The 369,011-nt window shown below is 40.0% G+C and carries 322 protein-coding genes, 4 tRNA genes, 1 rRNA gene, 1 other RNA gene, 4 pseudogenes and 1 CRISPR repeat array; of the genes and pseudogenes, 143 read left to right on the plus strand and 189 right to left on the minus strand.

Translation table 11 applies throughout. The features are described from left to right. Window positions 1–100: 100 nt before the first annotated feature. Complete coding sequence (gene queE, locus AAEU28_RS11495; protein ID WP_349286021.1) at window positions 101–766, minus strand: 7-carboxy-7-deazaguanine synthase QueE; 666 nt, start codon at window positions 764–766, stop codon at window positions 101–103. A gap of 122 nt (window positions 767–888) precedes the next feature. Here queE and queC point away from each other — a divergent pair, with 122 nt between their 5' ends. Both queC and AAEU28_RS11505 read left to right on the plus strand, forming a co-directional pair. Then, window positions 889–1,548 (plus strand): 7-cyano-7-deazaguanine synthase QueC, encoded by a 660-nt coding sequence (queC, locus tag AAEU28_RS11500; protein WP_138631017.1) that lies wholly within the window; start codon window positions 889–891, stop codon window positions 1,546–1,548. 149 nt (window positions 1,549–1,697) lie between these two features. Continuing rightward, window positions 1,698–1,928, plus strand: a complete 231-nt coding sequence (locus AAEU28_RS11505; protein WP_421964246.1) for a hypothetical protein — start codon at window positions 1,698–1,700, stop codon at window positions 1,926–1,928. A gap of 172 nt (window positions 1,929–2,100) precedes the next feature. On the opposite strand, the gene AAEU28_RS11510 is transcribed toward AAEU28_RS11505, so the two are convergent. The 8 genes from AAEU28_RS11510 to rlmE all read right to left on the minus strand — a co-directional run bounded on the left by AAEU28_RS11510 (window position 2,101) and on the right by rlmE (window position 10,462). Then, complete coding sequence (locus AAEU28_RS11510) at window positions 2,101–4,071, minus strand: UvrD-helicase domain-containing protein (RefSeq protein WP_421964247.1); 1,971 nt, start codon at window positions 4,069–4,071, stop codon at window positions 2,101–2,103. A 130-nt stretch (window positions 4,072–4,201) separates the two neighbouring features. Next, window positions 4,202–4,286, minus strand: a tRNA-Leu gene (locus AAEU28_RS11515). A gap of 7 nt (window positions 4,287–4,293) precedes the next feature. Then, window positions 4,294–4,638, minus strand: a complete 345-nt coding sequence (gene secG, locus AAEU28_RS11520) for a preprotein translocase subunit SecG (RefSeq protein WP_421964248.1) — start codon at window positions 4,636–4,638, stop codon at window positions 4,294–4,296. Between the two features lies 1 nt (window position 4,639). Then, window positions 4,640–5,389: a triose-phosphate isomerase gene (tpiA, locus tag AAEU28_RS11525; RefSeq protein WP_421964249.1), complete on the minus strand. Its 750-nt coding sequence runs from the start codon at window positions 5,387–5,389 to the stop codon at window positions 4,640–4,642. Between the two features lie 78 nt (window positions 5,390–5,467). Continuing rightward, window positions 5,468–6,808 carry a phosphoglucosamine mutase gene (gene glmM, locus AAEU28_RS11530; protein WP_421964250.1) on the minus strand — a complete coding sequence of 447 codons (1,341 nt, stop codon included), beginning with the start codon at window positions 6,806–6,808 and terminating at the stop codon, window positions 5,468–5,470. Further along, on the minus strand, window positions 6,805–7,653 hold the full coding sequence (gene folP / locus AAEU28_RS11535; RefSeq protein ID WP_421964251.1) for a dihydropteroate synthase: 849 nt from the start codon (window positions 7,651–7,653) through the stop codon (window positions 6,805–6,807). The genes glmM and folP overlap by 4 nt, the downstream gene beginning before the upstream one ends. Window positions 7,654–7,807: 154 nt before the next feature. Further along, the gene (gene ftsH, locus AAEU28_RS11540) at window positions 7,808–9,763 is read right to left on the minus strand and encodes an ATP-dependent zinc metalloprotease FtsH (RefSeq protein WP_421964252.1); all 1,956 of its coding nucleotides are present in this window, start codon (window positions 9,761–9,763) and stop codon (window positions 7,808–7,810) included. Window positions 9,764–9,832: 69 nt separating this feature from the next. After that, window positions 9,833–10,462 carry a 23S rRNA (uridine(2552)-2'-O)-methyltransferase RlmE gene (gene rlmE / locus AAEU28_RS11545; protein ID WP_421964253.1) on the minus strand — a complete coding sequence of 210 codons (630 nt, stop codon included), beginning with the start codon at window positions 10,460–10,462 and terminating at the stop codon, window positions 9,833–9,835. A gap of 84 nt (window positions 10,463–10,546) precedes the next feature. Here rlmE and yhbY point away from each other — a divergent pair, with 84 nt between their 5' ends. Continuing rightward, on the plus strand, window positions 10,547–10,840 hold the full coding sequence (gene yhbY, locus AAEU28_RS11550) for a ribosome assembly RNA-binding protein YhbY (RefSeq protein ID WP_138482925.1): 294 nt from the start codon (window positions 10,547–10,549) through the stop codon (window positions 10,838–10,840). A 2-nt stretch (window positions 10,841–10,842) separates the two neighbouring features. Here the strand turns inward: yhbY and AAEU28_RS11555 are convergent, their stop codons facing one another. Then, window positions 10,843–12,006, minus strand: coding sequence for a serine hydrolase domain-containing protein (locus AAEU28_RS11555; RefSeq protein ID WP_421964254.1), 1,164 nt, complete (start codon window positions 12,004–12,006; stop codon window positions 10,843–10,845). Between the two features lie 91 nt (window positions 12,007–12,097). Between AAEU28_RS11555 and AAEU28_RS11560 the strand changes: the two genes are divergently transcribed. The 4 genes from AAEU28_RS11560 to AAEU28_RS11575 all read left to right on the plus strand — a co-directional run bounded on the left by AAEU28_RS11560 (window position 12,098) and on the right by AAEU28_RS11575 (window position 16,552). Continuing rightward, a complete protein-coding gene (locus tag AAEU28_RS11560) occupies window positions 12,098–12,904 on the plus strand; it encodes a hypothetical protein (protein ID WP_421964255.1) in 807 nt (268 codons plus the stop codon). Between the two features lie 131 nt (window positions 12,905–13,035). Then, window positions 13,036–13,743: a response regulator gene (locus tag AAEU28_RS11565; RefSeq protein WP_421964256.1), complete on the plus strand. Its 708-nt coding sequence runs from the start codon at window positions 13,036–13,038 to the stop codon at window positions 13,741–13,743. Between the two features lie 71 nt (window positions 13,744–13,814). Continuing rightward, window positions 13,815–15,104, plus strand: a complete 1,290-nt coding sequence (locus AAEU28_RS11570) for a sensor histidine kinase (protein WP_421964257.1) — start codon at window positions 13,815–13,817, stop codon at window positions 15,102–15,104. A 101-nt stretch (window positions 15,105–15,205) separates the two neighbouring features. Next, window positions 15,206–16,552, plus strand: coding sequence for a sodium-dependent transporter (locus AAEU28_RS11575; RefSeq protein WP_421964258.1), 1,347 nt, complete (start codon window positions 15,206–15,208; stop codon window positions 16,550–16,552). A 46-nt stretch (window positions 16,553–16,598) separates the two neighbouring features. Here the strand turns inward: AAEU28_RS11575 and AAEU28_RS11580 are convergent, their stop codons facing one another. Both AAEU28_RS11580 and AAEU28_RS11585 read right to left on the minus strand, forming a co-directional pair. Next, complete coding sequence (locus AAEU28_RS11580; RefSeq protein ID WP_421964259.1) at window positions 16,599–17,045, minus strand: GNAT family N-acetyltransferase; 447 nt, start codon at window positions 17,043–17,045, stop codon at window positions 16,599–16,601. A 65-nt stretch (window positions 17,046–17,110) separates the two neighbouring features. Next, window positions 17,111–17,854 carry a sporulation protein gene (locus AAEU28_RS11585; protein WP_138482911.1) on the minus strand — a complete coding sequence of 248 codons (744 nt, stop codon included), beginning with the start codon at window positions 17,852–17,854 and terminating at the stop codon, window positions 17,111–17,113. A gap of 206 nt (window positions 17,855–18,060) precedes the next feature. On the opposite strand from AAEU28_RS11585, the gene AAEU28_RS11590 reads away from it, so the two are divergent. Beyond that, entirely contained in the window at window positions 18,061–19,632 is a 1,572-nt protein-coding gene (locus AAEU28_RS11590; protein ID WP_421964260.1) for a cation:proton antiporter, read from the plus strand. A gap of 272 nt (window positions 19,633–19,904) precedes the next feature. Next, complete coding sequence (locus AAEU28_RS11595; protein ID WP_421964261.1) at window positions 19,905–20,186, plus strand: hypothetical protein; 282 nt, start codon at window positions 19,905–19,907, stop codon at window positions 20,184–20,186. A gap of 79 nt (window positions 20,187–20,265) precedes the next feature. Here AAEU28_RS11595 and AAEU28_RS11600 read toward each other — a convergent pair whose 3' ends face one another. From AAEU28_RS11600 to ilvY, 5 genes are all read right to left on the minus strand, one after another. After that, the gene (locus tag AAEU28_RS11600) at window positions 20,266–21,258 is read right to left on the minus strand and encodes a sterol desaturase family protein (RefSeq protein ID WP_421964262.1); all 993 of its coding nucleotides are present in this window, start codon (window positions 21,256–21,258) and stop codon (window positions 20,266–20,268) included. A 184-nt stretch (window positions 21,259–21,442) separates the two neighbouring features. After that, window positions 21,443–23,656, minus strand: coding sequence for a TonB-dependent receptor family protein (locus AAEU28_RS11605; RefSeq protein ID WP_421964263.1), 2,214 nt, complete (start codon window positions 23,654–23,656; stop codon window positions 21,443–21,445). A gap of 12 nt (window positions 23,657–23,668) precedes the next feature. Next, on the minus strand, window positions 23,669–24,955 hold the full coding sequence (locus AAEU28_RS11610) for an imelysin family protein (protein WP_421964264.1): 1,287 nt from the start codon (window positions 24,953–24,955) through the stop codon (window positions 23,669–23,671). Window positions 24,956–25,045: 90 nt separating this feature from the next. Beyond that, on the minus strand, window positions 25,046–26,845 hold the full coding sequence (locus tag AAEU28_RS11615) for a DUF4856 domain-containing protein (RefSeq protein ID WP_421964265.1): 1,800 nt from the start codon (window positions 26,843–26,845) through the stop codon (window positions 25,046–25,048). A gap of 262 nt (window positions 26,846–27,107) precedes the next feature. Further along, window positions 27,108–28,022: an HTH-type transcriptional activator IlvY gene (gene ilvY, locus AAEU28_RS11620; RefSeq protein WP_421964266.1), complete on the minus strand. Its 915-nt coding sequence runs from the start codon at window positions 28,020–28,022 to the stop codon at window positions 27,108–27,110. A gap of 116 nt (window positions 28,023–28,138) precedes the next feature. On the opposite strand from ilvY, the gene ilvC reads away from it, so the two are divergent. The 4 genes from ilvC to AAEU28_RS11640 all read left to right on the plus strand — a co-directional run bounded on the left by ilvC (window position 28,139) and on the right by AAEU28_RS11640 (window position 33,857). Further along, window positions 28,139–29,608, plus strand: coding sequence for a ketol-acid reductoisomerase (gene ilvC / locus AAEU28_RS11625; RefSeq protein ID WP_421964267.1), 1,470 nt, complete (start codon window positions 28,139–28,141; stop codon window positions 29,606–29,608). 147 nt (window positions 29,609–29,755) lie between these two features. Further along, window positions 29,756–31,669: a methyl-accepting chemotaxis protein gene (locus AAEU28_RS11630; protein WP_421964268.1), complete on the plus strand. Its 1,914-nt coding sequence runs from the start codon at window positions 29,756–29,758 to the stop codon at window positions 31,667–31,669. Between the two features lie 156 nt (window positions 31,670–31,825). After that, window positions 31,826–33,001, plus strand: coding sequence for a tetratricopeptide repeat protein (locus AAEU28_RS11635; protein WP_421964269.1), 1,176 nt, complete (start codon window positions 31,826–31,828; stop codon window positions 32,999–33,001). Beyond that, window positions 32,958–33,857 carry a M28 family peptidase gene (locus AAEU28_RS11640; RefSeq protein ID WP_421964270.1) on the plus strand — a complete coding sequence of 300 codons (900 nt, stop codon included), beginning with the start codon at window positions 32,958–32,960 and terminating at the stop codon, window positions 33,855–33,857. The genes AAEU28_RS11635 and AAEU28_RS11640 overlap by 44 nt, the downstream gene beginning before the upstream one ends. Here the strand turns inward: AAEU28_RS11640 and AAEU28_RS11645 are convergent. Then, on the minus strand, window positions 33,785–34,096 hold the full coding sequence (locus AAEU28_RS11645) for a GIY-YIG nuclease family protein (protein WP_421964271.1): 312 nt from the start codon (window positions 34,094–34,096) through the stop codon (window positions 33,785–33,787). The genes AAEU28_RS11640 and AAEU28_RS11645 overlap by 73 nt on opposite strands. Window positions 34,097–34,215: 119 nt before the next feature. On the opposite strand from AAEU28_RS11645, the gene AAEU28_RS11650 reads away from it, so the two are divergent. Then, the gene (locus tag AAEU28_RS11650; RefSeq protein ID WP_421964272.1) at window positions 34,216–34,575 is read left to right on the plus strand and encodes an outer membrane protein assembly factor BamE; all 360 of its coding nucleotides are present in this window, start codon (window positions 34,216–34,218) and stop codon (window positions 34,573–34,575) included. A 70-nt stretch (window positions 34,576–34,645) separates the two neighbouring features. On the opposite strand, the gene AAEU28_RS11655 is transcribed toward AAEU28_RS11650, so the two are convergent. Together AAEU28_RS11655 and AAEU28_RS11660 are read right to left on the minus strand one after the other, a co-directional pair. Beyond that, a complete protein-coding gene (locus tag AAEU28_RS11655) occupies window positions 34,646–34,960 on the minus strand; it encodes an RnfH family protein (protein WP_138482885.1) in 315 nt (104 codons plus the stop codon). After that, a complete protein-coding gene (locus AAEU28_RS11660; RefSeq protein ID WP_138482883.1) occupies window positions 34,960–35,394 on the minus strand; it encodes a type II toxin-antitoxin system RatA family toxin in 435 nt (144 codons plus the stop codon). Before AAEU28_RS11660 ends, AAEU28_RS11655 begins: the two co-directional genes overlap by 1 nt. A 140-nt stretch (window positions 35,395–35,534) precedes the next feature. On the opposite strand from AAEU28_RS11660, the gene smpB reads away from it, so the two are divergent. After that, window positions 35,535–36,017 carry an SsrA-binding protein SmpB gene (smpB, locus tag AAEU28_RS11665; RefSeq protein WP_421964273.1) on the plus strand — a complete coding sequence of 161 codons (483 nt, stop codon included), beginning with the start codon at window positions 35,535–35,537 and terminating at the stop codon, window positions 36,015–36,017. A gap of 64 nt (window positions 36,018–36,081) precedes the next feature. Next, window positions 36,082–40,269, plus strand: coding sequence for a DEAD/DEAH box helicase (locus AAEU28_RS11670; protein WP_421964274.1), 4,188 nt, complete (start codon window positions 36,082–36,084; stop codon window positions 40,267–40,269). Window positions 40,270–40,334: 65 nt separating this feature from the next. Here the strand turns inward: AAEU28_RS11670 and AAEU28_RS11675 are convergent, their stop codons facing one another. The 12 genes from AAEU28_RS11675 to pgi all read right to left on the minus strand — a co-directional run bounded on the left by AAEU28_RS11675 (window position 40,335) and on the right by pgi (window position 58,437). Then, on the minus strand, window positions 40,335–40,625 hold the full coding sequence (locus AAEU28_RS11675; RefSeq protein WP_421964275.1) for a PilZ domain-containing protein: 291 nt from the start codon (window positions 40,623–40,625) through the stop codon (window positions 40,335–40,337). 9 nt (window positions 40,626–40,634) lie between these two features. Next, entirely contained in the window at window positions 40,635–41,018 is a 384-nt protein-coding gene (locus tag AAEU28_RS11680; RefSeq protein ID WP_138483044.1) for a response regulator, read from the minus strand. 87 nt (window positions 41,019–41,105) lie between these two features. Beyond that, complete coding sequence (gene hrpA / locus AAEU28_RS11685) at window positions 41,106–44,990, minus strand: ATP-dependent RNA helicase HrpA (protein WP_421964534.1); 3,885 nt, start codon at window positions 44,988–44,990, stop codon at window positions 41,106–41,108. Window positions 44,991–45,111: 121 nt separating this feature from the next. Then, entirely contained in the window at window positions 45,112–45,540 is a 429-nt protein-coding gene (locus AAEU28_RS11690) for a CBS domain-containing protein (RefSeq protein WP_138482875.1), read from the minus strand. 91 nt (window positions 45,541–45,631) lie between these two features. Beyond that, the gene (locus tag AAEU28_RS11695; RefSeq protein ID WP_421964276.1) at window positions 45,632–46,660 is read right to left on the minus strand and encodes an isoaspartyl peptidase/L-asparaginase family protein; all 1,029 of its coding nucleotides are present in this window, start codon (window positions 46,658–46,660) and stop codon (window positions 45,632–45,634) included. A 189-nt stretch (window positions 46,661–46,849) separates the two neighbouring features. Next, the gene (locus AAEU28_RS11700) at window positions 46,850–47,560 is read right to left on the minus strand and encodes a SapC family protein (protein WP_421964277.1); all 711 of its coding nucleotides are present in this window, start codon (window positions 47,558–47,560) and stop codon (window positions 46,850–46,852) included. 139 nt (window positions 47,561–47,699) lie between these two features. Then, the gene (locus tag AAEU28_RS11705) at window positions 47,700–49,256 is read right to left on the minus strand and encodes a tryptophan halogenase family protein (protein WP_421964278.1); all 1,557 of its coding nucleotides are present in this window, start codon (window positions 49,254–49,256) and stop codon (window positions 47,700–47,702) included. Window positions 49,257–49,258: 2 nt separating this feature from the next. Continuing rightward, a complete protein-coding gene (locus AAEU28_RS11710) occupies window positions 49,259–50,812 on the minus strand; it encodes a tryptophan halogenase family protein (protein WP_421964279.1) in 1,554 nt (517 codons plus the stop codon). A 97-nt stretch (window positions 50,813–50,909) separates the two neighbouring features. Next, entirely contained in the window at window positions 50,910–53,489 is a 2,580-nt protein-coding gene (locus AAEU28_RS11715) for a TonB-dependent receptor (protein WP_421964280.1), read from the minus strand. Window positions 53,490–54,345: 856 nt separating this feature from the next. Next, entirely contained in the window at window positions 54,346–55,053 is a 708-nt protein-coding gene (gene pgl / locus AAEU28_RS11720; protein ID WP_421964281.1) for a 6-phosphogluconolactonase, read from the minus strand. Next, the gene (gene zwf / locus AAEU28_RS11725) at window positions 55,053–56,525 is read right to left on the minus strand and encodes a glucose-6-phosphate dehydrogenase (RefSeq protein ID WP_421964282.1); all 1,473 of its coding nucleotides are present in this window, start codon (window positions 56,523–56,525) and stop codon (window positions 55,053–55,055) included. The genes pgl and zwf overlap by 1 nt, the downstream gene beginning before the upstream one ends. Window positions 56,526–56,796: 271 nt before the next feature. Continuing rightward, on the minus strand, window positions 56,797–58,437 hold the full coding sequence (pgi, locus tag AAEU28_RS11730; protein ID WP_421964283.1) for a glucose-6-phosphate isomerase: 1,641 nt from the start codon (window positions 58,435–58,437) through the stop codon (window positions 56,797–56,799). A gap of 293 nt (window positions 58,438–58,730) precedes the next feature. On the opposite strand from pgi, the gene AAEU28_RS11735 reads away from it, so the two are divergent. Beyond that, entirely contained in the window at window positions 58,731–59,765 is a 1,035-nt protein-coding gene (locus AAEU28_RS11735) for a LacI family DNA-binding transcriptional regulator (RefSeq protein WP_421964284.1), read from the plus strand. A 56-nt stretch (window positions 59,766–59,821) separates the two neighbouring features. On the opposite strand, the gene AAEU28_RS11740 is transcribed toward AAEU28_RS11735, so the two are convergent. Continuing rightward, the gene (locus tag AAEU28_RS11740) at window positions 59,822–61,036 is read right to left on the minus strand and encodes a pyridoxal phosphate-dependent aminotransferase (RefSeq protein WP_421964285.1); all 1,215 of its coding nucleotides are present in this window, start codon (window positions 61,034–61,036) and stop codon (window positions 59,822–59,824) included. 82 nt (window positions 61,037–61,118) lie between these two features. After that, window positions 61,119–61,466, minus strand: coding sequence for an Hpt domain-containing protein (locus AAEU28_RS11745; protein ID WP_421964286.1), 348 nt, complete (start codon window positions 61,464–61,466; stop codon window positions 61,119–61,121). Window positions 61,467–61,566: 100 nt separating this feature from the next. Between AAEU28_RS11745 and AAEU28_RS11750 the strand changes: the two genes are divergently transcribed. Both AAEU28_RS11750 and AAEU28_RS11755 read left to right on the plus strand, forming a co-directional pair. Continuing rightward, complete coding sequence (locus AAEU28_RS11750; RefSeq protein ID WP_421964287.1) at window positions 61,567–62,178, plus strand: tRNA-uridine aminocarboxypropyltransferase; 612 nt, start codon at window positions 61,567–61,569, stop codon at window positions 62,176–62,178. Between the two features lie 2 nt (window positions 62,179–62,180). Beyond that, window positions 62,181–62,957, plus strand: coding sequence for a CLCA_X family protein (locus tag AAEU28_RS11755; RefSeq protein WP_421964288.1), 777 nt, complete (start codon window positions 62,181–62,183; stop codon window positions 62,955–62,957). Here the strand turns inward: AAEU28_RS11755 and AAEU28_RS11760 are convergent. The 3 genes from AAEU28_RS11760 to apbC all read right to left on the minus strand — a co-directional run bounded on the left by AAEU28_RS11760 (window position 62,926) and on the right by apbC (window position 67,169). Further along, on the minus strand, window positions 62,926–65,394 hold the full coding sequence (locus tag AAEU28_RS11760; RefSeq protein ID WP_421964289.1) for an EAL domain-containing protein: 2,469 nt from the start codon (window positions 65,392–65,394) through the stop codon (window positions 62,926–62,928). The two genes, AAEU28_RS11755 and AAEU28_RS11760, sit on opposite strands and share 32 nt — an antisense overlap. 104 nt (window positions 65,395–65,498) lie before the next feature. Continuing rightward, window positions 65,499–66,092 (minus strand): dCTP deaminase, encoded by a 594-nt coding sequence (gene dcd, locus AAEU28_RS11765; protein ID WP_058029501.1) that lies wholly within the window; start codon window positions 66,090–66,092, stop codon window positions 65,499–65,501. 3 nt (window positions 66,093–66,095) lie between these two features. After that, window positions 66,096–67,169, minus strand: a complete 1,074-nt coding sequence (gene apbC / locus AAEU28_RS11770; RefSeq protein ID WP_421964535.1) for an iron-sulfur cluster carrier protein ApbC — start codon at window positions 67,167–67,169, stop codon at window positions 66,096–66,098. 170 nt (window positions 67,170–67,339) lie between these two features. Between apbC and metG the strand changes: the two genes are divergently transcribed. Beyond that, entirely contained in the window at window positions 67,340–69,367 is a 2,028-nt protein-coding gene (metG, locus tag AAEU28_RS11775; RefSeq protein WP_421964290.1) for a methionine--tRNA ligase, read from the plus strand. A 130-nt stretch (window positions 69,368–69,497) separates the two neighbouring features. Here the strand turns inward: metG and fabB are convergent, their stop codons facing one another. After that, window positions 69,498–70,712 carry a beta-ketoacyl-ACP synthase I gene (gene fabB / locus AAEU28_RS11780; RefSeq protein WP_421964291.1) on the minus strand — a complete coding sequence of 405 codons (1,215 nt, stop codon included), beginning with the start codon at window positions 70,710–70,712 and terminating at the stop codon, window positions 69,498–69,500. A gap of 178 nt (window positions 70,713–70,890) precedes the next feature. Between fabB and mnmC the strand changes: the two genes are divergently transcribed. Further along, entirely contained in the window at window positions 70,891–72,870 is a 1,980-nt protein-coding gene (gene mnmC, locus AAEU28_RS11785; RefSeq protein ID WP_421964292.1) for a bifunctional tRNA (5-methylaminomethyl-2-thiouridine)(34)-methyltransferase MnmD/FAD-dependent 5-carboxymethylaminomethyl-2-thiouridine(34) oxidoreductase MnmC, read from the plus strand. Window positions 72,871–72,924: 54 nt separating this feature from the next. Here the strand turns inward: mnmC and AAEU28_RS11790 are convergent, their stop codons facing one another. Next, window positions 72,925–73,767 carry a flagellar protein MotY gene (locus tag AAEU28_RS11790; RefSeq protein ID WP_421964536.1) on the minus strand — a complete coding sequence of 281 codons (843 nt, stop codon included), beginning with the start codon at window positions 73,765–73,767 and terminating at the stop codon, window positions 72,925–72,927. A gap of 209 nt (window positions 73,768–73,976) precedes the next feature. Here AAEU28_RS11790 and rnt point away from each other — a divergent pair, with 209 nt between their 5' ends. Next, window positions 73,977–74,639 carry a ribonuclease T gene (rnt, locus tag AAEU28_RS11795; protein WP_421964293.1) on the plus strand — a complete coding sequence of 221 codons (663 nt, stop codon included), beginning with the start codon at window positions 73,977–73,979 and terminating at the stop codon, window positions 74,637–74,639. Window positions 74,640–74,811: 172 nt separating this feature from the next. Here the strand turns inward: rnt and gap are convergent, their stop codons facing one another. From gap to AAEU28_RS11820, 5 genes are all read right to left on the minus strand, one after another. After that, window positions 74,812–75,819 (minus strand): type I glyceraldehyde-3-phosphate dehydrogenase, encoded by a 1,008-nt coding sequence (gap, locus tag AAEU28_RS11800; protein WP_421964294.1) that lies wholly within the window; start codon window positions 75,817–75,819, stop codon window positions 74,812–74,814. A gap of 14 nt (window positions 75,820–75,833) precedes the next feature. Further along, entirely contained in the window at window positions 75,834–76,454 is a 621-nt protein-coding gene (locus tag AAEU28_RS11805) for a bifunctional 4-hydroxy-2-oxoglutarate aldolase/2-dehydro-3-deoxy-phosphogluconate aldolase (protein ID WP_138559641.1), read from the minus strand. A 23-nt stretch (window positions 76,455–76,477) separates the two neighbouring features. After that, complete coding sequence (gene edd, locus AAEU28_RS11810; RefSeq protein WP_138482827.1) at window positions 76,478–78,331, minus strand: phosphogluconate dehydratase; 1,854 nt, start codon at window positions 78,329–78,331, stop codon at window positions 76,478–76,480. A 394-nt stretch (window positions 78,332–78,725) separates the two neighbouring features. Continuing rightward, on the minus strand, window positions 78,726–80,357 hold the full coding sequence (locus AAEU28_RS11815; RefSeq protein WP_421964295.1) for a DUF342 domain-containing protein: 1,632 nt from the start codon (window positions 80,355–80,357) through the stop codon (window positions 78,726–78,728). A 407-nt stretch (window positions 80,358–80,764) separates the two neighbouring features. Next, a complete protein-coding gene (locus AAEU28_RS11820) occupies window positions 80,765–82,255 on the minus strand; it encodes a DUF3360 family protein (RefSeq protein ID WP_421964296.1) in 1,491 nt (496 codons plus the stop codon). A 360-nt stretch (window positions 82,256–82,615) separates the two neighbouring features. Between AAEU28_RS11820 and AAEU28_RS11825 the strand changes: the two genes are divergently transcribed. The 3 genes from AAEU28_RS11825 to AAEU28_RS11835 all read left to right on the plus strand — a co-directional run bounded on the left by AAEU28_RS11825 (window position 82,616) and on the right by AAEU28_RS11835 (window position 86,483). Further along, window positions 82,616–84,352, plus strand: coding sequence for a hypothetical protein (locus AAEU28_RS11825; protein ID WP_421964297.1), 1,737 nt, complete (start codon window positions 82,616–82,618; stop codon window positions 84,350–84,352). Between the two features lie 63 nt (window positions 84,353–84,415). Then, complete coding sequence (locus AAEU28_RS11830) at window positions 84,416–84,715, plus strand: hypothetical protein (protein WP_421964298.1); 300 nt, start codon at window positions 84,416–84,418, stop codon at window positions 84,713–84,715. A 136-nt stretch (window positions 84,716–84,851) separates the two neighbouring features. Further along, window positions 84,852–86,483: an ankyrin repeat domain-containing protein gene (locus AAEU28_RS11835; RefSeq protein ID WP_421964299.1), complete on the plus strand. Its 1,632-nt coding sequence runs from the start codon at window positions 84,852–84,854 to the stop codon at window positions 86,481–86,483. Window positions 86,484–86,546: 63 nt separating this feature from the next. Here the strand turns inward: AAEU28_RS11835 and AAEU28_RS11840 are convergent. The 3 genes and pseudogenes from AAEU28_RS11840 to AAEU28_RS11850 all read right to left on the minus strand — a co-directional run bounded on the left by AAEU28_RS11840 (window position 86,547) and on the right by AAEU28_RS11850 (window position 90,056). Next, window positions 86,547–87,519, minus strand: a pseudogene (locus tag AAEU28_RS11840) (IS481 family transposase). Window positions 87,520–87,622: 103 nt separating this feature from the next. Next, window positions 87,623–88,663, minus strand: a complete 1,041-nt coding sequence (locus AAEU28_RS11845) for a hypothetical protein (protein WP_421964300.1) — start codon at window positions 88,661–88,663, stop codon at window positions 87,623–87,625. Between the two features lie 454 nt (window positions 88,664–89,117). Beyond that, complete coding sequence (locus AAEU28_RS11850; protein WP_421964301.1) at window positions 89,118–90,056, minus strand: hypothetical protein; 939 nt, start codon at window positions 90,054–90,056, stop codon at window positions 89,118–89,120. Window positions 90,057–91,860: 1,804 nt separating this feature from the next. Here AAEU28_RS11850 and AAEU28_RS11855 point away from each other — a divergent pair. Both AAEU28_RS11855 and AAEU28_RS11860 read left to right on the plus strand, forming a co-directional pair. Further along, window positions 91,861–92,217, plus strand: a complete 357-nt coding sequence (locus AAEU28_RS11855) for a hypothetical protein (RefSeq protein ID WP_421964302.1) — start codon at window positions 91,861–91,863, stop codon at window positions 92,215–92,217. Then, window positions 92,198–93,265, plus strand: a complete 1,068-nt coding sequence (locus AAEU28_RS11860) for an ImmA/IrrE family metallo-endopeptidase (RefSeq protein WP_421964303.1) — start codon at window positions 92,198–92,200, stop codon at window positions 93,263–93,265. The genes AAEU28_RS11855 and AAEU28_RS11860 overlap by 20 nt, the downstream gene beginning before the upstream one ends. 1 nt (window position 93,266) lies before the next feature. On the opposite strand, the gene AAEU28_RS11865 is transcribed toward AAEU28_RS11860, so the two are convergent. Beyond that, entirely contained in the window at window positions 93,267–94,217 is a 951-nt protein-coding gene (locus AAEU28_RS11865) for a hypothetical protein (protein WP_421964304.1), read from the minus strand. A 4-nt stretch (window positions 94,218–94,221) separates the two neighbouring features. After that, window positions 94,222–95,244 carry a thymidylate synthase gene (locus AAEU28_RS11870; protein ID WP_421964305.1) on the minus strand — a complete coding sequence of 341 codons (1,023 nt, stop codon included), beginning with the start codon at window positions 95,242–95,244 and terminating at the stop codon, window positions 94,222–94,224. 606 nt (window positions 95,245–95,850) lie between these two features. Between AAEU28_RS11870 and AAEU28_RS11875 the strand changes: the two are divergent. Then, window positions 95,851–96,927: pseudogene (locus AAEU28_RS11875) on the plus strand (IS3 family transposase). Window positions 96,928–97,047: 120 nt separating this feature from the next. Then, entirely contained in the window at window positions 97,048–97,539 is a 492-nt protein-coding gene (locus AAEU28_RS11880) for a hypothetical protein (RefSeq protein WP_421964306.1), read from the plus strand. A 243-nt stretch (window positions 97,540–97,782) separates the two neighbouring features. On the opposite strand, the gene AAEU28_RS11885 is transcribed toward AAEU28_RS11880, so the two are convergent. From AAEU28_RS11885 to AAEU28_RS11915, 7 genes are all read right to left on the minus strand, one after another. Then, window positions 97,783–98,439, minus strand: a complete 657-nt coding sequence (locus AAEU28_RS11885) for a hypothetical protein (RefSeq protein ID WP_421964307.1) — start codon at window positions 98,437–98,439, stop codon at window positions 97,783–97,785. Window positions 98,440–98,492: 53 nt separating this feature from the next. Next, complete coding sequence (locus AAEU28_RS11890) at window positions 98,493–98,969, minus strand: hypothetical protein (protein WP_421964308.1); 477 nt, start codon at window positions 98,967–98,969, stop codon at window positions 98,493–98,495. Between the two features lie 135 nt (window positions 98,970–99,104). Next, window positions 99,105–99,449 (minus strand): hypothetical protein, encoded by a 345-nt coding sequence (locus tag AAEU28_RS11895; RefSeq protein WP_421964309.1) that lies wholly within the window; start codon window positions 99,447–99,449, stop codon window positions 99,105–99,107. A gap of 104 nt (window positions 99,450–99,553) precedes the next feature. Continuing rightward, the gene (locus tag AAEU28_RS11900; RefSeq protein WP_421964310.1) at window positions 99,554–99,802 is read right to left on the minus strand and encodes a hypothetical protein; all 249 of its coding nucleotides are present in this window, start codon (window positions 99,800–99,802) and stop codon (window positions 99,554–99,556) included. A 95-nt stretch (window positions 99,803–99,897) separates the two neighbouring features. After that, window positions 99,898–101,256 (minus strand): ATP-binding protein, encoded by a 1,359-nt coding sequence (locus AAEU28_RS11905; RefSeq protein WP_421964311.1) that lies wholly within the window; start codon window positions 101,254–101,256, stop codon window positions 99,898–99,900. After that, a complete protein-coding gene (locus AAEU28_RS11910; protein ID WP_421964312.1) occupies window positions 101,249–101,947 on the minus strand; it encodes a response regulator transcription factor in 699 nt (232 codons plus the stop codon). The genes AAEU28_RS11905 and AAEU28_RS11910 overlap by 8 nt, the downstream gene beginning before the upstream one ends. Window positions 101,948–102,118: 171 nt before the next feature. Continuing rightward, window positions 102,119–103,879, minus strand: a complete 1,761-nt coding sequence (locus tag AAEU28_RS11915; protein ID WP_421964313.1) for a hypothetical protein — start codon at window positions 103,877–103,879, stop codon at window positions 102,119–102,121. A gap of 15 nt (window positions 103,880–103,894) precedes the next feature. On the opposite strand from AAEU28_RS11915, the gene AAEU28_RS11920 reads away from it, so the two are divergent. The 9 genes from AAEU28_RS11920 (at window position 103,895) to AAEU28_RS11960 (ending at window position 112,566) form a co-directional block, all read left to right on the plus strand. Then, window positions 103,895–104,512: a hypothetical protein gene (locus AAEU28_RS11920; protein ID WP_421964314.1), complete on the plus strand. Its 618-nt coding sequence runs from the start codon at window positions 103,895–103,897 to the stop codon at window positions 104,510–104,512. 353 nt (window positions 104,513–104,865) lie between these two features. Beyond that, a complete protein-coding gene (locus AAEU28_RS11925) occupies window positions 104,866–105,003 on the plus strand; it encodes a hypothetical protein (RefSeq protein WP_421964315.1) in 138 nt (45 codons plus the stop codon). 272 nt (window positions 105,004–105,275) lie between these two features. Beyond that, entirely contained in the window at window positions 105,276–106,472 is a 1,197-nt protein-coding gene (locus AAEU28_RS11930; protein WP_421964316.1) for a DUF1611 domain-containing protein, read from the plus strand. Then, a complete protein-coding gene (locus AAEU28_RS11935; RefSeq protein ID WP_421964317.1) occupies window positions 106,469–107,527 on the plus strand; it encodes an alanine/ornithine racemase family PLP-dependent enzyme in 1,059 nt (352 codons plus the stop codon). Before AAEU28_RS11930 ends, AAEU28_RS11935 begins: the two co-directional genes overlap by 4 nt. A gap of 36 nt (window positions 107,528–107,563) precedes the next feature. After that, window positions 107,564–108,619: an FtsH protease activity modulator HflK gene (hflK, locus tag AAEU28_RS11940; protein WP_421964318.1), complete on the plus strand. Its 1,056-nt coding sequence runs from the start codon at window positions 107,564–107,566 to the stop codon at window positions 108,617–108,619. Continuing rightward, window positions 108,616–109,614 carry a protease modulator HflC gene (gene hflC, locus AAEU28_RS11945; protein WP_421964319.1) on the plus strand — a complete coding sequence of 333 codons (999 nt, stop codon included), beginning with the start codon at window positions 108,616–108,618 and terminating at the stop codon, window positions 109,612–109,614. The genes hflK and hflC overlap by 4 nt, the downstream gene beginning before the upstream one ends. Beyond that, window positions 109,601–110,323: a Na+/H+ antiporter NhaA gene (locus AAEU28_RS11950; protein WP_421964320.1), complete on the plus strand. Its 723-nt coding sequence runs from the start codon at window positions 109,601–109,603 to the stop codon at window positions 110,321–110,323. Before hflC ends, AAEU28_RS11950 begins: the two co-directional genes overlap by 14 nt. A 479-nt stretch (window positions 110,324–110,802) precedes the next feature. Further along, window positions 110,803–111,159, plus strand: a transfer-messenger RNA (tmRNA) gene (gene ssrA / locus AAEU28_RS11955). 207 nt (window positions 111,160–111,366) lie between these two features. Next, window positions 111,367–112,566 carry an integrase domain-containing protein gene (locus AAEU28_RS11960; RefSeq protein ID WP_421964321.1) on the plus strand — a complete coding sequence of 400 codons (1,200 nt, stop codon included), beginning with the start codon at window positions 111,367–111,369 and terminating at the stop codon, window positions 112,564–112,566. 172 nt (window positions 112,567–112,738) lie between these two features. Here the strand turns inward: AAEU28_RS11960 and AAEU28_RS11965 are convergent, their stop codons facing one another. From AAEU28_RS11965 to AAEU28_RS12015, 11 genes are all read right to left on the minus strand, one after another. Next, a complete protein-coding gene (locus AAEU28_RS11965; RefSeq protein WP_421964322.1) occupies window positions 112,739–113,446 on the minus strand; it encodes a hypothetical protein in 708 nt (235 codons plus the stop codon). A gap of 40 nt (window positions 113,447–113,486) precedes the next feature. Further along, window positions 113,487–115,517, minus strand: coding sequence for a DUF262 domain-containing protein (locus tag AAEU28_RS11970; RefSeq protein WP_421964323.1), 2,031 nt, complete (start codon window positions 115,515–115,517; stop codon window positions 113,487–113,489). Continuing rightward, window positions 115,510–116,832, minus strand: a complete 1,323-nt coding sequence (locus AAEU28_RS11975; RefSeq protein ID WP_421964324.1) for a DUF262 domain-containing protein — start codon at window positions 116,830–116,832, stop codon at window positions 115,510–115,512. Before AAEU28_RS11975 ends, AAEU28_RS11970 begins: the two co-directional genes overlap by 8 nt. A gap of 6 nt (window positions 116,833–116,838) precedes the next feature. Next, a complete protein-coding gene (locus AAEU28_RS11980) occupies window positions 116,839–117,234 on the minus strand; it encodes a hypothetical protein (protein ID WP_421964325.1) in 396 nt (131 codons plus the stop codon). 104 nt (window positions 117,235–117,338) lie between these two features. Continuing rightward, the gene (locus AAEU28_RS11985; RefSeq protein ID WP_421964326.1) at window positions 117,339–118,004 is read right to left on the minus strand and encodes a hypothetical protein; all 666 of its coding nucleotides are present in this window, start codon (window positions 118,002–118,004) and stop codon (window positions 117,339–117,341) included. 225 nt (window positions 118,005–118,229) lie between these two features. After that, window positions 118,230–119,528: a PD-(D/E)XK nuclease family protein gene (locus tag AAEU28_RS11990; RefSeq protein ID WP_421964327.1), complete on the minus strand. Its 1,299-nt coding sequence runs from the start codon at window positions 119,526–119,528 to the stop codon at window positions 118,230–118,232. Between the two features lie 245 nt (window positions 119,529–119,773). After that, on the minus strand, window positions 119,774–120,838 hold the full coding sequence (locus AAEU28_RS11995; protein ID WP_421964328.1) for a cell division protein FtsZ: 1,065 nt from the start codon (window positions 120,836–120,838) through the stop codon (window positions 119,774–119,776). Between the two features lie 65 nt (window positions 120,839–120,903). Further along, window positions 120,904–121,878 (minus strand): transcriptional factor, encoded by a 975-nt coding sequence (locus AAEU28_RS12000; RefSeq protein WP_421964329.1) that lies wholly within the window; start codon window positions 121,876–121,878, stop codon window positions 120,904–120,906. A 369-nt stretch (window positions 121,879–122,247) separates the two neighbouring features. Next, window positions 122,248–122,406, minus strand: a complete 159-nt coding sequence (locus AAEU28_RS12005) for an acetyltransferase (RefSeq protein ID WP_421964330.1) — start codon at window positions 122,404–122,406, stop codon at window positions 122,248–122,250. 1 nt (window position 122,407) lies between these two features. Beyond that, entirely contained in the window at window positions 122,408–122,803 is a 396-nt protein-coding gene (locus tag AAEU28_RS12010; RefSeq protein WP_421964331.1) for a type II toxin-antitoxin system death-on-curing family toxin, read from the minus strand. 215 nt (window positions 122,804–123,018) lie between these two features. Next, the gene (locus tag AAEU28_RS12015; RefSeq protein WP_421964332.1) at window positions 123,019–123,876 is read right to left on the minus strand and encodes a Fic family protein; all 858 of its coding nucleotides are present in this window, start codon (window positions 123,874–123,876) and stop codon (window positions 123,019–123,021) included. A gap of 65 nt (window positions 123,877–123,941) precedes the next feature. Between AAEU28_RS12015 and AAEU28_RS12020 the strand changes: the two are divergent. Beyond that, window positions 123,942–124,508, plus strand: a pseudogene (locus AAEU28_RS12020) (tyrosine-type recombinase/integrase); the annotation flags it as partial. 18 nt (window positions 124,509–124,526) lie between these two features. After that, the gene (locus AAEU28_RS12025) at window positions 124,527–125,099 is read left to right on the plus strand and encodes a hypothetical protein (protein WP_421964333.1); all 573 of its coding nucleotides are present in this window, start codon (window positions 124,527–124,529) and stop codon (window positions 125,097–125,099) included. A gap of 66 nt (window positions 125,100–125,165) precedes the next feature. Here AAEU28_RS12025 and AAEU28_RS12030 read toward each other — a convergent pair whose 3' ends face one another. The 13 genes from AAEU28_RS12030 to AAEU28_RS12090 form a co-directional block, all read right to left on the minus strand. After that, window positions 125,166–126,497, minus strand: coding sequence for an anti-phage deoxyguanosine triphosphatase (locus AAEU28_RS12030; RefSeq protein WP_421964334.1), 1,332 nt, complete (start codon window positions 126,495–126,497; stop codon window positions 125,166–125,168). A gap of 57 nt (window positions 126,498–126,554) precedes the next feature. Continuing rightward, complete coding sequence (rdrB, locus tag AAEU28_RS12035) at window positions 126,555–129,110, minus strand: antiviral RADAR system adenosine deaminase RdrB (protein WP_421964335.1); 2,556 nt, start codon at window positions 129,108–129,110, stop codon at window positions 126,555–126,557. Continuing rightward, a complete protein-coding gene (gene rdrA / locus AAEU28_RS12040) occupies window positions 129,110–131,878 on the minus strand; it encodes an antiviral RADAR system adenosine triphosphatase RdrA (protein WP_421964336.1) in 2,769 nt (922 codons plus the stop codon). The genes rdrB and rdrA overlap by 1 nt, the downstream gene beginning before the upstream one ends. 1 nt (window position 131,879) lies before the next feature. After that, window positions 131,880–132,635, minus strand: a complete 756-nt coding sequence (locus AAEU28_RS12045) for a hypothetical protein (RefSeq protein ID WP_421964337.1) — start codon at window positions 132,633–132,635, stop codon at window positions 131,880–131,882. Window positions 132,636–132,800: 165 nt separating this feature from the next. Beyond that, window positions 132,801–133,127, minus strand: coding sequence for a restriction endonuclease (locus AAEU28_RS12050; protein ID WP_421964338.1), 327 nt, complete (start codon window positions 133,125–133,127; stop codon window positions 132,801–132,803). A gap of 45 nt (window positions 133,128–133,172) precedes the next feature. Continuing rightward, entirely contained in the window at window positions 133,173–133,559 is a 387-nt protein-coding gene (locus AAEU28_RS12055) for a winged helix-turn-helix domain-containing protein (protein WP_421964339.1), read from the minus strand. Window positions 133,560–133,786: 227 nt separating this feature from the next. Next, window positions 133,787–134,581, minus strand: a complete 795-nt coding sequence (locus AAEU28_RS12060; protein WP_421964340.1) for a GIY-YIG nuclease family protein — start codon at window positions 134,579–134,581, stop codon at window positions 133,787–133,789. After that, on the minus strand, window positions 134,578–135,264 hold the full coding sequence (locus AAEU28_RS12065; RefSeq protein ID WP_421964341.1) for a hypothetical protein: 687 nt from the start codon (window positions 135,262–135,264) through the stop codon (window positions 134,578–134,580). The genes AAEU28_RS12060 and AAEU28_RS12065 overlap by 4 nt, the downstream gene beginning before the upstream one ends. Beyond that, a complete protein-coding gene (locus AAEU28_RS12070) occupies window positions 135,227–135,586 on the minus strand; it encodes a hypothetical protein (RefSeq protein WP_421964342.1) in 360 nt (119 codons plus the stop codon). The genes AAEU28_RS12065 and AAEU28_RS12070 overlap by 38 nt, the downstream gene beginning before the upstream one ends. 612 nt (window positions 135,587–136,198) lie before the next feature. After that, window positions 136,199–137,230 carry a replication initiation factor domain-containing protein gene (locus AAEU28_RS12075; protein WP_421964343.1) on the minus strand — a complete coding sequence of 344 codons (1,032 nt, stop codon included), beginning with the start codon at window positions 137,228–137,230 and terminating at the stop codon, window positions 136,199–136,201. Next, on the minus strand, window positions 137,220–137,435 hold the full coding sequence (locus AAEU28_RS12080) for a helix-turn-helix transcriptional regulator (RefSeq protein ID WP_421964344.1): 216 nt from the start codon (window positions 137,433–137,435) through the stop codon (window positions 137,220–137,222). Before AAEU28_RS12080 ends, AAEU28_RS12075 begins: the two co-directional genes overlap by 11 nt. Before the next feature lie 119 nt (window positions 137,436–137,554). Continuing rightward, the gene (locus AAEU28_RS12085; RefSeq protein WP_421964345.1) at window positions 137,555–138,457 is read right to left on the minus strand and encodes a hypothetical protein; all 903 of its coding nucleotides are present in this window, start codon (window positions 138,455–138,457) and stop codon (window positions 137,555–137,557) included. A gap of 200 nt (window positions 138,458–138,657) precedes the next feature. Continuing rightward, window positions 138,658–138,996 (minus strand): hypothetical protein, encoded by a 339-nt coding sequence (locus AAEU28_RS12090; RefSeq protein WP_421964346.1) that lies wholly within the window; start codon window positions 138,994–138,996, stop codon window positions 138,658–138,660. A gap of 77 nt (window positions 138,997–139,073) precedes the next feature. On the opposite strand from AAEU28_RS12090, the gene AAEU28_RS12095 reads away from it, so the two are divergent. Together AAEU28_RS12095 and AAEU28_RS12100 are read left to right on the plus strand one after the other, a co-directional pair. After that, the gene (locus AAEU28_RS12095; RefSeq protein ID WP_421964347.1) at window positions 139,074–139,313 is read left to right on the plus strand and encodes a hypothetical protein; all 240 of its coding nucleotides are present in this window, start codon (window positions 139,074–139,076) and stop codon (window positions 139,311–139,313) included. Window positions 139,314–139,322: 9 nt separating this feature from the next. Further along, on the plus strand, window positions 139,323–139,457 hold the full coding sequence (locus tag AAEU28_RS12100) for a hypothetical protein (RefSeq protein WP_421964348.1): 135 nt from the start codon (window positions 139,323–139,325) through the stop codon (window positions 139,455–139,457). A 24-nt stretch (window positions 139,458–139,481) separates the two neighbouring features. On the opposite strand, the gene AAEU28_RS12105 is transcribed toward AAEU28_RS12100, so the two are convergent. Next, the gene (locus AAEU28_RS12105; protein WP_421964349.1) at window positions 139,482–139,874 is read right to left on the minus strand and encodes a hypothetical protein; all 393 of its coding nucleotides are present in this window, start codon (window positions 139,872–139,874) and stop codon (window positions 139,482–139,484) included. A 330-nt stretch (window positions 139,875–140,204) separates the two neighbouring features. Between AAEU28_RS12105 and AAEU28_RS12110 the strand changes: the two genes are divergently transcribed. The 9 genes from AAEU28_RS12110 to csm6 all read left to right on the plus strand — a co-directional run bounded on the left by AAEU28_RS12110 (window position 140,205) and on the right by csm6 (window position 151,185). Beyond that, entirely contained in the window at window positions 140,205–140,576 is a 372-nt protein-coding gene (locus tag AAEU28_RS12110; RefSeq protein ID WP_421964350.1) for a hypothetical protein, read from the plus strand. 253 nt (window positions 140,577–140,829) lie between these two features. After that, the gene (locus AAEU28_RS12115) at window positions 140,830–142,542 is read left to right on the plus strand and encodes a Cas10/Cmr2 second palm domain-containing protein (RefSeq protein ID WP_421964351.1); all 1,713 of its coding nucleotides are present in this window, start codon (window positions 140,830–140,832) and stop codon (window positions 142,540–142,542) included. Then, window positions 142,535–143,134, plus strand: coding sequence for an RAMP superfamily CRISPR-associated protein (locus tag AAEU28_RS12120; protein ID WP_421964352.1), 600 nt, complete (start codon window positions 142,535–142,537; stop codon window positions 143,132–143,134). The genes AAEU28_RS12115 and AAEU28_RS12120 overlap by 8 nt, the downstream gene beginning before the upstream one ends. A 4-nt stretch (window positions 143,135–143,138) precedes the next feature. Then, the gene (locus AAEU28_RS12125; RefSeq protein ID WP_421964353.1) at window positions 143,139–144,710 is read left to right on the plus strand and encodes an RAMP superfamily CRISPR-associated protein; all 1,572 of its coding nucleotides are present in this window, start codon (window positions 143,139–143,141) and stop codon (window positions 144,708–144,710) included. Then, entirely contained in the window at window positions 144,707–146,116 is a 1,410-nt protein-coding gene (locus AAEU28_RS12130; RefSeq protein WP_421964354.1) for an RAMP superfamily CRISPR-associated protein, read from the plus strand. Before AAEU28_RS12125 ends, AAEU28_RS12130 begins: the two co-directional genes overlap by 4 nt. Then, window positions 146,116–146,607, plus strand: coding sequence for a hypothetical protein (locus tag AAEU28_RS12135; RefSeq protein ID WP_421964355.1), 492 nt, complete (start codon window positions 146,116–146,118; stop codon window positions 146,605–146,607). The genes AAEU28_RS12130 and AAEU28_RS12135 overlap by 1 nt, the downstream gene beginning before the upstream one ends. Before the next feature lie 2 nt (window positions 146,608–146,609). Next, a complete protein-coding gene (locus AAEU28_RS12140; RefSeq protein WP_421964356.1) occupies window positions 146,610–148,760 on the plus strand; it encodes a TIGR03986 family type III CRISPR-associated RAMP protein in 2,151 nt (716 codons plus the stop codon). Window positions 148,761–148,795: 35 nt separating this feature from the next. Further along, window positions 148,796–149,638, plus strand: coding sequence for a CRISPR system precrRNA processing endoribonuclease RAMP protein Cas6 (gene cas6, locus AAEU28_RS12145; RefSeq protein WP_421964357.1), 843 nt, complete (start codon window positions 148,796–148,798; stop codon window positions 149,636–149,638). Between the two features lie 134 nt (window positions 149,639–149,772). Then, the gene (csm6, locus tag AAEU28_RS12150) at window positions 149,773–151,185 is read left to right on the plus strand and encodes a CRISPR-associated ring nuclease Csm6 (protein ID WP_421964358.1); all 1,413 of its coding nucleotides are present in this window, start codon (window positions 149,773–149,775) and stop codon (window positions 151,183–151,185) included. A 139-nt stretch (window positions 151,186–151,324) separates the two neighbouring features. Then, window positions 151,325–153,302: a CRISPR direct-repeat array (repeat unit 38 nt; unit sequence GTCTTAATCCCTTTTCTCAGGGCTTTGTCCTAACGGAC). A 180-nt stretch (window positions 153,303–153,482) separates the two neighbouring features. Here the strand turns inward: csm6 and cas2 are convergent. From cas2 to AAEU28_RS12185, 7 genes are all read right to left on the minus strand, one after another. Continuing rightward, on the minus strand, window positions 153,483–153,782 hold the full coding sequence (cas2, locus tag AAEU28_RS12155) for a CRISPR-associated endonuclease Cas2 (protein WP_421964359.1): 300 nt from the start codon (window positions 153,780–153,782) through the stop codon (window positions 153,483–153,485). Next, complete coding sequence (cas1, locus tag AAEU28_RS12160) at window positions 153,772–154,650, minus strand: CRISPR-associated endonuclease Cas1 (protein ID WP_421964360.1); 879 nt, start codon at window positions 154,648–154,650, stop codon at window positions 153,772–153,774. Before cas1 ends, cas2 begins: the two co-directional genes overlap by 11 nt. Before the next feature lie 78 nt (window positions 154,651–154,728). After that, window positions 154,729–155,031: a CRISPR-associated protein Csx16 gene (gene csx16, locus AAEU28_RS12165; RefSeq protein ID WP_421964361.1), complete on the minus strand. Its 303-nt coding sequence runs from the start codon at window positions 155,029–155,031 to the stop codon at window positions 154,729–154,731. Beyond that, window positions 155,031–156,251, minus strand: a complete 1,221-nt coding sequence (locus tag AAEU28_RS12170; protein ID WP_421964362.1) for a Card1-like endonuclease domain-containing protein — start codon at window positions 156,249–156,251, stop codon at window positions 155,031–155,033. Before AAEU28_RS12170 ends, csx16 begins: the two co-directional genes overlap by 1 nt. Before the next feature lie 109 nt (window positions 156,252–156,360). Beyond that, window positions 156,361–157,059: a GTPase family protein gene (locus tag AAEU28_RS12175; RefSeq protein WP_421964363.1), complete on the minus strand. Its 699-nt coding sequence runs from the start codon at window positions 157,057–157,059 to the stop codon at window positions 156,361–156,363. Between the two features lie 30 nt (window positions 157,060–157,089). After that, window positions 157,090–158,070 (minus strand): GTPase, encoded by a 981-nt coding sequence (locus tag AAEU28_RS12180; RefSeq protein ID WP_421964364.1) that lies wholly within the window; start codon window positions 158,068–158,070, stop codon window positions 157,090–157,092. Between the two features lie 41 nt (window positions 158,071–158,111). Further along, on the minus strand, window positions 158,112–158,609 hold the full coding sequence (locus AAEU28_RS12185; RefSeq protein WP_421964365.1) for a hypothetical protein: 498 nt from the start codon (window positions 158,607–158,609) through the stop codon (window positions 158,112–158,114). 806 nt (window positions 158,610–159,415) lie between these two features. Here AAEU28_RS12185 and AAEU28_RS12190 point away from each other — a divergent pair. Continuing rightward, window positions 159,416–159,571 (plus strand): hypothetical protein, encoded by a 156-nt coding sequence (locus AAEU28_RS12190; RefSeq protein ID WP_169792717.1) that lies wholly within the window; start codon window positions 159,416–159,418, stop codon window positions 159,569–159,571. Between the two features lie 220 nt (window positions 159,572–159,791). Beyond that, window positions 159,792–160,316, plus strand: a complete 525-nt coding sequence (gene ftnA, locus AAEU28_RS12195; RefSeq protein ID WP_421964366.1) for a non-heme ferritin — start codon at window positions 159,792–159,794, stop codon at window positions 160,314–160,316. A 64-nt stretch (window positions 160,317–160,380) separates the two neighbouring features. Here ftnA and AAEU28_RS12200 read toward each other — a convergent pair whose 3' ends face one another. From AAEU28_RS12200 to AAEU28_RS12220, 5 genes are all read right to left on the minus strand, one after another. Continuing rightward, complete coding sequence (locus tag AAEU28_RS12200; protein ID WP_421964367.1) at window positions 160,381–162,186, minus strand: alpha-keto acid decarboxylase family protein; 1,806 nt, start codon at window positions 162,184–162,186, stop codon at window positions 160,381–160,383. Between the two features lie 65 nt (window positions 162,187–162,251). Continuing rightward, a complete protein-coding gene (locus AAEU28_RS12205) occupies window positions 162,252–164,219 on the minus strand; it encodes an FAD-dependent L-amino acid oxidase (RefSeq protein ID WP_421964368.1) in 1,968 nt (655 codons plus the stop codon). A gap of 293 nt (window positions 164,220–164,512) precedes the next feature. After that, window positions 164,513–165,889 (minus strand): class II fumarate hydratase, encoded by a 1,377-nt coding sequence (locus AAEU28_RS12210; protein ID WP_421964369.1) that lies wholly within the window; start codon window positions 165,887–165,889, stop codon window positions 164,513–164,515. A 9-nt stretch (window positions 165,890–165,898) separates the two neighbouring features. Next, a complete protein-coding gene (locus AAEU28_RS12215; protein ID WP_349285932.1) occupies window positions 165,899–166,270 on the minus strand; it encodes a hypothetical protein in 372 nt (123 codons plus the stop codon). 300 nt (window positions 166,271–166,570) lie between these two features. Then, the gene (locus AAEU28_RS12220; protein ID WP_130255919.1) at window positions 166,571–168,097 is read right to left on the minus strand and encodes a fumarate hydratase; all 1,527 of its coding nucleotides are present in this window, start codon (window positions 168,095–168,097) and stop codon (window positions 166,571–166,573) included. 145 nt (window positions 168,098–168,242) lie between these two features. Between AAEU28_RS12220 and pabB the strand changes: the two genes are divergently transcribed. The 3 genes from pabB (at window position 168,243) to AAEU28_RS12235 (ending at window position 171,643) form a co-directional block, all read left to right on the plus strand. Next, on the plus strand, window positions 168,243–169,595 hold the full coding sequence (gene pabB, locus AAEU28_RS12225; RefSeq protein ID WP_421964370.1) for an aminodeoxychorismate synthase component I: 1,353 nt from the start codon (window positions 168,243–168,245) through the stop codon (window positions 169,593–169,595). A 21-nt stretch (window positions 169,596–169,616) separates the two neighbouring features. Further along, window positions 169,617–170,177, plus strand: coding sequence for a CoA pyrophosphatase (locus tag AAEU28_RS12230; RefSeq protein ID WP_421964371.1), 561 nt, complete (start codon window positions 169,617–169,619; stop codon window positions 170,175–170,177). Between the two features lie 89 nt (window positions 170,178–170,266). Further along, complete coding sequence (locus AAEU28_RS12235) at window positions 170,267–171,643, plus strand: L-serine ammonia-lyase (protein ID WP_421964372.1); 1,377 nt, start codon at window positions 170,267–170,269, stop codon at window positions 171,641–171,643. 62 nt (window positions 171,644–171,705) lie between these two features. Here AAEU28_RS12235 and cysB read toward each other — a convergent pair whose 3' ends face one another. Beyond that, on the minus strand, window positions 171,706–172,683 hold the full coding sequence (gene cysB / locus AAEU28_RS12240; protein WP_058029479.1) for an HTH-type transcriptional regulator CysB: 978 nt from the start codon (window positions 172,681–172,683) through the stop codon (window positions 171,706–171,708). A gap of 275 nt (window positions 172,684–172,958) precedes the next feature. On the opposite strand from cysB, the gene AAEU28_RS12245 reads away from it, so the two are divergent. After that, on the plus strand, window positions 172,959–173,720 hold the full coding sequence (locus AAEU28_RS12245) for a hypothetical protein (RefSeq protein ID WP_421964373.1): 762 nt from the start codon (window positions 172,959–172,961) through the stop codon (window positions 173,718–173,720). 29 nt (window positions 173,721–173,749) lie between these two features. Here AAEU28_RS12245 and AAEU28_RS12250 read toward each other — a convergent pair whose 3' ends face one another. Next, the gene (locus AAEU28_RS12250) at window positions 173,750–175,039 is read right to left on the minus strand and encodes an NCS2 family permease (RefSeq protein WP_138480442.1); all 1,290 of its coding nucleotides are present in this window, start codon (window positions 175,037–175,039) and stop codon (window positions 173,750–173,752) included. A gap of 471 nt (window positions 175,040–175,510) precedes the next feature. Between AAEU28_RS12250 and AAEU28_RS12255 the strand changes: the two genes are divergently transcribed. From AAEU28_RS12255 to AAEU28_RS12265, 3 genes are all read left to right on the plus strand, one after another. Beyond that, window positions 175,511–175,960 carry a tetratricopeptide repeat protein gene (locus AAEU28_RS12255; protein ID WP_138480444.1) on the plus strand — a complete coding sequence of 150 codons (450 nt, stop codon included), beginning with the start codon at window positions 175,511–175,513 and terminating at the stop codon, window positions 175,958–175,960. Window positions 175,961–176,199: 239 nt separating this feature from the next. Continuing rightward, entirely contained in the window at window positions 176,200–176,631 is a 432-nt protein-coding gene (locus tag AAEU28_RS12260) for a SulA-like leucine-rich domain-containing protein (RefSeq protein ID WP_349285926.1), read from the plus strand. A gap of 14 nt (window positions 176,632–176,645) precedes the next feature. Continuing rightward, window positions 176,646–177,104, plus strand: coding sequence for a YchJ family protein (locus AAEU28_RS12265; RefSeq protein WP_421964374.1), 459 nt, complete (start codon window positions 176,646–176,648; stop codon window positions 177,102–177,104). A gap of 38 nt (window positions 177,105–177,142) precedes the next feature. On the opposite strand, the gene AAEU28_RS12270 is transcribed toward AAEU28_RS12265, so the two are convergent. Beyond that, window positions 177,143–177,664 (minus strand): VC2046/SO_2500 family protein, encoded by a 522-nt coding sequence (locus AAEU28_RS12270; protein ID WP_421964375.1) that lies wholly within the window; start codon window positions 177,662–177,664, stop codon window positions 177,143–177,145. 112 nt (window positions 177,665–177,776) lie between these two features. On the opposite strand from AAEU28_RS12270, the gene AAEU28_RS12275 reads away from it, so the two are divergent. The 3 genes from AAEU28_RS12275 to AAEU28_RS12285 all read left to right on the plus strand — a co-directional run bounded on the left by AAEU28_RS12275 (window position 177,777) and on the right by AAEU28_RS12285 (window position 178,078). After that, a tRNA-Tyr gene (locus AAEU28_RS12275) sits at window positions 177,777–177,861 on the plus strand. Between the two features lie 19 nt (window positions 177,862–177,880). Further along, window positions 177,881–177,965 (plus strand) — tRNA-Tyr (locus tag AAEU28_RS12280). 28 nt (window positions 177,966–177,993) lie between these two features. Next, window positions 177,994–178,078, plus strand: a tRNA-Tyr gene (locus AAEU28_RS12285). A gap of 26 nt (window positions 178,079–178,104) precedes the next feature. Here AAEU28_RS12285 and AAEU28_RS12290 read toward each other — a convergent pair. Beyond that, window positions 178,105–178,776 carry a M48 family metallopeptidase gene (locus tag AAEU28_RS12290; protein ID WP_421964376.1) on the minus strand — a complete coding sequence of 224 codons (672 nt, stop codon included), beginning with the start codon at window positions 178,774–178,776 and terminating at the stop codon, window positions 178,105–178,107. A gap of 84 nt (window positions 178,777–178,860) precedes the next feature. Between AAEU28_RS12290 and AAEU28_RS12295 the strand changes: the two genes are divergently transcribed. After that, window positions 178,861–179,841 (plus strand): ion channel, encoded by a 981-nt coding sequence (locus AAEU28_RS12295; protein ID WP_421964377.1) that lies wholly within the window; start codon window positions 178,861–178,863, stop codon window positions 179,839–179,841. A 27-nt stretch (window positions 179,842–179,868) separates the two neighbouring features. Here AAEU28_RS12295 and AAEU28_RS12300 read toward each other — a convergent pair whose 3' ends face one another. The 4 genes from AAEU28_RS12300 to AAEU28_RS12315 form a co-directional block, all read right to left on the minus strand. Continuing rightward, entirely contained in the window at window positions 179,869–181,476 is a 1,608-nt protein-coding gene (locus tag AAEU28_RS12300) for a hypothetical protein (protein WP_421964378.1), read from the minus strand. 235 nt (window positions 181,477–181,711) lie between these two features. After that, window positions 181,712–184,132: an ATP-dependent helicase HrpB gene (gene hrpB, locus AAEU28_RS12305; RefSeq protein WP_421964537.1), complete on the minus strand. Its 2,421-nt coding sequence runs from the start codon at window positions 184,130–184,132 to the stop codon at window positions 181,712–181,714. Window positions 184,133–184,161: 29 nt separating this feature from the next. Next, the gene (locus AAEU28_RS12310; RefSeq protein ID WP_421964379.1) at window positions 184,162–186,024 is read right to left on the minus strand and encodes a GGDEF domain-containing protein; all 1,863 of its coding nucleotides are present in this window, start codon (window positions 186,022–186,024) and stop codon (window positions 184,162–184,164) included. Then, window positions 186,021–186,830 carry a hypothetical protein gene (locus AAEU28_RS12315; RefSeq protein WP_421964380.1) on the minus strand — a complete coding sequence of 270 codons (810 nt, stop codon included), beginning with the start codon at window positions 186,828–186,830 and terminating at the stop codon, window positions 186,021–186,023. The genes AAEU28_RS12310 and AAEU28_RS12315 overlap by 4 nt, the downstream gene beginning before the upstream one ends. A 393-nt stretch (window positions 186,831–187,223) precedes the next feature. Between AAEU28_RS12315 and AAEU28_RS12320 the strand changes: the two genes are divergently transcribed. After that, entirely contained in the window at window positions 187,224–187,721 is a 498-nt protein-coding gene (locus AAEU28_RS12320) for a MarR family winged helix-turn-helix transcriptional regulator (RefSeq protein ID WP_421964381.1), read from the plus strand. A gap of 55 nt (window positions 187,722–187,776) precedes the next feature. Here the strand turns inward: AAEU28_RS12320 and ablB are convergent, their stop codons facing one another. Then, a complete protein-coding gene (ablB, locus tag AAEU28_RS12325) occupies window positions 187,777–188,631 on the minus strand; it encodes a putative beta-lysine N-acetyltransferase (protein ID WP_421964382.1) in 855 nt (284 codons plus the stop codon). Between the two features lie 585 nt (window positions 188,632–189,216). Between ablB and betI the strand changes: the two genes are divergently transcribed. The 5 genes from betI to AAEU28_RS12350 all read left to right on the plus strand — a co-directional run bounded on the left by betI (window position 189,217) and on the right by AAEU28_RS12350 (window position 195,197). Beyond that, window positions 189,217–189,807 carry a transcriptional regulator BetI gene (betI, locus tag AAEU28_RS12330; RefSeq protein WP_421964383.1) on the plus strand — a complete coding sequence of 197 codons (591 nt, stop codon included), beginning with the start codon at window positions 189,217–189,219 and terminating at the stop codon, window positions 189,805–189,807. Between the two features lie 2 nt (window positions 189,808–189,809). Next, a complete protein-coding gene (gene betB, locus AAEU28_RS12335; RefSeq protein WP_421964384.1) occupies window positions 189,810–191,273 on the plus strand; it encodes a betaine-aldehyde dehydrogenase in 1,464 nt (487 codons plus the stop codon). Window positions 191,274–191,282: 9 nt separating this feature from the next. Further along, window positions 191,283–192,932, plus strand: coding sequence for a choline dehydrogenase (gene betA, locus AAEU28_RS12340; protein ID WP_421964385.1), 1,650 nt, complete (start codon window positions 191,283–191,285; stop codon window positions 192,930–192,932). Between the two features lie 346 nt (window positions 192,933–193,278). Then, a complete protein-coding gene (locus AAEU28_RS12345; RefSeq protein ID WP_421964386.1) occupies window positions 193,279–194,496 on the plus strand; it encodes a BCCT family transporter in 1,218 nt (405 codons plus the stop codon). 2 nt (window positions 194,497–194,498) lie between these two features. After that, window positions 194,499–195,197: a TorF family putative porin gene (locus tag AAEU28_RS12350; protein ID WP_421964387.1), complete on the plus strand. Its 699-nt coding sequence runs from the start codon at window positions 194,499–194,501 to the stop codon at window positions 195,195–195,197. A gap of 80 nt (window positions 195,198–195,277) precedes the next feature. On the opposite strand, the gene AAEU28_RS12355 is transcribed toward AAEU28_RS12350, so the two are convergent. Beyond that, a complete protein-coding gene (locus tag AAEU28_RS12355; protein WP_421964388.1) occupies window positions 195,278–196,255 on the minus strand; it encodes an aldo/keto reductase in 978 nt (325 codons plus the stop codon). A 100-nt stretch (window positions 196,256–196,355) separates the two neighbouring features. Between AAEU28_RS12355 and AAEU28_RS12360 the strand changes: the two genes are divergently transcribed. Further along, complete coding sequence (locus tag AAEU28_RS12360; RefSeq protein WP_421964389.1) at window positions 196,356–197,228, plus strand: LysR family transcriptional regulator; 873 nt, start codon at window positions 196,356–196,358, stop codon at window positions 197,226–197,228. Between the two features lie 13 nt (window positions 197,229–197,241). Here the strand turns inward: AAEU28_RS12360 and AAEU28_RS12365 are convergent, their stop codons facing one another. From AAEU28_RS12365 to AAEU28_RS12385, 5 genes are all read right to left on the minus strand, one after another. After that, window positions 197,242–198,249, minus strand: coding sequence for a zinc-binding dehydrogenase (locus AAEU28_RS12365; RefSeq protein ID WP_421964390.1), 1,008 nt, complete (start codon window positions 198,247–198,249; stop codon window positions 197,242–197,244). Between the two features lie 13 nt (window positions 198,250–198,262). After that, complete coding sequence (locus tag AAEU28_RS12370) at window positions 198,263–199,681, minus strand: efflux transporter outer membrane subunit (RefSeq protein ID WP_421964391.1); 1,419 nt, start codon at window positions 199,679–199,681, stop codon at window positions 198,263–198,265. 1 nt (window position 199,682) lies between these two features. Further along, complete coding sequence (locus AAEU28_RS12375; protein ID WP_421964392.1) at window positions 199,683–202,811, minus strand: efflux RND transporter permease subunit; 3,129 nt, start codon at window positions 202,809–202,811, stop codon at window positions 199,683–199,685. Window positions 202,812–202,819: 8 nt separating this feature from the next. Next, complete coding sequence (locus AAEU28_RS12380; protein WP_421964393.1) at window positions 202,820–203,995, minus strand: efflux RND transporter periplasmic adaptor subunit; 1,176 nt, start codon at window positions 203,993–203,995, stop codon at window positions 202,820–202,822. A gap of 137 nt (window positions 203,996–204,132) precedes the next feature. Beyond that, window positions 204,133–204,705, minus strand: coding sequence for a hypothetical protein (locus AAEU28_RS12385; protein WP_421964394.1), 573 nt, complete (start codon window positions 204,703–204,705; stop codon window positions 204,133–204,135). Between the two features lie 296 nt (window positions 204,706–205,001). Between AAEU28_RS12385 and AAEU28_RS12390 the strand changes: the two genes are divergently transcribed. Beyond that, a complete protein-coding gene (locus tag AAEU28_RS12390) occupies window positions 205,002–205,349 on the plus strand; it encodes a metalloregulator ArsR/SmtB family transcription factor (protein WP_421964395.1) in 348 nt (115 codons plus the stop codon). 18 nt (window positions 205,350–205,367) lie between these two features. Continuing rightward, a complete protein-coding gene (locus tag AAEU28_RS12395) occupies window positions 205,368–205,865 on the plus strand; it encodes a tyrosine-protein phosphatase (RefSeq protein ID WP_421964396.1) in 498 nt (165 codons plus the stop codon). 17 nt (window positions 205,866–205,882) lie between these two features. On the opposite strand, the gene AAEU28_RS12400 is transcribed toward AAEU28_RS12395, so the two are convergent. The 5 genes from AAEU28_RS12400 to AAEU28_RS12420 form a co-directional block, all read right to left on the minus strand. After that, window positions 205,883–209,257, minus strand: coding sequence for a PAS domain S-box protein (locus AAEU28_RS12400; RefSeq protein WP_421964397.1), 3,375 nt, complete (start codon window positions 209,255–209,257; stop codon window positions 205,883–205,885). 90 nt (window positions 209,258–209,347) lie between these two features. Next, a complete protein-coding gene (locus AAEU28_RS12405; RefSeq protein ID WP_421964398.1) occupies window positions 209,348–210,553 on the minus strand; it encodes an EAL domain-containing response regulator in 1,206 nt (401 codons plus the stop codon). An 8-nt stretch (window positions 210,554–210,561) separates the two neighbouring features. Beyond that, window positions 210,562–210,912 (minus strand): response regulator, encoded by a 351-nt coding sequence (locus tag AAEU28_RS12410; protein WP_421964399.1) that lies wholly within the window; start codon window positions 210,910–210,912, stop codon window positions 210,562–210,564. Beyond that, the gene (locus AAEU28_RS12415; protein ID WP_421964400.1) at window positions 210,887–212,710 is read right to left on the minus strand and encodes a PAS domain S-box protein; all 1,824 of its coding nucleotides are present in this window, start codon (window positions 212,708–212,710) and stop codon (window positions 210,887–210,889) included. The genes AAEU28_RS12410 and AAEU28_RS12415 overlap by 26 nt, the downstream gene beginning before the upstream one ends. A gap of 35 nt (window positions 212,711–212,745) precedes the next feature. Then, a complete protein-coding gene (locus AAEU28_RS12420; RefSeq protein WP_421964401.1) occupies window positions 212,746–213,771 on the minus strand; it encodes a response regulator in 1,026 nt (341 codons plus the stop codon). 118 nt (window positions 213,772–213,889) lie between these two features. Between AAEU28_RS12420 and AAEU28_RS12425 the strand changes: the two genes are divergently transcribed. Next, window positions 213,890–214,576: a response regulator transcription factor gene (locus AAEU28_RS12425; protein WP_421964402.1), complete on the plus strand. Its 687-nt coding sequence runs from the start codon at window positions 213,890–213,892 to the stop codon at window positions 214,574–214,576. 17 nt (window positions 214,577–214,593) lie between these two features. Here AAEU28_RS12425 and AAEU28_RS12430 read toward each other — a convergent pair whose 3' ends face one another. Beyond that, window positions 214,594–216,750 carry an exonuclease domain-containing protein gene (locus tag AAEU28_RS12430; RefSeq protein WP_421964403.1) on the minus strand — a complete coding sequence of 719 codons (2,157 nt, stop codon included), beginning with the start codon at window positions 216,748–216,750 and terminating at the stop codon, window positions 214,594–214,596. 287 nt (window positions 216,751–217,037) lie between these two features. Between AAEU28_RS12430 and cspE the strand changes: the two genes are divergently transcribed. Both cspE and AAEU28_RS12440 read left to right on the plus strand, forming a co-directional pair. Continuing rightward, window positions 217,038–217,244 carry a transcription antiterminator/RNA stability regulator CspE gene (gene cspE, locus AAEU28_RS12435; protein ID WP_058029451.1) on the plus strand — a complete coding sequence of 69 codons (207 nt, stop codon included), beginning with the start codon at window positions 217,038–217,040 and terminating at the stop codon, window positions 217,242–217,244. A gap of 523 nt (window positions 217,245–217,767) precedes the next feature. Beyond that, window positions 217,768–218,070 carry a hypothetical protein gene (locus AAEU28_RS12440; protein ID WP_421964404.1) on the plus strand — a complete coding sequence of 101 codons (303 nt, stop codon included), beginning with the start codon at window positions 217,768–217,770 and terminating at the stop codon, window positions 218,068–218,070. Between the two features lie 5 nt (window positions 218,071–218,075). On the opposite strand, the gene AAEU28_RS12445 is transcribed toward AAEU28_RS12440, so the two are convergent. Continuing rightward, window positions 218,076–218,519, minus strand: a complete 444-nt coding sequence (locus AAEU28_RS12445; RefSeq protein WP_421964405.1) for a hypothetical protein — start codon at window positions 218,517–218,519, stop codon at window positions 218,076–218,078. A 109-nt stretch (window positions 218,520–218,628) separates the two neighbouring features. Between AAEU28_RS12445 and AAEU28_RS12450 the strand changes: the two genes are divergently transcribed. The 6 genes from AAEU28_RS12450 to AAEU28_RS12475 all read left to right on the plus strand — a co-directional run bounded on the left by AAEU28_RS12450 (window position 218,629) and on the right by AAEU28_RS12475 (window position 222,711). Continuing rightward, window positions 218,629–219,636 carry a S41 family peptidase gene (locus tag AAEU28_RS12450; RefSeq protein WP_421964406.1) on the plus strand — a complete coding sequence of 336 codons (1,008 nt, stop codon included), beginning with the start codon at window positions 218,629–218,631 and terminating at the stop codon, window positions 219,634–219,636. 56 nt (window positions 219,637–219,692) lie between these two features. Next, entirely contained in the window at window positions 219,693–220,526 is an 834-nt protein-coding gene (locus tag AAEU28_RS12455) for a DUF6279 family lipoprotein (protein ID WP_421964407.1), read from the plus strand. Window positions 220,527–220,668: 142 nt separating this feature from the next. Further along, window positions 220,669–221,052 (plus strand): thioredoxin family protein, encoded by a 384-nt coding sequence (locus tag AAEU28_RS12460; RefSeq protein WP_421964408.1) that lies wholly within the window; start codon window positions 220,669–220,671, stop codon window positions 221,050–221,052. Window positions 221,053–221,054: 2 nt separating this feature from the next. Beyond that, entirely contained in the window at window positions 221,055–221,765 is a 711-nt protein-coding gene (locus AAEU28_RS12465) for a cytochrome c biogenesis CcdA family protein (RefSeq protein WP_421964409.1), read from the plus strand. Window positions 221,766–222,013: 248 nt separating this feature from the next. Further along, window positions 222,014–222,283 carry a DUF2798 domain-containing protein gene (locus AAEU28_RS12470; protein ID WP_421964410.1) on the plus strand — a complete coding sequence of 90 codons (270 nt, stop codon included), beginning with the start codon at window positions 222,014–222,016 and terminating at the stop codon, window positions 222,281–222,283. Next, the gene (locus tag AAEU28_RS12475; RefSeq protein WP_421964411.1) at window positions 222,280–222,711 is read left to right on the plus strand and encodes a YtoQ family protein; all 432 of its coding nucleotides are present in this window, start codon (window positions 222,280–222,282) and stop codon (window positions 222,709–222,711) included. The genes AAEU28_RS12470 and AAEU28_RS12475 overlap by 4 nt, the downstream gene beginning before the upstream one ends. An 88-nt stretch (window positions 222,712–222,799) precedes the next feature. Here AAEU28_RS12475 and AAEU28_RS12480 read toward each other — a convergent pair whose 3' ends face one another. The 3 genes from AAEU28_RS12480 to AAEU28_RS12490 all read right to left on the minus strand — a co-directional run bounded on the left by AAEU28_RS12480 (window position 222,800) and on the right by AAEU28_RS12490 (window position 227,303). Continuing rightward, entirely contained in the window at window positions 222,800–224,155 is a 1,356-nt protein-coding gene (locus AAEU28_RS12480; RefSeq protein ID WP_421964412.1) for a sensor histidine kinase, read from the minus strand. Window positions 224,156–224,250: 95 nt separating this feature from the next. Next, complete coding sequence (locus tag AAEU28_RS12485) at window positions 224,251–226,206, minus strand: HAMP domain-containing methyl-accepting chemotaxis protein (RefSeq protein WP_421964413.1); 1,956 nt, start codon at window positions 226,204–226,206, stop codon at window positions 224,251–224,253. Between the two features lie 152 nt (window positions 226,207–226,358). Then, window positions 226,359–227,303, minus strand: a complete 945-nt coding sequence (locus tag AAEU28_RS12490; protein ID WP_421964414.1) for a sodium-dependent bicarbonate transport family permease — start codon at window positions 227,301–227,303, stop codon at window positions 226,359–226,361. A gap of 94 nt (window positions 227,304–227,397) precedes the next feature. On the opposite strand from AAEU28_RS12490, the gene AAEU28_RS12495 reads away from it, so the two are divergent. The 4 genes from AAEU28_RS12495 (at window position 227,398) to AAEU28_RS12510 (ending at window position 232,783) form a co-directional block, all read left to right on the plus strand. After that, window positions 227,398–228,351: a LysR family transcriptional regulator gene (locus AAEU28_RS12495; RefSeq protein ID WP_421964415.1), complete on the plus strand. Its 954-nt coding sequence runs from the start codon at window positions 227,398–227,400 to the stop codon at window positions 228,349–228,351. Window positions 228,352–228,519: 168 nt separating this feature from the next. Beyond that, the gene (locus AAEU28_RS12500) at window positions 228,520–230,799 is read left to right on the plus strand and encodes an LruC domain-containing protein (protein ID WP_421964416.1); all 2,280 of its coding nucleotides are present in this window, start codon (window positions 228,520–228,522) and stop codon (window positions 230,797–230,799) included. After that, window positions 230,796–231,347: a hypothetical protein gene (locus AAEU28_RS12505; RefSeq protein WP_421964417.1), complete on the plus strand. Its 552-nt coding sequence runs from the start codon at window positions 230,796–230,798 to the stop codon at window positions 231,345–231,347. The genes AAEU28_RS12500 and AAEU28_RS12505 overlap by 4 nt, the downstream gene beginning before the upstream one ends. A gap of 188 nt (window positions 231,348–231,535) precedes the next feature. Beyond that, window positions 231,536–232,783: a hypothetical protein gene (locus AAEU28_RS12510; protein WP_421964418.1), complete on the plus strand. Its 1,248-nt coding sequence runs from the start codon at window positions 231,536–231,538 to the stop codon at window positions 232,781–232,783. A gap of 54 nt (window positions 232,784–232,837) precedes the next feature. Here AAEU28_RS12510 and AAEU28_RS12515 read toward each other — a convergent pair whose 3' ends face one another. Then, window positions 232,838–233,629 carry a putative porin gene (locus tag AAEU28_RS12515; protein ID WP_421964419.1) on the minus strand — a complete coding sequence of 264 codons (792 nt, stop codon included), beginning with the start codon at window positions 233,627–233,629 and terminating at the stop codon, window positions 232,838–232,840. 196 nt (window positions 233,630–233,825) lie between these two features. On the opposite strand from AAEU28_RS12515, the gene AAEU28_RS12520 reads away from it, so the two are divergent. The 5 genes from AAEU28_RS12520 (at window position 233,826) to AAEU28_RS12540 (ending at window position 240,890) form a co-directional block, all read left to right on the plus strand. After that, the gene (locus AAEU28_RS12520; RefSeq protein ID WP_421964420.1) at window positions 233,826–235,604 is read left to right on the plus strand and encodes an ABC transporter transmembrane domain-containing protein; all 1,779 of its coding nucleotides are present in this window, start codon (window positions 233,826–233,828) and stop codon (window positions 235,602–235,604) included. 187 nt (window positions 235,605–235,791) lie between these two features. Next, a complete protein-coding gene (locus tag AAEU28_RS12525) occupies window positions 235,792–236,631 on the plus strand; it encodes a pirin family protein (protein WP_421964421.1) in 840 nt (279 codons plus the stop codon). 150 nt (window positions 236,632–236,781) lie between these two features. After that, the gene (locus tag AAEU28_RS12530) at window positions 236,782–237,438 is read left to right on the plus strand and encodes an ABC transporter ATP-binding protein (RefSeq protein WP_421964422.1); all 657 of its coding nucleotides are present in this window, start codon (window positions 236,782–236,784) and stop codon (window positions 237,436–237,438) included. 3 nt (window positions 237,439–237,441) lie between these two features. Further along, window positions 237,442–239,832: an FtsX-like permease family protein gene (locus AAEU28_RS12535; RefSeq protein WP_421964423.1), complete on the plus strand. Its 2,391-nt coding sequence runs from the start codon at window positions 237,442–237,444 to the stop codon at window positions 239,830–239,832. 2 nt (window positions 239,833–239,834) lie between these two features. Next, window positions 239,835–240,890 carry a lipocalin-like domain-containing protein gene (locus AAEU28_RS12540; protein ID WP_421964424.1) on the plus strand — a complete coding sequence of 352 codons (1,056 nt, stop codon included), beginning with the start codon at window positions 239,835–239,837 and terminating at the stop codon, window positions 240,888–240,890. 111 nt (window positions 240,891–241,001) lie between these two features. Here the strand turns inward: AAEU28_RS12540 and AAEU28_RS12545 are convergent, their stop codons facing one another. From AAEU28_RS12545 to AAEU28_RS12590, 10 genes are all read right to left on the minus strand, one after another. After that, a complete protein-coding gene (locus AAEU28_RS12545; protein WP_421964425.1) occupies window positions 241,002–241,400 on the minus strand; it encodes a hypothetical protein in 399 nt (132 codons plus the stop codon). A gap of 347 nt (window positions 241,401–241,747) precedes the next feature. Further along, complete coding sequence (locus AAEU28_RS12550; protein ID WP_421964426.1) at window positions 241,748–243,934, minus strand: OsmC domain/YcaO domain-containing protein; 2,187 nt, start codon at window positions 243,932–243,934, stop codon at window positions 241,748–241,750. A 123-nt stretch (window positions 243,935–244,057) separates the two neighbouring features. Further along, on the minus strand, window positions 244,058–244,699 hold the full coding sequence (locus AAEU28_RS12555) for a hypothetical protein (RefSeq protein ID WP_421964427.1): 642 nt from the start codon (window positions 244,697–244,699) through the stop codon (window positions 244,058–244,060). A gap of 184 nt (window positions 244,700–244,883) precedes the next feature. Next, window positions 244,884–246,641 carry an endonuclease gene (locus AAEU28_RS12560; RefSeq protein ID WP_421964428.1) on the minus strand — a complete coding sequence of 586 codons (1,758 nt, stop codon included), beginning with the start codon at window positions 246,639–246,641 and terminating at the stop codon, window positions 244,884–244,886. An 849-nt stretch (window positions 246,642–247,490) separates the two neighbouring features. Beyond that, window positions 247,491–247,856: a GNAT family N-acetyltransferase gene (locus AAEU28_RS12565; protein ID WP_421964429.1), complete on the minus strand. Its 366-nt coding sequence runs from the start codon at window positions 247,854–247,856 to the stop codon at window positions 247,491–247,493. A gap of 86 nt (window positions 247,857–247,942) precedes the next feature. Next, complete coding sequence (locus AAEU28_RS12570) at window positions 247,943–249,781, minus strand: S8 family peptidase (RefSeq protein ID WP_421964430.1); 1,839 nt, start codon at window positions 249,779–249,781, stop codon at window positions 247,943–247,945. 442 nt (window positions 249,782–250,223) lie between these two features. Beyond that, window positions 250,224–250,415, minus strand: coding sequence for a hypothetical protein (locus AAEU28_RS12575; protein ID WP_421964431.1), 192 nt, complete (start codon window positions 250,413–250,415; stop codon window positions 250,224–250,226). 113 nt (window positions 250,416–250,528) lie between these two features. Continuing rightward, a complete protein-coding gene (gene fos / locus AAEU28_RS12580; protein WP_421964432.1) occupies window positions 250,529–250,927 on the minus strand; it encodes a fosfomycin resistance glutathione transferase in 399 nt (132 codons plus the stop codon). Between the two features lie 51 nt (window positions 250,928–250,978). Then, window positions 250,979–251,245, minus strand: a complete 267-nt coding sequence (locus AAEU28_RS12585) for a hypothetical protein (protein ID WP_421964433.1) — start codon at window positions 251,243–251,245, stop codon at window positions 250,979–250,981. A 104-nt stretch (window positions 251,246–251,349) separates the two neighbouring features. Continuing rightward, window positions 251,350–251,712 (minus strand): hypothetical protein, encoded by a 363-nt coding sequence (locus AAEU28_RS12590; RefSeq protein ID WP_421964434.1) that lies wholly within the window; start codon window positions 251,710–251,712, stop codon window positions 251,350–251,352. Window positions 251,713–251,919: 207 nt separating this feature from the next. On the opposite strand from AAEU28_RS12590, the gene AAEU28_RS12595 reads away from it, so the two are divergent. The 4 genes from AAEU28_RS12595 to AAEU28_RS12610 all read left to right on the plus strand — a co-directional run bounded on the left by AAEU28_RS12595 (window position 251,920) and on the right by AAEU28_RS12610 (window position 256,965). Continuing rightward, window positions 251,920–252,366, plus strand: coding sequence for a hypothetical protein (locus AAEU28_RS12595; protein ID WP_421964435.1), 447 nt, complete (start codon window positions 251,920–251,922; stop codon window positions 252,364–252,366). Window positions 252,367–252,438: 72 nt separating this feature from the next. Next, window positions 252,439–254,325 carry a protein translocase subunit SecD gene (gene secD, locus AAEU28_RS12600; RefSeq protein WP_421964436.1) on the plus strand — a complete coding sequence of 629 codons (1,887 nt, stop codon included), beginning with the start codon at window positions 252,439–252,441 and terminating at the stop codon, window positions 254,323–254,325. Beyond that, window positions 254,318–255,220, plus strand: coding sequence for a protein translocase subunit SecF (gene secF, locus AAEU28_RS12605; RefSeq protein WP_421964437.1), 903 nt, complete (start codon window positions 254,318–254,320; stop codon window positions 255,218–255,220). The genes secD and secF overlap by 8 nt, the downstream gene beginning before the upstream one ends. Window positions 255,221–255,438: 218 nt before the next feature. Further along, complete coding sequence (locus tag AAEU28_RS12610; protein ID WP_421964438.1) at window positions 255,439–256,965, plus strand: alkaline phosphatase D family protein; 1,527 nt, start codon at window positions 255,439–255,441, stop codon at window positions 256,963–256,965. 81 nt (window positions 256,966–257,046) lie between these two features. Here the strand turns inward: AAEU28_RS12610 and AAEU28_RS12615 are convergent, their stop codons facing one another. The 6 genes from AAEU28_RS12615 to AAEU28_RS12640 all read right to left on the minus strand — a co-directional run bounded on the left by AAEU28_RS12615 (window position 257,047) and on the right by AAEU28_RS12640 (window position 263,507). Beyond that, window positions 257,047–258,300 carry an adenylate/guanylate cyclase domain-containing protein gene (locus tag AAEU28_RS12615; protein WP_421964439.1) on the minus strand — a complete coding sequence of 418 codons (1,254 nt, stop codon included), beginning with the start codon at window positions 258,298–258,300 and terminating at the stop codon, window positions 257,047–257,049. Between the two features lie 151 nt (window positions 258,301–258,451). Then, a complete protein-coding gene (locus AAEU28_RS12620) occupies window positions 258,452–260,113 on the minus strand; it encodes a S8 family serine peptidase (protein WP_421964440.1) in 1,662 nt (553 codons plus the stop codon). Between the two features lie 394 nt (window positions 260,114–260,507). Next, window positions 260,508–260,927, minus strand: a complete 420-nt coding sequence (locus AAEU28_RS12625; RefSeq protein ID WP_421964441.1) for a hypothetical protein — start codon at window positions 260,925–260,927, stop codon at window positions 260,508–260,510. 23 nt (window positions 260,928–260,950) lie between these two features. Then, window positions 260,951–261,478: a GNAT family N-acetyltransferase gene (locus AAEU28_RS12630; RefSeq protein WP_421964442.1), complete on the minus strand. Its 528-nt coding sequence runs from the start codon at window positions 261,476–261,478 to the stop codon at window positions 260,951–260,953. Window positions 261,479–261,486: 8 nt separating this feature from the next. After that, entirely contained in the window at window positions 261,487–261,930 is a 444-nt protein-coding gene (locus AAEU28_RS12635; protein WP_421964443.1) for a GNAT family N-acetyltransferase, read from the minus strand. Window positions 261,931–261,998: 68 nt separating this feature from the next. Beyond that, a complete protein-coding gene (locus AAEU28_RS12640; protein ID WP_421964444.1) occupies window positions 261,999–263,507 on the minus strand; it encodes an amidohydrolase family protein in 1,509 nt (502 codons plus the stop codon). A 120-nt stretch (window positions 263,508–263,627) separates the two neighbouring features. On the opposite strand from AAEU28_RS12640, the gene AAEU28_RS12645 reads away from it, so the two are divergent. From AAEU28_RS12645 to AAEU28_RS12695, 11 genes are all read left to right on the plus strand, one after another. Then, on the plus strand, window positions 263,628–265,481 hold the full coding sequence (locus AAEU28_RS12645; RefSeq protein WP_421964445.1) for a tetratricopeptide repeat protein: 1,854 nt from the start codon (window positions 263,628–263,630) through the stop codon (window positions 265,479–265,481). Between the two features lie 87 nt (window positions 265,482–265,568). Beyond that, window positions 265,569–266,951, plus strand: coding sequence for a M20/M25/M40 family metallo-hydrolase (locus AAEU28_RS12650; protein ID WP_421964446.1), 1,383 nt, complete (start codon window positions 265,569–265,571; stop codon window positions 266,949–266,951). A 246-nt stretch (window positions 266,952–267,197) separates the two neighbouring features. After that, window positions 267,198–267,995, plus strand: a complete 798-nt coding sequence (locus tag AAEU28_RS12655; RefSeq protein ID WP_421964447.1) for a DUF6671 family protein — start codon at window positions 267,198–267,200, stop codon at window positions 267,993–267,995. 9 nt (window positions 267,996–268,004) lie between these two features. Beyond that, window positions 268,005–269,018, plus strand: coding sequence for an L-threonylcarbamoyladenylate synthase (locus tag AAEU28_RS12660; RefSeq protein WP_421964448.1), 1,014 nt, complete (start codon window positions 268,005–268,007; stop codon window positions 269,016–269,018). A gap of 267 nt (window positions 269,019–269,285) precedes the next feature. Next, on the plus strand, window positions 269,286–269,717 hold the full coding sequence (locus AAEU28_RS12665; RefSeq protein ID WP_421964449.1) for a hypothetical protein: 432 nt from the start codon (window positions 269,286–269,288) through the stop codon (window positions 269,715–269,717). Continuing rightward, entirely contained in the window at window positions 269,717–271,492 is a 1,776-nt protein-coding gene (locus AAEU28_RS12670; RefSeq protein ID WP_421964450.1) for a hypothetical protein, read from the plus strand. The genes AAEU28_RS12665 and AAEU28_RS12670 overlap by 1 nt, the downstream gene beginning before the upstream one ends. Before the next feature lie 157 nt (window positions 271,493–271,649). Then, window positions 271,650–272,546 (plus strand): LysR family transcriptional regulator, encoded by an 897-nt coding sequence (locus AAEU28_RS12675; RefSeq protein WP_421964451.1) that lies wholly within the window; start codon window positions 271,650–271,652, stop codon window positions 272,544–272,546. 89 nt (window positions 272,547–272,635) lie between these two features. After that, a complete protein-coding gene (locus AAEU28_RS12680; protein WP_421964452.1) occupies window positions 272,636–275,800 on the plus strand; it encodes an HD domain-containing phosphohydrolase in 3,165 nt (1,054 codons plus the stop codon). A gap of 135 nt (window positions 275,801–275,935) precedes the next feature. Beyond that, the gene (locus AAEU28_RS12685; protein WP_421964453.1) at window positions 275,936–276,916 is read left to right on the plus strand and encodes an alpha/beta fold hydrolase; all 981 of its coding nucleotides are present in this window, start codon (window positions 275,936–275,938) and stop codon (window positions 276,914–276,916) included. Window positions 276,917–277,015: 99 nt separating this feature from the next. Then, a complete protein-coding gene (locus tag AAEU28_RS12690) occupies window positions 277,016–277,435 on the plus strand; it encodes a hypothetical protein (protein WP_421964454.1) in 420 nt (139 codons plus the stop codon). Window positions 277,436–277,594: 159 nt separating this feature from the next. Continuing rightward, a complete protein-coding gene (locus AAEU28_RS12695) occupies window positions 277,595–277,975 on the plus strand; it encodes a DCC1-like thiol-disulfide oxidoreductase family protein (protein ID WP_421964455.1) in 381 nt (126 codons plus the stop codon). A 217-nt stretch (window positions 277,976–278,192) separates the two neighbouring features. On the opposite strand, the gene AAEU28_RS12700 is transcribed toward AAEU28_RS12695, so the two are convergent. The 3 genes from AAEU28_RS12700 to AAEU28_RS12710 all read right to left on the minus strand — a co-directional run bounded on the left by AAEU28_RS12700 (window position 278,193) and on the right by AAEU28_RS12710 (window position 282,890). Then, on the minus strand, window positions 278,193–278,732 hold the full coding sequence (locus AAEU28_RS12700; protein ID WP_421964456.1) for a hydrolase: 540 nt from the start codon (window positions 278,730–278,732) through the stop codon (window positions 278,193–278,195). 415 nt (window positions 278,733–279,147) lie between these two features. Continuing rightward, complete coding sequence (locus AAEU28_RS12705) at window positions 279,148–281,307, minus strand: S46 family peptidase (protein ID WP_421964457.1); 2,160 nt, start codon at window positions 281,305–281,307, stop codon at window positions 279,148–279,150. Window positions 281,308–281,558: 251 nt separating this feature from the next. After that, window positions 281,559–282,890 carry a dihydroorotase gene (locus AAEU28_RS12710; protein WP_421964458.1) on the minus strand — a complete coding sequence of 444 codons (1,332 nt, stop codon included), beginning with the start codon at window positions 282,888–282,890 and terminating at the stop codon, window positions 281,559–281,561. A gap of 234 nt (window positions 282,891–283,124) precedes the next feature. Here AAEU28_RS12710 and AAEU28_RS12715 point away from each other — a divergent pair, with 234 nt between their 5' ends. The 3 genes from AAEU28_RS12715 (at window position 283,125) to AAEU28_RS12725 (ending at window position 287,278) form a co-directional block, all read left to right on the plus strand. Then, complete coding sequence (locus AAEU28_RS12715) at window positions 283,125–283,985, plus strand: endonuclease/exonuclease/phosphatase family protein (RefSeq protein ID WP_421964459.1); 861 nt, start codon at window positions 283,125–283,127, stop codon at window positions 283,983–283,985. 36 nt (window positions 283,986–284,021) lie between these two features. Beyond that, window positions 284,022–286,184 carry a M3 family metallopeptidase gene (locus tag AAEU28_RS12720; RefSeq protein ID WP_421964460.1) on the plus strand — a complete coding sequence of 721 codons (2,163 nt, stop codon included), beginning with the start codon at window positions 284,022–284,024 and terminating at the stop codon, window positions 286,182–286,184. 185 nt (window positions 286,185–286,369) lie between these two features. Next, a complete protein-coding gene (locus tag AAEU28_RS12725; RefSeq protein ID WP_421964461.1) occupies window positions 286,370–287,278 on the plus strand; it encodes a bile acid:sodium symporter family protein in 909 nt (302 codons plus the stop codon). 24 nt (window positions 287,279–287,302) lie between these two features. On the opposite strand, the gene AAEU28_RS12730 is transcribed toward AAEU28_RS12725, so the two are convergent. Both AAEU28_RS12730 and AAEU28_RS12735 read right to left on the minus strand, forming a co-directional pair. Continuing rightward, window positions 287,303–287,974: a hypothetical protein gene (locus AAEU28_RS12730; RefSeq protein WP_421964462.1), complete on the minus strand. Its 672-nt coding sequence runs from the start codon at window positions 287,972–287,974 to the stop codon at window positions 287,303–287,305. 94 nt (window positions 287,975–288,068) lie between these two features. Continuing rightward, on the minus strand, window positions 288,069–288,752 hold the full coding sequence (locus AAEU28_RS12735) for a CTP synthase C-terminal region-related (seleno)protein (protein ID WP_421964463.1): 684 nt from the start codon (window positions 288,750–288,752) through the stop codon (window positions 288,069–288,071). Window positions 288,753–288,931: 179 nt separating this feature from the next. On the opposite strand from AAEU28_RS12735, the gene AAEU28_RS12740 reads away from it, so the two are divergent. Continuing rightward, window positions 288,932–290,185: an aromatic amino acid transport family protein gene (locus AAEU28_RS12740; RefSeq protein WP_421964464.1), complete on the plus strand. Its 1,254-nt coding sequence runs from the start codon at window positions 288,932–288,934 to the stop codon at window positions 290,183–290,185. Between the two features lie 116 nt (window positions 290,186–290,301). Here the strand turns inward: AAEU28_RS12740 and AAEU28_RS12745 are convergent, their stop codons facing one another. The 6 genes from AAEU28_RS12745 to AAEU28_RS12770 form a co-directional block, all read right to left on the minus strand. Beyond that, window positions 290,302–291,003, minus strand: a complete 702-nt coding sequence (locus tag AAEU28_RS12745; RefSeq protein WP_421964538.1) for a peptidylprolyl isomerase — start codon at window positions 291,001–291,003, stop codon at window positions 290,302–290,304. 203 nt (window positions 291,004–291,206) lie between these two features. After that, complete coding sequence (lspA, locus tag AAEU28_RS12750; RefSeq protein WP_421964465.1) at window positions 291,207–291,719, minus strand: signal peptidase II; 513 nt, start codon at window positions 291,717–291,719, stop codon at window positions 291,207–291,209. A gap of 67 nt (window positions 291,720–291,786) precedes the next feature. Next, the gene (locus tag AAEU28_RS12755) at window positions 291,787–293,022 is read right to left on the minus strand and encodes a sensor histidine kinase (protein WP_421964466.1); all 1,236 of its coding nucleotides are present in this window, start codon (window positions 293,020–293,022) and stop codon (window positions 291,787–291,789) included. Between the two features lie 49 nt (window positions 293,023–293,071). Next, window positions 293,072–293,797 carry a response regulator gene (locus AAEU28_RS12760; protein ID WP_421964467.1) on the minus strand — a complete coding sequence of 242 codons (726 nt, stop codon included), beginning with the start codon at window positions 293,795–293,797 and terminating at the stop codon, window positions 293,072–293,074. Between the two features lie 7 nt (window positions 293,798–293,804). Beyond that, on the minus strand, window positions 293,805–294,188 hold the full coding sequence (locus tag AAEU28_RS12765) for a hypothetical protein (protein ID WP_421964468.1): 384 nt from the start codon (window positions 294,186–294,188) through the stop codon (window positions 293,805–293,807). Between the two features lie 2 nt (window positions 294,189–294,190). Then, complete coding sequence (locus tag AAEU28_RS12770; protein ID WP_421964469.1) at window positions 294,191–296,764, minus strand: reprolysin-like metallopeptidase; 2,574 nt, start codon at window positions 296,762–296,764, stop codon at window positions 294,191–294,193. A gap of 413 nt (window positions 296,765–297,177) precedes the next feature. On the opposite strand from AAEU28_RS12770, the gene AAEU28_RS12775 reads away from it, so the two are divergent. From AAEU28_RS12775 to AAEU28_RS12825, 11 genes are all read left to right on the plus strand, one after another. Next, window positions 297,178–298,656, plus strand: coding sequence for a helix-turn-helix domain-containing protein (locus AAEU28_RS12775; protein WP_421964470.1), 1,479 nt, complete (start codon window positions 297,178–297,180; stop codon window positions 298,654–298,656). A 66-nt stretch (window positions 298,657–298,722) separates the two neighbouring features. Beyond that, on the plus strand, window positions 298,723–298,971 hold the full coding sequence (locus AAEU28_RS12780; RefSeq protein WP_421964471.1) for a RebB family R body protein: 249 nt from the start codon (window positions 298,723–298,725) through the stop codon (window positions 298,969–298,971). Window positions 298,972–299,025: 54 nt separating this feature from the next. Continuing rightward, the gene (locus tag AAEU28_RS12785; RefSeq protein ID WP_058029389.1) at window positions 299,026–299,313 is read left to right on the plus strand and encodes a RebB family R body protein; all 288 of its coding nucleotides are present in this window, start codon (window positions 299,026–299,028) and stop codon (window positions 299,311–299,313) included. 75 nt (window positions 299,314–299,388) lie between these two features. Continuing rightward, window positions 299,389–299,661: a RebB family R body protein gene (locus AAEU28_RS12790; protein WP_390446018.1), complete on the plus strand. Its 273-nt coding sequence runs from the start codon at window positions 299,389–299,391 to the stop codon at window positions 299,659–299,661. A gap of 92 nt (window positions 299,662–299,753) precedes the next feature. Next, window positions 299,754–300,029: a RebB family R body protein gene (locus AAEU28_RS12795; RefSeq protein ID WP_058029387.1), complete on the plus strand. Its 276-nt coding sequence runs from the start codon at window positions 299,754–299,756 to the stop codon at window positions 300,027–300,029. Window positions 300,030–300,097: 68 nt separating this feature from the next. Beyond that, entirely contained in the window at window positions 300,098–300,391 is a 294-nt protein-coding gene (locus tag AAEU28_RS12800; protein WP_058029386.1) for a hypothetical protein, read from the plus strand. Window positions 300,392–300,700: 309 nt separating this feature from the next. Further along, window positions 300,701–301,099 carry a RebB family R body protein gene (locus AAEU28_RS12805; RefSeq protein ID WP_421964472.1) on the plus strand — a complete coding sequence of 133 codons (399 nt, stop codon included), beginning with the start codon at window positions 300,701–300,703 and terminating at the stop codon, window positions 301,097–301,099. Then, window positions 301,092–301,364: a hypothetical protein gene (locus AAEU28_RS12810; protein ID WP_421964473.1), complete on the plus strand. Its 273-nt coding sequence runs from the start codon at window positions 301,092–301,094 to the stop codon at window positions 301,362–301,364. Before AAEU28_RS12805 ends, AAEU28_RS12810 begins: the two co-directional genes overlap by 8 nt. Window positions 301,365–301,373: 9 nt before the next feature. Further along, on the plus strand, window positions 301,374–301,652 hold the full coding sequence (locus AAEU28_RS12815) for a RebB family R body protein (RefSeq protein WP_058029384.1): 279 nt from the start codon (window positions 301,374–301,376) through the stop codon (window positions 301,650–301,652). Between the two features lie 222 nt (window positions 301,653–301,874). Continuing rightward, window positions 301,875–302,051 (plus strand): RebB family R body protein, encoded by a 177-nt coding sequence (locus tag AAEU28_RS12820; protein ID WP_083496525.1) that lies wholly within the window; start codon window positions 301,875–301,877, stop codon window positions 302,049–302,051. Window positions 302,052–302,063: 12 nt separating this feature from the next. Next, the gene (locus AAEU28_RS12825) at window positions 302,064–302,333 is read left to right on the plus strand and encodes a hypothetical protein (protein ID WP_058029383.1); all 270 of its coding nucleotides are present in this window, start codon (window positions 302,064–302,066) and stop codon (window positions 302,331–302,333) included. A 177-nt stretch (window positions 302,334–302,510) separates the two neighbouring features. Here the strand turns inward: AAEU28_RS12825 and AAEU28_RS12830 are convergent, their stop codons facing one another. Beyond that, the gene (locus AAEU28_RS12830) at window positions 302,511–303,527 is read right to left on the minus strand and encodes an AraC family transcriptional regulator ligand-binding domain-containing protein (RefSeq protein WP_421964474.1); all 1,017 of its coding nucleotides are present in this window, start codon (window positions 303,525–303,527) and stop codon (window positions 302,511–302,513) included. Between the two features lie 99 nt (window positions 303,528–303,626). Between AAEU28_RS12830 and AAEU28_RS12835 the strand changes: the two genes are divergently transcribed. Together AAEU28_RS12835 and AAEU28_RS12840 are read left to right on the plus strand one after the other, a co-directional pair. After that, entirely contained in the window at window positions 303,627–304,055 is a 429-nt protein-coding gene (locus AAEU28_RS12835; protein WP_421964475.1) for an SRPBCC family protein, read from the plus strand. Next, the gene (locus AAEU28_RS12840) at window positions 304,042–304,854 is read left to right on the plus strand and encodes a sterol desaturase family protein (protein WP_421964476.1); all 813 of its coding nucleotides are present in this window, start codon (window positions 304,042–304,044) and stop codon (window positions 304,852–304,854) included. The genes AAEU28_RS12835 and AAEU28_RS12840 overlap by 14 nt, the downstream gene beginning before the upstream one ends. A 26-nt stretch (window positions 304,855–304,880) precedes the next feature. Here the strand turns inward: AAEU28_RS12840 and AAEU28_RS12845 are convergent, their stop codons facing one another. The 11 genes from AAEU28_RS12845 to AAEU28_RS12895 all read right to left on the minus strand — a co-directional run bounded on the left by AAEU28_RS12845 (window position 304,881) and on the right by AAEU28_RS12895 (window position 315,516). Further along, window positions 304,881–305,465, minus strand: a complete 585-nt coding sequence (locus AAEU28_RS12845) for a helix-turn-helix domain-containing protein (protein ID WP_421964477.1) — start codon at window positions 305,463–305,465, stop codon at window positions 304,881–304,883. A 135-nt stretch (window positions 305,466–305,600) separates the two neighbouring features. Further along, entirely contained in the window at window positions 305,601–306,080 is a 480-nt protein-coding gene (locus AAEU28_RS12850; RefSeq protein ID WP_421964478.1) for a GNAT family N-acetyltransferase, read from the minus strand. A gap of 90 nt (window positions 306,081–306,170) precedes the next feature. Continuing rightward, window positions 306,171–306,575: a hypothetical protein gene (locus AAEU28_RS12855; RefSeq protein ID WP_421964479.1), complete on the minus strand. Its 405-nt coding sequence runs from the start codon at window positions 306,573–306,575 to the stop codon at window positions 306,171–306,173. An 11-nt stretch (window positions 306,576–306,586) separates the two neighbouring features. Beyond that, entirely contained in the window at window positions 306,587–307,774 is a 1,188-nt protein-coding gene (locus tag AAEU28_RS12860) for a hypothetical protein (RefSeq protein ID WP_421964480.1), read from the minus strand. A gap of 75 nt (window positions 307,775–307,849) precedes the next feature. Next, window positions 307,850–308,953: a hypothetical protein gene (locus tag AAEU28_RS12865; protein WP_421964481.1), complete on the minus strand. Its 1,104-nt coding sequence runs from the start codon at window positions 308,951–308,953 to the stop codon at window positions 307,850–307,852. A gap of 19 nt (window positions 308,954–308,972) precedes the next feature. Beyond that, window positions 308,973–310,169, minus strand: a complete 1,197-nt coding sequence (locus AAEU28_RS12870; RefSeq protein WP_421964482.1) for an ABC transporter substrate-binding protein — start codon at window positions 310,167–310,169, stop codon at window positions 308,973–308,975. Then, a complete protein-coding gene (locus AAEU28_RS12875) occupies window positions 310,151–312,541 on the minus strand; it encodes an MFS transporter (protein ID WP_421964483.1) in 2,391 nt (796 codons plus the stop codon). Before AAEU28_RS12875 ends, AAEU28_RS12870 begins: the two co-directional genes overlap by 19 nt. Continuing rightward, window positions 312,532–313,656, minus strand: coding sequence for an ATP-grasp domain-containing protein (locus tag AAEU28_RS12880; RefSeq protein WP_421964484.1), 1,125 nt, complete (start codon window positions 313,654–313,656; stop codon window positions 312,532–312,534). Before AAEU28_RS12880 ends, AAEU28_RS12875 begins: the two co-directional genes overlap by 10 nt. Window positions 313,657–313,668: 12 nt before the next feature. Next, entirely contained in the window at window positions 313,669–314,301 is a 633-nt protein-coding gene (locus tag AAEU28_RS12885; RefSeq protein WP_421964485.1) for a DUF2490 domain-containing protein, read from the minus strand. 268 nt (window positions 314,302–314,569) lie between these two features. Next, window positions 314,570–314,806, minus strand: a complete 237-nt coding sequence (locus AAEU28_RS12890) for a hypothetical protein (protein WP_349285802.1) — start codon at window positions 314,804–314,806, stop codon at window positions 314,570–314,572. Further along, window positions 314,806–315,516, minus strand: coding sequence for a DUF2589 domain-containing protein (locus tag AAEU28_RS12895; protein WP_421964486.1), 711 nt, complete (start codon window positions 315,514–315,516; stop codon window positions 314,806–314,808). Before AAEU28_RS12895 ends, AAEU28_RS12890 begins: the two co-directional genes overlap by 1 nt. A 172-nt stretch (window positions 315,517–315,688) precedes the next feature. On the opposite strand from AAEU28_RS12895, the gene AAEU28_RS12900 reads away from it, so the two are divergent. The 3 genes from AAEU28_RS12900 to AAEU28_RS12910 all read left to right on the plus strand — a co-directional run bounded on the left by AAEU28_RS12900 (window position 315,689) and on the right by AAEU28_RS12910 (window position 317,553). Then, a complete protein-coding gene (locus AAEU28_RS12900; RefSeq protein ID WP_421964487.1) occupies window positions 315,689–316,249 on the plus strand; it encodes a DUF2589 domain-containing protein in 561 nt (186 codons plus the stop codon). 5 nt (window positions 316,250–316,254) lie between these two features. Beyond that, window positions 316,255–316,701, plus strand: coding sequence for a DUF2589 domain-containing protein (locus tag AAEU28_RS12905; RefSeq protein ID WP_421964488.1), 447 nt, complete (start codon window positions 316,255–316,257; stop codon window positions 316,699–316,701). Window positions 316,702–316,770: 69 nt separating this feature from the next. Continuing rightward, window positions 316,771–317,553 carry a hypothetical protein gene (locus tag AAEU28_RS12910; RefSeq protein ID WP_421964489.1) on the plus strand — a complete coding sequence of 261 codons (783 nt, stop codon included), beginning with the start codon at window positions 316,771–316,773 and terminating at the stop codon, window positions 317,551–317,553. Between the two features lie 12 nt (window positions 317,554–317,565). Here the strand turns inward: AAEU28_RS12910 and AAEU28_RS12915 are convergent, their stop codons facing one another. From AAEU28_RS12915 to AAEU28_RS12925, 3 genes are read right to left on the minus strand one after another with little or no spacing between them, the layout of a single operon-like run. Continuing rightward, window positions 317,566–317,850, minus strand: coding sequence for a hypothetical protein (locus AAEU28_RS12915; RefSeq protein ID WP_421964490.1), 285 nt, complete (start codon window positions 317,848–317,850; stop codon window positions 317,566–317,568). Window positions 317,851–317,900: 50 nt separating this feature from the next. Further along, complete coding sequence (locus AAEU28_RS12920) at window positions 317,901–318,419, minus strand: GNAT family N-acetyltransferase (protein ID WP_421964491.1); 519 nt, start codon at window positions 318,417–318,419, stop codon at window positions 317,901–317,903. Window positions 318,420–318,442: 23 nt separating this feature from the next. Further along, the gene (locus AAEU28_RS12925; RefSeq protein WP_421964492.1) at window positions 318,443–319,093 is read right to left on the minus strand and encodes an NAD-dependent epimerase/dehydratase family protein; all 651 of its coding nucleotides are present in this window, start codon (window positions 319,091–319,093) and stop codon (window positions 318,443–318,445) included. A gap of 299 nt (window positions 319,094–319,392) precedes the next feature. On the opposite strand from AAEU28_RS12925, the gene AAEU28_RS12930 reads away from it, so the two are divergent. After that, complete coding sequence (locus tag AAEU28_RS12930) at window positions 319,393–319,713, plus strand: hypothetical protein (RefSeq protein WP_421964493.1); 321 nt, start codon at window positions 319,393–319,395, stop codon at window positions 319,711–319,713. A 410-nt stretch (window positions 319,714–320,123) separates the two neighbouring features. On the opposite strand, the gene AAEU28_RS12935 is transcribed toward AAEU28_RS12930, so the two are convergent. The 4 genes from AAEU28_RS12935 to AAEU28_RS12950 form a co-directional block, all read right to left on the minus strand. Beyond that, a complete protein-coding gene (locus tag AAEU28_RS12935) occupies window positions 320,124–320,354 on the minus strand; it encodes a hypothetical protein (RefSeq protein ID WP_421964494.1) in 231 nt (76 codons plus the stop codon). A 118-nt stretch (window positions 320,355–320,472) separates the two neighbouring features. Further along, complete coding sequence (locus tag AAEU28_RS12940) at window positions 320,473–321,321, minus strand: acyl-CoA thioester hydrolase/BAAT C-terminal domain-containing protein (protein WP_421964495.1); 849 nt, start codon at window positions 321,319–321,321, stop codon at window positions 320,473–320,475. A gap of 34 nt (window positions 321,322–321,355) precedes the next feature. After that, entirely contained in the window at window positions 321,356–322,075 is a 720-nt protein-coding gene (locus tag AAEU28_RS12945; RefSeq protein ID WP_421964496.1) for a LytR/AlgR family response regulator transcription factor, read from the minus strand. Next, window positions 322,069–323,148, minus strand: a complete 1,080-nt coding sequence (locus AAEU28_RS12950; RefSeq protein WP_421964497.1) for a sensor histidine kinase — start codon at window positions 323,146–323,148, stop codon at window positions 322,069–322,071. Before AAEU28_RS12950 ends, AAEU28_RS12945 begins: the two co-directional genes overlap by 7 nt. A gap of 236 nt (window positions 323,149–323,384) precedes the next feature. On the opposite strand from AAEU28_RS12950, the gene AAEU28_RS12955 reads away from it, so the two are divergent. The 3 genes and pseudogenes from AAEU28_RS12955 (at window position 323,385) to AAEU28_RS12965 (ending at window position 325,105) form a co-directional block, all read left to right on the plus strand. Next, the gene (locus tag AAEU28_RS12955; RefSeq protein ID WP_404390485.1) at window positions 323,385–323,831 is read left to right on the plus strand and encodes an ATP-dependent zinc protease; all 447 of its coding nucleotides are present in this window, start codon (window positions 323,385–323,387) and stop codon (window positions 323,829–323,831) included. Between the two features lie 62 nt (window positions 323,832–323,893). Beyond that, window positions 323,894–324,817, plus strand: a pseudogene (gene rimK / locus AAEU28_RS12960) (30S ribosomal protein S6--L-glutamate ligase); the annotation flags it as partial. A gap of 15 nt (window positions 324,818–324,832) precedes the next feature. Further along, on the plus strand, window positions 324,833–325,105 hold the full coding sequence (locus tag AAEU28_RS12965; protein WP_421964539.1) for a cation:proton antiporter regulatory subunit: 273 nt from the start codon (window positions 324,833–324,835) through the stop codon (window positions 325,103–325,105). Window positions 325,106–325,138: 33 nt separating this feature from the next. Here the strand turns inward: AAEU28_RS12965 and AAEU28_RS12970 are convergent, their stop codons facing one another. The 4 genes from AAEU28_RS12970 to AAEU28_RS12985 form a co-directional block, all read right to left on the minus strand. Continuing rightward, entirely contained in the window at window positions 325,139–327,922 is a 2,784-nt protein-coding gene (locus tag AAEU28_RS12970) for a methyl-accepting chemotaxis protein (protein ID WP_421964498.1), read from the minus strand. 239 nt (window positions 327,923–328,161) lie between these two features. Then, window positions 328,162–329,355, minus strand: a complete 1,194-nt coding sequence (locus AAEU28_RS12975) for an ABC transporter permease (protein ID WP_421964499.1) — start codon at window positions 329,353–329,355, stop codon at window positions 328,162–328,164. Continuing rightward, entirely contained in the window at window positions 329,352–330,290 is a 939-nt protein-coding gene (locus AAEU28_RS12980; RefSeq protein ID WP_349285785.1) for an ABC transporter ATP-binding protein, read from the minus strand. The genes AAEU28_RS12975 and AAEU28_RS12980 overlap by 4 nt, the downstream gene beginning before the upstream one ends. A gap of 155 nt (window positions 330,291–330,445) precedes the next feature. Then, complete coding sequence (locus tag AAEU28_RS12985; RefSeq protein ID WP_421964500.1) at window positions 330,446–331,621, minus strand: MFS transporter; 1,176 nt, start codon at window positions 331,619–331,621, stop codon at window positions 330,446–330,448. A gap of 77 nt (window positions 331,622–331,698) precedes the next feature. On the opposite strand from AAEU28_RS12985, the gene AAEU28_RS12990 reads away from it, so the two are divergent. Further along, window positions 331,699–332,505, plus strand: coding sequence for an AraC family transcriptional regulator (locus AAEU28_RS12990; protein ID WP_421964501.1), 807 nt, complete (start codon window positions 331,699–331,701; stop codon window positions 332,503–332,505). A gap of 170 nt (window positions 332,506–332,675) precedes the next feature. On the opposite strand, the gene AAEU28_RS12995 is transcribed toward AAEU28_RS12990, so the two are convergent. The 3 genes from AAEU28_RS12995 to AAEU28_RS13005 are packed head-to-tail and all read right to left on the minus strand — an operon-like array spanning window position 332,676 to window position 340,146. Then, entirely contained in the window at window positions 332,676–335,744 is a 3,069-nt protein-coding gene (locus tag AAEU28_RS12995) for an efflux RND transporter permease subunit (protein ID WP_421964502.1), read from the minus strand. Further along, the gene (locus AAEU28_RS13000) at window positions 335,731–338,991 is read right to left on the minus strand and encodes an efflux RND transporter permease subunit (RefSeq protein WP_421964503.1); all 3,261 of its coding nucleotides are present in this window, start codon (window positions 338,989–338,991) and stop codon (window positions 335,731–335,733) included. The genes AAEU28_RS12995 and AAEU28_RS13000 overlap by 14 nt, the downstream gene beginning before the upstream one ends. A 24-nt stretch (window positions 338,992–339,015) precedes the next feature. After that, window positions 339,016–340,146: an efflux RND transporter periplasmic adaptor subunit gene (locus AAEU28_RS13005; protein WP_421964504.1), complete on the minus strand. Its 1,131-nt coding sequence runs from the start codon at window positions 340,144–340,146 to the stop codon at window positions 339,016–339,018. A 267-nt stretch (window positions 340,147–340,413) separates the two neighbouring features. On the opposite strand from AAEU28_RS13005, the gene gdhA reads away from it, so the two are divergent. After that, window positions 340,414–341,757 (plus strand): NADP-specific glutamate dehydrogenase, encoded by a 1,344-nt coding sequence (gene gdhA / locus AAEU28_RS13010; RefSeq protein ID WP_421964505.1) that lies wholly within the window; start codon window positions 340,414–340,416, stop codon window positions 341,755–341,757. Between the two features lie 59 nt (window positions 341,758–341,816). Here gdhA and AAEU28_RS13015 read toward each other — a convergent pair whose 3' ends face one another. Beyond that, window positions 341,817–343,985: a M3 family metallopeptidase gene (locus AAEU28_RS13015; RefSeq protein WP_421964506.1), complete on the minus strand. Its 2,169-nt coding sequence runs from the start codon at window positions 343,983–343,985 to the stop codon at window positions 341,817–341,819. A 240-nt stretch (window positions 343,986–344,225) separates the two neighbouring features. On the opposite strand from AAEU28_RS13015, the gene AAEU28_RS13020 reads away from it, so the two are divergent. The 3 genes from AAEU28_RS13020 to AAEU28_RS13030 all read left to right on the plus strand — a co-directional run bounded on the left by AAEU28_RS13020 (window position 344,226) and on the right by AAEU28_RS13030 (window position 346,781). Further along, a complete protein-coding gene (locus tag AAEU28_RS13020; protein WP_421964507.1) occupies window positions 344,226–344,696 on the plus strand; it encodes a hypothetical protein in 471 nt (156 codons plus the stop codon). Between the two features lie 490 nt (window positions 344,697–345,186). Next, window positions 345,187–345,606 (plus strand): hypothetical protein, encoded by a 420-nt coding sequence (locus tag AAEU28_RS13025; RefSeq protein ID WP_421964508.1) that lies wholly within the window; start codon window positions 345,187–345,189, stop codon window positions 345,604–345,606. Between the two features lie 188 nt (window positions 345,607–345,794). Then, window positions 345,795–346,781 carry a hypothetical protein gene (locus tag AAEU28_RS13030; RefSeq protein ID WP_421964509.1) on the plus strand — a complete coding sequence of 329 codons (987 nt, stop codon included), beginning with the start codon at window positions 345,795–345,797 and terminating at the stop codon, window positions 346,779–346,781. 99 nt (window positions 346,782–346,880) lie between these two features. On the opposite strand, the gene AAEU28_RS13035 is transcribed toward AAEU28_RS13030, so the two are convergent. From AAEU28_RS13035 to AAEU28_RS13045, 3 genes are read right to left on the minus strand one after another with little or no spacing between them, the layout of a single operon-like run. Beyond that, entirely contained in the window at window positions 346,881–347,546 is a 666-nt protein-coding gene (locus AAEU28_RS13035; protein WP_421964510.1) for a hypothetical protein, read from the minus strand. Then, the gene (locus tag AAEU28_RS13040; protein WP_421964511.1) at window positions 347,546–348,289 is read right to left on the minus strand and encodes a hypothetical protein; all 744 of its coding nucleotides are present in this window, start codon (window positions 348,287–348,289) and stop codon (window positions 347,546–347,548) included. Before AAEU28_RS13040 ends, AAEU28_RS13035 begins: the two co-directional genes overlap by 1 nt. 39 nt (window positions 348,290–348,328) lie before the next feature. Continuing rightward, complete coding sequence (locus AAEU28_RS13045; protein WP_421964512.1) at window positions 348,329–348,748, minus strand: hypothetical protein; 420 nt, start codon at window positions 348,746–348,748, stop codon at window positions 348,329–348,331. A gap of 537 nt (window positions 348,749–349,285) precedes the next feature. Between AAEU28_RS13045 and AAEU28_RS13050 the strand changes: the two genes are divergently transcribed. Next, entirely contained in the window at window positions 349,286–349,765 is a 480-nt protein-coding gene (locus AAEU28_RS13050) for a hypothetical protein (protein WP_421964513.1), read from the plus strand. A 76-nt stretch (window positions 349,766–349,841) separates the two neighbouring features. Here AAEU28_RS13050 and AAEU28_RS13055 read toward each other — a convergent pair whose 3' ends face one another. Then, window positions 349,842–350,933 (minus strand): aminotransferase class V-fold PLP-dependent enzyme, encoded by a 1,092-nt coding sequence (locus tag AAEU28_RS13055; RefSeq protein WP_421964514.1) that lies wholly within the window; start codon window positions 350,931–350,933, stop codon window positions 349,842–349,844. Between the two features lie 4 nt (window positions 350,934–350,937). After that, window positions 350,938–352,110 (minus strand): PrnB family protein, encoded by a 1,173-nt coding sequence (locus AAEU28_RS13060; protein WP_421964515.1) that lies wholly within the window; start codon window positions 352,108–352,110, stop codon window positions 350,938–350,940. A 139-nt stretch (window positions 352,111–352,249) separates the two neighbouring features. On the opposite strand from AAEU28_RS13060, the gene AAEU28_RS13065 reads away from it, so the two are divergent. After that, the gene (locus AAEU28_RS13065; protein ID WP_421964516.1) at window positions 352,250–352,717 is read left to right on the plus strand and encodes an Lrp/AsnC family transcriptional regulator; all 468 of its coding nucleotides are present in this window, start codon (window positions 352,250–352,252) and stop codon (window positions 352,715–352,717) included. Window positions 352,718–352,739: 22 nt separating this feature from the next. Here the strand turns inward: AAEU28_RS13065 and AAEU28_RS13070 are convergent, their stop codons facing one another. After that, window positions 352,740–353,888 (minus strand): hypothetical protein, encoded by a 1,149-nt coding sequence (locus AAEU28_RS13070; protein WP_421964517.1) that lies wholly within the window; start codon window positions 353,886–353,888, stop codon window positions 352,740–352,742. 888 nt (window positions 353,889–354,776) lie between these two features. Here AAEU28_RS13070 and AAEU28_RS13075 point away from each other — a divergent pair. The 5 genes from AAEU28_RS13075 to AAEU28_RS13095 all read left to right on the plus strand — a co-directional run bounded on the left by AAEU28_RS13075 (window position 354,777) and on the right by AAEU28_RS13095 (window position 360,099). Then, complete coding sequence (locus AAEU28_RS13075; RefSeq protein WP_421964518.1) at window positions 354,777–355,247, plus strand: RNA polymerase sigma factor; 471 nt, start codon at window positions 354,777–354,779, stop codon at window positions 355,245–355,247. Window positions 355,248–355,257: 10 nt separating this feature from the next. Then, window positions 355,258–356,226 carry a FecR family protein gene (locus tag AAEU28_RS13080; protein WP_421964519.1) on the plus strand — a complete coding sequence of 323 codons (969 nt, stop codon included), beginning with the start codon at window positions 355,258–355,260 and terminating at the stop codon, window positions 356,224–356,226. Window positions 356,227–356,308: 82 nt separating this feature from the next. After that, window positions 356,309–359,029 (plus strand): TonB-dependent receptor domain-containing protein, encoded by a 2,721-nt coding sequence (locus AAEU28_RS13085; protein ID WP_421964520.1) that lies wholly within the window; start codon window positions 356,309–356,311, stop codon window positions 359,027–359,029. A 93-nt stretch (window positions 359,030–359,122) separates the two neighbouring features. After that, window positions 359,123–359,713 (plus strand): biliverdin-producing heme oxygenase, encoded by a 591-nt coding sequence (locus AAEU28_RS13090; protein ID WP_421964521.1) that lies wholly within the window; start codon window positions 359,123–359,125, stop codon window positions 359,711–359,713. Further along, window positions 359,710–360,099 carry a YbaN family protein gene (locus AAEU28_RS13095; protein ID WP_421964522.1) on the plus strand — a complete coding sequence of 130 codons (390 nt, stop codon included), beginning with the start codon at window positions 359,710–359,712 and terminating at the stop codon, window positions 360,097–360,099. The genes AAEU28_RS13090 and AAEU28_RS13095 overlap by 4 nt, the downstream gene beginning before the upstream one ends. Before the next feature lie 134 nt (window positions 360,100–360,233). Here the strand turns inward: AAEU28_RS13095 and AAEU28_RS13100 are convergent, their stop codons facing one another. The 6 genes from AAEU28_RS13100 to AAEU28_RS13125 form a co-directional block, all read right to left on the minus strand. Continuing rightward, window positions 360,234–361,451, minus strand: coding sequence for a hypothetical protein (locus AAEU28_RS13100; protein ID WP_421964523.1), 1,218 nt, complete (start codon window positions 361,449–361,451; stop codon window positions 360,234–360,236). A gap of 65 nt (window positions 361,452–361,516) precedes the next feature. Continuing rightward, window positions 361,517–362,221: a hypothetical protein gene (locus tag AAEU28_RS13105; RefSeq protein WP_421964524.1), complete on the minus strand. Its 705-nt coding sequence runs from the start codon at window positions 362,219–362,221 to the stop codon at window positions 361,517–361,519. Window positions 362,222–362,315: 94 nt separating this feature from the next. Then, a complete protein-coding gene (locus AAEU28_RS13110) occupies window positions 362,316–363,494 on the minus strand; it encodes a hypothetical protein (protein ID WP_421964525.1) in 1,179 nt (392 codons plus the stop codon). 55 nt (window positions 363,495–363,549) lie between these two features. Then, window positions 363,550–363,852 carry a hypothetical protein gene (locus AAEU28_RS13115; RefSeq protein ID WP_421964526.1) on the minus strand — a complete coding sequence of 101 codons (303 nt, stop codon included), beginning with the start codon at window positions 363,850–363,852 and terminating at the stop codon, window positions 363,550–363,552. Window positions 363,853–363,867: 15 nt separating this feature from the next. After that, complete coding sequence (locus tag AAEU28_RS13120; protein WP_421964527.1) at window positions 363,868–364,305, minus strand: hypothetical protein; 438 nt, start codon at window positions 364,303–364,305, stop codon at window positions 363,868–363,870. Between the two features lies 1 nt (window position 364,306). Further along, window positions 364,307–365,302: a hypothetical protein gene (locus AAEU28_RS13125; protein WP_421964528.1), complete on the minus strand. Its 996-nt coding sequence runs from the start codon at window positions 365,300–365,302 to the stop codon at window positions 364,307–364,309. Between the two features lie 158 nt (window positions 365,303–365,460). On the opposite strand from AAEU28_RS13125, the gene AAEU28_RS13130 reads away from it, so the two are divergent. Then, on the plus strand, window positions 365,461–365,676 hold the full coding sequence (locus AAEU28_RS13130) for a hypothetical protein (protein ID WP_421964529.1): 216 nt from the start codon (window positions 365,461–365,463) through the stop codon (window positions 365,674–365,676). 49 nt (window positions 365,677–365,725) lie between these two features. Here AAEU28_RS13130 and AAEU28_RS13135 read toward each other — a convergent pair whose 3' ends face one another. From AAEU28_RS13135 to rrf, 4 genes are all read right to left on the minus strand, one after another. Next, window positions 365,726–366,829, minus strand: a complete 1,104-nt coding sequence (locus AAEU28_RS13135) for a hypothetical protein (protein WP_421964530.1) — start codon at window positions 366,827–366,829, stop codon at window positions 365,726–365,728. A 31-nt stretch (window positions 366,830–366,860) separates the two neighbouring features. Further along, window positions 366,861–367,682 (minus strand): lamin tail domain-containing protein, encoded by an 822-nt coding sequence (locus tag AAEU28_RS13140; protein ID WP_421964531.1) that lies wholly within the window; start codon window positions 367,680–367,682, stop codon window positions 366,861–366,863. Next, the gene (locus AAEU28_RS13145; protein WP_421964532.1) at window positions 367,679–368,317 is read right to left on the minus strand and encodes a glycoside hydrolase family 19 protein; all 639 of its coding nucleotides are present in this window, start codon (window positions 368,315–368,317) and stop codon (window positions 367,679–367,681) included. Before AAEU28_RS13145 ends, AAEU28_RS13140 begins: the two co-directional genes overlap by 4 nt. 585 nt (window positions 368,318–368,902) lie before the next feature. After that, window positions 368,903–369,011: ribosomal RNA gene (rrf, locus tag AAEU28_RS13150) — 5S ribosomal RNA — on the minus strand; the annotation flags it as partial.

The following is a 369,011-nucleotide window of genomic DNA, read 5'->3' on the forward strand; positions in this document are numbered from 1 at the left end:
AAGCAGTTTTTCTAAGTGCTTAAATTCTTTATTTTAAATATTTCACAAAAAAGCCCGTTTAAACGGGCTTTCTTTTTTTGAGCACTAACCAAATGAATAATTAGTTTATGCCAATGTATTTGTGCACTTGCACTGATAAACGCCAGTTTTTCTTTAAGCATGTTTCGATAGCCAGTTTAGTTGCTTTGGCTTTTTGGCTGATTGGCTGTAAGTAAATCAGTTCTGGTCTCACACCTGTTTGCTCGAATAACGCTTCGAGTTCATCAACGTGCTTTTGCATCGCGATTGGGTGTTTGATTTCATTTGCTCTTTGCATAGCTGACGTCAGCACGTCATAGCCGCCACGCATATTGATTTTTGGCGATACGGTTACCCAGGTTGACTCAGGTGCTAGAATTTCAAAGGTGCCACTGGTTTCAATTTGTGTGGTGTAACCCGCCTCATGAAGTTGCTCGCAAAGAGGCACTAAATCGTACATACAGGGTTCGCCACCTGTAATAACCACATGCTTTGCTAAATACCCGCGCTCTTTGAACAAATTGATGATGTCGTCAATACTGGCATTTGCCCACTTTTCAGAATCTGCTTTCTTTTCGACTGTTTCGCCTAAAGTAACAAGATAGGTGTCGTTGGTTTCCCACGTTTGTTTGGTATCACACCAAGCACAACCCACTGGGCAGCCTTGTAAACGCAAAAATATCGATGGCACACCAGTAAAACTCGCTTCACCCTGGATGGTTTCAAAAATCTCATTAACTTTGTACAAAGCAGCTCCAATACAACATAGCAAACTCAAAAAATCGGCCGTGAAAATTGTTATTTTTTCAGCGGCCGTGTAGTATATCGCGCCCTGAAGCAAACCTCTATCAAATTCGAGGCAATAATCTTATGAGTGAAAAAGTCGTCGTAATCTATTCTGGTGGAATGGACTCTTACACAGTGTTAAACAAAGCAATTAAGTCAGGCTTTGACGTGTATGCGTTATCGTTCAACTATGGTCAACGCCATGTTAAAGAGCTAGAAGTCGCTGCGAGTGTCTGTGCAGATTTAAACGTGCACCATAAGGTTGTTGATATCTCTGCTATCAATCAGCTTATTGGTGGTTCATCGCTGACCGATGATATTGAAGTACCTGAAGGCCATTACGAAGAAGAAAGCATGAAAAGCACGGTTGTACCTAACCGTAATATGATCTTACTTTCTTTGGCGGTAGGCTATGCAGTTTCGCTTAAAGCTAACAAGGTATTCTATGGCGCACACTCAGGTGATCATGCCATCTATCCAGACTGTCGCCCTGAATTCGTTGAAAAGATGAGTGATGTTTGCCGCATCGCTAACTACGAAGAAGTTGAAATTGTTTGTCCATATTTAAATAATTCAAAGATTGAAATTTTAACCGATGGTCTAAAAATGGGCTTAGATTATAGCAACACATGGACTTGCTATAACGGTCGTGAAAAAGCCTGTGGTAAATGTGGTGCATGCCAAGAGCGTCTAGAGGCGTTTTCATTAAATAACGCAAGCGACCCACTTCCTTACGAAGCTTAATTTGTTCATGTGCAATTGCAATCACCTATTGTAGTTGCACTATCCGTTAGCCTCATTCTAGCTCTGTTCTTCCCTTCTCTGACTTTTGTCACTAACTTAAATCAATAAGACTGCTAATCTAAAATTAGAATTGTTAGTAGGAGTCAGTTATGTCAGGAACAACCATGATCGTGATGATCGTTTTCATTTGTGTTGGCTTAGGTGTTGTTGGTGATTGGGTGAAACGCTACCTTGCGTTAAAAGAAAAAACACTTAAACATACCGCGGGCACAGATGAAATGAAAAATGAAATCGCATCTTTGAAAAGCCGCATTGAAACACTAGAAAAAATTGTGACTGATGAAGGCTATCAACTCGACAAGAAAATCAGTAATTTGTGATTTTGTAAGTTGTCCCAGTCGGCTTAACTAAGTGCTCTATTTTGAGGCAAGAAAAACTTGTCGATAGCGAGGCGAAAGTTTTGCTATTTAGTTGTTCTAAATAAGAAACTTTTAACGAAGTTAACGTCAGTTTCACCCCCTCAAAATGATAATGTGTTATTGCGGATTGGTATTAGTAGTTTAACTCCATCACAAACTCACTCGGAGACTGCTCAGGAATAAGTAGCACCAACTGCTTTTTGGCGCGTGTTAATGCGACATAGAACAGTCTTCTCTCTTCTGCATCTTTGAATCGCTCTACTTGAGGCAGTAAAGCCTCAACTAAAGGTGCTGATTTCACTCTTGAAGGCAATGACTTATTATCTAACCCAATTAAAAGCGCGTAATCGGCCTCTTTTCCTTTTGCAGCATGGAATGTCATCTGTGTTATAGAAAGTTGCTGATAGTGGCTCTCAATTGCTTGTAGAGTTGATTTATCTAGTAGCGCAGCATGACTTCTAGCTAAGATTAATACACTGGCATTGGTCGGTGCTTGATTTGCAATGTACCCAAATGCTTCTGACACCCCTTGCATTGGATCTGTGTGAAAAACTTCTTTTACAGCAGGTAATGAGCTTGATGAGAAAGCTTGTATTGACTTGGTAATTTGTTGTGGATTAGCACAAACAAACTCTGCAGATAAATCAAGTAAAGCCTGAGAATAACGAAATGTTTTATCGAGTTGGGTGGTCGTTGCATGGCCAAAGTGTTTTGCAAACTCTGTTGTAAAACGAATATCGCCGCCATTAAAGCGGTAAATTGATTGCCAATCATCTCCCACTGCAAATAATTGGCTACCTGATTTATTATCCAATAAGTCTTTCACCAATTCAGCACGAATTGGTGAAATATCTTGAAACTCATCAACTAAAATAAACTTCCATTGCGGAGTATATTGACCACCTAGCGTATATTGTCTGGCACGAATGATCATGTCATCAAAATCGATGCTATTTTCATTCGATAAATAGAGATTATATTCAGCTAGAAAATGTCTCAGTAGGGTTAAATCGTCTGAAAACCTTGTCTCTAGCTCAGAAATTTTGTCAAGTGCATGTGCTTGTTTGTAGAGACTGATCAGCGTGAAAATTGTTTGTACAAACTTGTTTTTTAATGGCGAGTTTAAAAATGTACTTAGCTCACCTTCAAATTTGTAGGCAAAGTTATTTCGCAAAAATGCAATTAACAGCTGCTTAAATGAATCGTCAGAGTATAGCGCTTGTAGAGTATCGATTATAAACGCCGTTTTAGCCTGAAGATTGGTAGATAATTCAGACACCTTAGGCACACTACCTTCGACATCGGCTATGATTTGCTTGCCCAAACTATGAAAAGTCATGACTTGATCTTTTTCTTCAAGCCTCGCTTGCAACTCTTCACTGGCATCACTGCCATAGGCTAATACTAATAGGTCTGCCGCTTTGGCTTGCTTGGTGTGAAGTAAGTATTTAAATTTCGCTGTAATGACACTGGTTTTTCCCGTACCAGCGCCTGCCAGCAATAATTGTCTGTCATCTTGAATGATACAGGCTCGCTGCTGTGCTTCAGTGAGCGGGTGTTGCTCAAGCCTATCAAAGAATGATTTATACTCTCGCATTTTGTAATTGATAAAGCTGTTTTTAAACTCTGCAATATCTGTTTCTGTCCAGCTAACTAATTCTTTTAAAGATGCCAGTGCTTTTTGTATATCGTCCGTTAATTGGCACTTTAGATCTCGAGCAAGCCAGTTTACAGCCAAGGCATTCACTTTATCTTTGATCGCTAACCATTTTCGGTGTGACAAAAATGACTGCTTTAATAGTGCTTCAATTTTAAAAATTGTATTAACTAATTCTGTTTTATTGGCATTACTCCAAAAGGTGTCTAGCTGGCTTTGGCAATCATCCTGCGCTGCAAAACGATGCTTGTAAGAAGTATCATCAGCATTGAGCTGTATCTCAATCACATGGCTAAAAGGAGTTTTATGTAATTGAGGCGCACACTGTAACGCCTGCCATGAGTAAGCAAGTGTATCGTTGTGTAATTGTAAAATGATTTGGCTTTCATTTAACTCAATCGCCTTGAGCTTATTTCTAAGTGATACAGCAGTATTTTGGAAGATCAAGATAACAGTTCAATGAGCAAATAATGACTTATGTTAATCAAGGCTATTGAATAATCAAAGTATTTTTATTGATTTCAGCATTAGTAAATTTCAGGCATAAAAAAACCAGCTAAAAGCTGGTTTTAATAATTGGTGCGGATGGGGGGACTTGAACCCCCACGGCCGAAGCCACCACCCCCTCAAGATGGCGTGTCTACCAATTCCACCACATCCGCAAATTCTTTAGTTAGGTACGTCCGAGTTATTATTGTTCGAAACTGGTACGTCTGAATCAGTAGGTGCAGTTTCTGTCGCTACAGGTGCTGAAAGGTTTTCCCACTCATCAGTCTTTTTAATTTGACCAGCTGTTAAGTTACCTAAAATGATGCTCAGAACAAAGAAAACAGTCGCTAGAATTGTTGTTGTCTTCGTCATGAAGTTTCCTGCGCCTGAAGAGCCGAAAACAGTTGCAGAAGCACCTGCTCCGAATGAAGAGCCCATGTCTGCGCCTTTACCTTGTTGGATTAAGATCATACCAACTAAAGCTAAAGAAATAATTAGGTAAACAACCAATAATATCTCGTACATTTTATACGTTCCCTAATGCACTTTTGTAAATACTTAAAAAAGCATCTGCCTTAAGACTTGCGCCACCAATTAGGCCACCATCTATATCCGGCTGTGCAAATAACAAATCACTGTTAGAATCATTAACGCTTCCACCATAAAGGATGCGAAGCTCATTTGCGATATGACCATCATACTCGGCAATCATATCTCGAATAAATTTGTGCACTGCTTGTGCTTGTTCAGGTGATGCTGTTTTACCAGTACCAATTGCCCAAACGGGCTCGTATGCTATCACAGAGTTCGACAGTGATGCTATACCTGAATGCTCAATTACAGCTTTAATTTGCTCAGCAACAACTTGTTCTGTTTCACCAGATTCTCTTTGAGATTCTGTTTCGCCTACACATAAAATTGGTGTTAAGGCATTTTCTTGTGCTTTGCTAAATTTTTTTGCTACAACTTCGTTTGACTCACCAAAAAGGCTACGTCTTTCTGAGTGACCTACAAGAGAAAACTCTGCACCAAGTTGCTTTGCTAGTTCTGCGCTAGTTTCGCCTGTAAATGCACCTGAGTTGTTTTCAGATACAGTTTGCGTGCCAGTTACAAAACCTTTTTCAATTGCCGAGCTTAAAAGCATTGCTGGAGGAAAAACAATGAGAGATGCTTTCTCTTCTATTTGGCTTAGTACCTTTGAAGAAATTTCTTCAACAAGTTCTAATGAACCATTCATTTTCCAATTACCAGCGACAATTGGCTTACGTTGCGACATACGATACTCCGCATCAAAAGCGGGTGAGATACTAACTCGCCTCACCCAAAGTTACAAGAAATAAAATTGAAAATTTGTTTAATTGCTCACAGTTTCAACAACTTCGGCAATTTTTTGAGCGAAGTCTAGTACTTGCTTCTCTTGCTCCGCCTCTACCATGACGCGTACAACAGGCTCTGTACCAGATTTACGAAGAAGGACTCGACCTTTGCCAGCAAGATCAGCTTCTACTTCTTTCACTGCAGCTTTTACTTCGTCGGCTTGTGTTGGATCAGTGCCAGCTTGATACTTTACATTGATCATTTTCATTGGATACTTTTGGAAACCCGCACCCAAGTCTTTCAATGTCTTGTTTTGCGAGACCATGGCCGTCAATACCTGCAAACTTGAGACAATACCGTCACCAGTAGAAATAAGGTCGAGATTCAAAACGTGACCTGAACTCTCGCCACCAATTTTCCAGCCTTTTTCTTTTAGAAGCTCGATAACGTAGCGGTCACCCACTTTACTACGCGCAAAATCAATACCTTTGGCCTTCAGCGCATTTTCAAGGCCCATATTTGACATCACAGTACCAACAACACCTCCGCCTAAATTATTTTCTTGGTGTGCCTGACAAGCGATGATATACACGATGTCATCGCCATCGAATACTCGGCCATTATGGTCAACCATCATGACACGGTCACCATCACCATCGTATGCAATACCAACATCCGCTTTATGCTCTAAAACTTTTTGCTTTAAACTATCAACATGCGTTGCACCGCACTCTAGATTGATGTTTGTGCCGTTTGGCTCACAGGCATGACAAATGACTTCTGCGCCTAATTCACGCATTACATCAGGGGCGATGTGGTAAGTTGCACCGTTTGCGCAATCAAGAACAACCTTTAAACCTTCTAAAGACAGGTCATTTGGGAATAAACCCTTACAAAATTCGATATAACGACCATCTGCGTTGTCCAGACGACGGGCTTTACCTAGCTTTTCAGAAGGTACACACGTCATTTCTTCATCCAGCATAGCCTCGATTTCAAGCTCAACCTCATCGCCAAGCTTTAAGCCTTTACCATTGAAAAACTTAATACCATTGTCATGGTATGGGTTGTGAGATGCACTGATCACAATCCCCGCTTCGGCACGAAATGTTTGCGTTAAATACGCAACAGCAGGCGTTGGCATAGGGCCAAGTAAAACAACATCAATGCCTGCAGCAATTAATCCAGCTTCTAGCGATGTTTCGAGTAAATAACCTGAAATACGGGTGTCTTTACCAATAATAACTTTTTTAGTACCAGACTTAGATAAAACTTTACCTGCTGCCCAGCCTAATTTAAGTGCGAACTCGGGCGTAATTGGAAATTCGCCGACTAGACCTCGAACACCATCAGTGCCGAAATACTTTCTTGTTGTCATAAGGGTGTTACTCCATTTCTCGCTGCCTGCCATACACCAATGACATCAGCCGTTTCTTTCACATCATGAACGCGGATTATATGTGCGCCTTTTTGAGCACATAACAATGCACCAGCTAAACTGGCTGCAACACGTTCACTTGTTTCTCTATTCAAAAGTTGTCCAAACATAGATTTTCGAGATAAGCCTGCTAACAGTGGCAGGCCTAGTGTCGAGAATGCATTGAATTTTTCTAAGATTTCAAAGTTATGAGTCAGTGTTTTACCGAAACCAAAACCGGGATCTAGTATGATCCTATTTTGATTAATGCCAGCTTTACTGCACGTTAAAACTCGCTCTTCAAAAAACTGATTTATATCTGAAATAAGGTTTTCATACGTTGGGTTTGTTTGCATCGTGCGAGGTTGACCTTGCATATGCATCAAACAAACGGGTACATCAGAGTATTTTGCTGCAACTTCTAATGCACCCGGCTCTTGAAGTGCTCTTACATCATTAATAATGTCTGCACCGGCTTCAATGGCCGCTTCCATGACAGCAGCTTTACTGGTATCAATTGAAATCACACAATCAGAGGCTTCTCGAATGCGCTTGATTACAGGTATAACACGTTGAAGCTCTTCTTGAAGGGCTACGTCTGGTGCGCCTGGTCGAGTCGATTCACCACCAATATCTAAAATTCCTGCACCTTCCTCAATTAAACGCATAGCTTGTTTAAACGCGTCTTCAACAGAATTGTAATTGCCACCATCTGAAAATGAATCAGGAGTAACATTAACAATACCCATGATAATCGGTTTGTTTAAATCAAGTATTCTGTTTTTTGGAAGAGATAATTGGGTCATGTGGTTTAGAAGCGTCCTTTAACGTATTTGTTTCACCTAATTCGCAAAATAAGTTTCGAAATAAAAGGTAAAAATTACTAAACGCAATTCTATATGCTAAGCGAAGAAATTAAAATAAAAAGCCCCGATAAATCGGGGCTGTTATTGAGATTAATTACTCTTTGCTATCATCAAGCTCATTTGTTGGTCTCGATGCCTGTTCTGAGTCATTTGATTCAGGCTCAGGTTTAGCTTCAGGTTTAGCTTCAGGTTTAGAATCAGTCTTCGCTTTTGGCTCTGGTTTCTGATCATGCGCATCACGAGGAGGACGAACCTCTTTACGCTCCATCAGGTCGTCAATTTGACCCGCATCGATGGTTTCATACTTCATTAACGCATCTTTCATGCTGTGCAGGATATCCATGTTGTCTTTAAGAATTTGTTCTGCACGATCGTAGTTACGAGTAACAAAGTCTTTGATTTCAGAATCAATCAGCTTAGCTGTTTCATCAGACATACCTGACATGCGATGAGACCCCCCCCCCATATACATTTCGCCTTGTTCTTCCATGTACATTTGCGGGCCAAGTTTAGAACTTAAACCCCATTGGGTAACCATTTTCTTAGCGATGTCTGTAGCACGTTCTATGTCGTTACTCGCACCAGTTGTGACTTTGTCATCACCATAGATCAGTGCTTCTGCAATTCGACCACCATAAAGGCTCGAAAGCATTGACTCTAAGTGCTCTTTAGAGTGACTAACACGGTCTTGTTCTGGTAGATACATAGTCACACCAAGCGCACGACCACGAGGAATAATTGATACTTTATAAACAGGGTCGTGTTCTGGTACTAAACGACCTACTATAGCGTGACCTGCTTCGTGATAAGCAGTCATTTCTTTCTCGTGCTCACTCATCACCATAGACTTGCGTTCAGCACCCATCATGATCTTATCTTTTGCAGCATCAAACTCCGCCATGCTCACTTTACGCTTGTTACCACGAGCAGCAAATAATGCAGCTTCATTCACAAGGTTTGCAAGGTCTGCACCTGAGAAACCTGGTGTGCCACGTGCGATCACTGACGCTTGTACATTTTCATCAAGCGGTACTTTGCGCATGTGAACATTAAGGATTTGCTCACGGCCTCTGATGTCTGGTAGACCAACCACAACTTGACGGTCGAAACGACCAGGACGAAGCAATGCAGGGTCAAGAACGTCTGGGCGGTTAGTTGCCGCGATAACAATGATACCCTCGTTACCTTCAAAACCATCCATCTCTACTAGCATTTGGTTAAGTGTTTGTTCACGCTCATCATGACCACCACCCATGCCAGCACCACGCTTACGACCAACAGCATCGATCTCATCGATGAAGATGATACAAGGTGCCGCTTTTTTTGCTTGTTCGAACATATCACGAACACGTGATGCACCCACACCTACGAACATTTCTACAAAATCAGAACCTGAAATTGTGAAAAAAGGTACTTTTGCTTCACCAGCAACAGCTTTTGCAAGTAGTGTTTTACCAGTACCTGGAGGACCTACCATCAATACGCCCTTAGGAATGCTGCCACCTAATTTTTGGAACTTAGAAGGGTCACGTAAGAAGTCTACAAGCTCAGTAACATCTTCTTTTGCTTCATCACAACCAGCAACATCAGCAAATGTAGTCTTAACTTGGTCTTCGCCCATTAGACGAGCCTTACTCTTACCAAATGACATAGCGCCTTTGCCGCCACCGCCTTGCATTTGACGCATGAAGAAAATCCATACACCAATAAGCAGTAACATTGGGAACCATGAGATAAAGATGTTTGCTAAGAATGACTGCTCTTCAGGTGCAACGCCTTTGACGTTTACATCGTTTTTAAGCAAGTCGTTAATTAAATCCTCATCATACATAGGCATGATCGTCTGGAAGCGTTCACCGTTTCCTTTTACACCTGAGATAGTGCCTGTACTTCTGTCGATATTAACATCACGTACTGCACCGCTACGCACTTCTTTTACAAACTGCGTGTAACTCGTTTGACGATCGATTTGATCGTTTCCATTGAAGCTCTGGAACACGGTCATCAGCACTACTGCGATAACCAACCAGAGTATTAAGTTCTTTGCCATGTCGCTCAAGGAGTTAACCTCTTGTATCTAAAAATTATTTAAATTCAACTATAATGCACTTCAACTGTACTACAGTTTGTAGCCTGTCGCCACTATATATACTTCCCTAGATCGTGGACGCGATGCTTTAGGTTTACGAATTTTGACTACTTTAAAACAATTACGTACTTCTTGTACAAATTGATCAAAACCTTCACCTTGGAAAACTTTTACTGCAAAAGCGCCATTTGGTTTTAATACCTGATGGCACATATCTAACGCTAGCTCAACTAGATACATACTGCCAGCTTGGTCAGTACTCATGTTGCCACTCATATTTGGTGCCATATCAGAAAATACAACGTCAACATTTTTACCGTCTATACGATCTAACAAAGCATCTAGAACAGCCTCTTCTCTAAAGTCACCTTGTAAGAAATCAACACCAGCCAGTGAATCCATTGGTAAGATATCACATGCAATAACCTGCCCTTTATCACTTACTTCTTCAGCTAGATATTGCGACCAACTTCCCGGCGCGGCTCCCAAGTCAACTACTGTCATACCTGGCTTAAGCAGTTTATCTTTAAGTTGAATTTCTTCTAATTTGAAAATCGCACGTGAACGGAAACCACGTTTTTGTGCTTCATGAACATAAGGATCATCAACATGTTCTTTTAACCAGCGTTTTGAGCTCGCTGAGTGCTTTTTATTTGCCATATTAACTGCAACTCATTAGTAATATTCTGTAGATGGCGGTAGAATAGCGATAATTCAAGCCTAAGATTAGTAAATATTACCAATATGACATTATCAAATAAACAGAAACAGTACCTAAAAGGTCTAGCTCACCCACTAAAACCAGTTGTTTTGCTTGGTGCAAATGGGCTAACTGAAGGCGTAATGTTAGAAATTGATCATTCTTTAGACATTCACGAATTAATCAAAGTGAAAGTGCCTACGAATGATAGAGAAACGAAACAACTCATTTTTGACGCAATTGTTAGAGAAACAAAAGCGCATAAAGTACAAGTGATTGGTCACGTTATCGTGCTATATCGCCAAAGCGAAGAGAAGAAAATTCAACTTCCTCGCTAAGCTTACTCGTCAACAGCATTTGCTGTTGACGTCTCCTTCCACTCAATCGCCTGCTTAATAAACTCAACTGTTAATTCATTTATCGAACCACTCTCAGCGTTAAGCAACATACTATAACCTATGTTCATTGATGGGATGACCACAATGTCAGTACGATAACCCTGTACCCAGCCACTATGATAAAACAACAATGTGCCTTCAAAGTCATATATGCGCCAACCTAAGCCATAATGTGCTTCTTTAACATGCTTACGCCAAATTCTTCTTTTAAGTTCTCTTTTTGTTTGTACATAAGGTCTAGATTGCATAGTCAATGCATCCAATGACAGTACTTCTGGAAAGTGTCCAAGTTGCGCTTTTAGCCAAAAGACCATATCTGCCGCGCTCGCATTTATTCCTGCAGCAGGCAGTACTTTGTAATAGTTGCTCTTTAATCTAGCTGTATGCCAACGTTTTCTGCCTAAAACGTGAGGCGCTGCGAAATTTTTGTCTTTGGTTAAATTTTTTAAACCAACACCACCGTCGCGCATACCTAAGGGCGCAAATAAAAATTCTTCAACCCAGGTTTTGTAATCTAACCCTGTTTTTGCTTGTATTACCCTATCAATAAGACTAAACATCACATTCTGATAGCCGTAACACATGCTGGGTTTACATATCGGTTGAATATCAAAAAGCTTATCTGTGATATCTGTGTAACTCATTCTAGATTCAACCAGATTATCGTAAGCATTAGGCACTATGCCGCTAGAATGGCTTAATAAATTATAGACTTTTAAGTTTTCAAACTTTGACTCACGCGCTTGTGGGAGGTAATGACTGATTTCACGGTCTAGGTCGATTTTGCCTTCAGTTGCTAATTTAGCGGTCAGCGAGCCTGCAAACGTTTTTGATACTGACGCCAAACGAAATCGAGTATGTGCATCAACTTTTCTGCCTTGTTTGACTTTTGTTCGACCAAACCCTTTTTGAAAGTAACTATCATCACCTTGTACGATACTTAATGCCGCACCAGGAATGGATTTTTCTTTGAGTTTTGTTTCGACTTGCTTAGAATAGCGATTTACAAATTGCTGCCACTGTTGCTGCTCGGCTTTGTCGTTTTTATTTAATGCCAAACATTCAACGGTGAAGAGCCCCATAACTGCGTAAATCAGGGTCTTCATAAAAATTGCTCCTGTTTTCATAACGGCATTCTAACATTTTGTCGTTTGTTGTCTTGTGTTTGGGCATAAATTATTAATCTGAGGAATTTTAATGCGTAAGTTATCGATACTTGGAGTTGGTTTATTACTTAGTTCTGCATGTAGTTTTACCCCTCAGTTGGCGCCAGAACTTACTTTACCTAAAAAGCCTTTATTAAAAAAAGAAGTTGTTTTCCTAACCTACAACGCGAAGCAGAACCCTGTAAAAATAAAATCGGTGCAGCTTCCTGCACACCCTATTTATAAAAACAACCGTGTTTGGGTTGACCCTAAGTCTCTTCAATTAACAGCACCACAATATCAACTCCTAGCAGAACAACTTTCTAAGCTTGGTTTAGCTGTAGCCAATAGTAACGATGCCGATTACATTTTAAACGTGCAGCAACTTTCAGTAGAAAGAACCAATGACATAGACTTACAGCTCGAAGCGAATAAAAAGATTAAGTCTCACAATGCGCCTGTTTTAAAAAGCAATCAATCAAAACAATGCAGTAACTATGAAGTAAAAATCAGTTTTCGCTTAAATCACAAACAAAGTGCTGATGTCGTTTGGATTGCTCAAGCGAGTATATCTAGTCATACTTTTATTGATAAGCCTGTAATATATAAGTTTACTCAGCAACAGGTAGTCACTAATGAACAGGCCGTTGTCGATTTTATCAACTTGCACAATACGGAGGCCGCACGTAAACAGCGGTTTGAGCAAAAAGTGTCAGTGCCTAAATATCAAGTCAAATATCAAACCTCTCCTTTAACTAAAGTGTCTGGTTTGTGCACTAATCAAGAGGTTTCAGCTGTGACAAATGACATCGAAGCCCACCTCATTGCCGAGCTAATGGGCAAGTTAAAGGTGCGCTAAACATTTTTTTACAGTATTCAAGCGGTTTTATTGCTTATAATTCTTATAATTAAGCCACAATAAAATTGCCTGAATACCTTCGCTGTAGATGTATACTACATTTTTAAGTGATTGGTTTTAGTGAGGGAAACATGGAAAACTACGCCACTATTTTACTTGTTGAAGATGATGAATCTTTGGCCCAATGGGTTGCTGAATACCTAGATAACCAAGGTTATACAACACATATTTGCCACAGGGGCGACCAAGCTGTTGCTATGGTAAAAGACGTCTCTCCAGATATTGTACTGCTTGATATTATGTTGCCTGGGCAAGATGGCATAAGCGTTTGTCGAGATCTGCGTCAATTCTACAACAAACCTATCGTAATGATGACAGCCAAAGATGAAGAGATGGATGAAGTCATCGGCTTAGAAGTAGGTGCGAGTGATTATGTTATCAAACCTGTTAGACCTCGTGCACTGCTTGCAAGGATCAAATCTCTACTCAGAGCTGCGGAACAATCACCTTCAACAACCGAGGTCGATGATGACAACATTCAAGTGGGTGCATTACATATAGATACACTCGCGCGTAAAGTAACGATTGACGGAACTGAAGTTGCAATTTCTAGCGCTGAGTATTTATTACTCCACTTTTTAGCAAGTAATGCGGGGGAAGTCGTGTCTAGAGATGCGGTATTTAAAGCCACTAAAGGCCGAGAATATGATGGCCTAGACAGAAGTGTCGATGTGCTGATATCTGCACTTAGGAAGAAGTTTAATGACGATCCTCAGCATCCAGAAAAATTCAAAACTGTCTGGGGCAAAGGCTACCTGATGGTACCTACAGCTTGGTAAACCTGCCGCATTCATCATAACCAACATGCTAATCATGTTGGTTTTTCTCTCTATAATTTGGTGTTGCCAATTTGAAAAAACTTTACCTTTATTTACTCGCTAGTGCGCTATTGTCTATTGTGGTTCTTGGATGGTTAATCGATACGTTTAATCAACAAGCTTTCTCACCAGATGATAACTTCATGTGGCAACGTAATATCACGGGTGGGTTTATCAAACAGTTGGAAAGACAACCTGCGAAGCAACGTGCTTCATTTGCCAACACCATCAGTCAAGAATTTTCACTAGATGTAAGTTATAAAGATGGGCAAAGTCTTGCTCTGCCCTCTGAGTTAAAAAATGAAATGTTCACCCCACAAGGTTTATTGCTTGAAGACGAGATAGGCTTTTACCTACTTAAGTCATCTAAAAATCTTATGCCAGATTATGTCGAGTTGCGTCTAACCAAACCAGAGCAAGAGCAAAACAGTGATGTATTACTGACATTGTTATTTTATTCTGGCGTTTGTACTTTTATGTGGTTCATATTGTCACCGCTTGCAAAAAGGTTAAACGTATTAACGAGTAAAGCGAAACAGTTTGCTGCCGGTGATTTTTCGGCTCGTATTGAGCCAAACCATTTTACTTACATTAAAGACGTCGAGCTCACATTTAATGGCATGGCGAGCAAAATTGAAAAGCTAATGGCTGAAAACAAACTCATGGCGTCGAGCCTATCTCATGACATTAGAACGCCTGTGGCCTGTATGCGTTTTGCTTTGGATGCTGCTATTGACGAACCTGACAATAAAAAGGTCAATGAAATTCTGCTAAGAATGGAAAAAGATTTAGACCAAATGGAAGATATGCTGAAGTCATATTTATCTTTTGCTACGCTCGAGCAAAAGTCTCATTTATTAAATTTCGAAACGACACAAGCCTCTCATTATTTACATGATGTAAGCTTGCAAATACAGCCTAAATTACAAAAAGCTGAATTGTCGTTACTTACAGAACTAAATGCCAAATTCGAAATAACCGCAGACTTGCATTGGTTAGCCCGTGCCATTACTAACTTACTCAGTAATGCTTGTGATTTTGCAGCCAAGCACATTCAAATTTCTAGTTACTATGACTCACAATACATATATATAGAAATAGAAGATGATGGCCCAGGTATAGCACCAGAGAACTGGCACAAAGTATTTAGTCCTTTCTTTCAAGAAGAAAATCACCGAAATCGTGCAGGGAAAAGCTATGGACTTGGACTTGCGATTGTCAGTAAAGTGGTAGATTGGCACCATGGGAAAGTCTCTGTTTCTCAGTCTGAGAGCTTAGGCGGTGCTAAATTTACGATACAACTGCCAAAAAGACCTAACTGATCATCATTTATGGTGTATTGATTTCAGACAAGGTCTTTTTATTTTTCATCATTTGCAGTAGATTGTCAGCCATCCCTTAGAATATAAAAGAATAACAACATATGAGTAGTATTAGAGGCGAGTTCAGTTCTCGCTTTGGCTTTATTATGGCTGCCGCAGGATCGGCTGTTGGACTTGGTAACATTTGGGGCTTCCCAACTCAAACTGCCTCTAACGGTGGCGCTGCATTCGTTTTAGTGTATCTTATTTTGGCCTTTTGTTTAGCTTACCCGGCTTTAATGGCCGAATTAGTCATTGGTCGTCATGGCCAAGCGAACGCTGTGTCTTCATTACAAAAATTAGCTAACTCACCATTACAAAAAAAATTCGCATTTATCGTCGGTTTTGGCGGTATTATTTGCGCGGGTTTGATCCTCAGCTTTTATGCCATTGTTGCAGGCTGGATGTTCAGTGCTACCGCAGAGCCGATTGCTGCTGTGACAGGCCTAGAAAGTACATCTACTTGGCTTAACACTCAGTCATTTCCACGCGACCTTATATTTACTAGTTTATTCATTATCCTGACCATTGCTATCATCAGTAAAGGCGTTGAAAACGGCATTGAAAAGTGGTCAAAGCGTCTAATGCCAGCCCTGCTGAGTATTTTAGGACTTCTTATTATCTATGTAATGACTCAAGAAGGTGCAATGGAAGGCTTAAAAGCTTATTTAGTGCCTGATTTTAACTCTTTGTTAGATCCGCAACTTTTGGTTAGCGCACTTGGACAAGCGTTTTTCTCACTATCTTTGGGTACAAGTGTGATGATTATTTATGGCTCTTACATCAGTAAAAAGGAAAACTTAGTTTCATTGGGGGCGTATGTCACGCTTATCGATGTACTTATTGCATTTGTGGCTGGTCTTTTAATTATTCCTGCTATGTATGTCGCACAAGCGCAAGGTGTGGCTATTTTCTCAGAATCTGGCGCCCTGTTATCTGAAGATACTCTAGTATTCCAAGTACTACCCGCTCTGTTCTTAAGCATGGGCGATATTGGCTACTTCGTCGGCTTTGCTTTCTTTGCACTGATGAGTATTGCAGCTCTTACGTCGTCTATTTCAATGCTTGAAGCACCCGTATCTTATGCTGTAGAAAAATTTGCTTTAGGCCGTGTCCAAGCAACTTGGATAATTGGCGGGATCATTTCTCTTGTCAGTTTCACTATTATTTTTAATTTCTCTGCATTGTTTGGTTTTGTAGTAAGTTTAACAACTCAATTCTCTCAGCCCTTAATCGGGATGCTTTGTTGTATCTTTGTTGGCTGGATCTGGCATAGAAATAATTTGCTCGCCGAAATTAAAAATGGCCATGAAGAAGCTGAGAATACATTATTTTGGAAAGTGTGGCCTTGGTACATCAAGTTTGTATGCCCACTTGCAATCGCTATGGTGTTTATTCATTCGTTTTAAACAGAGCTAGCGACCTATTAAAAAAGCGAGTATCGAACTCGCTTTTTTATTGTGTTAATTCCATATCTGTATGTGGAATGCCATCTTCTAGATAAGTGTCAGATATCGCTTTGAATCCTAAACTTTCATAAAAAGGGGTTAGATGAGTTTGCGCACTCAATTGTACTTTATAATCAGGCCAAAGGTTCTTGCATACACTCAATGACTCCTTCATTAATTTTGATGCTAGCCCCTTTCCTCTATTTGGCTCAGTGATAATTACTCTACCAATCGCAGTTACCTGCGAAGTTTTTTGATAGCAACGTGAATAAGCGACAACCTCTCCATCACTATCTAAATAATAAATGTGTCGAGTCTCTTCCAGAATATCAACATCATCTAATTCAGGGTACGCACATTCTTGCTCAACAACAAAAATATCTACCCTTGCTTTAGCTAATTTGAAGAATGTTAACGTATCTAAGTCAGAGAATTTTTTTACATAACATTTCATGCTTTTCACCGATAAAAAAGCCTAGCTATGCTAGCTAGGCTTTTAGTAAATTAAGACGTACTAACTTAGTTAAATAGTCTTTCTAATTGATCACATAGTTGAGACACATTCACATGATCATGCTCGATGGTTAAATCAACATACCCATCACCTCTAAAGGCTCGATCAAGTTCGATTAACACGTGAGTTTTGTGCGCTTCAGGCACAAATGACAACTCTATCTCTTGAATGCCAAATAACGAACGCGTGTTAGGTCTATATTCTAACTCTTGATAGCAACCAGACGTTGATTGAAAACTAGAAGCTCTTAGATAGCCTTTTTCAACATCCGCTTTTACTAAGCTAAATCCGAGCTTATCCATCGCCTGCATACAGGCTTTGACAGCTTCATTCGGGTAAATATGTAGCGTATCTTTGTCATTAGGATCAATGGCCAAATCAATATCCAGACCGGTTTCAACCCAAACGAACGAATGATTGTAACCCGCGTTCAACTCAGTAATTGGGGTTTCTGAATGCAGTCTTGCTTCAAATGGAATGACTTTCTTTTCACCCGGTGCGATTACAAATTGTTCTGAAATACGCCATTTATCTAGAACGTGATTAGTAAAATATTCGCCATCATCTGACTCAACTTTGACTCGTGTCATCAATGCTAATTCTAGGCCAGAGACCTGTTGCTCAACATCTCCGCCTTCAACAATAATTTGTGCTTGAAACTTTTGACCTGGATATAAATGTTCAGTTTCTAAAATAGTATCGACCTTCGCAGCCCCGATACCCACAGATGCAAGGATTTTTTTAAACATCGCCTCTCCTGTAGAGATTATTCCTTCTAACTGCATCTTAACCACATTTAATAAATCTTGTCAGCGAAAATTTGTGTTTTTAATGCAAATATCTTTCACTGATAACAAGTTAGTCAAATTTTACGCACTATTAGCCTAAAGTTTTGATTTATAAATCAGTCAGTTTTGCTAATATGCTACATCAATTTCGCTTAATTATATTGAATATGGAACTGTTGTTTTTTGCTGTCGCATTCGCATGCGGATTTTCTATTTACCAACTCAAGCTACCGCCACTCATTGGTTTTTTAATGGCTGGCTTTATTTTAAACCTAATGGGTCATCAGACAACTGATTTACTCACCCAGTTAGCTGATTTAGGTGTAACCATACTATTATTCAGTATTGGTCTAAAACTCAAAGTCGGTAATTTAGTTAAACCTCAAGTATGGGGTCCAGCAACACTACATATTGTTTTAAGCACAGCTTTTTTTGCCAGTCTGTTATTATTATTAGGCGCGGCATCACTGCCCCTATTCAGCTCACTAGATACCTCCAGTGCTTTGCTTGTTGGTTTTGCGTTTAGCTTCTCAAGTACCGTATTTGCTGTAAAGGTACTAGAAGAGCGCGGTGAAATGTCTGCCCTACACGGCAAAATAGCCATTGGCATCTTGGTTATGCAGGATATCTTCGCGGTTATCTTTTTGGCTGTCAGCACAGGTAAAATGCCAAATATCTGGGCGCTTGGACTTTTAGTCGCACTGCCTTTATTTAGGCCTATCATGTTCTGGGTACTTAATCGTTCTAAACATGGTGAGCTGTTACCTCTATTTGGCTTTTTCTTCGCCTTGGTAATTGGCTACCATGCTTTCGAGTTTGCAGGGTTAAAAGGCGATTTAGGTGCTCTTATCATAGGTATGATGTTTGCCCCTCATAAAAAAGCCAGTGAGCTTTCAAAATCATTACTCAATGTGAAAGACATTTTACTTGTCGGGTTTTTCTTAAATATTGGCTTAAACGCAAATATTACACCGAATGCGCTAGTAGTTGCGGTCATGCTTATCTTAGTGTTGCCTATTAAAGTTATGTTGTACTACATATTAACTAATTTCTTTAGACTCAGAGCACGTACGTCTCTACTGAGTGCATTTACACTGTCTAATTACAGTGAGTTCGGATTAATCGTATGTGCTGTAGCTGCCTCAACAGGCCTCATTACCAGCGATTGGTTAGCTGTTGTTGCTATTGCAGTATCGATCACTTTTGTCATAGCTTCTCCACTAAATAAACGTGCCAATGAGTTGTACGTTAAGTTAGAGCCTTGGCTATTAAAATTTGAGAGTGACAAACGCTTAGAAGAAGAATTACCGGTTAATTTAACAGATACAAAAATAGTTATTTTCGGTATGGGCCGAATTGGTACGGGTGCTTATGAAACCATAGAAGCGTCGCATCCTGGCAAAGTAGCTGGTATTGATATCAAACCGGAAGTCGTTGATAAGCATGTGAAGCGCAACCGTCGTGTTTTGCTCGCAGACGCGACCGATCCAGATTTCTGGCAGCGCATGAATCACTCTGACGTTGACATGGTTATGTTAGCCATGCCTAAACATATGCAAAACATTTTTGCATTAGAGCAGCTTAGAGCATCGGGTTTCAGCGGTCGTGTGAGTGCCATCGCATATTATCCAGATCAACAACGTGAATTAGAAGAAATGGGCGTAGAATTTACCTATAACTTCTATCTAGAAGCCGGTAGTGGTTTCGCTGAGCATGTTAGTCAAAAAATATTTAATTAATAACTTAAAAAGTTATCAGTACCATAGTAGGTACTGATAACTATTTCTATTTACCTCTCAACAACTTACATCTAGACGTCTAATACCCCTTGTTCCTAATAATGCAAGTCGATTTACAAAGCTTTACATGCGCCGTAGAAATCATGCTCAAAAAAAGAGTAAACTGGAACGGTCTTATGAGCTAAGTCTCTATTTTAAACACAATTTTTGTTTTAAATGTGATTGACCTTGAGCTCTTATTTTTTGGAATTTTTGGCAAGCGAGAGGCATTGATGCGTAAAGGTAAGGCAGAATTAAATTTTTCAGCCGTGGTGGATGACGTTAAAGCAAGTCCTTTTGTGGATTTGCAAAGCCGACTTGACGAGCTGCAAGACAATGGAATGACAGCGCTGACAATTCGCACTGTTTTATTTAACAAGATGCTAGATATGCACAGTGTTCCGGCCGATCATTTTTTGAGAAAAGAATCAGCCCCATCTAGATTAGATGATCCGAAAATAATTGAAACACTTAATGACCTTGGCTTTTATAAACAAAGAAAAGTCGTTCATTAATTAATTGGGGAGCCTACTCTCCGACTTATAGGCTGGCAATGCCCGTCGCCAGCCTATCTTCTTACCTACAAAGCACCACTTATTCACTTATTTCTTTGTCTTTTAATGCGTCTTTCTTGATATTTTTCTTCGGTATAAGACTGAGAACCGCTAGCTTTATTGGCAACCAATAAATTGCATAAACAGAATCATGTTTAGCGTCATATTTACCAACGCCAATACTTACTTTGCCAGCCTCAGATGCTTTTATTAAAGTCCCGCCTATCCTATCCCAAATGGCCAATGCAGAGCCTAAGTTGGTATCAAAGTGTTTAGGGTTATCGCTATGGTGAACCTGATGTTGAGCTGGGCTAATAAACCACCCTTCTAACTTGTCTCCCCAACTAAACCAAATGTGGGAGTGTCTTAAATTAGCGCCAAAAATATTAAATAAGAAAACAAAGGCATTTGCACCTAGAATGTCAAACATGCTTAATGAAGTGCCAAATAAATGATAACCCACACCAACAGCGATACCTTGCGTCACCGCCATTCTGCAAGCATATAAGTAGCTCTCAACAGGATGAGTTCGATAAATAGTAAATGGCGTCAGTACCTTTGCTGAGTGATGAACTTTATGAAACTCCCATAAGAATGGGACTTTATGAAGCAGTAAATGCAGCAAGTATCTAGTGAAATCATCGAGCAAAAATAGTATGAGTGTAAAAAATGCAATCACACTGGCTTCTGGCCATTGCAACATAAGTGGTTTGCCGAGCACCCACTCTAGAAAATCTGTAACAGCTATCGCGACAGGCACCATGGTAAGTACAATGGGTGCAAACGTTGCAGTTTTAATGATTTTATTTGTAACAAGCAAGGTGTAATCTAATTTTGCGCTTTTACACAACCACACATCTTTAGGAAATAAAAAACGCAAAAAACCTTTGCCACTTTTCGACTTTTCAATTTGTGCATAGACAAAAAACGCCATAACTATCGCGCTAAGTAAATATGGAATGTATATGCGCTTATTTGCGTCAATTAAATAGGTAGGCAATGCTGATAAGTCTTGCCAAATCTGTTCTAACACACTTTCTCCTTTAACACAGAAATGTAGAGAAGTACTTCTATCTTAATAGATTTACTAGGATAAAACACATCAAAAAGCATATGAAATAGAGACGCTACTCACTTACATTTTACAAGTTAACGCGCAAAGACAGTATACGAAAAAGGGCCACAAGTGGCCCTAATTTATAATTATAAAATACCGATTAAAATTGATATTTATAACCAAATATAACTTGTCTTGGTTTGCCCGGGCGCGCACCATAAGGTCGACGGCTCACTACTTTCTCTTCATCAAGTAGGTTATCAATCTTAAGATAGATACGTCCATACTGATCAAAATCGTAACCCGCAGATATATCAACCGTAATCGCACTATCAGTTTTTACACCATTTAAACCATCAGCAATAATCTCGCCATTATCATCAACAAGGTCACCAGCTCTTTCTTGCATTGAAGAAACATTCTTAATGCTTAAATTGGTGTACCACTCGCTTGCCTCAAGACCAATATTAAATGCAAACTGATGTTCAGGAACATATGGCAGGCTGTCACCAGACGTCACTCTACCCCATTGATCAAAGTCTGACGTGAAATCTGTTTTAAACTCACCTTTGGTGTATGTATAAACAAAACCATAAGGGATATCTATTTGTAAGTTCAGAGGGTAGCGCTGAGAAAATTGTGTTTCTAGACCGTATACATCAACTTCACCACCGTTGAATTCCTGGTCTATTGCCTCATCGATACCACAATTTGAAAATCCGCAGCTTTCCTTTAAGTTGCTGTAGTCATTGAAGAATGCAACAGCTTCGAATTGCGTTATTCCGTCATTAAATCGACCACCAAACTCATAGTTAACGCTCTTTTCAACTTCGATATCTGCGGCTTGTTTCGGACTGCTTGGAACAAAGCCTTGATGCACACCAAATAATAGACCAGAGTCATCATTTAATTGATAAAAACCACTTACACCTGGTAACCAGATGGTGGTCTTTTTCTTTTGCCAATCGTCAGTATCTTTTTTATCTGTATAGTACATGTCCATGCTTTCGCCACGTACACCTGCAGATACCGTTAAATTTCCCAGCGTCACTGTATCTTCAATGTAAACTGAAAGCGCTTTCGTGTTTTCGATATTTGTCGTGGTGAATACAGCTTCTTCAGCTGTTTTTAGCGCAAAACCGTCTTCCATTTCATATGTTTCAGTGAAGTGCTTACGTTCTATTTCATCTTCATGTAATCGAACACCGAAAGCAAGCTTGTGCTCAACACCCTGAATTGAGAAGTCATAATTACCATCAACTTGAATACCCTGAGAGAAGTATTCGCGATCATTGGTACCCATTAGTAAATAATGCGTAGTGCTGCCTGATTCTACTGAGTTTTGTGTACCAGAGATAACTGCGTATTCTCTTTCATATTTTTCAGGGTTAGCCAAAATAGCTGACAAACTAGCTTGCGAGCCTACTAACTTACTAAGTTTCAACCAAGCTCGTTCATAATCATGTCGATAAACACGGGTTGTCATTGATAAATTATCGTCTGACATATTATGCGAAAGCATAACCTGCTGGTGTTTAGTGTCCATTAATGCCGGCTGAGTCGCTGCATAACGTCTGTATGGGTTTTCAGCAAAATCTGCATCAGTTAGACCTAAATATGTTTCGTCTGACTTTTCATCAGCATATGACAGTTTAAGCCCAAACGTATGGTCTACCCCATCATTAGTCAATTGATAGTTAAATTTAGCTAAAAGATCATTTTTATCGAAGCCAGTGTTACCACCACCATCTAACTCTTTAAAGCCATCAGCTTTTAGATTGACGCCTTCGACTAAAAAACCTACGTTATTAACAACGGAGCCAAAGTGTCCATGTACTTTTTGATATCCGTCAGTTCCTCTTGCGATATCGATACCACCTTCGGTGAACTCAGGTACTTGTCTAGTAACAAAGTTGAGTGCACCAGCTACTGTTTGCGGACCATGTTTAATCGCTGCCGGGCCTTTAAATACCTCAACAGCGGTCATACGTGTAGGCACTGGGAAGTAATAAGCAGCTGACGCTGAATAAGGAGAAGGACCAATTAACACGCCATCTTCCATTATTGTGATCTTTTTGCTTCGCTCAGGTGTTACTCCTCTGAAACCAATGTTAGGGCGGAGACCATAACCATCTTCTTCCCTAATATTCACGCCAGGTACTTTACTTAAAATACGGTGAATATCATCATACTCAAACTTCTCAAGCTCAACCTCTGTTAGCAAAGTCGTTGAACCCGCCTCAGTGCGAAGTTTATCTGTATGGCTTAGTATTGTAATGTGTTCAATATTATCACCGCTCGTTTCCTGTTTATTATCAGCAAACGCAGACGTCGCAATACCTGCCACAGCTAATGCTAAAAGTGTTTTTTTCATAGAACTCGCTCTTTAATCGTTGTCGCCTGCTGAAGTTTTAGGTAGTTCAAGTGCTAACTTATTAATGAAGTCATGCTTGAATTGATCTGTTATATCCTTAACTTTAGCGTGAGTGTGCTCAACTTTTTCTTTATCATTTACAAGTGCTTGCTGCAAATTGCCGTCAATTGCGTCAATTGCTGCATTTGAATCCTGAATCCCTTTCAACATGGCTTCTTTTATATCAGAGCCACTTTCAAAATCTAAGAAATCATCAAAACCAGTTGTATTTTCTGCAGCTGTGCCATTGCCAGTAAATAACTTTTCAAATGCAGCTAGATTCGCTTTCATATTTGCTAAAGAGTTAGCAGCCAATGGCGATTCTACATCTTCTGCACAAGGATCTAAGCCGCAAGAGTTACTGAAGTAACCAAGAGGAAGCGCCAACTTTTGGTCTTTTAATTGCTTATCGGCATAAAACATTGCATTAGTAATTACATTTACCGCTGCATGCGCACTGTCAAAACTGTTACCTGGCTCACCTGCTTTTTTAAGTTCAAGGGCATAGCCAGTTTCGCCAAGCCATTTTTCTAATAAAACTTTTGAATTATCAACTAAGTCATTTGCTACTTCGAGTGCAAACTCACAACGAGCAACACGACGCTCACCATCAGTTCGACTGTTCCAATCAGCAAGGGCATCATTAGCAATTGAGCAGCTGTGATTTAGTTCAGTACTAAATAATAAGTGTTCTAAACTGACTAAACCGCGGCGAGTTGCTGTACGGTTTTTTATATCATACGGGCGACTTTCATCTAAATTGATCACACCATCTTCGAAATATGCTGTATCTTGGTCAACGCCACACGTACTCTTTGCTGGCCATGAATAAATTAAGTTTCTTAACTCACCTTCATTCGTCGCCAGTGGACCAACCTGCATAAGTTCTGCTTGTTGCCAAATTGCAGTTGTAATTCTCCAGCTAGATTGGGCCGCTGCAAGTGCATTTAACCTTGCTTGCTCCTCGCTTTCTCCAGCAGCAACTGATTTTTCAACATCGCAGTAAGCTGCTAATGTTAAGCTATTTTTCTCTGCTTGTTCCTTAAATGAAACGAAAGTAGGCGTAATGACGTTATCAACTAAGTTTGATAATAAGGCTGTTTCATCGAAGCTTGTTGTATTACCACCTTTATCAACAACTGGTGTGCCACCGTCAAAGTTTTCACCTTGGCTGCTCGAAGTGCTTTCTGAGCACGCTGCCAGACCAAGTATTAAAGAAGTAGCTAAAGCCAAAGGCTTCAGTTTTGCGGATCTCAACATAAAATTAATCCTAAAATCTCGAATCATAGATACAGAAAAAGGTTAGCAACCTAAATCACTAACCTTTCAATATATTGTTAGCTAAAACTATTACCAGTTTTTAGCGTTTTCTTCTGAAAAGTCATATGCTTCAGCTAGAATGTCACGTGCTTGGCGTAATTTTTCTGCGTAGGCTTCAAACTCTTCAGTTGTGCCCGTTACTAATGGCTTATCACCCAGTAGTGTGTGAACTTCGACGAATTTAGCCTCACCAAAATCAGCTTTTTTCGGGTTTAGAACATCATCAGCAAATGGAGAGAATGGGCTAAACTGGAAGTTTAACGCAAAACCTTTCATTTCACCCCAATGTTTGGCGTAAGTAGCAAACTCATCAGAAGTGTATTCACCATCTTTTAAGTTTTCGATATCGCTAATAGAGTCATTGATGTAGTGAACAACAGTAGCTGCAATCGCTTTTTCCCAACCAAGGGCTGCACCAAATACATGCTTTTCAAATTGTGCTTTTACATCTTCAGGGAATTCTTCAACTTTAAAGCCATGGTTGTCAGTGATGATCTTACGACCTGCAATAAAGTTAAGCATAGCTTCAGCTGTAAAGTCAGTTGTTACTTCAGCACCAAGGTCACGTTTAGCAGCATTTGATGAGTTACCCCATACGAACTCAGATGCTAAATTGATCCCTGCTGTGCCGTCATAATCGTTTTTACCTAGGAATGCATCACGACCGCCTTTCTTAGCAATCTCTTCATCAGAGTATTCTAGGTAGTTGCGTGATGCACCAAAGTAACCAAAGCCTTCGTCGTATTGGTGCTCAAGTTTTGTATAAAGCTTGCCTTCTTTTTGCGCTGTCGTGTTATCTGATTCTAGGCCTTCACCAAGGTAGTCATCAGTACCTTGTGAGAACATTAAAGCGCCTAGTGTGTGTTTTTGTACAAGTTGTACAAGGTCTAAACCTTCTGGTGTGATGAATGCTTTGGTAATCGCAACACCATTAGCGTCTACTAAGCTATCACCGCTATTTACTTTCTCTATCTGAGCAATGAATAAATCAAAGTAGTGTTTTACTAAGCCTTCTGGTGTCTTAGCTTGAGTACCAAACTCAGTTACGCCTTTGAAGTTGCCTTCAACTTCCCATTCTTTATACATTTTAGAAGCGTCAGCACCTGCAATTTTACCGCTAAGTTCTTTGCCTGAACTTGAAATTGCAGCAAATGTTTTTTGCTCATAGCCAGATAAGTCATCACCTAAGTGAGTAATTGGGTTCTCAGATACAGAGTCATAATCGCCCCAAAGTGCGTCAAGCTTTGCTCTTACATCAGCAGCTACAACGTTATTTGTTTCAATGTACTCAACAGTCATTAAACCCATGTAATGTTTAATTTCGGCTGATAATGCATGGCGTGCAGTCTGCCCTGTGTATGCTACAGATGAACCTGTACCAAGTTTAGAGGCAAATTCATAAACATTTACACCATCTACTGCTTCAACGTCAGTAACCGTTAGCGTCAATTCTTTGTCAAAAGTCAAACCACCAGCATCAGTTACTGTTACTGTTACTGTTACTTCAGTTTCTTGCTCAAAGTTGATAGCAATTGAATCTTTTAATTTTAAACTGCCTTCAACAATTTCGAAGCGGTCATCAGCTACTGTAAAAGTTGCACCTTCTGCATTGTCATCTGTTGCGCTTAGTGTGCCAACAACAACTCCTAATGCGTCTTCAGTAATTGCTGATGATGAAAGAGTGATATCAGTTGGTGCTTGATTTGTAGGTGTTGTAGGTGTAGTTGTATCTGGCGTAGTTGTTTCGTTGTTGCTTGAACCGCCACACGCAGTTAAACCTAATGTTGCAGCTAGAATAGATGTAGCTAACAGAGACTTACGAAGGGTCATTCTTATTGTCCTTTGAAAATACTAAATATTATTAAATTTTAATTGCGGCAAAGTATACACGCATCTAAATAACAATCAATATTATTTACACTGTCATAAATAGTACTTTTGTCAAAAAACAGTGTGAAAAATATTCTCAACCTTATGGAGAAACCAAACAAAATTACTTAAAATCAATAATATAGATAAAAACCTTCAAAAGGGAAATTCAATAACCTTTATGATAATCAATATCAATTACTTTGTATTTATTGTGCTATTATCAATTATTCTCGATGTTATCATTAAATATTTGTTGTGCTGTCTGCCAAATTGCCAAATTCACAGGGTCTTTTAACCTTGTAGATTTAGCTATCAAGCCAATTTCTATATCAGTGTTACCGCTTTTGATAGGTAATACTCTCACTTGCTGCTTAAAAGGACTTTGAGATAAAACAACATCTGGTACTAAAGCAATGCCAAACCCTAAACTGACAAGGGCTACAATTGCTTCGTGTCCAGAAACATGTGCATAAACTTTTGGTTTAAAGCTTTGCTCGACACAGAACTCATCTAGTCTTTCTTTTAATACGCCCTGCTCTGGTACAATATATTCGAGCTTTGACCAATCAAATGTCTGTGTAGGCATTGCATTTATAGTTTCACAGAGTGGACTCTCCATAGTCGGCGCTATCATGAGCAACTTAGCTTCACCTAGTTTTGTATAAACAAGGCCTGCTGGTAGTTCTCTTGGCTTAACCGCTACAGCTAAATCCGCTTTTTCAGCTTGGACGTTCGATATTGACAGCGCTGGGTCGCCTGTATTTAGATTCAACTCTACATCTGGGTATTTTTTACGAAATGCCGCAAACAATTTATATATGTAGCTATAACTCGCCGTCACAGAACAATATAAGTCAGCCTCACCCGATAAAACCTGTTGCTCAGTTTGACATTGCCCTTTAAAAAGCCGCCATTGATTTAGCGTTGCATTGGCATAGTCAACAAAGGCTTTTCCTTGAGAAGTTAATGACACACTGCGGTTATCTCTTATAAATAAAGGCACGCCGACTTCTTCTTCTAATTGTTTAATTTGCCGGCTCAGTGTTGGCGCACTAATAAAGCAAAGATTACTTGCTCGGCCAAAATGTAGGGTATCTGCCAGCGCTAAGAAATACTTAAGTTGTTTATGATCCATTTAACATTTCAAAAATTGAAACACAGTAATGCAAATATATCATTTTACGAAACCAAAACTACCCCCTATTCTCAAACTCGTATCTAGACAAACACTTATTTTTTAAAGGCTCTAACATGGCGAATTATTTTAATACTCTTCCTTTACGCGAACAGTTAGCACAACTTGCTCAATGCGAGTTTATGGACCCAAAAGAATTTGAAAACGGCGTAGCAGCCCTAGAAGGTAAAAAACTGGTTATCGTTGGTTGCGGTGCACAAGGTCTAAACCAAGGTTTAAACTTACGTGATTCTGGGTTAGACGTAAGTTATGCCCTACGCGACTCTGCGATTGCTGAAAAACGAGCTTCATTTATTAATGCATCAGAAAACGGATTTACCGTTGGCACTTATGAAGAACTTATCCCGACTGCGGACTTAGTACTTAACCTTACCCCTGACAAACAACACACTAGTGTCGTTGAAGCTGTTATGCCACTTATGAAACAAGGCTCAACACTGGCATATTCTCATGGCTTTAATATTGTTGAAGAAGGTATGCAAGTACGTGAAGACATCACAGTGATCATGGTTGCCCCTAAGTGCCCTGGTACTGAAGTACGTGAAGAGTATAAACGTGGGTTTGGTGTACCTACTCTTATTGCAGTTCACCCTGAAAATGACCCTGAAGGTAAAGGTCTTGAGCAAGCAAAAGCTTATGCTGCAGGTACCGGTGGCCACAGAGCTGGTGTACTTAAGTCTTCTTTTATCGCCGAAGTAAAGTCAGATTTAATGGGTGAGCAAACCATTCTTTGCGGTATGTTACAAACTGGTTCTCTTCTTTGTTTCGATAAAATGGTTGAAAAAGGCGTTGATGCTGCCTATGCGTCAAAACTTATTCAATACGGTTGGGAAATCATTACAGAAGCACTTAAGCATGGTGGTATCACCAATATGATGGACCGCTTAAGCAACCCAGCTAAAGTGAAAGCATTTGAGCTAAGTGAAGAGCTAAAGCAAATCATGCGCCCACTGTACAACAAGCATATGGACGATATCATCAGCGGCGAATTCTCAAGCGGCATGATGGCCGATTGGGCAGAAGACGACGCCAAGCTTCTTTCGTGGCGCGCAGAAACCGCTGAAACTGCATTCGAAAAGCAAGAAAATACGGCTGAAGAAATTTCAGAACAAGCTTTCTTCGACAAAGGTATTTTAATGGTTGCTATGGTAAAAGCAGGTGTTGAACTTGCGTTTGAGACCATGACAGCCGCAGGCATCATTGAAGAGTCAGCATATTATGAGTCGCTTCACGAAACACCGTTAATCGCAAATACGATTGCACGCAAAAAACTATTCGAAATGAACCGTACTATCTCTGATACGGCAGAATATGGCTGTTATTTATATAATCATGCTTGCTTACCGTTGCTTCAGGACTTCATGAAAGACATCGAAACTGATGTTATTGGAAAAGGTTTGAACTCAGATAACTTTGTTGATAATCAATCACTAATTGCTGTTAACAGTGCTATCAGAAATCACCCTGTCGAGAAGGTCGGTGAAACATTACGCGGCTATATGTCAGCGATGAAAAAGATTGTTTAGAAACGTTTCGCTTGTTAGAAACCAAGCCCAATAACTGTAAAGTTTTGGGCTTTTTTACTATTTATTTACATTTTTGGAAAAAGTTGAACAATAGATAATAAATCCTATGCTAGAATAATTACTTAACTCGTTATCAAAATAAGTAATATGAAAGCGAATAGTTTATCCATAACAGTAAAAATCTCACTCCTAGGTAGCTTAATTGCAGTTATTGTTGCAACGCTTATAGGGGTTATTTCAACCTATCAGGCAAAAGGCATGGTCGAAAGACGCATGTTACACTCTGAATTGCCTAGTAAAGTTGAGAACATCAGCAAATCAATCGAAAAGCAAATTGCACAGATGAAAGATGCTGCACAGCTTCTTTCAAGCAACCAATTTATTTTGGCAGCAGCGAATAGGCATCAACAAGATGACTCTCTACTCGTCTCTGAATTACAACGTATTGCAAAACAATTTGACTTAGCAACAGCATCCTGGGCAAACCGTGAAACTGCTGAGTATTGGAATCAACATGGATTCTTACGTGTTTTGAACCATCAAGAAGACGGCTGGTTTTATGGTTTCACGCAATCGGGTGAAGCTTATTCCATCAGTATTTTCAGAGAAACCACTGGTGCTGTGAATATGTTCGTGAACCACCAGCAGTTGAATGGTATTGGTTTAGCTGGCCTTGCCAAGAGTGTGACTGATATGCAGAGCATGCTCAGTCAATTCATACTTGAGCAAACTGGGTTTGTTTTCGTAGTTGATAATACTGGCGCAATTAAGTTGTTCCCTGATAGTCGCTCGACTCAAGCACAGTCCTTGAAAGACTTGTATGGCAGTACAAATTCCAACGCTCTGTTACAAAATAACGCGTCTAATCTGATTAATGTTACTTTAAATAACGAAGCGCAAGTGATTGCAAGTCAGCCAATCAAAGGCACTAACTTATATGTCGTAGCACAAGTACCTGAGCATGAGGTTTATACCGAAATACGAAGTCTGCAATGGCAGATTGTCGGGTATGCCAGCATCATTGCGATTTTTGCTTGCTTAGTCAGCTTTTTCTTAGCTCGTACATTAGCAGCCCCACTTTCTAAAATTGCGCAACTGTTTGCCAACTTAGGCAGTGGCGATGCAAGACTAAATTATCGACTACCAGAGTCAACACAACCTGAGCTGCAAGAGCTCAGTGATGGATTTAATCAGTTTATTGCCAAGATTGAGCATGCTATCAAACAAGTGGCAAATGAAAGCCATGAAATTCGTGCCACCAGCCTTAAACTGACAGATCAAAGTAATCGAACTTGCCATGCCCTTAATGAACAAAAGTCTCAAACATTATCTGTAGCGGCAGCGATTAATGAAATGGGCGCAACGGTGCAAGAGATTGCAGGCAATGCAAATAACTCTGCACAATTGACTGAATCGAGTAAAAATACGGTTAAGCACAGTGAACAAGAAATTGCCCAATCTCAGATCACATTAGGACAACTTGCGGATGACATAAATAGTATGGCTGAACAAGTTAACTCACTCGTTGAGCGAACCCGCTCAATTGCAAGTATTGTAGAGGTGATCAGAGGGATCTCAGAACAAACAAACCTGCTTGCGCTTAATGCTGCAATTGAATCAGCTCGAGCTGGTGAGCATGGTCGTGGTTTTGCGGTTGTAGCGGATGAAGTGCGTGCATTGGCAAGCAGAACGTCTCAATCTACTGATGAGATCCATAACACCATTAATGAACTCACTCTTGCTGCAGAAAATATTGTGTCGCAAATCACGCAATCTAGAAGTCAAGCTGAGCAGAGTGTCATGAGTATGCAAAACTCAGTGGATCTTCTAAAAGACGTCAGTGAAACATCAAATCAGATAAATGATATGACTACCCTAATCGCTGCAGCGACCGAAGAGCAAAGCAATGTTGTTGCTGAAGTAGGACTAAACATTGAGCAGATCAGCGCTGCTAGCGATAACGTTGTCGACGAAACACAAGCTATTTCACAAGCTATTGAAGCCCTTGCCGAGTCAGCGAAAACACTCGATGGTTTAGTTGTGAGTTTCGATAGTAAGTAATTAAAACGTATTTACTTTTTCTAAAAAGAGCAGCATTAAGGCTGCTCTTTTTTTATAAGCTAGCGCATTAAGCGTAATAATTTGTAACGATTAAAAATACAACAACCCCATTTCTTCATCTAGGCTTAAATAATGACTAGCTGTAAGGGGCTATGTATGAAGCACATTTCATCAACACTAATTGCATTGCTGCTATTACTCAATTTAGCAGGATGTCAGAGCACCCAATCCAATACACCTGACATTAATTACGCACTAATAAACACATCGGTATTTGAACAAAAAGAGATTGTCTCTCAAGATGACGTTTTTGCTCTCAATGAAGACATAAAAACGCAGCTTGACCACTATATTAAAGACAAAGCATCTCCAATACGACAAGCCAAGCAACTACTTAATTTTTTAATGGATAATGGAGACAGTACACTAGCTTATCAAAGCGGCGCTAATCTAGTCGCTTCTGATGCTTTTTATAATCTCAATGCAAATTGTCTTTCTCTCTCAATCTTAGCGCATAGCCTCGCAGAGCATTTAGGTCTCTCAACACAATTTCAACGTGTTCATATTCCAGAGTATTGGGATCAAAGCCAAGGTTATAGCCTCCTTACTGGTCATGTTAACCTCGTTATTAAGAAAGCCCCGCAAAGAGATGAAGCAAATAAAATATTCTTTTTAGAACCTACCTCGATTACCGTAGATTTTGATCCCAATAGTAGAGAGCAAAAATTTAAAACGAGCAAAATCAGTAAAGACAGGATCACCGCTATGTTTTACAACAACCGCGGTGCAATGCATATGATCAGGGCCGAATATGACTTAGCTTATAGCTATTTTAAAGGTGCAATTGAACTGGACCCTGCTTACTCAGGTGCTTGGGGAAATCTTGGGATCCTTTATCGTATAAATAACATGCACGATCTTGCAGAAAGAACCTACAAACACGCTTTGATTGTTGACCCAAATAACAACACAGCTTGGGGAAATACCGCACTGTTATACCGTTTAACTAACCGAGAAAGCTTGGCATTCGAAATCGAAGCTAAATTAGAAAACAAGCGAAAAAACAATCCTTTCTATATGATAGTTAAAGGTAATGAAGCCATCGCCAAAAATGAGCTCAACAAAGCACTACATTTTTTTAATGAAGCGAGGAAGCTTGATAATGACCTTCATGACAGTTATTTTGGCTTAGCTAAAGTCTATTATTACAAAGGAAACCTTAGTCGTGCAGAACGTTATCTCAAACTGGCGCTTAAAAATGCAGAGTTTACTCACGATAAACGACGCTATGAGGGTAAGCTGGCTGCTTTTAAGTATTTGGCTAGTCGCTAACGCCAATGCTGCCAGCGCGTCGACGCGTTTGTATGAAGATATGAGCGTTTTAACCAGCCCAAAGCATCAAGGAAGAGAAGCTGGCAGCCCTAATCCCAATATCACAGCTCAATTTTTATATGAGCGTTTTCAAAATTTAGGTATTAAAGTTAATTATCAAAGCTTTGAATTTAAAAGTGGGTTCTTTAGCAAAAAGCTAGGTCACAACGTCATCGCAACACTACCCTGCACTGTCGAGCAATGTGGCAAGAAGTTAGTCATCACCGCCCACTATGACCATCTAGGTGGGCGAGAGAATAGCTTCTATGCAGGCGCCAATGATAATGCGACAGGTACTGCCGCATTATTAGCAATAGCAGAAGTATTAAAAGAGCAGACTCGGTTTAGTGACATAATATTTTTAGCTAGCGACGCAGAAGAAAAAGGGCTCTATGGTGCTAAGCATTATGTGAGTGAAACTGATACAAGCCTTTATGCCTTGAATATTAATTTGGACATGTTAGCCATCAATAACAGAAACACCCTGTACGCACTTCATGATAAAAAAGCCAAAAAATACATTGAGCAATTTAAACAACAAGAAAATCCATTTAAGGTATTTTCTACTTCGTCTCAGTTTAGACTGCACAAAAAGCTCAATGACAATCGTATCAACTGGCATAAGGCCAGTGATCATTACGCGTTTAGTTTAAAGAAAATACCGTATATCTACTTTGGTATGGGGATCGATGATAAACATCACACTAAAAAAGACACATTAGACAATATGAACTTTGAAAGATATCAAACTGTGGTTGAATCTATCAGTGACTTTATCGTCTCATTAGCGAAAGTACCATTAGACTCCACAAATTGAACCTTTTGAACTTTGTTTAGCTTTTTAATATGCCACTCTAATTTAGCAGCAGTACTTTTATCACCAACAGCTTTACTATAAATCAATTTGATGGGCGCTTTGCCTTTTAGGTTTTTTGCGCCTTTACCAGCATTATGTGCATCAACTCGTGCGTCAACGTTGTTGGTGATCCCAGTATACCAATGCCCCAACCTACTCTCCACTATGTAGACAGACCAAACCTTTATCTCTTGGGCCACTTTTTTTACCTATTAAGAAACTTTTTTAACTTCATACTGTCAAAGTGTATCAAGAAACTTTACCTTCTGTACGCAATCGGTATGATGCAAACAATAAAAGAATAAGGATCAAAAAATAAATGCTAGTAAAAAAATCCCTCGCTGTTTGGCTAAGTGCAGTAGTTATGGCTGTTATGTTGTCTGGCTGTTCAAGTTGGGTATATCGAATTAGTATTCCACAAGGCAACTTTTTAGAACAAAGCGACGTAGATAAGCTACGCGTTCAAATGACCCAAGAGCAAGTGCTTTATGTTTTAGGGAGCCCAGTTGCAAAAGATGCTTTTTCAAATGACAGCTGGCACTATAGCTACACGCTAAATATTGGTCGTGATTCTGAGCATAGAAAATCTTTAGTCGTTTATTTTGAGAATGGCCTTCTTGCGCGAATTAGTGGTGATTTTGAAGAGCCAGAAGAGTTTAACATTCCGCTAGAACAATAATCGATTTTTAAAAGTGATTTTATAAATGAAAAAAGGGCTCAAGCCCTTTTTTTGATACTGTTATAAATAATTATGCTCTGCCACCGGTTATTTTATTGGCGCGACCTTCTTCTTTCGCTTTTTCAGCTCTTTGCCTTCTTGCAGCTTTAGGGTCGGCAATCAAAGGGCGGTAAATTTCTATTCTATCTCCCTCTTTCACCACTTGATGGTTTTTAACAGTGCGATTCCATATACCAAGTGCTAAATTCGATAAATCAATTTCAGGACACTTATCAGCAATACCTGATTGTAAAACCACTTGCTCAGCCGTCGACCCTTCAGCAACATCGACAGAGAGCGAGGTTGCAGTGTCTGGTAATGCAAAAACCACTTCAACCTTGATCATTATCTCACCCCATATACGGTTTTAGCGCGTTGTGTAAACGCAACAACCATGTTCTTGGCAACTTCGTTAAATACTTTACCGAATGCCATCTCAATTAATTTACTGGCAAATTCGAACTCAAGTTTTAGAGACACTTTACATGCTTGCTCATCAAGCGCTGTAAACTCCCAATAACCATTTAGTGATTTGAAAGGGCCGTCGACCAATTTCATCTCAACTTTGTTGCCTGCTAAACGATTATTTGTTGTGAACCACTTTTTAAGGCCCGCTTTCGATATTTCTAAACTGGCGGTCATTGAAGACTCATCCTCAGAAATAATTTTTGCGTTGGAACAATTTGGTAAAAATGCAGGGTACGCATTTACATCATTGACTAAGTCAAACATTTCTTGGCTGCTGTACATCACCAGCGCACTTTTTTCAATCTGCGGCATAGCTACTCCACTTGCTTTGACGCGATTTTAGCAAGCTTTTTAATAATTATCTTGTTTACAAAGCATGAGTGGGTAAAAATAAGTAACAAAGCTAAAAAAGCCCTGTTTAATCAGATCATTTGTAGGTAGACTACGCCATTATGGCAAAGAAAAAATCACCAAAAGCAAACAGCAATACCATCGCGCTAAACAAAAAAGCGCGACACGAGTATTTTTTACACGATAAGTTCGAAGCAGGTATTGAACTACAAGGCTGGGAAGTTAAAAGTATCCGAGCAGGTAAAGTAAATATTTCTGATACTTATATTCATCTTAAAGACGGCGAAGCATTTTTACTTGCCTCGCAGATCCAACCATTAAACAGTGCATCAACTCACGTGATTTGTGACCCAATGCGATATCGTAAGCTGCTTCTCAAGAAGCGTGAATTAGATAGATTGATTGGTGCAACTGAGCGCGATGGCTTTTCATTGGTTGCAACTGCAATGTATTGGAAGAAGTGCTGGGTTAAATTGGAATTCCATTTAGCCAAAGGTAAAAAGATGCACGATAAGCGCGCCGATATCAAAGATAAAGACTGGTCGCGCGACAAAGAGCGCTTAATGAAGCATAAAGCCAGATAAACAATAAAATTACTCTAAACCCCAGCATGCTGGGGTTTATTTTTTCAAACGACACCAAAACCACATGCTTATTTCAGAACAAACCGCACAGCAACAAAACCTATTGTTTCAACTATACGAAACACTCAGTATTGAACAACAAAAGCTGTTGCTGGTATTAGCCGTCGTTTATAAGCCTTTGAGTCGCGGACATATCAATCAGCTTTGCCGAAAGCTAAGTAACCAAAATCAGCTTGATTGGCCTGCAAATTTATTGCGGTTGAGCAACTCTGATATTGAAGTGTTAGCGCAAAGTGGACTATTCAGTGCAAAAGATGATGTTCACAAGGTCAACCCGCTTCTAGCAAATAAATTAACAGAGCTCAGTATTCAACAAGGGAGCTTTTTACCCATTCTAAAGCTCGCTGAAGACGTTGTGCCCGTTTTACAGCTATACGATTGGGAGAAAACCTTCCAAGATGAGCAAAGGCTCGCCCGCGACTATTTCTATCTCAAAGAATACAAGAGCCTAGAAAAACATCTTCGCCTGGATAAAAACCCGCAAGTAATCGACCATAAACAAAACCAAATTCTGCTTGAATGTTGCTTTATGCCGTTCAATGAATCGTCTTTTACAGTACTTCCTGAAAACATTCAATATCAAGCATTTGCGACTTGGTTAGAGTTTAGAAAACAAAAAGGCGCATCGCTCAGCTACCCGCTTAATTTACTCAAAAGTGTGATCCAACATTGTCAATTTTTACCGCTCAAATTGCTCTATGTCGAGTATTTAGTACTCCAAGGTGAATTTGAACAAGCAGCAGCCTTATTAGCAGGCGAAGCTAAGTCGGTGTATCACAGGCAAATACTGGCCACGATTTGTTTGTTCAACGGAAAAATCAAAGAATCAGTTGATGAATTCGAGCAAGCGATTAAGCTAAAAAATAAGCTCTACGGGAAAAAGTCAGACTATTTACTTGGTGTGTTTGGGTTATTCCAAAAGTTTGCGCTGCTATTAAATGGTGCCGACAATCAGCCAAGCAAGCTGATAAAACTCGTTGAGTTGTGTAAACAACAAAAAAATAATAAGCACTCAGACTCATTCGACAAACTCATCGCGTCTATATTCATTGAGCTGACTCAAGCTATTCAGAAGGCTGAACCTGCTTATTTACATGACGTGATAAACAACGTTAAACACTCGGCATTTTCAGAAAATATCGCGGCTTTGCTCACCCTCTACGCTCAGTGTTGGACTGCTAAAACTGCAAATTTAAATAAAGAACAAGTGAATACGCTCGTGAGCAATTTTGAGCAAAGCGAGCTGACTCTATTTGCTAATCTTGCTCGTCAGCTACGTCATGAAGCGACACCACTTGCGATTGATTTTACGCAAAGTGTTAAAGCCAAGCCAAGGTGGGATAGAGCTTTATCGCAACTGAAAGCACTTACTAACCTCTCTCAACCAGATAGTGAACAATCAAATAACGATGAGCGATTAATTTGGGAGCTACACTTTTCAGGTGAACATTCCTACTTCACCGCCCGAATACAAACTAGGTCGGCTCAGGGTTGGAGTAAAGGAAAACCAATTTCAGCCAAACGGCTAGTAGAATCATCAAGTTTATTAAACTGCTTAACTGTAAAAGACAAAACCATCATTCAAGCGATTGAAAAGCTTTCTTTTGAAGATTACCGAGGTACAGACACTCAGTATCAATTAACGGGTCTTAAAGCCCTAAAGGCAATCAAAGGCGCACCGAACATTTATCTCAACGATGATTTTACGATACCAATCAGTGTTTCTGAGCACTCCCCTGCTGTGCTCATCGACAAGCATCAACAAGAGATCCATGTTTCAATCAGTCATTTACCCAAATCATTAGAACGCGAAGCCCCTGTTTTCTCTTTTTATCAAATGCAGTCTGATGAATATGGTTTTAGCATCTTTGAAACCGAGCATTTAAAAGTGGCTCGTATCATCCGAGAAGAAGGGCTTGTTCTGCCTATTACAGCCGAAGCAGAGCTGTTGCAAAGTGTGCAAGCCATAGCGCCTTTGATTGATATTCAAAGTAGTTTAGACAATAAATCAGTAGCAGATAGCCAAACATCAACCACCAAACCAACCATTTCGAATAATAAACTTGTCATCAATATCCAACCCTATCAAGAGGGTTTAGTGTTTACATGCATTGTGATGCCTTTAGGTGAAGAAGGCCCGGCTTTTAAACCGGCTATCGGCGCAAAGCATATCTCTGCATTAATAAATCATGAGCGGCTAACCACATCTCGAGACTTAGCGTTTGAACAGGAGTTACTGGAGCGCTTAGACGTACTCTGCCCCGCCTTTCAGGCGATGGCTGATAACCAGCTTAAAGTTTCAGTGCCTGAAGATGCGTATGAAGTGTTATTGAAACTTGAAGACATCAGTAAACAAGAGCAGGCTTCCTTACCTTTATTACTAAGATGGCCGAAAGGTAAAACCCTTTCTTTATCACCAGAGCTACAAACGCAGCATTTACAGCTTGCAATGTACCGTCAAAATGAATGGTTTAATTTACAAGGCGAGCTTCAGCTAGATGATGACAAAGTCATAGCCGTTAAGCATTTACTGCAATTAGCCGAACAAAGTAGCAGTCGCTTTATCAAGCTAGAGTCTGAGCAAGTGTTGTGCTTGTCAGAGCAATTAAAAGCCAGGCTCGATACCATCAATATGGCTAGCGAGCACGGACAGTTTCATCCCCTTGCAGGCAAAGTGATCAATGAAGCCATGTCTGGTATGCGCATGAAAACCTTGCATAGCTGGGAGCAGCAAACCCAGCGTATGTTTGAAGCTGAAAAATTGCAACCCAAGCTTTCGCCTTATTTAAATGCTGATTTACGACACTATCAAATTGAGGGCTTTGAGTGGGCGATGAAATTAGCCCACTGGGGCGCTGGCGCATGTTTGGCGGATGACATGGGCTTAGGAAAAACATTGCAAGCGTTAGCTGTGATCCAAGCTCGTGCATCTCAGGGGCCAACGCTGATCATTGCACCCACTTCGGTCTGTTTTAATTGGCAACAAGAAGCAAAAAAATTTACACCCACTTTGAGTGTTTTCAACTTTGCGGACAACCCCACGGCTGAATTTGTTGAAGCGCTCACTGGCAATGAATGTTTGATTATCAGTTATGCCATGTTACAACGCCATATTGATATACTTAAACCCGTTACCTGGCAAACTGTTGTAGCTGATGAAGCACAAGCACTTAAAAACCCGTTATCGCAAAGATCACAAGCTGCTTGCGCTTTAAAAGCTGAGTTTAAAATGGTCACGACAGGTACGCCACTTGAAAACAACTTAAGTGAACTGTGGAGCTTATTTAGATTTGTAAACCCTGGGTTATTAAGCAACTTAAAAACCTTTAACCGCCGTTTCGCTCAACCTATTGAGCAAAGTGACGAAGATCCTATTAAAGCCAAAAAAGCCGCCTTTGGTTTAAAAACTCTGCTTAAGCCTTTTATTCTTAGACGACTAAAATCTGAGGTGTTAACTGAGCTGCCACCACGCACACATATAGACATTCATGTGCCACTCAATGAGCAAGAAAGACATTTATATGAAGCAATAAGAGTCAATGCCGTCGAGAAACTGGCTGCAATTCAAAAAGAGCAAAGTATCGCAACACAGCGTATGCAGATTTTTGCTGAACTAACCAAGCTAAGGCAGGCGTGTAGTAACCCCTCTTTGGTATCACCAGATACAGACATCGAAAGTTCAAAGTTGAAGCAACTAACTCTGTTGCTGAGTGAACTTAGGGAAAATAAACACAAAGCACTGATATTCAGCCAGTTCATTGGTAGCTTGCAAGCGGTTAAAGCACTATTAGAGGCACAGCAAATCCCTTTTCACTATATTGATGGTGCAACACCTGCAGAGCAACGCAAGCAAAGTGTTAATGCGTTCCAACGCGGTGAAGGTGAAATATTCTTAATAAGCTTAAAAGCCGCTGGCTCTGGATTAAACCTCACCGCAGCTGATTATGTTATCCATCTTGATCCGTGGTGGAACCCCGCGGTTGAGGCTCAAGCTTCTGATCGCGCGCACCGTATTGGTCAAACAAACCCTGTTACGGTTTATCGATTAGTTGCAGAGCAAACTATTGAAGAGAAAATCCTTGCCCTGCATGAACATAAAAAAGAACTCGCGGATAAGTTACTTGATGAGGGGAATGCAATAGATGCACTAAGTGTGCAAGAATTACTCGGTTTGTTAAAAGAAACGTTTTAAGTAAGATTTGGTGATTGAGAGTTTAAGAAGCATATTCAATCACCTGAATCAAAGAAATAATATTCTTAATTGAATTGAACGATTTCAACACCCAGTACATATTGACCTTGTTCATCTTGCGCACAACGCACAACCTTAGTATGGGCATTCAAAGGTGGAATACTGGCACTGCTTGAATCAATATGAATATCGAGTATGGTATCGACTTCTAGGGGTTGTTCAACCGCAATAGAAAGACCTGTCGCACTCAAATCCAAGCACTTACCAACCAGAGTGAGTTGTTGTTCTAAAACTGAAATTTTTGCCTCGGCATTGACCATCATACGCATAAAGCGGCGTTTATCTTCGTGCAACATAGAGTACTCCTAAACCATTGATTTTAGTTTTTCTAATAATTGTTGCATTGAAAAAGGTTTTACTACGTAAGCATCGCACCCAGCTTCGAATCCGGCCTGTTGCTCTTGCTCAGACTCAAGCCCTGAAAGCATGACTATTGGAATGTCTTTTGTTTCTGGCGTATTTTTCAACAGCCGACAAGTATCATAGCCATCAAGACCAGGCATACAGACATCTAGTAAAATAGCATCAGGTGGGTTCGCAATAGCCGATGACAAACATGACTTGCCTGAGTCAGCATAACTGAGCTCAAAGTTACTCGATAGCGCTGTGGTGAGCATTTCAAAATTAAAATATTCATCATCAACCACCAACACATGCGGCGTTGGTTTTGCTTTTACTTGAGTTGTCATTGGCAATGCTACTTCCTTTTCAATACTCAATTTAGTTCCTCTTATTAAGGTAATTCGCCTAGCTCAAATTGCAAGGCGAATTGACAATTAATCACACTCTTTAAGTGCATTAAGTACACGCTTAGCTGAAATTGCATAAGGTGTTCCTAATGTTTGAGCAAACAAAGACACTCTTAGTTCCTGCTGCATCCAAAAAATATTTTCAAGCTCTTTTGGAACCGGTAAACCTTTTGGAATCTTGGCCAGTTTTTTCTGATACTCCTGAGCTACTTTATCTAACTCTAATGTACACAATCTGTCTCTATTTGGATCAACGGGCAGCTTTTCTAAACGACGCTCAATGGCTTTCATATAACGCAGTAAATCATTGAGTTTCTCAGCGCCATGTTTACTCACAAACCCTCTAAAAACTAGAGATTCAAGCTGTGACTTAATGTCACCATGTGCGGTGATCATAGTTAAGTCAACCTTGCCTTTCATACGCTTATTAATAGCATGTGCAACGCTCAAAACTTGTTCTACCTGAGTGGCAATTTCAACCACGGCATCACCTAGCTCACCACGGATAAATTCTTTTACCTGCTCAAACGCTTGCTCATCTCGTATATCACCATGTTTTTGTAACAAGGCATCCACACCAGAGGCAATACAGTCATCTATCAAGTCTTGTATTTTACCAAACGGATTAAAGTACAAGCCTAGTTTGGCCTTGTTTGGTAAATGCTGCTGCAAATATTTAATTGGTGACGGTACATTTAATAACACCAGTCTCCTTAACCCTTGCTGATGCGCAGCTTGTGCTTTTAATTCATTGTCGAATAATTCAATGGCAGCACTAGACTTTTTATCAACCAGCGCAGGGAATGCTTTGATTTCGTAGTTCCCCTGCTTCTTAGTGTACTCTTTTGGTAACTCACCAAACTCCCATTGTGTGAGATCGCTTTGTTCAATGCCCTGCTCTGCCACTTTAGACAGCGTACTTGTTACTTGACCTTGTAATTGCGCTTTTAATTTCAGCAAATCTTTACCGTGAGCTAAAACTTTATTTTTCTCGTCAACGACTTCAAATTGCATCACTAAATGGGTATCTAACGTGCTGGTATCCCATTGCTCTTCAGCAACACGAACCCCTGTCATTTTCAGTAGACGATTGCTAAGTGCATCAATTAAGCGCCCTTGCATCGGCTCAACACTCGCTAAAACTGCATCAGCATAATTTGGTGCAGGAACAAAATTTCGTCTTAACGTTTTCGGCAAGCTTTTGATGAGACCACAAATAAGTTCGTGTCTGAGTGCTGGTATATGCCAGTCAAACCCTTCATCTTGAACTTGGTTAAGCAGTGCCAAAGGAATATTAACCGTAACACCGTCAACAGGCTGTCCCGGCTCAAAATGATAACTCAAAGGCAGAATTAAATTACCTTGTTGCCACGTATCAGGATAATCAAACTCAGTGATCTGCTCCGCCCCATGTTGCATTAAATAGTCACGAGACATATGCAAGTAGCGCTTATCTTTTTGCTTTTGTTTTTTCCACCAATGGTTGAACGCAGCACGGTTATTTACGTCTTGTGGGATTTTTTCATCGTAGAACTCAAACAAAGTAATTTCGTCTACTAAGATATCTCTTCGACGTGCTTTTTTCTCAAGCGTGTGGATTTCATCAATTAGATCTTGGTTATATTTCAAAAAGCCTTCTTGTTGGCCAAGTTGATCTGCAATCAGCGCTTCTTTAATGAATAACTCGCGGCTAACAACGGGGTCAATTTGGCTATATACGGTCCGCTTCTTAGAGACGATGATCATGCCATACAAACTTTGCTGCTCGTAGGCAATCACACAGCCTGGCTTTTTCTCCCAGTGAGGCTCGCTAAAGCTACGCTTCACTAAATGCTGCGCAATCGGTGGCACCCAAGCCACATCAATTTTCGCATTCATACGGGCATACAACTTACTGGTTTCAACCAACTCTGCTGACATCAACCACTTTGGCGACTTTTTGAAAAGGCTAGAACCTGGAAAAATATGGAATTGGCTATTACGCGCCCCTTTATAGACCTGCTTTTCATCTTTAAAACCAATATGGCTTAACATACCGCTGAGCAAAGCTTGATGAATATTATCTACTTCGGCTTGATTATCAGTAAGCTTCATCCCCATTTCTTGGCAGACTGTGGTCAACTGATAAACAATATCTTGCCATTCACGAATACGCATATAGGCTAAGAACTCTTTCTGACAAAGCTTCCTGAATTGGCTACGACTTAACTCTTCTTGTTGTTGTTCCAAGTAATACCATAAATTCAAGAATGCTAAGAAATCAGAATCAGGATGCGCAAAGCGCTCATGCTTTTCATCTGATGCACCTTTTTTATCTTGCGGGCGCTCTCTTGGATCTTGAATCGATAAGGCTGCAACTATGACGATGACTTCACGCAATGCGCCCAGTTTTTCAGCAGACAACACCATTTTCGCCAAGCGAGGATCAATCGGTAATCGGCTTAAAGCACGACCAGATTGAGTAAGCTTGGTCTGCTGTCTTCTTTTTGAAGGGTGAACGGCTTCGAGCTCTTCGAGTAGGGCAACACCGTCATTAATATTACGGCTATCAGGTGCCTGTACAAACGGAAACTCACTGATATCACCGAGCCCTAAGCCAAGCATTTGCAAGATAACCGATGCTAAGTTTGTACGCAGGATCTCAGGATCTGTAAACTCTGGACGACCTAAAAAGTCTTCTTCTGAATACAAACGTATACAAATACCTGACGCCACACGACCACATCGACCTTTACGCTGATTAGCACTGGCTTGAGAAATAGCCTCGATAGGTAAACGTTGTACTTTTGTTCGATAGCTGTAACGGCTAATGCGCGCAGTTCCTGGGTCAATTACATAACGAATGCCTGGTACAGTCAGTGATGTTTCAGCTACGTTGGTAGATAAAACAATGCGTCGATGGCTGTGAGGGGCAAAAATACGATTTTGCTCCGCATTTGAGAGTCGGGCATATAACGGTAGGACTTCTACACCCTTTAGATTCCGCTTACCTAGCGCATCGGCGGTATCTCTGATCTCTCTTTCACCATTCATGAAAATAAGAATATCACCCGGACCTTCAGAACATAACTCATCAACCGCGTCAAAAATACCTTGCAGTTGATCGTTTTCTGCTTCGCTTTCATTGCCTGCTAAATCAAGTGTTGGTCTATATCTGACTTCAACTGGGTAAGTTCTACCCGATACTTCAATGATTGGCGCGTTATTGAAGTGTTTTGAAAAACGCTCAGGGTCAATGGTTGCTGAAGTGATAATGACTTTTAGATCAGGACGCTTAGGTAACAGGTTTTTTAAATAACCTAAGATGAAATCAATGTTAAGGCTTCTTTCGTGGGCTTCATCAATAATAATCGTATCGTACTGATTCAAATAACGATCGTTTTGAATTTCCGCTAACAAAATACCATCGGTCATCAATTTAACGTACGAGTTGTCACCAACCTGATCGCTAAATCGAATTTTAAAACCAACCTCTTCACCTAAATCACAATTCAGTTCTTCGGCAATACGATTTGCAACGCTTCTGGCTGCTAATCGACGAGGCTGAGTATGACCAATATATCCGTCAACACCACGGCCTAACTCTAAACAAATTTTAGGTAACTGTGTGGTTTTACCCGAGCCCGTTTCACCAGCCACAATCACAACTTGATTTTCAGCAATGGCTTTTTTTATTTCGTCTTTTTTCTGGCTTACAGGAAGTTGCTCTGGGTAATCTACTTTTGGCAGGTTTTCTAAGCGAGTAACACGCAACGACTGACTGGCCTCAATATCTTTCTTAATTGAAGCAATAACTTTGTTTTGTTTATTCTCGTCATTTATTTTTTTAACACCATGCAGGCGTTTTTTAAAAATAAACTGATCTTTCTTAAGGCAAGTTTTTAGCTCAGTAAATAGCGGTCCTACACTCACTTCCACGACACTCTTTTAAAAATAAAACAGCGGCAAGTATATCAAAAACCGTTTACTGAGCCTATTACTGAAGTCGTTGTTCTATTAAACGATTATTTAAATCAATCGCTATCCGTGCAAATCACACATATCGATGACCGGACTCATAATTATCGTGCAGATGTTTATCAAGTGCTAACAAAACATGTGCTCGAGTAATTACCCCAACTAAAATGCCATCACTATCACAAACCGGATACAGTTTAGGGGTATTAACGGTCATTCTGTCGGCCATTTGCACAATGCTGTCATCAGCCGAAACGCAAAATGGCTCTGCATTCATGACATCAGAGACCACACTGTGAGACTCGTTTTGATAAGTTGCTTCTAACATCTTTTTTAAGCAATCTTGCTCTGACAAAAACCCTATTACTTTCTTATTCTCATCAATAACGGGGCCACCCGACTGACCACTTTGCAATAGTTTTTCTACTGCAGCTTCTATGCGCATATCTTGAGAGAAGGTAACTGGACGATGATTTAGATAGTCTTTTACTTTGATTGAATGCATTATTTCGCTCCATTAAAAAAGCCAGCTAAGTTAAATATAGCTGGCTATCATGGAGTTGCCTGTATTTTCAGAAAATTAACCTAACAAAATATTAATCATTTTTGAAAATACCGACCTGGGTTTCTTGTGATGACGACTTACTGGCTCGATACATCCCTTTGGTATTAAACGGCATACTGATATTGCCTTTGGTATCGACAATGATCACGCCACCTGTACCACCAATAGGCATAAGAACATCGTGGATAACTTCTTTACCCGCTTGTTCTATTGACTTACCTTGATACTCAACTCTTGCACAAATATCACTGGCAACACTGTAACGAATAAAATACTCGCCATGACCAGTTGCCGAAACAGCACATGAGCGGTTATCAGCAAATGTACCCGCCCCTATTACTGGCGAATCACCCACACGACCAAAGCGCTTGGCTGTCATCCCGCCCGTTGATGTACCAGCAGCTAAGTTGCCATTTTTATCTAAAGCAACGGCACCGACTGTGCCCATCTTATATTCACTTTCAAGTGCTTGATGTGCAGCCTGGTAATCTTTGCTAGTTTTATTAGCCGCATCTAGTTTCATTTTGGCTTTGATAAGGGCTTCATAACGGTGTTTAGTATCGAAGTAACTATTGTCTACAAAGTCGAAGCCCTGCTGTTTTGCAAATTGCTCGGCGCCTGCTCCGCTCAACATGACATGGACAGAGTTCTCCATCACTGAGCGAGCCAAATCAATTGGATTTTTAACCGTTTTTACCCCTGCAACAGCCCCTGCTTGACGATTTCGGCCATCCATAATGGATGCATCTAATTCATGAGAACCATCATAAGTATAAACAGCGCCTTTACCAGCATTAAAAAAAGGCGAATCTTCTAGGATATTGATAGCCGCTATTACTGCATCTAGACTCTCACCGCCCGACTCAAGTACTTTATAACCGACTTCCACTGCTTCTTTTAATTTAGCTCTGTAGGCTTTTTCTTGTTCAGGTGTAAAACGGCTCTTTTCGATAGTACCAGCACCACCATGAATGGCGATTGCAATAGGTTGCGTTTGAGCCATCGCACTTAAACTCGATATGGCAAAACCAATAGCCGCTAATAGGGTTTTCTTATTCATATTTTATCCTTGGATTTGTTTTATACCAGTGCTCTTAATTAAGCGAACTATTTTGAGTATTAATGAGGACTGGTATTGAACATCTTGGAAAGTTTGCAACCAGATTGCAACAAAACGAGTCGAACTTAATTGACCAAATTACAGACATAAAAAAAGCACCCTCAGGTGCTTTTTTTAAACGCTTAATAATTAGCTAGCTTGGCGCTTTGCTTTTAGACGCGCTAAACGAGCTACCTGGTGAGTAGACGTTAAGAAAGAGAAGATAGGCGCTAGGTAGCCACGCTTACGTAGCTCTAGGTATGCTTCATCGCTTAATTCATTAAGCTTGCGCTCGTCAACAAGGTAGATACCGTTGATGTCTTTTTTCTCACCAGCGATTTCAACTGTTAAAGTTTGTTGAACTAAAAGCTCTTTTTCAGCTAGGTAAGCAGTAAACGCTTCAGTTACACGTGCAAACTCAACATAATTTACAAGTGCTTCTTTACGACGCTCTAGGTATTCAGTTTCTTTGCCATCAGCAAATAACGCATTACCTTCTTCTTCGCCAACTAGTGGGCTAGCTTCATCAATAACAATACCGAATTGATCTTCTTCAGGGTGCTTAACAAGACCAAAAGGGTAACGTGCCGCCGCTAGTGGTGCAAAACCTGCAGTCCATTTGCCATCTTGTACAAATAGGTTCTCGCCTGGCTCTAAACCAAACATAGCAACTGGCTGAAATTGACCTGTCTCTGTGTTTTTAACAAATGCCATTGGGAATTCAGTTGCTACACGCGCAAACTCATGCGCTACTACTGGCATTAAGTGCTGTGATTTTAAAAATTCAACGTTGATGCCGTTTTTTACTTTTGTGTTGGCATGCTTCTCGTTATGTAAAGGCTGCACTTGTTGCTCCGCCATAATACTACTCCGTTCATTTACGTAATTATTACTTTTGCCATAAGGCTAAAGGTTTTGTATCTAAATTGAAAGTATAATCTGGTTTAATTAATCTTTTCTTACATACAATATTTTTTATCAATGAGTGATATGGGGTGTTTTATATTTTAGACAACCCATTTTTTAAAATTTTATTAATTAAATCTCTATTAGTTGGTAACCCAGCAGCCAATTGCTGATTAAACTTCTGTACCTCAAGCATTTTTTTTGCTGCTTCTTGTTTATGTAAATAGCAACTTTGTTTAAGAGATAAATCAGTTTCAAACTTTAAGCCATACAACACGAACAAGTAACTGTCTAATACAAAGGGTTCAAACGCATAATCAAAATCAAATTTCGAAGGTACGTTATGACGCCAAAACGCTAATTTTTCTTGCAAGCTTTTAGGAATACTCGCTTCACTTGTGTTATCAATCCAATATTGTGTATCTCTACGCTTTGAAATGCAGTAGTGAAGCTTTATAAAGTCGACACTTTTTTCCCATCTAAGTGTAAATGTTTCGTTGAACTGCTTTTCGACAAAGCTCAAATTATCCCTATGATGTGGAAATTGTTCAGCAATCATATTAACAGCAGCTTCAATAAGAAAAATTGCTGATGCTTCAAGAGGTTCAATAAAGGCAGCTGACATCCCTACAGCCACACAGTTTTTATGCCAAAACTTCTCTCTATAACCCAGATTCAGCGGTATTTTTCTGATACTTAGGTCTGTGTCTTTAACCCCTATGTAATCTAATAATGTATCGTAAGCATTTTCATCACTAGTGTGATTACTACTATATACATAGCCGACACCACGGCGATTCTGTAAACCAATATCCCATGTCCAACCATGTTGGTGCGCTGTAGCAATCGTGTTTGATGCAATGGCCGTAGATTCATCTTCATAAGGCACTTGAATGGCTAAGGCTGTGTCATTGAAAATGTAATCAGAAATACTTTTCCACTGTACATCTAAAGCACCATTTAAAAGCAATGCTTTACTGCCAGAGCAATCAATGAATAAATCGCCAATTATACTGCCTGCAGAGTCAGTATCCACTTGCTTAATAAAACCTGCAGTATCTAATGCGACATTTTGTACATTCGCTTTAATATGCTTTACACCTAGTCTAACTGCATGTTTTGTAAGTAGATCAGCAAATTTTGCAGCATTTAAGTGATATGAATAATTTAAAATCGCATCATATTGAGGTGTAGTGATAAGTTTTGGTGCTAAACCCTGTTGCGAAATATAACTTTGCGATGCCGTTGCCATATCATATGGCAATTTATGCTCTGAGTTATCTAATAACCAATAGGGTGCAAGATTAAAATCATAGGCCGCATGAAAAGTCGCATTCAATGGATGAAAATAGCTATGCTTACCGACATCTGAAGGGTTTTGATACCAATTTACAAATTCGGCACCTTGTTTGAAACTGGCGTCACACTCACGAATAAACTCGTCTTCGGCAATACCAATTTCAGCTAACGTTTTTCTGATTGTTGGCCAAGTTCCCTCACCAACTCCCATAATGGGAATATCTGGTGATTCAACCAAAGTAATTTGAACAGATTCTGGATTAATAGTGTTAAGCTTTTTAGCGAGCAATGCAGCACTGATCCAGCCTGCTGTACCACCACCAACGATAACGACTTGTTTTATTGCACTCATAATTACACCTTAGTAAAACTATAAGACGAAAGCTTGTTTAACAGCTCTCGATTAGTCGGTAATTCTTTAATCAAAATATCTTTAACTTTATCGATTTGGGCGAATGCTTTTTGTGCATGTTCAGTCTGAGAGTATTTAGCAGCACTTAAGCTTAAGTCTTGCTCAAACTCCATACCATTCAGAACATATTGATAACTTTCCATTGGGAATGGTTCATAAACATGTGAGAAATCATAGGCACTAACTGGTTCACTTCGCCACTGAAGTAAAGCGTTTTTCAAAGATTGCGGAATAGATTCTGGATCTTTATTTTTTTGCCAGAAAGGCTCATCTCTCTTCGATAAGATATAATGCAGCTTTATGAAGTCGATTGTTTTATTCCACCTAAATTGAAATGAATCATTAAACTTATTTGCAGCAAGAGGTAACAATGATTTATCTTTAGGCAATTGATCTGCAAGCATATTAGAGGCTGCTTCAATCAAGAAAATTGCAGATGCCTCTAATGGTTCAACAAACGCAGCTGATAATCCAACTGCCACACAATTGTTATGCCAAAACTTCTCACGATAGCCTACATTCATAGGTACCAATTTAGCAGGTAAGTCTTTGGCTTTTTCACCGATATAGTCTCTTAGGGTTTGCTCTGCCTCTTCATGAGACATGAACTCAGAGCAATAGACATGCCCTACACCTCTTCGATTTTGTAGCCCAATATCCCAAATCCAACCTGCTTCTTGTGCTGTTGATATGGTGCAGCTGTTGATGTCGCAGTTATCATCATCATAAGGCACTTGAATTGCGACAGCATGATCTGTGAACAAAATATCTGAAACGGGTTTAAAAGGTACACCTAAAGTTTTACCTAACAACAGACAAGCGAAGCCGGTACAGTCGACAAAGAAATCGCCTTTTATTTCACCATGAGTGTCTGTGTGGACACTAATAATTTCTTCATTATGTGAATTTACATCAGTGACATTGCAAGATAAGAACTTTACACCTAACTTTTCAGTCGCATGTTTTTTTAATAATTCTGAAAACTTACCCGCATCAAGATGGTAGGCATAACTCTGAACACCATCATAAGCCTTTGAAGAGATGGTTTTTGGTGCTTTAAATAGGTCAGACAAATACCCTTGAGTACTCACTGATTCAGCATATGTTTTTTCTCCGGCTTGGCCAAGGTTCCAATATGGAGAAAGATTAAATTCAGAGGGGTCTAAAATTGAAGAAAATAAATGATAGTAATGATTATCTGAAGAAGCAGGCGCTGATTTCCAATTTACAAATTTACTGCCTTGCTTAAATGACGCATTACAAAACCGAATAAACTCTGTTTCATCAATACCGATTTCAGCCAAAGTTTTTCTCATTGTAGGCCAAGTTCCCTCGCCTACACCTACTGTGGGAATATCTGGAGATTCAATTAATGTAACAGAGACAGCGCCATCCTTATTAGAATTTAATTTTTTTGCAAGCTTTGAAGCTGTTAGCCAACCTGCAGTGCCGCCACCAACAATTACAACTGAATCAATCGTGTTCGAAATCTCCATATGTTTTCCTCTCTACAACTCATTACAATATGTATATTTCTATTTAGTAGAAATTAAAAAGGGAAGGCAAGCCTTCCCTTTTTCTTAACGCTATGAATTAGAAGCGGTAAGAAGCTTTTAGTGAGTAACGAGAACCATTGTCTGTTACTACACGAAGAGACTGTAAACCACCACCAAAACGCTGGTAAGTAATTTCATTAGTTAGGTTAACACCTTCTAATGTTACGTCTAGGTTTTCAGTTGCATGCCAAGTGAATGACGCATCTAAGAATGACTGTGAATCAAAAGAATCATTACCATTACCTAGCGCTGTACCTTCTGCAAAGAACTGATCACGAGCAGTGTAAGCGATACGCGTTGTAAATACTTCGCTTTCGTAGTAACCCGTTAGGTTTAGAGAGTTACGTGAAGAACCTGGAAGCTGGATTTGACCGCCTGCATCTGTCTCGCCTTTCGCGTCTACGTATGTGTAGTTAAACAATGCACCGAAACCATTGCCAAAGTTAGTCTGCCACTGTAATTCAGCACCTTCGATCTTACCACCACGACCTTGATCAGGGATACTTACTTCATATGTACCAGGTACTGGAACCGTTGTAAGTGTCTCATCAACTTTAATTGTCGTAATGAAAGATGCAATATCTTTGTTGAATATTGCAACAGAGAATAGTGAAGAATCATCGTAGTACCACTCTAAACCGATATCCATTTGCGTAGCGCGGAATGGGTCGATTGCAGGGTTACCACGAGAAGCTTGAAGACGACCACTTTCAGGTGTTGTAGTTGGTAGACCGCTATAACCACCTGCTAATTGAGAGTAACCTGGACGAGTCATTACTTTTGCTGCTGACATACGTAAGATTACGTCTTGGCTTAGGTCTAAAGCTAAGTTAAAGCTTGGTAACCAGTCAGAGTAATCACCTTTAAATGTGTCTTTACCAACTAGTAAACCGTCATACGCTTGTGATTCAGTCTCTGTTTCGACATAACGTACACCGATGTTACCGCGGAAACCGTCACCACTGAAGTTACCTTGAGTGTAAAGTGCTAATACATCTTCTTGTACTCGGTTCCAATCACCTTTATTGAATGTCCAATCAGCAACATTCGCATTTAGGTAACCCCAGTACTTTTGACCATCAATCTTAGTGTAAGATGTCGGCGTACCACCAGTAACAACTTCACCGAAATCAGTCATGTTGCCATCAGCAAAATCGGCAATACCTTTACCATCTAGTGCACCATCTTTAAGCGTCGCACCATATGCTGAAGAAGTAAATTCGTGAGAGCGGATCTTAATACCAGCTTCAATTTCAGTAATTACACCGAAATCAACTTCAAGGTCTAAATCAACTTGTGCATAAGTTTCTTCATCTTCAAGTTCTACTTTCGCAAGTGAACCACCTTGGTTAACCTGCCAAGAAGTGTCAGTTAAAGAAACACCATTTGGAACCATAACCATTGAGTTAGCAAGTGCCATATCGATATCAACAGTAATACCTGTTTCAGCATTTACAGGTTGGCCCCAAAGACCGTTGGCATTACCACCATTACCACCATCTGCCCAAGTTTTACCAATTACACCTGATACTTTATAAGTCTCACCTTGGTAAGTTGCAGAGAAGTCCATCACGTTACTAGTCATCACTGCGTTACGTGTGTTTGTATCCTGTGCTAACCAACCAGCTTCTGTAACTGTGCCTTTTAAGTAACGGCGGTTATCGGCTGTATTTGGCTTATCAGCATCTAACAATACATATGGACCATTACCATTTTCGTACTTAGTACCATTAATTGTTAGGAAGTTTTGGTTTGTATTGAACGCATCAAGTTCAGTGCGTAAAAAGTGAGCGCCAAAATCAAGATTATCTGATGGTGCATACTGAAGCGTTACGTCAAAAGCGGTACGCTCACGGTCTTGGTCAAAACCTGCGATACCTGAAGCTGACCAGCCCTCTTCCCAGTAGTTTTCTGATTTACGAGCACGACCAATCTGCTCAAGCTGTGATGCCATTACTAGCACACCAAATGTCTCATCATCATTTTTCCAGCTAGCAAGACCTGTAGCGCCAAAACCAGTGTCATCAGCTAAAGTATTTTGGTTTGCTTCAACTGAACCGAAGAAAGTATTTGCATCTAGTTCTAATGGCTTACGAGTACGCATTACAACAGTACCACCTACGCCACCTTCATCAATAGAAGCTACAGGTGATTTGTAAACTTCAAGACCAGAAATCATTTCTGATGGCATAAGATCCATGTTGAAGCTACGACGGTTAGCAGCTTGTGAGAACCAACCTGTTGAAGCAACAAATTGACCATTTAATTGAACTTGAGTAAGTGTTGGATCTACACCACGGATTGAAACTTCGGCACCTTCACCCACGAAACCACGGTTAATTGAGACACCAGCAACACGCTGAAGTGACTCAGCAATGTTCTTATCTGGGAATTTACCGATATCTTCTGAAGTAATTGAGTCAACTACAGCGTTTGCAAAACGCTTGTTATTGATATCTTCACGCTTAGAAGCACGAATACCACGTACTTCAATTACTTCAACATCTTCTTGAGCTTTGCTGCCTTCATTTGCATATGCAACGCCCGATACGCCAGCAGTCAGTACTAGACCGATGTTGGCAGCGATTAAGCTTTTCTTAAAATTATTAGCTAACACAGGATTCCCCTTGAATCATTTTGTTGGTTTTTTATTCACTTCTGCCCAGTGAAGATGACAGCGTTGTCATCTAATAACAAACCATACACCGTAAATTACAATTTCGCTACATTTTTTTTGTTGTACTACTCAAAAAATATTCAACAACAAATGTAACACTCTGAAAATATAGTGATTTTACGTATATGAAAGACAATTTGTTACATAAAACAAGCTGAATATAGCACAAAATATTTGTTTGTGGATAGATAAAAGGGATAAGTCGGACCATTAAACTGAGCCACATAATGTCCTTGTGGATCTCAATTTTAGGTCTACATAAAGAGTTATTTGCTTTGGCAGAAGCATTCAAGGGTGATAACCACTCTCAATGACAGCGCTGTCATTATACATATTTAATTACAATTATGTCTATGTCTATTTCGATTTAATTCAATGTAATCAATTAAAATTTGAGTTAATTATTGCTCTGAAGTGAAATGATAACAGTTTTAAAGGCTTTGCCTTTTTTACTGAGATTTCCTTGTAACTAAACTCCCCCAAATAAAGGATTTATGAATCAGTAATACCAACCCGTAATAACACTTAATCATTTTTAGGGATTAAACCTGATGGTTGCTGTGTTAAAGATTTCTCGTTTCGAATAATTAAATAACGAAATCATTGCCTTGCCTAAATAGATTTAGGTACCTCAGCGATAGCAGGATGCATGAGCGCTGCTACAACAAGGTTTTCTTGCCTCAACATAGACTGCTTTGTTAAGCGGATTGGTATAAAGTTAAAAAAAAATCGTGAACTATAAAAAACAAAAAACGCGCCAAATGGCGCGTTCTAATCTAAAAATAGGTATCAACTTTTAAGGCGTCCAAAATACCGTCAAATCAATATCTGGTTGATTCAATACTGCTCGTAAAGGCACATCATATTCTGAGCCTTCAGCTTTAGCATTTTCGTACACCGCTTTTTTCTCATCACCAGAAATAAGCAATACCACTTTACGAGCATCTGCAATACCGCTCAGCGTTAAGCTCATACGCTCAGTGATACTACCTGTTACTTCACTCTCGATAGCATTAATAGCACATACCTTATCAGTACTTTCTAGACCATTCTTTAAACCTTCAGCATGAGGGAATAATGAGGCTGTATGACCATCAGGTCCCATACCTAAAATAGTCACATCTGCTGTTTTTAATTGAGCATAGGCTTTTTCACATTCAACTTGCCCTGCAACTGCAGTTTCTGCCGAGTTTTTCATTGTGACAAAGTTTGCTTTTGCCGCATGGTTTTGTAGAAGCGTTGATTTAATAAATGCTTCATTGGACTTTTCATGGGTCGCATCAACCCAGCGCTCATCAACCATAGCAACTGATACTTTTTCCCATGGGAATTCTAAGTTTGCCAGATATTTATAAGCTGGTGCAGGCGATGAACCGCCTGAAACCATAAGCACGGCTTTACCATCTTGCTCAATACCTGACGATAATTGCTCTTTTAATAAAGTAGACAAGGCTTCTGTCATCTGCTCTTTTGAATCAAAAAAACGCTCTGTTAACTTAGCCATTATGCGCCCTCTCCTACGTTAAACCATTTATGGTTACACTCTTCTAAAAGCTCATCGGCCGCTTCTGGCCCCCATGAGCCCGCACGGTAAAGTGAAGGTGTACCCTTTTCTTGCCAACGCGCAATAATTGGGTCAATCCATTTCCATGCACGACGTACTTCTTGTCTGTGAATAAATAGTGATGGATTATTTGCCGCAGCATCTAGCATCAGACGTTTGTAAGCATCTGAGTGGAAACCATTTTCGTACTGGTCGCTTAACTCAATATTTAATGTTACTGGCTGAAGTTGCATTTCGTGCTTGTCTAATTTTTTAGACATCAACGTCAGTTGAATACTTTCTTCTGGTTGCAAACGAATAACAAGGCGGTTTGGCTGTACTGGGCCTACATTGTTGCCATATACATTGTGAGAAACAGGCTTATATTCAACCACGATTTCGGCACAACGCTGCTTCATGCGCTTACCTGTTCTTAGGTAGAAAGGTACGCCTGACCAACGCCAGTTATCGATATGCGCACGGATAGCCACAAATGTTTCAGTTGTACTCGCGCCTTCTGCAAGCTCTTCTAGGTAACCAGGGACAATTTTGCCGCCTAACTCACCCGGAACATATTGGCCGCGTACCACGTTATTATCTACGTCTTCGCCAAGTAGTGGACGAAGTGCCTCCAGTACCTTTAATTTCTCTGTACGAATACTCTTTGCATTCAACTTATGCGGAGATTCCATTGCTACCAAGCAAAGTAGCTGTAACAGGTGGTTTTGAACCATATCACGCAAAGCACCTGCTTTGTCGTAGAAACCAGCACGAGATTCCAAGCCAACCGTTTCAGAAATACTGATCTGAATATTATCAATGGTTTTGGCATCCCATAAGTTTTCGAATAATGCATTCGAGAAACGAAGTGCCATTAAGTTTTGTACTGTTTCTTTACCTAAGTAATGGTCAATACGGAAGATCTGCTCTTCTTTGAAAAACTCAGCGATACGCGCGTTAATTTCTTCTGCAGACTTACCGCAGTAGCCAATAGGTTTTTCTACCACGACACGTGATGTTTCTGTGATAAGACCTTTAGTCGATAAAATCTCACAACATTGACCGTATACGGCTGGAGGAAGTGATAGGTAGAAAACACGAGACTTGTCTTCTGCATCTGAATTAAGAATCTTGTGTAATTCATCCCAGTTATCATCCGCTTCAGTCACGTTGATCACAACAGGGATTAAATAAGTTGAAAACGCTTGCCAATCTTTATCATTAAACTCGCCGTCAGATAAGAATGACTTAAGTGCCTGATGTGCCGTTTCAATGTATTCTTGTTGTTGTTCTTGACCACGAACGGTTGGCAAAATACGAGAGCCTTCAGGTAAGTTGCCTTCTTGATAAGCTCTATACATCGCTGGCAATAATTTACGAAGTGCTAAATCACCACCACCGCCAAAAATTACAATATCAAAAGGGTTAAGCATAATTTACTCTCTACATGGTTAGGCGCGACGTTTGGCTCTGGCGCGCTACATACTTGCTTGCTGGGTAGTTTACCAAGCAAGCTTGGTTTGCGGTATTGAATTCGTTTGCATTTTACGGGGGCTGGAATGATGAAAAAGATTAAAATGAGTCTTAGGGGCTCTGTAATTCCTCTCACAAAAATACAGGCCCTAAGAACTCCAGCGCTACCCGTTCAAAGGTATTGTTTTCACTTTGCGTGAAACCGGTGTGCCTCGGATGAGGCGAAATCCATTAACGATTTTGCTTGTAATAAGCAATTAATCCAGCTGTTGAGCTATCGTGTTGGTGCTCAACGTTTTCTAGTGTTAATTCTGCTTCAATCGCTGATGCTAAACCTTTACCAAGTTCAACACCCCATTGGTCAAAAGAACAAATCTCTAAAATAATGCCTTGGCAGAAAATTTTATGTTCATATAAAGCGATTAATCGACCTACCGCTTTGGCATCAACCACATCTAATATCATAGACGTTGTTGGGCGATTACCCTGATGAATTTTGTGTGCAATCAATTGCTCAATTTCTGCTTCAGATTTACCTTTTGCAGTTAAATCTGCACGAACCTGCTCCGCATCAACACCCGCCATCATGGCTTCAGTTTGTGCGAAGAAGTTAGATAATAAAATATCGTGATGCTGGCCAACATTATGCTGAGGCTTCAATGACGCAATGAAATCAGCAGGTACAATCGTATTACCTTGGTGTAAGTACTGATAGAATGCGTGCTGACCATTAATCCCTGTCATACCCCAAATAAGCGGGACAGTTGTATATGGCACTTGGCGACCATCAAATGACACGTGCTTACCATTACTCTCCATCTCACCCTGTTGTAAGTAAGCTGGAAGCATATGTAGCGCTTGATCATAAGGTAAAATTGCTTGCGCTGTATGACCTAAAAAGCTGGTATTCCAAACACTTAAAAGCGCCATGATCAGCGGAATATTGTCTTCAAATTTAGCCGTTTTGAAGTGCTCGTCGATTTCGAAAGCGCCTTCCAAAACAGCTTCAAACTGCTCGTAACCTAAGTAAAGTGCGATAGGTAAACCGATAGCACTCCAAAGAGAGAAGCGACCACCAACCCAATCCCACATGGTAAATACATTTTCGTCAGCAATACCAAACGCGCGTGTTTTCTCAAGGTTGGTACTTACAGCAACAAAGTGCTTTGCAATGTCAGCTTCTTTTGCATCAGTCTCTAAGAACCACGCAACAGATGAACGTGCATTGGTCATGGTTTCAGACGTTGTAAACGTTTTTGAAGAAATCACAAATAACGTCGTTTCAGGGTTTAAGCCTGCAAGTGCTTGGTGTAACTGAACACCATCAACGTTCGAAACATAATGTACATTTAACGTGTCATCTGCGTAAGCTTTTAACGCTTCAGTTGCCATTTGAGGGCCTAGGTTAGAACCACCGACACCAATTGCAACCACATCTTTTACTGACTTGCCTGTAAAGCCTAACCACTCACCTGAACGCACTTTTTCAGTGAATGCTTTAATTTTTTCTAGTTCAGCGTTTACTAATGGCATGACATCTTCGCCATCTACTTCAACCACTGAATTTGAACGATTTCTTAGTGCAGTATGTAACACAGCTCTGTCTTCAGTGATGTTAATTTTTTCACCCGAAAACATTTTTTCGCGCCAAGCAGCAATATCGCATTGCTCGGCAAGCTTAATAAGTTGAGCAAATGTTGAATCGTCAATTAACTGTTTAGAGTAATCGAAAAGAATACCTGGGATCTGAGTAGAAAACTTATCAAAGCGTTTTTCATCGTTTGCAAATAACGACTTTAAATGTTGTTGCTTCAAGCTTTCTGCTGATTTCTCAAGTGCTTGCCAGCTACTTAGTTCACTTCGGCAGTTCATAATTCATTCCTCTAAAACACGATTGTGCACATACTTAAAAATTGAAAACGGCACTAATTTTACTCGACAGAGTTAACCATAAGTTAAAATGACAACGCTGTCAATTGGCTAATTTCCAATTTTAGAATGTGGATAATACCTGATTATTTTTAAAATGACACCGGTATCAGTCAAATTTTTATTTCCAGATAGGATGCTATTTATTTCCTTTCCTGGTTAAAATAGTTAATCATCATTACCATTTAATGAAATAAGAGCCCGTTTCGCTCTCTCACGCTGAAGAATAATAAATTATGAAAGTGACTATTAATGACGTTGCCAAACTAGCTGGCGTGTCTATGAAGACCGTATCTCGCGTTATCAACAAAGAACCTTCTGTACGTAAAAAGACTTATGATCTCGTTATGGACGCCGTCAAGGAATTGAACTATCAACCTAATATCGCAGCGCGAAATCTGGCTGGTACTTCTTCATTCGCGGTTGCGCTTGTTTATGACAACCCGAATGCTTATTACGTGATTGATATGCAAAATGGTGTACTTTCGCGTTGTAGAGATGAAGGTTTTGAGTTGGTTATTCACCCTTGTAGTAGTACTGACGACCAAATGCAAGATGAGTTCAAAACTATGATCCAACGCTCTCGCCTTGCAGGTCTTGTGCTAACCCCCCCACTTTCAGAACAACAAAATATCATCGAAATGCTTGATGAAATGAATATGCCGTATGTTCGCTTACTATCTGGTCGTGAAGAACAGAATGAAGGAAAAAACAACTGCATCTTAGTGAATGACTTCGCGGCAGCATACGAAATTACGGAGCACCTTATTAAACACGGCCACAAAAATATTGCATTCGTGTTAGGTGACAAAGAGCACAAATCAACAACAGAACGATTAGCGGGTTACCAACAAGCACTGGCCGATAACAATATCAGTTTTAATCAATCACTGATTTTTGAAGGTCACTACTCTTTCGAGTCGGGCGTCAACGGTGCAAAACACCTTTTGGCTGATAACAACAAGCTTGGTGTAACCGCTATTTTAGGTGGTAACGATGAAGTTGCCGCGGGGGCATTATTTGCAGCTCGCTTGATGAACATTGAAATTCCAGCGCAACTATCTATTTCTGGGTTCGAAGATTCACCCTTCTCTCGTCAAACTTGGCCAAAACTTACCACCGCTCACCAGGCCAATAACGTGATCTCTGAACATGCGGCTCGTCTACTGTTTAGTAAAGCCCGCAGCAGCCGTAAGCAAGAAAAAGACATTATTACAAACTTTACACCGTCTATCGTGGTACGGGAAAGCACAGGTCCTGCGCCTTTATAAATGAAATAAACATAAAAAAAGCGCCCATTGGCGCTTTTTTTATGTTTTAAAATATATTACTGCTTATAACTTGCAAAGAAACGCTGCATTTTGTCCATCGCAGGTATCAATTCATCTTTATGAGGCAGGAAAACCAACCTAAAGTGATCAGGTTTATACCAATTAAAAGCTCGGCCATGCACAAGTAATATTTTTTCTTGCTTTAGAAGGTCCAGCATCATTTTTTCATCGTTAGTGACATTAAATTTTTCTACATCAATTTTCGCAAAGGCGTAGAGCGCCCCTTTAGGTTTCACGCAGCTAATGCCATCAATGGCGTTAAGCCCTTCGTAGGCTATGTTTCTTTGCTCGTATAGACGGCCGCCGGGCTCGATTAAATTATCGATAGATTGTACACCACCAAGGGCTTGCTGAATGGCAAACTGCGCTGGTACGTTAGCACATAAACGCATCGAAGCCAGTATATCTAAACCGGTAATAAGGTCGCTCATCGCCTCTATATTACCGCTTAAGATCATCCAGCCCATTCTTAAGCCTGCAGCGCGATAAGTTTTCGCTAACCCATTGAAAGTAATAACAGGCAGGTCGTCACATAATGCAGCAATAGAAAAGTGTTCTACCCCATCGTAAAGTATCTTTTCGTAAATCTCATCGCTCAAAATAAGCAGGTTATGCTCTCGCGCGACTTTAACCAACTCTTCTAATAATGCTTTGTCGTAAACTGCCCCTGTCGGGTTATTTGGGTTAATTAACACCAGCGCTTTAGTTTTATCTGTGATTTTAGCGCGAATATCAGCAATGTCTGGGAACCAGTCTTGCTCTTCATCACACATGTAATGCACTGGCTTACCACCCGATAGCTTCACAGATGCAGTCCAAAGCGGATAATCAGGAGCTGGAATAAGTACTTCGTCTCCCGAATTTAACAGCGCTTGTGTGGTCATCTGTATAAGCTCGCTCACCCCATTACCAATGTAAATGTTATCTACACTAATATGTGGTAATTCCTTTTGCTGATAATGTTGATAAACAGCGACTCGAGCAGAGTAAAGCCCTTTTGAATCACAGTAACCTTGTGCGGCATAAAGATTTCGAATGATGTCTCTGTGCATATCTTCTGGCATATCAAAACCAAATGAGGCCGGATTACCTACATTTAGCTTTAAAACCTTTAAACCATCATCTTCCATCTGCTTTGCTTGTTGCAAAACAGGGCCGCGAATGTCATAGCAAACGCCATGTAATTTATTGCTTTTAGTAATTTTTGACATATTTCCCCCCAATAGAGCCAGCATAGCCTAAAGCACACGGCAAAAACCAGAGGGAAATAAGATAAATGAAATGAATTTTATTCTAGCTGCAATTTACTTCTAGCCATTGTAATAATTGCGATTTTGAACCAGAGACTTGAGCCGACAATCGCGCCATATTATCGTCCATATTAGCTAAGTCATCTTGAATAAGACCCTGTTCAATCGCACGCGCAAGATTACTAAGGCTAGTCGCACCAAATTGGGCCGCATTTGACTTTAAGCTATGAGCATGGCGAATGGCTTCTTGTTTATCATTGTTCAATGCCAGTCTCAGTTCATTTTCGAGTCTCTCAAACTCGCTACAGCAAAACGCCACCGTATCAGCAAATTGCTCTCCTAGCAGAGCCTGCATCCCGGCCAGCGCATCTTCATTGATTGTTACATTCATAACTGCTCTCTTTCGTTATATCTTTCAATAATGTAGTAAAATACCAGCATGTTGGCAAAAGATAATCTTCAATATGATAAAATCAGCTTAGGTTACGAGCTTGAAAACGAAAATGAAACGATCAAACTGTACAAAATGTCATTATCCTGTAACAACATGTGTCTGCGATTATGTCACTAAAAAAGTAAATAATCGCACCAAGATTGTCGTTTTGCAGCACCCTGATGAAGTAAACTTGGCTAAAAATACCGTTCGTCTTTTGCAGCTACAATTAAGCGATATACAAGTTGTTATTGGTGAATCAGAAAATGACTTCGCATCAGTACTCAATGATCTTCCTAAAGAAAGCACTGCACTTTTATATCCAGGCAAAGATACTATTGATGTATATAATTGCTCAGCACTTGCGCCAAAGCTCACTCACTTGGTGGTTATTGATGGGACTTGGAAGAAAACCAATAAAATTTATGCTTTAAATCCTTGCCTGCACACATTACAGAAAATCAGCTTTTCAACTATACCAGAGAACCAATACCGTATCCGTAAGGCAGAGCAAAGCTACAGTCTCTCAACTTTAGAGGCCGTTGGACACTTTATTAATATTGTTGACGGTTGCGACAATCAACCTTTATTACACCTACTTAATGGAATGATTGAACAACAAACCAAATTTATGCCCGGACATGTTAAAGCAAGGTACTTTGAAGAATAACTATGGCAAGGCTAACGAGTGACTTTTATAGACAGGGCCCAGATTATAGATTTGGTGATCAAATTTTATTTGAGGATATTAAGCGTACTTTTGGCTTTAAAACCATCACGGTCGGCGCTTGGGTGACTAAAGAGGAGCGTTTTATTGCTGCTAATTTAATTTACGACAGTCTTGCTGATTTAACACAAATATTGAATATTCCCCCCGAGGTCATAGGTTTAAGAAAAACACTCAGTTTAAGTTTTGGTTCAGGCGGACAAAAAGGTGTTCAAGCTCATTATGACAGCAATGGGAAAATACTCGCTTTGGCTAAAAACGCTGGCGCAGGGGCACTGGCTCATGAATGGTGGCATGCCTTTGATCATTACATCTGTAAATTCTTATACCCAAGCAGTCAATATTTTGATTTTGCCTCTGTGAAATGGCTTACTGAAGCGTCTTACCACCCCCACCCACTGAATGATGAACTTTCAAACTTTTACAAACACTGCTTTTTAGATGAAACGGGTCAGCAAGAAAGCACCTTCTTCAAAAAATCGATTATGCTCGACAAAACCTATCAACAAAATTATTTCAGCCGGCCGCAAGAAATGACAGCCCGTGCGTTTGAATCCTGTATCGGCCACCATTCTGAAATTAAAAACCACTACTTAGTGTCTGGCGTCAAAAAAAGTAGGCTCGCCCAACAAGGGGGGTTCCCTGATAAAACACTTCGAGAGCAGCTAGAAACTAGTATTTATCGTTATTTCAACGCACTAGGAGCTGCTTTACATCAATAGCCAAATTAGCTTGGCTCAACCACTGCATATAATCTTCAAACTTAATGGGTTTCGAAATAAAGTAACCTTGTGCTATGTCACAGCCATAATGCATAAGCTTATTGTAACTTGCTAAGTTCTCAACCCCTTCTGCAACAACCATAGATCCGAGACTTCTCGCCATATCACACGTCGTCTTACAGATTGTTTGATTTTTACTCGAGGTTTCAATATCCATGACAAATTGTTTATCTACTTTTAGTTCATCAAAACCAAGCTCACTTAAATATGCAAGTGAAGAGTAACCCGTACCATAATCATCAATCGCAATTTTCACTCCTAAATGACGATAATCTTCGATGGTTTCTTTTAGTTTACCCTTACCAGCAATCGCAACAGATTCTGTGATTTCCAAAATGATTTGCGAGGGGTCTAGTGAAAGCTCGTTTAACTGTGTAATTAGCTGCACTATCAACTCTTTTCTTGATAAGTCTTTACCAGAAATATTCAAAGAAAGCATGTGGTTTGGATATAGCTCAACAATTTCTTTCTGATAACTTAACCCCTGTGTAATAACCCACTCAGTTAAGACATTAATTTGCCCTGAAGCTTCAGCTATGGGTATGAACTCATCGGGCGCAACAAACCCTAAGTCTGGATGATGCCAGCGTAACAAGCCTTCAGCACCATATACTTGCCCGGTGCAAAGCAATACTTGTGGCTGTAAGAACAGTGACAACTCATTGTTTTGTATCGCATGCTGAAGCGATGCAGATAGCTTTAATCGCCTTTCAGCCATAGCCGCTATACTTGGATCATAAATATGCCAGTTGACCCCAAATGAATGGTTATCAGCCAAAGCCAATAAACTTCTTTGCACTAATAGTTCAGCATTAATTGCATGGGTGGGGTAATGTGCAACCCCGACTTTGATTTGATCTGAAAGTTGAAAGCCTTTGTGCTCAACCCCTTCTTCAAACACACCAGCTATAACGCAAACATATTGCTCGATTTGATTCAGTGAGAGATCACCAATCAACACGAGTGCAAAAGTGCCATCAGAGAGCTTATAAATTTGATGTGATTGCTGGTCGCTTTCACTTTCAAGGTAAGGGTTAATTTGTGACTTAAGCTCCTTAAACAAAACCCTTAAGCGCCTACTTGCATACTCCACACCGAAGCTTAACTTAATTTGATCCGACATCATGGGTCTAAATGCTAAAACTGTATGGTTCTTCTTATTTGCGACTAAAGTATCCAGGAATTGCTGAAGCGCTTGACGATTTGCCAAGCCTGTATCTTTATCATGTAAGCTATAAAATAAAAATGAATCCTGTTTTTTCTTATCTAGTAAATAAATGGCGACGCAAATAAGAATGACATGAACAAAAACCAAGACTCTGACGGGCCAAACCAAATCACTTTGAGCAATAGTGCCAGATTCAAGACCTAATCGACCTATTTCAATGAGTAATGCAGGTAACCAAGCGATAAACATTAGCTTTATCAGAGGTCGCTGACTTAAAAATGCAAAGTAATAAATCGTCAGCATACAGGTTATCAAAGCTGTAAAGCTCACAACTTGTGCAGCTGTTGATATAGATGATTGAAAAATTAAAACAAAACAGGCTGCAGCTAATAGAAAGCGCGCGGTTGTCTGAACCACTCTGTAGGCTTTTTTATAATGCAGCTTCAATGCAAAAAACTTAGCATTGAACATGATGCATGCAGCAGCACTAAAAAATAACCAAGAAGCAGTTAAAGATGACACATAATCGGCTGCTAAGTCAGGGAGATAAAAATAAATAACCCCAGTGATCACACTATATTGCAATGCAATAAAGGTGAAATAGCCACCTAAATATGCGAGATACTTATATTTGCTTGTTGCAGCCATTAAGAACATGAATAAGCCGACAAAATAAAGTAAACCAAGCTCAGTGCCGTACCAAAACTGACGTGTTTGTTTTAAATTATCAAACTCTTCTGCAGTAGATAGCTTTACACTAAGTTGTTTGTTATCTGGATTATCCGCTTCGATGTAAATAGCTACATCGCTATTTTGCGAAGTTAGCCTTATGTGCGGAAAAATCTTATATTCGGGTGCGCTATTGTTAAGACGAGAGAAAACCGATTTACTGATTAACTTGCCAGATTGAACCCAATAGAAAGACAACTGACCTTTCGGTAATTGGTCTGTGTGAAGCACCCAATGAAAACTGTCGGGAAACGAAATTAAACTAGGCTCTATCTTGAACCAATGTTTTTGTCCTGAAGTGATAGATAAAGTGTTCGTACTTTGAACAACAAAGCGAGCGTCGTTTTGAAGAACGTCTAAAATAGAAACTTGTGTGTTGGGCACATCTTCAAGATAGAAGACATCAAATTCCTTTGCACTTACTTGTGAAGAAACAAGTAGCAAAATGATTGCTGAAAACCTCAAAGCCCAAATCGACATACCATCTCCTTGAATTTAAGCTTGCCGCTTAAACAGTAAGTATGTCGATTTTTTAGGGAACTTCCAGGTTAAAAATGTAAATAAATTTAATCTTTAATACTGATTTAATTATTACAATTATCGTCACTGATGCGACTAGCCACCGCACTATTCTGGCCCTTATATTTCGCATCTTTACGAGCGTTATAAGGCTGCTCAGCTGGACTTGTCATAGTTTCAAAACTTAACGCCCCAATTTTCATTTTTGGACGCAACGCTAATGGTAACTTTCCTGAGTTATAAAACTCTAACACAATGTTGCCAGACCAGCCTGGATCGATTCGATGTGCAGTCACATGCACCATGAGCCCTAAACGTGCCAGAGAAGAACGGCCATCTAACCACCCCACTAAATCCGCTGGTAAAGTGACAGACTCATAAGTCATCGCTAGAGCAAGTTGACCCGGGTGTAAAAAAAACTGCTCATTTTCGCCCAGCTCAATTTCATCACTCATGATTGATTCCATGGCATCGTTTAGTTTGTCTTTTGGACCACTTAAATCGATATATGGCGCGCCATGATCTTGGAATACACGAAACTTATTACCTAAACGTAAATCAAGGGTGATCCCTGAGATCATGTCATCACTCGGTGAAGGCTCAATAATAATTTTTTGATCTGCAATGGCTTGTTTAATATGGGTATCAGATAATCTCATTTCTTAGTCGTCCGTCATCACAATCTCAACTTGTGAGTCTGTGCTTGATTGGTAGTGCAGCATACTCGCAATAAGTTGACTGCATGCTGTGTAATGTTCTGTTGCCTTAATAGGCTGTTTTGCAATATTAAGACCTTGCTCTGAGTGCGTTCTGATCTCAATATCTAAAGGGATTTCAGCCAATAATGGTACGCCATGGCGACTAGCCAAACGTTCTCCCCCTTGCTGACCAAATACGTGGTTTTTGCCACCACAATGGCGACAAATGTAGTGGCTCATATTTTCAATCAGACCCAGTATGGGCAAGTTCACTTGATTGAACATCGCGATGCCTTTTTGTGCATCAGCAAGGGCCAGATCTTGTGGCGTAGTAATAATCACCGCACCACTGGCTGGCACTTTTTGCGTCATAGTGAGCTGAATATCGCCTGTGCCCGGTGGCATATCAACAAATAAATAATCCAGCTCGCCCCAGTCTGTTTCATTCAGTAATTGGTTAAGTGCTTGAGAAGCCATAGGGCCTCGCCACACTGTGGCATCTTCTGCTGGTACTAGAAAACCAATAGACTGCATTTTTATGCCATCTTTAATGATGGGTTGCAGCGTTTTATTGTCTTTTGTTGTTGGCTTTTCGTTTTCTAAAGCAAATAAAGATGGAATCGACGGACCATAGATATCAGCATCCAAGATGCCTACTTTGGCTCCTTGTGCAGCCATTGCATAAGCCAGGTTCACCGCAGAAGTCGACTTACCTACCCCACCTTTACCTGATGCCACTAAGACAATGTGTCTTATTTGTTTGAATTTATCTTTCGCAGTTAATGCAATTTCAGCACTTAAACTAATTTTTGTCTGTGTTTTCTCAAGCAGTTCAGCTTCAATATCTAATAGCGCATTTTTTGCTGCAAAGGGTAAATTCAGGTTCACCTCAAAACCATCATTCGTTTTATCTACTTTCTCTACCCAGTCATTGGCAATACCAAAAGGAAAAACCGCACTTTTATACTGAGATAATGCGGTCAAAATCGCCGTTTTTTCGGGGTTAAGTTTGCCAAACAGTTTATTGAGTCCAAACATAAAAATAAAACGTGCTCGAATGATGAAAAAGACCTCGGAATTATGTAACATTCAACCCATTAAAACCAGTCAATTCAGCTAAGCTAAGGCTTTAATGTTCCTTATTTTGGCTCAAATTAGTGGTTTGTTTAATAGTTAAGCAACATCACTTAAATTTCATGGAACCGTTTATGAGCAAGAGAAAAATTCTCATCACTAGTGCTTTACCTTATGCCAATGGTCCAACTCACCTTGGTCATATGCTTGAGTACATTCAAACTGATATTTGGTCACGTTTTCAAAAATTACGTGGTCATGAAACTTATTACGTCTGTGCTGATGACGCGCACGGCACGCCAATTATGCTGAATGCACAAAAGCAAGGCATTACACCTGAAGAAATGGTGAAAAACGTGAGTGTTGAGCGTCAACGTGATTTCGCAGATTTCAGTGTTGAGTTTGACAACTACCACAGCACACACAGTGAAGAGAACAAAGAACTAAGCGCATTGATCTACAATCGTTTGAACGACAAAGGTCATATCAAGAAGCGTACTATTTCTCAGCTATTTGACCCAGAAAAAGAAATTTTCTTACCTGATCGCTTTGTAACGGGTACTTGCCCTACGTGTGGCGCAGAAGATCAAAACGGTGACAGCTGTGATGCTTGTGGCGCAACATATAGCCCAACCGAGCTAAAAGATCCTCGTTCTGCGATGTCTGGTGCAATTCCAGTATTAAAAGATTCTGAACACTACTTCTTCGACCTACCAGCCTTTGAAGACATGCTAAAAGAGTGGCTACACTCAGGTAGTCTGCAAGCTGAAATGGCAAACAAACTAGAAGAGTGGTTTGCTGAGGGTTTGCAGCAATGGGATATCAGCCGTGATGCCCCTTACTTTGGCTTTGAAATTCCAGGTGCACCAGGTAAATACTTCTATGTATGGCTAGATGCACCAATTGGTTACATGGCAAGCTTCAAAAACCTATGTGACAAATCAGGCTTAGATTTTGATGCATTCTGGGGCGAAGGTTCTGATGCAGAGCTTTATCATTTCATCGGTAAAGACATCATTTACTTCCACAGTCTGTTCTGGCCTGCAATGCTAGATGGTGCGAACTTCCGAAAGCCAACTAATGTATTTGCACATGGCTTTGTAACCGTAAACGGTGCAAAAATGTCTAAATCTAAGGGCACCTTCATTAAGGCGCGTACTTATTTAGACCACCTAAACCCTGAATACTTGCGTTACTACTTCGCAGCTAAGCTAAACAGTGGCATCACTGACTTAGATTTAAATCTAGAAGACTTCGCACAACGTGTGAACTCAGACTTGGTTGGTAAAGTGGTAAACATCGCGTCTCGTTGTGCTGGTTTCATCACTAAAAAGTTTGACGGCAAGTTAAGTGACGTGATCATGGAGCCTGAGCTATTAGCTGAGTTCCAAAATGCCTCAGACACCGTTGCTGAGCATTATGAGAACCGTGAATATAGCCGAGCGATCCGTGAGATCATGACTCTTGCTGACAAAGCAAACCAGTTCATCGACGCACAAGCACCTTGGGTGTTAATCAAAAACGAAGACACACAAGAACAAGCACACCAAGTATGCTCTCTTGGTTTGAACTTATTCAAAGTGCTACTGACTTACTTGAAACCAGTTCTTCCTGTCATGGCTGCGAACGTTGAGTCTTTCCTAAATACAGAATTAACTTGGGAAAGCGCACAAACACCATTAGTTGGTCATGAGATTAGTAAATTCAAAGCGCTAATGCAACGTGTTGAAATGGATAAAGTAAACAAAATGGTTGAAGAGTCAAAAGAAAGCTTAGAAGCGGCGAATAAACCAAAGATTGACCCTAATAGCCCGCTTGCGAAAGAGCCTATTGCAGATGAAATCGAGTTTAACGATTTCGCTAAAGTTGACTTGCGTGTTGCAAAAATCGCTAAAGCTGAGCACGTTGAAGGCGCTGAAAAGCTGCTTAAACTGACGTTAGATTTAGGCGGTGAAACACGCCAAGTATTTGCCGGTATTAAGTCAGCTTACGCACCGGAAGACATCGAAGGCAAGCTAACGGTTATGGTCGCTAACCTTAAGCCACGTAAAATGCGTTTCGGTATGTCAGAAGGTATGGTACTAGCAGCGGGCCCGGGTGGTAAAGAAATTTACATTCTGAATCCAGATGAAGGCTCAGAGCCAGGCATGCGTGTCATGTAATTAACAATTACACGTCAAAAGCCCGCTATCTTGCGGGCTTTTTTGTGTTTAATACCAAAAACATCACCCATAAAAAAGCCCAGTCAATTGACTGGGCTGTATCCTTGGTAACACTTAAAACTAATAAGTATTAGCCTTTGTACTTTTGCATCACAAGCGTTGCGTTAGTACCGCCGAAGCCGAAGCTGTTAGACATAACCGTATTTAGCTCAACGTCACGACGCTCAGTTACAATGTCTAGACCTTGCGCTTGCTCATCTAGCTCTTCAACGTTGATCGAAGGCGCTACGAAGTTATTTTCAAGCATAAGTAGTGAGAAGATAGCTTCGTGAACACCTGCAGCACCAAGGGCATGGCCAGTCATTGCTTTTGTTGCACTAATCGCTGGAGACTTTTCGCCGAATAACTCTTGAATTGCACCAAGCTCTTTCACGTCACCTACTGGTGTAGAAGTACCGTGTGTGTTTAGGTAATCGATGTCACCTTCAACGCCTGCCATTGCTTGCTTCATACAACGAACCGCGCCTTCACCAGATGGTGCAACCATGTCGTAACCATCAGAAGTTGCGCCGTAACCTACGATTTCAGCGTAGATGTGTGCACCACGAGCAAGTGCGTGCTCTAATTCTTCTACAACAACGATACCGCCACCACCAGAGATCACGAAACCGTCACGGTTTGCATCGTACGTACGAGATGCTTTTTCAGGCGTTTCATTGTACTTTGTTGAAAGCGCTCCCATTGCGTCGAACTCCATTGCCAGTGTCCAGTGAAGTTCTTCACCACCACCTGCAAAGATAACGTCTTGCTTACCAAGTTGGATTTGCTCTACCGCATTACCAATACAGTGCGCTGATGTTGCACAAGCAGAGCTGATTGAGTAGTTAACACCTTTAATTTTGAAAGGCGTTGCAAGACATGCTGACGCTGTAGATGCCATAGTACGAGGAACCATGTAAGGACCAACACGCTTAACACCTTTTTCACGAAGAATATCAGCCGCTTCTACTTGGTATTTAGAAGAACCACCACCTGAACCAACGATTAAGCCAGTGCGCTCGTTAGACACCTGCTCTTCAGATAGACCTGAATCTTCAATCGCTTGTGCCATTGAGATATAAGAGAATGCAGCAGCATCGCCCATGAAGCGGTGTGCTTTACGGTCTACGTGTGCTTTAACGTCGATGTCGATGTTACCTGAAACATTACTACGAAGATTGTAGTCAGCGAATTCTTGATTGAAAACGATGCCACTTTTACCCGCTTTTAAAGACTCTAATACTTCGTTCTTGTCGTTGCCGATGCTCGATACAATACCGATACCTGTAATAACGGCTCTTCTCATGGGTGATTCCCTTAATTTTATTTCTAAATTCTGTGTATTCTACTTTGAATTGTGACCTCAAGTGGTCAGCTTTCCAGCTTACACACGTACTCTGAATTGTTTTTTACTAAATTTCAACGGACGAAAACAATTAAAACACGTAGAATACTGCATTAATTCGATCCTAATTGCATTAATCATGATCAAAAACGCACAAATTCACTTTAATGAATCAGGCACTCCGGTTGCCGACGACTTCGATGATGTTTATTTCTCGAACGATGATGGTCTTGCTGAATCTCACTATGTTTTCTACGAAAATAACAACATTTCAGCGCGATTAACTTCACACGACCAGAAGCACTTTGTAATCGCAGAAACTGGATTTGGTACAGGTCTTAATTTTTTAAATACTTGGCAGCAATGGCGTCAAATAGAAGGTAACAAAGCAAAGTTACATTTTATTTCTTTTGAAAAATTTCCAATAAAACAGTCGGAGCTTGCAAAAGCGTTAGCAGCTTGGCCAAGCCTCACGTCTTTATCAGAACAGCTTTGTAAGCACTATCCGATTGCACTTGAAGGTTGTCACCGCATTGAGTTTGACAATGGCCGTGTTGTCCTTGATTTATGGTTTGGTGATGTACACGACACTTTACCCAAAATGAATTTCACCCAACAAGGTATTGTGGACGCTTGGTACCTAGATGGCTTTGCACCAAGCAAAAACCCAGATATGTGGACACAACCGCTGTTCAATGCCATGGCGAATCTAAGCCGAGACAATGCAACATTCGCGACATTTACTGCTGCAGGTTTTGTGCGTCGCGGCTTACAAGAAGCAGGGTTCGAATGTAAAAAAGTAAAAGGCTTTGGTCGCAAACGTGAGATGGTTGTTGGTCAGTTAAATACCGCTAACAGCGCACACAACACACCTGAGTTTTATAACTTAAAGAAAAGACCACTCAGTAATGTTGCCATCATTGGTGGGGGCATTGGCTCTAGCTGTTTGCTGTATCATTTAGCTAAGCGTGGGATTAGCGCTACATTATTTTGTCAAGATGATGCACTTGCAAAAGGCGCCTCACATAATCGACAAGGCGCGGTTTACCCGAATCTACAATCTGAAAATAGCCCATCAAGCGAGTTCTATGCCCACAGCTATTTATATGCATTAAGGCTATACAAACATATTGCCGCGCAAGGCTTTGAATATGACCATGATTGGTGTGGCGTTTTACTGCAAGCGGTAAATGACAGCAAAACACTGCAACACAAAAAGTTAGTAGAAAAAGCGGTATGGCCTGAGGCACTGATTTATTCAGTGAATGAGTCACAAGCCAGTGAACTTGCTGGTACCGAATTACCCTACTCCGGTTTGTTCTTTCCAGAAGCTGGTTGGGTAAACCCTGCACAGTTAACCCATGCTGTATTTAACGCAGCTAATACATTGCAAAACGTGCAAACGCATTTCAATACAGACATTCAAACTTTAGAGCAAAGCGAAGATGGGTGGTACTTAGTAACTGAAGACAATAGATTTGGACCATTCTCGGATGTATTTGTTTGCGCCGGTGAACACAGCGACAGGTTCGAGCAAACAAAAGACATCGGCTTACACGGTGTCAGAGGCCAAGTTTCGCATATTAGATCTGGTGAAGTATCCAATAAATTGAAAACTGTACTGTGTCATAAGGGTTATTTTACGCCAAGCAACGATGGGCATCACTGTATGGGGGCCACCTTTGATAAACACACCAAAAGCCGTGAATTGAAAGACGAAGATAATGTCACCAACAAAGCACAGTTAATGAAGTTTTATGATCAGAGTGACTTTGCGCAAAGCCTGGGTGAAATAACCTCTGCGAAAGCTGCTGTGAGATGCTGTTTCAATGACCACTTACCTATGCTCGGCCAAGTACCTGAGAAAGCAGATTTATGTCATGCCTATGCAAACTTAAGCAAAGGTAAGCAGTACGGTTTCTCTGAAGAACAAGTACCTTATGCGGGGTTGCATATCGTTACAGGTTTTGGAGCAAGAGGCTTATGCAGCGCGCCACTGGCAACCGAGCATTTGATTGCCAAACTATGTAATGAACCAAGCCCTTATAGTTTAAGAGTCAATGAGGCTATTCACCCTAACCGCTTTATTGTCAGAGATCTTATTCGTAATAAGATTTAAGCACTAAAACAGAAAAGGCGACTTAGGTCGCCTTTTATATATTTTTATCGATAATTAAGGTTTTGCTATCTGAATAACTACTCGACGGTTTTTACCCCGACCGATGGCATTGTCATTGGGTTGTACGTGTCGCTTCTCACCAAACCCTTCTGTTTGAATTTTATCGGCTGGCACTCCCATACTCGCCATATAGTCTTTTATCGCTTTAGCGCGTTTTTTCGAAAGCTCCATATTAACCCATCTACCACCATAACTGTCGGTATAAGCCGATATAAAGATAGATTCAATATTATCATCGTTTTTAAGATACTCGCCTATCATCTCGAGACGTTTACGAGACGATTTAGTTAAATCACTAGAGTTCTTTTTATAATTCATTACCGTAAAGGCAATGTCTTCAAAGCTGTATGGCAGCAAGTTATCTCGGCACTGTAAGAACGCCCAATAAGCTTGACGAAAGTTTACAGAAGAGAGCGCCACTGAGATGCGGTCTGCACTATTTTGCCAATCTTTGTAATAGAAAGTTGGGTGAAAGCCTTTTTCAAGCTCAGTCAACATTTCCCAAGAGACATCATTATTTAATTCGCCATCAAACTTTTTTAACAGCTGCATTTTACTGATATCACGTACAGGTACCCCTGCTCGCCACTGCGGCGGTACAGATTGCAAACCTGCAAAGTCATAGCTTTCTGGGCGAACGACCATGTCGAGGTTAAAAGTCAGATCTTTATTTTTGCTCGCAACGACATTAAAAATAGCTTCACCATAATATGGGATTTCATGATGCAAAGCACAAGAAAGGCGTTTGGTCTTATTTACATCCCAATTTGAACTGTCTGCATTGGCGCTATACTGACGCATAGCCGCATCTGCAAATCCAATGTCTGCAAATAACAGTCCTAAACCGAATAAATATGCTTTGTACTTCACAACGTTCTCCGTACTGACAAAATAATGCCGCTTTGATGATCTCAACAACTCAAAAGCAAGAAATATGCCGCAAGCATTATCATTCAGTAAGTCTAAATAACTGAGACATATTTCGGGTCGCAAAAATCTATCTAAACAGTATAATACGCCCCTTAAATTCATAACATAAGTGCATTATGGCAGATCAAGAGCAAACTTTATTTTCCCAACGCTTTCGTGGTTTCTTTCCTGTAGTTATCGACGTAGAAACAGCTGGCTTTAACAAAGACACAGATGCGCTATTAGAAATCGCTGCCACAACTTTAAAAATGGATGATGAGGGTGTTCTAAGTTTAGATCAAACTCTACACTTTCATGTAAAGCCTTTCGAAGGTGCAAACATCGAACAAGCAGCCATTGAATTTAACGGTATAGACCCATTTTCAGAATTACGTGGTGCTGAAGATGAAGATGTTGTGATCAAAGAAATCTGTAAAATGGTGAGAAAAGCTCAAAAAGCTGCGGGTTGCTCTCGATCAGTTGTTGTTGCACATAATGCCGCGTTTGATCATGGATTTTTAAATGCCGCGATAGAGCGCAATAAAATAAAGCGCACGCCTTTTCATCCGTTTGTTAGCTTTGATACCACCTCTTTGGCAGGTCTTGCACTAGGCCAAACTGTGCTTGCAAAAGCGTGCCGCACAGCCGGTATTGAGTTTGATAATAGCCAAGCTCACTCAGCCCTTTACGACACCGAACGTACAGCCGAGTTATTTTGCTTTATCGTAAATAAATGGCAAGCATTAGGGGGTTGGCCACTACCTGAATTAGAAGCAGAAGAAGACGAAACAGAAGCGTAGCCTTTTATTAATAAAGAATAGAAATATCTAAACTTCTCTCATTAGATAAACATATTTCACCAGACATAAAAAAACCGCTTATCGAAGCGGTTTTTTATTGCTAACTTTAACTTTAATACCAAGCTCAATAATAAAGTGGTCTATTTGAAGTATTATTAAAGCTTGGAATACTTTATAGGTATTGGCCTAATGCTTTAACCTGGTCGATCATACGGTTAGAGAAACCCCATTCGTTGTCGTACCAAGCCATAACTTTAACAAGCTTACCATCAACCTTAGTTTGCGTTGAATCAAATACTGATGACGCTGGGTTGTGGTTGAAGTCAATTGAAACTAGCGGAAGTTCGTTGTACTCAAGTACTTCGGCCATTGCACCTTCAGTTGCAGCCGCTTTAACCGCAGCATTAACTTCTTCAGAAGTTGTTTCGCGAGAAGCAATGAATGTTAAGTCGACTAAAGATACGTTAACTGTAGGAACACGAACCGCCATGCCGTCTAACTTGCCAGCAAGCTCAGGTAGCACTAAACCAACTGCTTTTGCAGCACCTGTTTTAGTTGGGATCATAGACTGAGTTGCACTACGCGCACGGTAAAGATCTGGGTGATAAACATCAGTAAGAACTTGGTCGTTTGTGTAAGCGTGAATAGTTGTCATGCTACCCTGTTCGATACCAATTGCATCATTTAATGCCTTAGCAACTGGGGCAAGACAGTTGGTTGTACAAGATGCATTTGAAATGATACTGCTAGAAGCGTTAATCACTTCAGAGTTCACACCGTGAACAACCGTTGCATCAAGATCAGTACCTGGCGCTGAAACGATTACTTTTTTCGCACCCGCTTCAATGTGCTTAGCTGCAGCATCACGAGACGTGAAGATACCTGTACATTCTAATACGATATCAACATTAAGCGCTTTCCAAGGAAGGTTCGCAGGATCACGTTCTTGCGTAAGCGTGATTTCGTCATTACCAATCACTAACGTATTTTCAGCTAGCACAACTTCTTGGTTGAAACGACCATGTACTGAATCAAACTGAGTTAGGTGCGCATTCACATTAGCTGGTGCTAGATCGTTGATAGCGACTATTTTAATTTCTTCGTTTTGACCAGACTCGTAAAGCGCTCGTAAAACATTGCGACCGATACGGCCATAACCATTAATTGCGATATTAATCATTTTCAGTTCCTCGACTATTTTACTTCACTTGCTTGTTTCGCAAGCGCTTCGATCGCCTGCCAATCTTTGTTTGCGATAAGTTCTTTATCTAGCATCCAAGTACCGCCAACACACACGACGTTATTTAGGGCAAGGTACTTAGGCGCTGTTGCTAAGCTAATGCCACCCGTTGGGCAGAATTTAACTTGTGGTAATGGACCACCAATTGACTTAAGCATTGGTGCGCCACCTGCAGCTTCTGCAGGGAAGAATTTTAAAAACTTGAAACCATGTGACGCTAAATTCATCACTTCACTTGGTGTGGCTGCACCAGGTAAAAATGGAATGTCAGTTTCTTTAGCAAGTGCTAAAAGCTCATCATTTACACCTGGGCTCACCATGAAGTCAGCACCGGCTGCAACTGATGCTTCGAATGTTGCTTTATCAATCACAGTACCTGTGCCGACGTAAGCTTCTGGTACTGCTTCTTTCATTAGTTTTACCGCTTCTGCCGCAACAGGTGTGCGAAGAGTAATTTCTAGTGCTTTTAGACCACCGTTATATAACGCTTTTGCTAACGGTACTGCGTCTTCTAAGTTTTCTATCACCACCACTGGTACAACTGGTGCTGATGTTAAAATGTTTTCAATACTCATCTTGTTCCTCATTCCCAATGCTTTTATTCTTCTAGTCCAAAGGCACTCGCGCCTAGGTCTGCACTGCTTACGATATTTCTAAATCCTGCGAATAGCTCACGGCCTGTGCCATAAGTTGGTTCTGTATGGCTGATAACATGCTCACGCTTTGCTAACTCTTCATCTGATACATGGAGAATTAAGTCGCCATTTGGTGCGTCTAGTGTGATCAAGTCACCATCATGAATTTTAGCGATGATCCCGCCTTCAACGGCTTCTGGTGCTAAGTGGATTGCTGCAGGTACTTTACCTGACGCGCCAGACATACGGCCGTCAGTCACAATCGCCACTTTGTAACCTTGATCCTGAAGGGTTGCCATTACAGGCGTTAATTTATGAAGTTCTGGCATGCCCTTCGCTTTAGGGCCCTGCTCTTTAATCACCGCAATGAAGTCTGTATTTAACTCACCTGCAGCGAACGCATCTTGTAGTGCAGCTTGAGAACTAAAGACTTTAGCTGGCGCACTCACAAATTGGTGTTGCTCTTGAACAGCCGAAACCTTGATAACCGCTTTACCGATGTTACCTGTTAGTAGCTGAAGGCCACCTTGCTTATTGAATGGGTTGCTCACAGGGCGAAGTACTTCTTCATCTAGTGAGTTTTCAGGACAAGGCACCCACTTCACTTTGCTCGGACCTGTGTTGCTAGACATGATTAGGTTGTCATCAACATCTAACACTGGCTCTTGGGTATAAGCATCTAGGCCTTCACCAACAATAGTCTTCACATCATTATGTAAGAAGCCACCGTCACGTAATTCACGCATTAAGAAGCCCATACCACCCGCTGCTTGGAAGTGGTTAACATCCGCAGAACCATTTGGATAAATACGTGTTAATAGAGGCACAACTTCAGAAAGCTCAGCCATGTCTTTCCAGGTGATTTGAACACCAGCCGCTTTCGCCATGGCAACTAAGTGAATTGCGTGGTTTGTTGAACCACCAGTAGCTAGCAAACCAACTAAACCATTGATCACTGTTTTCTCGCTAACCACTTCGCCGATTGGATTTGCATCTTTACTTTCAATAAGTTGCTTGAGCATTAACTCAACCGCACTGCCCGTAAGGCCATCACGTAATTCAGTGTATGGGTTAATGAAAGAGCTACCAGGAAGGTGAAGACCCATGATCTCCATTAGCATCTGGTTTGAGTTTGCAGTACCGTAGAAAGTACAAGTACCTGCACTGTGGTATGACGCACTTTCTGCTTCAAGTAACTCTTCACGAGATACTAAGCCCTGTGCGAACTTTTGACGTACACGTGCTTTTTCTTTATTTGGAATACCAGACTGCATTGGGCCTGCTGGTAAGAAGAAAATAGGTAAATGACCGAATGAAAGCGAACCAATTAATAGTCCCGGTACGATTTTGTCACACACACCTAAACAGAAAACACCATCGAATACATCGTGTGAAAGTGCCACGGCTGTAGACATCGCAATCACGTCACGAGAAAACAGTGATAATTCCATACCGTCACGGCCTTGAGTCACACCGTCACACATAGCAGGTACGCCACCAGCAACTTGTGCAGTTGCATCATATTTTTCTGCAATCTTTTTAATTAGCGGTGGAAAATCAAGGTAAGGCACATGCGCCGAAAGCATGTCATTGTATGAATTGATAATTGCTAAGTTAGGTTGTTCATCAGCTTTAAGGCGATCTTTATCTGAGCTTGAACATGCAGCCATAACGTGAGCTAGGTTGCCACATCCTAAACCAGCGCGCACACGTGTTTGTTTTTTTGCTTCTTCGATGCGTGCTAAGTAGGCTTGGCGTGTTGCTTTGCTGCGTTCGATAACACGCTCTGTGACGGCTTGGATACGAGGATGTAACATAAAATTCTACTCTACTCAAAATTTAAGAGGATAAAAGGCTCAGTACAATTAAAGACTCCACTCTAAATGTACCGAGCATCTTTAGATTTACCCGTTCAAAGGTACGCTATCAGGTTGTCTCTCACCTCAACCTGACACCGGTGTCATATTATTGAGCCACAAAGCTGACACCGGTGTCAACACCTAACCTTCAATTTAGTCAAAGATTCATAAATGAACAAATTTCAGTTGTGTGAGAAAAAGCTGCACACTTTTTTAAGGAAAAGATTACAACCAACTACAGAAGCTTGATTTATATAAAGTTTTAAAGATGAAATAATTTCTAGGGAAAAAAAATGTAAAGGCTCCGAAACACAGGAGCCTTTAATTGATAAGTGAAATTTAATTTAAAATTTTAAGACAAAAACTGCTGGGTGATCTTGCCTTCATCTAATTTGACTAAATGAGGTGGGTAAATTCGCGTAAATTGCTTAGAGTCTCTGGCTATTGTTACCTCAATGCCAGGGTGCATTAAATCATTAACCTTGACTCGACTACTCATCAATAAGCGCTTCAACTTTTGCTGAACGAGCTTTAAGTTGCGTTGATTTCGTTGGTAGTGGGCATTCAACTGCTTCTCGTTAGCCAAAAGTTTATTTAAATAAGCTGTTTTTTGAGGGGTTTCAGGAGCTTTTGCCGCTTTTGCTTTGGCTTTATTCAACGCAATTGCTTTTTCAGACAAACGTTTTTCAAATAACTTAAATTCGGTTTGTTTATCTTTTAGTTCATGAAAAGACTGTGCAATGGCAATATGTGTTTTGGTACCAGAAGGGGCGCCTAATTCACCAGTCTCAATACGTAATGCATTTAAAACCTTTCCACCAATTAACTTACCTCGAGGTGTGTCTCCTTTTCCTACCCGAATAAGTCTTCTAGAAGATAAATTACAATGCAATGCTTGCTTTTCAATTAACAAATCTTGCTGTGTTTCAATATGAACATATTGCGCATAACCAATTGAAATACTTCTTTTTGCACGTATAAAGCATGAAAAGTCGAGTTCTTCTGTAACTTTGCGACCTATTGCACCTTGCACAATAGTGATGGCATTTTCGCTTTGTAAGTCAGCAGACTCAACAAAACCAAGCACGGTAATATCGCCAGTCGCTTTCACTTTCATACCATCTTTAACGTCGCCACTGATGATCACAGAACCATCAAACTCTATATGCCCTGTGCTGACATCAACATCGTTGTAGCATAATACGTCATCAACACGCATACCTCTTGGTAGCGCTACTGGTACGCCTTTCGCGTCTGCAATTAATAAATTTGGATCTTTGTCGGAGATTTTGGTGCCTTCAAGTACTTCAATCGCAAAGTTTTTACCTGGTTTAGCCTCTATCACATCACCAAAAACAGAGTAACCCTGTGAACCTTCGGTTGCTGGAATACGCTTCATCAGTGGACTACCCGGCTTGACAGTGATTATTGCGCCTAAATCGCGCATATCTACTTTGCCACCGTCTTTTTCTTGAGGGCTTAAAATTCTATCTTGCGCTGTCATACATAAACGCACAAACCGTGCATCAGTTCCGTCTTTAGCACGCTGGCCATGAGCTACAATGGCACTATATTGTGAACCAGGAGGTTGTTCGAATTGCTGTCCTAAACATTGTTCAAGTGCATCTCGATTTACGCCTTTAACAACGCCGGCTTTTTGAAGTGCCGCTTTCGCATCATCTAGAGATACGATTTTTCCACCGCAAGCAGTAGTCACTTGCGCATTAGCCATCATGTTGGATTCATCAACTTTGATCATGATTGACGCATCAATCGCTTTAGCAACGACTAATGAATCTTTCCCGTAATCATCGCTCGAAGAAAATAACTTACCTATATTGGCATGTATAACTTCAAAGTCAGCATAACTAGATTGTTCTAACAACTCTAGGAGCTGTGAAGCACTAGCAGGGAACCCTGACTCGACAGGGTGTGACAATAAGTACACATATCCATCACCCTCATCAAAACGAAACAATGACATAAGTCTTTCCACACTATGATTTATTATTGTTATTGACTAAAACACGACCAGGCCATTTCACCACAACCTTCAGGTATTGTTAAGTTGATTTTGATCAATCAAGTTACAAAGCTTAAAGAATTGTAAATGGCGAGATTTCGAGCATTTGAAATATTAAACACTCTATTAAAATATTTCTATTAGTTACATTAACTTATCGACAAGAAAAACAAGTGCTTTAAGTAAAAACATAAAAATAAGAATAAAGCATTATTTTACACATGTAGCTAAATCAGAAACTTAAACTGTACATTACAGGCAAAATATCGCGTAGTAAATACTAAAAAAGATAAGGTAACAGTTGAGTATGACACTTAATACAGGAAAGGAATAAAAAGGCAGAGCTCACTTTACTCTGCCCATTTGATTTATCTAAAACTTGGCATAATTGCAGGTAAACCTGGTAACAAGCCAACAAGTGCCATGACACCTGTTAACACTACAAACATAATTAAAGGTATGATCCAACGGTTCATAGAACTCAGCTCTTTACTTCGCTCCTTACAGCCAATTAAACCTAAATTATCTAAAAGCATAGTTAACGACCAGCCAAACGCTGGATTAACTAACGCAGATGAGAAAACAACAATGGCTGCTGACTGAGTTGTTTTACCTTCTCGCGTCATTTCCATACCCGCCTCAAGCAAAGGAATAAACACTCCAACGATTAAGGCTACACACAATACTGGCTGCCAAATGGCTAAATCCATTGGGTAACCCCAGATACTAGCAATGACACAAAACAATGCCGTTAAAATCGCTCCAGCAGGAATTGGACGTTTCGCAATGGCTGCTGGCACAATGTAAGTCCCCCAAGATGAGGTGAAGTTAGCACCACCTAAAATAGAGCCGAACGTCTGACGAATAGACGCACTCGTCATCGTATCGTCAATGTTCATTTGTACTTTTTCGGTACGCGCTGGATAACTGATTTTTTGAAAAACTTGATGACCTAAGAAGTCAGGCGACCACATAGCGACAGCTAAAATGGCAAAAGGCAGTACTACAATAAAGCTTTCAAGCGTAGGTAAACCTAGCATCCAACCCGAATTTTCACCCCACCAATACATAGGATTCATGTTTGGTAAGCCTGGGCCTGTTTTAAACTCAAATGGCGCGCCAAGCGCAAAAGCAACACCACCGCCAAGTAAGCAACTTAATGGCACTGCCAGCCAACGCTTTTTAAAGTGCTCTAATAACGCATATAAAACGATGGTACTGAGAATAATTATGAAAGCGATATGAGACATATCAATTCCTTCAGCCCATGCAAACAGCTTTTTTACTTGCGAAGTTGTGCCAATAAACCCAAGGTACAAAAGCAAACCACCACAGACTCCTCGACTGGTAAGCCCAGCCAAAACACTCCCGCCTTTGCTTATTGCGAGCATTAAACCAAACGCCCCTATAAGCAAACCAAATGCCATAGGGTGGCCACCCGCCGCAACCACAATAGGAATAAGTGGAATTAAAGGCCCATGGGTACCAGCTAAGTTTGCGGTTGGTAATAGAAAACCAGAGAACAGCAAAATAAATAGAGCAACTATTAACAATTCATAGCGCACATTTTCAAGAATGAACCCTTCCCCTAGCCCCAAAGGTGCTGCAAATGTTGCTGCGATAGCCCCTACCATCACAATTTTACCTATGGTCCCCGCCATGGCAGGAATGGTGTCTTCTAGTTCAAATCGGTAATCTTTAAAAGGCAGGTTTGGACGCCATCGTTTCGGCTGCATGATTTGCAATTCATGCTCTAGATATTCGTCGCGTGTTTTAAATTCTGAACTTGCACGGTGTAAATTTTGATAACTGTCTTGTTGGGCTGAGTCGCCTCGGTTATCTAAATTCGATGTTGTCATCACATCTCCTACTTCGGATGTTGGTATTATTTGATGCTACAAGCATAAAGCAACCAAATCTGAAAAGAGCTTAGCAATAAGTCGAGTATTTCATCCTATAAATTAATGAGTTCGATTACTCACGTCTATAATATGCTCAACTAATGTTCAACCCGAATAAATAACAGCCAACCTATTAATTAATGATAACTTTTAAAGAGATTAATGATTGCGAAGCGCATATATAGACGTTAGAGTGCAATCACTAAGTCACATTGTGACTCTGAATACAAATTCAGGGGCTGATTAGGATTCTTCCTAAACCTTAAAAATCAAGCCCTCCAGAGCATTTCTATCTTAGTGGTACACAGAGTGAGCCACATGCCAGCCTCAAATCGAGGCACATATGAACCCAAAAAAAAAATTGAGACTAGTTGTTTTGTAGACTCTGACATTGCCCAAAAATCTATTTTTTCATTTTGTGTGCCTTCTCCGAGTTCTCCTTCTCCGAGTTCTCCTTATGAGGAAAATTTGACTCCGAATTGTTCTCTTTTTAGCAAAAAACCACTTTTGAAATTAGATTCGTTCAAAAAACCATCATCACGAATAATCGATGTCAAAAGGAACAATTACCTTTTTTCTAGAAATGGCACTTATTATCTCCGCAAGCGATTCAGTCGTGAAAATTGTCAAAACAACACCAACGCAAAAAAATTGCCGAGCGAGATAAAATTTAGTTTAAGAACCAAAGACTCTGCTCAAGCAATTATTGCTGCAAATGTGTTTTCAGAGCTGCTTCTGCGTTTTGATAAGCAACTTAAAAGTCAGGATCTAAAGGAGATTCAAAAAGTGATTTTAGTAACTAAAAAAGTTATTCGTACAGTGTTAAACGGCACAAACGTAAATCAGATTCTGGCGAATATGCCAGTTGAAGATTTTGATGTTGAAGCACTGTCTATATGTGAAGAGAACTCAGAAATGGCTACGTTAGAGACCGCTGCTACACCAACGCTAAGATTAGATGCTGAACAACAGTTTGCTGAGTTTTTACAAGGTTCAGAAATCATATTTGATTTAAATGGCAAACCTTTTCAAGCTGCTGTGTCAAAAATTGTAAGGCGTAAACAATTTATAGGTAGCCTTGCTCAGGCAAGACATAAAAGTGATTACAAGGAAGAAAAAGATTTAATAATGCACGCCAGTAAATTTGCAGATTTCGGCGTTGCTGACAACAGCATCATCCAACCAAAAGAGACGCTAGTTATTCCGACATTAGAGCAAGCATTAAAACTTTACCTTGAAGATTATTTTGGGATAGATCTGGAGCTATGGGACAAAGAACCCGATTATCGTAATTCTAAAGAAAACGATAGAGCTAAAAAGTTGAATGAAGCTATTCATGAGCTCTTATTTTACTGTGGGAATAAACCAATAAATGAGTATAAAAGCCGTGATTTTGACCGAATGTTTAAAGCAATGCAGAATTGCCCTAAAGCAAGAGCAAAGCATTACAAAACCCTCTCTTTAGAGGAGATTGAAGCTATTGACTGGTCCAAAGTACTCAGAACTAAAAAAGACGGTACAAGCGAGTACGTTGATATCACGCTAGCTGCATCAACTTTAGATAAATATCGCCAAAAACTCAGGCAATTTTTTAAATGGCTGATTAAGAACCTAAATGATCACGACGATACCTATGATCTGATTAAGGTGAACCCTGTGCAATCAAAACCAATAAAGAAAGCACAGAGAAAAAAGTCTTGGGCTGCATTTTCTGAAAGTGATCTTTCAAACATTTTCAAGAATGAGTTAGTTATAAATGCAAAATACGACTGGCAATTTTGGCTTCCAATTTTGTCAAGAGCTACAGGGGCAAGACCAAACGAGTTGGCACAGTTGACTGCAAGTGATGTTCATCAAGATACAATCATACTTGAAGGCGATTCGCACCCTACTACGATTCATTATCTAACTATTGATGATGCACTTGCAGGTCAATCGACAAAAAATGAAGCTAGTCGCCGTCATGTTCCACTGCACCCAAAAATCATAGAGCTTGGCTTTATGGAATATGTAAATAAAATACGTCGTACTTCTAAAAAGGATGCTTCACTTTAGCCTTCTTTAACACCTAAAAATGGCTAATACACGCCTGCGTATAGCAAGTGGTTCACCAACAAAGTGCTAGATGACGGCAATGTAATCAAAGATAGGTTTGATGAAGATAACTGCAAAAAAGTGACTTACAGCTTCCGAGCAACATTCATAACAAGCTTTATCGAGCAGAAGTTAAACAAGTCTCTACTACAGCAAATTGTAGGACACCTAGATCAAGACAAAGAGAGAATGACAAATCGTTACACCAAGAAGTTTGCTAGGGCTGTAATCTTCAAGGAGTTAAGAGACTATAAAATGCCTGATTTAGAGGTTTTACTTGAAAAGAAAAAAGAAGAGTTAAATCTGCATAATCTGTTTAATTAGTTAAATAAGAAGATCTAAAAAGCATGGATGCTAACTATACGCCATCATATTGTTTTATATAGATATATAGTTAGCTTAGTTTTATTTTAGATGATAGAATTTGACCCTATTTTAAGAACAAATTAAGGCCTCTAATATGTATCGAATTCTTATGGTGCTGATGTTACTAGTTTTTTGTAATGTTGTCTCAGCATCAATAGATAATGCTTGGAAAAACGTACATCGCTCGATTGATGATGGTAATCTTCAACTTCTAAAACAAACTCTTACTAAACATCCAGACATACTCAATTACTCTAGTAAATCAGGAAAATCATTGATGAGCTTTGTAATTGAAGAAGAAAGTCTAACACTCGACGAAAAAAGAGTATTTTTAGAATATATGCACCAAAGTGGTGCTCGTTTTGACCATGGCTTTGGCGAAAAGAAATTAACCCCATTAAGCAATCTATTCCAATATATAAACCATGAAAATCAGACACCTATAACTGAAATTTTGCTAAGTATCTCACCTCAAGCAACTAACGTAACTGATGTAAATGGAAAAAAAGTTTTAAACCATTTCATACCTAACCCCGACACTTTAGAAGCTTTAATTAAAGCCGGTGCAGATATGTATCATTTAGATAAAAATGACCGCACACCTTTGATGACTCAAGTTAAAAATGGCTTTGATGAATCGGTAAAAAGATTTATAGAATTAAAAGTTAATATTAATACAGCAAATAGCAAAGGTTATGTTGCCTTACATATGGCAACGCATGTAGGTGCATACGATAATGAAGTTAAACCTTATGACAGAAAAACAAGAATTACTCAAACCTTGATTGATGCGGGTGCAAATATAAATGCCCGCTCTAAAAACGGTAGAACACCACTAATGGAGCACTTAAGTGGAAGACCTGATTTCACAGTTTTTGACGAAGAACATTCCTTTAGCTACCAAGATAGTGCAATTGCTTTAATAAATGCAGGAGCGAATATCAATATTGTTAACGAAGATGGATTAACAGCCCTTCACTTTGCTGCCGCAAATGGTCATTTTAAAGTAGTTAAACAGCTACATAAATTAAAAGCAGATATCAATCTCAAATCCAAAGATGGCGTTTCCCCCTTAGAGTATGCTGCAAGGAATGGGTATGCAGATATTGCTATCTTTCTGAAAGAAATGGGAGCAAGTACTGACATCTCAAAAAATACAAAGCCATTCATTCAAGGGCTTGTAGATTCTGATGTCAATGCTTTTATTAAAGCTCTGAAGCTAGAAGATGAGGAAAGTGTCGAACAAATTTATGCTGACTTATCTAAAAGTTATAAAGCTTATTGGAATAAAAATCAATTAAAGGAAATTACAGCCTACTTTAGTAAGGAGTGGCCTTTGATGGTAGCATCAAGGCTTATTTTTACTATTTTAAAAAATGATGATATGGCTTTAAGTGTCATTCTAGATAACATCGAACCTGAGTTCATCATTGAAGAGGCTGAAGAGTTTCCCTTACACTACGTAGTCGGGCGTGGAAGGATGGATGCTATTGAAATTGTATTATCACATCAGTTTAATATTAACGAGCGTGATGATGAACTTGATACACCTTTAATGGTTGCGGCAATGAACGGGGAATTAGCAGTAGTAAAAAAACTCCTGAATAGAGGAGCCAAACCTAATTTAAAAAATCCTAGTAATGATAAAACGGCCTTTGATTATGCTCTAGAAGAAGGTCATAACAAAGTGGCTCGATACTTATTGAGCCAAATAGAGAAGAACTAAATTGTACAAACTAAACTTGAACCGCCAGATTTGATTAAATTAAATGAAAATAATTTGTGTTATTCATAGAGATCGTTTCAATTTTGCGATCTCTAAATCCCTTCGGTAATTGGACAATTGAACACGTTCATTATGCGCTTGATAACCCCCCCTCAATTTCATCTGAAAATAGAGTTTGTTCACTAGCTTCAAAATACCTTTCTATCGGTGTTTTTCCATTGTGAACACTGTGTGGTCACTCCCAATTGTAATAGTGCTACCACTAAGCAAGTTGCTCGTGAATATCTTCAGATTTCAAATTAACAGTTGCATAAAATTCAGCTTTATCTGTTTTTTGAGAGCGTTCAACTTTGCCATTTAAGTGCGGTGAAGCGGGCTTATTTGGTCGGAATCTTATCTTGTATATCATGAATAACTTTTGCACTTTTTCAGCAAAAAATTCTGTTCCTCGGTCTGTCTGAAATCGCTATATAGGGAATGGCATTTCTTCAATTACAGACTCTACAAAGTCAATGGTATTAGTGGCACTACGTCGTTTATAAAGCCTTAACACTCGATAGCGTGTACAGTCATCAATAGTTGTGTACTGATATAAATTAGGGGCTATTTTACAGGTGTCCATTTGAACTCTTTCGCCAGGAATAGGCTTAGAGTATCTTTTGAAGTCAGGCTTTCTACGATAAATAACAATAGGGTCAACTTGATGCTTTTTAAGCACTTTATGAATAGTAGCTAACCCTAACTTAATTTGCTCATTTCTAAGCAACTCACTTTGAATTCTTCGAGCACCTAAGTTTCTAGATTTTCTTAAGACTAAAATCTTAGCTTCTAATTCTGGAGATATTTTTTGATTTGGTGAACTGTGAGGTCTTTTACTTAAACTTTTAAGGCCATCAAGACCTTGCTCTTGATACCTAGATCACCACTTTCGTAATTTTGGTCTAGATATTCCACAACGCGGGCAAACCAAACCTGCGTTGTTTGTTTCTTGATAAAGCTTTATCCAATTAAGTCTTTGTTGAATTTCATCGTTCATAACATCCAAGTATAGAAAGGGTGTCTATGAATCACACACCTAAACCCAGAACAGTCCGATTTACATTAGTCAATCGGACTGTTTTACAAAATATCTACAGATTTTATAAAGGCGTTCGTTCGCTACATAGCTCCCAAGAAGAAGCATTAGGAATGTAAAGATGTACCCCAGGCGTAGTTGGCATCCCTTCAAAAGTTGGTTCACTATTATAGTAAATTTTGTTGACTGCTGACCAACCATTAACGATTACTTTCATTGTGTCATTTTTAGAGTTATAACGCTCCAAATATACTGACATATAACCATTTACTTCTCTTGGTATATGTGAAGGACACGCAATGCCACCACAGCTCCTAATAATTGGAGGAGAAGTGTATTTTAAGACACCATTTTTACAAAATGCAGTCCCTTGGCTATCAAGAGATAAAAGCACTTCCATCTTCCTCTTTTCTCTTTGCTGTTGAGCAATCCTTTCTTTTCTAAGCTTTTCTTGCTCAATTCGCGCACGCTCTTGCTGCTCTGCTAACAGTTTCTCTTGCTCAATTCGCGCACGCTCTTGCTGCTCTGCTAACAGTTTCTCTTCAAGTAATTTTCGCTCTTTAAATCTAGTTTCTATCTCAGTTAGTAAATGCGTCCGAGCTTCATTTAGGGCTTTAGGCTCTAATTGCTCATCAGTCACTTTAATATGTGTCCAACCCTGTCCGGAATCAGAATAACTAGGACTGTATAAAGATGTCTTATAGGTATCTACATTTTCATTATTTTCTATATATCTAGAAACAACATGTAAGCTATTAAACTTATGTGTAGGTATATTTAGCTTCTCCCCATTCCTAAGTATTACTTCTGAATAATAGGACGACGTACCTTTAATTTCTGAAATATCGCGATAGAGGTTTAATTTGCAAGTCCCAAAAGAAATGTAGTATGGTTCAATAGTATCCGATGAGTCATTTGCTGGAGTAAGGGCGAATAAATCTAAAACTTTTCCGCCAACAGTTAACTCAACCAGTTTCCCTAAAGAGCCTGTTTCATCAGTTGATTGGTAGTATTCGCAGGGTTGATTTTGTATAGAAACCAAACTGGTTAAACTACAACCAGAAATCAGCGTGGATGATAAAAAAATAAAAGTAAGTAGACGCATGGATTATTATATCCTTTATTGATTATCCCCATTTCAGGGCCAAAGGGTGAATAGTATAATAATCTGCTTTGTTTGCGCAACTCATCACCTGCCAACTATTCAAAAATAAAACACCTTAACAGTAAAAACCTTTAAACTTATAACCTTAGCGACCTTTTCACTATATGTCTTTGCCAGTGCCCCCACTTATCAATACACTCACAGAATGATTTAATTGCTAGATAATAGCGATAGGCCGTATTCTCAGAGATGATCCAAAACAGCTCTTCGTCAAGATACCAAATGATGTGCTTAAGACGCACCTTATATGGTTTCACACCGAATCTTTGATATATCAACTTACAAACAGCTACCATTTGCCAGCATTTCAGTTCAACATCACAATTTCTCCCTTTTAGCTTGTGCCGCATAATCCTGAAAACTTCTCCCTCAATCTGCTTTTCTTGAACCTCAGTCATCTCATCGAGCCAATATATTGTGAAACAACATCAATGCGACCATGACCAAGCATAAGTGATATTTTTAAGCGGGCATCCTTATCGCGCTCTCTAGAGATTAATCGCTTACCTGCTACGACAGGCGCAGGAGAACCTGTTATTTTCTTATACATTTCACAGGCAAACGCAGCTCTGTTGTCATGGTATTTACCAATGACCCCATGCGCACCTGAATTTTCATATTCTCTGTAAAACCGGTTTTTCCATTCTGCATAATTCCCTACTCTATCAACTAGCGCCCTATGCCCTAAAACTTGCTGAGAATGTGATAACAACTGGAGCTGACGACTATTTGGCGTTATGAACCTTTTAGCTTGTCGGCCACCTTTTACGCCTCTATGGATATTGAATCCGCCTTTTTTAAAACATTCTGTAACAGCATCCATTGGCCTAAATAAAGCCGCCTCACGTAACCTCATACCAAATTCTCGAGCAAATGCTAAAGTGAGTTTTGAATCAACTGTAAGCAACTTCTGGTGCGCTAACTCATAGCGTTCTCTGCTCAATGAGAGGGGGACGCTCTGCCTAATGTGTGAGCGCTCCCCTACAAGAGATGACGGAGAAACAACTAATGATTTATCTCCACGCATGGTAGAGAGTACGACATTGACAGTAGACAATTGATTTTGAGCGTAACTAACTGAAAGACTGTTATTATTAACTCGCTCAGAAAGCGAGTTTGCAAACGCAGAAATTATGTCTGAGTCAATTTTTCTTGCATCTCTAATCCCGTTATTTTTGCACCAATCAGCAAATTGCTTAAAGCGCGCATAATGGCTAGCTTGTGTTGCAAATCTCCCTTCTCCATAACGGTCAAGAAGTGCCTGCTTACCTGCAAAGGCTAACTGTTTTCCATAACCAAAATTTCTCGATTCGTGATTATTTAATTTTTTCATGAATTCCCCTAAAAATGGTTAGTATTAAACCGTGTTAATGGGACGGTCGGCCCTACATGAAAAGCATTAATGTCAATGCGATGGCCTATCTGATAAAGGGGATAGGCTGTATAAAGTAACTTTCCTAGTCACTAATATTCCGCATTTCATCAAGCAAAATGTGCGTTTTGCATATCGCAGAAAGTGCGACAAATAAAACACCCGAGATCTTGCTTGGCGTGTGTTTAAAGCCAATGCTCAAAGCTGTAAACCCCGTCTGTCTCTATTTATGCCGCTCCGCGACAATAGAGACAGACTCAGACACATTTTTCATAAAATCACTCACCAAGATCCCTTTTGAAAATAAAATGCAAAAAAGGCGCAAAAGTGAAATGGGAGATAATTGAATGAGATAATGTGAGGCTGTAACGCAACCTAAACGACCATATTTTTGTGCTATATGCTCAAACATTCACGATAGACAGTAACTACCGCAGAAATAAGGTTTTAGCTCAATTTACTGAGTATGAGAGCAACAGTTCTCTGTTAACGAATTTGTAATTATCATAAAGGTCAAAGGTTGAATCTTTTGGTAAAAAGAGAAGGTTTAATGAAGGGTTTTCAAGAATAATTTTGCAATTAATGTAAGTACAAACGCTACAACACTCGAATCAAAAATTATTTGCTGCATACTGACCATGTCGACAACGTACTCGAGTACATTGTGAATAATGGCGTGTTAGGATTTGCCTAGGAAGAATCACCTAATTCTAGATACGGTGATAGGACGAGCAAGCGCGCCATTATTTATTTTTTTAAGACATCCTTATAATCTATTTAATACATGAGGAAAGTAATTAACTGAATTACAAAAACACAAAAGACGACCCTATGGTCGCCTTCTATGCCAAATTTAATCAGCTTTTGGTTGCTGTTACTCTTGTTCCAAACGCTTTTAGCGGTGTTTGGCTACCGCCTCGTGTTATCAAATTAAACGAGAATCCAACAATCGTCGAAGCAGAAGCGACAACAAACTGTATGCGTTCATAATACTGCTATTTCTAACTTTTCTTCTTTGAAAGACAAGCTTTCTAAGCCTAGTTTCAAATAAATCTTAAAAGCTTACATTTAGCTTGTTGGGAAAACTCGATCGTAATCGATGAAGAGATACAGGTTGATCAAAACCAATTAACCACAAAACGTATGAAGTATTTAAAAGCGCACTCCTAATAAACAAAAAAGGCGACCCAAAGGTCGCCTTCAATGCCAAATTTTATCAGCTTTTGGTTGCTGTTTCTCTTGTTCCAAACGCTTTTAGCGGTGTCTGGCCGCCGCCTCGTGTTATCAAATTAAACGAGAGTCCAACAATCGTCGAAGCTAATGCGACAACTAACTGTATGTGCAGATAATAACTATTTTTAGGAGTTTTCCTCTTTAAAAGGAAAGCTTTAAATGAGTTGTTTCAACTAATAGAATATTTATTAGCATTGTAGCGCCGAGTCCATTCGGCGATCACCATTCATCCCTGAATTTTCGTTTTGATTTGCTTGTTGCTTTGGGGTGTGAGTCGTTCCAACGACTCAAGCTAGTTTTGCGGATAAACAGATTTAATCAAAGAGGATTCTAAGTGAGATTTTAAACTCCAGAGTGACGCAGCATCCATGCTGCTAAACGAGCTTAATTTAATTTTTAACTATTCACATTGTTTTCTTAAATATGAAAAACCCTCGCTCATTTTGAACCTTATATAACTAGACCTAGACAAAAACCACTAAAAACAAGTAATATAACAACTTATTTACGACTGAAAGATAACAAGGTAAAAGTGGAAATAGCCTTTAGCTCTAGGGAACTTAGAGATACCTGCAGCCAGTACTTAAAGCTAAAACAAATATTTGGTTTTTGTGCAGATACTTTTATGTCAATTCTTGAAGACATAAGAGCATCTAGCTCATTTGTCGAGTTAAAAGTCTTGTTGTCAGTTCCATATTTTTTTCAAAGTTCTATGTCTCCAGAAAGACTTATTATCAAGATCACTGATTCTATCCAATTAGCTTTCGTAGCAAATAACAGCTATGGTTTAAATAACAAAGGAAGTTCTACTAACTGGGATTACGTTACTCATTTAAAATTAGTAGAGGTTTTGGACGATGGAGTGCAATATGCAAAATTTTCAGCCTAATTGGTGTTCTCCTCCTGGAGCTACAATTCAGAACCTAGCAAATAAAAATTCCTTATCTAGCGATGAGCTTATGGCTATCCTAGAATTAGAGCCTGAAAATTTTAAGAGCCTTTTGAATGGTTTTTCTAAACTTACCTCTAACATTGCTGAACGCTTAGAGCAAACCTTTGGTGTATCAAAATCTTTTTGGCTAAATAGAGAAGAAAACTATTTTCAATCATTAGAACATCAAGCTAATGAATGTGAAAGTTGGTTTGAAGAACTTCCAATCTCTGATTTAGTTAATAGGGGTTACCTAACAAAAAGAGCCACTAAACCTCATAGAATTGCGGAATGCTTAGCATTCTTTGACTCTAAAGCAATAGATGAATGGGAAAGCATTTATAAATCTAGAGTTGAGAATGTTGCGTTCAGAACTTCGAGCTCATTTGATTCTAGCCCCTTAGCTGTAACTACATGGCTAAGGCTTGCAGAGTTGAGTTGCTCACATCAACATGTACAAGAGTTTAATAAAGAACTTCTCATAGAAAAGATTGATAAAATTAAAAGCTTATCTCGAATTAAAGAACCATCAGCTTTCTTGGGAGAACTAGAGTTAATTCTTAATTCATGCGGCGTTAAAATTGCTGTAGTAAAAGCAGTTAAGGGCTGCAAAGCTAGTGGTGCTACCTTTTATCAAGATGGTACGCCGATAGTAGCTTTAAGTTTCAGGCACCTAAGTGACGATCATTTTTGGTTTACATTATTACATGAATTAGGCCATGTAATATTACATAGTCACACTCAAGTTTTCATTGAGGGCACAGGTAGTAACCCATATACCCAAGAATTAGAGAAAGAGGCTAATGAGTTTGCAATGTCTGCTTTAGTGCCCGCTTGTAAACAGAACTATCTTTTCAGTCTCAGAGCTAAAGATTATGCAAAAATAATGCGCCTTGCTAAACAGTTAGACATCTCACCGGGTATAATAGTAGGACAACTTCAACACAAAGGGTATATCCCCCACTCCCATTTGAACAAGCTTAAAGTTAAGTATAAATGGGGTTAATCTAACCCCTGAAATACTTGTATCTTGCTGGACTTTTTTGCCAATTACATAGTGCATCCTCAAGTATTTGCATTTTGAACCTTCCTAATTCCAGCACATCACCAAATAATGAAAGCTTCTCTTCGAAAGTTTGACTATTCCAGTTCACAGTGAAATTTTCACCATACAATAGTTTAGCGCCTTGAATTGGTCCAGTTGAGCCTTGTAAATATAGCTTGTCAGGTGAAGCGTTAATAATTCCTACTTTTGCAAGCATCGTCAAATAATCAAACGCTCCAGTTCTCCCAATAGATAGAACAGATTGAACAGAACGGTATAAGTACTCAAACAAGGTAATCTCTGATTCTTTTGCTATAAATTCAGCCTCGCTGAATTTAGCCATATGACTTTTACCAACCCAAGAAATATAAGAACTAAACACCTTTGCTAAAGACCTCCTAGCATTAGGCTTTAAAGACTCATATTTTCTATGGTTTCCGAACTTTCTGACTTCACCATCATTAATCATCTTTGGATAACAAGCCCTATACCAGTCTTCAAATTCTGATGTACCTTTAATAATCGTATCCCATGACCAAATTTCTCTCTCTCCATAAGCACCATAAATATCTGCGCAAAGTTTATACCCTGTATCAGGGTTTTTACCAAAGTGAGTGAATAAAAAGATAAGCCAACTGGCCTCATCAATATTGTCGTTATTAAAGTGGTAAATCGCAGCTCTTAATGGGTCAAACATTGGGCTTATAGGATCCAATCGCTCTTGAGAAACCGGCCTATTTTTCAACATTTCTATATAATCAACTCTTCTGACACTATCTATTAGTTGTGTAACAAGAGTATTTCTGACATCTTCAGCTTCTATAATTCTGATATTCTCTTCATCATTGTTATAACTGAGCAATCTTTCATGAAACTTTTTTCTTATCTCTGATTGAGTACTTCTAAGTAACACTTTATTAGACTCCTTGTGAATATTTACATCTTTCAGCCTGAATCTTTGTTTCTAAAATAGATTCATAGTTTGGACATTCAAACTGAGCTTTTATCTTATTTAATGATTCTACATAGCCTCCAATTTCCAACCTATCTTTAGCAAACTCTCTTTTTTGACTGAAAGAAAAAAGTAGTAATAGAATATCTATCCAGTACTTAGGTAAGCTTGCTTCAGTAATTTGACTTAAAGTTACTTGATTAGACCTAATTAATTCCTCATATTTAAGTACTTCCATCTTAATTGATGCAAAGTCTGAAATTTTAGGCATTTCGGCCATTACTGGAGCTTGATCAGTAAAGCCTTTAGACACAAAACGCTCTACATCATCTAAGTTTTCTTCATATAAATGCAAACTACCTACATAATGATGATAGTGCCCCACTTGAACCTCCATCTCCAGTGCGATAATTTCTTGTATCATTGTAAAAACAAAAATATCATGAGGAAGGCCTTTATAAGCATCATTGGATCTCATGTTGACGTACATATTGAGCTTCCCATGCCTTATCATAAACTGCCAACTTAATGTGCAAGGAATATCTTTGTAATTTCGTGCTGTATCTTGTGCTCCAAATAATTGAATAACAGCTTGCCTTGTGGTTGGTTTCTCTTTCAATCGATTAAGCACTTGCTCGAATTGATTAAATTTACCGTCATAGTCAAAAATCCTTTTCCCGTAAGCCCCGTGAACGTTACCATCAGATTCAGCATAATTTTTATAATCTTTTAAATAATAAGATATGAATTCAGAAGCCTGAGAACCAGATAGATACCAAAAAAATTCCCCTAAACAACTATAAATAGTTTGCTTTATGTCCGTTCTACTTAATCTTGCAACTGGATTAGTTAATGTTATTAAACAACTATCGTATTCAATAAAAACCCCCTTTGTTGCCTCATGCTTACTGCCTTTGTTTCTAAGCAAATCAAATGTGTCGTGAAGGATATCGTCAACTGATGCCCCCTCAATATGTCTATCACTCATTTAAATATCCTTTTGTAGCAGTAAGTTAAATTACACTAGAGAAAATATTTTTCAAAGAATTATTCAGTTCCTTATAAAATATCTGATAATACATTGGCTTCAATCAATCAGCACTCTAATTCATTTTGGCTATCCAGCAACTAATTCAGAATTGAAATTAGCATCAACACTCACTGGTACACTCACTGGTACACAAGATAAAAACGGAAAAAGGTTGTCAAACCAATACAATACCGCTACAATCCGCACCATCACTAGCTTTGCTGGCGATAGAAAAGTATTCTAAGATTTATGTCTTATGACTGAATCGGGGCTGATTAGCCCCCAGAATAAGCCCGTATTTACTGGGCTGCAGCGCATTCACTTCCCTTACTTCTCGTTTTTACCACATTTTTTACCACAGATTTCGTCTTGACCATCGGCAGCGATATGACGAGTATTTTTGACATCAGTGGATCAGATAATAAAAATTCAAATTCTCCAAGTTATAAATCTGAAAGTTCTCCTTCAAAAAATGTTCTAAAGGATAACGGGTCTGTAACTCCCCCAAAAAATGAAACAGTTCATAAGTAGAATTTTCCATTAACTAAAATAGGAAAATTTACGATGAGAAAAAGCAAGTTCACCGAACTCAAATTGTCAGCATGATCAAAGAAGCTGAATCAGGTATTCCTGTGCCGGAAATTTGCCGAAAGTACGGCATCGGCCAAAGTACATTTTATAAGTGGCGCTCCAAGTATGGCGGTATGGAAGCTTCAGATGTAAAGCGCCTTAAAGAACTTGAAGAAGAAAACCGTAAGCTTAAAGATATGTTTGCAACGCTGACCCTAAAGCACTCTATGCTTGAGGATATCATCGCAAAAAAGCTGTAAAAACAAGTAGGCGCAGAGCTTGGGTAGAGCATTTAAGGGCTCAATTTAACGTCAGCGTCGCATTTGCTTGTGAAGTGGCAGGACTGAGCCGCTCAGTTTTTTATTACAAACATAAACGACCGTCAGATGATGAAGTGATCGACGCACTACTTACATTGGTAGAGCGCCATCAAAGATGGGGACTGCCAAAACTATTTAAAAGGCTTCTTAAAAAGGGTAAGCCATGAAATAAAAGCGTGTCGAACGCGTTTATAACATGCTAAAACTAAACTTAAGACGTAAGGGAAAGCGCCGTGTACCAACAAGAACACCTGAACCATTAAGTGTACCAACACAACATAATGAATCTTGGTCAATGGACTTTATGAGTGATGCATTGAGCTATGGGCATCGTTTTAGAACATTGAATGTACTCGATGACTTCAATCGACAAGAATTAGCCATTGAAGTTGATACCAGCCTAACAGCAGAAAGAGTGATTAGGACACTAAAGCATATTATTGCTTGACGAGGTAAACCAAAGCAAATTAGAGTCGATAATGGTCCTGAATTTACCTCAACAACGCTTGAAACGTGGGCTATGGAAAACAACATCAAGCTGGAGTTTATAAAACCAGGTAGTCCTTATCAAAATGGCTTTGTGGAAAGATTTAACCGAAGTTACCGCGAAGAAGTGCTAGATTTATACTTGTTTGAGTCACTACAAGAAGTACGTGAAATCACAGATGAATGGTTAGATATCTATAATTACGAACGGCCTCATGATTCACTTGGTGATATGACGCCAATTGGTTACCTTGAGGCTGCATAAAACTCTACGAAAGAGCTATACTAAATTGGGTGGAGTTACACTAATTAACCACTCAGATTTTTGACAGAGTCTCGATTAATGCGATTTTAGTTATTCAAATTACAAGCCAAATAGGAAAAAATGAATAACTCAAAACCATCAATCAAAAGTCATCACCCGTTGAGCCCGAACCCAATTGCCAAACCAGCAAACCTATTAAAAATTGGCACTGCAGCTAATGAGCATCTGTTTTATAAATTAAAACCGCTCAATGTTGTCGCTTATACCAGTCAGTTTCAAGTTATAAAGAAAAATGGGTTACCTAAACCATTCTACCGCTTACCATTTAAGCTCACCGGTAACGATGAAGCCATGTTACAACTATTTATGATCAAGCTCAGTAAAGCACTTGGCGTACAAATGCAGAGCTTATGGACTGAAATGGTAAACAACATTGAAGATTATTATTGTGCTTTTGAATTTAAAGAGCTGAAATTAAAGCTGCATCTTATTTATGACCTTATTAACCTCGGCAATGGCGAAGTTACCCTTGAAGCAATAGATAAGCTGATTGAAACAAAAAGAAAATTACTTGTACCTGAATACTTTTATTCGCTAATAGCTCGTGAGTAAGTTTAAGCTTTACGTAGTTTTTACTGTCAGGTCATTTAGTTTCACCTGACCTGACAGCCTCATTTTTAATACTTTAAGCCGTTTGCTAAAGCAACAAGCTATGAATAAGTCCATTTAACTCATATTTTTACAGAATAAGTTGTAGCAGGACGGTTCAGCACCATATTCGACTTTCTAAAATAGCGCGTACTTAATTAAATAGCTGTATAATTATAACGATACTCCATGATTACCTGTAATTTATCAATTCGCATAGCCAGCCACAGCACTGTCATTTCTGGGGTACATCGCTTGTACTTTTAATAACCCTTGATGTTCAACTTTATCGCCATTATAAATAAGGAAGTTGCCATTATTTAATATGTCTGAAATCTTACTAAGAGTATCGTCAGCGAGAGCTGTTTGACCTTGTTCATAAAGTTTCTGATATTGTTTATGTGCAATTCCTGCTCCAATGGAGTTTGATATGGTTTCTAGGGCATATAGCCCATTTTGCAATAGAGAGTTGTTTTCAAAGGCCTCTCTTACTTTGGAGTCTGTAACTGTATCATCGAGCTCGAATCGTTTGTTGTATCGGTTTTGCTCAAACTTCGCGCCCTTTAACGATACACCAAACCTAGACTCAAAATCTTTAATCGCTAATCCGAGCTCTGCTTGTAGCTTTTCTTTTCTGGCATATACAGATGGGTGATCAGAAATGATATACTTCCCTTGTACAGCTTCTTCCCCATAAATACTTTTTAGTACTTTATCGAAGTGCTTGTCTGCAGACATACCTAGTTTGGCCGTATCTATGGCTTGAACCGAATCTTTTGATCCCTTAATGACTGCATTTTCAGGCGTTAAGGTTTTACTTATAGAGCTTAAAAGAGGGGTAGCATTGTTAACAACTTTATTCACTTGTACTCCAAATTTTTATAAGTATTAAAATATTCATTCATCAAGAGTGGCTTTTAGAAAGAGTAACCAATACCGACAATGAATGAATCACCATCAAAGTCTGAAACCTTGAACCTCTCTAAGCCTAAGTAAACATTCCAGTTGTTAATTTGGTAGTTACCTTTAAAACCATATGTAATTCCCCACTTATTATCTTCAAGTAATTTGCTGTTTGAGAGCAAATGCGATACGCCAATATAAGGGCGTAACGAAAACTGTTCAGTGATAGATAAATTATACTGCCCTGCGATGTCAGCTTTTTTGAAATCTAATGACTCATCAAAGAAACTCATACTGAAAGAGTCTTGTACTGAAATGACGACATTGAAGTTTGTTGCAACGGGTGTTTGATAATTAACCTTTACAGCGCCAGCAACATCGCTGCTACTTTTGCCGTTTAAGTCTGTATTTAAGAAATGGTATTCGACTGTTAACTCATTAGCAAAGCTGCTACCAGCAATAAACAACAAAGGAATAAAACAAGATTTCATGAATAGGCTCCAAATTAAATATTACCCTAAGATAATAAGCATAAGGGGCTTAAGTTTAAGTAAGCTTAAGTAAGCTTAAGTAAGCAAATGTAAGCCATTGCAATGACTACTTAATTTAAAGTTTATAAATAAGAGTCATTCATGGACTGGCAGGTCGGACACTTTATTTAATTTTAATATTTTTTTATGTGCCCTTTTAGATAAGGCGAGATAAGTAGACTCTTCTGATAGGATTTCATCACTTTTATAAAGTTTTAGATCGCTATATTTAAGAGATAAATCCACCTCGTTTTCAGTATGTATTATCGCTTGAAGTCTATTATTGGTTAAAAGTTCAAGTGCTTCCTCCATGTTATTAAAGCGATAAAGCTCTATCTTTGATTTTTTTAAAGTGTTATCTAATTTCGAACCCAAGTTAAAACCTATTTTCGCACCAATTATGGGTTTAGATAGGAAAAAGCCTTCGACATTGCTGATCATATATTTTGTATATAAAGAAACATTTAGCTTGGTAAGTGGCTGTTCTGTAATGTAATTTAAATATCGATTCCTATCTTCTGTATAAACTACACCAGCTACACCATCTAGCTTACCAGCCTTAACTTTTTTAATATTTGCTGTAGTGGTAAAAAAACAAATTTAGGCTGAAAGCGAAGATGATGACCAATGCGTATTATTTTCTCAACATATATACCTTTCGATTGACCGTTTTCTTCATAGCTGAATGGCTGGTAATTGTCGATCAGGCCAATTTTAAGTTCTATGTATTCATCATCAGCATGGGCAAAGTTTGTAAACAGCATTAAGGCTAGAGCAAGAAAAATTATCATCATTGACCTCTGGGAAAAATTTAAAGAAGCCTTTATCTAGCTTAGCTGTTATTTCTCTGTTCACCACAAGAGTGCAGAAAAATTGACTACTTTCTATATTAAAGCTTTTGTTGATTTGGGAGCTTTACTTCAAAACATGTTCCCTCTAAATTACTTTCACTCAAAACTAAACTTGCATTCATTTGTTCTGCTGCGGCTTTAGCTATGGCTAAACCTAACCCAACACCACCTGTTTTGGAATTTCGACTGTCATCTAGCCTGGCGAAAGGTAGAAATACAAATTGAGACTGTTCCTTAGAAATGCATTCACCATCGTTGTCGAAAAATATTGAAGTAATGCCTTGAGCAATGACCACTTTGATAACGACTTTGCTTTTAGAATATTTCAGGGTATTTGTTATTAGGTTATCGAGCACAAGTCTTAAATGAAGACTATTACACTTAATAAAGTGATCTTCGCTACACTTGAGGCTTACACGTTTACTACCGTCCTCTGATAAAACAGCTAAACGAGATGTTATGAATGCTAAAAGGTTGATTTCTTCAATTAATTCTTGCTTACTTGAATTACTATTGTTGCTTAATCTGGAAAGCATTACGACCTTATTTGTCAGGTCTTTGAGATCATCGATATAAGTATCAATATTATCTAAAAGTGCTAGCTCTACTTCTTGTTGATAATTTTTTCTTAGAAGACCTGTAGCAAATTGAATTCTACTCAGTGGTGTTAGCATTTCATGGGGTACAGCTTGCGCAAAAACTTGGCTTTTCTTTACTGTGTTTTCAATCAATTCTGCCATTGCATTAAAGTTAACAGCTAGCTCTTTAACGGGTTGCTGCAACTTCTCGTTTGCTCTAACACTGAGATCGCCAGAACCAAAACTTTTGTTAATTTTTGCTAAGTATTCAATTTGTTTTTTAAGCTTAAAGATGGGGAGATATAAAAAAATAGCAAGGACCGTAAGTATTACAAGCAACAAGACCAGTGGTAGTATATCTTCTGGATCTTTATACCAGGGTGTAGTTAAGTGATTTTCGTCTAATATAAGGGGGGGCCTATCAGAAATGATTAGAGCGCCTATGTTTTCGACCATAAATATAGCCGCGAGGTTATCGTGCCCTTTTTCATATATATCCACGCCATTAATTGAATTTAGATATATGCAATCTTTGCATAAATTATTTGTATCATCATGCCTTTGCCACGAAATATCAAAGTGATTGTATGGCAGTGGAAAACTTAATGTATCTAAATAATCTTGTGGCTTTTGCCCTCTCTTTTTCCATTCAGCCTGAATGGTTGAATAGACAAAACTCGTATCTTTGTAAAAATCATCTAGTTCGTCTTTTTCTAAGAAGTCATTCGCAATATAAACAACGGTGAAAATACTAACGAATAGTGCGATAACAATCCTTATATAGATACGTGCAAATAAAGGGGGAAGTATTTTATTCATTTCGTATCATATAGCCTTTGTTGCGGATTGTATGTATGAGCTTATAAGGAGGGTGATTATCTCTCAGCTTTTTTCTTAGTCCTGAAATCCTCATATCAATAGAACGATCGTTATAACCTAGTTCAATCCCTCTAAGTAATTTACAACACTCCTTTCTCGAAACAACACTCCCTGCATTTTTTGCAAGCAGTATTAGCATTTCAAACTCAGTCTGCGATAGTTGAAGCTCTTCATTATTGAGGGTTGCACGATGTATTTTGAGGTTTATGCTTAAACTTCCAATTTTTAGCTCGTCGTTAGAGTTATTAGTGCTATGAGACGACTGCGTGAAGCGGCGAAAGACTGCTTCGATTCTTGCCATTAAGATATGCGGCCTAACAGGTTTGGTTATGTAGTCATCAGCACCTAGCTTAAGTAGACTAACTTCGCTCATATCGTCATCGCAGGCTGTTAATACAATAATGGGCCCATTATAGAAAGTTCTCAATTCGCTACATACATCACTGCCGCTCATTCCTGGCAGCATTAAGTCTAATAATACTAAGTCAGGTGTTTTTTCTTTAATTATTGATAGTGCCTTAGCACCATTATCAACAGCAATTGACTCAAAGCCTTCAGTGAGAAAGTACATTTGCATCAGACGAGAAATTTCAGGGTCGTCTTCAACTAAAATTACATAGGGTTTAGACATTCAGGATAAATAAGCGAGCCATAGATAGTAATATTTTAGATGATGAAAGAGTACTTCGAAAGAGAGATTACAAATGCTTACATAGGCTTACAAATGCGAGTTTGACAAGTTTAGATGGGAGTTGAAAAAGGGCTTTGAGCTTACTCTCAAAGCCCTTCAGAATTGAAGCTACTACTTTAAGTTTACTTCAGTAGAGAGGAACTTTAGCTTTTCAATGTTTTTAACTTTAACAATACCATCACCATTATCTCGACTATCTGTGATTGTGTGCCAACCATCTTGACCTTGTTCGACGACATAGTTTGCTTCTTCGCCTGAAAAGATAACGGCATTGTCACCACTATTACCAACAATAGTGTTATTGAGCTCATTTACAACTACATTGGCATTATTTGAACCTGTAAGAGTAATATCTTTTAAATATCTAGAGTGATTTGTATATGCCTTTTTAGCGTCGAATCTTAAGCTAAAGTCACCTTTGAAACTATCGTGTATTTGAGCGTTATAGGTTAAATATGGGTGAAAGAATTGACCCATCAAATTCCAACCGTTTGTGTCTTTTGTTTTTATATCATCACGTGTCTTTGCTGCGTAAATACCCCACATGCCACCTTCATCCTCTTTTTTAGGAGCTTGCCATGATCCCCATAGTCCATAATAAGAATCTATGACGGCTGCTAGGTATTCTTGAGAAAGACTGTTCTCGCCTCTTAGCTCCTCTAGCCATGCTTGGTTTTCATCTCCTCTGCCCCATAATTTGTCGGCAATGGCGTTTTCTTGGGCGAGCCTTATTTCAGTTTGGAAGTCTTTAGCTGCACCGATAAAAGTTGGGTTCTTATCCACGCCAATCCCATAATCATGAACTAAATGTAATATTTCTTCATAGGCAGCATCTCTGTGAGTGTAATCTTGCTTTAGATACCACTCATGACCTTCTACTTGAATCTCATTTTGGTAAAGAGGCTGTCCATCAAGTTCTTTCGCAGGGTTTTTACCATCATCTTGACCATTTAACAGCATCAATATTGCATTATTTTCAGCCATCTTGTTTGCGATCATTGATTTGTCTGCCCCATATTTAGAGCCTTCAAAATTTCTCAAGAAATGCTCAAGGATTGCTTTAGAGCGCATTAGTTGGCTTTCGTTAATTTTGTCTTGTGCAATGATGTGTATCTTTCCTCCATTTGGTGTTGAGACATAAGCGTACTTATCAAAACCGAGAGCTGGGGTATATGTTTTGGCGAGTTCTTTAGGAATCGCATTAATAGAGCTGCTCTCATTATTTGCTGATTGTAATAAATACTTAGCGACCTCATCATCGGTCATATAGTGCATACCGTTAGAAGGAGCTGCATTTAAAGTAAACCAATAAAAGTCAGTAGAAATCCCCATTTTTTTATAAAACTCGATATACATGGTATGAGATGCATCATCTTTAGGGTAGCTACTGCCATCTTTAGTACCATCACTCCAAGAATGAACGCCTATTTTTGCACCTGAAGACCAGTTACGTTTTAAACCAGAAGCAAATAGATCAACTCCGCCAGATGTAATATGGCTTTTTGCATCGACTGTTGTATCCAGGCCTTTATCTCTAATTAAGTTACCTAATTCTAGGTTGGCTGTGTCATCCACTGAGCCTTCAATATCACCCAAATATAAACTTTTAACTTGTGGATTTGATTTGTACATTAGGCTAAATGCTTCCGGTGAGCCATCACAGCTTACACCATTGACTTCAACCTTCTCTTTTTTCACCTGAAACGTTAAAGGGGTTAAACCACTTGGAAGAACAGTACATTCTGATTTGAATGTGTTGTTCTGATTAGATATGGACTCATTTGTAGTGTTTTTATCTGAGCTGCTGGAGCCACAGCCATTGAGTAAGAAAGCTGATAAAGCAGTGATCTTAATTAGATTATTACGGTTCATAAGGCACCTTATATATTGGAATATATTACCAATACATCAGTAATGACCTGCTATATCAATAAGTGCTTACAAACCTTACAAATCTTACATTACTTACAAAAATTACCTTCTAATAATAGCTATAGCTTGATTAAGCTATGGCAAACTATTAACTGTCACGGTCAGCATGAAGAAGTTTTTCATTTTTTTCTAATCCTAATTTGGGGCATCATTATTTTTTCTATTGATGAGCAAACTTTAGATGGGTGTTATGCATCAAGTGCACAAATCACAGACCTTACTTCAGGACTTAAAACTTCAAAAACCTCTTATATAAATATTTCTAAATCTGAAAATGGATACCTAGTAAACGGACTTATTTGGGGGGCAAACTTTCATGTTTGCGAAGTTTTTGATGAAAACGGTCCTTTATTAATGCTGCGAGAAGGTAATCTTTTAAAGTTTAGTTATGATGAACCAGATTACGGTATTAACTGTAGTCTTAAAATTACGATAAAAGATGAGCAAATTGAGTTCAATGATCCGGAACATGCTTGCTCTAAAAATGTCTTTTTTTGCGGTAGTAGAATTTCACTCGATGAAATCACATTATCTAAAATAAAAAGCTCTTGCCCAACAGGGATTGTTGAGTAAATTTAGCTGTAATTAGTAATGGGCAGAAACCAGTTACGCAGATAGTCTGCTATTTTCAAACAAGTCCTTTAGCCCTAAATGTTTTGTTCAAAAAAGATTTTTTAAGCGACCTTCCGTTATTCGCTAATCTCAGGCGATGACGCGATTAACTTCTTAACTAATAGCAAGTGATAAAAAATATTCTTAGAATTTAAAGCCGCTTTTAGCAGCGCCTTAATCTGACTAATAACTCAGCTATCTTTTTAATCAAGCTGAAAGCGTTCAACTTTTAGCTAATAAATCAAACCACATTTTTGACAGATTTTTTAGCTGTTATTCAATAATTGCTCCTATATACAAAGAGAGTAAAAACATTGAGTAATAATTTAAATAAGCACCTTACAACAATCGCATCTTTAATTGACTGCAAGATAGGTAACTCTATTACCGGGGGTAATGAATCTGAGCTTGAGCAGCAAGCGGTGATAACACCTTGTTCAGTAGGCATCTAATGTACTCGCAGGCGCGTAAAGTTTCCTTTTTCACAAACCTCCTTAAGCCTACACACTTTCATAGGAATATAATTAACTGTATTTCATAGGGTTAGAATTAAAGTAAAAATAATCTTAATTTAATTTGACTTATCACTATCTTATGCTCAAAAAATAGACTAATGTAAACATCCCCCAACTAACTTAGTGGGGACTACTTGTACCTCTTCCGATTTGGCGCTTCGGCATGCACAAATTGCCCTCTAAGTAATTTCCACATTAGAGGTGTTATCATGAATAAAAAGTCACTCAAGGCAGAAGTACCTTTCTCTCAGAAGGCCCCCGTATACAATAACGAGCAAAATCAAGTTAAAGAGCCTCAACTTAACTCTTTCATAGAGCTAGATGTTGTTCCAACTGCGATTATTTATTGTGAAGCTAATTTCACGAAAAGTGATGGTAAAACAGCGAATGGGCTTATAAGACAATCATCTAACTTTAGAATACTCTCCGTCATTGATAGCGAAATGGCTGGTTTAGACTCTGGGTATGTTTTAGATAATAAAAGAAATGGCATTCCGATTTATTCAAACTTAAATGAAGCATTTGAAATGGCAAATGAACCTGTCAACTTTTTCATTTACGGTTTAGCGCATTCAAATGGTTTGCTATCCACTATAGACCGTCAAGTTATGTTAGAAGCCATTACATGTGGTATGAATATAGTCAATGGATTGCATCAATACTTAAACGACGATCCTGAATTCATAGCTGCTAGCAAAAAGTATGGTGTTTCACTTTATGACATCAGAAGACCCGTAAATAAATGCAAACTACAAGTTTTTAGAAATATTCTTAAGGAAGTTCCCTGCCCAAGAGTTGCCATCATGGGAACGGATTGTGCAATAGGAAAACGCACCACAGCAGTTACATTAAGTAATGCGCTGACAAGATATGGCTTAAAAGTCGTCTTCATTGCAACAGGTCAAACCGGTATTATTCAAGGTAGCCCCTATGGTTTAGTTATGGATTCTATACCTGCTCAATTTTGTCCAGGAGAACTTGAAGCTGTCATCCATCGTGCTTATAAAATTGAACAGCCCGATATCATCATAATTGAAGGTCAAGGCGCTTTAAGTCATCCTGCATTTTCGACCAGTGCAATGATCTTAAGAGGAAGTGCGCCTCATGCTGTCATATTGCAACACGCCCCGCATAGGAAAGAGCGGGTCGATTTTAAGGATATGCCAATGCCTAAGCTTTCATCTGAAATAGAGTTGATTGAAAGCTTTGCAAAAACAAAGGTTATCGGCATATGTATTAACCATGAAGCAATGGATGAAATGGATCTCGAAGAATATACATACCGTTACTCTAAAGATTTCTCGGTCCCCGTAACCGATGCATTAAGCCGCTCTAGTATGTTTTTAATTCAAATGATATTGATAGAATTTCCTCATCTCAGAATAAAAATACCTACTCTACAATGAGTAATCCTCGGCTGCATATTGACGGTAACAAAATAGCAGAGAATGCAGCGCTGTTAATAAAAATGCTGAAACCTTTAGCAATCGATGTTGTAGCTGTAACTAAAGTATTTATGGGTCACCCAGTTATTGCTCGGCTCTTAATAGATGCAGGTGCAACTATTCTAGCAGATTCAAGAATTGAAAATATTGAAAGAATGCGACGAGCCGGTATTTCAGTGCCCATAATGTTGATAAGACCTCCGATGTTGAGTCAATTAGAACGGGTTTTGCTGAACTGTAATATAAGCCTGAATACAGAGATTTCTACTATACAAGCGCTTTCTGCATCCGCAAAAAAGCTCGGAGTATTCCACCAAGTCATAATCATGGTAGAACTTGGCGATCTAAGAGAAGGTGTTATGCCACATCATCTTATTGAGATAATCAAAGAAACACGCTCATTGTCAAACATCAGTTTACAAGGCATTGGTGCTAATTTGGCATGTAGATATGGTATCGCACCAGACAACCATAATATGACATATTTGGCCAAATTAGCGTCTGATATAGAAACGCACTTTAAAATTAAGCTAGACATTATTTCAGGTGGAAATTCAGCAAATTTATTGTGGGCGTTTAGTTCAGACAATGTCGAACGTGTAAACCAATTGCGTTTGGGTGAGTCTATTTATTTTGGAGTAGAAGCGCTCAATAAACGCCGTATTAGCGGCGCACATACTGATACAGTAAAACTCATTGCTGAAGTGATTGAATCTAATCAAAAACCATCCATTCCTTGGGGCAAGCGTCATAAAAATGCTTTTGGAGAACAAGATGACATTATTGATAGAGGTGATATTGCCCAAGCAATAATTGCCTTAGGTAGGCAGGATGTTGACCCTCATGGGTTAATCTCTCCAGAGGGGCTAACAATCATATCGGCTAGCAGTGATCATATTGTAATTGAAAGCGATGACACGCCTTTGGAAATAGGACAGGAAATTGAATTTAAAATTGACTATGTAGGGCTATTGTCCGCAATGACCTCACCGTTCGTGAAAAAGTATTTTACCTAGCAAAACTAAAGCCATTCAACTTGGAGCACTTTTACAATGAAGCAATTATCAACTAATCACAACCCTTGGGGTGGAGGAAATAAATCACCACCAAATCTAAATAAACTCTTTAAGGCGTTTTTCAATTCTAAAAACAACACTCCAGATAATAAACCAGTTACTTTTGTGCTTATTTTATCTCTATTTATCGTTTTATTAAGTATATGGAGTTCAGTTTACACCGTGCCTAGTGATTCAGTCGCTGTTATCCAACGATTCGGAAGATTCTCACACATTGAACAGCCAGGTCTGCACTTTAAACTACCATTAAATATTGATATATCAACCATCGTCGCAGTTAAACGGCAACTCAAACAAGAGTTCGGGTTTTCAACCAGTAATAATGATCAGCGCAATCAACCTTCACGACACTCTCTAGGTTTAAAAGAAACACAGATGGTAACTGGTGATTTAAACGCAGCACTTGTTGAATGGGTGGTTCAATATCGTATTGATGCACCGACTAAATTTCTGTTCGAAGTTAGAGAGCCCTCTGAGACATTAAGATATGTTTCCGAATCGGTTATGCGAGAAGTCGTCGGTGATAGAACCGTTGATGAAGTCATCACGATAGGCAGGCAGGAAATAGAGTCTGAGGCATTAAGCAAAATGCAGGCTCTTTCTACAAAATATGCAATGGGTATTAGAATTGACCAAGTCCAACTGAAAAATATAAATCCACCACAACCTGTCCAAGCCTCTTTTAACGAAGTAAATCAAGCTCAGCAAGAAAAAGAAAAGTTTATCAATGAAGCGCGTCGTGATTATAACAAAGTGATCCCACTAGCTTTGGGTGAAAAAGATCAAAGAATAAGAGAAGCTGATGGTTATAGGTTAAGGCGCATAAATGAGGCCAAGGGAGATGCTGCACGCTTTCAGGCGCTCTACATTGAATATCTAAAGGCGCCAGAAGTCACGGTGAAAAGGATATATCTAGAGACAATGGAACAAGTACTCCCAAATATTCACTCAAAAATTATTCTTAATCAAACTGAACATAATGTATTGCCACTACTGCACTTTGGTAATTCAAAACTAGGAGAGCTAAAGTGAATAACCTACTCAGATTTTCAACAATTTTTATAGCCTTGGTTGTGTTTATCTTTGCAAGAAATAGCCTATACACTGTCAGTGAGGTCGAACAAGTAATTATCACTCAGTTTGGTAAGCCTATTGGTGAACCAATAACCAATGCTGGCCTAAAAATAAAAATTCCATTTGTTCAACAGATAAATGTTATGGATAAACGTGTTTTAGAATGGGATGGCAGGCCATCAGATATGCCTACAAAAGATAAACTTTATATTTCAGTAGATTTGTTTGCAAGATGGCGAATTGTTGATCCCTTACAGTATTTTCTTAGACTGAAAGATGAGCACAGTGCCCAGTCTAGGTTAGATGATATTTTAGGAAGTGAAACTCGAAATGCCGTTGCAAAACATGAACTCATTGAAATTATTAGAACCAATAAAGAGCGAATCGCATTAAGGGAAGGATTATTAAGTACCTTTGAAGAAGAGCTAAAAATTGGCACTTTGGTACCAATAAAGAAAGGTCGAAAATTTGTAGAGCAAGAGATATTTGATTCTGCTTCACAGAAAGTGTCAGTATTTGGGATCGAACTGTTAGATATCCGATTCAAAAGAATTAACTACAATGCTAGCGTTCGTCCAAAAATCTATGAGCGCATGATAAGTGAAAGAAGGCAAATAGCAGAGCGATTCTTATCAGAGGGTAATGGCGAAGCTGCCAGAATTCGGGGAGATAGGGTCAGAGACCTAAATAAAATTCAGTCAGAAGCTTATCAGCAAGTAGAAGAGATCAGAGGAAAAGCTGATGCCTTAGCTGCACAAATTTATGCACAAGCCTACAATCAAGCACCTGAAGCTATCGCCTTTTATGCATTTACCCGCACAATGGCGTCTTACCCATCCATTATTTCTGAAGATACAACACTTGTTCTTTCATCAAATAATGAGCTTTTTAAATTTCTAGATAAAACGAACTTAAGTAACTCTGTTAGTACGCCTCAAAATGCAAACCACTAGAGGGAAGCAAACTCAAGGTGAAGAACTACCAAAAGTACACATTGATTGGTTCGTAAAACCTGTTACTCGATTTATAAAAATTGAGACTGCATCAGGTGGCGCCCTTTTGATTGCAACACTCATAGCAGTAATTTTTGCGAATTCTAGTTTTAGCGAGCCTTTTTTTCAATTTTGGGCAACTCCTGTTGGTTTCAGCTTTGGTGAAATTGAGCTTAAGCGTTCTATACATAAATGGATAAACGATGGTGCCATGACCATTTTTTTCTTTTTAGTCGCACTAGAACTAAAAAGAGAACTTATTTTAGGTGAGTTGAGAAGTCCCAAATTGGCTATGCTCTCTATTTCTGCTGCCATTGGTGGCATGATTGTTCCTGTATTGATTTTTGTGGTACTACAATTTGATACCCCTCCCTTAAATGGTTGGGGGGTGGTTATGTCGACCGATACAGCTTTTGTTTTAGGGTATTTGGCATTACTTGGTAAAAGCATTCCAAAGGTATTAAGGGTATTTATGCTGTCCCTTGCAGTGGTCGATGATATTGGTGCGATTTTAGCCGTCGCAATTGGTTATAGCAGCACAATTGACTGGATATACATTGGTTTTGCTGTTGTTGGTTTAATAACTGTGAAAGCAATGGCTCATGTGGGCAGTTCTAACCCGTTTTTTTCCAAAAATGAGTTTACTCGTCCTTCAGCTCCTCGCTCATAGCAGCCTGTCTGTTAAATTTAGAGTCTATTCATGTGAACAAAAACATCTAATATTGAGTAACAAAGCCAAGTAGTATCTTTTAAAAAATGCACTTAAATTCAGTTTCCATTTATTTGTCTTTTTTCACAACTTAAAAGTCCCCCTCCCCTATTTGTGATCAACCTTCTACGTTTTGAAAAGCATATGCAGCAGTAGGTCTCAGGTTTAACCATATAAAAACAAATACCTTACTTTTAAAGCATAGGATGTCAGCTCAAACATTAAGCATTTCAATCTTAGCCCCCAGAAAAATGACTAAAACGCAATCAACACTGCTCACTTTTAATCCAATGTTTTTTACCACAATTTTTACCACGCGGATAATTAAGGAAAAAATGCGATTCTCGTTTGTAATGCAATGAATCCTATGTATAATGCGGGACACACGCTAATTATCGGAATCTGTCCGAGAAATTATAGTGAACTGAATACCAAATTCAGGGGCTGATTAGGATTCGACAGGATTCATGAAGCCTGAGGTGCATGTCGAGGGGCGGTTGGCCTCGTAAAAAAGCCGCATTTAAAGTAATCGCAAACGACGATAACTACGCTCTAGCGGCATAATAGCCCGCTAGCACTCCTCCAAGAAATGCTTGTGGTTCTGGTTCTGGAGTGTCACCCTACACAAGATCGCTACGGAAACCCTGGCCGGGGTTGAAGGGCTAAAACTAAGCGGCCTCGCCTTTATTTATCGTGTTCGTCCGAGACTTAAAGGTTAACCAATAGACGATACTAAACATGTAGGACCGAAGGTCGACGCTTTCTGGACGGGGGTTCAAATCCCCCCAGCTCCACCAAATTAGCTTTCGGTTAACGCCGAAAACGTCTAAAAGCCCTTAACTTTTAATGAGTTAGGGGCTTTTTTGTATCTATAAGGTACGAGTAGGTTTTTACTATTCGGAACTTTAAGTACCATTGCAAGTACCACGAACAGCAGTTATTCTGGCTGTGGTACAAAAAAGCCATTTTACTTATTAATTCAGTAAGCTATAGGTTTTAAAACAATGGGAAAAATCATTAAGCCCCTCACCGATGCACAAGTTAAAAAATCCAAGGCCAAAGAGAAGGACTACGAACTCGCCGATGGGAATGGGCTATATTTAAGAGTCAGGAAAACTGGCAACAAATCTTGGATATTTAGATATACCCGACCGTTCACCAAAAAGCGCAATAACATGGTGCTTGGCCCCTACCCTGAAATCACGCTTGCTAATGCGCGAGCTCTTAGAGAAGAACACAAACAGTCTCTTTCTCAAAACATCGATCCACAAGAAAAACGTGACGATGACAACTTACGAGCGCTCCACGATAACAATACCACGTTTAGATTTGTGGCTGAAAAGTGGTTCGAAGTAAAACGCCATACTGTCAGTAAAGGGTATGCCGTTGACATTTGGCGTTCACTTGAAAACCATGTATTCCCAGATATTGGCCACCGACCTATTAGCAGCTTAAATGCACCTCTAGTCATAAGAGTGTTAGAGCCATTAGCAGCACGAGGTGTACTTGAGCAAATAAGAAGGCTAATACAGCGCATAAATGAGATTATGATTTATGCGCTCAATACAGGTATGGTTCAAAGCAATCCACTAGCAGGAATCAGAAGTGCATTTAAATCACCCAAGCGAAAAAACTTCAGTACGATAGAGCCTGAGCGCTTGCCAGAACTAATGGAAAAACTCAGTCGAGCAAGTATCAAATACACAACTCGTATACTTATTGAGTGGCAACTTCATACTATGTGCCGCCCTTCTGAGGCAGCAGCTGCAAAATGGGAAGAAATCGATTTCAATAACAAGCTTTGGATTATCCCAGCTGAAAGAATGAAGATGAATCGAGAGCACAAAATTCCTCTCACAGATCAAACTTTAAAACTACTTGAGTTAATGAAACCTGTTAGTGGTCATCGAGAATATATTTTCCCAGCGGATAGGAACCCGAGAACCCATATTAACGCCCAAACGGCTAATATGGCTATCAAGCGCATGGGATTAAAAGGAGAGCTTGTTGCCCATGGAATGAGAGCACTAGCCAGTACTATTTTGAACGACAAAGGCTTTGACCCAGACCTCATTGAAACAGCACTTGCTCACGTTGAGAAAAATGAAGTAAGACGCGCTTATAACCGCGCTGAGTACATTGAACGCCGAAGAGAGATGATGGAATGGTGGAGTCAATGCATCATAGGCTCTGCGCTAAGATGATGGCCCTGTAAGTAATTCTGTGTAACTGACAGAGATACATGTATTTGGGGCATCTTCTTTTTATCAAAACTGAAAAAGCAACATTCTTTTGCTTTTTAGATGAATCCTAGCTACGAACAAGGCGGACTATATTAACGATAGATATCTATGTTAATTCCGCCTTGCTTCGAGGTTACCATGATTGAGTAATTATTTTTTCGTAATTTTTAAATAGTAATTGATCTAATTCAGAGCCTAACAAGTCAAGAGGCTTACACACTTCTTCAATTAGTTGCCTTTCAGCTGCTTCATATTTTTTTGTTGACTTTAAAACTTCAGAAGGTAATTCAATGCCTACATGATTTAATGAGTTCATCACTCGACTATCAATAGCAATACTATTTTTTAATACACCAAATCCAGAAGTTAAAAAGTCTCTTGCTCCTTTATTTTTGAAGTAACTTAACTTACTAATATACTTTATTTTTTCCTTATCACCGGGTTGTTTTGAAGCATTGAGCAAAAATGACTTAGGTCCATACTCACTTTTAATTATCTCGAAATTTTTAAAAATTGCATCTGTTTTCTTACAAGACTCTATTGATTTACCTGCATATCTAGCCTTTATCTGTTTAAGAACTTCCCAGATTACCCTTTTTCTATTTCCTTCAGTTAAACTTTTCAAATTTTCCCAAGATATTTTAGCTTTTACTTCTTTATCTTTTAGAAGTTCTGCAGGTTTTGCACCTCCGACGACAACCACTTGGCTAACAATCCTTATCCAAACATCATCATCTTTAAGAGTATTAAGCTTTTTCTCCTCAGGCATCTTTGTTTGATCTAAAAATTCATTTTTTATAGATCTAAGTGCTGCGAGTGAACTTGGTTTAATCTTAAACACTTCCCTATCTCCTTTATTTTCTGTTATAAACTTTTTAAAACTAAATCTTATACGAAGGGATTATAATGTCCGAATCAGAGAGTAATAAATCAATCATGGATTGTTCATGTAAATAAATGCCACATGCTTCTTTAGGTAGATTTGGTTGATACCAGTTTATATAACAAAACATCAAACGTTGCTTTAAGCTTTCAGCTTTATTACCAAACTTAGAAATTGTATTGCGCTTTTTTTCTTCTGGAGAAGCATTACCTAAACTAGCGTTACTGGAGTTGCTTAGTAAACAAAGGTTAGCAAATGAGTTGTTTAAGTCTTCATCCATTTCAATAGTTTTAGAGTGCTGAGGATAATGATGTTCAACTGAACTTCGACTAGTGAATTTAAATATATTTGCTATTGCATTCAACTGATTGAAGGTAGTCATATCAATATATTCCGCCTGGACATTACCCAGTAACAGGTTTTTATAATGTTCTTTATCGGTTACTTTGAGTATTTTCCAAATCTTGTAGTCCAAATAATTAAAAAAGTAGTTATGAGTTTGAGTTCCTCTATTAATATGTTCTTTAAATACACTTTGGTTTCTTGCACTGTCAGTGGATGAATTTATTTTTGCGATTTTATCAAACTGTTCTCTAGCCTGGCTTTCAAGTTGTGACAGAATTTGGGACTCACTTAACTCACCATGGGTATATAAATATTTAAGTAACTTAGCTAACCAGCTTTTGTAGTTATGACTGGGAAAAGACGCATGAAACATTGTTTGAATCATTACGGCTTGTTCGTTATGTTCCTTAAACGTATTCGTAGCCTGAATAAGGCCATCCTTTTGTTTTAGTTTTTTAACCGACCAAGGGTTTTGGTCACACCCCAAATCTCTCTTAATTACATTGCGATCAAATAAATAACGCAGCTTAAATAACGTACTTGCAAACTTTTTGATATCTTGACTCGTGACTGGTTGATTTTCATTTTTAAATAAATGCTTATCAAATTCATTAATTAACTTACGATCATCCAAAGTAACGGCCTCAGAACTGCTTTTATCAAATTCTTGATGAACTTTGAGGACTTGAAGAAGAAAGTTTGGAAAGTTAATAACTGAACTAAATCGAGTACTTTGATCATTCACAATCTGGTTTTGAGACTCACGAGGCAATAGTTCAGAAGAATTAAAAAGCGCTTCAATTGAATCGTCATTGCAACTATTAATATAAGGAGTTGTTGTTTCTTGTTGAATATTAAGCCCAGAAAGCGACTCTTCTACATGTTTAAACCAGCATTGATTAATAAGAGCTCGACATGATAATTTTTCTAAATCATAGCCAAAAAGCTCATCACGAAAGGCTTTATTAAAGTTATATTGGATATAATGCCCCATCTGAGAACACGCATCCCAAATTTGTGCAAACACATCAGCGCCTGATTTATCTAGCTTATCCATCATTCTTGCTTTAATAACTTCATGGCTTTCTAACTGCTCCCCCCTATTGTTCATTATCTCAAAATAATGATTAACATCTGTTTTTTCAGGTAGCCCAGCTCGCACCAAATATACGTTATTTAGTAGATATGCTGCGAATTTTCTATACTCGCAAGTAGATAGTCTTTCTGCTAGCTCTTTCTTGGCAATTTGAAAGGCATTCCACATACTGGCTTCAAAATGGGTAAAATTTTTTTTAAGGTTATCACCTGTACTAAACAAACCAATTAAAGTCTCTTGAGATAGTTGTCTACACTCAAAACTTAAATTCGGGTTTTCTAAAGGAAGTTCTATTTTATAACTTTTTAAAACCGCTAATAAAATACTCAAGGTAGTATGGCGTTGCTGCCCATCAATAATTGCCCAAGCTTGGTTACTGTCACCAACTTTGTTCAAGTCAACAATCATAGTGCCTAAATAATAATTAGTACTTTCAGGTTCTTTATAACTTCCAATTAGGTCTGAGATTAACTGACTGATTTGTACTTCACCCCAAGCATAATTTCGTTGGTAAATTGGAATTAAGTATTGAGTGGTAGGTTCAAAAAGCTGTTTAACACTCAAAGAGATTACATGTTCGTTATTCATCTACTTTCCCTAGATACCGCTTTTTTAAAGCACTGAGGCCTCTTGTTCCGTTTTGTTCAACTTTTTGTTTATTTTTATTCACCACAACCGCCAGAACTTCTTTTTCATAGGTAGCATTTTCAATCACTTTGAGTAAACTCGAATCACTGAGAGCATAATTATCGACACTTGCAATCCCGACTCTACTTTGCTCTAAACGCAGTTTGTACGCCCATTCAAAACATACCTTCTCTGCTTCCTTTAGTTTCTTATCACCAAAGCGATCATGGAAAAGTAATAGTGCAGCTAAGAAAAGGTTCCTCGTGTAAATATCGCCACTGCGGTCACAACCTTTATAGTTTTCAAGATCATTTAAGAAAAGTGATTTTCCTCGTATTTCACTCAGCTGTTCACAGTAAAATTGCACATAGTCAAAAAACAAAGCGCCATTCAAAATAACTTGATTAATTTGATGGGGAAAATCTAGCTTATTATTATCAATTAACCTATCACTAGACTGGTTATAACTTTTGTTGAACAGATATGCTCTTAAAGACAACTGTAAATATTTAGGCAATTCGTCACTGTCTAAATTCACCCCTTTGAAAACATCTACTTCACTTTTTATAAAGTATCGCCCTGAACAGTTTTTGTTCCACTGCCTCAACCGATATAAAAACTCATTAAATAAAGTTTTTAATTGACCGTTACCAACAGCTTCTTTTTCCCATTGAGTAATAGCATTTAACTTACTTTCTTCTGTGTGGTTTCTCATTTCACGTAAGTGATAAGCCTTCAATAGATCGTGCGGCTCTAAGGCTTTACCTCTAGCATTCTGACTATCAAAAAACTGAAAGGCTTCAGAAAGGACTGTTAATTTGATAATTACAACCGAGCAATGATTTAAAATAAATTCTCGCAACTCTTGTAATTCGTAATCAGAATACTTTCTGATAAATTGCATGATAAAAACGCTATTGTGCTTCAATACTTTTTTTGACTCGGGGTGTAAAACTTGTAAATTTTTAAATAACTTAGCTTCCATATTATTATCAATCAATTTATTGATTGATAATAATAAGAGACATAACGTAATAGTCCTTTGTTGGCCATCAACTATATCACATTGACAATTTTCGCTTTCTTGATGCAAAACAATCGTTCCGATGCGGTACCTGTCTGTTTCGGGGTGTTTGAAGCAATTATAAATATCGCTTATGAGATCAGTTATATGACGTTCACTCCAGCGATATGGGCGCTGATAACTGGGGATCGATAAGTTTTGTTCTAGTAACTCTCTAATAATAAAAATTTTAGGTTCGATAACCTTAGACATAACTACTTACCAACTCGCCACATTAAAGCCGATACGCATGTTGAAGTGCTCGTCAATCTTGCTATTGGTAATGTTATTTTTGCGTACGAATGTCTGATACGACATATCTACTCGCTCAACCGGTTTACCAAAAACAATGATGAAGTCTTCGTCTAGCTTAACTTCTGTTATCTCGAAAATTAGGGGGATATTCATCGTAGGTTTTATAACCGCCATACGATCACCCGCTTTCGCTGTAACTAGCTCATCCCAACCGTGTTGACCTTTTCCTAAGTCATAAATCGCACCTTTACCATAACGCTCGAAATGATTAATTTCTGTGCTTATCGCATTCGCTAGAAAACGTTTTACTTTATTTTCAGACTGATTGTTGCTGGTGGAGTTTGGTTGTGTGTCTAACATGAGTATTCCTTCAATATCTTTCTCATATCTGAGTTAATTCTTTGTTTTTGACGATATGAAAATCTTAACCGAGTAACGGCGACAACTTTTGTCGTCGCTCTATGCTACTTATTCTGCTGTTTACCAAGGTATGGATAATGTGCATCACCCCAAAGCGTATTGGGGTTATCCATCATTACGTTGATAATGACGGGCACTAATTGTTTCATGATGTTTACTGCATCTTTAAGCTGTGCCCTGTTAGCGCTACTGTTATAGGTAGCACCGCCATGCATTAATTGATTACGGAGGGTATATAAACGACTTAATACATTGGAGGCTAAAGCAACTGTATCTTGATTACCAAGCGCTGCGTTGGCCGCTTTTTTTGCTCTGCTGAATTTGTTTTGCCATTCAATCTCTTCGATTTTACCATTGTGAAAATCCCAAAAAGGCTGAAAAACATATTGGTTATTCATTAAGAGTCGAATACTAGAAGGGAATGTTTGCCATAAAATCTTATAGACTGACTGGCTTTGGTCTAAGTCCACCAGCTTTGCAATGAACTGGGTATAGGATTCCGCTTCAGTGCGTTTATGTGTTTCACCATTGCACGCATAAGCTGAATTAAACGCTATCCATAAGAATATGAACTGAGAATCTACGTCTTCGGTGCTGCATTGCTCTGAGCGTTCTAGCCAGCTCAAAGCTCTATGTACGCGAAGCGACAAATTGGTTGAAAAGGTCTCTTTGAGTTCTTGTTTCTTATGCTTAAGTAATGAAACTTCCATTTATATCCCTGCCACTTATCAGATAGGCGATTACTAACTTAGTCTGTTTTACTCGGTTTTTCCATCTTTTTTCATGAGGTTAATCAATTAACTAAGCTTTAAATCTGAAATTAATTTAAAGGCTTTCAATTTTTAAGTTAATTTCGTCGTTATAGTGTCCAGCCAAAACAGTTACGTACTTTGATTATTGAAGAAGCTATATATAATAGCTTCTTCGCTCTTTGTTTAGGCTAAATTGAACTCGCTCACTTTTTCCAAATTCTTTTTAATACAAACCGAAAGTTCTGAGTTAACAGACAAATCTAAATCTGAAAACTCACCTAAATTTGTAAGTTTCACTTCCTTTTGGTTTTTTCTAAACGGTTTATTGAAAGCTTCAGCAATATGATCGGCCAATGCATGATGAGCTTCATCGGAATACTTGCTAATGCACAGATTTAAAACATATTTAGCTTCATCAAGCTCTGTTCTATTTCGTTTAATTTCAAAACTAATGGGCCAATATTTGCCTTTTAAAAAATGCTTACCTAGCGTGAAATAGATGTTGTCCGCATGTAACTCAGTTAAAATTTCATTGCCAAACAGCTTCGAAAGCTTATCTTCTAATTCATCAAATTCATTTAAGCCATGTAATTGTTCAAAAACAGAATAATGTTGCTGAGTGACAGCAAGTAATTGTTGCGCTTCGTTATCAATTAAAGCTATTTGAGGCAATATCTTTGTAAAGTACAGATTAGGCGTTATATCAAGTAAGTGATAATTAGATGAATTGATTGTTATTTTATATTCTTCAAGCAGCCTCAATGTCTCACAATGCACCTTTGCGACTCTCTTGGTAATTTCATCAAATCTAGAATAATACTTATCTCGGGTTTCTTCCCACTCACCAAAAATAAAATCGTGAATATCTCTAAATTGAGTTTCAAGATACTTGCTGACCCTTCCCCGATCGATTAGATCTAACAAAGCGTCGCAAAGCCATGAATCATCTAACTGAATATATCTTGGGTCAAATTCATCGTTATGATCTTTTGACTCACTGTCTGACAAAATAAAAAGGTGAGACCACCCCTTGTAATTACTTTCTACCCAATCAGCATAAAAGCGCAGTTGGTTGCTATGTGCATACGAGCCATCTTTTCGCTCTATTGTAATAACAACCTTCTGGAATGGGTCTATCAAAAACAAATCTATAAATTTTTTTGTTCCCGTTTCATCGATCGCAAGTTCTCTAACAACTTGTATGTTAGATAAGCTCTTTAGTGCTATATCAGCTGAATTTGGTATCGTTCCTTCTTGAGTATTCTCAATAGATGAAAAAGCTGCATTGATTAAAGCTTTTAAAAAATACTCATTCTGCAAATGGCCTTCTTTGGGATTAAATAACCAAGCCAAAAGATCTGATTTTCGATTTTCATCAAACTTAATTAATTCCAGTGTTGATGAAACAACGCAACGATTCTCTAATGCTTGAAAGTCTTTATCGGTTATTAGACTTAGTAGATTTGTTATTAGTTTGCTCATTCTTTTAACCTTTGTATTAAGACTGCTCTCATGGATATGATTTTCTCAATGCTATAGGTAATATTCGTAATAACTGATTGTTATTCAACCTATATTTAAAAGCAGTCCATTCTAAATTTTTCAAAACTAACACTGTAAAGTAAATTGATAAATTACATCCTATTACATAGCCTTAGAATCGGTATAAATTGGCAACAAGCGCTACGCTATTCAACTCTATGGTTTTTAAGTGTCCCTAGCCCAATTCATTTTCTCACAGGTGCTGGGGCCTGTTTTCGAATAAGTGCCGGTATATCAAAAAGCTCATCAGTTTTCTTTGATTCTAACGGGGTAGATGGTGGCTCATCTGAGGTCGTAGACTCAGCCCCTGTGGCTATGATTAAGATTTCGTAGTTCATTTCGAGCTGTTCTATTTTAGAAGCGCCGCAGATCACAAGAGCTGAAGGACTGATTCTTTGACGAACAGTATCAGTGATAAAATTGTAATTACCGAGCGAGATTTCATCTTTGCAGTTTATTTGAATAATAACACCCGAACTTGATGCCATATCGACACTACTGACTAGCGGGTTCGAAAGCGCTTGCTCTAATGCAATTTGTAACTCATTCTCATCGTCGCATTTGCCCACGCCTAATACAGCATCACCCTGCGTATCCATGACCCGCACAAAGTCTCTCAAATCAACATTAATCAAACCTTGATAACAGAGCATGTCGACCATGGACTTAATAAGTGAATGCAAAATCTGGTTACTGTGTTTGAACGCATCAAACAAACCAACATCATTGCCTAATACTGCAATCAGTTGATCGTTGGGTAAGGTCACGACTGCGTTAGCGTACTGTCTTAATTCTTCTAAGCCTGTTTGAGCAATTTTATTTCTAAGCATTCCTTCACTACTAAAAGGTAAGGTCGCAATGCATATCACTGGCTTATTTTGCTCTTTGCCCAATTTAGCAATGTAAGGCGTCGCACCCGTTCCTGTTCCTCCACCTAACCCTGTTGCACACAGCAAAATATCGCACTCTGCGATTAACTCTAAAAGCTGCGCTTCGCTCTCTTGCGCTGCGAGCAAGCCAATTGCAGGATCTGCCCCAGCACCATATCCATGAGTTAACTCTGCGCCAATTAAAACAAATTGATCACTTTGCGTATGCTCAAGCACAACTTTATCTGTATTTACACTATAGAATTTGGCGAATTGATTGTGTTGCTCACCATATAGATGGTTGAGCGTATTACAACCGCACCCGCCTACGCCAAACACACCTATTGATAAACCGCCTGAATTTTCGATTAAATCAAACATAAACTACTCCTTACTATATGCAAGCAGCATAACAATCAGCTACGTCAAAATTTGACGCAGCAGATTTACAGTGAGTAATTAAGGTGTGATTGTTTCAGCTTATTGATTATTTGCTTACGAAGTGCAAATGGCTCTATGACTTCTAACCAGTCTGATGCTTTAAATAATCGCTCGAACAGTTGTCTCGTTTCTATTACCTTGAACGTTAAGATTGACTGCTTATTATCTAAAGCCTGTTTATTTATCAGTGTTCCGAATTCAATAAACCCTAAATTTACAACCGATTGTTCAGGTACTTTAATGACTAAATTTATTTCAGTCTCTCGTTTTCCTTTGTTGGTTGCTAAACGCAATGAGCTGATTTGCTCGGGGGTGGGTTCACGCCGTTGCTTTTGAAGTATTTTGATATTGCGAATACGATAAAGTGGGATTTGATAGCATTTATCATGCAGTGCGCCAACCATAAAGCTCGCCATTAAAACACCGCTTTCTTCTTTCAAATCGAAGAAGCTCAAATCATTGAACGTCAACCAATACGCATCATCATAAATCGTTCGACACACTTCGGCACTTACAGCACGTTTATATTTTATTGCATGCTCTATTTGTTCAATGACTTTGCTATCTGTTTTGACTGTCACAGAATCATTGTGCGCATATGTAAGCCAGTCGGGTTTATTACCATTCAGTCTATTCAACGCATGTTCAGCTTTATTGCGAATGTCGTTTTTCACATCAACGGGGAGCGACTGAGGTAACAACTGCTCTAATAACAGATAATGCTGAGCCAGCTCACTGCTCATAATAGTTGCACTACTGCGCCAAATCGGGTTAATAAACCATGTAAATGGTTTAATGCGCGAATCTTTTTCTAGTCCAAAACAATTTTGCTCATAGAGGGCTTGTAAGTCTCGCTGCAACATACGTTCATTCAGCTCTAAGCCACTTGAACGCAACTTTTGCTGCAGCTGCTTTACTGTAATCGAGCTCGGCCCTGTTGGTATAAGCTCTAAAATAGCGAGATGACGGTGCGAATTCATGCTTTTTATATTAAATGTTTTTGGTCCATTTAAGAAATCACTCCCAGCTTTGAATAATGTCTTTTTGAGGTCGTAGGGCAAACACCCATTCTTTCCCCTCTTTTGCTTTATCAAATAAGTTTAATTCGACCAAACCATTCAGTGCATCGCGAGCTGTGTTATCAGAGCAACCAAGACTCTCTCAAAACTTCCAAAATCATTTGCCATTACTCGATTCACTTTTCCGATTTCAAATTAACATTAATGAGTAATAAAGCTGTCAAGCCGATGGGTGTCTAAGATCAAGAAGGAAAAGTCTGTAAGGCTAGTTATATAAAGAACTGCTTTATTATAGAAAAAAACGGCCACAATTATGCAGCCGAGAAAGGATTACATTGAAGCCAACTTTGTTAATGTTTTTGCTTGGCGAAGCTTAACCAGATTGGTCTCTGATCTAACAATCTGTCTGCCTTCATTCGTTTTCAAATCAATATCTGACTTCACTTTAATTGAAGGTCTTTGCACTAGTTTTACGCCATAGTCTTTCATTTTATACCTCTTGAGAAGCTACGTAAGAAGAATACAATAAATCTGCAAATTGACCAATACTTAACTCACCCAGCACTAAGTCAACCATCGCATCTGCCAACATGTCATTATCTATTTTAATTTCAAAATCATTAATCGAAAGATATTCGAGGCAAGTTATAAACCCTGTTCTTTTATTTGCGTCAGAAAATGCATGTGCTACAGCAATTGAATGTGCATATTTTGCTGCTATTTCAAAAACATCATCAAGCCCATCATAACAAATAGCATTATCGATTCTTGCTAAGGCACCTTCCAATTTCCCTAGATCATTCCGACCTACAAACCCAGGCTCAGTAGCTTGAATATAAGCGTTAATCTCTACAACTCGCTCTGTAGGGAATATGAGTGTATCCATATTTAGCTCTTTTTTAATAAGGTCATCGCATCATATATCAAATGCGTTCAAATTATTAAGATACACAGATAATTTTTTGCGAAATTTTAACGTAACTTTTGCTGCAGCTGCTTTACAGTAATCGAGCTCGGTCCTGTTGGTATGAGCTCTAAAATGGTGAGATGACGGTGCGAATTCATGCTTTTTATATTAAATGTTTTGGCCCATTAAAGAAATCACTCCCAGCTTTGAATAATGTCTTTTTGAGGTCGTAAGGCAAATACCCATTCTTTCCCCTCTTTTACTTTATCGAATAAGTTTAATTCGACCAAACCATTCAGTGCATTGCGAGCTGCGTTGTACGAGCAGCCTAAGTTTTCTTTCACATTCACAGCAGTAAATTTTTGTGACTTACCATTCTTAGCAACCATCACAATGGTTTTTTGCTTATCGTTAAGCTTACTTAATAACCCAGAGTCCCATAACCAACGAGAGAAAGCTTCTGACTCTTTTAAATTGGTTTCGTAGGCAAGCTTGAACTCGCTGATTGCTCGAGTGATTATCTTGCATTGATAGTCAATAAAGTAAGTTAAATCGAGTTCATCACTTTCGGTATATAAGTAACTTTTTCCATATTGGATTGGTGCAGCTTTAAGCAGCACACTAATAGCAATATACCTAAATGCCGCATAATCATTCTTAAACATGAACCAATAGAACAATGACCTAGCAACTCGACCATTTCCGTCTCTAAACAGGTGTTCAAAGCCAATCACAAAATGCATCACGATTGCTTTAATCAAGGGATGCATAAATTGATTACTTTCTTCATCTTGGTTGTCTTGATTCACCCACTCGAAAAATTGCTCTAGTCGCTCATCTATTCTCTCAGCAGGTGGCGGCGTATGAACCGTGTTACCTTCTGAGTCTGCAACTTCTACATCGTCAGTTTGGCGAAATACACCTGGGTGATACTTTTCATCATCGATGTTTTCAACACCTACTTGATGCATTTCTTGGATCAATTCAATCGATAGACGTTTATGACTATTTTTCCAAGCAAATTGCATCATCTTAAAGTTACCGATGTTCATCTTTTCATCTATTGTTCTAGGCTTTCTGGCTCGCTTAAGCAAATCTTTTGCAACTTTGGTGGTGGTTACCCGAGCTTATGGAAAAACTCAGTCGTGCGAGTATCAAATACACAACTCGTATACTGATTGAGTGGCAACGTCATACTATGTGCCGCCCTTCTGAAGCAGCAGCTGAAAAATGGGAAGAAATCGATTTCAATAACAATATTTGGATTACCCCAGCAGAAAGAATTAAGATGAACCATGAACATAAAATTCCTCTGACTGATAAAACTTTAAAATTACTTGAGTTAATGAAACCTGTTAGTGGTCATCGAGAATATATCTTCCCAGCAGATAGAAACCCTAGAACTCATATTAATGCTCAAACCGCTAATATGGCAATCAAACGCATGGGGTTAAAAGGCGAGCTCGTTGCCCACGGCATGAGAGCCCTTGCCAGCACAATATTAAATGACAAAGGCTTTGACCCAGATCTTATTGAGACTGCTCTAGCCCATGTTGAGAAAAATGAGGTTAGACGCGCTTATAACCGCGCTGAATATATAGAACGCCGTAGAGAAATGATGCAATGGTGGAGTGAGTGTATACGTACTCCAGAAAACCATTTTGATCTCACTTCAAAACTATAAAAATGGATAACGTACCAAATGAATGGAAAGTTTAATCACTGGAATTATTTCATTGCACTAGAGCAAGATCTTGAGAAGCTGGCAAGATATATTGAGTTCTCAGAAGCAAACTTTGCGACTTTTTCTATTGAGTTGGCTCATTTGCTCTTAGCGACATCGTCAGAAATAGATGTTGTAATGAAAGCACTATGTAATCTAAAACAACCCCAACAAAAGCACGCTAATATTAATGATTATAAAAAAACTATGGCGTATTTCTTTCCTGATTTTAATGAGCAGGAATGTTACATGCATAGATATAATTTAAAATTTCAACCTTGGTTAAGTTGGAAAGATGGAACTACCCCATCATGGTGGCGGAGTTATAATAATGTGAAGCACCAAAGAGATACTTACTTTCAAGAAGCTAATTTAAAGAACACCTTGAACTCAATAGCTGCATTGCGAATGTTATTATTGTATTACTACAGAGAAGTTCTATCGCAGGACCATATTCACGGCTTTAATGATGTAACTCGAAAGCTGATGCCAAAGTCTTCGCTAATAGAAACAACAAATAGCTATGATTATGAAAGTGTCTTTGTGGGTTAATTATTCCTTAAAAATTAACCACTGATTACGATAAAACAGTGGTTAATAAAAATGTTTAGCAAATCTTTAAATGAGAGGAGAAAAAATAGAGCCTTTCTCAGGAGTGAATAACCTTTGATATAACCGGCATGCTTCAGTATCTGTCATAGAAGATAGATAGTCTGCTATAACACGCTCTACAGGTGTGCTTTCATTTATTTTTTGATAAACGATTTTTGGCAATAAAGCCTTTGGCTTGGAATGTAAAGCACTAAACAAGTCAGTTATAATTTTTTGACCTTTATACTCCAATGTTTGTACGCTTGGTTGAGCTATGACATTTTCATACACATAACCTTTGAGAGCATTCAGTATCTCAGCTCTATCACTACTCATTTGACACTGAAAATCTAATAACGGGCTTTCAAATTTATCTTGTTTGCCTATATTCGTACCATGCACTAGTGTTGAGATAATGCCACTAATTGCCGCTTTTGTTTCTTCCAATTTGCCAGTTGATAGGTTCTTTATTAAATAATATTTATCAGGAGAATCCCACTTCTGAGTATATAAAGAAGACAACTCCTCTAGCTGTAGTGAAAGCTCATCACAAACCTGCTCATTGTGTAAAAGCCCCATAACTAGAGCATCTTCTAAGTCGTGTACACCATAAGCAATATCATCGGCACACTCCATAATACTTGCGTCAAATGAGTGGTATTTCGTTTTCGGCTTCTTGTCACTCAGATCGACTGAAGAAAATAATTCTTTATCTCTGTCACATAGAGGCGATAAAACCCAATCTAACTCCTCTCTTTCAGAATCGTGGATACATTTTGGAGGTGACCATTTAGTTATATCAACAGAAGTATTTTCCTCACTAATTGGATAAACCTTGTTATAGTCACAATGCAAAGCCGGATACTTTATAACCCCCAGTAATGTTCGACGAGTGAGGTTGTAACCATTTTGACTAGAATACTCGCCTAATCTAGTTAATATCCTGAATGTTTGACCATTGCCTTCAAACCCACCAGCACCATGTAAAAAGTAATTTAAAGTTCTCTCACCATTATGGCCAAATGCGGGGTGACCTAAATCATGGGCTAAACAAATAGTTTCTATCAATGGTATTGGTGGGATCCACTCCTTTACTTCAGGATGCTTATTCCAACTTTGAGAAGCTAAAAAGCCTAACCTGTGAGTAATTGAATTCCCTATTTGCGCAACTTCCATGGAGTGAGTAAGTCGAGTTCTGAAGAAGTCACTTTCACCCACACCATGAACTTGAGTCTTTGCTTGCAGCCTGCGAAATGCAACAGAATTTATAACCCGGCTTTGATCAATCCTAAAGAGATAATCTGGCGATAAATTCGATTTTTTTTGTCTTTCTTGACGTCGTTCTACCCATTGTTTCATATATGCTCCTTATTTAAACAATTGGTTAAAAACTCTTTTTTAGAGTTACAAATATATTTAATTATTAAGCCAAGAGAGATGGTTCCTTTTAAAGATATCAACACCTCTTTGCCTGACTTTGTCTATCCAGTCTTCAGCCTTGTTGGCTCCCACTTCATAGTGGCTTATTGCCATATTTTTTAAAACTCTGTGTTCATTTTCAATGGTCGTAGGCATAAGCGCTGCATCATCTGTATTAACACAAACAGTAACTGAGCCTCTACGAAGACCATAGTTATTAAATTTTTCGCCTTTGTCTAGCCAATTTTGATCCGGCGGATCCCACCTAAAAATTGGGTGTTCATAATAATGTTCGAATCGACCTATATAGATATTTGAAGTTGGGCAAGCCTCGATGATGATCTCTTGGGCTGCATACTTCTCCATTTGAAAATCTTGAATAGCCTCGTAAAGCTCCAGCTCCGCAGCAGATACCGAGTCATAATAGCGACCCTCTTCAATACCGAATGGCACTTCACTATATTGTGGCAGGCAATTTACAATCACAGGGGTTTTTCTTCGCTCAAAATGAGCGTTTTCAAGTGTGCCGGCTAAAATATACTTACGCCAAAGCTCAAAGACATCACTCGCTAAATGGGTTTTATTTACTTCAGTAAAATCCACTACCCACTCTTGATAACCACTTTCGAATGGATGTACCGCGGGGGTACCTGTATCGTTAGCATTTAAGTTCAGCGTTTCAGGGCAGTTTCTTCTTAGCTTCCAAGCTTCAAATAGCTCTCGTGGACTATATTTACTATTCACATAAAGTTTAAGCGACCAGAAATCTATTTTTTCTTGAAGTAAATGTAAGACTCCAGTGAACTCTGGCGCTTTTTGTATTACTTCGAGCGCCTTTTGATAACACCAAACCAAATTATCTAAGTGATCACCCAATGTAACATATGCGGTCCCCTGCCTTTGCGCCCATTGCTCAGGCATCACACCTAGAGCAAGTGCATGCCCTAGCCTATCGCCACTTTTAAAATCACAAAATAGTACAGCTTCATCAATAGCTCTTAGACCTGAAAGTAAATGGCTGTAATCTTCACCTGAGTGGATCGTTAAAAATGGCCTTTGATGGCGTTTAGTAAAATGATTAGAGGGGTGCTTTGCTGCTCTTAAAGCTCTAAGAGCAGGCGCAAATACTTCTATGGAAAGTTCATTTTCATTACCCGCAACATCGTAACCTCTAATTGCTTTACGCAAGTCTATGGTTTGTGATTCTGATAATTTCTTACCTAACTTATAGTCACTGAGTTCTTGCTGTGAAAATGATACAGAGCCATGAAATTGCTGTAAGGCTCTAACTTGCTTTTTTAAATTAGCTCTAAATACTTTTTGATACTTATCTTCCCGCTTGGCTAAATCACCTTTTAGACTTCGAGAAAAATGAGCAACAAAATGAATATTTTCAGTAAGTGAATGCTTAAACGCAGATTCAAGCGCTTTATGTAATTTATTAGGGTTTGCATAACCCTTATCATGTACAATTAAACCAGGTGAAATGCGAAATTCTCGATAAGTTTTGCTATCAATATCGGCGACTAAGCCGTCATCCATGGGGTTATCTTGCTTATTTAAATCTCGCTTTTTTCGGGCGCGAAAGCCAAATGACTCTACAAACTGGCCAAGCCCCGTTCCCCAAACAATCATATAATTGCGTAAAATATTACTGCTTCTTACAAATTGAGAAGTCATTTTCGATGTACTTTTAAAGTTTGCTAATACACCCAAACAAAATAATACCCAACGAATGTCTGAGCGCACAGGCTTACAATGAGAGGCTAAATACGCTTTTTGAGACAAGCTATGCGCACTATTGGTCTTCAAGTAAAAAAATGCTTGGCACTCTTTTGCCGTAACGTTGATATTTGTAAAGCTTAGAGGTTTATCACAAGGTTTAGAAAAAGCAGACTCAACAAGTCTATTTGCTAATAGGCTTACCGATGCTGGCAAATCTTGTTTTTTATACACTCCACTTTCAAACAATGTATTTTCAGCGCGGTTTGGCCAACCGTCAGCAGTTAAACTTTGGCAATAAAGAGCAAAACTTAACATCGATGGCCCTGTGTGACCGTGACCACCTAGGTGCACATGATTATCAGCGAATGGCTGAGTTAATCTATCTTTAGCCAGTGCATGCGGGCATTGATTATTTACAATACAGTCAATCACTTCTTTACTAGAGAAGCCATGGCCATTTTCTAAATCACAATAGGCTTGAGCAATGATCCAACTGCCATCAATTAAACTTAATAATTGCAACCATTGCTCTAGCTTATTTGGCTTTACTTCAAAGTGACAGCCCTGCCACTCTAAAAAAGTGTTAGCCAAACGTGACAATACATCTTGAACGCTAGGCTGTTTATCATAACCAAATGCCAGTAATTGATTAACAACGTCTTCATTTCGCAGCTTTCGATTACAAAATATTTCGTAGTCGAAAGGATAAGTTTGAAAGCGTTTAAAAAACGCTTTGCCAAGCACATCGTCTTTTGCAAGTTGCTCTAGTGCTTTATCTGAGGTTAAAAACGTAATGTCACTAATATGTGTATCACTGACAACAAACATTAATCAGTATATCCCGCTTGATAAAGTGCTATTAGGAAGTTTAATTCTTTATCACCGTTAACCTCTTGAAGATTAAATCTACTCATTTTCCCTTTTAGATGTTCGGTATAAAATTGATCTATTTTTTCTCTCAGGCTTACATCTGACTCTTCGATTCTATTGAAAAATGAGCTTTTTCTTTTTACTCCGTTTGCTCCTAGCTTAGTTTTGCTCAACAACGTTTCCACAGCTTCTCTTAACTCTTGTGATAGCACTTCTTTAGATAAAGCCTTCTCTTCTTTTGGCTTTTTATTTTCACCTAATTTAATAAAGGCCTTACATTCATTTTTCTTAACAAAATCATTGATTAAATTGAAAACAGGATGACTTTCCAATGCTTTTATAAATAACCTTTGTGGAGCATTAGTGTCTGGTATTTCGTCTTCTAAAATAGTTCTATTTGCAGTCAGAGTTCTATCAGAATTTCTAAACCTCTCTGGATTCCGGATTGTTTCTTGAGTTTTTGTAATAGCAACATTTGCAGTGACAGCTGTACCTTCAATCATTGCTGTATGTGCAGCATTAACGAGCATTAGTTCAAAACGTTTGATATGGTCGGTCAAATGCTCATCGTGATAATCCGTCTCTTTCTTAAAAAAACTGTCCATTTTAAATGAGTTAAAAGCAGTAAAAGTTTTATTAAACATATATACAAAAATAGGTAGCAGCTTATCAGGTGCAACTTGTTTCAAAAGCTTAGCGTTATCTTCTTGCCATTGAGTAATTTTGGCTGAGAGTACAGCAGAGACTCGCTCTCTTCTACCTAGCTCTTTAAAATGCTCTTTATCTATTTCTAGCTCATCTGATTCGGTTAGCGTGTCGTCTTCTATTGCTTTTGTAGGGGACATATTGAAAATGCAATAAAACGGTCTTCTACTTAATATTCCATTTAAGCTATTGGCTATACTATTATCACTTTTTACAGTTAAGAAAGAATAAGTAATTATTTCGAAAGCTCGACTCATAAACACAAATCGGTAGTCATTTTTGAGTTTTGAGTAAACATCAGTATGAATAAATACACTGATAAGTAGCTCACTTAAGCTACAACTCACTTGGCTTGCATCTGTATCCTTCGAATCCGTCTTCTCTTTTTGAGGTATAGCAATTTCTGTATTATCACCCTTTATAGCAGATTTAACGGTTCCCAGAGTTATAGCGCTTTTTTTATTAAAAAACTCAATAGGAGGCATACTACTTAGTGACCTGTCATGTTCGGTAAATCTATCCTCTAACAAAGCTACATTTTCTATTAACCACTTGTCGTTAGATGTTTTAGATCTATCAGTAGGTCTTAGCATGTGGGGGAAGTTAAGTGATTTTAATTGTGATGCATAGAATTTTTTAGACGCCCATTTAGTATAATCCTTAGCCATTTGCACTTGCTGGATAGGGTTAAAACTAGGTAAGTCTAATATATTGAATGGTTGGTTTTCATCTCGGTTTTTTAACGTTAAATAAGAGTTAACATTACTATAAGCTAACCCCTCTTGCTTTTGCTCAGCCCAGTTTATGTAGCTTTTCCATAGTTTGTAGCTTATACCTTTATCAGATTTAGCTTTTATCAAATCATCAGGGGAGATAGTACGAGCAAGCTGAGTAAACTCCCTTGCAAATTCAGGAGCAGGCCAATCTTTTAAAACTTCTTCGTTCTTACAAAGAGGATAAAATTCATTTTTAAGTAACATTTCATATTCGCTATATTTTAACCAAAATTTCTCCTCTTGGCTTTTATCACTACTAGGCGGAATAGGTCTATCTGTAGTTTTAAAACTAAGGGTTGGGTAAATATAATGAACAGGTAGCAATGTTATACGCATTTGGTTAGGAAACACTTTGGTTAAATACGCATTTGTTAGGTTTTTAGCTATCTCTTTACCTTTATCTACGAGCCTATCGTCTTTTGTTTTATCCCTATATGCCTTTTCATCAAAATGAACATTGACCATTTGCTCATATAAACTGTAATCACCACTGACGATAGGGATAATATACGGGCATCCCAATAATCTGCGTACCTCGTCTACTACTTCGTATGCGCGATCTAATGCCATATCAACATCGTCAATGGGTAAGGCAATTGCGCTACTTCCTAACAAATTAAGTGCAGCCTCAACATAATCGTGAAAACGACTCTCAATGTTGATACCCGACTTATATTGCAAAATTTTGTCAATACCATTACAGCCTTCAAACTCTTCTTTTTTTCCTAAAGAATCAGCTAGTTTTTGAAGCTTTTTATAAAATTGTTGCTTGCTGTCTTCGCCTATATTGCCACTAGATACACAACAGTCTGTATTATTTAATACCTTATCTACCTCTGTATAGATTTGGGCAATAATCACATTGGCAAAGTTATCATGGTCAACCAGCATGGTGGGGTCTATGGCTTGCAAAAAATGAATGCTCCCCGCAACATCTTCACTACTTTTTTTACAGTGCGCTTGCCACATGGCTTCGCAATTGCGTAAAAATACGGTTTTACCCGTACCTCTTGCACCATTTATCAAAATTGAGTTATGAGAGAGCCATGTTTTATGTTTATTTTCTGTTCGCGCATTTCTATACGCAATTGCATCTTTTACAAACGATTTAAGCTTATCTACTAACTTATCTCGTGCTTCGTATTGCCAGAATTCTTTGTGGTTTTGATCTGTTGGTTCATTCAACGATACAAAATCGTCACGATACTCTTCTTTTGTTAAATCTAATAAATATGTTGTTGCCATTTTACTTCTTTAGTCCTTTTACCCATTTGAACGCACTATCATGAACTTTAAAATGATCGCCCATTATTTCTCTATCTCGGCGATCAGTTACGTTTTCGACAAGGCTATATATTGCTGCTAATGTTTCTTGTTTGATTAATTTTGATTCTTCTTCACACGCATCACTTAATGCAATCTCATATTCTCGTTTTAGGCGTTGCAGATGAAACATCATTGTTTGGTTTCTAATTGAGCTTGATGTATAACCAAATAATCTATTCACCATATAACAAGCAACGAAGCTCATTAAAGATACAATTCCAAGCCCTAAAACTGTTTCTTTAAAGAAATAAATTGAAAGTAATCCTGGAAAAAATAAGCATCCTAACGCTAATAAAAAGCTTTGTTTTTTCCGCCAACGACCCTCTATAACCTCTGTTGTATTTTTAGTAGGCCAATTTCTAAAACTAACGCAAATAGAAAACAAAGAAGTGGGCATTAACGCTAACCATATATAGTTAACATCAAATCCATCCCAAACCGCTGACTGTTCAAATAAGTTTAAGTCTTTGATGAACTCAGACGCTACAAACAGACTAATTAGTGTTGTAGCCCAAACAGAAAAAATCACAGATAGACTTCGAGTCAACTTACTGAGCTTATCTGCATTCTCATGTGCAGGCTTATATATTTTCTCAATTAACCAATTTATTTCACTGATCACAGAGTCATCTTCTGAGATATGTTCGATTCGTCCTGGAAAGTTACTACAACTCATCCTTACCTCTTTTCATAAAAAACTACAGGTATAACTTTCTTGCGCTTCAACACGCTTGGTGGCTTTTACATTTAAGCTTTAATTTACTGGGTATTTAAACTTCCAAAAAGTAATCACTATCTATTGCATTTACTTCAAAAATTTGTTTTTTTAGTGACGCCTAAATCATGAGAAAGCATCAGCTCTGTTCATGTCTAAGGCACCTTCAAAAGCTTGTATTTCTGGCCTATCTACTGTTTTATTCGAGTAGCGTTTAGCCTGTAGGTGAATCATTTCAAGACCTAGCTTGTCTTCTTTGATTATGCCGTCAATTCCAAAGTCTTGGGTGTATTGTGTTGCACTCCCTGCATCTCTACGAGAACCGCCATAACCCATTGCTAGCATTAAATCGACAACTAGGTTTTCAAAAAACTCTGGCGAGGCTTTTAATATTGCGTAAAGCAACTCTTCCTTGACCGAGGCATTGATAGCCTCAATTTCGGATTCTATCACTTCAAATGGGGTTTGTTGATTACTTGAGATTACAGCCTGTTTATTTTACGAAATATCAAACATTTCAGAAGGTTGTCCTACTTCTGCCTTGCGCCCTGTTTTAAATTGGACAAACTCAGGAAATTGACTCAAATATTCATTAGTGACTGACTCCGAAGATCCTAAAGCTGCAATACCTCGCTCGGTAATTTGACAAACACCTCTCTCAGGTGAATCTATTAGCCCAGCTTTTGAAAGGTACGTTTGAGCCCAGCCCAAACGATGATTTGCATATGTTTGCTTTCCACTAGGTATACGCTCTTTTAAATCTTCAGGTGTTAATCTAAGCGAATTAAATACCTGCGGGCGCAAGTTTTGAATTGAGTGCAATTGCCCATCTGCAAGCGCAACTAAAAGAGGCTGAAAGAACGCCTTATAATCTGGTACTGCCATATTTCCTTTAACCGTGCTGACGCTCGGCTTTCCTTAAGCTTGAACTTTGTTCATGTTATTGAAATATGACAATAAGGGCTATGAGATTTACTAATTTCTATTCATAAATATTGAAAGGTTTTCAAAACATTAACCCTATCAGCCTGAAGTTAGTTAAAAATGTATTGCTACTAGGGTTAAACTGTTATCTAGTTAGTGAAACTATATTTAAAAACATTAAACCTGTTCTAATCCTTGAGTGTTTTTTCTATAAAATCACTTTTATGAACATGGTTATTCAACTCTAAAATAAAGTCGTGCAATTCCTTTTTGAAATAAAACCACTCGTTACCAATACCTTTGGTATCAGCTTTTAATGCTTTAAAGTGTTTGTGTAATCGAGATTCTAAGCTAACACCGCCATATTTAATAACAGATAAGACTTCTAAATCCTTAGTGAACTTACTTTTCAAAGTCCTCAATCTCAAAAACACATCTTTTGAAACACCAATTTTCAATAAAGATTTGTTCTTATCTAGCACAAAATAAACGTCCTGAGGCTCTGTGTACTTCTTTTCATAATCTAGCCTCGCAGCAATAACTTCATCATTCCCCACTGAAACATTTGCTAGGGAACTTTTTATACTTTCCCATTTAATAAGCATACATCTTTCTTTTATTTTATAAATAACACCACTAATGAGTTCAGTAACTAAATGTTCATTCCCCAAAGGCACAAATGAAGTGGCATCCTCTGGAATAAACCGACCATTAGGAACCCAAACTTTCACTAGCCTTAATTTATCTTTAGTCGAAGGGATATCACTAAGTTTCTTTAACCCGTTCACGGTATTAAATTGACAATACTTTTTTAAATGCGTTATTAAAAAGTTATAAGGAAGTACTTCAGGGTTAACGTTCTTCAATCGTTTACAAAAAGCTTCATACTCTTCAAACTTGATGGCTTTAGACAGAACATATGCTTTATTACTTTCACTCATTTCAGCATATAATCTAACTACTATCTTACCTATTTTATTCACAGTAATACCTCACCAGACGCGCTTTTGCTTGCAGCTCCGTCAAATGGTAATTCTATTGCAAGTCTATTGCCTATGAGCCCACCTCTACTTTTAGAATTACTCATTTCTCCTAATTCAATTAGTTGCTTAAAAGCAGACTCAATACCATGAGTTCTGTTAGGGTCTTTTTGGCAACTAAAATAATTTTTAACAGAAGCGCTATTAACAGAGTGAATAAAAAGGCTTCCAGCATATCCTGCACTTTTAACCTGTTGAATAAAGAGGTTTAAATAACCAATAATGAAACCTGCAAACCATTTCCTGTTGCAAACATTGCCACTAAAAAGCAAGTCATTATTACTAGTAACTTTATTCGGCATATTTATATCAAGAGAAATATCTATATCAATATTACAAACATTACTGTCTTGGAATGAATAGTTGCTGCAAAGAAAAATTCTATAGGGCATAACCCTCAAGTTCTGAAACATTACATTTTTTCTTAACTCGCCATTAAGCAATATCAATGGTTTTAAAAAAGTATCTTCCTGATGAATCAGTTCTGATTTTAGAAATTCAAAAGAGCGAGGCTTTTCTTTACACACCTTGATTATATTTCTAATAACATGACCAGAAACTTTGCTGTAATCTTTGTTGATAATCTTCTCAAATAAACTCCCCTGATTTGTTGATAATCTTCTCAAATAAACTCCCCTGAACAGTAGGTAATGTTTTTTGGAACAAAGTAAGCTCTTCAAAATATTGATTAATAAGCCAGTCAAACTGTTTTACTTTTTTTGGGGAGTTATAGAAATGAAATGAGTCTTTAAATGCACAATAATGAAGCTCCCCTACGCAACTAAGTTGATATGGCAATTCAGCCTTATTAATCAGCTCACGCCAATTATTACAACCATACATAAATGCTACAGCTTCCATAGCGTGATTTAGCTTTAAACCAAGGCTTTTGGAAATAAATTTTGAGTGTGCTTTTAACTTATTCTCAGGGGGGTAGAAGAGTTTCATATACTAAATACCTTTGCTCATGGCCCCACAAAACATGAACTGTATTTAATAACATTTAGTAAATATGGCTAATGTTAACTCGCTACATTACGCTTTATCTGTGGGGAGAAAGGCTGCGAAGACCTTTGACAATTGAACCCTAACATCGAAATCAAGTCAACATTTAACAAAATGTTATTTTATAATTAAGGTGTTCATACCAATTAAACCAATTGCAAAAATTAGAAATTTCAATCCGCGACAAAAAAATACAATTGACACAGCAAAGCGACAAAAGCCTTAACAGCTCATTCATATTATGAATACCGTAAAACATATAAATTTCAATGCATTAAACAAAAAACCACTAATAAATTCAGCTGACAATTCTATTAACTGCACTGCAAATACATTGAAAAATAACGCGACATAACTCAATTAATTGGTGTCTTTCAATGCTTTTCAGCGCCTCAAAAACCATTTTAAAACCTTAATAATGGCAATCTATTACTATGAGATTATCTAAAATTAATCTCAAGCCTTTAATTTACGTGGCTTTGCTGAGGTATGAAAAGCTCAATAATCTAAACAAAACCACGAAAAAATCTTAGAAAAATTATCATAGGACTCTGCTCATTTGGTGAGCAGAGTTAGTGGTAAGGATGGTTGAAATTTTTTATTTACACGCTCGATCTCTTTGATGATTTCAGCATCAGTCATCGATTGTTTAGCTAATGTTATGGTACTGCCATATTGTCGCTTCAAATTACTAAGCTTTTTGCTCAGAAAAGACCCACAACGTGCGATTGTCTCTCTAGTGACATTTCTCGGCTCAGCAACCTTAAGCATACGTTGATAAACTCTCGGATAACTGCCAACAAAATAGTCATCGGGTTTTAGTAGAATATCTAAGGGAATAGGCGCATCACTGCGGGCCTTTAACCTCAGCTCATGCCTAGTCCAATTATTAAAGTCTTTATGATTTTTTGGCAGCTCAAGTTGTTTACCTTTTTCATAAACAACCATCTGTTTATTAGACCTTTTCGAGCCTATATACATGCTTCTACCACTATTTGATTTAATATTTTCTTTAAGTGGCTTCGCGCCTGTTCTGGCATTAAAAGCACCTGAACTAAAACGCTTCTGTGCAAAGCGCATATTGTACTTTCCAGACTTATCATCCAGAGCAATATCAATTCTCTTAATATCAACCGGAATACTTTTGCTGATTTCAATTAACGGAAAGAAGTAGTCAGAGTGCATATTAATTAGCTCACAAGCAAAGCCCGTTAATTCTAGCTGCAATAAACGACTATTAGACTTCCACTTTAATGAGCCACATCTTTGGATATCTACATCATAAGAATTAAGTAAAGCGCCAAAATCAAAATATTTCAGTGAAGGTTTTGACGAAGTAACTTTTATTCTGAGCTCTTTCAGCCAGTCTTTGATTTTGCTTTTAGCGATTGCAAATTCGATAGTGTTAGCGCATTTAAATTGAACCGTCAGATAATCAATTCTGCTCTTAATCTTATTCTCGAGTAGATACGGACAGTCTGTCTTGCCTGTTTGCAGTGTAAAGCCGAATTCCAACCCTCTGTTTTCTTGAATATTTTTCTGACTCATTGTCACTTCGAATGGCTCTATTATGATCTTATTGCTCATTTTCAAGATCCTTCATCCACTGGCGAATGTCAGAAAGCTTCCATGCGACTGTACGTTTATTAAGTTTTAAACGCTTAGGAAAACGCCCTTCCTGTTCCATCTCATATCGTGAAGTGCGTGATAAACCGGTAATCTCTCTACACTCTTGTTCACGAATAAAACGCTCTTCGAACATTGAAGCTGATTGATTATTTTGTAACTGCATGGATAACTCCTCAAACTGTTTGATGTAAGCTTGATCGATATTGATCAAGCTGGTTCGAGGAGTATTTAAAATGAATTAGAAAGGTCTGAGAATGGATCCTAGCAGCTAGGATCCAACTTTTAATTCATTGATTGTACAAGCGCTAAATCTTTTGGGTATTGCTTTGCACAGTATTCTATCACCGCGTCAGAAACCCCCTTACGATGTTTCCCATGTTGCAAATAATAATTAAAGTTTGAGATCCATTTTCTAACTGCTTCAGAGCCCTCACCATATTTGGGAAATTTGCTTCTCCAAGATGGAAGGTTATCTATCTGTTCATTTAATTTTTTCTTAATGAGATTCCCAGCTCTCGCGTTGCTATGGGTTTTAGCATAACTGCCTGTCACATACTCACCTAAGGCATAGAAAACTAGCGGCTTTTCTCGTTGAGCTTTTACTGTCCCACCAGCTTTGCCTGAATTCTTTGCGTTATCTTTGGTAGTCAAATAGCGCTCAATTTCTGCTTCTTTAATACGAACTAAGCGTTTCAACATAGGCTCGAATGACTTTTGGAACATGACCTCTGCAACTCCATCTATACCTAAACCTGCCAGAATAGTTGCTGTTGCGTCTAACATTTCTTCGCTATTGGCGTCAGCATAACGAGCAGAAAACTCCTTATCCTTTTTAGTATAATGCTCCAAAGCATCAGACTTATTCTTAAATTTAATCCTGTTATTGGCTGAATCTTGATAATTCTTTTGTGCCGTTTTGAATTCTTTTTCTGTTAACCCAGGTTGATATTTATTAATTTGCTCTTTACCACACTCATCAATTAAAAGCGCCAGCTTCATCTCAGCATATTTTGAGGTCAATTCAGTTATAAAATTCCCGATAACAGTTTGAAATTGCTTTAAGCCTTCTCGAGGCTTTTCTGATTTATAAACATACTCTGTAGCCGCATTATTTAGTACTTCGGCAAACTCGGCGCATAATAGCTTTTGATTATCATCATAGCTTTGGGCTAAAAAATTCTGCATCAATTTCTCTCCAAAATCTGGCTTTGATTTTTAAGTTATTAAAGAACATGTACATACTTGAATGTACAAATACGAACATACTACAAAGTGATTAACTGTCGAAGAAATATATAAAAGTTTTTTAACCAACTGTTTCAATTAGAAAATTATGAAAATTGCTTTGAAATGTGTCTAGTGATAGCAGCTCTGTTTAGGTTGGCTTATTCAGAAATTAGTTTTCCTATTAGTTTTGAAATATCTTTCATTCCATCTTCCATACGTGCACTTAATACGCTAGTACGTATGTACCTAGGAAAAATAATATCAAGTTTCTTAGACTCTTCATGCTGTGCAATCAAATCAATATAATTGTGTAGCACTTCAATTTTAGTGCTCTCTCTTGATAAGTGTTTTTTTACATTCTCTTCATAGCGCTGTATTTCTTTCTCATCATCATCTTCATATTTAAAGTAATAAAGCTCACGACCAAGCCTTTTTTGCGACCATTTTAATTTACCTAACAATCTTTTAATTTCTTTTTGAAGTTCCGCTGTCCCCATTTGTCCCTAGCCCCTCTGTTACCTTTAACTTACTGTCCCAGCGGGGATAGTATTCTTTAACTTAATAGGAGAAAATTATGTCTAAAAAATCAATGACCAAAGCCGCTGCTGCTCGAATTCAATCAGCAACAGCAAAAACAAATGGCGGCGAAGTTCCTAAAGGCTCTTTTGCTGCAAGAGCTCAATCTGCTGCAAGCCAACCAGGCAAAACTACGCCACCAAAAGTCACAAAAAAAACTCCTCTATCTAATGGCCCAAGCAAGACAGGTAAACCTTCGGGTAAAGGTCGTGACAACCATCCACCTAAAAATAAGTAGGAGCGCTTTATGCCTGATACATCTAACATGACTGACGAAGAGTTAGACCTTTGGTCAGATATAAATAATCCAAATAATGATGCTGATATGGATGACTGGGCTGATGCCCACAATCCAAACAACGACGATTATTTGGAAGATTAAACATATAGCTTGGGCTTGCCCAAGCTAATTACATTGCCCAGCATTCCTTTCAAATGCTTTCAAAAAAACTTTTTCATCAAATTGATATCGAATATATGAAATTTCGTTCATCGTATCTTCTAAAGCACAAAGACATAACTCCTTCTTAGCGCCATAACTACTGTATGATAGAGGTTCCTGATATGAGTTCGCACACGCTTCTAAAACAGAGTATTCAACTTTCAAAGGGTAACGATTATCGGTTATCGCGTAATCAATGAATTGAAATCCACCATAGGCAAGCACGGCTGCAAGGCTAGCAGCCTTTAAAGGTTTTTTTAATGTGAACTTTTCTATTTCACTATCACAGATATTGCAGTGAAATTTAACAGTCGCGCCTACTTCAGCCTGTTCTTCACAATTACATTCTTCAATCATTAGCACTCCATGCTAAGTTTAAAATTTAAGATTATATTCATGAATATATTAGAATAAGGGATTCAGAATATATTATTAAGGCCAAAAATAATCACATAAGAAAAGTTCAATGTAAACAGATCTATCACATAGGAAGTTTATTAAAAATAATAGGCATACAAAGGTTGCTTTAATACTCTTAAGAAGTAATTTCAAGCTATTCAATCTAACTCTTATTATAACTCCCTCAACTTGACCAATTGGTCAAATCCATTAACCAACTCAAGCTAGTTTATAGTTTCTCCCATTACTGAATACCCTTTCAAAATAATTAGACATGTGGAGTTAGTTATGAATAAAGAGCAAAATCAACAATGCAAATACATTATTCACAGTTATGCCACTGCAGCTGCTGCTGGTAACTGCGTGCCTGTTCCAGGTCTGGGTATCGCGACTGATGTTGCCACTATGACCTTGATGTGCATGCAATTGTCTGCTGTGTTTGGCAGCAACATAAATGATGATGTTGCTAAAGGCTTAGCCATCGTTGCTTTAAAACAAACCACCCTAAAACAACCGATAAAAGTGATCACCAAAGAGTTATCAAAATTAGCTCCTTTCCTTGGTCAGTTGGTCGCTCCTGCTATTTCAGTTTCTATGCTAGAGACCGCAGGATGGAATTTGGCCAATGAGCTCCACAGGAAAAGTTTAAAGAGAAAATAAATGAATACTGAGCTAAGTCAAATTAGCTCGCATTGTTAACTTTACTCGTTAATGAGTGGTGGTTTTTTATAGTTTACGTGCTAAATTAAAGACTTAAGGATGATGAATACAATTTTTGAGTTGCTTTATATACTCAAATCTTCTTACATCTCACAAGTCTTATGCCTGTGAACATGGAAGTTTACGACCTACCTAAAGCTCGCAAACTCAAAATTCACACAATAAATAATAACCAAACAATAGAGACAATCGTATGTTTGTATACTTATTTGAAGCCAGATCAATACAATCTTATTTATTCAGATCAGGTAAACTCAAGGACGTCATTTCAGCAAGTGAAAGACTAGATCAGCTTGTCGATGACTCACCAAATAGTATTTTGTCAAAGGTAATAAAAGCAGCAAACTTAGACACCGATTTAATTCAAGATTCAAACTCAAGTGATGCCATTCACTTTCTTCGCTGCAAAGGCGGTGCATTTTATTGTTATGCTGAAAAACGTCAGCCTCTTGTTGAATTACGTGCATTGTGGACGCTGACATTAGAGCAGCTATTTCCTTCTTTAGAATACATTGATGCAATAAACGAAGGCAGTACATTGATCACGGCACTTGATAGTGCTCACACGTCGTTAGCCTCAGCTCGAAATACACCCAATATAAAATTGCCACAAGCGACTGCGCCAACAAAACGTTATATGAATACGGGTGCTGTTAGTGTTTGTTCGGCAAAAGACCTTAAACATGTTAATGAAGGCGAACTAGATGCTGACACAGCTTGTCACCGAGAAGCATTGCAAAATCTCAATTCACAAAAGCAGTACAATCTTGCAAGCAAGTTTATTCCTGACAATATCGCGCAATTAGATTTTCCAATTAACATCGAAGAAGACTTTAAATTTTCAGAAGTATCAGACGAAGCAATTAAAGATATCGCATTAGTGCACATAGATGGAAATGGCCTAGGCATTTTACTTATGGCTCTAAAATCAGCACTAAAAGATCAAAGTGAGCATAAAATTAAAGCTTGCTTTAGGGCGTTTTCAACGGCACTTAACGAAGCAACCATATCTGCTGCAAAAAAAGCAACGCAATACATTTATGACAATGCAAAATATACACTAGGTAGTAAAACTGAGCACCGAATGATGGTGCCAATGAGACCCATAGTACTCGGCGGTGACGATATCACCCTGCTTTGCAGAGCAGATCTGGCCCTAACGTATAGCAAAATCTTCTGTAAAGAGTTTAAAGCTGCATCAGAAACACAGCTTGCTCCCCTATTTACAGAATATTTATCAAACAGTGAATTAAAGCCTTTCCTTACCGCAAGCGGAGGAATTCTCTATCATAAAGCTGGGCACCCTTTCACTAACTCACATCACCTTGTAGAAGATCTTTGTGAAGTAGCCAAAAAGCGTACAAAAAGCTTCAACACATCAAATGCTGAAGTTGGCCCTTCGGCACTGGCAATTCACCGCCTCTCAAACAGTGTGTCAGATAGCTACGAAGAAATCGCACAACGTGAGCTTACTTTTACTAAATCAGACGAAGTATTTGTTACTGCTCAAGCTGCATACCTTGTTGATCAGAGTGCAGCGCACAGCCCATTCTCACTAGAAAACCTAGAGGCACTCGAGAAATTCTCTGCGCAAGCAAACTCAGCTATGCCTATGAGTAGATGGAGAACCATGGCAGGTCATATCTCACAAGGTGACTTTTGCGAAGCAAATAGAGTATTTCAGCGCGGTTGTGCCTTAGCAAACGAAGAAAAAGTCAAAGAGCTTAATGACTTACTGGATGCAATTGCCCCATCTGAATTTGAACGAAAGGCATGGTATTGGACCGACCCTAAAACAAACCAAAATATCACCTTTATTAATGATCTACTGATACTGCATCATTTTAAACACGTCCAAGAAAGTAATGATCACGCGTCAACCGACAAGGAGGGCCAACATGCTTAATTACACATTATTATTTCAAATCAAAAGCGATTGGTTTATAGGTTCAGGTAAAGAAGCAGGCGCTTATGCTGATGCCTTATGTTTAAAAAACAATTCAGGCCTCCCCTACATTCCAGGCAAGTCTTGCAAAGGTTTATTGAAAGACGCATTTAAGCTTGCCGCACACAATAACTGGTTCGAACCAAAGTTCGTCGAGCTACTCTTTGGTGAAGAAGGAGAACACGGCAATCACTCTCAAGGGTTATTGCAGATTTCAAGCGCAGGTTTGTCTGATGCTGAACATCAATTCATTATCGATAAGCAGGCGAGTAAGCATTTATTCAGAGTGTTGCAGTCGACAGCAATCGATAGCAAAACTGGCAGTGCCAAAGCCCTATCACTCAGAAGCGTAGAGGTTGCCGTACCAATGGATTTAAGAGCAAGCCTATCTCTCAACATTAATCACCCAAATTATTCGCAAGTAAATAGTCAGTTTAATTTAGACACACACTTTCAAACTTATTTACAACAAGTACTTACGCTTATTCAAGAATTCGGTGGCAAGCGACATCGTGGTTTTGGGCAAGTTACCGTGTCTTTAGAAGGAGCATAGCGCGATGAAAATTTATTTTGTTCTCACAACCAAAGACCCGATTATTGTCAGCCAAAACAACGCAACAACTAGCCATGAATGTCTTGATTACATTCCTGGAAGTGCACTTTTAGGAGCTATCGCAGCTCGACTTTACAAGGATTTATCAGAGCAACAAAGCTGGGAAATCTTTCATTCAGGTGCGGTCAAGTTTGGTCCAAGTTATCCAATTGTTGATAACAACCAAGCATTACCAACACCCGCAAGTTGGCATTTCGTAAAAGGTCAAAACCCGATCGAAGCCAACAAGCTAAATAAAACCGTGATTTCAAATCATGCACACAGTGACTTTCTTCGCGAAGAAGGTCAGCAATATAAACAATGTAGAGCCGGGTATATTACTGGCTTAGGTAACTCAGCTAGTGTACAAAAAACGGTTCATACCAAAACAGCAATCGATGAGCAAAGTGGTATAGCAAAAGAATCAAGTTTATTTTCATATTCGGCTATCGCAGAAGAGCAACTCTTTTTAGGCTGGATTGAATCAGAAAGCGACGAATATCTAGACTTAATAAAAACAGCTTTATCAGGCCCTATCACTATCGGACGTTCTAGAAACACCGAATTTGGTCGCGTAACTATCACACCAATTGACCTAGTAGAGCCAAAAGAAACAAATCAATGCTCAGATAAATTAGTGATTTGGTGTTTAAGTGATTGTCAGGTTTTAAACCAAAATGGCTTAGCAAGCTTCACACCTGAATTAACTCAGCTGGTTCCAGGTGCACAAGGCACACTCGATAACACCCGAAGCTTTATTCGTACCCTAAATATCAGCCGCTTTAACCAAAAGCGACAAGGCTTAGATTCAGAGCAAATGTTGATCAGCAAAGGCTCTGTATTAGTCTATAACTTGTCTACTCCACTTACTGATGAACAACTTAGCAACTTACAACATCAAGGTTTGGGTATCAACCAACAACAAGGTTTAGGCTGGATAAAAGTAAACCCGCAATGGGCTATGCAAAACAGTTTTGATGACCGTCCATTGTTTAATTCGGCCTCTTTGCCAAACGCTTATACGAGTAAACAAACACAAGTCGAAAACCCAAAGACCTCTTTAACAAACTGGCTGAATAACAAAATACAGGCAGAGCAAAGCGCAGAAGACATTAAAAAGAAAAGTAAGCAACTACTCACTTGCATTGCTGAAGCTTATCAGCATGCACGTAAATACAACCATATCGGTAAACACTTACAAGTCGGTCCATCAAAAACACAATGGCGAAGAATCGACGAACTCCTTAAAGATAACCGCGCTGATTGGCAAGCTTTGCTGTTTAATCCACCTCATCACATTTGCAATCCTAATACAGATGAGCTCGGTTGGGGAATTGAATGGCAAAGCGGCAACTCACTCATCACATTTAGCCGCTTTCTAAAAGAAACGACCGCCAATGAGCGCGCCGAGACACTTTTATCTGCCATACATTTAATGTCTCGTTATGACTTTTCAAACGCGCATGAATTAACAAAAGCAATCAAAGAATTAAGTTTAAGCACTACGCAAGTTCGCGCACAGGAGGTAGCAGAATGAGTCAGGTTTTTGTCAGTAAATTAGTCATTGAAACACAAAGCCCTATGGCGATAAATTCAGGCGCACAAGTACTTGGTTTTGACTCTGAGTTAGTTCGTGATGCAAGTGGTTTACCTTATATTCCGGCAACAGCAATTGCAGGTGTATGGGGCCATTTAATTGCCCAAAATATGGGGGATGACATCAGAGATAAATGGTTTGGCAGCACAAAGCAGTCGTCAAGTTTAGTTATTTCAAATGGTGTATTACACGATGCAGAAAACCGCCCTGTCGCGCCATTAACTAACCCTGAGCAAATTGCCAAAGATAAATTACTCAGCTTTTTAAGTGACCAACGCCCCCACCACAGAGAGCGGGTCGCCATCAACGATCGTGGTGTTGCATGCAGTGAAAGCAACGCAAAGTTCGACCAAATTCTGTTACCAAAAGGTCTGAGGTTTAGTATTACCTTAAAATGGCAAACGCGCCCAAGAGCAGATCAAGCAACCCTTAATGAAACACAATGGCAAGACATGCTCGCTTTATGGCAAGACCGAAGAATGGCATTCGGCAGCAATACCCGCAATGGTTTAGGACGCATTGCTGTGATCGCTTGTGAACAACATTGCTTTGACTTATCTGAAGGTCCACAGGTAGGCTTAGCTTTACAAACCTGTTTAGCCAATCATTCCGTGAATGGCAATGCATTGCCTGAACTCAAACAAACCAACACGGTCTTACTGGCTCAACTACCACTTCAAGCACTCGATAATTGGCGTTGTGGCAGCGGCGCCCAGCTACTCACTGAGCAAGGTGTAGAACACAATGTAGCAGCCATCAGTTACAGTGAGCCGGCTGTAGAGTGGCACAATCATAAAGCCTCAGTGAACCCTAAGCGTGCAGTACTCTGTGGTAGTAGTATAAAAGGTATTGTAAAACATCGCATAGCCTATCATTTACACCGTCATCTAAAAAAATGGGCACATACACTCAGTGATGCTGAACACAAAGAGTGGCAACAACAACCTAAAATGCTTGAACAGCTTTTTGGGTTTGCATCAGATGATGGCAGCGGTGTTGCTGGCCAACTTTATGTTGATGATGCAGCAATTACAAATTATACCGCCCATATACGCACCCATAATAAAATTGACCGTTTCACCGGTGGCGTACAAAAAGGCGCACTGTTTTCAGAAGAACTATTACACCAACCGCAATTCACACTCACCTTGTGGGCAGATAAAAATCTAAAACTTGAGCAAGAATTAGTATTGGCAATACAAGATACTCTCCATGATCTTAAAAATGGCCTACTGCCGCTTGGAAGTGGTCGCAATAGTAGCCTTGTTCATCCGCAAACAGAAAAGCCTTGGATTGACCATACAAACAACCTCATTGCCAACCAAGAAACCTCGGAGGCACAATAATGACAACGCAAAACTATCAAAATTTACAAGCAGCCTCTAAAGCAGATAACACTCTTTTAGGCGTCACACTACCAACGCTTAACCCTGCTCATTTAGCCGTTGAGTCTTATCAAGTTGATTTTCAACAGGCCAAAACAGCCATTGCTGATTTTAAAGCAACTCAAGGATGGGTTATGTATCGCGACACATTAACACGCGAGATTCAAGCCCCCTCTCGCAGCGATTTAATCGAAGCTGAGTACAGCAATGGAACCGATACCTTAACCATCAAACTCATTGCGCACGATAATTATCAGGTGAATAAAATGACCATGCAAAATGCGCAAGATACCATGCTCTACAAAACACAAACCATGCCATTGCAGGCAAGATTAGGCAGTGAGTTATTCATTACCTATCGACTTTGGTATGTACAAGGGGCTGAAGGCGAAACCCTAGGTAAATGGCAACCATACGCACAACAGTTTATCGGTTTTACAGAGGAGCAATGATCATGACAAACGTACATACCCCATACCACTTTGTACCTCTATCTAAATGGGTATACATGCCTGACTGGGCACATTTAGTAAGCCATGATTTGCCATTACAAGATGGGTTGTCTGGCAGTCTAGAATATACGCTAAAAAATCATACCCCACTCTGTGTAGGTAGCGAAAAAGATCATCAAGATATTTTACGAGTTGCAAAAAATCCTGATGGCACACCGATTATTCCAGCCACCAGTCTCAAAGGAATGATCCGCAATGTATTAGAAATTGCCAGTTTTGGTAAATTCAATTCGATTGATAAACAAAGGTTTTCATACAGAGATGTATCAAGCAAAAGTGAATACTTGAGCCAAGTTATACAACAAAGCAAAGTCGTGTCTGGTTGGATAAAGTACAACCAACAAGACCAAGTTTGGCAATTCAAAAAATGTCAGTTTGCCAAAGTTGCTCATAGTGATATCAACAACGCACTGACGCTAAACAAAGCAATCGAAAATGTGCAGACTGCCGTTGCAAAATACCAGACTTTGCCTTTACACCAAAGCTGCAACGCAGACATCTCTGAACCTAAAGGAAAGCAAAAAAACCAATGGGCCGAAAACCTCACTCTTGGTCAAACCCCAGGGCACTTTGTATTTACAAACAACCGGATAAAAGGCAAAGGTAAGCCACAAGACTATGAGTTCAGCTACTTCTTTTATAATACAGAAAGTGTTGTTTACGCTGACAATATCAAGAACCAAGTCGATGACTTTTTTACCAGTCATAACGAAGAGCAAATTACATACCTAAAATATAATCAGCACCCGGAGTTTGGGATCCCTGTGTTTGCATTACTCGACAAACAAGATAAAAAGCAAATACACTCTTTTGGCTTAGCCAAAATGCCAAGAGTCAGATACCAGTTCGACACCCATGACCTAATTAATCATATTCAACCTGCCCACTTTGATGATGCCTACTTCGATATGGCCGAATTAATGTTTGGCACGCTTAGAGACAATGAATTGGGTCTAAAAAGTCGAGTAATATTCTCAGATGCCATTGCACAACAACACAGTGACTGGCATACACAGCTTTATCAAGCAAAACCGACCGTATTATCATCGCCTAAAGCTTCGTTTTTAGGCGCTTATATTGAACAAAGCTCAGACGACAATGGCTATAAGGCTTATAACCATAGCGATGCAAAGCCATCAGGTTGGAAGCGCTACCCTGCCCGCAGAGACTATACACATCATGCGCCAAGTAACGATAATGACACTGTCACCTCTAAATTTGAGTTATTAAAAGAAAACAATACATTCAAAGGTAAAGTGGTCTTTCACAACCTCAAGCACGAAGAGCTTGCCGCACTAATATGGTGTTTAACACTTGGTAATCGCAGCGAAAATTTTCACACATTAGGCCATGCTAAACCGCTCGGTGCGGGTAGTGTTCAATTGACACTTAACCAAGAAACATCAAGCGTGTTATCGAACGAAACTCGTGAGCAGCTTGATAAAAGTACACAAGCTTGGTGTGAACTATTTGAGCAACACATGAACATGCGCTTCGAGCCACAAGATCAATGGAAAACCTCTTCTCAAATTCAACATCTCCTAGCTCTAAGTGACGAATATATTGAAAACTACAATACATTTAAATATTTAGAGCTAGCAGACTATAAAGCAATTAAAAATGAAAAAGCCGCTATCGCGCAACTCGAAGACTCAGGCAAAAAGCTCTCCAGAGAAGAGAGATACAACGCAAATACTGCATCAAGTGCCTTTGCCAAAGGTCGTCTAGCCAAGTTGTTTAACCCTGACTCTGAATTTCATTCTATGCAGCAAAACGCACAAGAAGACTATCAGGTAAGGAAGCAAAAGCAGCACCTTAAAGCCCAAGCAAAAAAAGAAAAGCAAGTATTAGAGCAAGCCCCACCTTTTGAGTCATGTGTTGGTCGATTAGAGATAATTGTAAAAATGCAAGATAACCTCAGCAAAACAGAGAAGGTTAAAAATGCTAAAGATTTAAGAGAAATACTTAAGACCATAAAGGCAAATGACTTAACAGCCGAACAATGCAAGCACCTTATTGGCTTATACCTGCAGATTACTATTGCCTCAAAAGAAACAAAAAGTGCCCTGAATTACCTGGAGAAACAACTGTGAATGAGGCGTTAAATCATCTGACTCAATGCTTTAAAATGGTGAAACTTCTCGTCACCATTCAGTTTGAAGAAGACGCTCAATTGCCTGCTTTCAAAGGGTCCATGCTACATGGTTGGTTTGGTCAGTCGCTCAAGGCGGCTGACGAACAAGCTTATTTTATTTGTTTTGCTGAGCACGATAACCAGCAGCCAAAGCCCTATATTATAAGCCCCAGCCAAGACCATAAAACACACTGGCAAAAAGGCGAACTTTACCACTTTGAAATCTGCTTGTTTGGTCAAGCAACCGAGCTAGTTGACGCCCTCTATGTTGCACTCAAACTTGGAGAGCGTTTAGGTCTGGGTAGTCAACGCACACCATTCAAAGTATTAAGTATTGCCTCAAATTCACCGCAATTTATGCAATCAGGTGTTCACCCTTTTACTTTGGCTGAAGCACTTGAGCCCTATCACGGCTTAAATGACTTCAACACACAACGAGAAGTCGCCCTTAACTTACTTACCCCAGTAAGACTTAAGCAAGCAGGTAAAATATGTCATACCGGCATTGCTCACCTTGATTTTTTAAGCAATCAGATCTTGAGACGACTGGTGCTATTGAGTCGATTTTGGGTGTTAGACGACCAATCTTTGCTCGACCAAATAGCGACGCAACGGCCTTATATTGCCGCTCATAAGACGCATAACCACTGCTATTTTGAAGATTGGCAACGTTATTCAAAAAAGAGTAAAGAACATCTACCGTTTGGTGGCTTAAAAGGGCAAGTGAGCTTCAACGGTGAGATAAGTGCCATGTTACCTATATTAAAAATCGGAGAGCTTTTACATATTGGTGGCAAGACCACGTTTGGACTAGGCAAATACCAACTCATTGCATAGCACAAACATAACTCAAATAAAGAGCAATCAAGACGCAAAAAATACAATGCGTTCACCAATTGGTGAACGCATGCAGATAGCCAGTTTTGCTTTAGACTAAAGCTCACTCGTTACCTGACTTTCAAGGAACACATATGGACAACAATAATATATTACTCGCTGTGTCAGGTATGACACCGCAAATTATTACTGAAACACTCTATGGTATTTATCAGCAAGACAAAGATGCCGTACCAACTCGCATCGAAGTGATCACCACTCAAAGTGGTAAACAACGATTAATTGACACGTTATTAGGCCCAGATAGCCCACTAGAGAACTTGGTTAAAGATTACAATTTACCCAAAATCCACTTTAATGAAGACGACATTAAAGTACCTTGTAACCCAGAAGGTCAACCACTCGAAGACGTTCAAACAGAGCAAGAGCAAGTTATCGTAGCCGACTTCATTACCAACCATGTGCGCCAGTTATGTAATGCCAAAGTTAAAATTAAAAATGAAGGGGTGGCGGAAGAGAAATACCAATACGATCAAATTCATGCTTCATTGGCAGGCGGTCGCAAAACTATGAGCTTTGCTCTGGGTTACGCCATGAGCTTATTCGGTCGCCCTCAAGACAAGTTAAGCCATGTGTTGGTGAATGAACCTTATGATCGCGTGCCAGACTTTTACTACCCAACCCCCACCCAAGTTATGCGTACGAACAGTGGTAAAAGTGCCAAATATGACCTAAACAAAGCGGTTGTGACCTTAGCCAACATTCCACTGGTGCTAATGCGTGAAGAGATGCCCACACAATTGATGAGTGATAGCGCATCTAGTTATAGCAACACAGTTGAACGGATAAACAAAGCCAATCAGCTCACACAAGAAACTGCTGTGGTAGAGCTCGATTTTGATAACTTGTCGGTACACTGTAGTGGCCATGAGGTAAAACTTTCGCCTGATTGCTTTGCTTTTTATTCATGGCTTGCTCAAGAAAGTAAAGAGTTTCATAGTGAAGGTGTTGAAGCCCCCACTGTGAAGATGACAAAAAGTGAACTGACATACACACGTTTGAAGTTCATGATCAAAGCGGTACTTCACCCAACACTCCAAGTTAACATTGAAGACATGTCTGAGCTTTATGAAAATACAAAAGAAAGACTTGAAATGATAAACCGTTTTTGTCCTGAAGATGAAAATACAAGCTGTGAATCTTTGCTGTTTTTAAGTAAGTCTAACAACATAGCGTTTTTACGAGGCGACCTTGATGAAGTTGAATTATTTAAAAAGCACAAAAACTTATGGACTCGGTTATTAAATGAAACCAACACTGCGTTTGAAAAAGCCTTAGGCAAGCGCCTTTCAAGTTATTTTATAATAGACACCGTAAGTAAAATTAAAGTGGAAAATACCAAAAACTATACCGCCTACAAAGGCCTCAACATCTTGAGCAAGAATATTCACATTAAAGCACCTGCAAAAGTCAAACATCAGACTCTTGAGTTCAGCAAAGTATCACCTTTAATGGGTCCGAAAGCTGTTTTACTCAGTGAAAGCTGATCAAACCAGTCCATAAAATAATTTACAACCACAAAACAGGAAGCTAATGACTTCCTGTTTTTATATTTACCACTCCCTTTTTATCAGGACTTCGTCCTAACGGACCTACGCAATTCAAGACAATGACGGAAATTACTGTGTCTTAATCCCTTTTGTCAGGGCTTCGTCCTAACGGACTAAACTGGATTGACAATATGAACATGGCCCTCAACGTCTTAATCCCTTATCTCAGGGCTTCGTCCTAACGGACTATTCGACTCGCTATATATTCACACTGACCCAGGTCTTAATCCCTTTTCTCAGGGCTTCGTCCTAACGGACCAATGAATAACATACTAACAACCATCATAGAATCGTCTTAATCCCTTTTCTTAGGGCTTCGTCCTAACGGACTTGATTTTGATGACGACATTCCGTTCGCACCTATGTCTTAATCCCTTTTGCCAGGGCTTCATTCTAACGGACATATGAATGCACACTCTACAGCGCCTATCTATACGTCTTAATCCCTTTTCTCAGAGCTTCGTCCTAACGGACAACCTATCTAGAAAACTTCAGGTAACTGATCTAATGTCTTAATCCCTTTTCTCAGGGCTTTGTCCTAACGGACGTAAGTAAACAACTACTAAATTCATTAACATACGTCTTAATCCCTTTTCTCAGGGCTTTGTCTTAACGGACTACAATCTCAAGAACATAAAGCATTCACCCAGAGGTCTTAATCCCTTTTCTCAGGGCTTTGTCCTAACGGACTTATCGACTCTGTACCCAGCATAATGGCATTTTTGTCTTAATTCCTTTTGTTAGGGCTTCGTCCTAACAGACAATGCAGAACAAGAAACCAGCACGCAAGCGGAATGTCTTAATCCCTTTTGTCAGGGCTTCGTCCTAACGGACTATTAGAGATAAACAAATCACGCGGCTATCGTGTGTCTTAATCCCTTTTCTCAGGGCTTCGTCCTAACGGACACAATACAGCTTGCTCAAGCGTATTCAATCAGTTGTCTTAATCCCTTTTGTCAGGGCTTTGTCCTAACGGACAGAAGATCGTTTGGTAAATACTAAGATCGGTCGTGTCTTAATCCCTTTTCTCAGGGCTTTGTCCTAACGGACGTACGCAGCTCTGAATGATTATGAGGTCCTTCTAGTCTTAATCCCTTTTCTCAGGGCTTTGTCCTAACGGACTCTATTGGAAGGTAGAAAAAGACTACCGCCATGCGTCTTAATCCCTTTTCTCAGGGCTTTGTCCTAACGGACCCTTGCCTCCAGCTATATTAGATTTAACGGACACGTCTTAATCCCTTTTCTCAGGGCTTTGTCCTAACGGACCTAAGCAAATAGAACGATATGAAGACGTCCAACAGTCTTAATCCCTTTTCTCAGGGCTTTGTCCTAACGGACTGGTACCATCTATGTTTAAAATGTCCAGTAGTGGGTCTTAATCCCTTTTCTCAGGGCTTTGTCCTAACGGACTAAAGCCACTGTAAAAGCTTCTGACGGTCGAATGTCTTAATCCCTTTTCTCAGGGCTTTGTCCTAACGGACCGAGCATGGCCTTATCTTATACTCCATCGCACCGGTCTTAATCCCTTTTCTCAGGGCTTTGTCCTAACGGACCCATGTATAAAGGACATGATACGCTCAATATCTGGTCTTAATCCCTTTTCTCAGGGCTTTGTCCTAACGGACTTTATCTTTTAGTTTGTTAAGTAGTATAGCTGCGTCTTAATCCCTTTTCTCAGGGCTTTGTCCTAACGGACTTATCAAATCAACATTGAAGACCACAAACTTGAGTCTTAATCCCTTTTCTCAGGGCTTTGTCCTAACGGACAATGGCATCTGGTTTGAATGACATTGTAATACGAGTCTTAATCCCTTTTCTCAGGGCTTTGTCCTAACGGACTCCCCATCCTAAGCATAAGGAATAAAACAATGCAGTCTTAATCCCTTTTCTCAGGGCTTTGTCCTAACGGACTCTACTAGTCAGATAATAAATCCCGCTAACTTAAGTCTTAATCCCTTTTCTCAGGGCTTTGTCCTAACGGACTATAACGCTCTTCTGTGCTATGTGCATCCAAATGTCTTAATCCCTTTTCTCAGGGCTTTGTCCTAACGGACAGTGCCAACTTTATAACTCATTGTTTCTATTAAAGCAATGCTTTGGTATCTGAGTTTATTAATAGTTAAAGCTAAACACTAAAAAATTGCAAATTTCATACCAAACAATCAAATTTAAATACACTTCAACTATAGCTCCTTGATCTGTTTATATGAATTTCAAAGTCACAGAATTCAAAATTAACTCACAAACCCTTCAAGCCGAGGATCTGAATGTATTAACATCAGCGGGCTTTGTGGCATTAAATGAAAACTGCCCTCGAGGATCGTAAATGGTAAACACAAAAGCTTGTCAGACTCTTTATTTATCAGCGTTACTAGATAATCACATGCTGTTTGCCTTTCAGCTTTTGTGAGCGCCATAACAAACAATGACTTCTGTAATGGCCAGCCTCGTTTTGCACAATACTTATGTACTTTTTTCAATCGCCTGGGGCAGCTTATGTCATAACTAATTAACCAAAGAGGCTTATTGCTCATCGCACACCTCTATAAACTTTTGATGGCAACGTCTGGCTAACTCACGCAATTTTTCTTTGCGGCTTTTTTGCCAATGAAACCAGCTAGAATAAAAGACTTTTTGCCCCGCCTTGGTTAATAAACAAGCCTGCTTGTTGTATTGAAAATCCGCTGCAGTAAATACCTGATTATGCCACTGGTTGATTATCCATAGTTCTAATTCTGATCTGGTCAGCTCTTTAATATCAAGCACTAAGCTGGCGCGACGGTACCCTGTAGCATGGTGTATTCCTAATGTTAAATCAAACCCTTCTGCCAATAACGGGGCTGCGAGTGCGCTGTCTTCAAGTGTTGAGGTAAGTGACAACAATGCATTAATTGGGTCTTTTGGTGGTTGTCTTTCTCTGCCGTGAAAACCGTCACCAGCAAAATACGTTCGCCATTGCTGCCAGTAGTGTCGACTTAGCTCGGCTTCGTATAGCATTAAATTATCAGGTACTGACTCTGGGGCTGATAAACAAGGAAGGCCCAAACGATTTAGAATTTTATTCTGCCCTTTTCTTCGTGCTTCGATAATATCAAACGCTAATTTACGTCGTGTGTTAACTTGGCTTACCACATGGTATTGCAGTAACCTCAAACTGTTTGGTGCAGAGCTGGCGTTAAATATAGAGGCACAGCTTTTTTGCCCGAGTAATATGAGCTCTTTACCTAACTCTGATAGTTTTATTTGTAAGTCCGAGGTTATGCTTATCCCTTTGCCAATAATAAGTCGCTCTAACTCTGCTAAAGGGAGCAAACGGGCTGATTGCTCTGGGTGGCTAATATGTAACAACCCGCCTTCTAAAGATAATGCATGATTTGGCGTATCGAGGATCAAAGTAGTCATAGGCATCTCTAATTTTTAGACATGCTTTAAATTTAGTCGGCTAAACAAACCATGTTAGTGATGACCAATTGGTCAGCACTAACATGTATCACTATGCAGTCTCGAAATATGATATTGCGTCAATGAGCAACCCAGTTGTGTCATTCGCTCGGCACTGAGCTCTCGTCCTCTCAAATCTGCAGTTAGAGGCACGGTAAGATGAAAATACTTCCCCCCTTTTTTGATAAGCTCAGCGGCCATTGGAATAGGCAAAGTGCCTATGACCTCATCTCCCGCTTGCACAAGCGCGATATTTAAATGTGCTATAACCTGATCACACTCAAGGCCCTGCTGCCGACACCACTCAATTGCACCAGGGTGACGAGTCACTAGATAGCGCATTAATTTCCCATTTGCTGTTTTAATTGCATAAAGGTGTGCAGTAACTTTTCTTGCGTAGCATTGTCACACACCTTAATGCGGTTTGTTTTTGCACGATTCACCATTGCATCCGTCAGCGTGTAAGCGCTGATCAATAAGTTTTGAGCATATAATCCACCTAATTTAGAGCCTAAATTATCCAGCTTGTGCATTAGATCTTGTTCGCTGATTGACTGGTTTGTTTTACTCTGCCAATTTCTTGCTTTGCACTCTACGGTCAGTAGCTGGTTATTGTGGTTAATAAGAATATCAAATTCGTTATTTTTACCCTTAGTATAGAACGCATGTTTATCATCCCATACCCCTTCTACACTCATCGCGACTTCATCAAATCCACACTTTAGAGCTTGCAAATAAGCTAGCTCTTCAAGCCACAAACCCGCCAAATAACGACAAGCCTCTTCGCTGGTAAATTTAATTTCAACGCTCTGCCCATCCTGCCATTGGCACTGGATTAATTCAGCTTCGGCAAGCCTATTGTAAACTTTGGTAAAAAGTTTGTTATATACCTCTATGGTTTGCGTAAAGTTAGGACTGAAGTTTTGTGCCGCTTTAGACGCAGCCCCTTGCAACTGCCCCAACATGCCACGGCATTTTTCTGAAAACTGTTTACCCAAATATTCAGTTAACTCAGCGCGTTCACGCACATGAAAATCACTGTCACGATCAATACGGTCAGAACAATTAAAGTCATTTGCTGTTAATAACTCATCTAAAGTCAGCGTTGAGTTATACGGTAAACTGCCACTTTGTTGCTGATTGTTGAGTATATGAATGATTTTATTTTGTGAATCGGTATAAATGATCAATGCAGGAGTACCTTTCTCGGCTCGCTGAGCATTATAATTTTGCATGGCTAGCGTCATCGCCAATGACATAGGTTTAGTGCCACAAGTAACATTCAGTACCCAAAATTTGTCTTTGTGATTCGTCTCTAGATAATCAAGTAACTCGTTTGCTTGTTTATTTAACTCACTAATAATATGACTACTTGTGCCTTTAAACTCTTTAATGACAGGTATATCTCGTTGCGCATACAGTTTATTGAGTATTTTGCTTTTGTTTTCAAGTTTATCGTCACCCTGCACTAATATGACGCCTGTGCAATTGCTGTCTGAAAATGCGGGAATTAAATTGGCAGTGACCTGCTCTGAAACAAGATTGATATGTAGGGTTTCCATTCTCTACCTTATTAATAAAGTTAAGTTTTTGAATTTTTACAATATCAATAAAGGTGCATAAAACCTATTTTTTAAACACCTTTATTTTAATAAGTTTGATCTAACACCATTACGCAGCGCTAGAAGCGCAACGTTGCTCAGCCGGTAAGTGACTTGTTATATGCCCTAGCAGGGCATCTAGGTTGTAGTTAAATTTAGCGCTATAACAAATCGGCATAGCGACATTTAACCCTGTTGACTCATATATACGTCTTTGGACTGAACTGGCACTGAGATTCAGCTGCTTTTCTAGCGTGATATCAGGCCGATTAAGTTCATGTTGCCAATGCCTTCCTTTCATTATCATATCGGCCTGATTTATCACCACAATCACACGCTCTGGCGGTATAGCTTTAAGCACCACGTCAGTGAGTAACGTAAATGCAGTACCCAAGTCTCGTTTACCGCCTTCCAGTACGACCATAACCATATCAATCAGATAGTAGTCGAGATGACTCGTATTACCTTGTACTCTACAAAACTCATCAATTTTACTTTTAATACGCAGCCCATGCTGAGCATCATGTTGTTTGCTGTCGCCAAGTCCTGCTGAGTCATGAAAACGCAACGCGCTATTCAGCTGATAGCTACTTATCTTCTCTGTCTGAGGTGCAACGCCCTCGCCAACCTCAGCTTGTTGAGAGGCAAATAGTGCATTTATGGTGCTACTTTTACCACTCCCCGTTGCACCTACAATAAGAATATCAAGTGGTTGTAGTAATTGGCGTTCGTATAATGCCAGCTGCAATTCTGCTAAACGTTCTTGCATCACTTTGCTCCTTAAGCCGTTACACTCTTATCAGAAAAAACTTGAGAAAAAACCAATAACACCACCTACCACTGCGCCTGCAGTTCGTCCAATGACTCGGCCACCAGCTCCCATAAAGCTGCCTAGCTCTTCGCCAATTTCAGCACCAGTAGCAGCACCATCTTTAATCGATTCAAAGATAGACGTTTCAATTTCTTGTTTGTACTGCTTTTTCCCGTCATCATCTTGCCAAACGGTTTTATCATTATTCAGATCTTGTAAAATGGCAGCGCGCTTTTTGCTTTTTATATTCTGCACGATATAAAGAAGCAGTTTGCTCAAATTAAAGGGCGCTTGTTGCTCCTCTCCCTCTTTGTAACCTGCGGCATAATAAATAGGATCGGTTTCGACACCTGTTGACTCAAAAATACGTTGTTTCGTTGAAGCAACTTTTTCTTCTAAGAAGTTGATTAACGCAGGCTCAGGACAATTTTTATCAAAGTTCCACCCTCGCCCTTTCATGGCCATATCGGCCTGATTAATTGCGACCAGTAATCTGCTTGTATCTTTACCTAAGTTAGGAATGATGACTTTATTAATGAGCTCAAATGATGTACCCAGATCTCGGCTGCTACCGTCGAGGATCACCAATACCAAATCAATTAACAGCTCGCCGTCAGCATCTTTTTGATGCAGCTTTTCAATAATATTACTGGCATGACGCATATCAGCTTCTGCACCATCACCGAGTCCTGGGCTATCGAACAAAACAATATTCGATAATTCAAAACGTTTAATATACATAGTTTCAGGATCAACACCTTGACCCACCTTTGCGGTGTTTGTATTAAATAACGCATTAATGGTTGATGACTTTCCACAGCCTGTCGCACCCGTTATCAAAATATTTATTTTGCTGTTTTTGATTTCTTCAAAACGTGCAAACCATTTGTTTTTATCGTCAGAGCTTAGGCTAGTGTCGTTAGTAACAGCTTGACGAAAAACATCCGTAATATGTGATTGACTCATCATTTCTTTCTCCTAAGTTAAATAAAATAGATTACTCATTGAACTCACCACTGCGGTGTACCAACCAGCACTTTGGCTTTAACTTGACCTGCGACTTGTCTTTGATAATGAAAGCCATCAGGGTTGTTGGCTTGAATATGCTTACCCAGTAAGTTGGCGACTAAACTGGCATGAATGAGATAGCGATGGCCGCCACAATGTTGCAAAACAAAAGTTTCTGCGCGCTCAGATAACTCCATCCAGCTTTTCAACAGATCACTTTCAATGAGGCGTTTTAATGCATTTTTTGCACGACTTCCCGCCGTACGAGCAGTGGCCATGGCGACCAGCTTCCAACCACGTTTCGCCTTAAAAATTGTTACAGCAATAACTTGCTTATGACGGATCACTAAACGCCAGCGCTGCGTGTTACTAACAAGCTCTGACACCGAATCAAAGTGCAAGCCGCCAGCTACTTTGCGATAACTCTCAACCAATAAACTCCAAACTTGTGCTTGGTATTTTTGCATTTGCTCAGGAGTGTTCAGTGTCAAAGTTCTCATTGCATATCGCCTTGTGTGATGGACTGAAAACAGTATGCAATAAAACTAGAACGGCGGGCTGGATGACCAATTGGTGAGAAAAAATAGATTAACTTTTGAGCAAGGCTACAGGCTAATTAAAGCTGTATTAATGACTAAAAACTGCGATGCAAAAATTGCTGTGGTACCAAAAATCTGAGTTTGACTCCCCCTTTCTTGCTTTAAAAAAGTTTTAAATTTCAGTGCAATGAATAATTAAAAATATTGAAGAACACAATTTATCATTTTTAGTCATAAATAATGAAAATGACCAGAGAAACCCAACAAACAGTTGAATTAATTACACAAAATTGCTTTATAGTGACTTAATGCTTATACTTGTTGAACGTTAACGAATTCGCTCGAACACTGACGAAAAATAGAAAATAAATTACATATTTTTCAATCAGTTAAAGAGTCAAGACGGCGGTTCAACTCCCTTTCCGACAGTGACTCGGAAGTACCACATTTCGTACCACAAACCGTGGTACTTGAACAGAACAATACATTAAAAGTCAAAGGGTTAAGCTTTGGGTTCAACCTCCCCCAGCTCCACCAAACGTATAGATCAAGACATCTCAGGATGTCTTTTTTTATGTCTTTAATTCAATAACATCATAATCGTTTATCGTCAGCAACTTACCTTTTAACAAACTTAAGAGTTCTAAAATCTTACTCGCCATGCCCCCAATTTATCTGGCTTTTTACGTGTAATTCATGTAAAAAGCTCGCCTACTAGCCATATGATAATAATGTGTATTTGTATTTAACCAATTTAGTAGGTATCGATGAGTAAGACTTTATGTGAGTGGAAGCGAAAAGATATTGAAAGCAAGTTATCTCAGCTTGCTGATATTGTATCGCCTAGTCATTTTATTTGTAAAAAATGTGCGCGTTCTGCCAGTGATAAGAAATACCTTTGTAAAGGCACTAAACTGAAATAATCATTCGCATTCTTACTAACAATTTTACCTAAATAGTCATTCATCACCGGTTTTTACGTGATGAGCTTTAATGAGAGTGATTGCGCTTTCTGCTTAACTGGATTTTTGCATTTTTTCTCACCTAAATTGTTATTTTTATTTGTTTTTCTTTATGATCTACTTGTATTCATGAGCGTATTAAAGAACAATGCGTGCATAAATTCTTAGAGGAGTAACCGCTATGTTAGCCCCAGCAATGGTTGAAAAATTAAACGAGCAAATTAATTTAGAATTCTATTCTTCAAACCTATACTTACAAATGAGTGCTTGGTGTGAAGACAAAGGCTTCGAAGGTGCTGCTGAGTTTTTAAGAAAGCATGCCGTTGAAGAAATGGAACACATGAACCGTTTATTTACTTATGTAAGTGAAACCGGTGCATTACCAATCTTAGGTGCTATTGAAGCGCCTCCTCATGAGTTTAATTCTCTAGGTGATGTATTTAGAACCACTCTTGAGCATGAGTGCACCATCACTAAAGCAATCAATGAACTAACTCATGTTGCTTTCACTACACATGATTACTCCACGTTTAACTTCTTACAATGGTATGTTGCTGAACAACATGAAGAAGAAAAGCTGTTCAAAGGTATTTTAGATAAGCTAGAGCTAATCGGTGAAGATGGTAAAGCATTATTTTGGATCGACAAAGATCTTGCTGAATTAGCGAAAACGGGTAGTTCTTCTATCATGGAAGCTGGCGCTTAATCTAAAGCCCTAAACGAGAAAAGGTAGCTATTTGGCTACCTTTTTTGTTTGTTCATTCGAAAAGTTAAAACTTCCCTGCTGGCGGCCAGTTAGGGTTATCGATTTCATCTTCCCCCACTGCACTGTCAGCTTCAACCGCAATTGCATTAGGCACATTGTCTTTAGGAATACAGAGTTCAACAACGTAATTGTTATGATCATCAGCGCGAATTTCTTCCAGCACTCCGTACAATTGCTCTACAGAGGTCACTTTACGCCCTTGCCCACCAAATGCATCGGTAATTTTAGCAATTTCCCAATTTGGTAAATCATTATATTGATATACATCATTTAATAATTTATCTGGATAATCGACTTGGGGTTGTCTAAATGGATTCGGATTAACTAAATATTGCTCTATACCGTAAATCCCATTTGCAATCACAAATACAACCGTGTTCTGCCCATAAGCATGCTGATCGGCAACTGCTTGGCAAGTTTCATGAAATGCGCCATCTCCGACCACTACAATGGCACGCTTATCAGGAAATGCACATTTAATGCCTGTGCCCGCTGGCACTGAATAACCTATAGAAAGCCAAGCTGCTTGCGCAACAAAGCCATTTCTGCTTGGTACTTTAACACTCTGCGCACCAATTAAAGGGAAGCCGGCATCGACGACCATGATATCATCTTCAGTTAGCCACTGGCTCATGGCTGAGAAAAAGCTGTCATATCCTAAAGGTTGCGCTAGATTACTCTGGCTCGACATAAGCTTAAAGCTCTTATTGCTTTGAGTACGTAAGCCTGCGAGCTCTAGCAACTCCCTCTTCGCAGCTATATCAATAAATTCAGCCAACATAGCATCAATAAAGGCTTCTAGAGTCACAGATGCATAAAACTCAGCACCAACAAACACTCCTCCGTGCGCAGCTAGAATCGTGTTACTGCTGCGTATATCTTCATTGCCAGTATCTTTACCTGTGGTCCATGCACCAATACCAACTAACACGCCGTCTTCACCCACTAAATTATCAACTTCTTGTTTTTTTAATGTGACACAGCCTTCAAAGTAACGATGTGATTCTTCTATGACTGACTTGCTCAATGCTGATGTCACAAAATGAATATGTTGATCGGGCACAGTATGGGTTTCATTAATAAAATCGAGCAATGATAAGAACTTGTCTTGCAGGCCATACCTTTGTAATTCGATACCTGCCCAGAAAATACTTTTTGATTTACTGCGCATTAAATTTACCGCAGCTTTAGCTGCTGGTTTTGCTTCACTCACTGTAACCGTTGCACCCACACCAGAGCTAAGTTTAGCACTTGGTTTTTGACAATCCGCACGCCACACATCTTCAGCTACTTCAAAATATATGGGCCGACGCTCTGTCAACATAGCGGTAATCGCGGCATCAATTTGATAAGGTGCTTGTTTGGAATTGGTGATCCGCTCAGCTGCAACAGTCACAGGTTTAAACATATGAATGTCGACAAACTCATATCCCGTTGTATGAGAATACAGTAAGCCCGCTTGTTTTGAAATTTGGTCTTCTTTATTGGTTGGCGCACCATTTATTAAAATCACAGGCACTTGCTCGACATAAGAGCCGGCAATCGTATTGAGTAAACTAAATGCCCCCACACTGTAAGTCACATAAAGTGCACTCACGCCTTTTAATCTTGCATAGGCATCCGCGGCAAAGCCTGCGCAAATTTCGTTGGCGTTGCCTGATATTTTTATCGGGGAATTGTCATCTGCCAAAATCGTGTCTAATAACGCAGCCGTATAATTACCTGCTACCCCAAACATTTGTTCAATGCCAATTTGTTCCATTCTTACTTTTAAGTAATCTGCAACGGTAAAATTCTCTGTGATATTCATAATTTCTTTCCTGGAAATACAAAATGAAAAAAGGGCCAAAAAGGCCCTAACTCTTGGGGAAGTAGTTAAGCTTTATCGAAGTAGGTTAAATCAACACCCAACACACTGGCTTCAAGGCTTTGCTCACAAATATCAGATTGGTTCTGCTCTGATTCTGTGTAGTCGGAATCGAAGTACTTTTGGATCAACGTCTCACGTCTTTGTGCATAGCTGGCTTTAATCTCTTCAGACGCATCAGGATTTAAAGATGCAAATGGCTTAAGGTTAAAACCTTGCTCAAGAACTAAATCGGTAGAGCGCAGCGCGCCTTCTACCCAGCCTTGATAATCAGAGAAAGCTTCACCGCACGTAAATAAGTTGGGTAGTGGTTGCACCAAATCTTTCATTACTTGTCGGTCGTCTGCCCCCACCGCCCATTGATGCACCCCACAGCCAAACTGCTGTTCTACTGGCACATCGAAATTAACACTGCCTTGCCAAATACGCGCACTGGTTAAAATTGGCGCAGGTACATAATGTGTATTGAAGATGTCTTTAAAGAATCTCGTCGCTTGTTCTACAACAGCAACCGTTGCCGGGTACATATCGCCTGGTACACTTTCTACATAATTGTGCAGATCAGGGTGCTCATATTTAGGACCTGACGCTTGTAAGGCACTCCAGAAATTAATATTTAAGTAGTCACAGTAAATGGTCAGTGCAGCAGGTTTTTTGTATTTTTCTTTAGCTGTTTTATCTAGCTCAACTTGTACTTTATCAGACGCTGCTTGGCCACTTTCTTGATACATTAGCTGGGCTACTAGCTTCTCGTCTACAGCGTAAAATGGATAAACAGAACCTGTCGGTAAATCGGCAAAATTAGGGCCAAATTCAACGGCAGGACGACCAGTTGAGCCTTCTCCCCACCATGCACTGTCGTAATAGAGGTTTATTTTCAGTAACGGTTGATTTGATGCAGTTTGTAAAGTGTTCCAGATTTTTTCGGCGCGCTCTCGGTTATCGCTATTAAACGCATTTGATTTTGCGAACAACTTCTCAAGTGCCAAGCGTGGTAAACCTAAAATTACCTTATCAGCACGGAGCGTTTTTGTAGAGCCGCACTTGCAGTTGCCTTGTTGAATTTTAAGTTTGTACTCTTGTGTACATTCATCGAACTCAATACTTTCAACTGAAGAATCTAAATGAATGCGCTCAGTGCCAATTTTATCTACTAATGCATTCGGTAGTGTGCTGAAACCCTTTGTGAAAGTCTTAAACTGGACATTTGCCGGAAAATCCTCGAGTAATTGGTAGGCAACACCTGCATTCATACCCGATAAGAAGGTACCGTTAAAACCAAGTACGCGATACAGCATAGTGATGCATTCTTGGCTGTAACCCATATCGGTGAATAAATCCCACAAAGACCATTCATTCAAGCCTTTGCCATTCCATTTACAATCTAGGCGAAAATCTTGCCAAAACTCAGGGCCACGCGATTCGGGTCTATCTTTAAATTGCGGGTTAGCCTTTAGAATTCGGTTAAAAACAACGTTTACGATATCTTTTGGGTTTACGCCCTGCTCACTCGGTGCAAGGTTATAAAGTTCAGACCAAATTGCATAATCATCTTTTTGCGCATCTTTAACTGAAAAGCTTTCGCCCCTAAAGAATAGTCTGTTATTGCCGCCGCTATTCATTGGGAAAGGCACTATCTGATTTTCTAAATCTAGGGCTAAAAACAGCGCCATTAACGTATCCATGTCATCAAACAAGAAGCGCATACCGCCTTGCTCTTCTTTAACCTCTATATATTCTGGATCGCCACACTGATGATGTTGGTTTTTGAAATTCACCAGATCAGAATCTAGGCGACCGCCAGTTCTGTTTGAGCGTTCAAGTATGGCAAAGTCGCTTATACCTGCTTCATTTTGTAAACGCCACGCGCTGTAAAGTCCCGACATACCAGCGCCAACAATTGCCACTTTGACTTTATCACCTTCTTTTAGGTTACTTGCTTTAATACCAGAGCCAAGTTTGTAGTGAGTCATCATAATTCCTTAATATTTTCACTTAAAAATACTTAATAGCATTCGTCATTCATACCAACCCTTTAAATCCAAAAATCTATTTTTAGGATCAGCACAACCATTTTAAAAATCGCAACACTACTCAATCCATCGAATAATCAACGCGACAATCGCATCCTTATGAAAATGAAATGTAGTTTATAGGTAGCTAAAATGTAATTACAGGCAATTACAAAAATGTGTGAAATAAAAAGACTAGTAGAGGTGAGAGATAAAAACTTGGGCTATCAGTAAGTTAGCCCAAGTAAATTTTTTGCTTACAGACCGCCTTTTGTAAGCTTTTCTGGATTTAATAATTCTGCCAGTTCACTAACTGACAAATCAGTATGCTCACTTGCTACATCAACAATCGGGCGCCCTTCTTTGTATGCTGTTTTCGCGATAAATGCCGCTTTTTCATAACCTATGATCGGGTTGAGAGCCGTCACTAAAATAGGATTTTTTGCCAGTGCTTTATTAACGTTTTCTTCGTTCACATTGAATGTTGCAATGGCTTTATCAGCGAGGAGTCGGCTGACATTCGCCAAAATATCAATACTTTCAATAATGTTATGCGCAATCACAGGTAGCATAACATTGAGCTCAAAATTACCTGATTGACCCGCTACCGAAATTGTCGTGTCGTTACCAATCACTTGTGCACTGACCATGGCAGCGGCTTCTGGGATCACTGGGTTTACTTTACCAGGCATGATTGAAGAGCCAGGTTGTAGTGCTTCAAGTTCAATCTCAGCTAGACCTGCCAGTGGCCCTGAATTCATCCAACGTAAGTCGTTGGCAATTTTCATATTTGCTACAGCCATTGCTTTTAATTGTCCTGAAAGGCCAACAATCGCGTCTTGTGAACCAATATGGTAAAAATGATTGCTACTTGGCTTAAAGCGAATACCAATATTAGTACTTAAATATTGCGTAAATACTTTGGCAAATTGCGCGTCGGCATTCACCCCTGTGCCCACAGCCGTGCCGCCTTGAGCTAGTTCGTAGACTCTTTCAACACTGCTTAAAATACCTTGATAGGCACAATCAATTTGGTGTTGCCAGCCACCTAAAGTTTGTGCAAAAGTCACTGGCATCGCATCCATTAAGTGTGTACGACCCGTTTTAACCACATGGCCGACTTGTTTAGATTTTTGCTCTATGACTTGTGATAAGTGCTTTAACGCAGGTAATAACTCATAAACTACAGCAACCGCACTACTGACATGAATAGCGGTTGGAATAACATCGTTTGAGCTTTGCCCCATATTCACATCGTCATTAGGGTGGATCTGAATACCACTTTGCTGTGTTGCAAGTGTCGCTATTACCTCATTGGCATTCATATTTGAGCTTGTGCCAGAGCCTGTTTGAAACACATCAACCGGAAACTGGTCTAAGTGATCACCTTCAATAATACTTTGCGCTGCTTTGGCAATCGCCTGTGCTTTATCTTGTGGAAGATGCCCTAGCTCTGCATTTGCTTCAGCCGCCGCTTGTTTAATATAAGCAAGTGCTCGAATAAACTCTTGAGGCATAGTTAACTTGCTAACTGTAAAGTTATTAACTGCACGCTGAGTTTGTGCTTTATAAAGTGCGGCTTCAGGCACATCTAATACACCCATGCTGTCTGATTCTTGGCGAAATGTAGTCATCTTTGACTCCTATAAAAATGGATTAAATTCACGACACAGCACTCTTGCTTCAAGCTCCAGCGCCAAATATTTCTGTTTATCGGCTTGCTGCTGCTTGTAGAATCGCTTTAAGGCGAGAAGAGGCTTGTAAAGCTGCTCAAAACATTGTTTTCTGATTGACTCATGTACGAGTGGATCAGCAATTTTATTGAGTAACTCGTTGAATACTCTTTTTAAATACAGTTCTTGTAACAATGTGCAATGACTGCTGCCGTACCATTTTGCTAATGCCAAACTGCCCTCAATATATTGCGATACCAAAACAGGGGCTTCTAATTGAGGTCTACGACAGTGGGTTTTTAAACAAGGTGTGTAACAAGCAATAGTTTCTTTCAAACACATATGAACCGATTTCAAAATCACAATTGATAATCATTATCATTACAGTTAATCGATTGGTTTTCAAGTTTGAATTTGAAGAATTTACTTTGATGTGAATAATCAGAAATAAAGTTCGGGCACTGAGGTAGGAACAAATATGAAGAAATTCAGTGATTACGCGTCGTAATTATCTGAATGTAAACGCGATATAAAGTCACTGCTACCAAGCCACTCCTTTAGCACCTACTTTATTTTGGGCGTATAAATGCAAAAAGGAGTGAAAATTCACTCCTTTTTTATCATTTAAAACAAGCTAATTACTTATTTTAATTTGCTGTCTAGCTCTTCGATTTTAGCTTTCCAAATTGCAGGGCCAGCAGTGTGAGCATTGTTACCATCACTGTCTACTGCAACTGTTACTGGCATATCTTCTACTTCAAACTCGTAGATTGCTTCCATACCTAAATCTTCGAACGCTACTACGCGCGCTTTCTTGATTGCTTTAGATACTAGGTAAGCTGCACCACCTACTGCCATTAAGTAGATTGATTTGTTTTGCTTGATAGATTCAACTGTAGCTGGACCACGCTCAGCTTTACCGATCATGCCCACGATACCAGTGTTTTCTAGCATTAGGTCTGTGAACTTATCCATACGCGTTGCTGTAGTTGGACCTGCAGGACCTACCGCTTCGTCGCCTACTGCATCAACAGGACCTACGTAGTAAATAAATTTGTTCTCGAAATCTACACCTTCAGGTAAACCTTCACCTGACAAGATCATGTCTTGAAGACGCTTATGCGCAGCATCACGACCTGTTAAGATTTTACCTGAAAGAAGAACAGTTTCACCCATCTTCCAATCTAGCGTGTCTTCTTTCGTTAATGTGTCTAAGTTTACGCGACGTGTGTCTTCGCCAACTTCAAACGTCAGTTCAGGCCAATCTTCAACTTTAGGTGCTTTAAGATCAGCAGGACCTGAACCGTCTAATGTGAAGTGTACGTGACGAGTTGCCGCACAGTTCGGGATCATTACAACTGGCTTAGATGCAGCGTGTGTTGGTGCTGTTTTGATTTTAATATCAACAACTGTTGTTAAACCACCAAGGCCTTGTGCACCAATACCTAACTTGTTAGCACGTTCGAAGATGTCTAAACGTAGCTTTTCTTCAGCTGTTTCTGCACCGCGCTCGATTAATTCGTGGATATCAACCGGATCCATTAATGATTCTTTCGCTAGTACCGCTGCTTTTTCAGCTGTACCACCAATACCTATACCTAGCATGCCCGGTGGACACCAGCCTGCCCCCATAGTTGGCAGTGTTTTCTCAACCCAAGCAGCAACATCGTCAGATGGGTTAAGCATAACCATTTTAGTTTTGTTTTCTGAGCCGCCGCCTTTCGCTGCGATCATTACTTCAACTTCAGCGCCAGGCACCATGTCGATGTGTACAACTGATGGCGTGTTGTCTTTCGTATTCTTTCGTGCGCCAGCAGGATCGGCAACAATTGATGCACGAAGTGGGTTGTCAGGGCTGTTATAAGCACGACGTGTACCTTCATCCACCATTTGCTGAACTGTTAGGTCTGTTTTATCCCACTTAACATCCATACCAACTTTAACGAAACAAGTCACAATACCTGTATCTTGACAAAGTGGACGCTTGCCTTCTGCAGACATACGAGAGTTAATTAAGATCTGAGCAATCGCATCTTTGGCCGCTTTGCTTTCTTCTTTGTGGTACGCCTTTTCTAGCGCTTGTACAAAATCGAGTGGATGGTAATAAGAGATATACTGCAATGCATCTTCAATGCTGTCGATGAAGTCTTGCTGACGGATCATACTCATGACGGTTCCTTAATAATCGTAAGTCAAATATAGCTTACGCCTTTAACATGTTGACGGTTTTAAGTGATATACACATCACTATTGTAAAACTGGCAAATATGATACCCTCCTCGCCCGTTTCGGGCTAGTTTTCAGGTTCAAGTAAATGATAAATGAGCAAATCAATTGTAAAAAATTAGACATTAAGCTATCTACTGAGTTAGTTTTTGAGCAATTCGCCCATTTGCCTCACGCAGTTTTATTAGATTCAAGTAACGCGCAACACGAAAATAGCCGTTACGACATCATCAGTTTTGAGCCAAAACACCTCGTCGAAGCGAAAAATAAGCACGTATTTTTGGATGGTAAACAACAAACGCAAAGTTGTTTTGCCATTATGCAATCACTGTTAAATGATTTATCGAATACACAAACCGCTGAAAATTTACCTTTTACCGGTGGATGGTTAGGTTACTTTGGTTACGATTTGGGTCGTTATATTGAATCCATGCCCGAGTTGGCAATCGAAGACATTAATATGCCTGATATGAGTGCAGGTCTATATTTAGATGCGCTGATTTTTGATAATCAGACATCTGAGTGGTTTTATGTTTCTCAGCCAAACTTCGATCGCCTTGACACGTATTTAGCGGCAATTAACAATCAAGCTGCAAAAGCAGTTCCTTTTAAGCTCACCTCTGAGTGGCAATCGAATCTTGATAAAAGCGCGTATGAAAAACAGTTTGATAAAATTCAAGCTTATTTAAAAAGTGGCGACTGTTATCAAATTAACTTAGCTCAGCGCTTCAGTGCAGAGTTTAATGGCACCCCTTGGTCAGCCTACAAAACCCTCAGAGCACACAACAAAGCACCATTTGCTGCTTTTATAAATCACCCACATGGGTCAATTTTATCGGTGTCTCCTGAGCGTTTTATTTTAGTTGAAGATGGCAAAGTCGAAACTAAGCCAATCAAAGGTACACTGCCTAGATTAAAAGAAGCAACAGCCGATAAAGAGCAAGCTGAAATACTTAAAAATAGTCCTAAAGATCGCGCCGAAAATGTGATGATCGTTGACCTTCTCCGTAATGATTTAGGTAAAGTCGCTAAACCTGGCACTGTGACTGTGCCTAAACTATTTGATATTGAAAGCTTCCCTGCTGTTCACCACTTAGTGAGTACCGTACAAAGTGAACTAGCTGAAGGCAAAACCGCTATTGATCAATTAGAAGCGGCTTTTCCTGGCGGTTCCATCACTGGCGCCCCAAAAATTCGTGCTATGGAAATTATTGAAGAACTAGAGCCTCACCGTCGCAGCGTATATTGTGGTTCAATCGGTTATATCAGCGCGTGTGGCAAGATGGATACGTCAATTACCATTCGAACTTTGGTATGCAGTGAAGATAAAATTCATTGCTGGGCTGGCGGAGGCATTGTTGCTGATTCAAAAGCTGCATTGGAATACCAAGAAACTTTAGACAAGGTAAACAAAATATTACCTATACTTAGTAACAGCTAAGCAGTAAAACGGGAGGAGCAAATGAAGTTATCTGACATTTTATGTAAATTTAACCTCAGTGCGCCTCTCATTGACTCTGCCCATTTTGAGAATACCAGAGCAAGCGCGGTTTTATTACCTCTGCTTGAAGTAGACAACAAAGCCGCTTTGTTATTCTGCAAACGCGCAGCCTACTTAAAACACCATCCAAGTCAAATTTGCTTTCCGGGTGGTAAGTTTGAACAGTTTGACCCCTCACTTCAGGCCACAGCAATACGTGAAACCAACGAAGAGCTAGGTATTTGCCCTAGTCATATCAACTCTATCGGCCAATTACCTACCCACAACACCTTAACTGGCTTTACTATTTCGCCTATTGTCGCAACACTACAATCTCACGCTTCTTGGCACACTGACAGTGATGAGGTAGAACGCGTATTTACAATCTCACTCGAGCGTTTATTTGACGAAAAAAACTGGCGCTCAATCGAAGTACAATTAGGCGGAAAAAACCGAAAATTCGATATTTTTCCTACAGAACATGGCTTACTATGGGGCGCGACGGCTAAATTAGTTAAAAACTTTGCTCAACTGGTCAGCTAAGCACCATTCTGAGGGTGCAAAATAGTTACATTGCAATACTTTAACGTTATGATGTGCGTCCGTTCAAAGGCAATGTTGAGTAGAAAAATATGATTAGTGCATTTGATATGTTTAGTATCGGGATTGGCCCGTCGTCTTCGCATACGGTCGGCCCAATGCGCGCCTCACGTCTTTATGTAAAAGATTTACAAGAAAAACAATTAATCGACAAAGTTACTTCTGTCAAAGTTGAACTTTATGGTTCACTTGGCCAAACAGGTGTAGGCCACGGCTCAGGAAAAGCGGTGATTTTAGGGTTAGCAGGTTATGACCCTGAAACCATTGATGCCGATGCAGTGCCTGAAATTTTAGACACCATAGAAAACGAACAAGTCATATACTTGGATAAAACCCATAAGGCAGCTTTTCCAAAGCAAGGTGCAATTGTTTTCCACCGTCGTAAGACGCTACCTAAGCATTCAAATGCCATGGAAATCTTCGCATATGCGGGCGATGAACTGCTTCACAGCCAAGTATATTACTCTATTGGTGGTGGCTTTATCGTAACCGAACAAGACTTTGATAAAGAAAAACAAGCCGCACTCGATATTCGCGAAGAAAACCCAGCACCTTACCCTTTCAATAATGCTCAAGAATTATTGGATATGTGTAAAGAGACAGGCTTAAGTGTGTCATCTCTAATGATGGCGAACGAAAAAACACTTCGTGCTGAAAAAGATATTAAAGACGAACTATTTAATATCTGGAGCGTGATGAAAGCTTGTATTGAGCGTGGTATGCGTACAGAAGGTATCTTACCTGGCGGTTTAAAAGTAAGACGTCGTGCACCGAGCTTATATTTAAAGCTAAACGTTGAAAATAACAATGATCCGCTTCGTGCAATGGACTGGGTTGATTTATTCGCTCTAGCCGTAAACGAAGAAAACGCAGCCGGCGGCCGTGTAGTGACAGCGCCTACAAATGGTGCAGCGGGGATATTGCCGGCAGTATTAATGTACTACCATACATTCATCAAAGAAGTTGATGCAGAAATTGCCACACGTTATTTATTAACTGCTGCAGCGATTGGTATTCTTTATAAGAAAAATGCGTCAATTTCAGGTGCAGAAGTTGGTTGTCAAGGTGAAGTCGGTGTAGCTTGTTCAATGGCAGCAGGTGCACTTACTGAGATCATGGGCGGCAATGTTGTACACGTTGAAAATGCAGCAGAGATCGGCATGGAACATAACTTAGGTTTAACATGCGACCCGGTTGGTGGCTTAGTACAAGTTCCTTGTATCGAACGTAATGCTATGGGGGCGGTAAAAGCAATCAATGCGTCACGTCTTGCTATGCGTGGTACAGGCGACCAAAAAGTATCGTTAGATAAAGTAATCAAAACCATGTTGGATACAGGTAACGATATGAAGACCAAATACAAAGAAACTGCACGTGGTGGTCTTGCTGTTAATATTATCGAATGTTAATTAATACCAAATTTTAGATACAAAAAAGGCTGCAATTGCAGCCTTTTTCATTGATAAGTTCATTACTTCACTGGTAGCTCAATGTCTTTGAATAGCTCATCGACATCATCCTGGTTACGCAATAGGCTCGCTTTTTCGACCAGCTCTTTTGTTAAATGTGGTGCGAAACGCTCAATAAAGTCATACATATAACCGCGTAAGAAACTACCTTTTCTAAAGCCTATCTTAGTTGTGCTCGCCTCAAATAAGTGACTTGCATCGATACAAACCAAATCGTCATCAGTCTGCGTATCGATAGCCATAGTTGCTAACACACCCACACCTAAGCCTAAGCGAACATAAGTTTTAATGACATCAGCATCTGTTGCAGTAAATACGATATGTGGCTCAAGACCATGGGCATTAAACGCTTTATCAAGCTCAGAACGACCAGTAAAACCGAATACATAGGTGATCAGCGGATACTTCGCGATATCTTGAACCGAAATATTTTTACCTAATTTTGCAAGTGGGTGATCTTTTGTGACCACAATGCTTCTATTCCAGTGATAACATGGCAACATAACCAAATCACTGTACAAATGCAGCGCTTCTGTTGCGATGGCAAAATCAGCGTCACCACGAGCAGCCGCGTCAGAAATTTGCTGTGGCGTGCCTTGATGCATATGCAAAGAAACTGCTGGGTATTTTTGCATAAAGCCCTGGATCACACCTGGTAGCGCATAACGAGCTTGAGTGTGAGTTGTTGCAATATTCAACTTACCTTGATCTGGTAAAGTATGCTCATTCGCAACGGCTTTTATTCCTTCGACTTTAGAGAGGATTTCTCGGGCAATATTTATGATTTCATTACCCGCAGGGGTAACATGTGTAAGGTGTTTACCGCTTCGACCAAAGATTTGCACGCCGAGTTCATCTTCGAGCATTCTCACCTGTTTAGAAATACCAGGTTGAGATGTGTATAGACTTTCAGCCGTTGCCGAAACGTTAAGGTTGTGATTGAGGACTTCTACAATATATTTTAGTTGTTGTAATTTCATAATATTTTTATTGTTTTAGTTTTTTCACGAGCAACGGCGTCGTTATTGAGCCATACAGCATTTTGCCCTAATTCTTTAAGGCTAGCATATTTGAAGACTTTCAGGTAGCAATTGCCTCATTTGTTTGTGACTGACCATTATTTGAATCTTAATCTATAATAAAAAGCTATGAATTAAATGTATTTTTTATCAGAATATCGTGTTGCGCTATTCAGTAAGTGATAATTTCATGTAAGATAAAAAATGGTTTGAGAAATTATGATTGAGAAGTCGCTATGCTTGTCCCAATAATTATTGTGCTAATTGTTGCTTTGATCATCATTGCCGTGTGGGTTAGTGCAGTTCAGCAGCATAAAGAGAAGCAAGAAGCAGAAAGAAGAAAAGAGCTTGCTAAACAAAAACGCATCATTGAAGAATCTGAAGATGTGATTGTAAACAGCAGTAATATTCCAATGTCTGAGTTTATGATACAAGTTCTACAAAGACGTGTTCATGACGCTCTAGCTGTTATGGTCGAACTATCGCCTACATCAAGAGAATTAAAAAACCGCTTGCACGAATCAAAAGAGCGAATGAACTCAACGCCTGAAAACGCAAATAATTCTGATAATTTAAGCTTGCCTGACAGCGACAAACAACTAATCGCCTTAGTGCAGGGTATTAAAAAGCTGAGAGGCGTGCTTCGTTCTGAGCATTCCAAAGGTAAAGTCGAAACGCAAAAGTTTGTTGCTGAAGATAGAAGGCTCGAAAAACTGCAACTAAAGATTAATGTTGAAAGCCAAATTAAACGTGGTGTTGCAGCAAGAACGGCAAATATGGTCGGCTCGGCTCGACAATATTTCGAAAAAGCCTACGCCACGATTTGTGCTGTCACCTATTCTGATGAATATGTCACTAACAAAAAGCAACTGTTAGAGTCATACTTAAATGAGATCAGTAATGAATTAAAAGCGTCAAATGAGTCTTCTGTTAAACAGAAGAAAGAGCAAGAGCAAGACGATTTAGATGTTTTATTTGCACCGAAGAAAAAGTGGTAACACTTTTCTTCGGCATCAAATTTCACCAATTAGCTTAGAGCAAACTTTACTAAAAACAGCGCGGTTAATACCCAAACACTCATCGTGATTTCATCTTTCTTACCACATACAAACTTCACTGCAGTATAAGCAATAAAGCCCAAAGCAATACCATGTGCAATAGAGAAAGTCAGAGGTGTCATCAGTAACACGACGCTCACTGGGATTGCATCTGTCATGTCATCCCAATTCACTAGTTTTAAATTTTGCAACATAAGTACTGCGACATACAAAATTGCCCCCGCAGTGGCATAAGCTGGGATCATTTGCGCTAAAGGTGCAAAGAAAGTCATTAATAAGAAGCATACGCCAACAACAACAGCGGTTAAGCCTGTTCTGCCCCCCACTGACACACCTGATACAGATTCAATATAAGATGTTGTTGTTGAAGTACCTAGCATAGAACCTGCGATTGTGGCAGTACTATCAGCAGAAAGTGCACGACCCAAACGTGGCATTCTGCCCTGCTCGTCTGCTAAACCCGCTTTTTGCGTTACCGCCACCAAAGTGCCTGATGTATCGAATAAGTCTACAAATAAAAACGCAAAAACAACACTCAACATAGAAAGCTCAAGTGCACCAGCGATGTCTAATTGCATAATAGTCGGGGCAATACTTGGCGGAGCAGACACTATTCCTTGATACTCAATCAAACCTAATGCCCATGCAGTAATCGTTACAATAAAAATACTGATCAGAACCCCACTTTTTACGTCTCTGAACATCAATGCTGCGATAACAAAGAAACTTAATATTGCCAGCAACGGACCTGCACTGGTGATATCACCCAGCTGAACAAGCGTTGCAGGGCTTGCGACAATTATTTCGGCATTTTTAAGCGCGATTAAAGCTAAAAACGCGCCAATCCCCGTTGCAATTGCTTGCTTCAATACAAGTGGGATCGCGTTAATAATCCACTCTCGCACTTTAAATAAACTTAAAACAAGAAAAATACAGCCAGATAAAAACACTGCCCCTAATGCAGACTGCCAGCTATAGCCCATACCTAACACAACGCCATAAGTAAAGAAGGCGTTCAAACCCATACCTGGAGCAAGCGCAAGCGGATAATTGGCCCAAAAGCCCATGATGAAGCAGCCAATTGCCGCAGCAATACATGTGGCAACAAATGCCGCACCAAAATCCATGCCTGTTTGCGCTAGCATTGCCGGGTTTACAAAAACGATGTAAACCATAGTGAGAAAGGTCGTGAGTCCAGCAATTAACTCAGTTTTCACACTAGAGCCTTGATGCTTGATAGAAAATAGCTTTTCGAGCATAGATGTTTCCATTGGTAAAAGTTAAAAGAAATTTATAATTCTTATGAAAGCGGCGCTATTTTAGCGGTTAATGACAGTGATTAAAAATGCAATTACTGTTTCTTTTAGCTAAGGTTATTTGTTAGGCCTATTAATCTTTCAGATTCAATTTTTGCCTTAGTTTGTTTGGTATTTACACAAGGCTGAGGCTAGCTGACTAAACTCGCAAAGTATGGTTATTCGATGTAAGCCAGTCGATAAAGCAGTAGAGATACTATGACATAAAAGAAAATAAGGAGGGGCTTTTGCACCTTATATGAATAATAAAAGCCATCTCATCACAAAAAGCTTTAAAAAATAACTGCATAATGACCGTAAAAATATATAATTAGTTAATCATTTGGCAAGAATTTAGCATAACTAAATTTATGGCCAACATGGTCACAAAGTTTTGACTACAATAATATTAAGCTTTTCAAAAATAGGTAGAGTATGGATAAATCGCCAGATAATAGCGCGGCGCATCACGACTTAGAGCAACAGCTATTTAATGTGCTTGAGTTCGTTACAACACCTCCTAATGGTGAACTACGCTATCCGAAAGAGCATGACTCTGTCACTGCTTTTAAAAAAGGGTTGTACTACCTACAAGAAAAATCCTATCCGCTGGCAACGAAGTGGCTGCGTATGGCTGCTATGTCGGGAGATAACAAAGCACAGTTTTATTTAGGTTTGATGTTTATAAAAGGGCAAGGTGTGCCACAGAGTGCATTCCATGCTATGGCTTGGTTGTCACTCGCTCAAAGCCAAGGTGTAGATGCGGCCAACGCAGTAATAGAACAAATCAAACCGCATTTAACAACGAAGAGAATCAAAGATGCGCAGTGCTATGCTGCCACCTTGTACGAGCAAATTCATCAATTACAGTTCCAGTCTAATTAAGCCTATTTTTTCATACAGTAGTTTTATACAGTACTCGCTGTAAAAACTACTGTATAAAACACCCGCATCTATAGCACGTCAAAATAACCCAAGACACAAAACTTCACAACCAATTGATTTAAAGCACTTTATTTTATAACCGCTATTAAAGTTGATTAAAAAGTAACATTTCTGCTTGCATTAAAACACTGTATAAACTACTGTATGTAAATACTGTATAAACAACCAGTGAGATGATTATGTTACAGACAACCGCAGTTTTACCAAGCTCAGTAAAAAAAGTAGATGCCCCAAAAGCCGTTAACTTTGTTGAAACCCCTGATGAAATTTGTGCCAGTCTTGAACTACTTAAGATCATTCACCAATGTAATCACAAACAAGGTTGGACACTGCTAATTGCACCTGACCATATCCCAAATAAAGATATGCTTGAGGCCAGCTCAATAGACTCAAGTAAATTATTAGTGATCAGAAAAAAGCACATCGTTGATTTAGAATATGTACTAAATTCAGCTTTAAATAATGGCAATTTTGCAGCGGTTATTACATGGACTGGTATTACGAATTCAGAGCTGCTTTCGCAAATGCACTTAAGCCAAACAGATATCTCGCTATACTGTTTTACTGAAACCAGCAGCAAAGCGTGTACAATAGAGCGTATAGCAAGTTAATAAAAGATTTTCTTATGTGTTACTGTTCTAACACTCAACCTTATGAATCATGCTGCAATGTATTCATTACAAAGCAAAAGTTACCTGAAACAGCAGAGCAGCTTATGCGCTCTCGTTACAGTGCTTATGCGACTAATAATGCACAATATATACTCGAGACTTATGCCAAATCTGAGCAAAGCAATCACAGCCTTGAAGACATCGCTGCATTCGCTTCATTTGCCACCTTTATCAAACTCGAGATCGTCGCAACCAAAACTGAACCTGAGTTTGATTATGTGGAGTTCAAAGCACATTATTTGGCAGATGGAAAACATTGCCAAATACATGAGGTTTCAAGATTCTTTAAAGAAGAAGGTGCATGGCGTTACTTAGATGGCCAATTATATGATGTGCCTGAGTTAAAAGTATCTAGAAATGATCCCTGCCCCTGCGACAGTGGCAAAAAATTTAAGAAGTGTCACGCTGGCTGATTTAAACCTCACTCAAGTTCACTCATTATCATCTCGCATTAGGCGGACAACTGAACCGCCTGTTGCATTTCACCGCTAGCTAATTGGTCATAAAAACCCGCTGCATCTATTTTGGGTTTATCTATCTCTAATGCGCCAGCTCTTTGAGCGAAAATTTTAGCCTGCACAGTAGGTTCACAATTATCAATAATAGCTAACTCAATGTGTTTCTTATCGTCTCTGATATGTAAAGGTTCTGGCGAAAGACAATTTCTTAGCCTTAATTCTGTAAGTCCCTGCTCATGAAGTAAATGGCTATTGTTTTCACCTATGGTCATATCATAAGTGTTGGGAGCCGTTTGTTGCTGCGGACCAATTTGAAGTTCTTTTTTTAACGCATCTTCGCTCTTATCTGGCTCAATTAATTCTGATTCAGGTAAATGAAATTCACTGAAGTCGAGAGCGTTTGGTGAAAGCATAGCCAAACAAAGCGCAAAGTCAGCACGACGTTCTTGTGCCACGCTTTTTGCTAGCGTGTCACCAAGCTGATGCTCCTTGTTTAAAATGCGCTCTAATTGCATAGAGTTTCACCGATTATTTAAAAAGTTATATTTTTATCGGCATTTTTTAAATTTTCTTTAGTTGTTTTCTTTACTTAATAAAAAACTTTGTTATTATCAGCGCCGTTGTTTAGGAGGGGTTCCCGAGCGGCCAAAGGGATCAGACTGTAAATCTGACGGCTCTGCCTTCGCTGGTTCGAATCCAGCCCCCTCCACCATAACAACACTCTACAACTTGGAGGGGTTCCCGAGCGGCCAAAGGGATCAGACTGTAAATCTGACGGCTCTGCCTTCGCTGGTTCGAATCCAGCCCCCTCCACCAAGTTGTAAAAAAATTAGATATCCCCTGTGGAGGGGTTCCCGAGCGGCCAAAGGGATCAGACTGTAAATCTGACGGCTCTGCCTTCGCTGGTTCGAATCCAGCCCCCTCCACCATCTCTTTCTAATTAAATCATTTTATTTCATTCTATCATTAGCGCTTTACCATTCTTGTTAAACCATAATCTTGCTGACTTATAATCTTGATAGTGCTTTTCAACAAGTTGCCAAAATAATTTGCTATGTGCCAGTACATGACAATGTGCTAGCTCATGAACAATAACATAATCAATCATATGCTTTGGCGCCCCTGCAAGAAGGCAATTAAAAGTTAGCGCTTTTTTACTGCTACAACTTCCCCAGCGACTTTTATACTCCCTAATTTTCACTGCTGAAACATGACAATTCATTTGCTTAGACAATCGCTCTAAGCATAACTCTAGATAACTAGAGAGCAAATCTGTCAGTAATTCAATGATCGCTCTCCTGAACTTAAACCTCTCTTGGCGCAGAACTTCTGGTAAATATAAAAACCGGCTCTCATGATCTAATACAGACTTGTTTATATCTGAAAATTCAATCTTGTAAACTGAGCCAAAAACCAATAGTGACCTTGTTTGCAATGGCTTTTGTTTATTAGGCACAAGCGCTAGTTTATGCCTTTGTGCATGCACCCAGTCATTTTTGCTCTTTAGCCAATTTTCTAGAGCAACTTCACACACGTTTTCGGGGGCTGTCACGACCACTTGCTCAGGTGTGACTTTAATTGCAACCGTCTTTCTTCGTTTACTAAGCTTTAATTGATAATCAAACATTTTTAAGAATTTTTTTTACTTCACATTCAAAGCCATAAATTTACTGCTACCTTTAGTGTAATAAGACTATAAAGGGGTTAATTTATGAAAGATAAACCTACTTGCCAATATCAATCTCCTGATGGTCATCGCTGCCGAGAAATCGATATGGGCTCTGGTCTTTGCTTTTGGCATGACGCAAAGTTCGATAAAAGTGGGCTTGAATTATCGCAAAAACTAGAACGTTATGCCAAGCGTGGTGGGCTATTGCAAGGTTTAGAATTAAAAAGAGCCAACCTAGAAGGACTAAACCTTGTTAAACATAATGATCATACTGGTTACGACTTATCATATAGCAATTTTTATCGTGCGAATTTAAGAGGCGCGCACTTATTTAACAACAAAATTGAAAATGCCTCTTTAATGAAAGCAGATCTGCATGATGCCAATTTACATTGCTGTAAGCTTTCAAATTCCAACTTATTGGGTATAAAGCTAAACAATACTCGGATCGATAATATAGATTTAAGTGGTAAGTTACAGCAAGAAAATGAGGCAAGCTTAGCGGCCAAAGAGAAACGAACAGAAGATGCCGCTGATTTCTTCTTACAATCTGAAGAGACATACCGCACACTTAGAAAAGGCGCTGAGCAACAAGGTCTTTTTGAAATGGCAGGTAATTATACCTACAAAGAGCTGCGTATGCGTCATTATCAATACCCAACTCATTCAAAAAAACGCTTTATGAGTGCGGCTGTTGACCTACTCTGCGGTTATGGTGAAAAACCCGCAAATGTGATCCGTTTCAGCCTTTCAATGATTGTATTTTGCGCACTGATGTACTTCCTGTTTGGCATCAGCTATCAGGATGAAGTGCTTTCTATTAACTTTTCGCAAAGCTTTTCTGACAATATAAGTGCACTGCTTAACAGTTTTTATTTCAGTGTAGTGACATTTACTACTCTGGGTTACGGAGACATAACCCCTATTGGATTTTCTCGTTTTATTGCCACGGTTGAAGCATTTACAGGTAGTTTCTCCTTGGCATTATTCGTCGTGGTTTTCGTAAAGAGAATGACGCGTTAAACGCGTCATTCTCTTATACAATATGCATCACTCATCTTTAGGCCAGTTTAATGGAATACTGGGAACAGTAAGCCCTCTTGCGGCCAATGCCTCCGGTACTGTCAGGCTAGTATCTGAAGCGCTCCACAGATCATTCGTAAATACTGAACTACTATCTTCGTCAGTGATGTCACCTAAAACACCACTTAAATCTATATCAAATAAGAAACTACCTGAGCCATCATAGTCACAACTTGTTGTTGGCGCATATTCAATATTGGCTCTATGATCGGTGCCTAAATACACACTTAAACTGGCATCGTACTCGAAGAATTGTCTTTGTGTTTTAGCAACGAGCGCGTGGCTTGCACCTGGTCCAGCCCAATTACATATAAACCCTTGGATCCAACCGTCAGTGTCTGTGACTTGTTCACCATACCCAAAATGCGCTTCACCATTGTCTAAACTTGTATCATTAAATCCTATATTAAATATCCGACTGTGAGAGTCGTTCACACCCGCTTGCCAAACATAGCTGTAACTACCAGCCAGAGAGGTTAAATCGAAGTCAGCACCTAAAATTGCAAAGTTTTCACTCCAACCATCGCTGTTTGAAGCGCTATACGTATTATCAACATCAACTAAACCATTACTATTAAATACTCCTGTGGCACTATGGCCGCATAAGGTGGCATTTCTTAATTGCAAGTTCATCTCATCATCTTCTCTTTCATATGCGAGAGACGCTGCGAACGTACGTTCATTTTGACTGCAATTAAACCCTGGCCATTCTATACCTGATACCCCTTGCTTCCCTTCGACCGTGTATTGTAACAACCCGGTATATTCGGTTTCTTCTGAACTAGGCGTGTGCGACATTGAAATAGTAATTCGATAGTCATTGCCAGACACTTGATAATCCATTTCAGCACTGTATGTCCAGGTATCTGACGCAAGAGAGATGCTTGCAGAATCGAAGCTAACGCTGGTTATCCCTTGGGCATTCATATAAGTGGTGAGATCAAGTGTTGCGCCCTCTTCAGGCAATGATTCACCTTCACTGTCTGCAACGCTGATAAAGCTCGCAATAACCATTAACGCCATTTGTGTTTGTGATTCAACACCAGAGAGCAGTGCATTTACTTGCGATACGGCACAAGCGTTCCCACTGCTATCTTCTGCAAGCCACAAACCCAAATCACCACTGGGTAATGTACCTGAACTACTACCTGAGCTACTCGCTTCAGGATGTCCCTCATACATTAACTGGGGGCCGAAACAATCTGAGTTAATGCTAACTTGATAGAAAGAGGCCACATCAAATGCATCTGAAATAGAAAGCTCACCGGCTAACACTTGCCCTATTTGCTCCGTTGCAGAAAAATAAGTAGGAACAGTTGGACCAAAGAGAGGTGTACTTGGCGCGTAACTCGGGCTGGTTCTTGCCCGTTTTTGCTGTGCACTGTCAGCAAAAGGTGATGACACCATCAAACTGGTTGGAAAACGTAAAGCAACTTTAGGCGCTTCAGTTTCGTCATCTGTTGATTGTGTCGGCTCTGGGCTAGGTGTCATATTCTGACTATCTTCAGAGCTACTTGAACCACAGCCGGATAGACATACTAAAGCAGTTAAAACAGCGGGCAGGTAAGGTTTCATGCGACAAACTCCGTGATTGGCTTTAATAAAACGATTAGCAAAGCCTCAGAAAATTGCAAAACCCCTTTTTAAAGTTGTAGACATACTCATTGTAAATATGATCTAGATTGTATTTATCTCTCTTAGCCTTAGCAGCACCTAGTTAATATATTAGGCGCAAAGCGCTGACAATAACTTACTGTTTCTTACAATTCGAAGCGAGACTCCTAACTGCACTTTAAGTGATAAAAAGTCGCTACATGCGACTTTTTACTCTATTTGTTGCTGGACTATTGGCTGGATCATCCGGCCAAAAATGTTTTGGATAACGCCCTTTCATTTCTTTTTGCACTTCTTTGTAACTTGTACCCCAAAAATTTGCTAAGTCTTGCGTAAGCTGCAAAGGACGTTGCGCCGGAGATAATAACTCCATCAATAATGGAAGCCGCCCTTCACACAGTCTTGGGGTTTCAAGCATACCAAACACCTCTTGCATTCGAACGCTCAATTTTGCTGGCCCTTCTTGTTGATAAGTAAGCTTTATATTAGAACCTGAGGGCACTTGTATTCTGACTGGCAGGTGTTGTTCTAACGCTTGCTGTTGAGACCAATCTAAACGACTCATTAGTGCATCTTTGAGCTCGAGTTTAGTTAACGCGCTGAACTGCTTAACTTGCTCTAAATATGGATATAACCATGTTAAATCTGCTGTTAATGCATGCTCAGATAAATCACTGAATGTGTCAGGGTAAAACTTACAGGCTAGTTCAAAGCGCTTAAGTAACTGCTCACACTCACCGTATGAATTGAATAATGATAGACCTTGTTTAGCTATCAAACTTAACCATGCTTGCGTTCTTGCCTGTGTGTCAATTTCGGCTCGGCTTGGTTTGCTAGAAAGGATTATTTGACCTAGACGTTCTCGATCTTCATGAATAAACTTATGCTTTTTTTCATCAAATTCACAAACTGTTTGTTCGCTTATCAAGTATGGAAGATGAGCATTTAACTCTTCAATATGTAAAGGAGTCGCACTAAACACCTGCATACCCTTTTCCCCTCCCAAGGATACAATGGCTAAATACTCAGCAATCGGCCACACTTGCTCATTGACTTTGACACCTGCACCGTTTGCCATTAAAAAGCCTTGCCCTCTGCGTTTTGCGATACGATCGGGGTAAGCCAATGCAATAAGGAGTGGCACGGCAGATATAGGGAGCTCTGCAGGTTTTGCAATTTTAAGCCTTTTACACCAGTGCTGATACGCTTGCTTGAAGCTTGATGTTGGCTTACTTAGCATGGTAGACAGTGCAATCACTACATCAGGGTTATGTTGCTTTCCTTGCTCCCATAAACTAACTAATGCACAAGCCAAAGCTGTAATATCCGGGAGTTCAACTTCAAGCTGTTGGGCTTTTAATAACATATGGGCGTGTCTTGGTTCAGTGCCAAAACTATGGATCTGAGCGCCTAATGGGGTTAATTTTCCGTTGGCATCCAAGACTTCTAACATCTGCAGTAATTGTGTCGCTTGCTCTTGTTGAGCTAACGAAGGCTGATCAAGTAATGGCAGTGCTGACACTTCTGCTCCCCATACTTTGGCTTCGAGCATTAAGGCACTGATATCTGATGTTTTTATCTGTGGTAAATCGTGAGCTATGCGTCGGTCGAACTGCGCTTTTTCACCCAATCTATAAACAACTCCCGGCTCAATACGCCCTGCACGCCCTGCCCTTTGCACCGCAGACGCTTTTGAGATTGACTGCGTTTGAAGCTCACTCACACCAGTGTTCAAGTTATAAACCGCAGCGCGCTTTTTACCACTGTCTATCACTACTCGTACACCTTCGATGGTCAAAGACGTTTCGGCCACATTGGTGGTCAATACCACCTTTCTTCTTCCTTGAGGAGCTGGAGCAATAGCGGCTTGTTGTTGTTGTTTATTTTGCTCACCAAATAAGCTGACAACATCAATATTGTCGCCAAGTTCGCCTAAGTTTTGTGCCACAAAATTGATCTCTTTTTGACCTGGAAGAAAGACCAAAATACTGCCAGATTGCTCTTCAAGCGCTTTATGTATCACATTAGGTATGACTGCTAACCACTCTCGTTCGTTACGAAGTGGCACATACATTTCTTCGACAGGATAGCTTCGGCCCTCCGAGCAAATTAAAGGGCATTGTAAAAATTGCTGGTAACGCTCGGAGTCTAATGTCGCAGACATGACTAAGATTTTAAGATCATCTCTTAGTGCGCTTTGACTTTCTAATGATAAAGCCAACGCGGTATCCGCTTGTAATGAGCGCTCATGAAACTCATCAAAGATAAGTAAATCTATGCCATCTAATTCTGGGTCTTGCTGGATCATGCGTGTCAAAACACCTTCAGTGACGATTTCTAAACGTGTTCGGTGACTGACTTTCGCCTCTTGCTTTATTCTTAACCCGATCTGCTCGCCGACTTGTTCACCTAATTGTTGAGCTAAGAAATTAGCAATATTGCGCGCCGCTAATCTACGCGGCTCTAACATCACTATTTTCTTAAATTGACCTGATAACATGAGTTGTAAAGGTAACCAAGTTGATTTACCTGCACCTGGAGGGGCTTGTAGTAATACACTCGGGTGAGAAGATAAGGAGTCGGTCAGTTGTGAAAAAACAGATTCAATCGGCAGCACAGTTTCGCTCAATAAGATAAACTTTTTGTTTAGTTTATCATGGTATTGACGAACTCCTCACGGTTTGAGATTGCCTTTAGGTTGCCTTGCTCTATTAATTGCTTAGCATTATTAACAATGTCTTCAGCCTTGAAAGCTTTATCAAACTTTGCTTCTGTGATCCCAACCCATGCATTCCTGCCACCGTTTTTCGCCAAATATAAACACAAATCAGCAAGCTCGATAGTTTGCTCCCAATCAAGCAAAGCCGAGTTTCTTTGCAAAGGAAATGGCGTAAAGCCAAATGAAGCAGTAACCGGAATTCGTTTGTTATTATCTTTAAATTCAAAAGATTCTATATTGGCTCTTATCCGCTCTAGAATTTCTGCTGCAGCGTCACGCGAGATATTAGGCATTAAAAGTAAAAACTCTTCACCCCCCCAACGAATAATGACATCATTTTGCCTAATCGTTTGTTTTAGCACAGTTACAAAAGATTTTAAAACTGTATCACCTGCGCTATGGCCATAGGTATCATTGACTCTCTTAAAGAAGTCGATATCAATTAAACACATAATGGTTGACTCAGTCATCATCTCAGTGGGCAAATATTCGTCAATATGAGTGAACAAGAAGTGACGGTTATAAGCCCCAGTCAGACTATCGGTATAACTCAATGCTTGAAGCTGTTTATTCCTAATTGCGAGTTCTTGTGTACGTTGAGCAACTTGTTGCTCAAGCATTTTCAACGTACGTTTGTTTTGCCAGCGCCAATATATAAAAAATAGCAATGTAAAAAATAACACTACTAGTAATATCACTCGCTGTTGTAATAAAGCGGTGTTTTCGATTGCTTGCATCTGCTGCGTTATCTGTTGCTCTTTAAGGGCATTATCTTTTTCGAGTAAAGACAACTGCTGCCTCTGCTGATCAAAGTCAAACCTTGCCTCAAGCTGCAGTAACTTATTATTTCTTTTTTGCAGGTCTAATGCCTTTTGCGTAAATGCATAACGCTTCAGATATAAATGCGCCCATTGGTAATCTTGGATTTGAGCAAAACTGGCAGCCAGAGTATGTTGTAATTGTGCTTGCTCTTCTAAAAATCGTGTGTGAAAAGTACTTTGTAGGCCATCTTGGGCAGTTAAAATCGCTTTTGCAAACAAACCAGCTTGAAGGTATGTCTTCGCTTGCAGCACTTTAACCATTAGCTTAGTATGATGGAATTGACTGTCTGAGTTGTACTGGCTGATTTGATCAATCAAATCCTGTGCTGCAATGTGCTCACCCATTTCTAACTTTACTTTGGCTTTCTCAATCAGCAACTCAATATAAATCGACTTACTCATATTCGGTTTGTCTAGCGCGTCATCTAGCACATACAATGCTTGCAAATAACTGCCTTTACTAAAATAGATCCTAGCCTTCCAAAGACAAACCTTAGCCCTCAAAATACTGACTTTAGGTAATTGATTGACCAAAAGAGTTATTTTATCCATTTTTTCTGATGCTTGTTTAAAGCGCTCTAAAGATACCTCTAGATGAACAATTGAAAGGTAAACACTGATCAACAAAGCTGGATCGGCCAGCTCCACCGCAATATCTAGCGCCTGTTGATTAAGCGTTAAACTCTCTTTGTAGTCACCGTAACGGTGTTTAAGTAATGCCACCAATAATAATGCTTCAGCTTGAACTTTAGCATTGTTAACAGATGCAGCTTCTTGCTCGAGAGCCTTTAGGTTTGGCAATAATTTTAAGTCATACGTTGCCAATACTGCTTTTTTATAAACCTCTAGCTTTGCGGGTAGCTCAGCAAAACTTTTGGTTTGAAATTTAGACGCAGGTGTTTTACTGGAAGATTCAAAACAAAAAAAGAAAAGAAATAACGCAATAAGCTGAGAAGTATATTTAATCATTGCAATCCCGGATTGAGCATTTGGATGTTAATCGTTTGCCAATCCGTGACTTTCTCATTAATGAAACCTGACTGTTTCAACGCTTTTTCTATTGTGCCATTTGTTCTTAATATGCCGAGGCCTTTATTCAGCGCCTGAAATACTGCGCGACCTTCTGGGTGGCGTTTACTTACGACAAAATGTCTAGAATCTGGCAAAAATACCTTAATATTTTTGATCGGTACATAAAGCCTATTTTCAAAATTTAGTTCTAAACTATTACTAACACTAAAATTGATCAACATGGCATCAACCACACTGGTCTCTACCATTTCCAACATGGTTTCCCAAGGGCCAATAAAGCTAACAATGTTTAAGTCGGTATTATGAAGTGCACGCCAATCTACCTTCCATCTGGGGTTTGCAACCACGGTTAAATTTTCTAGCTGAGCTTTAGCTAAATTGTGAAGATGTACGTTACGCTTAGCAACATATAAACCCGCTTCGTATTCACCAAATTTGACTAAGGGCGTGCTCACATATAATGACCCTCGATAATTGAGAATGTCTTCATGCCACACAGAGCGAGCCAAAACCAGACTGTCTCCAGCAATTAAATCTGAATATTCTAAGATATTAATAGAAGGTTTAGGATTAAACACGATAGGTCTATCAATGCCTCCTAGTTTCAACGCTTGTTGCAACAGGATCATTTCAATGATTTCTATATGTGATCCTTTTGTTGTGGCATGAAAGTCTTTGACTTCATGAGGGGAGCGGCCATTTAAAAAACTTTGATAACGCTGCGTAAAGTTTTCACTTTGCATGATATCGACTACCAAAGGCGTTTGTGAAAAACACCAGCTAGGTAGTAAAAGAAATAAAGTAAGAACACAAAACCGCATACACACCGCACCACAAAGTAAAGTGCACTATTATGCACTTTTTGTGAACATTATATGAGCGAGAGTATTTATAGCAACAAATTTAATGCAAAAGGATGAATTTAATTAGACTTAAAAGAACAAAAAATTTACAAAAAGAACTATTTAAGGCACTAAAAAAGATTTTAATAAACGCAAAACTTGCCCTGAAAACTTGCCCTGATAGTACCCTTCCAACACACACTAAATACTAAAATCACTGATTCTTCATCAGTGTTTTAATCCTTTTGAGATAGATGCTATTATCGGCGAAAATAGTCTATCAGTGCTGTAATCATGGAAAAATACGAAGAGCTACTCGTCTCAATCAGAAAAGTCATCCGTGCAATTGATTTGCATTCAAAGCAATTAAATAAATCATCGGGTCTAACAGGTCCACAGTTACTTATTATGCAAGAAATTGCGCGAGTTAAAGGCGTGACGGCGAGTCAGGTTGCCAAACAAATTAACCTCAGTGCAGCAACGGTAACAAACATATTAGATAGACTTGAAAACCGCGGCTTGATCCAACGAGTTAGAAGCTCTGAAGACAAACGACGCGTTGGGTTGTTTTTATCTGAAGATGGTAAGACTGCATTAATTGATGCACCTCAACCTCTACAAGAGCACTTTATCCAAAAATTTTGTCAGCTAGAAGAGTGGGAGCAATCTCTATTGCTTTCATCTATGCAACGTATTGCTTCTATGATGGATGCAACAGAAATCGATGCTGCACCTGTGCTTGAAATTGATCCGATGCACATCAGTAGCCAAAAACAGACTGAGTCAGAATAAGTCTATTAATTACGGGCAGTACTTATTTGTATTACTGCCCTTTTGACTATACCAATCACTCTGCCAACTTTTTAAACCAAAGGTTCAAAGATTTAAATTCATCTTCAATTCGGTTGTTATTAGTTAGCCGCCCACCAAACTCATATTTTTGCTGCGAAAATATCTTGTTGACAGGTAAAGAGGTCGCCAAACATAAGGTATAAACGTATTTTATATCTTGCTGTTTTAAAAACTGCTTAACTTTATTTAAAAGCGCGGATGCTATGCCTTGATTCTGAAATTGCGTCATCACGCCCAGATCGTAAATACGCGCATTGCTGGTGTCTGCATCTAACTCCACGCGTAAGCAACCAACAATAACGCCCATATAATCAGCGCAGTAGTATTGCACGCCATTATTCATACTTGTCTTAATGAATTCTTCGTTACTCACAGGAGATGAGTAATTGGTATAAACATGCCCATATAATTTACTTAGAGCACGAATATCGGTGAGATTGCAGCTTCTGAATTGTACAGGCTCGTTAAACTTTCCCGGATGCCAAGGGTTAGCTTTTAAGGCTTCAGCAACGATTTCATCGTATTGTTGACTAAATTCACTTTGCTCACGATTTTTATCTAAAAAATAAGAAATAAATACCGCATCTTCGCTTCCGAAATAACCTGGCACTGTTGCTTCAATCTTATAGCCTTTTTTCAAAAACGATACTAATTGTGAGCCTTTTACTTTTGCGATTATCTTGCCATAACCTTGCGCTAAAGCGACTTGAACTAATGCGTCATGGAAAGTATTTGGGGTTTTTATCGTCGAGTCAGTCACATAAATTCTGCTATTTAGCTGACCGTGGCGGATTTGATTAAATTCAACAATTTCATCACAGTCGTAATAACTACTTGCTACGGCTGACATGATCTCTCCATAAATAAGTTAATGCGAGAAAACACTTACTAAATACAAACCATTGTCGAAAATAATTTGATTTAAAACTTTAGAACGCACACACACCCGCACATCCAATTAAGGTTATTTGTTTATATTCAATATCTTATAAATTCAACCAAGGAGGGCGTGACGCTACAAAGCGGCTTTCAAATACTTTGTATTCGAAGCATATTACCAATTATTAGAACTCGAATCAAATTACAAATCGCTAAGAACACTAGCCACAAAAGCTACATTTCAGACTATATTTAGAGCAAACACCCAGTAAATTTGAAAATAGCACCATAAAAAACACTCCTACCCTCGATTTAAAACAACTTAATCAATATAAAAACCAGCAAAAAACCACAAACACAAATCATTTTAACTATAAATTTAACTACTCAAACAAAAACAATTGAAACCAAACACACAAAACAAAAGATGATATAAAACAATAGTTTGAAAAACATAAATTTATAGACACAAACCTCAAAAACCAATTCAAGCTTGAAAAATTAATTAGAACTCTATAGGATTTATTTTAATTGAACGGTCAATTAATAAAAAGTTATGCCAAAAGTAGGAATGGAACCGATACGTCGCCAACAACTCATTGAAGCAACGTTAGAGTCGGTCGCAGAAGTGGGCTTACATGCCACGACCATAAACAGCATTAGTAAAAGAGCGGGCTTATCCTCAGGGATCATTAGCCATTACTTTGGAGGTAAACAAGGCCTCATCGAAGCGACTGTGCGCTTTTTATTAAACAATTTAAAAACCAGTTTGATCAGTAAAACTCAGCAATCTTGCTCTGCTGAAGAGCGGTTAATGTTTATTGTTGAGGCTAACTTTTCAGTTATCCAACAACAAACCAGTAGTACAAAAACTTGGTTAAGTTTTTGGGCGCAATCAATGCACGATGAACAATTGCACCGATTGCAAACCGTAAATGCAAAACGCTTATACAGTAACCTAGCATTTTCTTTCAAAACGTTAATGCCCGAAAACGATGCCAAACGCGCTGCTAAATTAGCAGCAGGTATGATCGATGGCTTATGGCTAAGGGCTGTTTTAAGTAAGGCCTCAGAGCAAGAATTTAAGCAAGCTGAGCAGCTTGCAAAACATTATGTGTCTTCCCTAATTTCATCTTGTGGAGCTTAAAAATGACCACACCTGTTTATCAGAATTTTATCCATGGCCAATTTGTGCCGAACCAGAGCAAAGAAACTTTTGCAGTCAAAAACCCTGCAACTGACGAAGTGATTTATCATGTCGAAGTTGCAGATGAGTCAATTCAAGAAAAGGCCATTGCCAGTGCTCGCGAAGGTTTTGCAGCTTGGTCAGCAATGGCCCCTATCGAAAGAAGCCGAATTCTAAACAAAGCCGTTTATTTATTACGTGAGCGTAACGACGAGCTAGCAAAAATCGAAGTATTAGACACAGGTAAACCAATTCAAGAAGCGGATTGTGTCGACATTCAAACTGGCGCCGATGTAATTGAATACTTTGCAGGTCTTGCTCCAACACAAGTCGGTACACAACAACCCGTTGGTAACGATTTTTTCTATACCCGCAAAGAACCTTTAGGTATTTGTGCAGGTATCGGCGCATGGAACTATCCACTACAAATTGCCTGCTGGAAATCAGGTCCTGCTCTTGCTGCTGGTAACGTTTTAATCTTTAAACCATCAGAAGAAACACCTCTTGGTGCAATTAAACTGGCTGAAATCTTTATTGAAGCAGGTATGCCTGCAGGTGTATTCAACGTCGTACAAGGTGCAGCTGAAGTCGGACAATGGCTGACAACACATCCAGAGATCGAAAAAGTATCGTTCACTGGCGAAGTTGGCACAGGTAAAAAAGTCATGCAAAGCGCCGCATCGAACTTAAAAGATGTGACCATGGAGCTTGGCGGCAAATCACCTTTAATCGTATTTGATGACGCCGATATCACAGAAGCTGTAAGCGCAGCCATGCTGGGGAATTTTTACACCCAGGGCGAGATCTGTACTAACTGTACTCGTGTGTATGTTCACAAATCTGTCTACACACAATTTATTGAACAACTTAAAGCGCGCACTGAAGCAAATATTATCGCAGGAGATCCCCTTGATCCTAATGTTAATTTGGGCGCGCTTATTTCTAAAAAGCACCAAGAATTGGTGCTGGATTACATCGAAAAAGGCAAAGCCGAAGGCGCTACTTTACTAACTGGTGGCCATGCTTTATCGCCTGAGTCTGCCCCGAACGGTTACTTCGTTGCACCGACTATTTTCACAGACTGTACTGACGACATGACCATTGTCAAAGAAGAGATCTTTGGTCCAGTTATGAGCGTGTTAGTTTTCGAAGATGAAGCTGATGTGATCACGCGTGCGAACAATACAGAGCTAGGGTTAGGTGCCGGTGTATTTAGTCAAAATATTCAACGCGCACACCGTGTTATCCACCAGCTTAAAGCCGGTATTTGTTGGATAAATAGCTATGGTAACTCCCCTGCCGAAATGCCAGTTGGCGGTTATAAGCAATCAGGTATTGGTCGCGAAAATGGCATCGAGACTTTAAATAGCTACACACAAACCAAATCGGTTTATGTAGGTATGAGTCAAATCGAAAGCCCATTTTAGGAGTCTAATATGCAGTACGATTATATCATCGTCGGTGCAGGCTCTGCGGGCTGTGTACTGGCAAACCGCCTTTCAGCGGATGCAAAAAATAAAGTGCTATTACTAGAAACCGGTGGCTCTGATAAAAGCATTTTTATAAAGATGCCTACAGCGCTGTCTATTCCAATGAATACTGACAAGTATGCATGGCAATTTCATACTGAAGCGGAACCTTATTTAGACAACCGTAAGATGCACTGCCCTCGCGGTAAAGTGCTAGGTGGGTCATCATCAATTAATGGCATGGTGTACGTGAGAGGTCACGCCAAAGACTTTGATGAATGGCAAGCGCACGGCGCACAAGGCTGGGATTACCAAGCCTGCTTGCCTTACTTCAAAAAAGCTGAGAGCTGGTATCAAGGTGAGAATACCTATCGTGGTGGTGCAGGTGAACTGGGCGTCAACAACGGTAATGAAATGAAAAACCCGCTTTACAGCACCTTTATAGAGGCTGGCGCTCAAGCTGGGTACCCAGTCACAAATGACTACAACGGTGAGCAGCAAGAAGGCTTTGGCCCAATGCACATGACGGTAAAAGACGGTGTGCGTAGCTCAACCTCTCGCGAGTATTTAGACCCAATTAAACATCGCAACAATTTAACTGTGGTCACAGGTGCCCTTGTCAGCAAGGTGTGTTTGCTCGATAAAAAAGCCACAGGCGTTGAATATCGAGTTAATGACAAAGTATTCCAAGCGGATGCGAGTAAAGAAGTCATATTAAGCGCGGGCCCAATTGGCTCTCCTCATATTCTGCAATTATCTGGTATCGGTGAACGCGAAGCCTTAGAAAATGCGGGTATTGAAGTTAAACATGAGTTGCCGGGAGTCGGTAAAAACTTACAAGATCACCTTGAGTTTTACTTCCAATACAAGTGTAAAAAGCCAATTACTTTAAACGGTAAACTTGGCTTGATTTCAAAGGGCTTGATTGGCACTGAATGGGTGTTGAATAAATCAGGTCTTGGCGTCACTAACCATTTTGAGTCTTGTGCTTTTATTCGCTCAAAAGCCGGTATTGAGTGGCCTGATATTCAATATCACTTTTTGCCAGCGGCGATCCGTTACGATGGTAAGTCTGCATTTGATGGCCATGGTTTCCAAGTACATGTTGGACATAACAAACCTAAGAGTCGAGGGAGTGTGACCATTCAGTCAAATGACCCACTAGTGCCACCAAAAATTCAATTTAATTACTTGCAACACCAAGACGACATTGAAGGCTTTAGAGCGTGCGTTCGCCTAACGCGAGAGATCATTTCTCAACCTGCCTTTGATGAGTATCGTGATGGCGAAATTCAACCTGGTGAACATATTCAAACTGATGAACAGATTGATGAGTTTGTTCGACAAGCCGTTGAGAGTGCCTACCATCCTTCTTGTTCATGCAGGATGGGCGAAGATGAGATGGCCGTTGTGAACTCGCAAACCCAAGTTCACGGTATTCAAGGCCTGCGAGTGGTGGACTCTTCTATTTTTCCAACTATTCCGAATGGCAATTTGAATGCACCGACTGTCATGGTCGCTGAAAAAGCCGCAGATATGATTTTAGGTAACGCGCCATTGGCACCTATGAATACCAAGGTGCATTTACATGAAGATTGGCGTAACAAACAAAGATAAAGAATCATACCAATCCGTTTAACTAAGTAGTCTATTTTGAGACAAGAAAACCTTGTTGGTAGCACCGCTCACGCGTCCTGCTATCGCTGAGGTACCTACATCCATGTAGGCAATGCAAATATTTCGTTATTTAGTTGTTCTAAAATAGAAATCTTTAACGCAGCGACCATCAGGTTTAATCCCTCAAAATGATTAAGTGTTATTGCGGATTGGTATCACACAGGTGCACTTAATTGTTGCACCTTGCTGTCATGGTGTGCCGTTTAGGTTGAATGGGAGCAACGACATATAACAATCATAACGGGAGAAAATATGAGTTATTTCTACTTATTTTGGGAGGGTGACAATGACCTTATGGCTTAGTGCGGGCATTTTATTTACCCTACTTTCAATTGCTTTCATTATTTACAAATGGGGCAACGTCGAAGTGGTCGGTGTGACACCGGTCAAAACCTTTACCTTTATTGCTATCTTGTTTACTTCAGGCCTAGATGTTGGCTTAGTGATGTTTCCACTCACTGAGTTTGCAGGTTATGCAGACATAAACGCAAGCCCAGAATATGGCTTCACAAACCCACTTGCTATCGAGTTTGGTTTTTGGGGTTTCTTGATCTGGGGATTCTACTTCCTTACCTGCTTTTATTTCTGTGTAATTGAACCTAAAGTAAAGTTCTTCGAGATCCCTCTCGTTAAACTACTTAATAATGTTGTGATCATAGGCACCTGTGCGTTTACCGCATACCTATTACTTTCAAACCTGCCTTGGTACTTACCGAGTATGGGTGATGGTGAGTCAATCATTCCGACTTTCTACCTCATTGTATTTGCAGCCATCGCATTTGCCGTGTATTCAAGTACTGACATTAAATATGTGCGCTTTTTAAGTATTACCACAACTTGGGTATTCATTGGTTTAATTGGGTTAATGTGGGCCAATGCTTTCGTTTTTGGTGACAGTGCGATTTCGGGTTACTTCAATAACTTTGCCTTAATCGGCGACTATTTTGCCAACATGCATCAGTTTGTATTACCAATTAATGATTACCATGAGTTTTACTTATTCTGGTGGTTTGCTTGGAGCATTATGATCGGTCAATTTACTTCACGTTTCGTGGGTGGATTAAAGACCTATCAAGTACTCGCTGCGATGTTGATATTCCCATCAATTCCAATTGCGGCTTGGTTTGCAGTGCTTTATCACTACCATGAAGCTGGCATTGCAACAGATGGCCTAGTGAATTTTGCCATGGTGTTTGTTGGCATTGTATTTGTGATCAACTCTCTCGATTCGCTTGTCCGTTTATATACAGATAATTTAGGGATCACAGTTCAAAAACTTGGTAAAGCAAAATACATCGCGCTTAACATCGCCGCGCTGTCTCTGCTGACCCTACTTTTCAAACTCAACTTTTTACAGATCCAATGGGTTGGCGCCATTGTGATCGGCATTTTCTTCGCCTGTTTTGGTTACATCTTAGTGCAAAAATACAAAGCCGTAGCCAATATTGAAGGCTCTCCAAAAGAAAATGAAATCGACTATACAAAAATAGAAACAGTAAGCTAATTATGACAACAATGATCAAAACATCTCTTATTTCTCTCGCGCTATGCTCAAATTTGGCAATGGCAGATTGGAGCACAACTGTAACAGGCGCATCTGACTATACTTTTAATGGTGTTAGCCAAACTGATAATGGACCTGCTATTCAAGCAAGTCTTGATAAAGCATTTGATAATGGCGTATATGCTGGCTCTTGGGCATCGAATGTCGATTTTGGTACCGACACAAACTTAGAGTGGGATTTCTATGTAGGCCGCTACGCTGAATTAAACAGCCAATGGAGCATTGACTATGGTATCGCGTATTACACGTATCATGGTGAAAGCGCTTCTAGCGACGGTAACTACCCTGAAGTATACGCCAAGTTCGGTTTTAACAATGAGCTAGGTAATACCGAGTTTAACTTCTGGTATAGCTGGGATTATTTTGGAACAGAGGCTGGCCATACGATTGCGATGGTGGCACACACCGTCGAGCTTGCGCCAAACCATAATTTAAGAGCCAGCTTTGATATCTCGAACTCGTTAGATGGTGATAAATTTAGCTGGCAAGCAACTGACAAATCTTACCATCACTATCGTCTAGCGTATCAAACAAGCTACGAAGGTTTTAATATTGAAGTGGCCGCTGAAAACACCAACCTAGATTGGGATACAGCAGATGAACGTATCGTGCTGTCAGTAGCAAGAACATTCTCTTTATAAGAGAGTTTCAAACTAAAAGGGTGGCATTATGTCACCCTTTTTAACACCCGAAAGCACTTATTAATTCCTCTTCATTCATTCTAAGGCAGTGCTTGCCCTCTCGCACTAACGAAGAGGCTATACCATTCATCTCTGGTCAGCTCAAAATCGAGTGCCATGGTTGCCCCTTTTATTCTATCTAAATTAGTTGTGCCAATAACAGGCTGTATATTACTCGGGTGCTTTAATAGGAATGCCAGTAGAATCGCTTCTGGTGTTGCATGATGTGCTTCGGCCAATTCAAAAATAAGTTTGGTAGTTTGTCTCGTCACATGACACTCTGACTGCAAACCTTGCTCTGAGAATCGACCTTTAGCTAAACATCCCCAAGCTTGGAGTTGTATCCGCTCATTTTGACAATATTCTAAAGTACCACTTACAAAGTCCACCTGATGGTTGCCCGCACTGCCCACCATAACACCGTCGTTCAGCCAATCCAGCTTCCCTAAACTCATTTCGATTTGGTTTGCGATTATCGGCAGTTCAAGATGTTTCTGTATATATGAAATCTGATGATGACTCATATTAGAAACCGCAAAATGGTTGACCTTGCCTGCTGATTTTAACTCCAATAATGTCTCAGCCAACTCTTCAACTTGCATTAAAGGGTCTGGTCTGTGCAGCATTAAAATGTCTAAGTACTCTGTATTTAAACGTCTTAAACTGCCTTCAACCGAGTGCTTGATCCACTTCTCAGAAAAGTCATACCGGCCAGGTAAAACCCCTTCTTTAAAACGGATCCCGCATTTAGATTGCAGTATCATGTTTTCTCTCAGTTCAGGTTTTTTCTTTAACACTTCACCAAAAACCTGCTCAGCTTTACCATTTCGATAGATATCAGCATGATCGAAGAAATTAATACCATAAGCCATAGCCGCTTCAATCACAGAGTGAGCTTGCGAGATATCTTTATTCAAAATCGCCGAGTTATCCCACTCACCGCCTAAGCCCATACATCCGTAGGCAATGCGACTGACATGAGGGTAATATTTTTTTAGTGGTAAAGTCTGTGTCGTCATCAAGTCACCTTAATTTGTTTTTAGTCTCACTAGTTTATTGTTCTGTGCCATGAATAAAAGAGTATAATTAAGAAAACATTGTTTTATATAGCAAACAGTAATGATTATAAATGAACATAAACGTGTTGAGTTGCTGATGCTATTTTTAACACTAGCAGAACAACTTAGCTTTACAAAAGCCGCTGAACAGTTAGGGATCTCTAAAGGTTATCTTTCTGAAAAAATAAAACAGCTTGAGACCCATTTAAAAACGCCTTTAGTTATCAGAACAACGCGTAGTGTCAAACTTACCGCTCAAGGTGTTCATGTCTACGAACAAGCATTGCGAATAAGAACCCAGTTGTTTGATATAGAAAAAACCACTGACTCACAACAAGTTGCTGGGGTTATAAGACTCACTGCGCCAAAAATGTTTGCGAGCACCTTTCTTTTCGACATTTGCTATAAATTTAAACAACAGCACCCTAATATTGAGTTTGTAATTAATTCAAGTTACCGAACGTTTAATTTAAACCAGCAAGATTTTGATTTGGCTTTTCGTGCCACCTCATCACCGCCAGATAACATGGTTGCCAATAAACTGTTCGACTATGAACATATCATTGTTGCCTCACCGAGATACCTGAAATCAAGTGGCTCAATAGACTCGCTTGTTGATTTAGAAAGCCACCAATGCCTGACGGTGACTGAGCAAACCATCTGGCCTTTTAATTCCCAGCAAGTAAGCGTCAATGGTTGGCTATCTAGTAACGACAACCACATGTTAAAGCGCTCCGCCCAACAAGGCGCGGGGCTTTTCAGGATCGCGAATTATTTCGTTAAAGATGAGCTAGATTCAGGTCAGCTCGTTGAAGTGTTACAACAAGAGAAAATAAAAGACAGTGGCGGGCTTTATATGCTCTACCCTCAGCTCATTTACCCGCCTTATAAACTGAGAGTATTTATCGACTTTGTAAAAGCTTATTTTGGATAAGCTTTTAGTAACATTAAGTAATTTTTACAACCGGTCGCTTGATGCAGGTTTGATTTATGAGGCACTTTAACGTGTCTTTAACGCTTTCGATGTTAAACTTAATCAACTCTATTTCTGGTGCTTGTATGGCACCACTCTCAATGTCTTTTAAAAGCGTCTCGCCCATAAAACATAAATGCTGCTGCGCACATAAACTATTTGCCAACCAAGCCCCCGCTATCGACACCACGCCAATATTAGGCGCTTTTTCGAATAGTAGCTCTTCAGGGATCGCAGAAAACCCATTTAAACAAGCTATACGCCCACAGAACCTGAGTTTTTGAATATCTTGAACGACGCTTTCTTTGCCAATTGTATTAATCACACAATCAAAGCCATCAGGACCAATTTCATGTTTTATTTGTGCACAGATTGCATCGTCTTTTTTACTGCAATCAAACACAAAGTCAGCACCCAGTTTTTTCAAACGTTTATGATGCGCCTTTTGAGCAAACGCAAATACTTGTGCTCCCTGTTTTTTTGCATACTGGATCGCAAAATGAGCCACTGCACCTTGTGCACTGTTGATTGCGAGTGTATCCCCTTCTTGCAGCTTAATTTTTTCAAGTGCAAGCAATGCCGCCATACCCGAGTTTGGCAATGCCACGGCTAATTCGCTTTCGATTTTCTCTGGTAACTCAGAAACCGCATGATTTGGCATAACAGTAAATTGCTTTAGCATGCCCTGCTGGGCAAGGTTCGCATGAAATAAAACCCGTGCGCCTTTAGCCGGAAATACCCCTTTTGGTGCATCAACAACCGTACCCACAGCATCTGAGCCCAAAATATGCGGATATTGCCACTGGCTAAAACCTTTTACAGCAAAGCTGGCATCTAAGTGATTTAACGCGACATACTCTACTTTTATCAATAGCTCATTGCCTCTAGGAATCGGCAAATCGAGCTGTGTCATTTTCAAATCGAAGTCAGCCCCATGTTGGCGTAACTCCAATGCATTCATTTTGTTGTTATCCTTGTACATGAGGCCTCCTCTTTTAAAGGTTAGATACTAATTTTGATGACCAGCCACCGCTCAATTGGCTATAAGCTGTAACAGAAGCACTTAACCACTGGTTGCGGATCAAAACTTGGCTGCGCTCAGCACTGAGAACATCTTGTCTTGCTGCAAGTAAATCAAGGTAGGCTAATTGCCCTTCTTGATAACCCGCTTCAGCTTGTTGATAGGCAGCACGCGCGGCTTTTACAGTTTGCGTAGAGAGTGCAAACTGCTGCTGAGCATGTTGTAAAGCACGTAAAGACAACTCAGTTTGCGACAATGCATCGGTCAAAGTTTGCTTATAACTGTGATAGCTTGCTTCTGATAATGCAGTTTGAGCGTCAAGTTGAGCTAATAACTGCGGGTAACTGAATAAAGACCAATTGATGCTTGGCGTAACTTGCCAATTCGATTGGGTATTATTGAAGTTCATACCCGGCATATTTAATACGCCAGCAAAGGCCGATAAGCTAATATCTGGATACAGCGCACGCTCTGCACTTTGTGCCAAATAACCTTGTTGATGCACTTTAGCCATCGCTGAACGAATATCACCGCGTTGCATGACTGCGTCATCTGCCGATTGCACATTCACCGTTAAATTAAGTGCATCGTAGTCTGTTTGACTCAACACAGTGAAACTAAGTTCATCGGCACGTTTATCGGTTAATGCACTTAGAATTTGCTCAACTTGGGCAAGTTCAACACCAATTTGAGGTAATCGTTGCTTGAGCTCATAGTACTGCACACGTGTTCTATTTAACTCAAGCTCTGTCGCTATGCCTTCTTCAATACGCACTTGAATGATTTCCATCGAGTCTTCGAGTGCTTTTAATTGATTAAAGGTTAATGCTTGTTGCTGTTGTAAGTTCTGCCATTGTAAAAAGCTACGAACAGACGTGCTAACCAGCTCAGTCAGTAACTGCTGATATTGCGCTTGGCTATCAACTGCAACCGCTTCTGCCGCAGAAGTGAGTGCTGCAATGCGACCCGACAAGTCCAGTTGCCAATTCACGTTACCACCCGCGGTTGCTGAACTCACAACATCTGCGTTTGGATTTGTGCTACTAGGCGTATTAGAGCGGTTACCAGATACCGCTAAGCCACCTTGCGGCAGATTTGCGCGTTGCTGCATTGACAACCCAGCAAGGGCGGCGCGCAAACGCGCCATTGAAGCTTTCAAATTTTGGTTTTTGTCCAATACATCAACCACAAGTTGGTCTAACTCAGCGATGTTCAGTTGCTGCCACCAGTTTTGTTCGCTTTGTTTCGCCACTTCAGATAACAACACATGTGTGTTTAATGCATTACTGAAGGTTTGCGACGTTTGCTGTGCTTGGTCAATATTTGGGGCACTTGCACATCCTGCCAACACAGCCAGAGCGATGCCCGATAACGTCATTTTAAATACGCGCATCTTATTGCTCCTTAGCCGTTACTAGACGATAGAATACTGGCGTGAATAACAAGCCAAATACCGTTACACCAATCATGCCGAAGAATACTGCATTACCCATTGCTTGACGCATTTCAGCCCCTGCGCCTGATGCCAGTACCAGAGGTACAACACCTGCCGTGAAGGCAATTGATGTCATCAGTATTGGACGAAGACGTAAACGACACGCTTCAATAATCGCCTCTAGATGCGTTGCACCTTGTAAGTGCTTATCTCTGGCAAATTCGACCATTAAGATTGCATTCTTAGAAGCCAGCGCAACCAATACAATCAAAGCAATTTGCGTAAAGATGTTGTTATCACCACCGAGCATGTAAACACCTGCCAGCGCTGAGAAAATCGTCATTGGTACAATTAAAATAATCGACAATGGCAAACGTAGGCTTTCATATTGCGCTGCCAATACCATGAAGACCAATACAACCACCAGTGGGAATACATACACCATGGTATTACCCGCTAAGATCTGTTGATACGTCACCTCAGTCCACTCATAGGTGATCCCTTCTGGCAGTGTTTTCGCCAGGACCGCTTCAATGGCTTGTTGCGCTTGGTCTGAGCTATAACCCGGTGCAGGACTACCGTTCAATTCAGCGGTAACATAACCGTTATAGTGCATCACACGATCAGGACCTGTGGTTTCTTCTACAGTCACTACTGAACCTAGAGGAACCATGAGACCAGCAGCATTGCGCACTTTTAAGTTGTTGATCTGCTCTTTCTTCGACCTAAACTTCGCTTCAGCTTGCGCTTTTACTTGATATGTACGGCCAAACATATTGAAGTCATTGACGTATGCAGAACCCAAATAGACTTGCAGTGCGTTGAATACTTCGTCTAACGGAATGCCTTGAATTAGCGCTTGCTCACGGTCAATGTTAATGTCCATTTGCGGTACTTGAATTCTAAAGCTTGAATATAAGCCCATGAGTGCAGGGTCTTTTTGTGCAGCGCCAATGGTTGCTTGCAGTGCAGCAAACAGCGCTTCAAACCCTTGGTTACTTCTGTCTTCAATTTGAAGCTTAAAGCCACCCGTTGTGCCTAAACCCAGAATTGGCGGTGGTGGGAATACAGCCACAAACGCTTCATCAATTGCAGCAAAACGTTGGTTTAATTGCATTGCAATGGCAAAGGCCGACAAGCTAGGGTCATTACGTTCGCTAAAATCATCCAGTGGCGTAAACACAATGCCGCTATTGGTACTATTGGTGAAGCCATTTACCGATAAACCAGGGAAAGCAACCGTATGCGCAACGCCCGGTACTTCAAGCGCAATCTCTTGCATCTGCTTAATTACTTCTTCAGTTCTATCAAGACTTGCCGCATCAGGCAGTTGTGCCACTGCAACTAAATATTGCTTGTCTTGCTGAGGAATAAAGCCACCCGGTACAGAGTTAAATAAGCCAATTGTTGAGCCAACCAGAGCAAGATACACTACACCGACAACCACACTCATACGGATCAGCTTTTTCACGACTTTTTCGTAGCCTTGTGCGCCTTTATCAAATAAGCGATTGAATGGTTTGAATAACCAAGTACCGAATAACGCGTTCAGTAATTTTGTCAGCTTATCTTGTGGTGCATCATGTGGCTTTAATAAAATTGCCGACAATGCAGGTGATAACGTTAATGAGTTAAACGCTGAAATAAGTGTTGAGATAGTAATGGTTAATGCAAACTGCTTATAAAATTGTCCTGAAAGACCGGTAATAAACGCCGTAGGGATGAATACCGCACACAGTACAAACGCAATCGCGATAATTGGGCCAGTTACTTCGCTCATAGCGATTTTAGTGGCCTCAAATGGACTATGACCATCGGCAATATTACGCTCAACGTTTTCAACCACAACAATGGCATCATCCACAACAATACCGATTGCCAACACAAGACCGAACAGCGACAAGGTATTAATAGACACGCCTAGTAATTGCATGATGGCAAAAGTACCAACCAATGAAACTGGCACAGCAATTAGAGGAATAATAGAGGCGCGCCAAGTTTGTAAGAACAACACTACGACCACAACAACCAACAGGATCGCTTCAGCTAGGGTTGCAATCACGGCATCGATTGAGCCGCGTACGAAAACCGTTGGGTCATAAGCAATTTCATACGTCATACCTGCAGGGAAATCTTGCTGCAAACGCGCCATGGTTTCACGCACATCATCCGACAACTGAATTGCGTTTGAGCCAGGACGTTGGAATACAGGCATAGCAAGTGCTGGTTGATTATCTAGCATGGCACGCAGTGCGTAGTTCTCTTGACCCAGTTCAATTTTAGCGATGTCTTTAAGACGCGTAAGCTGACCGTTTTCACCCACTTTGATAATGACTCGCTCAAACTCTTCGATGCTTTCTAAACGCCCTTTCACGTTTAACAGAATTTGAAACTGGTTTTCTTCAGGCGAAGGTTGTGCACCTAGAGAGCCTGCTGCCACTTGTTGGTTTTGCGTGCGCAAAGCGCCCATTACATCTGTCGCTGTGAGGTTACGTGCTGCTAATGCATCTGGATTTAACCACACACGCATTGAATATTTTGAGCCACCGAATAGCTGTAAGTCACCCACACCCGGTAAACGCTTAAGTTCATCTTTGATATAAATATCTGCATAGTTCGCCATATAAGCTGTATCTTGAGCGCCATCAGGTGAAACCAAGTGCACCACCATAGCCAAGTTTGGCGACGACTTTTGTGCCGTTACACCTAGGCGCTGTACTTCTTGTGGTAAACGCGGCAAGGCGTTATTCACTCGGTTTTGCACTTGTACTTGCGCTTGGTCAAGATCAGTCCCTAGTGCAAATGTCACCGTTAAGGTTAAACGGCCATCACTGGTAGCTTGAGACGAGTGATAAAGCATGTTCTCTAAGCCATTGAGCTCTTGCTCAAGGGGCGTTGCAACCGTTTGTGAGATAACTTTTGGGTTAGCACCCGGATACGTTGCGTTTACCACAACTGTAGGTGGCACCACTTCTGGATACTCACTTACTGGTAGCTGAAACAATGAAATCGCTCCGGTGATCACGAAGATCAAAGAGAGCATGGCCGCGAATATAGGCCTTGAGATAAAAAAGTGTGAAAAGTTCATAATACTCTCTACTTCGCTGCGCTAACTAATAAATCACTTGAGGTATTTGTAGACTTAAGAACAAACTGAGTGTTCTCAAAATTAAATGCCACCTTATTCGGTGTAATTGGCATACCTGGACCAACGCGTGCAGGACCATTTACTGCAATGCGGTCGCCACGTACTAAACCACTTTTAATGGCACGATACGCCCCGTATCGCTCACCGAGCTCAACCAAGCGATATTGCAAGGTGTTATTTTCATCGACGGTTAAAACAAAGCGGTTTTTGAGATCGGTACCAATTGCACGCTCCGGTACAATTGCCAAGGTTTTTGGCATTTGTGCAGCCATTGAAATGCGTGCAAATGCACCCGGCTTTAAGTTATGCGCTTGCGCGTCAAAAACTGCACGAACACGCAACGTACCAGTTGTTGGGTTGATTTCGTTATCAATAAAGTCGACTTTACCTGCAATTGGCTGCTGGCTATTGATAGCTTGTAATTGCACCATCACGCCAGTATCTGCATTCATGCCAGAGAACTGCTTGCTCCAAGTGCGTTCGTCTACGTCAAAATACGCATAAACCAAGTCATCAGAAACAATGGTTGTAAGGGCTGTATCACCCGCACTCACATAATTACCTTGAGTAACATCTGCACGAGAAATAACGCCACTGATAGGCGCGGTTACTTGGCTAAACTCTAGGTCTAATTGCGCTTTTTCAAGCTGTGCGGCAATGGCATTTTTATTAGCAATGGCGCGGCGTAAAGTCACATCACGTTGATCTGCTTGCTCTGTCGACATGGCATTTTTAGCAACCAAACGTTGTGCGCGCTCTGCTTCGCCTTGCGCTTGGCTTAACGCTGCTTCAGCACTTACAAGCTGTGCTTTCAAGCTTTCAACTTGAGTTGCAAATGGACGAGGGTCAATGCTAAAAAGTAATTGATCTTTTTCAACGCGCTCACCTTCTTTGAATGCCATGCTTTTAAGCTGACCAGATACGCGTGGTTTAAGCACAACACGTTCAGGTGCTTCTAAGCGAGTCGTGAACGTATGCCAAGACTGAACTTCCTCTAATTGGACATTTGCCACATCAATGGTAATTGGCGGCGGTTGTTGGCCTTGTTGTGCATTCGATTGACCACAGCCACTCAGCACTAAGGCTAAAGCAACTGCACTAAGTGTATAGCTAAGTTTGTTCATGACATTCTCCGATAAAAGTGATTAATGTGATCGTACGGAGAATATCTGTGCAGAAAAACACGCAATTATTAAAAACATTAGTGCCAATTTGGCACCAATAATATTATTCAGTCATAACAAATCTTGAGAAACCTGCGCTAATCGGACTTCATGAAAAAATTATGCTTTTTGGATTGCTGAGAAATAAAATCAAAGACTGCGTCTTCATCTATCTCGAATTCGCGCGCTTCAAAAGAGCATGAATGTTGACTGTTATCTGCTTCAAAGAAATAAGCCTGATGAGACTTATTCACAGAACAAATTACACTGCGAACATTTGACCAAAGTAGAAAGTGCTCAGTTGCGGCAAGCTTTAGACTGACACCTTGTTTATCAAGCCGTAAATAATCGTCTTTATGTCGCTGATACTTTCGTCTTTGCTGTAAATAGGTGAAAGGCGTTGCGACCAAGATAAAAGGCGCAAGAAAAAGTTTAGCTTTATCTATTCCTTCAGTGAACAGCACCCATGTGAAATACGCTGAAATAATAAACATAGCAATGCCCCCTGTTAGGTTGTTATTTGGCCGATTTGCTGTAAGAACCGTTTCTTCAGACCAAGTTTTAAGTCGTAACTCCAATGTTTTAACCCGCTCTGGGTACGCTTCTTTATCAATGCCTTCTAAGGCCTCAAGTAACTCCCTGTAAGTGTATTGCGTATAGTCTGGTTCCATACGTCGCCCCAAAAATTGAATTCAATATACAATAATTTAAACCTCATTAATTTTCATCTGCTTATTTATCAATTAATAGCAATTGGAACTGTTCGCTTTTGAGCTTGTTGAGTCCATTTCATTACATATAAGAATAAACTGACTGCATTTATCAGTAAAATCTTGCTGGAAAACACAATTGAATATATGATTTTTCATATATTCAATTGTCGCTCAAATAAAAGCGCTCTTTGTTTTAGTAAGCTTCTTAATAAAACTAACGAGTTAAAGCTTGCTATCCAAGGCTTAGGAAAATTATGGAACCTGTACAATTTTATAAATGTCTTGCCGATGAAACTCGCTTGAAAAGCTTGCTTCTTATAGAGAAAGAGCAAGAGCTGTGTGTCTGTGAATTAATGGCAGCACTTGAAGAAAGCCAACCCAAAATATCGCGTCACTTAGCTCAGCTTAGAAAATGCGGACTACTTACCGACAAGCGTCAGGGTCAATGGGTCTTCTATAGCATAAATAGCGAACTTCCTGAGTGGGCTAAAACTGTACTAAGCAGCACCACGGAGAATAACCCTGAGTTTTTAGCAAATGATTTAGCGCGCTTAAATAAAATGGGTGACAGACCAGCCCGTATTTCAGCTTGTTGCCCATAACTCTAGATAGGAAAGAGTATGTCTTTACATCCATTTGATAAATTAACCGTAAAAAACGACATTAGTTTTTTGTTCACACCTTGCCCAGGAATAAAAGACGCGAACTTAGTCGATTCTGTATCGCAATTAAAAGCGGCTGGTGCCAGTGCCATTGTGACGCTGATGTCGGATGAAGAGCTTGCTGAAAATAGTGCCTTAACGCTGGGTGAAGTCTGTGCTAACCAAAACATCACTTGGTTTCAATTGCCTATTTCTGATGATAAAGGACCTGATGAACGATTTTTTGATGCTTGGCATAAGCAAAAATCAGCGCTGCTGACTTTACTGAATACATCGGCAACTGTCGCAGTACATTGTAAGGGAGGCTCTGGTCGCACAGGTTTAATGATAGCCATTTTGCTCGTTGAGTTGGGCTACAGCAAAGCTGAAGCAATAGAAAAAGTACAAGCAATGCGACCTAAAGCGCTCAGTAAGCCTGATCAAATTGCATTTTTTGAGAACTATGAGCTGAGATAACCTCAGTCGTAACATACTTACTTTGGCAATAACGATAGAATTTTTTGGAGCAACTTTTCCTTGTTAAAAGGTTTATAGAGAATTGCATCTCCAATAATTTGCTCAGGGTCATCAGTGCCTATGTACCCTGAGATAAATAAATAGTTTAAGCTTGGGTTATGTAGTTTCGCTTGTTTAATAAATGCAACTCCGCCATTATTCGGCATAACAACATCACTGATCACAAAATCAATTTTTTGCTCTTTAAGAATGGAGAGTGCTTCAATTGGGTCTTCGGTATCAAATATTTTAACGCCTTCAGCTTCTAAAAAAGTTTTGATCAAAAAGCGAATGCTTTCTTCATCATCAATAAGTAGTATTTGTTGTAATGTGTCAGGTAAGCGGCTTTGTAATTTTTTATCAACTACGGTTCTTTCTGCTTCACGGTGCTCGCACATTGGAATATACACTAAAAATGATGTTCCCATTCCCAGCTCAGACACCACATCAATACTGCCACCGCAAGATTTAATAAAACCATAGCATTGCGCAAGACCTAAACCATTACCTGACTCTTTCTTAGTCGTGAAAAATGGGTCAAACACCTTATCGATATGCTCTGGAGGAATACCACAACCTGTATCTGTTAATGTGATTTTTATCACTTCTTCAGCATTAAGCTCAAGAGCGCTGGACTCTTCATAACTTAAAGTATGTCGGCATGTTTTTATTAAAAACTGCCCACCATCAGGCATCGCATGCATGGCATTAATTGCCATATTTAACAACAAATCTTCAAATAAATTTTCTTCTAAGTAGGCGTCAGCAATTTGCTTGTCTAACTCAAGATGTAACTTTATTTTTGAAGTCATTGCTGTTTCTAGCAACTTTTTATTTTTTTCGATGAGTTGATTTATATTTACTTGAATAGGCGTCAAGTTACTTTTTTTAGCAAAAGTAAGTAAGTTATTCGTCAGCTTCTGGCCTCGTGAACACGCATTTTCAATGGCCTCAATACATGAACTGGGATCTTGCTTAAATTCATTTAACAGTTCAGTATAGCCTAATATGATCCCCAAAATATTGTTAAAGTCATGGGCAACGCCACCAGCGATATTTCCTAATGACTCTAGTTTTAAACTTCTATTTAGAAGCTTTCTCTGTTGTTCTTGTTCGCTCATATCTTGGAAGTTAGCGATAAAGTGCAATTCACCTTGCTCTGTCGGAGGCATACTAGCGACCGCGATTCTTATCGGGAATGTATGACCCTGTTTGTGTTTTGCTCTTATATCTCGACCAAGGCGATTATTGATAATCTGTGAGAATCCAGTTTTTATGAAATTCTGAACTTTTTCTTTATGGTGGCCTACGCCGTCAGTGAGCATATCAACACTCTTACCCACCACTTCGGACTCTTTATAACCAAAAATATTTTCAGCTTCTGGGTTAAATGAAAGAATTTTACCCTCACTATCGACGGTAAATACGCCTTCAAGCATAGACTCTATGATGTGCTTTTGCTCAGCTTCTTTGAGCTCAATAATCCTCTGTTTAGCTTCGAGCTCAGTGATATCTTCACCTTTAAAAATAAAGCCGACTATCATGCCGCCATCAGACCAATAGGGGACATATGATACTCTTAAAGCTTTAATCTTTGTTGTGTTTGGCAAGTGAGTTTCAATAAAGCTCACTGCCTCCCCTTGTAATGCCTTGTCTATTTTTCCTTTTAATTTATTGAAAAATAGGGTTTCTCCCATGATTTCCGAAACCGACTTGCCAATTATTTCTTCGCGACTTAAGCCATGTATATCTAGGTAGGCTTGATTGACTGTTTTATATCGATAGTCCAAATCAAGAAAGGCAAACATATCGCGGGAATTTTCTATGATCCCTTTGTAACGTTTTAACTCTTTCATCTGATGATATTTCTCAGATAAGTTAACCACGAACACGATAAATTCTTGACTGTCTTTATTAAAAATTGAACCACCAATTAATATGGGAACAGGATGCCCGTCTTTATGGATATACACCTTCTCAAAGGGAGTCCAGTACCCTTTAATATTGGCTTCTTCTAAGGCTTTTATATCTAAATGAAGATACTCAGGTGGGGTTAAGTTTTTCCAATCAATCTCTCCACTTTCAAGTTCTTCTCTTGAGTAGCCAATCATATCTAGTATGGTCGAGTTAGCCTCTAAAATGTGCCCCTGCGCATCAGAATGAATAATGCCAATAAAGTTAGACTCCTTCCAACGCTTAAACCGCTCAGCTTCTGAATCAAGCTTGGCGTTTAACTCTGTTAACTCCGAAATCGATTTATGCAAAAAATTATCAGACTCAAGTCTTTGCTTGTTCATTGAGTTAATTGCTTTGCTTACCTCTTTAATTTCGTTAATGGCTGAGTGCTCTTCGATGAAATTGATTTTCCCTTTTGCAGATTTAGCCAATGCCAAATAAATGTTGATAAAGGGCTTTGTAAACCAAGCGGCAATCAAAACGGAAGTTAAAGTAACAATCAGAAGAGCTACTAATAACACTTTGAAAGAGCGTAGAGTGAGCACTTCAAGTTTTTTAAACATCTCCTGTTTATCTATTTTAACTATCATGCCCCAGTTAGTTTCTGGTATATGATGAGAAATTGCTAAGACAGGAATATCGCGATAGTCCACATAGTCTGGGAAAACATCATTGACGCCGTTCATCGCATGAGTAATGGGGATTTCTAAATTATTCTTTGAGACTGTGAGAGTAAGTGCAACTGAAGGGTCATGTCTGGTAGGAGTTAAAAATATAGCATCGCCATTTTTATCTTTTGCAGCTAAGACTATCTCCCCGCTCTGACCTAACCCTGTAAAGTCGCTGACAATTCGGTTTAAATCTTCACTTTTAAACGCAACTTTAATGAAACCTATCACTTCATTGTTTAAGGTGATTGGTTCAATAAACAGTAATTGCTGCTGGTCTTCAATGAAAATCACCTCAACATTAAAGGCATTTTTTTCATAACCGGCGCCTCGATTTAAAATCGGAATATTTAGCCAATTATTAGAGTAGAAGAGCAAATTTTGCTGTCTACTATACAAGGCGATACCTTCAATGTTATCAGTCGCTTCAATGACATCTGTAATGATTTTTCTCAGCTTTACAACTTGTTGCTTTGATAAGTCTGAAGCACTTTCCTCTATAATTGCGCGAAGCTGAGTTCGACTTTTAATAAGAGCCACTGCTTGCTTTTTATTTGCAAGCAGCGTCTTAATCCTTTGATGTTGAATGTCTGCAATTTCTTCTAACTTAAACTGTGTTTCACTCAGCAGTAATGCCCTTTCGTTGTCTATGTTAATCATATGCAATACCACCAAAGGCAGCATGGTGCTGAAAAACATGATTGCCATAATCAGGGTGCGAAGCTGCATAAACGCTGTCTCTTAAATAAAATATTCAACTAAGTCATATTTGTTGCTTGAGTACATCCAATTTAAGTATAGCCAACACTAAACTCTGTTCTAATGTGAGCTTCTAGATTTCTCGATTTTTTTTGAAATAAAGTAATTGAGTTCATTTGCTTTAAGCGGCTTTGAAAGTAAGAAACCTTGCACGATACAATTCCCTTGCTCTTGCAAGAAATCAAGCTGTGCTTGTGTCTCTACCCCTTCAACAATCAAGGTAAAATTTAAGGAGCTAACAAGGTTAAAGGTTGCACACACGATTGCTTGTGCTTTGGTATTTTGGCCTAATTGCGAAACAAAGCTTCTGTCTATTTTAATTTCATCGAAGGGCAAATCTACGAGTTGGCTAATAGACGAATAACCTGTGCCAAAATCATCAATAGACAATTTAACCCCAAAGAGCTTCAATCTTGATATTGCATATAACGCCTCTGCGTTCATTTGTATTGCAATGCTCTCTGTGAGCTCTAAAGTGATCTGTGAGGGTGTAACTTGGTAGCGCTTAAATAACTGCACCAAGCTATCAGCAAAGTCTTTATCTAAGTTTTGTGCTGATATATTAAAAGAGCATGTCAGCGTTTTATCTTGCACTAAATAATGACTGATTTCTTCAAGTGACTTATCTATCAATTTCAACGTGTAGTCATCTATTAAATGACACTTTTCAAGCACCGAAATGAATTCAAAAGGACTCACATTGCCAAGTTCAGGATGATTAATTCTGGTTAGGCATTCCAACCCTGTTAAGGCTGAATTAATGCTAGAAAACTGCGGTTGAAATACAGGATAAACGTATTCATTTTTAAACCAAATCGCTAAATCAGCCGCTTTCAAAGATGACTCTATACTCGGTTTTATTTTTTCTAATGAGACTCTGGTTTTATTGGGACACACATTCGCCATCTCAATTAGCTCTGAAAGCTTAGATAACTTAATGGGTTTGCTGAGCGAGCCTGCAAAAGTAATATCTAACTTTTTCACTGTCGCTTCAACCGATGAGATAATTTCTTCATCAGCACCAGACATCACCGCAAGGCTGCTAGAAAAGCTATTTTCAGCCAGCTCTAAAATGACATCTAAGGCATCTTTATCTGGCATATAAATATCAATTAAACACAAATCTTCATTGCTCATATTAGAGATACAAAATGATGCATAGGATGTGTGCCCCTCAAAATCTAACCCAAGCGCATCTGCGAATCCTGACAAAATATCGATATACCCGGGGTCATCATCTAAGACTATCAATCTATTTATCGACATAATCCCTCCTAATGCGCCATTTCAAAGCCGGGTGACAACAACTTAACTGTGTCTAACAACTCTGCCAATCTAAATGGTTTTGCAACCAAGGCATCAAACTCATAACGAGTATCAATTTGAATATCACCGGTCACTAAAACTTTTTTAATCTGGCTCGGTACTCTTTGCGCGATTTCATCGCCTTTAAGTGTTTCAAGACGAAAATCAACAAATAAAATATCGGGCGGATTAGCAATACAAAATTCAATGGCCGCAAACTCATCGTTAAAGACAGTTAAATCAACCCTTTTTTCTTTGAAAAAACAAAGGAAAATATCGGTTAGATACACTTCATCATCTAGGTAAACTATGCTGACCATCTTGCACCTCTTTTTCTATTTCCGGGAATGTGATCACAAAGCTGGCTCCCAGTTCATTGTTTGTCATCGCAATTGCTGCTTGGTGGTCGTCCAAAATACCTTTTACAACCGAAAGACCTAACCCTGTACCATTTGCTGCGAGCTTTGTTGTGACAAACGGCTCAAAAATCGTTTCTATTACCGATGGACATATTCCGCCTCCGGTATCTTCTATCACTAACTTGGGTAACGTGTCTTGATTGATAAGCTCGACGGTGACTGTTCTTAACTTGTGCTTTGCAACCGCATCTAACGCATTGTTGATTAAATTTATAATCACTTGCTCTAGTTCAATGTGATTACCCAATACCCATACTTCGTTATGGGCATTCAAATAAATTTTAGAAAGCTGACGTTTGGCTCTAGGTAAAGTGAGTGAGATTGCGTCATTAACAATTTCTAGTAAGTTCACGGGTAATTTTTGAGGGGTATCATCGGTTCTTGAGAAGCGCTTTAAGTTTTTAACTATATGAGTGATTCGGTCGCAAGACTTTAGGATTGCCTGATACTTATCATTTTCACTCCCACCTTGCATCTGCAATAGTTCTGCATAGCCAGAAATGATCCCCAAGGGATTATTAATTTCGTGAGCCACACTCGCTGCAAGTTCGCCTAACGCGGAGAACTTCGCATTTTGAATACTCTTTTGTCTTTCTTGCTTGAATTTTATCTCGTTTGATTTTTTTTCATGAATATCTTGCACTGTGCCTGATAGGAAAAAAGCACCTTTACCAGTGTTATTTGGCTTTCCTGTGAAATTAACCCACTTCTTTTCACCGCTTTGTAAATTCACTAAACACTCTCTGGAGAATGCTCGTTGTTGTTTTTCACAAAACTTAATGTCATCAAGTAAACTTTGTTGATCTAACTCTGTTAAACATGCAAGTATTTGCAAAAACGAGATATCGTTATTGTATTTTGAGTCTAAATTAAAAATTTTGTAGGTTTCTTGAGTACAAGTTAATTGCTGAGTTTCTACATTAAGCTCCCAGCCACCAACTTTGGCTATTTCGCCCGTCTGATTTAACATCTCTAATGTTTTATCATTCAATTTCTGAAAATGAATTCGCTCCGTAATATCTTGTCTGAGGGCAATAAAGGCTTCTATTTTGTTATCTATATCAAATACCGGAATAATGATGCTTTCGACAATATATAAGTCACCATCTTTTTTTCTATTTTTGATTAACCCCGTCCAAACTTGACCTGATGAAATAGTTGCCCACATCTCTTTAAAAAAAGCCCTATCATGACATCCTGAGTTCACTATTTTATGGGTTTTACCAATAAGCTCTTCACTGCTGTAGCCGCTGATATCGCAAAACTTCTGATTAACCTCGCAGATCACCCCTCTCACATCTGTTTTAGCAAAAATGATATTCTCTGTAATGGCTTGATAGAGCTGTGTATATCGGCTTGAAGTTAGTCGCTCAGAGGTGACATCTCTAGCCGTGGCAAATATCAACTGCGTTTCATGATCGAATGTAGCCTTCCAATTCAATATTTTGATTTCTTTACTGGCGGAGATATAGCGGTTTTCAAAATTAATAACCTCTTTTCCTGCACCCAAACATTCAAGTTCATGGACGGTTTTACTCACATCATCAGGATGGACAAGATTTAGAAAGGATTCAGATAACAAATACGCTTTGTCGAAACCCAAGCAATTTATAAAAGCGTCATTAACTTGAATAAATTTACCATCTAGGGATGCAATACAAAGTAGCTCGTTAGAATAATTAAAAAACCGCTCAAACATACTTAATTTCCTAGCACCAGTTCATAGGCCCGTATTCATCTAATGGCATATTTTTGAACAGATTGATGGCTACTAGACACAAGCTCAGTGGCTTTGCCTATTGTGTCTTTAAGCTGACCTAATTCATCTGGAACCTTTGAGCTCTCTTTATCAGAGGGATTGAATGAATGCTTGCACAGTTCTGCCAACAACATTTGGCTTTGTTTTAATTCGTAGGCCAGCTTGCCTAAATGAGACTGTGCGTAAAGCGCGCGAATTTTGTCATCAACAATGTAAGCAATAGATAAAATATGATCTTGTATTTCAAGCATATAATCTTTTTGCGATGCAACTTTACGTATTAAAATAGAGACATATTCGGAGTTAAATAATAAATGGTTATTAAACTCTTTTATGCCTGCTTTATAACTTGCCAAAGATGAGAACTTATCATCGTCTTCTGATAACACTTTTCCACCGCCTCTAAAGTCGCTCAGCACATCAGGTCTTATGTAAATCGCAGCATTAAATCCCAATGTTTCTATTGACTCAGATAGCCTTGAAATAAGGCTATTAAAGTCTTTACAGCTAGAAATGCTACGAAAACAAAATAATGCTTTTTTGTAGCTCATGGTTAATTCAGAAGAAACATGGGTTTGCGATGACGCCACTTTGGCTTCTTCAAGTGCCATTTGATAAAGCAAATGTTTATCAATGCTGGTAGACACTTTTTTCCTAAGCTCTTTGACTTGAAACGGTTTTGAAAGAAAATCTACAGCACCGATGTCAAACGCTAGCATTTTCTTAGAAAGACTGGTTTCACCCGACACAAAAATAATGTCGCTGTGTTTAAGTGAATAATTTTGACCTTTGAGTTGGTTACAAAACTCAAACCCATTTAAATCAGGCAGGTTCAAATCAAGAATAATCGTATGTGGATTAATATCATGAATGTTTAGTAATGCATCGCTAGCACAACTAAATGCATAGACATCAAACTCATCAACTAAAATAGTGTGATACAGCTCTAGATAATTTTGATCATCATCGACTAATAAAACTTTGCCTTTAATGCGTTCCATAATCACTGTTTCTCATTTCTTACTTTCGTGGAAAAGACTAATTCAGGTATACAGCATATTTTTGTCTATACTTTTTCTTAGATGTTTCTGAAATGTTTCTTATTCCAAGGGCGCTAATTTGAATTCAATATTGCTCATTGAAGATGATGTACAACTTAGTGAAATGACGTGTGCCTATTTAGAGCTGTGTGGTTTGAAGGTCACGGCGGCACCTTCTGCGAATGATTGTTGGTCATTACTTGAATCCAATACTTTTGATTTGATCATTCTAGATTTAGGCTTGCCCGATGAAGATGGCTTGGTTCTATTAAGAAAGATCAGAGCACAAAACTGTGACACCCCGATCATTGTTTCTTCAGGTAGAGCATCTGATGAAGACAAAATTGCTGGGCTTGAATTTGGAGCCAATGACTATCTAGCAAAGCCTTATAAAGTCAAAGAGTTGATGTTGCGGATCAAAATATTGCTCAAATCAACGCAGCTATCCGATTCTAGTATCAATTTAGTTAAGCTTGGGGTGACGTCTTTAAACCTTGTATCTCATGAACTCGTTAATAGTGACGGCCATGAAATAGCTCTCACCGCACACGAATATGCCGTATTGAAGTTTTTAGTGAAAAATGCTCAACGAACTCATTCTAGAGAAGCAATCATAGATGCCACCCATTTAGAAGAAGGTCCTGAATCTTCTCGTGCTGTAGACACCATCATTTGCCGATTAAGAAAGAAAGTTGAAATTGATCCCAAAAAACCAACTGTGATTAAAACAGTCAATGGTGTTGGCTATAAAATCGTAATTGGTTAAACATTTTCATCAACACATCAACTCACTGTATTTACCCTTGCTTTATTTATCCTAATGAACAATTCTGCGGTTGCCATCGCATCATTTAATGCTCTGTGGTGACCGACAAGGCTAATATCCAGATCTCTGCAAATATTGCCTAAAGAGTATGATTTATGCCCCGGAATGAACTTACGACCAAGTGACACGGTGCATAACTTGGCGCGCTTATAATACATGCCACAACGTGCAAACTCAGCGCGAATAAACCCCATATCAAAATTCACGTTGTGGGCAACAAAAATACACCCCTTTGTGAATGATGCTATGTGCTCAGCAATCTCAACAAACTCTGGCGCATCGCGAACCATCTGATTATCAATGCCTGTTAATTCGGTAATGTATTTAGGAATGTGTTTGTTCGGATTAACTAATGAGCTCCAATGCTCAACAATCTCTTCACCAATGACTTTGACCATTGCGACTTCGGTAATGCGCTCATATTCTTTTTTACCCCCCGTGGTTTCTACGTCTATGACCACATATGGCTGGGCGGGATCAATTTGCCACTCAACTTTTTTAATCGAGACATCAAAGCCTGCTTTTAATAACTGGTTCATGGTCACCAGTTGATTGCGCCTTAAACTGTCACCAGGCGCTTTGACTTCGACACAAAACAACTCTGTGTCTTTAACACAAATAAGATCGGGGTAGCCGTCTTTTAGCCCTTTGTAGTTTTTTGCCATGGCTCGAAGATACGCACAAAGCGCCTCAATGGGTGCATGCTTTAACAATAATGAGAGCTCATCAAACAGGCTCTCATACCAAGCAATAAAGCCATTAGGCTTGCCATAATGCGCCGTGGTTTGTTTTAGCAACCAAGTGTATAAATCATGATTGCTCGAAAAACTAGCTAAACGCTTTTCAATATTTACTTCAAATATGTCGTAAAAGATATTTTCTTTTATGGGTTTAGGTAGCCGAGAAAATTCATTACCTAATCCACTGAGTTCATGTTCATAAAGTTCGGGCCAAAATGTTAAACAAAACAATGCACGCCAAATAACATTCTCACAGTGAATCGCGGTGATCCCTTGACGAGCAAAACTATCGATCAGCCCTTGCTCCGGCGAGCCAACAAATGCTTCATCTAACGGGACAGCCTCCCCTGCGTTTCTAAGCATATTTGTTAAAATTGAAGTGCGTTCAGAACCAAACTTTCTTCTTGAAAAGTCCTCAGCAAAAATTAATAAGCCTTCGTCTGCTGAGTGTTCAATAATATCGTCAAGCTTTTGCTTACAAGCCTCTATGTCACCTTGAGCATATAAAGTTCTTACTAACTTTTCTTGCGCACTGACATGACCGCTAAGCATCATTAACTGTGTGGCAAGCTGTGCATGCTCAGGCAGACAAAACACAGCAAGTTTATAAGTCAGCGTGTTGTATTTAGATTCGGCCTGAAAGCCCGTTGGTTTTGGAGAATCATAGCTTGCAAGGGTGTGTGCCAATGTCAGTTTTTCATCGTCACTTAATGTTTTTAAAGATTGTAGTAATTTAGAGAAATGAAAAGCGGTTTGCGCTTCTTCTTGCTCGTCAAAATGGGCGTTTATTTGTGTATTTTCTTTTTCATGTACATTCAAAACACCCAGGTCGCGCATGGAAAACTGTGAAAGTGTGCCGCCCAATTTGCCAAAATAAACAAATAAGCAAAGCTCAAAAATCGGCTTAAAATCAGAATACACATAACGATTAAACACCGAGCAGTGTTGTACATTAATATGCTGTATTTGCTGCAAGACCGCCTCTATCCAAGCTTGCTTTTTAGCAGATTTAACGGGCGTGTTCTCGAGGTTTGAATTAATACATACTTGCTGAAGATCTTGTTTTTTCAGCTCTTTAATTAACTCATGAGGTGGTTTATGAATTGCAAACTTAACTAGCTCAGCGTCAAGTAGGTCACTGAGAGCAAGCTCAATATCTGTTATTTCGTCGTAGTTTAAGTGCTCTTTAAAAACAAACTCACTTTTTCTATTTACGATACGCAATAACAGACACAGCGCTGATTCATTTAATAAAGCCAATTTCTCTAATTGTTGCCATTGTTTATCAGTAAATAGATGCATACTTGTCGAGCGCAAGAAATTCATTAATTCATTGAAATGTGACAAGTAATACTTTTCAGGTAGGGCTTTCATAACAAACAACAACTGTATATCAATACAGTTATCATATTTCAGATGCTCTGAGCTGTCCAGTTACTGTCTAGTTACCGTTCACTCAAGAAAAATTTTTAAGAAATAACTGGACTTACTCAATCATTGCCTATAAAGTGCGCATCAGCTAGAAAGAAAGTCTAAATTTAAAATCTACATTTCGTTGTACTACTCGTAATACTCGTCCTGAAGCTTTAAGTTCAAGTTTTATTTTCCAAGCAATACCGCCTTCGGGCACATTTTTACAATATATTTTTTAGGATATGATTATGTCTAAAGTAACTGGTACAGTTAAGTGGTTCAACGAATCTAAAGGTTTTGGTTTCATCGCTCAAGAGTCTGGCGCAGACGTATTTGCACACTTCAGTGCAATTTCTGGCGACGGTTTCAAAACTCTAGTTGAAGGCCAAAAAGTTGAGTTCACTGTAACTCAAGGTCAAAAAGGTCCTCAAGCTGAGAACATCGTAGTACTTTAATTTTTAATTAAAATACTCTGAAAAAGCAGACATTGTCTGCTTTTTTTGTACCTGGAAATAACTGTCACCACTTTTCTATTAGCTAGTAAACCTAAAACCATATCTTTCTGCGCATAACATTATGCTCACAAAATGCAGAAACCTGCTTTCACTTTTTTATACCAATCCTCCTAATTAAGTGATCTATTTTGAGGCAATGAAAACTTGTCCATAGCACCGCTCACGCGTCCTGCTATCGCTGAGGTACCTACATCCATGTAGGCAAGGCGAAAATTTTGCTATTTAGTTGTTCTAAATAAGAAACTTTTAACGAAACTAGCGTCAGTTTTAGTCCCTCAAAATGATTAAGTATTATTGAAGATTGGTATTGAGTAATTCATATATTAAATTAGTTGCTCTATACCAATACTATTAATTCAATACTCTATTTCGAGGATTGGTTTTAGTGTCACTGGTTTGTATTCAAACGATCAGCTAAGCTAATTAATAAAATTTTAAAAATGATTTTTAGAAAAGGAATAAGATGGCTGCACCACTTACAAGCCCAGCGACTATTCAAATTGGCGCGATGCGTTCTGATGGCCAACTGTCTTTAAATGATCAAGGTTTGAGCTTTAAACCTGCAAGCAAATCTTTATCTTTAGGGGCTTTAAAGATTGCCTTATCTGAAGTGAGTCAAGTTGAGCAGTGTTTAGCCAAAGGGGCAGGATTTTTGCCGATTTCAGAGCAAGCGATGCGAGTCACTTTAAACACGGGCAAACAGTATGAATTTGTTTTAGCAGAACAAGAGGATTGGGTAAGTGCGATAAACCAACTACTTAATTAATGCGATTACCCACACTTCTGTAATAACTGTTGTGTTAGCCACGTTTGTGCATGCTCATGGGTTTCGAAAAACGCAATATTTTGCTCGAGCAAAGCCGGTGAACGCTGCAGTATGATATGTTTCGTCATTCTGTCATTGACGATAAATGCTTTAGCAATAATCGGCTGAGTGTTGAGCCAAACATTGTAGGTTTGCAGAGTTTGGTATGCCTCAGGCGTGCCACCTTCAAGCTCTAAATCATCAATCAGCATGGCGAAAGGCTCGCCATTTAATGCTTTAACGATGTTTTTGACCGATTCGGTATAGTTAAAGCACCCTCTTTCATTGAAACTGCCACATAACTTTGCACTGATAATATTATTTTCTAATAGCGTTGTTGAAAAACGCCCATGTCCACGTTTAGAAGTAATTGCCATAGTACGAAATAAGACCGAAAAAACTGGCGGCATTATAACCAATCTAACCCTGCTATTGTTGAACTTTATCAATTTATGCTCAAAAAAATGAACAAATATCCTTGTGCAAAGTCTGAGCACTAAATAATAAAAAGGCAGAAAAATGAAAAACTGGTTAATATCAACGCTATTACTTACAAGCTTGTCGGTAACGGCCAGCAATCTTGACACAAGTAGAGCGGAGCTCATCGCTGCACTACAAACACAAATAGCTAAAAACTATGTCGATGTAAATAAAGTCGAGCGTATCAACAAAAGCTTGACCACGCTTTCCCCTGAGGTGTATTCGCCTCTTTCAAATGAAAAATTTATCGCACTAATAACAAAGACGTTAGAGAAGCATGATGCACATTTTTCTTTTCAAGAAAAGCCTGACCAAACAAAAAAACAACCCGCTAAAGAAAGCTGGTTTAGCCGTTTATCAAGAAGTAACTCTGGCTTTAACTCTGTTGAAAACTTAAAAGGCGGTGTTGGCTATTTCGATTTTTGGGGGTTCGATTCAGTCAATGATAAATCACGAAAAAGAGTCTCTGCGGTTATGCAACTGGTATCTGATAGCCAAGCAATCATCATAGATTTAAGAAATAACGGTGGTGGTAGCGCAGAAATGGTGCAGCTAATAAGTAGCTACTTTCTTGAAGGTAAAGTACATTTAAATAGCTTCTATTCGCGCTCTTCTGATTCTAGAACTGAGTTTTGGACATTTACAGATATACCTGCCATTTTTAAACAAGACGTTCCCGTTTATATTCTAACCAGTAAAAAGACATTTTCTGCTGCTGAAGAGTTTGCCTATAACTTTAAACACTTGAAGCGTGCAACCTTAATCGGTGAAAAAACCAAAGGCGGTGCAAACCCTTGGCAATGGTTTGAGGTAGGTGCATCACATCGGGTAGCCGTTCCAACCTCAATGGCAATTAACCCAATCACGCAAACAAATTGGGAAGGCGTAGGTATTAAGCCTGATATAAACACAGTTGCAGACAGCGCCTTTGATATAGCCTATCAAAAAGCACTGTTAGACATTAAATCTAAAACAAAAAATCCATTTTTAACTGATGAAATCAATATTGAGTTATCCAAGTTAGAAAAGAAGCAACAACAGCTTTAAGTAATCTAAAACGGAATTAACACCGTAAAGTTACATAGGCACAGAAAGGAAAACTTATGAAAAAGCATTGTTTAATCTTATTACTCATACTGTTAACAGGCTGCTCGACTAAATTCGCTTATAAGAACGCAGATTGGTTGGCTTATTGGTATGTTGACGATTATGTATCATTAAACGATGCGCAAGAAAACCTTCTCGATGAGCACCTCAAAACTTGGCTTGATTGGCATAAAAAAAGTGAATTACCTGCTTATATCGCCCATTTAAAACAACTCAAATCAGACATAGAACAAGGAAACATCACCCCAAAGCGTATTGCCTACCATAACGATAAAGTCATTGCACATTGGCATTCTGTGCGTGCAGAAATTGTGCCCGACCTAGTCGCTTTAGCGCCCAGCTTGACTGAAAAACAAATAAACAATCTGTTCGAAGAACTCGCAGAGGAAGAAAAAGAAAAGCAAGAAAAACGTGCAAAACTCAGTAATGAAAAACGCCAAAAACGTTGGTTTAGCCGCACGGAGAATTCACTAGAAAACTGGTTGGGTGACATCAGCTCATCTCAACACAAAATGGTCAAATCACTTTACCTTGCTCAATCACCAACGTCTCATTTGTGGTCAGATTATCGAGCACGTTATCAAGCCACTCTCAAAACAGTGTTATTAAATATTGCTTCTGAAAGTAAAGAACAAGACAAACTTAAATCACTATTACTAAACCCTGAATCATTTCGAAGCGACGAGCTAAACAAATTGAACAACCAAAACCGTCAAAGCTACCACGATTTTTTATATGGTGTTTTTCTAAGTTTAACTGACAAACAAAAACAGCACCTCTTAAGTGAAATTGATGATTTAATTAATGATATTTCAGAGTTGTCACAATAAGTTTGCTTTTAATCTCTAATAAATTGTTTAGTGATTTTTATAACTAAACTTAGTTTAAAAATTATTTTTATGTTTTTTTGAAATTAAAAGCACACTTTCTCTCTCTACTAGAGCAATTAATCAGTCTTTTAGAGAGAGCAACATGAAGTATATTTTCACCAGTCTTATTAGCTTATTTATGGCATTTTCTGCCTCTGCATTTGAAAAACAGCCATTTAGTGAAGCACTGTTTTCAGAACTACAAGCACAAAATGCGGTCATCATGATTGATGTATATGCCCCTTGGTGCCCAACGTGTAAAAAACAACAAAAGCTTTTCCAACAATACCATGAGCAAAACCCAGATAAACCGTTTCATGTACTTGTTGTAGATTATGACAACGATAAGCCGTGGGTAAAGAAATTTAGAGCACCTAGACAATCAACGCTGCTTTTATACAAGGGTGACAAGCAGTTTTGGTATTCAGTTGCAGAAACTCGTTTTGATGTAATCGAAGAAAAATTAAATAGTGCATTTAAGTTTTAATCATGGGTATTGAATTTGTCTCTTTGCCATTAGCATTAATGGCTGGTGTGCTAAGCATTCTCTCACCGTGCGTGTGGCCCCTTGTGCCCATTGTGATGGCTTCATCATCAAATAGCGGAAAAAAAGGTCAATTTGCATTAGCACTGGGGTTGAGTGTGGCATTTGCACTTGCAGGTGGTGTTTTAACCTTTATTTTATTTAGCCTTGGTCTATCGCCAGAAGTCTTACGTTGGTTTGGCGCTGTCATGCTCGTGCTAATGGGTATCAGTTTACTGATCCCTAAAGTCGCCAATTGGTTATCGCTAGCATTAACAAAACTGACACCAGAGCAACAAACACAGCAGGGCGAGCAAGACGGTGCTTTCAATCAATTTATGATTGGCATGATGCTAGGTTTAGTATGGCTGCCTTGTGTTGGTCCAACACTTGGCGCGGCGATTGCTCTGGCATCGCTTGGTCAAGACTTACTGATGGCAAGCTCTGTGCTATTTTTATTTGGCTTAGGCACTGCGAGTGCTTTAATCATTACCAGTATTATCTCGACCAGTGTTTTACAAAAATTCCGGCCGAATGTATTCAGTAATGTTGAAAAGCTTAAAAAGCTGCTAGGAATACTGTTACTTATTTTGGCTATCATGGTCATAACCGGGTTTGATAAAACACTTGAAACAATCGCACTTAATTATTTACCTTCATGGGTGACTGGTGTTTAAATAATCCATTCTCAATTAAAGAAAGCCAATCAAATTTGGCTTCTTTTTCTTTAGTCAAAGGTAGCGTATTTATGATCTATTTAGATAACCTGAACTTTGGTTAAGAAGTTTACAAATACATTTTTATTAGGTGAAACATACTGTTGTAGTCTTCAGCCGGAAACTTTTAGGGATAACAAGGCGAATTTGCGCGTCAATAGCAAGCCTATTGCAAGTGAATTCAACGTAGTTAGCGTTAAAAGTGGCCGTTGAAGATAAATTTATTAGCCATAGTTCAGGTTAGTTATCAAAAACTCGTTTTCTCGTTCTTCATGGCATTGTTGATGTCGTGCATTATGTCTTTCGTCATTACGCTTTTTAATGTTGGTTTTATTGAAAATATCCTGCTTGTTTGGTTAAAAGCATGGGCTTTTGCGTTTGTTGTGGCGTTTCCAACCATTAATCTTGTCGCCCCCATCGTCAACAAACTGGTAAGCTTAGTTATTATTCAATCGACACCACATGAGGAGCAATCATGAAAATTTATTTATCTGGCGAAATTCACACTGATTGGCGCGAACAAATTATTACTGGGTGTAAAGCGAAAAACTTACCAGTAACATTTATTTCTGCAAATACCGACCATGAGAGTAGTGACGCCGCAGGCGATTGCTTGGGAGAAGAAGAAAAACAGTTTTGGCGTGATCACAAATCGGCAAAGGTTAATGCCATCAGAATTCAAAATGCCATTAAAAGCTGTGACCTTGCGGTGATCCGCTTTGGCGATAAATATAAACAATGGAATGCCGCGTTTGATGCCGGTTTCTGTGCTGCGCTATCAAAGCCTTATATTACTTTGCACGACGAGTCTATTATTCACCCTCTCAAAGAAGTTGATGGCTCTGCGCATGCCTGGGCGACCACTACTGAGCAAGTTGTTCAATTAATCGAATATACTTTGGTTTAAAGGTTTATAAAGCCATATTGCCAATTGCGCGGTTTATACCGCGCAAAACATAAGTTTATCATACGTGTTAGTTCTCAACCCGAGTGATTTAAGCCGTTTTTTCAACCTGTTGTTTCACAGGCAACTGAATAGTAAATACAGTGCCTTGGTTATCCGAATCTACGCTCAACTTGCCGTTATGCTCTTGGCATATAATTCGATAGCAAATCGCCAGACCCAGTCCTGTGCCCTCTCCCACCGGCTTGGTTGTGTAAAAAGGTGTGAAAATATCTTTTAGGTGTGACTTTGGAATACCGCAGCCTGTATCACTGACTTTTACTTCTATCCAATCATCGATAAATTGCGTGCTAATCGCGATTTTGCCTCGCTCAGAAATCGCTTGTTTCGCATTCATTATGAGATTCATAAACACTTGGTTGAGCTTGCCAATATTAACCGGCACCTCAGGTAAAGGCTGTAAATCAAGCGTGACTTCACACTCTGTTTTTAGCTCATTGCGAAGAATATTTAATGTGGATTCAATGCCTTGATTAATATCTGAGAGAATGAAAACATCAGAGTCTTCTCGTGAAAAACGTTTTAAATCTAGCATTATTTGCTTGGCTGATTTGAGGCCATTTAACGTTTCTTGCGTCAGTGCAGATAAGTCATCTAACACATAGTTAAACTCTTCGTCATAAAGTAAAGCTCGGCTCGTAACCGGTAGATCTGGATCTGATTTTACCCGTTGAATAACCTGAGTAAGTTCGGGTAAAAAGTCTTCTAAGACTGTGTTTAGATTACTAATTGAAAAGCCCAAAGGGGTATTAATTTCATGGGCAATCCCCGCTGATAGAACCCCCACAGAGGCCATTTTTTCAGATTGGATCAATGCAGCTTGATTCTTCGCGAGTTCATTTAAACTATGTTTTAACTCTTCGTTACTTCTTTCTAAGCGAACTTGTGTTTGCTTCAATTTCAATTGATATTGTGCTGATGCTATGCGCGGTGAGGCAATGTTAGCTATTACCTGTAATAAGGCTTGTTCAAATTCAGAATAGTCGTTTGGCTTATTTGATTCAGAGTCTATTACAGCTATGGTTTCTCCTTCATAGACTACAGGTACAGCAAGCTCAGACAAACCATCATATTGGTCATTGATGTAACGAGGATCAGTTCGGGTATCACAGACGATTTCGGCTTCACCCGTTAAAGCAACAGTACCAACAATCCCCTCACCCACAGGTATTTCTATTCGCTCAAATATCTCTCTATCTTTGGGGTTTTTTACGCCAAATGCAGCCATTTGCACGAGTTTATCGCCATTACGTAGATAAATGACGCAATCATCAAACTCCATGATTTCACCAACACCTTGTGCAATTGACCAAAGCAAATCGTCTAACTCAGCTTGGTTCAACATGGCTAGCGCAAAAGCATTAATTTTATCGACACCATACATCATAAGCAGTACCTCAAAGTATGCATATACAAAAGCATAGTTGAGATACTGCGTTATGGCTGAGTAAAAACCACTTAAATGGTTAATTTTTTATATAACTAGCGAACTCTAAATTGGTTAACAATCCCATCTAGCTCACTGGCAAGTTTGGATAAGTTATCTGCAATTTGAGAAGCTTGATCGGCCCCTTCCATCGTATCATGCGCTTTCTCATTAACGTTTTGCACACTGTCACTGATTTGCTGGCTCACCACATTTTGCTCTTCTGATGCACTGGCAATTTGTACATTCATATCTTTAATGGTGCCCACTGAGTGAGAGATTGTTTCTAAAACTTGCTCTGTTTTAGCTGTTTTTTCAGCAGTTTGCTCTACACCTTGCATATTTGCACGCATAGAATCGACTGAGCGTTTTGCTTCACTTTGTAGCTTAGAAATCATCACCTGTATTTCTTCTGTACTTTGTTGAGTGCGACTTGCTAATGACCTTACTTCATCGGCTACAACTGCAAATCCTCTACCCTGTTCACCAGCACGCGCAGCCTCAATCGCTGCATTCAAAGCGAGCAAATTGGTTTGATCTGCAATTCCTCTAATTACATCAAGAATAGAACCCACTGACTCAGTTTCGGCTTCTAAGTTTTCTATAGTTTGGCTAACATTGAGCATGGTTTCCACTAACTCAGCCATGGCCTGCTGCGTTTCTTGCACAACCTCTTTACCCGAAACCGCATCGTTATCTGCATTCATTGCCGAATCAGCTGCCATTTGCGCGCTTTGTGTAATTTCATTTACGGTAGCTGCCATTTGATTCATCGCTGTAGCTGTTTGTGTTAACTGTTCAGTCTGTTGCTCTGCGCCTATTTTTGATTGTGTGGTGATCTGATTCAATTCTTTTGATGTGTTGGTTACTTCAGTTGTTGATTGCATCACTTGCGCAATCATGGCATTTAACCTGTCCACCATTTCGCGCATAGCTAAATATATACCCGTCTCATTACCGGTATTTTGGAAACGATAAGTCAAGTCTCCTTGAGATACTGCTTGTACAATTTTCTCCATCTCAGTTGGCTCACCACCAATGGGGGTGCGAATGAGGTTTGAAATGAAATAACTCAAAAAGATACCGACCGCAATAACAATCAGGGAGAATACAATAATCGTCACAATTGCAGATTCACTATCAGCTTGTAGTTCAGGACCAATCTCGTCCTGACGGCTTTTACTGGCTAGCTTAATTGTTTCAATTTGCTCTGCAATTTCAGGCCCTATAGTATTCAATGAATTCTCTATGATGTTGTTGCGAGAAATAATTATATCTTGAATTTTTTTGATGCCCTCAACATATACCTCTGAACGACGCTTAAAATCATTAAATGCGGCAATATCACTGCTATTGCTTAATACCGCTTTTAATTTATCTGCTTCTCGCGCTACTTCATCGAACTCATCTAAAGCGCGCTGATATTCTTCCACAGAGTTATTGATAAGGAATTTACTGACGTATAAACGACCAAGTAGCAATGCTTCTTGCAATTTTGAGGATTTATGTAGTAAATCAGTGTCTCTGATTGACGCACTTCTATCAATTATTTTGGTAATACTTTTACGCATCTCAGCGCCATTACCATCTAAGTCATTTTGTACAACCAGGTTACGTTGTTCGAACAATTGAACCACTTGATTAAAAGCATCTTTGTATTGCTCTGCCTTAGATTGAATGTCATTAATTACACGGATTTTATTTGGATCTTTAAACTGAGATTTCCCCTGAGCAATAAGATCGTTTAGCAAAACAAATCGCTCGTTAAATTGATTAACACTCTGTTGGTCTTGTTCTTTTAAAAACTTCAGTGCATTAAGGCGAACAGACAATAAATTCGCTTGTATTCGACCAGATAAATTACTATCTCTGGCGTTCATTCGGTATTCGACAAAGTTGTCATGACCAGAGCTTAACGCAAAGTAGGACACTATGCTCACAACACTCAGCAGGGCAATCATTAAACCAAAAGCTAGGTTCAGTTGGGCGTTTAGTTTTAGACGTTGAAACATTAAAATGACTCTCAGTGATTAACACATCCTGTGCATTTTAGATCCATGAAAAGACTAGTTTTATAACTATAGATGATATATTAAGTTTTGCGGGATAATATTGATTAAAATTAACTTTTTAGAAATAAAGCTGGCAATGCCAGCTTTATTGATTATGCAAGATGCCACAAGGCTATTTGATGGTACACACCAATACCTATCACAACATTTAACGGGAAGGTCAAACCCAACGAGCTTAACATTGCTAAACCAATATCAGCCTCTTTAATGGATGCCTTAATCGCCGCTGGTGCTGCAATGTACGAGGCACTGGCCATAATACTCGCAAGTACAACGATAGAGCCTAGGGTTAAACCGAGCGCAGCACCGACGAATACACCTAAAGTACCTAAGATAAATGGTACGGTTAAAGCAAATATTGCCAGCTTCCAATACTTAAATGGCATCGGCCTTAACGTTTGCGCCGCTGTAATACCCATTTCTAGTAAAAATAGTGCCAATACCACTTTAAAGCTCGAAGTTAGTAGTCCTGTTACTTGTGCACCTTGCTGCTCACCATACATTAAACCGATAAACACACCACCAACGAGCAAAATGACACTTTTGTTTGTTAACGCTTCATGCCAAAGCGCTTTCATTGATACTTGCGAGCTAGTATCTTGAGAGAGCCTTCTAAATAACAATAGGCCAACAATAATTGCTGGTAGCTCTAGCAATACCAGGTACAAAGTAACTTCTGCACCGACTGTTAATTGGTTTGTTTCGGCATATGCCAGCGCTACAGCAAAAGTACCGGCGCTTACCGAGCCATAGTGGGCTGCAATACTTGCGCTATTGGCAATTGATAAGCCAATCAGCTTTCTCAAAATCGGGAATAAACTCAGTGGAATAAGTGCCCCTAACGACACAACCGCCAACATTTGCGGTAATAAAGACCAGCTCACATTACCATGTAATGCTATCCCCCCTTTTAGACCTATAGTCAACATGAGAAGCAGACTTAACGTGTCATAGGTAGCTTTGGGTATAGCAAGATCAGACCTCAATAAACCCGCAACGAGCCCAAGAATAAAAAACATTACGATGATATCTGGCATAAGCACTCCTTAATTTCGACGAGCGGCATTGTAAAAGACTCTTAATATTGATAAAAATTAAACTTAAAGAATATACCTATAGATAAATATCAATATGATTGAGCGATATCTCACTTTTCGGCTACTGAGAGTCTATGTGACTTTAGTACAAACCGGTTCAATTAGTGAAACTGCAAGGCGCCTTCACCTAACTCAACCAACCGTCTCGATACAATTAAAGAAACTGCAAGAATCAGTGGGGCAAACTCTGTATGTTTTTAAACAACAAAAATTTGTTTTAACAGAAGCTGGTAACGCGTTGTATTTATCGTGTCAGCGTATTTTTGCTTGTTTGGATGAATTCAATGCACAACTTACCGACATAAAAGCGGGACATTCTGGCCACTTAAAAATTGCTATGGTGAATACGGCGCAATACATCTTGCCTAGGTTAATTGGGCCTTTTCAGACGCTATATCCTGAAATAGACATTACCCTTGAAATCGGTAACCGTGAACAAGTGTTACAACGTTTCGAACGCGGGCTAGACGACCTTTATGTATTTAGTCACCCGCCCTCTCTTGAACATGCGATAGCTGAACCATTTTTGGCAAACCCGCTGGTTTTAGTTGCTGATAAAAGCCATCCTTTAAGCTCACGCAGCAGCATCAAGGCAAATGAGCTGGTAGAGCATCGTTTTTTAATGCGTGAACAAGGCTCAGCCACCAGAATGATGTTTGACGGCTTTTTACAAAGTAACAGTCTTGCGCCCGCCCATTTGCAGCAGCTTTCAAGTAATGAAGCAATCAAAGTGGGAATTTCATCTGGCATGGGCATTGGCATGCTTTCACAACATGTTTTAGATCTCCACAACGCAAATTTAACCGTATTACCCGTTGAAGGGCTGCCCTTAGTTAATCATTGGTACTTTATTGCAAGAAATGACCGTTATATGCCAAAAACAGCTTTAAAGTTTTTATCGTATTGCCAGTCATCGGTCGAAGACGTGCTTGGTAGTCCTTGGCAAGGCGAGCTAGAAGGGAAAATAGTCGCGTTTTTTGAGACTTAAGAAAGTAATCCCCAACTCGCTAACGCCTAACAGAATAGATTTGCAAAATGCCACGCAGAACAAAAATAAATGCACATTTATTTAGTCATATCAATTGTAAAACAATCACTTAAATATTGGGCTTGATCATGCATCTAATTGTAAAACTCTAAAACCCTAGGTGTTGACATGATTAAAAGATGCATGATCGCCGCAGCATTAGCTCCACTTCTGGCTAGTGCTGCCCCTTTTGAAAACTGCCCCAGCCAAGCTTTCTTAATGCAAGACAATAATGCCAAAATGTATGGTATCGATTTAGCATCAGGGCGAGCCAATCTTATCGCTGGCACCCTAAGGTTAAATGGCTCTGAAGACACAGCTAGTGTTAATGCCATAGGTTTTAACTTTAAAGACCAATATTTATATGGCTTTAGAAAAGAGAGCAAACAAGTTGTTCGAATTGAACAAACCGTTGAAGGCGAGACAATTCATTACGATTCAACAGCGCTGAACGTTAGCGGTTTACCTGAGGGCATTCACTTCTTTGTTGGCGATGTAAAAGTCAGCGGTGATGCTCCTGCTGAAGGTGAAACCGATAACCGTACATCGAGCTACTTTATTTATAATAAAGGCAGAGGTTTATTCGAAATTCCGCTTTCTAATGACTTAAATGCATCACTTACAGCGACTAAACAACCGGGCAGTGAAACTTGGTCTACAACAATTTATGATTTCGCATTTCACCCTATCACTAACAAACTCTATGCGATGGAATCAGATGGTGATCTGTTTGAGATTTCTCTTGAACCAAACAGCACCCCGGAGCTGGTTACTCGCCTAGATATTGGCACAGATACCGGTGCTTTTGGTGCGGCTTATTTTGGCGTACAAGATGTTTATGACGAAACTACTGGCGAAACGACTGAAAACATTATCTTTTATGTTAGCAATAATAACTCTGGCAATATTTTTAAAGTCGACTTAACCAATGTACCTGACGATAAATCAGGCTATAACCCAACCACAGAGATCTTCACGCTTGGCCCTAAATCAGGGCAAAACGACGGCGCGCGTTGCGCTATCGCAAAAGTCGAAGTAACTGATGAATCGATGGATTTCGGTGACGCACCACTCCCCTATCGCAGTGCACTTGATAATAATGGCGCACGCCATGTATTCGACCCCAATCAAGATAGCCAAAACCTTATTTTTTTAGGTGACTCTGTAGACGGTGAAAACATCAACACCAGCAGCGATATGAACATTGATTATTCTGACAGCTCTGATGATGGCGTAATTTTAGCCACAGATTTTGCAGCGGGTTTAACTGCACAAGTCATCGTCACAGTATCTCAAGCAAGTGCCCTCTATGCTTGGTTTGATTGGAACCAAGATGGTACCTTCTCAGAAGACGAAAAAGCCATTGATAAAGTTAATCTTGATCAAGGTGCGAACAGCATTTTAATTGATGTACCTGAGGACGCAGCTAATGGCAACTCATGGGCTAGATTCAGAGTCACTGACGGACAAGAGGCAACTTTAACTGCCTATGGTGCGGTACAAGGTGGAGAAGTTGAAGACTATGAATTCGAAACATATGGGTCTGTAAGTTATCCGGGCCAAAACGATTGGGTAACACTGGCTTATGAAGACCGATGGCCATACCTTGGCGATTCTGATTTTAATGACTTAGTCCTTCATTATCGCACCATTAAATACTTCTCATCTGAAGGGGTGACAAGCTACCGCATTGAAGGCGAAATTCTTGGTGTAGGGGCAAGTTTCCATAATGGTTTTGCTGTTAGACTCTACGAAAAAGATATTAATTCTGGCTTGGTTAAAGTACTTACAGCTGAGCAAATCGACAGCTCAAATTCGAGTTTGTTTATTAATGGCCAAGCAGTCCCACAAACAATTATTGAACCTAACAGAGCAGAAGCCATTGCCATTGTCGCATCTGATATGTGGGATCATATAAACGTGCAAAACGGTTGCGAATATTTTAGAACTGAGGTCAATTGCGATGTGAACGCTAAAGTCACTTTCTCCATGACCTTACCACTCAAAACGGCGCTTTCGCCAGAAAATGCGCCAGGTAGTATGCTCGACCCGTTCATTTTTGCGAGTAGCGACCATTACCATGGTGATGCCATTACAGATGGTAACTACAGAGGCTTAGAGGTTCATTTAAAGAACCAAGCACCCACAGAAGCATTTAACACCGCTCTCTTTTCTGTTGCAGCGGATGATGCGAGTAACCAAAGTGAATCATTATATTTTCAAACCGAGAACGGCATTCCATTCGCTTTAGCCATTGGCGCGCCTTGGCGCCATCCTCATGAACGCGTCGATATAAATCGGGCATATGACAAGTTTGCAGATTTTGCCACCAGCAACGGGGTATCTGCACCGCTTTGGTACAACACAGTGAACACTAACATCACTATTCAATTTGGAGCAGAGCAATGAACAAATATCTTATTTTATTAACCAGCTTTCTCGCCCTGAGTGCCTGTGGCGGTGGTGGCAGCGAAAGTAATAACAGCGTATCAAACACATCAGCGAGTTCATCTGCTTCAGAGCAAACTAATAGCACTTCGAACTCAGATAACTCATCACAAACTGATAACTCTGATAGTTCTAGTGATGATACAAATAATGAAGACAATGCTAGCTCAAATTCTGAAGTCATTATGACAAACCTAACGATTGATCAATCGTTTGACTTGAAAACAGATTTTGATTTATTGATAGATGCCAAAATATCTACAGGCAATGTAAGGGCATATTTAAATGTCTGTCAAAGCAAAGTTGACTCTAACAAAGCTGATTACCAAAACTGTATTTTAAGAAAACCGATTAAGAATGGCGAGCTGTCGCAGCAAGTGACTATAAGTCGCCAAGACATAGCTCTTGTCGCGGAGATCTGGCTTTATGATAGCAACCCAGAGCCGCTTAGATATCAATGGCAGTATGACGAAAATGTAACTAAGCAACAGTTTGAAATTCGATATTAGTACTTATTAGTTTGCCAGCCCCAAATAGCACAATCATTAAACAATTAATTAATATATGTTAATTATAGCATTGTGTAAAAAGCTGAATAATGTTTAAATTCACAAGCTAAATAAGTTAATGTATTTCAATATGTTAATTCATTATTAAGCTAATATGGAATTTAAAATAAAGAGTGAGAATCTCAATAATGAATAAAAAACTAATTGCCACATCTGTTATCTCTGCAACAATGCTAACCCTTGCGGGCTGTGGCTCTACTCCTTCTGCACCAAAGTCTGCTGAAGAAAAAGCAATGGAACTTGAAATGCGAAAAGCATTTCTTGCAAAAATTCAGGGCATGAATGTAAATAGCCTTGTTCCAAATGCTCAACAGCAAAATGTTCAAGCAACCTCTCAACCTGAGCCGACAATCACAGAACAAGAACTACTTGCTAAAAAAGTAGAGGTTGATAAAACAGGCGGCGCTGCATTATTTTCAAGACAAAAAGATGGCATTTTAATCAATGAAAATATGTATAACGATTATGAAGGGAGTGTTGTCAATATAGGTGCAAACAGGCTTACTGGTGAGTTTACTTATGCAATCCAAAATTTTGATGGTTCATTCACTCTAAAGTACAACAAAGCAAACTCTCAACACGGCGCAATTAAAGTCGCAACAGTATACAAACAAGGCGACTCATTCAAAGTAAATACAGTCACCGGTAAAACATTTACAGGCTCTTCTGTTACACCTACTTCAGATGGTTTTGTAATTGGTAGAAAAGGCTCCGCTTTTAGATACGTAATTGGTAGCGAGCAGGTAAAATCAATCACTTTATTAGATGGTTACCATATTGCCAAACATCAAAATGGCGATGTAGCTTCTACAAACTTTATTTTATTAGAAAAGGATGAAGCAAAGAAAAGCGATTCATTAGGTAATTTCTTAAGTGCAACAAAAGATTTAGGTAACGCTTTCGGTATCAACAAGGTCGATGACTACGTATTAATAAATATCAACAATGGTAAACAAGTACCTTTAGATGTAAGCGCTAGCGGCAAAAATGTGGCTAAACATTCAGGTTGTGTCAACAAAGGACTGTATAACAAATGTAGCAATGTCTCGTTTAACGAGGCCTTGTATGAAAAGTCTGGGTTGAAAAATAACAGTCACTATTTTTGGTCTATTGATTGGATTGATACCAAAACAGGGCCTCTTGCATTCTACAAAACATCTTCAAAAGTTAAAGTGGTAGATATTAACAAAGAGCAGGTTCACACAGTATTTTCACGAGCTTTAGGTGTAAATGAATTTACTTTGATTGAAAAAGTTGACGGTACCGTAGGTGTTAAAGCCCAATTAGGATTTAGCAGTGATCTCATTGAGGATGTTGAGCAGTTTATACGTTCTAATACTCAAGACATTGAACCAATGCAAAATCTTGGTGAGTAGACCTTAAAATTAAAATGCCACACAAATTCGTGTGGCATTTTAATATATTTTAACTTAATACTGAGCAGTGAAAGAAAGCTGGTAAACTTCGCCACCATCAAAGTCGATGATACTGCCGCCTAAATGAAACTTATCATTGAAGAAATATTTCGCTTGGATCCCTAAGTCTGAATCATAAGAGCCTGCACCAAAGGACAAGTTACGGCTAAGATAATAATTTGCTATCAAATTCGTTCCATCAAAACCGTCGTAATCAGAATGCTGAAGATCAACACTTATAAAACTATCACCTTCAATATGCATGAAGTAACGACTCGATAAAGACCACGTATCAAAGTCAGATTTAGTTTCGAATGTTACACCTAAATAATCAGTTTCATTAATTTGATGATTATATTCAGCAGTTAGCATAGTACGATTATTTGTGCCGTTATGCTTTTCATAGCGCGCGCTTACTTTCAATTTGTCTTCAAATAAGTAACCTAAGCCAACAAATGCATCATCACTGATGTGTCCCACATCAGCGCTTCCAGCAGACACAAACCACTTTGGTGTTGCAAACCACTCACCAGCGATTGATAAATCTCTTGTGTTATCGTAATTGAAGTAGGCGACGCCAATATTACTATCTGTATTTAGATACCCAAAGTCATCCCATACGCCTGAATGCGCTTGCTTTTCGAAAAAATAATGGCTCGATAATTGGTAAGCATTAGTTGTCCTGCCAAAATCTCCACCATCCAAATGCATATAGCTTAGATTGTTGAATAATTGTTTAGATTCATCAGCTACAGAAGAAAATGAAGAAAGTGCTGCAATTACGGCAACAGTAAGAAGCTTTTTCATGGTATTCCTTTAATTTCCATTGAAAACATTGTCATATGAGGCGGCATTTTAATCGAAACTGCCTTAACCGCAAATGACTATTTGTTACAAAAGATTCAATTCTCTTGAGTTGTTTATCTTTATAGTTCAATAAATTAAAGGCACACTTTACGTACTTCCGATGAATGTTCAATCAACTTAACACTTGGAGGCTCTTTTGAGCGCTAACGACAAAAAACAGCAGTCTGCTTTTAAAAGCCTGTTACCTATTTTTGGCTTTGTAAAACCTTATAAGCTAGTCGCACTTTCAGCCTTGCTAGTCCTTTTATTTACTTCAGGCTTGAACCTGCTATTAGGTCAAGGCGTGAAATATGTCATCGACCATGGGTTTATTGCAGGTTCAGTAGAACAACTCACCAATGCAGTCTTTGTGATGATTGCACTGATTGTATTATTCGCAGGGGGTACTTTTACACGATTTTATTTAATGAGCTGGATTGGCGAGCGAGTATGTAATGACATTCGAAAAGCCGTGTTTAATAAAATTATTCACCTACACCCGAGTTACTTTGAAGAAAACCGCAGCGGCGAGCTGATGTCACGCTTAACCACGGACACAACACTATTACAATCCATCGTTGGTTCATCATTTTCAATGGCGCTGCGCAGTGCTTTAATGATGATTGGCGGTTTAGTTATGTTATTCATTTTGAACTTTAAGCTGACTTTATTGGTGATGCTCTGCGTACCTTTGACTCTGCTTCCCCTTTTCTTCTTCGGTAAAAAAGTCCGTAAGCTTTCTGAGAGCAGCCAAAGTGCCATTGCAGATATTAGTACTTATGCTGGTGAAATTATTCAAAATATCAAAGTAGTTCAAAGCTATACACATGAAACAAAAGAAAAAGCCGCATTTGCAGGAGAAGTAGAAAAAGCGTTCACTGTCGCAAAACACCGTATTACACAGCGTGCGATCTTAATTGCCGCTGTAATAGGTTTAACATTTAGCGCCATTACTGTGATGCTTTGGGTTGGTGGCATGGATGTGATCGCTGGGCGTATGTCAGGCGGTGAATTGGCTGCCTTCGTTTTTTATGCGGTGATTGTTGCCTCGAGTGTGGCAACTGTCTCTGAAGTATACGGCGAGCTTCAACGTGCTGCGGGTGCTGCAACCCGATTATTAGATTTATTGAATGTCAAAAGTGATATTACCAACAAAGATAATGCCTCCCTACTTACTTGGCATGAGGATGCCCACTTAAAATTTGACAATGTCACCTTTAATTACCCTTCAAGGCCTGAAGTTGCAGCGCTTGATAAAGTTAATCTGACAGTCGAAAAAGGCAAAATTGTTGCCATTGTAGGCCCTTCAGGTGCTGGCAAAACCACTCTATTTGAGTTATTACAGCGCTTTTACGACCCGCAAACCGGAAACATCTCTATAGGCGAGCAATCTATTGATTCTCTGACTTTAGACTCTCTTAGACACACAATGGGTATGGTGCCGCAAAACCCTGTGCTATTTAGCTCTGATGTATGGCACAACATTCGCTACGGCAACCCAGATGCAACTGACGAGCAAGTAATGGAGGCCGCAAAACGTGCCCATGCCCATGACTTTATTACCAGTTTACCCGAAGGCTATAGCAGCTTTTTAGGCGAGCAAGGCGTTCGCTTATCAGGAGGGCAAAAACAGCGGATCGCGATCGCCAGGGCCATTTTAAAAGACCCTTCAATTCTATTGCTTGATGAAGCCACCAGCGCCCTTGATGCAGAAAGTGAATTTCATGTGCAAGCTGCTTTGAATGAGCTCATGCAAGATAGAACAACGTTAATTATTGCCCACCGCCTTGCAACCGTAATGCATGCCGATACCATAGTGGTGATGGATAAAGGACAAATTGTTGCGCAAGGCAATCATCAAACACTACTCAAAGAATCAAAGCTATATCAAAGACTTTGTGAGTTACAATTTGAGCATTCAGGTAAATCAGCTTAGTCATTTTCTATATTTTTATTTAACTAAAGATATTGCTTACCCCTAGCTTGATTGCGCCTAATCAAGCTAGGCAGCCTGTTTAAAAAACTATTCAAAATATTTGAACATACTCATCAATTTCCTACACTTATTTACCTCAACCAAACTTGCTAAATTTGCCTCATCAAAACGTTAGAGATTAAATAGCATGAAAATTATTCGTACCAACAAAGCACACGCCACCCAAGATGGTGCTGGCGTCAACATTAGCCGTATTGCGGGTTTTGACGGTAGAAGCCTTGATCCATTTTTGATGATCGATGAACTAAAATCAGACAACAAAAATGACTTTATGGCAGGCTTTCCTGCTCACCCTCACCGTGGAATTGAAACTTTTACTTATATTCGTAAAGGCGGTTTTGAGCACCAAGATCAAATGGGCAACAAAAAAGCCATACGTGCAGGTGACGTGCAGTGGATGAGCACTGGTCGCGGTGTAATACACTCTGAAATGCCACTCGCTGATGCCGAGCATGGCATGCACGGCTTTCAGATTTGGTTAAATATGCCAGCAAAAGACAAGATGCGCCCGCCTCGTTATCAAGATACCACGGAGCAAAAAGTGCCCGTGTTACAAAATGACGCAGGTATAGAGCTAAGAGCACTGGCTGGAAGTTGGCGACTAGAGCAACAAAGCGCGACATCATCAATTGATGAATTAGCAGGTAATGGCGCGATTGCCGATGTAATGTTACCAGCGAATACTGAAACAACCTTAGACATTTCGGTTCACAGCAAAGCCCTTGTTTATATTCACTCAGGGTCTATTGCAGACACTGAATATGTCGAAACCTACCAGTTTGAAGTTGACCCCAAAGCACCACTGACTTTAAAAGCAGGTGAAAACGGGTTAGGTGTTTTAGTGTTAGTCGGTGAGCCTATTCGCGAGAAAATCGCCCACATGGGGCCTTTTGTAATGAACACCCAAGAAGAACTTCATCAAGCTGTTCGCGATTATCAAATGGGTCGCTTTGGCGACATTGTGTAATTTTAGATTGATAGCGCTCTCAAAGTAATATACTTAAGCTACTTTGAGAGCATCCGCTGATGAACACATACTTTGTTGCAAGTTAATGCTTTCACTTATTCAAATCGATTCGGTAGACTAAGCAAAACCACTGAGCAACAAGGAATTACAGTGATAAGCGTAACTGAACTATGCTTCTCTCGCGCTGATGGCGACCAAGTACAAACCCTATTCGATGGCTTTAGTTTTGAAGTCAGTGCACAAGAGCAAGTGGCTTTGCTCGGTGACAGTGGTTCAGGAAAAACCACTCTTTTACATCTACTCGCAGGATTACTCTCGCCCGATAGCGGCCAAATCAGCATTAATGGTGAGGTTATATCTGCATATAACGACAAGCAACTCGCCCATTATCGTCGAAAAATAGGCCTTATATTCCAGCATTACCAATTGCTTGATTGCCTCACGGTTAAACAAAACATCTTATTTCAGCACCAGCTTAACTACCCTAATCAAGATGCCAAAGAATTTGACCTTTTGATTGAGCAACTTGGTTTAAATGGTAAGTTAAATAAGTTACCGCACCAATTGTCTGGTGGTGAACAACAACGAGTCGGTATTGCCAGAGCCTTATTAAACCAGCCTAAGCTCATACTTGCTGATGAACCTACCGGCAACTTAGATCAAGCTCGCTCCCACCAAGTGGTTGAAATGCTCGCAAGCTTATGTAAAGAAAGACAAATCAACTTAATTATGGTCACTCACTCGCAGCAACTGACACAGTATTTTGATACGGTAAAAGTACTCGCTAACGGGCAATTCAACGAGTAACTCATGACCGAAATTAAACTGATATTGACGACGCATATTGCTTATTTCAGGCGTCACCCTTGGTTATTATTGCTCTTCATCGTGGGCTTAAGTTTAGGCAGTGCCCTACTCACCGCTATTGCCGGACTTAACCAAGAAGCAAAAAATCGCCACAGTAAATCATCAGCCCTCATAGACTCTGCAGTTAGCCACATCGTCAAGCCCCCTATTGGGCAAGACTATCTCGATGGTTCGCTCTGGTTGAAGTTACGCGGAAATGGTTTCACCAAGGCGCAACCTGTATTACGGGGAAAGCTGACTCTTGCTTCAGGTAAAACTCTTTACGTTCAGGGTATAAACAGTCTGCTCTGGATGACTCAGCCTATTCCCACATTCTCGGCTCAAACTGGAGAGCACGAGAAAACTGGCTTTGCATTTGACGCCATTATGATTGACAGCAAGCGGGCGCAAAGATATCAACTCAACAAAGATGAGAAGAAACTTACGCTGCAAAACAATCCGCATACGCCAAAATTTATATTAGTTGATGACATAGGCGTTTGGTCGCTCACCGATATTGCCTATGCAGACATGCTACTCAACGCACAAGGTAAACTCAGTTTTATCGAATTCACAGGCTTAGCATCTGAGCAAGTTTCGCAGGTTGAGGACATTTTGGGCCATGAAGCCAGATTAATTGCCTCACAAGAGCAAGACTTTGATGCGCTTTCTGAAGCTTTCTTTTTTAACCTCGCAGCACTGGCGCTACTTGGCTATATTGTCGCTGCGTTTTTAAGCTTCAACGCCATTAAACTTTCTATTGCCGGGCGCAAAAAACTGCTCACTCAATTTAACATGTTGGGGTGCTCAAAACAGGCGATTACGACGGCCATTGTCATAGAGTTTACCCTCATGAGTTTTATCACCGCGCTACTTGGCAGCGTGACAGGCTTTTTAATTGCCAATGCACTGGTGCTCGATATAAACCGTACCTTAATGGGGCTATATCAGTTAGATAAAGCGCTTACCATAGGCTGGCAATGGCAGACTTTGGCACTGGGATTTATTGTCAACTTAGCGACATTGGCGCTTATGGTTGTTACTCAGAAAAACACGCTGAAAAACCAAAGCCATATGCTTTTCGGTGTATCGCTACTTGGTATTCTTGCCGCACTGAGTTACTTGTATTTAAATGCCAGCACTGAGTTTGAAGCGCTGTTATTGTGCTTCTTCATCTTAGCCTTGTTTGTACTGCTCACACCGACCTGCTTACAAGGCTTACTGAGTTTCAAAAACCCATTTAAGCAACCCCTTTGGCAATGGCTTTACGCCGACAGTAAATCTCAATTAGCTGAATTACGCATTGCCATTGTGGCTATCTTAGTTGCGTTTGGTAGCGCAATCGGTATGCAAATTATGGTAAAAAGTTTCAGTAACACCCTCAATGCACACCTTGAAAAACAACTCAGTGCCGACATGTATATTTATGTCGATAAGTATCAACCTACCTTGAGAGCACAACTAAGCAACGATCCTGACATTAAACGCGTTGGCATTTACATGGCATCAGATGGTTACATTCATAAAGTGCCAACAAAACTAAAAAGCTTTGGTAATAGCGCGGATGCTTTCTCACATATCAACATAACTACAGGCAAGTCTGTCAGTGCTACACACTTTACTAATAATGGCTGCATAGCCAATGAACAAGCACTTATAAAGCACGGTATTAAACTTGGCGATACTGTGATGTTCAAACAAAACCAACACAGTTTCTTATGTCGTATTTCAGCCTTTGCTTATGACTATGGCAACACCGCATTGAGCCTGATTACCCTTGAAGACAATATCAAGCAAAGCCCATTACATTGGCAAGTATATGGCTTATCTTTGTCCTTGAACGGACAAGTATCAACTTCTCAAATTACTGAAAAGCTGATTAATAAATATGGCATAGATAGCGCCGCTATTTCAGAAAATAAACGCTTTAAAGAAATCGCGAATAAACTGTTTAACGACACCTTTAAAGTCACGAAAGTACTCAATGGTTTTATTCTCGCCATCGCACTGCTCAGTTTATGTATTAGCTTATTAAGTCTCAGTGCTCAACACGCAAAACAACTTTCTGTGCTAAATAGCCTAGGGGTCGACCCGACTCAATTACATAAGCTAAAACTCATACAAACCATTGCTTTAGTTGGTTTTACATGCTTATTTGCCATGCCGCTAGGGTTAGCTTTGGGTTTGGCATTGCTGAAATACGTTATGCCTATTGCTTTTGGCTGGACCATACATTTCTATCTAGATATACCTGCTCTGCTCAGCACTTGTTTATTCTTGCTGCTATCTGCTGTGATATGCGCTTATTTACCAGTGAAAAGACTCACTGCCAGCTTACATCGTAAGGAAGGTTAATTGTGAAATCTGTTTATGTCTTATTATTCACTCTATTGACACTACTGGGTTGTGAAAAAGCACAACAGCCGCAAGAAAAACAGCTTTTACATACCATGCGTGGCGAACCTGTCGATGCTAAACGTGGTGTGAAGTTTCCTGAAGATCATAGCGCACATTTAGCGCAAGGCATTGAATGGTGGTATATCACTGCAACCCTTTCGGCTGAAACAGGTGAAACCTTTGGTGCACAGTGGACGCTATTTAGAACCCAAGTACCACTGCCGTTTGAATCAACCTGGTGGGACGACCAGCTCTACTTCGCGCACTTCGCCCTGCAACATGAGCAAAAACATGTTGCCTTTGAGCGCTATGCCCGTGCAGGTCAAGCGCAAATAACAGCACAACCCTTTAATGCTTCTTTAGATGATTGGTCACTTAAAAGTCAAGCTCGCGACTTTTTACCCCTGCAAATGAAAGCCAAACAAGGCGACTATGCCATTGATGTATCACTAACTAACAGCCCACTTACGTTACATGGTGACAATGGCTACAGCCAAAAAACACAAAGCGGTCATGCCTCTTACTATTTTAGCTACCCGTTTCTAGAAACCGCTGGCACCCTAACCTTTGCAGGGAAAGACTATAAAGTCACAGGTAACGCATGGTACGACCGAGAGTGGTCGGCAAGCTTAATCGACAAAAATCAAATGGGTTGGGATTGGTTTAGCTTAGTAAGTAGCACTGATAAAAGTCAAAAAACAGGCCTGATGTTATTCTGCATTCGTGATGCGCAGCAAAACTATGATTACTGTAGCGGCACGCATATTGATGATAAAGGTCAAACACAACAAATTCACAAACAGGATATTCAGCTAGAGAAGCTTGAGCACATTAGTATTGATAATAAACACTATCCGAGCAAATGGCGTGTTACTTTGCCGAATATCGAGCCTATCGTGATTGAAACCCTCACCAAAGATTCTGTTAATAAGCTTTCGATTCAATACTGGGAAGGCAGAGTTAAAGCCAGTGGCGGCTTTAAAGGTGTTGGATACGCAGAGTTATTTGGATATTAGTTTTTAATAGTGGGAGCAGTTAGTTAGACAGTTAATGATTAACCTTAATTACTCACCTGTTCGTCTTTTACTGAATGTAGGCGTGGCTTTATGCCACGCTCAAGTTTACATTCAAGCCCGAACAGCTTGAGCTTTAACTTCAGACTTGTTCAGCTTTAAGAAACACAAAACAACCATTACCACGCCGATAAGATTAATCACCACATAACTCTCAGGCGTAATATTAAAATGTGCACTAATTGCCAACGCGAAAGAAAAGCCTAGTTTAGTACCACTCCACCCAACAACGAAAGTTTGGCATAACCAAAAAGTCTTCACCAAAATTTGGCCTAAACCATTTCCTCTAGACAAAGAAACACTCGCAAATAAGCCGAAAATATACAGTAACGCTGACAATGGCTCTGAGACATCGTGCGATACATAACTATAAACGTTCACAATTAAGCCAAGAATTGTAGAAACTGCGGTAATAAATGTGATGAATATGATGGAGTTATTGACTTTGAACACTTAGGTTTACTCTTACTTCTAACAGCATTGAATAATAAATACTTTCAATCACTTAAACAACATTCAAAGAGAAAAAAGCCCCAAAATGTGGGGCGAAAGTAGCTCAAGCTTGGATGGGAGATAAGCTTTAACCTTGTGAAAACACTCATTCAGATAGCTCTTTCAGCGTTTGCCTTAACTAATCTGAATGAGTTCACAGTCTATTACTTTATTTGCACTAATTGATGTCAATTTTGCTTTTAAATGTAAGCGGTTATGTCTAGCGACATACTCTAGAATAAATCGAATACAAAAAAGGCGCTTATATCAATAAACGCCTTTCTATATTTATATTCTCGATGATAACTTTAGCTGTTTGCTAAACGTGCTCGTGCAGCGTGTAGCTTTTTATAGCTTTCAATTAAGCGTAAATGTTTGTCTAGACCTTCAAGGTTCATGCTGGTTTCAGTTAAACCATAGAAAGTCACATCGCCATTGATTGAGCCGATAACCGCATTCATCACTTCTTGACCGAACATACGTGTGAAGCTGTGAATGTAATCTTCAATTTCAAGCTCTTCATCAAGTGCTACTTCTAACGTTGCATCCATCGCTTGGTAGAATAAACCACGCTCAACAATGGTGTTGTCGTTGTATTGTAAGAAGGCTTCAACCAGCTCTTTAGTCGCTTCTAAATCACCTAACGCTAAATAAATTAATAGCTTAAGCTCAAGAATTGTCAGCTGACCCCACACTGTGTTTTCATCAAACTCAATACCAATTAATGTGATGATGTCGATGTAGTTGTCTAGTTCAGACTCTTCTAAACGCTCAACTAAATCAGCCAATTCATCTTCACTCAAACGATGAAGATTTAAGATGTCTTCACGATATTGCAGGGCTTTATTGGTGTTATCCCAAATTAAGTCTTCAACCGGATACACTTCTGAGTAGTCAGGTACAAGAATACGACATGCGTTACCAATGTGTGTAAATTCAGCCACATAAGCTTCTTTACCCATTGATTCTAAGATACCAAATAACTTGTCTGACTCTTCTTCAGTTGTGCCTGAGAAGTCCCATTCAACAAACTCATAATCGTGCTTAGCACTGAAGAAACGCCAAGAAATTTTACCTGTTGAATCAATAAAGTGTTCTACAAAGTTCTCTGGCTCTTGTACTGCCATGCTGTTAAATGTTGGCTTAGGTACGTCGTTTAAGCCCTCGAAGCTACGACCTTGCAGAAGCTCAGTTAAGCTACGCTCAAGGGCCACTTCAAAGCTTGGGTGCGCACCGAATGACGCAAATACACCACCCGTTTTCGGGTTCATCAGTGTCACACACATAACAGGGAATTGACCGCCAAGTGATGCGTCTTTAACAACAACCGGGAAGCCCTGCTCTTCAAGACCTTGAATACCTTCCACAATACCAGGGAACTTGTCTAAGACCGCTTGTGGTACATCTGGTAATACAATTTCTTGTTCGATGATCTGGCGCTTAACCGCACGCTCAAAGATTTCAGACAAACACTGAACTTTCGCTTCTGCTAGGTTATTACCCGCACTCATACCATTACTTAAAAATAAGTTTTCGATTAAGTTGGTTGGGAAGTAAACCGTTTCACCGTCTGAGTGACGTGTATAAGGAATAGAACAAATACCACGTTCAACATTGCCTGAGTTGGTATCGATCAGGTGCGAACCACATAACTCACCCTCTGGATCGTAAATCTCGCGCGTGTATTCGTCTAAGATCTCAGTTGGTAATTCATCTTGTTCGTTTGGCTTAAACCATTTTTCATTTGGATAATGCACGAACTCAGCATTAGCGATTTCAGTACCAAAGAACTGGTCGTTATAGAAGAAGTTACAGCTTAAGCGCTCAATGAATTCACCGAGTGCCGAGCATAATGCGCTCTCTTTAGTTGCACCTTTACCATTGGTAAAGCACATTTCTGAAGCCGCATCACGGATATGCAAAGACCAAACATTCGGGACGATATTACGCCATGAAGAAATTTCGATCTTCATGCCTAAATCTTCCATTACCGATGTCATATTGGCAATGGTCTGCTCAAGCGGTAGGTCTTTACCTAAAATATATGTCTCTGTGCCGCCTTCTGGCGTAGTCATCAACATCGCTTGGGCATCAGCGTCTAGGTTTTCAACGGTTTCAAGTTGGAAATCAGGGCCAGTTTGGATCACCTTTTTCACTGTACAGCGGTCAACCGCACGCAGCATACCTTCTCTATCTCTCTCAGAGATATGCTCTGGGATCTCTACCTGAATTTTAAAAATCTGGTTATAGCGATTTTCAGGATCAACAATGTTGTTTTGCGCGACACGAATGCCATCCGTTGGAATATCACGGGCGTTACAGTACACTTTAATGAAGTAAGCCGCACACATTGCTGATGAAGCTAAGAAGTAATCGAATGGGCTTGGTGCTGAGCCATCACCTTTATAACGAATTGGTTGATCGGCAATAATTGAGAAATCATCGAATTTCGCTTCAATTCGAAGATTATCAAGAAAATTAACTTTGATTTCCATAGAGCGGTTTCCACGGTCGCGCGCTTACTATGCTTTGTAAGCGCTTTTCTAAAAATACCGCTAATTATCCGCTTTTTCTGCTCAACTGTCTTGGGTTAATTATAAAAAAACGCCTACGGGAGACTAAAATGCCTTTTGCAGAAAAATATCGTAGCGATACTCGTTCAATTTACTGGTTTTTTTAGCCGTCATCATTTTCTGTTCTTGCTTAGATTTACGTTTAAACAAACCATCTTTGTCGTTTAAAGGCTGATCGGGAAAATACAGCTGCGTCAGTAAAGACTCATATCCGTACTTACTGATTTTTATATGAATATGAGGTGTACGTTGCTGCGGTGCATTTAACGGATATGCCCCCGGCATTACTGTTTTAAATTTAAAGCGCCCGTGCTTGCCACTTTGCAAAATCGCCCACCCTTGAAAATGCGGGTCAATTGGCGCTTCACTGTTATCGTGCGGATGGTGATATTTACCATAACTATTGGCCTGCCATAGATCTATGGTGACATCTTCGATGGCATTACCATCTTGATCAAACACTTGCCCAAAAATATCTATAATAGTGCCTTTGGCTCGCCCTACTTTACCTTTGACTTGGGTTAAATCTGCATCCTTGTCTTTTTGCGGCGTTATGGGGTAAAACGGCCCTTCGACTTCTCTAGGGGTTAACATGTTAGCGCCTGCCTGTGCACCGAACGTTTGGCTTATAAGTAAACCGCCCATCGAGCCTAAGGCTGCACTTTTAATAAATTCTCTGCGCTTCATTGTATTCTCCTCACCTGCTTAACTTGGCTAATTGTCATTGCATGGTTTTCACTGTAAAGCGAAGAGATTTATTCGTCTTATTAATCTTCTATTATTTTTCTATCTCAAAATTTATTTAATTAAACTATGAAGTTGAAACAAAAAAGCCCGCTTAACAAAGCGGGCTTCTCGTCTTAAAAGATTCTTAGTTAATCTTAATTGACCAGGCGTTTAATGTGCCCACGTCTTGGTTGTAGTGATCTTGCACTCTTAACTGCCAAGTGCCTTTTACGCTACCCGATAAGTTCACCGTATAAGATTCGATGACATTATCAGCACTGTCACTGCCGATATAGTTTTTAAGCTGGTATTGAGCACCCGTCGGCGACGTCAACACTAGACTAATATCACCACGGTAAGTGTGGCTGATATTAACGTTTACGGTTGCAGTGCCTGATGTCGTTGAGTTATCAACATCAAGCGTTGAAGTCATTGCGCTGTTATCAGGAATAGAAGAAACACTATTCATTTCAAAGAATGTTTCTTCAACCACAGGTTCAGTAACAGGTGTACCGCCATTAAAGCTTTGACCTGTATTTACTTGGTTGTAAGTTGAAGCAGTCACTTGCCAAGTGAAGTCACTGTACTTTGAACCTGAGCCTGTAAGCTGTAGCGCATGGCCTACTGCTGTAGATGACGTTTCAGATACAGGAATTGCTGTTGAAGCTGTGCCCTGCGCTGCGCCATCAGTTGCAGTAAAGGTACCTTCATAACTTAAGAATTGAACTAGTTTGCCAGTGTTATCGACTAATGCGATACCGTCAGGGCCACCATTTTGTAGACCACTCATGGCGAAAAATTTAGTACCAAAACCAGATTGTTGATCAGCTAAAGTGCCTGAAAGTGAAATAGTTTTGTATGCAGCACCGCCGTTGCCATTATAAGCTACTAGCTGCCAACCACTTAGGTCTACCCCTGCAGCGCCTGCGATTTCAACACCTTCGTTTACATCCGAGCCATTGTTGTCATAGTGAAGTTCGTTTATCCAAGGTGTTGCGTCACTGCTACCTGTTTCACCACCACCAGTATCGCCACCGCCAGTACCAGTGCCTGCACCTACGCCTGAACAATCACTTTCAAAGATACATGCTACAAATTCAGGGTGATCGATAAAAGGGTTGCGGTTACCTTGATATTCAAAAATCACATCGTTACGACGGCGCTCAAAATCATCAACTGGATCGTCTTTGTGCCATTGAATAAGCACTGTTTTTAAACCCATGTAAGCAACCGCTTCATTACCACCCGTCTTAGAGGCTTCAATTTTACTGCGATCATCGGTCAAAATAAGATCAGGCTCTACAAAACCATTGGCATTTGTACCACCTTCATAACGCACTGCTAAATACATTAATGCACGGGCTACATCACCTCGACGACCCGGCCAAGTCTGCCAAATGCCGTCTAGGGGGCCTGACCCCATAGTTAAATTAACTTCAGAAGACGAACCGCCACGGTTGTTGTTTACATCAGTGGTTTTTGTTGAGCAAGACGCACTAGTACAGTTTGCATAAGGTTTGTTATTTCTGCTCGAATTGTAGCTACTATTTGATATAAATAAGTGATGCAGGTCTGTATATGCCAAATTTTGACTGCCATCTTTTGGAAAACCATAAGACTTCGGCCAAGAGTGTTCGCGGTTATAGTTAGTATTGCCGCCACCCACTTTGCTATAAACCGCATTTTTATATACATCAACAACTTGAGACGAATTATCTGGGTTTTCATCGGCTTTCTCAAGCACGTCCCAAGTATCTGTACTTGATGATGTATAAGGAATTTTTGTGTGACCTTTGATAATTGTATGCAAGCTTTGTTTCAGCGTTGTTGCATTTGCATTATCAATGTTTTGGTAATAGTTTTGTGGCGCAGCAGCCAAGGATGCACCTGATAACGAGCTCATTAGCATCGCCATCGATGTCAATCTAAGTGAGAATTTCATATTTAACCGTGTGTTTTAATTAAAATTTATTTTTATATTCACCTTCCTTTGCAAACTACTTCCAAAAGCCGACCCTATGTCAGCGCGCAGAAGTATACACTCTAATTTGTTACAAAAAGATAACAAAAGAATAATTTATCTAACGTGTCAACGCTGACAAAATTTCAATAATAAAAATAATTTATATTAAACAAGCAGTTAATTTATTTACATTTGTTTACTTAAAAGAGATCTTGCGCGGACTAAAGACATTGAGATTGTGGGATCCAGATGTTAGGCAGTTTTAGTTGATAAATTGAATGTGGTTGGCAAATTCAAATTTCAGAAAATCACTCAAATCAGTGGGCTTCGTTTTCTCTGCTTTTGAAGCACCCAGAATACTTCAATTCTTATGAGCCAGATTAAATAGGTGCGCAATGTAGATATGTGCTTTTAGATGCAATGATAGAATCTCGGCGGGGTAGCTGATGAGAAAGTGTATTTTTGGTAAAAAACTAAGGTAATTAAGCCAATTTTACACTCGAGTAAACCCAATTATGAATTTCTACACCATGAAAATCGAACGTTAATTGTCCTACATTCGTAAGTCCTAAATGTTTATAAAAACCATTGGCGTCATTTTCAACCCAAGTATAAAGCCAGAACTTAGGGCCTAACTCATTTTTATACCAGTCCTCTTAATTAAGCGGTCTATTTTGAGGCAAGGAAAACTTGTCGATAGCTAGGCGAAAATTTTGCTATTTAGTTGTTCTAAATAAGAAATTTTCAACGAAGTTAGCGTCAGTTTTAGTCCCTCAAAATGATTGAGTATTATTGAGGATTGGTATAACACCTTTGCAAAAGTGCTTTACCGATACCCTGCCCTTTAAATTGTGCATCAACATAAAGGCGTTCAATTTCATAGCCAAACTTAGATTGGTCTTTATAATTGCTCTGTCTATTTGCGAGCAAATAACCTTGTAAAATACCCTCTTGTTCAGCGACTAAAACGGTTTTATTTGGGCTATTTATGTCTTGCAGAATTGATCCAGTATTGAAGTTATGAACTACAAAGTCTGCATACTCAGATTTAACCCCTTCTTTTGCGTAAGTCGCTAACCAAACCTTGCTACTCAAAACAGATAAGCAAGTGATATCTTGTTCTGAGGCTTTTCTTATATTAGTTTCTGCTTTCATAATTTCTTTGTAAATTTATTTGGCGATAAAATAAAAAATGGCTTGTACAAAGACAAGCCATTTTTATTTTCGTATCAAACCATTAATTACAGTGCACAGCTACCTGCAAGTTTCCACTGTTTATATTGACCTGCATTTTCTGATGGCAGATCATTCTTAGTCCAGTAATTAGCCTCGAAAATTTGACCGTTAAAGGTTACTTGGTCGCCTTTCTTATAAGCTTGGTTTTCGTACCATGCTTTTGGACACGTTGATTCTGGTACATCACAGCCATTTGCTGCAATAAAGTCATATGCTGCTTTTGCATCAACTAAACCATGACCAAACTCGTTATCTTTACCTTCAGCACCGATGTCCGTTGCAGTAAAGTTAAGAACGTCGCGGATTTGAGAGCCTGTACAATTTGGGAAGTGGCTCCATACTTTCGCTGCAACACCAGTTACATGCGGCGTTGCCATTGATGTACCTGACTTATACTCATAACCGTACTTGTTATATTCAGTTAGCATCAGGCCACTGCTATTAATTAATTCACCAACCACATTTGACACTGTTAATGTCGGGAAATCAGTTGCGTAGTCAATGTTGTGAACGTCTCTTGATACCCACTCTGGAATACCTGCTGGCACGTCGAAGTATGTTACTAGAACCTGACCTTCATTTGCTTGACATGCAGCTGTTGCAGCATCAAAACCCGCTTTGTCAGTAGCACTTAATGTACCGTCAAAGTACTCGCTTAGGAATGCATCAAATGGGATCTTGTAGAAACAGCTTTCGCTTAATTGTGAGATACGTGGATAAGGTGTGTTACCTGCATCAATTTGCTTAAAGCCAGAAGAGAAATAACCGCCAGTTTTCGCATTCCAGATAAAGCGATTTACATTTACAGACTCGCTATCAACAGTAGAAAGTACACGTGTACCCGGTGCTGCAATTTCAACTTGGTCGTTCACCGCAGAGAAAGTTGAAATTTCAGTATTCTGATCAACTGACGCGACTGACATAACATTTTTGTATGACGCTGGGAATAGGTATGAATCATCACCATCAGTTGCTGTTGAGCCATGGTTACCTGCTGCTGCAACAATTAACACACCACGATTAGTCAAACGGTCTACTACATCACGCTCAGTATCAGAAGAACGAGAACCACCTAGTGACATATTAATGATGTTCGCACCTTGGTTTGCACACACTTCCATTGTTTCTAGAATATGCGAAGTTCTGAAACCTGAGTTTGCGCCATGTGCTGTGCGAGATAGCTTTTGCACATATGTGTCTACGGCACCATTAGAAACTACACCTACAACACCTTTACCATCTCGGTTAGCAATGATAGTACCCGCTACGTGTGTACCGTGGTCAACTGCATCGTTAAACCAAAAATCAGAGTAATCACTGTGGTTACCGCTCAAATTAGTTGCTGCAAACTCTTCGTGGTTGCCTTGGATACCTGAATCGATAACACACACTTTGATGCCATTATTCGCAGGATCAGCAACTAAATCAGACTTAGTCAATGTAATGCCGTAAGGAGTTACTTCTTGTTGAGCTAGATTTTCGAACTCATTATTCGTGAAGTTCGCCACAGTGACATCGCTGTCAACTTGTTCCAGCACAAAATTACTTGGAGACTGAGGAAGAATTGCAAAACGTTCTACATCTAGCTCTACACGCACACCAGAAATTTGCTGAAGCGCACTTGCTTGCTCTTCTGTTAACGAAATTAAACCTACAGTACCTTTGGCAACTTGAGTGATGTTTTTGATAATTTGTTGTTGATACTCAGCTGGAAGGCTAGATGCTTCATAAGTAATTAGATAATCAGCTTTTTTGTTATTTGAGTCTAGCGCTGTGTTCGCAACAGCTACGCTCGAACTTAAGATTGCTGCGCAAATTAAGCTTTTTTTAAATTTAGATTTCATCTTACTTTCTCTATTTTTATGAATTATTAGATTTGTCCCTTTTACAGTACAAAAGTAACTTTAAGAAAATGTAAAATCAAATTTAAAATTATGATTATCTACAATATCAGGCAATAACATATAACGAAGAGAGCTAAGCCCTCTATAAGAAAATGACCAAACATTCAGTGTTAAAAGGGTCTGAGCAGCTGTTTTGCTAATGCGAGCCTTAACACCTCTGACCTGTTAAATTTATTGAGAAATGAGTTTATTTCAGTTGGTATGTCTGAATTTTTTAACCACTTCATCGTGAAGTGTCAAAAATAAAACGGTTTTATCTGAACAAAAACGCTTTAATTAAGTTCAGATATTTACTATAGATGGCTATTGTGCGTTAAGACAAAGAGTGCCTAAACCTAAAAAAATTGCTTTGTCACGTGTTTACCAGTCATGCCATAAACAGCTACTTTTTCGCTTCCTGCAGTTCAATTAATAAGCTGTATGAATCAACTCGACCAAAAGCAACGGTATTTGCGACCATTGATTTCACTTGCCAACCATCTCCATTTAAAGCGGCTATTTTTTCATTCAGTGCAACCGTATCAATACCACCGGACCACCAAGATTTCTTTTTGAATTCAATTACTCTTTGCATTGCTATTATTCCTTAAATACCTAGATTTCCCTTCCTGCTTACTAGGACTTAAAACAGGAAAGAAACGCCTATCAAAATATAAATGTGCTTTATAAAACCTGATAACTTTATATTCAAAGCCAGATCAGACCTTTATATGGGTGAGCTTTCAAAGATGACAATCTGCTTTGCAGATCACCCACATGTATTTCTAATTTATGACCGTCTGGGTCCAAAATATAAAGCGACAAGCCTTCACTTTTGTTGTCTTTCCACTGCGATACATGCTTTGCAGAAACACGCGCTTTAAAATCCTCAAATTGATCAGGTGCAATATCAAAAGCAATATGGGTATAGTCATCTTTGCTACAGGGGTCATCACATGACAAGCAAAACCATAGCTCACCAACAGATAAGTAAGCGCCATTGTCCCACTTTACATGTGCCGTGAACCCTAAAATATCGCGATAAAACAAAATAGAGCGCTCTAAATCACTTACTGCGATGGTGATATGATTGATCCCCAAAAGCATGATTTTCTCCCAAAAGGTCTTGAACTGAAACGTGATTAACAGACTTGCTTATTAAAGCTCATTTGCAGTGTCTTTAGCTTTTTCGTTAATTTCCTTTAAAAGTTTTAATGACACATCTTTGATACACAAAAACACCATAACAATAGCTGGCATGAGTGCAGAAAAGTTGTTGTTACCTAGAGTATCTAAACCAACTGAATCGTCCTCTGTAAGATAAAGAAACTGAATATGAGTCGAGAGCATTTGCATTGCACACACGATAACTATTGTGGCGATAGCCCATTTCATCACTAATTTCGATAAAGTTTGATGAGACATAAATAAACTCCTTGTTTAAATGACATTGTGTTTAATTTTTATATTTATTGAAAATCAATTCATTGAATGGGTGAAATGAACAGTATCTAGAAAGCCTAAAATGATCACACAGATAAATTATTGAGCAGCATGCCCGGCATAAAAAAGACCATGGATAAGCTGATGGAACCGGTTACGACAAAAGCAATCACACAAAAAGCGGTTTGCAAATAAAACATACGAGGCTTAAATGCAGTTGTACTCAGTAAAGAAGCATAAATGGTATTAATAATACGCTTGAATGATTGACGCTTTATTTCAAGCCAAGTGCGAATGGATTGGATGTACATCACCATAAAACCGAAGATTAATTCAATACCCCCTACTTGCATAAAAAAAGCAAGCTCAGGTAATAGCAAAACACCAATGATTGCAAGCATGCCAAAAATAAACTTCTTAAATAAGCTCAGGTTTCGCCAATGTTCCATAATTTTCCTTTTAAATCTGAGTTCTTAACACTTACTCATATCTGTGAGGTATCTATAATTTATAGATATTTATCGAAATAACGATATAGCGTTTCTCATATAGGTTCAACCAAACCTAATATAAATAACCAAATAAGCTATCTTCCCCTTGATAAAAATCATCACGCCCTTATTATGCTTTCACGCTTTTAATTTGAACATGTTGCTTTGATCCGAATTTTAAAAATTCTTGCTGTGCTGTTTATACTGTTTGCCGATGCCCCTTCATCTGCCGAACAGATTGCGCATGTGCAGATTAATGTTCATAGCCAAACTAGTTATCAAAGTCCATTTGAGATTGCTGTAAGCAACGAGTTTTCATCGCAGCAACAATCTCAAAAACATCATATTACTGCCGATGATTCTGGGTTATTTTCAATTATTGAGCGCCCTTCTCAGCAGCAGGCCATTCGTTTTTTACATCCAAAACAGCAAAGCGAATTTATTTTAGTTTTTGAACTGGTGACAGATACGTTCATCAGCGAAAACCGTTTGCGCCCTGACAAGCTAGAACAACCTTGGTATCAATGCAATACGCGGCCAAACCACGGCTTTATTGATGCCTGTAAACCTGCCAATTTAGTTTATAAAGCAAGGCTTACCTACCACGCTTAATTTCACTCTATCGCAAAGAATCTTTTAATTTTTTCGGCAAAACTGTGTTTTGCTGCCCTAGATGAGTGAATTATGAAAAATCAATTAAACCCTAAGTCAAACAACCGTTTGACCCCATGGGCGTTGCTGTTAGTCATTGTATTTCTGGCAATTAGCGCGCTACCAAACCTTTATCCAAATAACACGGTATTAAAGGTCAGCAGTCATAACAATACGTTATCGGCGACTCAAATTAGCCAATATCTTGAAGACGCGCAATTGCCTGTGCGTGAAGCGACAGTAAATCATCAAACCGGTGAAATTCGTGTGTTGCTTGAACATCCAAAAGCAAGTGTGAATGCGCAAGCCGTATTACAAAAAAAGTTGCAAACACAATTACAAAACGCAGCAAACATTAGCGTGCAAAGTGAAGCAACTACACCTGCATGGCTGCAAAGTTTTAATTTATCGCCTTTAAAACTGGGCTTAGATTTAAACGGCGGCGTGCTATTTGTGTTAAAAGTCGATACCGACAAAGCCCTCGAAGAGCGACTCGAAAAACTGCGTTTAGTCGCAAAAGATTATCGTATTGAGCACAAATTACGTGGTATCAAGATTGAAGCAGCCCGTGATAATAGTGTGGTTATAAAAGCCAACAGTAACCAAGCTGATAAGCTCGCGACTTTAGTGAAGCTTTTAAAAGCAGACTACCCAAGCCTTACGAGTATTGAACAAAACACGGCAAGCCAAGTGATTTGGCAACTTGGTTTTGACGAAGCCAACCAAAAGCAGATAGCTGAACAAGCAATAGGCCAAGCCATTAGTACTTTGCGTTCGCGTATCGAGCAATTAGGGATCACAGAAGCAGTTACACAGCGTCAAGGTAAGCAGCATATTCGAATTGAGTTACCGGGTGTACAAGATCCTGCTGCTGCAAAACGCTTAATTGGTGCAACTGCTGAGTTGTCTTTTCACGCATTGAAAGACATTGGAGGTCACACTTACAAGTATAAAGATGGCGGCACAGCTAAATTGAACCCATTGCCTATTTTTACTGGCTCAGAGATTGAATCGGCTCAGGCTGGTCGCGATGAGTCAGGGCAACCGCTAGTACAACTTATGCTCTCCCCTGCTGGCGGCGATAAGATGAGTCGTTTCTCGCGACAAAACATTGGCAAGCCAATGGCCACCCTGTATGGCGAATATCACCAAAATCAAAAAGGGGATGTGGTTAAACAACAAGAAGTGATTTCGGTCGCCACCATTCAACAAGCCCTTAATCGCCAATTTAGTATCACTAATTTAGGCACCATGCAGCGTGCACAAGAGCTGGCTATGGTATTGCGTGCCGGGTCACTTCAAGCACCGATCACCATTGTTGAAGAGCAAACGATTGGCCCAAGCCTAGGCGAGCAAAACATTGAAAACGGGTTTAATGCCCTCAAGCTGGGCTTAGCTGTCACCCTACTATTCATGTTGGCCTGTTACGGGCGACTCGGTGTAGTCGCCATCATTGCATTGGTGGTGAATCTTGTTTGTTTACTTGGGTTAATGTCGTTATTACCTGGAGCGGTGTTAACCCTACCAGGGATCGCGGGTTTAGTACTCACCATAGGTATGGCGGTCGATACCAATGTGATTATTTTTGAGCGCATTAGAGATGAAATCAAACAAGGTGCCAGCACGCTTGGCGCTTTAAAACGCGGCTATCAACATGCTATGTCGAGCATTATCGATGCGAACCTAACGACGATGATCACCGCGCTGGTTTTACTTGGTGTAGGTTATGGTCCAATCAAAGGCTTTGCTATTACGTTAGCCCTTGGGATCTTAACCAGTTTGTTCTCGGGCGTATTGGTGTCGTCTTACCTGTCGCCACTCTTTCTTAAACATGAGAGAAAAAAAGAGCATCAAAAAGATAAAAACAAAGCCCAACTAGAATCAGTAACAACAAAGAAAGAAGGAGCGCATCATGCATAATATTTGGCAGTCAGCCCGTAAAATGGGCTTCATATTTAGTCTACTTGCTATTGTTGTTAGCCTTGGCGCTTTAGCCCTTAACCCCATTATATTTGGTTTAGATTTTACGGGTGGTACCGTTTTAGACTTCACGTTAATGTCGCTAACCAGTATGAGTGAGCTGCAAACCACATTAAGTACCTTAACATCAGACGCATTTAGCTTATCGCAAAGCCAAGACGGCCACTGGCGGGTGTTGTTTTTACCCGACGTGGCTTCAGATTCAATCGCCGCTTTTCAAACTGCGATTGAGTCAAAGTTAAATGCCAATATCCTAGAAAGTAAGTTTTTAGGCGCTCAAGTAGGTGAAGAACTCAAAACCAGTGGTGCACTGGCGGCTGTGTTTGCTGTGGTGTCTGTGTTGATTTATTTAATGGTGCGTTTTGAGTGGCGACTCGCAGTGGCTGCAACTGTCGCTCTTTTCCACGATGTATTAATCACCATCGCTTTATTCACAGTGCTTGGTTTAACCTTCGATTTAACGGTACTGGCAGCGCTCTTAGCGATTATCGGTTACTCGCTCAACGACAGTATTATCATTGGCGACCGCATTCGTGAGCTCATTCGTGCCAAACCAGAGCAACAAATTGGTCATTCAATTAATGAAGCCTTGCAAAGTACATTACGACGCACGCTGATCACCTCGTTTACCACACTCGCCACGGTTTTTGCGATTTGGTTGCTCGGAGGCGATGCCTTAAATGGTTTTGCCAGCGCCCTGTTAATTGGTTTAACTGCGGGTACCTTGTCATCTATTTTTATCAGTGCAACCTTGCCTGAATTTATGGGCTTAAGTTTTGCAAACTATCAAAACCAAGACAGCGATGAGGTGAAAAAACTACTCGCTGAGCCTTAACCAGAATTTAGAGCATTTAGCTCACTCATCAATTATGAGTGAGCTTCTATTTATATTCATAGACTTAGAAATTACTCATTTCTAAAAAAGTAGATTCAAATTAACATTTTTGTAACTTTTAAGTGTTAAATCTAGCGCTCCCTTTTTTAGAGTAATTACTTATGTCTATTTCACGTCGAAGTTTTTTGAAAGGATCAGCTCTACTGAGCGTGATGCCAATGAGTTTAACACTCTCGGGTTGTACGTTTAAAACCAACCCTTTCAGCCATGGCGTTGCCAGTGGTGATCCGCTCCATGATGCGGTGATCATTTGGACTCGAGTCACCATTCCTGAAGAAATCACTCAAGTTGTCGATATCAACAGCCTGGTATTGTCTGTTCGCTGGCAAGTATCAACGTCTTCTTCATTCGCGACTATCGAAACTGAAAGCAAGGTTGAAACCAGTATAGATCGAGATTTTACCGTTAAAGTCGATGTCACAGGTTTAAATGCTGATAGCACTTATTACTATCGCTTTATCATCGAAGAGCTCGATGAGCCTATAGTGTCGCCAGTCGGTCGCACCAAAACTTTACCTCAATATGATGTGTCTGAAGTAAAGCTAGCGATGACATCTTGTTCACACTTTAGCTATGGCTATTTTAACGTCTATGCTCGAATCGCAGAAATGGATGATCTCGATGCGGTTTTACATTTAGGCGACTATTTATATGAGTACGGTAACGAAGATGTTTATCGTAACCCATTATTATGGAAGAGGCTGGTAGAGCCAAAACATGAAATGGTGTCACTCAATGATTACCGCTTACGTCATGCCACTTATAAAACAGATGAAGATTTGCAAACCCTACACCAAACCCACCCTATGATCTGTATTTGGGATGATCATGAGTTTACCAATGACACTTGGCGTGGCGGTGCGCAAAACCATAATGACAATGAAGGTGACTGGCAAACCCGAGCCAATGCAGCCATTCAAGCATATTATGAGTGGATGCCTATTCGAGAGCCTCAAAGTGGTAAGCGTGAAAAAGCGTATCGCAAATTCGAATTTGGTCAGTTGCTGCATTTAAATATGCTCGATACCCGTTATGTAGGTCGCGATGAGCAAGTCGATGTGAAAGACGATGCGCGCCTAGACCCAATGCGGACTTTGTTGGGCTTTGAACAAGAGCAATGGTTAGAAGACAATCTGCTCGATGCCAAAAATAATGGCGTGAAGTGGAATTTAATTGGTCAACAAGTGCAAATTATGCAAATTCAGATGTTTGGTAAACCCATTAACGCCGATGCTTGGGATGGCTATCCTGCCGCTCGAGACAGATTACTGAACTTTGTTGAACAAAGAGACATTAAAAATGTGGTGTTTTTAACTGGCGATGTACACTCATCTTGGGCTGCCGATATTGCTAAAAACCCGTACGACTGGCGTGAATATAATCGCTTTACCCATGATGGTGCACTTGCCGTTGAAATAGTCACACCTTCTGTCACTTCGCCGTCAATTCCTGTACCGGGTTTGCAGCAAATAGTGGGAGATGTCGGCAATATTCTAAAACCTGAAAACCCACATATTCGTTATGTTGACCTTAAAAACCGAGGTTTTGTTACCCTTAATATCAAGCAAGACAAACTCACTTCTCAATGGCACCATGTGCCAATTGTAGGTTTTAAAAATAACCAGTCATTCGTTGATAGAACCCTGTATGTTAATTCAGGCGAAGCCAAACTGCACAAATTGTAATCTGGCAATCAGCACGCGAATTTGAACATAAGGGGAGCTTAGCTCCCCTTAAAGTCATGTAGAAAAGTATTTATATGATGTTCATTGAAAAGAATAAACATTGACTGTTTTGTCTCGACCTTTGAGTTTTACATCTGCAACCCAAGCTAAATCCGACATCTCTGATTTTTCCGCGGTGTCTTCACTGACAAGTAATACTTGCCCAAGCTCTTTAGTTTTGCTCTCTATTCTCGCTGCGACATTAACTGTGTCGCCAATTACGGTGTAATCCATACAACTCAAACTCCCCACATTACCTGCAATGGCTTCACCACTGTGAATACCAATGCCAATTTCAAGCTGTGGAAGGCCTTGCTCGGCAAATTGTTTATTTAACTCTATTAGTTCTTTAAGCATGCCCTTTGCAGCATTTATTGCACCTTGAGCGCTATTCATTCCCGCTTGTGGCGCACCAAACACGGCCATAATGGCATCACCGATAAATTTATCTATCATGCCATCATGTTTAAAAATAGGATTGCTCATGGCTGAGAAATAGCGATTTAGAATACGAGTAACTACCTCTGGTTCATTGCGCTCACATAAGGTGGTGAAATTACGAATATCGGCCATCAAAATAGTCACTTCGCGGCGCTCACCGCCCGGCTCTATGTCAACAGCTCCGGTTTCTACCGCGCTGACTAGCTTTTCAGGCAGATAACGTAATAACCTTTCACGATGGCGTAAGCGCGTATAGGTATTGGTAATGTAATGAGAAATAGACCAAGCGAGTAACCCCGAGAATAGCACGATGATCTGTTCGTGGATCTCTATGGTTCGGTCAGTCTGGCTGTGCTCTAAAATAAGCGTTGTCGCAGCTAAACAACACAGCGTCGAAAAGTAAATAATCACGCGACCTTGCCTGAATGCACTCATGACATTAAATAGGATTAGCGCGCTGATCAGCATCAATTCAAATTGTGTTTGGTGCAGATCGCGTAAGAAGTGCCCTATTTCGGCCAAATATTCCATTTCTAATGTAATGGCTAAAATAATCACATAATCGAATAAAATTGACACATACTTGAGCCAAGGCTTATAGCTGCCTGTGGTTGCCCAGTGCCGAACCAGCCAACACCAAACTGCTGTTATAACCATCGACCCAAGATCGACACTGATTAAAATTAAATCCAGTCCCTGACTGAGCGTACCGACCAGTAATTCGAGTAAAAACAGCGCCATCAAACCAAAAAAACGAATTTTGTTGATGTGGTTTTCCATTTCCATTTCGCGCTGCTGGTAACAATCGGTCAAGAGCGAGTCAAAGCTGTCATCAATATGTTTTAACCATTTCATAAGTTTGAGTGTTCTGCTTTTTTATTAAACATAGCTTGTCATAACAATGAGTACGAAAAATGAATCAAAAAATTGCAATAAAAAGCAAAAGGCAATTTAGTTACCTAAATTGCCTTTAATAACAAAAGTATTGGGAATTTATTTAAAAACGTTACTTACAAGCGCCTTTGTTCGCCCATACATCCCAACGACCTGAGAATTGCTCAGGGTTTTGATCTATGTTCCACCACTTTGCTTCGTACAAATTGCCATTTAATGAAACGCGATCTTTAGATAAGTAAACCTTACCTGCTGACCATGTTGGCGTACCATTACATCCACCCGTATTGCCATCCGTTACCTTGATGACTTCAGATTTACTAGCAACTTGACCAACAGTGTCTCTTACAGTCAATTTAACAGTATACTCTCCAGCACTTGCATACGTGTGGCTTGGGTTTTTGCTTGAACTAGTTGCCCCATCACCAAACTCCCACGAGTAAGCAGCAATCCCTTTGTCGTCATATGAGCTGTCAGTCAGTTGTATGGTTTTACCGTTTAGCGTTACCTTGAAACTCGCAACAGGTTTGGCATCCCCAGGGCCTTCACATGTACTTGAAGCTAAATAGTCGTATGCTGCTTTTGCTTGCACAATACCATGACCATAGGAAGTATCACGCCCTGCAGCACCTTTATCTTTAGCTGTAGCATTTAATGCATCACGAATTTGTTGGTTATTACACTCAGGGAAATGACTCCATACCAGTGCTGCAACACCCGATACATGTGGCGTTGCCATTGATGTGCCGCTAATGCTTCGATAGTTGTTATTATTCCATGTAGAATTAACACCAACACCCGGTGCGGCGATTTCGACTTGGCTGTTGTATTGCGAGAATGACGCTTTGTTTTCACGGCTATCAACCGCTGCTACTGAAACAACCGAGTCATATGATGCAGGATAGCTCATGGAACTATTACCACCATTACCAGCTGCGGCAATATGCAGCATGCCTTGCGCATAGCTGTTTGCAAATGCTTGACGTTCTGCATTTGACTGGCCTGAACCACCAAGACTCATACTCGTGACATTGGCACCCGCTAGCTGACATTGCTCAATCGCTTTAACTAGGTCCGAGCCATAAGCCCAGCGGCCTGAATCGTTGAATACTTTTACGATATGTAAACCAAGCTGACCTGATGGGTTTACCCCCACCACACCTTGACCATTGCCACCAATCGCAGCAATCGTGCCTGCTACATGCGTACCGTGACCATTACCATCGTTGTACCAGTTACCTGTATTGTTACTGCCGTAGCCGTCATCACCAGTAATTCCCGTTGAAGGTAAATCTGGGTGATTTAAGGTATAACCTGTATCCATGATACATACCTTACGATTGCCCGACATGGTGTCTGACAACTGGTTAGCTTGCACCATATTGATGCCATAAGGCGTGCTTTCAGCCATTAGGTAACGCTTTGGATCTACTTCGATAGACAACACATCTGAGCGTGCAGCTAACAAAGCTTTTTGCTCAGAAGTTAGAGACATAGACACCGCATTAATTGACGGTAAAACTTGTTCAGCTTGAGCCGATACCGTCAGTGCAACTGACTGAAGACGATTCATTTGAAGCTGTTTGGTTTGTTGTGGGCTTAGCTCAAAAGGCTGCGCAATTGTGCCTTGCTCACTTTTAAGTGTAACGATGTAACGCTCAGCCTGATTTGTTTCGATACTGCTTTCATCTATCAGTGTCGATGCATGAACTGCTGGGACCAATGCACCGCAAAAAATAAGTGCCTGTGTAGTTTTGTTCAACTTGGTTTTCATTTTGATTCCTTATCTTGTTTTTAGAGCGCAAACGATTAACAAATCATTTACAAGCAACAAGAAAAGAACAAATGTCCAACGCTGTCAATTTGTTTTTATTATAGGTGCAAAAACTCTAAATACTTCATTTCCTACTGTAAAACCTCCATTACACTGGACTGTGAATGTTCATACGTCTAGACGTGTATTGTTTGAGCAAAGTTTGTACTAACTTAAATACAGCTGCACAGAATTTGTTACGAAATTGTTATAACCTAAAGTGATAAGGTATGATTTTATGATTTTAATTGTTCTAAGAAAATGGGCACTCACTTTAACTTTCAGCAAATAGTCAGCGGCCAAATGTCGTAATGAAATGTTTTATGGGCTTACAAAAATATAAGCCCATTTGAAATTAAAGTGATTTTAACAAGCGATAGCCATTGTCACTTAATTGAAAATGAACGCCGTATACGTCACTACCACCGAACATCACTTTCTTCGACTCAATTTGAATGCCATTATCTTTGAATAGTTTCTCTAAAGACTTAGCACCATTTTGAAGCGCATTTTGATCTGTGCTGAAACTCGATTCAGACATAATAAATACGACTTTACCTGACTGACCTGCAGCAGCTCTCAATTTAATACCTGCTAACTCAATATCTTTTGTAGCACCGGTCATGCCTGAACAATCTGTATCTAACAGCATATCGCTACAACTTGCTGCAACACTATATGTACCGACCATCTCACCATTGAAGTTGACTGATTCAGGCGTAGACATACAGCCAGAAAGTACAAGAGCAGCTGTTGCTATGGCCAACTTTTTCATTGTTTACCTTTTATATTTATTGTTTAACGAATGTATTCATATTGGTAGTCATCAATTGACCTACCTTTTATCACAACATTATCTTTAAGTAATGCGGCTTGGATGAAACCTGACTTTTCTAATAACTTTATCGAGCTCGTATTTTGAGTCGAGCAAATCGCTTTCAGCTTTTGTAGGTTAAGCACATCAAAAGAAAACGTCTTTACCCGTTTAAGTGCTTCAAACGCATACCCTTTGCCTTGCTTGCAAGGATTTAATAAAAACCCGACTTCGCCAATATGCTGCTCGTGATCAAGTATTTTGACCGAGATATTTCCGACTTTTTCACCTGTATTAGTGTCAGTGATACCAAAACATAACCAATCATGACTGTCGCTATCCCACGGCTGAGCAAAAGCCTCGAAGCTAGCCTCAGCTTCTTCTAACGTACTAGGATCATAACAGTGTTCCATCACCTCAGGGTCCATACATAAATGAATGAAAAGAGACTTATCGCTTTCATTTAAAGGGGCTAAGGTGAGTCTTTCGGTAACTAATATTGTTTTGTTCATTTATTCTATTACTTTTTTGGCGCTTTAATCACAAACCCCTTCTCGATACCTGCTTTAAAGCCTACCGACTCATATACTCGGTGCGCGCCAGTGAGATTCTCGCCTGAGAGCAGCATGACTTTATAGCAATTTAGCTCCCATGCTTTTTGAATGCTAAACTCAAGTACCTGTTGACTTAATCCACGACGGCGGAATTTTTCTGCGGTGATCACATGTTCAATAATGGCAAAAGGTCGACCACCATTCGCAATACTCTTATTTAAACCCAGTGCGCAAGTTGCGGCTAACCCCCCTTCGATATCTGCCACTACAATATGTGTTTCTGGGCAGCGCATCATCTCTGCCCATACTTGCTCAGAAAAAGACTTTTCGAGCTCGGGGTCATGCGGACGTAGTTCTCGGTATAAGTTGAGCACGTGTGGAAGATCTTCTAGATTTGCTAGGCGGATCATGACTTTTCCTTATCAGGTACATTCTCGACCATAGAAACATCTTCCTAAACAAAATGCAATCTGCTGATTTATTTTGTTATTTCTAAATAAGTTCTAGACAAAGGCTCACCGTTTAAAATAATCGTATCAATCAGATTATACGCTTCAACACTGTGCAAAGGGTTGGCATTGAGCAACAACAAATTAGCCACTTTGCCCGTCTCAACAGTGCCGTACTGTTTATCTAGCGAAAATGCCTTGGCATTATTCAAGGTTGCCGCAGCAAGAATACTTGCTAAACTCATCCCTGCGGCATGCATATCTTTTAATTCCCAATAGGTTGCTAATCCCGGTTGTGATGCATAGGTCGGTGCAGGTGGTGTGTCGGTTGCGAGTGAAATCAAACCACCGTTTTGATATATGTAATTTAAAACGCGTTTACCAAGCTGTTGGTTAAACTCAAAACGTGCAATTTTTTGTGCATCACTCATATTGCCCCAGCCTGATTTCATTTCTCGTGCAAACCATTGCCCTGCTTCAGTTTGGTACCAAGCAATTTGCGCTTCACTCAGCACTGTTTTGTACTCCGGTTGAATAATATGACCTTCACGCATCACATCTGTCAGCGCGCGCATGACATTGAGTGTTGGTTGATAAACAACACCTGAGCGAATAATGTCATCGGCGACAGCTTTTACTTTAGCTGGTAGTTCATCACTTACACCTTTTCTGCTTTCTTTGCTTTCGTCAAGCCAATTCCAATTACCATGTGCCATCACATCCACTTGATGATTCAACCCTAAACGCTGCATGTCGGTGGCATTGGCATGAGCCATCATTTTTAAACCGTGTTGCTCACTGGCAGATTTGAGTTCTTCTAGCGTGTTAGAAGCGATTAGCGGAATATCTGAACGCTCACCAAAACCATCCTCTAGATACACTTTGGTGCATATAGCGCCATCATCGGCCATGTGTTTTATTAATTGTTTAGGTGAATGACTTTCTAATATGTGGTTCTCATATTGATGACTCGGATCCCCATGTTGATGCACGAAATACGGGCGCTTTTCATGTAGGTGTTCATAATTTATACCTTGTGCGTTATATCCTTGATAAATTGGCACAGCACCGCAAAAATAGCTTGTTGGTGCCACACCGTTACTTTGAAATAACGACATACTCTCTTTACTCGCACCCGGCTCAAGCACTTGAGTTACACCGTAATATAAGTAATTCTTGCCCTGCCTTTGCAGGTATTGCTGCTGTAAACTTTCAAGCTCTGCAATCTCCTTTTCATTAAACTTGCTAAGCTCAAAGGGTAATCCAGGCATGCGATTTAGGTGCACATGGGCGTCCATCAAACCGGGAATTACAAACTTACCGGTGCCATCAATCACATTAGCGTCAACGTCGTTCAAGGCTTTTGTCGATATGGTTTTAATTTTGTCATCTTGAATGCCGACCCAACGTTTATCTGCAACGCTGGCTTGGTATGGGTTAAGCGGCGAAATAACGGTAACGTTTTTGATGATGACATCAAACTCTTTCGCATTTAAAGCAAAAGGTAATAGTAAGCTAGTTAGCATAAGTGTTTTCATGGCGACTCCTTTTTTGAAACTGACGCCACCTTAAAAAAACACTGGGTTAATTACCTAAAAAGCATATAATTTTACTCTGAATTTTGTCTCAAAATAAAAATAAGTATAGTTATCATAAAGATGGAAAAGACAGAGGCCCCTTTTATACTCGCCAATTGGTATGTAGAGCCGCATTTGAACAAGCTCACTTTAGCCGAACAATCGTTCGAGTGCTCGCTGCCGCCTAAAGTTATGGCTTTATTGGTTTTACTAACTCGCCATCAAAACACACCGCTGAGTTTAGATTTTATCGCCAAGCAAATTTGGCCCGATCGCGTAGTTACTGATAGCTCTATTTATCAGGCCGTTGCACAACTCAGAAAAACACTTCATCAAGATAAAACCATTACTGAAGCCATTGAACAGATTTCGGGAAAAGGCTATAGGCTCTCCCCTCATATTGATCTGAGCTTTGAGCATGAAGCACAAAATTCATTAGCAAAAGGCAGCTCAAAGAAACAAGCATTACAACAAGCGCCGGCTGAAAAAATAACGAAAAAGCATAAGTTAACGGCTTTCGCTGTATGTGTTCTTGTGTTTATGGTTATCGTTTTTTGGTTTATGAACAACGGCTCAATCAAAGAAGAGTTACAAGCGCAGGTAAAAAAACAGCCAAATGAACAAACTTATTTTGAAGATTTAACCCTTGCAGATCATTTGGTCAAACAACGTGATGTAAACTCGATCAACAAGGCAAGTAAACTCTATAAAGCCATTTTGAATAAGAGCCCTAACAACGCTAATGCCCTGTTTGGTTTGTGTAACAGCGATTACCAATTGCTTGTTTACGGTCAGCACAGCCAAACGAAAACCTACGCAAGCTGTTTACCCTTGCTGCAAAAAGCCATAGAAATTGCTCCCCATCATATTAATGCCATTGCACTACTTGGTGCCCTCCACCAGCAAAATGGTGACTTTGAAACAGCAAAAACCTATTTCGAGCAAGGACTATTACTAGAGCAAAAAAGTAGTTTATTTCACCTTTTTTATGGTGATTTCTTGCTATCGCAACAACAAACAACAGAGGCACTCACCTCACTGCAAACTGCGTTCAAGCTAAGCCCAAATGATCCTGAGGTGCTCATAAAATTAGCCTATGCCTATTTAGTTAAGCGCGATCGCAAAAAAGCGCAGCAATACTTTGAACGTGCCCGCTTAATTGCGCCAAACTTACGAAATGCCCCGCTTTATGCGCTCGATTTCTATCCGCTCACTAAGCCTATTGCTGCGGAATACGAAGCTTGGTATGAACAATACAGTTACGAAAATGAAAGTGATGAATACAAAAACAAATTTGCCCACTTTCAATTACAGCATGTGCTGTTCTTACTCAGTACAAACCAATTAAAGGATGCGCAGACTGTTTTTGAGCAAACAAATAAACAATATATTCCTAACGATTTTACTTTTTATGTTGAAGCGGCACTTGCTGCTAAACCAGAGCACTTAATTGTGGCACTCGAGAAGCTTGAGCAAAGGTATCAACTCGCCCCAGCATTAAATCGCTATGTTATTCCTTACATTCATGGACTAATAGCTAATAACGACCAGCAAATGGCGCTTAATTTATTTACTAAACACTTTGCTGAGTTTGCGAGTTTAACAACACCTGTTGAGCAAAACCTTGGGTTGTATCTGACTTATGCGCAAATTTTGCAAGGTTTAGAAAACAAGAATACAGAACATGAAAATACCGAAATAAGCCGAACACTTGCAAAGCTCACACAGGACTTAGCACTATGGCGTGAACTCAACGGTGAGTTCAGCGGTTTCAATGAAGTTAAGTGGCATGTCATTAAACAAGATGATGAAAACGTAAAATTAGCCGCGACCAAATTGCTCAATAGCGACTGGTTACCTGACTATAATGACAATATGTTTACAGAAACTCTATTAAACAGGTATTTAAAAGAACATAGAAAAGAACGAAAGTGATCTTACCTTCTTCATTCATCCTAAATACTTGTATTTATTTATGGAACGTTCCAGACTTATTTTAATTTTTACAACAGGCCTATAAAAATGAAAAAGTTATTATTGGCAGCCTTGGTGTTAAGCGCCAATGTGTTTGCTGCCGACACCTTTGATGCACAAACCATTAAAGTCACCGAGCAATTAAAAGAAAAGTCGCTTAATAGCGAACTGGCTTACGATATTGTGGCAAGGCTGACCACAGAAGTTGGGCCGCGTATGGCAGGCACGCCTAAAGATCTTGAAGCCGTAGACTGGGCGATGAAAGAGCTTCAGCGTTTAGGCTTCGACAAAGTTTGGAAAGAACCTGCAAAATTCCCAGCTTGGCTGCGCTATTCTGAATCAGCCGAAATTATTCTGCCGTCAAAGCAACCTATTCACATCACCGCACTTGGCAACAGTGTCAGCACCCCAAAAGATGGCACGCGCGCACCTATTGTCATATTTGAAACGCTAGAAGAGCTAGAAGCAGCGCCAAAAAATGCCGCCAAAGGTAAGATTGTTTTTATCAATTACCGTATGGACCGCAGCCTAGACGGCAACAGTTACGGCCCTGCTGTACAAGCGCGTAACCGGGGTGCCGTTGTTGCCAGCCAAAAAGGCGCGGTGGCATTTATGATGCGCTCGGTCAGTACTGCAAAACACCGCTTTGCACACACTGGCGGTAACCATTATAAAGATGGCATTAAAGCCATTCCTGCCGTCGCACTGGCAAACCCAGATGCCGACCAAATTGAACGTTTATTGCAACTGGGTCATAAAGTTGAAGTTAATTTAAACGTACAAGCTGAATCAAAAGGCATGGGCACTTCTTACAATGTCATCGGTGAGTTTACCGGCACAGAAAAGCCAAACGAATACGTGCTGTTAGGCGCGCATTTAGATTCATGGGATTTAGGCACAGGCGCACTTGATGATGGTGCGGGTGTGGCAATTATCACGGCTGCGGCAAAACACATTAGCGAGCTAATAAAGACTAAACGCAGTGTGCGAGTGGTGTTATTCGCCGCTGAAGAGCAAGGTCTTTGGGGCGCAAAAGCTTACGTGAAAAAGCACCAAGATGAGCTTGGTAATATTGTTGCTGCGGCTGAGTCTGACTTTGGTGCCGATCTTATCTATGCAGTTGAATCTCGCGTTGCTTCAAACTCATTACCGACAGTACGTGCGATTGCTAAGCATTTAAAAGATTTAGGGGTTAAATACGATGCGCGTAACAACGCTTTTGGTGGTCCTGATCTAATTCCATTTAAAGACTCTAAAGTCGTGCCTATTTTCTCTCTACATCAAGATGGTACTGACTATTTTGACTACCACCACACTGCTGATGACACATTAGATAAAATCGACCCTGCAAAGTTAAACCAGAACGTAGCGGTTTATGCTGTATTTGCGTACCTTGCAGCGCAAAGCCCAACCAAAATGATGGGCAAGTAAGTTTGTATAATTAACTAAACTCAGATTTATAAGGAGAAGCCCCCCCTGCTTCTCCTTTTTTATTCATCCATACCACTTTTAAAACCACTCATCTTATACCCCGCTGACAAGGCGAAAATAGTGACAAATTTGTGCAACTCGCCGTATAATAACGCCCCTTTTTAAAGCCTGTTTTTATCAGAGCTTTGGGATTTTGTTATTTTAATCTCGTTTCTGTAATTGAGTTGTTTGAAGGTCGTGTCATTTATGAATCAAGCTGTACTTATCACTAAACATGATAAAGCCAAGTGCATCGCAAACGCACTCGCGCCGCTTGGCTTTGATGTGGTTGAAAGCAATGCGTTTGACACCGACAGCTTAGGCACGTTTGCAGGCGACATTGAACGTACGCTCAGCCCTAAAGAAGCGGCTTTAAAAAAAGCAAAAATGGCGTGTGAGTTGCTCGGTGCCGAATTTGGTTTGGGCAGCGAAGGGAGTTTTGGCAATGGCCCTTATCCGGGCATAGTGAACTGGAATGACGAGATTGTATGTTTTTATGAACGTGCAACTGGGCAAGCAATTTATGCAACCGCTTCAGGGCCTTTTGCAATCTCAAGTATTCAAGTAAACAGTGATACTTGCCGCGATACCTTGTTAAAAAAGCTCAATCATTTTCAAGGTCAGCGTTGGTTGCTGAAATTTGATGAGCAAGTCTTAAAAGGATTAAGCAGCGAAACGTTGATTGAAACTTTAGCTGACAAGCAATTAACCGAAGCGTTAATTGAACCAGATTTACGCGCTATGTATTGCCCGCTTCGCCAGCAAATGATCAGTAAAGCTGCCGACGATTTAGCAAACAGGCTCAGTGCCATTTGCCCTAAGTGCAATGCCAAAGACTTTGTTGTAAAAGAAGCCATTGCTGGTCTGCCTTGTGAACAATGCGGCCTTGCAACACAACAAATCAAGCAGCATAAATATCACTGTGAATGCTGCGACCATACTGAGTTAAAAAATACCGAACAAACCGCTGCCGATCCCTATTATTGTCAGCTCTGTAATCCTTAAGGTTTACCTATGAATGAATTTGAAACACTAGAGCTTCTCACCGGAGACGAAGGGATCGCCCAAGCTGTTAAGCTTCTAGCACAAGGCGAATGTGTCGCCCTGCCGACTGAAACCGTGTACGGCCTTGCTGCGGATGCAACGCAACCTGAAGCCGTGGCAAAAATATTTGCAGCAAAAGGCCGCCCATCAAATCATCCGTTAATCGTGCATATTCCCGATGAAACGCATATTGCACGCTGGGCAGAGTCCGTTCCTGCTGATCTTAAAAAGCTTGCTGATGCATTTTGGCCGGGGCCATTGACGGTTATTTTAAACACCAAAGCTGGGCTGAATAACCCAGTAACCGGTGGTAAAGACACCATCGCACTACGCGTGCCTTCTCACCCGCTGTTTTTGAAAGTGTTAATTGATTTAGACACAGGATTGGCCGCACCTTCAGCAAACCGTTATAAGCAATTAAGTCCAACGGTGCCTGAACAAGTGGTTGAGCAATTAACGGGTCGTATTCCGGCGGTTCTAAAAGGTGGCTCGTGCGAGCATGGTCTTGAGTCGACTATTTTAGATTTAACATCAGATGAACTAAGAGTTTTACGTGCAGGTCCAATTTCAGCTACTGAAATTGAACAATGTTTAGGTAAACCGGTCACAACACCAATGGAGCATAACGAAGCGGTACCGGGTAACGTTAAAGCCCACTACCAGCCAAATGCGCCGGTGACTTTAGTGAAAACTGCGGAGCTCACTCAAGCCATTGAAAATGAAAGCAACAAAAACATCGCAGTACTTGCCTATTCAGAGCAAGTTTTGGCTGAGCTAATTGAATTTGGTTTGCAGCCAGAGCTCATCAAGCAAATTGCCAGTGATGCTGCAGGTTACGGTAAAAGCCTTTACTACGATTTGTACTGTTTAGATAAACTCACACCGGCTAAAATCTTTGTCGAAACACCCCCTGTGAACGACGACTGGTTAGCGGTTAACAACCGTCTTTCTCGTGCCGCATCTTTTGAGTTTATTCCAGAATAAACGTCCCAGTCTTGTTAGCCTAAACATGCTTTAGGCTACTTCCCTCATTTTACATATACTTTCTAAAGCACCCAATAAAACGGGTTAATCTAAATTCAACACGTCCTTAAAATCTTTTTTTACTTTTTCTTTGCATAAAACTCATTAAACATTAATTGCTTAACATTTTGCGTCGAAAAAAACGTCAAAACACCGCTTTTTTATTATTCGATTTTCCTATATTATCGCCGCCGTTTTAAACCCTCAACAAAATTCATGGAACCTATTTTGCGTAAAACAACCCTTCTGATTTTTGCTTCATGCTTATTAACCGGCATGCAAAGCAAAGCCAATGAATATGGATACCAACCATTAAAAAAGACGGCATTCACTCAAACACTCGTGACAAGTGAACTTAAGCAAAACTTGAGATACGCTTTCGATCATGAACAAGATGGATTAAATTTAAGAATTTCATTTTACTCAACAATGAAAAGTAAAAAAGTCCAACTAATCAATAACTCGTCATGGCCTATTCAGGTATCAGCGAACTCTGGCCCTGTTCTCAATTTATCTGCCCATGGACAGTTTGATTTACCTTGCGATGCCAATTTTGCGTTTGCCGAATTAGCTTTACTTACGCCGTCACAGACTGTTGATTTACACGAACCTGCGCTTTGTGCTGATTTAGTTGTTATTGAAGAATTGGGAGCGAAATAATGAGGGCTTTTGTATTTTTAGTTTCGTTATTAAGCTTAATCGTTAGCGCGTCTAGTTTTGCAAACTCGCAAGTTAAGTTTGAAGGCACAGGTAACTTTTCAATAAATGGCGATCAAGTTTCAGTATATGTACCAAAAATCTCGAATCAAGGTAATAACCGTACTGGAACTTTGTATTTAAAACTCATTGCTAACACACAAAATAGTCCAACGGGTAATGCTGTTTATGTATTAGCTGAAGGTAACCTTTCAACCTTTAAAGGCAGTACTGAGTACGGTACATTAGACCCAAACCAGTCATTCGTAAATGTACGTTTTACTACAGAGTTTAGAAGGCCTCCAGCTGGCACCTACTATTTATTCTTGCATGTATCTGAATATCCTAATCTAAATACATCTTTAGACTCGATGGCTGCAACAAACAACCCTTTCGTATTCAGCTCTAACACTAGCGGTGGCGGAGAAGGCGGCGGCAGTGGCGGCTCTGGCAATGGTGGTGGTAGCTCATCTAACTTTAGTTTAGATTGTCCATGCTCTTACGATCTCAACAATGGCTTAGTTACGCTTAAAGTAAGTAAGGTTGTAAACAATCAATCAAACACCACAAGTGGCTCACTTAAGCTCAAGCTTTATGCGACTAAGCAAGCCTATAATGGTGGCTCAATTAATGGCTATGTCCTTGCTGAAACTAATTTAGGACAACTGCAACCCAATACATATTTTCACAGTATCAATAGACAAGCCAGCTTCAATCAGCCACCAGATGGCGAGTATTACTTAACACTGGTTCTAACTGAGTATAATGGCCAAGACTATATTGTGGCTTACCAAAAATTTAGCGGGACAGAAACATTTGATAGTGGCAACTCAGGGTCAGGTTCTGGCGGTGGAAATGGTGGCGATAATGCATCACAGAACATTGACTTAGAATGTCCATGTAGCTATCAAATTGAAGGCAGTCGAGTAAACATTGAAGCTGCGAAAGTATCTCACTTAAGAACATCAGGTAGCAGTGGTACTTTAAAACTGAAATTATGGGCAACAAATTCACCTTACAGTGGTAGTGGAAGCATTAACGGCTATGTTATTGCTGAGAAGCAATTAGACCCATTACAAGCAAATCAGTACTATCATAGTATCCGTTTCTCTGAAGCCTATAATACCCCTCCAGAGGGCAGCTATTCGGTTACTTTAACAGTAACTGAAGTGCAAAATGGTCAAGAATACCTAATGGATCACGTTACATTTTCGAATCCTCTGGTTGTTTCTAATCAACAACTATCAGGCTCAGATGATTTAGGCCTTGATTGTCCATGTAGTTTTGAAATTTTAGGCAGCACAATTGAGCTTAATGTAGACAAAGTTAGCAACTATAGTGATGACTATAAAAACAGAGAGATAGAGTTAAAGTTGTGGGCGACGAGTACACCTTATAACGGTGGTACAATCAGAGGCTATACGATTGCACAAGTGAACCTTGGCTCTCTAAATGCAAATCAATACTGGCAAGATATCACTCGATTTACAGATTATGATGAACCACCTTATGGTAATTATTATTTCACAATGACGCTCCATGAAGTTGGCACAGATAATACTATCAAGGCCTACAGCAATTTCTCTGATGTAAAAACACTAGGTAAAAAGCCTGTTGTAGATACCAGCACTGGTAATAATGATGACTCTTCATATTATGAAGAGGAAGAGAGCGCGGGCTCACTCCATATACTTTGGTTAATACTACTAGGTGGCTTTGCATTACGTCGCAGAGCATAAAAATCTATAAACTTTCATAGGTTAAGTTAATTATTATAGGCCAGCTTATGAAGCTGGCCTTTTATTTTTATAACTTAAAGATTGATAAAGATAATATATTTATCATCACTTTCAATGTATTTTTGATAATGAGTAAAAATATTGAGTAGGTGAGATCTTGAATATAGAGCACTTGAAGTTATTTATACGAATTGCTGTTTGTCACAATATCAGCTTGGCAGGTAAAGAATTGGGCTTATCTCCTGCCGTTGCTAGCAGTCATATTAGTAAACTTGAAGAAAGCTTAGGTGTTCGTTTAATACATCGTACAACAAGAAAAGTTTCTTTAACCGAAGATGGCGTGGCATTTTTGCCTCATGCTCAAGAAGTACTGAGTAGTGTTGATGTCGCATTCGCTTCTGTCGGCTCTGGTAATATGTCCCCTTCAGGTAGACTGCGTATTACAGCACCCGCTTCTTTTGGGCGAATGCACCTTATTCCTGCTTTGAATGGGTTTATGGCCCAATACCCTGACTTAAGTTTAGATTTGCGTTTAAGTGACAGTATTGTTGATATGGTCGAGGGTGGATTTGATGTGGCTATACGCAATGCCGCTTTAAATGATTCAAGCCTGGTCGCTCGAAAAATTGCACAAGATACTCGCCTTGTCTGCGCATCTCCTGGCTATTTAAATAAACATGGCACCCCTACCAAACCAAGTGACCTACTTAATCATCAATGTATCGATCTCATGGGACTAGATACTTGGATTTTTCAAACTAACGAAGGGCATCAGTCAATTAAAATCAAACACTTCTTGCGTGCAGATAACGGCGAAGCAATTCGTGACGCAGCAATCAATGGCTTAGGTCTAACTATTTGTTCGCAGTGGTGTGCTTACAAAGCAATTCAAGCCAAACAGCTTATCCCCGTGCTCACAGATACGCCGCTTGTGAGCAATACCTCTATTTGGGCCGTTTACCCTAGCTCTAGATTACTCGCTCCCAAAGTACGTGTTTTTATCGACTATTTAAAAACACATTTTGGAGAAACACCATACTGGGAATTAACCTAATGAAATTTGAATAACTTTCATTGGAAATAATATAATTCCTTTTCTAAGCTAGGAACTAGTTTATTTTATAAGCATGCAAGGATGTGTTCATGCCCTCAACTAAAAAGTGGCGTTTTTCGATTCGGTTTACGCTCTTTTCTATATTTGTCATTGCCACAACATTAACTGCAGGCATTGCCATTTTACTGCAATATCATTTTTCAACTCAGCAAGCAAAGCAAAGTGCTTTTGAGCAGTTTCAGATGTCATCTGAATATACACGAGATTATTTAGCGGCGATTGATCACCAAGCCAGTGAGTTGACGGAGTTACTTTCTACTAATAATCGCTTTAACCAAGTCGAAGGTTTATCGACAGAGCAACTGCAAATGTTTTCCAAAGCAATGGAAAAAAACCCACTTTATTACTCTATTTTCATTGGCCACCCCTCTGGCCACTTCGGGCAACTTATCAATCTGAATTCCCAAGAAATTAAAATTCAATTGAATGCTTTGGCTTCTGATAGGTGGCTAAAAATTGAAATAGCACCAAATGCTGATATACCGACTAGAACCGTCACTTTTTTAGATCAAAACTTAACGCCTCGCATCAGTTACAGTGAATCCCATGAATTTGACCCCACTTCACGCCTTTGGTTTAAAGGTGCAAGTCATGAACAGGTTTATAAGTCAGCACCTTATCAATTTAAGTCTCTTGAAGCACCTGGGTTAACCTACTCTAAGAACATGCTAGCATCAGAAGCTGTTTTAGGTGTTGATATTGCACTTTCTAGCTTATCTATGTATCTAAAGAAACATAGTCTCGCCATAGAAAGTAACTTATTTGTTTATCAGGCCACCGGTGAGGTTATTGCAACCAATCAACAACAAGCCTCAGAAAATACCAGCTTCGAATATAGCAATTTTTCACTCACAGAAAGTGAAAAAGAAATCGTCCGCAATGCACCTTCATTACAAATATCTAATTCAAAAGACTGGAGTCCTATCGACTTTGCCATTTCTGGTCAACCAAGGGGCTATTCAGTAGATAAATTGAAGCTGATCGCTCAAATGACAGGGTTAGAAATAGAGTTTGTGAATGGCTTTACTTGGCCTGAACTCGTTCGAAAATATAAAAATAATGAATTAGATGGGCTACAGGCAATCTATAGAACACCTGAAAATGAAAGTATGGGTTCCATTTCTGCACCTTACCTCAATTTACCCTATGCCACAGTCACTCGAGCTAACGCGTCTAAAATTAATGTTATTACTGATCTGAATGGTAAAACCTTAGCAATTGCGAAAGGTTGGTCAATCATACAACCACTAAAACAGCAGTTTCCCGCAATCAATCTTTTAGAAGTAAACACCATTAGAGACGTCTTTTTCGCAGTACAAAGTGGCAAAGCAGACGCTGGGCTTGATAGCCATTTATCACTTTTACAAACACAGTCTCAGTTTTTTATAGAAGATGTGATAGTCAATGAGCCTCTATCATTCTCACATTATGATTTTCCGTCTAATTTACATTTACTTCTCAAACCAGAGTTTGAGAACCTAATTCCAATTATAAATCGTGCAATGGAAAGTATCTCTGGTGCTCAAGAGGCAAGCTTACGGAATAAATGGTTAACGAAATCTGATCCTCAGCAATCTAGCACCCATGCCTTTGCTGTTCCTCACAAAGTCTTATTAGAAGCAATCAGCGAAAATAATCTGCAAAATACTCTGCTCACTGTCAGCATCGATAATCAAGAAACATATGTTTATATCAGCCCTGTTAAAGTAAATGACAGACAAGAAACCTTTTTCGCTATTGTCACCCCAAGTAACCAGCTATATCAAAAAAGCTTAAACCAAGTAAAGGTATCTATTTTTCTCACCGCTGCATGCCTTGTTTGTTTGCTTCCTCTGTCTTACTTATTTTCAGCTCCCATAGTACAGCCCATCCACAAACTGATGGCACAGAACAGAAAAATCAAACGTAGGCAGTACGATGACGTTGCTATTGAACACAGCAACATCAAAGAGCTTGACCAGCTTGGCGCGTCTTTAGCTGAGATGTCGGCCTCGATTAAACAACATGAAAAACAGCAAGCTGCATTACTAGAGTCTTTTGTAGAGCTGATAGCACAAGCCATCGATGACAAATCTCCTTATACTGCTGGACACTGTAAACGCGTGCCAGATATAGGCATTAGGCTAGCAGAAGCAGCCTCATCGGCCAATTACGGCATGTTTAGTGATTTTAATTTGAAAACTGCTGAACAAAAACGTGAATTTAAAATGGCTGCTTGGTTACATGACTGCGGCAAAATAACTACACCTGAATATATCGTCGACAAAGCAACCAAATTAGAAACCATTTATAATCGTATACATGAAGTTCGCATGCGATTTGAAGTTTTATATCGAGATGCTGTCATTGAATACCATCAAAACACACAACTCTACCCTGAATCTCAAGCATTTTATAAAACCGAACTTGAGCGAAAATTCAAACAATTACAAGATGACTTTGCATTTATTGCTAAGTGTAATCAAGGTGGAGAATACCTCAGCGATGAAGAAGTTGCCCGTCTTGAGAATTTATCTGTTATCACTTGGGAACGACACTTTGACGATACGCTTGGTTTATCGCAATTGGAACTTGAAGCTAAACACGGGTTAAAAAATCCTTTGCCTTGTGTTGAAATGTTGCTCAGTGATAAAACTGAACATCTTCAACCCAGAACAATCAAGCCTGAGTATGCCGAAAAATATGGGATAAAAATGGATATCCCTGACTTACTTAGCAATAAGGGCGAGCTTTATAACCTAACCGTCTCTCGCGGCACACTTACGCATGAAGACCGATTCAGAATTAATGAGCACATGATAAGCACCATAAAAATGCTCGACAGCCTGCCATTTCCTGATGATTTAGCCAATGTACCGCGTTGGGCATCAACCCATCACGAAACCTTGATAGGCACAGGCTATCCAAGAAAGCTGAAAAAAGAAGATTTATCTATCCCTGAACGCATCTTGGTTGTGGCTGATATTTTTGAAGCCTTGACCGCTGCAGATAGACCTTACAAGAAAGCGAAAACCTTATCTGAATCATTGAAAATTATGCAGTCTATGGTGAAAGATCAACACATAGACTCAGACGTTTTTGAGCTATTTTTAACCTCAGGTGTGTATTTGGACTATGCCAAGCAACATCTCGCCTCTTCACAAATTGACGAGGTTGATATTGATAGATTGATTGGTAAGGAAAAAGTAGCTTAATCTGGCCGGGTATTATTGTATTTTGACACTTTGATGAAGTGTCAAAATACAATTAATTTCTCAAATTTATTTTCACCCCTTTTCAAGCTGTGAATCGTTATACAAAAATAATGATAATTTCAGGGAAGAATTTCCATGTCAAAATTTGCGCATCGCATAAAATCAAACAAAGCTCTTTTTGCTTTTTCACTCATATTATTCATCTATATCTTGCTTCGCTTTGTTGCCTTTATTCAACACCAAACCATTAAGCTGCCCGGTCAATACTTCACTTATCAAAACAAACAAGTTCGGTATTTATGCAAAGGAAATAATGCACCTTTTGTGTTCTTCGAAACTGGATTTGCAGCTGACTCACAACAAAGCTGGGACACTATCACAAAAGCTTTACCCAATAACTTTACTAGCTGTTATTACGACAGGCTTGGTCATGGTGGTAGTGATAATGTGCCAGTTACTTTTACAACAAGTGAAAAGTCAGCACTGCAAACTGAACTGATAAAGCATATAGCTGGCAATGAACCTGTTGTTTTAGTCGCCCACTCTTATGGCGGCATTATTTCTAGAAGAACAGCAGCAAAAAATGAGATTAACTTGGCTGCACTTATCCTTTTAGACTCTGCCCATGAATATCAGCATGAAATTATGCGAGGAAAGTTCGACCCAATTCCCGATTCGGTTAAAAACTTACAGTATCTCAACGCTGCATTTGGATTATCTGATATAAAAAATATTTTCAAACACTATGACACACCGATGCAAAAACGACTTGACCAATATTATGGCAGCTTCAGATACGCCCATGTCCTTTCAAGCTATCGATATGAAAAAGGCTTTTATACGCCTTTAGAAACGTTCGACTATGACTTTGGCAATTTAAAAATGCTGGTAATCAGTCATGACAAACAAGCTTATGCAAATAACCCTCGATTTTTTAGCATTACCGATAAGTGGCAAAGCATGCAAAAAAGCATCGCTGCGCTTTCTAACAATTCTGAGCACATCATAGCAACAGGTGCGACTCATAATATTCCAGCAGATGCTCCTGATTTGGTCATCAAAAAGATACGCGAAACTGTCGAGCTAGCGAGAAACCAAAACATTAATAGTCTATAAAGTTAGAAATGTTTGTTTACCAATCAGTTAATGTTTTCAAAATAGCATCGCGTTAAAGTAGCCATTACGTTTAAAGAAAATTATTTAACAGGACTCAGAGTGAATATTTTCCTTATCTTCGCAGGTTCTTTAAGTGCCCTCGCCGCAGTTATGCACCTGGGTTGCATTTATTTTGGCGCGCCTTGGTATCGTTTTTTTGGTGCTGGTGAGCAAATGGCACAACTTGCAGAGCAAGGCAGTAGTAAACCCGCTCTTATTACCAGCGGCATCGTGTTCATGCTTGCTATTTGGTCTGCCTATGCGTTTTCTGCTGCAGGGCTTATTACAAAATTGCCGCTTTTAAAAACCGCTTTAATTTTAATTACCTTAATTTACACTGCCCGCGGTGTGGCTGGATTTTTCTTTATTAACAATCCTATGGGTCGCTCAAGTGAGTTTTGGATTTGGAGCTCATTTATACCAGTCTTCAATAATACTCGATCATTTAGAGGGACTAAAACTGACGCTAACTTCGTTTAAAATTTCTTATTTAGAACAACTAAATAGCAAAATTTTCGCCTCGTTATCGCCAAATTTTCTTCGCCTCAAAATAGATCGCTTAATTAAGAGGACTGGTATTATTTTCTTATCTTTTGGGGTAGAGCATTTTATCGGCTTAAAGCAACAGTGGAGTAGCTTATGAAAAAAGAAGAAATTTTACTGGTTTACGATAAAGACTGTCCTGCTTGTGAAAACTACTGCCAAGTCGTTCGTATTCGAGAAAGTATTGGTGAGCTCAAAATTATCAATGCTCGAGAAAGCAGTGGAGTGTTAGAAGAAATCACTCAACTCGGACTCGATATTGATCAAGGTATGGTATTAAAGATGGGCGGCGTAATTTATTACGGTGCGGATGCCATTCACGCTCTCGCGCTAATCAGTTCTCGTTCTGGTGTTTTTAATAAATTGAATTATTGGCTGTTTAAATCTAAGCGGGTGTCAGCCGTCTTATATCCCCTGCTACGCAGCTTTAGAAACCTACTTTTGAAGATGCTGGGGAAAACAAAAATCAATAACTAAATAACCTGAGCTCCGGATAATAAATCTATCTCCAGCGGCTACTTTCAACGTTAACTGCGTTGAATTTACTTGCAATAGGCCAGCTATTGACGCGTAAATTCGCCTTGTTATCGCTAAAAGTCTCCGGCTGCAGACTTGAAAAAGAACTTATCACTTCAATATCAATACGTTAGTAAATCTCTTAACCAAAGCTCAGGTTAGATAGCTCAGGAAATGATCATTTCACCAGCGGTAACACTTGTTTAAATACAGGGTCGTTCGCGTCTCGTATCAGCTCATACAAACACATTTCAAAACTTGTAAGTTGAATACCTGCTTGATTTAACTTTGTTAACGCAAGCTCCTTGTTTTCACGTGTTCTAGAAGAAACACAGTCCTGCACAAGCTCAACACCAAACTCTCTTTGTTTTAAGCTCATCGCCGTTTGATATACGCAAATATGGGCTTCAATGCCACACACCAGCCAATTATCGACGCTTGCAGCATCGATGGCTTGTAAAAACTCTTCGCTGCCACAACCATCAAAGGTGCTTTTCACTATGGCGGGAATATCTTCGAGTAAAGCTTGTAATTCAGGCACAGTATGCCCTAACTTTTCTGGCAATTGCTCTAAAAAAATAATCGGAATATCGAGTAATTTAGCTGCTTGAATCAGTTTCACCGTTTGCGCGATCATCGCTTCACTATCATGCACAAGTGTGGCCAACTTACCCTGAATATCTACAATCACTAGACCTGTGTTATATCTATTTAGCATTTAATACTCCTTGCTCTAAAATTTAACAGCCGCCATCTGCTCCACCACTACTACCGCTATCGAAACTACAAGATGAACTAGACGAATCATTTGAAAGGTTGTGAGTTGTGATACTTGCACCAGCTATGATTGTGGCGTTGGCGTTATCAGTACCTTTATCAACCGTTGTAGCAGTGCGAGTAGGCCTTTCAGTTTTTTTCAAAGTCACAATAAAGAGTAATGTACTTAATGCCGCAGTCGCAATCGCATAATTAACTCCTTCAAAAACTTTGCATTACTTTTTAATCACTAGATTTCTCTTTCCACGTTGCGACACTTTTCGACTAATGTAAAGTTTTTGGGTTATGTTATTCGCTCAATAAAAAAGCGCTCACTTCAAAATGAGCGCTTTTCTGAATAAACTAAGAACTAACTGTTACTTAACAATGTTCATTTCTTTTAGTAGGTTTTGTGCATTATCTACTTTATCCATTACCCAAAGCATATAACGTGAGTCTACGTGGATAGAGCGATTAAGGTTGGCGTCATAATCCCAGTCACCAATGATACTTTCGTACACACCGTCGAATAATAAGCCAACTAGCTCTGCTTTACCGTTTAGTGTTGGTGAGCCTGAGTTACCACCCGTTGTATCTACATTTGATAAGAAGTTAACAGGTACTGTATTCATGCCACCAGTGTATGCACCGTAAAGTTTTTGCTTAATTAATTCATTTTGTTTCTCTGGCGAATTGAACGGCTCAACACCGGTGTTTTTAGCTAATAAGCCTTCAAGAGAAGTAAATGGTGTCGCCACTAGACCGTCTTGCGGTGAATATCCGCCAACGGTACCGTAAGTAACACGTAATGTGCTGTTTGCATCAGCATAAACTGGCTTACCTAATGACTTATTATACGCGATGATTGCTTCCATTAATGCCGGACGAGCTGCTTGCTGTTTACCCGCAAGCTCCTTGTCTTGATCTTCAATTTGCTTCATCACAGTAAAGATGGCTTTAGCATATTGAACGAATGGATCTGCACTTGCGTTAATTTGTGAGAACTCAAGGTCTGCCATCCATAAACGGGCTTTTTCATCAGCCAGTTTAGAGTTTGCATACATGTCATCTAGCAATGCTTTTTGTTTCGCTTTATTAAAGCCATTAGTTAGATTGAATGCTTTATCAACTTCAACTAAACGCTCTGACTTTGGCAATGCAGCATAAAGCTCTAAGAAGTGAAGTAAGATTGCCTTATCTACCGTTTCATCATAACGGCGGCTCATGCTCTTAAGCCGCGCTTGAATTCGTGGTAAGTCACGCTCTTGATAGCCGCGCTCACGCTCTGCATCTGGCTTTTGCTTCTCAACTGCTAGACGGTAAAGCATACGTGCCGTAGAAATCATTTGTGAACGGTGCACATAACCTAGCATACGGTCACGTTGATTATGCGCTTGAGATTCAGCAACTAGTTTATTCAGATCAGTTAACACTGAACCATATTTTGCTTTACGATCGCTATTGGCATTGATCCAAGCCGCTAAGTCTTGTTCGAACTGTTGCTTACGCGTATACATTGAGCCTTTTTTGAAGCTTTCAATCATAGAACCATAGTTCTTGATGTAGTTATTGTAACCTGCAATGGTGCTCTCGTAAGCAATGCGCGCTTGAGAGCCTTCAGGGGCATTTTCTTCAATCAACTCAACATACTTAGAGTTATGCTTTCGTGCTAGCGGGTAAGCCGTATTGAACACGTAATCCACTTCAGTCGCAATACGGTAACGGTTAGTACGGCCCGGGTAGCCGGTTACCATCACAAAGTCACCTTCTTGTACGCCCTTGGCGCTCACACTTAAGAATGAATCAGATGCAAATGGCACATTGTCTTTTGAATACTCTGCTGGTTTACCGTCTTTACCGACATAAGCACGGTAGAAAGCAAAATCACCTGTGTGACGTGGCCACATCCAGTTATCGATATCGCCACCGTATTTACCAACACCCATCGCTGGCGTGTAAGCTAAACGTACATCTTTGATTTCAAGTGATTTGATTAGGTAGTACTCAAGACCACCGTGGAAGGTATATACATTACAACGGTAGCTACCGTCTGCTTCACACTCAGCAACTAGGGCTTTGCGATTTTTATCAATTGCTTCGTAACGTGCTTTACCCGATAAACCGTCTGTGCCCTGGTTTACTTGTGCTGTCACATCCGTCACTTCTTCAGTTACATAAACACGTGAGCCCGGTGCTGCAGGTAAATCTTCTGAAGGTGTTTTCGCTAAGAAGCCATTTTCTAAAATATTGTTATCAGTTGTTGAGTTGTACTGAATTGAACCATAAGCACAGTGGTGGTTTGTAACCACTAGGCCTTTTGGTGATACAAAAGATGCTGTACAACCACCAAGACTAATCACCGCATTCATTGGGAATTCTGTTAGTTTAGAGATCGATTGAACGTCAATTTCTAACCCTTTTTGTTTTAATACAGACTCTAATTCAGGTAATTGATGTGGTTGCCACATACCCTCGTCAGCAATCGCAAAGTTGCTTGCTGCAAGCACAATAGCGGCTGTTAATGCTTTAATACGCATGATTTCCCTCAATATTATAATTGCTGAATTTCTATTTTTATTAGATTCAGCTGCTTGTTAGTGTTTTCACTTATCCCCAAAGGGAAAGAATTGGGTACTTTAATGTGCGCACCTAAAATAGCAATTGTTTGCGGTACGCTCTGGTAATTAAATTGTTTCAATTCGTTACAGAAAAACAAAGTTTTAAGTAATTACACAGACTCGTTTGTGTCTGAACAGAAACACCTTTTTATTATTGCCAACTCTATCTTTTAGCGGCTGAAATACAATGCTCGAGCAGCATTAGCGTTCAAGTTTACGCGCTCGCCATCATAGACCTTTTGTCCATTTACAAAGGTCGCAACGATTTTATGTGAAAAGGTTGTGCCATGAAAAGGCGTCCATTTACACATATAACGAATTGACTCATGAGTCACATACGTAGAGGCATTCGGGTCAACCAAAACGAGATCTGCAAAATAGCCTTCTTGAATAAAACCACGCTTTTCAATCGCAAAACGTTTTGCCACATTGTGTGCTGTTTTTTCTACTACCTGAGTCAATAACATAGTGCCGCGTTTAACTTGCTCTAATAAGCTTAAAAGTGCATGTTCTACAAGCGGTAAACCTGCTGGTGCTTGTTCATAAGGGACTGACTTTTCTTCCCATGTATGAGGCGCATGATCGGTCGCAATAATGTCTATTCTATCTTCTTGTAATGCAGCTAAAAGTGCTAGTCTATCTTGCTCAGATTTAACCGCAGGGTTGCACTTTATTTGATTTCCGAGCGCGGCATAATCGTCTTGGTTAAACCAAAGATGATGCACACAGGCTTCTGCTGTAATCTTTTTGTTCTCGATTGGGCCAGGTTCAAACAAAGCCATTTCTTTAGCCGTGGTCAAATGTAAAACATGTAGGTCAGAATTGTATTTTTTCGCCAGAGAAACAGCATATGACGAGGATTGATAGCAGGCTTCTGCATCTCGTATTACAGGGTGATGCTCAATGTTTGACACACCAAACTCAGCCAATACTCGAGCTTGATTTTGTTTTATCACCTCTCCTTGCTCGCAGTGAGTCGCAATTAAAATTGGGCACTCTTTAAAAATTTTCTCGAGCGCATCTGGATGATCAACAAGCAAATCACCTGTCGACGCGCCCATGAATACTTTTACACCACATACTCGATTAACGTCGACCGCTTTGATTTCATCAATGTTGTCAGGTGTAGCGCCTAAATAAAACGAATAATTCGCGACAGAGTCTTTTTCTGCTATGGCCATTTTATCTTCCAAAGCTTGCCGTGTAGTCGTTGAAGGTGACACATTAGGCATTTCCATAAAGCTGGTTATTCCACCAGCCACTGCAGCAGCCGACTCACTCGCAATTCTGCCTTTATGCGTCAAGCCAGGCTCTCTAAAATGCACTTGGTCATCAATCATACCGGGTAATAACCACATCCCTTCTGCATCAATAATTAAATCTGTATCTGAGACTGCAATATTGGCAGCAACTTTTGTGATTAGCTCACCTTCAACTTTCACATCACAAACTTGCATTTCACCATTATTCACTAAAGTTGCTTGCTTAATAATTAATGCCATAAAGCCTATACCTTTCAACGGAGTGTCATACCAAACAGAAAGCGAACGATAAATTAACTTGGTCTTACCACTTATCGTGCAACTCTGCCATTTAGCGCAATAAAGATTGCATCAAGCGGTGTTACTTTATAACATATCACGACATTCAAGTTTTTCAGAAGCACGTTGATGAATAAATCTTTCAAACACTCACTTATTGCTTGTTGCGCCACTCTCGCACTCAGCGCATGCAATATGGTTTCTAATCCAGAAGAATCACTGGCGGTTGCTACATGGAATATTGAGCATTTGGCTGAAAAAAATGGACAAGGGTGTAAAGCACGCAATCAAGCTGATTATGAAAAACTAAAGGACTATGCAAGTAACCTAAAAGCAGACGTTGTAGCATTACAAGAAGTTGAGTCAGCCAAAGCAGTTGCGCGTATTTTTCCTGAAGAAGAGTGGCAAATAATCATCTCAGACCGCCCTGATTCTCAAACTTATACCTGTAGAGAAAGTGGCCTGACATCGACACAGCAAAAAGTGGCTTTTGCGGTAAGAAATTCACTGAAAATAAACAATGTTGAACAACTAAAAGCGATTGCTGTACCTCGACCAGGCTTAAGGCAGGGGATAAAGTTAACTGTTCAACATGCTGATGAAAAGCTTCACATTGTCAATCTTCACCTTAAAAGTGGTTGCTTTGTAGATGATTACCTAGACTCTGATAGAGAGTCTTGCGCTGTTCTTGCTCAACAGGTAAAGGTTCTTGATGACTATTTAGAATCTCAGGCACTAAATCAAGAAAACTGGATTGTGTTAGGTGACTTCAATCATAGACTGGCGACCCCTAACAATCGCTTCAGAAAAGATTTATTTCACTCACCGGGTTTATTTGCTGACACCAGCTTACCTAATAAGCAATTAGAAAACCTCACTGACGGCAAAACCGGTTGTCATCCGAAATACTCAGCACCAATTGACCATATTTTTATTTCTAGTGCGTTAAGCACTAAATTCAACCATGAGTCTTTAAAGTTTCATTTTTTCGACAATATGAATATTGACGACATGTTAAGTGACCATTGTGCTTTAAGTGCACGCTTTTCCTTTTAACCATCTTAGTTTTAAACACATAAATAGAGAAAAACAATGAAAACACTGATCGCTACCGCTATTAGTTCAGCACTTTTATTAAGTGCTTGCTCAGAGCCAAGCAATACAACAACAAATAACACTGCGCAAAATGAGCAAGTTTCTGCTTCAATTGAAAGTACAAACCCACTTTTTGTGAAAAGTCCTTTGCAATTTCAAACACCACAATTTGATTTAATCAAAGACGAGCACTTTGTGCCTGCTTTCGAGCAAGGCATGAAAGAGCAACTTGCTGAGATTGATGCTATTGTGAATAACACTGAAGCACCTAGCTTTGAAAATACCATTGTTGCGATGGAAAAAAGCGGTGAGCTACTGACTCGTGCAAGTCGTATTTTCTTCAATTTAAACGGTACTGATTCAAACGACGCACGCCGTGCTATTCAAACAGAAATGGCACCAAAGTTTGCGGCACATGGCGACAATATCAACTTAAATAAAGCACTTTTCGAACGTGTTGAAGCGGTTTATAACCAACGTGCTGCACTTAACCTAACCGCTGAAGAAAAGCGTCTCGTAGAAGTTCTTTATAAAGGCTTTGTTCGTTCAGGTGCGAAACTAAACGAAGACCAAAAAACGCGTATTCGTGAAATCAATAAAGAACTTTCTACAATTGGTACTCAGTTCAGCCAGAACATTATGGCGCTGATTAAAAACAATGTCGTAATTGTTGAAGATAAAGCGCAACTAGCAGGTCTGTCTGATGCACAAATCGCTTCACTTGCAACTGCTGCGGCAGAAGCGGGCCATGAAGGCAAGTACCTTATCAAAATCACGAATACGACACGTCAACCAATTCTTGCCTCTTTAGAGAATCGTGACCTTCGTGAGAAAGTTTGGCGTGCATCTGCTGAGCGTGCTCTGACAGGTGAAAACAGCAACGCTGATATTGTGCCTACGATCACTAAATTACGTGCTGAACGCGCTGCACTATTAGGCTATGACAGTTATGCGCACTTTGGCCTTGAATCACAAATGGCAAAAGAGCCACAAGCTGTGTTAGATATGCTTTCGAGCATGGTACCTGCGCTTCTTCAGAATGTAGATGCGGAAGCCGCTGCAATTCAGGCTAAAATTGATGCCTCTGGCGAAAACTTCAAACTAGCACCATGGGACTGGTTCTTCTACGCAGAGCAAGTACGTAAAGATAAGTACAACCTAGATGAAAATGCGGTAAAAGAGTATTTCGAATTTAATCGTGTACTGAAAGATGGTGTGTTCTTCACTATGAACCGTTTATACGGCATCACTTTCAAGCCGCGTCCAGACTTACCGGTTTATCATGAAGACGTAGAAGCTTATGAACTATTAGACGAAGACGGCTCTAGCCTAGCTATTTTCTACGCTGACTACTTTGCTCGTGAAGGTAAGCGTGGTGGTGCATGGAAAAGTGCCTTTGTTAAACAGTCTGGCCTAGACAATCAGCGCCCTGTGATTGTGAATGTAATGAACATTCAAAAAGCCCCTGAGGGTGAGCCAACGCTTATCAGCTACTCAGAAGCGACCACTATTTTCCATGAAATGGGTCACGGTGTTCATGGCATGTTATCTCAAGTGAAATACCCTACTCTTTCAGGTACTTCTACATCTCGTGACTTTGTAGAGTTCCCTTCTACCTTCGAAGAAGACTGGGCAATGTACCCTGAAGTTATTGCAAACTATGCAAAGCACTACAAAACGGGTGAGCCAATTCCAAAAGACTTACTTAAAAAAGTGATCGAGTCTCGTAGCTTCAACCAAGGCTTCGATACTTTTGAATATGTTGCAGCTGCACTCCTAGATATGGAATGGCACTCATTACCTGCTTCTGCACCAAAGCAAGACATTGTTAAGTTTGAGCAAGCTGCGCTTGAAAAACATAACGTAAACATTGATTACATCCCGCCTCGTTATAAATCAGCCTACTTTAACCACTCAATGGGTGGTTATGCAGCAGGTTACTACGCATACATGTGGAGTGAAATTTTAGCGGCAGATGCGTATGCGTACGTGCAAACCCAAGGTGGTTTAAACCGTAAGATTGGTCAGAAGTATCGTGAGAATATTCTTGAAGTAGGTAACACTCGTGACCTTATGGAATCTTATAAAGCATTCCGCGGACAAGAGCCAACGACTGAAGCGTTACTTAAGCGTCGTGGTTTATCGGTAACAGTTAACTAATTCAACATCATAACCAATTAAAGCAACTAGGTATTGTGCTAAGGTCACTTTAAACCTAGTTGCTTTTTTTCAGTATTATTTTCTGTATATTCAATTACATTAAGCACATTTTTTGATGTGTATTTTTGCTATATCAATCAACAATATTAATAGGTAGTATGAAATAAAAAACACATCCAACTACGATGCATCTATCACTTCAACTTTTTCCTCTGTGGGCTGTTATCAGCTCTGTTATTGCTTACTTTAACCCTAGCCTGTTTACAGGTTTTAAATCCAGTATTGTGCCGCTGTTAATGTTTATCATGCTAACGATGGGTTTAACGCTAAAACCAGCTGACTTTAAACGGGTCGTTGAAAATAAAAAAGCAGTAGGGCTCGGTCTAGTTTTACAATTTACGATTATGCCAGTCACCGCATTTTTGCTCAGCCAACTATTTGCATTGGACACTCAAATGCTAATTGGTATGGTGCTTGTTGGTGCTGTTGCCGGTGGCACCGCAAGTAATGTGTTGTGTTATTTGGCAAAAGGCGATGTTGCTTTGTCTGTGACTATGACAGCAATCAGCACCTTAGTTGGGGTGATCATGACACCGCTTTTAACAAACCTTTTGATTGGTCAAAATATTGATATCCCTGTGCTTTCGATGCTGAGTAGTTTAGCAAAAATTGTCTTATTGCCATTGTTGCTAGGCGTTACACTGAATTACGTTTTTGCAAATGTAATAGAGAAAATAAACAGCAAACTGCCGATAATTGCCATGCTGGCAATCATTTTAATCATCAGTATTATCGTTGCGTTAAATCAACCAAAGCTGCAAAGCTTGAGCCTATTAATTGTGGCAGCTGTGGTTGTTCATAACCTTATCGGGCTAACATTAGGTTATTGGGCACCGAAAAAATTAGGGTTTAACGAGCAAGTTTGCCGCACAGTAGCATTTGAGGTGGGTATGCAAAACTCTGGGTTGGCAGTGGCGCTTGCGATTAAATTTTTTACCCCAACGGCAGCCATTGCGGGTACGCTATTTTCAATTTGGCATAATATCAGCGGGTCAATCTTAGCCGGATATTGGCAAAGAAAGCGCGTCGATTAAGGCGCGCTAATTCGACTTTAAATATTACTTTTCTTGAAAGTCTTCAGCTTCATAATAAAGCGGCTTTAAAGTACCACAATTCACAAATTTATAAGTCAATTCGCTTTCTTTTGGCACACGCTTCGATGTCCTGAATTTTTGCAAACAGGCGCCTGTCATATCAATATGAATTAGATGGCTAAAGCTTGGGGCTTTTTGAATTTTGTGAATATACAAACGCTCACTGCCTTTGATATCCACGTAATCATAATCTTGCCACTGAGAAGAGTCTTGCAAGTCTTTAAACTCTCTTGCATAAATTTTATCGGTAAATTCTATGGTACGGTTTGCATAAAAAAGGCTCCCCCCCCTATCGAAATGCCCCATATAAACATCGGCAGTGACCGTGATTTCTTCACCTCGAAGCAAACGCTGGATGTTAAATGCTTGCGGTTTAATCGTGACCAGTTCCGCATCTTTGACTAGATTTAAAAAAGCAACATCGGGGTTTTTAATTTCATACACAACTTGTAAGTCATGGGGCATACGATAACCAGACATATTCATAGCATAAATATTTGAGCCTTTATTAACGAGCACCATAGGGTGCTCAGCATGATATCCAGGATCTAAAGGTTCTGGCTCTGGCTTTTTTTCTTCTTCGGCAATGACCGCACATGTAAAAAGTAAACCCAGTAACAAATAAACTAATCTCATATTACTTCTCTTTAACCTTATGATTAAAAAGCAGTATAGCAGTTGGGATTGGTAATTATGATGATTGAGCAATAATATTTTTAGTATTTTGAAATTAACCTAGGCAAGCATTTAAAAAGGCTTTGATGATTGGGTGTTGCTTATTCTGTAAAGCGCTTCGCTCTGGCTGAAAAGCCGTACCAATAAAGAATGGGTGAGATTGCAGCTCTAACGATTTTGGGTCTCCATGGTGGTCAACACTACTAAATAGCAAATCACTTTCTGCAAACAAATTTAGGTATTTTGGGTTCACACCAAAGCCGCAGTTAAATTCTTCTGTAATTTCTCTTTGATCATACACACCTTGTATTTTGCTGTTTGCTTTTAAAATAACGCCATGTTGCTCATGATTTAAGCGGCACACTAAAGCACTGATCAGAGGCATGGATGTTTCTAAATCCACTTCTGCATTTCCCGCTTGTTCATACCCTAACGCATTTCGCGCAAACTCTAGCGCAGCATGTTGGTAACCCGCGCAAGTGCCTAAGAATGGCTTTTTATGCTCACGAGCAAAACGGATCACAGACAAAACGTTTTCCATATTGTCATATGGGCTTTTCGGTACACACCAAATGCCATCGAACTGAGATAAGTCTTTTAAGTCGACCTTTGATGAATGGATCCAGTGATATTCAATTTTCTGAGAGGTATTTAACTTCAATGCCTTAGGAATGGCTTGGTGGGCAAGGACTTGTAGATCGAAGTCTCCGATTAAAGCAATTTTCAATATCGCGTTCATTAACTGTCCTTTAAGCAATAACAAACACATAAATTAACCAATTCAGGAACAAACTGCAAATTCGTCAAACTCCCTTTACACCGTTCAGTGTCGATTAAGCCTTTATAAATGCATCTTTGCGCCAATTTCTATATCATGCGCGCGAAAAATAATTCTTATTAATTTCTAGGACAACAAGTATGAGTAACTCCCCAGAAGCCATGACGTTAGATATGTCTTCAGCCAGTAGGGGTGGCTGGACTCAGCACGATACGCAATGGGTATTAAGCCTATTCGGTACAGCGGTCGGTGCGGGTATTTTATTTTTGCCAATTAACATCGGTATTGGTGGTTTTTGGCCGCTACTAATTATGGCCTTACTAGCCTTCCCAATGACATTTTTAGCACACCGTGGTCTTGCCCGTTTTGTGCTCTCATCAAAACAAGATAACGCAGATTTCACCGACGTGGTGGAAGAGCACTTTGGTGCTGGTGCAGGTCGTCTGATCTCTCTACTCTATTTCTTCTCTATTTACCCTATTCTACTTATTTATGGTGTAGGTTTAACCAATACAGTAGACAGCTTTATGGTGAACCAGTTAGGCATGGAGTCAATCCCTCGTGTGGCGCTATCTGGCGTTCTCGTTGCGTTTATGGTGAGTTTAATGTTGGGCGGTGAAAAGCTGCTCATGCGCGCCTTCTCTGCTTTGGTTTACCCGTTAGTGGCGATTTTATTATTCTTATCACTATACCTTATTCCAAACTGGCAAATGCCAGCGGTGTCAGCGCCAGATATTGGTGAACTGAGCAGCACATTATGGCTATCAGTGCCTGTGATAGTATTTTCATTCAGTCACGCTGCGGCAATTTCTAGCTTTGCCAATGTGCAGCGTCGTCATTACAAATCTGAAGCGGTGAGCAAAAGCGAAAAGATCCTAAAGTACACCTCTTTAATGCTGATCTTATTTGTATTGCTTTTTGTGTTCTCTTGCATTTTCTCTTTAACACCAGAGCAAATGGCACAAGCAAAAGAAGCAAACGTGTCGGTTCTGTCATTCTTAGCTAACGTGTATGACAACCCATATATTGCACTACTTGGTCCTTTCGTAGCATTCGTTGCCATTACCTCTTCTTTCTTGGGTCACTTCTTAGGTGCGCGTGAAAGCTTTAATGGTCTGGTTACAAAGCAAACTAAGCTAGGTAATGCGACTGCGGATAAAATGGGCGTTGCTGTGATGTTTGTCACAATTTGGTTCTGTGCGGTAATTAACCCAAGTATTCTGGGAATGATGGAAGCAATTTCAGGCCCTATCATTGCGATGATTTTATTCGTCATGCCAACTATCGCCATCTATAAAGTACCAAGCCTGAATAAATACAAAGGTCGTTTAAGCACATACTTTGTATTAATTGTTGGTTTACTTGCAGTATCTGCGTTGTTATTCAACTGGTGATCAATGCTTAAATAATATCAATCCTCCATCACGCTAAATTAAGAGGATTAATATAAAAAGCCCAGACTGATTAGTCTGGGCTTTAATTTTTTAAGCGGACTTTGTTTTTAAGGAAACTAACGCTTTCTTCTAACAAATAAGCCTGTACCTAACAGCATCAACATACTAAATAAGCTACCAGAACTGCTTTCTGAATTATTATTACCTGTATCAGGGGTAGTCGTTGTCAGCAACGTATTTTTCTTAGGCTCTAAATTTTCTGCTGTATTTTCACTGTCATCAATAATCGTTACCGCATTGATTGTTATGAAATTGCTCTCGTCTGGATTGACCTGATCGTCAGCACATTTTTCTTGCGAGTAATCAACCAAAGGAATTGAACCACAACGCTCTAATTTAGCAATTTTATCAACGATATCCATGCCATCACCAATCACCTGGCCAAATACAGTAAAGCCACCGTTTTGCACGTCTAAATTAGCACTATTGTCTTTAAGGTTAAAAAACCACTGACTTGATGCGCTATTTGGATCACCTGCCAGTTTCGCCATCGCAATGGTACCGCGCACATTTGAATAAACAGGCTCATTATCTACATTACCAAATGACTCTACTTGGCTTAGCGGAATACTGCCTTCATAAAAGAAGCCGCCACCTTGTAACACAAAGTTTGGTTCTAAGCGGTGAAAAATTACATCTTGATAACGGTCCGCATTGACATACTTCATGAAGTTTTCAACTGTTTTCGGCGTGGTTTGATCAAACAAGTTAACTTGGAAACTACCTTGGGAAGTTTGGAACTCTACAATGGTTGCCATTGCTGAACTGCTAGCAACTAACAGTGCTGCTGAAAATAGATGTTTAATCAATGTCTTTGCCTCGAATATAAAACTGGGTGCTAAGACTACTGGTTAAAAGATAAAATGAAAAGAGAGTGCAAGCTTTGCGTAACAATTAATAACAATTACAAACACAAAGCTCTAATTCATTGACGGTGGGCTATTGTAAAAAGTTGATAAAACTAAGACCTAGCAGCCTGCTTCGCTGCGCGCTCTTCTTGCCAACCATAAAATAATAGCATTCCTGCACCGGCTAAAATAAACATATCAGCAATATTAAAAACTCCTGTACGCAAGCTACCGATGCCCACATTTAAGAAATCAATAACACCACCATCATTTAATACTCTATCTAGCCAATTACTAGCACCACCAGAGACAATCAGTGCCCAAGCGACCGCCATTGGGTTTGTCAGTTTCTTATCTCTTAATACGTAAATGATAATTCCTAACAGAAAAGCCCCGACCACACCAATGAAAGCGACCTTTCTCATAGATTCAGGCATTGCGCCGCCCAAACTCAAAAAAGCACCATGATTCTCAGCATAACCAATTCGAAACACATCATAAAAATAACTCGCCATTGGCCAAGGTTCTAGAGAAGTAGCAGCCCAGAACTTAGAAAGTTGATCAAAAATCAACGTAAGTAGTGTCACCACAATAAAAACTGTTTTAGGGGTGTTTTTTGTAAACATAAGTACGACCGAAATAAATATGTACCAAAATTTATTCCAAAGTATCTGAGTCTTAAATGAATGGCAATCATCTTGGGTTGAATGGCAAAACCAAACAAAAACATGCGCCGCCCAAACCCTGGTGTTTTTCAATAACAGTTAATTCACCGCCATGTAAATGTGCAATTGATCGCGCTATTGCTAACCCTAGGCCGCATCCGCCAGAATCTCTTGAGCGACTAGGATCAAGGCGTGTGAATGGTTCAAAAATACGGGTTATTTTACCTGGCGGGATCCCAATACCATCATCTTCAACAATACAGAGTATTGAGTCGCTCTCTAAAGTTAAACTGATCTCACATTTACTTTTAGCAAACCTGCCAGCATTACGCAGTATATTAATAAGTAATCGAGTTAATAAATGTGTATCAACCTCAGCTTCTATTTGACTGTCTTTTACCTCAAATTGAATGCTTGGGTAAAAAGCCTCGACTTGTTTCTGTGCTTGCCTTATCAGCTCAGTAAGTACACAAGACTCTATATTTAGCACTGTTGACCCATCTTTTAAACGTGCATAAGAAAGCAGTTCTTTTACTAAATCATCTAGCCCCTGCAATGCCTTTTGCATTGATTGAGTTAAGTCTTGCCTATCTTGTTCTTGAGCATCTTCTAGCATATCTAGTGCAAACTGAATACGTGCCATAGGGCTTCGGAACTCATGAGCAACACCATGTAGAAGATCTCTTTGTAAGTTTAATTGAGTTTGATTTTGCGCACTAATATCGGATAAATAATGTTTTATTTGGATAATTTGCTCGTCAATTGACCTTGAACGAGGACTGCTTTTCTCATTAATCTTTGAAATGTTTTCTTCCAAACGCTTTTGCTCAGACCAACAATAAAAGGTAAATAAAGCCAATGCGCCGAGATTCAGCACACTAGATACCAACCATAAAAGCCAATCAGAGAGCCAGTTCGTTACACTATCAAAATACACATTTTCGAGCATCACCAATTGCTGATCATCAAGATTGTAAAACACACTGGATGTCGAAAGGTCTATAAAACTCTTTTGATTCTCTACAAGGGCTCTTGAAAATAAGTCTTGCTCATACGCAGCAAGATTTTCAACCAATATTATATAAGCATCAGATCCATAACGTTCACTGGCTTTAAGCGCTTCACGCTCCCAATGTGTCGCTGAAGTATTAGTAAAGATTATTTCAAGATCATTGGCTACTTCATAAAGATGTGCTTCCCATTCATCAATGGCCTTTTCAACTAGAGCAGGTTGAGCATAGTGGTAAGTGACATGCGCTGCCACTAAATTACATAGAAGCAAAAAAAGAGCGCCAAGAACGACTTTATTCAGGTTAAGTTGCAAGTAAATACCCTTTATTTCTCACTGTAGTCAATAACTTAGGCTGCTTAGGATCATCTCCTAATTTTTTTCTAAGACGAGATACTCTTAAATCTATAGATCTATCCATGGGATCATAATCAAGCTTAAAAATGCGTTTATGCAGCTGTTCTCGAGAGAAAATCTCGCCAGGTGAACTTGCCAAAATGACCAGTAAATCAAATTCAGCACTTGATAAATCAATATCTCGAGACGAATGTTTAACACGTCGATTAGGTAAATCTATCTGCAACTCACCATGACAAGACACTAAGGTTGTTTGTTGCTGCTCTATTAGACTTGATTGCCTTCTCAACTGGGCTCGAATATGTGCCAGAAGCACCCTAGGTTTGATGGGTTTACATAAATAATCGTCAGCACCCACTTCTAAACCAGTCACTTCATCTATGTCATCGATTAAAGCAGTGAGCATAATGATGGGCCCAGTAAAGCTTGGCCTAATAGCTTTACATATCGTAAGCCCATCAGTGCCTGGTAACATTAAATCAAGAATAATTAAGTCTGGCTGCTCAGAAGCTATTTCTTTGATTGCATCACTGCCATCATTAATAACACTGACTTTATAACCATTTTGAGTTAAAAATTGGCTAACTAAGTCAGTTAGCTCAATATCATCATCTATTATTAAAATTGAATACACGTCTGTATGCCCTGCAGTCAAACATTTTTCATCTAACATAAGTGTATCATTCAACTGTGTATTTTGAGTCAGAAGCTGAATTCAAACAGTGCTTTAAGATAGCTAGGTTAAAAGATTTTGCGAAAGCATAAGCATCTCTGCGCTTTTGTTTATCTTCTGTGTTCTTAATAATGTCTGTGCTGTTGTCGACGTAACGCACTCCACAGATTGTCTTTAATGTTGCAGAGTCTTCTTGCTCTAAACCCGGAAAAACTAACCGCCTGCTTGCCAAGGCTAGTAACCTATAGTCATTTTTTTCTAATGCCTGTTTTATTTGTTTTGTAATTTCACGTTGACTACTTTGCTGGGCACTTGCCTGAGTAGGTTGTGCAGTATATGCACAACCTACTAAGCACCCAGCTAATAAAGCGATACTGGTGAGCTTTATCATTATTATTTCCTCACTCTTCTTAAGAATAATGCAGCAAGTCCTAGCAACGACCATAAGCCGAATGTTCCAGAACCACCATCATCATTACTTGGCTCAGGCGTTGGAGGCGTTACTGGCGTCGGATCCTCTTTCACTGTGACTTCGACCTGTGCGGTGCTTGTACCACCATTACCATCTGATACAGTATAATTAAATGTGTCTTTCCCTGAAAAACCGCTCGGTGCTGAATAGACAAGCTTGCCCTCTTTAATCTCGACTGTGCCTTGTCCTTGGTAATCAACACTCTCAACAACCAATGTGTCTAAATCTATATCTGAATCATTGCTAAGTACATCCAACGTCACTTCACTGACTTCAAAGTCCACTTCAAAAGTGTCATCTTGCGCAACAGGTGCATCATTTACCGCTGCAACCGTAATTGTTAGCTCAAATAACTCACTGATGAGCTCGCCTCTAGATGCGGTAACCGGCACTTTAAGCGAGCCATTAAAATCAGCAGTAGGCGTGATGGTTAAGTTGTCCAGTGTATAATTTTCACCTGACTGCAGGGTGAGCTTATCAACGGGCTTTGCTGTTGCATAAGTTAAATCAGAGGTCTTTATCGTGACGCTACTATCTTCATTCACTGACAGCGCGACTTGACCCGTAATTTGTGGTGCGACTTCTGTGATTGGGCCCTCTCCAACTTCAATGGCAAAATTACCAGAATTAATCGCAAAAAAGATATTATCGCTACACATCACTTTTACTCGGGCTTGAGTCGTGGTTACATTTTCGATCTGAACATTGAATTGACCGTTGTTCGCAACACCTTGCGCCAAAGTGGTTTTAAAGCTTTGTCCGGCATCATCTGAAAGTAAAATATCCACTTTTTCACAAGAGACCGGCGCATTTTCAGTACCCGCTGTATGCCAAGTAACAACTTGTTCATTATCACGCCAATTACTTGATTGGTCAGGTAGCGTGACAGAAAAGCCCTGCTCAACTTCAACTACATTAACTTGCATGGTGTCGTCACTGACACCGCCTTGCCCATCGCGAACAACTAAACGAAAGTCTAGCGCACGTGTTGTGGTTGCAAACGCTTCACCGTAACTCAACTCACCTTTCAGGAGGTCGCTCATCTGAGGCACAACACGGGTTGGCTCTGAACTTGGATTAAACGTTCTAAACAAGGGTCGCTTACCATCATCCACACTGTCTTGTTGTTTATCTGCAGATGCAGGCCCTAAGTTAAACTGTTGCCAGCTATAATTGAGGGTATCGTCATCGCTACCTTGAGCTGAACCCACCAATCTAAACGCAGTTTTAGCTGGAATAGTATAGTTTTGACCTGCTTCAACAGTAGGTTTTGCATTCGTTCGTTGTTTATGAACACCACATGTATTTCCTGCACCTAAACGACTGAACTTATTCATTTGGTCGAGTGAATGGATGTGAAAATAAGGATCTGAGTTGGCCTGCAAGTCTTGCTCATCACAAATCCCCGTGTAGCCCATGATGGTAGAGCCGCTGCCTGGTTCATAGGCGCTGTTTTCTGCTCGATTACCATCACACGCCCCAGCTAAACCATTGAATGTATGATCTGCACCTAACTGGTGCCCTATTTCATGGGCAACATAATCAATGTGAAATGCGTCATTAGTTGGCGCTTCACTGCCAGTCACCCCCTCGGCTTTGTACTCAGTACACACCACTTCAAACCCAGCTAAACCGCCGCCTCCAGTCCCTACTAGGTGACCAATATCATAACTTTCTTCACCAATTAATTCGTTTATTTTTGTGCTCAAAATATCAATGTCTTCATCGGTGTTTGCAAATGGATCTGTCTCGGGATCTAAGAAAATTAATTTGTCATTATCTCCCACTATCTCAAAAATCATGGCTAGATCTCGCTCATATACATCATTGAGACGATTCACCATGGTCACGATAGCCGCCATCACTTTTTCTTTTGTGCCACCATGGAATTGGCTGTATTCCCCTGTGGTGGTAAAAGCGATACGGTATGTGATGTGTGTATTGGGTAAAGCATTTTCTTCCGCCTGAGTTTCGCTTGATTGAACTTGTTCACGTTTTAACTGGCTGCTTTGTAGGCGCTTAATTGGAGCGCCTTGCTGAATTAGTTTAGATGTATGCAGTGCTTTAGCTTCGTAACTTCGATATACATGATCTGACGGCTCTGGATCTATAAATACCCGTGATTGCCCTTGATTAAAAACACCAAAGAAGCCTTTCGGACCAATATCGAAACGGCCTGTGTTAGCAGGATTATCAACTTGAAAACCCACAAAAGTTTTAATATCAGGAAACTTTTCAGCCAAAGTATTAGACATGACTTTACTGGGTTTCAGTCTAAATACGACAAATTCACCACTAGGTAATGGCAACTGAACGTCCACCTCTTGGCTGGGCGCCATGAGCTTATCTTGCAATTGACTGCTTGCAAGATGATACCTTTTAAGCAGTTGATCCTCTGAACTGCGGTTTTGTGTGGTTTGCTGCCATAGTTCACTCGCATAAGCGGGTAAATACATTATTTGGCTTAGTACTACTGCTAACAAAGTTTTTTTCATTGTGCTGTCTTCCCATTGATGAGTCAAAACCACTGTATCGATATTAAACCACCTTTTGGGTATCCGTTTGTGATTCATTTGTATCAAGCTTGATACAAATATGCGCAATTGCAATTTTTGCATTTGGCTAGCTCCTTGCACTTTTCTACTTTGGCAAGCGCTTATCCATTTTTTTGGCACGAAAAGCCTAAACGATGTTAATAAGACGTTTTCTTAATAGGTGTAATAAATTGTAATCACTATTCGCTTGATTTCCCCGATTTAAGGCCCGTCTTTTCCAGTACTTTGCCAATTACACACTACTTTCACCACAAAAATGCTGATAAAGGATTTTATTTAACACCAATTTTTATTGTTTTTTTTGGGATAAATAAAATAGAAGCGTGTGGTGGCTAACCAACCGGAGAAATAAAATGGAAATTCGCTCACAAGTGAAAAGGAACCCTTTAGATGTAGCGCTTTTGTTCAATAATTCAATTGCACAGCTACTAGACAATAAATTTAATCACTTAACACGTTGTGACTTTGTTGTTGAATATCAAACCTGTCATGCTGTTTCACATTTTTGGCCTAAATCGGCGCAGTTTGAAAAGCCCATTTCAAAAATCCCCATTAATTATCAAAGAAAACAGCTTGGTACATTACATTTACTTGTTGAAGTAAAGCAGGGTTCAAGCGAAGAGCTTGCATTTAAACAATTTGCAAGCCAGCTCGGATTGATGTTTGCAAGGCTCAGAGTTGCACAACTGAGTGACGAAAAATTTGGTCAAAACTTTGCACTACAAGGTTATAGCGCAGAGATAAACAAACTTGAAAGACTCATAGAAAAATGTGCCAACACCTTATTCCCGCTCGTCTTAAATGCCCCACCAGGAAGTGAAACGCTCGCAACAGCGATTAGCATTCATATGCTAAGTGATAAAAAAGCAGGCCCTTTTGTTGAACTCGATTGTACATCTATTGACGCACACAACTTTGAAAGTAAATTAAAGCAAGCATTCGAACAGGCGCAAAATGGCTCTTTGTTAATCGCCAATGTCAGCCATTTGCCTATGTCGCAACAAACTCAGCTCAATACCTTGCTGACTAATCAATATAGCCTAAGACAAAACTCGTCTCAGCCCAGGTTACTTTCTAGTAGTGAACACAATTTATATGCTCGGGTGAATCAGGGGCTATTCTCTCGCAGCCTATTTGAAAAACTCAGCTTTCTTGAGCTACCAATCCCAAGTATAAAAGACAGAAAAACTGATTTACCCTTACTCATCAATACTTTATTTGACCATCATAAGATTAGTGCCAAGCAAAAGCTTACCAAAGAGTGTTTTGATTTACTCAGCCAGTACGATTGGCCTGGTAATATGATGCAATTAGAGCAAACTCTGGTTAAGTTAATTGCCCTTTCATATCAAGATGATATCAGCTCTGAGGTACTTAAACAGACACTGCCTGAATTTAGTCAGCAACTAGAAAATAGTGCGGGCCAACCATTAGGTGAGCACCGGAAATCTATCGTCACTATATTGTTTAAAAAACAAGTTGCTGAACAAAGAGCGTTACACCCAAGTTTGTTGAAAGCGTTAATTTATATGCAGAACAATTGGCAACAAGAGATCACCTTAACAGGCCTTGCTAATCAGGCATTTGTCAGCCCCTCTCATCTGTCTTACTTATTTAAAAACACATTAAACAAAAGTTTTAAGCAAATTTTGGCTGAACTAAGAATAGAACACGCCAAAGCCATGATAGCCCAAGACCCTAACATTCGTATTACTGATTTATGTTTAGAGGTTGGCTTTGGCGACTTAAGTCACTTCGAAAAGATCTTCCGACGTTATACCGGTATGTCACCTCGCGACTATAAAAAACAGTACAAACCATACCGAATTTAAACAAGCCGATTTTCGCGGCAATTGTTAGCGCAATTGCCCGATTAACAAAACGTTGCACCCCCTAATATGACCTTATCAAAACAAGCACGGATAACGGTGATGGAAGACTTAAGCACACATATAGAAGACTTAGTTAACCAACAATCACCTCAAGTTTCTCGTGCCATGTTAGTGCAAGCAACAGCGCAAGCACTGGGTAATGCAGCACACAATGCCACTTACTCTCAACAGCAACACAATGTGCTGATCAAAACGAATACCGCCATTGGAGCGAATTTAATTCTCTCTCTTGGCGCCAAATATGCGAAAGCATAAAAGCTCAAACCGCTTGGAACGAGCAAAACATCAACATGAAGAAGGAAACAAACTATGGCAGCAGCAGCTGGTGGTGCAGCAACACCACTTCAAGTAAATAGCCAAGTCACTGACTCAGTAACGCAAGTGAACACCAGTGTGGTTGGTGAAACACCTGCGATGGCAATGGGTAACGTGCATATGGCAACCAGCCAAGCATTAGGCACAGCAGCGCTAAATGCGACAACAGGTAACCAACAGGCTTCAATCACGATGCAGGCAGCGACAGTACAAGGTGTGAATTCACTGATGTCGATTGGTAGCTCAGTGATCGGCCGCGGTACCGCAGAGATTTTATCTTAATTGAGCGGTTTTGCTTGGCAAAACCTCTCTCTTAACTTTACGACTTAACAGTCAAAATTAACTTAACGAAAGGAAATTATCATGACAGCAACAGTTAATGGTGCAATCACTGATTCAGTAACTCAAGTAAACACTAAAGTTGTAGGCGAAACGCCAGCAATGGCGATGGGCAACCTATTAATGTCAACAAGCCAAGCATTAAGTAATGCTGCGCACAATGCAACATCAGCACAGCAACAAGCGCAAATTACGATGCAAGCAGCAACTGTGCAAGGTGTTAACTCACTAATGTCAATTGGTGGCTCTGTAGTAGGTCGAAGCGCTGAAGGCATCATCGAAAAAGGCTAATCGCGCTCAGCGCCATACAATGTGTATGGCGCTTTTTAATTCTTAATTTTATTTATTCTTAACAAGGACCAATTCGGTCACAGGAGAAAATCATGGCAGATGCACTAACAGTAAACCCGCAAGTTACTGATTCAGTTACGCAAGTAAACACTAAAGTGGTAGGTGAAACACCAGCAATGGCAATGGGTAACCTACTCATGTCAACAAGCCAAGCATTAGGTAACGCTGCACACAATGCAACAGCGGCACAACAACAAGCTGCAATCACAATGCAAGCTGCAACTGTGCAGGGTGTAAATTCATTGATGTCGATTGGTAGTTCAGTGATTGGCCGCAGTGCTGAAAGCATTATTGAGCCAGGCGCTTAATCGCTTTTTCTGATGCCTTCAGGCCCTTACTTGCCTTGCAACTAAGGGCTTTTTTGCAGGAGTAAAATATGAGTAATCTAAACCAAGCCCCTGAGGCAGGTGAGTCTGCAGTTAATAGCGCACAACAGTCAATCGCCCAATCTACCGCCCTGGCGATGGCAGATGCAACTGACAATTTACGTAACCTCAATACCTTAAGTACCACTGCAATTGGTGTCGCGTTATCACAATTTCTAGAAACGGGTGATAGCAAATATGTTGAAGCTATTTCAACGGCACAATCTATTGTCTCTCAAGGTGCTGAAAACTTCAGTGTGGTGGGCGAAAAAATTGCCACTGTGTTACACGAGACCGCCGAATAATCACTTTGGGGATGAATCTTACTGTCTTAATCATCCCCGTATTTTCAGTAAAAAGCCCCGATTTTGTTCAAGCGATAGGCGATAAGCTGTATTTAATTTCAAACTAATACCAATCCGTTTAACTAAGTGGTCTATTTTGAGGCAAGAAAACCTTGTTGGTAGCAAGGCAAAGATTTCGTTATTTAGTTGTTCTAAATGAGAAATCTTTAACGCAGTTATCATCAGGTTTAATCCCTCAAAATGATTAAGGGTTATTGCGGGTTGGTATAACCTACGCAGTTTTTGCGTGCTTAAAGCAAGGACAAAGCAATGAGTGATGAACAAAATACCACAAACCAAGTACCTGAAGGCAACCACCCATTTTCACAGCAGCCAACCAGTATGGTTGAAGCTACCCTCGCTGAGACATTGGGTTTGTCGATGCATAATGCGATCACCAACCAACAAAGTGCACAAATGACGACTTCTGCATCGATCACCAATGCCTGTGCTCGGTTATTACAAACACCGACTCATTTACCAGCTTCGGCTCAACAAACTCATGCTGCGACCCAAGCTCCACCAACTCCCTTACAGCTTGACCAAGATGCAGATATTGAAGATGTAGAGCCTGAAGAGGAAGTAACGCCTCCGCCGCCACAAAAAAAGCGCTTCAACTTGTTTAACTTTTTAGGCAAAAAACCCAAAGAGTCAACTGACCATGAATAGTACCGAAACAATTCAAGCTCATTGTGCTGAGCAATTAGCACAAATTACTGCGCTCACAAAAAGCAAGCAGCAAGAAGTCAATGCGCTAATTCAAGGCAATCAAAAAGTGCTAAACGAGCATCAGCCTTTTGAAGAAGCGAGCAAAATTTCAAAACACGTTGACGCCATGCTGAATGACGTTGACAAAACACTCACTCAAGCCATGTCAGCACTCAGTGAACAACTTGGTGTGCCGACAACGCAAGAAGACAATCAAACGGAATAAGGACTCATTATGGCCGACAAACAACTCAATAAAGTCAATGAACAGATCACAGACTCTATTACTCAAGTAAATACCAAAGTACTGGCAGATACCCCAGCGATGGCAATGGGTAATTTCTACACTGCGCTCGGATTATCACTGTCAAACGCAGGGAATAATGCCACCAGCGCACAGCAGAATGCCAATATCATGGCGCAAGCTGCAACCGTGCAGGGTGTTAATGCATTGGGTGCGATTGGCAGTGCGGTACTGGGCAGAACGACCGAAGAGTTAATTGAGAAAGGGTAATACCAATCCTCAATAATACTCAATCATTTTGAGGGACTAAAACTGACGCTAACTTCGTTGAAAATTCCTTATTTAGAACAACTAAATAGCAAAATTTTCGCCTCGTTACCGACAAGTTTTTCTTGCCTCAAAATAGATCGCTTAATTAAGAGGATTGGTATAACTCAATTTTATAGCATGTTTGGGGGCTATATTAGCTCCCATTGTTATCTAGGAGTAAGTATGTCTGATAGCAACGAAAAAACCATTTCTGACATCATCACACAACTGTCTGATTCAAGCCTCGCAGACACCGTGGGCTTAATGATGCAAAATGCCGTGACCATTCAGCAAAGTTCGCAAACTGTGAGTACGGCTTCTGTCAGTACTTCATGCGCCATGATCTTATCGCAAGGTTAATCTCGCACTATCATGTCGGATGTCAATGCACGCAAAAAAGCTGAACAAGCCGTAGCCCAGTCTACGGCTATTGCCGTGCAAGACGCCACCGATAATTTAAGAAATCTCAGCACCATTACCACCACCGCCATCGGAGTAGCGCTATCTCAGCTTCTGGCTACGGGCGATCCTAAGTATTCAAAGGTGATTGAAGAGGCGCAAAAAGTGCTCGAAAAAGGCACAGAGCAATTTGCCAATATCGGTAAGGAATCGGCAAAAATCCTAGAGCAGTTTAAGCCTTAGCTTTTAGCTTTTAGCTTTTAGCTTTTAGCTTTAATAATCACTTAATTTGTAAATAAATCAAATACATTACCAATGGGTACTTGTGATACTTTTATCAAACTCTGCCTACTAAGCTAAAACATTTTTATTTAAGACCCAAAGGTTTAAACTGAATATCATCAACAAAATTGTAATGAATTATTTAGCGTTTTTGCCTGTTAGTGATTTTTGATAAGTCAGTGGTGTTACGCCAAACCATTTTTTACATGCATGGGTAAATGAAGATTGCTCCATAAAGCCCAGCTCATAGGCGGTTTGAGCAATGGTATTGTGCTTAAGTAAGTTATCTATGCGAGATTTACGTTCAGCCTCTAACATAGCCGAAAAACTCGTTTGCTCCGCTTTTAGCTTTCTTTGTAATGTGCGTGCACTCATAAAAAGGGCTTCTGCGATACGTTTTTGATCGCAACCCTGTAAGTTGCTTGTAGCACTGAGTAAAGTAGCGACTTGCTGTTTGATATTACAGTTTCGAATAGTTTGAGAAACCTCAGATTGAGAAAGCTGGTTTTGTGAGAGCTCAGTTTCAGAAAGTTTAACCAGAGCTTGAAACATGGCTTTATTTTCAGAGGTAAATGGAAGTGCCAGCAGTGTTTTATCAAAGCTTATGCGGTTTTCATTAGTCTTTGTTATTACCTCGCAATTAAACCACGCTTTTAACTGTTTAATTTCTGGTGCTGACAAAGCAAAGCTGAATGACACTTGATGAGGAGAAAGCGTTTCACCGAGGATCTTTCTCACCGTCGCAACCCAAGCTGTGGTATTTCGAAGTACCATCTGTTTGCAGTCGGTGGTAAGCGGTTGCCAATCTAAGTGCGCAAATGTGTCAGTCACATTTAGCTGAGTTTGACCTATATCAGCAACCAATGCGTCAAATCGCCTGAGTACGCTTATAGCCTGTGCGAGATTTTCACAGCTTTCGACCAAATAGCCCAGTACACCGTAATCTCTTGCTTGAATGTGCTTGCCTAATTCAAACCCAAACAAGCTAAGCTCTGTGCGCTCTGCACCAAAGTTAAGCAAATCAACATAGATTTGCATGGCAATACGCTCAGATGAGAGCTGTACGACATCGCATTTTATCTCTGTTGCAGCAATGCCCTGCTCATTCAAAAAAGCCAAGACACTGTGCAAATATGCATTTGAAACTGACGCCATAACAACCCTGTCGCAAAATAACAAAACCTTGTCGTATTAGCGCAAGAACCTTACTTATTGTCAAATTATGCTGTTAAAAAACCCAAACGTGATTCGATTATGTTAGTCGTTGAATATCAAAAACAGATTGCTTGTACCACAGATATTTTGCTGGATGCCCTGCTTGACCACTGCAATCTTGACCATTTTTTTAATGCCAAATTCAAAATACTGAAGCCTGCCGACAAAGACGAAATGACAGGTGGTAAGGGGTGTATTCGGCAGGTATCAATATTGGGTATCAGTTTTGAGGAGCAAATTACCCAAGCAGACCACACTGGGATTTGTTACCGAGTGCTCAATGACTTTCCTGTTCGCCAGCACCGTGGTGAAATTCGATTTCATAAAACCGATGAACACACCCAAGTTTCGTATCGAATTCAATGCCAAAGCCCATGGTATATTCCCAAATTTGTTCTAAAAGCCATCCTTCAAAAAGGCATACAACAATGCCTAAATCGACTTGGAGATATGTATGATCCCCGTTGAACTGATTTTACTTGCTCTCAGCCCTATTTTCTTATTATGTGTCGCTGTTGAGTTCTATAAAGCAAGGCAGCATTACAACATAAAAGACAGCTTAAACAACGCTGTGCTCGCGTTGTTGCATCAAGGTAGTGATGCCATCGCACTCATATTATTAATGCCATTCTTTTATTGGTTACATCAATTTGCTTTGTTTGATTTCCCATTTTCAATTGGCAGTTTGTTAGTCGGCTTTTTACTACAAGATTTTTTATACTATTGGTTTCATCGTGCATCTCATAATATCCACTGGTTTTGGCTTGCCCATGTGGTCCATCACAGCTCAAAACATATGAACTTCACAACTGCTTTTAGGCAGAGCCTTTTATATCCCCTAGTAGGTATGTGGCTGTTTTGGCTGCCCATGATTTTACTGGGCTTTACGCCTACAATCGTGTTTGCCATTGTCGCCCTCAACCTTGCCTTCCAATTTTTTGTGCATACACAAACCATAGGCAACTTAGGGTGGCTCGAAAAGGTATTCAACACACCGACACACCATAGAATTCATCACGCCACTAATGCTCCTTATATTAATAAAAATTATGCAGGCGTATTGATCATTTGGGACAAGTTATTTGGGACGTTTGTAGAAGAAGATAAAAGCCTGACAATCCGCTACGGTATTGTGGGAGCAGAGCCCAAAGACACACCTTGGAGTGCTAATTTTATGCAGGTTAAAATACTCTATAGGCAAGTGTTAATGACCAAAGGACTCATTAGAAAACTTAAAGTGTTGTTTGGGTATCCATCTCATAACTAAAAAAATAAACATATGATTTGAAATGTTTACTTGCTTTTATTGAATTCTCTCAGTGACATGAGCAGTAAACAGACTCCGCCTACGCCCAAGGCAAATAACTCCCACATTGGCTTGCTCAAACCTAGTAAAAGATACAACACGCCAATCGCAAGCATAGTGCTGAGAAGTGTACCAATGGAAGCTAACACAAGTGCAAAATATTGTTTGTGTTTAAAGGCTGAAATGACACTTGGCGTCATGATTAAGATACCAAGACCTGTAAGAAAATAACTCATAAAGCTCATATACGTAGAGTAAGGATCATCTGGAAGCTGTAAGGGTTGAGTTGCAAGCGACAAGGTGAGTATGACTAACCCAATAAATAAGCCGTATTGCAGATTTTGTTTTTGTGACGTTTCATGTTGATAAGTTTGTTGTAGCTCATAGATGTCGACCTCAAAAGTTGCAGCTAAACTCATGGCTGTATTCAAAGATGCAGCGCCTTCGGATTCAACTCTTTGTACTGTGCGCACGCTTAAACCTGAAGCCAGAGCCAATTGCTCTTGCGGCCAACCTTTACTCATTCTTAACTGGCGGATTTTTTCTTTTGAGATGTTCACTTGCTTATTCATTGTATTTATTAGAGTTGTATTTAAACTTTTTCAGCAGACTACATGGTTTGTATAAAAACCGTCACGACAGTTTCCCGCCAACTTATTGCAAACATTGGCAAATAAATACAACCGCATGTTTTTATTGCTTATTTTTTAATTCTCTGAATTTAATACTTTTTGCATCACTGCCACATCAACACCTCGGTAATTAACCTGTGTTTCAATCTCCCAGCCTAGTTTGGCATAAAGGCCACCATTCAAAGACTCGGTTTGCAAATGTAGGAGGTTTATTTTGAGTGCAATGGCACATTTCTCTGCATACTGAATCAATTGGGATGCGATGTGCTGACCTCTGTAGTCTGGGTTAACATACACACCACCCAACCAATACTCTTTGTCGGGGTAAATGGTCATTTCGCGGTACTTAATTTGTACCGCGCCCACTAAGGTTTGCCCTTCAATAGCCAAAATAATAAGTGGCACTCGGTCCGTATTTAAATAATCTTGCAACTTGTCTTGAAACGATTCAACCGAGCCATCTTCAACATAGGTGCCCCATTCATCAAAATACCATTGTGCCAATTGGGGAATATGCTGAGGGTTATGAGCTAAATAAGTAAATTCTATCGCCATGCTAATATCCTTATTAAACAAAGTCTTTAAGGCTCAATCACCTGAAATCAGGTTAAATAGTTATTTAAAATTGAAAACTTCAATAACGCGTTAAAGCTGTTTATACCATTTACTATTGGCATATTTAAAGTGATTCAATAATTTACTGCGTATTCCCACTTCTTTTAAGCAAAAATACAAGTGATCAACACAGTTATAATGCTTAATGCTGTAGTTTGGTGCATAGCGGCTGGTAAGATGCTGATAGAGCTCGTCAATTTTAGTTTCATTTTTTGATAGTAGCAGTGGCTGCTTATAGATAACTTTCCCTTTGCGCGGAATAGATTCTCTAATATAACCGTTAAAGCCAAAACCATGCGCTGCAGCGGTTTTATGGGTTAAGTCACTTACTACCAAACACGCATGTTTACGATACAGCGGATGCTGCTCAGGCAGCCTGAGCAGATCAGTCGCATAAGAGTGGCGAATATAAGCGGTGATCAGAAACTGGCTCATTAAACATTGTCTTAAAATTGCAAAAACAACCGTAAGCCTGAGTGTCTCGCTTGCACCCTATTACTTTGCTTATCTGGCCACTGCCACTGATTGAATACGGATACAGAGACCATGTCATGCAAGGTATATTTAAGCCAGGCTTCTCCTTGATGTATTTCATCATCTTGCTCTGCTTGTTGTCTTTCAGTCGCAACACCTAAACCAAACTGCCAGTTACTCTGCGTCCATGTTGAAGCCAGACTCAAAGTTGAATGGGTCAGTGTTTGTTTAGGCTCTGGAGAAGTAATATCTTTTTGTGCTTCAGCGTCACTTTGCTGTTGCTTGGTAAGGCCCACTCTCACCAACAAAGCAAATTCTCCTGTACTCATTGGTTGGTGATATTGCAAGGCAGAGTACATACCCTTTGCCGCTTCGGCCTGATTTTTCCAAGCACCCAAATGCACTTCTGAGTTGTTCATGCGCCATTTCACTTCACTGGCGATAAATAGTTGGCTGTTGCCTTGTGTGAGTACATCAGCGTAATTACCTTGTTTATCCGCCAATCCCTCACTGCGACTCACCACTAATGTGTATCCCACCTCTTTGTTACTGGGCTGTTTTAGGTAGCGCATGCCCAAGGTGTAATCTGGCGTGTAGATGCTGGTGTTATTCACCAAAGCTGGCAGTAAAAACTGGGTGCTTTCGTCATTGGCAATGCCATTGGTATCGACACCGCCTTCGATATCTAACAAACCTATAGTGAATTCGCTGTCTGTATTACTATTTGGCAGTTTAAATGCGACTGAGTCTTGCCAAAAAAGTGTAGAAATTTGAGCTCTGCCAGCTTCATTTGCATCTTGTGTGGTCAGCACGTCGGCACTACTTTCGAATAATGCGAACATTGCTTGTCCTTGCTCATCAGGCGTTTGGCTGTACTCTATACCAAGCTGAATGAATTGTTGCGTGTTTAATTGCAAACCAAGATCAATATTTGCCGAAAATAGCGAGCTCGAAAGCCCTTGCTTAGTGTTTCGCTGTGTGGTCCAAAGCGTTGAAGCATCAATCGTGAGAGCTTGCTCATCTTTTGGCGTATAAGCTTGGCTGTTGATAGAAAACAAGACACCAGAAATAAACAGTTTAAGGGTTATAAGTAACTGAACTACTTTACCAATACCATGCCGTCTAGCGCTGATTTTTAAAGAAAAAAGGGATTGCCTCATAGTGTGACTCTTCTGCTGAAAAATCACACTTTAAACAAGATTAAAATCGATAAATTGGGGAAACCCTCTGATTAATCAGGCTTTTTTATCACCTAATCGATTCGCAATGTTATCCATCAATGCAAACATAATTTCGACGTTGTAGCCCAGAACAAACGCGAACAGCATAGGTGAATAACTACCTTGTGGTACCCCTGTGCCCTCCCCCATCAACATACTACTAGACACACCGGCAACACCACCAAGCAAAATACGTAAGTTGTAATCTAAACAGAGTTTTTTGGAAAACGTACCGCGCTTGAAGTCAAGGTGTAGGTTTCTCAATACCAAAGTTAATGCGCCTAATAGCCCATACAGCAGGGGTAAAATATAATTCGCCAATAAGTTAACCACATATTCGGCCGAAAGCCGTGAGTCAAAAAAGGCTTGGCGTGCTTGATGAAGCACAAAGGCTTTATCTAACTCCGAGATCTTATCTTTTAGCTGTGTAATTTGCTTAGCGCTTTCATGACTTCGTGGCTGCTCAGTAATGAAGTCTAATTGCGCCGTTAACTTGGCTTTACTCTGCTGATATTTAAATTTATCAAACTCCGAAATCGTCACTTCATGGCTAAAACCCAATCGCCAATATGTGTTCCATCTGAGTAGCAAGGTACGATTTGCATCAAACTCCTGATCAAGCTCTTGCTCTTTGCGCTTTATGGCTAGCCACTCTGAACTTGCTTTATGTGAGGGATTTAAACTCAGTACCTGTAGCTTTTCTCGAAATTCATTACGTTCTGCGAATAACGCATGGGTTTTATGAATTACCCCAATACCAACCATATAATAAGTTTGCAAGCTCACTGTCAGTACAATAATGGCACATACTAACAACCCGTAATATAAAGGAATACGGTGTACTTGTTTGAATTGCTTAGGAAAGCGCGCCTGCCAAGAGTGGCTAGGATTACTGTCACGAATACTCACTACACTGGCTGGCGCAACCTGCTTAACTAGCTCATTAAAGTATTGCCAAAACGCCGCTTCCTCTTCTTCTGACAATGCTTTTTGTTCGTTAAACTCGGTTTTTATTCTAAGTACGTCTTTGAGTAACTTGCCGTCAAGCTGTAAGCCTTGACGACAAATGTAAGCCACCAGCAATTCCAGCTCTGCCATTGCTTCCTCGAGCTCTGTCATAACTGTCAGCCCTATTTATTTAAAGCTGTGTCGGAGACACAATCAAGCCGCCAACTTTCATCGGCTCTCCTTGGCTATTGAAAATATGCAGGGCATCTTCTAAGAAGTTAATGGGTAGGCTGGTGATTTCATCGGGTTTTCGCATCAAATTAATGGCAATATCAGGCGCCTTTACTAAGCCTACGGGTAACTCACCTGGTTTGCCTTTGTGCATTAGAATACGCTTCGCATAGTTTGCCGCTAAACGGGCGTTACTTTCAAAGCTAACACCTATAGCCATAAAGACACTACGCTCACCACCTTCAACATGACTCGGCGTGACACTCAGCACAGGCACATTTTGCGCATAGACGTTAATCAGATCGACATTCTCATAAAGCTCAGAGCTACCTGTCACTAAAAAGGCTTTTGCTTGGTTCGATTTCTCAAGCTCAACAAACTCTTGCATTTTGCGTTCAAGATTATGATTAGGGTCTTTTAAATCCACTCCAATTTCGCTCACTTTTACTTTATATGCCTCTTGGAGGCTCAGAAACGGTTTTACCTGTGTCACCACTGAACTGGTGTTATTGGTATCATAAATAATTGCAAGGTCGGTGAGATCTGATAAAAACTTAGATTTGATATAGGCCAGTTGCGTATCTACATTAATGTTCAAAGATGTATAAGCAATGTTTGTTTGGCTTTTCATCAACACGGGATCGACATAACCCATGGCTATCGGATCTTTACTACAGGCACTGACAACTGGAATGGCGCCATTTTTGTAATTTCGACTTACAAAATCGGTTGCCTTCGAGCCCATTGAAAAAATGAGATCGAACTGTTTTAACTGCGCCCATGCAACCATAGCTTCGGCTTCCACTTCATTGCCTTCATAATTGAACAAAGTGAAATTGGTTTTTATGCCTGAATTTCTAAAATCACGGGCAATCTCTGCCGTAGAAATATCATAGGCGGTGGACCATTTGGGTGATAAAACCAAAATATTAAATTGCGGATCGGGATAGCGATTTAACTCCGCTTGCTCTTTCAATCGCCCTGTTTTGGCGCTTTTTACAAAACGCTTTTTACAAGTTAAACCATTGTGCTCTGGCGCAACCTTTTGATAAGCGATAAACATTCTATCGCAGAAACCCACTTCAAAAGCCTTAGCTTTGAACACACATAAAAAAACTGTGAAAAACAGCGTCAATATTACTTGTCCTTTTGACATGTTAACCTCATAAAAATATAAAAAACAAATCCCATAGCAATGAAAATACAGCCTACTAAAGACAAGTTAGTATTCACTTTGCTATTGCTATCTTGTACCAAAATTACTGCAGTCAGCATGGGGCCCAATACCGCCCCCATGCGTTCCAAAAATCGATAATTAGCCGCGGTAATGTCACTGCCAAATTGTTTAGCATAGTGACTACTCAGCATCACCCCGACCAATGGGCTGCCCAATGTGCCCTGAAAAAAGCCCACCATAAGTACCGCAATCACAATAACGCTCACCGACAGCAGTTCTTGATAGCTTTGCAGTGACCCATAGTGACTTAAGGTATGCGCCATCCACTCAAAACTGGCTATGAGCATAATGCTTAACCCTGCGCCCAAAACACTCAAACTAATGGCTCGTAGTTGGTTATTGGCATTGGGCTTAGCTAAATGTGTCGCAATCAGGATTGCGAAGAAATACAAGGCAATGATTTGCCCAGCGATATTAGGGTCTGCAAACTGCTGATTGATAAGCACTGGGATATAAATCAAGATCACCCCGGTATGTATGGCTTTGATTGGGATAGCGATAAGTAACAAGCATTGCTGTAATTGCCTATCTTTAAACATCATTAATAAGTCTGTTAGTAACCCCTTGCTTGCAGAGGGCTTAACTTCGTCGTCACCACTTGTTTCGGCTGCCAGCTCTATAGATTGATTCAGACTATAAAGAAATGTCAGGCCGCCAATGACAGCTGCACTCATAAATACCCCTGAAACGCCTAAAATTGGCACCACGACCGCCCCCACTGACACCCCAGCGATGGCCCCGATATAAAAACCAATTAATAATTGATTACTCGCTGAAAACTGAGGGTGAGATTGAGCGATCCGTAAAAACTGACTTTGCACACAGATCACCAATAACCCCTGTGACATACCCGATAATAATCGCGCAATTGCAAGTAACTCAGCTTCAACAAAATAGGCAAGAACAAGCAATGATAGACTATTTACCACTAAGGCCAAGCGCAGCATAGTTTGAACGCCAAAGCGTCTAACCCACACTGCTGCAGGCACCATGACACAAGCAAAACCCAAAAAGTATAGGCTGAATATCAACTGTAATTCGCCGCTACTAAGCGCCAGTGTTTGCCTTAAGTAAGCAGGAAAAAAAGATAAGGTGATCGACTCAAGCAAGACACCCAACACAAAAATGGCTCGAATTGCACGATAGCTACTCGGTAAAGCTGACTTGCTCACTTTACTGCTTCGCTGACTGCTGACTACCGCTTCGACTAAGACATTTAAAATCAATAATAAAGCGGCTAACAAAATGAAAATATTGCGAACGGCCTTCCACAATTTTTGATAAATGTCGTTACTTAGCACCTCACTACATACTTGATAATCAGACAATCCAATTTGTCGACAGTTTGTTATGACCCCCTCTTTGTTATCTGGTCCTGATGCTTCACCCAGCTTCAACACATTCAAACTGTGCAAAATACTGTTATTAACCCGATAAGGCTCTAATAACTCATCTACACCACGTACCTGATTATCTAAATCAAACCCCATATCGGTCACTTCACTCAAACGCTGCGACAATAAATCAAGCACCGCATCACTTTGACCAATAATTTTGGTTTGATATAGAGAAAAAGAGGTCATCACCAATTGCACGGTGAGTAAGCTAAACACACAATAAAACGCCCACTTCAAGGTGCTGGCCTTTGCTTGTTTTTGAAAAAGTCCTGCCACAAAGAAGGTAAAAATGATGAAAACCCAAGGTATTGAATCGATAATTTTGCCAAATGCCTGATGGATTTCTTGATTGAAAATGCCCGCAGTCAGGGCGATTGAAAGCACGCCTACATCAGCGGTATTAGTTGCCAATGGCAGTTGCAAAACATATTGCTGTGAGGCTGCTTTAGGCAGTACTAGTCCCAGAATATCAATGTCGATTTGCTCAACGAGTTGTCCTGGGGCCGCTGAACAAGATAAGGGAGTGAGACCACTGTTTTGCGTGTCAGCTTGCGCATAAATGGGTTTTATTTCAGCCCGTTCGACCCCTTGGGTTTGCAACGCAAAAGTATGTACTTGCGGTGCAAACCCCTTGTATTCAATCGGCATACCTAAGCTGAGCGATTGATTAATTTGCTGACGCAAGATATGTGATTGATTACAAATATTTTTAAGCACCAACTCTGGGGCAACCCGATATGCTTCACCCGCGGCAATGAACACTATCACAGCAACACACAATAATAAGGTGACTTGCAATTGCACAGTTTGCTTTAGCAAATACATTAGCCCAATGCGATTTACTGTTACATGTTGCTCTTCGGGGTTATGCATAACCTCTGGTTCTACTGACATGGCGCACCTATACGTGCTAACAGCGCATGATATTTAGGTGTTCGATGCAAAGATAAATGGCTCAAACTGACTTGAACTAAATAGTCTAAAAATTGCGTGTACGAGACTTTGAGCTCTTGCAAACCCATTGCAACTAAGCTGCCTGTACCATTATGTACAGCCCCTAGATCAGGTTTGGGGTTTGCTTCAAGAACGCATAGCTGTCCTTTTGAATCCATTCTCAAATCGAGCCTAAACAAGCCATACAAGTTCAAAACAGAAAATAGCTTTCTACAATAAGCTGTCACCGTCTCATTAAGGTGAGCTTGCTGTTCATCGGATAATGTAATGATGGAGTCCGTACCGATTGGCTTGACATCCATTGACGTAAATATGCGATTGCCAGGCCCTAAATTGCGCTGATAAATACCAAAACAAGTGGGCGAAGCCAGTTCACCCATGGTTGGGATCACCGAAGCACAATATTCGTCTCCTGATAAAAACTGCTCAATTAAAACGGCACTTTGCGTGTGTGAATAAACCTGCTGACAAACCTCATTTAGTTCGCGCAAAGAGCTAACCAAATGCACATGGTTAGAGGCCCGCCCCGATACAGGTTTAACAATAAGTTTAGCATCGCCAAAGAAGTGAAGTTTGTTATGCCTGAGCACCAATTCTTCAGCTGTATTTGGCTTTTCTGGGTGCCAAAGCACATACTCTGCGGTAGGAATAGCAAGTTGCTGTAACAGCTTTTTAAACAGGAATTTATTATCCATAAGCGCGGCATTAAGCGGCGTATGCCCAACATAAGGGATCCCTAAACTTTCTAACAGCGCGGCACCATGGCAACAAGGATCTGCGCCTTGCATCCCTCCCGTATTTAGCCAAGCAAAGTCGATTTTATTTTCAGCTAATTGCCTAGCCAAATGCTGATCATCGGCCAAGCAGATAACCTGATTAAATCCTGCTTGCTCTAGACCCACCTTGATATCATTCGCTACCTTTTGATAGCTTTTCCAACTACGAGTGTTATAACTTCGATAAATCACTGAACCTACTTGTGCAGGATCAGCAGAATAAATCACCGCAATACGCCCATTTAACTTCAATGTATTCAGTGCCGTATTTACTGACATCACCTTCACTCCTTAAAACTGCCAAGCCAAACTTAATACATGACTGTATTCTCCGGTTTTACTTTTTCGTCTTAACAAGTAGCTGACTTGCGCGCCCATCAAGGCATTTTTTAATGTGAAAGCAAAAGGTACAAGGCGGTATTCAGTAAGCTGATAGTCTTCATCTAAAATCCACTCTTGGCGAATGTGAAAGCGCTTAATATGAGCGAGTGATGCATCTTTATCTGCACTTACTCTAATACGATAGCGACCATTGGTTTCGCTGTCTTTTTCAATATATTCAACGCGATTGCGTAAACCAAAACGCCAGCCACTGGCGAGTTTTCCTGATGAAAACGACGCTTCTAGTTCTAAACGTTGTAACTGGTCATCACCTGAGGTGTTATACAAGCGAATAAACTTACCTGCTGTAGCGACTTTGACATGTTCGTTAAGCTTGTAACTCAACTTGGGTCCGGCAAAAAAACCGCTCAAGTCATCTACTCCATTTTGAGTTCTCAATTCGGTGTAAAATGAACTTGAAACCGTCCCTTGTTTAAAAAGCGTCTTATTTGCCGACACCCATAATTGCTGATCTTCTGCATTTATCTTTGCAGTAAACAACCCACATGTCACAAACAACAACGACCATAAAACCTGTTTCATAAATATCCTCTTTAATCTCATTTATGTGTTTTGAAACAGCCTTAGTATGTTGTTTTAAAGAAGTGTTTAATCGGTGTAATAATCTGTAAAATCAGGGGATTATATTTAACTTAGTGGTATTGATAAGACGCGAAGTAAATTCGCTGCTACCGAGATTTATTTTTGTTTTGGACTAAATAACCTTAGGTGGTACCGACTTCATGTCGGGTTATAGTTGAATTTAAAAAATGAGCTTACAGCTACCGACATATACTCGGTAGCATCGATTTTAAGCCAAACTCGGGGTATTACCTGCATCTTGCAATGACGCAGTCACATGTTGATAGTTTTGATACGCTTTTAAACCACGTTCAAACACATTCGCGCTTTGCGGTTTTAAAGAGAGCTCACTCTTACAGCAACTACATGTAAAAGATTTACCCTGCAGCAATAAGTTAGGCTCAATCACAATAGGGCTTTTACGCCCTTCTGATTCACAATATGGACAATCAATTATTGTACTCATTAGTTACTTTTACCTCCTGAGGCGTCAGCTTTGGTCCCATCGCCACTGATGATCACAGGTGAAATGTTGTCTGTATACGCTTTAATGATCACCCCAACTCCTTCGGGTAAAGGCAACTGACCTGCATGTACTTTGACATCGTAAGTCGCTTTGTTGCTCTTATTATATTTTTCAGTCTCACTATTTTTACTTTCATTCGAATATGACACTGAGCCTGAGACTTCTGTAGAGCCTAAGCCGTAATTCAGCTTCTGAGTAAACGATGCTTCTGCGCCGACCGACTGACTTTGCTCATTGCTTTTCTCATGAGAAAAGCTCGATTTCACTTCCATATTAAAATGAATGTTCACGTCATCAACCGCGAGTGCATTCAAAGGAAGCAAGGTCAGTAATGGCAAATGAATTTCTGACTCAACCGATGATTGAGTTGTAGTGATTTCTCCATCTTTATTGCTGGTTGTAAGCACTGGGCGTTTCAATGTGAGCGCCACCATAATGGGCTCAAGCATTTCACCTTTAAACTCTGAGTCTTGTGACTTGCTCTCAGTCTTATTGAAGCAGGTATCTAACATAAACTGTACTTGCGTCATCGCCATTTTATGGTTGGCCTGTGCAGCCGCCATTAATGGCCCGCCAATTAAGTCTTTCATTGGCAAACCGCTGAATTGTTGCGCCATCGACAGCAGCGCAGGCCCTTGATTTACACTCATGGTATTTTCCTTTCGTTATGTATGAGCATATAAGGTTAAAGGCTTTTAAATTTGAACAATCGTGTAAAACAGGCTTCTACTCAGGCAATTTTACGCCTTGAGATCCGAGTTCTGCCCGAGTTTTGAGATGATTAAATCGCTATTGTGTGAAAAATTTTAACTGGACCTGCATATGATCAACCTACAAGAATTCGTTCAAACTATACACACTGCCACTGCAGCTGCGGGCGAAGCATTAATACAAAAAAACCTCGGCCTCATTGACCAATTTTTTGAGCCTGTTGATGATGAGCCTGAACAGACATCCTCAGGCAATGCCCGAAAAGCTGCGATTAATTCACGCACTGAAACACAAACACCTAATGAAGAGCCTCCGGTGCAGGTAATGAAACCTCGTATGGTCGCGGTCCAATATCCAAAAACCACCAAGGATGGCGCCAGTATTCAAACTGTTAATGTGCCTTTGATCACCCTAGTGCCCCTTTCTCAAGTTGAGCTCAAAGAGATGGAATTTGCCACTGAACTGGAACTCAGCGTAAACGGTGAAGACTTACAAGTGTCCTTCCCAAAACGCACAGCCAAGAGTCAAGATTTAGCCGCTGAAGGAGCTAACTTAGGCAATGGCGGCAAGGCGAAACTAGAAGTGAAAATTGCCGCCATGGAAACCCCTGATGGCTTGCGTTATTTGGTTGATGGATATGAACGTGCGCTACGTTCTCAGATCCCAGGGTAATTGTTTTGGCCAGTTCATTAAATCGCTCAAAAGTGAAAATCAGTGATGCAGATCCTATTTTAAACCAGCTTATAAGTGCGCTCTACCAAGCACAACAAATGGCTGAAGTAGACAAATACCATGCATTACTGAACCGCTTAAATATTAATTCAAAAGAGGAATTAGAAGCCAAAACTGTGCGCATAAGCATGCCCGTTTACAATGAAGATAAAACGCTCACACATACCCTGATTGATGCACCTTTGTTAAGCTTATTCCCTTTGTCATTTTTGCAAATAGAGCATGTTAAACTCGATGTAGAGCTATTTATTGAACGTTCAGAAGAAACCAAGCCAAACCTCACTTTTAAAGCTAAATCCGGTTTGTTTTCTAAAAACCAACCTTGTCGGTTAAGTGTGAAATTAGATAGAAAAAGCGGTCTTTCTTCACATCTCTTGCTGGACAAACAGTAGACATTCTCTTATCTGGAATAAGCATATGAAACGCCATTCGTTCAGTGACTAACCCAAAGCAAAGTGCTATTGTCAAAAACGGTAAGTTTATATGTGATTCAAGGAATAAGTGATTTGAGCAGTACTGATAATAACAAGTATAAATTTAAGCAACTCTCTGAAATGTACTTATTTGAAGAGATCTTTAAAATCATCCGTATTTCCACTGGGATAAGCGTAGCTTTCTGTTATCTGGTTTTATTACTCACCAGTATGGCCTACCTACATCTGTTTTATAGTGAGTTCGGGATCAGCATTGTTAAATATGTTTCCTTTGAAGATATGTTGGCTACACCTATCAAAAATCCAAATATCGTATTTACGTATATCGCGGTAATTTTGGTTTTAGTTATTGCTGACATAGGTAATCGTTTTAGAGCCAGAAAAAAACTGGAATATGCTGATGGTCAAATGCCAAAGCGAATGCGAGTTTTGAGTGCATTGCTTTGGGCACCAAACAACCCTAAAACGAACTTGCGATTTACTCTCGCTGCTGTGTCTATATGTGTTATTGCTTATATTTTTGCATTTGCAAAAATTGAAGCAAATGATATTAAAGCGGGTGAGTCTGAGAGAGTACTTATTGTTTTAAGTGACCAAGAAGCGCCCATTGAGACTTCTTTATTAGGCACCAGTGTAAACTATGTGTTCACTTATGATCACAAGGCAAAAGAAGCCACAATTTTTTATGTTGAAGCAATAAAATCGATTAAAAGCTTTAAAGAAGTTGCTGAAGAAGTAAATACTATTGAGGATAAAAAATCAGCCTCCTCACAGAGTGGGCCCGAAAGTGAAAAAAAGCTGAGTAGCTAATATTTAAGTGAACTAACTTTTAAACTGCTCTTTCTTTTCAAGCTGAAGCGAAAAACTTATAAAAATTCCAGCGATAATACCTATCAACACACTTGAGAACATACCAAATTGCGATACAAGCGGATTTAAAGCAAATATATAGAAGAAAATTAATGGGATGATACCTAGGGCTAGGAATTTTAAGTTAATGGCAACTTCTATTTTAGTTTGACAATGGGGACAGGTTTTATATTTCCCCCACTTATTCAAAGCCTTTGAGAAAAAGCCTATTTTATTTTCGCATACTGGGCATTTCATTATTTAACTTCCCTAAAATTCCTTTTTTAAAACACATTGAATTAAATCACTTAAACACTATTTAATGAATCCTGATTTAGTACATATTCAAAAAAGTCGACGTTTTCATGCTCACTTTCTTGAGGTATAAAGCCCAGTTTCAACAGTAATTTAGCAGAAGCAAGATTGCCTTTGTCTACCCCGCCAACAAGGCTTCGCCACGACTCTATTTGCTCTGCGCGCTTTATAAAGGCATGCAATAACTCACTTGCAAGGCCTTTACCCCAATATTCTTGCGCAAGTAAGTAGCCTATGTGTTTCTCAGCCTTGTCTGTATTACTAACAAATACAAAACCTAAACACGCATCGTCTTTATCTTGAATTAAAAACAACCGGCTCTCTGAGCGCATTTTACTTAACCAAACTTTAGCTTCTGCGCCATTGCTCACGCCATGAAAATAAGGCGGCAAGCTTGCCACAACGGCCTCAGTCAAAATACTTGGAATAGCTGCTATTAATAAGTCATCGATTAACGCTTCAACATTTAACTCAATTAGATTGAGTCGATGGGTTGATAAGTAAAGTGCCACTTTTCTCTCTTGATTTACTAAGCTTATATTTCATCAGGAAAGCACGCATCGAGGGTAAATCGTTGCATACCTGTTTTTAGCTTCAGACTTTCTTGACACATTTTAGTTGCTACTTGCTCCCCGAAAATTGGCTTATAGCGTTTTAGTAAAGGTAAACGGCATAGTGTCGGCAATATCCAACTACCAAGCTTTTCTCCAAACCTAAAACCTTCTCTCTCTCCCAGTAACAGTGATGGTTGAAAAATACAGATACGCTTAAATTTAAGTTGTGTTACTTTGTCTTCTAACTCCCCTTTCATCTGCAAATATGCATTCTTGCTTTTGCCGTTTGCGCCACTTGAAGACACTAAAAAGTACTCAGACACACCATTATCAGCAGCAAGTTCAGCCACCTTTAGCTGGTATTCGACATCAACCACACGTTGGGCAGCAACAGAACCCGCTTGCTTTTTTGTGGTGCCTAAACAAGAGAATAAGATATCACCATCAAATGCATCTCTGAATTGGGCCAAATTAGCAAAATCAACCACGATATTTTCGACTTTGACGTTGTTGAACTCAACTTTTCTTCTTGATATGGCGGTTACTTTTCCATACTCGGGCTGTTGAGCTAACATTTCAACAAGGTGTTTACCAATTAACCCTGTTGCCCCAATAACCGTTGCTTTTTTCATTTTTCTTACCAATTGATTCACTTAAGGCGTTTAACTTTGGACAATTAAATTATGGGTCTTCAATTAAACTTGTTTGTAACAATTTAAAAAAGGCTATCTGCGTAAGGGAATTTACACTTAAAAAGGAAGACTAAATTGAATGTACTTTAAAACAAAACTTTAGCTCCCCCCTCACGCTCCACTTAAATATTATTTACTCAATGGCATCATAGCGGGCCTTTTGTTATGCCTAGCTCACAATAATAAAGAGCATTTTATAACTTTTAGTAACTATAATAATTAATGTATTAGGAAATAAAATGAAAAAAACACTAGGAATTATATTTTTTAGCTTATTACTAAGTGCTTGTTCAAGCTCAACTAAAATTTCTCAGGCTATCGAATCTCGTAACCAAGCACAAATGAAATATGCAAATATAGAGTTAAAAAGCAAAGCCCCTGATGCGCCAGAACACTTTTCTGAAGCAGTCAAATCATATTTAAAAATGGAACTAAAAAACAAAGGTTTTTACAGCGAAAATGATGGCAGCTCAATTACCGTCGATATTGTTGATTATCGAATGAGATCAGGTTTCACAAGAGCAATGTTTGGCATACTAGCTGGAAAGGACGGGCGTTGACTCAGAAGTCACTGTTACAGATGAAAATGGTAAAGTGATCGGTAAGTCAAAAGTTTCAAGCTTTAATGTTATGGCTATTGGAGATATGCAAGATATTGCTCGTATGCATGCTGAAGAGATTGCAAAGTTTCTTATTGGTAAACAAGGTTAAGTTACCGTTTTAATATTAACTAAACCCTCTGTAGCCTGCTTAAATATAGAGGGTTTAGTACTGGCCCATAAATTACTCAGTTAACTTTCTCCTGAAATTCTCTTTATAACGCCTTAGTAATCAAATTAATTTACACCCATTGAGAATGGTTTAACATAAACAAAAATTCCAGCTAAGCCCTTGTAAAAAATATCATTTATAAATTAAAAAGGCCGATATATAACGGCCTCGGTCAATAACTTTAAGTTTTTACGAGATACTAAATACGCGTATCTACGCAAGCTTCATGAGGTGAACTAAAGCAATAGCCTGGGCCTGTAGGGCAACCTAAAAACGCATCTGTATTTAACCAAGCGCAATGGTTTGTTGGAACGCACAGTGCTTTGTTATCAGTGAAAGCACCACCCGCCACTTGTGGTGTAGCATTCATAGAAAGTGACTTATCGTTATTGAGTTTTTTTAGATTTTTCTTATTCAGTTTTAATTTCATTTTATTATCCTTATGAAAAGTTTCCCTGCCAATTGGCAGTTCCTCTAACATAAACTTGAATATAAAAATTAACAATGCTTAGCCCTTGAAAAACTCAAGAAATCTTCATGCCTGAGTTTTACAGCCCACAGCTAACCACTAAATGCTGTTTTAAAAAATCGCTAACCTGATTAAGGGCTTGTCTATCGAATCCATAATGACTCCCCTCAAGTGCAATATGCTCATAAGTGTAGCCATACTCTTGCTTTTCTAGGTACTTCATCACTTCATTCGCCATATCGTAAGACGGCCAGATTTCATCTTGCTTGGCTGACACAAGCAAGACTGGTCCTTTGTTTTTATCTATCGGTATTCTCGCCTGCTCAATTTCAAGATTTGTTGCCTTAGCTGAGGCTTGCTCGAAAGCTGGCGTAAACTCGCCGGTGACATTCCCTTTTTGCATTTGCCAAGAAAACAATGGCGCGTTGATATACGCCAATGGCTGATCTTTTAATGTCCAACTAGATTTTTCTGTTACTGTTTTCACAGCATTCCAAGTGACATGGCTTGGCATAACAGCGACCACATGATTAATCGAATCAAAATGACTACCTAGCAACAAAGCCAACTCTGCACCTTTAGAGAAACCGAAAACCGCCACACAGTTGTTGTTGATTTTGTCGCTATTAGCCAATATAGATATACGCTTTTCTATTTCTTCTAATGACAACTCAGCGGCACTTCTGGGTGTATTGTCTGTACCAAAATAGCCAAGTGATGCCACAGACATACCTGCTTCATTTAATCTGTCGAAAATTGGCTGCCAATGTGGTTTTGCGAGTGTATTGCCTCCATCACTGCCTCCAAGCAAAATCACTAAAGGGTGTTTTTGGCCATCGTCGATAAAATGAGTTTTAACATCTTGCGTGTTTTGATTTGAGCAGGCCGAAAGCAGCCCTACCAAGAGGCATGGCATTATTTTTTTCATAAGTTTTCCTATTGATTTTAAATGGTTAGATTAGCTACCGCATTAGCTTATCTTTTAGCAATCGCCCGCCATTTCGGCTGCTGATTACTTGCACTTCTGATTGATTAAATTTGATTAAATAGCCGCCTGTTACCCAGCGGTCCATTTGTTTGATTTCTTTGCTATTCACAATGCCGTTTCGGTGAACTCGCAAAAATTGAGAAGGTAATAAAGTCATTAATTCATCAAGAGACTGGTCTAGCGGATATGAAGCTTCATAGCCATACGCAATCGCTTGACCATGCTCTAGTTTGATTGCACAAATATCGGACACTTTCACCAAAGTCACTTTATCGCCAACTTTACTAACAAGAGTAAGCGCTTCAGGTTCTTGCAATTCTGATGTTTGTTTATTGAGCTTGTCGTTAACTCGAGATAAAGCCAACGATAAACGCTCGTCAGTATAGGGCTTTAATAAATAATCGGCGGCGCCAATTGTAAAAGCCTCCACGGCAAACTCACTATAGGCTGTGCTAAAAACACATTCACCTTTAAATCCAAGCTGCTTCAGAGACTTTACCAAGCTCACTCCGCTGGCGTCAGGCAGATTAATATCGACAAAAAGCACATCTACTTCTGACAATTCACTTGAAGCCAAACATGCCTTTACTGATTGACATGTAAACAACAAAGCGTGACTACATACTCGGCTTAACTGGGCTTTGAGCTTTTCTAATGCTGGCAGTTCGTCCTCAACAATGGCGATATTTAACATGCCATAGTCCCTACTTGTAATTTAAACTCAACACTTGCTCCACCCTCTGAGGTATTGCTGAGTTCAAGCCTTGAGCCTGCTTCTAATTCTAACCTTGCTTGAGTGATCTCCAGCCCAAAATGCGCGACTTTATCTTGTCCAACCCTCTTATGTCTTATGTCGGTGTTTTTACTGTGGGCGTTAGCTAAATCAGATTCTGCAAAGCCCACTCCATTATCACGTACATTAAAAGTCATATATTGGCCGTCACGTTGAACTGTGATCCAAATATGTAATGGTATCGACTTACCATGTTTTATGGCATTTTCAATCAGTGGCTGTAGTAACATGGCTGGCATAATTTCATCAAGCAGCGCTTCGTCGATGTCGAAGCGAATGTTGAGCTTGTCACCGAACCGACCTCGCTCGATATCACACCACTTATTTAAAATGACCAGTTCGTCACTCAACTTAACCCAAGCCTCCTTTGGTATTGATGCATTGGTCTGATTTAAACCTGATTGCGACAATGAATAACGCAAAACGGCTGCCAGATCATGTACTAAATCTTCACAGCGTGTTGGTTGAGTGCGCGCAAATGACGCTATGGTATTCAAACTATTAAATAGAAAATGAGGGTTTAACTGAGCGTGTAGCAAGTTGATTTCTGCTTGCTTCCTTAATTGCTGCTCTAATTTGAGATGCTTTTGAGCCAAATAAAATTTAACCGCAACAAATATCATTGTGCTCCATGGCAAGCTGATTAAAAACGCTTGCAAAAAACCTATACCTTGCAGAGGTAGAAATAGCGCTCTAATCTCTCCCCAAACAAATGCACCCAAACTGATGCTCAAAAAAAGCGAAATCCATTGCAAAAACCAACGATTAATCTTGAATTTGATTACCAATAAATAGCCAATAATCATAGGTAACCAATACATAAACAAAACGGCACTGACTGCAGAAAGCAAAATATTGAACGACGGTAACATGCCTCGTTGAAGCCAGTCAGTTATGCTGATCGTCAAACTAATAAGTGCGATTGCTGCTAGCGCCACAAATTGTTCATTGCGCTGTAACCTTATATTTTTCATAACTATTCTAAGTAAGTGAGTGATTCGCAGTAATGGACGCTCATTGTACTCATCGGACAATGAGTTACAGCCATTATTTTTATCAACGGTCCACTTTTTGGTCTCAATGGTAAGCAACAGGAGGGATCATAAATTTTTCTGAGTAATTTTTAATCTAAACTTAGAAGTGCTATAACTGGTATGACCCAAAACTAAAAAGCAGATTTGCTACAGCATTAATTTTAAAAGGGTGAAAAATGAAGGAATCGAGCGAAAAATTACTCGTTGGCGCACTTGAGTGCTGTGACTTGCCCGAGTTAGAGCTTTTCGATATTCAAATTAGAGTAGATACTGGCGCCGCCACTTCATCTTTGCACGTTGATAATATTGAGGAGTTTGAAGAAGATGGCAAAGCCATGGTGCGTTTTGACATTCATCCAGATATTCATAATGTCGACCGAGTTGTCACTAAAACCTTGTCTTTAAAAGGCAGAAAAGTTGTCAAAAGCTCAACGGCCAACACCGAACACCGCATTGTGATTAAAACCAAGCTCTCTCTTGGAGGGAGAACTTGGCCTATCAAACTCACATTAACCGACAGATCAACTATGCAAAACCTGATGCTACTGGGCCGCGAAGCCATGCAAAAACATATTTTGGTTGATCCTAGCCAAGAGTTTTTAGTGTCTAAAGACAGCAAATAACCTCATTCTGTAAATACAGGTTACGCAGTAAGTATTTGCACAAAAAATTTAGGAAGGAATTTATGAAATTAGCCATTTTATCTTGTGGGCCAAATTCTTACAGTACTCAGCGACTAAAAGAAGCGGCTTTGCAACGCGGCCATAATGTTAAGGTTTTGAACACCTTAAAGTTTGCCATAGATTTGCAACAGGGTGAGCCTGCGCTGCACTTTAGACAAAAACTATTGAGCCAATACGATGCGGTGCTGCCACGTATTGGTGCATCTATTACTTATTATGGCACTGCGGTTGTTCGTCAATTCCAAGAAATGGATGTATTTTGCGCCAACTCCGCACATGGTATCACCAACTCTCGCGATAAATTACGCAGCTTACAGCTGATGAGTCGTCATCACATAGGTATTCCTCGTACAGCTTTCGTTAGAGATAAAAAAGACGTACTTCCAGCTATTGAACGTGTGGGTGGCGCACCTGTCATCATCAAACTCATTGAAGGTACGCAAGGTATCGGCGTGTTATTGGCAGAGTCGGTAAATACCGCTGAATCAATCATTGAACTATTACAGAGCCAAAAGCAAAACGTCCTTATTCAAAAGTTTGTAGCTGAAAGTAAAGGTAAAGACATTCGTGCCATCGTCGTCGGTGACCGTGTTGTCGCAGCCATGCGCCGTGTTGCTCAAGGCCAAGAGTTCAGAAGTAACGTGCACCGCGGTGGTCGGGCTGAAGCGGTTGAACTCAGTGAAGAATATAAAGAAACCGCAGTGAAAGCCGCGCAAATTATGGGCTTGCAAGTGGCTGGTGTGGATATGCTCGAAAGTGCCACTGGTCCGCAAGTCATGGAAGTTAACTCATCACCAGGCCTTGAAGGCATCGAAACTTGTACTGGCCTTGATGTAGCCGGCGCAATCATTGAATATATCGCAGCGCAAGTCGATTTTCCTGAAATTGATGTACGTCAGCGTCTGACCGTAAGTAAAGGTTATGGCGTAGGTGAAATTTATATTCCTGATGGCTCAAATTTTGTTGGCAAAACTATTTTAGAAACAAATTTGCACGACAAAGACATTAACGTTTTAACCTTATACCGAGGTGCTAAAGTTATTCCAAACCCTCGTAAAGACCGCGTGCTCGAAGCCGATGATAAACTACTTTGTTTTGGCCGAATGGATGCAATGCGTGAAATGATCCCTGCTAAAACAAGACGTCGCCGTCGACCTGCGATAAGTGACCTACCAGAAAACTTACCTGATTCGTCAGATCATTCAGAGCCATAACATTAAAAAGGGAAGCTTAACTTCCCTTTTTTACTATGCAGATAGAGCGCTTGATATGAGTATATTTGCTTTTTGAACGCCCTGAGGAGATAAAAGCAATTCTTGGTTTTGAGATGTTTCAAAATTTGACACATGATCAAGTAAATGACTCGCCTGCTCTCGCATATCTTTACTTGCACTGCTCGATTGGGCAACCAAATGCATATTGTTTTGCGTTAGGTTATCAAGCTGTGCAACCGTTGCAGACACCGCAGAGATGGCTTCAGACTGTTCTTGGCTAGCCTTCGTTATTTCGCTAATCATTTTATTAACGTCACCGACAACAGAGATAAGATCTTTAAACTTCACACCGGACTCAGCAACTAAAGCACTGCCATTATGTACTGCTTCACTACTGTCTTTAATTAAGATTTTTATCTCTTTCGCTGCAGAGGCACTGCGCTGAGCAAGGTTACGAACTTCACTCGCTACTACTGCAAAACCTCGCCCCGCTTCTCCGGCTCTTGCCGCTTCAACAGAGGCGTTTAAGGCTAATAAGTTGGTTTGAAAGGCGATTTCATCAATCACCCCGATAATATCAGATATGCGCTTACTGCAGTTTTCAATGTCTGACATGGCGTTTACGGCAGAAGACACTGTGTCACCACCCTCTTCAGCATTTTGCATTGCATCAGCCGCACGAAGCGAAACATCTGCTGCACTGCGAGCATTTTGCTGAACCGTGGTGGTAAGCTCTTCCATAGTCGATGCGGTTTCTTCTAAGCTTGCAGCCTGACTCTCTGTTCTACGACTTAACTCTTCATTGCCTGATGCGATATTTTGCGCACCATTATTTACCATTTGCGACGCTTGGGTAATGTCTATCACCATTTTATTAAGGTTTTGCATTAGACCATTCATCGCATCTCTTAAGATATTAAACTCTGAGCCTAAGTCTTCATCAATGCTTTGTGCAAGTTTACCGTCAGCCAATGAAATGATTGCTTGTTTAATACTTCGTATAGCCAGTTTTCTTGCTGTGATGTCAGTTGCATATTTAACAACCTTGTATGGTCGCCCTTCGCTATTGAGGATTGGGTTGTATGACGCTTGGATCCAAATTTCGCTGCCATTTTTGGCAAAACGTTTATATTCGCCACTGTCGTAGAGGCCTTGGTTTAACTTTTGCCAAAACTGGACATACTCGTCGCTTCTGGCATATTTAGGCTCTGCAAATATACTGTGGTGCAGCCCTTGAATTTCATCTAAAGCATATCCTGTTGTTTTCAAAAAATTCTCATTTGCAGTAATGATGGTGCCATCAAGATTAAACTCTATCACGGCTTGAGATTTGTCAATCGCTTGCAGTTGCCCTGCAAAATTTGCACTTTGCAGCTTTTGTTCTGTGATATCACTGGCAAACTTAACAACTTTTATTACTCTGCCACTGGCGTCAAAAATAGGGTTGTAAGTCGCTTGGATCCAAATCTCTCGACCGCCTTTTGCCAAACGCTTATATTCGCCAGAATCAAATTCACCATTGTTTAACTTTTGCCAAAACTGCTTATATTCACCACTGCTTGCGTAATTAGGCTCAGCAAACATACTGTGATGTTGTCCCTTGATCTCTTCGAGCTGATACCCTGTCGTCGCTAAAAAATTATCGTTGGCTGTGATGATGGTGCCGTCCATGTTAAATTCGATGACAGCTTGAGACTTACTGATTGCTTGTAATTGACCTTCATAGCTGGCACTTTGCAACTTTTGCTCAGTGATATCTGAGGCGTATTTAACGACTTTGAATGGCTTACCATTTAAATCAAAAATTGGGTTATAAGAAGCCTGGATCCAAATTTCTCTGCCCCCTTTCGCTAAGCGCTTGTATTCACCTGAACTGAACTTACCAGCATTCAATTGCGCCCAAAACACACGATAGTCTTCACTTTGTGCATAATCAAGCTCAGCAAACATACTGTGATGTTTGCCCTGAATTTCATTTAAATCATACCCCATCGTCGCTAAAAAGTTTTCATTCGCCGTAATGATGGTGCCGTCCATGTTAAACTCTATAACTGCCTGAGATTTACTTATAGCGTCTAGTTGACCTTGGTAATCAGCAGCTTGCTGCTTACTTTCAGTGATGTCAGAAGCATATTTAACGACTTTAAAAGGCTGGTTGTTTTTATCAAAAATAGGGTTGTAAGTGGCCTGTATCCAAACTTCTTTTCCGCCTTTTCCTAGGCGTTTATATTCGCCAGAACTAAACTCACCTCTGCTCAAAGCGGCCCAAAATTCAGCATATTCAGCACTTTGTGCAAACGCAGGTTCCGCAAACATACTGTGATGTTGGCCTACTACTTCATCTAAGCTATAACCCATTACATCGAGGAAATTTTCGTTCGCATAAAGAATATATCCTCGCAAATCAAACTCAATCACAGCTTGAGAACGCCCAATTGCTTCGAGCTGACCTTTTTGATCAACACTCTGTTGTTCGTAAGCATCCACATCTGTTAAAGATAAGATAATTAAATTCTCATTGCTGAAGCTGATACTCAGTGAAAACCATTTTGCTTGATTGTTATTGCAATTTACTTGAACAAGCTCATTATTGCCTGCTTTTTGTAATTCATTTAAGTCAGCATCAAAAAACGCTTTATAGTTTTGATTTTTTACATCAAACAAGGAGTAACCCGTTTTTGATAAGAAGTACTCACTGGCATTTTCGATGATGCCTGAGCTGTTTAGTTCAAGAAATGCATGTGTTTGATAGAGGAGATCAAGTTTTACTTGAAGCGCTTGAGAAATTTCGCGCTCTTTCCTTGAGTTAAAAAACATAGGTATTCGTTCTTTAGCTATTTATATTATTAAAAACAATAGTTGAATATTTTCTTCAAGCCAAGACTCTAATTGTTACTAAATAATGATTTCCAGATAAATATGCCTCTTTCAGTCCCTAAATTAGATAAAATCAATTGGTTTCGAAAGAAATAGAAGATCAGTTAATAAAAAACAAGCGAAGAAACACAAGTAAAAAAGGCTGAATGAATTCAGCCTTTTTTACTGCAAAGTAACGATTAAGATTTAACGGCAATGGCCCACTTCATCATGGTTTTAAAATCAGGCTCTTTTCCATACATAGTCATCCCCATTTTAAACATACGTGCGGCCATATTGCGAATAACAATACAGCCAAGCAATGAGCTGATGAAAGCGATGGCTACTTGCCAAAATGCCACATCAATTAACGCCATTTTCATTGGCATAAATACAAATGCCGTTAATGGGAAATAACTTAACACAGTCACAGCCAAGCTACTTGGGCTATCCATCATCATAAAACCAGCCACAATCGGGATCAGAGGGATCATCATAAACGCTGACTTACCACTGTGGTTCGGGTCATCGATCGCAGCTGCAATAGCGGCGATAAATGCTGTACACATATAAATGCCCACCAGTACAAACACAATAAACCAAGGTAGAACCGTAAAGTCGAAAATGCTGAAATCAAGCGCTCTACCTTTCAAAATGACCTGTACAAATGCAAAACCCAATAATGCAGTAATGGCGGTTGTCGTCATGGCTTTCACTGCATGCAACATCTGCCCGATGATTTTACCTTCAATCCACGTCTTTGCATCAATGCAGGAGTAAAGCTGTTCAGTGACGCGCTGTTGCTTTTCGCCAGTAATTGCCACAAACACCTGTCCAAAAGTCATAAACACACCGATGGCCATCAAAAATAGTAAGCCATTAGCGGTAATTGAAGATTGCTGCATCGCATCTTTGACTGCTTCATCTAGGTAGTTTGTTTCAAACTGAAGTGGCTGTTCAAGTAAAGCCAGTTGAGTTGGGCCAAGATTTAAAGAAGCGGCAGCATTTGAACGCGCATAGTCGTTTAACTGGACTTGCAAGTCATTTTGCCAAGACATTTTACCTTGAGAATATAAAGTCACTTTTTGTGGTAACGCCTGTGAAGCAAAGATCAATGCACCATCAATGTTGCCCGCTTTGACTTCAGCAATAAGTGCATCGTTCGATTTTGATTCTGTTCTAAGCACAAAATCATCGTCTAATTGAAGACCCTGTAATTCAATATTAGAGACTATTTGCTGCGGCTCAGGCTGATAAAGCACTTGGTTGTGCCATAAATACATACCTAGCGCCACAAGCAGCATAATTGATTTGCCAATGAGCTCTTGCTTCCATTTAAAGAATTGCATGAACTCCCACTTAGCCACAGTCAGGGTTTGATTTAATCGACTCATGCGGCTTCTCCTTTTTGTACTGCTTGATCCGCTTCTATGGCGTGTAAGTAAAGCTGGTGTAAATCCATTCTTTGGCTATCAATAAATGCGATATCACCTAACTCAGGTAAATGCGCTAATAATTGATTAAGTTGATCTGCGCGCTCGGCACGAATTGCCAAGGTGGTGTCATTCAGTTGCTCAACTTCAAATTGCGTCAGCTTATTGCTCGCTTCAATTCCATTCACTGCGTGAGTGAATGTCACCTTCAAAGCACTCCCCACACCCACTTGTGATTGAATGTCTGCCAATGTGCCATACAATACACTTTGTCCGTGATTCATCAGTAACATTCTGTCAGCCAGTTTTTCAACCATCGACATTTGGTGTGCGCTTAGAATAACCGTCATATTCTGCGCTTTTAATTCTTTTAAAAACGACACAACCTTCTCTTGATTCACCGGATCGAGTCCTGAAAATGGCTCATCAAGTAAAACCAATTGCGGTTTGTGCAATACAGCACTGATTAACTGCACTTTTTGCTGGTTACCTTTAGACAGGCTTTTAAGCTGATCGTCTTTTCGCTCGAGTAAATCAAAACGTTCTAGCCAATAATCAATGCGCTCTTTGGCTGTTTTTTTATCAACGCCACGAAGCGTTGCAAAATACATCAGGTTCTGTGCTAAAGATTTTTCTAAATAGAGGCCTCTATCTTCAGGCAAGTAGCCCAACTCTGAAGCAGGAATAGACGTGTATTGCTCACCATTGACTGTAATTGTGATTTGACCTTCGTCGGCCTGAGTAAAGCCTACAAGCATGCGCACAAGAGATGATTTACCGGCACCATTGGGGCCAAGCAGTGCAAACACCTCACCTTGTTGTACTTCAAAGCTGAGACCATTTACGGCGGTCACTTCTTTGTAATGCTTGCTGATGTTGTCCACTTTGATATGCATAACGTTCCCTATGAATAAACATTTGGCTCGATTATAACCACAGAGCAGCAATGATAGACAGACAGAAACGTTACAGATTATGAACAAATGTAAAATGATAAAGTCTTTAACGTACGCTCATCTTGACGACAACATGAGCGTACGAAGCTAAAAACTTATGCTGTTTGCTCACTTTGAGCTTGATGCTTTGCCAAATGACCGCCGATAAACTGACTCATAATTAAAGAGCAAGCAGCCAAACCCGCACCAAAGTAAAACACCAGTGAGCTATCGTATAACCATACAACCCCAAAGCTTGCAGGAATGATCACCGCGGCAATGTGATTTATGGTAAAGCTCACACCGGCCGTAGCGGCAATGTCTTCAGGCCGGGCAATTTTTTGAAAATAAGTTTTAAGGGCTATGGCCATGGCAAAAAACAAATGATCTACCACGTAAAGTACCGCAGCAAACTCCGCCGACTCCACCAGCGCATAACCGACAAATACCAACACTAAACCCGCGTATTCAATGGTTAATGCTTTTTGTTCACCAATTCGACCTATCATCTTACCAATCATTGGCGCGGCAAAAATATTAATTACGTGATTGAACATATACAGCATGGTTATTTGCGCCACATCGAACCCAAACTTTTCAACCATCAAGAAACCCGCGAAGACCATAAAGATTTGGCGACGTGCACCTGAGAAGAACAGCAAAATGTAATACAAACTATATTCTTTTCTCACGATTAACTTTTTATGTTGTACATTCTTCTCAGGAAAATGCGGAAAAGCGCCCATCATAAATAATGTTAGTAACAAACCTACGCCACCAAAGAATAAATAAAGCCCTTGATAGGCGGTACTAAAGAAAGTCACACCTAGCCAAATTAGGGCAAAGGTTGCCAATGAGGCCATGGATTTTATCGACATCAACTGACCCAGTTTTTGCGGTGCTTCATCTTTGCTAAACCATTGTAAACTCAAAGATTGGTTTAGTGTTTCGAAGTAGTGAAAACCAATCGACATGAGTACCGTTGTGGCATATAGCCCATAAACACTCGGAAATACCCCAGTTAACGCAACACCAACTGACAATAAACACAAACTAATTAACGCAAAGGTTTGCTCTTTTAATACCAGTAAAATAAAAACTGCGGTAAACGCCAACAAGCCAGGAATCTCTCTTAGAGACTGCAACATGCCCATATTGGCACCATTGAACTGTGCCGCCTCTACTGCAAAATTGTTTAATAACGCATTCCACGCCGAAAACGTGACCGCCATGACAATGGTTGCAATAGTTAAAAATCCAAACGGTGACTGCCACTGTTTATTCTGTTCCACTTTTCCCTCACATAAGCACTTTGATTAAAACGCAAGCACATTGTATGCTGTGCACAGTGTGACCAAAATACAAAGTTATGACAGATAATTTATCAAATCAGCCAAGTTCGAGCTGGGTGAGTGTTAAAACACGCTTTAACCTAAAAGCCCTTGGCAAGCCTATCTACCCAAGAGCCACTGAAATGCCGCCTTGGCAGCATGTGCAAACCCATTCACACACTTGGGGGCAACTCGCTTATACCAGCGACGGGGTGTTAGGTGTTCACACGCCTGCGGGTAAGTTTGTTATTCCACCAGATCAAGCTTTGTGGATCCCACCCAACCTTCCTCATGAGACCTTTTGTCGTTATGGCGGGCATTTTAGAAGTGTTTATATTGATGAAAAATATGTCAAAGTATTAGGCAATGAAGCCAAACTGCTCCATGTGAATGAATTACTTAAAGCGATGATCTTAGAGGTATGTAACTGGCCTCCCAACTACCAACCTGACGATAAAAAACTGCGCTTTACCCAAGTGTTCATTGACCAATTAGAATGTGCCCAAACCAGCAGCTTCTTTATGCCCACCGCACAAGACGACCGCTTATTGCCTATTATTGCTGAGTTACACGCAAACCCTGGCTGCAATAAAACCCTTGAACAATGGGGCGAACTGGTTGGCGCGTCGACTCGCACGCTTAATAGGTTATTCCATAAAAGCTTTGCTATGAACTTTAGCCAATGGAAGCAAAAATTAAGAGGTCTTCGTGCGGTTGAAATGATTGAAGCAGGTTACACACAACAAACAATCGCTGAGCAGCTGGGTTTTGAGTCTAGCTCGGCGTTTAATACCGCATTTAAAAAGGTATTCAACTGTACCCCGGGGCAATATTTGAAACGTTAAATAACCTGAGCTGTGATTAAGGAATTTACTAACATTTTGATACTGATATTGATTTGGTAAATATTTTTAAAAGTCTGCAGCCAAAAATAGATTCATGCTCCAGAGTATAGGTTGAACACCACAAAAAATGGCGCATACAGCGCCATTCATCTGGTAGTTTTATTACTTGTTTAACTCAGCTTTGACAACTTTTGATTTGCATAAGCCCGAGCTTCAGCAAGTCGGTTACTACTGCCCTGACCCAAACGATAAAGTAGGTAATAACAGTAAGGCACAAAGGCTAAACTGGTTAAGGTTGAGAAAATCAAGCCACCAATAATCGCAATTGCCATGGGTTTATAATCTAATACGCCTGAATCTGCTGAACTACTATCGAACAACACAGGTAGCATGCCAATCACCGTCGTTGCCACTGTCATTAGAATAGGTCGTAAACGGGTTGAGCAAGCATCAACTATCGCTTGTTGTAAGTGCTCTGCTGAGCCCTTAAAGCGGTTAATTTGGTCAATCAAGACTATGCCATTGTTTACCACAATACCCATAAGTACCAACATGCCTAACATACCTGTTTCACCTAAGCCCATACCAAGTAATGCAAAGGTCCAGTACACACCAACAAAGCCAAGTCCTATCGAACTTAGAATTGCAATTGGTAATAGCAATGACTCAAACAACGCCGCCATGATCATGAAGATCAGGAATAGCGCGATCATCATATTAAAGGCCATATCTTTCATTGACTCATCTTGCTCAGCAAACTTAGGACCTAAGCCCCAAGAATAACCTCGCGGCAATGTGATCGCATTCATCATCTCATTCAGCGACTTAGCTGCTTCTTTGTGACTCACATCTTGAATATTCATCTCAATAGAAATCTGAGTTTGACGATCTCTGCGTGAAATTGTGCGCGGTGCTGGGCGTGTTTCTATTTCTACCAATTGTTGCAAGGTTAAAATAGCGCCGTTTGACTCCATAACAGGTAAACTTTTAAGTTCTTCCATAGGAATAGCGCCCTGTTCATAGTAACCCGCGATAATTTCAACTTCACCTTTATCTAAAGTCCTTAGCGTTTTCAAATTGAGACCACGCATTGCATTACCAATTTTAGTGGCAATTTCTTGCGTCGAAACACCCAGCTGCATAGCACGTTGTCTGTCTACCACTAGCTGCATTTCGTAAACATCGCCCTCAGCACTATTTTTTACATCGGTAAAATGTGGATGGGCTTCAATCACAGGGATAAGCTGCTCAGCCAACTCATTTAACTTTGCTGTCGAGCGACCGAACAAATAAACACTCACCGCCGTTCGAGATCCTGCTTCTCGTTGCAAAGACGCCTTTGCATACGCTGATTCAGGAAAGTTTTCACGGATATCTTTTTTAATATCCTCAATGGGTCTTGGTAAATCTTCAACAAAGCGAATACTTGACCAAGCACCTCTTTGATATACCCCAGAGTAGAGCTTATGGATCCCAAGTGATTGCTTGTTATCGAGTAAATAAGTCTCAATTTCTTGCAAAAACGCGAGTTTTTTATCGAGGTCAGGTTCGCCTTTGAACTCATAAAATATCTGTAACCGCTTCTGTGACTGGGCGTCACTTGAGCTCTTATCAACCATACTTTTTGCCAGCATAACACTGGTAAACATAATCAAGAAAAAAGCCCCCACACGCTTAGGGTGGCTAAGACCCCAAGTTAATGCTTTGCGATATGTTTGCTGTGCTTTATCTGAGCCAGATTCGTTTGCGCCGGCATTGTCAGGTAACACACGATACATACACAGTGGGATCAGGGTTTTTGCAACCAATAAAGACACCATTAATGGCACACAAATTGACACTGCTATCTGCTGTAACATCACGGTTAAAAAGTTACTGTCACCCATGAGTAAAGGTAAAAAGATCACCACTGTAGTGAGTGTTGCGCTCAAAATGGCAGTACTGACTTTATCAACACCTTCTATTACTGCTGCTTTACCCGAATCGCCTTGTGCTCGTTGTTGCAAGATGCTCTCACAGACCACTACCGAGTTGTCGATAAGCAAGCCTATGGCGATGATCAAACCTATCAGTGTCAGCATATTTAAACTGAAACCCATGAAGTAAATAATCGCCAATGAAATACTTAATGAAACAGGCACGGCAAGCACCACAACGCCGGTGAGTTTAAGATTGCGTAAGAAAAACCACAGTACAAAGAATGATAATACCGCCCCGATTGCACCAGCCTGTAACAATGAAGAAATTGATACTTCAACACTGTTACCATCATCTCTGTCATATTGAATATCAATATGCTGCAGTTGTGGCTTTTGCATCACTTCATCAAGGGTTTCGCGAATGCGCTTTGCCACATCGACTACATTTGAATCCGATTCTCTGAAAATATCTAAGCCTACCGCAGGTTGACCGTCAACACGACGCTGCCATTGACGTTCACTCAAAGCATAATGCACATTGGCAATGTCAGAGAGTTTCACACGCTCATTGATGCGTTGTGCTCGAATATCTTCGATATCACGATATTGACCCTGCGGCGTCACCGCATAGCGATAATCATCAGTATGAACTTCACCCACAGACTTTAAGAAGTTGGCTTCTTGAAGCACTCGCGTCACTTGTTGAATATCAACGCGATGCATCGCAAGTTTGTCAGGATCAAGTTTCACCCAAATTCTTGGCTGACGTAAATAAAGCTCTACACGCCCTACGCCTTGAATGCGCTCCAATGGCATTTTTAGGTTATTTTCTAAGAACTCATAGTCACGATTTAAAGATTTTTCACTGAGTAATGTTAACTCAACAACCGGCATATCTTGGGTTGAAAATTTCATGACGTCTACGCGTTGTAAATCTTCAGGTAAAAGGTGTCGAACCAGATCAACCTTCTCGCGTGCTTCTAAAATTGCCACATTTAAGTCAGTTGAAAACTTCATCTGTAGGGTAAGTGACGCCCACCCTGAAGAGGTGCGAGAAGTGACTGAGTTCACTCCACCCATGGTTGCCAAAGCTTCTTCAAGGGGTTTTGTGATAAGACGCTCAATCTCTTCAGGGGTTGAACCTGGGTAAGATGCTCGTACAAACACGGCAGGTGCATTAACCGCAGGCCAGCTATCAAGGGGGATAAGCTTACTACTCATAAGCCCAGCTACTATCATTGATAGCATCAACATAAAGCAGGTCACTGGCCGTTTTAGAGCCAGTGCCGTCAGGTTTTTGATTGATTTAGCCTGCTTCATAGTCCGCCTTACCTAAGTTCTCATTTACCTGCACTTGGTCACGGTTAAACACACTATATAAAACAGGAATAACAATCAGGGTTAAGAAGGTCGCAATTAATAGACCGCTCATCACAGTAATCGCCAATGGCGCACGTAATTCAGCGCCTTCCCCTGTTGCCATCGCCATAGGTAACAAACCTAAAATCGTGGTCATGGTCGTCATGATGATTGGACGCAGACGCGAGTTGGCCGCTTTTAAAATAGCATCCAACATCGCACAACCTTGCGCGCGTAACTGATTAATACGGTCAATTAATACAATGGCGTTGTTTACTACAATACCGCTTAGCATGATCAAACCAATAAAGGTGATCACACTTAAGCTGGTACCAGTGATAAATAAACCAAAGATTGACCCGAGTACCGCCAATGGCACGCTGAATAAAATGATGAACGGATTTAACAATGACTCAAACTGTGAAGCCATCACCAAGTAAACTAAGAATACCGCCAGCAATAGCGCCATAATTAATGACGAATAGGCTTCTTCCATTTGCTTATTCTGACCAATCACTTGACTATAAATACGATCTGGTAATCCTAAAGATGCTACTTCACTGCGAACAACCTGCGCCGCTGTTGCTAAATCACCTTCTTTCACAGAGGCAGTGATGATGGCAACACGAGCCTGATCTAAACGGTTGATTTCGTTCGGGCCAATAGACTCTGTGACTTTCGCAACCGCTGACAGCGGCACGCTCTGACCATTCTCACCATGAATGATTAAGTCGCGGATCGCCGCCACTGAGTTACGTGAATCACGATCAACCTGAACCAAAATATCAACCTGACGATCATCTAGGTTATATTTGCTAGCGACATTGCCCCCTATTTTGGTTGCCAAAATATCGGTAATGCCCGCAGCGGTTAACCCTAGGCTACTTAAACGTTGATGATCAAACTCAATTTTCAGCTCAGGTTGCCCCGCTCTGAGCGATGTTGTGACATCGGCAAAACGGTTTTGCTGTTGTAGTTGCGACACCAATCTATCGGCGTACAGTTTTAACTCATCAAGCTGATAACCGCTCATCACCACAACTAATGGACGTTCTTGTTCAAACATGCGACTTTGCGTGAACTCTGCATTGACCTGCGCCATGCCAGACAGTTGCGCACGTAACGCATCTTGCACTGCGCTTAATTGTGCTGGTGTTTCAGTTTTAACAACCAGTTGCCCCCAGTGAGAGCCACCACGTGTCGCACTGCTCATCATCAGACTACCTGTGCCCGACATACTGTAAGTGTGCACGACTCCAGGCATATCAACCACTGAGCGAGCCAACAAATTAAGCTGTTGGTCAGTTTGTTCAATCGGCGTGCCCTGACGCAGTGTAACTTCTAAAGTCAGTTCTGTTTGCGCAACTTCAGGCATCAGCTCCATGCCCAATTTAGGCAATAGACTTGCGACACCCACAGCAAAAACTAACGAAATTGAAATGACCAATGCGCGCTGTTTCATCGCGCCTTTAAGTAGCTTGTCATACCCTTTGGCAAAGATTTTATAGACACCATTGAATGCAACATAAGCCGGATAAGTAATTTTGCTGGTACACCAGCCTATGATTTTCGACAACATCATAATGATGCGTAATATCCAACGCCCGATAAAACACGGGATCACAACAGCCACAAACTTGAACGGCATTAATAACAGGCTAAGCCATTTCTTTGCACCGGTTTTCACTGGCTTTTCAGCTTCAATGTTTTCAGGGTTTGCATCACCCGAGGCAATTGAAAACTGACGTGACGCCAACATAGGAATAAAGCTTAGTGCCACAATTAATGAGGCAAGTAGAGCAAAGGTGACCGTCAGTGCTTGGTCGCTGAAAATCTCACCAGCAAAGCCTGTGACAAATGCCAATGGCGCAAATACCGCCAAAGTTGTCAGTGTAGACGCGGTTACCGCACCCGATACTTCATTAGTGCCTTCGATTGCAGCTTGTTCAACATCTTGCCCTTGTTCTTTTTTACGATAGATATTTTCAAGTACCACAATGGCGTTATCGACCAATAAGCCAACCGCCAGTGCAATACCACCTAAAGACATAATATTTAGGCTGATGTTATTGGCAAACATTAAGTTAAAGGTTGCAATGATGGAGGTTGGAATAGCCAGTGCAATGATGATTGTCGGTTTAAACTTACCTAAGAAAAGATACAAAACCACAATCGCAAGTAGACCACCGATGATTGCGGTTTGCTTTACTTCATCGATGGCTTTTTCGATAAACTCAGCCTGATTTGTGAGAATTTTCAGCTCTGCATTTTCTGGTAATTCGTCCTGTAGTTGTTTGATTTTAGCCTGTACACGTTTGGCCACAGCCACTGTATTGGCATCGCCCTCTTTGTACAAAGCCATCTCGATTGCTTCATTGCCATTAACACGGGTAATATCTTGGCGCTCTTTTACACCATCAACCACAGTGGCAATGTCACGTAAGTAAACCGTCTGTCCGGCATCTTGTTTAATGATGACATCACCAATTTCTTCAATATAAGTAAACTGATTCAAGGTGCGAACTAAAAACTCTTGTTGACCGTCATAAACTCGACCGGCTGACACATTGATATTTTCGTTTTTAATTCGGTTTGTGATCATCTCAGCGGTCACATCACGCAGCATGGCTTGTTGTTGGTCAATAAGCACTTGTACTTCTTGCTCTAAACCACCACTGAGCTGAACTGCTGCAACCCCATCAATGGGTTCAAGGGCGCGTTTTAACTCTTCTTCTGCGTAGGTACGCAGTGATCTTAGTTGTGTGTAAGATTGCGCATCACCTGAGATGCTCAGTCTTAAAATTGGATCTAAAGATGGGTTAAACCTTAAAATGACGGGTTTTCTCAGTTCAACGGGTAGCATCACCATATCGAGTTTTTCGCGAAGCTCCATAATAGCCAGATCCATATCTGTGCCCCATTGGAACTCAATGACTAAATCTGATTGTCCCGGTTTAGAAATAGAATGCAGTTTGCGAATGCCTTTAACGACACCTACCGCTTCTTCAATTGGTTTTGAAATCAGTTGTTCAATTTCAGCGGGAGCAGCACCAGGATTTTCTGTTCTTACTGTTAAAGTTGGGTAACTTAAATCAGGTAATAACGACACCACAAGGCGTGAGAACCCCACCATACCGAACAACATCACCGCCAAAACCAACATGGTTATGGTCACTGGGCGCTTTACCGCAAGCCTAGCAATATTCATACTCTGTCCTTACTTCTGGCGCGATTAAAGCTGTTGAGATTTGTCTTCAGTATTGGTCACGATGGCACTTTGGTCGTGATTTAACACTTTCAGTAAAGCATCGTCTTTAAGACCATGTTGACCTACAGTGATAACGCCGTCTTCACTCGAAATAGGCGTGATAACTTCTACCCAACCGTCTTGGGTGTAACCCGTTTCCACTTCAAGTTTTTTAGCTCTGTCATTCTGTGCAACGAACAGGGTTGCTTTACCATCTTTTTTGATCACGGCGTTTTCAGGCACCAAGGTAACGCCTTGCTTGCTATCAAGCAGTAAAGCAACGCGGGCAAACATCCCCGGCTTTAAAATATTCTCTTGATTATCAATTGTCAGTGTCACTTTGAATGTGCCTAACTTGCTATCTACTAAAGGCGCAATACGCAGAACGGTTGCTTCTAGTTGTAAGTTTGGCTCTGCAGGAAAATGAAGTTTTGCGACTTGCCCAAGCTTTACTTTACTAAGCTCTGATTCTGGCAAGTAAACCACACCAATGAGTGAGTCTAGTGACACAACATGGAACATTTCATTGCCAGATGTGCTTAACATATTATGGGCTTTCACCGAACGCTTAGCGATAACACCGTCAATCGGCGAAACAACTTTACTGTCGCGAAGTTTAATTCTGGCAACTTCAAGCTGGTTTTCTGTGGTTTGCACTCTAAAACGCAGTTTATCTAAGTCTTTTTCAGAGATAAGTTGTTTGCCATCAACTGGCTGGCTTCGATTGTATTCTGACTTTGCTGATTCGTAATCAATCTTGGCACGCTCAAAATCTAATTCATAATTGCGTGGATCAATTTGCGCTAGTAACTCTCCAGCACTCACACGCTGACCCTCTTGTGCATGCACAGATTCAAGCATGCCCGTTACCTTATTAACCACCTTGCTTTCTTGCTCTGCTTCTAAAATGGCGGTGGTTTGATAGAACTTGGCAACATCACCGACTTTTGAAAAGGTGACTTCAACAGGAATTGCAAACTCTTCTTTTTCTTGTTTTTTCGCTGTTTGCTCTGTTTTGCTATCTGCTTTTTCAGTGCTTTCTTCGCCTGAGCAGGCCACTAAGCCTAATACTGATAATGCCAAAAGTGATTTTTGAAATGAATTTAGCAACGACATATTCCCTTCTTATTTTACTAGCCATATGTTATTTGCTCACATCATAAGCGAAAAGGTAAATAAAAAATAACCCTGCCTTTGTTAATTTGTAAGCGTTTGTAAATTGGAAACAATTGGTAACATTTGATCTAAATAGCCAAGCAGCGCATATCAACTAAATAACTTTAAATTCAAAAGAATAAATCACAACCCCTAAGAATTAGACTAGGCTAAAAATAGCGAAATAGCCCACTTTTTGGAACAACGCCAGATCTAACAGGTGAACATATGTACGATGATTTAACCCTAGAGCATTTTATGGATGGGCTCATTAAACGGAGCCCGCATGAACCAGAATTTCACCAAGCAGTCAAAGAAGTTGCAGAGTCTGTAATCCCTTTTATTAATCAAAATAAAAAATATCACCAAGCGCATATTCTAGAAAGAATGACAGAGCCTGATAAGGTCGTGTCTTTTCGCGTAACTTGGGAAGATGATCAGGGCAATATTCGTATTAACCGTGGTTATAGAGTGCAATTTAACAATGCTATCGGCCCATACAAAGGCGGATTGAGATTTGACCCTTCTGTCAGTTTAAGCGTGTTGAAATTTCTGGGCTTTGAGCAAACCTTTAAAAATAGCTTAACGACTTTACCGATAGGCGCAGGTAAAGGCGGTGCTGATTTTAATCCTAAAGGCAAGTCTGACAGAGAAATCATGCGCTTTTGCCAATCATTTATGACCCAGCTTTATCAACATATTGGCCCTAATATGGACGTACCTGCCGGAGATATCGGCGTTGGTTCTAAAGAAATTAGCTATCTATTTGGTCAGTACAAACGCATCACCCATAGAGTCGAAAGCGTGCTCACAGGTAAAGCCATTGAGTATGGTGGCAGCCTTATTCGCACTGAAGCAACGGGGTATGGTAATGCGTTTTTTATGCAAGCTATGCTCACTCACCACCAGCACGACATTAAAGGCAAGACTTGCTTAGTATCAGGCTCAGGTAATGTTGCGCTTCATTGTGCAGAAAAGCTAATACATCTTGATGCCAAAGTGCTCACCCTTTCAGATTCTAGCGGCACACTATTTATTCCTGATGGCCTCACGCAAGTACAACTTGATAAAATTAAAGAAATTAAAATTCAGCAACGCAAACGACTCGATGTGCTGACCAGTGAGTTTAATTGCGAATTTTTTGAAAATGAAAAACCTTGGCGTATCAATGCACAACTCGCTTTCCCTTGTGCTACTCAAAATGAGCTTACAGAAGAAGATGCAAAACAATTGGCTGATAATGGCTGTATTGCGGTGTCTGAGGGCGCCAATATGCCTTGCACGCCGGAAGCCGTCAAAGTGTTTTATGACAATAAAATCCTTTATGCGCCAGGTAAGGCGGCAAACGCAGGTGGTGTGGCGGTATCAGCTTTAGAAATGTCGCAAAACAGCATTCGTATGTCTTGGTCGCACGAGGAACTTGAAGAGAAACTGCACAACATCATGAAGCAAATACACGATAAATGCGTGCAATATGGTGAACATGAAGAACACGTTGATTATGTCAAAGGTGCCAACATCGCGGGCTTTATTAAAGTAGCTGATGCCATGCTGGCCTATGGTGTCGTTTAGTCTTAACACAAAAAAGCCCAGCAACTGCTGGGCTCGATACTTGTAACTTTAGCCAAAAATTACTCTGATACTGGGAAGCCACGGTCACGCATTAGCGCACCTACTTCTGCATCACGACCACGGAACTTGTTATAAGCTTCTGCCGGATCCATTGCATTACGTACTGAAAATAGATATTTAACTAAACGGTCTCCTAAGTCTTTGTCGTAGAAACCACCCGGTGCATTTGCAAATGCTTCTGCTGCATCAGAAGTTAATACCTCAGCCCATAGGTAACCATAATAACCTGCTGAGTAACCTTCTCCAGAGAAGATATGACCGAAATGCGTTGTACGGTGACGCATTACGATTTCAGATGGCATCCCTAATTTTGCAAGCTCCGTTTTTTCAAATTCAACCGGATCGCCAATTAGCTCAGGATCAGTCATATGGAATTTCATATCCATGATCGCAGACGCTAGGTATTCAGTTGTTGAGAAACCTTGGTTAAACGTTGAAGACTTTTGGATCTTCTCGATTAACTCTTTAGGCATTGGCTTGCCCGTTTTGTAATGAACAAGGTAGTTGTTGATTACTTCGTCAGTCGATAACCAACGCTCTAATAACTGAGATTGGAACTCAGTGTAATCACGCACACCGCCGTTTGAGCTTGGGTATTTCACATTTGAAGAAAGCGCATGTAACGCATGACCAAATTCGTGGAAGTAGGTATTCGCATCATCCCAAGAAACCAGTGTTGCTTCACCGTTTGGCGCTTTAACAAAGTTTGAGTTATTGGTGCTTAGTACGTTTGTCTTACCTTGGAATGTGGTGTGTGAACGGAATGACGTTGCCCATGCACCTGAGCGTTTACCTTTACGAGCAAACGGGTCAAGGTAGAATAAACCAACGTGCTCGCCATTCGACTTGCGTTTCACTTCCCATACTTTCACGTCTTCATGGAAGACAGGCACTGACCCCTCAGGCACTGGTGTGAATGTGAAATCAAATAACTCACCTGCCACATAGAACATGGCTTCAGTTAGTTTGTCTGCTTGAAGGTATTCTTTGACTTCATTTGAATCTAGGTCGTATTTCGCTTTACGTACTTTTTCAGCGTAGAAACGGTAGTCCCAAGGCTCGATTGTGATATCAGCGCCTTCTTTATCAGCGACAGCTTGCATGTCTGCCACTTCTTCTTTTACGCGTGCAATCGCAGCAGGCCATACTTTATTCATCAGTTCGATGGCATTTTCAGGCGCTTTTGCCATGCGATCTTCTAAACGCCACTGTGCATAGTTTTCGTAGCCTAGAAGCTGAATACGTTCATGACGTAGCTTTAAGATTTGGCTGATCACGTCACGGTTATTGTTTTCGCCCGCATTATTACCGCGATTGTAGTAGTTGTGCCAAACTTGCTTACGCAGTTCACGTTCTTCTGAATACTTTAAGAATGGGTCCATTGATGAACGCGTATTCGTTACTGCATATTTGCCTTCTTGACCACGCGCTTTTGCTGCTGCCGCTGCTGCAGAGATGTATGACTTAGGTAAGCCAGCTAGTTGATCTTTTGTAAGATAAACGACATAGTTTTCTTCATCAGCCAAAACGTTGTTACCAAACTTAGAGTGTAAGCCTGATAGCTCTAAGTTAATTTCAGCATAACGCTTTGCTTTGTCACCCGAAAGTGTTGCACCGTTACGTGCAAAACCGTTGTAACGCATCCAAGTAATACGCTGCTCTTCAGCAGTTAAGTTTTTAAACTCATCACTATTGTAAACCGCTTGAATACGTTCAAATAAAGCTTTGTTTTGCGTGATTTTAGAGCTCATCGCAGAAAACTTAGGCACTAGTTTACCTTGTAACTCACGAAATGCAGGGCTTGAGTTATTGTTTGCCCAAATGCCATAGTATGGGAATAAACGATCAAGTGCTTCACCTGACGCTTCAAGTGCCACTATGGTGTTTTGAAAAGTTGGCTTCTCTGGGTTATTTGCAATGGCATCAATTTCTGCCAGGTTTTCAGCAATTGCAATATCCAGTGCTGGTTCTAAATCCGCAATCGTGACTTTGTCGAACTGCGGTACACCATCATAAGGCCCAGCGTACTTTTGCAATAAAATATTGTCGTATTGCTTTTCAACTTTTTGTACTACTGGTTCAACTTGTTGTGAAGTGCTTTGCGTAGTGCTACACGCACTCAGTGCAACAACAACCGCTGCACTTAATAGAGAGATTTTCAGTTTCATTTTAGATGTTCTCAGTTTGTTAACTCCTCTATGTTACGAGGCAAACCAATCAGTGCAATAATAAATGCGATGAGAATAGTATCTAAATGTAAATTGTCTCTATAAATCTAAAATCATCTTATTTATCTCAGTAATTAATTTCAACTTTCTGTATTAAAATTATTCAACAAGCAAAGTATTTACAAACCAAAACACAAGATTAACAATTGTACCTCTTTTAATTTTTCAAAGGATTTTGAAATGAAAACTACAACTTTGATTGCAAGTGTTTTTCTTGCACTCACTTTTAATGCTGCAGCTAACACTGCTGAAAAAGAAATAAAAACAACCGACTTTAATACTTTTTACGACACTCAAGTTGCAAGCTCTGACTGTGGTGGTTATTGGGATGAACGTCGTGTTCGTGTGTGTGACTATCGCACTGAACTCACTGATATTGCATACAAAACGTGTCACTACAAGTTAATGTATAAAAACTCAATGACAACTTATCCTGATTGGACGACTAAAACTGTACTGGCTAGTCAAAGCTGCCCTAATGACTGGACAATTCCTGGCCCTTATGGTTATGCACCGGGCGGTGTTTATGTGCATCAACATGATACTTTCTTCACACAACAAGAGCGTAAAACAGTTGCATATAATTGCCGTTGGGAAACTCGCAGTGTTTGGGTACCAAACGGTGGTCAATTCTGTCCAATTGAACCATAATTTGTATAGTGTTGAGTGGCAATACCGCTCAACACTTCATCACTTCATCACTTCATCACTTCATCACTTCATCACTTCATCACTTCATCACTTCATCACTTCATCACTTTCAAAGTTTATCCTTAATCACTTGTTGAAGGTCTTTGCTCCTTCTGTACTGTCTTGAATTAGGTGCTACGTATTTAATAGCCGGCCGAATAGATTTAGCTGCTTTGTAAGGTTTATTTTGAGCAAGAAATAGCCTAGCTAACTCATAATTAGGCGCCTGCGCGGTTGCTGTAGGGGTAATGAAGAATGCGAATAGCAGCCAAACTACTCGCGCATAATCGAATTTTTGTAAGAAATTAACCATAAGAAAAGCCTCATAAACAAACAGAGGAGTCACTCTATAACCGAGTAGATTCAAACGCGATAAAGTCGCAACAATGTTTCTCTTAGGAATCACCTAGGCTTTTTATAACTATTATTATCAATACATTAAATGACTTCCATGGACAAATTTTATCTAAATAATATCTTCATTGATGCAAAGAGAAATCAAGTTTGTCATGGAGAAACCTGTGAATTAGTTGAACCAAAAGCAATGGCATTGCTTTGTGTATTTGCACAGCACCCAAAAAAGTGCTCAGCCAAAGTATTTAATCAACGCGGTACAATTATTTTTAGTAATGAAAATCAGCAAACTGTTTGGGACCGCAATAAAGTGTTTAACTTACAGGGTGAGCAAGAGTGGTCATTTGATGACGGCGAAATTGTGCACGCATTCAATTTAGAACAACAAATTTTGGTTCATGTCAAAACAGACAATGGTAAAAATCACTTAGTGACGTTATCAACAAACTTAGCAGAGCGAGATAAATTAGCCTTACCACCAGAAGCTGACTTTGTTTCAAGCGCCTATTATGATTAGAAAACCGAGCAGTTCATCTATTTTTACTCGCACTGGCTAGACGATGACGCTGATATAGTTTCAACCTACATATCTATTAACTAGGTGGTTTTAAAATAATCGCGTAGTTAAGTAGCAAATTAGTATTATTAAAAAAATCACAATACGTTTACAATAACTATATTGCTCGGTTTTGCTTGGTCATTTTTATGAGTCTATTGTTGTCTTTGTTATTGTCAGCCTCTGCAACTGTCAGTTCTGAATTAATAGAGAGTTTATCTCAGCTAGAAAAAAACAATCCGAAGCAAGCGCTAGCTGAGTACAAAAGACAAAAACACCAGTACCAAAATACCTTTAACGAAGACGCACTCCAATTTCATCGTATCGCTATCAAGGCTGCAATCAATGTATATGATTGGCAAAGCTTTACGAATATCTTAACAACCTTGAAAAAAAAGCAGTTTGCAGCCGTAACAGAAAAAAAAGCTTTGCATATTATTAATGATATTGGTGTGGCATACAGACAAAATAATCAACACCAAGATGCGATACAACACTTTACTTGCGCCTTAACAAAAACTACAAGTATTAACTACACAGCAGCTCTGAAATCAAACATAGCAACAGCTTACCGCGTTCAAGGGCAACCATCTGTCGGGTTTCAGTTACTCGATTCAATTGAATTTGATGTCTTAGATGCCAATATCAGCGCAGGTATACATATTGTGCGCGGTAACATCGCTCTGCATATTGACCAGGCAGATAAGGCGCTTAACCACTTTTTAGAGGCCAACAAGTTATTTCAATTACAGAATAAACATAGAGACTCAGTTCGACTCACATTCTCTATTTTGACCACTGCACTCATCAAACAAGACCTTGCGTTATACAAAAAGTATCGCGCTAGTATAGAAAACAAAATTCGTGAGCATGCAATCGAAAATCATGACTACCTGCTTTTTTTAGATGAAGTTAAACATGCAATAGCCATAGAAAATGTATCGAGCTTAAGGACTCAACATATTTCTGAGCTAGTTGAACTTTTAATGGATCATGATGACGCCAATGAAAATGTCAGATTATTGCTTAAATCTCTAAACCTGAAGGTGCTTGTTCCGCCAGGTCAAAAAAGACAGCCTAAAGAGCCTTTACTTGAACCAAATTTAGCTGCACCCTGGTGCGAAGGCATAAGGTAGAGGTATAGCAAAGCTTAATAATATGTATGAAGGTAGGAACTTACACCTATGTATAGCTGGGGGTCGCTCCCTAAGGCATTCACTTTAGGGAGCTATAAGTTAGTTAGGCGCTTGAAGCTTTAATACTGGTCTGAAAATATGCTTAATCACATCAAAGTACTTTGTCTTGTCTTCTAAATTAGGTGAATGCATATCGAGACCAATTAAGTGATATTCAAAAGCCTCATCACTTGGGTCGAAATATTGCACTTTCAAACTCATCACATCTCTATATTCAACAGCACTTCGTGCTGCTATCAACATTTGTTGTTCAACGCCATGCCACTGCGCATATCCATCCTCGACACGAGTTTTAAAGTCAACAGGGTGAAGTACCACTAAATATTTGAAACCAGTTTGCTGTTGTTGCATCTGATTGTAAGTACTTATCAAGCCAGTTAACACCACTTCTGCTTTCAACTCACCGGTTTTGTGATTAAACGCCCCACCCTGCTCGATAATGAAGTTATCAAAATGATCCTGCAATTCACTATAATGATTACTTAGGCCGAATTGCTTTGAAAACTCAATCATATTGTTATTAAAGGCTTCTTTATAAAGGGCTTTCATTCCTGTATTAGCTGTTGGTAACCAGACATATGCGATAGCATTACTTTTAGAAGTTTGCCCAACTAAAATTGGCTCTGATACAACAGCTGGATCACTGTGATACATTCCTTTACAGCCAGTCAAAGCCAATACAAGCATCATCAATAAAGCACGCATTATTTTTTACCTTTATGACTTTCAAATTCGCGTAATGCAAATTGAATAGCCGAGTCAAACTTAGCTGTATCTTTAAAGATTTTATCTGCAGGCTTTACTTCTATCTCGCCATCACCATTAAACTGAGCAACGAGTTCGATACCACCAGCACCAAAGCTTAGTAAGTTTTCTTGTTCGTCGCGAAAACGCATGTAAACTCGGCTACCAGGTACATAACCTTGTTTCCCCTGCATAAAAGATAAAATGGCGTCGCCAGTACTGGCTGAATCAGATAGATAAGACTCCTCTTGACCGTTCCATCTTGCTACTTTGCCAAGAAAAATATTATGCGTAAAATGCGCTCTTACGACGTCAACACCCATAAACATAAAGGCATCTAAACCAAGCTCTGCTTTGGTTTTAGCCAGCGCTTGTCTCCAGATATCATTTTTGAGATTTTCATTTTCTTGACCTGTTAAAGGATCATAAAGATTATCCGTATTAGCTAGTAGCGCTCGATAAGTTTCATGAACCTGACTCGCATCAATGACATTAAAGCCTTTTTTTATCAGTTCAGCTTTCAGAGGTTCTTGAAGGTAAGATTTTAAATGGGCTTCATGGCTTTCAAGCCCTTCCTCAACATAGAATCCTGCATAGCCAATGTTTTGATATTGCTGTTGTAGTTGCGTTGCATTTAAGTATGTTGGACTTGATTTACAGCCTGCTAAAAACAACACAAATACGAAAGATAGTAATAGTCTCATGATTTCCTAACTCATTATTTTATTTTTAAGTATTTAAAGTTAAAGGAAGTTTATCCCTAACTTTGCATAATTCGTAAATTGAATAGTTCTATAGTCGCTACCCCCAACATTCGAACGCCAATTGATGGCAACTGATTCACCCACTAGCCTACTGTCAACATAAAACAATAAGTAAGCTGCATTTGTCGGTAGCGTAAACTGGGTTTTATAGAACAAGTTACCTTGCAGATCGAGCGTCGTTGGCAAGCCATTCTTCCAAGCTTCATACGGTTTAAGTGAGGAAATTAGTTTTTTATCATTATCAAAAACTTGAACCAACGGATACACAAAAGTGGCGTTATTGACGAACAACCCATTGGCATAGCTAAATACCTGCACAAAGCGACTGTTCTCAGGTTTTTCTATTGCTAAAAATGGGCTATTGAACGCCCCAAATGGACGAACGCTTTGCTTTTTCAAATCGTATATTATTTGCTTTTTTCTAACTTGTTTTTCAAAACTTATGACTGTGACATTTTCACAACACACTGGTTGTATTGCTAAGTGATTAGAGTCGGTTTTAGGTGCATTAGCACAGCCGCTCAAAAGCAAAACAAAGATTAAAATGAGGAAAATGCGGTACATGATTAGGAATTATTATTATTTTGGTAGGAATGTTAAATCTTGGTCAATTTAGATGCAAGTGTACCTTTGATAGAAATTTACCATTTATTGCAGATCTATTTGCTTAATAAACTCGATATTTAAAGACGAACGGCACCCTAAAAATACGCTCAATGAATATAAAGCAACTTGTATTCATTCAAATTAAGCTTTTAGCTATTTGAAAAATTATAAATTGATTATCTAAATAGGTTAGTTCCTATAAGCTTTACAAAAGAGCAGGTTGAAAGTAAGGTGCTATAAAAGCGTTGCAAAATAGTTTTTTTATTTTTGCCACATTTAGCGTTTTTACTTTTTCAAAAGAATTGAAAACTTAATAAGGAAATTTAAACTATGCCGTATAAAAATAAAATGAAAAACGCCATATCTACTGCCATTTACTGTATTACATGTTTTTTCACATTGAATGTAAATGCGACAAACTCGTTTAATGAATGGTACGATTATGGTGCCTCATGTGTCTTTAAGGTAAAAGAGACTCCAAGTGGAGTATGTTCGGGATTTAATTGGGTCAAAGGTCCAGAGCTTTATACTATTATCGTTTCACGTACAAAAGAAATCATGGTTGGAAAACTCCCAGAAGAAAACTTTGAGGAAACTTTAATTGGACTAATCACAATTAGACCAGAACATCTAATCAACGATGAAACAGTAAAATTCAGCGTTCAGCTATTACTTAGAGAAGCGCATATTTATAAAGCCTTTCTAGATAATAATTTTCCGGGTCAATGTAATATCGAGTTTTCTGGAGACTCAACTCAGCTTATTGCTGATACAGAGTGTAAAGTTCAGGCTGATTTTTTTAAAGCTTAACACGTTTAGCATCTAAGCCATTAGTGACCACTAATGGCTTTATTGTAAATTTCTCGGTGCAATACTGAAAGTTTATTTAGAGTATATTCACAAGTCTCATAATATCCTTTTCGTCATTGTAAATATGTGGTGAAACACGCAGTCCATGTGCTCTAGCATCTATGCTTATTCCATCTTTAGCACATTCAGTTAAAACTGCTTCTACTCCCATATGAGGCTTAATAATCACTGTCCCACTGCGTCGATTTCTATCGTAAGGTGAGACCACTTGTTCGTCCAAATGTTGGATCAGTAAGTCTATTAAGTCTTGATTATGCTTCCTAAGCTTATCCCCAAGCTTAGAAAAATAGTCAATGCTGTGCGAGGCAAAAGCAAAAGGGGCAACACTGGGTGTACCGCCCCAGAACTTTAAAGCGCTATCGTGATAAGCAAAGTGGTGAATATCGAACTCAAACGGGTTTTCATGAGAAAACCAGCCTACATCTTTTGGCGCTAATCGCTCAATATGCTTACTGTTAAGCCACAAATAGGCGGCCCCTGGGCCACCACATAGCCACTTTACGCTTGAACCAATCATAAAATCGGCATCAAGGTCGGTTAAATTTAGAGGAATAACCCCAGCAGATTGCGCAACATCAATAATGCTTAAGGTATGATTGGCTTTAGCAAGCTTTACAATGTCATTGACAGGCGCGAGCTGCCCCGTATTTGAGTAGGCTTGGCTAACAAAAACTAAATCGACATCGGCAGTTAAATGTTGCTGCCAAACGTCAATTTTCGTGATGTCTTTGTGTTCGGGAATATAGCGAATTATCGCCCCGTCAGGGAGTGCTTTTTGCATCGCAAAACCCATACTTGGGAAGTCTTGTGCGCTCATTAGCACGACACTATTTTCGTTTAGCTCAGGCAAAGCCATAATGAGTTTTGTAAGTCCACTCGATAAATTAACTTGCGGGCAAAACTGCATAGGTGATGAGTTAAACAGCCGACCCAACGCCTGTTGAAACTCAGTAATAATTGCCAGCCAAGCTTGCCAAGGCTCTCTGCCCGAATCTTGCCATGGTGATAAATAGCTTTGTTTAAAGTGGTTTTCGGCACTTTTTAGTGGTCTACCAACCGAGTGATTCAATAAGTAGGTGTCACTCGGTAATACAAAATCTTGCTTCATCAGGTTATCTACTTAGCGTGGTTTTGAGTTTTTGAATATCGTGGTAACGAGTAAAAATGTCCTCTCGCTGATTAGCGGCTCTGCGATCTCGAAGTTTTTCGAGTGAACCTAGTAACACTGACAGTGGCGGGCCGCTGGCTGTTACTTTATCTAGGTGTTGCTCTGCCATTGAGTTTGAAGGCTGCGCAATATACTTTTCAACCAATTGGTTATGATGCTGGATAGCGCCTTTTCCATGTAACTCGCACACTTCTAAAAATAACGTCACATTCTCTTGATACCAAGAAGCGCGGTGTTGGCTTTCAAGGTTTAAAAATGAATCCATCAAACTCGTGCGACGCATACAGTCACGCAAAATTTGCTGATCTTCTGGCATCATATATAAGAATTTATCCACCAGCATTTGTGAGTAACTGGGCTCATTGGCAACACATAACCCGAGCAGCATATCAATCACATTAATACCTGCGAAATCCCCGGCATTAGCGCCACGATAAACCTGAGAACCCACTCTATGTGGTTTGTAATAAGGTCTTACACAGTAAAAAAATCGGTCGGTGTCGAGCTTATCAAACAACTCTTGGTTAGAGTCAATCACATCTTGTAGCGCATATTTAGCAACTTTTAATAAATCGCCCGTGATTGGGTGCGATACGCCCAGCGGTAAGATTTTTAACAAGGCGTCAGCAGCGCGTTTATAGGCCAGAATGCCTTTAGTGTTGTAATCAACGAAGATTTTTTCGTCTGCGAGATCGGTAAAGCGTTTATACACTCCATTTACCGCGGTGTTGTGTGTCGTTAAATGCGCGGTGGCAAAACGTGGCGTGACGCCTATAGACGCGCCAATGTGCATGGCCAATGTAGAGGCTTCAACTAAGGGAGAAGTTCGCTCTCGGCTCGGCTCAGTTATTTCATGGCGTCTGCAAGCTGCCATATAGAGGCCTGCATTGCCGAGTAAATCAAAGGCATTATCGAATCCTTCGTCGGTATTGCCCTCAGCAACTAAGGCTTTAATTAACTCTGTGCCTTCGGCTTGTAATTGTTGCTTTAATGCTTCACCGACGTGCTCGACATTCGCTTTGTCTTCTTGCTGCCAATATAAGGTTTCGAGCTGTGAGTTTATCTCGCAGAATGAACTGCGGATCCAAGCATCAAATTCTCGTGTACACGCTGTCATAATTTTTTATTCTTATTGGTATTGATAAATTAATAGTAGCAGTAGGCTGTGATAAAAATTCACCAATAAACTTGATTATTCCGCCCTCAATGAGTGATATTTAATAAAATAACAATAAAAATTAGCGGAATTAACTAACATGCGTGTTGATAGTAAAGATTTAGCCATTTTAGACTTATTACAATATCGTGGCCGAATGACGACTACTGAAGTGGCACAACAGGTTAATTTATCTGACACACCTTGTCTTAGAAGGATAAAAAAACTTGAACAAGAAGGTATTATTAAAGGCTATCAGGCCATTCTAGACCGAGAAAAACTTAACCTATCGATTTTGGTGTATGCCCTAGTCAGGCTAAATGCCAATTCTGATAAGCTCGCCGATGAATTTGAAAACGACGTAGAAGCCCTTGAGCAAGTAATGGAGTGCTCGGTGATCACTGGCAGTTATGATTATTTGCTGAAAATAGTCGCCAAAGATTTAAGCCACTATGAAAGCTTCGTGAAAAAATCGTTGGGACAGATCAGCAGTATCGCAGCGATTGAATCCACCGTGGTGTTAAAACAGACTTTCTCGCGCAATCAGTTGCCTTTGAAAACGCCGTAAGATTTTTCGCCTAATTAATAAGTTACTGCATTTGCTTTGAGGCCACTTCTTTTAGTTTATCTAAAATGACTTTTTGGTTTCGATTATCGACAAAGGCAATTTGATTTGAACTGAATACATTTTGCTGAGTGTCCATCGCATACATTTGCACGCGCCCTGTGCTGCCCCAAAAGGTGTTGATCAATGCCTGATCTTCACTCGGAAAAGAATATAGCTCTAATGAGCGGTAACTCAACATATTGGTAGAAGATGGGAGTAACTCAGATTGATCTGAATAACGTTGCTGCTCGAGGCGAATATCAACATAGTTGTTATCACTAATTTGCACTCGCATCAGTGCTAAAGGCCTCAGCGATGTGCTCGCTCTACCCGAGTTCGACACAACGGCGTCCACAGTAAAAAACGTATTTTGCTCAAACTGCTGATCTTTTAGTTTTTGTAATTGTGTTTCGATATTACGAATATCATCTCTTAAACGCTCATGGCGATTATTCGATTCGCGGATCACATCGGTTATATCTTCTTTTACATCATTAAGCAGGAATGCCAATGCCGACAGATTGAGTGCAGGCTCTGCTTGGGCATTAAATTCCATCTGCGAATAATCTCGTGTAATGGCTAACACTTGGTTCTCAAAATACTGCGCTTCAGCGTCATCAATGTGATTACTCAAATCCCAGCTTTTTAACTCGCTGACACGAAACTCATCCAACGGGTACTGTTGATTGGCAGGATCTAAATAAGCGTCTATTCGCTCTATGCTTTGTTGTAATTTCGTTTTTGTGATTGAGATATTTTTAAGGTCTTGTTTTGCTTTATCATAGGCAGTAAATAGAGTGCCAAGAGAGAACTCAGGAAAGTCAATTTTATCGCCCCTTTGCCCCAAGTGATTAAATTCATACAACAAGTTTTCAGGAATGTATGGCTCTAGCATTTGCAGCTCATCGGTATCAAGGGCAACCTTAAAATGATCCGATTCAATTCGACTGATTGAAGTAATCTCAATAGCCACCTCGGACGTTTCTACAAAGTAGATTTGCCATACGGGTACTGCAGCCCCAGACACCACCCCAAGCCCCCCTAGCACAAGTCCCTTTAAATGGTTTTTAGCTTTGTCTAATAACCCAGTTTTTTGGGTTTGCTCAGTTTCACTGTTCGCTTTGTCGATCATGATTTAAGTACCTTTTAAATACACGAAGAAGGTTGAAAAAAGACCGCTCAAAAGAGCGGCCAAACCTGCGTTTTGGGAAGTGCCAACAAAGGCCGCATCCTTGCGCGGAACGAATTCTGCTCATGCTGAATGTCGCTACTCCTTTAACTGGTTGGAATGCTATTGTGTACTTAAGCCATCAGAATGAATCGGGAGAACTGATTGAATTTACAGGCAAACTTCTTAGCAATTAGCTGTATTTTTACAGTGCGAAAATTGACCTTGTTGAAGCCCAGTGTTAATTTTAACTTTTAATTAACACTAATAAGGAAAGTTATGAAAATTCGTTTAAAAAAGTCCACCCTCAAAAGCCTCTCTGCAACAAATACCCTAAACATACAGCAAACACCTCAAGTGCAAGGCGGGGGTGTAAGACCGAGCTTTTATACTTTTTGTAATACCTTTGAACACAACTGCCATGGTCAAGAAACATATCGAGACTGTTTAAGTGCCAAGCCTTGCTTAATACCAACCCTCAATAATGCCTAATCATTTTGAGGGACCAAAACTGACGCTAGCTTTGTTGAAAATTTCTTATTTAGAACAACTAAATAGCAAAATTTCGCCTCGCTATCGACAAGTTTTACTTGCCTCAAAATAGCTCATTTAATTAAGAGGATTGGTATTACCTATCATATTCAAGCTTGTTATTAATTCGTGAGAGGTAGCTTAATAAACCTGAACTCAGGTTTATTAACCTTACTCCCTTCAAACTCACTTCTGTGTTTGATCATTCTCAAGCTTTGTATATAAATTTGGTACTTTACTCTCAAATAGCATCGATAACTATTCTCATTATTGAAATCTCTTGCTAGTATGCGCGACTTTTGAAAATCAAACTGGTGTATTTTGGAACGTTATTACTCTGAAGTGTTAAGTTATATCGCTCGCTCAGTTGGATGCAAAGACAAAGCTCAAAACATAGTGCAAGAAGCCTATACACGTCTGTTGAGTTACCAACGCAGCAATCCAAAGCAAGATAAAACCCAAGAGCGCGCGCTTTTTTTTAAGGCAGCTAAAAATATTGTGATCGATCAGTATCGCAAAAATCAGCCTATTGCAGAACCTGATGAGGTTGAGCTGATTGCTCCGAGTTTTTATGAGCCCGAAGCGAAATTAGCAAGCCAACAACAGCTGACGCTACTTAATCGTAGTATTGAATCTTTGCCATTAAAGACCAAACAGGCATTTGTGCTCTACAAATTTAAAAACCTAAACCAAGCACAAATCGCTGAGCAAATGGGGATATCAGTGAGTATGGTTGAAAAGCACCTAGCCACAGCGATGTTGGCGTGTCGACAAGCACTAAAAAAACAATAAGAGAATAGAAATGGACCGTCATAATTTAAACATTCAACAGCAGGTGGATCGTTGGTTAGAGCTTGAAAAGCAAGGGCTAAGCCAGCAACAAGCAAGCGCCCTACAAGATTGGCTAGACACTGACAGCAAGCATGTGCTCGCCTATCAAGAAAGCAAACAAGTCGAGCAGTTATTGTCACAATTTTCTGAGCAAGACATTCAAAGCCTTGAGCAAAGTGTTACAACTACACATCAAACAAGCAAAAGAGCAAGTCAGAGCCCTTTTGCAATCGCAGCATGTTTTGCACTACTTAGTGTTTGCTTATTCAGTTACCTGAATTGGTCTACCCCGTTAAACTCGGCAGCTTTTCAAGCCAGTTATCAAACAAAACGTGGGGAAATCACAGATATCGAATTGCCAGATCAAAGTACACTCACACTCGATGCAAAAGCGTCTATTTCTGTTAATTTCGATAACGAGCAAAGAGTAAATAAGCTCCTAAAAGGCCGTGTCGTGTTCGATGTTGCAAGCGATAAAGCTCGCCCTTTTGTGATAGAAACAGGCAACAGCACAATTACCGTTCTAGGCACACGCTTTTCGGTGGATAAAAAATCTCATAGCACACGAGTGATGGTTGAACATGGACGCGTCAGCGTGCAAAACCAGCGCGAACGTATTGAATTAGTCAAAGGTGACGTAGCGACCATTCATGCCTCAGGTATGGTGCTCAGCGAGTTTGACCCTGAGATCACGCATGTCGATGCCTTTAAACAAGGTCGCTTAATGTTTGATAAGACCCCCCTTAGTGAAGCGCTCGAAACCTTCAACCGTCATCATGACTTTAGTTACACCTTAGCAACCAAATCTCATGACGAGTTAACTATTTCAGGGACATTTTCGGCTTCAGAGCTAGAGAATTTCGTTAGCTTGTTACCTCACGCTTTGCCTGTTGAAGTTAAAAGTCTTAATAATCATATAATTATAAGCAAACGAAATTAAATCAAAAAAACTTTAAAAATTTATTGAGGAGTTCTCATTCTCATTCGTTTTCATAATAGGTAATTTATTTGGACGTATAAAAATGAGAACTCGCTCTGTACTAAACACACGACTCACTCCCCTTGCATTCGCGCTCGGCCTAAGCCTGAGCCTACCTGCTGGCGCGCAGAATCAGCTTTCAGTATATGAATTTAATCTAGCAAAACAGCCTATGAGCCATACTCTGACTCAAGTTGCCAAAGCCGCGAGCATGAATTTAATCGCTGACGCCAAACTGTTAAATGGACTACAAGCCCCGGCACTTCAAGGTGAAATTAGTTTAAATCAAGCACTAGAATTGGCTCTGCAAAATAGCAACTTAACTGCACGTATTATCGACAATAACATCATCATTAAAGCCGCTGTAATCACACGGACTTCATCAAACCATAAAAGAAACACAAGCTTTGTGCCTGATGGCGCCAACAATTCGCAACAAGACATTGAGGTGATTGAAGTCAAAGGAGATAAATTACATATGCACCGCGAGCAAATTGCTCGCACCAAAGGTTTATCAAACTCAGATATCTTCTCTAGCTTTGCAGGTATCGAAGCGAACAACCTGCGCAATGAAGCGGGCGCATTAGATATCGGTATTCGCGGCGTTCAGGGTGAAGGTCGCGTGCCAATTTTTATTGATGGCAGTTTACAATCAACCCATACCAACCGCGGTTATATGGGCACATCTGACAGAACCTATATCGACTCAAACCTGATCAGCAAAGTAAATATCGAAAAAGGCGCTTCGGCAAAAGCGTCACCATTTAGTTCAGGTGCAATTGGCGGCATGGTGAGTATTCGCACGCTAGATACCCAAGACATTTTAAAAAGCGGTGAACAACTTGGCGCGCTGGTTAAAGTAAACACCCATAACAATAACCATACTCCAGATGTACCAGAGAGTTTTGGGCTACAAAGCTATTACGAAGTAAGCAATGATAATGACACGCTCGATTTTGCTGGCGGCGGCTTTACTCTGGCAACCGCCTACGAGCAAGACAATCTGAAAGCCGTACTGGCTTACAGCAAGAAAAAGGTCGGTAACTATTTTGCAGGTTCAAATGGTTTTGAAGAATTTGTTGAAGAGAAAGAATACATTCGCTGGGAACCTTCAAAAGCCGAAGCAGGGAAATATGACGAAATACCTTATATTGAATTAATTCCGCCTCCTGTAAATCAAAACGGCGAAGTGGTAAATACCAGTTTTGAAAGTGACTCATATCTTGCCAAGTTAACTTACGAGTTCACTGACGAGCAATCGCTTGAAGTAAACACCCGTTTTCATAAGCAAGAAGCCGGTGAAATGCTTGCGTCTTATTGGCACAAGCAACGCGCCGGTGACACAAAGTTTTGGAAAGAGACTGACGAAAATGGTGAAGACCAATGGATGTCAGAAGAAATTCCAGAAGGCGTTGAAACCATGCCACAATGGAAGCCGGGCTCAGCTTTGGTAAACAGTGCCAGCGCACTTTATCGCTTTGTGCCGAGTAACAACTCACTAGTCGACCTCAGTGTAAACGTATGGCGCACCAGTGCTCGTTTGCAGCAGTACAATGCCCTTGGTAGTAACCTAGGTCAAAATGCCGGACAATATTTTCATCGCGTTAATAATAAGCGCCATGGTGTAAGCGTGTTAAACGCGTCGGCTTTTGCTGTTGCAAACAAACCAGTCACACTGACTTATGGTTTATCTTGGCAGAGCGAAACACTTTCTCCGCATAAAGATTGGCAAGATAACTTTAAGCGCGATTGGCATCCGGCAGACTTTAAACTCAAATCTACGTCGCGAAACGGTGAACAAACTAAGCGTGCTATTTTTGCCAATGCGCAAGTAGATCTCGCGCCTGTGGAGCTGGCTTTAAACCTAAACCACCATGATTCTGTGAACCAAGATTTTCAGGACGAGAATACCCTTAAGTTTGCTGGTAAAACCGACTTTACCCTGCAAGCAAAATATCACCTGCTTGATAACACCGCTGTTAAAGCCAAATACAGTAACGCTTACAGAATGCCAAACTTGTATGAAACAACAGTGTCAAATGAAGTGTTTTCTTACTCGAGTGATTATCCTATCACCCCTGAAAAAACAAAGTCTTATGACATTGGTATCGAGAGTGAATTCACTAACTTAATACAAAATGGCGATAAACTGGTTTTCTCTGCAGAGTACTTCTACACCAATATTGAAAATATGTTAGCGACGGGCTTTTTACCTAAGCCTGACAAACCAGCTTGGGATCAGAAGTTTACTTTCACTAACTATGACAAGTTCGAGCTACCTGGTACAGAGCTGGGTATTTACTATCAGAGCGACTTGTTTTACACCAAGTTGTCTTACACCAAGTATTCAAACGTAGAAATGTGTTCAAGTCTGATGGCACAAGCTGCAGACGTCGAGACCTGTAATAACACTGGCTTTGCGGGTAGTTTAACGCCACTTCGCATACCCCCTGAAAAAAGTTACATCGCCATTATTGGTACTAAACTCTTTAACGATGCTATCGACACTGGCTTCACCTATAAAAAGCATACTGAAAAACACCATCCGGGTGGCTTTTTATCAGGCACTGGGGTTACCGCACTTGAATATATTCCAGCGGGTTACCAGCTAGACTTTTATTTTGATTACACCTTTAGTGACGACATCACAGGCAATATCGCCATCACTAACTTAACCGATCAATATAAGGTCTCGACCGGCTCAATCGTAGCCATGCCTGAGCCGGGGCAAACCATTTCAATTGGCTTAGAGTTCAAACTTTAAGCTTCATACATTTCGATAAGACCAGTATTTAAATCATAAACCCGCACTGAGTGATAGAGCTCACTCAGTGCACTCTATATTTTTGGAGCATTCATGACGACCGTCGCCCCTACTCTTTCTCGTGCGCAAAATTTAAAACTCGCTACTGCGGATGTTCACGATAACGTTGATAAAACCATTATGGCGCAAGACCCCTTTGCCAATACACAAAACTATCTCGACTTTTTGCGTCTGCAATTTTATTTCTTACGCGATGTCAGCGCCCTGTATGAGCACGCAGAGTTACTCGTGCTGATCCCGGATTTAACTTCGCGCCGCCGCTTGAGCCTACTTGAGCAAGACTTTGAAGACCTATCTGCCAACTTGCCAGCCGCTTATTTACCGCCTTTCGTCACCATTAATACCGATGTCGCCACGGCATTAGGCTGGTTATATGTCGTTGAAGGCTCAAAAGTTGGTGCTGCAATGCTCGGCAAACAAGTTCAAGCAAAATTAAACTTTAATGCCGAACATGGTGCGCGCTATTTAACAGGTCCCGGTGCAGGCCGTGGTAGCGCATGGCGTGAATTAGTGCAACTCATTGACTCTGTTGAGCTTAACGAACAGCAAGAGCAAGCACTAATTGAAGGCGCTCGACAAGCATTTACCCGTTTCCAAGCATTTCAGGCTCACGTATACCCATGAAATTAAAAGCAGCCTTAGCCAATTATAAAAAAATAGTCCTACTGCTATGTGGGTCTTTATTTGTCGCCCTTGGAGTGATTGGTATTGTTCTGCCCGTCATGCCAACCACTGTGTTTTTTATTTTGGCTTTGGCGTGCTTTTCAAACGCGTCTCCCAAACTTGCCAAGTGGTTACTCTGCCATCCGCGTTTCGGCCGCAGTCTAAGGCAGTGGCAAACGCATAAGATTATTCCACTGAAAGCGAAAATCTTTGCCTCGACAAGTATGGCTATCAGTTATGCTATTTTGATTGTGCTTTCACCAGCGGCATGGCTTGCCTGTGTCGTTGGCAGCATAAAAATAGCTGTCGTGTCGTACATATTCTCGCGACCGTCAAAGCAAGTTTAAGCAGTTTCTAAGCCCAATAAAGCATCGCTTTTTTGGGTTTTATAACAACATATCGACCATCAGTTTAAAGCTCGGTACAAACATATAAAGGGTTAAAAACAATAACCAGAGCATGATCAATAATTCAAACAACCTCATTTTTCTCTCCAAAGTTCTAAATTGCCTAAAGACTGTTGGGTGTTAAAGGCGTTTAACCCTTTACTGGCGAGTTGTCTGGCTAGCCAATCACAATGATAATGCGCTGCCAAATTTAATTGGTAGAACTGGCTTTGCTTAAAGCCATTGAGGTTTTGAATAACAAACTCTTTGTCACCGCCCGCTAAATTCTGTGCTTGGTCTAATATATACGCGGGCCTTAAAGCTAGACCATAAAGCAGCAACAAAGACGATTTATCAAAATTTGTGCTTTGCTGCTGAGATGAGCAAGCTTCAGTGATAAGCGTTAACCAAACAGGTTCGCCACTCTGTTTTCGATTTAACTCCTCTAACCTTTGCTTCAACTTTTTAAGAAACTGACAGCTCCCTGGTTGTGAGCTAAAAACCCCCCAAGGCGCTGTTTGTGGCATAGGCCGGTTTTGTTTAAAACTATAAATGGCCAACCAGGTATTCAACCACGCATGCAAGAGTGACTGGGTTGTATGAGGAGCAGACCAACTTTGTTGCAATACAAACAAACGACAGCCAAGCAATGCCAAAGGCGCAGAGCGCACCAAGTCGTGATAACGCTGTTTGTAAATCACATCATTGATGGCTTTGTGAATGAATTTACTGTTCTCACGTGGCTTCAATAACGACAGTGCATCGTCAGGTTCCGGAATCGCTTCTGAGTCGAATATCTTGCTCTGAACTTTCTGCGCTCGGAGATCATATTGCGTTTTTAAGCTTTGAGTTTGCTGCGTGGCTCTATGGGCCAAACGCTGCTTAAAATGAGGCTTTAAATCCCCTCCCCCTTGCCAATCTACGTCGGTCAATGGGTTATAAAAACACTGTGTTTGTGCAAATTGCGTATTGTGTAGTGCTATGTTACTCACCGAACTACTTGCGCTCACTTTACACGAAGTGACTTTACTCGATGCAGAGCGCTCGCTTTTTGACGAAGTTTGCATCGCCGGAAACTCCTCAAATGCCAAAGCACAGTTATTCGGTCCATAACGCAGTTCTGATTGACCTTTGCGGGTCACAATTGGCTTAAAATGATAGTCGTTAAACTGCCAAGATTCAGTCTGCTTACAGTGAGCAAACTGCTGGCTCGTCCCGTAACAGTAATAGGCTAACTCTCGGGCATCATTTAAAGGCATACCCGCCATGATCCCAGCTACAAGCGTTGCGTAATAATGAAATTGCTGATCCATAGAAATCCTTTTAGGCCGCCTTTTACTCAAAAAACCTTTTTAAGTGCTGGCGGCGCTAGCCGTTATTAACCGTTATACCCAATCGCAACGTTATCTGGGTTGCTACTACGCAGCGATTCTACAAATCTATTAAGCACTTGATCTGCTGTATCTTTGTCTATTGGAGATTCATTGATATAAGGGTCTAGATCGCTACGAATATGACCGCCAGTTAAATCATCTTTTTGACGTTGTACCACGATGGCGTTTATCGCTTGGCAGAACGCAAATGGATCAGTTTTACAATAAATACGATGCTGCTGTGCCACCTTGCTACCTTGCTGATAACGCGGTGCACAATACGACACCATATAAGGTTGCACTGTGGGGTCAGTGCCAACAATATCTGCACATGAGAACAACACAAAGTCTGTCGACTTAAACTCGTCCATCACTTGATTACACATAGGTAAGTCGCCTTCGACACCTAAGTTGTAATCACAGAAGAAAACATCAATCCCCTTCACTAGGTGAGACAGCATGGTATTGAACGCACTCTGCACATTATCTGGGATTTGGTCGTCTTCAGGTAGCAAACTGAATTCTTTTGATTCTACGGTTATGCCACTGCGCCAATGTGCCAATAACTCAGGGGTATCACGTCCATCTCTATCTTTGTAGGCGACCTTATAGCCATTATCAAACAGCTCTTCGACTTCAGGTTGGTCGGTTAAAAATGCGAACTTGCGGCCATCTGCTGCAACGCAAGAGCAAAAAACTAATTTAGTCATTCAGAAAACTCCATGATTAATATGTCATTTGTGTCTGAATGAGTTTAAAAATATTCCAATTAAGTCACTTGGGTTAAAAGCCTAATTAGTCAGGCTAAATTACACTTTTAACTAGAGGTTGACGGAGCAATGTTTGCCAGCGCTGTTGATGCGCAGCTAAGCAATCATTTAAGTATTCAAGAGACAGAGTGAAAGGAGCGTAGAAAAAATGGTTAGGAGCCGAGTGTTTCAATTCTTCAAGATAACCTGCTTGTGTGAAAGTGCTCAACGGCTTAAATAGCGATTTGCTTTTCCCCTTGTACATGAATTGTACAAAGGCATAGTCTTGGTCTTTAGCTTGTGCGGCTAATGCCTGTAAGGTATTTAAGCTAATTTGCTCTTTTGCTGACTTGGATATTAATCGCGCTATCATCTGTTCAATAGACCATGCGTACGCCTCAGTGAATACATTTTTTTGATAAGCATGTAGCAAATGAGCAAAAATCAGCGATTGAATATTACTGGTTTGTTTTAATAAAGGTAAAACCTTATCGAGGTCTGCTTTAATGGCAGTGTTAACTACCTCCCTAGGAGTACTTAACCAAAAGGTGAGCTCTCCCAAGCTTATCTGCAACTTGTTTGCAATAAGCTGAGCCGTGATATTTACTTGCTCTTCTGAATCCTCACTATGCGTGGTATTAAGTTTGTGTTTTAACTCTTTACTCCATCTCTCATCTGGTTGCCCACCAAAGCGAGCTTGTTGAATATCTTTTTGTGGCATTCCAAACTCAGATTTATAAGTTTGTTTTTCCAGCTGGCTTTGCTCGTTTAGCTCTATTCTCTCAGGTTCGGGACTTGTTAGTTTGTTGTCGTTCTGAGCATTTTGAACTTCATCGGTTAGTGAGCGTGTTCCTTTTTTATCACTATTACTAACAGAGCTCATGGCCTCCGAGGGCAAACTGCACAGCATAGTGGGTATCTGTGCGACATAGAATGCATAAGGGTTTGTAGCACTGTCAAAATGTGCCAGCGGCGCGTCTGTTTCAACTGGTTGCTCTGCATCGTTATTAAGATTTTGCTTTTCTAGTACCAAACCATCTTGTGGCTCTTTTATTAAACCGCCTTCAACATACGTTTTCTCAGCTTCTAATGCATCGTCTTTTTTGAGGCTAGAAGATTGACAGTCATCAATTGCTGAACGCTGGGTTATTCTTACTACTCTGATAGGCGCAAACTTGAATGGTCGAATGATCCTGACTCTAGTCGCTTGCTGGCGCTTTTTTTTATCTATCATTGTGAACTCCTCACCATCGAAGTGCATAACACTTCGACGGATACAACATCATAACTTAACGCGCTAGTGCAGAGGTTAAACATGACATGGCAGCATTAATGGCTTTTTGGACCGTCGCTTTAGCTATGATTTCTAAAGTGATAAGTTCAACTTCCAAAATCGCTTTTTCTCGTTCTAGCTCAGCCGTGAACTCATCTTCACTTATCTCGCCATTTAATTTAGCCTGCGCTAAAGCTTCAATTGATGCTTTTTGCGCATTCAGCGCTTTTTGCAAAGGCCCTGACATTTGTTGTGCTTCGTCACCGACGACATTCAAGGCGGTGTCTAACATCTGTTTGTATAAATCATTTATGTTCATAAGGTTGTCCTTTTATTACTGTTTTGCTTGTTCGCCACGGATCATGGCGAGAAAAAGTCGCTGATACTGCTGTTTGCGCGTTTTGATCAAAAAATCTGAAATACTATTTGCTTGCTGATGCTGCTTTTTATCTTGCAACCAAAGGTTTTGGGTTATTTCCACCTGTTTGGTTGTCAACTCATTTAATTCTCTGACTTTTTGACGCATAAGCAGGGCTGATAACTCAACTTCAATATTGAGATAAGTACTCTGACTAAAATGAAAGGTGCGTTTCTCTTTTGGCAGCTCACTCAGCTGTACGTATAACCTATCGACTTTCTTAGCGACATCCATGATCTGCTGCTCAGTTTGCCTATCAAAACTTGATACCATTTGCAGTGCACAGCCTGAGGCCATGCTGAGAATCAACAAGCTACCAATCACTACCAGTACTTTTAACCAAGGCTTAACCATATTACTTCTCCTCATTGCGGATTATCTTTGCTAAGTACTGACTGAGTAACTGCTGGAAATCAGCACTCGACATAGAGGGGGAACTCGCAACTTGTTGCTGAATCGCCATAAGTTCTTGTGAAAGATGCGCTTCATATTCAAGCTGTTCAGACTTAAATTGATTCAATAAGCTCTGTTTGACGGTTTCTAGATCTTCTGGTTGTTGCGGTGAGATAAACGACTGTGCGGTATCAACAATTCTATCCAGGATGGTATAAACCAAGTTGGCCGAAAAACCGCCTACTAAAGCCATGGTAATTTTTAAAGCGGCATGGCTCATTCCGCCGCCCATGCCGGTGCTTTGCTCTGCGGTTTTGGCCACGGCATCTAAATTAATAGGAATAAGCTGAGTCAAAATAATGCCCGAGATTAAGCCAACCACAAATCGAACCCAATAAGAGCTCTCGTATTTGGCATCAAAGCATCCTGCAGTCACATAGCTGTTTGCTTTAAATAAGGCCGAGAAGGAGGCGCCAATGGCCGCAGAGGCAAGTAATATCGCTTGCACATACAAAAGGCGAGCACCTTCCATATCAAACATGCTAGCCACCATATTGTCGTTGTTAATATATGATGACAGGCTCAAGCTGATTAGTGTAATCAAAGAGATGATTGCCACTAACATCATCTTGCGTATAAGTGGCACTCTGCCTAAAAACAAGAACCATGTTTGTTTTTCTTGCTCTTGGGCCATCATTAAAATTGTCTCTGGCATTGCTGGCGAGACGAGTTCAGCTAACTGATTATGTGCTTTCGTTAAACTGGCAATGTCTGTTTGAGTTTGCTCCTGTTGGAGTTGCTCTACCAGCTTACTTGGCACAGCTAAACCCTTTTGCAAAGCAAAATGTGCCATAGCTTGACCTTGTTTGAGCAGTTTCTCATGAAGATCTGTACTTTTGTTTTCCAAGACATTTGGCCTTTCAAAGCCCTCAGCCTCAAAGCTCTTTGCGTGTTCCATGATGTTCCTTACTTGTTTTAGAACTTAGATTGAAAGCTTAAAGTTAAAGTACCCTTGAACAGAAAACTCGGTGACATTAACGTAAATAGAACCGTGTTATTGCCCGTGTTTTGAACATTTATTTAAGACAAGCTGGAGGAGAAAGTAAGGAGATAAAGATGAGGCAAAAAATATTAATAAGTGCAATTGTCTGCACACTAAAAGTCTATAAGCCCAAAAAGATTAAACCTAAGTTCAAAGCCAAACACTTTAGTCAAAAACAAAAAGTGCAAGCTTGTTTAAAAGGATCATTAGTTGGACTTGTTACGCTAGGAAAACTTAAACAAGAGCAAGATAAATTAAACCAGCAACTTGCCGCTTTCTTCGACAAGTAACCAGTTCAAATGACAAGGGTTAGATAGTTTCAATATATCCAACCCTGTCTTACTTAGATTGAGGGGTCGTTTGATTTGGCTCGAGTTGTTTACGAATATTAACGATCGCTTTGTCCATCATCGCAAACAATATCTCCACGTGATAGCCCATCAGAAAAGCTAAAGCCATAGGTGATAACGAAGCACCTAAACCTGCCTCTTCAGGTTTCAAGAACCAACCAACAATCATGCCAGCCAATGATCCAAGGGGTAACCTTAAGCGATAACGTATTTCATCATCATAAGTGAATGTCAGTGATTTGATCTCACGAAGAAGATCTCTAAGTACAAAGATAAATGCGCCAAGTAAGCCATATAGCAAAGGCAGAATGTAACTTTGCAACACATTTAAAATAGAGTCTGAAAATAAGTCATGCTCAAAGAAGGTTAGCTGAGACAAATAATGGGCTTGTTCTAGCTGAAGTTGCTGTTGTTTTATCTTCAGTTCAGGGTCGTTCAAGCTCAATTGTTCTGCCCTAAGCTGAAAAGACAACTGATTGTAATCAGGTAAATTTGGGTTAAAACTAAACCCCAGCATCCAAATGCGATTCCAAGACTTTAATAGACTATAGTTTGCGTCAAACTGCTGTTCAAGGGTCTCTAGCGCCTGATTAAGTTGTGTGTATTCATTAGCAAGGCTGTTTGCTGGCAGTGTTTCTAACTTGAGTGTCAGTTGTGCTTTTTCTGTAAAGGCATGCTTTAAATTGCTATTTAGGTTTGCTCCAAATAAGTAGTACACCTGAATAATCAACAAAGAAACCAGCGCCAATAAGGCATAACGACGATACCAAGCAACTGCAATTTCTGCTTTTGTAGGTGCTCTTTTTTCAGCTCTCTCATTTGGTATAACTGATTGAATACTTTCAACTGTAACTGGGTGAACAGCTTTTGATAATGCATCATAGTTCAAAAGGAATAAGGTTTCGTCTTCAACCTGCCAAGTACCGCTCTGGACCTTAAACTTAGCTTCAACAACATTTTTGGCAATACGCTCATCTAGCTCAATGGCGCCCTCTCGAGACATATAATTGAGTAACTGCAATGCATCGTCGACTAGGGTGACAATATCTTGGCTGGGTTTATTCACTATTTGCTCTGGTTTTTTCTTTCGCATTAATAAACTAAGGGGCACTTAGCCCCTCCCTCTATGCATACGCATATTCTGAAACCAATACTTTTCGGTAATCGAATAGCCTGCCAACATCACCGTTATTATTCCAAATTGCTCTGTTGCTATTAAATGAGAACCCACCTGTCGACTCATTAATCTGATTGGTATATACCCTAAGTTCAGAGTGGGGCATAAGCTGGCTACCGACAGGGAATTGAAATCTCTGTCCTCCATTAGAAGTAATTTCCCAAAGGCTCAGGTCAATAATATGATTGCCTAAATTGCCGATCTCTATATATTCATCTGATTCTTTCTTCGGGTCATTTCCATCAAAAAAGATATGTGTGATCCCAACATCATGATGCGCATCACGTCCATACGCATAGCAACTCACCAAATTACTTTGATTGTCATAAAGAGAAACCGTGTCCCCATTATTATTTAGAATGGGTCGGCGACTATCAAAGCTATAGGTATTTTCACGATTTGTATAAACACGGATAAGATCTTGTGGAAATAACAAAGTATGTTTGTTGAAATCATAATCTTGCCCTTCAGAGCCCGCATTCAATCGCCAGCCTGATAAATCAATAATAGAAGGTCCTAAGTTACTTATTTCAATATACTCATCTTCGAAAGACGCAAAACCAGCATTTACTGAACTAATCTGTACTTGGACTGAACTAAAGAGCGCAAAGTTAGTATTCCACCAAGTAGAAAATGGATCCGGCTCTTTTTTTACAGTATCTAATTGTGCAGTCAGCAACTCACTTAACTGCTGCCAAGTACGAAGTTTGTCTTTACTGAATACAAGAGATTGTGCTTTTTCCAAGTCATCTAAAGTGAAGTTACTCATACATCCGCTCCTTGAATTTCAAGATACTGCTTTGCTCTATTAAGAAACTTGGCACGCTCTTCAAGACCATGGTAACCACCATTTATGCGCTTAGTAATCGACTTTAGGTCATCCTGATCTGCATACTGATTTAGATGACGACTATGCCAAAAATAACATGCAGTCATCACCGCCGCATTTGGATCGTTTGCGAGACCATCTGGTTGTTCAACAAGCGGCAACCCTATGGCATTCCCACAGGCTCGATAGTTCTCTTTACCAGTTAGCTGTATTAAGCCTCGCCCTCGATATTTCCAGCCATCACCAGAGCCTATATCACCATTACCCATGCGATTGGCATACACAACATTGGCAATTTTCTCTGGATTACGTGCATATTGTTCAGCTATTTCATCTGTTTGAAAGTATTTACCGAACACCAGTCTCAATGCCCTCGCACTGTAATTTAAGTTTTCAACTTTATATTTGAACTGGCCACTTTCATGAGCAATTTGCGCAATGAAATGCGCAACACGTAACGGGGTATTAATATCAAAAGTAGCTAATCTGTTTTGTATAGCTGGTAAGTAGTGCTGAATGTCGTTGTCTTTAGCCTGAGGCATGATATGACGCAGCATGTCGAAGTCTATATTCATCACAGTTTCCTTGTTTTAATGGATGTTATTACTATGCCTGAGCTATAAATTCGGACTCAGTGAAAACAAGGATAGAATCGGGTTAATAGTGCAAAAGGTTACCGACAGCGAACGTAGTGAAGAAGTAAAGTAGTGCAAAGTGTTAACGACAATGAGCAAAGCGAATACTTTTGCTTTGCGCTATCGTGCAAAATTAGCGACTGCGAACGCAGTGAGTGCGCTTCTTTTGCGCAAGGTGAGTATCGTGCGAAAGGTTTATGACACAGCGCGGAGCGCTGCCATTCTTTTCGCGCAAGGTGAAATAAGCCATTTTAACCGTTGCAGAGGGACTTAAACGCAAAAAAGCCCGACTCTTTCGAATCGGGCTTTCTCTAAATAGGTGCTTGGCGATGTTCTACTTTCACATGGGAAGCCAAGCTGGCCGCGCCCACACAATCATCGACGCTGTTTCGTTTCACTTCTGAGTTCGGCATGGGCGGGGCTGGCCTTCCAGTCAGGTGGTTCCAAAATGCCTCCTACCACACTAATTTTAGCCATAAAAGCAAAAAACCCGCTGCATTGCTGCAACGGGTTTCTCTAATTAGGCCCTGGCGATGTTCTACTTTCACATGGGAAGCCCACACTATCATCGACGCTGTTTCGTTTCACTTCTGAGTTCGGCATGGGGTCAGGTGGTTCCAAAACGCTATAGTCA

Source organism: Pseudoalteromonas sp. SS15 (genome assembly GCF_049257195.1).
In the GTDB taxonomy this organism is placed as follows: domain Bacteria; phylum Pseudomonadota; class Gammaproteobacteria; order Enterobacterales; family Alteromonadaceae; genus Pseudoalteromonas.

What these genes read in the sequence shown, in the direction of transcription:
- mnmC (WP_421964292.1), top strand. Translation starts at nt 70,891, where the DNA reads ATGATCAAAAACGCACAAATTCACTTTAATGAATCAGGCACTCCGGTT.
- AAEU28_RS12915 (WP_421964490.1), bottom strand. Translation starts at nt 317,850, where the DNA reads ATGAAATGCCCAGTATGCGAAAATAAAATAGGCTTTTTCTCAAAGGCT.
- AAEU28_RS12950 (WP_421964497.1), bottom strand. Translation starts at nt 323,148, where the DNA reads ATGAAAAATATAAGGTTACAGCGCAATGAACAATTTGTGGCGCTAGCA.
- AAEU28_RS12015 (WP_421964332.1), bottom strand. Translation starts at nt 123,876, where the DNA reads ATGAACATCGGTAACTTTAAGATGATGCAATTTGCTTGGAAAAATAGT.
- csm6 (WP_421964358.1), top strand. Translation starts at nt 149,773, where the DNA reads ATGGACAACAATAATATATTACTCGCTGTGTCAGGTATGACACCGCAA.
- AAEU28_RS11640 (WP_421964270.1), top strand. Translation starts at nt 32,958, where the DNA reads ATGAGGGTAAGCTGGCTGCTTTTAAGTATTTGGCTAGTCGCTAACGCC.
- AAEU28_RS11605 (WP_421964263.1), bottom strand. Translation starts at nt 23,656, where the DNA reads ATGAAAAAAACACTTTTAGCATTAGCTGTGGCAGGTATTGCGACGTCT.
- AAEU28_RS12785 (WP_058029389.1), top strand. Translation starts at nt 299,026, where the DNA reads ATGGCAGCAGCAGCTGGTGGTGCAGCAACACCACTTCAAGTAAATAGC.
- yhbY (WP_138482925.1), top strand. Translation starts at nt 10,547, where the DNA reads ATGACATTATCAAATAAACAGAAACAGTACCTAAAAGGTCTAGCTCAC.
- AAEU28_RS11595 (WP_421964261.1), top strand. Translation starts at nt 19,905, where the DNA reads ATGCGTAAAGGTAAGGCAGAATTAAATTTTTCAGCCGTGGTGGATGAC.
- AAEU28_RS12130 (WP_421964354.1), top strand. Translation starts at nt 144,707, where the DNA reads ATGAGTCAGGTTTTTGTCAGTAAATTAGTCATTGAAACACAAAGCCCT.
- AAEU28_RS12475 (WP_421964411.1), top strand. Translation starts at nt 222,280, where the DNA reads ATGAAAATTTATTTATCTGGCGAAATTCACACTGATTGGCGCGAACAA.
- AAEU28_RS12715 (WP_421964459.1), top strand. Translation starts at nt 283,125, where the DNA reads ATGGTTTCTAATCCAGAAGAATCACTGGCGGTTGCTACATGGAATATT.
- AAEU28_RS11580 (WP_421964259.1), bottom strand. Translation starts at nt 17,045, where the DNA reads ATGAAATGTTATGTAAAAAAATTCTCTGACTTAGATACGTTAACATTC.
- AAEU28_RS12460 (WP_421964408.1), top strand. Translation starts at nt 220,669, where the DNA reads ATGAAGTATATTTTCACCAGTCTTATTAGCTTATTTATGGCATTTTCT.
- AAEU28_RS12680 (WP_421964452.1), top strand. Translation starts at nt 272,636, where the DNA reads ATGCCCTCAACTAAAAAGTGGCGTTTTTCGATTCGGTTTACGCTCTTT.
- AAEU28_RS12485 (WP_421964413.1), bottom strand. Translation starts at nt 226,206, where the DNA reads ATGTTTCAACGTCTAAAACTAAACGCCCAACTGAACCTAGCTTTTGGT.
- zwf (WP_421964282.1), bottom strand. Translation starts at nt 56,525, where the DNA reads ATGCTTAACCCTTTTGATATTGTAATTTTTGGCGGTGGTGGTGATTTA.
- secF (WP_421964437.1), top strand. Translation starts at nt 254,318, where the DNA reads ATGCATAATATTTGGCAGTCAGCCCGTAAAATGGGCTTCATATTTAGT.
- AAEU28_RS12930 (WP_421964493.1), top strand. Translation starts at nt 319,393, where the DNA reads ATGAAAAAAACACTAGGAATTATATTTTTTAGCTTATTACTAAGTGCT.
- betB (WP_421964384.1), top strand. Translation starts at nt 189,810, where the DNA reads ATGACCACACCTGTTTATCAGAATTTTATCCATGGCCAATTTGTGCCG.
- AAEU28_RS12180 (WP_421964364.1), bottom strand. Translation starts at nt 158,070, where the DNA reads ATGATGAGTCAATCACATATTACGGATGTTTTTCGTCAAGCTGTTACT.
- AAEU28_RS12870 (WP_421964482.1), bottom strand. Translation starts at nt 310,169, where the DNA reads ATGTCAAAAGGACAAGTAATATTGACGCTGTTTTTCACAGTTTTTTTA.
- AAEU28_RS11660 (WP_138482883.1), bottom strand. Translation starts at nt 35,394, where the DNA reads ATGCCGCAGATTGAAAAAAGTGCGCTGGTGATGTACAGCAGCCAAGAA.
- AAEU28_RS12430 (WP_421964403.1), bottom strand. Translation starts at nt 216,750, where the DNA reads ATGAAAGCCCTACCTGAAAAGTATTACTTGTCACATTTCAATGAATTA.
- rdrA (WP_421964336.1), bottom strand. Translation starts at nt 131,878, where the DNA reads ATGGCAACAACATATTTATTAGATTTAACAAAAGAAGAGTATCGTGAC.
- ablB (WP_421964382.1), bottom strand. Translation starts at nt 188,631, where the DNA reads ATGTCAGCCGTAGCAAGTAGTTATTACGACTGTGATGAAATTGTTGAA.
- AAEU28_RS12420 (WP_421964401.1), bottom strand. Translation starts at nt 213,771, where the DNA reads ATGGAACGCATTAAAGGCAAAGTTTTATTAGTCGATGATGATCAAAAT.
- AAEU28_RS12265 (WP_421964374.1), top strand. Translation starts at nt 176,646, where the DNA reads ATGTGTTACTGTTCTAACACTCAACCTTATGAATCATGCTGCAATGTA.
- gap (WP_421964294.1), bottom strand. Translation starts at nt 75,819, where the DNA reads ATGATTAATATCGCAATTAATGGTTATGGCCGTATCGGTCGCAATGTT.
- AAEU28_RS11590 (WP_421964260.1), top strand. Translation starts at nt 18,061, where the DNA reads ATGGAACTGTTGTTTTTTGCTGTCGCATTCGCATGCGGATTTTCTATT.
- AAEU28_RS11755 (WP_421964288.1), top strand. Translation starts at nt 62,181, where the DNA reads ATGGCAAGGCTAACGAGTGACTTTTATAGACAGGGCCCAGATTATAGA.
- AAEU28_RS11980 (WP_421964325.1), bottom strand. Translation starts at nt 117,234, where the DNA reads ATGTTAGACACACAACCAAACTCCACCAGCAACAATCAGTCTGAAAAT.
- AAEU28_RS12075 (WP_421964343.1), bottom strand. Translation starts at nt 137,230, where the DNA reads ATGAGCAATAAGATCATAATAGAGCCATTCGAAGTGACAATGAGTCAG.
- AAEU28_RS12635 (WP_421964443.1), bottom strand. Translation starts at nt 261,930, where the DNA reads ATGATCCGCCTAGCAAATCTAGAAGATCTTCCACACGTGCTCAACTTA.
- AAEU28_RS12760 (WP_421964467.1), bottom strand. Translation starts at nt 293,797, where the DNA reads ATGTTAGATGAAAAATGTTTGACTGCAGGGCATACAGACGTGTATTCA.
- AAEU28_RS12805 (WP_421964472.1), top strand. Translation starts at nt 300,701, where the DNA reads ATGAGTGATGAACAAAATACCACAAACCAAGTACCTGAAGGCAACCAC.
- glmM (WP_421964250.1), bottom strand. Translation starts at nt 6,808, where the DNA reads ATGACAACAAGAAAGTATTTCGGCACTGATGGTGTTCGAGGTCTAGTC.
- AAEU28_RS12000 (WP_421964329.1), bottom strand. Translation starts at nt 121,878, where the DNA reads ATGAATTCGCACCGTCATCTCGCTATTTTAGAGCTTATACCAACAGGG.
- AAEU28_RS11615 (WP_421964265.1), bottom strand. Translation starts at nt 26,845, where the DNA reads ATGACCCTTCGTAAGTCTCTGTTAGCTACATCTATTCTAGCTGCAACA.
- ilvC (WP_421964267.1), top strand. Translation starts at nt 28,139, where the DNA reads ATGGCGAATTATTTTAATACTCTTCCTTTACGCGAACAGTTAGCACAA.
- AAEU28_RS12645 (WP_421964445.1), top strand. Translation starts at nt 263,628, where the DNA reads ATGGAAAAGACAGAGGCCCCTTTTATACTCGCCAATTGGTATGTAGAG.
- AAEU28_RS13050 (WP_421964513.1), top strand. Translation starts at nt 349,286, where the DNA reads ATGCCGTATAAAAATAAAATGAAAAACGCCATATCTACTGCCATTTAC.
- AAEU28_RS12550 (WP_421964426.1), bottom strand. Translation starts at nt 243,934, where the DNA reads ATGGAAATCAAAGTTAATTTTCTTGATAATCTTCGAATTGAAGCGAAA.
- AAEU28_RS13090 (WP_421964521.1), top strand. Translation starts at nt 359,123, where the DNA reads ATGACGACCGTCGCCCCTACTCTTTCTCGTGCGCAAAATTTAAAACTC.
- AAEU28_RS13125 (WP_421964528.1), bottom strand. Translation starts at nt 365,302, where the DNA reads ATGGAACACGCAAAGAGCTTTGAGGCTGAGGGCTTTGAAAGGCCAAAT.
- AAEU28_RS12215 (WP_349285932.1), bottom strand. Translation starts at nt 166,270, where the DNA reads ATGTGTTTGAAAGAAACTATTGCTTGTTACACACCTTGTTTAAAAACC.
- AAEU28_RS12045 (WP_421964337.1), bottom strand. Translation starts at nt 132,635, where the DNA reads ATGAGTTGTAGTAACTTTCCAGGACGAATCGAACATATCTCAGAAGAT.
- rdrB (WP_421964335.1), bottom strand. Translation starts at nt 129,110, where the DNA reads ATGTTTGTTGTCAGTGATACACATATTAGTGACATTACGTTTTTAACC.
- AAEU28_RS12355 (WP_421964388.1), bottom strand. Translation starts at nt 196,255, where the DNA reads ATGACGACACAGACTTTACCACTAAAAAAATATTACCCTCATGTCAGT.
- AAEU28_RS13015 (WP_421964506.1), bottom strand. Translation starts at nt 343,985, where the DNA reads ATGAAACTGAAAATCTCTCTATTAAGTGCAGCGGTTGTTGTTGCACTG.
- cas6 (WP_421964357.1), top strand. Translation starts at nt 148,796, where the DNA reads ATGGTGAAACTTCTCGTCACCATTCAGTTTGAAGAAGACGCTCAATTG.
- AAEU28_RS11675 (WP_421964275.1), bottom strand. Translation starts at nt 40,625, where the DNA reads ATGTTGCACGAAGATAAACGCCGCTTTATGCGTATGATGGTCAATGCC.
- gdhA (WP_421964505.1), top strand. Translation starts at nt 340,414, where the DNA reads ATGTACGATGATTTAACCCTAGAGCATTTTATGGATGGGCTCATTAAA.
- AAEU28_RS12535 (WP_421964423.1), top strand. Translation starts at nt 237,442, where the DNA reads ATGACCGAAATTAAACTGATATTGACGACGCATATTGCTTATTTCAGG.
- AAEU28_RS12080 (WP_421964344.1), bottom strand. Translation starts at nt 137,435, where the DNA reads ATGCAGTTACAAAATAATCAATCAGCTTCAATGTTCGAAGAGCGTTTT.
- AAEU28_RS12935 (WP_421964494.1), bottom strand. Translation starts at nt 320,354, where the DNA reads ATGAAATTAAAACTGAATAAGAAAAATCTAAAAAAACTCAATAACGAT.
- AAEU28_RS12995 (WP_421964502.1), bottom strand. Translation starts at nt 335,744, where the DNA reads ATGAAGCAGGCTAAATCAATCAAAAACCTGACGGCACTGGCTCTAAAA.
- AAEU28_RS13030 (WP_421964509.1), top strand. Translation starts at nt 345,795, where the DNA reads ATGAGTCTATTGTTGTCTTTGTTATTGTCAGCCTCTGCAACTGTCAGT.
- dcd (WP_058029501.1), bottom strand. Translation starts at nt 66,092, where the DNA reads ATGAGATTATCTGATACCCATATTAAACAAGCCATTGCAGATCAAAAA.
- AAEU28_RS11935 (WP_421964317.1), top strand. Translation starts at nt 106,469, where the DNA reads ATGAGTAATCCTCGGCTGCATATTGACGGTAACAAAATAGCAGAGAAT.
- AAEU28_RS12115 (WP_421964351.1), top strand. Translation starts at nt 140,830, where the DNA reads ATGTTTGTATACTTATTTGAAGCCAGATCAATACAATCTTATTTATTC.
- AAEU28_RS12310 (WP_421964379.1), bottom strand. Translation starts at nt 186,024, where the DNA reads ATGATTAAATATACTTCTCAGCTTATTGCGTTATTTCTTTTCTTTTTT.
- AAEU28_RS12655 (WP_421964447.1), top strand. Translation starts at nt 267,198, where the DNA reads ATGAATCAAGCTGTACTTATCACTAAACATGATAAAGCCAAGTGCATC.
- AAEU28_RS12120 (WP_421964352.1), top strand. Translation starts at nt 142,535, where the DNA reads ATGCTTAATTACACATTATTATTTCAAATCAAAAGCGATTGGTTTATA.
- AAEU28_RS12685 (WP_421964453.1), top strand. Translation starts at nt 275,936, where the DNA reads ATGTCAAAATTTGCGCATCGCATAAAATCAAACAAAGCTCTTTTTGCT.
- AAEU28_RS12855 (WP_421964479.1), bottom strand. Translation starts at nt 306,575, where the DNA reads ATGAGCCAGTTTCTGATCACCGCTTATATTCGCCACTCTTATGCGACT.
- AAEU28_RS12140 (WP_421964356.1), top strand. Translation starts at nt 146,610, where the DNA reads ATGACAAACGTACATACCCCATACCACTTTGTACCTCTATCTAAATGG.
- AAEU28_RS12295 (WP_421964377.1), top strand. Translation starts at nt 178,861, where the DNA reads ATGAAAGATAAACCTACTTGCCAATATCAATCTCCTGATGGTCATCGC.
- AAEU28_RS12830 (WP_421964474.1), bottom strand. Translation starts at nt 303,527, where the DNA reads ATGGCGTCAGTTTCAAATGCATATTTGCACAGTGTCTTGGCTTTTTTG.
- AAEU28_RS11990 (WP_421964327.1), bottom strand. Translation starts at nt 119,528, where the DNA reads ATGAGCAAACTAATAACAAATCTACTAAGTCTAATAACCGATAAAGAC.
- ftnA (WP_421964366.1), top strand. Translation starts at nt 159,792, where the DNA reads ATGTTAGCCCCAGCAATGGTTGAAAAATTAAACGAGCAAATTAATTTA.
- AAEU28_RS12505 (WP_421964417.1), top strand. Translation starts at nt 230,796, where the DNA reads ATGAACAAATATCTTATTTTATTAACCAGCTTTCTCGCCCTGAGTGCC.
- AAEU28_RS12380 (WP_421964393.1), bottom strand. Translation starts at nt 203,995, where the DNA reads ATGAACAAACTTAGCTATACACTTAGTGCAGTTGCTTTAGCCTTAGTG.
- AAEU28_RS13095 (WP_421964522.1), top strand. Translation starts at nt 359,710, where the DNA reads ATGAAATTAAAAGCAGCCTTAGCCAATTATAAAAAAATAGTCCTACTG.
- AAEU28_RS11555 (WP_421964254.1), bottom strand. Translation starts at nt 12,006, where the DNA reads ATGAAGACCCTGATTTACGCAGTTATGGGGCTCTTCACCGTTGAATGT.
- AAEU28_RS12515 (WP_421964419.1), bottom strand. Translation starts at nt 233,629, where the DNA reads ATGAAAAAGCTTCTTACTGTTGCCGTAATTGCAGCACTTTCTTCATTT.
- AAEU28_RS12850 (WP_421964478.1), bottom strand. Translation starts at nt 306,080, where the DNA reads ATGGCGATAGAATTTACTTATTTAGCTCATAACCCTCAGCATATTCCC.
- AAEU28_RS11650 (WP_421964272.1), top strand. Translation starts at nt 34,216, where the DNA reads ATGCTAGTAAAAAAATCCCTCGCTGTTTGGCTAAGTGCAGTAGTTATG.
- AAEU28_RS12815 (WP_058029384.1), top strand. Translation starts at nt 301,374, where the DNA reads ATGGCCGACAAACAACTCAATAAAGTCAATGAACAGATCACAGACTCT.
- AAEU28_RS12410 (WP_421964399.1), bottom strand. Translation starts at nt 210,912, where the DNA reads ATGGTCAGCATAGTTTACCTAGATGATGAAGTGTATCTAACCGATATT.
- AAEU28_RS12770 (WP_421964469.1), bottom strand. Translation starts at nt 296,764, where the DNA reads ATGAAAAAAACTTTGTTAGCAGTAGTACTAAGCCAAATAATGTATTTA.
- AAEU28_RS12200 (WP_421964367.1), bottom strand. Translation starts at nt 162,186, where the DNA reads ATGAATATCACAGAGAATTTTACCGTTGCAGATTACTTAAAAGTAAGA.
- AAEU28_RS12270 (WP_421964375.1), bottom strand. Translation starts at nt 177,664, where the DNA reads ATGCAATTAGAGCGCATTTTAAACAAGGAGCATCAGCTTGGTGACACG.
- AAEU28_RS12795 (WP_058029387.1), top strand. Translation starts at nt 299,754, where the DNA reads ATGGCAGATGCACTAACAGTAAACCCGCAAGTTACTGATTCAGTTACG.
- AAEU28_RS11700 (WP_421964277.1), bottom strand. Translation starts at nt 47,560, where the DNA reads ATGGCGGAGCAACAAGTGCAGCCTTTACATAACGAGAAGCATGCCAAC.
- AAEU28_RS12640 (WP_421964444.1), bottom strand. Translation starts at nt 263,507, where the DNA reads ATGAAAACACTTATGCTAACTAGCTTACTATTACCTTTTGCTTTAAAT.
- AAEU28_RS12205 (WP_421964368.1), bottom strand. Translation starts at nt 164,219, where the DNA reads ATGATGACTCACTACAAACTTGGCTCTGGTATTAAAGCAAGTAACCTA.
- lspA (WP_421964465.1), bottom strand. Translation starts at nt 291,719, where the DNA reads ATGTTTACAAAAAACACCCCTAAAACAGTTTTTATTGTGGTGACACTA.
- AAEU28_RS12525 (WP_421964421.1), top strand. Translation starts at nt 235,792, where the DNA reads ATGAAAATTATTCGTACCAACAAAGCACACGCCACCCAAGATGGTGCT.
- AAEU28_RS12025 (WP_421964333.1), top strand. Translation starts at nt 124,527, where the DNA reads ATGAATGGAAAGTTTAATCACTGGAATTATTTCATTGCACTAGAGCAA.
- cas1 (WP_421964360.1), bottom strand. Translation starts at nt 154,650, where the DNA reads ATGACTACTTTGATCCTCGATACGCCAAATCATGCATTATCTTTAGAA.
- AAEU28_RS12210 (WP_421964369.1), bottom strand. Translation starts at nt 165,889, where the DNA reads ATGACTACATTTCGCCAAGAATCAGACAGCATGGGTGTATTAGATGTG.
- AAEU28_RS12125 (WP_421964353.1), top strand. Translation starts at nt 143,139, where the DNA reads ATGAAAATTTATTTTGTTCTCACAACCAAAGACCCGATTATTGTCAGC.
- AAEU28_RS12390 (WP_421964395.1), top strand. Translation starts at nt 205,002, where the DNA reads ATGGAACCTGTACAATTTTATAAATGTCTTGCCGATGAAACTCGCTTG.
- AAEU28_RS11890 (WP_421964308.1), bottom strand. Translation starts at nt 98,969, where the DNA reads ATGAAATCTTGTTTTATTCCTTTGTTGTTTATTGCTGGTAGCAGCTTT.
- AAEU28_RS11910 (WP_421964312.1), bottom strand. Translation starts at nt 101,947, where the DNA reads ATGTCTAAACCCTATGTAATTTTAGTTGAAGACGACCCTGAAATTTCT.
- AAEU28_RS11695 (WP_421964276.1), bottom strand. Translation starts at nt 46,660, where the DNA reads ATGAATAAGAAAACCCTATTAGCGGCTATTGGTTTTGCCATATCGAGT.
- AAEU28_RS12825 (WP_058029383.1), top strand. Translation starts at nt 302,064, where the DNA reads ATGTCGGATGTCAATGCACGCAAAAAAGCTGAACAAGCCGTAGCCCAG.
- AAEU28_RS13110 (WP_421964525.1), bottom strand. Translation starts at nt 363,494, where the DNA reads ATGATAGATAAAAAAAAGCGCCAGCAAGCGACTAGAGTCAGGATCATT.
- AAEU28_RS12365 (WP_421964390.1), bottom strand. Translation starts at nt 198,249, where the DNA reads ATGTACAAGGATAACAACAAAATGAATGCATTGGAGTTACGCCAACAT.
- AAEU28_RS11710 (WP_421964279.1), bottom strand. Translation starts at nt 50,812, where the DNA reads ATGGAGATTTCGAACACGATTGATTCAGTTGTAATTGTTGGTGGCGGC.
- AAEU28_RS12860 (WP_421964480.1), bottom strand. Translation starts at nt 307,774, where the DNA reads ATGAGGCAATCCCTTTTTTCTTTAAAAATCAGCGCTAGACGGCATGGT.
- AAEU28_RS12360 (WP_421964389.1), top strand. Translation starts at nt 196,356, where the DNA reads ATGATTATAAATGAACATAAACGTGTTGAGTTGCTGATGCTATTTTTA.
- AAEU28_RS11975 (WP_421964324.1), bottom strand. Translation starts at nt 116,832, where the DNA reads ATGTCTAAGGTTATCGAACCTAAAATTTTTATTATTAGAGAGTTACTA.
- AAEU28_RS12865 (WP_421964481.1), bottom strand. Translation starts at nt 308,953, where the DNA reads ATGACAGAGCTCGAGGAAGCAATGGCAGAGCTGGAATTGCTGGTGGCT.
- AAEU28_RS13120 (WP_421964527.1), bottom strand. Translation starts at nt 364,305, where the DNA reads ATGGTTAAGCCTTGGTTAAAAGTACTGGTAGTGATTGGTAGCTTGTTG.
- AAEU28_RS12235 (WP_421964372.1), top strand. Translation starts at nt 170,267, where the DNA reads ATGATTAGTGCATTTGATATGTTTAGTATCGGGATTGGCCCGTCGTCT.
- betA (WP_421964385.1), top strand. Translation starts at nt 191,283, where the DNA reads ATGCAGTACGATTATATCATCGTCGGTGCAGGCTCTGCGGGCTGTGTA.
- AAEU28_RS12900 (WP_421964487.1), top strand. Translation starts at nt 315,689, where the DNA reads ATGATCAACCTACAAGAATTCGTTCAAACTATACACACTGCCACTGCA.
- queC (WP_138631017.1), top strand. Translation starts at nt 889, where the DNA reads ATGAGTGAAAAAGTCGTCGTAATCTATTCTGGTGGAATGGACTCTTAC.
- AAEU28_RS12975 (WP_421964499.1), bottom strand. Translation starts at nt 329,355, where the DNA reads ATGAGTCGATTAAATCAAACCCTGACTGTGGCTAAGTGGGAGTTCATG.
- AAEU28_RS12840 (WP_421964476.1), top strand. Translation starts at nt 304,042, where the DNA reads ATGATCCCCGTTGAACTGATTTTACTTGCTCTCAGCCCTATTTTCTTA.
- pgi (WP_421964283.1), bottom strand. Translation starts at nt 58,437, where the DNA reads ATGAACTGCCGAAGTGAACTAAGTAGCTGGCAAGCACTTGAGAAATCA.
- AAEU28_RS13140 (WP_421964531.1), bottom strand. Translation starts at nt 367,682, where the DNA reads ATGAGTAACTTCACTTTAGATGACTTGGAAAAAGCACAATCTCTTGTA.
- AAEU28_RS12220 (WP_130255919.1), bottom strand. Translation starts at nt 168,097, where the DNA reads ATGAGTATGATCCGTCAGCAAGACTTCATCGACAGCATTGAAGATGCA.
- AAEU28_RS11760 (WP_421964289.1), bottom strand. Translation starts at nt 65,394, where the DNA reads ATGTCGATTTGGGCTTTGAGGTTTTCAGCAATCATTTTGCTACTTGTT.
- AAEU28_RS12455 (WP_421964407.1), top strand. Translation starts at nt 219,693, where the DNA reads ATGAAAAAGCATTGTTTAATCTTATTACTCATACTGTTAACAGGCTGC.
- AAEU28_RS12400 (WP_421964397.1), bottom strand. Translation starts at nt 209,257, where the DNA reads ATGCAGCTTCGCACCCTGATTATGGCAATCATGTTTTTCAGCACCATG.
- AAEU28_RS12590 (WP_421964434.1), bottom strand. Translation starts at nt 251,712, where the DNA reads ATGGAACATTGGCGAAACCTGAGCTTATTTAAGAAGTTTATTTTTGGC.
- tpiA (WP_421964249.1), bottom strand. Translation starts at nt 5,389, where the DNA reads ATGTCGCAACGTAAGCCAATTGTCGCTGGTAATTGGAAAATGAATGGT.
- AAEU28_RS12480 (WP_421964412.1), bottom strand. Translation starts at nt 224,155, where the DNA reads ATGATGTATGGTGTCGATAAAATTAATGCTTTTGCGCTAGCCATGTTG.
- AAEU28_RS11610 (WP_421964264.1), bottom strand. Translation starts at nt 24,955, where the DNA reads ATGTTGAGATCCGCAAAACTGAAGCCTTTGGCTTTAGCTACTTCTTTA.
- AAEU28_RS12745 (WP_421964538.1), bottom strand. Translation starts at nt 291,003, where the DNA reads ATGGCAACCATTGTAGAGTTCCAAACTTCCCAAGGTAGTTTCCAAGTT.
- hflK (WP_421964318.1), top strand. Translation starts at nt 107,564, where the DNA reads ATGAAGCAATTATCAACTAATCACAACCCTTGGGGTGGAGGAAATAAA.
- AAEU28_RS12695 (WP_421964455.1), top strand. Translation starts at nt 277,595, where the DNA reads ATGAAAAAAGAAGAAATTTTACTGGTTTACGATAAAGACTGTCCTGCT.
- AAEU28_RS13080 (WP_421964519.1), top strand. Translation starts at nt 355,258, where the DNA reads ATGGACCGTCATAATTTAAACATTCAACAGCAGGTGGATCGTTGGTTA.
- AAEU28_RS12630 (WP_421964442.1), bottom strand. Translation starts at nt 261,478, where the DNA reads ATGAACAAAACAATATTAGTTACCGAAAGACTCACCTTAGCCCCTTTA.
- fabB (WP_421964291.1), bottom strand. Translation starts at nt 70,712, where the DNA reads ATGAGAAGAGCCGTTATTACAGGTATCGGTATTGTATCGAGCATCGGC.
- AAEU28_RS11560 (WP_421964255.1), top strand. Translation starts at nt 12,098, where the DNA reads ATGCGTAAGTTATCGATACTTGGAGTTGGTTTATTACTTAGTTCTGCA.
- AAEU28_RS13115 (WP_421964526.1), bottom strand. Translation starts at nt 363,852, where the DNA reads ATGAACATAAATGATTTATACAAACAGATGTTAGACACCGCCTTGAAT.
- AAEU28_RS12565 (WP_421964429.1), bottom strand. Translation starts at nt 247,856, where the DNA reads ATGAAAGCAGAAACTAATATAAGAAAAGCCTCAGAACAAGATATCACT.
- AAEU28_RS12510 (WP_421964418.1), top strand. Translation starts at nt 231,536, where the DNA reads ATGAATAAAAAACTAATTGCCACATCTGTTATCTCTGCAACAATGCTA.
- AAEU28_RS11970 (WP_421964323.1), bottom strand. Translation starts at nt 115,517, where the DNA reads ATGAATAACGAACATGTAATCTCTTTGAGTGTTAAACAGCTTTTTGAA.
- cspE (WP_058029451.1), top strand. Translation starts at nt 217,038, where the DNA reads ATGTCTAAAGTAACTGGTACAGTTAAGTGGTTCAACGAATCTAAAGGT.
- AAEU28_RS11655 (WP_138482885.1), bottom strand. Translation starts at nt 34,960, where the DNA reads ATGATCAAGGTTGAAGTGGTTTTTGCATTACCAGACACTGCAACCTCG.
- AAEU28_RS11740 (WP_421964285.1), bottom strand. Translation starts at nt 61,036, where the DNA reads ATGTCAAAAATTACTAAAAGCAATAAATTACATGGCGTTTGCTATGAC.
- AAEU28_RS11670 (WP_421964274.1), top strand. Translation starts at nt 36,082, where the DNA reads ATGCTTATTTCAGAACAAACCGCACAGCAACAAAACCTATTGTTTCAA.
- AAEU28_RS12585 (WP_421964433.1), bottom strand. Translation starts at nt 251,245, where the DNA reads ATGTCTCATCAAACTTTATCGAAATTAGTGATGAAATGGGCTATCGCC.
- AAEU28_RS12245 (WP_421964373.1), top strand. Translation starts at nt 172,959, where the DNA reads ATGCTTGTCCCAATAATTATTGTGCTAATTGTTGCTTTGATCATCATT.
- ilvY (WP_421964266.1), bottom strand. Translation starts at nt 28,022, where the DNA reads ATGGATCATAAACAACTTAAGTATTTCTTAGCGCTGGCAGATACCCTA.
- AAEU28_RS11825 (WP_421964297.1), top strand. Translation starts at nt 82,616, where the DNA reads ATGCCAGCCTCAAATCGAGGCACATATGAACCCAAAAAAAAAATTGAG.
- AAEU28_RS12800 (WP_058029386.1), top strand. Translation starts at nt 300,098, where the DNA reads ATGAGTAATCTAAACCAAGCCCCTGAGGCAGGTGAGTCTGCAGTTAAT.
- AAEU28_RS11635 (WP_421964269.1), top strand. Translation starts at nt 31,826, where the DNA reads ATGAAGCACATTTCATCAACACTAATTGCATTGCTGCTATTACTCAAT.
- AAEU28_RS12625 (WP_421964441.1), bottom strand. Translation starts at nt 260,927, where the DNA reads ATGAAAAAGTTGGCCATAGCAACAGCTGCTCTTGTACTTTCTGGCTGT.
- AAEU28_RS12990 (WP_421964501.1), top strand. Translation starts at nt 331,699, where the DNA reads ATGACAGATAATTTATCAAATCAGCCAAGTTCGAGCTGGGTGAGTGTT.
- AAEU28_RS13000 (WP_421964503.1), bottom strand. Translation starts at nt 338,991, where the DNA reads ATGAATATTGCTAGGCTTGCGGTAAAGCGCCCAGTGACCATAACCATG.
- AAEU28_RS11745 (WP_421964286.1), bottom strand. Translation starts at nt 61,466, where the DNA reads ATGAATGTAACAATCAATGAAGATGCGCTGGCCGGGATGCAGGCTCTG.
- AAEU28_RS12345 (WP_421964386.1), top strand. Translation starts at nt 193,279, where the DNA reads ATGACCTTATGGCTTAGTGCGGGCATTTTATTTACCCTACTTTCAATT.
- rlmE (WP_421964253.1), bottom strand. Translation starts at nt 10,462, where the DNA reads ATGGCAAATAAAAAGCACTCAGCGAGCTCAAAACGCTGGTTAAAAGAA.
- AAEU28_RS11895 (WP_421964309.1), bottom strand. Translation starts at nt 99,449, where the DNA reads ATGATCAGCAATGTCGAAGGCTTTTTCCTATCTAAACCCATAATTGGT.
- AAEU28_RS13025 (WP_421964508.1), top strand. Translation starts at nt 345,187, where the DNA reads ATGGACAAATTTTATCTAAATAATATCTTCATTGATGCAAAGAGAAAT.
- AAEU28_RS12710 (WP_421964458.1), bottom strand. Translation starts at nt 282,890, where the DNA reads ATGGCATTAATTATTAAGCAAGCAACTTTAGTGAATAATGGTGAAATG.
- cas2 (WP_421964359.1), bottom strand. Translation starts at nt 153,782, where the DNA reads ATGAGCAATAAGCCTCTTTGGTTAATTAGTTATGACATAAGCTGCCCC.
- AAEU28_RS12495 (WP_421964415.1), top strand. Translation starts at nt 227,398, where the DNA reads ATGATTGAGCGATATCTCACTTTTCGGCTACTGAGAGTCTATGTGACT.
- pabB (WP_421964370.1), top strand. Translation starts at nt 168,243, where the DNA reads ATGATAAATGAGCAAATCAATTGTAAAAAATTAGACATTAAGCTATCT.
- AAEU28_RS12775 (WP_421964470.1), top strand. Translation starts at nt 297,178, where the DNA reads ATGGAAATTCGCTCACAAGTGAAAAGGAACCCTTTAGATGTAGCGCTT.
- AAEU28_RS11565 (WP_421964256.1), top strand. Translation starts at nt 13,036, where the DNA reads ATGGAAAACTACGCCACTATTTTACTTGTTGAAGATGATGAATCTTTG.
- AAEU28_RS13105 (WP_421964524.1), bottom strand. Translation starts at nt 362,221, where the DNA reads ATGACTAAATTAGTTTTTTGCTCTTGCGTTGCAGCAGATGGCCGCAAG.
- AAEU28_RS11680 (WP_138483044.1), bottom strand. Translation starts at nt 41,018, where the DNA reads ATGACAACTCAAGTAAAAGCAAAACCAACGCCGCATGTGTTGGTGGTT.
- AAEU28_RS12500 (WP_421964416.1), top strand. Translation starts at nt 228,520, where the DNA reads ATGATTAAAAGATGCATGATCGCCGCAGCATTAGCTCCACTTCTGGCT.
- AAEU28_RS12610 (WP_421964438.1), top strand. Translation starts at nt 255,439, where the DNA reads ATGAGTTTAACACTCTCGGGTTGTACGTTTAAAACCAACCCTTTCAGC.
- AAEU28_RS12895 (WP_421964486.1), bottom strand. Translation starts at nt 315,516, where the DNA reads ATGAGTGTAAATCAAGGGCCTGCGCTGCTGTCGATGGCGCAACAATTC.
- AAEU28_RS11880 (WP_421964306.1), top strand. Translation starts at nt 97,048, where the DNA reads ATGAATAACTCAAAACCATCAATCAAAAGTCATCACCCGTTGAGCCCG.
- AAEU28_RS12110 (WP_421964350.1), top strand. Translation starts at nt 140,205, where the DNA reads ATGAATAAAGAGCAAAATCAACAATGCAAATACATTATTCACAGTTAT.
- AAEU28_RS13040 (WP_421964511.1), bottom strand. Translation starts at nt 348,289, where the DNA reads ATGAGACTATTACTATCTTTCGTATTTGTGTTGTTTTTAGCAGGCTGT.
- AAEU28_RS13135 (WP_421964530.1), bottom strand. Translation starts at nt 366,829, where the DNA reads ATGCGAAAGAAAAAACCAGAGCAAATAGTGAATAAACCCAGCCAAGAT.
- AAEU28_RS12820 (WP_083496525.1), top strand. Translation starts at nt 301,875, where the DNA reads ATGTCTGATAGCAACGAAAAAACCATTTCTGACATCATCACACAACTG.
- AAEU28_RS12005 (WP_421964330.1), bottom strand. Translation starts at nt 122,406, where the DNA reads ATGAAAGACTATGGCGTAAAACTAGTGCAAAGACCTTCAATTAAAGTG.
- AAEU28_RS12970 (WP_421964498.1), bottom strand. Translation starts at nt 327,922, where the DNA reads ATGTTTTTTAACTCAAGGAAAGAGCGCGAAATTTCTCAAGCGCTTCAA.
- AAEU28_RS13070 (WP_421964517.1), bottom strand. Translation starts at nt 353,888, where the DNA reads ATGATCGACAAAGCGAACAGTGAAACTGAGCAAACCCAAAAAACTGGG.
- AAEU28_RS11690 (WP_138482875.1), bottom strand. Translation starts at nt 45,540, where the DNA reads ATGCATTCAATCAAAGTAAAAGACTATCTAAATCATCGTCCAGTTACC.
- AAEU28_RS13035 (WP_421964510.1), bottom strand. Translation starts at nt 347,546, where the DNA reads ATGCGTGCTTTATTGATGATGCTTGTATTGGCTTTGACTGGCTGTAAA.
- AAEU28_RS12170 (WP_421964362.1), bottom strand. Translation starts at nt 156,251, where the DNA reads ATGGAAACCCTACATATCAATCTTGTTTCAGAGCAGGTCACTGCCAAT.
- rnt (WP_421964293.1), top strand. Translation starts at nt 73,977, where the DNA reads ATGGCAGATCAAGAGCAAACTTTATTTTCCCAACGCTTTCGTGGTTTC.
- AAEU28_RS12955 (WP_404390485.1), top strand. Translation starts at nt 323,385, where the DNA reads ATGAAGGAATCGAGCGAAAAATTACTCGTTGGCGCACTTGAGTGCTGT.
- AAEU28_RS12290 (WP_421964376.1), bottom strand. Translation starts at nt 178,776, where the DNA reads ATGTTTGATTATCAATTAAAGCTTAGTAAACGAAGAAAGACGGTTGCA.
- AAEU28_RS13005 (WP_421964504.1), bottom strand. Translation starts at nt 340,146, where the DNA reads ATGTCGTTGCTAAATTCATTTCAAAAATCACTTTTGGCATTATCAGTA.
- AAEU28_RS11915 (WP_421964313.1), bottom strand. Translation starts at nt 103,879, where the DNA reads ATGAACCGTAATAATCTAATTAAGATCACTGCTTTATCAGCTTTCTTA.
- AAEU28_RS12320 (WP_421964381.1), top strand. Translation starts at nt 187,224, where the DNA reads ATGGAAAAATACGAAGAGCTACTCGTCTCAATCAGAAAAGTCATCCGT.
- AAEU28_RS12370 (WP_421964391.1), bottom strand. Translation starts at nt 199,681, where the DNA reads ATGCGCGTATTTAAAATGACGTTATCGGGCATCGCTCTGGCTGTGTTG.
- smpB (WP_421964273.1), top strand. Translation starts at nt 35,535, where the DNA reads ATGGCAAAGAAAAAATCACCAAAAGCAAACAGCAATACCATCGCGCTA.
- AAEU28_RS13060 (WP_421964515.1), bottom strand. Translation starts at nt 352,110, where the DNA reads ATGACAGCGTGTACACGAGAATTTGATGCTTGGATCCGCAGTTCATTC.
- cysB (WP_058029479.1), bottom strand. Translation starts at nt 172,683, where the DNA reads ATGAAATTACAACAACTAAAATATATTGTAGAAGTCCTCAATCACAAC.
- AAEU28_RS12885 (WP_421964485.1), bottom strand. Translation starts at nt 314,301, where the DNA reads ATGAAACAGGTTTTATGGTCGTTGTTGTTTGTGACATGTGGGTTGTTT.
- AAEU28_RS12835 (WP_421964475.1), top strand. Translation starts at nt 303,627, where the DNA reads ATGTTAGTCGTTGAATATCAAAAACAGATTGCTTGTACCACAGATATT.
- AAEU28_RS12315 (WP_421964380.1), bottom strand. Translation starts at nt 186,830, where the DNA reads ATGCAAAGTGAAAACTTTACGCAGCGTTATCAAAGTTTTTTAAATGGC.
- AAEU28_RS13065 (WP_421964516.1), top strand. Translation starts at nt 352,250, where the DNA reads ATGCGTGTTGATAGTAAAGATTTAGCCATTTTAGACTTATTACAATAT.
- AAEU28_RS12650 (WP_421964446.1), top strand. Translation starts at nt 265,569, where the DNA reads ATGAAAAAGTTATTATTGGCAGCCTTGGTGTTAAGCGCCAATGTGTTT.
- AAEU28_RS12350 (WP_421964387.1), top strand. Translation starts at nt 194,499, where the DNA reads ATGACAACAATGATCAAAACATCTCTTATTTCTCTCGCGCTATGCTCA.
- AAEU28_RS12765 (WP_421964468.1), bottom strand. Translation starts at nt 294,188, where the DNA reads ATGATAAAGCTCACCAGTATCGCTTTATTAGCTGGGTGCTTAGTAGGT.
- AAEU28_RS11985 (WP_421964326.1), bottom strand. Translation starts at nt 118,004, where the DNA reads ATGGAAGTTTCATTACTTAAGCATAAGAAACAAGAACTCAAAGAGACC.
- AAEU28_RS12010 (WP_421964331.1), bottom strand. Translation starts at nt 122,803, where the DNA reads ATGGATACACTCATATTCCCTACAGAGCGAGTTGTAGAGATTAACGCT.
- AAEU28_RS11995 (WP_421964328.1), bottom strand. Translation starts at nt 120,838, where the DNA reads ATGTTTGATTTAATCGAAAATTCAGGCGGTTTATCAATAGGTGTGTTT.
- AAEU28_RS13145 (WP_421964532.1), bottom strand. Translation starts at nt 368,317, where the DNA reads ATGAATATAGACTTCGACATGCTGCGTCATATCATGCCTCAGGCTAAA.
- AAEU28_RS12740 (WP_421964464.1), top strand. Translation starts at nt 288,932, where the DNA reads ATGAGTAACTCCCCAGAAGCCATGACGTTAGATATGTCTTCAGCCAGT.
- AAEU28_RS12415 (WP_421964400.1), bottom strand. Translation starts at nt 212,710, where the DNA reads ATGTTTGAGCGGTTTTTTAATTATTCTAACGAGCTACTTTGTATTGCA.
- AAEU28_RS11815 (WP_421964295.1), bottom strand. Translation starts at nt 80,357, where the DNA reads ATGTCATTGTTTCGTTTTGATGAGGGTGATGGATATGTGTACTTATTG.
- AAEU28_RS12385 (WP_421964394.1), bottom strand. Translation starts at nt 204,705, where the DNA reads ATGGAACCAGACTATACGCAATACACTTACAGGGAGTTACTTGAGGCC.
- secG (WP_421964248.1), bottom strand. Translation starts at nt 4,638, where the DNA reads ATGTACGAGATATTATTGGTTGTTTACCTAATTATTTCTTTAGCTTTA.
- AAEU28_RS12810 (WP_421964473.1), top strand. Translation starts at nt 301,092, where the DNA reads ATGAATAGTACCGAAACAATTCAAGCTCATTGTGCTGAGCAATTAGCA.
- AAEU28_RS12185 (WP_421964365.1), bottom strand. Translation starts at nt 158,609, where the DNA reads ATGAGAACTTTGACACTGAACACTCCTGAGCAAATGCAAAAATACCAA.
- edd (WP_138482827.1), bottom strand. Translation starts at nt 78,331, where the DNA reads ATGTTACATCCTCGTATCCAAGCCGTCACAGAGCGTGTTATCGAACGC.
- AAEU28_RS11950 (WP_421964320.1), top strand. Translation starts at nt 109,601, where the DNA reads ATGCAAACCACTAGAGGGAAGCAAACTCAAGGTGAAGAACTACCAAAA.
- AAEU28_RS12780 (WP_421964471.1), top strand. Translation starts at nt 298,723, where the DNA reads ATGACCTTATCAAAACAAGCACGGATAACGGTGATGGAAGACTTAAGC.
- AAEU28_RS11845 (WP_421964300.1), bottom strand. Translation starts at nt 88,663, where the DNA reads ATGCGTCTACTTACTTTTATTTTTTTATCATCCACGCTGATTTCTGGT.
- AAEU28_RS11630 (WP_421964268.1), top strand. Translation starts at nt 29,756, where the DNA reads ATGAAAGCGAATAGTTTATCCATAACAGTAAAAATCTCACTCCTAGGT.
- AAEU28_RS13130 (WP_421964529.1), top strand. Translation starts at nt 365,461, where the DNA reads ATGAGGCAAAAAATATTAATAAGTGCAATTGTCTGCACACTAAAAGTC.
- AAEU28_RS12720 (WP_421964460.1), top strand. Translation starts at nt 284,022, where the DNA reads ATGAAAACACTGATCGCTACCGCTATTAGTTCAGCACTTTTATTAAGT.
- secD (WP_421964436.1), top strand. Translation starts at nt 252,439, where the DNA reads ATGAAAAATCAATTAAACCCTAAGTCAAACAACCGTTTGACCCCATGG.
- AAEU28_RS12670 (WP_421964450.1), top strand. Translation starts at nt 269,717, where the DNA reads ATGAGGGCTTTTGTATTTTTAGTTTCGTTATTAAGCTTAATCGTTAGC.
- pgl (WP_421964281.1), bottom strand. Translation starts at nt 55,053, where the DNA reads ATGGCTAAGTTAACAGAGCGTTTTTTTGATTCAAAAGAGCAGATGACA.
- AAEU28_RS12375 (WP_421964392.1), bottom strand. Translation starts at nt 202,811, where the DNA reads ATGAACTTTTCACACTTTTTTATCTCAAGGCCTATATTCGCGGCCATG.
- AAEU28_RS12100 (WP_421964348.1), top strand. Translation starts at nt 139,323, where the DNA reads ATGCCTGATACATCTAACATGACTGACGAAGAGTTAGACCTTTGGTCA.
- AAEU28_RS12620 (WP_421964440.1), bottom strand. Translation starts at nt 260,113, where the DNA reads ATGAAAACCAAGTTGAACAAAACTACACAGGCACTTATTTTTTGCGGT.
- AAEU28_RS11585 (WP_138482911.1), bottom strand. Translation starts at nt 17,854, where the DNA reads ATGTTTAAAAAAATCCTTGCATCTGTGGGTATCGGGGCTGCGAAGGTC.
- AAEU28_RS12880 (WP_421964484.1), bottom strand. Translation starts at nt 313,656, where the DNA reads ATGTCAGTAAATACGGCACTGAATACATTGAAGTTAAATGGGCGTATT.
- AAEU28_RS11850 (WP_421964301.1), bottom strand. Translation starts at nt 90,056, where the DNA reads ATGAAAAAATTAAATAATCACGAATCGAGAAATTTTGGTTATGGAAAA.
- AAEU28_RS12705 (WP_421964457.1), bottom strand. Translation starts at nt 281,307, where the DNA reads ATGCGTATTAAAGCATTAACAGCCGCTATTGTGCTTGCAGCAAGCAAC.
- AAEU28_RS12030 (WP_421964334.1), bottom strand. Translation starts at nt 126,497, where the DNA reads ATGAAACAATGGGTAGAACGACGTCAAGAAAGACAAAAAAAATCGAAT.
- AAEU28_RS12190 (WP_169792717.1), top strand. Translation starts at nt 159,416, where the DNA reads ATGAGTAAGACTTTATGTGAGTGGAAGCGAAAAGATATTGAAAGCAAG.
- AAEU28_RS12450 (WP_421964406.1), top strand. Translation starts at nt 218,629, where the DNA reads ATGAAAAACTGGTTAATATCAACGCTATTACTTACAAGCTTGTCGGTA.
- AAEU28_RS12255 (WP_138480444.1), top strand. Translation starts at nt 175,511, where the DNA reads ATGGATAAATCGCCAGATAATAGCGCGGCGCATCACGACTTAGAGCAA.
- AAEU28_RS12300 (WP_421964378.1), bottom strand. Translation starts at nt 181,476, where the DNA reads ATGAAACCTTACCTGCCCGCTGTTTTAACTGCTTTAGTATGTCTATCC.
- AAEU28_RS12135 (WP_421964355.1), top strand. Translation starts at nt 146,116, where the DNA reads ATGACAACGCAAAACTATCAAAATTTACAAGCAGCCTCTAAAGCAGAT.
- AAEU28_RS13100 (WP_421964523.1), bottom strand. Translation starts at nt 361,451, where the DNA reads ATGGATCAGCAATTTCATTATTACGCAACGCTTGTAGCTGGGATCATG.
- AAEU28_RS12735 (WP_421964463.1), bottom strand. Translation starts at nt 288,752, where the DNA reads ATGAACGCGATATTGAAAATTGCTTTAATCGGAGACTTCGATCTACAA.
- metG (WP_421964290.1), top strand. Translation starts at nt 67,340, where the DNA reads ATGAGCAAGAGAAAAATTCTCATCACTAGTGCTTTACCTTATGCCAAT.
- AAEU28_RS11805 (WP_138559641.1), bottom strand. Translation starts at nt 76,454, where the DNA reads ATGAGTATTGAAAACATTTTAACATCAGCACCAGTTGTACCAGTGGTG.
- AAEU28_RS12055 (WP_421964339.1), bottom strand. Translation starts at nt 133,559, where the DNA reads ATGGCAGTACCAGATTATAAGGCGTTCTTTCAGCCTCTTTTAGTTGCG.
- AAEU28_RS12980 (WP_349285785.1), bottom strand. Translation starts at nt 330,290, where the DNA reads ATGCATATCAAAGTGGACAACATCAGCAAGCATTACAAAGAAGTGACC.
- AAEU28_RS12395 (WP_421964396.1), top strand. Translation starts at nt 205,368, where the DNA reads ATGTCTTTACATCCATTTGATAAATTAACCGTAAAAAACGACATTAGT.
- AAEU28_RS11835 (WP_421964299.1), top strand. Translation starts at nt 84,852, where the DNA reads ATGTATCGAATTCTTATGGTGCTGATGTTACTAGTTTTTTGTAATGTT.
- betI (WP_421964383.1), top strand. Translation starts at nt 189,217, where the DNA reads ATGCCAAAAGTAGGAATGGAACCGATACGTCGCCAACAACTCATTGAA.
- AAEU28_RS11575 (WP_421964258.1), top strand. Translation starts at nt 15,206, where the DNA reads ATGAGTAGTATTAGAGGCGAGTTCAGTTCTCGCTTTGGCTTTATTATG.
- AAEU28_RS12845 (WP_421964477.1), bottom strand. Translation starts at nt 305,465, where the DNA reads ATGAATAAGCAAGTGAACATCTCAAAAGAAAAAATCCGCCAGTTAAGA.
- AAEU28_RS12570 (WP_421964430.1), bottom strand. Translation starts at nt 249,781, where the DNA reads ATGAAATCTAAATTTAAAAAAAGCTTAATTTGCGCAGCAATCTTAAGT.
- AAEU28_RS12875 (WP_421964483.1), bottom strand. Translation starts at nt 312,541, where the DNA reads ATGTCAGTAGAACCAGAGGTTATGCATAACCCCGAAGAGCAACATGTA.
- ftsH (WP_421964252.1), bottom strand. Translation starts at nt 9,763, where the DNA reads ATGGCAAAGAACTTAATACTCTGGTTGGTTATCGCAGTAGTGCTGATG.
- AAEU28_RS12945 (WP_421964496.1), bottom strand. Translation starts at nt 322,075, where the DNA reads ATGTTAAATATCGCCATTGTTGAGGACGAACTGCCAGCATTAGAAAAG.
- AAEU28_RS12070 (WP_421964342.1), bottom strand. Translation starts at nt 135,586, where the DNA reads ATGAAACTCTTCTACCCCCCTGAGAATAAGTTAAAAGCACACTCAAAA.
- AAEU28_RS12250 (WP_138480442.1), bottom strand. Translation starts at nt 175,039, where the DNA reads ATGCTCGAAAAGCTATTTTCTATCAAGCATCAAGGCTCTAGTGTGAAA.
- AAEU28_RS11860 (WP_421964303.1), top strand. Translation starts at nt 92,198, where the DNA reads ATGCAAAATTTTCAGCCTAATTGGTGTTCTCCTCCTGGAGCTACAATT.
- AAEU28_RS12555 (WP_421964427.1), bottom strand. Translation starts at nt 244,699, where the DNA reads ATGAAGCGCAGAGAATTTATTAAAAGTGCAGCCTTAGGCTCGATGGGC.
- AAEU28_RS12660 (WP_421964448.1), top strand. Translation starts at nt 268,005, where the DNA reads ATGAATGAATTTGAAACACTAGAGCTTCTCACCGGAGACGAAGGGATC.
- AAEU28_RS11820 (WP_421964296.1), bottom strand. Translation starts at nt 82,255, where the DNA reads ATGACAACATCGAATTTAGATAACCGAGGCGACTCAGCCCAACAAGAC.
- AAEU28_RS12560 (WP_421964428.1), bottom strand. Translation starts at nt 246,641, where the DNA reads ATGAGCTCGTTATCAGGTGCATCCTTGGCTGCTGCGCCACAAAACTAT.
- AAEU28_RS11735 (WP_421964284.1), top strand. Translation starts at nt 58,731, where the DNA reads ATGAAAGTGACTATTAATGACGTTGCCAAACTAGCTGGCGTGTCTATG.
- AAEU28_RS13085 (WP_421964520.1), top strand. Translation starts at nt 356,309, where the DNA reads ATGAGAACTCGCTCTGTACTAAACACACGACTCACTCCCCTTGCATTC.
- AAEU28_RS12085 (WP_421964345.1), bottom strand. Translation starts at nt 138,457, where the DNA reads ATGCAGAATTTTTTAGCCCAAAGCTATGATGATAATCAAAAGCTATTA.
- AAEU28_RS12730 (WP_421964462.1), bottom strand. Translation starts at nt 287,974, where the DNA reads ATGAGATTAGTTTATTTGTTACTGGGTTTACTTTTTACATGTGCGGTC.
- AAEU28_RS12230 (WP_421964371.1), top strand. Translation starts at nt 169,617, where the DNA reads ATGAAGTTATCTGACATTTTATGTAAATTTAACCTCAGTGCGCCTCTC.
- AAEU28_RS12700 (WP_421964456.1), bottom strand. Translation starts at nt 278,732, where the DNA reads ATGCTAAATAGATATAACACAGGTCTAGTGATTGTAGATATTCAGGGT.
- fos (WP_421964432.1), bottom strand. Translation starts at nt 250,927, where the DNA reads ATGCTTTTGGGGATCAATCATATCACCATCGCAGTAAGTGATTTAGAG.
- AAEU28_RS12925 (WP_421964492.1), bottom strand. Translation starts at nt 319,093, where the DNA reads ATGAAAAAAGCAACGGTTATTGGGGCAACAGGGTTAATTGGTAAACAC.
- AAEU28_RS12465 (WP_421964409.1), top strand. Translation starts at nt 221,055, where the DNA reads ATGGGTATTGAATTTGTCTCTTTGCCATTAGCATTAATGGCTGGTGTG.
- folP (WP_421964251.1), bottom strand. Translation starts at nt 7,653, where the DNA reads ATGACCCAATTATCTCTTCCAAAAAACAGAATACTTGATTTAAACAAA.
- AAEU28_RS13020 (WP_421964507.1), top strand. Translation starts at nt 344,226, where the DNA reads ATGAAAACTACAACTTTGATTGCAAGTGTTTTTCTTGCACTCACTTTT.
- AAEU28_RS12615 (WP_421964439.1), bottom strand. Translation starts at nt 258,300, where the DNA reads ATGAAATGGTTAAAACATATTGATGACAGCTTTGACTCGCTCTTGACC.
- AAEU28_RS12260 (WP_349285926.1), top strand. Translation starts at nt 176,200, where the DNA reads ATGTTACAGACAACCGCAGTTTTACCAAGCTCAGTAAAAAAAGTAGAT.
- AAEU28_RS11505 (WP_421964246.1), top strand. Translation starts at nt 1,698, where the DNA reads ATGTCAGGAACAACCATGATCGTGATGATCGTTTTCATTTGTGTTGGC.
- AAEU28_RS12405 (WP_421964398.1), bottom strand. Translation starts at nt 210,553, where the DNA reads ATGTCGATAAATAGATTGATAGTCTTAGATGATGACCCCGGGTATATC.
- AAEU28_RS12575 (WP_421964431.1), bottom strand. Translation starts at nt 250,415, where the DNA reads ATGCAAAGAGTAATTGAATTCAAAAAGAAATCTTGGTGGTCCGGTGGT.
- AAEU28_RS12725 (WP_421964461.1), top strand. Translation starts at nt 286,370, where the DNA reads ATGCATCTATCACTTCAACTTTTTCCTCTGTGGGCTGTTATCAGCTCT.
- AAEU28_RS13055 (WP_421964514.1), bottom strand. Translation starts at nt 350,933, where the DNA reads ATGAAGCAAGATTTTGTATTACCGAGTGACACCTACTTATTGAATCAC.
- AAEU28_RS12445 (WP_421964405.1), bottom strand. Translation starts at nt 218,519, where the DNA reads ATGCCGCCAGTTTTTTCGGTCTTATTTCGTACTATGGCAATTACTTCT.
- AAEU28_RS11705 (WP_421964278.1), bottom strand. Translation starts at nt 49,256, where the DNA reads ATGAGTGCAATAAAACAAGTCGTTATCGTTGGTGGTGGTACAGCAGGC.
- AAEU28_RS12940 (WP_421964495.1), bottom strand. Translation starts at nt 321,321, where the DNA reads ATGAAAAAAATAATGCCATGCCTCTTGGTAGGGCTGCTTTCGGCCTGC.
- AAEU28_RS11960 (WP_421964321.1), top strand. Translation starts at nt 111,367, where the DNA reads ATGGGAAAAATCATTAAGCCCCTCACCGATGCACAAGTTAAAAAATCC.
- AAEU28_RS12095 (WP_421964347.1), top strand. Translation starts at nt 139,074, where the DNA reads ATGTCTAAAAAATCAATGACCAAAGCCGCTGCTGCTCGAATTCAATCA.
- AAEU28_RS11900 (WP_421964310.1), bottom strand. Translation starts at nt 99,802, where the DNA reads ATGATGATAATTTTTCTTGCTCTAGCCTTAATGCTGTTTACAAACTTT.
- AAEU28_RS12105 (WP_421964349.1), bottom strand. Translation starts at nt 139,874, where the DNA reads ATGATTGAAGAATGTAATTGTGAAGAACAGGCTGAAGTAGGCGCGACT.
- AAEU28_RS11870 (WP_421964305.1), bottom strand. Translation starts at nt 95,244, where the DNA reads ATGAGTGATAGACATATTGAGGGGGCATCAGTTGACGATATCCTTCAC.
- AAEU28_RS11930 (WP_421964316.1), top strand. Translation starts at nt 105,276, where the DNA reads ATGAATAAAAAGTCACTCAAGGCAGAAGTACCTTTCTCTCAGAAGGCC.
- AAEU28_RS12440 (WP_421964404.1), top strand. Translation starts at nt 217,768, where the DNA reads ATGGCTGCACCACTTACAAGCCCAGCGACTATTCAAATTGGCGCGATG.
- AAEU28_RS11905 (WP_421964311.1), bottom strand. Translation starts at nt 101,256, where the DNA reads ATGAATAAAATACTTCCCCCTTTATTTGCACGTATCTATATAAGGATT.
- AAEU28_RS12890 (WP_349285802.1), bottom strand. Translation starts at nt 314,806, where the DNA reads ATGAGTACAATAATTGATTGTCCATATTGTGAATCAGAAGGGCGTAAA.
- AAEU28_RS12175 (WP_421964363.1), bottom strand. Translation starts at nt 157,059, where the DNA reads ATGCAAGAACGTTTAGCAGAATTGCAGCTGGCATTATACGAACGCCAA.
- AAEU28_RS12490 (WP_421964414.1), bottom strand. Translation starts at nt 227,303, where the DNA reads ATGCCAGATATCATCGTAATGTTTTTTATTCTTGGGCTCGTTGCGGGT.
- apbC (WP_421964535.1), bottom strand. Translation starts at nt 67,169, where the DNA reads ATGTTTGGACTCAATAAACTGTTTGGCAAACTTAACCCCGAAAAAACG.
- csx16 (WP_421964361.1), bottom strand. Translation starts at nt 155,031, where the DNA reads ATGCGCTATCTAGTGACTCGTCACCCTGGTGCAATTGAGTGGTGTCGG.
- AAEU28_RS12090 (WP_421964346.1), bottom strand. Translation starts at nt 138,996, where the DNA reads ATGGGGACAGCGGAACTTCAAAAAGAAATTAAAAGATTGTTAGGTAAA.